This window comes from Cedecea sp. VD22 (genome assembly GCF_037150195.1).
Classification (GTDB): domain Bacteria; phylum Pseudomonadota; class Gammaproteobacteria; order Enterobacterales; family Enterobacteriaceae; genus Cedecea.
Window position 1 is genome coordinate 55966 of sequence record NZ_JBBCPX010000002.1, and the last position, 419351, is coordinate 475316.

A 419351-nucleotide genomic window follows, 5' to 3' on the forward strand; every position below is an offset into this window, starting at 1 on the left:
GATGTGGATGCTTTTGGTGAGTCGAAGCTGGCCCAGGCGGATAAGGGCAGCAACATCGGCATGCTGCGCGCGCGTTTTGATTACTACTGTGAAAAGGTGGTGAAAGGGTTCTATAAGAATCACTTCCTGCGCTTCGACAGACAGATTGTGCTGGTGGATTGCCTGCAGCCGCTCAACAGTGGGCCCCAGGCGTTCAACGATATGCGCCTGGCGTTAACCCAGCTGATGCAAAGCTTCCACTACGGGCAGCGCACGCTGTTCCGTCGCCTGTTTTCCCCGGTGATCGATAAGCTGCTGTTTGCCGCCACCAAAGCCGACCATGTCACGGTAGACCAGCACGCTAACATGGTTTCTCTCCTGCAACAGCTGGTGCAGGACGCCTGGCAAAACGCGGTCTTCGAAGGCATCAGCATGGACTGCATGGGGCTGGCCTCCGTGCAGGCAACGCAAAGCGGCATCGTAGACGTGCAGGGGGAGCAAATCCCGGCGCTGCGCGGCAATCGCCTGAACGACGGTGCGCCGCTGACGGTGTATCCGGGGGAGGTGCCTTCGCGCCTGCCCGGCAATGCTTTCTGGCAAAATCAGGGCTTTCAGTTCGAACAGTTCCGGCCGCAGGTGATGGACGTTGACCGTCCGCTGCCGCACATCAGGCTGGACGCGGCGCTGGAATTCTTAATTGGAGATAAATTGCGATGAGCGATCCTATTAAACCGCGCATCGATTTTGCGCAGCCGCTGGAGGCGGAAAAAGAGCAGGACTGGAAAGCGGCACACGCGTTCAGTGAACCGGAAGCGCAAAAGTTTACCCCGGTCACCACCAGCGTTGAAACGCTTGCCGACGAAGAAGGGCAGGCCGAGGCTGTTATTGAAGCTGCTTTAAGACCGAAACGCAGCCTGTGGCGCAAAATGGTGACAGCCGGACTGGCGCTGTTTGGCGTCAGCGTTGTGGCCCAGGGCGTACAGTGGACCCACAACGCTTTTGTGGCTCAGGACTGGATCGCGCTTGGCGGCGGCGTTGCCGGGGGGCTTATCGTCGCGGCTGGCGTCGGCTCCATTGCCAGCGAATGGCGGAGGTTGTGGCGTTTGCGCCAGCGTGCCGAAGAGCGTGACGAGGCACGAGAACTGCTCGCCAGTCACAGCACGGGCAGAGGGCGGGCGTTCTGCGAAAAACTGGCCAGCCAGGCCGGGCTGGATAAAGGCCATCCGGCGCTGCAGCGCTGGTATGCCTCGATCCATGAAACCCACAACGACCGGGAAGTCGTGGCGCTTTATGCCCAGCTTGTTCAGCCGGTGCTGGACGCTCAGGCCCGGCGTGAAATTAGCCGTTCTGCTGCCGAATCCACGCTGATGATCGCCGTCAGCCCGCTGGCGCTGGTGGATATGGCTTTTATTGCCTGGCGTAACCTGCGCCTGATCAACCGCATCGCCACGCTGTACGGTATCGAACTGGGCTATTTCAGCCGTATTCGCCTGTTCCGCCTGGTGCTGCTGAATATTGCTTTCGCCGGGGCGAGCGAGCTGGTGCGTGAAGTCGGCATGGACTGGATGTCGCAGGACATTGCCGCCAGACTTTCGGCTCGCGCCGCGCAGGGGATTGGGGCCGGGCTGTTAACTGCCCGCCTGGGCATTAAGGCGATGGAGCTCTGCCGCCCGCTGCCGTGGCTGGAGGATGACAAGCCCCGGCTGGGGGATTTCCGCAAACAGCTTCTGGTTCAGCTGAAAGAGACGCTGGCCTCCGGGAAAAACAAACCTACCAACTGAATTTGTATCATTGACCTGGAGGGCAGCTTCGGCTGCCCTTTGTTGTTTACAGCACACGTATAAATTTCGTGCTTGTTGACCAGTGGTTTGTCTTTTAGTGTCAACATTTCATGACAGGCATCTTCTTGCCAACGGCTAACTGCGTTATTATCCCTGCAACTCTATGAGGTCCTTCAGCCCGGCTGAAGGTCGTATAGGCCGTTTTCCGTAACATAAGGTCACCTGCATGCGTCTGGAAGTCTTTTGTCAGGACCGCCTTGGTCTCACTCGTGAACTGCTCGATCTGTTAGTGCTGCGCGGTATTGATTTGCGCGGTATCGAAATTGACCCGATCGGGCGTATTTACCTTAATTTCTCCTCCCTTGATTTTGAATCTTTCAGCAGCCTGATGGCGGAAATTCGCCGCATCCCAGACGTTACCGACGTGCGTAAAGTACCGTGGATGCCTTCCGAGCGTGAACATCGCGCCCTGAGTGCGCTACTTGAGGCGCTGCCGGAGCCGGTGCTGTCGCTGGATATGCGCAGCAAAGTTGAACTGGCCAACCCGGCAAGCTGCGCGCTGTTCGGGCAGAGCGAAGATCGTCTGCGTAACCATAATGCGGGCACGTTGATCAGCGGGTTTAACTTTACCCGCTGGCTGGAGAGCGAACCACACGACTCCCACACCGAACATGTTGTGATCCACGGGCAAAACTTCCTGCTGGAGATCACCCCGGTTCATCTCGATGGCGAAGATAATCAGCCGCTGCTGGTGGGCGCGGTGGTGATGCTGCGCTCTACCGTGCGCATGGGGCGCCAGCTGCAAAACCTCTCCAGCAGCGATTTCAGCGCCTTTGACCAGATTGTCGCCGTCAGCCAGAAAATGCGTCATGTGGTTGAGCAGGCGCGCAAACTGTCGCTGTTGAATGCCCCGTTGCTGATTGTGGGCGATACCGGTACGGGCAAAGATCTTCTGGCCAATGCCTGCCACCTGAGCAGCCCGCGAGCGCAAAAACCTTATCTGGCGCTGAACTGCGGCTCTATTCCTGATGACGTGATCGAAAGCGAACTGTTTGGTCACGCGGCCGGGGCTTATGCCAACGCCGTCGAAGGAAAAAAAGGCTTCTTTGAGCAGGCCAACGGTGGCTCTGTGCTGCTGGACGAAATCGGTGAAATGTCGCCGCGTATGCAGACCAAACTGCTGCGCTTCCTGAACGACGGCACGTTCCGTCGCGTCGGCGAAGAGCATGAGGTGCATGTTGATGTCCGCGTGATTTGCGCGACACAAAAAAATCTGGTGGAGCTGGTGCAGAAAGGCGAGTTCCGCGAGGATCTCTATTATCGCCTCAACGTCCTGACCCTGAACCTGCCGCCGCTGCGCGATCGCCCGCAGGACATCATGCCGCTGACGGAGCTGTTTGTGGCGCGCTTTGCCGACGAGCAGGGCGTACCGCGGCCTAAGCTGTCTCACGATTTAAGCAGCGTGCTGACCCGCTACGGCTGGCCGGGTAACGTGCGTCAGCTGAAAAACGCCATTTACCGCGCGCTAACTCAGTTGGAAGGCTACGAGCTGCGCCCTCAGGACATCCTGTTGCCGGACTTCGACTCGGCCAGCCTGGCCGTGGGGGAAGAGGCGATGGAAGGCTCGCTGGACGATATTACCAGCCGTTTTGAGCGTTCCGTGTTAACACAGCTGTACCGCAGTTATCCAAGTACGCGTAAGCTGGCAAAACGGCTGGGTGTTTCCCATACCGCGATCGCCAACAAGCTACGTGAGTATGGACTGAGCCAGAAGAAGGGCGAAGAGTAAAAACAAAAAACCCCGGAAATCCGGGGTTTTCTTTTCATACAGGTCTGAGGCTTAAGCCTTCAGCACGTCCAGTGCCGCAGCGTAATCCGGCTCGGTGGTGATTTCATTCACCAGCTCGCTGAAGATCACTTCATCGTTTTCATTGATAACCACTACCGCACGTGCGGTCAGGCCTTTCAGCGCGCCTTCGGCAATGCTGACGCCGTAAGTCTGCTGGAACTCAGGGTTACGCAGGGTGGAAAGGGTGACAACGTTGTTCAGGCCTTCAGCGCCGCAGAAACGGGACTGAGCGAACGGCAGGTCGGCAGAAATACACAGCACAACGGTGTTATCCAGCTCGGTAGCCAGCTGGTTGAATTTGCGCACGGACGCGGCACACACGCCGGTGTCGATGCTTGGGAAAATATTCAGCACTTTACGTTTGCCGGCAAACTGGCTCAGCGCAACGTCAGAAAGATCTTTCGCGACCAGAGAGAAGGCGGCGGCTTTGCTGCCTTTCTGTGGGATCTGACCTGCAACCTTGACCGGGTTGCCCTGGAAATGAACGGTTTGTGACATGTTTAATCTTCCTTTTACATAAAATTAACGCCGGGAACAGTGTATTCCAGGAAATCCGTGATGAACATAAAAAACTGAAAGTACATGCAAAAGCGCGGGCTCGCTATACTCAGGCGATAACCCCAAGGGAGACTGATGATGAGAACAGTGAAAGTTTACCAGGAAGCCTGGCCGCTCCATACGCCATTTGTAATCTCGCGTGGAACCCGCAGCGAGGCGGTTGTTGTGGTGGTGGAAATCGAACAAGGCGGCATAAAAGGCGTCGGCGAATGCACGCCGTATCCACGCTATGGCGAAAGCGATGCTTCGGTGCTGGCCCAGGTCACCACGGTACTTTCACAGCTTGAGCGCGGCATGACGCGCGCTGAATTACAGCAGGCTCTTCCGCCAGGGGCGGCGCGGAACGCCATTGACAGCGCGCTTTGGGACCTGGAAGCCCGCCAGAAACACACCACGATATCGGCCCTGAACGCCGTCGAATTGCCGGAAATGGTGACCACGGCGCAAACCGTTACGATTGCCGCCCCGGAACAAATGGCTGCCTCAGCGGCTTTGCTTTGGCAGAAGGGCGCCCGACTGCTCAAGGTGAAACTGGACGATCGCCTCATCACCGAACGGATGGTGGCTATCAGGGCGGCGGTGCCGGAAGCCATTTTGATTGTGGATGCCAACGAGTCCTGGCGGAGTGATGGCCTGGCCGCCCGCTGCCAGCTGCTGGCCGATCTCAACGTGGCGATGCTGGAACAGCCGCTGCCGGCGGGGGATGATGATGCGCTGGCGAATTTTATTCACCCATTGCCGATTTGCGCCGACGAAAGCTGCCACACCCGTAGTAGCCTGCCAGCGCTTGCCGGGCGCTACGACATGGTGAACGTTAAGCTCGATAAAACCGGGGGCTTAACTGAGGCATTATTGCTGGCTCAGGCCGCGCGAGAACAGGGTTTTGATGTCATGCTCGGCTGTATGCTCTGCACATCTCGCGCCATTGCCGCCGCTTTACCGCTGGCGGCTAAGGTGCGCTTTGCCGATCTCGATGGCCCCACCTGGCTTGCCGTCGACGTGGAGCCCTCGCTGCATTTTGAAACGGGAAAACTTTATCCCTAATGCTTACCTGTGCCAGTGCAAAAGGTCAGTCATCGCCCGCAGGTAGCGCTCGCTGGCCTCATCGGCTGAAATCGGTGGGAATTCAGCCGTAATGCACGGCAGGCCTAAATCGGCACACCAGCTGCCGAACGACCCCGGCGTTTCGTAGCCAACGCTGGTCACCAGCGGGAGCGTAAAGGCTTCTGCCAGCCAGTGCCCCAGCGCGGAGCTGTGCGGATCTTCAATACAGCCCAGCGGATCGTGAAAAGAGACTACCCAGGCGGGCTGCAGCTGATGAATAAGCTGGCACAACGCGGTGGTTTCTGGTTCGGATCCCGGCGTTTGCCCGGTAGAAAGCACCACGTCACGCTTGTCCGCGCTACTGTTCCAACGGTAAACGGTATCGCCAGCTTTCCAGTTGGCCGCCGGGAAGTTGCGGTTCAAATCGACGCCGTGCGCGTTGGCGCGCAGGCCAAGCTGGCAGCCGTCCGGGTTAACCGCCAGCACCACGTGGTGCCGCCTGAACTGCGGCTCAAGCGTTCTTAAGGCGCAGGAAAGCGCCACCATCGCGGCGTTTTCATCCCCGTGAGTACCGGCAATGATAAGCCCGCTGCGTTCTTCCGTTTGAGTGGCGGGGAAATAGAGCAACGGCGCACCTAGTACCGATTTGCCGTAGCGTTCACAGCCCGGCGGCAGGTGGCCGCGCTGGGGGCGAGGGCGGGTCGTGGGCATGATATTCCTCTCACTGAATAAAGCGGCTATTAACGTCATTAATAGCAATGTTTTAGGGAAAACTCACCTTAATCCGCAGATGTGAGCTTTTTCCTGGAATCAAAAGAATAAATTACGCTACAGTAACTTACACCAATCTCCTGAATGCAAAAACACGGAAGGAAAGCGATGAAAAAAAGCCTCAGTTTTAGCTGTTGTGCGTTGGCCGTGGCCGCCATGCTGCAAAGCGCCTGGGCGGCGGATGTTCCTGCGGGAACGAAGCTGGCGAGCAGTCAGGAGTTAGTCAGACATATTAAAGATGAACCTGCGAGCCTGGACCCAATCAAAGCGGTTGGTCTGCCGGAAATTCAGGTTATTCGCGATTTATTTGAAGGCCTGGTTAACCAAAACGAAAAGGGTGAACTGGTGCCAGGTGTTGCCACCAAATGGCAAAGCAACGACAACCGCATCTGGACGTTTACGCTTCGCGACAACGCCCGCTGGTCCGATGGAACGCCTGTCACCGCGCAGGATTTTGTTTACAGTTGGCAGCGGCTGGTTGACCCTAAAAATACCTCTTCGTTTGCCTGGTTTGCCGCGCTGGCGGGTATCACCAACGCCCAGGCCATTATCGACGGGAAAATGCCGGCTGATAAGCTCGGCGTTACCGCCGTAGATGCTAAAACGCTTCGCGTACAGCTTGATAAACCCGTACCGTTCTTCCCAAGCCTGGCGGCAAACTTTGCCTTCTATCCCACGCCTAAAGCGGTTGTTGAAAAATTGGGTAATGAATGGACGAAACCCGGCAATCTCGTGGGCAACGGCGCATTTACGCTGCAGGACCGCGTAGTGAACGAGAAGCTGGTTGTTGTGCCGAATAAAAATTACTGGGACAACGGGAAAACGGTGCTGACCAAAGTGACCTTTATTCCTATTAACCAGGAGTCGGCGGCCACCAAGCGTTACCTGGCCGGCGATATCGACATCACCGAATCTTTCCCGAAAAATCTCTATCAGAAACTGCTGAAGGACATTCCGGGGCAGGTTTACACGCCGCCGCAGCTTGGCACTTATTATTATGCGTTTAACACGCAAAAAGGACCGACGGCGGATGCTCGCGTTCGTCTCGCCCTGAGTATGACCATCGACCGCCGCCTGATGGCTGAAAAAGTGTTGGGCACGGGAGAGAAACCGGCCTGGCGCTTTACGCCTGACGTTACCGCGGGCTTTAAGCCAGACCGCTCTCCGTTCGAAGACATGAGCCAGCAGGAGCTGAACGCCCAGGCGAAAATGCTGCTGCGTGCCGCCGGCTATGGCGATGCCAAACCGCTTAAACTGACGCTGCTGTACAACACTTCTGAAAACCACCAGAAGATAGCGATTGCCGTTGCGTCGATGTGGAAGAAAAATCTGGGCGTTGACGTGAAGCTGCAAAATCAGGAGTGGAAAACCTACATCGATAGCCGCAACACCGGCAATTTCGACGTTATTCGTGCGTCATGGGTCGGGGATTACAATGAACCTTCTACTTTCCTGTCGCTGCTAACGTCCACCCACAGCGGGAATATTTCACGCTTCAATTCCCCGGAATACGACAAGCTGCTGTCCCAGGCCGCGCAGGAAACTACCGACAAAGCGCGGAATGCGGATTACAACGCCGCCGAAAAAATCATTCAGGAAAAAGCGCCTATCGCGCCAATCTACCAGTACACCAACGGTCGCCTGATCAAACCGTGGCTGAAGGGCTACCCGATCAACAACCCGGAAGACGTGGCCTACAGCCGCACGATGTATATTATCAAACACTAAGTATGGCTAAAGTTTAGCCAGAAAAAGTGCTATGATCGTCACCTCAGGCATAGCGATTGCGGAGGTGACGAGATGGCATCAGGTTGGGCCAATGACGGCGCCGTTCAGGAGCAAATCGACAGTACCGTGGACGACGCCGTGGCCAGAGCGCGTAGCGAGCTACCGAAGGGCGAAAGCCTCGAATACTGCGAAGAATGCGGCGAACGCATTCCGGAAGCACGGCGCAAAGCGATTCAGGGCGTGCGGCTGTGTATTCGCTGCCAGCAGGCGGAAGATGCGCGCCGGGCCACATTCTCAGGCTATAACCGCCGTGGCTCGAAAGACAGCCAGTTACGCTAGTAAGAACCGGGCCATCGCCCGGTTTTTTTATGTCTCCGGTTAAGCTTTATTTACTCTTTTCTCTGCAAATTCAGCGCGTTTGATAACCTCAGGTGGTTGCCTTCGTTTCAGAGATGGCTAGACTGACAGAAAGAACTGATTCAGCTTGAGGATTGCGCAGTGGATGTAATTAAAGGCAGCGAGCTGCACGTGCCGGACGCGGTGTTTGCCTGGCAACTGGATGGCAGGGGCGGCGTCAGGCCTCTCGACAACAATGAAATTATCGACAGCGAGCATCCCTGCTGGCTACACCTGAATTACACCAACGCCGACAGCGCCGACTGGCTGGCCAACACGCCGCTGTTGCCGAACTATGTCAGGGAGGCGTTAGCCGGTGAAAGCATGCGTCCCCGCGTTTCTCGCGTGGGTGACGGCACGCTAATCACTCTGCGTTGCATCAACGGCAATACCGATGAACGCCCGGACCAGCTGGTAGCCGTGCGGCTCTACATTGACGAACGGCTGATTGTCTCAACCCGCAGGCGGCAGGTTCTTGCGCTGGATGATGTGGTGAACGACCTGAATGAAGGCACTGGCCCAACCGACTGCGGCAGCTGGCTGGTGGATGCCTGCGATGCGCTGACCGACCACGCCAGCGAATTTATCGAGCAAATGCACGATAAAATCATCGACCTTGAAGACAATTTGCTCGACCAGCAGGTGCCGCCTCGTGGGGCGCTGGCGTTGTTGCGTAAACAGCTGATTGTCATGCGGCGCTATATGTCTCCGCAGCGTGACGTCTATGCGCGCCTCGCCAGCGAGCGGCTAAGCTGGATGAACGACGACCAGCGCCGCCGCATGCAGGATATTGCCGACAGGCTGGGCAGGGGGCTGGATGAAATCGACGCCTGCATCGCCCGCACCGGCGTGATGACCGATGAAATCTCCCAGGTTATGCAGGAATCCTTAAACCGCAGAACCTACACCATGTCTCTGATGGCGATGGTATTTTTACCCAGCACGTTTTTAACCGGGCTGTTTGGCGTGAACCTCGGCGGTATTCCCGGCGGAGGCTGGGCCTTCGGCTTTGCGCTGTTCTGCATCATGTTGGTGGTTATGATTGGTGGTGTTGCCTGGTGGTTACATCGCAGTAAATGGCTGTAAAGTTGCGGGATTTGGAACGAGTTTGTGGGCGAAAACGGCGCTGTTATTGAGCAAAATCAAGAAACCGAAAGCCTTGCCGCGGCAAACTCTCTCTTGCAGGTGAATGCAACGTCAAGCGATGGGCGTTGCGCTCCATATTGTCTTACTTCCTTTTTTAGAATTACTGCATAGCACAATTGATTCATACCATGCCGACTTTCAAAGTCGGCTTTTTTTTGCCTGCAATTTGTGGACTATGCTTTAAAGGGCGATTCACCCACGCAGGAGATGACGATGCTGTATCGCAACAGCCTGATGATGAGCGACCCGGCTTTCCCCACCGAACCCGTGCCGGTACCCGACCCGCTTCCGCGGCCACAGCCCATACCCGATCCGCCGACCGACCCGGATCCAAGGCCGATAATCGACCCTCCGACACACCATTGAAGTTTTCCCTCTCCGGGCGGAGAGGGAATGGGGATTATTTAATTTCCAGAATATCCAGGCGCTGCAGCGGGGCGTCAGCGCTGTCTTCTTCCGGCTGCCAGCCGACGGGCTGCATAGGGATCTCTTCGCGATCGAACGCCAGGTCGCCCCCGTTCACCACTTCTGCACCGTGGGTAATGCCTGCAAAATCAAACAGCTCGGTATCGCAGAGATGTGATGGCACCACGTTCTGCATCGCGCTGAACATCGTCTCAATGCGGCCCGGATAGCGTTTATCCCAGTCGCGCAGCATGTCGGCAATCACCTGGCGCTGCAGGTTTGGCTGCGAGCCGCACAGGTTGCACGGAATAATTGGGTATTCGCGGGCGATGGCAAAACGCTCAATGTCTTTCTCGCGGCAGTAGGCCAGCGGGCGGATAACAATATGTTTTCCGTCGTCGCTCATCAGCTTCGGTGGCATACCCTTCATCTTGCCGCCATAGAACATGTTCAGGAACAGCGTTTGCAGAATATCGTCGCGATGGTGGCCCAGGGCGATTTTGGTACAGCCCAGCTCGGTGGCGGTGCGGTAAAGAATGCCGCGACGCAGGCGCGAACACAGAGAACAGGTGGTTTTGCCTTCCGGGATCTTTTCTTTCACGATGCCGTAGGTGTTCTCTTCCACAATCTTGTATTCAACGCCGATGCTTTCCAGGTAGGCAGGCAGCACGTGCTCAGGGAACCCCGGCTGTTTCTGGTCGAGATTTACCGCCACGAGACTAAAGCTGATTGGCGCGCTTTGCTGCAGGTTACGCAGGATTTCCAGCATGGTGTAGCTGTCTTTGCCGCCGGAAAGGCAAACCATAATGCGGTCGCCGTCTTCAATCATGTTGTAATCGGCAATCGCTTCACCCACGTTACGGCGCAGGCGTTTTTGTAACTTGTTCAGGTTGTACTGTTCTTTTTTTGTAGCTTCTTGATTCAATTGCATTATTTACTGTCTCTGAAACCAAAAGGGGCATATAAGGGGCAAACTTTTTCAAAGCGCCAGCTTACTGTGAAGCCTATTCACCTGGTTGCCGCTCAGTTCTTCAATCCATGCAGCATAGACTTCATAAACCATCTGCGCGTTTTCATGCCCCATCTGATTTGCAATAAATGAGGGGTTCGCACCTGCAGATAACAGCCAGCATGCGTAAGTGTGGCGTGTATGGTACGGATTCCGGCGGCGAATTCCAGCACGTTTTACAGCTGCGCCCCGACGGTCACCAATGCTCGACACGTTGTCATACGGTTTTTGTTCGTCTTTATGTAAGTACACCCGTTTTAGTTCCACGCACTTTTTGAGATTTCCGGGTTTTTGACCCTGGCCCAAAATCAATGCAGTGCTAAATCAGGTTGTATTGTTCTTTTTGAGTGGCCATGAAAGTCTCTGGCTCTGAATCCAACACGCACGGCGTGTCATGCCGGCGCGTAGGGTACGGATTGCGGCGGCGAATGCCAGCAGGATTTACGGTCACGCCACGTCCATCGACTATGCTTTACCAGGTTACCGAACATTCATAGCAACAAGGAGTGAGGTTTATGACATTCGTAAAGACGAAAGATGGCGTCAATATCTTTTATAAAGACTGGGGGCCGAAAACGGCGCAACCGATTGTTTTTCATCACGGCTGGCCGCTCAGCGCCGATGACTGGGATAACCAGATGCTGTTTTTCTTAGGCGAAGGTTTCCGGGTTATCGCGTTCGACAGACGCGGGCATGGCCGTTCTGACCAGGTCAGCGATGGGCACGATATGGATCATTATGCGGCAGATGCCTCGGCGGTGGTGGAACATCTGGATCTTAAAAATGCCGTGCACGTCGGCCACTCAACCGGCGGTGGGCAAGTGGCTCGCTATGTCGCCCAATACGGGCAGCCTCAGGGGCGCGTTGCGAAAGCCGTTTTAGTCAGTGCCGTGCCGCCGCTGATGGTGAAAACGGCGAGTAATCCGGGCGGAACGCCGCTCGAGGTGTTTGACGGCTTCCGTAAGGCGCTGGCGGCAAATCGTGCGCAGTTTTACCTTGATGTTGCCTCAGGCCCGTTCTACGGCTTTAACCGCCAGGGCGCCGATGTTTCTGAGGGGAGTGTTCGGAACTGGTGGCGGCAGGGCATGGCCGGCAGCGCGAAGGCCCACTATGAAGGGATCAAAGCGTTTTCAGAAACCGACCAGACCGACGATCTGAAAGCCATCACCGTGCCGGTTCTGGTTCTGCAGGGCGATGACGACCAGGTTGTGCCGTACAAAAATGCGGCTATTCTGCAGGATAAACTGCTCAGCAATAGCACGCTGCACATCTACCCCGGCTATCCTCACGGGATGCATACCACGCATGCCGATACCATCAATGCGGATATCCTGAAATTTATCCGCAGCTGATAGCGCTGTTATCAGGGGGAGGCCGAAAGCTTCCCCTTCTTATTTCCCCGCTTATGCCTCGGATGCCAAAGATGACAAGGCCGCCATCGCCGACTCGGTATCTTTATGGGCCACGAAAATATGGTCGTGATAATACCCAGCCACCACGTTACAGCTGATACCTTTTTTCGCCAGCGCGCGTGAAAATGCGGCGGTAAGGCCAACGGCGGCGAGGGATGAGTGAATCTTCAGGGTGATCCAACTGGCGACGTAGTCATAGCTTACGGCATGTTTATCCGCCAGATCCTGAGGCAGGACCAGCGTGACGCCTTCAGCCTCGCGGACGGTCACAATGGCGGCATCTTTTAATTCCGCAGGAGGTGAGGCTAAAGTGCAAAAAACATATTTACCCGGGTTAAGCTCCGGGGCAGCATTACTCAGTAGTATTTCCAGGTTATTCTCGCCAGCCATTTATCCGTCTCCTTTTCATTGAGTGAGGACGAATTAAATAGCGTTTGAGTGATAAATAAAAATTAAAAAATATGCTGTTGCATTAGGTGCGCTAATGATGAGGCGGCGCGTCTTTGACGCACCGCCCGCGCTTATTTCCCGGTCAGCATCTGCCAGAGAAACTCTTCGATCATGGCCTGGTGGGCCGCCGTCTGGCTATTTTCCGGCGCGCTGCCGTGGCCGGCATCCGTTTCTTCATACAGCCAGACGTTCTCGTGCCCTTGTTGCTGCATCCGCGCCACCATCCGACGCGCGTGGGCCGGGCTAACCCTGTCATCCTGGGTGCCGGTGGTGAACAGCGTGGGGGGATAATCCACATCGGCGGACACTTTGTCGAACGGAGAATAACGCTGCAGCCACTCTCGTTCTTCGGCAATGTCCGGGTCGCCATACTCGGCAATCCAGGAGGCTCCCGCGAGCCAGCGGGGATAATTCAGCATATCCAGCAGCGGGACTTCGCACACCAGCGCGCCAAATAATTCTGGGTAGTCGGTGAGCATATTACCGATCAACAGGCCGCCGTTGCTCCCACCCTGAGCGGCAAGCTTCGCGGCACAGGTCACTTTCCGCGCCGCCAGATCGCTTGCGACAGCGGTAAAATCTTCCCAGGCACGATGACGATGCTGTTTGAGCGCAGCCTGGTGCCAGCCGGGGCCGTATTCACCGCCCCCCCGAATATTCGCGACGACGTAAACCCCGCCTTTTTGCAGCCACGTCGCGCCTTTTGAGTCCAGGTAATGAGGTGTTAAAGAAACCTCAAATCCACCGTAACCGTACAGCAGCGTCGGATTATCACCGGACAGCGCCAGTGCTTTGGCGGCCACCTGGAAGTAGGGGACGCGGGTGCCATCCAGTGAAAGGGCAAAGTGCTGGGTCACGCTAAATTCTCCCGCGTCAAAGCAGGTTGGATCCTGTTTCACGAGGCTTAGCGTGTCGTCGTCCAGATCGCCATAGCTGAGACTGTGGGGCTGCAGGAAACCGTGGCTGACCAGCCGGTAGCGGTTACTTTCATCGTCGATGCCGCCGGCGGAAACGTTGGTGAAATCGGGCAGCTCAAGCGTTTTTATGCAGTGCCGCTGGCCGCCGTCGATTTTCACAACTTCGACCTTCTCAACGGCGTCCTGGCTCAGGTTCAGCAGAAGGTAATCGCGGGTTGAGCTGTAGCCTTGCAGCGTCGTGCGCGAATTTGGCGTGAAGAGCGAAATGAAATTGCGCTCACCTCGCTGAAAATCAGCTAAATCAATAGCCAGCAGAGCGCCTGCAGGCCAGGTTGTTTCAGCGATTGTCCAGTCGGAATTAAGCGTCACCAGCAGCCAGTCTTTGAAAAATCCGCAGGAGGCATCTTCCGGAATGGCGATAAGCGTCAGGGTGTTGTGGCCGGTCAAAAGCCAGGTTTGCCCGTGGTAAAAGTCTTTGCTGCAGTGCACCACATCCCGCTCAAAACCGGGGGTATCATCATGCCAGGCGGAAACGGCCATATCCGTTGCTTCACCTGCGTAGATCAGCGGTGCATCCTGCGGTGATGTCCCTCGAGTCCAGCGATAGACACGGCGTGGATAGCCGGAGGTGGTGAGCGTATCATCCCCTGCATCGAGCGCCAGCAGCAGCGTGTTTTCATCCAGCCAACTGACCGAACTTTTGCTTTCCGGCAGGAAAAAGCCCTCGGGGATAAACGTTTTATTTACCAGATCAAATTCACGAATTTCACAGGCATCGCCGCCGCTGGATAAAAAGATCAGCGCCCGGGAATAGTCCGGGTGGAGGAGATCGGCGCCGTGATAGCTCCAGTTCGCGCCTTCCTCTTCGTTCAGGCGATCGACATCCAGCACCGTTTCCCATTCTGGTGCAGCGGTAAAGTAAGATCTTTCGGTGGTGCGGCGCCAGATGCCGCGAGGGTGTTCGTCATCCTGCCAGAAGTTATACACCTCGTTGCGGTAGTGGTTCCCCCAGGGAATGTTGGTTTTATCGTCCAGCGACTGCAGGATCGCGCCCCGCATCTGCTGGAAGCGCTCTCCCGTGGCAAACCTGTCCGTGGTGCGCTTATTTTGTTTTTCCACCCAGCTTAGCGCCGCGGCATCTTCCGGGGTTTCGAGCTGGCTAAGCAAATCCTGACTCACTGGCTGTGTCATCACGCGTCCTTTTGTTGGGTAACGGGCCTGCAATCGACCATATCATTATGCTTATGCCCATTACACCTGAAGGCTTTTGTGGTTTCTGCCAGCATGCTCGAATTTTTTCGTTTGCAAAACGAAGGGCTTAGCAAAAGTACGTGTTTTCTTACTTGAAGTGTCTTTTTTACCTGATACTGTATATTTAAACAGTATTTGTATTGGCGGTATCATGAATCTTCTCAAACCTGCGGCCTGTTGCCCGGACGCTTCCTTTCCTCTCTTTGCTGACCTGGTGCAATGCGGCTTTCCGTCACCGGCTCAGGACTATGTTGAGCAACGTATCGATCTTAATAAGCTGCTGGTGCGCAATCCCGGCGCGACCTATTTCGTAAAGGCGGCGGGGGATTCCATGGTAGAAGGGGGAATTGGCGAAGGGGACTTGCTGATTGTGGACAGCTCAAGAACCGCGTCACAGGGCGATATTGTGATTGCGGCGATTGACGGGGCGTTCACCGTGAAGCGCCTGCAGCTTCGCCCCACGGTGATGCTACTGCCGATGAACAGCGCCTGGGCACCGATTCCCGTCCCCGATGAGGCCGAACTCGATATTTTTGGCATCGTCACTTTTATCATCAAAGCGGCGGGCTAAACATGTTTGCGCTGGTGGACGTCAACAGCTTCTACGCCTCCTGCGAAACGGCATTCCGCCCGGATTTAGCCGGAAAGCCGGTGGTGGTTTTATCCAATAATGACGGCTGCGTCATCGCCCGCTCTGCGGAAGCCCGGCCCTTTGTCAAAATGGGTGCGCCTTTTTTTAAACAGAAAGAGGCGCTCAGGCGGCATGGCGTGCTGACGTTTAGCAGCAACTACGAGCTGTATGCCGACATGAGCGAGCGGGTGATGGGCGTGCTTGAAGAGCTGCTGCCCAGGGTCGAGATTTACTCCATTGACGAGGCATTTTGTGACTTAACGGGCGTGAGCAATTGCTACAACCTGAAGGCCTTTGGCCAGACGATCCGCTCGACTATTCGCCAGCGCACCCGCCTGACGGTGGGCGTGGGCATCGCGCCGACAAAAACGCTGGCTAAACTGGCAAACCTGGCGGCAAAAACGTGGCAAGAACGAACCGGTGGCGTGGTTGATTTATCCCGCCCGAAGCACCAGCGCTGGCTTATGGCACAGCTGCCCGTGGGCGAAGTCTGGGGCGTGGGGCGGCGGCTGTCGAAAAAACTCGACGACATGGGCATCAGAACGGTTTTACAGCTTGCCGACGCGGATATTCGTTTTATTCGACGGCATTTCAGCGTGGTGCTGGAAAGAACCGTGCGCGAATTGCGCGGGGAATCATGCCTTGAAATGGATGAGTTCTCCGCCGCCAAACAGGAGATCATCTGCAGCCGCTCGTTCGGAGAACGCATTACCGAGTATGAGGCTATGCGCCAGGCGATCGGCAGCTACGCCAGCCGGGCGGCGGAAAAGCTGCGGGCTGAGCACCAATATTGCCGGGTGATCTCTGCCTTTGTGAAAAGCAGTCCGTTTGCCGTGAACGAACCCTATTACGGCAACTGCTCGTCCGTCTCGCTGCTCATCCCCACACAGGACAGCCGGGATATTATCCAGGCCGCGTTGCAGAGCCTGGACGCTATCTGGCAGGCGGGGCATCGCTACCAGAAAGCCGGCGTGATGCTGGGGGATTTTTTTAGTCAGGGCGTGGCGCAATTCGATTTATTCGACAACCATGTTCCACGCCCTAACGGCGAAAAACTGATGACCGTGCTGGACTTCCTGAATAAAAAGCAGGGCAAAGGCACGCTCTATTTTGCCGGGCAGGGCATACAGCAGCCGTGGGCGATGAAGCGCGACATGCTGTCGCCGCGCTATACCACTCGCTATGCCGATCTACCGCAGGCGTGGGTGTGCTGAATGTGCTGCCGTTACACATTCACATTTTCGGGAAGCGGAACAGCGATCGGTTCCCCGCACACCGTGACGCGTGGGCCGCCAAGTTCGTTCCAGCGGAATAAATTCAGGTGCCAGCCATCGGGAATACTTCGGGAACGGTCGATAATGCCATCGGCATTGGAGAAGCGAGCCCGGTCAGCATTTTGCCAGGAAGGCGGGTCGATATTTTGCTGCAGGGCGCTGAGCCAGCAGTGATTAGACAGATCGCGGTTGATGCCTAAAGCCAGGCATGAATATTCATCTCGCTGGTCCAGCACCCGCGCGTCTTCGACATACAGTGGGACGAGAAGCCGCGGCTTGCCGTCTTTTTGCATATGGGCGGCAACCGCCAGCCTTGCCCACTCAGGTACCGGGCTCATATAAAGAATTGTTTGCCCTGGCCGATGGTAACGCCCTGGGGAATCGGGCCGGGTGCGCGACAGCACGCTACTGAGGAACTCCGCCGGAACGGCGCGAAAAAAGAAACCGCTGACGTTTTTGAAATGAAGGTGGTTATCGGACACAATGGCACCTGGTTTGCTCAGAAAATTAGCAACCCTAGTTTAACCAGAACGTTGTGACAGAATTGCCATCGCAAAGACCGAAGCGTCTGTGATGATCGTGCTATGGCCAGAATAGTTTCGCCGCTGAACTTTTTTTCAACCGGCCTGTCAATATCACAGCAAGCATCATGGGAGAGCGTTTCGAAGTGAAAGGATTGTTGACAGCATTAATACTCATTGCCAGTTTTCTGATTGGCTGTGCGATGTATTACAAAGTGGGCTGCTGGTTTGAAGATGACATCATCAATTTTTACGCCGGAGACGAAGGGTAAGGGGTGGGTAACTGCGCGAGGCATCATTACCCGGAATGTTTAACCTTTAAAGACGGAAAACTTTTTGGTCAGCGGTTTGAGTTTTTCCGTTTCGCCGTACAGCGCGATGCCAACAAAATCGAGCTCAGCGAAAGGCGTGTCGCGCGTATCTTTGATCTGCTGCTCAGAAGAGTGCGACAGCATGGTGGTGGTAAAGAAGTTATACAGCACGCCTTCTTCCCTGCATTTCTCCAGCGTCGTCCCCAACTGGCTGCTGTTTTTAGACTGAAGTACAACCACCGGATAATGGTTCATCCAGGCGCTTAAGCCGCTATCCTGGTTGGGATAGTCATGAAATACAGGCTCCTCGACTTTAAGCATAATACCGCCGCAGAGGTGGCCCACGGCATTCATTTGCACGCTGACGTCGGCAGTGCGGTTCACGATGACATACAGCTTATAGTCATTATCTTCGAACATTCTGGCTCCTTGTCTGTTTAAGCTTCTGCTTTGGCTGCTGATTTAGCTTAGGGCGAAAAGCTCAAGCATAGTAATCGTTTTTTTATCCGTCTTCCTGCTTGCGATCAATCTTCCCACCACATGAAAGTCATTCAAATATCAATCGTTATATATTATTTTATATAGCGATTAATAAGGAGAACAAATGGAACTTTACGTCTTTTATGTGGGCGGCAATGCCGGAAAATCCAATATCGAAGTGCATGACGTCCAGTTTGTGGCTGCAGAGAAGCCAGAGGACGCGTGGCCCGCGCTGCGGGCGGCCTGGTTTGGTGACAAAGATAAAATCCATATCGACGGGTACGGCAAGCTGCGTTGGGCCGACGGCTACCGCATTAGTCTTTCCGATAAACCCGTTGAACAAACGCCAAAGCTCTTTTTTGTGAACGTCGGCGGCTACAGCCCGAAAACGCTGGCGGAGCTGCATGACTTTGATTTCTTCGTGGCTGAAAATCCGGCCCAGGCAAAGGAGAAGGCGATTGCGAACCTGCTGGTCGAAAGCTACCAGCAGCACAAAGACAACCTGAAAGATGTCGATGACTGCCTGCTGTTAGAAAGCGTGGGGGATTATTTTATCCATCTGGAAAAAGCGGAGCAGGGCGAACGCTTCAGGCCAGAATGGCAGGGCTATTTGCCGATTAGCGAATAGCGCTATTATTCCCAATGGAAAACGGTGCCTTAGCGAAAGGCACCGTTTTTACTGTTTCACTCGCTAACGCAGCAAAATTGATAAACTCACGCCTGAACTACGCGAATCTGCTAGCATACGCGCCTGCCCGTTATTATTAAGAGATGACCATTGTGACCGCTTTTTCCGTACTGAACGCTTTACCTGAAGCACAACTCGCCAACCTTAGCGAACTGGGGTATCACGAAATGACGCCCGTTCAGGAAGCGGCCTTGCCCGCCATTCTGGCCGGAAAAGACGTCCGTGCTCAGGCCAAAACCGGCAGCGGCAAAACCGCAGCTTTTGGCCTTGGCCTGCTGCAGCACATTGATGCCAGCCAGTTTTTAACCCAGTCGCTGGTGCTGTGCCCAACCCGCGAACTGGCCGACCAGGTCGCTAAAGAGCTGCGTCGCCTGGCGCGCTACATGCCAAATATTAAAATTTTAACCCTGTGTGGTGGCCAGCCGTTTGGCGTACAGCGAGACTCGTTACAGCATGCGCCGCACATTATCGTGGCCACGCCGGGCCGCCTGTTAGATCACCTGAAAAAAGAAACGGTGAAGCTGGAGGCTCTGCAAACGCTGGTGCTGGACGAAGCCGACCGTATGCTGGACATGGGCTTCGCCGACGCCATCGATGAAGTTATTGCCCATGCGCCGGCCAAACGCCAGACGCTGCTTTTCTCCGCCACCTGGCCTGCCGCCATTGCCGCTATCAGCGGGCGAATTCAGCGCGACCCGCAGACTATCGAAATTGATACCGTTGATGAGCTGCCGTCCGTTGAACAGCAGTTCTATGAAATCTCCCGCGGGGGCAAAATCGGCCTGCTGCTGGCGCTGCTCAGCAAGCATCAGCCGGCGTCCTGCGTGGTGTTCTGCAACACCAAAAAAGATTGCCAGGCCGTGTGCGATGCGCTGAACGAGCGACATCAAAGTGCGTTAGCGCTGCACGGCGACATGGAACAGCGCGACCGCGACCAGACGCTGGTGCGTTTTGCCAACGGCAGCAGCCGCGTGCTGGTGGCAACAGACGTTGCGGCGCGTGGGCTGGATATCAAAGCGCTGGAAATGGTCATTAACTACGAGCTGTCGTGGGATCCGGAAGTGCACGTTCACCGCATTGGCCGTACCGCGCGAGCCGGGCAAAGCGGGCTGGCTATCAGCTTCTGCGCCCCGGAAGAAGCGCAGCGCGCGAGCGTGCTGGCTGAAATGCTGAATCTTTCGCTGAAATGGCAGCAGGTGCCGTCCGGCGTTTCCGTGAAGCCGCTGGAAGCGGAAATGGCGACGCTGTGCATTGACGGCGGCAAGAAAGCCAAAATGCGTCCGGGCGATATTTTGGGGGCGTTAACCGGCGATATGGGGCTGGAAGGTGCGGACATCGGCAAAATCGACGTCCACCCAATCCATGTTTACGTTGCGGTGCGCCAGTCCGTGGCGCGTCACGCGTGGAAACAGCTGCAGCAGGGCAAAATCAAAGGTAAATCAGTGAAAGTTCGCCTGCTGAAGTAAACGCGTTTTCTCCTCCGCCTGACCTTCTCCCCACAGGGGCGAAGGTATCTGAAGGGGGGGCGTGTTTTCCCCTTACCCTAACCCTCTCCCCATGGGGGAGAGGGGATAAAAGAACGGCAATCTATGTTTTCCCGTTCTCTCTTCCAGAGTGACGGGATTAAAAAGAACGCCAATCTACGATTCCCCCTCTCCCTTCCAGGGAGAGGGCCGGGGTGAGGGGCATTCCCCCGATTACTCGCTAACCTTCTCCGCTTTACCCGCCAGCTGCGCCAGGAAGTCGTATCGCTTCTGCAAATCGGCGGCGGCATCTTTCCACAGCTGCTCGGCGACTTCCGGCTGCTGGGCGTTCAGGCGGCGGAAACGCTGCTCCTTCATTAACGTGTCGGCCAGCGCATCGGACGGTGGACGGGAATCCAGCGCCAGCGGCACCTTGCCTTCATCAGCCCTACGCGGGTCGAAGCGATAAAGCGGCCAGAAGCCGGTGGCGGTCAGCTGGCGCATCTGATCGTGGCTCAGCGCCAGATCGTAGCCGTGCTCTTCGCAAGGGCTGTAGGCGATGATCAGCGATGGACCAGGATAAGCCTCCGCCTCCTGAATGGCCTTCATCGTCTGGTTCAGCTGTGCCCCCAGCGAAATCTGCGCGACGTACACATGGCCGTACATCATCATGCTGACGCCCAGATCTTTACGTGCTTTACGCTTGCCGTGCTCGCCAAACTTGGTGACGGCGCCCAGCGGCGTGGCTTTAGACGCCTGGCCGCCGGTGTTGGAGTAACACTGCGTATCCAGCACCAGAATGTTGACGTTTTCGGTCAGGCTCAGCACGTGGTCGAGGCCACCGAAACCGATGTCATAGGCCCAGCCGTCACCGCCAATCAGCCAGATAGATTTCTCCACCAGCGCGTCGGCATCGGTGACCAGCTGACGGGCATCAGCATCGTCAATGTTCGCCAGATGTTTACGCAGCTCGGCGACCTGTTCACGGCGGACTTCCGGTGTCGCTTCCGCGTGAAGCTGCTCATTAAGCTCGGCCGGAAGTTTATCGGCAAACTGGCCCAGTAAACGCATGACGCGGGCGCGGTGCTGGTCCACCGTCAGGCGGAAGCCCAGCCCAAATTCGGCGTTATCCTCAAACAGCGAGTTAGCCCAGGCTGGCCCGCGGCCGTTTGCGTCGGTGGTGTACGGCGTGGATGGCAGGTTGCCGCCGTAAATAGACGAACAGCCGGTGGCGTTAGCGATCAGCATACGGTCGCCGAACAGCTGGGTCAGAATTTTAATGTACGGCGTTTCGCCGCAGCCTGAGCAGGCCCCGGAGTATTCAAACAGCGGCGTTAGCAGCTGCGAGGTACGGATATCGATACGCTCCAGGCTGGTGCGATCGATTTCCGGCAGCGCGAGGAAGAAGTCATAGTTCTCTTTCTCTTCTTCAACGTGTTCAAGGCGAGACAGCATATTAATCGCCTTGATTTCCGGGTTCTGGCGATCTTTGGCCGGGCAAACTTCTACGCAAAGGTTACAGCCGGTGCAATCTTCCGGCGCTACCTGCAGCACGTATTTCTGGCCGCGCATATCCCGGGACTTCACGTCCAGCGACTGCAGGGCTTCCGGGGCGCCTTCCATTGCCTCAGGCTGAACCACTTTGGCACGAATAGCCGAATGCGGGCAGGCGGCGACGCAGTGGTTGCACTGGGTACAAATATCCGGCTTCCAGATAGGAATCTCTTCGGCGATGTTGCGTTTTTCCCAGCGGGTCGTGCCCATCGGCCAGGTCCCGTCCGGCGGCAGGGCGGAAACCGGCAGGGCATCGCCGAGACCGGCGAGCATCGCGGCGGTAACGGTTTTCACAAAATCAGGTGCGGCGTCGGAGACGACCGGCGGACGCATCGCGCTTGCCGGGTTAACGTCCTGCAGAGGCACTTCGGCGAGGGAGTCACGAGCCAGCGCCAGCGCCTGCCAGTTACGCTCGACGATTTCCGTCCCTTTACTGCTGTAGCTTTTGGCAATCGCGCCCTGCAGCTCTGCCAGCGCGGTGTCGCCAGGCAGGATCTGCGTCAGGTGGAAGAATGCCATCTGCATTACGGTGTTGATACGGGCACCAAGATGACACTCGCGGGCGATCTTCGCCGCGTTAATGACGTACAGGCGAGCCTGCTTCTGATTGAGCACCGCCTGAACTTCCTGCGGCAGGCGACTCCACACCTCGTCGGCGGCGTAAGGCGTGTTCAGCAGGAAAATACCGCCGGGCTTCAGGCGCTCGGCCATCTGGTACTTGTCGATAAACTGCAGCTGGTGGCAGCCAACGAAATCGGCTTTCTCAATCAGGTAGGTGGAGTTGATCGGCTGCTCGCTCACGCGCAGGTGAGAAACCGTCAGCCCTCCGGCCTTTTTGGAGTCATAAACGAAATAACCCTGGGTAAACCATGGCGTGGAGTTACCGATAATTTTGATATTGTTTTTGGTGGCAGACACGCTGCCGTCGCTGCCCAGGCCATAAAACAGCGCTTCGAGTTTAGCGCGGTTCGGCAGGGTATTTTCCGGCAACGGCAGCGACAGGTTGGTCACATCGTCGTAAATGCCCACGGTAAAGCGCGGGCGCGGTTTGGCTTCGCGAAGTTCATTGAAAATAGCCAGGACGCATTCCGGACCGAACTCTTTGGATGACAGCCCGTAGCGGCCCCCAATCACGCGAGGCAGCGTTTCGCGCTCGCCACGGCTTACCGCCTCGGCAAGCGCGGTCATCACGTCGAGATACAGCGGCTCAGCAAGGGCCCCCGGCTCTTTAGTACGGTCAAGCACCGCCACCTGACGCGCGGTTTGCGGCAGAACTTCCAGCAAATGTTCGGCGGAGAAGGGGCGGTACAGGCGCACTTTCAGCACGCCGACTTTTTCGCCCCTGGTCAGCAATTCATCGACAACTTCTTCACAGGTGCCGACGGCGGAGCCCATCACGATAATCACGCGCTCCGCTTCCGGGTGGCCGTAATACTCAAACGGACGATAGCTACGGCCGGTGGTGGCGGCAAAGTCGTTCATCGCCTGTTCAACGTGCGCGTAAACCGCGTTGTACCACGGGTTGGTCGCTTCGCGGGACTGGAAGTACGTATCCGGGTTGGCCGACGTCCCGCGAATCACCGGATGCTCCGGGTTCAGGGCGCGGGCGCGATGTTCATCGATCTCTTTTTGCGGCAGCAGGCCGCGAAGGGTATCGTCCGCCAGCGGCACAATTTTGTTGATTTCGTGCGAGGTGCGGAAGCCGTCGAAGAAGTGAATAAACGGCACGCGGCTTTTCAGGGCCGCAATATGGGAAATCAGTGCGAAGTCCTGTGCTTCCTGGACGCTGCTGGCGCACAGCATGGCGCAGCCGGTCTGGCGCACGGCCATCACGTCAGAATGATCGCCAAAAATGGAAAGCGCGTGGGTGGCCACGGTGCGCGCGGCAACGTGGAGAACAAATGGCGTCAGCTGGCCCGCAAGCTTGTACAGCGTCGGGATCATCAGCAGTAAGCCTTGCGATGACGTAAACGAAGTGGAAAGCGCCCCGGTTTGCAGCGCCCCGTGCACCGCGCCAATTGCGCCGGCTTCAGACTGCATCTCGACTACGCGAGGGACATCGCCCCATACGTTCTTCCTGCCGTCACCCGACCAGGCATCCGCCTGTTCCGCCATTGTCGAGCTGGGAGTAATCGGGTAGATGGCAATTACTTCGCTGGCACGAAACGCCACGGAGGCGACTGCGCCGTTGCCGTCGATAGTGATCATAAGACACCCTTACATTGCGCAAAATAAAGGGACTCGCCTGAAAGCCTGGAGCCCCGTTGTAATTCCTCAATTATAGTGTGTCCACCCTGGCCATTAGAAGTTATGGGCCTGCCGAGTGCACAAATTGATCCACGATTAACAGTGAAATAACCTGGGGACGTACTGCGCTGAATCATAAAAGGAATGAAGGATGCTCAGAAAACTCTGATGTTTTGGCTTGAAAGGTGATCTGTGCCACAAAAATCAACACATTTTATTGCCTTATGCTCTCGACGCAGCGGGAACCATGCGCCATTATGCAAAGGTTTTGCATATTCAGACGGGAGAGAGAAGCCATGCGCGCTGCGTTTTTAGCCGGTTGTGCCGCACTGTTATTATCGGCATGCAGTAATGAACCCCCTCAACAGGCCACTGCGGCCCACGTTCCTCCTGGCCTCAGGGCGGCAATGTCCAGCCAGGGCGAAGCGAACTGTGCGATGATTGGCGGTACGATGAGCGTTGCGCGTCAGCTGGACGGCAGCGCGATTGGCATGTGTGCCATGCCGAACGGCAAGCGCTGTAACGAAAACTCGCTTGCCGCTGGCACCTGTGGAAGCTACTGATTAATTAACGAGATCGGCCAGTTTGTACGTCAGCGTATGCTGGCCGCTCTTCAGCACCAACTGCTGGTTAGCCAGAGAAACTTTGGCCCCGCTGGTCAGCATGTCATTGATACGGTGATCCAGGTCGTTCAACAGCGGGTCGCTGCAAAGCATCATCGTCATGCCCACGCCTTTCGCCTTCAGCGTGTTGTGTTCCAGGGTTGCCTGGCCCATAAAGCGGTTACACATCTGACCATAAATCTGCATGTTTTCACCAAAGCTAAGCTCAGGCGCGCGTTTGCTGTTTTTCACGTCCAGAGGCTTACCGTCTACGCTCTCCAGCACAAAGCGATGGTGCTGCAAATCTTGTGCGGTCACGGCACCTTTATCGGAATCTGACGGCTGGGCGCAACCTGCCAGCACTACGCTTGCCAGCATCAGTGAAGCGAACTTTTTCATTTCTTCTCCCTAAGTTTTATCAGTCATCAATGAAAGCGCGCCACTTTCGCAGGATGTGGCGCATGAATCAGTAAGGATACTCTTAAAATTAACCGCCTCCTGCGAGAGGCGGGCGGAAAATCAATTCAACTGGTTCGGGCAAGGCTCGCCTTTTTCCAGCTGACGCAGGTTTTCAAGCGTCGTTTCGGAAATGCTGGTCAGCGCCTCCGCCGTCAAAAATGCCTGGTGGCCGGTAAACAACACGTTGTGGCAGGCGGAAAGGCGGCGGAACACGTCGTCCTGAATCACGTCGTTAGACTTATCTTCAAAGAACAGATCGCGTTCGTTCTCGTACACATCCATGCCCAGCGCGCCGATTTTCTGGTGCTTGAGCGCGTCGATGGCGGCCTGGGAATCAATCAGCCCGCCGCGGCTGGTGTTTATCACCATCACGCCGTCTTTCATTTGATCAAAGGCGGAGTGGTTGAGCAGGTGATAGTTTTCCGGCGTCAACGGGCAGTGCAGGGAAATAATGTCGGACTGCGCAAACAGCGTTTCGAGATCGACATATTCTACGCCTAAATCCAGCGCCGCTGCGCTCGGATACGGGTCAAACGCCAGCAGGCGCAGGCCAAACCCTTTCAGGATCCGCAGCGCGGCAACGCCGATTTTCCCGGTGCCGATCACGCCTGCCGTTTTGCCGTGCATGGTAAAACCGGTTAAGCCTTCGAGCGAAAAGTTGGCGTCACGTGTGCGCTGGTAGGCGCGATGAATGCGACGATTAAGGCACATCATCATCCCGATAGCGTGTTCAGCCACGGCTTCCGGCGAGTAGGCAGGGACGCGAACCACGGGCATACCAAGCTCTTTCGCCGCGTCTAAATCGACGTTGTTAAAGCCGGCACAGCGCAGCGCGATAAACTTAACGCCGTGTTTTTTTAGCTCTTCCAGCACCGGGCGACTACCATCATCATTAACGAAAATACACACGCCGTCGCAGCCGTTGGCCGTTTTGGCGGTTTTTTCGCTCAACAGGAAGTCAAAAAATTCAAGATCAAAGCCATATTCCTGGTTAACCTGCTCCAGATACTTTTTGTCGTACTGTTTTGTGCTATAAACCGCAAGTTTCATAAGACTTATCTCCAGAAAGGGTTGGTTCCAAAACTATCATGCTTAAAATAATCATACAATTTATAAACTGAAATTTTAACGGCAGGTGACTATTTCACTTCCCGGGCAGACTATGCTTACTATTGCCGCCGCCTTCACGCCCGGCCTGAATCGTGCCAGAATAATGACATATTTCGGCTTAAATTGTCGCTGAATCAGGATATTAACCACCCATGAAGGGTAAATATAAAGCCGCGCTTGCGCTGATACTTGCATTGATTCTGCTGCCGCTGTCGCTGCTGCTCACGGTGGCGTACTGGCTGCCGACGCTCGCCGGGATCTGGCTACCACAGGGCACCCGCATTGCGCTGGAGGCCAGCCCGCGCCTGCACAACGGGGCGATTATAATCCCCGATCTTCGTTATCTGGCCGGGGAGTGCGAGCTTGCCAGCCTCAAAGATGCAAGCCTCAGCCATCCGAGCCGCTGGCGGCTTCACCTCGCGGAACTGAATCTCAATCCAGACTGCATCAGCAAGATCCCCGCCGATGATGCGGCTCCCGCCGCACCGCGCACCCTTGAAGAATGGCAGAAAATGCTGCCGAACACCTGGCTGACTATCGACCAGCTTAACGTCACGCCGTGGCTGCAGTATGCGGGGGCGCTGCATCTCTCTTTGACCCCGCAGCAGCAACAGCTGGATTATCAGGGGAAATTGCTCACGCTTTCCGCCACGCTTAAAGGGCAAAACCTGAAAATTAGCGATCTAAAAGTCGGGGCATTCGAAGGGCTTCCGCCGCTTGAGCTGGTGGGTGACCTAACGCTCCCGCTGGTGCCGGATGGCCTGCCGACGGATGGGCAAGTGGCCACGCAGGTGCAAATTCCGCAGGAGCCGGACAGGCTGCACGTGGCCCTGAACTGGCACACTAACGCCGGCAACCTGACGGTGAAAAAATTATCAGGCGACGAGGCCCCGCTGCTGAGCATTCCCTGGCGCCTGAGCGAAAACGCCCTTGAGATTAACGCCGGGCAGTGGCGCTGGCCTTATGAAGGTTTCCCGCTGGGCGGCGGAGTGTCGCTGAAGGTGGATAACTGGCAGGCCGGGCTGGATAACGCCATTTTCACCGGGCGGTTGAATGTGCTGACTCAGGGCGACGCCGGGAAGGGCAACGCCGTGCTTAACTTCGGCCCAGGAAAACTCAGCCTGACCGACAGCGCTTTGCCGCTGCAGCTCACCGGAGAGGCGAAGCAGGACCAGCTGATTTTCTATGCCGCGTTGCCCGGTGAACTGACGGGCGCATTGACCGACCCGTCGCTGCTGTTCCATCCGGGCGCCTTGCTGCGTTCCCGTGGCCGCCTGATTGAAACGCTGAATATTGACGATGTGCGCTGGCCGCTGGCGGGCGTGCGAGTCTCCAGTAAAGGCATCGACGGCAGGCTACAGGCTATCTTACGCGCCCACGACAATGAAATGGGCGCCGTGGAACTGCATCTGGACGGGAAAGCCAATGACTTCCTGCCGGACGCCGGGCTGTGGCAATGGCGCTATTGGGGCAAAGGCAGCTTTACGCCGATGCAGGCAAAATGGGACGTTCGCGGCGTGGGCGAATGGCGTGACAGCGCCATTGAACTGAGTTCGCTGTCCACCGGTTTCGACAAGCTGCAGTACGGCTCAATGCTGATGTCGAAGCCTCGTCTTAGCCTGGACAACCCGCTGCGCTGGGAACGGAACGAAGAAAAAGAGATCTTCACCGGCGATTTCTCTCTGGACGCGGGGGCGACCACCTTTAGCGGCGGCAGCACCTTGCCGCCATCGACGCTTAAATTCAGCGTGGACGGGCAAAACCCGACTGCTTTCCTGTTCAAAGGCAATTTACACGCCGGGAAAATTGGCCCGGTGCGTGTGGTCGGACGCTGGGACGGGGAGCGTCTGAGAGGCAACGCGTGGTGGCCAAAACAGACGCTCACCGTGTTCCAGCCGCTGCTGCCCGCCGACTGGAAAATGGATTTGAAAGGGGGCGATCTCTACGCCCAGGTGGCCTTCTCCGCGGCGGCCGGGCAGGGCTTTGAAGCCGGGGGCCACGGCGTGGTCAAAAGCGGCAGCGTGTGGATGCCGGATAACCAGATTAACGGCGTCGATTTTGTACTGCCGTTCCGCTTTAGCGATTCAACCTGGCACTTTGGCAGGCATAGGCCGGTCACGCTGCGCATTGCTGAAATTCGCAACCAGATAGCGACACAAAACATCACCGCCGATCTGGAAGGCTGGTATCCATGGAGCGAACAGCAGCCGCTGCTGCTGACCAACGTCAATGCGGATGTGCTGGGCGGCAAGATCTCAATGCAGCAATTGCGCATGCCCCAGCGGGACGCGGCGCTTTTACGGCTGCAAGGGCTCTCCTCCAGCCAGCTCGTCACCGCCATCAACCCTAAACAGTTCAGTATGTCCGGGCGCTTCAACGGCGCGCTGCCGCTGTGGCTCAATCACCCGCAGTGGATTATCAAAGACGGCTGGCTGACCAACCCTGGCCCAATGACCTTCCGCATGGACAAAGACATGGCGGATGCCATCGTGGACAACAACATGGCGGCTGGCGCGGCAATCAACTGGCTGCGCTACATGGAGATCTCGCGATCATGGACACAAATCGACCTCGACAACCTCGGCGTGGTCAGGATGCGTTCCAGCGTGACCGGCATCAGCCACGTGGAGGGAAAAACTAACACCGTCAATCTCAACTATACCCATCAGGAAAACCTGTTTACCCTGTGGCGCAGTTTGCGCTTTGGCGATAATTTACAAACCTGGCTGGAAGAGAACGCCGCGCTGCCAACGGCTCGCTGCACCCAGTCCGGTGAAGCCTGTGAGGAACCCAAATGAACTATTTTACCCCTGTGCTGCTGGCATCGGCGGCGCTGATGCTGACAGGCTGCACGCCGCGCATTGAAGTGGCCGCCCCTAAAGAGCCGATCACCATCAATATGAACGTCAAAATCGAACACGAAATCCACATCAAAGTGGATAAAGACGTTGAAAGCCTGCTTAAAAACCGTAGCGATCTGTTCTGAGAAGGGGAACGGCGATGAACTCTATGATTAAAAGCGTGCTGCTGGCTGGCCTGTTGTTCAGCACATCCGTGATGGCGCTGACCCTAAACGAAGCGCGTGAGCAGGGGCGGGTGGGCGAAACGCTAAGCGGCTATATTGCGCCCATCAAGCAGGATCCGGAGACGCTGGCACTGGTACAAAGCATCAATGAAGGTCGCGCCCAGCACTATCAGCAGCTGGCGGACACCAACAATGTCTCGCTCAATGAGGTTGCTCGCCTGGCTGGTCAGAAGCTGGTGGACAGGGCTCCTGCCGGAGAATACGTCCGCGGGCTGAACGGGCAGTGGATGAAGAAGTAGCTTTATGTCTATTCCCCCTCATTTGTCTTCCCTCTCTCCCTTTGGGAGAGAGCCGGGGTGAGGGTTGCCTTTCAGGCTGATTGAAAACGCTTGCGATACTCCCCCGGCGACACGCCAAACCTGCCCTTAAACGCCGTTGAAAAATGGCTGTGATCGGCAAATCCCCAGCTGTAGCCAATCCCCGCCAGTTTTTCACTGTGGCTGGCCGTGCGCAGCGCCTGGGCGCAGAGATCCAGTCGGCGATTCTTAATGTATTGCGCCACAACCAGGCCTTTATCGGCAAACAGTCGGTAAAGGCTGCGTACCGACATCCCCGACTCGGCGGCGATCCACTCCGGGCGCAGCGTTTCGGACTGAATATGGTCATCAATCAGCGACATGACTTTCTGCAGGTGGCGGTCGCGCTTTGAGCCCGGCAGGCTGTGCTGAATCAGCGCCGGCGCGAGCAGGCAGGCAATCGCTTCGAGCGTGGCTTCACTTTCTCCGCCACTGAGCCCCTCGCTGCCCATACTTTCACGCAGCAAGCTGTGACTCAGGCGCACAACAGGCATCTCTGCGGAGAGTCTTTGTGCGCAGGGGACTTCGCCCTGGCGAAGGTGCTGTTCCAGCAGATGGCGCGGCAGTAAAAGCGAAACCTGCTTCGCCCCGTCGGTATAGGTAAAACAGCTGGGGCGGCCAGCATCAATCAGCGTAATATCACCCTGAGTAAGCACGGCCTGGCGATCGCCTTGCTCCATGACGGCTTCGCCCTCCAGCTGAAAAACGGTATAAAACCAGGCGTCGTTGCTTTGGGTCACTTCCTGCTTTGTACGCAGCAGGCGTGCCTGGTTAATTTCCACCACGCTAAGTTTAATGGCATGGGTAAGGTGTTCGCTCAGGCTGCCGTGAAACCCGCTCTCCAGCGCCGCACCTGAAAAACGACCACATGCGCGATTCACCTGGTCAAGCCATTTTTCGAATCGCTCGTTGCACTGTTTTTCTGCCATATATCCTCACTGATTGCCGCCAGAAGCCAATAACTATAGGTAAACGTGATTCAAAAAAAGAATCATCATCAACATTTGTGTAGCGTGTCACAGCCAGCAAAGCGAATGTCAGCCGGAGAAAACCCTAACCTCAACATAGCGCCTAGAATGAAGGTGGGCTACACGATAATGACCTTGATAAGGAGATGCTATGACCGAGCCAGAAACGGTAAGCGTGCTGGGCTGTGTGCGCCAGTTTCTTCAGCGTTCACATGGGCTGTACATTGACGGCCGCTGGCAGGCGTCAGACAGCGAAGGGCGCCTGCCGGTCTTTAACCCGGCGGACGGGCTGCAAATTTCCAGCAGTGCCGACGCCAGCGCCTCGGATGTCGACCGCGCGGTAACGTCTGCCTGGCGTGCCTTCAGCAGCGGCGTATGGGCCAACATGCTGCCTGCCGGGCGGGAGCGGATCCTGCTGCGGTTTGCCGACCTGCTTGAGCAAAACACGGAAGAACTGGCGCAGCTTGAAACGCTGGAGCAGGGCAAGTCCATTAACATCTCTCGCGCATTTGAAGTGGGCTGCACGCTGAACTGGATGCGCTATACCGCAGGCCTGACAACGAAAATCAGCGGCCAGACGCTGGATGTTTCTATCCCGATGCCGGAAGGGGCGCGCTATCAGGCCTGGACGCGCAAAGAACCCGTGGGGGTCGTGGCCGGGATCGTGCCGTGGAACTTCCCGCTGCTTATTGGCATGTGGAAAGTGATGCCGGCGCTGGCGGCAGGCTGCTCGATTGTCGTTAAACCATCAGAAACTACGCCGCTAACGCTGCTGCGTATGGCCGAACTGGCTACAGAAGCAGGCGTGCCGGACGGCGTATTTAACGTCGTCACCGGCAGCGGCTCCGGCTGCGGTAAAGCCCTGACCGAACATCCACTGATTGCCAAAGTCAGCTTCACCGGCTCGACGGCGACGGGCAAAGGCATTGCCAAATCAGCAGCGAACAGGCTAACGCGCGTCACGCTGGAGCTGGGGGGGAAAAACCCGGCAATCGTATTGAAAGATGCCGACCCGGCGATGGTGATTGCAGGCTTAATGGCGGGCAGCTTCCTTAACCAGGGGCAGGTGTGCGCCGCCAGTTCGCGGATCTATATCGAAGCCCCGCTGTTCGACACGCTGGTGAGCGGCTTTGAGCAAGCGGTGAAATCGCTGCAGGTGGGGGCGGGCATGAACCCAGCGGCCCACATCAACCCGCTGGTATCGAAAGTGCAACAGGAAAAAGTGGCCGGATATCTGGCGCAGGCGCAAGAGCAGCGCGCGGAGCTAATCTCCGGGAATTCAGGCCCGCAGGGCAGCGGCTACTATATTGCCCCAACGCTGGTAGTGAACCCTGCCGCCTCTCTGCGCCTTGCCAGAGAAGAGGTCTTTGGCCCGGTGGTTAACCTCGTGCGCGTGGCGGATGCGGAAGAAGCCTTGCGACAGGCCAACGACAGCGACTACGGCCTGACGGCAAGTCTGTGGACCAACAACCTGCAGGCGGCAATGCAGTACACTGGCCGTATACAGGCGGGCACTGTCTGGGTGAACAGCCATACGCTAATCGACGCGAATATGCCGTTTGGCGGCATGAAGCAGTCGGGCTACGGGCGTGATTTTGGCCCGGACTGGCTTGACGCCTATACCGAAACCAAAACCGTATGCGTGCGTTACTGAACGTTGGCACATTTCGGTACTTATCACGTCCCGGAATAAGTTGCCGCTGGTAATCTGCAGGTCCCCTCCCGCGAGGGAAGATCGTTGTCCGATCTTGACCATTAATCTTGATAAGAAATGTTGCTACCTTCAGACCGGGTTTCCCCCCGGTCTTTTTTTTGCATTTTTTTGTCAAGAAGACGTTATTTTAGTCATGAAATGATTTTTTTCCGTGACGATCGCCCAGGGTTAACATCTGCCCAACGCCCTTATTTTGCGTAGAACTTGCGACAATGTAACATTTATGGAAAAACAACCAAAAATGAGCAGCACGGATTTATTGAAGAACTTCGCTGGAATGTAAAATTGATGTAAATCAATGCTTATGCCATAAGCTTATGAATTATAACTATTAGCTATTTATCACGATGTCTCTATTCACGAGATCAATCGATCTGTTTTTTCAGAGCACCTCCTTTTGAGTAACATACTATTAACAATAAATCATTGGTGAGGTTAATTTTTATTTGGTAGGATTTTTCTTAAGGATGATTCGGAAAAAGGATCTAAGTGATTTGCTCCGCAGGACTAAATAAGTCATATTGCGTAACGCCTTTATATAAAGAGGCAGCGTGAAATCATGACCTTCATTTATTAAGAAGACATGAAAGCGGTCGACAGCTTTCTACCTCTTTATAGTCACAACGTCTCGCTCCAGAAATAAACGGGGCGCCATAATGTGGGCGTTTTAATTCAACCATTACAGTCGTTTAAATACATCAGCTACTCATCCGTGCCTGTTTATTCCCAATGCAGGAAGGAGCAACATCATCCTGATTATTTAATGGATAAGGATATTGCCGTTTATGCTTCAGTCTTATTCCCTGCCGGTCGCGATGCTTGCCGTTATTTTTTTCGGCAGCGGCATGCGGGTGAATGCCGCACCAGCGCCGGCCTGGGCCACAGCACCCGGCATCGCGCAAACGGCAACCCTCACGCTGAACGAAAGTATTCTGTTCGCTCTTGACCGCGATCCTGCCGTTTCTCAGCAGGCAGCTCAGTTCGGGATTGGTCAGGCGCAGATTGATCAAGCCCGAAGCGCCTGGATGCCGCAGATCTCCCTCAGCGGCAGCACCGGGCATTCGCGTACCACGGACTCCAGCGGTTCCCTCAAGAACTCGGCTGCCTACGGGCTTAGCCTGACGCAGCTGGTGTATGACTTTGGGAAAACCAGCAGCAATATTAGTCAGCAGGAGAGCCAGCGTGAGAGCTATCGCTACCAGCTTATGGCGACGTTGACCGGTGTGGCAGAAAAAACGGCGCAGGCCTATGTCGATGTGAAGCGTAACCAGGCGCTGATCGCGGCAACGACAGAGAGTATTGCCGCGCTGCAAAACGTCAACACCATGGCAAAACTGCGGGCGGATGCCGGGCTGAGCTCGAGTTCGGACGTGCTGCAAACCCAGACTCGCATTGCCGGTATGCGCTCAACGCTTGAACAATATCAGGCGGCGCTCCAAAGCGCGAAAGCGAGACTGGCGGTATTAACCGGAATCAACGCCGCGCAATATCAGGCCATGCCGGTACGCCTGGCGCTTGAACAGGAACCGCTCGACAACATTGATTACTCGCTGATCCCGAGCGTGCTGGCGGCGGAGGCCATGCGTGAGTCTTCAGGGTATGCCGTAGAGAAAGCGAAATCGGGCCACTGGCCCACGTTGAGCCTGAAAGGCGGACGCACTCGTTACCAGTCCAACAACAGCGCGTACTGGGACGATCAGATTCAGCTGAGCGTGGACGCGCCTATCTATCAGGGTGGGGCGGTCTCCGCCCAGGTCGAGCAGGCTCAGGGAGCCAGACGTATTGCGGCTTCTCAGGTTGAGCAGGCGAAATTCGACGTGCTGCAAAAAGCGTCCGTGGCAATGGCTGACTGGAACGGGGCCAGAGGCCGTGAAACGGCGGGAAAACTCCAGCTGGAAAATGCCCGACGCGCGCGGGAAGTTTATAAAAATGAATATAAATTAAGCAAACGCAGTCTCAACGACTTATTAAGCGTGGAGCAGGATGTGTTCCAGGCGGCCTATGCACAAATTAATGCGGACTTCGACGGCTGGCAGGCGGCAGTAAATTACGCTGCCGCCGTTGATAATCTATTGCCCCTGACAGGCGTCGAGAAAAATGCCGCCTCGAAATTACCGGATTTGAAATAAATGGTGTGAAAGTAGTGGCTTAGCCCCGCCACATAAAAATAATTTGATGTGAAATGAGATCCGGAATTCTCAGGGGTTTCCACATCCAAAAATTAATACCGTATGCCTCGTTCCGGCATATATAAGGAGAAGTGCTATGAGTAAGATTCTTGAAGTTATTTCCCGCAAGGACGCAGAGAAAACCCTGGTAACAGGCGATGGGAATCTCTCTGTGTCGCTTTCATCCCCCTCTGTCATTCAGATTCACGGCAGCGCTAAAGATGTGGCGCACTATCTGCGTCAGGGCAACGATCTGCTGGTATACATGAAAGACGGCAGCGTTATTCGCTGCAATGGCTATTTTGTGGAGGAAGAAGGGCGGTCTGGGCACCATTCAGAACTGGTGTTTGATGACGGCAAGGCACTGACGCATATCACTTTCGACGAAGCGGGCGCCGCGGTTGGCACCCAGGGCACGGCTTTAACGGCAACCTCCGTCCCCATTGAATCCATTGCACCATTCATGGACGGCTCTGCGCTCGGCGATGTGCCGTGGGGCTGGGTTGCAGGTGCCGTGGCCGGGGGCGCGGGTATCGGGGCGCTGCTGGCACACGGCGGCGGGAAGTCACACACCACCGTTATCGACAATACCAAAGAGGTCGAAAGCGCCCGGCCAACGTTCACGGTTACCGACAACAAAGGCGACAGCAAAGGGCTGCTGAGCAGCAACGCGGTGACCGATGACGCAACGCCAACCTTCAGCGGCTCCGGACAGCCGGGAGCCACTATTCAGGTCAAAGACAGCAACGGCAACACCATTGCCAGCACCATGGTCGACAGCAACGGCAACTGGAAAGTGCTGCTGAGCGAGCAGCCGGACGGGACGCACACCTGGAGCGTGGTGCAAATCGACGGCAATAAAGTCACCTCTGCCGGGGATATTACCCTCAATGTTGTTACCGCTCAGGCTTCACTGACCGTCGCGACGACGGCAGGCGACAATATGATCAACGCGGCGGAGCAGGCAAATGACGTTATCATCAGCGGCAGTTCGCAGGCGCTGGCCAGCGGCACGGCGTTAACCCTCACCCTGAACGGGAAAACTTACAGCACAACCGTAGGTAGCGACGGCAGCTGGAGCATAACCGTGCCTGCAGCCGACGCCAAAAACCTGGCGGACGGGAGCTGGACGGTAGCCGTGAGCGGGAAAGACGCCGCAGGCAACAATGTCACTGCCAGTGAAACGCTGGTGGTGGACACGAAAGCGCCTGGGCTGACGGTAAATGCCATCGCCGACGACAACATCATTAATGCGGTTGAACACGGCGCGGCGGTGATCATCGGCGGTAAAACTGACGCTGAAGCCGGGCAGGTGGTCACGCTTAAGCTGAACGGCAAAACCTATACCGCAACGGTAAGCGCAGACGGCAGCTGGAGCATGACCGTGCCGGCGGGTGATGTGCAGACTATGGCGGACAATAGCTACACGCTGAACTTCAGCGTCAGCGATAAAGCGGGCAACACCACCACCACTAACGCGTCCCTGCTGGTAGACACCACGCCGCCGGAAGCCAGCGTCAATACCGTGGCCGGGGATGATATTCTCAGCGTCAGCGAACAGGGTCAGGCACAGATCATTTCTGGCACCAGCCGTGGCGCAGCCCCTGGAGACAAGGTCACCGTTTCTATTGGAGGAGAAACCTTCCAAACCAGCGTGCAGCAGGACGGCAGCTGGAGCGTGGGCGTACCCAAAGAAATTATTTCATCGCTGCCGGAAGGCACAAATACCGTTACCGTAACCATCACCGATGCGGCGGGAAACAGTGGCCGAGTAGACCATGACATCACCGTCAGCTCTACGCCGCCAGCGGTTGCCTTCCATCCGATAAGCCAGGACAACGTGCTGAACGCCATTGAGGCGACTCAGCCGTTAACGCTGAGCGGCACCAGCAATTTACCGGACGGCAGCACCGTCACCGTCAGGCTGAATAACGTCAATTATACTGCGGACGTTCAGGGCGGTGTCTGGCAGGTTCAGGTACCCGTTGAGGATGTCGTCAAGCTGGGCGATACCACTTACACGCTGAGCGTCAGCGGCACGGACAGTACGGGAAATACGGGGACGGCGAATGCGACGCTGCTGGTTGATACGGCACTGCCTACGGTAGTGGTGTCGACCTTCGCGGGCGACAACCGCATCAACAACAGCGAAATCGCTAACGACCAGACGCTGAGCGGGCGAGTCACCGGCGCGCGTGAAGGCGACACGGTTACCCTTAACGTAGGTGGAAAAAACTACACCACCAAAGTACAAAGCGATTTGACCTGGAGCATCACTGTTTCTGCGGGCGACCTGCAGGCGCTGGGCGATGGCGATGTCTCCGTGGTTGCGTCCGTGACCAACGGTCACGGCAATACCGGCCGGGGCGACAGCAGCTTTAATATCAACGCTCAGCTCCCGGGGCTGCGCATCAATACCGTGTCCGGGGATGACGTGATTAACGCCATCGAGCAGCATCAGGATTTGACGGTGAGCGGCACCAGCTCACACCTCAACGCCGGGACAATTATTACCGTACGCGTGAAAGGCGTGGATTACCCGGCGGCTGTAAGCGCCACCGGCACCTGGCAAATAGGGATCCCGGCAAGCGATCTGGCCAGCTGGCCGAACGGTAAGCTGGACATTAGCGCCAGTTCTGCCGATGAATGGGGCAACCCGGTTGCGGCCTCCCGCCCGGTGGACGTTGACCTGAACTCCGTCGCTATCTCCATCAACAGCGTGACCAGCGATGACATGCTGAATGCGGTTGAGAAGGCCGCAGATCTTACCCTGGGCGGGAAAACTCAGGGCGTAGAAACCGGGCAAACTGTAGTCATTAAATTTGCCGGGCACACCTACACCACAACCGTTAACGAAAACGGTGACTGGACGTATACCGTGCCAGCGGCGGATATGCGCGACATGATTGATGGCCGAGCAGAAGTATCCGTGAGCGTTACCAATGCCAGCGGTAATAGCGCCAGCGGCGCAAGGGAAGTGCTGGTCGATACCCAGCCACCGTCAATCACGCTCCACAGCGTCACGGCTGACAATATTCTTAATCATGCCGAAGCGGCACAAGACCTGGTCATCACCGGTACCAGCACCGCACAGCCGGGGCAAACGGTCACCGTGAACCTCAATAACCAAAGCTACACCGGCCAGGTGCTGGCCGATGGCACATGGAGCATCACCGTGCCGGTTTCAGACCTGGCTAATCTAACCGACGGTAACTGGTCTATCAGCGCCAGCGTCAGCGACATAGCAGGCAACCCGGCCAGTATCAACCACGGCATGCTGGTCGATACCACCGTGCCGGTGGTCACCATCAATGTTTTCGCTGGCGATAACATCGTTAACCGCACCGAACATTCCCAGGCGCAGATCTTGTCCGGTAAAGCCACCGGCGCGGCCGCGGGCGACAGCGTTAAAGTCACCGTTAACGGCGTCGAGTATTCTACGGTGCTGGACGCCGGTGGAAACTGGAGCATTGGCCTGCCTGCAGAGGTGATAGGCGGTCTGGCAGACGGCAAATATACCGCAACGGTCGCGGTGACGGATAAAGCAGGCAACGTCGGCGGCAGCTCGCTGGCGTTTGATGTTGCTACCGGACTGCCGCAAATCACCATCAATGTCATCGCGCAGGATGACGTGATTAACGCGGCAGAAAAGAGCGCAGAAGTTACCATTAGCGGGACCAGCAACCAGCCGGACGGGACACAAATCACCGTGAATCTGAACGGTGTTGACTATGCTGCCGTCGTTAACGGCAGTGCCTGGAGCGTTAAGATCCCGGCGCCGGACGTCGCAAAATTGGGTGAAGCTAACTATACCGTTAACGCATCGGTCACGGATGCCAGCGGTAACAGCAATTCTGCCAGTCACAGCGTGCTGGTCGACAGCTCGCTGCCTGTCATCACTATTAATACCGTCGCGGGCGACAACATCATTAACCTGGCGGAGGTTAACGCCGGACAGGTGCTCAGCGGCAGCGCGTTCAACGCGGCGGCAGGAGATGAAGTTACCGTCATTCTTGGCGGTAAAAGCTATACGGTTACCGTCCAGAGCGACCTGAGCTGGAGTTTGCCGCTGAGCAAAGAGATGCTCACCGCGCTGGGCGATGGTGAGCTTACCGTTCACGCCTCCGTCACCAACGGGCGCGGTAACACCGGCAGCACGGATCATGACATCACGATCGCAGCCCAGCTGCCGGGCCTGCGTATTAATACTATCGCGGGCGATGACGTGATCAACCTCGCGGAGCATAGCCAGGATCTCATTGTCAGCGGCACCAGCATTGGCCTCAACGCGGGTAGCGTGGTGACCGTGACGCTAAACGGCAAAGACTATCTGGCAACGGTAAACGCCGACGGCACCTGGCGCGCCGCCGTACCGGGAAGCGACGTTAGCCGCTGGCCTGACGGCGTGCTGACGGTAACCGCAAAAGCAGAGGATGGCGCCCAAAATCCGGTCAGCATCGACGGTATCGTGGATGTCGATTTAGCGCCGGTGTCCATCAGCGTGAATAGCGTCACGGCCGATAACGTGCTGAACGCGGCAGAAAAAGGCAGCGATCTGGTGCTCTCCGGCTTGACCACTAACGTTGAGCCGGGCCAGACCGTCAGCATTACCTTCGCCGGGCATCGCTATACCACCGTCGTGAATGACGACGGGAGCTGGCGCTATACCGTACCAGCCGCCGACATGGTAAAACTGAAAGACGGTGATGCCCAGGTGACCGTCAGCGTCAGCAACGTGAACGGTAACCCGGCAAACGCCGCCCAGGAATACAGCGTGGACGCCAGCGCGCCAACGCTACTTATCGATCCGCTGAGCGGGGATAACCTGCTTAACGCCGCAGAAGCGAAGCAGCCGCTGATTGTCAGCGGCAGCAGCAGCGCAGAGCCGGGACAGGACGTTACGGTGACGCTGAATAACGTCAACTATACCGCGACCGTTGGCGCCGATGGCCGCTGGAGCGTCAGCGTTCCGGCCAATGATTTAGCCGCGCTCAAGGACGGCATCATCACCGTCAGCGCCTCCGTGGCTGACAAAGCAGGTAACCCTGCAAACGCCGATCGCGGCATGCTGGTTGATATTACCGAGCCGAAGCTGACTATCGATACCGTGGCAGGCGATGACATCATTAATGCCAGCGAGCATAACCAGGCCCACACCGTGAGCGGCACCAGCACCGGAGCTGCTGCGGGGGATGTGGTTACCGTCGTGGTGACCAACGGGCAGGGAACGTCGTTCACCTTCACCACAACGCTTGATGCCGGGGGTAACTGGAATGTCGGCATCCCGGCGTCGGTCATTAATGGCCTGTCGGACGGCAGCTACACCATCACCGCCAGCGTCACCGATGCGGCTGGCAACAGCGGCAGCGCCGATCGCGGCCTGAGCGTGAATACCGCGCTGCCGGCGATCTCGATTGCCGCCATTGCGGTGGATGACGTTATTAACGCGACGGAAAAGGGGCAGGACCTTGTGCTTTCCGGGACCAGCAACCAGCCCGCTGGCACCCTCATCACCGTCACCCTGAACGGGATTACTTACCAGGCCGTGGCCGGAACCGACGGCAGCTGGAGCACAACGATTCCGGCTTCTGCCGTCAGCAAGCTGGGTGAGGCTAATTACACGGTGACCGCGGCGGTAACCGACGCCCACGGCAATAGCAATAGCGACAGCCACAGCGTGCAGGTCGATAGCGCCTTGCCAACCGTTACTATCAACAACGTCACCAGCGACAATATTCTCAATATCACGGAAATCGCCAGCGGCCAGACGCTCAGCGGCCTCGTCACCGGGGCGGTAAAAGGTGACATTGTCACTATTAATCTCGGCGGCAAGCTGTATCAGGCGACCGTCCAGGACGATTTGAGCTGGAGCCTGTTGGTTTCCAAAGAGATCCTCACCGCGCTGGGCAACGGCGAGCTGACCATTACTGCTTCTGTGACCAACGGACACGGCAACACCGGCAGCGGCAGTCGCGATATTGTTATCGACGCGAACCTGCCGGGGCTGCGCGTGGGCACCGTCGCGGGCGATGACGTGATTAACGCCATCGAGCATAACCAGAACCTGATCATCAACGGCACCAGCACCGGCCTCAGCGCGGGCAGCGCGGTAACCGTAACGATTAATGGTAAAGACTACGCGGCAACCGTTCGCGCGGACGGCAGCTGGCAGGCCGCCGTACCGGGAGAAGATGTCGCTCGCTGGGCAGAAGGTGCCGTCACCATTGAGGTGAAGGGCAGCAGCGGCGCGGGAAATGATGTGGCTATCCAGCATCAGGTTACCGTCGATCTCAGCGAAGTGGTGATCGGCATTAACGCCATAACCGGCGATAATGTACTGAACGCTGCTGAAAAGAGCGCCAACCTCGAACTCTCCGGCACGACGCAAAACGTAGAGCCAGGGCAAACCGTCAGCATTACCTTTGCCGGGCACACCTACACCGCCACGGTTCAGGCGGACGGCAGCTGGAAGTACACCGTCCCGGCGGCGGATATGGTGAACCTGAAAGAGGGTGACACCATCGTTCAGGTGAGCGTGACCAACAAAAATGGCAACAGCACAGAAGCGGCGCAAAACGTCAGCGTCGACAGCCTTGCTCCGACCCTGACCGTGGATCCTGTCAGCCAGGATAACCTGCTGAATGCCGCAGAGGCTAAGCAGGATCTGATTATCAGCGGAACCAGTACCGCAGAGGCGGGCCAGACCGTGACCGTGCAGCTGAACGGCGAAAGCTATCAGGCAACGGTAAAGGCAGACGGAAACTGGAGCCTGACCGTACCTGCATCGGACGTCGGTAAACTGGTTGATGGTAACGTCACCGTCACCGCAAGCGTGGAAGACCGCGCGGGTAACCCGGGCAGCGCCAGCCGCGACGTGCTGGTTGATAAAACCGTGCCTGAAGTGACCATCGGCACCGTCGCTACTGACGACGTGATTAACCAGACCGAACACGGCCAGGCGCAGGTGATCTCCGGTACCAGCACCGGCGCGCAGGCTGGCGATATTGTTACCGTTACGCTAGGCGGTAAAAGCTACACCGGCGTAGTGGACGCGAGCGGGAACTGGAGCGTCGGCATCCCGCGGGCGGATATCAGCGCGCTGGGCGATAACACCTACACCGTGACGGCCTCCATCACCGACAAAGCGGGCAATACCGGCGATGCGATTCATAGCGTCAAGGTCGATACCGCGGCACCAACCCTGACCATCGACATTATTGCGGGGGACAACATCCTCAATGCCGATGAGAAAACCGGGGATGTCATCATCAGCGGTTCCTCTACCGGGCTGGCGAGCGGGAGCGCCGTCACCGTACATCTGAACGGTAAAAACTATGCCGCTACCGTGGGCGACGACGGCAAATGGTCCACCACCGTACCAGCAGGCGACGTGGGCAAACTTGGCGAGGCCTTCTATGAGGTTTCCGTCAGCGCCAGCAACGGCGTGGGTAACGCTGGCAGCCAGAGCAGCACGCTGGAAGTCGCCTCTACGCTGCCGGGCGTTATTATCAATGCCGTGGCGATCGACGACATTATCAATGCCTCCGAGCTGGCCGCTGGCCAGACGATCACCGGGCGCGTGACCGGCGTGCAGGCCGGCGCAGACGTGACTATTAACATCGGCGGCGTCAACTATACCGCGAAGGTGCAAAGCGATCTCACCTGGAGCCTGGCCCTTAGCCAGGATGTGCTGACCGCACTGGGCGACGGCTCGCTTAAAATTAATGCTTCCGTGACGGACGGCGCGGGTAACACCGGTACCGGCTCTCGCGAAGTCACTATCGACGCGGCCCTGCCGGGCATCCGGATTAATACCATTGCGGGCGATGACGTTATCAACGCCATTGAACATGGCCTGAACCTGGTCATCAACGGCACCAGCCGTGGCCTGAGCGAAGGCAGTGCGGTAACTGTGACCATCAACGGTAAAGACTATGCCGCGACGGTACGTGCCGACGGCAGTTGGCAGACTGTGGTGCCAGGAAACGAAGTCAGCCAGTGGCAGGCCGGGGATATTATCGTTTCGGCAGGCGGAACCAGCAGCTCAGGCAACCCGGTGTCCATCGATCACACCGTCAATGTTGATCTCAGCGCGGTGGCGATAACCATCGGCCAGATTGCCGGGGACGACGTGCTGAACGCTGCCGAGAAGGGCGCTGATTTATTGCTGTCCGGGGCAACACAGAATGTGGAGGCCGGGCAGACCATCACCATTACCTTTGCCGGGCACACCTACACTACTCAGGTAGCAAGCGACGGTAGCTGGACATTCACCGTCCCGGCTAATGATATGAAAGGGTTGAAAGACGGCGAGACTTCTGTGGAAGTTAGCGTCGCTAACGTGAGCGGTAACGGAGCATCGGCCGGGCGTGAAATCAGCGTGGATACCGCAGCCCCGACCCTGCAAATCAACACTATCGCCGGGGATGACGTGCTCAATGCAGCCGAGGCCGGGCAGCCGCTGGTCATCAACGGTACCAGCAATGCGGAGCCGGGCCAGACCGTGACCGTGAAGCTGAACAATGAAACTTATACCGGCACCGTGCAGGCTGACGGAACGTGGAGCATAACCGTTCCGGCGGAGAAAGCTTCTGCGCTTGGTGACGGCGTCTATTCCGTTGCAGCCAGCGTCAGCGATGCCGCAGGCAACCACACCTCCGCAAACCATAACTTCAGCGTGGACGTCACCGTGCCGACCATCTCCTTTGGTGTGGTTGCGGGCGACGATGTGATTAACCTCGCCGAGCACGGGCAGGCACAAATTATCTCCGGTTCCAGCAGCGGCGCTGCGGCAGGGGACAAAATTACCGTGACCATTGGCTCCAACAGCTGGACCACCACCGTGGACGCTGCGGGCAACTGGAGCATTGGCGTCCCGGCCAGCGTCGTCAGCCAGCTGGCGGACGGCACCGTCACTATTCACGCCAGCCTGACGGATGCAGCAGGTAATACGGGGATCGGTAGCCATGACGTTGTGGTCAATACCGGTTTACCGTCGCTCAGCTTCAATCCGTTAAGCGGTGACAACGTGCTTAACGCCAGTGAAAAAGGGGAAACATTAACCCTGAGCGGGACCAGCGCTAATCTGGCCCCGGGCACTGCGGTTATCGTCACGCTGAACGGTAAAAATTATACCGCCACCACCGACGCCAGCGGTAACTGGAGCGTTGACGTTCAGCCGGGCGATCTGGCCGGGCTGGGCGAAGCCAACTATACGCTGACCGCTACCGCAACAAGCGCTATCGGCAACAGTGCCAGCACTCACGCCAGTTTGTTGGTAGACACCGCCGCGCCGGGCGTCACGATTAATCCAGTGACCGCAGACAACGTCCTTAACGCGTCTGAAATCGCAGCAGGCCAGACTCTGAGCGGAAAAGTCAGCAATGCGGCAGCCGGCGACACAGTCACGATCAATCTGGGGGGGAAAACCTACACCGCGACGGTGCAGAGCGATCTGAGCTGGAGCCTCGACCTGCCTGCTAGCGTGCTTACCGCCCTGGGGAACGGAAAACTCACCGCCACGGCCTCGGTCACTAACGGGCACGGCAACAGCGGCACGGCAGAACGTGAATTTACCATTGATGCCAGCCTGCCGGGTCTTCGGATCCACACCGTGGCGGGGGACGATGTGATCAACGCCATTGAACACAATCAGAACCTGATTGTTAGCGGAAGCGCTAGCGGTATGAGCGCAGGCAGTACCGTGACCGTCACCATCAACGGCAAAGGCTACCTGGCAACGGTGAGCGCCAGCGGAACCTGGTCGGCCGCCGTACCTGCGGAAGATGTCAGCCAGTGGGCGGCAGGCAATGTCACTGTTACTGCCGCTGGCAGCAGTAGCGCGGGGAACCCGATCTCTATCGATCGCATGGTGAATGTCGACCTCAGTCCGGTTGCGGTCAGCGTTGACGCTATCACAGCAGATAACGTGCTTAACGCGGCTGAGAAAGGGGCCGATCTGGTTCTTTCAGGTAAGACCCAGAACGTTGAGGCCGGGCAAAACGTCACCATTCTTTTCGGCGGGCACACCTATACGGCGCAGGTTGCGGCCGACGGGAGCTGGAGTTACACCGTGCCAGCAGGCGATATGGCTGGGCTGAAGGATGGCGATGCGTCAGTAAAAGCTACCGTGACTAACGTGAACGGCAACGGAGCCAGCGCAGAGCGTGAGTTCAGCGTGGATGCCACGCCGCCGGGGCTTGCCATTGACCCCATTGCCACGGACAACGTTATTAATGCCGCAGAGGCAGGCGCGGGCGTCGTCGTCACCGGAACGTCAAACGCGGAAGCCGGACAGACGGTCACGCTGACCCTGGACGGAAAAACCTATACTGGCGTAGTGAAAGCGGACGGCACCTGGAGCGTAACGCTTGATGCTACAGCCCTGGGGAGCCTGGCAGATAACAACTATCAGCTTAGTGCGAGCGTCAGCGATGCGGCGGGTAACGGATCAACCAGCAGCAAAACGATAACGCTAGACACCACCGCGCCGACGATCGGCTTTAACGTCGTGGCGGGTGACGACATCATCAACTTTGAAGAGCACGCTCAGGCGCAGATTATCTCTGGCTCCAGCAGCGGCGCAGCGGCAGGGAATAAAATTGTTATTACCCTCAACGGCACTCAGTATGTCACCCAGATAGATGCCAACGGCAACTGGAGCATAGGCGTCCCGGCTTCGGCGATTTCATCGCTGAAAAACGGCACGGCAACGATTACCGCCACGCTCACCGACAGCGCCGGCAACGAGGGCACTAACACCCATACGGTTGAGGTTAACGCCGTCCGTGTCGGGCTAACCATCGGGACTATCAGCGATGACGACGTGATTAACGCCGCAGAATCTCAGCAGGATTTGGTTATCGGCGGAGGTAGCGCTGAACTGACCGTGGGCACTCAGGTGACCGTTACGCTGAACGGCGTACAGTACCACACCACTGTTCAACAAGGCGGCGGCTGGAGCGTTACCGTGCCGGCGAATCAGGTACAAAACCTGGTGCACGGTAACGGCTACACGGTCGTGGCATCGGCGACGGACGGCGCAAATAACGCCACTTCGGCAAGCCATAACATCACCATAGACACCGCAGCGCCGGTCATCACCCTCGCCGATATCTCCGGTGACAACGTGATCAACGCGGCGGAACAGCAGCTGCCGTTAACCATTCGCGGTACCAGCAGCGCGGAAGCCGGGCAAAAAGTGACCGTTAAGCTGGGAAGCGGGAGCTACGACGCTACGGTGCAGGCGGACGGCTCCTGGAGCGTGACCGTTGCCGCGGACGACCTGGCGAAGCTTACCGACGGTGACTTCAACGTTAGCGCCTCCGTTCAGGATAAGGCAGGAAACCCGGGCAGCGCGGATCGTACTTTGACGGTGGACACCACCCCGCCAACCATCACCTTTAACAAGGTGGCGGGGGACGACATCATCAACAGCGCCGAGCAGCAGGCAGGCCAGGTCATTAGCGGCACCACTGACGCTCAGCCTGGGCAGACGGTAACCATCACCTTCAATAATCACTCTTATAAGGCGGTGGTGAGCGACACCGGAACATGGTCTGTGACCGTCCCGGCACAGGACTTCCTGGGCGCGACAGACGGCAGTTACCAGATTTCCGCCAGCGTTAGCGATAAAGCCGGGAACAGCAGCAGTGCGAATAAGCAGGTGACCCTGAACGGCGAGGTGCCGACCATCAGCGTCAATGACTTCGCGCAGGACAACATTGTCAGCGCCGCAGAACACGGCACTCGGCTGGTGATAAGCGGCGTGACCAACGCGCCTGCGGGCCAGACGGTGACTATCACCCTGAATAATCAGAGCTATACCACCACGGTCAACGGCGACGGCACATGGAGCTACACCCTCGGCAGCGGTGCGGTTTCCGCGCTGGTCGATGGCGGCTCGTATGTGATTCATGCCAGCGTCAGCAACAGCATCGGTAACAGTGCGGGAGCAGACCGCACCGTCACGGTGGACACCACACCGCCGCAGATGACCATTACCATTGACGCTCTGCAAAACGACACCGGGCTGAGCAAGACTGACTTTATTACCTCCGATAACAAGGTGGTGGTGAAAGGTTCCCTGAGCGCGGCACTCGGCAATAACGAAAAGGCGCAGATAAGCCTCGACGGGGGATCCAGCTGGATTGACCTTGTGGTTAACGGCAAATCCTGGAGCTATGCCGACGGGCGCACGCTGCCGGACGGTATCGTGACCTATAACGTACGCGTCATCGACAATGCCGGCAACGTGGGCTCGACGGCAACGCAAAACGTAACTATTGATACTGTTGCGCCGGATGCCAGTAAAACCATTACCGTTGAGGCCATTACCCAGGATACGGGTCTCGATGCGCACGACTTTATTACCAGTGACAATACGCTGACCATTAGCGGCAAGTTAGGGGGAACGCTGGCGGCCGGTGAACATGCCCAGATCAGTATTGATGGCGGAAAAACCTGGGTTGACGTGAGTATCAGCGGCACCACATGGAGCTACATCGATAGCCGCACGCTGGCCGACGGGGATTATCTCTATCAACTGCGCGTGATTGATGATGCGGGCAATATCGGGGCAACCACCAGCCAGTTGGTCACCGTTGATACCGTGGCACCGGATGCGAGCAAATCCGTCACCATTGACCGCATTGCCGACGATACAGGGCTGAGTAATAGCGACTTTGTCACCAGCGACACCTCGCTGACTATCCACGGTTCTCTGGGCGCTTCACTGCTGGACGGCGAATATGTGCAGATAAGCATGGACGGCGGCCTCACCTGGAAAACGGTCACCACGGTAGGCACAACCTGGTACTTTACCGACGGGCGAACGTTAACCGACGGCACGTATCAATACTATGTTCGCGTGGTCGACGCTGCGGGTAATGTCGGGCAGAGCGCTTCTCAGACGGTAACGGTAGACACCACGCCGCCGGATGCGGCTATCACCGTTACCGTGGACAGCATCACCACCGACAGCGGCTTCAGCAACAGCGACTTTATCACCAACGATAACACGCTGACGCTGAACGGCTCACTTGGCGCGGTGCTTGGCAAAAATGAATATGTTCAGGTGAGCTTCGACGGCGGAGCCAGCTGGGTTAACGCCACGTCCGTCAACGGGACAAGCTGGAGCTATACCGATGGCCGCCAGCTTGCGGACGGTAACCACACCTGGCAGGTTCGCGTTGTCGACCTTGCCGGAAACGTGGGAGCAACCACCAGCCAGACGGTAACGGTAGATACCGTCGCGCCAACCTACGGCATCACCATCGACAGTATTTCGGATGATACCGGGCAGAGCGCCAGCGACTTTATCACTATGGATACCACGTTGACCCTGAACGGCACCCTGGGCCACGCCCTTGCCAGCGACGAGCGCGTGCAAATCAGCCTGGACGGCGGTCAGAGCTGGGTGGATGCCGTGGTGAACGGCACGGCGTGGCATTACGTGGATGGACGTACTTTGCCGGACGGCGACCATCTTTATCAGGTGCGGATTATCGATCAGGCCGGAAACGTGGGTTCAACCGCAGCCCAGGTTGTCACCGTTGATACCGTGGCGCCGGATACCGTCGGCACTATCGTCAGCTATACGGATAATGACGGCGAGCGTACCGGTAATTTCGACAGCAGCTACTCCACCGACGATACCTCGCCGGTGCTGAACGGTACGCTGAACCATGCGCTGGCCGACGGTGAAATTGCCCAGATCTTCCGCGATGGCGTGCTGGTAGGCAAGGTGACCATTACCGGCGGTACAAGCTGGACCTTTGCGGATTCTGGCCTGCTGGACGGAAATTACCACTATGTTCTGCGCGTGACGGACAAAGCGGGGAACTACACCGAGTCGAACGACTTCACGCTGACGGTCGATACCTCGGTGCCGACGACAATTGCCCACGTAGATGCGGTATCGACTTCAGATACCACGCCGATTCTCACCGGGGATGTCAGTGCCCAACTGATGAATGGTGAATTCGTGGTCGTGACCGTGAATGGCAAAACGTACAGCTCCGAGCGCGGAGGCCCGGTGGTGGTCGATCCTTCGTCTAACCGCTGGTATCTGCAAATTCCTGACAGCGACCTGCTGGGGCTGAACAGCTACAACGTCACCGCCCAAGTGAAGAGCAGCGCGGGTAACGGCAACAACACCGGGATCCAGACAGGATCGCTGGTCGTGCATGCCGAAACGGCCAATGACACCAGCTGGGCGAACACGGCGGGCAATGCGAACAACAGCGCCAGCACGTTAATGCTCAACAATAACGGCCTGTGGACGCTGGTGACCAATACCTCGGTATACAACGGCACGGATCTGAACAGTTACACCCAGACGTCGCTGCCTAATACGCGTGCGAATACCGTCAGCTACACCGCGCTGGACTTTGACCGTAACGGCACCGTTGATATCTACGGCACGGAAACCACTTACGGCAACGCGGTACAGACCATGTGGATCGCCAACGCCAATGGCACTTATACCACCAGTACCCAGGCCAACGGCACCACGATCTGGTACGGCGGCGTTATCGCCTATGACAAAAACGGCGATGGTTATGTCGACCTGGCCTACGGTGACGCCGGGGGCGACTCCAGAACCTACCTGATTAACAACAAGGGTAGCATGGTGGCCGACGGGACCAATGGCAACGGCGGCTTGACCGGCGTCAGCTACCGCGAACTGTCCGGCGTGGACATCAACAATGACGGTAACATCGATATTGTTCAGCATACCAACAGCAACGGGACCAGTGCGCTGAGCGTGATTTCTAACAACGGCAGCAAGCTGACGACCCTGCAGTCTATTGCCAACGTGTTTGTCGATAACGCGGCGAACACGACGACCGCTGCCTCCATGACGTGGGCCGACTTCAACGGCGATGGCTACCTGGATCTCTATATCGCCACCGGTCGGAGCGTGACCTCTGCGACGGTGAATTACAGCGGGAAGATTTTCTACAACGATGGCAATGGTCAGTTGAACAGCAACTACACCAGCGTGGAGTCTACGTCGACGGCGGCTAACGCGGGCTATATGTCCGTGGCCGTGGACTGGGACGGTGATGGCGACATGGATATTGTTAAGTTTTCCACCTACGGCACCAGTCAGACAGCGCGTCTGTTTAGCAACGACGGCACCGGCAAAAACTGGACCGAAAGCCAGCTCGCAAAAGGACTGGTTAACGTCACGGGCGTTGCGGTGGCGGACTACGACTGGAACGGTACTCAGGATCTGCTGGTGTCTCAGCAAAACGGGAAAGTGGTGTTGGTGGCCAACACCAACACCATCGCCCCGGGTACCGCGATGCACCTGCGCATTGTCGACAGTGAAGGGATCAACGTCTTCTACGGCAATACCGTCCGGCTGTATGACTCTGCCGGGAAGCTGGTTTCGACGCAGATTATCAACGCCCAGTCGGGCATTGGGGCGAACGACGCGTCGGCGCTGGTGAGCTTCTACGGCCTCAACCCGAATGAAACCTACCATGCCGAGCTGGTCAGAGCGATTAACGGCGTCACCAGCAATGTGACGTGGAATGGGCTAACCGCCGGAGACGGGAAAGAAAGCTATGCCCTGACGGCGGAGGCCGCCACCGGCGTTCACGGCGGCACGCTGAACGGCACTGGCTATAACGATACCTTTATCGCCGAGCAGGGAACCTACGTCTATAACGGCGGCGGCGGCTGGGAAACTTCATCCGATCACCAGACCTGGAGCGCGACGGGCGGGATGGATGTGGTTGACTTCCGTAACTCCGGGGTAGGTATCACCGTTGATCTGGGTAAAACCGGGGCGCAAAACACCGGCTTTAACACGGCAACCTTCACCAACATCGAAGGGATCGTCGGCTCCAGCCATGACGACGTGATCACCGGCAATAGCGGGAACAACACCTTCGAAGGCGGCGGCGGCAACGACACCTTCAACATCGGCAGCGGCGGCCACGATACGTTGCTCTACAAGCTGTTGAACAGTTCGGATGCCACCGGCGGCAACGGCCATGATGTGGTGAACGGCTTCAGCGTGGGAACCTGGGAAGGTACGGCGGACAGCGACCGTATTGACCTTCGTGAGCTGCTGCAGGGCAGCGGCTACGCCGGGGACGCATCGGCGCATTACATCAATGGCGTTGCGCAGTTGGGGGCCGGGGCGGGCAATATCGGGGACTACATCAAAGTGGTGCAGAACGGCAGCAGCACTGAGATTCAAATTGACCGCGACGGTAAGGGCGGCGTCTTTGACCCGACCACGGTAGTCACGCTCAACGGGGTACAAACCGATCTCGCCACGCTGCTGGCTAACCACCAACTATTAGTTATCTAGCCCTTATTCCGCCGGGCCTTAAGTCCGGCGGAATATCAGCAGCTTAACTTTTATTACCCGGTATAAAACATGTTTATGAAACAAGCCGCGGAAAGGACGACACAGGCGTTTTTTGGCATTTTCGCAGGATGTGAAACATCATGACTTCAACGAATACAAGCTATGAACCCTGGCTGCAGGCCATGCTGGCCGTCGCGCGCCACTATCGGCTGGATTTCTCGGAAGAGCACGTCCGCGTGGTGGTTAACCAGGAAAACCAAAGCCCGCAGCAGCTGGTGCTGGAAGATATGGCCCGCCAGCTTGGTTTAGCGATGCGTCGCGCCCCGGCGGACGTCTCGCTTATCGACCCGTGGCGCTTGCCGCTGGTGGCCGAGCTTGAGGGGGGCCAAATAGCGGTGGTTACCCATATGGATAATCACGGGCAACTAAGCCTGCAGCTTAGCGGCGATGGCGGTCTGGAGACGGTGATCGTTCGGGATGTGCTGGCCAAAAGGCTAAAGAGCCTGGTTGTGCTGCGCCCGCTGAATTCAATTCCCGATGCACGCGTCGATGATTACGTGAAGCCCTATCAGAAAAACTGGTTCTGGACGCTGGCGCTGAAAGACTGGAAACGCTACGGCGATATCATGCTGGTGGCGATGGCGGCCAACGTGCTGGCGCTGGCCGGGATGATCTTTTCCATGCAGGTGTATGACCGCGTGGTGCCCTCGCAGTCGGTGCCCACTTTGTGGGTGCTGTTTGGCGGCGTCATGCTGGCTATCCTCTTTGAATTCACCATGCGTATGCTGCGCGTGCATATTGCCGATGTGGTCGGCAAACGGGCCGACCTGCGTATCTCCGACAGGGTTTTTGCCAGGGCGTTACGCATCAAAAACAGCGCCCGGCCAAAATCTACCGGCTCCTTTATCTCGCAAATTCGCGAGCTGGAGTCGGTGCGCGAGCTGATTACCTCCACCACCATCAGCACCGTATCGGATATCCCGTTCTTCCTGCTGTTTGTTTTTATTCTCTGGCTGATAGGCGGCCCGCTGGTGTTCGTTGTGCTGCTGGCGATCCCGCTGCTGCTGATCCCCGGTTTACTGGTGCAGCGCCCGCTGGCGCACCTTTCGAATGAGGGGATGCGCGAGTCGGCCATTCGCAATGCCACGCTGGTAGAAGCCGTGCAGTCCATCGAAGACATTAAACTGCTGCGCGCCGAACAGCGGTTCCAGAACCAGTGGAACAACACCAACGACGTTGCCGCGGCGGTCGGGATGAAACAGCGCTGGCTGACCAGCCTGCTCATGACCTGGACGCAGGAAGTGCAGTCCATTGTTTATGCCGTGGTGCTGCTCGTCGGCTGTTACCTGGTGATTAACGGCGACATGACCACCGGCGCCCTGGTGGGGACGTCCATTCTGGCCTCACGCACCATCGCGCCGCTGGCGCAGATTTCCGGCGTGCTTTCGCGCTGGCAGCAGGCGAAGGTGGCGCGCAAAGGGCTGGACGACCTGATGCAGCGCCCGCTGGACGATCCTGAACAGGGCAAGAAAGTGCATAAAGCCCACCTGCAGGGGAACTACCAGCTCAACTACGCGGCGTTTTATTACGACGAAGAAGAGAAGGTCAACGATTTGGACATTGCCAGCCTGACGATCCGCGCCGGGGAAAAAATTGCGGTGCTCGGGCGAAACGGTTCGGGTAAAAGCACGCTACTTCAGCTTTTGGCGGGGATGCAAACGCCTCAGCACGGCCAGATTTTGCTGGACGACACCAGTCTCGGGCAAATCGACACTGCCGATTTGAGACGCGACATGAATCTGCTCAGCCAGCAGGCGCGGCTCTTCTTCGGCTCAATACGTGACAACCTCACCATGGGGCGCCCGTTAGCCACGGACGAAGAAATACACCGGGCGCTGGCGCTAAGCGGGGCGCTGGAATTTGTGCAAAAACAGAAAAATGGCCTCAACTACACGATCAGCGAAGGCGGTAGTGGGCTATCGGGCGGCCAGCGGCAGGCACTTTTGCTGGCCAGAACGCTGATCCTGCAGCCGCAAATCTTATTACTGGATGAACCTACAGCGTGGCTGGATGAAGTCAGCGAGCAGCAGCTTATCCAGCAGCTTGGCCCGTGGCTCGGCAACCGCACGCTGGTGGTGGCCACGCATCGTATCCCAATTTTGCAGTTGGTTAACCGCATCATCGTGCTGGATAACGGCCGCATCGTAATGGACGGCCCAAGGGACCAAATCTTGCAGCAGCACGGTCTTATGGAAAAAAAAGCTGCCCCTCGCAGAACCGCGACCTTAAAACCGGCAGGTGACACGGAGGTTCGGGCATGAACGACATCACGCGTTATAACAGCCGACTGAAAGAGCCGGCGCTTCCACGAGCAAGCCTGGTGGCGTGGGCACTTGGACTGATGCTGCTCGCATTTGTGTTGTGGGCAAACTTTTTCTCTCTGGACGAAGTGACCACCGGGTCTGGCAAAGTCGTGCCGTCCTCTCGCGAGCAGGTTATTCAGTCCCTGGAAGGCGGCATCCTCTACAAACTGGACGTTCGGGAGGGGGATATTGTAGAGAAGGGCCAGGTTCTCGCGCAGCTCGATCGCACCAAAACCGAGTCCGGTGTGCAGGAAAGTGAATCCAGGCTACATGCCGCGATGGCTACCGCCGCACGACTGAAGGCTGAAGTGAGCGGCACGCCGCTGGTTTTTCCCGACATGTTACCTGGAGATAGCGAACTTGTTCGCCAGGAAACCGCGCTTTATAACTCGCGCCGGAGCAGTCTTGAAAAAGGGGTTGCCGGATTGCGGGAAGCCATCTCGCTGGTTCAGCGCGAGCTGGCGATGACGCAGCCGCTGGTTAAACAGGGCGCGGCAAGCAGCGTGGAGGTCCTGCGCCTGCAGAGACAAAAAAACGAGCTGGAAAACAAAATTACCGAAATGCAGAACCAGTATTACGTGCGCGCGCGCGAAGAGCTGGCGAAAACTAACGAAGAAATTGAAACCCAGCGCTCGGTGATGCGCGGGCGAGAGGACTCGTTAACCCGGCTCAAATTTACCGCGCCGGTCAGGGCGATAGTGAAGGGCATTGAGGTCACAACGGTGGGCGGCGTCATCCCGCCAAACGGAAAACTCATGACTTTGGTTCCGCTCGACGATCAAATGCTGATTGAGGCAAAAATTTCACCACGCGACGTGGCGTTTATTCATCCCGGCCAAAAGGCGCTGGTGAAAATCACCGCCTATGACTACTCGATTTATGGCGGGTTAAAGGGCGTGGTGACCACTATTTCACCGGATACGATTCAGGATGAGGTCAAACGTGATGTTTACTACTATCGGGTTTATATCCGCACCGATGTCAGCCAACTGACAAACAGGGACGGCAAAACGTTTCCGATATTTCCGGGGATGATTGCCACCGTGGATATCAAAACCGGTAGCAAATCGGTACTCGATTACCTGCTGAAACCGCTGAATAAAGCAAAGGAAGCCCTCAGAGAACGATAATCAAAAAAGCCGGCGAAAGCCGGCTTAATGTTGTTCAAAATATCGTCGGGTCGATATCCAGACCGTACATGATAAAGGAAAAATAATATCCAAAATAAGACTCAGCCGTTTCCATGAAGGCACGGTGTATTTCGAGCTTGCCCTCACTGTCTTCACTGAATAATCCGGCCATAATGCCGCAATTAACAATGCGTCTCAGATGCATTCTCGAGACAAAAAGATCTTTGGACGTTTTATTATAATTAGGCTTCAGCCACCAGCGGCCATCATCATCCTGTTTTGCCCTCAGGTATATTCTCAACATAATGATATGCCCGGCATCTTTGTCAACAAACATGGCGCTGTTGGGGACCAGTCGACTTAAAATGACTTCGTCAAAAAGAAGGTTGGCGCTGCGCCGGAAAAAATTCGCAAATGTATTTTCATCCTCCAGAGCGTGAAACGACAGAGCATTTTCCGGTAGCAAAAATTTCAATGAAGGGATGGATATTTGCATATAGCTGCGGGTTTCATTGAGACCCTTTACGCTCGGGGAATACAACAGAACCCGACGGTCATCCTCACTTTTTTCAAGCGTCATTCTGCCGGTGATGCGTAGGAGCGTGACCAGAGAATTCACGGTGTTCAGGCTGGTCAACCCCATTTTTACGCAAAACTCTTTGATGTCTGCGAGCACCGCCTGGCGGTCACCGTAGTGAAAACAGAGCAGGGCCAGAACCACATGAAAGCGCGAGCTTTGCAGAATGGTTTTATAAAAAAGAGGTTGTTTTTTATAGGTGATTAACAGGTGATCATAATGATGCTGTATGGCTTCTCGAAAACGAGGATGTTTTTTAACTTGTTGGCTGTATTTATCGATGGTGTCTTGAAGTTTGTGTCGTGTCATATTGTTTTTTCTCGGTATTCAGCTATGGCGCAAATGCTCCATAAAACGACTGCTAAAGGCAGAGATAAAATGCACGTTATACGTGATTTTTATTTAGTGATTGCAAGTTGATATCGTTTTTGAGTATATCACTGTTTATTTTAAAGTTAAAAATATGATTCTATTTTTTCTTGTTTTTAATTTTTTTTAACCAAAAATGCTTATCGTTCTCATTTTTTTGATTTTGAAATTATGTGGAAATAATATCTCCGGGCAGAGGAAAACAGTGTGAGGTCATGTACAAAAAACATGCAGCGAGCGTTACGCCTGGATTACTGTCTTTTCCGTCAGGTTTGCAGCCGATGTAGCAGTTAAAGTTGCGGCGACTTCGGTAAAATGATTAAGGATTATGCCAACGAAGTACTCACTTTTGTTTCTGCTTCATCTTTAATTTTCTATTTTTTTTTCGGGCTTAAAATGCTCTCCGTTCAGAGCGAGGGATAATACCTTAATTAAGATTTTGTTCATGGTGCTTATCGCCATTTTATTATAATGTCCTATGCCTTATTTATGATATGGATATTGCTATGGCTATTTGTAAAAGCATTAATCAATTTTTATTTGAACGAAAAAAGAGAAGTTTAAGCATTGATTTTAATCCTGCTGATGCAAAGCCAGTTGCTTATTATAAAGCGATTGAAATAGGTGAGAAAAAGAATGGGAAAGCTACCCGACTCCGTCTGGGATACGTCAGTGATTATTTGGGTACAGGAGAGCCGGGTCTTATGGTGCATGGTTCTCAAAGCGGTAAGTTATACATCATGGGGGATGGACCTGATCCTGTTTATCAGACATTTACACCGGAAGATCTTCACCGTTATCTTATTTTTCGCCATTCACTTGATCTCTCGAGAGATAAAAGACCGCTACATCTTTTAAGCTGTTATTCTGGCGAGGCAAAAGAAAATTCTGAAGAGCTTAGCGTGGCGCAGAGGTTAGCTAATGTATTGCAGAGAAGAATATATGTATATGGTGGATATGAACGTTTATCTTATAAATCGGAATATCAAGGGATTTTAGGTCTTTTAAATAATCAGGGGGCTATTTTTAAGGAGCGAAATCCTTTTGATAATAATCCGAGATTACCCCTTGTCGGGAAATTGATTACTCCAGCTTCACCCTTTAACTCGTTAAGAAATCGGTGATTTTTAGCCAGCGGCGAACAACATCGAAATAACTAAAGGGCAGGGCTTGCCCTTTACATAGCGTTGTGAAAAGAAAACGGCGATTATTATATTTGCTACAAAAACAGGCTTCGGCAGGCGTCAGAAAAGCAAGATACAAAGTCTTTCTATACCCATCTTTCATGTGATATCGTAAGTTACATGATATTTAAGAGGTCATTTGACCTTTTATCCATGATGGTGATGTTTAGCCGCAGTGCACCGCCGGAGGTGAAGTGATGAACGACACAAATGATATCTTTAACGCGGAATTTTCCCGCCAGTACGATGCCAGCAGCGAACGTCTGAAAGACATCTCTAACAACCTACACGCCTTGCTGTCATTGCTTCTCAGGGATCTTCCAACTGAGGCGAAAGTGCTTTGCGTGGGCGTAGGGACCGGCACCGAAATCGTCCGGCTGGCAAAACAGCATCCTGACTGGCATTTTACCGGGGTCGATCCTTCCCCCGATATGCTGGCCGTCTGTGCAGAAAAGCTTGAACGGGAGGAGCTGAGTGGCCGCTGTGAGCTGATTGTAGGCCACGTCAAAGACGTCCCGGAACAGGATAAATTTGATGCTGCGCTGTGCTTACTGGTGGCGCATTTTATTCAACATCCGCAGCGGGGCGGGATCTATCAGCACATCGGCGACAGGCTAAAACCCGTGGGACAGCTGATTGCCGCAGAAATAGCGGGAGATATGGCGGATCCCGATTTTGACGGGCAATTAAGATACTGGGTTGCGCTGCAGCAGGCTTATACCCAACGCCAGCGCGATATTGCTGAGGTAAAGGCTGAGCTCAACCAGCGGTTGCTCTTGTTGCCGCCTCGCCAGACCGAAGCTCTGCTGCGCGAAGCCGGGTTCGCCAGCGTAACACCGTTCTTCCAGTCGCTGCTGATTCACGGCTGGCAGGCGGTAAAATCTTCAGGCGGGCGGGAATAGCACGCCGCAAAACTGAGAGTTCATCGTTTTTTTCTTCTTAATGACCAACTATAACGCATTAATTAAGGTGTTATAGTTGGTTTGTTATTTCATCTATTATCTGGTTGGCTGCTATTCCGGCGCGGCAAAAGAGAACTCAGAGGAGCTAAGCATTGCGCAGCAATTGGCGAATGTTTTACATAGAAAAACAGGGTCACATGGTGGTCATGAGTAAGCCTATTATTATGGTAAATACCAAGAATTAATCGGTGTGATAAATAATGTGGGGGGGTATTTACACCCATGATGAAATAAATTTAAAAAGACTAAATCAATGCTGGCTACGCCACATTTTTATTATTCATGATAAACCAAAATGATTACCTAAGCCAGGTCGAATATTTCGTCCAGGCGTTAAATAAACGGCGCGCTGTAATAGTGCGCCGCAAACCCTTTATTTACTGGTCGTTTCCTCTGATTTCACAAGCGTCGGCGTTTCGTTAAAGAAATTCCACGGCTTCAGCAGGGCATGTACCCACTCGGTCGGCATGATGGGCCACTCTTCGGCGCGGGCGATATGCGTGGTGCCGGTGGTTAGCCAGACCACATTATCCGTGTTCTCAAGCGACTGATTGTCTTTGCTGTAAGCCCCTAAACCGGTGTCGTGCGCAGAGCGGTTCGGGTATTTCCCTTCAGAATAGCGCTCATCCGGGTTGTAGCGGGTTACCCACAGCTGCTTATCCATAAAGCTCAGGCGATGATAAATCCACTCGTCCGGGGCAAACTTCGCGCCGGTGGCGACCGGGTGAGTCCCGCCCGCGTAGGGGATCAGTTGGTAGGAGACCGGGTTGCCCATGCGGTTTTCTTTGTTCGGATTGCTCAGCAGGCGGACAGTGCCAGGGTCAAATTTCTGCGCGGCGTCCTGCTCGTTTTTAATCGCATACTCATTGGTTTGCATGGTACTGGTGCGCGGGCCGCCGCTGGTATTTGGCTTCACCACCGGGTCAATCGCGGTCAGGCTGTTGTTTTCGCCGTCCACGTCCAGGTCCAGACGGAAGTTGTAGATGTGCTGATGCGTTGTGCCGACAATATTATGGTCGATCAGCGTCCCGTACCGGGTATCTTCTTTGGCGGTGGCATCATGCATGGTTTTGGCCTTCACGCCTTTGACCGCCTCAATGCCGGTCGCGCCTGCATCAATGCCAATGGTGCCGTTCTGATGGAAGACCCAGTCAAAGATGTAGTCGTAGTTGCCGACGGTGCTTATCCAGCGGATCACCAGCTCACGGCGTTCGCTGCTAACGTTCGGCTGGCCCATTTCCTGATGTTTGTATTCCGGCCCGGCGTAGCGCTCGAAAATGGCAATTGCTCGAGGAATGGTGATGGGTTTACCGGTGTAATCGGCCAGGGTTTCGTCCAGCAGAACCGCGTTCGCCGGCGCATCTTTGCCGCGCACGATAGGGGACGTGAGCGTGCCCATGCCGTAATCCCCGGCGTCCAGATACGCTTTAAAATACCAGCCGATGTCCGGGTCGCCATAAGGCACAATCATCCCGCCGAGCGACCCTTCATACATGATCTTCCGTTTAGTGCCGTTGTCGTTGTAGGTCACGGTGGAAATCATCGGGCCAACGCGGGAATTCAGACGCAGGTGCAAATCCCAGTTTTGCCAGTGAATCGTGTCGCCGGTAATGGTGTAGTTTTTTCCCTCCGACTCAATGATATCCAGCGGCTTGAGGTTGGCAGCCTGCCGGTCGCGGCCATCATAAGGGCGGGGCGTCATCGGCACAGGAATGACCGGGCCTTCCTCAATTTTGATGATTTTTTTCTGCTCGAGATCCACCACCGCGACCAGGTTCTCAATCGGATGTGCCCAGTAGTTGCCGTCGCCCACGTCAAGATAGCTCACCACTTTCAGCAGGCGCTGATCCTGCTTCAGGCCGTCTTTACCGTCGAAATAGCCGACCGTCAGCGGCGTTGTGACGACCTTCGACGGATCGCTGATACCGCGTTTTTTCACCGCTTCCGCGAATTCTTTGCTGTTGTTGATGATTGACTGCACGCTGGCAAAATCGTCCAGCAGCACCATGCCCTGTGCGCCTTCGATAGGCTTCCAGCTCTTAACTATCCCGGCGGCCAGATCCACCGTGGCTTCAATAATATGGCGGCCATCCAGCATGATGACGTCCGCCTCGCGTGGTTGGCTGACGCTGGTGCCGTCCATCACAAACTTCCAGACTTGTTCTTTAGGCGGCTCGCGTAGTGAGATTTCGGTAAAGCGAATAGTCGGCTTGTAGTTAGCCGCGTCTTTGATTATCTCCACCGTTTTATTAATTTCGTCGGCGCTCAGAGAGTTCAGCGGGTGCGGCTTTTTCTCGACGGCAAAGGTTTGATCCAGCCCGGACTGGAAGACTTCATTGATAAACCCTTCGGAGATAAACGCCGTTTTACCTTTAAAGATCACCGGCACTTCAAGCTTCAGCGTTTTGCCGTTAACGATGGCGGAGGTGGCATTAGGCTTCACCTTCACATAGGCACCGTCTTTCACGAGGGTGAACATCTGCGCGTAATCGTCCCACTGGACGTCGGCGCCAAAATCCGTCAGCGTTTTTTGCATCGGCACCATATGTGCCTCGCCGCCGTGGGCAAAAGCGGGGGCGTTAATCCCCGCCGAAGTCAGGAGCGCAATAGCCAGCGCCAGCGCTTTTTTTCCAGTTTTCATTGTCATCGCTTTCTCACCTTAAAAGTGCGTTGTGTTGTTATGTGCGTGCTGGATAAAGACTGTCGGATTCAACATAACAACTTCCGCCTGGGCTTCCCTTGTGCTCCCTGCCAAGTGTTTTGCTGTGGTTGCCAGAATGTAGGATTGGTGAGGATTGTGGCTCCGGGTTGATAAGCGTCGGGTTAAATTCAGCCCTCACCTCAGAGGGAGAAGGAGAAAATAAACGACGGGAAGATTTTTATTCCCTCTCCCATTTAGGGAGAGGGTTAGGGTGAGGGTAAAAACCAAACTCGGTGACGAACTCTTATGAGGCAAAATCACCGTGCAGACGGGCCACCAGCGTCAGGATCGAGTAGCGCGCAACAATCTGCTGATGCTGGTTGGTGACATCCACCGCCCATTCCACCACGCCAACCGGCTTATCTTCCGCCGTCTTCTGCGGCTTGGCGGTTTTGCGTTTGCAGGTCAGGCGCACCTGAATGGTATCGTCGATTTTTACCGGCTCGATAAAGCGCAGATTTTCCATGCCGTAGTTGGCAATCACCGGCCCGACACCTGGGTCAACAAACAGCCCGGCGGCGGCAGACACCACAAAGTAACCGTGCGCCACGCGCTCGCCGAAGAACGACTCCGCCGCGCCAATTTTGTCGGTATGGGCGTAGAACCGGTCGCCGCTCAGGTTGGCGAAGTTGGTGATATCAGCTTCGGTGACGGTGCGGCGGGCAGTCAGAATACTTTCCCCGATGCGCAGCTCCTCAAAATGTTTGCGGAACGGATGCAAGGCGTCCTCGTGAACTTTTGCGCCGTAGTTCCATTGCCCGCTAACGGCGGCCAGCATCGTCGGGCTGCCCTGAATGGCGGTGCGCTGCATATAGTGCTTCACCGCCCGCAGGCCGCCGAGTTCTTCCCCGCCGCCCGCGCGACCTGGGCCGCCGTGCACCAGCATCGGCAGCGGAGAACCGTGCCCGGTGGATTCCACTGCAGACTCCTGGTTCAGCACCTGAATGCGCCCGTGAGCGCGGGCCGCGCCGAGAATAAAGTGACGTGCCGTTTGCTCATCGGCGGTCACCAGCGTCCCCGCCAGGCTGCCCTGACCGGCGCGAGCCAGCGCCATGGCATGTTCGGCATCCCGGTATGGCATCACGGTCGCTACCGGGCCGAAGGCCTCAAGCTCATGCACCGCAGGCGTTTCGTCAGGCTGTTGGCAAAGCAGCAGGGTTGGCGGGAAGAACGCGCCCGGCTGTGCAGTATCGGCCTTGCCGCCCAGCAGGACATCATAGCCGGCGCCAACCAGTTGGTCGACTTTCCGCTGCACGTCATCCCGCTGCTCAAGGCTGACCAGCGCCCCCATGCGCACGCCTTCGAGTGCCGGGTCGCCGGGCTGTATTTTTTCCAGTTTCGCTTGCAGCGCTTCAATCACCGAACCCAGCCGGTTTTGCGGCACGATAATCCGGCGAATGGCGGTGCATTTTTGCCCTGCTTTGGCGGTCATCTCGCGCACGACTTCCCGCACGAACAGCGCAAACTCAGGTTGTTCAGGCGTGACATCTTCCGCCAGTACGCAGCAGTTCAGCGAGTCGGCTTCCATGGTGAAGGGAATTGAACGGGCAACGATATTTGAGTGACAACGTAACTTCTGGCCTGTGCTGGCCGAGCCGGTGAACGTCACCACGTCCTGCTCATCCAGGTGCTCAAACAGATCGCCCACGCCGCCGCAGATCAGGCTTATCGCCCCGTCAGGCACCAGCCCTGATTCCACAATCGCTTTTACCATCACCTGAGTTAACTGCGCGCTCGCCGTGCCGGGCTTGATAATCGCGGGCATCCCGGCCAGCCAGGTTGGGGCCAGTTTCTCGAGCATTCCCCAGCAGGGGAAGTTAAAGGCGTTGATGTGCAGCGCTACGCCAGACTTCGAAGTGAGTACGTGGCGGGCCGCGAATCCCCCCTGTTTGGACAGCGGCATCAATTCGTCTTCCGGCCACAGCGTGTCGTCCGGCAGCTCGCGGTTGCCCATTCCGGCGTAGGCAAACAGCGTACTGATGCCGCCTTCAATGTCTACCCAACTGTCGGCGCGGGTGGCACCGGTCTGGTAAGAGACCTGGTAAAACGCTTCTTTCTGCGCCAGCAGGTGCTTAGCCACCGCTTTTAACATCGCGGCACGCTGAATAAACGTCATCGCCTGCAGCGCTTTGCCACCTTGCGCAATGGCGAAGCGCTTTGCCGCCGCCATATCCGCCCCTTCGCTGGTCACCTGCCACAGCGGTTCGCCGCTAACGGCATGAAAAATAGTTCTTTCTTTTCCCTGGCCGCTAAACCACGTCCCGGACAGATAGCTGGTTAACTGTTGCATCTCACTCTCCATTACATGCTGCATTTAATCATTGCAGTGTTTGTTTTATGAATCATAAAAATCAAGCTGTAATTTAATGAATTGTTAACATTGTGATGGCTTGTGTTTTTTGTTATTGATTTATCTCAATGATAAGTCTGGTTTTTACGATATTTAGCGTGATAGACCTCACAAACGTGCGGTGTAATCTTTGCGATCTTCGTTAACTTATCTGTAACTTTTAATCATGAAGTGATTCGCAATATCGCAAATTGTTGAGTTAAGTTGAATCATAAGGTGATGCCGTGACAGAACAAGAACGCTTTGATGAGCGCATCCAGCAGGAAACCGCCATCGAACCACAGGACTGGATGCCGGAGGCTTACCGCAAAACGCTGATCCGCCAGATAGGCCAGCATGCGCACTCGGAAATCGTTGGCATGCTGCCGGAAGGTAACTGGATAACTCGCGCCCCCAGCCTGCGCCGCAAGGCCATTCTGCTGGCCAAAGTGCAGGATGAAGCCGGGCACGGGTTGTACCTCTACAGCGCGGCGGAAACCCTGGGCTGCGCCCGGGAAGATATCTACCAGAAGATGCTCGACGGCAAGATGAAATACTCCTCCATCTTTAACTACCCGACGCTCAACTGGGCCGACATCGGCGTGATTGGCTGGCTGGTGGACGGGGCAGCCATAGTCAACCAGGTCGCGCTGTGCCGGACCTCGTATGGCCCGTACGCCCGGGCGATGGTGAAAATCTGCAAAGAAGAAAGCTTCCACCAGCGGCAGGGATTTGAAGCCTGCACCGTGCTGGCGAACGGCAGCCCCGAACAGCGCCAGATGCTGCAGGACGCCATTAACCGCTTCTGGTGGCCGGCGCTGATGATGTTCGGACCCAACGACGACAACTCGCCGAACAGCGCCCAAAGCCTCGCCTGGAAAATCAAACGCTTCGGCAATGACGAGCTGCGTCAGCGCTTTGTCGACAATACCGTGCCGCAGGTTGAGCTGCTGGGCATGACCGTGCCAGATCCCGATCTGTATCGCGATGAGGTCACGGGCCATTACCGCTTTGGCGACATCGACTGGCAGGAATTCAACGACGTGGTGGCCGGGCGCGGCTTATGCAACGAAGAGCGCCTCGCCGCCAAGCGCAAAGCCTGGGAAGAGGGGGCATGGGTGCGCGAAGCCGCCCTTGCGTATGCCGAAAAACAACAGGCCCGCACCGCCGCCTGAAGGAGTAAGAGATGAGCAAAATTTACTGGCCGCTGTATGAAGTCTTTATTCGCAATAAAAAAGGGCTGTCCCATCGCCACGTTGGCAGCCTGCACGCCGCCGACGACCAGATGGCGCTGGAAAACGCGCGCGACGCCTACACCCGCCGCAGCGAAGGCTGCTCCATCTGGGTCGTGAAAGCGAGCGAAATCGTCGCCTCCCAGCCGGAAGAGCGCCCGGAGTTTTTCGACCCGGCAGACAGCAAAGTCTACCGCCACCCAACGTTTTACACGCTGCCTGACGGCATCGAGCACATGTGAGGCCGCCAATGACACTCGATCCTGTAGCGACCTACAGCCTGCGCCTCGGCGACACCTGCCTCGTGCTGGCCCAGCGCCTGAGCGCCTGGTGCGGCCATGCGCCGGAGCTGGAGATTGATCTGGCGCTGGCCAACATTGGCCTCGACCTGCTCGGCCAGGCGCGCAACTTCCTGACCTACGCCGCCGAGCGCGAAGGCGAGCACCTCGACGAAGACAGGCTGGCCTTTGGCCGCGACGAGCGCGAGTACCGCAATCTGCTGCTGGCGGAACAGCCCAACGGTGATTTCGCCGAAACGCTGGTGCGTCAGTACCTGCTGGACGCGTGGCACGTCTCGCTGTTCAGCCGCCTGGTAGAAAGCAAAGATCCGCAGCTGGCGGCCATCGCAGCCAAAGCCATTAAAGAAGTGCGCTATCACCTGCGCTTCAGCCGTGGCTGGCTGGTTCGCCTGGGCAACGGCACTGAGCTTTCGCAGGCGAAAACGCAAAGTGCTTTAAACAAACTATGGCGCTTCAGCGGCGAAATGTTCGTTGTCGATGAGCTGGAAACCATGCTGGCGGAGCAGGGCATCGCCGTCGACCCGCGTAGCCTCAAGGCCGAATGGCTGCAAGAAGTGACCGCCGGACTGAGCGATGCCTCGCTGCAGGCCCCGGCAGAGCAGCCATACCGCACCGGCGGTAAGCAAGGCTTGCACACCGAACACCTCGGCCCGCTGCTGGCTGAAATGCAGTACCTGCAGCGCGCTTACCCGAACCAGCAGTGGTAAGGAGGAGAGGATGCAAACCGCCACGCTTCAGCCCGCTGCCGTCCGCGATGTCTGGCGTCTGCTGAGTGAAATCAGTGACCCGGAAATCCCGGTGCTGACCATCACCGACCTCGGGATGGTGCGCAGCGTCGAGCACCGCCCGGACGGCTGGCATATCGGTTTTACGCCAACCTATTCCGGCTGCCCGGCCACTGAATTTTTGCTGGCCGCAATCCGGGAAGCCCTGGAAGGCGCAAAGCTGAGTCCGGTGCACATCAGGCAGGTTTTGCATCCCGCCTGGACGACGGACTGGATGTCGCCGGAGGCTAAAACCCGGCTGCGCGAATACGGCATCAGCCCGCCGCAGGGACATGCCTGCCACGCGACGGTCGCCGCCCAGGTGACTTGCCCACGCTGCGGGAGCGAACACACGTCGCTCATCAGTGAATTCGGCTCCACGGCCTGTAAAGCGCTTTACCGCTGCGACAGCTGCCGGGAACCCTTTGATTACTTTAAATGTATTTGAGGATGCCATGACAACGTTTCATTCCCTGAAAGTGGCACGCATCGAACCCGAAACCGCAGAGGCGGTAGCGATTACCTTTGCGGTGCCGGACGCGCTGCGCGGGCAGTACCGCTTTCGTCCAGGGCAGCATTTGACGCTGAAAGCCCGACTGGGCGGGGAAGAGCTGCGCCGCTGCTACTCTATTTGCCGCTCTGAGGATCCCGGCGAAATCTGCGTGGCGGTAAAAGCCATTGAAGGCGGCCGCTTTTCACAATATGCGGTCAGCGATTTAACCGCCGGGATGTCGCTCGAGGTGATGGTGCCGCAGGGAACGTTTGGCTACCAGCCGGAAGCGGAAACTCGCGGCAACTATCTGGCACTCGCCGTCGGCTCCGGCATCACGCCGATGCTGGCCATTATCGGCGCCACGCTCGCCACCGAGCCAGAAAGCAGCGTGACTCTGGTTTACGGCAACCGCAGCAGCGCCAGCATGATGTTCCGCCAGGCGCTGGCCGACCTGAAAGATCGCTACCCGCAGCGCCTGCAGCTGATTTACCTGTTCAGTCAGGAAAGGTCGGACAGCGACCTGCTCAGCGGCCGGCTGGACGGCGAAAAACTGAAGCAGCTTGGCGACCACCTATTGGACGTCAAAGGCTTTGACCGCACGTTTATCTGCGGCCCGCAAAGCATGATGCAGGCCACCGAAACCGCGCTGAAAGAGATGGGCGTCGCGCCTCAGGATATCTACCTCGAACATTTCAACACGCCGGGCATTGCGCCGGGTGCCCGTTCCCGCGCTCAGGCTGCGGGTAAAACCGTCATCCTGCGCCAGGACGGCGTAGATCGCCAGATTACCCTGACCGCCGGGGACGAAAGCATTCTCGACGCGGCCCTGCGCCAGGGCGCGGATCTGCCGTATGCCTGCAAAGGCGGCGTCTGCGCCACCTGCCGCTGCAAGGTGCTGCAGGGCGAAGTGGAAATGGGCGTCAACTACAGCCTGGAGCCGGATCAGCTGGCCGCAGGCTACGTCCTGAGCTGCCAGGCGCTGCCGAAGGGCGACGACGTGGTGCTCGACTTTGACGCGCAGGGGGTGTGATGGGCGAACTTCTTAGCCAGCAAAACGGCCGGGTGTTAACCCTGACGCTGAACCGCCCGCAGGCGCGGAACGCGCTCAACAACGCGCTGCTGACGTTGATTGCCGAAGCGCTCGAAGCTGCGCAGCAGGACGCCGCCATTGGTGCCGTCGTCATTACCGGCAGCGAACGTTTTTTTGCTGCCGGAGCCGATCTCAAAGAGATGGCCAGCCGGGATATGCCCGCCACGCTCAACGACCCCCGGCCACAGCTTTGGGCTCGTCTCGAGCGTTTCCCTAAACCCCTGATCGCTGCCGTGAACGGCTATGCGCTCGGGGCTGGCTGCGAGCTGGCGCTGCTGAGCGACATCATCGTGGCCGGGGATAATGCGCGCTTCGGCCTGCCGGAAATCACGCTGGGGATTATGCCCGGCGCGGGCGGCACGCAGCGGCTTATTCGTAGCGTAGGCAAAGCGCTGGCTTACCGCATGGTGCTGAGCGGCGAAGCTATCGACGCGGATCGGGCTTTACGTGCCGGGCTGGTCGCCGAAGTGCATCCCGCAGCCCTAACGCTGGAATACGCCCAGAAGCTTGCCGCCGGTATTGCCAGTCATGCGCCGCTGGCGCTGCAGGCCGCCAAAAATGCGCTTCAACAGGCACAGAACACGGGCCTGAGCCAGGGGCTGCTGCAGGAACGCCAGCTGTTTACACTGCTCGCCGCCACCGAAGATCGTCGGGAAGGCCTCGCCGCTTTCCTGGAAAAACGACCTGCTGAATTCAAAGGACGTTAATCATGAGTTTTATTGTCAGCGATGTGCAAAACGGGGTGATGACCCTGACCCTCAACCGCCCGGAGCGGCTGAACAGCTTCAACGACGAAATGCATCGCCAACTGGCGGAAGTTCTCACCCAGGCCGAGCGGGACGAAACCATCCGCTGCCTGCTAATCACTGGCGCAGGGCGCGGCTTCTGTGCCGGGCAGGATCTCAACGACCGCAACGTTGACCCAAGCGGTGACGCCCCGGACCTCGGCTACTCGGTTGAAACGTTTTATAACCCTCTGCTGCGCCGCCTGGCGAAATTGCCAAAGCCGGTGATTGCGGCGGTTAACGGCGTGGCGGCGGGAGCCGGGGCTACGCTGGCGCTGGGCTGCGACATGGTTATCGCCGCGCGTTCAGCAAAATTTATTATGTCTTTCAGCAAGCTGGGGCTGGTGCCCGACTGCGGCGGCACCTGGTTCTTGCCTCGCCTGACCGGGCGGGCGCGTGCCATGGGGCTGGCGTTACTTGGCGACATGCTTACCGCCGAGCAGGCGCACGACTGGGGCATGATTTGGCAGGTCGTGGACGACGAACAGCTCAGCGATACCGCCCGCCAGCTGGCCCAGCACTTTGCCACCCAGCCGACCTTTGGCCTGGGGCTTATCAAGCAGGCGCTTTACGCCTCGGAAACCAACACCCTGGACGCCCAGCTCGACCTGGAGCGCGACTATCAGCGCCTGGCTGGCCGCAGCGAAGATTACCGCGAAGGGGTGTCTGCTTTTCTGGCGAAGCGCCCGGCCACCTTTAAGGGGAAATAAGTATGTTAACTCCTGAGGCCGTGATTGCGGTGATTGGCAGCGGCACCATGGGCGCAGGTATTGCCCAGGTGGCGGCCAGCGCGGGTCATCCGGTGTGGCTGTACGACATTCAGCCCGGCGCAGCAAAGCGTGCGATAGACGGCATTGATACCGTACTCAGCGCCCGCGTAGCCAAAGGCAAACTTGACGAGGCGCTCCGTCAGTCAACGCTTGCCCGGCTGCATCCGGCGGAAACGCTGGCTGATTTGGCTCAGGCCGCGCTGGTGATTGAGGCCGCCGCCGAACAAATTGACGTCAAGCAGGCCATCTTCCGCGATTTAGCGGCGGTCTGCGGGGCTGATACCGTCTTTGCCAGCAATACCTCATCCATTTCTATCACCGCCATCGCCAGCGGCATCAGCCACCCGGCGCGCGTGGTCGGACTGCATTTCTTTAACCCTGCGCCGGTGATGAAACTGGTCGAAGTGGTCAGCGGCCTGGAAACCTCGTCGGAGATTGCCGAGCGGCTTTGCGAGCTGGCTCTGCGCTGGGGTAAACAGCCGGTGCGCTGCCATTCCACGCCGGGCTTTATCGTTAACCGCGTGGCTCGGCCTTTTTATGCTGAAGCCTGGCGCGCGCTGGAGGAGCAGGTTGCCCCGGCGGCGGCTATTGATGCCGCGTTACGCGACGGGGCGGGCTTCCCGATGGGGCCGCTGGCGTTAACGGATCTGATAGGTCAGGACGTCAACTTCGCCGTCACCTGCTCGGTGTTTAACGCCTTTTGGCAGGAGCGTCGTTTCCTGCCTTCTCTCGCCCAGCAGGAACTGGTGCTTGGCAAGCGGCTGGGCAAGAAAACCGGGCAGGGCGTCTACCGCTGGCCGCTTGAGGCGAAACCGGCATATCAGCCTCAAGTGCCTGCCGAACTGGCGGCTAAACAGGTCACGCAGGTCGGCAAAACTCTTGAAATCGACGGCATCGCCGTTGCCATAACCAGCGGTATTACGGCCACCGCCATGTCGGCCGAGCTGAAACGCCCGGTAGTGCTGCGGGACAGACTCGCCGAGTCTTCGCTGGAAGTGTTAGCGCCGTCGGCTTCGGTCACGCCTCAGCAGTTGGCGCAGGTCACCCATTACTTCCAGCAGCAGGGTAAACAGGTGCTGGTGATCGGTGACTACCCTGGCATGCTGGCCTGGCGCACCGTGGCGATGCTCGCCAACGAAGCGCTGGATGCGCTGCAGAAAGGCGTGGCTGCGGAAGCCGACATCGATACCGCCATGCAGCTCGGCGTGAACTATCCGCACGGGCCGCTGGCCTGGGGAGCCCGCCTGGGCTGGCAAAACATTCTGACGCTGCTGGAAAATCTGCAGCGCCATTACGGAGAAGAGCGCTACCGCCCGACCTCTTTACTGCGCCAGCGAGCGCTGCTGGAGAACCAACATGAGCACTAACGCCTGGGATAACGCCCGCGTGATGTACGCGCGGGACAACTGCGCCAGACAGATGGGCATTGAAGTGGTTGAGATGGGCGACGGTTTTGCTCTGCTCACCATGACCATCACTGAGGCCATGCTTAACGGGCACCAGACCTGCCACGGCGGGCAGTTGTTTACGCTCGCCGACACCGCTTTTGCCTACGCCTGCAACAGCCAGGGGCTGGCGGCGGTGGCCTCCGGCTGCAGCATTGAATTTCTGCGTCCCGGCAAGGCGGGGGACCGGCTTAAAGCGGTGGCTAGGGTGCGCCAGCAGGGGCGGCAGACGGGCGTCTACGATATCGAGATCAGTAATCAGGACGAGAAGACGCTGGCGCTGTTTCGCGGCCGCGCCCATCGCATCGGGACGACGGTTTCAGGAGAAAAATTATGAGTCAGGCTTTTATTTGCGATGGGGTACGCACCCCGATTGGCCGCTACGGCGGCGCGCTTGCGAGCGTGCGCGCGGATGACCTGGCCGCGCTGCCGCTAAAAGCGCTATTGGCACGCTATCCCACTCTCGACTGGAGCGCCGTAGACGACGTGATTTTTGGCTGCGCGAACCAGGCCGGGGAGGATAACCGCGACGTGGCACGCATGGCGACGCTGCTGGCCGGTTTACCACAGACTGTGCCGGGCACCACGATCAACCGCCTGTGCGGCTCCGGGCTGGATGCCGTGGGCTTTGCGGCTCGCGCCATCAAAGCCGGTGACGCTCAGCTCATGCTGGCAGGTGGGGTGGAATCCATGTCTCGGGCACCGTTTGTGATGGCCAAAGCCAGCTCGCCGTTCCAGCGTCAGGCCGAGATGTTTGACACCACCCTTGGCTGGCGTTTTGTGAACCCGCTCATGGCAGCGCAATTTGGTACTGACAGCATGCCGGAAACGGCAGAGAATGTAGCGGAATTGTTAAAAATAAGCCGTGAAGACCAGGACCGGTTTGCGTTTCGCAGCCAGCAGCGTACCGCTCTCGCGCAGCAGAAAGGCATTCTGGCTGAAGAGATTGTGCCGGTCACGCTAAGCGGTCGCAAAGGCGCGGTGACGGAAGTAAGGGAAGACGAGCACCCGCGGGCGGAAACCACGCTTGAACAGCTGGCGGCGCTAAAAACGCCGTTCCGCGCGAACGGCGTCGTGACGGCGGGCAATGCTTCCGGCGTGAACGACGGGGCGGCAGCGCTGCTTATCGCCAGCGAAGCTGCCGCGCTGCAGCACGGCCTGGCGCCTAAGGCGCGCATAGTCGCGATGGCGACGGCGGGCGTGGAGCCTCGCCTGATGGGGCTGGGGCCGGTGCCTGCGGTACGTAAAGTGCTGGAGATGACCGGATTAAGCATCCACGACATGGATCTGATTGAACTCAATGAAGCCTTCGCCGCGCAGGCGCTCGGCGTGCTTCGCCAACTGGGGCTTCCGGATGATGCCCCGCATGTGAATCCTAACGGCGGCGCGATTGCCCTGGGACACCCGCTGGGGATGAGCGGTGCCAGACTGGCGTTAACGGCCAGCCTGGAGCTGCACCGGCGCGGCGGGCGGTATGCCCTTTGCACTATGTGTATCGGTGTGGGTCAGGGCATTGCCCTGGTCCTTGAGCGTGTGAGCTAGTCAAACCTGCGAGTACCCTAATAATGATAACCTCTGAAACCAAGCTGGAACCGATTGAAACCGCATCGCTGGATGAGCTTCAGGCCCTGCAGACGCAGCGCCTGAAATGGACGCTGAATCACGCCTACAGCAACGTCCCGATGTATAAGCGCAAATTTGACGCCGTGGGCGTGCACCCTGACGATTTTAAAGAGCTGAAAGACATTCGCCTGTTCCCGTGCACCACCAAGCAGGATCTGCGCGATAACTATCCTTTTGACACGTTCGCCGTGCCGATGGAGCAGGTCGTTCGCATTCATGCCTCCTCCGGCACCACGGGCAAACCTACCGTTGTGGGCTACACCCAAAACGACATTGATACCTGGGCTAACCTTGTGGCGCGTTCGCTGCGTGCCGCAGGCGGAACGCCAAAAGATAAAATTCACGTCTCCTACGGCTACGGGTTGTTTACCGGCGGGCTGGGGGCGCACTACGGCGCAGAGCGCCTCGGGGCGACAGTGATCCCGATGTCCGGCGGCCAGACGGAAAAACAGGCGCAGCTGATCCGTGATTTTAAACCGGACATGATCATGGTCACGCCGTCCTGGTGCCTGAACCTGATTGAAGAGCTGGAACGGCAGATGGGCGGCGACGCCAGCGGCTGCTCGCTCCGCGTCGGGGTCTTTGGTGCGGAGCCGTGGACCAAAGCGATGCGGGCGGAAATTGAACGTCGCTTGGGCATTACCGCGCTGGATATCTACGGCCTGTCGGAAGTGATGGGGCCGGGCGTGGCAATGGAATGCCTGGAATCCCGGGATGGCCCGACGATTTGGGAAGACCATTTCTACCCGGAAATCGTTGACCCGCAGAGCGGTGTCCCGCTGGACGACGGCGAGCACGGCGAACTGCTGTTCACCACGCTGACCAAAGAGGCGCTGCCGGTGATCCGCTACCGTACCCGCGATTTAACGCGCCTGCTGCCGGGCAGCGCTCGTACCATGCGCCGAATGGATCAGATAACCGGCCGTTCAGACGATATGCTGATTATCCGGGGCGTGAATGTGTTCCCGTCCCAGTTGGAAGAGGAGATCCTGAAATTCCAGCACCTGGCACCGCATTATCAGCTGGAGGTGCATCGTCGCGGGCACCTGGATACCCTGGCGGTCAAGGTGGAACTGAAGGAAAGCAGCCTGTATCTCAGCCACGAACAGCGCTGCGCGGTTTGCCATGAGCTGCGCCACCGCATTAAGTCGATGGTGGGGATTTCAACGGATATCACCATTGTGAACTGCGGCAGCCTGCCGCGTTCAGAAGGAAAAGCTATCCGGGTGTGCGATCTTCGTCAGGCGGCGAATCATTAATCATCCGTGACGGTTTCACTTAAGCGTGCCGGTGGATCATAATTCCCCGGCACGTTTGCCTGCCTGCAATCAGTTAAACGGCTCGCCCAGGGTCAGCATCAGACGGTTGGCCCATGCGAAAAAGGCCGTGGACTGCACCAAATCCAACAACTCAAGCTCGCTTAATCCCAGTTCCCTCAGGGCATGTATCTGTTGCGCATTGGCGCTTGCCGGAGTGGCGGATAATGCCGCCGAAAAGTTAATTTCCGCCTGCCAGCGAGGGGATTGCCCGTCGCTCAGCGTCCCGCCAGGTTCGATGGCCAGTAGACGTTCAATCGCTTCATTATGTTTTGACAGCTGGCTGGCCTTGCGGGCGTGCACGGAGGCGCAGTAAATGCAGCCGTTGATCTTGCTGGCAACCGTGGCGGCAAGTTCGCGCTCGGCGCGGGGCAAACCGCCCGGCGTATAGAAAATGCCTTTATCGGTGAGCGTGCGCTGTTCCAGTACCGGCAGATTGCGGCCCAGCAGGCGGAAATAATCCGAGTCCTGGTGCCCAAAACGTTTCAGGGTTTCCTGCTCTTCCGGGGCGAATTCCGCGTAAGGCAGGGCGGCTATCCAGGGTTCCCAGTTAAGCTCGGCCTGGGTAAACGTCACCGGGGCGGATTTGCCGCTGGCGGTTAACGGCTGGCGGTGCCACTCGCCGGCGGCAGGAATGCGAACCTGTTCGCCGTTTGTCTGTTGGCCTCCAATCAGGCGCAGGCCGCGCAGCAGTCGGCTCTGGAAGGCCACAAAGCCAATAATTTGTGACAGTGTCACCACTTCTTCTTCGCTAAAGCCTGCCTGAATCAGCGTCTGGACGTCCTGCGGGCCTGCCTGCACCGGCTGGAAACTCAGTCTTTCGGCATGATCGAGCCAGGCGCTAAAGCGTTCGCTGGCGGGTTGGCCAGCCAGACGCTGGGCGTAATGGTCCGTGAGCCGGGCATCGTCGTGCCAGTCCGCCACTCGCCTCGCGAGATGCAGCCTTTCTGGCAGGCTCAGGCCACTTGAACTGGCCTCACCGAAAAGTGCCTCATAGCTGCCCTGCGCGTGGGCTGTGGCGGCCTCGCGGATTTCCCGCGCTTCCGCAAGCGCGGTGCCGGGAATAACGCCCGCCAGATGATTGAGCAAATCCGAATGACTCATAATGACTCCTTAGACAATGACGAGGTAGAGGTTGGGCGGGCGCTGCTGCGAACCCAGCCGAGCGCCGGGGCAACCTGCTGCGCCAGCAGTTCAATAGACCGCAAAATGTAGGCATGCGGCGGATCGATGGAGTGCACCTGGAACGAAAGGTCGGTCACGCGCTGGAGCGTGCTGTCGCGTGTCAGCGAGGCAATGACCTGCTGCGGCGTCCCCAGGTGAACGTCAAACGAGGCAATATGGCTATCCAGCGTCTCGCCCAATACCGGATGCCCCTGCGCCCGATGCTGCTCTGCCTGCTGGCGCAGCCCTTTGGCCGCGAGCTGCCTTGCCAGCTCGCCGTCGTCGGTGACAAACCCGGTTCTGGAGCCAAGGATGCGAGGCTCAACGCCCTCGGGTAAGGCGTCCAGATAGGCATCGATGATCGGGTTTTGTATCTCATCCAGCGGGGTATCCAGCGCGTCAGCCGGGCGAGGCTGAGTGCGGGAAAGCATCAGCCCGTCGCCCGCTTTTCCTGCCCGCGCGCCGCCGTCAACGGAAAAAGTCGCCTGCCAGATGCGGTTTTTTAGCTGCGGGGAGGCCGGGTAAAGATGGTTATCCGTGCCCGCCAGCGGCTCGTCGTTCAGGGCTGAGCGCAGCAATGAGAGGTTGTCGGCGTAAATTTTGCCCCTTTCCGCGCTTTGTAACCCAAATGCCGGAAAGGAGCCCGGTGTGCCGCCGGAGCCGACGCCAAGTTCAAAGCGCCCGCCGCTCAGCAGATCCAGGACAACCGCGTCTTCGGCCACGCGCAGCGCGGATTCCATCGGCAGGGTAATAATCCCTGTGCCAAGGCGTATGCGTCGGGTATGGGCCGCCACGTGGCTGAGAAACACCAGCGGGGCGGGAAGGCCGCCTTCGGCTTCATGGAAGTGATGCTGCGCCACCCAGGCGGCATCAAAACCGTGCCATTCGGCGTGAATAATTTGTTCCGTTGCCAGCCGGTAGCGTTCGGCTGCCGGGGCATGGTCAAGCAGGCGGGTAAAAAAGCCCAGTCGTTTAATGGTCATGCAACGTCCTTATGGCCAAAGCCAATATCGGGAATAGCGTTCAGCAACTGCCATGTGTAATCGCTGGCCGGGGCGTTAAATACGTCGGCAATCGGGCCGTTATCCACCAGTTCTCCGGCGCGTAGCACCGAAACGCTGTAGGCCAGCTGGCGCACGGTGGCGAGGTCGTGGGAGATAAACAGGTAAGTCAGGCCGAGCTGCTGCTGCAGGTCGTCAAGCAGGCGCAGAATTTGTGCCTGTACCGTGACATCCAGCGCAGAGGTGGCCTCATCCAGCACCAGAATTTGTGGCTCAAGAATCAGCGCGCGGGCTATAGCCACGCGCTGCCGCTGCCCGCCGGAAAGCTCACGAGGTTTGCGGGTCAACGCCTCCAGCGGGAGCGCCACGCGTTCGGTAATCGCCTCTACTTTGGCGCGCCGCTCGGCCTTCGACAGCTTGCCGAAGTTAAGCAGCGGCTCCTCGATGATACGAAAGAGCGTCTGGCTCGGGTCGAGTGAGGCAAAGGGGTTCTGGTACACCAGCTGAATTTTCTGCCGGAGCTGACGGCGCGCTTCCGGGCTGAGATCGGTGGTGTCGATGCCGTCGATCAGCACTTGCCCGCTGTCCAGCTTCTGGAAGCCAAGCAGAATGCGCGCCAGCGTGGATTTACCTGAGCCTGACTCGCCAACCAGCGCGTGGGTGGTGCCTTTGGCTACGGTAAATGACACGTTGTCCAGAGCCCGGAGCGTCTGGTCACTGCCTTTCCCCAGGGAGAAGTGCTGGCTTAGGTTACGGATTTCGATGGCCGCCGTTTGCGGGGCGCGTGAAGGCCAGGCTCGCAGCGTGCGCGACAGCCCTGGCGCATCGGCAAACAGCTGGCGCGTATAGGAGTTTTTAGGCTGTCGAACGACGTCATTCGTGGGGCCAGCCTCCTGGATTCGCCCGTCGCGGAACACCAGAATGTGGGCGGAACGCTGGGCGGCCAGCGCCAGGTCGTGTGTCACAAACAGTACAGCCGTACCGGACTCGCGCCGCAGAGTATCCAACAAATCAAGAATGCGTTTCTGCACCGTAACGTCCAGCGCGCTGGTCGGCTCATCAGCGATAATCAGCGCGGGTTTCAGGGCGATAGCCATGGCGATCAGCACCCGCTGCTTCATCCCGCCGGAAAGCTGGTGCGGATATTGCCCCGCGCGCTGCGCCGGGTGACTCAAGCCCACTTTTTCTAGCAGGGCCACAACCTGGCTTTCCCGCTCGGCTTTAGGCAACCGCGTGTGAAGTTTCAGTACCTCGGCCACCTGTTCGCCGATGGTTTTTACCGGATTCAGGGAACTGCCAGGATCCTGCGGGATCAGGCTGATGCTGGCTCCGCGCAGGGCATCAAGCTGGCGTTCAGACCAGCGGCTGATGGCTTCCCCGTTGAGCTGAATTTCACCGGATTCAATTACGCCATTGTCGCCCAGCAGCCCAATAATCGACTGGGCGAGGGTGGTTTTCCCTGAGCCGGATTCGCCCACAATCGCCAGCACCTCGCCAGCGTTCAGGCTAAAGGAGGCGTTATGCACCACGCGTTTTTTACCGCCGCGCTGGCGCCAGGCGATGCTGAGGTCGGTGATTTTTAGCAGCGGTGTATTCATGACGATCTCCGGGCAAAAGGGTGGCTAAGACGATTGACGGCAAGCACGACGGCCACGACAACCATGCCGGGGAAGGTGGAAAGCCACCAGGCCGTTGCCAGATAGTTCCTACCTTCGGCAATCAACAGGCCCCATTCCGGCGTCGGCGGCGGCGTGCCATAACCCAGAAAACTCAGCGTAGACAGCGCCAGAATGGCGGAGCCGAACTGCAGCGCGGCAAAGGCCAACACGGAGGTCAAAGCATTCGGCAAAATATGGCGCCACAGCACCTGTAGGAATGTGCCACCGCTGCCGACCGCAGCCTCGACGTAATCGCTGTGGCGAATGCGAACCACTTCTGCACGGGCCAGGCGGGTAAAGTTCGCAATAGACGTCACGCCCACGGCAATAGCGGCGTTCACGGTGCCAAAACCAAGCAGAATAATCACGCTGAGCGACAGCAGCAGACCGGGGATCGCCAGCAGCACATCCACGCCTCGCATGAGCGCGTGTTCCGTTTTGCCGCCGGTTGCCCCGGCCAGGACGCCAAGTGCAGTACCGACCACCAGCCCGAGCGCTACCGCGACCAGCGCGCCGGAGAGCGAATGCGATGCGCCCCAGACGATTCGCGCGTAGAGATCGCGGCCAAGCTGATCGGTGCCCAGCCAGTGTCCGGCCTGAGGTGCAAGACGCTGCGCGCCCGGGACGCCTTCGGTTGGGCTCCACTGAGTGAATAGCGCCGGGAACAGCGCCCAAAGTGCGACAATAATCAGCGTTAACCAGGCTAGCCAAAGACCGGGCTGAACGTTAGCGCGCAGGCCCGAAAAGCGGCTTACCGCACGGCGCGGCAGCGGAGTATTAATATCAACGGTCGTCATGCGGTGACTCCCCGAATAGATTTAAGGCGCGGATCGAGCAGGGGATAAAGCACATCCACCAGCAGATTAATGACCACGAAGCTCAGGGCGGAGATCATCACCACCGCCTGCAGCACGGCGACATCCTGATTGTTCACCGCCCGCTGCGTCAGCTGGCCCAGGCCGTTAAGGCCAAAGACGGTTTCGGTGATAAGCGCCCCGGCAATCAGCTCGCCCAGCAGCAAACCGGCCACGGTCAGCACCGGCAACAGGGCGTTGCGGGCCACGTGCCGCCACAGTACCCCGGCGCGGCTGCCGCCTTTTGCCCTGGCAACGGCGACGTACGGCTGGGTCAGCACCTGGTCGATATTTCGCATCAGCAGCTGTGCCAGCGGGGCGCTAATGGGCACCGCAAGCGTGGCGACCGGCAAAATCAGCCCCTGCCAGAAACCGGGATTGATCACCGGAATCAGCCGCCACTGGAAGGAAAACAGCTGAATGAGCGCAATGCCGAGCCAAAACGTCGGGACGGCAATGAACAGCGCCGGAAGGTTGGCAAAGAGCGTTCTCAGCCAGCGAAGCGGGGCCAGCGTAGAGGCCGCTGAAATGCCCACGGCAAGAATAATCGCGGCGGCAAAACCCAGCCCGGCTAGCCGCAGCGTCGAAGGAAGGTTGGCGGCAATCAGCTGGCTGACGGACACTCCAGCCTCGATGGAGTAGCCAAACTCACCGCGCAGCATATGGACGAGCGTCGTCAAATATTGCTGCCAGAGCGGGGTGCTTTCGCCATAGATCACCCGCATCTCCTGAATTTGCTCGGCGCTCAGGCCGAGATCCGGGTTCTGGAATTTGATCAGGACGGCATCGCCCGGCAAGAGCTGCAGAAGAATGAACGACACGCTATAGGCCGCCCACAGTACCAGCAACGCCTGGGCTATGCGCCCGGCCAGATAACGTGTCATGGTTGCCCCTTAGTGTTTTTCAAGCCAGGCGGCGTAAAACGACGGGCGTCCGACCGCTTCAAACGCCACGCCTTTCAGCCACGGTGCACCGGCAAAGACCTGCGGCTCTTCAAAGATCGGGATGACGTAGGCCTGGTCGATAAGGTAGCGCTGGGCATCGCCCGCCAGCGCCAGGCGCTTCTGCGGATCCACTTCGGAAGAGATCCCCACCAGCAGGGCGTTCAGCTTGTCGTCGGTAAACTGGGAGGCGGCGCTGAGGCCGCCTTTTTGCAGCAGGGCATCGCGGTTGGCCGGATGGAACTGGCTTTTGATCACGTCCGGGTCAGCGCGACCTACTTCGATGACGTTAACCCCGGTTTTATGCGGATCGTTGGTATCCAGCACCCGGCTACCAGCATCCCCGGCGCGCACGCTCAGGCCCACGCCGATTTGCTTCCACTGCTGGGCAACCAGCTGTAGCACTTCTTTGTTCTGCGGCTGCGGCAGGGATTCGTAAATGGTCAGCGCCAGCGGCTTGCCGTCTTTCTGGCGAACGCCGTTGCTGCCTTTTTTCCATCCGGCTTCATCAAGCAGTTTATTTGCCAGCGCCGGGTCATATTTCAGCTTGTCGCGCAGGTCAACATAGCCCGCTGCGGTGCTGGCGATCACCGACGTAGCAACCGGATAGTTGGCGGAAAACAGGGTGTCGACAACCTGCTGAGCGTTGGTGCCGTGCAGCAGCGCCTGGCGAACTTTTACGTCAGCGACCAGCGGGTTATCCGGGCGCAGCGCTATGCCGTCGTTCACGCCTCGGGTCGGGGCGGCGTAAAGGGGGAACTTCTGATCTGTGGCCTGTTTTTCGTCATAGGCCTGCACCTGGCGAATAAAGTCCGCCTGGCCCGCCAGCAGCGCGCCGATGCGCACGCTGTCCTCCGGCGTCACCAGAATCTTAATGCCGTCGAGATTAGCTGGCCCTTGCTGCGGGCTGTTTTTCGGCCCCCACTGGTAGTCTTTCCGCGCGACCAGATCGACTTCCCGGCCCAGGGTTTCGTTTTGCACCACGAACGGGCCGGAACCGATGATATTGCGGGCATCGCCCAGTTCGTCAAAGGTGCGCGACAGCGTTTTCAGGGAAACCAGGCCGGAGCCGATGGTTGCCGTGCCCTGTAAAAAGCCCGGCGACGGTTTTTTGAAGAAAAATTTGACGGTCAGCGGGTCAACAACCTCGCTATGGTCGTAGTTGTTGATCACCTCAGATACCGGCAGGCGCAGGGCTTTGTTGCCGAGGCCGTAGGTATCAAAGTTTTTGGACACGGCATTGGCATCCAGAGGGGTGCCGTCGGAGAAAGTCACGCCAGGGCGCAGCTTGAAGGTGTATTCGGTTTTGTCGGCATTGCTGGTCCAGGATTCGGCGATCCACGGTTCCACTTCCAGCGTTTTGGGGTTTTGCCAGGTCAGTTTGTCGGTAATTTGGTTCAGGATGCCGCCGTTCGGGTAAAAGCCCCCGGCCGGAGGATAAAGGTTAGTGTGAGCCTGTTGTTCCAGGTAGACCAATTCCCCGCCTTTTACCGGGGCGGCGCTGGGGCTGAAAGCAGCAAAGGCTGCTGCTAATGCCAGACCGCGAGCGATCGTATTCTGGCGAGGCGATGATGGCATGGTGTTATCCTTTATTGTCTGATTGTTAGCGGCGCACGCAGCGCCTTGAAACCCATAACAACTCAGGCAATAAAGGATGAGAACGAAGAAAAATTACTAACGATTGTTGAAAATCGACTTAACGTAAATAGGTGGCTGGCCGTCTGTGGGTGACCGCATGATGGTGTTCGCGAAAATCATCAGCGGAATCTTCTGCCGCCTGGCGCAGTTCGTCGCTGTCTGCCTGGTGGCTAAGCTGAATGTCCATATCTTTCACCACGAAGTATTCATGTCCGTGACGTTCAGCCATGGTCTGGCCGGAGAAGAGTGCGGTAACAATTAATAACAGGATAATGTTGAGCGGTTGTTTTATTGCCATCTTGCCACGCCTCGTGGGTGTTTTTTCTTGAGCCATTGTTGTTTGTGCCCCTCACCCTAACCCCAGAGGGGAGAGGGTTAGGGTGAGGGGCAGCGTCAGCACGCAACCTGGCTACTCTAGCGATAATCCCCGTGCGAAACTATTCGGCGAATCAAAAGTGATTTAAAGGTTTGTCAGCAAGGTAAAAACGGGCAAGGAAGGCGTTTTGTTGCGCTGCGGTTAAGGCGGAATATGCGAAGGGCCGCGCAAAAGCGGCAGCCCATCAGTGAAGACCGGCGAGGCGCAGGAGCGCGGTAACCAGCGCCGCGGCGATAATGACAAAAATCAATGGCACTTTGCGCCAGGCAAGGAATACGGCCACGGCAACGCCTGCAAACCTGGCGTATCCGGCGAAGTGCGCACCTTCGAAAAAGGTGGTTGCCAGCGCCACCGAAAACAGCAGGGTCGTTGCCCCGTCGTTAAGCAGCTTTTGCGAGCGTTCGGAAAGCGCCAGCTTGCTGCCGAGCTTTGCGCCACTGAAGCGCATCAGCCATGTTCCTGCGGAAAGCACGGCCAGGCCGGCAAGCACGGTGAATGTATTGGTCATTATTTTTTCCTCGCCAGCAGGCCCAGCATTGAAAGCAGTACCGGCAGGCCAACGGGGGCGAAAGGCGTGGCGGCAAGTGAAATGGCGGCCCCGGTTGAGGCGCGAACCAGGGTTGTACGGCTTTTAAACGCCGGGATCACCAGCGCCAGCAGGATAGCCGGGAATACAGCATCCAGCCCGATAACCTCCGGCGAGGGAAGCAGGCTGCCTACGCCTGCGCCAAGCAGCGTTCCTGCGGGCCAGAAGATCGCGACGCCAGCCCCACAGAGCCAGTAGGCGGCTTTGCGTTTTTCAGGCGTGGCCTGGGACAGCCCGAACACCACGCTTTCGTCGTTCATGATATGGCAGCCCAACAGGCTTAGCAGGCGTGTGCCCACCAGTTCCCGCACGGCGACGCCAAACGGAATATGTCTGGCGTTGACCAGCAGACCGGCCATCGCGGCGGCAAAAGGATTCCCGCCGCTGGCAATAATACCGATAAACATAAATTCGGATGCCCCCGCCAGCACAACAAAAGAGGCCAGAACCGGCAGCCAGAGTGGGAACCCGTAGGCCATCGCCAGCGAGCCGTAGGAGACGCCCACGACGCCGACGGCCAGGCAGACCAGAAATATCGCTTTTTTGGTGTCTCCGGGCAGGGTACGGAGATGTTCTCGCATCATCTTATGTTTTCCATATCGAACGAAATCGCCATTATAATGACCGCAATCTGTTACCATATCAAGCGAACGAATCGTTCATTTTAACGAACAGTGGGGGAGTTTTATGACCCAGCCAATAGACACCATCGCAAAAAGTTTGGTGCGTGAACGTGGGCGGACGGGGCTGTCGCTGGCGGAAGTCGCCCGCAGGGCCGGGATTGCGAAATCCACGCTTTCACAGCTGGAAGCCGGGAACGGTAATCCTAGCCTGGAGACGCTCTGGGCGCTGTGCGTGGCGTTAAATATTCCGTTCGCCACGCTGCTGGAGCCGCAAAGCGCCCGGACGCAGATTATTCGCCGGGGTGAGGGCAGCCGCATTGCCGCCGAACAGGCTAATTATGTCGCTATTTTGCTGGCAACCTGTCCGCCAGGCGTGCGTCGGGATATCTATCTGGTCGAAGCGCAGCCCGGCACGCCAAGGCTTTCAGAGCCGCATCCACCGGGTTCGGTGGAGCATATGATTGTGACGCAGGGGCGGGCTCTGGTCGGCCTGACGGAGTCTGCCGCAGAGCTGGGCGTCGGGGACTATATTTGCTACCCGGCAGATCAGCCGCATATTTTCCGGGCGCTGGAGCCGGACACGATGGCCATTATGGTGGCCGAGCAAAATTAACAGACCCGGGCTGCCGTGATAAGACAGCCCGGACGGCGCTCGTTAATGTGCAACGGATTTAGAAAAGAGGTTAATAACCAGCACACCGAGTATAATCAGCGCCATCCCTGCCAGGGCAGGCCAGTCGAGTTTTTGCCCGAGGAAAAGCCAGCCAATCATACCAATGAGCACGATGCCGGCGCCGGACCAGATGGCATAAATGATCCCGGTTGGGATAGTGCGCATGGTAATAGATAGCGCGTAAAATGCGACAGCATAAAAAAGAATCGTGACGACGCTTGGCCACAGACGGCTGAAACCATCGGAAAGTTTTAACGCGGTGGTAGCAATCACTTCGGCAACGATTGCGAGAATAAGCCAGCTGTAGGTCATGTCGGTGTATCCAGTGAGAGACGGCGGTTGCGGAGCGCTATTCTGACCTGGTGCCGTATTTTTCGAAAGACGGCCAGGTAAAAAGTCGAACGCATCCTGATGAATGTTTATGAACTGTTTAATTTGTTAATTAAAGAATCTTGCGCTGGTTATATGGTTAATGAGCAGTGTCTTTAATGTTGAGGAAAGAAAATAGCAAAACATTATCCTTTGTAAGATTTTTCTTATCAACTATGATACCGGTAACATTTGAGGCTGACCGTATGCCTGCGATGTCGTGTAGTGTCGTTAACGATAAATAACCTCGGGGTGAGGCATGGACTGGTTAGTAGACTATTTTTCTACTTATCTGTATGGGTTGAAGGTCATAGCGATTGGGTTGGCGATTCTGATGCTTATCAGCGGAATCGACGATCTGTTTATTGATATTGTGTTCTGGTTCCGCCGCCTTTGGCGCGCCTGTACCGTTTATCGTCGGCATAATCATTTAGGCTATAAGCAGCTGTATGAACCACAGGAAAAGCCGCTTGCTATCATGGTGCCGGCCTGGAATGAAACCGGCGTTATTGGCAATATGGCGAGCCTTGCGGCAAGCACGCTCGACTACGAGAATTACCATATTTTTGTCGGTACCTACCCCAACGATCCTGACACGCAGCTCGACGTCGATGAGGTGTGTGCCCGTTTCCCTAACGTGCACAAAGTGGTTTGCGCCCGCCCAGGCCCAACCAGTAAAGCCGACTGCCTGAATAATATCCTTGATGCGATTTTGCAGTTTGAGCGTAACGCCCGGTTCTCCTTTTCAGGGTTTATTCTGCACGATGCAGAGGATGTTATTTCCCCGATGGAGCTGCGGCTGTTCAACTACCTCGTTGACCGTAAAGATCTGATTCAGATCCCGGTTTACCCCTTCGAGCGCCGCTGGACCCATTTCACCAGCCTGAGCTATCTCGACGAGTTCTCCGAGCTCCACGGCAAGGATGTCCCGGTGCGTGAGGCGCTGGCAGGCCAGGTGCCAAGCGCTGGCGTCGGCACCTGCTTCAGCCGCCGCGCGGTGCTGGCGCTGCTTGCTGATGGTGACGGTATCGCCTTTGATGTGCAAAGTCTGACCGAAGACTATGACATCGGTTTCCGCCTGCGGCAAAAAGGGATGGAGGAGATATTCTGTCGCTTCCCGGTGGTGGATGACACCGATCGTTCCGCAAGGCCGTTCGGCCAGCGTAAACGCACCGCAAAAGTGATCTGCGTGCGCGAATATTTCCCGGATACGTATACGACTGCGGTGCGCCAAAAGTCCCGCTGGATTATTGGTATCGTTTTTCAGGGATTTAAGACGCATCGCTGGAGCAATAACTGGGTACTTAACTACTTCCTGTGGCGCGACCGGAAAGGCGCTGTGGCTAACTTCCTGAGTTTTGCCGCCATGCTGGTGATGCTGCAGCTGGTGGCGCTGTTAATTTATCAGCGCAGCGTAGAAGGCGCCTGGCAGTTCCTGTCGATCTTTGTCGGTGGCGCATGGCTCAGCACTCTGCTGTGGATAAACTTTTTCCTGATGGCCAACCGAATTTCACAGCGAATTATCTTCGTCACCGGTTACTACGGCTTAGGGCAGGGACTGATGTCCATTCCACGCCTTTTCTGGGGCAACTTAATCAACTTTATGGCCAACTGGCGTGCAATTCGTCAGGTGATCCAGCATGGTGATCCGAGGCGCGTTGCCTGGGATAAAACAACCCATGACTTCCCGACAGTCAATACCCGCAACCGTGCTCTTCGTCCGCTCGGTGAAATTCTGGTCAGCCAGGGCGTTATCAGCGAAGAGCAACTGATGGAAGCGCTGCAAAACAGAGTACCTGGCCTCAAACTTGGGGGGAGCCTCGTTAATCGCGGGGTGATTACGGCCCAACAGCTAGCGAATGCTCTGGCGGAACAGGCAAGCGTGCCGATGGAAATCATCGACAGCCGTCGTTTAGATGAGGCGCTGGTTAAATCGGTGCCGGCAAATGTGGCGCTGCACTACGCGGTGCTTCCGCTACGCGAGGAGCAGGGAACGCTGATTTTTGCCAGCGAAAGTGCCATTGATCCCGTCTCTCTTGCTGCGCTGGGGCGCAAAGTTCAGCGTCCAGTAAGTTACGTTATCGTGCCGCGAGGTGAAGTTGTGGTGGGGCTACGTCGCTGGTATCTCCAGTCTGAAAACGACCCGTCGGAACTGCTCTCCAGAGCGGTCAATGCGGAAATGTTAACTTCGGATCAGGCCGAGGCTATCTGGCAGGAATATGTCTCCGGGCAAATATTGTTTGCCGAAGTGCTGATTACGGAAAGTCACCTGGATGAGGCTGTACTGAAAGCGGTACTGCTGCGCTATGAGCGCAGTGAAATGCAGTTTGGTGATTTCCTGGTGCAGGAACAAGTTGTCGACCAACACGCGGTCGATCGTGCGCTGGAACAGCAAAAAATACTCCAGCCTTCTTTAAATGGGCTGATGCATAAAGCCGGGTTGAGCAGCCTGCAAATCTCCAGCCTTGCAGGAGAAATAGCATGAAGTTCAGCCTTAAACCGTTAGCTATTTTGACATGCGGCCTGATGATCGCCGGGTATTCCCTGGCGGCCACCGAAGGTTCGAAAGAGGATCTGGGGTTAAGCGATTACCGCTACTTCAAGGTGTATCCACACATTGAGCGCGCGCAAAAGGCGCTGAAAGCCAACGATGAGCAGCGTGCCATCAGCAGTTTTCAGCACGCCCGCGAGCTGGCCCCGGATAGCGTCCGACTGACGCTCTGGCTTGCGGAAGCGTATCGCCATTTTCACCATGACGATAAAGCGGCTGCGCTGCTGAATGAGCAACTACGCAAAACGCCCGACAACGCGAAGGTCCGTCGGGCGCGGGACGCTATTCCCCTTCCAGCTAAAAATGTGACAATGCGTGAGCAACTGCTGGCGTTTAACGACGAATGTAACGCTTCTCCTTCCGTGGTATGCCGCGCCGAAGTGGGTAACTTTGCCGTTAAGCTTGGGGCGTTGGATATCGCGCTGCAGCAGTTTAACGACGATGCGTTTCGCACCTCGCCTGCGGGGCACACGTTGATTAACAACCTGACTCAGCGCGCTATTTACCTGCAGGAGTGGCAAACAGCCGATCGCGGCTTTGCCCTGCAGGACAGGCTGGCGACGCTGAGTGAAGAGCAGTATCAGCAGTGGTTTGCCATCCTGCTTCATCTTGGGCGCGATCGCCGTATTCTGGATCTCCAGCAGCAGGGCGTCATGAACACGCCGGGTATGCAGCTGGCCTACGCGCAGTCCCTGGCGGAGCGCAAGAAACATCCCGAACTGGAAAATTACCTGTCCAGCCACAAGCCTGCCTTTGATACGGACAGTGAGAAACATAACTGGCGCTATCTGATGGTGACGTGGGGCGGGCTGAAGCTACCAGAGACAACGCTGCCGGTTGTGAAGCCAAAACCGCTTTCCGCCGCTGAAATTCGTATGGCGCAGGCGCGCGTGCTTAAAGACCAGTGCGATAAAGTTATCACCATCCTGGGCGACATGTCGCTGCAGTACGATGCGCAGAGCTGGTCGCACCTCGCGGAATGCTACCAGCAAACCTCGCCGGGAATGGCGCTGTATGCCGCCCAGCAGGCTCAATCCCGCGATGCTAATCCTTACTACGCGCGGCAGGTGGCTTATCTGGCGTTTGCCGTAGAAGACTACGCGCTGGCGCAAAGTAGCCTGCGGAGCGTGCCGGTTAAAACGCTTAGCGATGAAGACATCCGTGCCGCAGCTCGCAGCGCCTGGCTAGCGAAAGACAACGCCGCGCTTGACTACTGGCGACAGGTGGCCTGGCAGCGAGCCATGCCGGAGCTGAACTTTGAGACCCCGCCGGAGCAGGATCACGCCACGCGCGGTTTTGCGCTGTTTAAAGCGGGAGATATGCCCGGCGCGCGCAGCGAGCTGGAGCAAGCGTTGCAAACCATGCCTGACTCGCCGGAAATCCTGCGACAGATGGTTTATATCAACCAGCGGCTGGATGACAAGCCGCAAACCAAACGCTACAGCGAACGCGTTGTGGATGATATCGACAACACGCTGACCCCGTCCAAAGGCTTAACCAACGCGCAGCAAAAAGAGCGGTTCGCCTTCCGCCGCGTGCACGAAGATAGCCAGCGGCGCTGGACGTTCTCCTTTGACAGTTCGCTGGGCCTGACTTCCGCCTCTAAAAATGAAGCGGGCGCAGGCGGCGGCGTCTCACGAGATAAAAGCAACCGTAGTTATGGCCAGGCTGAAGCTGAATACCGCATTGGTCAGAATCAAATTCTGGATGGCGATCAGCTTTCGGTTTATACCCGACTGTTTGGCGGCAGCGCAGGGCACAGCAATATCGCGCCTGTCTATCAGCCGATGGTGGGAATGGGCGTTCGCTGGAAGCCATTGCGTGAGCAGGTTATTTATCTGGCGGTGGAGCAGCAGCTTCCTCTCGATAAGGCGGACGATGCCCGGACGGATATGATGCTGCGAGCCAGCGCTTCGTTCCTGAACGGCGGGGAGTACAGCGATGACTGGCACCCGCTGGGTAAAGGCTGGTTTGCGCAGAACCTCTATCTGGACGCGGCGCATTTCGTGAAATACGACTATCAGCTGTACACGGCCGATTACCGACAAAGCTGGCACCACAAGGTTTCGGCGCGGCACACGATCGAACCTTACTGGCATGTGCAGTACAACAACCAGACGCGGCATTCACGCAGTACGGATAACAGGCTCGGCGGCGTAGGCGTTCGCTATAACACCTGGTTTGGCGAAACACATTATGATGCTTATCCCCACAAGGCGAGCGTGGGGCTGGAATACCAGCGGGTATTCGACGGCCGCAACCGCGATATAGACTCCAAAAACAGTCTGTTCCTTACCATAGGAGTGCGTTGGTAATGAAATTTACTCCGGCATTAACGCTGGCGGCCGCGCTGTTTTGCCCGGCGTCTGCCTTTGCCATTAACGCGGTAATGTATCAGCCCCAGCTGCGTGATATGTCGATGACCGACCAGCAATGGACCACGATGCTGGCGCAGCTGAAGCAACAGGGCATTGATACTCTGGTCTTTCAGTGGAGCCGCTATGGGGACGCCTTCGCCGGCGGGGAACCGCAAAACTGGCTGGAGGGCAAGGCTCGCCTGGTAAAAAACAGCGGGTTGAAGCTGGTGCTGGGCCTGGCCGCGGACGATAAATTCTTCGAACGGCAAAATCAGCCGCTCACTGCGCTGGAAAGTTACTTTAACCTGCTGCGCGCCCGGGACGTGGCGGTTGCCACGCGCTGGACGCAGGTGCTCGGGGCTGAAAACATTGCGGGCTGGTACATCAGCAGCGAGCTGGACGACCACCGCTGGCGAAGCCCGGATATGCAGCAGGCCGCGCTGGCATGGCTGACAAAAACCCATGAGTCTCTCGCCTCGGTGGCCGATAAACCGGTTGCCGTCAGCAGCTTCTTTGCCGGCAATATGTCGCCGGATGGCTACCAAAAATGGGTGACGACCCTGAGCCACAGCGGGGTGAAAATCTGGGTGCAGGACGGGGCCGGGACGGGCGTGTTAACGCCAGCTGCGCGAGCGCTGTACCGGCAAACGCAAAGCAGCGGTGAGGTGATCGAACTCTTCCGTCAGGATAAAAATACCGCTCACTTTAGCGCCGAGCCTGTTTCTACTGCCGAGCAGAAGCGCTTAATGTCTGTCAAACCCGCAGCGGGGCAGGACAGAGTGTATTTTTCGCTGCGTTATTTAGAGGTTGCCGCTGGAATATTACAATATCGTAATGTGCCGCAGGCCAGCGTGAAAACAGAAGTGAAATAAAAATGAATGACGGCCCTGTTTTAGGGCCGTCTGGTTATTTATTTCTTAAAGACTTCGATATTAATATTTTTATGATTAGACTCGTCGCCGGTGGCAGCGATTATCACATAAAAGCAGTCGGCAGGCTTCACGTTGGACGCTTCACACTTTTGATTTACCTCTTTGGATAAATCCTTGTGTCCGACGGTCGGGGTCCCGTCTTGTTCCAGGGAAAGATCGCCAACTTTTGTATAACCAGATGATTCTTCATGAGTAATTTGTTTTGCCGCAAAAACAGGTGATGAAACCAACAGCGTTAAAGCCAGTGCGGGTAGCATATATTTCATCTTTGTCATCCTCTGAATGTTTCATTGAAATGGTTAACTGTTTTTCCTCATTAACGCATTAAAGAATTAGCACAGTTTTAAAGAAAATCAATTTCTTCACCATAGATTCAGAATGAGTTAGCGGGAAGGACTGAACATATTCCTTCCCACGACGCACGGCTCAGCGAATTAAGATTTAAAGCCTGCGGCGGTCATCAGCAGGCGAAATCCCATCCCCACTGCGGCCAGTGCAAATACGCTGACGCTCCATAGAATAACCATCCACATGACACGTTTAGCGGTCTCTTTCATCAATGGTAGCCCTCGCCAGGCTGCACCTTCCCTCGGAATACGTAATAGCTCCAGAAGGTGTAAACCAGGATTATCGGAATAATAAAAAGCGCGCCAACCAGCATAAAGCCCTGGCTTTGCGGTGGCGCAGCGGCCTGCCACAGCGTGATGTCCGGCGGAATGATGTTTGGCCAGATGCTGATGCCCAGCCCGCTAAAGCCCAGAAAAACCAGCCCCAGCGTCAGCACAAACGGTGTGGCGTGCAGGCTGTCGGTTGCCCGCACGCTGCGCCAGAGCCACAGGCTGAAGAGCACGACAAGCAGCGGGACCGGCAGCAGGAACAGCAGATTTGGCAGGGAGAACCAACGCTCGGCAATATTCGCGTGGCGAAGCGGCGTCCAGAGGCTGATCGCCGCTATCACGGCCAAAAGCGCCAGCAGCAATGCTGGGGTCAGGCTCCGCATTCTTCTTTGCAGCGGATCTTCGCTTTTCATCACCAGCCAGGTGGCACCCAGTAAAGCGTAGGCTATGACCAGACCCAGGCCGCAGAACAGGTTGAACGGCGTCAACCAGTCAAGCTGGCTACCGGCAAAATGCCGCCCGCTGACTGAAAAGCCTGAGATAACGGCGCCGACGGCGATACCCTGGCAAAAAGTCGCCAGAATCGATCCTCCCAGGAACGCTTTGTCCCAGAAGGGGCGATGCGCCGGCGTGGCCTTAAAGCGGAACTCGAAGGCGACGCCGCGAAAAATCAGCCCCACCAGCATCAGCGTGAGCGGAATAGTCAGGGCATCGACGATAACCGCATACGCCAGGGGGAAGGCACCAAACAGGGCAGCCCCGCCCAGCACCAGCCAGGTTTCGTTCCCGTCCCAGACCGGTGCCACGCTGTTGACCATCACATCGCGGTCATCAGCGTCGCGAATAAACGGAAACAGAATGCCAATCCCCAGATCGAAACCGTCCATCACGATATACATCAGGGTGGAGAAGACGATGATCACAAACCAAATAACAGATAAATCGATGCCCATTAGCGCGTCTCCTCGAGTGATTCAGCGACCGCAGACAGCGGGCGGGATGGGGTGCCTTGTGCCGGATGGTCGTCGAACGGCTGCGGGCCTTTTTTGATGAGCCGAATCATGTAGCCGTAGCCGACGCCAAACACCGACATGTACACCACAAAGAAAGCGGCCAGGCTGAGGCTCATTTGCAGCGTACCGTGGGCAGACACGGCATCTTTGGTGCGCAGCAGGCCATAAACGACCCAGGGCTGGCGGCCAACCTCCGTCGTAATCCACCCGGCGAGAATGGCAATCAGCCCCGAGGGCCCCATCCACAGCGCAAAGTGCAGGAACGGGCGGCTCTCAAACAGCCGGTCGCGGTAGCGAAGCCACAGGCTGGCGACGCCGAGCAGGATCATCAGCATGCCTAAGCCCGCCATCACGCGGAACGACCAAAAGACAATCGGCGAGTTAGGGCGGTCCTCTTTCGGGAACTCTTTCAGGGCAGGCACCTGTTTTTCCAGACTGTGGGTGAGGATCAGGCTGCCGAGCGCCGGGATTTCCAGGCCAAAGCGGGTGCGCTCCTGGTCCATATCCGGCAGTCCGAACAGCAGCAGCGGCGTCGGCTCGCCGGGACGGTTTTCCCAGTGTCCCTCAATGGCGGCGATTTTAGCCGGTTGATGCTGGAGCGTATTCAGGCCGTGCATGTCGCCGATCATTGCCTGAAGGGGGGCGACAATCACCGCCATCCACAGGGCCATTGAAAACATGGTGCGAATGGCTGGCGCGTTATTGCCGCGCAGCAGGTGCCAGGCGGCGGAGGCCCCAACAAAGAAGGCGCTGCTGAGGAACGCCGCCACGGACATATGCAGCAGGCGATAAGGGAATGACGGGTTAAAGACCACCGCCAGCCAGTCCACCGGGACGACCTGTCCGTTGTGGATCTCAAAGCCCTGAGGGGTTTGCATCCAGCTGTTTGAGGCGAGGATCCAGAAAGTGGAAATGATTGTCCCGAGCGCCACCATGCAGGTGGCGAAGAAGTGCAGACCCGGGCCAACGCGGTTCCAGCCGAACAGCATCACGCCCAGAAAACCGGCTTCAAGGAAGAAAGCGGTCAGCACTTCGTAGGTCAGCAGCGGGCCGGTGATGCTGCCGGCAAACTGCGAGAACCCGCTCCAGTTGGTGCCGAACTGGTAGGCCATGACCAGCCCGGAGACCACGCCCATGCCAAAGTTGACGGCAAAAATCTTCGACCAGAAGTGGTACAGCGAGCGGTAAACCGGGTTTTTAGACTTAAGCCAGAGCCCCTCAAGTACCGCGAGGTAGCTGGCAAGCCCGATGGTGATGGCCGGGAAAATAATGTGGAAGGAGACAGTGAAAGCAAACTGGATCCTCGCCAGGTGAAAAGCGTCTAAACCGAACATGCAGAACTCCGCATAGCAAATTATTCGGTTCGATTGTAGGCCGCGCCACGTCTGGGTTGTATGAACAGAGCGACTGCAAAAATGGATAACAGTTTCTAGCCCTCAATAACGCTTCCCCAAAACTCCTCCAAAACCATTCCCCAAAACTGGATAAAAATCAGACTGCAATATACGTCCAGCCAAAGAGCGCTGCTCATGAAACGAAACTTAATGAAAGAGGTATCGCTAGTTTATTCCCTTTCTTGCCCTGCGTTATATGCAAATAACTATCCCAAATATCATTGAGCTGGGTTGATAACCGCGATGCTGATGGAAAACACCGCGCTGCGGGGGAAGAACTGCTGAGGAGGATACGATCTAAAAATCAAAGCAATTAACTTATATAAAATCATTCAGTACAGAGTACTGTTGAAACTAAATATTTGTCACAGGCTAGTTATGAATTGCGAGTAGGTTATGGTGGAAGAGAAATTTGCGTTAGGGAGAATGGTTCGGTAGTATTATGGTGAATGTGCTAAGCATTTCTCAGGTATACGGGAAACAGAAAGATAGAGGGATCTATGAGTACTTACATCGATGTTGCACGACGAATAGCTAAAATAATCATCTCACCAGATTCAGTCAGTGGCTTTTTTCACGGTGTCATGTCAATACCCCAAGACTTGGGGTATCTTGCATATGGTTTTCTTGATACCGATTCCCGTTATATCAGGGGAAATGAACGTATCCGTATGGCTAAAGCACTTCAACATGGCATCTTGCAAAACTCAAACTTCATAAAAACGGTTGAAAATGTTCTGGGTGTATTTAATAAATATATACCGCAAGAAAAACAAAACAGTTTATACAGTAAGACACTTTTTTCAGTCACGGGTAGAGCTGTAGGAAATACTGTTGTTTCGGGCAGAATAGCCCAAGTTATTGCTCAGCGGGCCAGCTTCACTGTGGGGGTTAGAGGAAGTGCTTTGGGCAATGTTCTGCTTTCAGGTGGTATGATAGAAAGAAGCATCTACACATCTTTCAGGCTGCAAACATATGCACCTGAGGTATATAATAGCCTGAGGAGGTATGATTATGATTTGCTCTATTTTTTTCTGGAGCCTGCATTGCAACCTTTTCTGGAAGCCATCCATATAAGACACACTTTCGGACAATCGGCATTTAATAAAATCATTGATGAACTAGATAATGAACTTCAAAAAAAACGAATCTGAAAATAGTGCTAAAAATAAGTTGATAAGAATCTTAATACATTACTCTGGTGCGCTTTGGGGTGGTGTTATATTCTGGCTTTCTATATATTTTTTCTTTCATTTCGAAACATGGCTGGAGAGAGGAGTGTCAATTGGGATGGTTTTAGTAGTGACTTATTTGATTTCAAAGATAATTCCTGAGAAATGGCGATAATTATCCTGAGATTGAAAGTCCTGAGTTAGATGTTCAAGGGGACTCGGAACTATGTCCCTAAAGCTTATCAGTCCTGCCTTTTGCAGTCAGGGCAACCTGCTTCCTCCTTATGTTCAGCGGCATAAGGAGTCTTCTTATGGCTGTTGCGGAGATCAATATCTACTGCGATTTTAAAAATATCTTGCGGCTCTTAATGCTGTTGGTGTAAGTACACCCGTTTTAGTTCCACGCCCGGGATGTAGAAACAGAGGGGCAAGAAAAAGGGATAACAGTTTGACTGAGAACTAATTCGAAACTGTCCAGTCTATATCGCGAATGCTCTTTTAGGGGAACAAGATGCTGTCATCGAAGTTTGGCGTATTTATACTGACTGGACTCTGCCTGGCATCCCAGGCTTTTGCCCTGGATCTTTTGTCCCCCGCCAAAAGAGAGATCGCCATGCAGCTGGTGTCCAGCGCGGAAAACTCCTCGCTGGACTGGCGAAAACAGTATGCCTATATAGAAGATATCGACGACGATCGCGGCTATACCGCTGGTCTGATCGGTTTTACTTCCGCCAATGGTGATATGCTCGACGTTGTGGAGCGCTACACGTCAAAGCGGGCGGCCAACCCGCTTGCGAAGTATCTGCCAGCCTTAAAAAGGCTCGCGGAAGAAGAAAGCAGCACCCATTCCGGACTTGATCCTGATTTTGTTGATGCCTGGAAACGGGCGGCAAAAGATCCCGCATTTCGAGCGGCGCAGGATGAAATTCTGACGGAGCAGTATCTGGAGCCCGCCGTCGAGCAAGCGAAAGAAGACGGGCTGAGCACGCTCGGGCAGTTTATCTACTATGATGCGCTGGTCATGCATGGGCCGGGTAACCAGCGAGAGGCGTTTGGGGGCATACGCGCGGCGGCAAGTAATGTTGCCCAAACACCCGCACAGGGTGGCAGCGAGCAGGCCTGGTTGAACGCGTTTTTAGATGCCCGGGTGACGATTATGCTGGAGGAACAAGCCCATGAGGATACCTCGCGAGTTGAGCTTGAACAGCGCCGTTTTCTAAGGGAAGGGAATTATAGCCTGTCGCTCCCGCTGCGCTGGGGGACCAATGACGAAGACTTTGTGATTGGCCGCTAAGGGGAAGAACATTGACTCACATTAAGAGGCTGAGTATCGAAATATTCAACCTGTAATTTTTTAAAAATGGTTAGCACAAGCAATGCCAGTATCTTTAGAAATGCCAGATACTCAACTTCTCGCCTATTGATAAAGTATGTGGCATTTCTGTGATTTTTATCTCAATGCACGACGGGTGGGAAGTATCATATGCTCACAAGTAAAATATAACACTTTGTGAATCCCATCGATCATAACGTTTTTTCTTTTAGGTTGGAAACATTTCATCTTATTTTCATACCCCCCAAAAGTTCCTGCCGGTGAGTACTGTGTAGTATACGCTCTCACTGGTTTTTCGAGATGTGAAGCTAATACATTCGCAACTGAAAATATCCCGCCAAAGCCACCTGCGCAACAATATAATCGGATTTCATTAATCATCATCCAGTTAATATCATGTTGAATCGCACTTTTCTCTATTGATTTTTTAATCTTATTGGCGAGAGTTAAACCTGACATATGATTAGCATTGAATATCATGCCATGCATAGTAATCTCCAATGCTCTATCAACCCTATTATAAGTGAGGTTTCCATCAGTTCCTAAGAAAGATGCTTCAATAATAACATCAGCAGTTAAATGCTTTTTCATTTATATCATCCTTTGTTGTTTCACTAAACTATAAAATCGCTTCTCATATATCAGTGCTATTACGCGAGCACCCCAGTTGAGATAAACTCCATTACCCGAAAATACAAGAAATGTACCCACGTCGGCAAAACTAAGAGGGGCGTAATCGGCATCGCTGATAACAAATTTTCCATATAAAGCCACAAATGATCCATGTCCATATTTTGGGAATGGATAGGGTATATGCTGTTTATCACGCTTTCTATTTTTTTTGTTTTTTTTAAGTCAATAAAAAATGATTTGACGCAATTTTGGTTTTCATCGGATGGTTAATTATTGATGGGGTTTATAGATTGAGTGTAATAAATATTATTAAATAATAACTGTCGGTATCATTTGAAATAAAACAATCAGGTCGCCACCGGAATTAAAGTGGCGACTATTAAATCCTTAATTAATCGACGGCCCCTTCCAGCAGCGCCATTAACCTTTCCTGCACGCTGGTGCAGCCGGCCAGTACCAAATTACCGTTCAACAGGCCTCCGTTGGCGAGAAACGCAGTACTACTGCCGCCAGCCTCGGTGATCAGCAGCAGCCCGGCCAGCGCGTCCCAGCTGTTCATATGCTCCTCGTAGTAGGCGTGAACCTGGCCCGCGGCAACGTGCGCCAGCATCAGCGCGCCTGCGCCAAAACGCCGGTACTCCATGCCGTCGTTCAGAACATCTTCTATAGTGCGCGCATAAAGTGGAACCGGCGCGCGGCTGGAACGACCCAGGCCGATGACCACGCCTTCCGGGGATGGATCGTGAAGCTTGAGCGATTTACCGTTCAGGAATGCGCCCGCGCCGTGGCGGGCAAAAAAGAACTCATCTCGGTCGGGAGCATAGATAATTCCCAGCTCAATCACGTTCTGCCTGACGTAAGCGAGGGAGACGCACCAATAGTCCATGCCAAGAATAAAGTTAGTGGTGCCATCAACCGGATCGAGCACCCAGACGCCGCGTTCGCCTTCCTCCAGGCCACTTTCTTCCCCCAGAAAGCCGTCCTGCGGGCAATGCGTCCGCAGCCAGCTTTTAATCTCTTGCTCAACCAGAATGTCCGCCTGTGAGACGAAATCCTGGCGACCTTTTTTTTCCACGCTTAAGCCTGCATCGCGCAGCGCCTGGGCGCGGGCGCCGGTTTCGCGGATTAACGTGCATAACGCCTGTAGCTGTTGTTCAGTCATGTTTTGCTCTTAAGTAAGGGAGATTGACGTGTGTCGATGAATCAGGTTGACCTTCACCCAACTGGTGCGTGAAGGCTGTGCAGGCGTTCGGGCGCGCTCCAGCAGGTGAGCCAGCGCCAGCCGGGAGATTTCCGCCACATCCTGGTTGAGGGTGGTGAGTCGGTAGCTGTACTGCGCCGTTTGTGGCGTGTTGTCGAAGCCGATCAGCTGAAAATCCTGTGGCGCATATTTGCCGCGCTGGCGCATCCCGTCGAGAAAGCCACATGCCAGCTGAGCGTTGGCGCAGAAAATACCGTCGGGGATCTGCGTTACAGCCGCTGCAGCTTGCCAGCCGCCTTCATAGCCTTCCTCTTCACAAAGCAGCGAAGCAAGGTTTTGCTCAACGTTTACACCACGTTCGATCAGCGCCTGGCGGAACGCTTCGCCGCGCATTCTGCCGGCCCAGGTAGAAGAGTGATTATTGAGCCAGCCAAAATGTTTGCACCCGCTGTTGACCAGCTGTTCGGCGGCCAGCACTGCCCCGGCGGCGTTATCCGAACAGACGTAATCCACGCCGGGAATGTCGGGCTGGCGGTTGATGCCAACCACCGGAATATGCTGCTGCACGCACTCGTTCACCAGCGCTTCGGGAGGCTTGCCGGAGGTGACGATGACGCCGGAGACGCGAAACTGAGTGAAGTGGCGCAGCGTTTCCGCCAGCTCCTGCTCAGAGCGGATCTCTGTCACCAGAGCCTGAAAGCCGTTGCGCTGAATTTCGCCTAGAAGGCCGTCAAGCAGGCTGCTGCGAAACGGATCGTTGATGCGCGACACGATGACGCCAATCAGATGGCTGCGGCGGCGGTTAAGGCCCTGAGCAAGAAAATTGACCTGATAACCAAGCTCTTCGGCTACCTGCAGCACGCGTTCCCGTGTGGCAGGGGAAATACTGCCGTTGTTGCTCAGCGCCCGGGAAACCACGGCGCGCGAAACGCCCGCCCGGCGGGCCACATCTTCGGCGGTCACGCTTTGTTTATGCATCGACGAACTCAAGGCAAATAATCCTCAGTGTAAAACCGCTGCTGATGGAAGTCGTACTGCAGCCCGTCCTGGCTGACGAACAGCCCGGCGTGGGGGCGGCAGGCCAGCTTTAGCGCGGGCAAAATGGCATCGTTACAGTGGTACAACCCCAGCGACGGCAGCCCCAGAGAAGTAAAAAGCTTCAGGCAACCGGGGAAGTCGCCGTGGGAAGCGTCCTCCGCCAGTTCAGACAGCGAGGCGCACTCCTGAAACGCCAGGTCCACGCCGGCCATCAGCCCGATAGAAGCTTCGGTGGGCCGCCCGTCGCCGCTATAGAACAAAGCATATTCCCGGATATCCACGCGCAGCGCCAGGTTGGCCATTTCATGGCGGGTTGGGGCGGTGCGAATCCGCCAGTGATGCCAGTGAAAATCAGCTTCGCTGTCGCGCCATTCGATGGGGAAGCAGAGCGAAGGTTCTGGCCAGTTGGCGAGCGAGGCCAGCTGCATCAACACCTCGCGCTGTGCCGGCTGGCTGTAGATCACCAGCGGCTTTTGGCGGGCAAAACTCTTCCAGTGATTGAGCAGCGCCGTTAACCCGGTGCAGTGGTCGGGATGCACGTGGGTGAAAAACAGCACGTCGATGTCGTTGATGCCGCCGCCGCGCTGCCACAGCGCACGAGGAATGGTGGGGCCGCAGTCGATAAGCCATTGCCGGTTTTCGTCATCAACAATCCGCAGCGCGGAAGTATTTTGCCAGCGGGAGAAAGCGCTGCCGCAGCCAAGCACGTCGATTTTCATTGCCCCTCGCTAAAAATTTATCGCGGTTAATTAAAGTGTCACAAAGACACGCCACAGTAGGCTCACATCATCTCTGAGCGGCGTTTCATTTTTTTTACAGCGAAATGAACACGTGTTCATTCAGAGCAAAAAAGACGTAAACAAACATGTCGGATACCGTTATGAGCTACCTGGAAATGGCGCACCTGCAAATTAGTTACGGCGAAAAGGTGGTGCTAAAAGAAATTAATCTTGCCGTGAAGAAAGGCGAGATGATTGCATTGCTGGGCCCGTCCGGCTGCGGGAAAACAACGTTATTGAACGCGTTGTGTGGGTTTATTCCTGTTAAGCAGGGCCACATTGTTGTGGCCGGAAATAATATTACCCAAAGCCCGCCGGAGCAGCGAAATATCACCATGGTATTTCAAAGCTATGCGCTGTGGCCGCATTTAACGGTGGAACAAAATATTGGTTATGGCCTGAAGCTACGCAAGTGGCGGCGGGACGCGATTCAGGCCAGAGTGCTTGAGCTATTACAGATGGTGAATCTGACCGGCCTTGCCGGGGCTAAAATCACCGAACTTTCCGGCGGGCAGCGGCAGCGCGTGGCCCTGGCGCGCGCGCTGGCCATTGAGCCAGACGTACTGGTGCTGGATGAGCCGCTGTCGAATCTGGATGCCAAAGTCCGGCTGAACGTGCGCCACGAAATCAAGCAACTGCAGAAAAAGCTGGGTTTCACTTCGGTGATCGTCACCCACGACCAGCAGGAAGCGCTGGTGATGGCCGACCGCATTGTGGTGCTGAATAATGGCCAAATCGAGCAAATCGGCACCCCGGAAGAGATTTATCAAAAGCCCGCCACGCCCTTTGTGGCTGATTTTATGGGAGCCGATAACCGTATTACGGCGGAAGAAATAAATACCCTGGGCCTGGCCTCGCTAAATAATAGCGGTGACCAGGAAATCTATTTCAGAAGCTCGGATGCCGCGCTTTCATCATTAAATAAATCTTTCCCGGAGGGGGGATTAACGCTTGAAGGGGTGGTTGAGCAAAATGCTTTTATTGGCCACAACTATCGTTACGCCATTCGCTATCGGCAGCGTCTTTTCCATGCCGACGCCGTTGATAATTTGCCGTTGAATACAAAAGTCAGGCTGCATGTGCCTGAGTCAGCCCTGCATATTTTTAGTTCGTCCCACACAGTTTGAACCAGTCTATTTTTCTGAGGGGTAATTATGTTTACTAAAACCAGACTTGCCGCCGTCACGGCGCTGTTTTTAAGTTATGGCGTACAGGCGGAAACCGTTTTAAACGTGGCCACCGCCGGTGACCAAAATATGGTGGATTACGTCAAAACCTGGCTGGGGCCAAAGTTTGAGGCCGCGCATCCGGGGGTCAAAGTGCGCGTGGTCGGCACCGGACCGGGGGATGCAGGCTCGAATAAAATCATCGAAAAACTGAGCGCTCAGCAGCAGAGCGGGGCCAAAACCTGGGATATCGACGTGGCGGTGGTTCACCAGAAAGCGGGCGGCGAACTGGTGGAAAAAGGGCTGCTGGAAAAATACCGCCAGCACATCAAAACGGGCGACATGGTCTCCGCGGATAACGCGAAAAATGCGCTGGGCGTGAACGTGGACGGCTATGTGATGCCGATGTTCCTGAGCCAGACGGCTATCGCCTGGAACAGTGAAACCATGACAGCGCCACCGACCTCTTATGACGAGCTGGTTGAGTGGGCGGCGAAACACCCGCAGGCGTTCGGCTACAACGGCATTAAAAACGGCATGTCCGGCGTCAGTTTTGTCGTTGGCTGGATCTACGCCTACGGCACCGACGCCCAGCGTTTATCCGCCTTGCCTTACGATAAGAGCGTAGAGAAAAACTGGTCGCAGGCTTTTGAGAAGCTGAAAGCGTTTAATAAGAACGTGACCTTTACGCCGGGCAACGCCGGTACGCTGGATATGCTGACCCGAGGGGAAATCGCCATGGGACCGGTCTGGGTGGATATGTTCTACACCTGGAAAGATCAGGGCAAGCTGCCGCCGTCCATCAAGCTCGCTTTGCTTTCACCGGGCATGCCGGGGCAGCCGATGTATTACGTCACGCCGGCCAAAGCGGCACAGCCTGAACTGGCGCGCGAGTTCATTGCGCTGGCAACCAGCCCGGAAGTGCAGGCCGACGGGATCGTGAAGCAGTTCAACTGGTATCCGGGCATTGACGCTAAGTACGTCAAACCGAAGCTGGATGACGCAACCTGGAGCAAACTGTTTGCCGAGATTTCCCCGAAAGCGCTCGCCGATTACGGCAAAAGCTTCCCGATAGCGCCTTACTTTGACGACATCAAAGAAGGGTACGAAAGCCAGGTGTCTAACTAATCCTTTCCCGGCGCCCGGTTCAGGTCGGGCGCCACGCTCAAGTCCAAAGGTTTGCTATGCGCGTTTCGTTAAACTATCTGCTGCTGGTGAGCCCCGCCGCGCTGATGATTGTGGTGCTGTTTCTGTACCCGCTGGGATTTTCTCTGGTGGCTGCCTTTACTTCGAACGCCGGGGCGCTGACGTTACAGCACTTTGCCAAAGTCCTGGCGCTGTACTCCAACGATATCCTGTTCACGGTGTTTATCGTGCTGGTGTCGGTTGCGCTGCTGGCCGCGTTATCGATAACGATCTCGGCGGTGATCACGCTTTCTTCCTGCCGCCCCGTTGTACGGCTACTGGGCATGCTTTACCGCCTGCCGCTGTTTATTCCGTTCATCGTTGCCGCGCAGATGATGCGCACGTTTCTCGCCAAAAACGGCCTGATGAATAACCTGCTGGTTGCCAGCGATTTGGTGCAGCCACTGGACACGATCTCCTGGCTCGGCTGGAAAGGGATCATCATTACCTTTGTCTGGAAGCAGCTGGCGTTTGCCACCTTGCTGATTTGTGGGGCGATGGCGGCACTGGAGCCTGCGCAGGTGCTGGCTGCCAGAAACCTGGGGGCTTCGCGAGTTCGCATTCTGTTCGACATTATTTTACCGCAGGTGTTACCGGCTATTGGTGTCGCGCTGGTGCTTTCCACGGTGACCATGATGTCCGTGCTGTCCGTGCCGCTGATGATTGGCACCGGAACGCCAACGATGCTGACCGTCGACATGGCATTCCGCGTTAACTCCTACAGCGATTATGCGGTGGCTAACGCGCTGGGCGTGATCTCCCTGCTGATTTGCGGGGCGCTGTCCTGGTTTTATCTGCGCCACAGCCTGCGCCAGAAAGGAGGGGAAGCATGAGCCTGATAAAAGGCCGATTCGGCCTGCCGCTGCAGGTACTGCTGCTGGCCTTTATGCTGTTTGCGATGTTCGGCCCGTTGCTGAACCTGCTGATCTGGACGGTGGCGGAAAGCTGGTTTTATCCGCATACCTTGCCGAGCCAGTGGGGATTAAAGTACTGGTATCAGGTGTTTAGCCCGTACAGCGATGTGTCCGGCTCGCTGCTGACCAGCGTGTTTATTGCCGTGCTGTCGGTGCTGGTTTGCCTGCTGATTTCCGTTCCCGCCGGCTACGCGCTTTCCCGGCGCGCGATGCCGTTCCGGGTGGTGTTTATGCTACTGTTTTTGATCCCTCAGGCGTTTCCAAACCTGACGGTGTATATGAACATCGCGCGGCTTTTCTATCAGTGGGGGCTGAACGGCACGGTAGCTGGCGTGGTGCTGGTGCACAGCGTACATGGCCTGATGTATTCAGTCTGGATTTGCGTAGCCGCGTTTTCGGCTGTTGACCCGCTGCAGGCGCGGGCGTCCCGTAATTTAGGGGCAGGGCCACTGTTTACCTTCTGGCACATTGTGCTGCCTCAAGCTTTACCGGGGATCATGGCCGCCGGGATTTTCGTGTTCCTGGAGTCGCTGGATGAGTTTACCGGCACCTTTTTCGTCGGCGCGCCGGATATCACCACGCTGCCGCTGCTGCTTTACAACGCCAGCATGTCCGGGAATTACCAGGTATCGTCGATTACCGCGCTGATTTTGCTGGTACCGTCGCTGCTGTTTATGCTGGTCATCCATAAGTTTATGCGGCCTGAGATGTTGTCGAAGCTGGGCAAGTGATACAGGGCATTGGCTACAATACAGATAATTCCGGGCGGATAATGTTTTAGATTATCCGCCTGAAGGGAGTGAAAGCCCGTTATCCGTTTGTTTTCGAGGTGTCCATGAAGAAGCGATATGCTCTCGCCGCAATTCCGGTTTTACTGACGACCTTTAGCAGCCTGGCTTCCTCGGAAGCGGCCTGGCAGCAGTTGGACAAAGACGTGCAAAAAAGCTGTCTCGCCATCAGCGCCCTGCAGGAGAAAAAGATAGAAGGGAAGCGCACTGACTTCAGCGACGAGGTCGGTTACTCGGCGGTGGTGATTTCAGGCAACTACAAATTTAAGAACAGCCAGCCGGTGCCTGGCAAAGAACTGTGTCTTTATAACCGCAAAACGAAAAAGGCCAGTCTGGAACAGATGCAGTAGCATTTTTGCACGGTTAAAGAATATATCCCTGCAAAGACAATCTCTTTGAACGACAGGCAGTTATCCCTCAGCCGGGACGCTGCCTGTTTTATCTGGCGCAAAACTGCCATTTCCCCGTCACGTTTCTGCCATAAACCCCTCCCATACTGACTGACTTCTGACCCCTGACAGGTTTGCAGACAATGGCAAAACGTCCCTGGCTTCCGTGGCTGATCCTCACGCCATCTTTGATCTTTTTACTGCTCTTTACCTGGTTCCCGCTGATCCGCTCGGTGTACGACAGCCTGTTTGATACGCGTCTGGCGGGCGAGGCCGGCGCGTATGTGGGCGCAGGTAACTATGTTCGCCTTTTTGCCGACGCGGTTTTCTGGAAATCGCTGATGAATAATCTGTTCTATATCGTGCTGACCGTGATCCCCGGCGTGGCGCTCGCGCTGCTGCTGGCGGTTGCGCTGTGGGAAAATCATCGCGTTAACCGCTGGCTGCGGACGGCATTTTTCTTCCCGATGATCATTCCCATGGTCAGCGCTGCGGCGCTGTGGCTGTTCATTTTTATGCCGGGCATGGGGATGCTGGATTACTACCTGGCGAAGCTGTTCGGGCCGATGAATAACAACTGGCTCGGCCGCAGCAACAGCGCGCTGTACGCCCTGGCGCTGATTGGTGTCTGGAAGTTCGCGGGCTATTACATGCTGTTCTTCCTCGCCGGCTTACAAAGCCTGCCAGCCTCGGCGCGTGAAGCGGCGATCATGGAAGGGGCAACCTCCACGCAGGTATTCTTCAAAGTCACTTTACCGCTGCTTCGCCCGACGCTGAGCTTTGTGGTAACCACGGCGCTTATCTACTCGATTACGCAGATTGACCACGTGGCGGTGATGACGCGCGGCGGGCCGGATAACGCCACCACCGTGCTGCTGTACTACATCCAGAGTCTCGCCTGGGACACCCATGATTTAGGCAAAGCTTCTGCCGCCACCTTCCTGACGCTGGCCGGACTGTTTGTCTTCTCGTTCGTTAACCTCAAACTGCTGGAAAGGGGCGCCCACCATGAGCGTTGAGTTTTCTGGGTCCGTTGTCAACGCGCGTAGCGTACCGCAGCCGCTGTGGTTGCGCCTGCGAAAATCAAAGGGCGTGACGCTCACCGTGCTGATGTGCTGCCTGGCGCTGCTGTGGGTTAGTCCGTTTATCTGGATGCTTTCATCGGCTTTTAGCGCCAGCACCTTCGGGGAAGGCATGGCCTCAATATTGCCGCGTTTTCCGCTCACGCTGGATAACTTCCGTGATGCGTGGCAGAGCGCCGACTGGCTCAGTTTGTACGCCAATACCCTGATTTTCAGCTTCGGTACTTTCTTCGTGCAGCTCATCACCATCACCACCGCCGGGTACGTTTTTGCCTGCCATGAGTTTCGCGGCAAGCAAATGCTGTTCCTGCTGTTTCTGGTGCAGCTGATGATCATGCCCGTCGTGATGATGGTGCCGAACATGATGACGCTCAAAGCGCTGGGCCTGCTCAATACGCTGACCGGCGTGATGATGCCGTATTTCACCTCCGCGTTCGGCGTGTTCCTGATGCGTCAGGCGTTTCTCGCCATCCCGAAAGAGCTGGAGGAGGCCGCGCTGATGGAGGGCTGCCGCTGGTGGCAGGTGCTTTACCGCGTGCTGCTGCCGATGTGCTGGCCGTCGGTGCTGGCTTTCGCCACCGTGAGTATTACCTACCACTGGAACGAGTACCTGTGGCCGCTAATGATGCTCAACGACCCGGACAAGCAGGTGCTAACGGTCGGGCTCGTTTCGTTTGCTATGGGCGCCGAATCCGGCGGCCAGTGGGGCACCATCAGCGCCGGGACCATTATGGTTTGCCTGCCGCTGATGCTCGCCTTTATCGCCTTCCAGAAGCAGTTTCTGCGAAGTTTTGGTTTTTCAGGTATCAAGTAAGGAGTTGAGTGATGTTATTGGCCCATATTTCCGACACCCATTTCCGCAGTCAGAACCAGAAACTGTACGGCTTTATCGACATCAACGCGGGCAATGCCGACGTGGCCTCGCAGCTGAACGCGCTGCGTGACCGCCCGGATGCGGTCATCGTCAGCGGGGATATCGTCAACTGCGGGCGCCCTTCAGAGTACGAGGTTGCGCGCCAGGTGCTCGGCACCATCAAGTCGCCGCTTTATTTGATCCCCGGCAACCACGACGATAAATCTCATTTTCTGGAATACCTGCGCCCGCTTTGCCCGCCGTTGGGGGACGACCCGGAAAACATCCGCTATGCGGTGGACGACTTCGCTACCCGTCTGCTGTTTATCGACTCCAGCCTCGCCGGGCACTCTAAAGGCTGGCTGACCGACAATACCGTGTCCTGGCTTGAAGCGCAGTTAACCGCGAGCGGCGACAAGCCCACGGCGGTCTTTATGCACCATCCGCCGCTGCCGCTGGGCAACGCGCAAATGGACAAAATCGCCTGCGAAAACGGGCACCTGCTGCTTGATTTGGTCGCCCGTTTCCCGGCGCTGGTGCGTATTTTCTGCGGCCACAACCACAGCCTGACGATGACCCAATACCGCCAGGCAACGATAGCGACGATTCCCGGCACGGTTCACCAGGTTCCGTATCACTTTGAGGACAGCCGCCCGTATTACGATCTGTCGCCGCCGTCTTGCCTGATGCACCGCCAGGTGGGCGACCAGTGGGTCAGCTATCAGCATTCTCTGGCGCATTATGCTGGCCCGTGGCTGTATGACGCGGCGATCAGTTGCCCGACGGATGAGTATTAATCGCTATGTTAAGACTGAATCAGGTAAGCAAGCAGTTTGAAGGCAAAGCGGCGCTCAACGCGCTGTCGCTCAGCATCGACGAAGGCGAGTTTGTGGTTCTGGTCGGGCCGTCCGGCTGCGGTAAAAGTACGCTGTTGCGGATGCTGGCGGGGCTGGAAGAGGTTAGCGGCGGCGAGATTTGGCTCGGCGGCGAGAACATTACTGCGATGTCGCCGCGTGAGCGCAACTTCGCGATGATCTTCCAGAACTATGCGCTGTTTCCGCACCTGACGGTACGGGACAACATCACCTTTGGCATGAAGATCCGTAAAGAAGATAAAGCCAGCTGGCAGCCGCGCCTCGAGCAGGTGGCCACGATGCTGCAGCTGGGTGAAATGCTCGACCGTAAACCGGCCAAACTGTCCGGCGGGCAGCGCCAGCGTGTGGCAATGGCGAGAGCCATTGTGCGCAATCCGCGTCTGTTCCTGATGGATGAACCGCTCTCTAACCTGGATGCCCGCCTGCGCACCGAGGTGCGCGACAGCATCATGGCGCTGCATCATCAGCTTAAAACCACCACCATCTACGTCACCCACGATCAGACGGAAGCCATGTCGATGGCGGATCGCATAGTGGTGATGAACGGCGGCGTGGTGCAGCAGGTGGGCGAGCCGGAGCACCTTTATGCCCATCCAGCCAACCTGTTTGTTGCTGGTTTTATTGGTTCCCCGGCCATGAATTTGGTTTCTCTGCCTTGTGAAAAGGGCCGCGTTTTGCCTGCCACGCTGAATTTGCCTCTGCCGCCTGCTGCGGAAAAAGCGCAAAGCGTCTGGTTCGGGATCCGCCCCGAGCACCTCACCGACAGGCCAGAAAACGGGCACCTGACGCTAACGGCGACGGTGCTGCAACGAGAACTGATGGGCGCAGATTATCTGCTCCATGTCAGTACCCCCCTGGGAACGTTACGCTACACCCGTCGCCACCGCGGCGAGGTACCAGAAAAAGGCGATACGCTTACCCTCGGTTTTTCTTCATCGGATATACACCTTTTCCACACAGACCTTCACCACAACTTACACCAGGAGATTGACCATGTTTAACCCCCTGATGCATAAATGGCGGGCGCTTGCCGTTTGCTGTTCGCTGGCCGTGAGCGGCGCAGCGCTGGCAAAAGAGAAAATTGATTTTATGTTCCCGGCGCCGGTCGACGGCAAGCTGACAATGGAGATGACCCGCGTCATCAAGGCGTTTAACGATTCGCAGCAGGACGTCGAAGTCCGCGGTATTTTTACCGGCAGCTACGACACCACCAAAATTAAAGCGGAATCCGCCCAGAAAGCCGGGCAGCCGCCGGCGCTGGTCATCATGTCAGCCAACTTCACCACCGACCTTGCGCTAAAAGACGAAATCCTGCCGATGGACGAGCTGTTTAAATACGGCAACCGCAAGGCGGGCGATTTCCTGATGAACGATTTCTGGCCAGCAATGCACAAGAATGCCCAGGTAATGGGCGTGACGTACGCGATTCCGTTCCATAACTCCACGCCAATCCTGTACTACAACAAAACCATGTTCGATCAGGCAGGCATCAAGCAGCCGCCGCAGACCTGGGCCGAAATGCTGGCCGATGCGAAGAAGCTGACCGACGCCAGCAAAGGGCAGTGGGGCATCATGCTGCCGTCCACCAACGACGATTACGGCGGCTGGATCTTCTCCTCGCTGGTTCGAGCCAATGGCGGTAACTACTTCAACGAAAACTATCCGGGCGAAGTGTATTACGACTCGCCGACCACCATTGGCGCGCTGCGCTTCTGGCAGAACATGGTTTACCGCGACAAAGTGATGCCGTCCGGCGTGCTTAACTCCAAGCAGATCAGCGCTGCGTTCTTCAGCGGTAAACTGGGCATGGCGATGCTGAGCACCGGCGCGCTGGGCTTTATGCGCGAAAACAGCAAAGATTTTGATATGGAAGTGGCGATGATGCCCGCCAAAGAACAGCGGGCGGTGCCTATCGGCGGCGCGAGCCTGGTCAGCTTCAAGGGCATTTCCGACGCGCAGAAAAAGGCGGCTTATCAGTTCCTGACGTATCTGGTTAGCCCGCAGGTTAACGGCGCGTGGAGCCGTTTCACCGGGTATTTCTCCCCGCTGAAGGCCTCGTACGACACGCCGGAAATGAAAGAATACCTGCAGAAAGATCCGCGCGCGCAAATCGCGCTGGATCAGCTGAAATATGCCCATCCCTGGTATTCGACTTATGAAACGGTTGCCGTTCGTCAGGCGATGGAAAACCAGCTGGCGGCGGTGGTGAACGATCAAAAGGTGACCCCGGAAGCGGCAGCGAAATCTGCCCAGCAAACGGCGGACAGCCTGATGAAGCCGTATGTTGAGAAAACCGCGCTGGCCGATGTGAAGTAAAATCCCCACGTTTACCTTTTCACGGGCGGTTTTACCGCCCGCTATCTTCGTGTTAAAAACTCACTTTCTGACTATAACAGTTGTACAAAACAGCGTATTTTTAGCGCTGTGATATAGACAGGGAGCAGCGCATGAAAAAGTACCAGCAGCTGGCACAGCAGATCCTCGACCAGATTGCCCTCGGCGTCTGGCAGCCGGGGGATCGTTTGCCGTCGCTGCGCGAGCAGGTCGGCCACAGCGGCATGAGCTTTATGACCGTCGGCCACGCCTATCAGATGCTGGAAAGCCAGGGGGCGATTGTGGCCAGGCCGCAGTCCGGCTACTACGTTGCGCCCCGACCGGTGGCACGCACCGCGCCGCCTGCGGTGCAGGTCACTCGCGCGGAAACCGTCGATATCAATACCTATATTTTTGATGTGCTGCAGGCAAGCACGGATGCTTCCGTGGTGCCGTTTGGCTCTGCGTTCCCGGATCCTCGCCTGTTTCCGCTCCAGTCGCTCCACCGTTCAATGGCGGCGGTCAGCAAAACGGCGACCGCCATCAGCGTGATTGAAAGCCTGCCGCCGGGCAACGAAGCGCTGCGCCACGCCATCGCCCAGCGCTACGCCCAGCAGGGGATGCATGTTTCACCGGACGAAATTGTTATCACCGCCGGCGCGCTTGAGGCGCTCAACCTCAGTCTGCAGGCGGTGACCGAGCCGGGTGACTGGGTAATTGTCGAAAACCCTTGCTTCTACGGCGCGCTGCAGGCGCTGGAGCGTCTGAGGCTGAAAGCGCTCTCGGTCGCCACTGACCCGGTAAGCGGGATCGATCTCGATGCCCTGGCGCAGGCTCTGGCCGAATACCCGGTCAAAGCCTGTTGGCTAATGACCAACAGCCAGAACCCGCTGGGCGTGACGCTGCCGCCGGAGAAAAAAGCGCGGCTGGTACAACTGTTGCGGGCACATAACGTCACGCTGATTGAGGATGACGTGTACAGCGAGCTTTATTACGGGCGGGAAAGGCCGCTGCCTGCCCGGGCGTATGATGCCCACAATATTACTCTGCATTGCTCCTCGTTTTCAAAATGCCTGGTGGCCGGATTTCGCATCGGCTGGGTCGCCGCCGGGAAGCACGCCCGCCGCATTCAGCAGTTGCAACTGATGAGCACCTTGTCCACTAGTTCGCCGATGCAGCTGGCGCTGGTCGATTTTCTGGCTACCCGCCGCTATGACACACACCTGCGCCGCCTCCGGCGGCAGCTGGCAGAACGCAAGCAGCAGGCCTGGCAAACGCTAAGTGAGCTTTTCCCTCCTGAAGTCAAAATCCACCGCAGCGAAAGCGGCTATTTCCTGTGGATTGAACTGCCGGAGGGGCTGGATACCAGCCTGCTTAACGAGCGGGCGCTGGCGCATAAGATAAGCATCGCCCCGGGGAAAATGTTCACCACCGGCAGGGCCTGGGATAACTATTTCCGCTTCAACGCCTCGTGGAACTGGGGCGAAAGAGAGCGCCAGGCCGTGGTGACGTTGTCACGTTTAATCAAGGAATTGATTGAGGAACACCATGTACAGGACTGAAAGATTGCTGCTGAGAGCGTGGCGAGACGAGGACTTGGTTCCGTTTGCCGAAATGAACGCTGACCCGGAGGTGATGCGCTATTTCTTGCAGCCCCTGACGTCGGAAGAGAGCCAGCGTTACCTCGAGACATTCCGTCAGCGTATGGCTGAATACGGCTTTGGCTTCTGGGCGGTGGAAGAGCAACGCAGCAGTGAGCTGGTCGGGTTTGTGGGCCTGAATCGCCCCGGCTACTCGCTGCCGTTTGGCCCCTGTGTCGAGGTCGGCTGGCGGCTTCGAAAAGCGTTTTGGGGCAAAGGGTACGCGCCTGAGGCCGCGAGGGAAGCGCTGCGCATTGGTTTCGACGAATACGATCTGGACAGCATTGTGGCTTTTACCGCACTGCCAAATTTGCCGTCTCAGCGGGTGATGGAGAAGCTGGGCATGCGCCGAAGCGGAGAGTTTGACCATCCCATGGTGCCGGAGCAGCATCCGCTGCTCCGGCATGTCTGGTATCAGATACACCGGCAGGAGGGTTAAAAGCCGGCGAACCGGCTTGTGTCACCGCTATTCTGTCGGTTGAAAAACGTAATGGTCGCCTTTAGCCACAATATGCCCGACGCCCGGGAACGGGAAGTGCGGGGCAAAAATCAGTTCACGATCGGCGGCCAGTCTGGCCAGCAGCGCTTTGCGGTTGGCTATGCCTTCCTGGCGATTGTTGTCATAGGCAATCGCCCATTCGGGCTTCGTCAGCGACACAATCGAGCTGTGCGCCGAGTCGCCAATGTCTAAAAGTCGCTGCTTGCCGGAGACAATCTGGTAGCCAACGTGCCCCGGCGTGTGGCCCGGCAGCGGCACAGAGGTGATCCCCGGCAGCACCTGGTCGCCTGGCTTAAAGGTTTTCACCTGCGGCTGGATGGCCTCAGCCAGCGCCTTCATCTTCGGCAGCGTTTGCAGCCATGCCCAGTCCGGGGCGGAGATTTGCACCGTGGCGTGGGGGAATGCCTGCTTGCCGTCCGCCGTCAGCAGCCCGCCAACATGGTCGCCGTGAACGTGGGTGATCAGCACATCGGTTACCTGCTCTGGCTTATAACCCGCCTTTGCGAGGCTCTCAACCAGCTGGCCCTGAGCGTTGGGGCCAAGCCCGGTATCCAGCAGAATGACTTTACTGCCGTCTTTCACCAGCAGGGCATCGACGCTGAGCTTAATCTTGTCCGTCGGCGCGCCCGCCGCAGACAGCACTTCGGCCACCGATTTTTCTCCCACGTCGACGCCAATCACTTTGCCATCGTTGGGCAGGGTGTTGTTTTTATCGTGCAGCGCGGTTAGCTCAAGCTTGCCGAGCGGAAAAGTTTTAAACGCCGCGCCTGCGTTATCCGCCAGCGCGAAGGCGGAGTAGCTGGCCGCAAACAGAACTGAAACGAGCAGTTTTTTGATCATGACTGTTCCCTTTATGCATCAGGTTAATTACCGGAAACCCATTGTTACTACTGACATGTTACCGCAACAGATTTTAAGTAAAGCATCTACGCTGATTAGTGGTTAGCTGCTTGGGCGGGTTTACATTTTGCATTGGGGTTAAAGATGAAGCGTAAAACACTAAGTTACGGGCTGCCTGTCAGCCTTTTTTTGGCTGCGCTGAGCGGTAGCGCATGGGCCGAGAGCGGCCAGACCGCGCCGGGTGAAAACTACCCGGTGCTGACAAAGGACTATCTGCTGCAATCCTTTGATGGCAGTGAAAAACCGAATGAAGTGAAGATCACGTCGGGGCTGCATAACCGCTATTTCTACAGCAACTGCGGTGGGGACAAAAGCTGTGATTCTGCCATTCCGGCGGGGGCGATGGTGTTTAAAGCACCGTCCGGGTTTGGATCTACGCCGCACAGTGAATTTCCTCGCGTCGAGCTGAGAGCCACGCACAATTTTGTTAACGGCAGCGAGTTTGACAATGAGCAGCGCGGGTCGGTGTATATCGTCAAAAATCCGTCCACGCGCTCAATTATTTTTGCTCAAATTCACGGCGACAAACCCGGCGGCTCAGAGATGTTGAAACTGCGCTGGGAAGACGGCGCGATAGTGGCGGGCGTGAAAGAAAACTACGGCGACCCGGAAAAACGCACCACGCTGCTTTCGGGCGTCGGGCTGAAAGACAAAATTGATTACAGCATCAAAGCCAAAGGCACGGCGAGCGGCATGAAGGTGACGGTGGAGGCCAGCGCCGGAGGCAAAAAGGCCAGCCAAACGTTTGACTATCCGAAGCAGGGCTGGGAAGGGATCCAGCTGTACTTCAAGGCGGGCAACTACAACCAGGACAAAAACAAGGATGGTTCTGAATCGGTGGTGGCCTACAGCAAGCTTGACGTACGCTACAAGTAAGCGAGTTAAAACCGGCAGCCGGAGTGGCTGCCGGACGTTATGGCGTTATTTTTTTACCGCAATCAGCACGGATGAGGCTTTCACCAGTGCCAGCAGGCGAGACCCCACCTTCAGCGCCATTTCATCAGCGGCTTCGTTAGTCACCACGGCGGTTAATGCAAAACCCGCGTCCGTCTGAATATGCACGGTGGTGTTCACCGCGCCTTCCGCGATGGCTTTCACCGCGCCTGGGAACTGGTTCCGGGCGGAGAAGTGATAGCCGCAGTCTTCGCTGGCCAGCACCACCCACGGGGCTTTGATCAGGGCCAACGCTTCTTTGCCGTTAACCAGGCCTAAGGCTTCCTTGCTGCTGCGGGTCACCACAGCGACCAGCTTGCCGCCGCCGTTCAGGGTTAATTCTATTTCGTCGTTAACGGCGCCGGCCGTGACGTTGCTGATGGTGCCGATTAACTGATTGCGGGCGGAAATACTCATGGTGCCTCCTGGCGGTGAACTAAGAAAAAGACTGCCTAAAGCATAGGGGGATCCCGCCTTCTTTTCATATTAATTTTCAATAGATACCTCATTTGCGCCGCGGCCTGTTATACCAAAGGGGAGCGCCGGGACAGGCTTACTGCGCAGTGCATCACAACCTGGTGAAAATCACCGCCCGGCACCGCTGCCGCCGTCAAGCCGACGCTATGCTTTTTACTTCAGTCCTTTTAAGCCAGAACGCCGCTGGGGCCATGATTATCAGAACGGGAAAGGAGATAGGGATGCAAAGTCAGTTATTGATTAACGGCCTGCTTGTGGCTGGCCTTGGAGAGAAGCAGCCTGTCTACAACCCGGCCACGGGGCAGGTGCTGCTGGCGGTGGCGGAAGCCACGGCTCAGCAAGTTAACGATGCGGTCCTGGCGGCGGATAAAGCTTTTGCCGCATGGGGGCAGACGCCGCCGAAAGAACGTGCCGAACATCTTCTGGCGCTAGCGGACGCCATCGAGCAACACGCGGAAGCCTTCGCCAGGCTGGAGTCGCAGAACTGCGGCAAACCTTTCCACTGCGTGCTCAACGATGAGATCCCGGCAGTGGTGGATGTCTTTCGCTTCTTTGCCGGGGCGAGCCGCTGCCTGATCGGCCTGGCCGCCGGAGAATATCTGAGCGGGCACACCTCGATGATCCGCCGCGATCCGGTCGGCGTGGTGGCGTCTATTGCTCCCTGGAACTATCCGCTGATGATGGCGGCCTGGAAACTGGCTCCGGCGCTGGCCGCCGGGAACTGCGTGGTGATCAAACCGTCCGAAATTACGCCGCTGACCGCGTTTAAGCTAGCCGAACTGGCGAAGGATATCTTCAAATGGACTCGAGGATAATAATGCCAGGACGCAAATTTGTGAGTCCGCACGCCTTGTTTTTGCCCGCAGCGACTCACTCCCTGCCATGCAGCAGAAAGAGGAAGCCCAAAAGCGGGGGATCTCTCACTCGAAATCAGTGAAGCACCAGACAACGCTTGCAGAGAATAAACCCCGCGTGGCTGAGATGAGCGTTCAGTTGGCGACAAAAGGCAAAAAGGTTATCTGGCTAACGCCGTCTTTCCCGTCAGACTACGTGGACAATCTTGATGCTGAGATGAAACAGACGCATCGTCAATATTTTGCAGACCTTGAAGGGGCGCATTCGCGTTTTATCGATCTCTCAGAACATCCCGCTTTTGCACGCGAAGATTTCCGCGACGGCGATCACCTGAACTATTTGGGGGCTGGGAAAATGATTGGCATACTGCGGGCGCTGGGTGTGGCGCTGTAACCTCTGGAGACAACAAGGGAAGGGCAAACCCTTCCCCGGTTTCAATGCTATCAGGCCGGCTGGCTGGCCTGTTTCAACATCTGATAAAGCTCTTGTTTTACCCTCAGTTTTTCTTTCTTCATCTGCACAACTTCATCGTTGTATCCCGTCCCTTGCGGCCCCTCCTTGCGCAAAATCTCGCTATCAAGACGGTTGTGTTTGTTAAACAGGCTGAGAAAGCGGGGGTTTTCGGACTTCAGGTGGGTAATCAAATCACGGTACTCAGGAAACATGTCAGGCCTCCCTGGTCAGTAGGTTGGTGAGTGGATTAACAACTGGCTGATGCCAACTTCAGTTTAGAACCGAATTTGCGATAAGGGAAAGTACAAAAAAGCATCGTTTTGTCAATTTGCGATCCCGGCAGCACCTTGCCGGAATGGATGTCATTCTCATTGTTTAAACCTGGTGATAACGCCGCAAAATGATAAAGACAGCCGCTGTGTCGTGCTCTAAGATATGTCTATGATATATCTTACACACCTAAAAGGTACGCTATGACAACGCAAAATAACGCTAAAAAAGTGCCGGTTCGGGTTCGTAACGAACTGAAGTTTCGTGAATTAACGGTTAAAACGAAAACGCTGATTGCCAATACGTTTTACCGTCTGGTCTTCACCAGCCCGCAGCTGGCGGATTTCTCTTCCCAGGGATTTGACGACCACATCAAAGTCTTCTTCCCGGCTGAAAATGGCGAATTCACTCCGCCGCAGGTCACCAGCGAGGGCATTGTCTGGGGAGAGGGGGCTCGCCCACAGTCGCGTGACTATACGCCGCTGGATTTCAATGCCGAACGCGGTGAATTGACCTTGGATTTCTATTTGCACGACGGCGGCGTAGCCAGCAGCTGGGCGAAAGATGCGCAGCCGGGTGACAAGCTGTTCATCGGTGGCCCACGGGGCTCTCTGGTCACCCCAACGGATTATCACTGGCAGCTGTACGTGACCGATGAAAGCGGGCTGCCTGCAGTGCGCCGCCGTCTGCAGTCGCTGAGTCAGGATGTTCAGGTCGAAGTCCTGGTTAACTGCCACCATTCCGACAGCCTGGGCTATCTGAACGAATTCCCTGCGGTAAATGTGCGGGCGTTAACTCACGCGGAGATCGCCGGGTACCTGAAGCAGATTGAGATCCCTGCCGACGACTATTACATCTGGATTGTTGGCGAAGGCAAAGAGGCTAAAGCGCTGGGAGATTACCTGCTGGAAGTCCGCGCCCTGGACGCCGACCTGGTACGCGCCGTCGCCTACTGGCATGACAAATAAGGTCCCAAACTATGCGTATTCATCATCTGAGACAGCACAAATGCGAGCGCCACGAACAGCATCGCGGCAGGGGCGGTCATGGCCGCCATGAGCAAAGCCACCCGGAGGGACGCGCTCGCCATCGCCGCGAACGTCTGTTTGACGCCAACGATATCCGCCTGCTGATCCTGCATCTGCTGGCAAATGGCCCGGCCCACGGCTACGAACTGATCAAATCCATCGAAGGGATGGCGAAAGGGGAATATGTGCCGAGCCCCGGTATTATTTACCCGAACCTGACGCTGATGGAGGAGATGGGCTTTATTACGGTGGGCGAAGGGCAAAGTGGGAAAAAATCCTTCACGCTGACGGCGGAAGGACAAACCTCGCTTGAAGAGCAGCTGCTCGAACTGGAAGCGGTGACCACTCGACTCGCTACCCTTGGCGTTCTCGGCGACAACCGCCGTTTGCCCGAAGTGCAGCGGGCTATTCATAATTTTAAAACGGCGCTGCACGCCAAACTGGGCAGCGCCGAGCTGTCGAAAGAGACGCTGTATAAGATTATCGACACGCTGGATCAGGCGGCAAAAGACATCGAACGCAGCTAGAGCCTGCCCTGGCGCGGGGGAAGAAACATTCACTCGCGCCGGGATTCTATCGGCCTTGCTTAGCTGGAAAACGTTTAGACATTGGCTGTTTTACCGGCGATAACGAGATCGGCATAAAGTGCCTTAATCGCCTGCCTGAGCCAGATAATTTTCGGGTTATGGCGGTTACGTTTGTGCCAGATCATCATATAGGGTGCCCGGAATTTTTGCAGAAGCCCGGCATCAAACGGCAGCGGGCGGGAGACCAGCGGCAGGTGGTGAAGCTGGCCGTAATGCCGGCAGTAGCCCGGAGCGGTCGTCAGCAGAGAGTGCCCGGGCTGAGCGGCCATAAACAGAGACTGCTCGAATCCCGGCAGGCTCAACGCAATATCCCGCTTGCGCCCCATTTCTCTCAGGATATCATCCAGCGCCCAGGTATCGCTTTGTTCCCAGTAAATGCTGATATGGGGATAGCGCAAAAAAGTGTCCAGGTTCCACTCTTCCTGGAGAGCCGGATGATCTTCCCTCAGCCAGACACAGGGAGAGTCATAAAAGAGCACTTCACAGTCGATAGACAACGGCAGACTCAGCTGCCCTTGAGAACGCGGATAGCTCTCACGACCGGTGAAACCAACATCCACACTTCCACTCGTAATGGCGTCCAGCGCGTCGTAATCCCAGTGATGCAGCCTGATAGTCGCCTGAGGATAGCGCTGATAAATCTGCTGCGACAGGGCATTGAACATGATCATCATCAGCGGTAATTCAACCACAAGCTCAAACTTCAGTCCGCTCGGCGTCTCATGGTGAGCGTTATCCAGCAGCTGATGGCTCATCTGCATCCAGTCCGCCAGTTCCTGAGCCATGCTTACCATCAGTGGCGTAGGGACGAGTCCCTGAGGAGTATTGACAAATAATGAATCATCAAACCACGCCCGCAGTTTTGCCAGCGATTTGCTGATCGCCGAAGGCGTGACGCTCAGCCGTTTTGCCGTGCGGGTGACGCTGCGCTCCTGCATCAGCAACTGCAGGCAGAGCAGCAAATTAAGATCGAGGCTGTTGATTGTTTTCTTCATACTCAACTACGGCTCTGGGAGAGGCGACAAGGAAAATCAGTAAAAGGCTGACAATGCTACAGCCAATCAGAATTCCGATCAGCATATTCAGCGCATCGATACGCAAAATGGCGGCCAGCCATATCCACAACGATGAACCACACACCTGTGCCACTCCGAGCGTTGAGCTGGCTACTCCTGCCCGAAGTGAAAATGGCCCCAGCGCCTGGCTCATGGCCACGCCAAATCCGACGGAGAAACCTGCGCACACAAGCGTGAGTCCGACCAGCGTGAGCAAGTTTGAATCGGCCATGCTCAGGAGCAGACCCGCCGCCAGAAACAGCGTCTGAGACGTTATCATCATTGTGCGGGGCTGAAATATGCTCAGGGCAAACGGAGTAGAGAATGAAACGCTCATGCTGACGACGGCCGTTAACGCCATTGTGGTGGCGTATTCCCCGCGAGCTAAACCCAACCCCTCCATCAATAACACGGGGGAGGTATTAACGAAGGTGAGGATGACCGTTACGCTAAGGGTTGTTATGGCCAGCCGACTGAGGAAGAAACGGTTAATCAACGACTCGGCTTTCGGCAAAGAAACCAATGAGCTGGCACCGTTGGCTGCTGGCCTCGTCTCTTTCAGTACCAGCAGGGAAAGCAGCAATACCGCGAGCCCCATTCCGGTCAGGGTATAGAACAAACTTTGCCACGGGAAAATAAGCATAATCAGATGCCCCAGCACCGGCGCCATCACCGGCACGATGCAGGTGATTCCGTTCATTAACGAGAGCACTTTGGTTCTGCGTCGCTCATCCAGGGCATCCCGCAGAATTGCAAAAGCGACCACGTAGCAGGCTCCCGCCCCGATCCCCTGACCCAGCCGGCCCGCCAGAAACAGCGTGCTGTGCTGCGCCGAGGCGCATATCAGGGAGGCGGCAATAAAAATTACCGAACCGAATATTGCCACCGGCTTACGCCCCGAGCGGTCCGCCACGCGGCCGGCAAAAAGCATGGAACAGGCCATTCCGGCAAGATAAACGGAGAAGGCAATATGCAGCTGCGCCTCGCTGGCGTTAAGATCGGCCGCAATGCGCGGTAAACCGACCAGATACATATCAATGCCCGCAGGGTAGAGCAAAATCAGGGCAAAACTGCAGATTAGAAAGCGTGTCATGGCGTCCTCAGTGTAATAGCGACGCTCAGCATAAGGGGAGAATCCTGCAGATACGAATTGCCATCTGGACAACACTCTTTTCCTGTGAGGAAATTAGCACGCGATACGGTCGGGGAGAGCGCTGGCCGATGAGGAACAGCGCTACATGGTGGGTATTTTATAACGCTGGCAGACGGCACTGACGGCGGGGCAAAAACCTTAACGCTATTTCTTCTGGCTCAGCGCATAATTTGCCAGGCCGCAAATCCACTCCTGATGTGCGTTTAGCATAGGGTTAGGCAACGTCCTCGCCAGGTCACGCGCGGGCTGCCCGTTTTGCGTTTCCTGAGTCAAGATACGTACCCGGCCAGACGAGAGATTCTCAATCAGCCAGGCGTGATGCACGACCAGCTCTGGGGACGCTTCGCTGCCAACCCAGCCGTGCCAGGCGAGACGGCCTGGGATTTCCCCCTGCGGGGCGACAAACTCCACCACTTCGGCTTCAACCGGGAAACTAAAGGTCGTAAAGCGGAAGCGCGACCCTGCCGTTAACGTCGGCCCGCTGGCATCATGAAACACAATATCGGACACGTTGCTGTAATAGCGTTCCCAGGCCGAGGTTTGCGTCAGCCAGCGCCAGACTTCGCTGGCGTCCAGCCCGATCATAATGATTTCGTTAGAAGCGAAGTTGTCGCTAAAACCGGGGATAAAGCCCTGCGGCCAATGAATTGAATGCATCTTGGATTCCTCACGTTTCGTTGCTGTGAGGCGAGAATATCGACACGCTGGATATAAAACCAATCGTCAAATTTAATCTCAGATATAATGTAATTTTATATCTGGAGGCAAGCGATGCGCGATTTACGCAGTCTGGATCTTAACTTACTGAAAACCTTCGATGCTTTGCTGCAGGAGCGCAGCGTAACTCGCGCCGCCTCGCGCCTGTCTCTGACGCAGCCTGCCGTCAGCGGGATGTTGACGCGGCTGCGCGAAAGCTTCGACGATCCGCTGTTTATCCGCAGCCAGCGGGGCATCGTGCCAACGGAGCGAGCGTTACAGCTCGAGCAGCAAGTGAAACGCATCCTGCACGAAGTTGAACTGCTGCTGCGCCCGGCTGAGTTCGATCCTAAAACGTCTACGCTGACGTTTACCCTCGCGGCCACGGACTATGCGCTGCAGGCCATCGTGCTACCTTTTATTAATGCACTCCGGCGTGAAGCGCCGAATATGCGCGTCTCGGTGCGCCCGCCGGTTGACGGCCAGCTTCAGCCGATGCTGGAAAGCGGCGAGCTGGACCTTTCCATCATGACGACTTTTTCGCTGTCGGCTGACCTCCACGTTCACACGCTGTATGAGGAGCATTACGTTTGTGCGATGGGGCAGCAGCATAGCCTGGCCCGGCAGAGGGCGATCACCCTGGATCAGTTTTGCGCCTGCGATCATGCGCTGGTGTCGTGGAGCGGTGGGGAGTTTAGCGGCGTGACCGACAGCGCTTTGCAAAAAATAAAGCGTTCGAGGCGGGTTAGCCTGTCGGTGCAGAGCTTCTTATTTTTAACCGAGATTTTAAAAACCAGCGATCTGATAGCCGTGGTACCCGCGAGGCTTATTGCCGGACAAGCGAGTATCGTCAGCCATCAGCCGCCGCTGGCGATCCCTGGTTTTACCAAAGTCGCCGCCTGGCATGAGCGCACGCATCACGACAGCGCGCACCGATGGGTAAGGGAGTTGTTATTTCGCAGCTGCAGGGCGTGATTTTTCGAAGCGAATATCTTCCCCACCTTGCTCACCCACAGCCAGCCAGCCGTGGCGCTGATAAAACGCAGCGGCGCGGCTGGCTGCCGCCGTTTCAAGCCAGATAGTGGGCTGCTGAGCAAAGAGAAACGCCTCGGCCTTTTCCAGCAGCAGTCTGCCGACGCCCAGGCCTTCAAACTGAGGCAGAACGAACATGGCAAACAGGCAGGCTTCTTCGGCAATCGCCATCGAGAAACCGGCCGGCTCACCCTCCACGTCTGCCAGCCAGATACACGGCGATTCGGCAATAATATCGGCAATAGTCTGCGGTGTGATGCCCATTTCGGCCATTTCTTCGCGCGACAGATGATTCTCTTTGACGCTGGTACGGATGGTGAAAATAGTCTCGATGTCCGCCAGGGTGGCATCCCGAAGGGTGAGATTAGGTGACATAAAATTCCTTTTTAATCTCCCCCGACAAAAGCCGGAGGGGAAAAAGCTTACTGGAAGCTGTAGCTGAGGTTGACGCCCACGCCATAGTTACGCCCTGGCGCTGGCTCGAAATAGCGGCCATTGCCTTCATTGACAATCACCGACCCAACGTAATCGCGGTCGAACAGATTATCAACTCGTCCCCAGATGTCCAGCAGCCAGTTTTGCCGCACGTGAAGTTTGTAGCCGGTGTTCAATCCCACGGTGGTCCAGGTCGGGGCTTTGGCGTCGTTCTGATCGTCGGCCTGGATATCACTCATGTAGCGAACATCTGCGCCCGCATACCAGCCGTCTTCAGGCGCGTAGCCAAACGACGCGTAACCCATGTTGCGGGCGATGCCCGGCATTCGGTTGTCGCGGCAGTCATTTACCCCGCATACGTTGGTGCGGTAGGTCGCCTCCAGGTACGTCCAGGCCATTTTCAGTCGCCAGTCGGCGGCAAACTGCTGATCGAGGGAAAGTTCCAGCCCACGGCGGCGAGTTTCGCCGGCATTTTTATAGGTGGTACGCCCGCCGCCGCTTTGATCAACCACGATCTCATTATCGGTGTCGGTCTGGAACAGGGCGGCGGTAAACAGGCCATTGCCAACGCGGTTTTTGCTGCCTACTTCTACCGTTGTGCTGGTGGACGGCTGCAGGGCAAAGTTAAGCCCGGCCGCGCCGTTGTCGCGGTAAGACAGCTCGTTGATGGTCGGTGTTTCAAATCCACGCCCTGCGGAGGTGTAGACATTCCAGCCGTCGTTGACGGCATATTTCAGCGAGGCCGCAGGCAGCCACTTGTGATAGCTGGCGCTGCCGCTGTCGTCGCCGTTTTTCCCGACGATGTAATAATCGTTGGAATCAAAATAGACCGAGCTGAAGCGCATGCCCGCATCCAGACTGAGTTTATCGGTAAGCTGCCACGTGGTTTGCAGGTACGGGTCGAGGTTCCACATCAGGTTGCGTTCGTTGCGGCGCAGATTGCCCTGTTCGCCGAGCACCGTCGCGCCATTGACCGTCACAAAGTTCTCGTAGCCTTTGCGCTTCTCGGTCATCGTCTCGTAGTCCAGCCCGGTGGTGAAGCTGACCGGCACGCTGCCGAGTTCGCCGTTGTGCGTCCAGCGGGTATCGATGCCCTGGTAATGCCTTGCCAGTTGGATCACGCCCCCCGGATGCGTTGGGTTTTTCTGCGCTGATTCAGGAATGGACTGAAACTGCGTAGTTTCGCGCACGCCCGCGTACATCATCACGCTTAGGTCATCGTGCTCGCTGAGCTGACGGTCGTAGCGCAGGCCACCCTGGGTTTGCTTCGTTGTTTTTCGCGTATTGTACTGATCGGCGCGGGGTGCCTGTGTTGGGTTATCGCGCCACTCCTGCTCGGTCAGGCCGCCGGGATCGTTGGCGTCAATATCCACGCTGTTGAACAGCAATGTCAGCTTGCTGACGTCATTCAGACGCACGCCGAGCTTTGCATTCCCAAGATTCTTCTGCGCGCTGCTGTGGTCACGGTAGCCGTGCGTGGTAAAGCGCGAGGCAGAAATTGCATAGTCCACATCCCCGGCCTGCGTGCCGTCGCCGGTGGAGCCGGTGGCCTTCACGCTGTTGCGCCAGCTGCCAAAGCTACCGTAGTAACTACTGGCCTCAACGGTTGGCGGCTGTCGGCCTGTTTCCGTTTTGACGTTAACCACACCGCCGGACGAGTTGCCGTAGAGCGCTGAGAACGGGCCGCGAAGCACTTCCACGCTGTCCACGCTGTTCAAATCGATATTGGACGTTTGCCCCTGGCCATCCGGCATGGTGGCCGGGATGCCGTCCACATACATGCGCACGCCACGCACGCCATACGTCGAGCGTGAACCAAAACCGCGCACGGAAAGCTGTAAATCCTGAGCATAGTTTTGGCGGTTTTGAATTTGCAGGCCCGGCACGCTGCCGAGGTTTTCCGACAGGTTTATCCGTGGGGCGGCCTGGCGCAAATCATAGCCATATACCACGCTGACCGCAGCTGGCGTATCGAGCTCAGAAACGGTTGTCGGTTTAGCGGTGACCAGCAGCGTAGATTCGTCTTTGGGCTGTGTGTCAGCGGCTTGTGTAAAGCCGGGAGTGAAAGCCGGGATCAGGAGAAGGGAAAGGGCGGTTTTATGCGTGTGGAGCGTTTTTTTCTGGGGTTTCTTCATCGGGGAGTGTTTTACGGTATGCGCAATTGTCAGGATTGTGAACTGTATATGTTAGTTCCTGTGTGTAAGTTTTGAAAATTATTAGCGCACGTAACGTTAACAATAAGTTATGACTGATGAAATTAACGGCGAAATATTTTTAATTTTTTCTGCATCCAGCGGCGCCCCCTCAATCGTATATCAGACTGTGAGCAACTCTCTTGCTCCCTACAATTGAGGAATTGAACATGAACAAGTACTTTACCTCCGCCGTGTGCGCCTCCGTTTTTTTCAGTTCTCTATGCATTGCCGCGATGAATCACGACGCTGTTATGGTCGGCGGCGCGGCGATGTACCCGTCGAAAAATATCATTGAAAATGCGGTGAATTCTAAAGATCACACCACGCTGGTTGCGGCGGTGAAGGCCGCAGGTTTAGTGGATACGCTGGAGAGCAAAGGGCCGTTTACCGTCTTTGCCCCAACCGATGCCGCGTTTGCCAAACTGCCGGCGGGCACGGTCAGCAACCTGGTGAAACCAGAAAATAAAGCCACGTTGAAGAGCATCCTGACGTACCACGTGGTGGCAGGGAAATACGACATGAAAGCGCTGGAGAAAAAAATCCAGCAGGGTGGCGGCAGCGCAGAATTAAAAACGGTGAACGGCCAGCCGCTGTGGATCATGAACAATGGCCCGCACAATATTCAGATTAAAGACGGGAAAGGCAACATCGCCAATATCAGCACCTATGACGTGAACCAGAAAAATGGCGTGATAGACGTGATTGATACCGTACTGATGCCGAAGTGAGTGTCTATACTCGATCCAGGCCCGTCGCCTGGTCGAGAAAATTATGGATAAAACTCTGGTAGAACAGCAGGTAAAACTGATGCGGGCGGTTGCTGAGGGCGACCGCCGCGCATTTGAACAACTCTATCGCCTGACGTCCCCCCATTTGTTTGCCGTGGCGCTGCGTACCGTGCAGCGCCGGGCGTGGGCCGAAGAGATTCTGCACGATGCTTTTCTCACGGTATGGAATAAAGCCTCAGGCTACGATCCGGCCATCAGCGCCCCCGTGACCTGGCTGACCCACATCGTTCGCAACCGCTGTATCGACTGGTTGCGCAGCGGCCAGTCCCGCGCGGCAAATCAGGAAGACGAACTCGGCGACAACGCGGCCGACATTGAAAATGAAGGGGACAACGGCTGGGGCGATGAACAACAGGCAGGCCGCCTGCGCGGTTGCCTGGACAATTTGACCAGCGAGCAGCGGCAGAGCGTGGTGCTGGCCTACTACCAGGGGATGTCCCACGGCGATATCGCCGACTGGCTACAGCAGCCCCTCGGCACGGTAAAAAGTTGGATTCGGCGGGCGCTGGATCACCTTAAGGATTGCGTCGGACTATGAACAGCAGCCAAGAAATAGATAACGCCCTGGCCTCTGAATACGCGCTGGGCACGCTGCGCGGGAGTGCCCGGTTGCGCTTCGAAAAACGTCTCCATGCCGAGCCGGATCTCGCCGCGCTCGTGGGCCGCTGGCAAACCCTGCTTGGTGGCCTGGACAGCCAGACCCAGCCGCAGCTTCCGCCGGAAACAGTGTGGAAGAAAATTCAGCTTAGCCTGCCGCCCGAGCGGAATGCCGTCGTGCGCTCGCGTTGGAACTGGAACTATCTTGGCTGGGCGCTCGCCGCCGGGCTGGCTGCAGTTGCGCTGGTGCCATACTTCAGTAGCAAAGCACCGGAGCTGGCACCGCTCATGGTGCTTAACGGTGCCAGCCAGCAGGGGCAGTGGCTGGTGAGCGCCGACAGCGACCGTAAAACGCTGCGCCTGACGCCGCTGCAGCTGGCCTCCGTCTCCGCCAGCAATAGCCTGCAGCTGTGGGCTATCCCGGTTGGCGCGAAGCCCGTCTCACTTGGGCTTTTGGACAGTAAATCGGTGACCCAGGTGAGTAACGGAAACGTGACATTGTCACGAGGTGTGACGATCGCCATCAGCCTGGAGCCGCAGGGCGGTTCGCCAACCGGGCAGCCGACGGGGCCGGTAGTGTATAGCGGGGTGTTGTGAATAAGTTTACTGCGAATGTGATGGCGATGAAGTTCTGTTCACCGAAAGTGGGGGCCGCTGGGAAAACGGAAAATATAGCCGGCTCTCCACTCTGGGTCAGACCGCGGAAAACCCGCGGTGTGCAATTTAAGCAGCGTTTTTTTGATTTTTTTGTCTGGGTGCAAAATATTGCAGGGCAAGCAATTAATCGTGTTATTAGAATCTTAATTAATGCTCTTTAATGTCTCAATCAACATAGTTCGAAATTATTAAGCTAGTTCTTGTTGAACTTATGCTTGCTGGCATTTAATTTATATTTGATATTTACTCCTGATTGCTGTGAGGTTTTTTTAAAAATAGAAGCGTAAAAATAATCTAATACTAAATAAATGACAATTTTAACGGAGTAAAGGATGTATCCTAAAAATGCACATTACATTTGGATTGGCAATCAACCATTACCACAATACGCAGTAAGTAATATCATACACTTCAAATCAAATAATCCACATTACACAGTCTATATTTGGACCACCAATCCACACAGAATAATTAATGATGTCATTAACTTTGGTTACAGTTCTCGATTTATAAGCCTGATAAATTGCCGTGGTTTACCTGATATGAAAGGATATGTTCAATCCGCTATTGAGCGGGAAATGTCTGATAGTACTTACCATAATTATGCAGCAGCCTCTGATATTTTACGATTGGTCATTTTAGAAAAATTCGGCGGTATTTATATGGATGTTGATGTTATGGTGTCCGGTAGCCTTGGGCTAATATCTCCAGAAAGAATAAGCAGTACTGGTGCGTCTGATATATTAATACATCAGGAGGTGCTGGATAATAAAACACGATTATCCAATGCAGTTATTGTCAGTCAACCAAATACTAATACCCTGAAAAAAATGATTAACTATGCAATTGCGCCCTATACGAAAAATCACCTTTATGAAATGGGATTTGGTCGAACTGCGGGTAAGGATTTATTAAGAAAGGCATTAAGCGATTTGAAAGAAATCCCATTAAGGGAAATAATGTGGGTAGGAAAGAGAGCAGTACCTTCTCTTCGCCATCAAATAACTATATATCTGACGGGGCCAGGGTTAATGGATGCATACCTTCAAGCCAGTGGTTTAAGTCAACGTTTTAAGACAACAAAAATACTCAAAGAACCTGCTCGATTTGGACAACGGGAAAATAACTTTACCGGAACCTGGATGCGGGGCATGAACGGTAAAGGTGCATGGGTAGTTCCTGCCAGAAAATTTAACAGTACCATTTAACTGATAATCCTACATCGTAGGGGTGGACTGACCCCATAGAGGTAAAGAGATACTGGTTTATCCCCTCTCCCCGGTGGGGAGAGGGTTAGGGTGAGGGGCACTACTCGTGGTGATCGTGGACCTGCTGAGCCACTTCATGCACGCGCTTACGAGCGCCAAACCAGCCCAGCGTCAGCAGAATCGCCAACACCGGAATAGAAGCAATCGTGAACGTCCCGTTCGGGTAATCCATCGCCATCAAGACCAGCACGCCAAGCAGGAACAGCAGCGTCAGCCAGGAAGTAAACGGCGCGCCCGGCAGCTTGAAGCTCACGTCGTCCGCTTTCCCTTCTTTAATCGCCTTGCGCAGGCGAATCTGGCACAGCACGATAAACGCCCAGGAGGTGATGATGCCCAGAGACGCCATATTCAGCACGATCTCAAACACCTGCGAAGGCACCAGATAGTTGAGGAACACGCCAAGCACGTACACGCCGCTGGTGACCAGAATCCCGGCATACGGCACCTGATTCTTGCTCATTTTCGACATGAACTGTGGCGCGGAACCGCCCATCGACATCGAACGCAGAATACGCCCGGTGCAGTACAGGCCGGAGTTCAGGCTGGAGAGCGCGGCGGTTAACACCACGATATTCATCACGTCGCCGATGTAAGGCACGCCGAGCTTCGAGAAGAAGGTCACGAACGGGCTTTGTCCCGCCTGATAGGCGTTCCACGGCAGCAGCAGAACCAGCAGCACCACGGAGCCAACATAGAACAGGCCGATACGCCAGATAACGCTGTTAATGGCCTTCGGCACCATGGTTTTCGGGTCTTTACATTCCCCGGCGGCGGTACCTACCAATTCGATAGAGGCGAAGGCGAACACTACGCCCTGAATCAGTACCAGCGCAGGCAGCAGACCGTGGGGGAAGAGACCGCCGTTATCGGTTATCAGATGGAACCCGGTGCTGTTACCGTCAATCGGTTTCCCGGTGCCGAGGAAAATGGTGCCGACGATCAGGAAGGCGACGATAGCCAACACTTTGACCAGCGCAAACCAGAACTCCATCTCGGCGAACCATTTCACGCCAATCATGTTCATCGCCGCAACCACGGCGAGCGCGCCGAGGGCGAAGACCCACTGCGGCACATCACCGAACGCACCCCAGTAATGCATGTAGAGCGCCACGGCGGTGATATCCACGATACCGGTCATCGCCCAGTTGACGAAATACATCCAGCCGCAAACGTAGGCGGCTTTTTCACCGAGGAATTCACGGGTGTAGGAGACGAAACTGCCGCTGGACGGGCGATGGATAACCAGCTCGCCCAAAGCGCGGAGGATGAAGAAAGAGAAAATGCCGCAAACCAGATAAATTAACGCCAGCGCGGGCCCTGCTGCCTGCAGGCGCGCACCTGCGCCGAGGAACAGGCCGGTACCGATGGCACCGCCGATAGCAATCATCTGCACGTGGCGATTGCCCATCGCCTGGTGATACCCCGAGTCCTGAGAATTCAACCAGCGCCGTTTGGCGGCGCGGTGTTCCGCTTCAGTCTTTGTTTTCATTGAGATTCCTGTCTGCCTTTGAGTTAAAAAGCGCCGTCCTTTTCCGCCCGTTAATTCTGGCTGCGGAGGCCGTGAAAAAGAGGGCGAGGAATCCTGGCAGAAAATTGAATGAGAAGCAAAATTACAAACTTGTCATTTTAGTGGCGGCGTTCTGTTGGTGTGACGGGCGTAACATTCCTGCTATACCGGGACTCAGAGAAGCGCTGCATCATGAACATAAAATGGTCAAAAAAAGGGCTGACGATGGCCTGCGTGCTGGCAGGGGTGGCAGGGGTGGCAGGACTTTGGCTGTACTCCCAGGCCTCATCGCCGGCAACGCAAAAGAAAACGGCGCTGCCGAAAGTTAGCCTGATAGCCGCGGCCAGCCAAACGCTGCCGCTAACGTTCTCCACCCAGGGGCATCTCGTGTCGCTCAATGAGGTGGATATTCGCGCGCAAATCACCAGCCCGGTAAGCCAGGTTGCCTTCCACGAAGGGGATTTTGTTAAGCAAGGGCAGCTGTTGTTTGTGCTGGATGATGCCGAAGAGCAGGCCGCGCTGGGTCACGCCCAGGCCCAGTTGGGGGTCATTAAAGCCGAGCTGGATAAAGCCGCTCGCGACCTCAGCCGTGGCCAGCCGCTGCTGAAAACTCACTACATTTCGTCTTCAGACTGGGATGCGCTGGTCAGCGCGCAACAGCAGGCGGCGGCGCAGTACAAGTCCGCCCAGGATGATATACACACCGCCCAGGCGCAGCTCGCCTATACCCGCATTTACGCGCCTGTTAGCGGCAAAACAGGCGCATTGAACGTGCATATCGGCAGCCTTGCGCAGCCGGGCAGCACGTTACCGATGGTCAGTATTAATCAGTTTGACCCGATTGGCGCAGAATTTACCCTGCCGGAGCAGGATCTCAACGCGGTGGTCGCCGCGCAGCATCAGGGGCCGGTGGAGGTGCAAGTGACCGACGCCAGCGGAAAACCGGTGACCGGCACGCTCAGTTTCATTGATAACACCGTCAGCCAGGACAGCGGCACGGTGAACTTTAAAGCCCGCTTTGCGAACGGTGAAAACCAGCTCTGGCCGGGGGCCTATCAGAACATTACGGTCAGCGCGGGCAGCACGCCGAATGTCGTTGTTTTACCGCCTCAGGTCGTGCAGGACGGCCCCGACGGGCATTTTGTCTACGTTATCGACGCCCAAATGCACGCCACAACGCAACCGGTCACATTGTTGCGCATCCAGCAGCAAATGGCGGTGGTGAGCGGCATTCAGCCCGGCATGAAAGTGGTGCTGGAAGGGGCCAACGCCCTGCGTCCGGGAATGGCCGTGAAGGTGGTTAACGCGCCAGCGGGGTCTGCATCATGACATTTGCCGAACAATGCCTGAAACGGCCGATTGCCGTGATGCTGCTGTGGCTGGCGGTGATGGTCGCCGGCGCGGTGTGCTGGTTTAAACTGCCCATTGCCGCGCTGCCCAACTACGACACGCCGACGATTCAGGTCAGCGCTTCGCTTTCCGGCGCCAGCCCCGAAACCATGGCTTCGTCGGTGGCGACGCCGCTGGAGAAAAAGCTGTCGACCATTCCCGGCGTGGTGAACATGACCTCCAACAGCCTCGAGGGCGCCACGACTATCGTCATTGAGTTCGATCCGTCCCGGGATATTGATTCGGCGGCGGTGGACGTGCAGTCCGCGCTGTACCAGGCGTTAAAACAGCTGCCGTCGCAGATGACCACGCCGCCGTCATTCCGCAAAATTAACCCGGCGGATGCGCCGATCATTCAAATTGGCATCGATTCCCCGTCGATGGCGCTGTCTGACCTGAACCGCTTCTCGGATGACCTGATCTCACCGGCGATTTCCACCCTGAACGGCGTGGCGCAGGTGACGGTGCTGGGGCAGAAACGCTATGCCGTGCGCGTGGAGGTCAACCCGGACAAGCTGGCGGCGACAAATCTTACGCTGGAAGATGTACATACCGCGCTCGCGGCCGCCAACGACAACTCACCGATAGGCGAACTGGACGGTAAACGCCAGATGGTGATGCTGCAAACCAGCGGCGATTTGCGCAACGCTGCAGACTTCGCCAAAGTCATTGTCGCCACGCGAAACGGCCAGCCGGTCAGGCTATCAGATGTGGCCACCGTGCAGGACAGCATTGAAAATACGCTGAGCTACAGCGCTGTGAACGGTAACCGCGCGATTGTACTCAGCGTGCAGCGTCAGCCCGGCGCGAACATTGTTTCCACCATCGATGCCATTCGCCAACTGATGCCTAAACTGCAGGCGCAGATGCCGTCTTCGGTGAGCGTGAAGTTTCTGAACGACCGTTCGCTGTCGATCCGCGCGGCGATTCATGACGTGACGTTAACTCTGCTGTTGACCATCGCCCTGGTGGTGATGGTGATCCTGATGTTCCTGCGCCATATTCGGGCGACGATCATTCCTGCGCTCAGCCTGCCCATTTCTCTGCTCGGCGCCTTCGGCCTGATGTACGCCTTTGGCCTGAGCCTGGACAATATCTCGCTGATGGGGTTGACCATTGCCGTAGGCCTGGTGGTGGACGACGCGATTGTGGTGCTGGAGAACATCATGCGCTACATGGAAGAAGGGGAAACGCCGTATCGCGCCGCGCTGAAAGGGGTGAAAGAGGTAGCATTCACTGTTATCTCCATTTCGCTTTCCCTGGTGGCGGTGTTTATTCCGATCTTCTTTATGCCGGGGACGATTGGCCTGCTGTTCCACGAGTTTGCCTATGTGGTGTCGCTGACGATTCTGGTTTCGGCTGCGGCATCGTTGACCATTATTCCTTTGTTGGTGCCTAAACTTATTCGCGAGCACACGCCGGAAGACAAACCTGAACCGCGCTGGAGCCTGGTCTTTGAGCGTGGGTTCGAAGCGCTGCGCCGCCAGTACGGGAACGGGCTGGAATGGGCCGTGTCTCATCGCGTGATTATGATCGGCGTCGCGCTCAGCACGATTGCGCTGACCATCGGCCTGTACTGGTTTTCACCGAAAGGCTTCTTCCCGCAGGAAGATATCGGGCAGATCACCGCCAGCATTGATGCGCCGCAGGATATGTCCTATCTCGGTCGGCTGGGCGTGGCGCAGCAGCTGGGCAAAACGTTGATGAAAGATCCGAGCGTCAGCGACGTCCTGACCCGCGTTGACCACGACACCACGCAGTTAAGCCTGACGCTAAAAGATCAAGGCCAGCGCGCGCCGCTGGATGCCGTGCTCAAACAGCTGCGTTCGGAAACCGGCTATTTGCCGGGCATTAAAGTTTACTTTAGCCCGGTGCAAAACCTGCGCGTGGGCGGCCGCAGTGCGAAAAGCAGCTACCAGTACACGCTGCAGGCGGTCAGCAGCGGCGATACCAGCCTCAACGACTGGGCCAACCGGCTGATGGCAGAGATGCAAAAAAGCGGGGTGTTTGTCGGCCTGAATACCGACGCCCAGCTCAACGGGCTACAGGCGCAGTTGGTCATCGACAGAAACAAAGCTTCGCTGATGGGCGTGGATATTCAGCAGATTCGCGACACGCTGTATGACGCCTTCGGGACTTACCAGGTGTCGACAATTTATGCCCCGGAAGACAGCTACGAAGTGATCATGGAAGTGCAGGAGCCGTTCCGACAGGACGAAAGTGATTTGTCGAAAATCTATGTCCGGTCATCAAGTGGGGCGCTACTGCCCATCACCACCTTTACAACGATTTCGCGCACTCAGGGCGTGACGGCGGTCAACCACCAGGGGCAGTTGCCGGCGATTACGCTTTCGTTCGACCTTGCGCCGGGGAAATCGCTGTCGGATGCGACGGCGGCCATTGCCCAGGCCCAGCAGGCGATTCATCTGCCGTCTTCGGTGTTTGGCACCTACGCCGGGCAGGCGGCGCTGTTTCAGCAGTCCCAGAGCAGCCAGATCTGGCTGATTGTGCTGGCGCTGGCGGTGATTTACGTGATTCTCGGCGTGCTGTATGAAAGCTGGATCCACCCGCTGACCATTCTGCTTGGTCTGCCGTCGGCGGCAGTGGGCGCGCTGCTGGCGCTCAGGCTGTTTAATCTCGATCTTACGTTTATCGCGATGATTGGTATTCTGCTGCTGATAGGTATTGTCAAAAAGAACGCTATCATGATGATAGATTTCGCGTTAGTGGCGCAGCGTGAACACGGCATGACGCCGCATGATGCCATTATGCAGGCCTGCTTGCAGCGGTTCCGCCCGATTATGATGACCACGCTTTGCGCTATCATGGGGGCGATCCCCATTGCGCTTGGCCTGGGGGCCGGGGCCGAGCTGCGCCAGCCGATGGGCGTGGCGATTGTCGGGGGGCTGCTGTTCTCGCAGCTGATCACCTTGTTTATTACGCCGGTTCTGTTCCTGCTGTTTGACGGCAACCCACAAGGAACGAAGGAGTGACGATGAAAATTCTGCTGGTGGAAGATCAGAAAATGGCCTCGGAGTACATTGCCAAAGGGCTGCGCGAGAACGATTTCGTGGTCGACGTCGCCGGGAACGGTATCGACGGCCTGCATTATCTCCTGACCACTGACTATGACCTGGCGATCCTCGACGTGATGCTGCCCGGTATTGACGGCTGGAAGATCATTGAAATGGCGCGGCAGGCCGGAAAACAGACGCCCATCATGTTTCTGACCGCGCGGGATGATGTGGAGGACAGAGTCCATGGCCTCGAACTGGGCGCGGAAGATTATCTGATCAAGCCCTTTTCCTTTAGCGAGCTGTTGGCGCGTGCACGGGTGATTCTGCGCCGCTCCGCGCCACCCACCGCCATTCTTGAAGAAAATCTGCTGCAGGTGGGCGATCTGAAGCTCGATTTTCTGCGGCACAAAGTGTCCCGCGCTGGGGTGCGAATAGAGCTGACGCAAAAAGAATTTTTGCTGCTAAGCCTGCTGATGCGCCGCTCGGGTGAAGTGCTCTCCCGCACGGTGATTGCCGAGCAGGTGTGGGACATGAATTTTGATCCGGAAACGAACGTCATAGACGTCGCCATCCGCCGTTTGCGCAACAAAATTGACGACGGTTTTGAGGATAAATTACTCCACACCCTGCGCGGCGCGGGGTACGTGCTGGAATTACGCGGATGATAAAACTGTCGCATTTGTCGATCACGGCGCGCCTGACGCTCTACTTCTCCGTCACGATGGCCATCGTGCTTTACAGCGTGTCCGGCGTGCTTTATTCGACCATGCGCCAGCAGCTCAACCATAAAGATGAGCTGGAGCTGCAAAGTTCTATCCAGTTCCAGCAGGAAATTGCCACGGCGATTGGCGAGCGCCAGGACAACGGGGAAGAGTGGCAAACCGAGCTGCTGGAGTCCGTGGTGCGGCAGGAGCGCCTGTCGCTGCGCATCTTCAGCCCGGAAGGTAAGGTGTACGCGCAATCCAACAATATGGTTATCCCGGAGCAGGACTTTCCGCTGCCGGGCCCCGGGTTTAGCTACCGGGAATGGCATTATCGCGCAGAGAATATCCGGCAAAAATACTTAATTACCTCCACGCTGTTCACCCTCAAAAATAACCAGAAATGGCTGGTGCAGGCGGCGCTCAACGTCTCCGGCAACAACGAAATTATCAACACCTATTACAAGCGAATGCAGTTTTTCGCCGCGTTGGCGATTCTGCTGTTTGCCGCCTTTGGCTGGTGGCTTGCCCGAAGGGGATTAGCGCCGCTGCGCACGATCACCACTGAAATTGAGAAAATTCACGCCAACGATCTGCATACCCGGATCCTGGATCAGCGCTGGCCGCCGGAGCTGAACGCGCTGGCGGCGTCGTTTGACCGCATGATGATGCGCCTTGAAGCCTCGTTCCATCAGCTAAATCGCTTTTCCTCGGACATTGCCCACGAGCTGCGCGGGCCGATAAATAACCTGATCTCGGCCGCCAGCGTCATTCAGACAAAGGATCGCAGCGCCGAAGAGTATCAGGACACGCTGGCGGCAATCATTGAAGAGGGCGAACGTCTGTCGCGCATGATCTCCTCTATGCTGTTCCTTGCCAGGGCGGACAACAGCCGCGAAGTGCTGAATGCCGAATGGCTCAGCAGCGCCCATGAATTCGAAAAACTGATTGGTTTCTACGACATTCTGGCAGAAGAAAAAGAGATCACCCTCGAAAGCCGGGGAGACGTTTCATTCTATGCTGACCCGCAGCTTATCCAGCGCGCGCTTTCCAATCTGTTCTCTAATACGCTGCGCCACACGCCAGAAAAGGGACATATCACGCTCAGTGCAAAAATTGCCGATGAACGGGTGGTATTGAGCGTGAGTGATAATGGCGAAGGCATCAAACCCGAACATCTGCCGCTGATTTTTGATCGCTTTTTCCGGGGAGAAGCCTCCCGCAGCGCCACGGAAAACACCGGACTGGGGCTGGCGATTGTGAAAACCATTGCGGAACTGCACGGCGGCAAAATCAGCGTGGTCAGTGAGCCTGGGCGAGGTAGCACGTTTACGCTGTCATTGCCGCTGCACGACAAAGCCTGAGTACCGCAGAATAATCTCTTCTGGCAGGAACAATATTACGCGGCATGAGTCTCAGTGACTTAACAGGTAGCCTTTTGTGCCGACCTGACTAAAATCCAAACAGATGAAACGTGTTTAGCTCCAGTAGAGACTGGGGCGTTCACTATGAGTTTCTGGGATCATCGCTTTTATTGTTATGGAAAACCTGCCCAATGCTATTGAAACACTTTTCTCGCCGTGCCATTGCCGTGGCCGTGGCGCTGATAATTGCCCTCACCATCGCTCTGTTCTTCTTCCTTAGAAGCCCCGATACGCCTGATTATGTCACGGCTCCTGTACGCAAGGGCGATATCGAAAACTCTGTCCTGGCAACCGGTCGAATCGATGCTATCGAACGCGTTAACGTCGGGGCACAGGTTTCAGGCCAGGTCAAGTCGCTCAAAGTGAAGCTGGGCGACCATGTCACCAAAGGGCAGTCCATTGCCGACATTGATGATGTGCCCCAGCGTAACGACCTGCGTAACGCCGAAGCCGCACTCAATGTGGTCAAAGCCGAACTGCAGGCTAAGCAAGCGCTCCTGAAACAGTCTGAATTGCGGTTCAAACGCCAGCGGCAAATGCTGAGCGAGGACGCCAGTTCGCGCGAGGATTTTGAGTCTGCGGAGGCTACGCTCGCCACTACACGGGCGGAATTACTCTCACTGAATGCCAGGCTTGTCCAGGCGCAAATCGAAGTAGATAAGAAAACCGTCGATCTGGGTTATACCCGAGTCGTTGCGCCAATGGACGGCGTAGTTATTGCCGTGGTCACGCAGCAGGGGCAGACGGTGAACTCCAGCCAGAGTGCGCCGACGATTATCAAGCTGGCTCGTCTCGATGTGATGACCATCAAAGCACAGATCTCTGAGGCCGATATCACCCGTATTTCTCCAGGACAAAAGGCCCGTTTCACGATTTTCTCTGAGCCGGACAAGCACTATGACGCGACGCTGCGCACCGTTGAGCTGGCGCCAGAGTCGGTAATGAAAGATGACTCTCTTGCCGGGAGCAGTTCGGCATCAGGGTCTGGCACCTCAAATGCTTCCGTTTACTACAACGCGCTGCTCGACGTGCCCAACCCAGACAATCGCCTGCGTATCGCGATGACGGCACAGGTCACGCTGCTGGCCGGTGAAGCCAAAGATGCGCTGCTGGTCCCGATTCAGGCCGTGCATAAAGCTGAAGGGAATAAGCAGGAGGTGCAGGTGCTGCTGGCTGACGGCAGGCTGGAAGCCCGAGAAGTGAAAACCGGGATCACCAACAGCGTCGATATTCAGATCCTCGAAGGGCTAAAAGTCGGGGAAAATGTCGTGCTGTCACAGCCGGGTGAGAAAGCGCCTGGGGAAGGGTTTGTGCTGTGAGTAACATCATCGAGCTGAAGGGCATTAGCCGGACCTACGGTAACGGCGGTCAGGCGCTGACCGTGCTGAAAAATATCAATTTGACCATCGCCGCCGGGGAAATGGTGGCGATCATCGGTGCATCAGGATCGGGTAAGTCGACCCTGATGAATATCATGGGCTGTCTCGACGTGCCCGACAGCGGCGATTATTACATTGGCGGGCAAAATGCCGCCCAGCTTTCGCCGGATGAACTGGCCCGGGTTCGGCGGGAGCATATCGGCTTTATCTTCCAGCGCTACCATCTGATGCCCGACCTTAGCGCACTGGGCAACGTTGAGATCCCCGCTATTTATGCCAACACCGAGCGTGACAAGCGCCGGCTGCGCGCCGCCGCACTGCTTGGCAGACTGGGCCTGGAAGGCCGTGAGCATCATAAACCCGGCGAGCTTTCTGGCGGCCAGCAGCAGCGCGTCAGTATTGCCCGTTCGTTGATCAATGGCGGGGAAATTATTCTGGCCGATGAGCCAACCGGCGCGCTGGATTCTCAGTCAGGCCAGGAGGTCTTAGCCATCCTGAGCGAACTTAACCAGCGCGGTCATACGGTCGTGATGGTGACCCACGACATGAAGGTGGCCCAGCACGCTCAGCGCATTATCGAACTGCGAGACGGTGAAATTATCGCCGATAGCGGCAGTAAGATCACCGCCACGCAAACTTTGCCGCCGCCTAACCGTACCCGCCAAAGCCGCTGGCAAAGTATGCTCGACCGCACGCGTGAATCGCTGCAAATGGCGCTCAAAGCGATGAATGCGCATCGTTTACGCACCACGCTCACCATGACCGGGATCATTTTCGGTATTGCCGCCGTTGTGACCGTCGTGGCACTGGGCGAGGGCGCGAAGCAAAAAACGCTGGAGAATATTAAAGATCTGGGCACCAACGTAGTGAGTATCTATCCCGGGCGAGACTTCTTTGATGACAGTATTGAGGGCATTCGTACTCTGGTTCCGGCTGACGCGGAGGCGCTGGCAAAGCAGGGATTTGTCGATAGCGTCAGCCCGGAGGTAAGTGCCTCAGACAACATTCGTTTTCTGGGTAAGTCTGCAACCGCGTCTATCAACGGCGTAGGGCGAGATCACTTCCGCGTTAATGGCATTCAGCTTCTGGAAGGAACCACCTTCAGGGACGACCGTACCGCCCTGCAGGAGGTCATTATTGATGAAAATGCCCGCAAAGCGCTGTTCGACGCCGCCGGATTGCAGGCGCTGGGGCAAATTGTTTTTCTTGGTTCCGTGCCGGCACGGGTGGTGGGCATTGCCCAAAGCAATAACCGGAGCTACGCGCCAAACCGCATTACCGTGTGGATGCCCTACAGCACGGTGATGTACCGCATGGTAGGCAAGCCGGTGCTGACCAGCATCAGCGTCCGGCTGAAAGACAATGTGGCAAACGAAGCGGCGGTGAGCGCTATCTCCCAGCTACTTACTCAGCGCCACGGCGTAAAAGATTTCCAGCTCTATAACTTCGAACAGATCAGAAAATCTATCGAGCGTACCTCGATGACCTTCAGCATTTTAATTCTGATGGTTGCCTGCATCTCGCTGATGATCGGCAGTATCGGCGTGATGAACATCATGCTGGTGTCGGTCACCGAACGAACCCATGAAATCGGCGTACGAATGGCGGTAGGCGCCCGGCGGAGCGACATCATGCAGCAGTTTATGATTGAGGCCGTATTGGTCTGCCTGATTGGCGGCGCGTTAGGTATTGCGCTGTCGTATGCCGCCGGAGCGCTATTTACCGCCCTGGCCGGCGGGATGTTCACGGCTATTTATTCGTGGCAGGCCGCCGCCGCCGCGTTTTTCTGTTCAACATTAATCGGCATGATCTTCGGTTATCTCCCCGCCCGCAAGGCGGCAAGGATGGACCCGGTCGTTTCACTGGCCAGCGAGTAACCTATGAAATTTTTATCACCTTTGGCTTTGTGCCTGGCTGCCGCGCTGAGCGCAGGCTGCGCAAATACGCTTAAAAGCGACTATCACGCTCCGGAAGTACGCTATCCCGCCAGCTGGGACAAGAGCGATGCTACCCGCGACCTGGCCCCGTTTGACTGGCAGGCGTTTAACGATCCCCACCTGGATAACTGGCTGCGCCAGGTTATGGCCAGCAATAACGATGTCGCGATTGCCGTACTGCGGGTGTATCGGGCGAGACTCGACGCGGAAAGAGTCGGTATCACCAACGATCCCGGGCTCAGAGGTTCACTGGGCGTAGACGGGAAAAATCAGCTCAATAACTCGTCAGGCTGGACAAAAAGCAGCGCCGCGAGTCTCAGTACCAGCTATGAGCTTGATCTCTGGGGCAAAATAGCCCGCCAGCGCGATGCGGCGGAGTGGGCAACTCATGCCAGCGAAGAAGATTTACGCGCCGCACGCCTGACGCTGCTTTCAGAGGCCAGCAATAATTACTGGCGCATTGGCTTTGTGAACCAACAAATCAATGTCCTCCTGCAGAGCATCGGCTATGCAAAAGAAACGCTTCGCCTCGCCGGGGCTCGTTATCGTGCAGGAGGTGCTTCCGCGCTGGATGTTGTGGACGCGCAGCAAAGTTTACTCGCGCAGGAAAATCGGCTCACTGGATTGCAGCGAGAGCGCCTGCAGGTTCTGAATCAGCAGGCCGTTTTGCTGGGTACCGCTCCGGGCAGCTCAGTGGTTGAGCCTACAAAACTGCCCGACGGCCCTCTGCCGCAGGTTAACGCGAACATTCCTGCCAGCGTACTGATGCATCGGCCCGATATCAGCGCGCAAGAGTGGCGGGTGAGTGAAGCCCTGGCCAATGTTGATATACGGCGCACCGAATACTATCCCGCATTCACCCTGACGGGATCGCTTGGTTCCGGCAGTAGCTCGCTGCTAAACGTGCTGCATAATCCCCTCGCTTCCGTTGGCGCAAGTCTGACGCTACCGTTCCTGGAATGGCGGCAGCGGGGCGTGGAGGTGAAAATTGCCCGTAACGATTACGAACAGCGGGTGCTGGCGTTTAAACAGTCGCTTTATAAGGCGATGAGCAGCCTTGAAGACGAACTCTCCCTGCGCGATCAGCTTCTGGCTCAGGAGATAAGACTCCGGGAGGGGCTGGATCTTGCGCGTAAGTCTGAGCGCTTGAATGAGGTACGTTACCGCCAGGGCGCCGCGCGTATCTCATTCTGGCTAGATGCCCAAGAGAAACGCCGCCAGGCAGAGCTATTGCTGGATGAAAATCGCTTCAACCAGCTCCAGAATCTGGCAAAAATTTATCTCGAGTTTGGCGGGTCGTCTGCTTTCCCCTAAATCTTGCTAACTAATTCTCCCCAAACAGAAAACGGTTTTTCTTTCGCGGATGCTCGTTTAAAGTTTTGCTGGCTGAATGGGTTTCAGCCAGCAAAATAATAAACAACCGTTTATTTTATGGGGAAGGGTGAAGGCATGCGTGTGTCAGATTATATCCGGCTGTTATTTCTTGCCGCGGTGTGGGGAGCCAGCTTCCTTTTTATGAAAATAGCGGCACCAGAGTTCGGGGCGGTAAATACGGCCTTTTTAAGGGTGTTTTTTGGCTGTACAGGGCTGGCGGTGATTCTTTTCACCCTGAGATCATCCTTCCGCTTTGAGGGGAAATTCCGTTCGGCGCTTATTCTGGGCGCAATTAACTCCGGGCTGCCCTTTTTTATGTATTGTCTCGCCGCAAAATGGTTACCTGCCGGATACTCCGCCATTTTAAACGCCACCACGCCGCTTATGGGCGCCATTATTGGCTTCTCCTTCTTTAGTGAGAAATTAACGGCGCGAAAATGGCTGGGCGTAGTGCTGGGCCTGGCAGGGATAATGGTGATTACTTCGGTCGGGGATGCGCACTCCAGCGGGGAGAAGATCGCCGGAATTATCGCCTGCCTGGTGGCCACGAGTTGCTACGGTGTGGCAGGCTTTTTAACCCGCCGCTGGATCTCCAATAAAGGCGGGCTTGACCCTAAAATCGTCGCTTTCGGCAGCCAAATCGGGGCCACGCTTTTCCTGTTACCGTTCTTTGCCTGGAGCGTGGCGACCGGTCCGGTAATAAACTGGCTGCAGGGCGATGTCTGGCTCAGCGTGCTGGGTCTGGGGATCCTCTGTACCGCCGTGGCCTATATTTTTTACTTCCGCTTAATTGCCGATATCGGGCCGTTACGCAGCCTCACGGTGACTTTTCTCATTCCCCCGTTCGGCGTGTTGTGGGGCTACCTCATTTTGCATGAAACCATTAGCGAAGCGTTTATCATCGGGGCTGTCATTGTTTGTTTCTCCGTCTGGCTGGTGATAAGCCCGGACAAGAGAACGCTCACCGCAAAAAGTTAACCCTGGCACCGGCTGCGAATAATTGTGGTTATACTAGCCGCGAGCCGGATAAGGTTTTCGGGCTACGCCGTGAAGGAAAAACAATGCAACGAGAAGCGCTGTTCACTGTGGTATTTGACCGGTATCAGGTTGAGCCCGACTACCCGTGGGACAAGTTTAAGGACTACGCCGTGCTGCGCCATCGCTACAAGCGGAAATGGTTTGGCGTGGTGCTGAGTATTTCCGCCGCAAAGCTGGGGCTGGAAAGCGATGAAGTCGTCGATATTCTCAACGTCAAAGTGATGCCTGGCGCCGTGGGCTCGCTGAGAATGCAGCCGGGAATTTTACCGGCATATCACATGAACAAAGAGCATTGGGTCACGGTATTAATTGACAAGGTACCAGATGAATTAATCCTGGCCCTTATTGACGAAAGTTTTAGCCTGACGCGTTAATTTCATTCCCCCGGACATTGCATGGGACAGAATGCCCGGGGCATATTACAAATAATTTTTCGCTATTTTAATGACCGCTTTTTTGACTGCAGCGGCATTGCCATTAAGCATGCAGAGTGGCTTGTGTACTTCGCCGGGATAGAAAATAATAAAGTCCCCGGCATTCATAGTAATCATAGTTTCATCATCCGGCGTTCTAATAAAAGCAATATCACTCCCCGCCAGTTTATCTTCCATGACTTCCGTATGCGGCGGTTTGAGGCTAAACGCCATACCTTCCTGTCCGGCCAAAACAATTTGCACGTCAAGGTATTTCTCATGATATTCCGGGAGGGCTTCAGCGGCTAACCGGGTATTCCCTTCCATGACCATCACCCACACATTCTCTCCCGCAACATTGTATTTCCCTGCATGAGACTCAGCGTTGATGTTCTGCAAAACATAATCCAATGCCTCGGTTATTTTCGGCGGCAGCCACGGATTCAAACCTAATTCATTAATATTTCCAACAATCATATAACATCCTTTATTCAATGCGGGAGGGAACGTCTTTTTTATTAAATAGCCACCCTCGGGAGACAAAGATATCAGTAAAATAACGAACTGTGATCCGCTTCACGCATTTAAGTTATAAATAACAGGCAAGAATAATAAGTTGCATCACATAACGTTTTTTAGGCTAATTTTTGTATATCGTTTCACATATGAATCTCTAGGTTCTATATATGAAACAAAAGCAGCGTAAAACACGTTATGAAATAGGTTCGATATATAAAACAAAAAGCGTTCTATATATAAAACGAATCGCTGAATGGAAATAAATATGCATATTCCCGAGAATTTAAAAGAGAGTAAAGCGCCGGCAGCCGTCAGACTGGTGGCTATTCTTGATTTTATTGCGGAAAAAGGCAGCGCCAGTTTTAGCGAAATCAGTACCCAACTGGCTATCCCGAAAAGCAGCACCCACCATTTGCTGGAGGTGCTGTCCGCCACGCACCTGCTCCGTCTGCGCGTTGACGGGCGTTACGCTCTCGGGCTGCATCTGTTTGAGCTGGGGGGCCTGGCGGCAAGCGGGCTGGACATTCGCCTCGAGGCCATTCCTTACCTGCACGAGCTGGTCGAACTCACCGGGCTGACCTGCCATCAGGGCATCATGGAAGGTGATGAAGCCTTTTTCCTCAGCAAAATTCAGTCGCCGCAGGCGATTATATTGACGTCCTGGGAAGGGAAGCGCATTCGGCTGCACAGTACCTCATTGGGAAAAATTCTGTTGGCCTGGCGACCCGGCGAACAGGTTGAACAGATTCTGTCCAAGGCCACTTTCGTGAAGAAAACAGAGTCTACCATCACCGATAAGTCGCGTTTTATCGAGCATCTCGCCCTGGTGAAGCAGCAGGGCTGGGCCTATGACGATGGTGAGAATATCAATGAAATCCGCTGTATTTCTGCCCCGGTATTTGACGTCAAAGGCAATGTGCTTTGCGCCATCGGGCTGACGGGAATGGTTTCACAATTTACTCATGGCAAAAAAGAAGAGTATTTAAGTCATTTATTGGCAACCACTGAGAGAATATCAAATGCATTAAACTTTGGCCTGAAGTCCAGCCCCATAACTAAATAGTAAACCTGTATTAACCAGGTCGTAAATTATCCGAGGATTATTCTCGGAGGTTTACGTCTGGGGTTTTGCAATAAAAAATCCATTGATTAACTCTTTTATCGAGGAAACAAAGATGCAAATTAAGAGGGCAATAGACAAAATCCCCGGGGGATTAATGCTGGTGCCGCTATTTTTAGGTGCCCTGTGTAACACCTTTGCTCCGGGCACCGGCAAATACCTTGGCTCATTTACCAACGGGTTGATTACCGGCACGGTGCCGATCCTTGCCGTTTGGTTCTTTTGTATGGGGGCGTCGATTGAGCTCAAAGCCACGGGGACGATGCTGAAAAAATCCGGCGTACTGGTGGTGACCAAGATTGCTACCGCCTGGGTTGTCGCCATGGCCGTCGGGTCGTTTCTGCCGCTGAGCGGCGTTGAAGCCGGCCTCTTTGCAGGTATCTCCACCCTGGCGCTGGTGGCGGCGATGGACATGACCAACGGCGGGCTATATGCCGCGCTGATGAATCAGTACGGCTCCAAAGAAGAGGCCGGAGCCTTTGTCCTGATGTCGCTGGAGTCCGGGCCGCTGATGACAATGGTGATACTGGGCACCGCCGGGATTGCCTCCTTAGAGCCGCAGCTGTTTGTCGGGGCCGTGCTGCCTTTCCTGGTAGGATTTGTGCTGGGTAACCTTGATCCCGATCTGCGTAAAATGTTCGGTGGCGCGGTACAAACGCTGATTCCGTTCTTCGCCTTTGCGCTCGGCAATACCATTAAGCTGCAGGTCATTTTCGAAACCGGCCTTGCCGGGATCCTGCTGGGTCTCGTGGTTATTGTGGTCACCGGGATCCCACTGATTCTTGCGGATAAATTCATCGGCGGCGACGATGGCACGGCAGGCATAGCGGCCTCAAGTACGGCGGGTGCCGCCGTGGCTACGCCGGTATTAATTGCTCAGATGGTGCCAGAATTTGCGCCAGCGGCACCGGCAGCTACCGCCCTGGTGGCCACCAGCGTGATTGTCACTTCTCTTCTTGTCCCGATTCTGACCGCGCTTTGGGCAAAGCAGGCTAAAAAAGGCAAGACCAGCCAGGAGGTTGTTGTCACCAGACAACCCGCACCTTAATTGTTTAGCTAAATATATACCTGAGATTCAGATTAAATAACTTATTCCCTTTATGGCATATACCCGCCAGGGGCTTACTCGCGTTAAATTCAATATAGACTAAGGAGTCATGTATGGATATCAGACAAAGTATTCACAGCGATCACGCTAAAACGCTGGACACCGCCGGGATTAGAAAAGAGTTTTTAGTTGAAAATATTTTCGAAGCCGATAAATACACGATGGTCTACAGCCATATTGATCGCATCGTGATTGGCGGCATTATGCCGGTAAATAAAAGCGTTTCAATTGGCGAAGAAGTCGGTAAGCAGTTTGGCGTGAACTATTTCCTCGAACGCCGTGAGCTGGGGCTGATTAATATAGGCGGGGCCGCCGTGATTACCGTCGATGGCACCGAATACCGCGTAGAAAAAGAAGAAGCGATGTATATCGGGAAAGGCGCCAGGCATGTGGCGTTCGCAAGCGTCGACAGCGCTACACCCGCCAAACTCTACTACAACAGCGCGCCAGCCCACCACGCGTATCCAACAAGAACCATTACCGCCGCAGATACGGTGGCCGCGCCGTTAGGCAGCCTGGAAAGCTGCAATAAGCGCACCATTCGCAAGTATCTGGTGCCGGAGATACTCGACACCTGCCAGCTCAGCATGGGCATGACCCGGCTTGAAGAGGGCAGTAACTGGAATTCAATGCCCAGCCACACCCATGAACGCCGCATGGAAGTCTACTTCTACTTCGACATGGACGAAGACACCATCATCTTCCACATGATGGGCAAACCCCAGGAAACTCGACACGTCGTCCTGCACAACGAGCAGGCGGTGATCTCGCCGAGCTGGTCCATTCACTCGGGCGTCGGAACCAAACGCTACACCTTTATTTGGGGCATGATCGGCGAAAATTTAACCTTCGACGACATGGACCACATTGCCATGAAAGATATCCGCTGAATCGCTAGCGCTCACAAGGAGAACACAATGGTTTTAGAACAGTTTGCATTAACAGGAAAAGTGGCGCTGGTGACCGGCTGTAATACCGGGCTGGGGCAGGGCATGGCGGTTGGCCTGGCGCAGGCGGGCTGCGATATTATTGGTGTTAACATTGCAGAACCGGCGGAAACCCGCCAGCAAATTGAAGCGCTGGGGCGGCGTTTTGTGAATATCTCTGCCGACCTGAGCCGCTATGAGAATCTGCAAAACGTGGCCGATGACGCCGCCGCCGTTTTTGGACGGATAGATATTCTGGTGAACAATGCCGGGATTATTCGCCGCCAGGATGCCCTTGCGTTTTCGGAGCAGGACTGGGACGACGTGATGAACGTGAACCTCAAAACGGTTTTCTTCCTTTCTCAGGCGGTGGCGAAGCAGTTTATCAAGCAGAAAAGCGGGGGGAAAATCATCAATATTGCGTCGATGCTCTCTTTCCAGGGCGGGATCCGCGTGCCTTCTTATACCGCGTCCAAAAGCGGCGTCATGGGCGTCACCCGCCTGATGGCGAACGAATGGGCGAAACACAATATCAACGTCAATGCGATTGCGCCGGGCTATATGTCCACCAACAACACCGCGCAGTTAAGAGCGGATGCGGATCGCAGTAGTGAGATTCTGGATCGCATCCCGGCCGGGCGCTGGGGGCTCCCATCGGATCTGATGGGGCCGGTTGTGTTCCTGGCGTCACCGGCGTCAGACTACGTGAACGGCTACACCATTGCCGTCGACGGCGGCTGGCTGGCACGTTAACGTTGCTGACGAAGAGGGGAAAAGCGTGGTTTTTCCCTCTTCGTGGTTATGTGAACGCGTAAAGACCGCCTGCACAACAGGCGGCCTTTTCGACTACTTTTTCTGCCAGCTAACCGCGTAGTGATAATGTGACCCGGAGAGCAGAAACTCCGGCGAGACGCTCGGGCTCCAGGAATCGTCCCCGCCCACGCCCATATGATAGCCGTCTATATTCAGCCAACTGCCTTCTTCTTCTTTCAATAAATGCCGGTGCGTGGCTTCCTGCAGCTGTTTCTGGCCGTAGCGGCTGAGATTGAAGTGAAACGCCCCACGCCAGCGGTGGCTGCCGTATTCAAGCGACGAGGTATCGCAGCGCAGGCCATTTTCACTCGGGAAAACGTAGGGCGTGTACATGTCCGCCAGCGGCAGCGTCCAACGGTCCATCAGCGCTGAGCTTTTGCGGTCGGGATAGTTCTCGTGCGGGCCGCGGCCAAACCAGTTCACCTCAGATTCAATATCCGCGAGCTGACAGCAAAGGCCAATGCGCGCCGGGGCTGGCGTGCCGAAGGCAATGTCCACATCCACCGTAATATGCAGCACGCCCTCGCTGTCGATGAGATAGCTTTTGCGGCTGATAAACAGCGTTTTACCGTTACCCTGCCAGCTGTGGACGGTGCGAACCAGCACCGCGTTGCCCAGCCTGTCAACGTCGAAACTCAGCAGTTCCGGCGTCAGGTCGTACATGCCTGCGGCCTTCCAGCGCTCCACCCAGGCATTAGGATCGATATGTGCGGCCTCGCTGATGCCGATGTCATTATCCAGCGGTGCCCGTGTGAAATTATCCTGTAGCGGCCGGAGAAGCGTAGGCTGCTGATGGCTAAACCACTGGCAAAGCAGGCCGCTTCTACGCTCAAAGCGCCAGTGCTGATCGCCGTGGAACACATCGGCGTGCCTGTCGTCCATTTGCAGCAACGGCGCTGAACCGCCGGGGAGAGTTGTGGGCCTGACTAACGTGGACGGCAACTGCCACTGCACCCGAGCGCAACAATGCCCGGCCTCACTCCATGAGGTGGCTTGTACCTGCCGTACGTCGACATTGAGCCAGACAGCACCGGGGCGCGTAATCTCCGGCAGCGGAAGCTGAAGCACGCGGGTTTGTTCTGGGGCCAGGTCCAGCGCCAGTTCACCGCTGGCGAGCACTTCACCCTCGAGTTTCAGCGTCCAGACCAGCCGTTCGTTATCACTATGGCGGAACAGGTACTCGCTGGTAACTTCCAGTCCGTTGTCCGCCAACAGGCGGAACTGGAAGAACTGCTGCGCATGTTTCGCTTCATGCAGCGCCGGATGCGGCGTGCGGTCGGCGAAGACCAGGCCGTTCATGCAGAACTGCCGATCGTTTGGCCTGTCGCCAAAATCACCGCCGTAGGCGGCCCAGGGCTGGCCGCTTTCATCATGTTTTATCAGCGACTGATCGACCCAGTCCCAGACAAAACCTCCCTGCAGCCGTGGATGCTGGCGAAATGCCTCCCAGTATTTACTGAACCCGCCCAGGCTGTTGCCCATCGCGTGGGCGTATTCGCACAGAATCAGCGGGCGGCTTTCTTCAGGCAGCCCCAGCCATTTCTTTATCGACCACTTTGGCACCTGCGGGAAGGGCTGATCCTGATCCACCCGGGCATACATCGGGCAGATAATGTCGGTGGCCGCCGTGTCCGCGCCGCCGCCTTCATACTGCACTGGCCGCGTGGGATCGTTGGATTTTATCCAGCGGTAGAGGGCATCGTGATTGCTGCCGTGCCCGGACTCGTTGCCGAGCGACCAAATGATAATGGACGGATGATTGCGATCGCGCTGCACCATGCGCGTCACGCGCTCGACCATTGCTGGCAGCCACGTCGGATCGTCGCTCAGGCGGTTCATCGGCACCATGCCGTGGGTTTCAATATTGGCTTCATCCACAACATAAAGGCCGTAAAAGTCGCACAGCCTGTACCACAGCGGGTGATTGGGATAATGCGAGCAGCGCACGGCGTTGAAGTTATTCTGCTTCATCAGCAGGATATCGCGCCGCATTGTTTCTTCCTCCATCACCTGGCCGTTGACCGGGTGATGCTCGTGCCGGTTAGTGCCGCGCAAAAGCAGCGGTTTGCCGTTGAGCTTCAGCAGCCCGCCGGTAATCTCCACTTTACGGAAGCCAACGTCATAGCTTTCGGCTTCGATAAGCGCATTGCCTTGCTGCAGGACAACCACGGCGCGATAGAGATTCGGCACTTCCGCACTCCACAACAGCGGCTGTTCAACCGGCAGATGCAGGGTAGTGCGGTCGTGATAAGCCCCGCGTTCGTCAATAATCTCACTGCCGATAGACTGCAGTTTCGCCGCCAGCAATGTCTCGCCGCGCCAGAGCTGTACCAGCACTTCGCAGGCGCTGATGTTCTGACCTTCAAGTTTGACTAACGCCCGCAGCTCACCGCGTGAAAAATCTTCGTTAATATCGGTCTGCAACTGCACGTCGGCAAGGCGAGTTTCCGGCTTATGCAGCAGCGAAACATCGCGGAAAATACCGCTCATGCGCCACATATCCTGATCTTCCAGATACGTGCCGTCGCTCCAGCGAAGCACCATCACCGCAATACGGTTGCAGCCGGGTTTTAGCCCGGCGCTGAGATCAAATTCGGAGGGCAGACGACTGTCCTGGGCGTAGCCGATCCAGATGCCGTTGCACCACAGATGAAAGGCGGAGTTTACGCCATCAAAAATAATCCTCGTTTGCCCGCTCGTCAGCCAGGTTTCATCGACTTCAAATGTGAGCGAGTAACAACCGGTGGGATTGTCTTGCGGTACAAAAGGCGGGTTGACCGGAATCGGGTAGGTGATGTTGGTATAAACAGGCGCATCGTAGCCCAGCATTTGCCAGTTCGACGGGACGAGAATAGCGTCGGCTTCAGGAAGGTCTTCGCTGATCCAGCTCTCCGGCACCGCTTCGGGGCGAGGGAAATAGCTAAACGCCCATTCACCGTAAAGGGATCGCCGCGACGGTGAGCACTTATCATCCCTGGCATCTTCCAGCGAACGCCAGCTGGAAAACGGGGGATGAGCCGCCAGCGAGTTAAGCTGGGTCACGCCGGGGGATTCCCAGTCGCGGCGGGCCAGCGTGGCATGGAGCGAAGGTGAAATATTGGTCATAGTGATGCACCTGCGAGGTGATTGTTATTCGCTCACAATTTAGCGTGAGTTGTTCAGGAGTAAAGCCATCACGCCGTATTCGGTGATGGGCCTCACAAAGAACCCCGGTTTTATTTCAGGCGCGAAATCTGCTGCGCGAGGCGGGAAAGCTCGTCGGCCAGCTGTGCCGCCGTGGGCTGCATCAGGCTACCCGGTGCGGCTGTCGTTTTGCGTTCTACGAGGCTGACAGGCTGCAGCGCCGCTAATTCACCGCCCTGATGAATAAGCGCCACCATGCCGTTCACGCTGGCTTCGCCTAGCAGCCGGAAGTCCTGCCGGATGGTCGTCAACGGGGGAAGAAAACAGGCGCTATCTTCGGTGTCATCAAAACCAATAACGGAAATGTCATGCGGCACCACGAACCCGGCTTCGTGAATGGCACGCAGGGTGCCCAGCGCCATTTGATCGTTAGCCACAAGAATTGCCGTCGGCTTCTGATCGTCGCGTAAAAGCTGGCTAACCTGCTGGTAGCCTGACAGAGAACTCCAGTCCCCACGCAGAAAGGCCGCAGGCGCAAGCTGATGCTCCGCTAGCGTTCGCTGCCAGCCTTCAAGCCGCAGCCGGGCTGAGACCGAGTTTTCAGGGCCAGCAAGCAAGGCAATATGGCGATGCCCCAGTGTGACCAGATGCTCCACAGCAAGATCGGCGCCTGAAGCGGCGTCGGTAACAATATGATTAGCCGAAACCTCCGGCGAAACATCAAGGAACAACACGGGAACATCGCCGCAGGCCGCCTGCACGGCTGCCACCTCCGCCGCTTCCAGCGGAATGTTCACAATCAGCCCGTCAACGCGCTGGGCAAGCAGGCTATTCACGGCGGCGCAGGCCGCGTCAACACCGGGCTGTTCAACCATCGAAATCATTACGTTGAACTGCAGCTCACCGGCTTTGGATTTTATCGCCGCCGCAATCTGCGAAGGGGCATGCAGGGAAAGGGTGGTGGTCGCCAGGCCAAGCGTCTGGCTGAGTTTCCCCGCCAGCTGCTGCGCTACGCGATTAGGGACATAGTTCAGCGCTTTCATCGCGGCTTCAACTTTTTGCCGCGTTTTCGCCGAAACGTGCGAAGCCTGGTTGATCACTCGCGAAACGGTTTGATACGACACGCCTGCCAGCTCGGCAACATCGTACAGTGTCACAGATTTCGCTTTCATTGCAGGCTTCCTTCTCGCAGACGCTGGTAGGGCGGCTATTCTACACATAACGCGAAAGCCGGGAGAAACTTATGTACAAACTGTATGGCGTGTCGAGTTTTGGGTCGGCCATTACTGAATTGATGCTAACGCTGGTTGAGGAACCTTACAAATTCATCGACGTTGATGGGTTTGATACAGCGGGGCCAATGCGGGATCGGCTGCTGGAGATTAATCCGCTGGCGCAGGTGCCAACCCTTGTGCTGGAAAACGGAGAAGTGCTGACCGAAAGCGCGGCCATCGCGCTCTGGATCCTCGATCGTCACCCGCAGTATGCCCCGCCCATTGGCACGCCTGAGCGGCAGCAGTTTTACCGCCTGCTTATCTGGATTGTGGCCAACGTTTATCCCACCTTCACCTACGGCGATTACGGTGAACGCTGGGTAGAAGAAGAGGCCACGGTCCTCACCGAAAACCTTTACCGCTACCGCGAGTCGCTGTGGCTGTGGTTTGAAACGCAGCTCGGTGCTGGCCCCTATATTTTTGGCGAACGGCTGACGCTGCTGGATTTGTATCTGCCGGCGATGACCCGCTGGCGGCCCCGGCAGGCCTGGTTTGACCAACACACGCCTAAGCTTGCCGCCGTGGCGAATCAGGTTCGTGCGCTGCCGCAGCTCAATAAAGTGTTGGGCAGAAACGGCATGCTTTAAAGCACGAACGATCATCTGCCTGCCGGCCTCCGCATTTATAGTGAGGCCATTCATTCGCAGCAGGGAATCAGCAAAATGGCAGTAGATTTGGGGCTCTATTTCGACCGTATTAACTATCACGGGCCGCGCAGCGCCACCGTAGAAACGTTACGTGCGCTGCATCTGGCGCACGCCTGCACTATTCCGTTTGAGAATCTGGACGTTTTGCTCGGCAGAACGCTCCATATCGACGACGAAAGCGTCTTTGATAAGCTGGTCGTGGCCGGGCGCGGCGGCTGGTGTTTTGAGCAAAATGGCCTGTTCCGCAATGTTCTCGCCGAGCTTGGCTTTGAGGTGGAGAACTTAGCGGCCCGCGTGCTGCTGGCCAACCCGCCGCAGATGCCCGCGAGGACGCATCGCCTCACGAAAGTGACCGTCGACGGCCAGGACTGGATCGCTGACGTCGGCTTCGGCGGTAAAACGCTGCCTGAACCGGTTCGTCTGGTGGCCGGTGAAATGCAGCAGACGACGCATGGCGTGTACAGTTTCGAACGTGTTGACCACGACTGGCTGCTGAAATTCCATGACGCCGACAAGGTGATTAACCTGTATCGTTTTAGCCTCGAACCGCAGTACGACTCTGATTACGAAGCCGGGAACCACTACGTGGCAACGTGGCCGCAGTCGCACTTCCGTCACTGCCTGACGCTGAGTTTGTACAAGGCCAATGGCGAAAAAAATACGCTCTACAGCGCCGGGGAAAACGCACCGGTCTTTACCCGTGCACAAGACGTTTATGATCTGCTCCAGAAAAACTTCAATTTGCGCTTCGACCATCCGCGCCATGGCATCAGTCTCGAAGAGTTTTCGGCGATGCTGGTACGGATTGGCGTGATAAAACCAGCCTGACCTGTCCACTTTGACGCCGCAGTTCGTGCCAGCGCGCTGCGGCGATCCGTCTGGATCGCAAAGCTACACCCCAAAACTCGAAATAAAATAGCAACGGTACGCGCGTAGATAGCGGATATATCTTGTTTCAAAACCAATGCAAGGGTAAAAGGCCGAATAATATGAGGAATATTCAAAAATTGACGTTACTTTGAAAATTTCCTTTATCAATTTGAGCCTTTTTCTTTTAGCATATCGGCGGTTCTCATCAGGCGGCTCAGCGGTTAATACAGGTTATGAAAAACATCTTTCTGGCAATTATCCTTTCTCTTATGGTTATTGGCGCTTTTGCTCACGATCCGCAGCCTGGCACCGGGCTTGATTCGCTTGCCGCCGTGCAGGGCAGGTGACCCCTAAGCCACCCGCCTGACGTTGCTTAACCCGCCCAGCGGGAAGCGCGAATAATACTGCAGAAGTTCAGCGGCTCGAACGCAGGCTCTTTATCCCGAATGACATCGGCCTTCACGTTGCCAAACGTGGTGGCTGGTTTGTTTTTAATCCCGTCGTAAAATGCCTGAATAATTTCTTCCTTGAATGCCGCAGGGCGAGGATGTAGTTTCACCACCTGCTCGCGATGTTCCGCGCTGAATTTGTCGTAATCAATCCCAAGCACATCCATTTCCACACCAGCCGTGACCAGCGCAATTTCCGGCGCCATAAACTCAGGAATACCCGGTGTCGTGTGCAGGGCAATCGCCGTCCACACTTTGTCGATATCCGCCTGGCTAACGCCGTACTGACGCATAAAATCCTGTGCGGCAAACGCGCCGTCCACTTCAAAGCGCCTGTCGCAGCTGCAGTGTTCGTGGGTCAGCCCCATATCGTGGAACATACAGCCGATGTACAGCAGCTCATGATCAACCTTAAGTTCACGTCGCTGCCCGGCCAGCGCCGCCCAGTAGTAAACCCGGCTGGAGTGGTGGAAAAGTAAATCTGATTCGGTGTCGCGGACCAGTTGGGTAGCTTCCCGCGCCATTTTGGTGTCAGGCATGGCGATGCCGTTAATTTTTAAGCTCATCTCTTTCTCCTCATGTTGGTGTTGGAGTAGCATAGGCCTCCGTTGAAATGTCTTGAATAGTCGCATAACGACGATTTAAGACTTATGCCGCAGTTCGCGACGTGGAGAAGAGAATGGCGCATCAAATCCTGATCCTGGCGGTGCCGGGCGTTCAACTGTTGGATGTTTCCGGGCCGCTGGACGTGTTTGCCGAAGCAAACCGCGTGCTGTGCCGCGAGGTTTATCACTCACGAATTGTTGCGCTGGAAGACCCGACAATTGTCGCTTCATCCGGGGTTAAACTGCTGGCTGACGATGTGCTGGAAAGCACGGCGGGCGGGCGGGAAACCACATTTCTGGTCGCCGGTGCGCCGGATGCGGCAGGCAGAACGCTTAGCGCCGAACAGGGCAAAAAAATGATCGCGCTTTGTACCCAGAGCCGCCGCTTTGGCTCCGTCTGTACCGGCGCACTTTTATTGGCACAAACGGGCTTATTAAAAGGCAGGAAAGTCACTACCCACTGGTCAGCTGCATCGCTTTTAGCCGCCCATTACCCCGAAACGGAAGTTAGCGCCGACGCGCTGTACATCATGGATGGGGCGTTACGCACGGCGGCAGGCGTGACATCCGGGCTGGATCTCGCGTTAAGGCTGGTGGAAGAGGATCTGGGCCGGGAAGTCGCGCAGGACGTAGCGGCTAATCTGGTGATGTTCTTCAAGCGGCCAGTAAACCAGAACCACTTCATCCGCGAGCAAAAGACCTCGCTCAGCGGCCGCAGCGCGCTGCAGGATCTCCAGCGCTGGACCCTCGCCAACATAGCGGAGGTGACCACGGTCCAGCAGATGGCGGCACATATTCACCTCAGCGTGCGGCATTTAACGCGCCTGTTTCATCAGGAAATACAGATCACGCCGGGCGAGTGGCTGGAGGCCGAAAAAGTGGCAAAGGCGAGGCAGCTGCTGGAGTCCGGCGAGCTGCCGGTAAAAGCGATACCCGCCGCCAGCGGGTTTTCCGGAGTGGATACGCTGCGGCGGGCGTTTGTGCGCCGAATGGGCATCACGCCCGCCGCGTATAAGAAGATGTGCTAACCCCTACACGTTCGGGAACGTGATACTGTTCCCCGGCGCCTCGCGGTGCAGGTGGATAAAGTTCAGGTGGCGTTCGTACTGATCGAGAATGTCGATGATCACCTGTTCTTTGCTGTAGTCCATCAGGTCATTGCCCTGGCTGCCTTCCAGCAGGAAAGTTTCCAGCCGGTAATAGGTCGACTTCCCGCTGCGGGCGCGGTAGGTAAAGCCCGGCACCGAATACTTCTGCGGCCAAATCTGGTAGACAAAGTTTTGTTCGTCGCCCATATGCACCCGCAGTTCAAGGTGCCCCAGCTTCTCATCCGGCAGCGGTGGCTCAACGGAAAGTTCGACCTTCGCGCCGCGCAGTTCCAGTTCCTGAGAAACCTCTTCCATCGCCGGGTAGCAAACGGTATCCATCATCTTCTGCGTATAACGCGTGCCGGGGTAGTTCATCAGCCGGGAGAGGCGTTTTTTCCAGCCAAGACGATCCTGCGCGGTCATCATATACGGCGCGGTGTCGCGACTGGCGCTAACGCGGCGGTAATCTTCAATTTTTAGCGATTTATACAGCCCAGCCATCACGAAGAAGATCACGAAGCTGAAGGGCAGGCCCATAATCACCGTCATGTTCTGCAGCGCGGAAATGCCGTTGGTCATCAGCATCCCCATTGTCAGCAGGCCAATCGCAATGGACCAGAAGATACGCAGCCAGTTGGGCGCATCGCTGTTAATGTCCTTCAGCTTAGAGGTGAAGTTCCCCAGCACCAGCGCGCCGGAATCCGCCGAGGTGACGTAGAACAACAGGCCGGTGATCGTCGCCACCGAAGCGCTAAAGGTGAAGCCGGGATACTGCGCCAGCAGGCTGTAGAAGCCGCGCTCCGGGTGCGCCATCGCTTCCTGGGCAAAGGTGCCGTCGCCGTGAATGATTTCGTACAGCGCGCTGTTGCCGAACACCGAAAGCCACAGCAGCGTAAAGGTAAACGGAATAATCAGCGTGCCTAACACGAACTCACGAATGGTACGGCCACGTGAAATACGCGCCAGGAACAGGCCGACAAACGGCGACCACGCCACCCACCAGGCCCAGAAGAACAGGGTCCAGTTGTTCATCCATTCCACCGGGCGGTCGAACGCAAAGCTGTTTAGCGTCATGCCCATAAAGCGATTGATGTAATCGCCCACGTTCAGCACCAGCGCGTTGAGCAGAAATTCGGTATTGCCCATAAACAGCACGAACAGGATCAGGCCCAGCGCCAGCGCCACGTTCAGTTCGGAAAGCACGCGAATACCTTTATCCACGCCGGAGGTGACCGAAATAGTGGCGATAATCACCGACAGAACGATCAATGCCGCTTTAGCACCCAGGCTGTCCGGGATATCAAACAGCACGCTCAGCCCGTAGTTCAGCTGCACAACGCCGATCCCCAGCGTGGTGGCAATACCGAAAATCGTGCCGATCACCGCCGCGATATCCACCGTGTGCCCAATCGGGCCATTAATTTTCTTGCCGAAGATCGGGTACAGCGCCGAGCGAATCGTCAGCGGCAGATTATAGCGGTAGCTGAAATAGCCCAGCGCGATGCCCATCAGCGCATACATCGACCAGCCGGTCAGGCCGTAGTGGAACAGCGTCCAGACCATCGCCTGGCGCGCCGCCTCAATGGTTTGTCCGGCACCTTCCGGCGGCTGCATATATTGCGTCACCGGCTCGGCAACGGAGAAGAACATCAGGTCGATGCCTATCCCGGCGGCAAACAGCATCGCCGCCCAGCTCAGCACGCTGAATTCGGGCTTGGACTGTTCCGGCCCGAGCTTTATAGAACCGAAGCGTGAGCAGGCGATAAACACCACAAACACGATGTAGAGCGTGGCGGCAAGCAGGTAGTACCAGCCGAAGCGGGAGGAGACCCAGCTTAGCGTGTGGCTAATCAGATTCGCGGAGAAATCGCTATAAAAAATGGTCATCAGGGAAAAGCACAAAATCAGCCCGGCGGACGTGTAGAACACCACCGGGTTGATTTTGTCTTTTTCACTGGTAGCAGGAGCAGTAACGGGACTCGTCATCGATTACCTCAGGTTAAGTAACGGTGACTACTCAGATGAGCAGTTAAGTTTTTCTTGTGAATGCAGGTGAGATTGCTTTTTAACAATTCCATAATCAATTTATGGTCTTACATTGATGATTAAATTTAATTCATTGAATTTATTCAAATAAAATCCTCGTTTTTATTGTCTGGAACGCGAGTGTTTCTCTGTTTTCACGTCATTGCGTAACAATTAATACACATTTTATATTGAACGTTCAATCAATAAACGCTTAAATAGATAACAATTATTGATGAATGGAGCAGGGCGATGCCAAAAAAAGGTATGCAGCCGATAAGGCGAAGACAGCTCATCGACGCCACATTAAACGCCATAAATGAGGTCGGCATGCATGATGCCACGGTGGCGCAAATTGCCCGCCGGGCCGGGGTCTCGACCGGCATCATCAGCCACTACTTCCAGGATAAAAACGGCCTGCTGGAGGCCACCATGCGGGACGTCACCGCCCAGCTCCGCGATGCGGTGGTGGGGCGACTGAAAGCTTTACCTGGCGCTTCTGCCGAACGGCGGCTGTGCGCCATCGTGGACGGAAATTTTGACGAGACACAAACGCACAGCGCGGCGATGAAAGCCTGGCTGGCATTTTGGGCCAGCAGCATGCACCAGCCGATGCTCTACCGGTTACAGCAGGTGAGCAGCCGCCGCCTGTTATCCACGCTCACCGCCGAATTCAGGCGCGAGCTGCCGCAGGAGGAAGCCCGGCTGGCGGGCTATGGCCTCGCGGCGCTGATAGACGGCCTTTGGCTGCGGGCGGCCCTAAGCGGCAAACCGTTTGACCGCAAAGCGGCGAGCGTACTGACCACGCAATTCATCAACCAGCATCTTACTGCGGTGAAAAGCTAATTTAGCGAGGAAAAATCATGTCCCGATTGGGTGAACAAAAGCTCTATATCGACGGCGCTTACGTGAATGCGCTCAGCGGTAAAACTTTCGAAACCATCAACCCGGCTAACGGCGAAGTGCTGGCGGTCGTTCAGGCTGCTGGCCGGGAAGACGTTGACCGCGCCGTGGCTGCGGCGAAGAAAGGGCAGAAAATATGGGCAGCAAAAACGCCCGTTGAGCGTGCACGCATTTTGCGCCGCGCGGTCGACATTCTGCGCGAGCGTAACGATGAGCTGGCCGAGCTGGAAACGCTAGACACTGGCAAAGCCTTCAGCGAAACCTCCGCCGTCGATATCGTCACTGGTGCAGACGTGCTGGAATATTATGCCGGGCTGACAACCACCCTGGAAGGCCAGCAGATCCCGCTGCGGGATACCTCATTCGTCTACACCCGCCGGGAGCCGTTGGGCGTTGTGGCCGGGATCGGCGCATGGAATTACCCGATTCAGATTGCGCTTTGGAAGTCTGCCCCTGCGCTGGCGGCTGGCAACGCGATGATCTTCAAACCGAGCGAAGTGACGCCGCTTACCGCACTTAAGCTGGCAGAAATTTATACCGAAGCCGGGCTGCCGGACGGCGTCTTTAGCGTGCTACCAGGCGTTGGCGCAGAAACGGGCCAACTGCTGACGGAACACCCTGGCATTGCCAAAGTTTCCTTCACCGGCGGCGTAGCCAGCGGCAAAAAGGTGATGGCGAATGCCGCCGGTACCACGCTGAAACAGGTCACGATGGAGCTGGGCGGTAAATCTCCGCTGGTTATCTTTGATGACGCCGATCTCAACCTGGCGGCGGACATCGCGATGATGGCCAACTTCTACAGCTCCGGCCAGGTCTGTACCAACGGTACTCGCGTTTTCATCCCTGCGGCGCTGAAAGCCGAGTTTGAGCAGAAAATTGTGGCGCGCGTGGGCCGCATTCGTGCCGGTGACGTAATGGACCCGCACACCAACTTTGGGCCGCTGGTCAGCTTCCCGCACCGCGAAAACGTCCTGCGCTACATCGAATCCGGCCGTGAAGAAGGCGCGACGCTGCTGTGCGGTGGCGACAAGCTGCGCGGAGATGGGTTTGATAACGGTGCCTGGGTTGCGCCCACGGTATTCACCGACTGCCGGGATGAGATGACTATCGTCCGCGAAGAAATCTTCGGGCCGGTAATGTCGATCCTTAGCTACGAATCAGAAGAGGAAGTGATTCGCCGCGCTAACGACACGGATTATGGCCTGGCGGCGGGCGTAGTCACGAACGACCTCACTCGTGCGCACCGCGTAATTCACCAGCTTGAGGCCGGGATTTGCTGGATTAATACCTGGGGAGAGTCGGCGGCGGAAATGCCGGTGGGCGGCTACAAGCATTCCGGCATTGGTCGCGAAAATGGCCTGATGACGCTGCAAAGCTATACGCAAGTTAAGTCAATCCAACTGGAGATGGGCACCTATCACTCAATCTTTTAACCCCACCTGAGGAGGATGAATGGAATTTGATTACATCATTATTGGAGCGGGTTCCGCAGGTAATGTTCTAGCTGCACGTTTAACGGAAGATCCCGATACCACCGTCCTGCTGCTTGAGGCAGGCGGCCCGGACTACCGCTTTGATTTCCGCACCCAAATGCCCGCGGCACTGGCGTTCCCGCTGCAGGGCAAGCGCTACAACTGGGCCTATGAAACCGACCCCGAGCCGTATATGAACAACCGCCGTATGGAGTGCGGGCGAGGCAAAGGGCTCGGCGGCTCATCCTTGATCAACGGCATGTGTTACATCCGTGGAAACGCGATGGATCTCGACAACTGGGCATCGATGCCGGGCCTGGAGAACTGGAGCTATCTGGACTGCCTGCCGTACTACCGCAAAGCGGAAACCCGCGATATCGGCCCCAACGATTATCACGGCGGCGAAGGCCCGGTGTCCGTTACGACGCCGAAGCAGGGCAACAACCCGCTGTTTCACGCGATGATCGAAGCGGGCGTTGAGGCGGGCTATCCGCGAACGGACGATCTGAACGGCTATCAGCAGGAAGGCTTTGGCCCGATGGACCGTACCGTGACGCCGAAAGGCCGCCGCGCCAGTACCGCCCGTGGTTATCTAGATGAAGCAAAGCGCCGGGAAAACCTGACCATCGTGACCCATGCAACCACTGACCGCATTATCTTTGATAATTTGCGTGCGGTAGGCGTGGAATACCTGGTGAACGATAGCCCGGTGCATTCCGTGGCCAAAGCGCGCAAAGAAGTTTTGCTGAGCGCCGGCGCGATTGCTTCGCCACAAATTCTGCAGCGCTCTGGGGTGGGCGATGCAGAATTCCTGGCAAGCCTTGAGATCCCTGTTGTTCATGACCTGCCGGGCGTGGGCGAAAACCTGCAGGATCATCTGGAAATGTACCTGCAATACGAATGCAAAGAACCGGTGTCGCTTTACCCGGCGCTGCAATGGTACAACCAGCCAAAAATCGGTGCAGAGTGGCTGTTTAACGGCACCGGCGTAGGCGCGAGCAACCAGTTTGAAGCGGGGGGCTTTATCCGCAGCCGCGAAGAATTTAGCTGGCCTAATATTCAGTATCACTTCCTGCCGGTGGCGATTAACTACAACGGCTCAAACGCGGTGAAAGAGCACGGTTTCCAGTGCCACGTCGGCTCTATGCGTTCCCCAAGCCGGGGCCGCGTGAAGCTGAAATCGCGCGACCCTCACGAGCACCCGAGTATTCTGTTCAACTATATGTCTCACGAACAGGACTGGCAGGAGTTCCGCGACGCGATTCGTATTACTCGTGAGATCATGCAGCAGCCAGCCCTGGATAAATACCGTGGCCGCGAAATCAGCCCCGGCGTTGACTGCCAGACGGACGAACAGCTGGATGAGTTTGTGCGTAACCATGCGGAAACCGCTTTTCACCCGTGCGGCAGCTGTAAAATGGGGCACGACGACATGGCCGTGGTGGACGAGCAGGGCCGGGTTCACGGCCTGCAGGGGCTGCGCGTGGTGGATGCTTCAATTATGCCGCAGATCATTACCGGCAACCTGAACGCCACCACCATTATGATCGGTGAAAAAATTGCCGATGCGATTCGCGGCAAAGCGCCGCTGCCGCGCAGCACCGCCAGCTATTACAAAGCGGAACAGTCGCCGGTCAGAAAAGCGCCGGCGCGAAAAATCCAGTAACCCTTCAAGGCCAGTGAAACTGGCCTTTCTTTTACCCGCCGCTTGCCCGATCCCCCTGTGAAGCAGTAAAACTACTGTTCAACAACAAAAAGGAGAATCACCGTGCCGCATATCGAAATCAAATGTTTCCCTCGTGAGCTGACCGAAGAGCAAAAACAGGCCGTGGCCAGCGAAATGTGTGATGTGCTGAAAAAGCACTTCGGCTCGAAGGACGAGTCGCTGTCCGTGGCGCTGAAAATGATCGATCAGGCGAACTGGAAAGCCGAAGTGTGGGATACGCAGATTGCGCCGGAGATGGATTCGCTGCTGAAAAAACCGGGTTACAGCCTTTAGTCAAGTTTAAAAGGTGACAATGTCACCTTATGGGTAGCGGATTATCGTCAACCCTTCGCGCTCATCGGGCGCAACGAAGTAGCGGGTAATCAAATCAAACTGCGCGTCCGTAGCGGCAAAATCATGAGTTCCGCTGCTGTTGCGGGCGCGTAATCTCTCCCGGCAAACGTCATCGGGCACGTCCAGATAGTGCAGGCGATTATCTGCCCCGGCTTCATCCGCAATCGACTTCATCCACTGGCGGTTTGCCAGCGTATTCGCCGGGAAATCGAGCACCACCGAAAGCCCGTTCCTCAGCAGGGAAACAAGATGCGGCGTTAGCGCTTTTTTCAGTTTGCCTGAGCAGGCGACATAATCCGCCACGCTTTGCATTTGCTCGCCGTAAAGCGCCGCGAGCCAGCTGTCTTCGCTGACCAGAATAGTATCGGGCGTTTCCATCAGCTTTGCGCTCAGGGTGGATTTACCGGCAGCAATTTTGCCGCAGAGAAGATGAAGCGTGGGCTGAGCGGGGGACGAGTCTGGCATTGACACCTCATGGAAAGAAACAGGTTTTCACTACTGTCTACCTGAGGAATGAAAGATACAACTAGTAAAATTGGCGGGTCAGAGCGGCTGACCCGCACACAGATTACTTCAGTTTCGTCCAGTAAGTGCCCGTTTCTTTCACCACCAGGAACTGCTGGTTCATCTCATCCAGCGTTTGCTGCGGATCCATATCCGCAAACAGCTGCGGGTGGAACGTTTTGGCAAAGAACTCAACATCCAGTAAATGCCACGGCGAGAGGTAGAAGTTATGCCAGACTGCCCAGGCTTTGTCGTTCTGGATAGCGTTCAGATTAGAAATCACTTTCTGCTGGCTAAGCACCTGCGTAAAGCTTTGCTGCGCCTGAACGGCTGTGACTTCCGACCCCAATTTCAACCGGTCTGTTTGATCCGGCCCGGCGCTGCCGGTGGCGATGTAAATATCCGGGTTCACCGTCAGCAGCGCTTCCGGGGAAATCTTGCCATACACGCCGGGGAAGCGGCTCACGGCAATGTTATCCCCACCGGCAAAGGCCAGCAGATCCGCCAGGTTGCCGCGCCCGACGGTGGTGCAACAGTCGCTTTTATCCCCTAAATGCAGCTGCAACATTACCGTCGGCTTCACGGGTTTAGCCTCAGCCAGGCGTTGGGCAATCTTCGCCATGTGCTGCTGATAGAAGGCGATAAACTTTTCCGTTTTCGGCTGGTCGTTTAGCGCTTCGCCCAGAATACGCAGGCTGGGAACGGTGTTATTCAGCTGATCGACGCGGAAATCAACGTAAATCACCGGAATATGCGCCTGCGTCAGCTGGGTAAGAAAGCTGTCGTGATTGCTCTCTTTTTTGGCGTAGATCGGCAGAATCACAAGGTCTGGATGCAGGGCGATAACCTTCTCCACGCTTATCTGCGAGAAGTTATTGTTGCCGATAGTCGGGATATCTTTGATAGCCGGGAACGCTTCGGTGTAGCGGTTCCAGGTCTGCGGATCCAGACGCTGCAGATCCGCAGGCCAGCCGACGACGCGCTTCGCCGGGTTACCGTCCTCCACCAAAGCGAGGGTGTAAATCATCCGGCTTTCGCCGACGACCAGGCGCTGCGGGTTATCCGGCACCTCAACTTTACGCTGCAGAATATCGGTTATCGTTTTGGCCTGACTGCCGGCGCTAAGCGCCAGCAGGGCCGCGAGCAACAGCGACTTTTTCATCTCAGAAGTCCACGCTGGCGGAGAGATAAGCGGTGCGCGGTTCACCTTCGATAACGCGCAGGTTACCGGCACTGGATTCATAGTACTCGCGGTTGAACAGGTTTTTGACGTTCAGCTTCAGCTCGGTATTTTTACCCAGCAGCTTGCTGTCCCAGGCCACAAACGCATCAGCCACGGTGTAAGCCGGCATGGTGAAGCTGTTTTCCGGGTCACCCGCGCGGCTGCCGACGTAACGCCCGCCGCCGCCCAGGCGTAATTCACCCGGCAGCCAGGAGAAACGCAGGGTGTGGCTGAGGTAAAGTCCGCCCATGGTCGTCGGGGCATTTACCAGGCGGTTGCCGACGTTCACCGGATTGACGTTATCTTCCACGATCTCAGTTTTGTCATAGCTGTAGTTCGCCGTCAGGTTCCAGTCCTGCGCAATTTCGCCGTTAAGCTCTAATTCCGCACCGGTGGAGCGCGCTTTCGGGATATTGCGGGTCACGCCGTTGATAAAGATCGACATGTCTTTTTCATCAATGCGGTAGAGCGCCAGGCTGCTGGTCAGGCGAGGTGCCATCTGCCATTTCGCGCCCACTTCCCATGTCGTCCCTTTTTCGGTGGACGCTACGTTGCCGTTGTCGTCCGTTTGCGTGGAAGGGGTGAACGACTTGCTGTAGCTGCCGTACAGCGACACGTCAGGCACGATTTTGTACACCAGGCCAAGCTGCGGCAGGAAGGCATTGCCCCGGTCCTCCAGCGTGGTTTGCGGGTTTACCCAACCGGCGCTGGAGGTCTGGGTATAGCGCTGCAGGCGGCCACCCAATACGGCAATCCACTGGTCAGTCAGATGAATGCTGTCTTTCGCAAACACGGAGCGGCTGTAGAGATTAGTGCGCAGGTTGCTGTTGGAATCGCTATAGGTGCTGCCGTTGGTGACCGGCGAGACGCCGTACACCGGGTTATACATATTGAAGGTTTTCGTCACCTTCCCACGATACGAATACTTCTTGTAGGTTTCGTTTTGCTCGTAATCCGCGCCCAGCGTGATGTCATGGGTCATGCCCAGCAGTTCAGGGCTGCCGCTGATGTCCCAGGACGCGTAATCCGTCTGGTGGTTAAAGCCGCGGTTAGCATCCGCGCGGCGGGAAACCAGGCCGCTGTTAGGATCGACCGCCGTGGCACGCACTTCGTTACTGTCGTAGCGGCGCTGCATCCAGGCGTAGTTCAGGTTGGTTTCCCAGGTGTCATCCAGCTTGTACGAGTAGTTGGTCGTCAGGCGTTTGTTTTTGCCCCAGGCATGGTTGGCGTAATCGTCAATGCGGCGGTCGTAAGGAATGTTGAGCGGTTTGCCGTTGATAAACGCCGTGCCGCGGTCATACGGAATATCAAACTTATATTCTACGTAGCTGATATTGAAAGAGGCTTTGTCACCGTACCAGCTGAGCGACGGGGCAATCAGCGTGTGTTCGTCGGTGCCGAAATTCCGCCAGTAATCCTCATGCTGGCGTTCGGCGACCAGTCGGAAGGCGAAGCCGTTGCCGAGCGGGCCGGTGACGTCAACCATGCCGGACCCGCCGCCGTTGCTGCTGCTGGTGCCGCTGACGTGGGTGTTCCAGGTGTACTGCGGTTTCTTGCTGACGAGGTTAATCACGCCGCCGGGATTCAGGATGCCGTAGAGCAGGGAGGCTGAGCCTTTCAGCACCTCAACATGGTCGATGCTGGAATCCATCGCCAGGCCCTGGTTGCTGCGCACCCCGTCAATAAACACGGAGCCATCGCTGTTCGAGCCGAACCCGCGTTTGACAAAACCGTCCTCGATGCCGCCGAGAGTATTACTCTGCGTGACGCCGCTGACGAACTTCATCGCGTCATTGACCGAGGTCACCGCGTAGTCGTCAATCACCTGCGGCGTGACCACGCTAACGGACTGCGGAATCTCGCTGCGCGGCGTCTTGCTGCGGGAGGCGATGGTAGAGTCATCCTGGGTATAGCTGGTTGGTGAGCCGTCCGGGTTCGCGGTAGCGACCACGGTTAAGGTGTCTTCCTTCGGTTTGTCGGCGGCGAAAGCCGGAGCACCAACGATGAAGGTTGAAATGATTAATAATTTTGAATTAACAAGTGCCTGGCGAACGAAAGTAGAACCAAAAGGAATGCGATTCATGATGTTGTTTATCTGAACTGAAGCGATTTTATAATGGGAATTAAGATGATAATAACAATAATTAGCATTTACAATATTAACTCTGCTTACATAATTACTGGTTTTATGTCCAAAATCCTGATGATTTAGCGGGGAATTAGCAGAAAAAATGAAGAACGCGGGACGAATGCCCCGCGTGAATATCGAGAGCGTTAACCGACTTCCGGCAGCAGGCCGACGGTAATCAGGAACTGAATAACAATCACCGCGATCCCGCAGGCAAAGACCAGCCCCAGCAGCGGCTTACCGCCCGCCACGCGCCACGTCGCCTCCGCATGCTGTTTGCGGCTTTGCCACACCAGCATCGACGGCACCAACAGGGCAAGCACCGCCAGCGCAACGCCCGCATAGCCCAGCGCCATCACAAATCCCTGCGGGTAGAACAGGGCAAACACCAGCGGCGGCAGGAACGTCATCAGGCCGGTTTGCAGGCGGCCAGAGGCTTTCCGGCTGCGGGCAAAAAGATCGCCGAGGTAGTCGAACAGGCCCAGGGAAACGCCGAGGAACGAGGTGGCCAGCGCGAAGTCGGCGAACAGATGAATCGCCAGCTCAACGTGAGGGGTGGCCACCACCTGACGAACAACCTGCAGGAAGCCGTTCAGCCCGGAATGCTCCGCCATCAGCCCGGTAAAGGTTGGCGAGTCAATGGCGCCGAGGGTGGCGAGCTGCCAGAAAATGTAGGCCACCAGAGGAATAGCGCTGCCGACGATAAACACCCAGCGCAGCTTGCGAATATTGCCGTTCATGTAGCTGACAATACTCGGCACGCTGCCGTGGAAGCCAAACGAGGTAAAGATGACCGGGATGGCGGAAAGCGCGAGGCCTTTCTCAATCGGCATTGTGAGCAGGTTGGTGTGGTGGATATGCGGCATCATCAGGGCCAGCATGACCACCAGTAGAATGATTTTGGCGCTGAACAGCACGCGGTTAAACATATCAACCATGTGGGTGCCGATACAGACAATTCCGCCCGCCACAACGGTAAAGAGCAGCACGCCAGAAGTGGCGGAGATAGAAGTGGACAGCCACTGGCTAAGGCTTGCCGCCAGCAGTTCACCGGCGCCGCTAATGTAAGCCGCCGTCAGGGCATACATCAGGAACAGCATACTGAAGCCCGTTAACCACTGGCCGGGGCGGCCAAGGTAGCGCCGGGCGAGGGTACCCAGACCGGTGTCCGCCGGAACGTGCTGATAAACCTCTACCAGCAGGAGTGCGGTGTAACACATCAGTGCCCAAAGGCCGACGAGCATCAGCAGCGTGACGCTAAACCCTACGCCAGCAGATGCCAGCGGCATCGCCAGCATGCCTGCGCCAATGGTGGTTCCCGCCACGATAAAAACACTGCCAAGAGTCCTGTTCTTCACGCTTTCCTCTGCATTTACGAAGAGCTGTATACATTTATGCCGCGCAGGGTAAGGGAAAAGCGTAGATGCGTCAAATGAGGGTTACGGGGGGTGTATCGATATATTTACGATTTTGCTTAAGTTTTTGTGACATTGTCACGTAATAAAATTAAACCAATCAGTGCTTGCCATACCGCGGGAAATTAAGGCTTTATTAATATAAATAGTAATAATAACTAATCTCTTTCTCATGGAGAGCATCAATCAATGAAAGCAAATTTGGTCCTGACAGGGTTACTGCTCGCTTCGGCGGGCTGCGGCGCCACCACTTACCCCATCACGGTTACCGACATGGATAACCAGCGTATTACTATCGAAAAAGAACCTCAGCATGTGATCCTGCAGGATGGGCGAGACATTTTGTCGCTTGCGCTGCTCGACCGTGAAGATCCGTTCAAACGCGTTGTAGCCTGGAATAACCTGCCGAAAAAACAGGACACCCAAACCTGGGATGTGCTGAAGGGCAAATGGCCTGAAGCCACCAAAATTATTGATATGGGCTTTAGCGATCAGGGCGAAGTCAACCTTGAGAGCGTGCTGGCGCAGCAGCCGGACATCATGATTGCGCAACTGCGGGCCAAGCCTGCGCTGGAGCAAACCGGCGTTATTAAGTCCCTTAAAAAACTCAATATTCCGGTGGTGTTCGTTGACTATGAGCTGCACCCGGTTGAGAACACCGCCAACAGCGTGAAGCTGCTGGGCACCGTGCTTAATCAGGAGAAACGCGCCAAAGAGTACACTGACTATTACCAGCAGCACCTGGCCCGCATTCAGCAGGTGGCGGCCGATGTTAAAAACAAACCTACGGTGTTTATTGAGCCGATCGCCGGTAACACCGAGAACTGCTGCTTCACCCACGGGCACAACGGCTGGGGCGCGCTGGTGGAAGCGGTAGGCGGGAAGAACATTGGTTCTAAGCTGCTGCCTGGCAGCGCCGGGTTTGTCTCCATGGAGCAGATCATCGCCATGAAGCCTGACGTCTATATTATGTCCGGCTCTAAACGCCCGAATCCGAGCGTATTGCCGTTTGGCTACGGCGGTACGCCGCAGGAAGTGAACGCCACCTTCAGTAAACTGCTGGCCCGTAACACGTTCCAGAACATCGAGCCGGTGAAAGAAGGCAAGGTCTACGGCGTGTATCACCACTTCTATAATCACCCGTACAACATTATCGGGATGGAAATCTTAGCCAAAGACCTGTACCCGCAAAAACTGCAGGATCTTGACCCAACGGCGGACTACCACCAGATAATCACGCAGTTCACGCAGATCCCTGACGATCCTATTCTGCTGAGTTACGTCTACAAAAAGCCATAATCGCTTTTTAAGAAACGAAACGCGCACGATTAAAGTGGCCCTGTTGGTATTCAGACAAGCCAATAAAGGCGGTGACAAACGTCACCGCCTTTATTAATTAAACTTCAGGCATCGCGGAAGAGTGGTGTGAAGAGATTTTCCAGTCGCTGCCATCCCAGGCGTAGGTGAAAGTGTATCGTGCAGAAACCGTCGTTTTATCCTCAAAGGTAAAGGTATAGGTCCCTACATCAATCGCTTTATTGCAGCCAATTCTAACCGTTCTGCTGTCAATTTTACCCACGGGCTTTTTCGCCAGAAAATGTTCAAAATAATCCACACGTTCGGCGTCCGTCAGACGTACCTGGTTTGACACAGTAGGCAATAACACCGCATCGGTAAGATACGTATCAGCGACTTTTTTAGCATCTCCAGTCTTTAGCGAGTCATTCCAGCGGTCGAACAAGCCTTCAATCGCGGCTTTGTCCACTTTCACACAATCCTTAGCGGGCGCGGCCCATGTGGAACCAGAAACCAGCAGTAATGAACCGATAAAAGCTGACACTTTCCTCATAATATTTCCCTTTTTTGAGTGCGGTTAAACTGCCTGGAAAGTATCAATAATCCCAGTTCGCAACAATGATCATTGTATATAGTTACATATATTTACTTATATTGATGCCTACGGCCTGAATCGTTTATAGGTGAGTCTTTCTTCATTAACGTGATGAATATAATGCAGGACCCTGCATTGATATTTTTCTTATTCGCGGGAAATGGCGATCCCGGCGTCTTTCATTTGCTGCAGCGCCGCAGCCATATCCAGCAGCATTTCAGCGGCAACCAGGCCTCCTTTTTCACTGTCTAGCATCGCCTTAATCACCGTCAGTACGCCAAAAGCGGTCATATGCGCCTGACCGTGTGGGTCAGAGGCAATCACGCGCTTTCTGACATGCTCGCCAGCATAATCCGTGCCGGCAATATCAACGTACAGGTCAATAGACGGCTTGCCATGCTGATGCATACCCATTGACGTACCCGCCGCGATATCCAGCCTGACCGAATTCGCGCTGGTTATAGCGGCCACCGCGGTGGTATCGAGTATGCTGAACGGCACGCCCTGAACCACTTCACCATTCTGGAGAGTGATATCCCGGGGAGTGGATGAATGCGTCCAGCTTCCTGACTCCCGAATCAGAGCCGAAGCAGGTTCATTGCCTAATTCGCTGCTGGAAAGTTCTCCCAACGGATCCGCCGGGTCATGAAGCGCGGAAAGCTGCACGCTATCAATAACGCTAAAATCAGCGGCAAGCAGGCTAACCAACGGTAAAAAAAGGCCCGCTTCGTAATAGCCCAGCGGCACGACGGGCTGAGTCAGCCGATAGCGCTGAGTTAAATTCAGCAGCGGCAAAATGGCGTCACCCGTTGCCTGGGTAATATTTATGAAGGCGATGTTATTTTTGATAGCAAACTCCGCCAGCAGGTTCTTAGGGTCCGGCACGGCGGCAATAATAAGCTGCGCGTTAGCGGCATGCTCAGGCACTTCCGCTCCGGTGAGGTCGATAAACGCCGGGTGCGCGAACCCCAGTTGCTCGATTAACTTCGCGCCTTTTGCCGGACAGCGACCTGCAATCACCAGTTCAACCGCAGGAAAATGCTCACGAATCTGGCGGGCGATAGCTGACCCAATCATGCCGTAGCCACCGGCGATGAAGACTTTTTCTAATTTAATGTTTTTCATCTTAAAACCTCGTTATCAGGGATATCTATTGCGATAGCGAGACTTTATCCCCCGTCTGGTGTGTAATTAAGATCATGAATTTTCTTGGGGAAGTGAGGAATATTCACTAATGAGCATCAAGCTGGTGGATTTCAGCTATTTCGTGATTGTGGCGAAGTACCGCAGTTTTCGTCAGGCGGCGGAAGAGGTTGGGCTAACGCCCTCGGCCGTAAGCCATTCCATTCGCCAACTGGAGGAGCGGCTTAAAGTCAGGCTGTTCAACCGGACGACGCGCAGCGTGTCGCTCACCGAGGCGGGAAGAAAACTGTATGAGAAGGTTGCCCCGGCTTTTGATGACATCAGCCTCACGCTCGACGAACTCAACCTTTATCGCGATACGCCGATGGGCATTATTCGGCTCAATGTTGTGCGCCAGGGCGGCAGGCTTCAGCTTGCGCCGCTGATTGCCGACTTTACCCGGCAGTACCCTGATATTCAGGTTGAAGTGCAGATGGATGACCGGCTGGTCGATATCGTGAAGGCGCAGCTTGATGCAGGCGTGAGGCTGAACCGGGTTATAGAGAAGGATATGAAAGCTATTCCTGTCGGTCCGCCGGTACGCTACGCGGTTGTCGCCACGCCGGCATATTTTGCTCAGCATGGGATCCCGGCAGAGCCACAGTGGTTAACTGAACACAAATGCATTCAATTCCGTTACCCCAGCGGGAAAGCTTTTGGCTGGTATTTTGAACAAGCTGAAAGCCGTGAGGAGGTCGTTGTGAGTGGCCCCGTGGTTGTGGACGACCTGGATATTGCTCTCGACATGGCGCTTAACGGCGTGGGCCTGGCCTATGTGCTGCGGGAGATGGCCGAACCACACCTTCAGAGCGGGAAACTGATTTCCGTCCTGGATGACTGGCTGCCGGAGCTGCCGGGTTTTCACCTCTATTTCCCGAATCGCAAGCATCCGTCCGCCGCTTTCCGCGCTTTTCTGGATTTTCTTAAGGCGCGAAACTGAAAATAAAAAACCCGCCAAAAGGCGGGTTTGAACATGTACCACAATGGCTTCGTTAGATGGAAGTCCGGCGATAGTCGCGGTATTCCGGCAGCCAGAAGTTATCGTCGATGGCCTGCTTCAGGGCTTCAGCGGAGGTCACTACCGCTACGCCTTGCTGCTGGGCAATCTTCGCCACGGCAAAGGCGATAGCGCGGGACACTTTCTGAATGTCCTTCAGCTCTGGCAGCACCATGCCTTCTCCATTGTTCAGCAGCGGAGAATGCTGAGCCAGCGACTCGCTCGCCGCCATCAGCATTTCGTCGGTAATGCGCGACGCGCCGGAGGCAATCACCCCGAGGCCAATGCCAGGGAAAATATAGGCGTTGTTGCACTGGGCGATAGGGTACGTTTTATCTTTCCAGGTCACCGGATCAAACGGACTGCCGGTGGCCACCAGCGCGGCGCCATCGGTCCAGGTGATGATGTCCTGCGGCGTGGCTTCCACGCGGGAAGTCGGGTTAGACAGCGGCATCACAATTGGGCGAGCACAGTGCTTGTGCATTTCGCGAATGATCTCTTCGGTGAACAGGCCGGTCTGGCCGGAAACGCCGATAAGAATGTTTGGCTTCGCGTTACGCACCACGTCCAGCAGGGAAATCGCTTCGTTTTCCAGATCCCACTCCGCCAGGCTTTCGCGGCTCTGCACCAGTTTGGTCTGGAAGGAGAGCAGGTTAGGCATGTTGTCGGTGAGCAGGCCAAAACGGTCAACCATGAACACGTTGCCACGGGCGGCTTCTTCGCTCAGCCCTTCGCGCTGCATCTGGGCAATGATCTGCTCGGCGATGCCGCAGCCCGCGGAGCCTGCGCCCAGGAAGACGATTTTCTGCTGGTTAAGCTGACTGCCTGCAGCACGGCTGGCGGCGATCAGCGTCCCGACGGTCACAGCGGCGGTGCCCTGAATATCATCATTAAACGAGCAGATCTCGTCGCGGTAACGGGTCAGCAGCGGCATGGCGTTTTTCTGCGCGAAGTCTTCGAACTGCAGCAGCACGTCCGGCCAGCGGTGGCGCACGGCCTGGATAAACTCGTCCACAAACTCGTAGTAGTCGTCGCCGGTAATGCGCGGATGGCGAGAGCCCATATACAGCGGGTCGTTCAGCAGCTGCTGGTTGTTGGTGCCGACGTCCAGCACCACCGGCAGGGTGTAGGCCGGGCTGATGCCGCCACAGGCGGTGTACAGCGATAGCTTCCCGATAGGAATGCCCATCCCGCCGATGCCCTGGTCGCCCAGGCCGAGAATACGTTCGCCGTCGGTCACCACGATCACTTTGATGTTGTGGTTCGGCACGTTCTGCAGAATATCGTCCATGTGGTGACGATTTTCGTAGTTGATGAACACCCCGCGAGAGCGGCGGTAGATTTCTGAGAAGCGCTCACAGGCGGCCCCCACGGTGGGGGTGTAAATCACCGGCATCATCTCTTCCAGATGATTTTCAACCAGGCGGTAGAACAGCGTTTCGTTGGTGTCCTGGATGTTGCGCAGGTAGATGTGCTTGTCGATTTCGGTTTTGAAGCCCTGGTACTGAATCCAGGCACGTTCTGCCTGCTCTTCGATGGTTTCAACCACTTCCGGCAGCAGGCCGAGCAGGTTGAAATTGCGGCGCTCTTCGATGCTGAAAGCGCTGCCTTTATTTAACAGGGGGAATTCAAGTAAAACGGGTCCGGCGTAAGGGATGTAAAGCGAGCGATGTTTTTTTGGTTTGATGTCCATGTGCATACTCTTTTTTCGACGTAACGTCTTGCCAGTAAGGCTCATTCGGTAAGTTTTCGCGCAATATTATGGCACAGCGATTTTGCATCCGACACCGCCAGGCCAAGAACTTTGGTTACACAAGTCCTCAAATCGGCAGGAATTTTGTTTCAGCGCGTTCCGTGAGTGTGTTTAAATAGCTAAACCAGTTTAGCAATATTTAGCTTACGAATGGAGACACCATGAGCGTACAAGTTTGGGTTCTGGGCGATGCCGTCGTCGATCTGCTTCCGGACGGCAATGGCCGGTTACTGCAATGCCCTGGCGGGGCACCGGCCAATGTTGCCGTCGGGATTGCGCGCCTCGGAGGCAGCAGCGGATTTATTGGCCGCGTGGGGGACGATCCCTTTGGTCGCTTTATGCGACGCACGCTGCAGGAAGAAAGAGTAAACACCGAATTTATGCGGCTGGATGCCAACCAGAGAACCTCCACGGTGGTGGTAGATCTGGATGAACACGGCGAACGCACGTTCACCTTTATGGTTCGCCCCAGTGCGGATTTATTCCTTGAATACGATGATATTCCGTCCTTCAGCCACGGTCAGTGGCTGCATGTCTGCTCGATAGCCTTAAGCGCGGAACCCAGCCGGAACACGACGTTCTCCGCCATGGAGCAGATAAAAAAAGCCGGGGGCCTGGTCAGCTTTGACCCTAATATCCGTCCCGATCTTTGGCATGACGTCGCAGAGCTGCAGGCTTGCCTGACGAGGGCGCTGCTGCTGGCCGATGTGGTGAAACTCTCCGTCGAAGAGCTGATTTTTATCAGCGGGAAAACCCATCTCCATGAGGGCATTAAAAAGCTGGTCAGCCGCTTTGCTCTGCGACTTCTGCTGGTCACTCAGGGCAAGGAAGGCGTGCTGGTGTATTACCACGGTCAGATCTACCACTTTGATGCCCGGCCCGTGGTCTGTGTGGATACCACCGGGGCAGGCGATGCTTTTGTTGCCGGGTTGCTCAGCGGCCTGGCGACCCAGGGCTTACCCGACAGCGAAGAAGCCCTGGCCGGGATTATCGCTCAGGCGCAGCTTTGCGGGGCGCTGGCGACAACGGCGAAAGGCGCGATGACCGCGCTGCCTCACCGGGAAGAGGTCGAGCAATCGCTGTAATACGGTAAAAATATATTCTGATTGTCGTGCCTGTCACATTTACTAAATCGGTTTAGCAAAATTCGTTGCCTTCGGTATTTCGCCCTGGTTACCCTTTTTCAACTAAACCGGTTTAGCTAAACAAATGACATTAGCCTCTCAGGGATACGACGAACATGTATAAGAAAAATAAACTGGCAGTGATGATAGCCTTGCTGATTGGCACGGCGTCCGCGCAGGCCGCCACGGATTTAAACAGCATAGAATCACGCCTTGCCGCGATGGAGCAGCGCTTACAGGATGCAGAAAGCAGGGCGAAGGCCGCAGAACAACGCGCCAGCGCCGCCGAAAGCAAAGCGCAACTGCTCGCCACTCAACAACAGCAAACTCAGGCAACCACTCAGGCGGTGGCCGACCGTACTGCCCGACTGGAATCAAAAGCAGATAAGCAAACTGGTTTTGAATTCCATGGCTACGCGCGTTCCGGCCTGTTAATGAATGATTCTGCATCCAGCAGTAAAAGCGGCCCTTACTTAACGCCCGCCGGGGAAACCGGGGGGGCAGTAGGGCGACTGGGTAACGAGGCCGATACCTACGTTGAGCTGAATCTGGAGCACCGCCAGACGCTGGACAATGGCACCACCACCCGCTTTAAAGCTATGCTCGCGGACGGGCAAAAGACCTACAACGACTGGTCGGCGGACAGCAGCGACCTGAATATTCGCCAGGCCTTCGCGGAACTGGGGAATCTCCCCGGCTTTGAGGGCCCGCTGAAAGGCAGTACCTGGTGGGCAGGCAAGCGCTTCGATCGTGACAATTTCGACATTCACTGGCTGGACTCCGACGTGGTGTTTCTCGCCGGCACCGGCGGCGGCGTGTATGACGTGAAATGGAACGACGGGCTGCGCAGCAACTTTGCGGTCTATGGCCGCAATTTTGGCAACCTCGAAGACACCGGCAACACCGTCCAGAACTATATGCTGACCATGAATCACTTTGCCGGGCCGTTCCAGCTGATGGTCACCGGGCTTCGGGCAAAGGATAACGACGACCGAAAAGATGCCAATGGCGATTTGATTCAAAAAGAAGCCGCCAATACCGGCGTGCATACTCTGGTAGGGCTGCATAATGACAGCTTCTACGGCCTGCGCGAAGGCAGCGCTAAAACCGCGCTGCTCTACGGCCACGGTCTTGGCGCCGAAGTAAAAGGGATCGGGTCGGACGGTGCGCTGCTGTCGGAGGCGAATACCTGGCGCTTTGCCAGCTTTGGCGTGACGCCGATTGGCGGCGGCTGGCATATTGCTCCGGCGCTGCTGGCGCAAAGCAGTAAAGATCGCTACGTGAAGGGAGACAGCTATGAATGGGCCACGGTCAACGCGCGGCTTATCAAAGAAGTCACCCAGAACTTTGCTCTGGCGTTCGAGGGCAGCTATCAGTACATGGATCTGCGGCCAGAAGGCTACAAAGACCGTAATGCGGTCAACGGCAGCTTCTACAAGCTGACCTTTGCCCCAACGCTGAAGGCCGGCAGCATCGGCGACTTCTTCAGCCGCCCGGAACTGCGCCTGTTTGCTACCTGGATGGACTGGAGCAGCAAACTGGACAAATACGCGAGCAATGACGCCTTCGGCAGCAGCGGCTTTAACGCCGGTGGGGAATGGAACTTTGGCGTTCAGATGGAAACCTGGTTTTAACGAACTGGCCTCCCGCTGCGGCGGGAGTGCCACGACATAACAAGAAAGCGTTTAGAGGTGACTATGGATTTCAATCACATTGCCAGAGAGCTGATTCCTCTGCTGGGCGGCAAAGACAATATCGCCAGCGCGGCACACTGCGCAACGAGGCTGCGGTTGGTTCTGGTGGATGATGCGCTGGCAGACCAACAGGCGATTGGCAAAGTCGACGGCGTGAAAGGGTGTTTTCGCAACGCAGGGCAGATGCAAATCATCTTTGGCACCGGCGTAGTGAATAAAGTGTATGCTGCCTTTATTCAGGCCGCAGGCATTGCAGAGTCAAGCAAGTCCGAAGCCGCAGATCTTGCGGCGAAAAAGCTGAATCCGTTCCAGCGCATTGCCCGTCTGCTGTCGAACATCTTTGTGCCAATCATTCCTGCCATTGTGGCCTCAGGTTTGCTGATGGGGCTGCTCGGGATGGTGAAAACCTACGGCTGGGTCAGCCCGGATAACGCGCTCTATATCATGCTGGATATGTGCAGCTCGGCGGCGTTTATTATTCTGCCTATCCTGATTGGTTTCACCGCCGCCCGTGAGTTCGGCGGCAACCCTTACCTGGGCGCGACGCTGGGCGGAATTTTAACCCATCCGGCGTTAACCAACGCCTGGGGCGTGGCGGCCGGGTTCCACACCATGAACTTCTTTGGGCTGGAAGTGGCGATGATTGGCTACCAGGGTACGGTTTTCCCTGTGCTGCTGGCGGTGTGGTTTATGAGTCTGGTGGAGAAACAGCTGCGCCGGGTGATCCCGGATGCGCTGGATCTTATCCTGACGCCGTTCCTGACGGTCATCATTTCCGGCTTTATCGCGCTGCTGATTATCGGCCCGGCCGGGCGCGCGCTGGGGGACGGCATCTCATTCGTGCTCAGCACGCTTATTGCCCACGCGGGCTGGCTCGCCGGGCTGCTTTTTGGCGGGCTGTATTCCGTTATTGTGATCACGGGTATTCACCACAGCTTCCACGCTATTGAGGCCGGGCTGCTTGGCAATCCGGCCATCGGCGTTAATTTCCTGCTGCCTATCTGGGCAATGGCAAACGTCGCGCAGGGCGGAGCCTGCCTGGCGGTATGGTTTAAAACCCGGGATGCAAAAATCAAAGCAATTACGCTGCCTTCGGCGTTTTCTGCCATGCTGGGCATTACCGAAGCGGCGATTTTCGGGATCAACCTCAGGTTTGTTAAACCCTTTATTGCGGCGCTAGTGGGCGGCGCAGCGGGCGGGGCCTGGGTGGTTTCCGTGCATGTGTACATGACGGCGGTCGGCTTAACCGCGCTGCCGGGCATGGCTATTGTGCAGGCCAGTTCGCTGGTGAACTACATCATCGGGATGGTTATCGCTTTTGGCGTGGCGTTCATCCTCTCCCTGTTACTGAAATACAAAGCGGAGTCTGAAGCATGACGCTTGCTTCCCGTTTACCGGCCATTTTGCAGGCCGTGATGACAGGCCAGCCCAAAGCCCTGCAGGATAAACACTATCCGCAGTGGCATCACGCCCCGGTGACCGGGTTGATGAACGATCCGAACGGATTTACCTGGTTTGCCGGGCGCTGGCACCTGTTTTATCAGTGGAACCCGCTGGCGGCGGACCATAAATACAAGTGCTGGGGCCACTGGAGTTCGGCTGATTTAGTGCAGTGGCGACACGAGCCGCTGGCGCTGATGCCGGATGAAGAATACGACCGCAGCGGCTGCTACTCCGGCAGCGCCGTTGACCTCGAAGGCAGGCTGACGCTGTGCTACACCGGCAACGTTAAGTTTGACGACGGCAGCCGCACGGCCTGGCAATGCGTTGCGGTGGAAAACAGCGCCGGTGGCTTTGACAAAATGGGGCCAGTTTTACCGCTGCCTGCGGGCTACACCGGGCATGTGCGGGACCCGAAGGTCTGGCAGCACGAGGGCGTCTGGTACATGGTGCTGGGCGCGCAGGATCTTCTCAAGCGGGGCAAGGTATTGCTGTTTTCTTCGCCAAATATGCGCGACTGGGAAAACAGAGGCGAAATTGCCGGGAACGGCGTCCACGGGCTGGCTGACGCAGGCTATATGTGGGAATGCCCCGATCTTTTCCCTCTTGAAGGTAAACATGTGCTGCTCTGCTGCCCACAGGGGCTGGCCCGTCAAAATGAACGCTTTCTGAACGTTTACCCTGCGGCGTATCTGGTTGGCGACTTTGATTACGCCACGGCGACATTCAGCCACGGCAACTTGAACGAACTGGATGCAGGCTTTGAATTCTATGCCCCGCAAACGGCGCTGGCGCCGGACGGGCGGCGTTTGCTCGTCGGCTGGATGGGCGTGCCGGACGGCGAGGAGATGCTGCAGCCAACCCGTGAACAGGGCTGGATCCACCAGATGACCTGCCTGCGGGAGCTTACGCTTAACAACGGCAAGCTTTATCAAAACCCGATAGCGGAACTGGCTCTGCTGCGCGAAGAAGAACAGCGCTGGCAAGGGCCAGCCAGCCTGGCTCCGGCGCTGGATGCAACGCGCCTGGAACTCCAGATAGAGGCCACGGGTCGCTTCAGTCTCCGCTTTGGCGGCGGCCTGACGCTGGACGTTACCGGGCAGGGCATTACGCTTCAGCGTCCGAGCCTGGCGACGGGCGATCCGCTTCACCGTTACTGGCATGGCGCGGTTGCCTCGCTGCAGATCCTCTGCGACAGCTCAAGCGTTGAGATCTTCATCAATCAGGGGGAAGGCGTGATGAGCAGCCGCTATTTCCCGCATCCTTCGGAGCGGCTCTCTTTCAACGGCGAGTCGGCGGTCACGTTGCGCTACTGGCCGCTGCGTTCCTGCATGATACAATGAGGGTTTTCGACTCATTGCCACGGTTGCGCTGTGAAAAAAACCAAACGCGTCACGATTAAAGATATTGCCGAACTGGCGGGCGTCTCAAAGGCGACCGCCAGCCTGGTCCTCAATGGCCGGGGCAAAGAGCTGAGGGTAGCCCAGTCCACCCGCGAACGCATCATGACGATTGCGCAACAGCAGCACTACCAGCCGAGCATTCACGCTCGCTCGCTGCGGGATGACCGCAGCCATACCATTGGGCTTGTGGTCCCGGAAATCACCAACTACGGGTTCGCCGTTTTCTCCCACGAACTGGAAATGCTCTGCCGTGAAGCGGGCGTTCAGCTACTTATCTCCTGCACCGACGAAAATCCGGGCCAGGAAAACATGGTGGTCAGCAACATGATTGCGCGCCAGGTTGACGGCCTGATTGTCGCCTCCAGCATGCTGACAGCTGTGGATTACCACAAACTGAGTGAGCAACTGCCGGTGGTGCTGTTTGACCGGCACATGAACGACACCGCGCTGCCGCTGGTTGCCACCGACTCCGTGCAGCCTACCGCCGAACTGATCGCCCCGATTGCCCGCCAGCATGCGGATGAATTCTACTTTTTAGGCGGCCAGCCGAGGCTTTCCCCCACGCGGGATCGGCTGGAAGGGTTTACCCAGGGCCTGGCTCAGGCGGGCGTCACGCTGCGCCCGGAGTGGATCATTCACGGCAACTATCATCCGAGCTCGGGCTATGAGTCCTTTGCTGCACTGTGCGCGCAGCTTGGACGTCCGCCCAAAGCGCTGTTTACCGCCGCCTGCGGCCTGCTTGAGGGCGTGCTGCGCTACATGAGCCAGCACAACCTGCTGGAGAGCGACATTCACCTGGCCAGCTTTGACGACCACTACCTGTATGACTCGCTGTCGGTGCGCATCGACACCATTCAGCAGGATAACCGCCAGCTAGCTTTTCATTGCTATGACCTGATCAGCAAGCTGATTGACGGGCAGTCGCCCACGCTGATGCAGCGCTATCTTCCGGCCAAAATATTACGTCGGCATTCATAACAAACAGCCTGCCACCATCGCTATAGGGAAATAACGTTATGCAAACTTTTTGCTACCCGGCCGGAACGCTTCTTGCTGATAAAGAGCAGGCTGAACACGCCTCGCCGTTCAAGGTAATGATTGAAACTCCGCGCCTGATACTTTCGCCACCCTCACCGGAAGATGCCCCGGCACTGCTCAGCATTTTTTCCGATCCACAGGTGATGAAATACTGGAACACCGCGCCCTGGTGCTCCCTTGACGATGCTCTGCGTTTTATCGACCGCAGAACGGCAGAGATGCAGGACCGTTCTGCGCTGACGCTGTGCATCCGGGATAAACAGTCGGGCCAGCTGGCGGGAAAATGTATGCTTTTCAGCTTTGACTTTCATTCCCGCCGCGCCGAGATTGGGTTTGGTCTGGGGCGCGAGCACTGGGGGAAGGGACTGGTTAACGAAGCCGCCGAGGCGCTGATTAGCTATGCCTTTAAGGTGCTTCATCTGCGTCGCATCGAAGCTGAAATTGATCCTGGCAACCAGGCTTCTGCAGCCGCCCTGCAAAAGCTGGGCTTTGCTCAGGAAGGGCTGCTGCGGCAGCGTTGGGAAATCAACGGCGTGATTTCTGACTCAGCGCTTTTTGGACTGTTGGCCGCAGATAAAAAAGCCTGAGGCGTTTGGCTAGTTTCGGTCAGGGAACCATAAACCAAAGCGGGTCACCCCGGCCTGGCTTTCCACCCAGCAGCGCCCCTTGTGCAACTGCATGATGGAATGCACGATGGATAAGCCAAGTCCGCTGGAGTGCGCCGAGTCGTTGCGGGAAGGGTCGGCCCGGTAGAACCGGTCGAAAAGCCTTTCCTGGTGCGCCGGAGAAATGGTCTCCCCACGGTTCATCACCACGATGGACATACCTTCCGCTTCAGGCCTGGCAGCAATCTCAATCTCGCTGCCGGGCTCGGCATAGCGCACCGCGTTAGACAGCAGGTTCGCCAGCGCCCGGCGCAGCAACAGGGCATCCGCATTGACCGTGCCGCTGGCGTGCGTTTGAATCGTCACCTCACGCTCGGCGGCCAGATCCTCAAAATACTCACCGAGGCGGTGAGTCTCTTCAACAATGTCAATATCACGCCGCTGGATCTCCTGGTCAGGCTGTTCCGCCTGGGCCAGAAACAGCATGTTGTCTATCATCCGCGACATACGCTGCAGCTCTTCAAAGTTTGAGCCCAACAGTCGCTGGTAATAGGCGTTGTCCCTCGCCGCGCCGAGGCCAACTTCTGTCTGGCCGAGCAGGGTGGTTATCGGCGTGCGCAGGTCATGGGCCATATCGGCACTGACCTGTTTTAACTGCTGGAACCCGCGTTCCAGCCGCTCGAGCATCGCGTTGATTTGGTCAATCAGCGCATCAAGCTCCATCGGCACATCCTGCTTATCCAGCCTCGACGAGAGCGTTTGGGTGCCAATAGTCGCCGTGCGATCGGCCAGACGACGCAAAGGCGAAATGCCACGTCGGGCAAAGATCACCGCCAGTACGACCGAGATGGCCGCCATCATCGAGGCAAAGAGAATAATCTTGTTGCGATACTCTTCGAGAATATGGGTTCTGTCGCTCAGCACCCGCGCCGACACAATCTCCAGCGGCGGTAAATTATTGGCCGAGGGGCTAATTGCCGCCATGTAAACCATCGGCGTGCCGTCCGCATTATTGGCGTGATGTACGGCCTCAAGCGTCAGCCGCTGATTGGCGGCAACCGGCGTCACGGTGGGAAGCGCGCGCTGCATGGGGTTAACTTCCAGCAATGTGGCACCGCCCACATAGCGGATCACCAGCAGGGATTCCGTATTGCCCAGCATATTGGCAAACAAATGGGGCTTTTCGCGGATCAACTGCCGCGCATCCAGATCCCGCAGCAGCGTACTTATCTGGTCCACGCGGGAAACCAGCGCCGCGTCATCACGGATAGAAAGCTGCTGGCGCAGGGCGTAATAGAGCGCGCTGCCCATGACGGTAAACGCCACAAAGGAAAAGGCGGCCAGCAACACGGCAAGGCGGAAGGTTAGCGAAGTACGCTTCATGACTCTGGCTCGCAGCGGTAGCCCACGCCATGCACGGTATGGATTAGCCGCACCGGGAAGGGGTCGTCCACTTTTTGCCGCAGCCTGCGCACCGCGACGTCCACCACGTTAGTGTCGCTGTCGAAATTCATGTCCCACACGCGGGAAGCCAGAAACGTTCGCGACAGAACTTGCCCCGGATGCTGGAGAAAGCACACCAGCAGCTTGAACTCTTTATTGGTCAGCGTGATGCGCTTGCCTTCGCGCTCGCAGCGAAACCTGGCGACATCCACCAGCAGATCGGCCATCGTCAGCACTTCTTCGGCTTCGGCCTGCGGCTGGCCGCGGCGTAAAATAATGCGGATCCTTGCCAACAGTTCGGCAAAGGAGAAAGGCTTGACGAGGTATTCATCGGCCCCCAGACCAAGCCCGCGTAAACGGTCCTCCAGCGTGCCGCGCGCGCTCAGAAACAGCACCGGCGTCTGGCTGTGGGCGCGTAAACGCTCCATTACCGTCCAGCCGTTCATTTCCGGCAGCATGACGTCCAGCAGAATCAGGTCATAATTTTCTTCCCGGGCCAGATGCAGGCCGTCAATGCCGTTAGCCGCCCAGTCTGCGGTATAGCCCGCTTCGTTCAGTCCGCTCACCAGGTAGGCGGCGGTTTTCGCTTCGTCTTCAATAATGAGGATTTTCAAGCAGCGGATCCCGTCGAAAAGAGAGAAAAGGGCGTGGAGACCGCCCCAGTCTCGTCATTATAAGAGGCGTGAACCTCAGTAGCCAGGCACGTGCGCCGCTTTCATGATCAGATTAGCCACCGCTTCAGGCTGGGAAATCAGCGAAACGTGGCTGGATTTTAGCTCGATGGTTTGCGCGTGCATGCGCTTCGCCATAAACCGCTCCAGATCCGGGTTGATCGTGCGATCTTCGGTCGATACCGCGTACCAGGTCGGCTTGTCATGCCAGGCGGCAACCGTGGTTTTCGCCATGGTGATGGCTTTGCCCATTGGCTGCTGCACCGCGTAATAGGCTTTGGCCTCGCTTTCCGGCAGGTCGCCGGCGAAATCGTGGATAAATGCCGATTCGCTCAGCGCGCCGTAGCCGTCGTCGTTCCATTTAAGGCCAGCGGAAGCCGGTGCCGCCGGGTATTTTTTGGTGAGCGCCGGGTAATCTTCACCCGCTTCCGGGGCGCGGGCGGCGATATACACCAGGCCTTTGACTTCTGGCTCATCGCCCGCCTGGCTAATCACCATCCCGCCGTAGGAGTGTGCCACCAGAATCACCGGGCCGTTTTGCTGCGCCAGCGCGCGTTTTACCGCGGCAACATCGTTATCTAAAGAGGTCGTCGGGTTCTGTACCGCCGTGACGTGCAGACCTTTGGCCTGCAGCAGCGGAATAACTTTGCCCCAGCTCGATCCATCGGCAAATAGGCCGTGCACCAGCACGATATTTTTCACTTCCTGTGTAGCAGGTGCGGTGTCGGCATGAGCCGCCGTGGTACCAAGAGACGCCAGCACAAGGGTGGCGAGAGCAGAGAGATGGCGTAATTTCATGATCTATCCTCAGGATTCAACAAGGGGGTCAGGACCAATGTAGTTCCCGGGCGCCAACAAAGTGCTGACGTACAAATGACAAAAAAATGACAAACAGGGCGTTCTTGCGATGCATGATGAACGGCTCTACACTGAATTTTTCAGCCTGAAGAGATTGTAAATGACTAATAATATTACGCCTTTTGCCTTTGTGCTGGCGGTTAACAACCTTGATGACACTGCAGGTTATTTCCGCGATACGTTAGGCTTTACCCTTGAATGGCCTGGCACGAACGGCTGGCAATTAGCGGTGCGAGGGACAGTGAAGGTGATGCTGGGCCATTGCCCGCAGGCGCTGGCCCCAGCTTCCCTTGGGGATCACAGTTATTTCGGCTATCTGCATGTTGATGACGTGGATGCACTCTACGCCGAGTTTACCCGGCGTGGTGCCATCATTTTACAACCACCGGCCAGCCGTCCACACGGGATGCGCGAATTTCTCGTCGCGACGCCAGAAGGCCATAAAATCATGATTGGCCAGGTGTTGTAAAAAGGCCATCAGCCACCACGGAATTTGCTTTCACGGGTCACTATCACCGCCAACAGCCCGGCCAGCGCAAAAGCGGCGGCCACGTAGGGAATAGGGCGAGGCCCAGTCAGGTTTATCAGCACGCCGCCAATCAGGGAGCCTAAGCCAATTGCCGCGTTAAACACCGACACGTTGACCGAGGTTGCCGCATCCGGGCCGCCTTCAAGCGTGGATGCCTCTTTGAACACCAGGGTTTGCAGCAACACCGGCAGAGCCCCATAAGCTGCGCCCCACAGGGCGATAGCGATAAAAATTGTGGTATGGCTGACGGTCGCCGCATTAAGAAAAGCGAGGCTGGCGGTAAACAGCGCGGCCACCACGCCCAGACTGGTTCGCGGCGCCCGGGCGGCAAAAGGCCCCACCGCAAAGTTGGTGACAACGCCTGCCGCACCGTAAACCAGTAACAACATACTGATTTGCGAGCTGCTCTGGCGGGCCATTTGCTCAAGGAATGGCGTAATGTAGGTATAGGCCAGGAAGTTGCCGGTCACCACCAGCGCGGTGATGCCAAGAATGGCCAGCAATGCTCTGTTTTTAAACACTGCGGAAATAGCGCCGCGTCTGGCGGATTTAGCGATTCGTACCGCGGGAACGGACCAGGCGATAAGCGTGAAAACCACCAGGCACAAGAGGCACAGAGCGGCAAATACCGCCCGCCAGCCGTAAAAATCGCCCAGCATCGTGCCCGCCGGAACCCCGAGCACCGTTGCCAGTGAAACGCCCCCAAAAACAATGGACGTTGCCCGCACGGCGTTGCGTGCTGCGACCAGATGCACGGCGGTCACCACCGCCGTGGACCAAAATACGCCGATAGCCGCGGCCACCAGAATACGCCCCACAAAGACAACAAAATAATCAGACGCCAGCCAGGTAATCAGGTTGCCGGCAAAGCAGGCCGCCAGCAGCCCAGCCATCAGCGTTTTGCGGTTAATATGCCCCAGTAACCCGGTTAGCGGCGCGGCGGTGAGGGCCACCATGAAGGCAAAAATCGTGACCAGATAACCGGCCACGCCGAGGGAAATGTTTAGCCCGGCAGCCATGCCCGGCAGCACTCCCACCGGCATCAGTTCGGTACTGACAAAAGTGAAACAGCCCAGGCTCAGCGCCAGCACCGCCGCGATGCTGCGGGCCCGGGAAACGTGTGCGCCCTGCGGCGCAGCGATATTTGTACTGCTTGAATGCATAAAACCATCCTGAAAATGTGAACAGGTCGAGATGACGAGCAAATTGTGGCGTCGTACAGGTCAGAATGCGATAGCATGAAAGGCATATCACCTATGACTGAGAATCAATAATGAGAGCATTTAGTTCGCAACTGCTGGAAGGTGTGGACGTGATGGCGGCGGTAGTGGATACGCTAAGCTTTGGCGCTGCCGCCGAAATGCTCGATATGTCGCAGTCGGGTGTCAGCCGGGCGATTGCACGCCTGGAAAAGCGGCTCGGTATTTGCGTGTTTGACCGCACCACGCGTTCAGTGCGGCTGACCGATGAGGGGCGGGAGTTCTACGAGCAGGTTATGCCGCTGATTGGCGCCCTGGCCGAAGTCACCGGCGGCGCGGCAGGGGACGGGCAGAGCATTCGCGGCAGACTGAGGGTGAATGTTGATCCGCTGTTTGCCAGCCAGGTTTTAGGGCCACGCCTCGGCGCGTTTATGGATAAGCACCCTGAGCTTGAAATCGAGCTGCGCAGCCGGGACGAACTGGGGGACCTTATTTCTGACGGCTTCGATCTGGCGCTGCGCTTTGGTCACCCTCAGTCCTCATCGCTGATAGCCAGAAAGCTGTTCGACACGCGGGTATTTGCCATGGCCTCGCCTGAATACGTGCAGCGTTTTGGGCGGCCTGAAACACCGCAGGAACTGGAGCAGGAGCCGCACCGCTGCGTATTGTTCCGCGAGCCGCTGACGGGGAAGCCTTTCAGTTGGGAATTTCATCAGGGGAAAAAGAAACTGATGATCCAGCCGCGCGGCCTGTTAACGGTGAATGATGCGGAAACCGCATTCAGTACCTGTCTTGCGGGGCTGGGCGTTGTGCAAATATTCGAGCTGGGCAGTGAGGAATACATCGCTTCTGGGCGGCTGCTGCCGCTGTTTCCCGAATGGTCAGATCATCGATTCCCGCTCTATGCGTATTACCCCTCCCGGCATCATGTGCCGGCGAAAACACGGGCATTTCTGGACTTTGTTAGCGGGCTGGTGGGTTGACGTTCTCAGGCAAAACCGAGCAAGGCTGTCCGCTCCGTGCCAAATGCGGACGTCAGGAGTATTATCGATGTCCTCATTCCTGCAGCAGTAGACCCGGTAATGAGGACTCCTGAACGTTATCGAAGACTCATTTGGAACAGCCGCTATGAAACAATTGGCCTTTTTACTGCTCATTATTACTGGTTCAGCTTCTGCAGCCCCTTCAATAGAGGTGGGATTTTCTCCGGAAGGTAGCGCACAACAGCTCGTGCTAAATACCATCAATTCAGCGCACTCCTCTATCGAAATGGTTGCATATGCATTTCAGGCCCACGATATTGCTGCTGCACTAGATGCAGCCCAACAGCGAGGCGTTAGAGTACAAGTCGTTATCGATAAACGTCGAAATAGAGGCAGTACATCACTGGCGGCAATGCGCGACATTACTCGCCATGGAGTGGAGCTGCGCATTGATGGGCATTACCATATTCAGCACGATAAGATGATGATTGTTGATGGTTCAACTGTAGAAACAGGTTCATTTAATTATGCAAAATCAGCAGAGTACGATAACAGCGAGAATGTCATCGTTATTAAAAATATGCCTCACATCGTGTCTCAGTATCAGGAACATTTTGCTTCCCGGTGGGCAATATCTGAACCCTTCGAACTTAAAACACAGGGTTAGTCACTCTTCACTTTAGCGGCCTTTAACGTCAGCATCTCGCTCAAAGCAGCCGGGCAATTTTTGCCTAAGCAATAGGCTTAACGAGGAATGGGCCGCCCCCCTATTAGTGCTCAACAATCCACAAAAGCGGCACCACCGGCAGGGCGAAAATAACGACAAAAATGGTCAGTTCTTCGCCCCAGCCATAGCCTACTTTAATTACGCCGATCAGCATATTTACCGCCGCAATCAGGCACCACAGTACCGCAAAGCCTCGGGCGATAATTGCCTGAGCCGGCGGGTAGTCCGGGCTGAACAGGCGGATAAGCAGGTAACAGCCGCTGGCGAGCAAAAAACCGCTCAGCAGAAATAACAATGTTCGCATAAAACACTCCTGGAAATGGCCTGCGGCTTAACTTTGCGAGATAAGCCGCAGGCTGGGGATTTACTGCCGGGGAGTCAGCAGGTCGCCTAAACCAATACGCTGCAAAAACTCCTTGCGGATACGGTCGGCCACGGCGTTGACCACTTCGGCCCCGTCATCAGAGGGATCAACGTGCACGCGGAACGGGCGTTTGCCATACGGCGCATTCACAATATCCACCATCGCCGCCGCGACATCGGCAACATCGGTATCCTCTGGCTCACAGGCCGCCAGGCCTTTCAGCGCTTCATCTTCCAGTCCAGCGGTTGGGCCAGTTTGGGTCCAGGCCAGCTCACGTTCGCTGTCCGCAGGCTTGCCGGAATGCAGGAAGTGATTGGTGCCTTTGGTAAAAGCCCCCGGCACCAGAATCGAGCTTTCAATACCCCAGCGGCTCAGTTCGGCGGCATAGCTGACGGCCACGGCGTCCATCGAGGCTTTGGCGGCAAAATAGGGTGCCAGATAAGGCGGAGTGCCGCCCCGAGTGCTGCTACTTCCGACCCACAGCAACAAACCTTTTCTCTGCTGACGCAGATAAGGCAGTGCCGCCCGATTAACCCGCTGGGTGCCCAGCACGTTAATGTCGAATAGCTGGCTGAACTGCTCCGGCAGAAACGCCTCGGCAGGGCCGAAGGACATATGCCCGGCATTGTGCACCACGACGTCCAGCCGGCCTTGCTCCGCGATGATATGCGCGACTGCCGCCTCCGCAGAAGCCTCGGACTGCACGTCCAGCTCAATGGCGCGAAGATCCACGCCGTGTTGCCGCGAATACTCTTGCAGGCTTTCAACCTGGGGAGCATTGCGACCTGAAATATCGCGCATACTGGCATAAACGGTGTGCCCGGCATGGGCGAGGGCGCGCGCGGATAAGGCACCAAAGCCGCTGGATGCGCCGGTTATCAGTATAATTTGCTGCATGTTTGTCTCCTGTTGGTCGCCAGTCTTATGCAAAGCCGCCGTTAACGCGGATCACCTGAGAATTCACCCAGCTGCCGTCCGGGCCAGCCAATGTCGCCACAATACTGGCGATTTCCTCTGGCGTGCCGATGCGCCCCAGCGGGGCGAGGCTGGCGATGGCCTGAATTTGCTCTTCGGTTTTTCCGTTCAGGAACAGATCGGTGCCGGTTGGCCCCGGTGCAACGGCGTTGACGGTGATATTACGGCCACGCAGTTCGTTGGCGAGGACGTGCACCAGGCCTTCAACCCCGGCTTTGGAGGCGATGTAGGGGCCATAGGCCGGGAATGATTTGGCAATAACGCTGGTTGAAAGGGCGATAATGCGGCCGCCATCCTGCAGAGACTCTGCGGCGTTGGCCAGCACCATAAACGCCCCCCGCAGATTTGTATTGATGATTTTGTCGAACTCGGCCAGGCCTGCTGGAGTAATTTTCACCATCGGCATAATCCCCGCGCTGTGCACCACCACATCCAGCTGGTTGTGGAGAGCTTTCGCTTCAGCAAACAGACGGGTGACATCGCTTTCCGAAGAGACATCGGCCTGAATCGCCACGGCGTTCCCGCCGTTGTTTTTAATCGCCTGGACCGTTTCATCGGCGCTGGCTTTATTTCCGGCGTAGTTCACGACGACGGTGAAGCCGTCGCGGGCCAGTCTTTCGGCAATTGCCCGGCCAATTCCACGGGAAGCGCCGGTCACCAGGGCAGTTTTCTTTGCAGTCGTCATGTTGTTCTCCAGATGCGGTGAGTGAATCGCCCCGAGTGGGCGTGGGTGCATTGTTAATGTTTTTGATTTCGGGATAAATGGTGCTAATTTGATTAGATAATTCCGTTTTGATTAACAATAGCAGATGGATAAATTTGACACTTTGCAGCTGTTCACCCGCATTGTTGAGCTGGGCAGTTTCAGCCAGGCCGCCGACCAGCTTGGTATCCCGAGGGCCACGGCAAGCAATGCGATTAAAGAGCTGGAGAGCCAACTGGGCTGCCGCTTGCTGGAGCGCACCACCCGGCATGTGCGAGCCTCTCAGGATGGGAAAGCGTACTACCAGCGCTGTGTGTACATTCTTGCGGAGCTGAATGATGCCGAAGCTGCGCTGCGCCCGGTTGTGGCCCGGCCTCGCGGTATCCTGCGTATTGACCTGCAGGGAACGCATGCCTCGCACATCGTCCTGCCGCGCCTGGACGAGTTTCATCGCCGTTATCCGGATATCGAACTGATTATAAGCAGCGGCGACAGGCTGGTGGATTTAATCCGCGAGGGGATAGATTGCGTGGTGCGTGCCGGTAAATTACAGGACTCTTCGCTGGTCGCCCGTCATCTGGCGGATCTCCCGCAGGTGGTATGCGCCAGCCCGGATTATCTGGCGGCGTTTGGCGTGCCTGCGCACCCGGACGATCTTGACCAGCACCAGTGCGTGAACTTTTTCTCGACGACAGGCGGCCTGAATTACCCTTTTGAATTCATTATCGATAACGAGCGCCGGGCTTATTCGCCGAAAGGCTGGGTGACGGTCAACGAAGCTGAGAATTACGTGATCTGTGCGCTACGAGGCTGCGGGCTGGTTCAGCTCCCGCGCTACCACGTTGAACAGCCACTGAGCGAAGGTCGGCTGATAGAAGTGATGCCTGACTGGCAAAGCCCGGCCATCGCGGTATCCGCGGTGTACACGCAAAACCGGCAGCTTTCGCCGCGGGTGAGGGTGTTTATCGACTGGCTGAAGGAGATTTACAGCTCGCGGTTTCCTCCCGAAGGGAAGGCTTAAACACCTGCTAAACCTCGCCGCGATTTGACTGGTTTTTAAAAGGCTTCGGGATCCATACTGACTTCCTCTAAAGTGCTTTTGAGACAGGATCCCCGGATGAACTTCCCCCAAGGTCTGAACGTATTTCGCTTAGCGTTTTGCGCTTTTTTATTATCCCCATTCGCTACGCATGCAGCCAACGGCGGCCCCTTAAATATTGCCATATACCGGGGAGCTGCCGGCTGCGATGAATGTTCCGAAATGGTGGCGAAATCCCTGCAAAATACCAGGAAAAACATTGTTATTTCCTACATCGGTGAAAAAGAAAAGCTAAAGCTGACCGGCCAGAACTTGAGTAAATTTGATCTCTATGTGCAACCTGGCGGCGGGCAGGATATTCCGGCTGCGTATGATGCCATTGGTGATGATGGCGCGCGGGCTATCAGAGAGTTTGTGAGACGCGGGAAAGGTTATCTTGGCTTGTGCATGGGGGCTTATCTGGCGGACAAAGACTGGATAGGGCTTATCGACAACCCCCTTGAGTCTGAGGTCGGTCGGCCTGGGTCCGGCGTGGCGGATGAAGGTGACTACACGCTGAATATCCGCTGGGGGAATAAAAAGAGCCTTTTTATTATCAGGACGGCCCTTATTTTAATCCCGGCACGAAAAGCAGCGGCTTTACGCCCGTGGCCTGGTACAGCAACGGCGACGTGGCTATCGCCGCTTACCGCTATGGCAGAGGAAAAGTGGTATTGACCGGCCCACATCCGGAGGCGGATGGCAGCTGGTTTGACAACAGCGTCACCGGGCACACCTCACCTCAGAGTAAAATGGCCCGGCTGCTTAGCTATTTCGACAGGGGTTCGAACGGCATTCCCAGCGACTGAACAAAGGCTTTAACCTGCGGATACCAGAGCTTGACGCCCGCTTTGCTGTCGGCAAAGTCGTGGGAGTTTTTGCCGAAGGTGCCGATATCGATCATTCGGGCATGCCCGGCGTCGCCCTCCGCGTTGCGGGTGTAGGCATTAAACATTTGCTCCGGCATCGGCTGCGGCCAGAGCTGGTCGTTATCGCCATAGAACCAAACCGACGGGTAGCGAGCCTGTTTACCTATCGCGCCATAGGTGCGTACCAGATTTTGCTGCCAGCCTTCACATTTTGGCTGGCGCAGACCGCCCGAGAAATTAATCACGCCCAGCACGCCGGGGAGTGGATGCGTACTCAGCGCCATAGTCACCAGCCCGCCGTCAGACTGGCCGGCAATCACAATGCGTGAACGGTCAACGTAGGGCAGTTTGACCAGTTCCTTGAGGGCGGCAGCCACGCCATCTGCTTCATCAAACGCGTGACGACGCACATCGCATCCGTCTTTCGGGTAGTCGCCGCCGGAGGCCGCAAAACCTTCCCGCATCGGAATCGCGACCGCAAATCCCCGATGAACAAATACTGAGGCAATCTCCAGGTGACGGGAACGCGGCTGCGTGCGCGCATTGCCCGGATTTTTACCGTGGTTCATCAACAGCAGGGGAAAAGGCCCATTACCCGGAGGCTTATACAGCGTGGTTTCCAGCTCAACGGTTTTACCCTCTATTTGCACGGGCAACATCACAATCTGCTCATTGAGCTGGCGATCCAGCTTCAGGGAAGATGAAGCGTTATTACTGGCGGAACTGCAGCCGCTGACGCTGAGAAGAAGTGCCGCAACCGGCAGCCCGGTGAAGAGATGAAACAAAGAACCGGAGCGCTGTGGCTCCTGAAATAGAGGTGCTATCAGCCACTTCAAAGAACCCATCTGTTTACCCTGACAAAAAATACTGCGGTTGAATTATGCCGTGTCGTCAACGGACGGCTGTTGTTTTGCATACAAATAAACCGATGCGCGGGAAACGCCCAGATGCTGCGCCACGGTCTCCATCGACTTACGGATATCCAGTAATCCTTCTTTTTTCAGCGTCTGCAACAGCTCAATTCTTTCTGAAGTTTTCAGCGCACGCGGCGTGGTGGCTATGCCAGCCGCATAACGATCGATTCTCAGCCGGATGGCTTCGGAACCTGCGGGTTCAATATGTTCTTCCACCGGGCCAGGGCTGGTGTCGGTGAAGCGGGCGAGTGCGCTTTGCATCCCTCTGAACAAAGTCATATCCAGGTTGAGGCACAGGGCGGCGACATAGTGCCCGGCATCATCTTTCAGCCCAATCGAGGTGCTTTTCACCGGGCGTCCGTCGGCAAACTGGTTGGCATAATTGGCGATCACCGCCGGGAAATCAGGGGAGGCGATGCGCGCCAGCCCCATTTCCGTGGCGCCCTGGCCAACCTCGCGGCCAGACAGGTTGTTGTGGATGGAGAGAATAGAGTGCTCGGGCTGCGTCAGGTCGTGCACCACTACCTCGCAAAAAGGCGCGAAGGTTTCGCTCAACCCCTGGGCGATGTTTTCGAGCTGGTCGAGCAGGGCACTGTTTTCTGATTTTGACACTCTATTTCTCCTGTTAATTAACGCGGGCCGGCAAGGTACTCAGCGTAGCGGCTGACATCGACGTTGCCGCCGCTGATGATAATCCCGATTCGCTTCCCGCGCAGGCTCTCTTTCATTCCGCGCGCGGCGGCAAAGCCAAGGCAGCCCGTCGGCTCGACCACCATTTTCATCCGCTCGGCGAAAAACTTCATCGAATCGATCAGCTCTTCATCAGTGGCGGTGAAAATGTCGTCCACGTTCTGGCAAATCATCTGGAAGGTGTAGTCCCCGAGGAAGGTGGTTTGTGCGCCGTCGGCGATGGTTTTGGGCGTATCAATCCGCACAATTTGTCGATGCCGGAGTGACTGCTGGGCATCGTTCCCGGCTTCCGGCTCCACGCCGTAGACTTTGCAGTTGGGGGAAAGGTGACGCGCCGCCAGCGAACAGCCGGAAATCAACCCGCCGCCGCCCAGGCAGACAAACAGCGCGTCCAGCTCGCCAACTTCGTCGAACAGCTCTTTCGCCGCGGTGCCCTGGCCGGCAATGACGTGCGGATGATCGTAAGGCGGGATCAGCGTCAGGCCATATTTGTCAGCCAGATCTTTGCCGATTTGCTGGCGGTCTTCGGTGTAGCGGTTATAGAGAATGACTTTGCCGCCGTATTCGCGCGTGGCGGCAATTTTAGCCGCCGGGGCATCTTCCGGCATCACGATGGTGGCCGGGATCCCCAGCAGCCTTGCGGAGAGCGCAATCGCCTGAGCGTGGTTCCCGGAGGAGAAGGCCACCACGCCAGCTTTTTTTTGCTCCGGCGTAAACTGAGCGAGAGCGTTCATGGCCCCACGGAACTTAAACGCCCCCATTCGCTGGTAGTTTTCGCACTTGAAAAAGACTTCGGCACCAAACTCTTCATTCACGGTACGGGACGTCATGACCGGGGTGCGGTTGGCATGGCCTGCAATGCGCTGAGCCGCCGCGACCACATCTTCATAAACAGGGAGAACTAATTCACTCATTTTGCCACCTTTAAACGGTTGTCTTATTCAGAGAGCGCCACGGCTTCAATTTCGAGCGCCGCGCCGTAATGGAGCTGTGCCACGCCGGCCACCGCGCGAGAAGGGCGATGCTGACCGATCCACGCCGCATAAATGCTGTTAAACAGCGGCCAGAGGTTGATATCAGTGATGTACACCCTTACGGAGACAAGATGTTGTTTTGTCACGCCCGCGCAGGCCAGGCAAGATTCAATATTCTGCAGCACCAGTTGAGCCTGTTCTTCGAAGGGCGCTTCGCAGCGAGGCGTGCCGTCCGCCGCCACGGGAAGCTGACCGGAAATAAACACCAAACCACCTGCAGTGGCGGTATGGGAATAGTGCCCCACGGGGGCAGGAACCTGTTCGATATTGCGCAGCGTAATGTTCGGGGCCATGTATCCTCTCAAGCGCGGTCAGATTTAGACAAATAATCTATATCTGGACTAAATGTCGATCAAGAGGTTTTCAACATGGAAAGCAGCAAGGGGGATAGGGGTGAACTGGCAGGGAGGAGAAAGCCCGGATCGCGGCCGTTAGGGCGGGAAATGCCAATGTGTTACTATAATAAAAAACGGGGTCTTAAGGGTTAGGGATTATAACTATATGAGATTTTATGGCATTGAATATCTACAAACGCAGTCTAATATTAATGATTATTTAAAATACATCATTATATTTAGTACTTTATTTATCCTGATCGTTTTTTTTAGCCTGTACATGCGTCATCGCTTACAAACTAAATATCGAGATCTAACAATTATAGTATTTTTATTTTTACTCTTCATTTCGGGTGTTCAGTATGCAGATTATACTGACAGTCAAAATATACACTCTCAATCATCACAAATGGTGAGTTTTGTTAAATTGCTATCAAAAGAAAAAGAAGTGGGTATGGATTCTATATTTTCAAACTCAGTACAGCTCTCGGATGGCATCATCATTAAAATTAATGATCTTTACTATCGAGTCAATTTAAGTCCGGATCAAAAAACATATAGTTTAGTTGAGGTGTCGTTAGTAAACCCAGGCATAGAAATCATAAAAAACTGAGGAACAGAAATGATAATTTATACGCCGATCATGATAAAATTGGGCTTGGGGATACTGTGTCTGATTATTCAAATAAATCTCATGGGGAAGGGCAATCTGGCGCCTTCATCCGCAATGGATCAGGTTCAAAACTATGTGCTCGGGGGGATTATCGGTGGCGTAATTTATAATGAATCGATAACAGTACTGCAGTTTGTTTTGGTGTTAATTATATGGACCTTCCTCGTCTTTGTCCTTAAGTTTTTAAAAGAAAATAATCGGTTAGTTAAAAGGATTATTGATGGCAAGCCAATCACCCTGGTACATAATGGCAGTGTCAATGTTAAGGAGTGTTTACGCAATGGTGTTTCTGCGAATGATTTGATGTTCAAGTTAAGGGCGAATAGCATTTATGAAATAGAACAATTGAAGCGAGTAGTTCTCGAGCAGAATGGGCAATTAACCATTATACAAAGTGGTGATGAGAATATACGCTACCCAATTATAGTTGATGGTTTAGCTAACCATGATTTGCTCGAAATCCTTAACAAGGACAACGCCTGGTTAGAAAATGAAGTTATCAAGCAAGGCTTTAATAAAATTAGCGAAGTCTATTTGGGCGAGTATCTCTCGGGCAGGATTAATTTATACGGATATGAAAAGTAGTCGCCAAAATCAAGCTCTTTACCTACTGGATTATAGATAAAGTAAATGTGTTTCATCCTTTAACTATCACTCTAAAAACCCCACCGCATGGGTGGGGTTGCCAGAAAACTTATTTCCCGGACCAGGTACGCAGTGCGTTTTCGCGCGCTTCGGCCTGCTGGGCAGTATTCAGCTTGTAGTAATTTGGCGCTAAAGCACCTTCCCAGTCGCCGTACATTGGGTTCGGCAGCACAATGAACTGGGTGCCAAACTTGCCGCGGTTATCGCTGGCAAACTGCTGACGTTGGGACTGATCCTTGTGGTAAGTCGCTTTGCCAAAGTCATTCAGGTTGTCGCCGATGTACATCACTACGTCATAGCCTTCGGCTTTGATCGCATCGAAACGGGCCTGCTTGTTGGAGCTGTCGGTTTTCAGGCGCACGGTTTTGTCGCTCACGCCGGTAAAGCCCAGAGCTTTCATGTTGGCGACGGTGGCGTCAAAGTCTTTGCTGTCGCGGTTGGACACATAGAACATCGTGCCGCCGTGGCTGTTCACGTAGTTAGCAAAATCCACCGCGCCCGGGACGGCCAGCGCCTGGCGAGCCTGAGTCCACTGGGACCAGGTTTTGTCGTCAAACGCTTTGTTATTTTTGGCCTGCCACGCGCTGTAGGCGCTATTGTCGAGCATGGTTTCATCCAGATCGACGATAACGGCCCGCTTAGCGTTACCCTGTTTAGCGGATTGATCCCACGCGGCGCGAGCGCTGTTAAACGACTGGTACGCCAGCGCGCGGTATTCGCCGGATTGCTGGAACCAGTCCACCGCCATCACCGCCTGGCTCGCCAGTTTTTGATCCGCCGCCTGCTGCTGATTTGCACAACCAGTCAGGCTAACCAGCACCAGCGCTACCGCGCCACCCAATAAACTTTTCTTCATTTTTATGTCCTTACCCTTGCTTTTATCATTAACGCCATTGATACCTGCCGGCCTCTGCACTGAACAATGCAGTGACTTTTTCTAACAAAATCAGCAGGTATTGTTAAAAAGTGTTTTACCGAATATTAAAGCTACGTTATCAATAGCTTTTTAATGGATCGACACTGGATACTCAATATGACAAAAATATTTCGACGCAATTTTTTTTCCCTGATGGTGGTAGCGGCATTACCCGGCGTGAGCGTTGCGGCCCACGCAGCTGGCTGTGAAGAGACCAGGGCGGGCATCGACATGGGCTCCGGCACCACCAAGCTGGTGGTCGCCAAAGTGGATACCTGCCAGCAGCGCATCAACAAAGTGTTGTTCGAGGATCAGCGTCCAATCGGTTTTAACGAAGATTTATCCAAATCTGCAGATAACACTCTCAGCCCAGCGATTCAACAGCAGGGGCAGACGGCGCTGCGCGAGCTAGCTGCAGAGGCCGCCCGCTATCATCCTGTCCGTTTTAACGGCGTGGCTACCGCTGTTTTTCGCAGCGCGTCTAACGCCCAGCAGACGATCGATGCCTTCAACCGTGCTGCTCCGGTGAATCTAAAAATTATTACTCAGGAACAAGAGGCCGAGCTGGGCTTCCTGTCCGCCAAAGCCTCGATGCCCGTGCCGCTGCCAGACGACCAGATGGTGGTCTGGGACATTGGCGGCGGGTCGATGCAAATGACGACCTGGCTGCAAAAACACGACAAATGGCAGCCGGAGATTTACCAGGGCAAGCTGGCCTCCGTCACGCTGAAGAACTACATCATCGACGTGGTGAAAAACAAAGATTTGCATGATGTCAGTTCGCCAAATCCGATTGGTTCCCTGCGTGACGGAGTGCTGCGTTTTGTTCGCTTCTATGCCACCACTCACGTCAGCCCGGAGATGAAACAGGCGCTGGCTAAGCGTACCGTCGTGGGTATCGGTGGGGTGCATGACTTCTCCGTCAGCAAGCAGCTCAATGAAAAGGTTTACACCCTCGCCGATCTACAAAAATCTTCCGCCAGCCAGGTCTGGAAAGGGGATTCAGAGCTGCGCGGGGATTACCGGGCCACGGACGTCAGCAACCTGCTACTGGTTCAGGGCTATATGGAAGCCCTGAAAATCCCTCAGGTGACCGTGGTGAAGGCCAACCTCGTTCAGGGCGTGCTGATTCAGTAACGTCTCATGCTTCAGGCGACGGCGATTTTCGTGCCGCCGCCTGGGGCACTAACCGCGTTTTTGCTGCCCGATCAGATGAATGATTAGCCCGATAAGGCTAAGCCCACCGCCCAGCATCGAAGCCAGTTCCCAGCCGCCGAGTCGCCACATCAGGCTCGCGCCCCAGGATCCCAGCGCGCCGCCGATAAACATGCCGCTCATAAAGACCGTATTGATACGGCTGCGGGCTTCCGGCCTCAGGGCATAGATCACGTGCTGGTTAGAGATCAGCGCCGACTGCTCGCCCAGATCCATCAGGATGATGCCAATCACCAGCCCGGTGAGCGAAGTCCACAGCCCCAGCACCGCAAACGAGATAACCATCACCAGCGCCCCAAGCCCGATGACGGTATACGGTCCCCGGCGGTCGGCAATTCGCCCGGCAAGCGGCGCAACCAGGATGCCTACGGCACCCACAATGCCCATCAGACCGGCGACGTCTGCGCCAAGATGAAACGCGGCATGGAGCTGCAAGGCCAGAATGGTCCACAGGCCAATGAACGAGCCAAACAGCGCGGCCTGAATCCAGGTCGCCCGACGCAGCAGCGGTTCTTCCCGCCACAGAGAAACCAGCGAGCGCATCAGGGTCATGTAGCTCTGTTTATTACCGGACGTGTGGTGCGGCAGGGTAAAGAACAGCATCAGCCAGCCGAAAGCAGTTGCCACAGCACCGAGCCAGAAGGTCGCTCGCCAGCCCCAGTGATCGCCGCTAAAACCGCCCACGGCCCGGCCAAGCAGTATGCCGCACAACACGCCGCTCATTACCGTGCCGACCACCTGTCCACGGCGTTCCGGTTTAGCCAGCTCGGCGGCGAACGGCACTATTTGCTGGGCCACGGAGCCGGTTACGCCCACCGCAGCGGAGGCAATAATAATTGTGACAACATTCGGCGCTAAGGCCAGGCACGCCAGCGCTACCGCCAGCCCCGCAGACTGGCAAAGGATCAGCGTGCGGCGGTTAATCTTGTCGCCCAGCGGTACAAGCAAGAACAAACCAAAGGCAAACCCAAGCTGCGTTGCCGTCGGCGCAAGGCTGACCAGCGCTAGCTGCCCCGGAAACGCCTGCTGAAGCAGTTCCAGCAGCGGCTGGTTGTAGTAGACATTGGCAACGAAAACCCCGCAGGCCAGCGCCATGATCAGCAGCAGACTGGAGGTTAAAGGCGAATTCTTTTCCGCCTCGGGCGGACGATTCAGGGTGATGCTCAGGGGATTCTCCGACATGATTTTTCTCTCTGGGAATGACGAGTCCTGATGCTGAATGATTGTCCGCCCGCAATCTTTGCCCTAGAATTTCAGACTTCTGAAATCACCTGAAAAGCGACCGTTCTTATGCCTGCCGACGAGCCCCAACTCCGCTCAGAAAGAGATGACGACATGGTGGTCTTTGGCCGCTATCAGCTGTTTCCCGATTTGGGATTGCTGCTCAGGGACGGCGTTCGGCTGGAGCCGGGCGAGCGGGCAATGGCCGTGCTCCGGCGGCTGGTCAGCGAAGCGGGGCAGGTGGTGACCAAAGAGACGCTGCTGGCCACCGTCTGGCCAAAAGAGATCGTCGAAGAGAATAATCTGCAGGCGCAAATCTCCGCTTTGCGCAAAATTTTTGGTCCCGACCGCAATTTGATTACCACGGTGTTTGGCCGGGGCTACTGCTTTACCGCCACGGTGAATAAACTGCAGGCGGCCACGTCGGCCCTGCCTGTCATCACCTCTTCAACGGCATTACCTCGTCCCCGTTCGCCGCTGATAGGGCGTGAAAGGGAGCTGGGTGAAATCAGAAAACGGCTGATCGAGCATACTATTTGCACGCTGGCGGGCCCGGCGGGCATCGGCAAAACCCGGCTATTGCTGGAAGTGGCTCGCGAATCCGCCAGTCTTTATCCCGATGGCGTCTTTTTTGCCGACCTGTCCAGCCTGAACGCAGGATCAGATCCAGCCCCAGTTTTGCGGGCGGCACTGGCCGGTATTCGTGGCGCGGGGCCGTCGCAGCCACGCCCCGCGCTGCTGGTGATTGATAACTGTGAGCATCTGTCGGCCGCCTGCGCTAGGGAAATTGAGCATCTACTACAGCGAAACGAATTACTGAGCATTTTGCTCACCAGCCAGTCTCCGCTGGGGATTGAAGGGGAGCAGGTTTACCGCGTTGGGCCGCTGACTTTGCCGCCAGCGCAACTGGCCGCCAGCGAGGCGCAAAGTTTTAGCGCGGTTGAGTTTCTGGTACAGCGCATTCAAGCGGTGGATTACGCGTTCCGCCTGAGCGAAGAGAATATCGGGCCGATCCTGGCGCTCTGCCGGTTGCTGGATGCCGTACCGCTGGCGCTGGAAATTGTGGCTGCTCGCGTTGCCAACCTGGGACCGGATGCCGTGCTGGCCGACCTGAGCGGGCGGGAGACGTTACCCGAAACGCCCGGAATGACGGCTTCCCGGCACAGAACGCTGGCCGAGGCGCTGGACTGGAGTTATCGATTACTTACGGCTGAAGAACAGCGAGTGTTTCATGCCCTGGCGGTGTTTCCCGGTGAATTTGACCTTGCCGCCGCGAAAGGATTGTTAGATCAGCAAGAGGTCAGCGACGTGGTGGCCAGCATGGTGGCGAAATCCCTGCTGGTTTTGCAGGCGGGCACGCGCCCGGCCAGGTATCGCTATCTCAACATTGTGCGCACGTACGCTCGCCGGACGCTGGCCCCAAATAACACCCCGTATTTTCTTCGCCATGCACAACTTGTGGCCGACAGCATGGTGCGGGCAAAAGTTGCCTGGGCCGAAGAGTCCAGTCCGCAGTGGCGCCGTCAGTATGGCTATTTAATTGACGATCTCCGTGCGGCGGCAGACTGGTGTTTTGGTGTGGGTCAAAACGCTCCGCTGGGACGCAGTATTCTCGCTAACGCCACGCCGTTCTGGATCCAGCTTTCGCTCCACGGCGAGTGCCGCCAGCGGATTACCGCCGCAATTAACGATTCGCACAATGGTCAGGCCACGCCGCGCGAAGAGATGCTAATGCAGGCCGCGCTGGGCTCGGCGCTGGGCTGGGCGCAGGGGCCCATTGAAGAAAACGGCCAGGCCTGGCGGCGAACCGGGGAGATTGCCAGCACGCTTGGCGATGTGGAAATGCAATTACAGTCCGAGTACGGGCTGTGGCTGTATCACCTGCGCAGTGGCCGTTACGCCGATGCCGCAGAGAACGGCAAAAAAATGGCTGAACTGGCGACACAAACCGGTGATTACGGCGCGCTATTAACGGCCCGTCGCCTGGCAGGCACCGCGCTGCATTTTTCCGGCGAGCAACAGGCCGCGCTCAGCGAAATTCAGGCTTTGCTGGATCGCACCGTGGATGATGACAGCCAGAGAGCGCCTTTCCGCTTTGGGCTGGATCAGCGCGTGGCGGGCTGGGCTTTCCTGGTGCGGGCGCTGTGGGTGACTGGCGATGTGGCGAAAGCCAGAAGAGCGGCGCAGCTGGCGGTGGAAGAAGCCCGGGCGCTGGATCATGCCTGTTCGCTGTGTGCGGCCCTCGCGGAAGGCACCTGCACGCTGGCGGCCTTCACCGGAGATACCGCTGGCGTGCTACAGGTAGCCTCGCAGATTGAGGCCATCGCCCTGGAACACGGCCTGGGCTTCTGGCGGCTTTATGCGGCCGCTTTTACCTTTTGGGGCAGGCTTCGCCAGCAGCCTGAAACGGTACTTCCCCAGCAGATCCTCGCCATGCTTACCCGGCTGCGGGATAACGGTTTTGATCCCGCTTATTCACTTTTTCTGTCTGATTTCGCCGCCGCGCTGGCGCAAAAAGGCCAGCCAGAGGTAGCCGAAGCGATGATCGACGAGCGGCTGTCCGCGCTTGACGTCAACCAGTCACTCTGGAACCTGCCCGAGCTGATGCGGGTTCAGGCGCACATTCGTTACGGCGGCCAACCAGAATATGGCCTGGAACTCAGCATGGCGCTGCAGTCTGCGCTGCTGCTGGCACAAACCCAGACGGCCAAAGGCTGGATCCAGCGCATAGAAACCGATCTGCGTCAGCTGTGATCTTTCGATGAAATGCAAAGCGGCAGAAAAGCCGCTTGCTTGTTGCTCTTGCCGGAATTAATCTCAAAATAAGATTTAAATAAAAATAACATTCACATTTAGAGATTGAAAAGGTGAGGGTTATGACAATGCATTTCAGGCCGGAAATTCGTGCGCTACAGCTGGCGCTTGCGGGTGCAGTGGTGCTGGCGATAGGTATGGGCTACGGGCGTTTTTCCTATACCGGCATTCTGCCGGTGATGCTGAAAGAAGGGCTGCTGTCGCTGCATCAGGGCAACCTTGCCGCATCGGCTAACTACGCAGGTTATCTTATTGGTGCCTTACTGCTGGCGAAAGCTAAGCCTGCCGACGCGCGGCGGTTAAACATGGCCTCCGTCGGGTTAACCATCGGCTGCCTGCTTCTGCTGGCATGGACGAAATCGCCGTGGGCGGTGGTAGCGGTTCGGGGGGTTGCCGGCCTACTGAGCGCCGTGTCGCTGATTGCGGCTTCACTGTGGCTTCTGCAGCACATGAAACACCATACCGGCGCGCCGGTGCTGTATGCCGGGGTTGGGCTGGGGATCTTTTTATCTGCGGAATTTATCGCGCTTGGTAAAGCTTATGGCTACACCAGTCAGCAAATCTGGCTGCTGTGCGGGATCGCTGCGCTGCTATTGTTTATGCTGGTTTATAAACTGCTGCTTAGCCCACCGGATTATCTGATCGACTACCAAAGGCAGGCTTCCAGTCAGCTTCAGCCGGCGGCAGAGAATGCTAAAGCGGCGTGGAAACTGCTGGCTATCTACGGCCTGGCGGGCTTCGGGTATATCATTACGGCCACCTATTTACCGCTTTTTCTTTCCGGGTCACTTAGTACGCTGGATCCGGTGCAGCTTTGGGCTATCTTTGGCCTGGCTGCGATACCGTCCTGTTTTGTCTGGCATCAAATCGTCTTGAAGTATGGTTATCGCCACGCTTTTGCCGCCAATCTTCTGGTTCAGGCCGCGGGCGTAGTGCTTCCGGCCTTTAGCCACTCGCTGCTTTTTTGCCTGTTAAGCGCCGTGCTGGTGGGCTTTACGTTCACCGGCACGGTGACGATAGCCTTACCGGAAGCCAGGAGGCTGGCGCATCTGGTACGCTTCAATATGATCGCGGCGATGACCGCTATTTACGGCATCGGGCAGATTGTTGGGCCGTTGGTTGCCGGGGAGCTGTACGGCTTAACGGGCAGTTTTAACGGATCGTTAGCTGCCGCCACCGGCGCATTGCTGCTGGCCGGCGGGCTGGTGCTAGCGGGGCGTTCAAAGGTTGCTGGCTGAGGCAAGAATCTGCTTCATCGCCTCAAGCGCGGTGGAGCAGTAGCCCTTACGCCAGACTAGCTGAGTGAGGGCTTCGGCCACAAACTGTTGCCGCGTTCCTTCCGGCAAAGCCAGCGTCGCGGCGACGCTTTCCGGGAGCACGCCGCTGCAGCGTCCTGCGGCAACGGAAGCGATCATCGAGTGATAAGAGCTGACGTCCTGCACTTCCACCAGAGTTTGTGCGTTGAGCAAAGCCTCACCGCGCGCCCGATAGGAACATCCGCGCGGAAAAGCGGCAAGGCGAGGATGATTGCCGCTGGCGGTTTCAGGCACGAGCAACACCAGGCGTTCGGTGAACACGTCCATGGACTCAAGATCTACGGGGCAGTGAACCTGTCCCCCGGCTTCCGGTAGCAGGCTCACCAGCGCGCAGTCCAGTGAAGCGTGGCGAACCTGCTCCAACAGCTGCTGCGTCGGCTGGGTGGTTAAGGTGAGGGCGACATCAGGATACCGGTGGTGAAACTGCTGGAACACCGGCATCAGGCGGCTGGCTGCGGTGGCTTCCATCGAGCCCATATTCAGTGCCCCTGCAGGCTTACCCGGATGCAGCGCCTGTCGGGCTTCTTCCGCCAGGCTAAGTATTTTTTTGGTGTAGGAGAGAAAACTTTCGCCTTCCGGCGACAGGATCATTTTCTTGCTGTCGCGCACGAACAACGCGACGCCAAGATCTTCTTCCAGTTGCTGAATGCGGGTGGTGATGTTCGACTGCACGCGGCCGAGCCTTTGGGCTGCTTTCGTCACGCTTTGTTCTTCGGCAACGATTTTGAACATCTGCAGTGTGGTGTGGTTCATATTTTTCATTCTCAATATGATAATGATCTTGATCTTAACATCTTCAAATAAGATGTTAAGCCTTCAATCTCTCATTTCCTGAGGTAGCGCCATGTTTCGTAGCCTTTCCCAACTGCTCGCGATAGACCATCCCATCATACAGGCCCCTATGGCGGGCGTCTCCACCCCGGAACTGGCGGCGGCGGTCAGCAATGCCGGTGGCCTTGGTTCGCTGGGCATTGGCGCGAGCGACGTCGTGCAGGCCAGGATAGCCATCCTGAAAACGCAGGCCTTAACCTCGCGCCCGTTCAGCGTGAATCTGTTTTGCCATCAGCCTGCCAAACGGGATGAGGCGCTGGAACGCGCATGGATTGAAAGCCTGCGCCCGCTGTTCGCTGAGTTTGGCGGCACGCCGCCGGAAGTGCTCAGCGAAATTTATCAAAGCTTTATTGGCCACGAAGCGATGCTGGAGATGCTGCTGGAGACGGCTCCGGCCGCGGTCAGCTTCCATTTTGGCGTGCCCGATCGCGACGTTGTTCAGGCCTTCCGTGACAAAGGAATTGTGACGCTTGCCACCGCCACCCGGCCCGAAGAGGCTTTGCTGATCCAGGCGAACGGCGTGGATGTTATTGTGGCGCAGGGCTTTGAAGCGGGCGGGCATCGCGGGATGTTCGACGAGAAGGCTCACGATACACAGCTCAGCACCTTTGCGCTTGTGCAACTGCTGAAAAAACAGGTGGATTTGCCGGTTGTTGCCGCCGGCGGAATTATGGACGGAGCCGGTATTCACGCCATGCTAAGCGCGGGGGCGGACGCGGTACAGCTGGGGACCGCGTTTCTGCTTTGCCCAGAGTCCGCCGCCGATGATGGCTACCGGCAGCGGCTGAAATTCAGCCGATTACACCAGACGGAAATGACCCACGCTATCTCAGGCAGGGCAGCCAGAAGCCTGGAAAACGATTATTGCCGCCACGGGCGAATCGTCGGCCAGCATGCCGTCCCGGCTTATCCGGTGGCCTACGATATTGGTAAAGCGCTTGCCGGCCTTGCAAAAAGCCACGGTCACCAGGGCTACAGCGCGCACTGGGCCGGACAGGGCGTGAACCTGATCCGCGAAATGCCCGCCGCTGAATTACTGCAAACGCTGGTGCGCGAAGCCGGGTTGTGAAATGGGGTTACTTCAACAACGCCATTAAAATCGCGGCCACGTGCTGCAGGGCCACATCCTGGCTTCGGCGTTTGTGCCAGGCCAGGTGCAGTGAAAATCCCGGCAGTTCTACGGGGGCAGAGAAGGCGACGAGCCCTTCAGTAAAAGGTATGACCCGGGAAGGCAGCAGGGCCAGCATATCCGAGGCCGCCAGCAACTGCGGCACCATCTGGAAATTCGGCAATACCAGCCCGACGCGGCGGCGTAATCCCAACCTTGAGAGTTCCACATCCACCGGTGTGACGCTTTCCCCTTTCCCGGACGTGATAATGTGCGGCCAGTCGAGCCAGCGCTCAAGGCTAAACCCGGATGCGGCAGGATGTCCCTCACGCATCGCCACGACATAGTGCTCGCCCATCAACAGTTCGCTGTGAATGTCCGCGGCAGGCTGAGGAAAGACCGAAATAGCGATATCCGTGGTGCCGTTAAGCAACGCTGTTTCAGCCTGTTCCGCGCCAGCCCAGCCCTGAACGATGGGGTCAATCCCCGGGGCCGACTGCTGAAGTTTTTGCATCAACGGCACCAGCACGAACAGCGCCGGGAAATCCGCCATGGTTATCCGCAGTTGCTGCTTAATTTGATGCAGGGGAATCACCGGCGGGTCGATAAGTTCAGTAATGCCGCCCAGCACGGATTTCAGCGGGGCACGAAGAGACTGAGCAAGGGGCGTCAGCCGCATGGTGCCTCTGCCACGCTCCAGCAGTTCGTCGTGAAAAAGATCGCGACAGCGGGCGAGGGCTGCAGAGGTGGCAGATTGCGACAGGCAAAGTCTGTCGGCGGCACGGGTGACGTGCGCCTCGTCGAGCAGGGCGTCCAGCACCACCAGAAGGTTGAGATCCAGCGTTCTTAAATTCATACAACAGATAATAGATTATCTTGATTATCTGTTGGAGTAATTTTCTGGGCCTCGCCATTATCGTCTTATCAACCCAAGGAGACGCCCCGTGAACAAAACCCTGATTTTACTTTTCCATCCGGATTTGTCCCGTTCCAGCGCCAACGCCGCGCTGGCGCAAGAAGTTGCAAAACTTGAACACGTTGAAGTGGTCGATGTCCAGGCGCTTTACCCTGACGGGCTCGACATTTACCGCGACGGCGAGCGCGAAGCGGCCCGGCTACTTGCCGCCGACCGCATTGTGCTGCAGTTCCCGATCCACTGGTACTCCATGCCAGCCATTATGCGCCAGTGGCAGGACGCGGTGCTGACCCGGATGTTCTACCTGCATTACGAGGAGGAGGGGCGAAAGCTGGAAGGAACGCCGCTGTATGTGGCGGTCACCGCCGGTAACGTGGAGGAAGCTTATCGTCCCGGAGGTCGTAATCTTTTTACCCTCGAATCTCTGTTAGCCCCCCTTCGGGCCACGGCAAATCGCTGCGGCCTGACCTGGCATACCCCGTTTGTGGTCTACACTGCCGATAAGCTCGACGCTGCGGGGCTGAAAACGAAGGCAGAAGCGTATGCGCAGGCGCTTACCCGGTGGCGTGAAAATAAATTTTGAATTTTTTAGCAATATTTCTCGCGCTGATTCGTCTACCTCATCACAAGTGATTAGCCGTGACTTTACTGAGGTAAACATAATGAGAGATTTTGATATGCACCGACATGAACACCGCCGCCGTGGATTCTGTGGCCACCGCATGGGTAAGCCGATTTTGCTCTGCGTGGCATTGTTTGTCGCACTCGGCCTGATCGTGATGACGCTGTGGAATGCGGTGCTGCCTGGCCTGCTGGGCGTGAAAGAGATTGGCTTCTGGCAGTCTTTAGGCCTGCTGGCGCTGTGCCGCATTCTGTTCGGCGGCCTGGGCTTCCGCCCGGGCATGTTTGGCAAAGCCCGTCGCCGCATGCACGAACGCTGGATGCAAATGACGCCGGAGCAGCGCGAAGAGTTTATGCAGCATCGCCGCGAGAAATTTGGCTTTGGTCACCGCGACCGTTGCGGCTGGCATTCCCGCTGGGATGAGAAAATGGATCCACGTCCTCAGCCTCAGCCGCCGGTGCAGCCAGTCCAGCCAGATGAAAACAGCGCTAAAAAACCGGACGCTGAGTGACGACGATGAAAGCCGGAATAGTGGGGGAATCTCTGCTGATGGCAGCGCTGGCCGGCTGCCGCACCCGACTGAAAGCGTTTATTCGCGGGAGAACCGCCGGGCGTGAAGACGCCGACGATATTCTGCAGGAAGTCAGCTACCAGCTTATGAAGGTTGAACAGCCGGTGGAGAACGTCGCCGCCTGGCTGTTCCGCGCCGCCCGAAATGAAATGACCGACCGGGCAAGGAAAAAACGCGAGCTGCCTTTGGCGAGCTGGTTTAGCGGAGATGAAGAGGACGATTACCCGGAGGATGAGCTGGCCGAAACGCTGTTCGGGATCCCGCAAACGCCGGAGGACGAGTACCTGAAGCAACTGCTGTGGGAGGAGCTGGAGACGGCCCTGTCGGAGCTGCCTGCGCCGCAGCGTGAGGTGTTTATCAAAACCGAGCTGCAAGACTATAGCGTGAAGGAACTGGCGGCAGAGAGCGGCGACACCGTGCAGGCGCTACTCTCCCGCAAACACAAAGCCGTTCTGTATCTGCGCACCCGGCTGCGCAATGTGTATGACGACCTGGCTGGTCAGTAAGACAGCCCCCGGATCTGCCCAGGGAAGGGCGATCCGGTTTTTTTAGCCTATCATTCCCCCCAACGCTCCTTGATGTAATTCACCGCCTGCTGGGTTTGGGGCTGGTTAAGATAATTTTCCCGGAACAAAATGGTGCCGTTAATTTGCGGCACGGCGTCGTTCAAATCGAGCTGCTTTTTCAGCTCCGGCACGCCGCCGCTCACCGTCCAGTCTGGCTCATTCTTCGAAGGTTCCCCGACTTTATACAGCGCAATCCCAATATAAAGACGCGTGTGAGTGGGCTTCACTACGTTAGCCCACCAGTTTGCCAGCACGTCGTAGCGGGCGGCACTGCGGGAGAAAGGCCAATAAATCTGCGGGGCAATATAGTCCAGCAGGCCTTTTTGTACCCAGAGACGCGTGTCGGCATAGGACTCGTCATAGGCTGCTGCGCCGCGCGTTTCAGACCCGGCCGGATCGTGGGAGATATTGCGCCAGACGCCAGCCGGACTCACGCCAAACTCAACGCCGGGCTTAAGCTGTTTGATGGTGCGTGAGACTTGCTCGATAAGTTGCTCAGTATTGTGCCGCCGCCAGTCGGCTTTGGACGCGTAGCCCTGGCCGTAGGTTCTGTAAGTCTGGCTGTCGTTGAGCGTAGAGCCCGGTGATTCGGTATAGAAGTAATCATCAAACTGCACGCCATCGATGGCGTAGTTTGAAACAACTTCGGCGACGATGCTGGTTATCCAGTCGCGCACATCCGGGATGCCGGGATCAAGCACGAAGCGGTCGCCGGACGTTTTTATCCAGTCGCGATGTAACACATAAACGCTGGCGGGCTGCAGAGAAAGCGTGCGGTTCAGGGCGGCAACTGTGCCTGGCGTGATGTTGGTAGAAACCCGGTAGGGGTTAAACCAGGCGTGTACCTTCATGCCGCGTTTATGCGCCTCATCGAGCATAAACTGCAGCGGATCGTAGCCAGGATCTTCGCCAATTGTTCCCGTCAGCATATCTGACCACGGCAAAATCTTCGAAGGCCACAGGGCGGTGGCGTCGGGTTTCACCTGGAAAAATACCGTGTTGATGCCCAATGACTTCAGCTTATCCAGCTTGTCTTTTAACGCCTGCTGCTGCTGGCCGATGCGCACGGCGGCGCTGCTGCCGTTAACGGATGAAACCGGCGGCCAGTCCAGACGGGAAACCGTTGCCAGCCAGACGCCACGCATCGGCTCATGATCTTGTGAAGGGGTCGTCACATTCGGCTTAGTGCCCGGCAAGGGCGTGACGAGAGAAACCGGCGGTTTAGAGGCGCAGCTCGCCAGAAGCAGCGCAGCGGCAAGTATCGCGCCAGGTTTTTTGACCCTGGCGGCAGAGAAGAAGCGGCTTGAAGTGGCGATGATGTGCTCCAGATTTTGCCAGTCGGTGAACAACAAGCATTTTCATACTATTCGACATCAAGTCAATCTCTAACGCCGTGAAGTAAAGCAGATGCGGATTAACCTTGCTTACGATCAAAATCCTTATTTATCATCACAATAAATAAAACACATTTCGTGTTTTATCCTATTACGCTTGTGCATCATGCCTTTACTGACAGCCTAATCACCCGGTTGCTACTATCCCTGTAGAAATTGTTCATTTTTTATCTGCGTGCCAGCACGCCGTTATTTTATGCTGTGAGAGCAACAAGGTGACCCGTCATGAAGCCTAAAACGCTGTACGATAAAATCATCGATAGCCACGTCATCCGCCCTCTGGACGACCAGGGCAATGTCCTGCTGTATATCGACCGTTCCATCCTCAACGAATACACCAGCCCGCAGGCATTTAGCGGCCTGCGTGACGCCAACCGCAAGGTCTGGCAGCCAAACAGTATCCTGCTCAACGTGGACCACGTTAACCCGACCCGGCCAGAGCGTACGCCAGAAATGACCGATCCGGGCGGCGAGCTGCAGGTTCGCTACTTTGAGTCCAACAGCCGTGATTTTGGCCTTGAGCTGTTCGACGTAATGGATCCACGCCAGGGCATTGAACACGTCGTCGCCCATGAACAGGGGATCGTGCTGCCGGGCATGGTGATTGCCGCAGGGGATAGCCATACCACCACTTACGGCGCGTTTGGCGCGTTTGGATTCGGCATCGGTACCTCTGAAATTGAGCATATGCTGGCGACGCAGACGTTAGCTTATAAAAAGCTAAAAACGCTGCGCGTGACGGTCAACGGTGAGCTGCCGTTTGCCGCGACGGCAAAAGATATTGTCATGCTGCTGATCGCTGAAATTGGTGCCGACGGCGCGACCGGCTTTGCTATCGAGTTCTGCGGCAGCGCCATTGATGCGCTTAGCGTGGAAGGGCGGATGACCATCTGTAATATGGCGGTCGAAGCCGGAGCAAGGGGGGCTTTTATGGCACCTGATGAAAAAGTTTATGCCTACATCAAACCGGCACCGCGTGTACCCAAAGGCGAGATGTGGGAACAGGCGCTGAAATACTGGCGAACGCTCTACAGCGATGCTGACGCGGTGTTTGATAAAGAAGTTGTGCTCGACTGCGCCAACTTAACGCCTCGTGTCACGTGGGGTACCAGCCCGGACCAGGGCGGCGGCATCACTGAATATGTACCCGATCCTGCCAGTGAGTCTAATGCGGCCAAACGTCGTGACATTGAAAATGCGCTGAGATACATGGGACTCACGCCAGGCACGCCGCTGAGCCAGATTCCGATTACCCATGCGTTTATTGGCTCCTGCACCAACGGACGAATTGAAGATCTCAGGGCGGTTGCCGAGGTGCTGCGAGACAGAAAAATTGCGCCGGGCGTGAGGGGAATTATTGTGCCGGGCTCAACGCAGGTTCGCGCCCGTGCCGAGCAAGAAGGTTTAGCTCAAATCTTTATCGACGCCGGGTTTGAATGGCGGCAGTCAGGCTGCTCCATGTGCCTGGCGATGAACGAAGATGTGCTGCAGCCGGGTGACCGCTGCGCCTCCAGCACCAACCGTAATTTCGCTGGCCGCCAGGGGGCCGGGGCCAGAACGCATTTAATGAGTCCAGCCATGGTCGCGGCGGCGGCAGTAGCTGGCCACCTCACCGATGTCCGTCCTTATTTACAGCAGGGGGAGGCGTAAATGGAACCCTTTAACCGCGTCACCGGCGTGGCTGCGCCGATGATGGCAGCCAACATTGATACCGATGTGATCATGCCGAAGCAGTTTTTAAAAGGTATCGATCGTAACAATCTGGACCGAGGCGTGTTCTTCGACCAGCGTTTTCTGACCGACGGCTCACCGAATCCTGAGTTTATCCTCAACAAGCCCGCATGGCGGGACACGCAGTTTCTTATCGTTGGCCCTAACTTTGGCTGCGGCTCCAGCCGTGAACACGCGGTCTGGGGGTTACGTCAACTTGGCATACGGGCGCTGATCGGTACCAGCTTCGCCGGGATATTCAACGACAACTGCCAGCGTAACGGCGTGCTGACCCTGACGCTGCCAGCAGAGGATATCGAGCGGCTGGCGCAGGCGGCAAACAATCCTGAAGCTAACCGCATTACTGTCGATCTCGCCCGGCAGCAGATTGGCGTGGAGGGCAAAGATATTGCCTTTACGGTCGATGAGCTGAAAAAGCATATGCTGCTGGAGGGCCACGATGCCATCAGCTACACGCTGCAGTTTCAGCAGGAGATTCGCGAGTTTGAACAGCGCCATTTTGCTGCGCATCCGTGGCTACTGACTCAGGATTAATTTTCAATGATGAAAGAGAACGCTGACTTTATTTGCGACAGGGGCGAATCGCCCTTTATCCCGGGTTTCCAGCTCATGGACGTGGCGCTGGAAAACGGGATTACCCTGCACGCCGCCGTGGGAGGACAGGGTGAACCGTTAGTTTTACTGCATGGCCACCCGCAAAACCACGTGACCTGGCGTAAAATCGCGCCGGTTCTGGCACAGCATTTCACCGTCATCATGCCGGACATCCGCGGCTATGGCGATAGCGCTAAGCCCGCCAGCGACGAAGTTCACCGCCGCTATTCCAAACGAGAGATGGCGAAAGATATTGTCCTGCTGGTGGCGCGGCTCGGTTTCCAGGACGGTTTTGCTTTTATGGGGCACGATCGCGGGGCGCGTGTCGGGCATCGCCTGGCACTGGATTACCCGACGCAGGTTAAGCGCAGCATTTTTATTGATATCGCCCCGACGGCAACCATGTATGCGCTGACGGACAAAACTTTTGCTACCCGCTATTTCTGGTGGTTTTTCCTGATCCAGCCTTCGCCTGTGCCGGAAAAAATGATCGCCGCAGATCCGGCGTTTTTCCTGCGTAAACATATTGATGGCCAGCTTAAAACTCCTGGCGCAACGGAACCTGCAGCGTTTGCCGAGTACCTGCGCTGTTACCAGAATCCCGATACGCTGCGGGCCATCTGCGAAGATTATCGCGCCTCGGCCACTATCGACCTTGAGGATGACGAAGCCGACAAGCATCTGCGCATTACCAGTCCTTTGCTGGTGTTATGGGGGGAGAAAGGCACCGTGGGCCAGCTGTATGATGTCCCCGCGACCTGGCAGGACAAAGCGCTGGACGTTCGTGGGCGGGCCATGCCCTGCGGACACAGTCCGCAAGAGGAGTGTCCTGATGTGCTGCTGAGCGCTATTATGCCTTTCTTAACCTGACGCAGAAGATGGCATACCGATGAGCCCCAACGAAACCCCACGCGCCGCCTGGCCGCTTGTTGAAGATTTGAATGTCTTTGTCACCGTGGTGCGCAAAGAAAGCTTTGCCAACGCGGCGGCGGAGCTGGGGCTGTCTCCGTCTTATGTCAGCAAACGCATCGCGCTGCTGGAGAAAAGCCTGGGGATGCGGCTGTTCCACCGCAGTGCCCGCGCGATTCATTTAACGGCCGATGGCCATAAGGCGCTGAGCGGTGCGCTTTCGGTGCTGGAGAGCATGGGCGATTTTGTCTCAGGGCTTGCCGCCTGGCGGGACACGCTGGAAGGCAATATTCAGATGAGCTGCTCGTTTGGTTTTGGCTCAACGTATATGCCGGATGCGCTTTCGGCGCTGGCGGAGCGCTATCCGGCGCTAAATATCAAGCTAACGCTGACGGACAGAGTCGTTGATTTGATAGAAGAGGGCGTCGATATAGAAATTCGCGTGGGTGACGATATCAAAGACCTGTATATCACCCGGCAGCTCTCCACCAACAACCGCATACTCTGCGCCGCCCCGGATTACCTGGTAAAACACGGGATGCCAGAAAACATAGCCGATCTTAAAGCCCATAAATGCCTTGTCATTCAGGAGCGTAGCGCGCAGTTCGGTGTGTGGCCGTTAACCAACGGCGAGGAAAGCGTGCAGGCTCACGTCAGCAGCCAGCTTTCCTCCAACAACGGCAGCGTGGTATTAAGCTGGGCGCTGAAGGGTCACGGCATTATTTTGCGTTCCCAATGGGAAGTGCAGCGCTATATTGCTCGCGGTGAGCTGGTGCAGATTTTGCCCGACTGGCACCAGCCCGCCAATATTTGGGCGGTTTATTCCAACCGCACCAGCGGCTCTGCTAAGTTAAAGGTCTGCATTGATTTTCTGGTGGATTATTTCCAGCGCTTACCACCGGTGAAACTAGCGTGAAATTATTCAACATCAACCTGCCAGTAAACAGGTTGATGTTGTCAGGCTGAGTGTAGAAAAAGCGAGAAACTAAATTCTGATAATTTGAGTAATATGCGGGGCGCCCTGTCCCGGTAATGGCGCATAAATTTCCACTATCGCTTCCCAGACGGCCGTAGACGGCGGGACCGAAGCCTCACAAAGGAAGCGGTAGTTTGTTCCGGCCACGACCTGGGTTTTTACCTTTTGTGGCTCGTAATCCACGCCCAGATGCCCGTTGAGCGCCTCTTCGAACACTTTTCGGTCCTGAGCAGTCAGCGGATGATAAGCCGTCCAGCCGCCAGGCAGCAGCGTTTGTTGTTCCGACATAGTGATACCTCAACAGTGAAATATTTCCTACTCGTTTGGCTTTTCGGATATCGCCCCATATATTTTATATTGGTTTCTGGAATCCATTTGATCCTGTTAATCTATGGCTGCCTGATGCCTTTCCTGCAAGTTATATTGCCATTATGCAATTTAATATCTTCCTCCCTTAAATTGACGAAGTAGTTAACTAAAAATAAAAAACACTCAGCATTAAAATTTTTTAATATTGTCACTGGCGATCTGGCTAATAAATATATGCAGGCATTATTTAATACATAATATAAAAAATATAATAGCTGTTTATTTTCATATTGAGCTGTTTTCATTGCAATAAAACGTTATGATTCCCCGCCGGCGGCGAGTCGTGGCCGTGGATAGCGGGGCAGAGATGATGCAAATGAATGGAATAGCCGCGAAGGTTAATGTCGGTTTCCTCCGGGGGGCAATCCTGACAGGGATCTTTATGCTGGTGAGCTGCGCGCGTTCGGACGCGCTGTGGGGCGTGGTCGATAAGGTTTGCATGACTAACTATCAGCATACTAGCAACCCGGCGCCGTGCCAGCAGATCTATATGCCAGAAGGGAAGGCCCAGGGTTTTAGCGTTATCCAGAACCCGCGCTACCTCTACCATTTTATTCTTGTCCCCACAGCAAAGATGACCGGCATTGAAAGCCCGGCGCTGGCAGCAGCGGGGCGCACGGACTATTTCGGCTATGCCTGGCTTATGCGTCGTCTTTTAGACTGGCAGTATGGCGGCCCAATCCCCGACGATAAACTTGGCCTGGCGCTTAACTCGGCTTATGGCCGCAGCCAAAACCAGCTTCATATTCATCTGACCTGTCTGCGGGAAGACGTCAGGCGTCAGATGCTGGCAGAACGTCCCTTTATCACGGAAGAATGGCGCCCCTTGCCCGATAAACTCCTGCGCTACACCTGGTATGCGAGACGGGTGATGCAGCCGACGGTGATGGGAATTGACCCTGTTCACAGCGTCGCCAGCTATTTTCATTTATCGCCGGAACAGCTGGCAGAGTGGGGCGTGGCCGTCATTCCAACCGCTTACGGCGATCAAAGAGGGTTTATTTTGCTCACCACGAAGCGAGGCTGGGATCGCAATAACCGGGCCTCGGTGGAAGCGCTACTGGATAAAGAGTGTGCCATTTTACCGCCCATATCTTCCCGCTGATGTGCCATATGAGTAATGTCGGGATCGGGCAACCTGAATGTTGTAGGGCATAAGCATTAATGGGATCATGATAATTAGATCCCATTAGAAAGAGCACGTCTGCGCCGCGATGGCTATCGAGTAAACAAGTGGGTGCCAACGGACAAGCATCCGGTAAGTGCAAAAATAGATGAATATACCATCAGGGTAATTAACGATTTCATAGTCTCTCTGGCACTTAAAAAAGGGACATGCAGCCGCTTAGCGCAGCTATAGAACATAATACAAATACCCAACACATTAATTTTCGATACATCAGCACGTCTCCCACCACATATGAATTTCTCTTAGCATGTCAGAGATACATCAAGAAGATGTCAATGAAGAATGGAGCAATAGTCAAGGCCCCATGCACGAGGGGAGAGCATCGCATGTCATCCTGGGCAGGCAATATAACGCCGTTATAAGTTGAAAAGCCTGACAAGAAGCTTATGGCCAGTAAATAAAGGCAAGCATACACAATGCAATAATCAGTACAACACTTAAATATACCCATAAATATAAATTGTTATTAGATTGCATATTGCTATTTATGTTACGTTCACAGGATGCTCCCGTTATTATGCAGTCGGGATGGCTGCACCTGAGATAATACCGCGATTAGCAAAAAATAGGGTAGGGAAGATCCCTCCCGTTGAGCCCATAAGGATTAACGCGCACTGATTTTTTCAGCGGCTGAATGTGGACTCAAAGTCGCAGCATCTCCGAATTCTGACCAGGACGTAGGCTGTGATCGATGACAAGAAGGATTTCCAGGTGGGTATGATTTCCCTTAGTGAATTTCTGTCACTTACTGTGGTTTCCCACGGTTTGTTCTAATCTTACTCACTGGATTTGGTTGTGTGAATTAGATGATTAACAATATCAGTCCAGGTGATCGCACGGCCAGCGCTATGGCTGGCATCAATCGCCAGCCGTTCGAGTTTGAGCGCATTGCATAACCGCAGAGCTTATCCGTCCTATAACATTGCAGACGATTTGTCGTGTGTAACTGGTGAGGAAACAGTACGACGATCCGTTTTGCATAATTGCTCACGACTGAATAAGGATAACAGGACAGAAGTTATTGTGGCTGCGAACACTTTGGCATTCATGTTTTTAACGGTAACGTCGGGCAGTGACAAAACTTGTTATGGTGCTGACCGGAGTTGGCCAGGCCGCGCAGTCATGATGACAGGTTTGGGGCTAATCCGGCGAGGCAGCTTCACCAGAGTCGTTCTGATGGACCATGACCTGATGGCTGGGTTTTTCCTGTGCCAGAATGCTGGATTCTCTCTAACGCCTTTATGGTGCGCATAATGTATATTATGTTAAATTAAATTCATTGCTCATTGAGTTCATAACCGGCCACAGACCACGAATAATCATACACTTACCTATCCCCCATCTTCTACTTACCGGACGTTATGCTTCCCGCTTCTGATCTGTCGTCAGTACTTTCGGCCCAAAGCCACCTGTAGCGCCTCTTTACCAGCATGGCTTCGGCGAGTAGCTTCTTGAGGCGGACGTTCTCTTTAATGAACACATCTAATAAACCCTAGCTGATTATCCCATCTAATCGAATAAATCAGTTTGCGTTATGCTTTCCAACACAACAGCTGAAGGATTACGTCATGCAAACGGTAAAACTGAACAACGGGATTGAAATGCCCCTGGTTGGCTTTGGTGTGTTTCAGATGTCTGATGCCGCTGAATGCGAAAGAGCCGTTATTGATGCTATTGATACGGGAATCAGGCCCAAATGGAAATGTTGATGCAAAGCCTGAACCTACGCAATTTGATATAAATACTTCAAGTTTTAATCAACTTGCCGATCTATTAACCTGATAGTATCAATATATATTGTGGAATAATTCAACGTTAGATTGCCGGATGTTCGAGAATCTGATGAATGCCTATCAAGTCGCCATGCCGGCAGCCTTTATCTGTATCCTGGCGGTACGCCGGGTTGTTGTTCGCCTGGTGAGTTGGACGGTTCGCGCCCACTAAACTCCCAATCTTTTGTTATCTGTCTGTAGCGCAGACCTGGCATATTTTTATACCAATGAAATAGCTTTCAGCGCCGTTAATTAGAAATAGTTAACGGCGCGATATAATGTTTTATTCAAAAAATAAATTACATTTTACGCCTACTGCAGCCTCTCACGAATTAAAAAAAAACACACCCCTGCGCCTTATTATAAATCACGAGCAATCATTCCGATAGCAGGACTCAGCGATTTTACCGTAGTCAAAGGATATAATTCATGTAGGGGGATCCTGACTAAATTAAACATTGCCAACAAGCACTTATCACTCTATTAGCACCGGGCGGTGCGCCTGCGAAAAGAGGCTCAGGTGAGCCTTCAGCAACAGGCCACGTTTCTTGAAACCTTATTTAACGGTACGCCGGTGCCCGTCTGCGTGATTAATACGGCCGGTAAGCTGATCAACCACAACCCCGCCTGGGAACAGTTCTTCCGTCATAGCACGGACGCTATCCACGCGCTGCAGCCCTCCTCCGCTGGCCATCCTCTGCACGCCATTTATCAGACACAGGCGGCGCAATCAGGCGACGGCGGATACTGTCTGGTTCCTCAGCGCGGGAAGATCAATAACGGTGTAGAAGATCGCGACGTGATCTATCAGTTTGAGGCTTTTTGCGACACGCGCGGCAGCATAACCGGGCTAATTTGCAGCTGGCAGGATATTACCGACCACCAGCGGCTGCTGGCCGACCTCTCCCTGGCCCGCGAGCATGCCGAACAGGCAAATCGAACGAAAAGTACCTTCCTCGCCACCATGAGCCACGAAATTCGAACCCCAATCAGCGCTATTATTGGCCTGCTGGAGCTGGCGGTGACACAGCATCACCGGCAAGAAGATCACGAGTCGGTGCGGGTGGCTTATGAATCCTCGCTGTCGCTGATGGGGTTGATTGGCGACATTCTGGATATGGCTAAAATTGAGTCCGGTAAGCTGGAACTGTCCCCGGAGTGGGTGCGGTTTGATACGCTCACCGCGCCGGTTGTTCGGGTTTTTGAGGGACTGTCGCGGCAAAAAGGACTCCGCCTGCATCATCAGGTTGATATCCTGCACCCGGACGAACTGCTGCTGGATCCGATGCGTCTGCGGCAAATTCTCTCCAATCTGATCGGCAATGCCATTAAATTCACCAGCCACGGCTCCGTTGAGGTACAGGTGCATTGTTTACCCGACCGGCACGAGCAGGCGATACTCGAAATGGTGGTGACCGATACCGGGATTGGTATTAGCGAGGCGGAACAGCGGCTGATCTTCAACCCCTACGAACAGTCAGAGGCGGGAAAAAAACAGAGCGGTACCGGCCTCGGGCTGGCTATTTGCGAGCAGCTGGTAGCGATGATGAACGGCACGATACAGCTGCGCAGCAGGCCTAATTGCGGCACCCGTATCTGCGTGCGTATTCCGGTTCTGACCCGAGAGACGAAAATCCTGCCAGGGCAAAACGCGCCGCTGCCGGGAAACAGTTCTCTGCCGTTGACCATTCTGACGGTAGACGATCACCCGGCGAACCGCCTGCTGCTGAAACGCCAGTTAGATACAGTCGCGGCGCAAGAAGCGCTCGGCAATCGGCGAGCGGCAAATATTTCCGCTGCAAATCACCAGCACGGATCTCACCATTTATCCACTCCGGGCTTCAGCAGGCGTCCCGTCTCGGTCAGATCGCGCAGGCCGACGACCGACGGCAGCATTTGCGAAATCACCCGATTCCAGCGGGCAACCGGTGCGGCGGTGACCCAGACCAGATCGTAGGGCTCGAGCCAGAATTCGGTGCCGAGGGTCATCGCCAGCGCGTCCCGGGCGTTGAGCTGATAAACGTCGGCGATTTTGCCACCCGCGCCCTGCTTCAGCGGGCGAATAACGAATATGCCGCTGGCGTCGGCCACCTCCTGGCGCAGCCCTTCGGCGTTGCCCAGCGCTTCCGTGAGGATCATCCCGCTGCGGTCCATCTTCAGCGTGCTTTGCTTCCCGACCTCCCCCATAACAAACACCTTCAGGGCGTCATTGCGGGGAATAAACAGGATATCGCCGGCGGACAGCATCCGGTTTTGCGACAGATCGCCCCGCTGCAGCAGGGCGTGGAGAGAAAGGCGGCTCTCCTGGCCGTTGCGGGTGAGTACCACGTTGTGCCAGTCGGCATCCGCCGTCAGGCCGCCGGCGGCATTAACCGCGTCCATCACCGTCAGCGGAATATTGGTGAGCGGCTGCTGGCCGGACTGCGCCACCTCGCCGGTGACATAGACTTTTTGTGAGCGAAACGCGGCGATGCTGACGTCCACCTGCGGGCTTTCAATCACCTTCTCCAGCTGGCCGGTAATCAGCGCCCGGACCTGGGCCAGCGTTTTCCCCGCCACTTTGAGGCGGCCAATGTAGGGGTAAAAAATGGTTCCGTCCGCGCCAACCCAGTTCCCGGAGTCACTGGCGCTGCGGTACTGGCCCGCCGGCGTCGTTAATTCCGGGTGCGACCATACGGTCACCGTCAGAACATCACCTTTTCCGATGCGGTATTCATACTCATTGAGCTGCCTGTCCAGTCCGGGATTAACCCGGGCGGCGACCTTTGCCGGGCGCAGCCGGTCGATTAGCGTCGGGGTCAGGGTATAAACGTTGACCCGCTGATGAAGCTGCTTAATTTCTGCGTCTGACGCCGGGTCGCCGGGCAGCGATAGCGTCTGGCCTGGCACCAGGGTGCAGCCGGTTAAAGCCATCCATAAAGTGGCCGTCGGGATAATACGTACTTGTTTTTTCATTTCAGGCAATATCGAATAATAATGTGAGCGGTTCAATCGAGTATTACCGGGCTGCCCTACGATTAATATCATCGCCCGCTTTAACTTTTGTAAGCCCTGGATGACATTGGTGTCAGCCTTAGCTGAAGGGCTGACAGGCATCCGTTTGCCAATATCTATTATTACCCGCCGCTGGAGAAGGCATAAACATTTAGCCTTTGCCATGTAGTCGTCCCCCTACATTATCACCATGGAGAGACTACAGGTAACACATCGCCCGCTGACTATTTCTGTTATTCACCGCCCCCTATTATATTTCAACGCAAGACAGCATCACCTTGCGAATAAAGAAGATGTCCGCCATCAGTAATAGCTTTTGTTTGTCCCAGGCTACGCAAGCGATTATTAACGCCGAACATCACTGACCTTTTCACTCGGTTTGAGTGACGGTAAAACATTTAATTAAAGATAAAGGAATTTTGATATGCGTAAATCTTTCTACACTCTGGCCCCTGCCGCACTGCTGATGATGGCCGCGATTTCTCCGGCTCACGCCGCGGGCAAGAACGCCACCCTGACAGTTACTGCGAACGTTACGGCTGCGACCTGTGACGTGGTGCTCGGTTCACCGGCGCTGGAGTTGGGTAGCTTTACCGCGACTGAACTAGCCACGGCGATGGCTCCGGTAAATACTCAAAAAGTCGATGTTTCTCTGAAAAACTGCAGCACGCCGACTACCAAAAATGTGGCTAACTTCATTGTTACCGGCGCCACCACAGCCAGTAATTCAGCGGTATTTAATAGCGTGGCAACCTCTGATGTCGGTGCATTGGTCAAAGACGGGGCAACCATCGTTAAAACTGGAGATAAAGTGCTGCTGAAAGATTTCTCCGCTCACCCAACTATGCCAACCGCAGCTGAATTAGGTGCACTGAATAAAAGTTTTGATATTAGCCTGACCAGCGCCATTGATAACCCAAAAACCAAGGGAAGCATTCTCGCGCCAATTACTTTCCAGTTTGACTACAACTGATTTTACTCTTATTTGGCGGGTGCCGTTGGCCCGCCGCTCAATAAAGGTTAATTTAATGACTCGTTATTTCCTGCATATATCACTTGTCACCGCACTATTTTCGGTGACGTCGGTCTCTCAGGCTGAGGGCTTTGGGATTAACACCACCCGGCTGGTATATCCCCAGGGAGCAGGAAGTATCAACGTCACGCTGAGGAACGGCAGCGCCGCACCAATGCTGGTGCAGTCGGCGGTTAGCCGCGTGTCATCCCATGCCGAACCGGCACCTTTTACCGTGATTCCCCCGCTGGTTCGCCTGGAACCCAACAGCAAGCATAACCTGCGTATTCTGGAAAATAGCGCCAGTCTGCCCACTGACCGTGAATCCGTGTTCTATTTCCGCGCCACCGCCATTCCGGGCAGCAAACAGGGCGCCGGTGAAAACGACAATCATCTGGTCCGCTTTGGCATCGGCAACAGCATCAAGCTGTTCTACCGCCCAAAAGGCTTGCCGGGCACCGCGCTGGATGCACAAAAAAACCTGCAGTTCTCCCGAGTGAACCAGGGCTTAAAAGTGACCAACACCTCGCCTTACCACGTGAGCTTTGCCCATCTCAGCCTGGAGGGGAAAAACCTGCCGCTGGATAAAGCGGATGCCAAAATGATCGCCCCCTTCGCCAGCTATACCTGGCCGCTGCCCGCCACGAAGGGCACGGTGAAGTGGATAACTATCGACGATCACGGAGGCGACAATGCGTTTAGCCAGAAGCTGCCTTGAGGCATCGGCGGGCCTGCTGTTGCTGCTGGCTTTCTCCGGGCTAAATCCTGGTCACGGGGCGTTAACCGTGATCAATTTTTCCGCCAACCTGGTGCCCGGCAGCTGCGAATTTGAACTTGATATCCCTAAGCTGCTGCTGGACCCGGTGCTGCCTGCGGAACTTAAAGCCACCACGCTAATTGGCGCCAAAAAAGTGGAACTGCAGATTTCAAACTGCAATGTCTCCACCTCGCTGAAGCCCTTTATCAGCGTCAATGGCAAGGGGCAAAACCTCGGGAAATGGGCCTTTCGCGATGACGCGACGTCCACCGCCAAAAATGTCGGCGTGATGCTGGTGAAAAGCGATACCCCGCCGGATTACGGCCATACGCCGCTGACCGACGGCGGGAAAGTAACCTTACAGACCGCGGGCGATATTGTCCCGAATCAGACCCTTAACTTTTATGCCGGGCTGATCTGCGGCACATCAACCAACTGCGGGACGGCAACGCTGGGCGCTGTGAACGCCACCATCGAGTTCACCCTCAACCACCCCTGAGGTCATGATGAAATTGCTGAGTCTTTTATGCCGCGCTTCGGGCCTGGCGGGCCTCCTGTTGCCGCTGATCGCCCAGGCCGAAGGCGGGATTGCGCTAACAAAAACGCGGCTGGTGTTCAACGCAGCCGAAAAAACGCAGACCCTGGTCGTTAAAAATAACAGCGACAGAGCCTGGCTTATCCACAGCCGAAGCCTGGCCACGCTGGATGGGGCTGACGCCGGCACGCCGTTTATTGTCACCCCGCCGCTGTTTCACCTGGCCGCAGGGAAAGAACAAACCCTGCGAATCATGCGCAAAGAGCAGCCGCCTGAGCAAGATCGGGAGTCGCTGTTTTACCTCTCGATCAAAGCCATTCCGGCCAGTCAGCAAAGCGACGCGGCGGCCCAGGTCTCGGCGGGCCTGCGTTTTAACCTCAAGCTGCTTTATCGCCCGGCAAAGCTGAAGCTCGACAATGAATTACCTGCCTGCGATTTGCGATTTTCCCGTAGCGGGAACGGGCTGAGCGTGCGTAATCCCTCACCCTACTTTATCACCCTTGGGACGCTAACCCTTGACGGTCAACCCCGCCAGGCCGACGCCTCCCCGCTGATGCTGCCGCCTTTCGGCAGGCAGGTTTTAGACGCGGCGGGACCCACACGCCATGTGACATGGCAGGCGGTGGACGATCGCGGCGGGCTGGCCCCGCTCTGCAAGGCCGACGCGGCCCCTAAGGAGTTACCATGAAGATAAGACATACCTTCTCCTGCTTGCTGGCGCTGTTCGCTCTGCTGCAGCCTGCATTGGCCAGCGCTGAGCCGGGCCACGCCGGCAAGGGCCTGACTTATTACGTCACCCGCGTGGTTTACCCGGCGGCAGAGAAAAAAGGCGTCACGCTCACGGCGCACAACAAAACCAGCCGGTCGTGGCTGGTGCAATCCTTTATTCGTCCGGTCGATCCGGCGACCGGCAGCATTGATATCCATAACGCCCGCCACATTAATGCGCCCTTTATCGTCACCCCGCCGCTGGAGCGCCTGGAGGCCAACGGCGAGCTGACCGTGCGCATTCGCCGAAATGCGGAGCCACTGCCTCAGGATCGCGAATCGGTCTTTTTCATCGCCATGAAAGCCATTCCTGCCGAAAAAACGGACGCTAAACCACAGAGTGAAAACAAGGTCGTGCTGGCGGTCGTGAACAGCATGAAGGTCTTTTATCGCCCCGAAGGGCTGGAAAAGTATGCCATCGAGGATGTTGCCGCGAAGCTGAGTTTTACCCGCCAGGGATACACCCTGATTGCCAAAAACCCCACGCCCTACTGGCTGACCTTTGCCCGCCTGAGCGTGGGCAAAAATACCCTGGATAAAGCGCAGCTCCGGCTGATGGTGCCGCCGAAAGGCGAGCAGACCTACCGCTTCCCGCAGGGCGCCGCTGGCCAGATTGAGTGGCAGCTGATTGATGAAGACGGCTGGCATACCGAGCCGCTGAAGCAGGACTAGCCGGGGCCGATGACGCAATGGAAACCAAAATAATGAAACCAAAAAATCCGATCCTCAAACTGCTCTCAAGGCTGGTCAGCCTTGCGCTGCTGGCCCCGCTGTCGCCCGCGTTCGCCGAGGACTATTTTGACCCGGCGTTCTTAACCTTAAACGGCGTGCCCGCGCAGTCCGTCGACTTAAGCGTTTTCTCAACCTCGGGCAAGGTACCGCCGGGCAATTACGTTGTGACGGTGAAAGTTAACCGCACCGACATGGGTCAGCACGCCATTGATTTTGCCGAGGATGCTCAGGGCAGCGTGGTGCCCCAGCTGACGCCCGCATTTTTACGCGAGGTCGGGGTGAATACCCAGGGGCTGGAAGCGTTTCGCACCCTTGAGGATGACAAGGCAACCCCGCCGCTTGGCGACCTGATAGAGCACGCCAGCGCCCGGTTTAACTTTGCCAAACTGGAGCTTGAGCTGAGCATTCCGCAGATCGCCATGCAGCCCAGCGCGCGCGGCGTAGTGGACCCGGAACTGTGGGACCACGGCGTGCCGGCGCTGCTGTTTAATTACAGCCTCAACGGCAGCCGCAGCAGCCAGCCGGGCGGCAGTGAAAACACCAATTTGTATGCCAGCACGAGTCTGGGCGCCAACCTGCACGCCTGGCGGCTGCGCAGCAACGCCTACTGGACGCGTAGCGTGCAAACCTCGCCGGGCCAGGCGGGGCAAACTTATCAACACACGAATTTTTCCAATACTTATCTGATGCGAGATATTGCGGCATGGCGATCGGAGCTGCTGGCGGGGGAAAGCAGCACCTCCGGGGACGTGCTCGACAGCGTTCCTTTCCGGGGGATCAGGCTGAGCTCGTCCGATGAGATGCTGCCCTATGTGCAGCGCGGCTTTGCGCCGGTTATTGAAGGCATCGCGCAAAGTAACGCTCGCGTCACGGTGACGCAAAACGGTTCGATTATCTATCAGACCTACGTCGCCCCCGGGCCTTTCCGTATTGACGATCTGAACCAGACCGGCCAGGCCGGAGAGCTGACGCTGTATGTTACCGAAGCCGACGGCACCGTGCACAGCCAGACAATCGCCATCTCTTCAGTGCCGGTGATGCGCCGTCCGGGCAGCGTAAAATATGAAGTAACCGCCGGCCGCTATAACGGCGGCATTACCGTGGGATCGCGCGAGGCTGAGTTTGTGCAGGGCACCGCCATCCTCGGCCTGCCCTATGATTTCACCCTCTACGGCGGGGCGCTCACGGCGCGGGATTATTTCTCGCTGGTCACCGGCGCGGGCGTCTCGCTGGGGAAACTGGGGGCCGTCTCGGTTGACGTCACGGCCTCGCGCGCCAAAATACCCGGCATAGAAGCGCAGCAAAAAGGCGAGTCTTACCGGCTGCGCTACGCCAAAAGCATGCTCAGCACCGGCACCACCATCGATCTGGCCGCCTACCGCTACTCGACCAGCGACTATTACAGCTTTTCAGACTACAACAGCCTCGGCTATCAGCTGAAAAAAGAGACCCAGCCGTGGGCGCTGGCCCGGGCGCGGTCCACCTTCCAGCTTTATATGAGCCAGCAGCTGGGCGGTCTGGGATCGGTGTTCGTATCGGCCGCCCGCAACGACTACTGGGGCAAAAGCAAGGTCATGAATACGCTCTCCACCGGCTACAACGGCAGCTACCGCGGCGTCAGCTACGGCCTGGCCTACACCATCGACAGAACCCAGGGCGACGGTAACTGGCCGGAAAATCGCCAGCTGGCCTTCAACATGATGGTGCCCTTCAGCCTGTTCAGCGCCTCTTCCGCCCTGAACCGGGTCTATGCCACCTACCAGACCACCCGCAGCAACACCGGCCAGGTGCAGCAGATGGCCGGCCTGAGCGGCAGCGCGCTGGACTCCAGCCTCTCCTGGGGCGTGCGCCAGGGCTGGAGTAACCAGCAGGCCCAGAGCGACAGTACCTCGCTGAACGGGGCCTGGTCCGGCAGCAAAGGTTCGGTATCGGCGGGCTACAGCCAGGCAAGCGGCAGTCGCTCGCTGAACCTTTCCGGCAGCGGCGGCATGGTCATCCATCCGGGCGGCGTGACGCTCAGCCGGTCGCTCGGCAGTTCGATAGCCATTGTCCATGCCCCGGGCGCGGAAGGCACACGCGCGGGCGTAGGCGGCACCACCATTGACGGCTTCGGCTATGCCGTAGTGCCTTATTTATCTGACTATCAGGCGAACAACATCAGCCTCGATCCGTCGACGCTGCCCGATGACGTCGACCTCACCCACTCCAGCAATACCGTCTACCCCACCAAAGGGGCGGTAGTGATGTCAAAGTTCAATACCCGCCTGGGCTACCAGGCGTTAATCACCCTGCAGCACGCGGGCGCAGCGGTGCCCTTTGGCACCACGGCCACGCTGGTTAACACCGCCGAAGGTGAACCTATTACCGGCATCGTCGGCGACGCCGGGCAGGTCTATATGAGCGGCCTGCCGGAGCAAGGCAGCCTGTTACTGAAGTGGGGCCAGCAGGCGACCCAGCAGTGCCGGGCCAGCTTTAACCTTAAAAACCAGCAGCCTTCCGCGGCAAACCCGGTCCGCAGCCTGACGGCTGTCTGCCAGTAACGAGATAATGACAGATGATGAAACGATTACGGATTAACCCCCTGGCTCTTATTGCGGCAGCGCTGTTGCTCTCTGACGCGCCCACCGCACAGGCCAAAGATACAATCACCATTGGCAAAGGCTCCGGAATTTTATGGGCTGGGTTTAATGGAGATGTGGCGATATATGGAAAATTAGAGGACGGAAAAAGCATGTCTCCTGAGGGCTACGCTGCTCTGTCTGATAAACCCTACGAATGTATTGAGGCGAGCAAGCTAAAAGAGATCGCTGGCGTACTGGCTTACGAAATTGCGCCCGGCGTTGGGATTGCGCCACGTATCAGATTTTATAGCGATGTCTGGCAGGCGGGTTTCTCAAACAGGGGAAGCATCAGCGGGAATTTTACCACTGAAGGTGGTTCTGCCGAAATTAGAGGCAATACAATTAGCCACACCCAGACGCTCCCTCTGAAGCGACCAAGAACAACTGACCGGCAATGGTGCTTTACCATGGCTCAAACTGACAGGTGGGACGAATTTCTCGAACGGAGCCAAGACAGATACCTAAGCTTCCGGGGGCACTGGGTCATTGTGGCGGACGGGACGCAGAAGATGCAGCGCGGCATTCGTTTCCCGGATATTCACGCGGCATCCTTCACCCCGGACCGAACGGGAAATTTAAGGGAACCCTGGTTCCCGGCGGGTACCACGCTGCGCATTTCCACCCTGGAGTGTAATATTGATACGCCCCGGGATATTAATTTTGGCGATGTACCGCGGAACCTGAATCGAAACGCCGAACTGGCGGTGCAAACGGTGAACTTTAATGTGGACTGCACTCAGGATGTGGACATCGAAGATACCAATATAGAGGTGCGCTTTAACGCGCTCAGCGGCTTGCACAAAAACTCAGAAATTAACAAGCTGGCTTTCGGCGATCCTAACGGTGCCTATCTGACCGGGACTTTATCCGGCGAGCCGGAAGGCTTCTGCGGTACAGCGAATGGCGTAAAATTTGATACCACGCCACTAGATATAGGCATAATGGGTGCGACCGACACCATCAAACGCTTCCCCTATAAGATGACGTGGCGGCTTTGCTCCGGCGGCGATAAATTGCAGACAGGCGAGATCAAAGCCTCCGCCGAGGTGCTGGTCACCTTCAATTAAGTGCTGGCGTAACGGGCCAACAAGGAACCGTTAAGCCGCTTCTATACCGATAAACCGCGCGATTGCCCGGTTCAGAGCGCTAAGTTTTTGAGTCACGTCCACAAACTCTGCGTTTATCGCTTCGCGCTCTGCTTCTTTCGCACACCGCTGTTCCAGGGCGTGGCACGCCTCGGCCACATCGTTCGCCCCCACGATCCGCGCGCTGCCCGCCAGGCGGTGCAGGCTCTGCGCCAGCCCCTCCAGGTCCCCCCGATCCAGCTGCTGCCGGACGCGACCGGCGTCACGCTGGTTTTCATCATAAGTTGCTTTGAGTAATCCACGGAGCAGCTCTGCGTCATGACTGGCCAACGCCCTTAGCGCCGGTAAATCTACCAGTATCTCCAGCTCGAGAGCCTCGACCTGGGCACTGGTTTCCTGCCGGGGAATGCGGTTTAACACCGCTTCAAGCTGCGGGAGCCGAAGCGGTTTGAACAGGCAGTCATCCATTCCGGCTGCAATGCAGCGTTTGCGTTCTTCCGGCTGAGCGTTGGCGGTCAGCCCGAGGATCACCAGCGGGCTGCGCTGCCCGGCCCGGAGCCGGCGGGTGAGCTCCAGGCCGTCCATGACCGGCATACTGCAGTCGGTAATCACGAGCTCAAATTCTCCGGTCGGGTACAGTTCCAGCGCCTGCGCCCCGTTTTCAGCCTCGGTGACCCGGTGCCCCAGGCGCAGAAGCTGCTGTTTTAACAGCAGGCGGTTGGCCGGATGATCGTCCACCGTCAGAATATTAAGCGGCGGCAGAGCGCTGGCCTGCGCCTCATTCTCACCGGCCTGCACCTCTTCGCCGTCCCGGTAGTTAACCGGCACGCAAACTTCGATCCGCGTGCCCTTCCCGGCCTGGCTGTGCAGGGTAATGGTCCCGCCCATCATGGTGATCAGCTGCTGGCAGATAGCCAGCCCGAGGCCGGTGCCGCTCTGTTTTTTCCCCTCTTCTGACTGGACGTAAGGGTCAAAAATGGTGGCCTGTTCCGGCTGGGGAATGCCGATGCCGGTGTCCGACACGGAGAAGACCAGCTGCCCCTCGCCGCCATCTGCCGGGCAGCTGACCTGCACGGCCACCGAACCCTGGGGCGTAAATTTAATCGCGTTGCTGACGAGATTGGACAGGATCTGCCGCAGGCGCATCGGATCTATCCAAATTTCATCGGGATGGAGTGGATCGACATGGCAGCTTAGCTGGAGCCCTTTCTGCCGCGCCAGGCCCTCAAAAACTCTGACAATCGGCGCGGCCAGAGAATCAAACCGGACCCATTCCGGGGTAAGCTCAAGTTTGCCGGACTCGATTTTCGCCATGTCGAGAATGTCGCCAATCAGGCCCAGCAGCGACTGGGCTGATTCGTAAGCCACGCGCACGGCCTCGGCCTCGTTCTCCCGCGCCCCTTTGCTGGTAACCGCCAGCTCCAGTAAACCAATAATGGCGGCAATTGGGGTGCGGATTTCATGGCTCATGGTGGCGAGGAAGGTGCTTTTACTGCGGTTGGCCTGCTCCGCCTGTTCGCGGGAGCGGGAGGTTTCCATCAGCAGCCGATCGTGTTCCGTCATATCCTGCCAGCTGCATATCAGCCCGGCGATACGCTGGTTTTTATCCCGGAAGGCCACGGTCTGGTGCAGGATAGCCCGCGCTTCAGCGCCGTTATTGACCAGAAAACGCTGGGGCGAGGCCGCCAGCCCTTCGGGAGAATCGAGCCCCGGTTCAAGCTGCTGCCAGACCGCAGCCAGCGGATGTTTATCCTCGCTCAGCGGCTGCTGCAGAAGCTTACCCGGCATGAGGTCAAAAAAGCGTGCAAACGCGGCATTGCTGTTGATAATGCGGCCATCTCGCCCGATGACGTACACCGGCACCGCCGTGCCGTTAAACAGCGTTGCCAGAAACGTGGCCTGCTCCTGCAGCCGGGCCTGAGCCTCTTTGCGCGAGCGGTTGGCGCGCTGCAGGTAATACACCCATACCAGCGAGGTGAGCACCAGCGCCGAGAAGATGGCGGCCAGCCAGTAGAATTCGTGCCGGTACTCAGACCAGGTATCCAGCTTAACGTTGGGCGTCGTCTGCCATTTATTGACAATAAGCGAGATGTCGCGCGGCGGAATATCCGCCAGCGCCTTGTTCAAAATCGAGTAAAGCTCAGGGCTGTCGCGCCCGACGGCAAAGCCAATCAACGCGGGTTTATCGGCGACCCTTGCCGCAATTTTGAGCTGACCCGGGAAGACATTTTCAATCATGTAGCGGGCGCCGATCAGGTTATGCACCGCCCCATCAGCCTTGCCGTCGGCCACCATTTTCATCGCCACGCTGCCGCTCTTCGCGTCGATGAAGTGTATTTGCGGGTACTGTTTTTCAAGCTGCCCACGCAGCACGTTGTCCGGCGTGATGGCCACCGTTTTAGCTCCGCTAATGTTAGCCGCCGGAGCGGCACGACTCTCTTTGACGACAAGGACGAATTCCGGCTGCACATAGGGGCGCGTCAATAGCAGCTGTTTATCGCGATCCTGGCTGAAGCTGACGGCGGCAAACAGGCTGGCCCTGTGCTTTGCCACTGTGGCCAGCATATCCGGCATGTTGTCTGCCGTCACGGCGGTGAAGTTCAGCCCGGTACGCAGATGAATCAGCCGCAGCACGTCCGCAGCAATGCCCTGAAACTCTTGCCGGGCATTTAGCTGAGTAAACGGCGCGTCCAGCGGATTGATCACCACGCGCAGATCTTTGTTCTGCGCCAGCCACTGCGTCTCGCGCTCGCTCAGCGGCAGCGTGGATTCAAACAGCCACAGGTTTGGCCCCTGACTCCAGTGGCGGAATATAACCTTGTGCTCCACCGGCGTGAGCGCCCCCAGCACGGTATTGACCGCCCGCATCAGCACGCTGTTGTCCTGTTTGAAAATAAAGCGTGCGCCGTTGCTTCTGTCGGGCAAAATATCGACGATAGACAGCGTGTTAATGAAGTTGCGTTCTATCAGGAAGCTCGACAGGGTAAAGCCGCCGATGTAGTAATCATTTTCGCCGAAGGCCACCGAGGACATGCCGTTTGGCGCCGTCGGGAATACCGTCACCCTGGTGCCGGGATAGCGCTGTTTGGCCCAGGCTTCGCACTGGCAGTTTTCCGCCACCGCAATGCGAGCCCCTTTTGACAGCTTGACCGGCGCGGCAATGTCCGTCTGGCGCGAAACCAGCACCGGGCGATCGGGAATAAACGGCTGACTGTACGCCAGCCCTTGCGGGGCAGTTATCTGGCCGGTGCCGTCATCCACCAGCATATCCACCTTGCCCTGGCGCACGGCATCCAGCGCCGCATCACGGCTGGCGTAATTCAGGATTTGAAACCGCACGCCCAGGTAGCGCATCACCAGCAGCACGTAGTCGGCGGAGATGCCTTCGTAGGTCTGCTCGTCCGGAGACATGTTAAACGGTGGGGTGGCGGGCTGATAAATGGCGATATTGACGAGGCGCTTTTCCCCTAACCAGCGCCAGTCGCTGTCGCTCAGCGTGAATTTCAGCGGGGCGACGGTTTCCCGGCTGTGAAGCGTCATTGACTTCGGCTCTTCCGCCCGCAGGACGCCCAGAGATAAGCTCAATAAAAAACAGCAAAGCAGCAAGGCGCGCATCACGGCGTCAGTCCAGGTTATGTTTTTGGGTAAAATCGTACAGCTCGATCATCGTTTTCAAGCCGAGCTTAGCCATCAGGCGACTTTTATAGGTACTCACGGTTTTGTCGCTGATGTTCATCTGGCGGGCAATGTCGACCACCTTCACGCCTTTAGCCAAATGCCGCAGGACATCCAGCTCCTTCGCCGACAGCTCGCCCAGTTTGTCTTTATCTGCCGCCGCATCACCGGCGGCAACATCACTCCTGGCCAGATGCCGGGGGAAATAGCCATAGCCGCTGCGGATCGCGCGCACGGCGTCGCTGAGTTCGGAAAGATTATTCTTTTTGCTGACAAACCCGTCCGCGCCGGCGCTGGCACAGCGGCGAATGTAGTGATCGCCCTCTTTGCCGGTGAGTACGAGGATCCCGCCGCTAAACCCGTCGCGGCGCATTCTCTGCACCACGTCAATGCCGTTGACAGAGGGAATATCAATATCGACGATCACCAAATCCGGGGTATTTTTCCTGACCAGCTGAATGGCCTGCAGGCCATCATCAGTTTCGGCAATAACGGTCAGGTTTTCCTTCTCCAGTACCATTCTTACCGCCAGCCTGGCGACAGGATGGTCATCAACAATCAGTACGTTTTTCATTTATTATCCTGTTGGGCTGGGGAAGAAAAGCTAAAGTCACGTTGTCAGTTCGCTTTAATTATCAGTGTAATAGGAGTTTCACGCCTAAGCAATTGCCGACGCTGTCATACTTTCCCTACACCCTTTCTATCTTATTCCTACGCGCAATCCAGCGCCGACTGATACAGCCCTAATCTTTTCCTCATTACCCTGTAAGCACTTATATTCCCGCTCGCCTTAGAGCGGCTAATTTGGCTGGAAATAGCTTATGGAAAAAAATATAGCCGAAGGTAAGGCTGTCGCGAAAAGTAACCCGCGCGTTTTAATCTTCGACCCCTGCGGGTATGCCGCTTTCGGTCTGGCCAGACTGTGCGAAAGCGAATTAGAGAGCCAGGTGATTGGCACTCCCCAGACTCTGCCACACTTCCTGGAGCTGATGATTGAATCGAAGCCAGATATGGTGATTTGCGGCATTGACCCTCGGGCCAATGTTCTGCCGCAGCTGCTGAACATGCCTTATTATCCGTCGTGCAGGTATGTTTTGCTCACGGACGCCGAATCAGTGGCCCTGAGCCGGGCGCTACAAACGGCCGGGTTTTATGCCGTGATCGATAAAAGCATGCCGCTGCGCAAGCTGACCGGCGTCCTTCGGCAAGCCCTGGTTAATCCTTCCCGGGGAAACATCCGCAGAGATGCCAGATTTTACCTCCCGGAAGAACGCTATATTCTCGGCGCGCTGCTCAACGGCGACCGGTTAGCGCTTATCGCGCGTAAGATGGGGATCCCCTATCGGGCGGTTAGCCGCTATAAACATACCGCGCTACGCAGAGCCGGGCTGAAAAGCATTAACCAGATTTTGTCTGCATAAACGGGTCGGAGAAAGTTGGATGACGTCAGTATTCATCTGATCGGATAATACGCCGCACATACTTGTACGGCTTGACCGTCCTTCACTACAGACTGCCGGTCAGGAAATTACTACAGGTATTATTTTTAATAGGCCAGCCTTTAGCCTGAGGTAGACTGATTTCTTCCCCCGGCCTCTTGGTATAAAGTTTGTTCAAATACTCTGCATCCGCATTATTGGGGATCTCAAGTACACGGTCATAGCGAAGGTAATGACAGTCGCAAAATAGTTAAATTCAATCCATGGGTCTATTACTTGGTGGTTCTGTGGTGCCGCCACGGCAATCAGCATATTGTGATTTTTGAGATACCTCCCTTTTCTTACGTTAGGTACTGCTTTACCGTTAAGCGCTGAGCCTAGCTCAGATGCCGGAACCATTCAAAGTTACACGTCGCACTCCTTGTGCGTGCTCACCTCTCGCCACAGCGCAGATAACCAGGTCAGCGAATCATCGATCAGCATCCGCTTTTCGCTCCCAGGCCGCCAAATCGTCACCATAGTCTGGCTAATACCTTCATTGCCCACCACCGTGGGAATAGCCATAACATTTTTCCAACGCACCGCCTCAAAATGAGTCGGTAAAAATCCCCATCCGCACCCGGCTTCCATCAGGCTACGCAGCATTTCAAGCTCATTGGCCACAATGATATTCCCGGAGATTTGCAGCCGCCGCGCCATTGGTACGTCGCTTGTGGAGTGCATCACCACCTGTGGCGTCAAAGAAAGGTCAAGCAGTGAACACGGACGTTTGGCCTCTTCAAACAGCGGCTCTGCGGCGTAAAAATCCATGTCGATGGCCCCGAGCGCACGCCACTCCATGTCGCTGCCGACGCTGTGATTGTTGGCCTGAAAGAAGCCCAGATCGACCTCCCCGCTCGCCAGCGCTTTTTCGCCTTCCGCGCGCGAGGTGCATCTCAGACTCAGACGGATCCCCCGCGTCGCCATCCGCGTAATTAATGCCTTCAAAAAACGGCGGGGTGTAAAGGGGTCGTAGGCGACGCCCAGCTCCTGAACCTCCGTTGACGGCACCCGACGGGCAAACTGATCGAATGCTCTTGCCTGACGCAACAGCAGGTGCGCCTGGCGATGAAGCTGTTCGCCTTCTGCTGTCAGCTGCAGCGATCGCCCCTGGCGGGCAAACAGCGGGTAGCCAAAGCTATCTTCCAGCAGATCGATAAGATCGCGCAGCGTGGTGCGATCTTTCTCCAGCTTCATCGCAGCTTTCATCAGACTGCCGTGTTCCGCAACGGCAGTGAAGGCTTCAAGTTGAGAAAAAGAGTAAGACAATGACGGCACGCTGGGCTCCTTTTGCCGTGTTTATGGGGGATTATCCCCCATTACGCGTTTTTTATTATAGTGCCGTCATTTTTATACTGCATCCATCCCGTCATCCCGCCGGGACAACATGTCTATGGGTTTAACTTAAATAGAGAACGCTATGATTAATAAACATAAATCCTTGCCTGCAAAGTACTGCCTTCTGGCAGGTCTGGTGGCTGGTGCATTCCTCTCTTCTCCCGTAATGGCGGCTTGTGAAGGCACCGAACTCACCGCCTGCCCGGCCCCTTTTGATGCAAAACTTCCCGATACCAAAACGATGCTGAGCTGGGATCAAGCCGAGCGTGTTATCGGTTTTCGTAACGATTACCGTAATTATCAGGGCGATGTTTTCCACCACGGCAAATCCGTGCCGTTAGCGATGGCTGAAAAACCACTGACGCAGGCTCGCTATCAGGTCAACGGCAAACTGTGGACGCTACAGAATTATATTAAACGCCAGAACGTCAGCGGTATGCTGGTACTGAAGGACGGTAAAGTTGCCTGGAAATATCTTGGTGAAGGCAATACCGACACCACACTCTGGACCTCTCGTTCTGTAGGGAAATCGGTGGTGTCTACACTCGTGGGTGTGGCCTTAAAAGAGGGAAAAATCCACTCAATGGACGATCTGGTCACGCAGTATGAACCTGATTTGAAAGGCACCGCCTGGAACGGCGTGACGCTGAAACAGTTGATTCAACACACCTCTGGCGTGGCGTGGAATGAAGATTACGCTAATCCGCAGTCTGACTTCGCCAAACTCACGCAGTGTGAAGCGCACGCGGGTACCTATGACTGCGTCCGCTCGCTGGTTTCTGGTCTGAAACGCGCCCACCCAGCGGGTGAAGTGTGGTCTTACTCCTCCGGCGGTGCATGGCTGCTGGGCGATGTGCTGGAGCGCGCAACGGGTATGACGCTTGCTACCTACCTTGAGAACAATATCTGGCGGCCGTACGGTATGGCGAACGATGGTGTATGGCATGCCTATACCAAAAACCAGCATGATGTTGGCGCACACGGCTTTAACGCCACGCTGGAAGATTGGGGACGTTTCGGCGAATTCGTACTGAACAATGGCCGCCTGCCGAACGGTAAGCAGGTTCTGCCGGAGAACTGGGTTGCCCAGTCGGCCGACTGGAACAGAGCGAAGAACTCCGTCTCTGCGGCGCATCCACAGGGGCTGTATGGCTATCAGTGGTGGAATAACGAAGTGCCTGCCAACGCTAAAAACGTGGAACCAACGCCGCAGGATTCGCTGAAAGGCTCCATGTGGGCGCTGGGGATTTATGGGCAGATGATCATGGTCAACCGTGCGGAAAATCTGGTGATCGTCCAGTGGTCTACCTGGCCGCAGGCGGAACCGTCGTTCAGCGCCCAGCCGCTGGAAGCTTCGCTGATGTTCAGCGCTATTGCGAAGGCATTGCATTAATCATCGGAGATAACCACGCCAGAAATGCACCTTAAGCTCTGGCGTTTTCAGTGAGGGATAAGGGTATCCTCTGGAGGGAAAGGATACCGCCCAACATCTTTTCAGTTGGCGAAGTGAAGATTGTCTAAGCCGTATTCCATTTTTTGACAGCATCCCAGTGCGTCTGAATTCACGCAGGTAATGCAAATGGATGGTCAAGAAATCGCTACTTATCAGCCCTTTCAGACCATCATGGCTTTAGCCTCGTCTACAGTTAACTTATCTAATTCTCATCGAATAAATCATCCCATGAGCTTTTCGTTAAGGACTCACCTGTTCGCCCGACTTCGGTTATTGATTTCAGTGGCTGCCGGCGTCGCTTGTTATTTCGCCCTTCCCGCTCAGCTTGGCACGCTGCAGCGGCTGTTGATCGGCTGGAATGTTTTGGCCTGGCTTTACCTGATTTTTATCTGGTTTCGCATGCTGCGAACGGAAGTCTGCGACATCCCGAGAATAGCCAGGGTACAGGATCAAAGCGCCGCGCTTGTGTTAAGCCTGCTTATCTTTGCCTGCATGGCCAGCCTCGTGGCGATTATGAGCGAACTTCCGTCGCTGCGTTCTTTGTCCGGAACCCCGCTTGCGCTGCATATTTTACTGACGGCAATGACGCTGGTCGTCTCCTGGACGTTGCTGCCCAGCGTTTTCGCGATGCACTATGCCCATCAACATTATTTGCATCGCAGCAAAGAGATAACCCCGATGATCTTTCCTGATAAACCGAAAGATCCGGATTACTGGGATTTCCTTTATTACTCTTTCACCATCGCCGTGGCCGCACAAACAGCTGATGTGGCAACCGGCACAACCGGCATGCGTAAAATAACCCTGCTGCAGTCAGTTATCTCGTTTATCTTCAACCTGGCGATTCTGGGACTTTCCGTCAACGTGGGCGCCGGGTTGCTGAGTTAATACCTGGGACTGGCTGTCATCTCGTGAATAGCACACAAAACAGGCTATAATTTAACCAGTGACGCTCTGTGTAAAGGTGAAACACGATGCCTAATCCCTTTGATGCCTGCATGTCTATCGCGCTGATTCTGGGTGCATTACATGAAATGGGACTGATTCCCTGGTAATGCGCTTTATATGCCGGTGGTTTGCTGAAAAAACGATGGCAGGAAATTGACAGCAGGTTGAATCTCATTAAGGTGAGAGGGATATTTTACGCCGTGCTGGCCAGATCCCAGGAACCCCATGAACCCTTCGCTTCAAACTTTTGTCGGAAGTTTGCTCCAGGATGAGAAAACGCTAGTTGCCTCTTACGATCTTGAGTCTTTGCCTTTTGAGCTGAAGCGCAGTCTTCATCTTCAGGCTTTACGGCAGCCCGGCATTCATAACTATGCTTTACGTCCCTTTTCTCTCGACTATAGCCAGATCCAGCGGCTCTGTATTATCAACGGCATGGGCGTCACGCTCGGAGATTCGCTGATCGGGATTGCGGCGCTGCACGCTATTAAAGCCATAAATCCCAAACTTCATCTGACGGTGCTGCGCCCTCACACCTGCCAGTCTTATGTGGAAGAGATTTATCGGCTTGCGGGGAACGTGATCGATGAGCTGCATTTCATGCCTCAGGAACTGGCTTCACTGGAGGGATATGATGCGCTGATTGACGCGGGGAACCAGCTTTTCCGGGAGGATTTCGCCACTCAGGAAATGCACGATTTCTTCTTACGCCACCTGGGGATTGCCCCTGAGACTGTACCCGAAGAGATAAAAGCTAACCGCTGGCTACGCGACGGAATGCCAGAGCAAACGTCCCCCCTGCAAGGTCGTTACATCCTGTTCAATCACCGCGCCAGCACGCCGCTTCGCGATATCCCGGCTGCCGTGCTGGTTGATTTAGTCGAGCATATCTATCGGCAGCACGGTCTGCCCGTGGCAGGCTTTGGAAAAATAGATCACCCGCAGTGCATCGATCTTTCTTCTCATTCCCGGACAACGTCTGACTACATCGCCATTATTCGTCACGCCAGTAAAGTCTATACCTGTGATTCGTCGGCCCTGCATATTGCCGCCGCCTTTGAGGTGCCCACGACGGCTTATTTTAACGCCATCAAACCGTCACTGCGGGCCGCGTATTACCCGCAGTGTGAAAGCGTTGATCTGGGTACTGAGCGTTCGGCGTTCCTCCACCAGAGCGAAGATAGCGAGTTGCTAAAAGCGATAGAGGATAACTACCGGCGTTATCTGGCCGCCTTGTAATGTCTGATAAGCTGGCCGTGAATGACGGCCAGCCCCACGCTATTTATTGATGCCAATAACCAGCACGGTTGATTTTTTACATTGATTATCCTGGCAAATACCGGAGAACCAAATCTGCCCTTTGCCGATCGCCAGCCCCTGATAATTCGCAAAAAGATCCTGATATTTCTGCGCGTTAACCACCGCCACCAGATCCGGCGTAAAAATGGCGTCATAGTTTTTAATGAACTGCTGCGGCGTTTTGATCTGCACTTTTTTACCCGCCAGCGCGATCTTTATCGGATAGGAAATTAGCTTTGCCACTTCCGCTTTATTCTGCGCGGCAATCTGCGTTTTAAAATTATCAAAAAACGCATGATAGTTTTCATGCGAGCTGAATAACTTATCTAAATTCGCGTCCATTGCCTGCTCGGTAGCGGCCCACAGGGTGCCCGACCAGATCAGGGAGGAAGCCAGACACAGCCTGGCGAGTAGCGACGTAAACCTCATATAAACCACCTCTTGCCTTAAATATCATTGAATTATCGTATTTATAGAATTTTAACTTTTCAGTCTGAAACACGCTTTAAGTGTTAATAAAGCGGCAGGCGTTCCCTCGACGGCATCATATATGATATAATTTTGACCAATCCATTGATTTTAATTAAAAGTAAACAAATTGTATTAATATGAAACAACTTCTCCTGGCGCTGTGCCTTTTCACTCCCTTCAAAATGTCTCTGGCGTCCGTCAGCGGAAATTTCGACGTGAGAATGACTATACTTCCTAATCCGATGCCACCTAAAGTAACTAAAGTAAAACTTTCAGCAGATACGGTGATGATCGTTAATGAATGGTAGGATTTCATTCATCAAGTCGTGTCCGGGATGCACATCCGCTCCCATAATAAAGCCGCTCACGGTCTCCCGCAGCGGCTTTTTTTATGACTGATTCAGGCTATTCCCCCGGACCTGGCTTATCGACTCTCTGCCCGACGTCTATCCGGTTCCCGTCCGGGTCGGCAAACACAAACGTCCGCAGGCCGTACTCTTTATCCTGAAGCCCCTTCACGATCCTGGCGCCTGCCTGCTGACAGAGAGCAAACAGCGCCCCGATGTCATCAACCAGAAGATGGGCCACCGGAAAATGTGCGGCCTTATGCTGAGGCTGGAGCGTCAGATGCAGCTCACTTGCCTCCTGCTGGAGGATAACAAACCCAACGGGTTCGCCGTTCTCGAAACGCTTCGTGAAGCCTAAAACGCCCACGTAAAACGCCAGTGCGGCAGGCATATTTTTGACTGGCAACGTCGCTGCAATGCGGCCAAATCCAACTGCTGAAGGCATAATCATCCTTATATTTAAGAAACGAGCCCATCGCGCAGACGGTGCCGCAGCCATGCGTTTCTGTGTTGATGCCGGACGGTGCCAGAGTGGCCCTTATCATAAACGCCAGCCTCACCCTGCGCCAGCGTTCGCTAATGAGAATAATGTCGCAGACAAACGCGGCGTTCCCCCTATGAAGACAGATCGCCTGCCCTTTGTCGGCAGATGTTTAGTACCAGCTGCCGCAGCCAGCGGTGCGCGAGGTCTGCCTCTGAACGCGGGTGCCACATTTGGGACACAGTAATGGCTCTCGTCTTCACCGGCAGCTCAAACATTGCCAGCCTCGCGTTCTCTCCCTCGACCGCCAAAACCGGCTGATTCAGCAGGAAAGAAGCTGGCACCAGCGCAATAAGATCGGACGCCTGTGCGACCTTTAGCGACGCAGGAAATGACGGCACTATGGCGGCAATTTTGCGCGTCAGCCCTCTTTCATCGAGGGCATCGTCTACAGGCCCGCGGGTTGAACGGAGACGCCGGGAGGCCACCACGTGCCCGTACGAAAGATACTGCTCGACGGTAACCTCAGGCAGAGCGGCCAGAGGATGACCGGCGCGCACCACGCCAACAAACCGATCGCGGAATAGCGCCTGGAGCCGTATCTCTGGCCCCATTTCGCCCACGACGCCGATTTCGAGATCGACCAGGCCCTCACGCAGATGCCGGGGACCTTTTTCAGGTTTGGAGGTGAAGCACAGCTGCACCCGAGGCGCTACAGCCGCCGCTGCAGTGATAAGCGCAGGCGCAAAGGCTTCGATAAAACCATCGTTGGCCCGGAGGATAAACGTACATTCCAGGGTTGAAAGCGTTAGCTCTGCCGTGGACGGGCTCAGCAAAGCCCGAGCCTCCAGCGCCGCGTTTCTCGCCCGCTCGCGAATCGCTTCGGCATAGGGCGTCAGCACCATATTTCTGCCCGCTCTGACCAATAGCGGATCGCCGGTTGCAGCCCGCAGGCGGCTCAGCGTGCGGCTCATCGCCGACGCGCTGAGTCCGAGGCGTCGCGCGGCGCCGGCCACGCTGCCTTCCGCCAGAAACGTATCCAGCGCCAGCAGCAAATTCAGATCGGGGTCATTCATTCAGGCATCCTGTAAAGAGATATGGCGTCTGGTGCAACTATTATCTGCATATGGTGCGTCTTCCGCCTCTCTTTAAGTATCACTATATTTGCAGCACTGACAACCTGAGACTGATGACCGCGCAGCGGGAAGGAACAACGATGGAATTATTTTCAAACCAACCAGGAGATGAGGGCCTGCCGGGCCGCCCGCGTATGATGGCGATGTTTGCCGTGATGACGACGGTCACAATGGCGGTGTTCGATGGCTCAATGGTGAACATCGCGCTGCCAAATATCGCCCGCGCGCTCGACGTTTCCGCCAGCGACGCGGTTTGGGTCGCCAATGGCTATCTGTTGGCCGCCGCCATGACGCTGGCGATTTTTGCCGCGCTGGCGACCCGGCTGGGATTCAGGCAAATTTTCGTCTTTGGGCTGAGCCTGTTTACGCTGGCATCCGCGGGCTGTGCGCTTTCCACCTCGCTCGAGATGTTGGTTTTGATGCGGATATTGCAGGGCATCGGCGGCGCGGCGGTACTGAGCATTTCCCCGGCAATCCTGCGTTCGGTTTTCCCCACCCGCCTGCTGGGCAGGATCCTCGGTCTTAACGCCTTCTTAATCGCTACCAGTACGGCCATAGCGCCGCTCCTTGGGGGAACGCTTCTTTCGACCTTAGGCTGGGAATGGCTTTTTGCGGTTAATTTACCGTTAGGCATTGTGGCGCTTTGGCTCAGCCTCCGCGTCCTGCCGGGGGAAAAGGCCACCCATCCCAAGCCCTTTGACTACGCCGGTGCGTTTCTGTCTGCTCTGCTGCTGGGCGCGCTGATCGTGGCCGCCGACAGCTTTACTAAAAGCGGAGGGATTGCCCAGGCGGTGGCTTATAGCCTGACGGCATTGTTGGCGGGCGCGGCATTTATCTGGCGAGAACGCCGCGCCGCTCAGCCACTGCTGCCGCTGACGCTGTTCGCCTCCGCGCGATTTTCGCTGGCGGCCCTGACGTCTCTGATTTCGTTTATCGGGCAAGGGATCACATTTGTCGCCCTGCCGTTTTTATTCCAGAACGTTTATGGCTACAGCGCCTTTGCATCGGCCCTGCTCTTTACGCCCTGGCCTGTGGGAATAATGCTCGCAGCCCCCCGGGCCGGAAAACTGGCCGACAAATATTCGCCGGCGCTTATCGCCACCACAGGTTTAGGCGTGTTTGCGGCTGGCCTGATACTTTTAGCCCTGTTGCCCGCCCACGCTCAGGCGTGGGACATAGGTTTACGGAGCCTGGTATGCGGCATTGGCTTCGGTATTTTCCAGAGCCCCAACAACCGGGAAATGATGGCTAACGCCTCACGAGAAAATAGCGGCTACGCCTCAGGCATACTGGCCATTATGCGAACTTTCGGCCAGTGTCTCGGGGCGGCCATCGTCGGTATTGTGCTGGCGATTTACGGAAATGCCGCCTCGTTTGAGTCGCAGGCCATTACCCTCAATCTTTGGCTGGCCGCCGGAACGACATTGCTGGCTGTAGGCTTAAGCGGCCTACGTACCCGGCAGCTACAACAGCAAAATAGTTAGCCGTAGAAAGGATCCTCAGCCAGGCTATACGGGTACCCACTCGCCGAGAAAATACTATGAATCTGGATGCTGAAACCGATTTAAAACTAGAGCGCATTATTGACGTTCCCAGGCAGCTTGTCTGGGAGTGCTGGACCCAGCCGCAGCATATCAGGCAGTTCTTTGTGCCCCGGCCTCATAGCGTAACGGCCTGTGACATAGATCTTCGGGTTGGCGGACGTTTCAATACGGTGTTTAACATCGACGGGAATGAAATGCGTAATAACGGTGTCTGGCTGGATATTGTGGACGGTAAAAAGCTGGTGTTTACCGATGCCTACGGCGAAGACTGGAAGCCTGCTGAAAATCCGTTCATGACGGCGATCCTGCTTCTGGAAGATGCGGACAACGACAAAACGCGCTACACGGCTATCGCCCGCCACCGTACACCAGAAGCCCGACAGGCACATGAGGAAATGGGTTTCTTCATCGGCTGGAATATCGTTGTCGATCAGCTTGTCGAGTACGCCAAAGGCCTGAGGCGTTGATACCTCTGACTAAAGTGACCAGTCGCTCTTCTGCAAAACCACCCGATAACCATCGGGATCGATAAAAGTAGCCCCCTTCACGTCCCAATAAGGGTTGAATGCATCCAGCCGGGTAAAACCGGCTGCGACCATTCTGGCGCAGAAGGCCTCCCATTCGACACGATCGGGCACATAAAGCACCAGTAAGTCATCTTCGGTAGGTCGTGGGGTAATGAGATGATGCTGGCAGACCGTAAATTCCAGATGCCAGCCCAGCGACGGACCTCCCAGCATCACGCCGCTGAAACCGTCGTGATCGCTAAATTGCGCTATTTGCTGAAGACCAAGTCCCTCGCAGTACAGCTCCCGGCTTCTTTCAAGACTGCTCACCGGACGGGCAATACGCATATGGCTGAAGTTCATCATTTTTTCCTGTTCTGATGTTCGCTCAACCTTAAAGGTATTCCTTTGCCATCATTTTCCTCACCGTGCGATCTCAGGCGACAAACTGTAGGCAGGAATTGGGCGGGTTGTTCCCGTCAGGCTGTCGAAGACCGTGCGTTCTGTCGTGATAATCGGCATCCCGGACTGCCTCAGCACTGAGATATCGGCGGCAATGCGCTGCAGCCCAAACCAAAACAAACCATCGAGGGCGTTGACCTGAAGCCCGTCTTCCAGGGCGATTTTCAGCCGCTCTCTCGGGTTTCTAACCTGCAGCGCAATCTGCTGATAGCCCGTCGCGGGCGTACCGCCCGGTTCGATTCTACGTATGCGATTCGAAAAACGATAGCGGAAGGCATCCGGCACGGCGCTGAGATCGTCTTTGATGCTGTAGACTTCCCCGCGCTTATTGTCATTGATCGTCACGCTCTTCTGGTTAAGCTGCAGCTCAGCACGCAGTTTATCGATCAGCTGCGGCGCCCGCAGAAGCAGCAGCCGAAAAGGCAGCTCGAAGCTGGTCACGTAGTCCACGTTCAGCAACGCCAGGCGCAGGCGCTGCTCCGCATCCTGAGGCTCTCTCTGGAACTCCTCCTGGACTTCCTCCCACTGGCTGCTGAGGCGCGGCGACGCTTCTGTTTCGGTGAAACTGTACTTTTCAATCTGGTAATCGATGCGATCGTTCATTCAGGCACCTTTCACATGTCAGGATCCAGCTCGCAAACCATCTCGTAGCAGCGCAGCAGTGTGCCGCTGCGCGACATAGGATAAAGCCCCTCTTTCACCACGCGAAATCCCTGCGTCAGGTAAAAGTCGCGGGCGTTGGGCGTGGAAGAAAGCGTCAGTCGGCTCATTCCCCTCGATCTGGCTTCTTGCTTGATGGCCTGAAGAATCTGTTTGGCCAGCCCGCGGCCAGTCCATGCCGGTAGGGTAAAAATGGCTTCAACCGAGCCGTTTTTCAGATCCAAAAATCCCGTGGCTACCGGCTCGCCGTTTTCATTATCCGCCACAAAAAAAGGATTATTCACGATTTCATTTCGGTAACCCTCGGGCATCTCATCTGGCGTCCATGCTGCCAGCACATCTTCTGGATAAGTTTCCCGACAGCCAAAGCGAATGGCCTCGTTTCTTATTGTCCACAGCGCCTGAGCTTCATTAAGCGTGGCTCGTCTGACCGTCATTCTCTGACCTCCGAAATGCTCCGTTACGTAAAGGAAAATGAGTCTGATGACTTAACGCAAAAAGGAATGTTACCCTTTGAAGAAAATAGCATTTAATTAAGGACCGCTCGATGAAAAAAATATCTGCCCTGTCCGTTTCGCTGGCCCTGCTTTTTAACGCTTCGGCCTTTGCCGCTGGCGCTAAACTGCCTGCGCCAATAGCCGCCCTGGAAAAACAAGGCTTCGAACTGAAAGGGGAATTTAAAGCACCGGGCGACCTGCAGGGGTACGCGATGCAGTATCAGGGGCAAGGCACAATCGTATACCTGACGCCGGATAAACAGCACGCCATTATGGGCAACATGGTCGATGCCGAAGGGAAAAACCTGAGCGACGCGGAAGTGGAGAAATTTGTCTATGCGCCAATGGCCAAAGCCATGTGGCAAAACCTGGAAAAACACCGCTGGATCGCCGCCGGGAGTGAAAAAGCCCCGCGTATTGTCTACGTATTTGCCGATCCGTACTGCCCGTACTGCACCCAGTTCTGGGAGCAGGCTCAGCCCTGGATAAAGTCGGGTAAAGTTCAGCTCCGCGTGCTGCTCGTCGGGATGCTGCGCCCGGACAGCGGTCAAAAAGCGGCGGCAATTCTGATGTCGAAAGATCCGGCCAAAACGCTCGCCGACTATGAGAACAGCAAAGGTAAGCTGGCGCTGCAAAAACCGGAGAAAATAGATCCGGTTATCGGGGAAGCCCTAAAAGATAACCTGACGCTGATGGAAGATCTCGGCGGCAATGCCACGCCCTCAATATACTACCTGAATGCCGAAGGCCGCCTGCAGCAGCATCAGGGCATGCCGGATGCCGAAACGCTGAATACCATCCTCGGCGATAAATAACGCTTATAGCTTCAGCAGCGGTTTGCGCTGGCGGCCAGGTTCACGGAACAGCGCCAGCGCCTGCCGCCACTCCTTCAGCGCATACACCGCCGCATCGGGCTGCTGCGTTTGTAGCAACAGTTCCCACAGTGAGATAAACCAGCCCTGCCATTCTGCAACCGGCGTGACCGCCAGCGTATCGCGCAGATGAAATCGCTGCGCGGTAATGTTCTTCCCGCGCGGAGAGAACGCCTTCCCGCTCAGCAAACCGTAAGAAACCAACTCGGCATTCTGATTAAGGTGATCGAGCATCAATGTGGCTAACTCACCGCCCACGGCGTCAAACACAACGTCAACTTTTCCAGCAGCTTCGGCAATGCGATGCTCGTCATCCCCGCTCAGCGGGATAATGCCGGATTCAAGCAACGCCGGAAGACGCTGTGCCGAGCGGTAAACACCATAGACTTCCGTTGCACCCTGCCTTTTGGCCCACTGCGCCAGTAAACCAGCACACGTTGACCCTGCCGCCGTGACCAGCACATTTTTTCCCGCCACGGGCCACTTTTTCAGCATTAACCAGGCCGCCAGAGGATTGATATACCCGCGCGCCGCAAGCTCATCCGGCACGCTGTCCGGCACGGGCACGGCCCACTGAATCGGGCAGTCAACCCACCGCTGCCAGGTGCCTTCCCCGCGCAGAGGCAGCACACGCCTGCCAATCCACTCCGGAGAATCAGCCTGCGCAACAATGCCGACGCCTTCGTACCCGGCAATACGCGGCGGAAATACCCGGTGGCGATAAGCCCCGGTAACGGGAATAAGATCTGAGGGATTAACCGGCGCATAGTGCATGCGCACCCGGAGCGTGCCGGAGATAAACGGCGCCAGCGGCGTTTGTTCGAGGGTTAAGACCTGTTCAGGTTCGCCAAACTGCCGGAACCAGAGGGCTGCGTTTTCCATACTGAATGCCTGCAACTGCCATATTGCAGGCACTATATCACGGCTGAGTCAGCATAAACGCATCGAATAAGTGACATTGTCACCTATTGCCTCATAAATTACGGTAGTAAAACGTCGTGGAGCACGGGCTGCCGTCCGGCATTAACGCATAATGCGGGAGATCCCCCACGCGCTGCCAGCCCATGCCCTGGTAGAATATCTCCGCATCGCTGCCGGTGGCGGTGTCCAGTACCAGCACTGATTTTCCCTGCGTGGTGGCAACGGCTTCCAGATAAGCCATCAGGCGCTGGGCAATGCCTTTCCGCCGCGCCACGCGATGAACCAGAAGTTTGGCCACATCGGCCCGGTGCGGCTGATTTTCCGGCTGGCTGGTGATCAGCTGCACGGTGCCCACAATGCGCCCCTGCCCATCTTCCGCCACAATCAGCGTGCGTTCTCCCCGCGCCACGCTCTGGCCAACCTCCCCCCAAAACGCCGCGGCCTTTTCCGGCGCCAAAGGATGTAAAAAGCTGACCGAAGCCCCACCAGCCACACAATCAATCAGTACATCCGTTAATGATGCGGTTGCGGCAGCAAATTCACAGGCCTTCAGGGAACGAATACGATACTCGGGCACAGCGACTCCTGAACAGTGGTTAAGAGTTATGTCGGAATATTACCGGACATAAGAATAGTCCAGCTTACCCGGTAACTCAGGAACCCACTATTCAGAAAAGATATGGATGGGCGGTTTGGGGGGATGCGGTTTTCGTTTCAGAATAGAATCTCCCCCTTGCTGCAGCCAATAAAAGCGCATCAGGAGAGATATCCACTCAGGGTGTTAATTCCCTTCCACCATAAGGAATTATGATTGCACCGATCGTCTGTAGCTTTTCATAATTTTATCCCAGCCTAGCTGGCTTCAGCTATCACATCCTCAAGGCTGAGATGTCGCCGGGGGTCGTACTCCGCGCTTCCCCAGCGAAAGAAGAGCATCCAGCGATTATCTGCTCGCTGATTAAAATCGGTCACTTTACCCTGCAGGTGCTGCATGGCGATAAATGCCCCTTCTTCATTCGTCCCGTTAAAAAGCAGAACAAACTCATCGCCGCCCGGCCTGGCGATCAGATCCGTTTCACGGAAAGAAGAACGCATAAGTTCTGAGAAAGCGACCAGCGCACGATCGCCCTGCTCATGGCCCAAACTGTCGTTAATCTGCGCCATCCCGTCAAGGTGGATAAATACCAGAGAAAGCGGCTCAGCCCGGCGGTTAGCGCTCCCCGTGGCGTATTGCCCCAAAAACATAAGGCCTTGACGGTTCAGCAGGCCCGTCAGCTCGTCGGTCAGGGTGGTATCGAGCATCTCATCCTCCGGTGCAGACTCATCATGGGGTCTGCTTACAGTTTAGATGATCATTACTCAGGCGGCGTAAATGCGGTTTTTCCCGGCACGTTTAGCGTTGTAGAGTGCATCATCTGCCGCTTTTAACCATTCGGCGGCATCCGGCATCTGTTTTGTCGCACAGGCAATCCCGATACTCAGGGTACAGAACGCATTTTTTTCAGGCAGGACTCGAACATTAATGGACTCCAGCAGGATCCGCTGGGCAATACCTTCGGCTTCCTCCAGGGAGGTATTCGGCATCAGGACCACAAACTCGTCCCCGCCAAGGCGCGCCGGCGTGTCGCTGGAGCGGGTGACAATCCGCAGCACGTCGGACACCGCCATCAGAATGGCGTCCCCCACTTTATGCCCGAAACGGTCATTCACTTCTTTGAAATTATCTATGTCGATAAACATCAGCGCCGAACTGCCGCAGGCAATGCGCAACCGCGCCAGCTCATTACTGATTTTTCGTTCCAGCAGGCGGCGATTGGCAATCCCCAGCAGGGGATCCATCATGGCAATGTTTTCCAGCTCGCGGCTCTTTTCCCGTAGCTGCAGCGCTATCGAAGCCGTCAGCATACTGAGCGCGATAGTGTAAACGGCAATCAGCGGCAGCGTGGCGTACATTGTCCGGGCAGAAACCGCCGGACTAAACGGCATCCCGTGGCTTATCCAGGTCAGCACAAACGCAAGCAAGATTGCCAGCATCGCCCGCTTCATCAGCGGTTTTCCCCCGGCGGCCAGCCGGTCGGAAACCAGAATGGTGATAATCACTACCGACGGCAGCGCGCTGAGCGATATCATCGCAATCCAGAAGCCCCCGGCTGCCGCGTCGATCACCAGGTTTTGTTTTTCACTCTTGACCGGAGAAGCAGAAAAGCGCGCTTTTAACAGCGCCACGTGCGGCCAGACAAAAGCGTTAACGACCAACAGCGCCATAACTGGCACAGAGGACTGCTGCTCATTCAGTACCGAAAAGAAGGGCAAGAAGCACAGAAACGTCCCCAGCATACGCATGATATACATGCGATTAACGAAGCGAGAGCCGTGAGTTCTGGCATTTTTGTGAGGATCGGGTGTACGCATAACTATCTCAGGCAAACGAACCAGCCACGACAAACTGCACGGGCATACTACGCGATAATAAAGGATCCGAAGTGAACATGGCTATTAAGAATCACGCATGTGCGAGGCCGGAAACACTTCAGCGTGCACGTTACTCGCGCTGGTTTTATTGCGCCCCTGCCGCTTCGATAAATACAAATACTTATCCGCTTCGGGAATAAGCTGATTAAGGGTTGCTTCCAGCGTGTTATTACCCAGCGCCGCCTCAGCCAGGCCAATACTGACGGTGATAAACAGCGATTGTTCTTCGTAGTGAAAAGTACTGACTTCAATCGTTTTGCGGATCTGCTCGGCAATCTCAAAACCCTGCTGGTTATCCCGAACCCGGCACACCACCACAAACTCTTCCCCGCCGATGCGCGCCACCATTCCTCGCTCACCTACGGTGTCCAGCACTCTGCTGGCGAAAGAGGCCAGCACGGTATCCCCGCATTCGTGGCCCCAGCTGTCATTGATTCGTTTGAAAAAATCAATATCCAGCAGCATCACGCACAGCAGCGGCTCTTGCGGGATTGGTTGATGCCGCCCGCTGCGCTTGAGTGCTTCAAACAGCCCGGAGCGGGAATAAACGCCCGTCAGGTAATCATAGTCGGCACGCCGCGAAGTCTGCTTAATCAGCTGATTAATGGCATCCACGCTGATGGAAACAATCAGGGGGCAAATCGCGATAGTGGCAATGCCCAGGCGCGCCGAGAACATCTGATCGACCAGCAACAACGGCTGTTCGGAATGGAGATTAATTGCCGCGTGGGCCACCAGCACAATTTCCACCCCGCCGGTAATCAGCGTCAGCAGCGCAGTAACCGGGAGGGGGTAGCGAATAGCGCACCAGATAAGCGCAGGGAGCGGAAACGCCAGGCTGCCCGCCCCGCCGATAATCATCGCCGTGCAGACTGCAATCACCACGGAAAAAAACGGATACATGTCTGACGGCACGATACCGGTCAGTTTCCGCCAGGAAGGCCAGCTGGCGGTCAGCAAACAGGGCAGCATCAGCACGCCGGTTGAAAACTGCTCACTCACCCAGTCAGCATAGAGCGGCATAAACTTTTCATGGTAATCGCCGCTTATCCCCAGCGATCCTACCGCGCCAAATAATGAAGATAATATGGCGGCAATCAGCGAAAAGTTAAAAATATTAAACGCATTTAGCGCCCAGTTACTCTCATCCATATTGCGCGAATAGCGCAGCAATAAACGGGCGGCGGTGACAATAAACACCATATTTGAAAAGTTGATGATCGTCGACTGCCAGCCCCACTGGGTGGTAAAGGCGTCATAAACCAGCATTGCCGCATAGCAAATAAAATAATAAATGGCTTTGTTCAGCCACGGATTACGCACAAAGATGGCGGCCAGCACCGCATTCAGCGGCCAGAATAGCGAAAGATCGTTAACCAGCCGAAGCGAAGCGCCAAAGAAGTAAAATAGCGTGGTAAGCGCAAAAACACTGATCGCATTTAACAGCATTTTATCGGGGGAAAAGAATGAAAACTTAGGTCGATTAACCATGCTATCCTGGTTCATATCTATTCATCACCGCTGAAAATAAATAGCGCCATCAGGTGATTGCGAAAATAAGCATTAGCTTAGCATGTTTATCCCGCTAACAATCCAGGGCATTGAGAGAAAGAAGAAAATTCACTCAACTCGCCAGCGTTCCGCATGAACTATTAGCCATAAGTTAAATTTTTGCCACCTTCTCCCCCGCCTTTTGTCAACGGCAGGCTTTGTGGCTAAAAATTCAGACTTATTGCCGGGGAATAATTAGCAGCCTCAGGTTTAACCGATGTTTAACGTCGCTGCCTTATAGTCCATAAACGTAGGATTTCCCGGAGCTGAAATGCGTAAAACACCCTGGGCGGAACGACTCATCATTACCGCCATAATGCTGGCCGTGCTGGCCACCGTTAGCCTGGTTGGCGTGCTATGGTTGCGCATACCGGGATTATTATTACTGCAATAACTGCGTCGGTTAAAAAATAGAGCGCCCGATGCGCTGAGAGAGAATTTCCAGAGCGGCCGTCCCGGCCAGTGAGTTACCGGAAGCATCCAGCTCCGGGCACCACACGGCAATAGACATTTCATTCGGTACGTTGGCGATAATCCCGCCACCCACGCCCGATTTTCCCGGTAACCCCACGCGATAGGCAAATTCCCCCGCACCGTCATACATGCCGCTGGTGATCATCAGCGCATTAATCTGCCGAGCGTGTTGAGCAGAGATCACCGGTTCAGCAATGTGCAGAGCCCGCCCCTGATTGGCCAGAAATAAAAACGTTTTGGCTAACTCCAGACAACTCATTTCCAGCGCACAGTAATGGAAATAGGTTTGCAGCACGGTAATGACATCATTCTCAAAATTACCAAATGACTTCATCAGCCAGGCAATCGCGGCATTGCGTGCCGAATGCTCAAATTCAGACCGCGCGACGCGTGTGTTATAGACTAAATCGTCAGCACCGGAGAGCGCCCGCACGACTTCCAGCATCCTCTGTTTGGGCGCGCTGAGGCGGGTTTGCAGCATGTCACATACCACCAGCGCACCGGCATTAATAAACGGATTGCGGGGTTTGCCCTGCTCAAGCTCAAGCTGTAACAGAGAGTTAAACGGCTGGCCGGACGGCTCTTTGCCTACGCGCTGCCAGATTTCAGCTTCATCATAGCGACCCATCGCCAGCGTCAGGCTCAGCACTTTAGAGATCGACTGAATAGAAAAACGCTCTGACGCATCCCCGGCGCTGAAGAACTCTCCGTCCACGGTACAAATAGCAATCCCGAGCTTATTGCCGGAAACCTCTTCCAGCGCCGGAATATAATTCGCGACCTTTCCTTGACCCAGCAAAGGGCGAACCTGGTTGAGGATCTCTTCCAGTAACTGATTGTTTAATTGAACCGGCACCGTGCGCTCCTGAGGCATATGTTAAGCGGCGAAAGTATACCAGAGCCACGGGCCGATAATAAGACGAACTCAGGCGGTCATTTGAAAGCGAGCGACAGCTTTTTCAAGGCGTTGGGACTCATCCAGCAAACGTTTTGAGGTATTAGCCGAGGCCTTAATCAGCAGCCCGGTCTGGCTCACCGCCTGATTAAGCGTGGTGATCCGCGCCGTGACGTGATGCACGCTGGCGCCCTGATCAACGGAGGCGCTGGAAATTTCATTCAGCAGCCCGCTCAGGCGGGTCACCAGGGCAATCACATTTTTCAACTGCGCCTCCAGCTCTGAGACGGCTTCGCTGCCTTGCTCAATACCCTGCAGCGAGTTATTGATCAACGACTGAATATTTCTGGTCGACTGACTGCTCTGTTTCGCCAGCAGGCCAACTTCACGTGCCACCACCGCAAAACCTCGCCCCTGGTTGCCCGCATGAGCCGCCTCAATGGCGGCGTTTAGCGCCAGGATATTGGTCTGGAAAGCAACGTTATCAATCATCGCTACAATGCCGCGCATCTCAGAGGAACGGGTCACAATATCCTGCATTGACGTATTTACCGTGTGCATCATCTGGTCGCCACCGGCCACCATCTCACGCGCTTCGTCCGCGCGCTGGTTCGCCTGAATAGCGTACTGGCTGTTTTCCTGTACGCGGGATTCCAGCTCGGTGATATGCAGCGTGACTTTCTCCAGCTCCTGCTCCTGCTGTGAAGAGTGGGTAGACAGCTCGTTATTCCCTTCCGCAAGCTGGCCAATATTGCTTAACAGAATGGCCGAGGATTCCCGCACCTCTTGCACCAGTTGCTGAATGCCCTGCTGCATTTCCAGTACGCTGCCGTGCAGCTGCTTCACCTCGCGGTTAACCAGTCTTCGCTCAGCGGGGAGCCGCGACAGATCGCCGGCGGCCAGAATATGTAAATGTTCGATAAGGCTGCGCAGCGGGCGAATCACCCAGCGAGCCACGCCCAGCCAGACGGCAATCGCCACGACCAGTAATATACCCAGCGCGATAATAAACAGCGTTTGCGCCTGACTCAGGCTGTCCAGCAATGTGTGGCTGGCCGCAGCTGTTTGCTTCTCGCCTTCGGTCTGATAGCGCGCGTACTGCTCGTTGAAATCGGACTGGAAAGCCTGAATCGGCACTTCAAAGAACGCATCGATGGAGGCCTTCTTTTGCATCCCTTCCAGCTGTTCTTTCAATCCGCCGAAGAACAGCTGATAGCTGTTGGCCAGGCTCTCGCTGCCCGCCGGGTGAAGTTGCTGCCAGGCGGCAAAATTCTGCTGCGAAACTTTCAGGGCGGCGTCGGCCTCATCCACCAGGCTGTTCCAGCTGCCGACCGACCCGGTCTCTTTGTCCTGCATAAAGTAAACGCCCGCCCGGTTCAGCAGGTCACTGGTCATCAGCAGCGAGGTTCTCGCCTTCTCCATGACCACCTGCTGCTGATGAAGCTGGTTATTTTCGAGGACGCTCTGGCGGGTTTCGTGCAGGATGTTGGACAGGGACACGGTGGAGAGAATTTGTAGCACGGAAAAGAGTGCGATAACGCCAACCACCCCGCTCAGCAGCCCGAACTCACGAGGGCGACGGGCAAGCAGCATCAAGGGATTTAAACGGCGAAAAATTTGACTTATGTTCATGATTTTCTTCAGTAACACAACGATGCCGCGAGTGTACTGAGCGAAAATGACAGAATTATTTCATTCTCATGACAAACAAGGCCACCTTCAAGGCGGCCTTACTTTTTACTGATTGCGCGGGCACAAACCAGCATAACGTCTGCCCTTACCGGAGAAAACAAGCATTATTCCTCCCCGGCAAACCGACGTCAGGCGGGCTAAGCTAGCGCCTGTCTTTCCACACGGTCTGAATATTACAGAACTCATGCAGCCCGAAATGGGAAAGCTCGCGGCCAAACCCGCTTTTTTTCACCCCGCCAAACGCCACGCGCGGATCGCTGGCGCTATAGCCGTTGATAAACACCCCGCCGCATTCGAGGCGTGCCGCCATCTCCAGCGCCAGCTGTTCATTCTCGGTATAAACCGTCGCGGACAGGCCATAATCGCTGTCGTTTGCCAGCTCAAGGGCATGTTCGCTGTCGCGGGCGACGGTAATCGCGGCCACCGGGCCAAACAGCTCCTGGCGGAACGCGGTCATCTCTGGCGTGACATTAGTGAGCACGGTCGGCGCATAGTAGTTGCCCTCGCCAGGCAGTTTATCCCCGCCGATCAGCAGTTTTGCGCCCTGCTTAAGTGACATTGTCACTTGCTCATGCAGTTCATCACGCAGATCGTAGCGTGCCATCGGCCCAATGCGATTAGCTTCTTCCTGCGGCGTACCAACCTCATAGTTTTTCAGCTCGGCAATAAAGCGGTCGGTAAAGGCAGCGGCAATTCCCTCTTCAACGATAAAGCGTTTCGCGGCGGCACAAACCTGCCCGGTATTCTGGAAGCGCCCTGCCACGGCGGCCTTCACGGCTTCGTCGAGATCGGCATCATTCAGCACGACAAACGGATCGGACCCGCCCAGCTCCAGCACGCATTTTTTCAGTGCGGCACCTGCCTGGGCACCAATCGCGGCACCTGCTCTACCGCTACCGGTCACGGTGACGGCAGCCACACGCGGGTCGTTAATCGCCTGGCTGACCCCTTCCGGCGTCACATTAAGCAGTTCGAACAGCGAAGGCACAAAGCCCGCGTCAACAAACATCTGGCGAATGAGTTCTGCGCAGCCCATCACGTTTGGCGCATGTTTCAGAATATAGCTGTTACCGGCCAGCAGAATCGGCACCGCCCCACGCAGCACCTGCCACAGCGGGAAGTTCCACGGCATTACCGCCAGGATCGGCCCCAGCGGACGGTATTCAATCACCGCCTTATTGTGTTCAACCTGAGTCGCTTCCGCCCCCAGCATGGCCGGGCCGTGATCGGCATACCAGTCGCAAAGGTTAGCGGACTTCGCCACTTCAGCGCGCGCCTGCAAAATAGGCTTGCCCATCTCGGCGGTAATCATTTGTGCCATTGCTTCGCCGTGTTTACGCACCGCCGCGCCCAAATCACGCAGCTTTTGCGCACGTTCGTTAAGCGGGGTAACGCGCCAGGTGTTAAAAGCCTGCTGGTTACGGGCCAGCGCGGCATCAATCTCGGCGGCGTTCTCAAAAGGATAAACCGCAATGCGCTCACCGGTAGCGGGATTGCGTGAAATGGCGTGGGTTTGCCCGGTTACTGATTGCATGGTGGTGCCTCGACAGGTGAATGAGATGTTAACAGTAGCCTTGAGGCACAAAGTTTAAAAATGAATAATACTAAGCAAACCCTTCACGATTTGAGAAAGCCATGGACCTCACTCAGCTGGAAATGTTTAACGCCGTCGCTGAAACCGGCAGCATCAGCGCCGCCGCGCAGCAGGTACACCGCGTCCCGTCGAACCTCACGACCCGCATCAAGCAGCTCGAGGCCGATTTAGGCGTGGCGCTGTTTATTCGCGAGAACCAGCGCCTGAAGCTCTCCCCGTCCGGCCACAGCTTCCTGGCCTACAGCAAGCGTATTCTGGCGCTGGTGGATGAAGCACGCATGGTGGTGTCCGGCGATGAACCTCAGGGCCCGCTGGCGCTGGGTTCGTTAGAAAGTACGGCGGCGGTGCGCATACCTGGCGTACTGGCAAACTTTAACCAGCGTTACCCGAAAATCCACCTTTCTCTCACCACCGGGCCTTCAGGCGACCAGATTGACGGCGTGCTCGAAGGCCGCCTCGCCGCCGCCTTTGTTGACGGCCCGGTGCTGCATCCGTCCCTTGAGGGCCTGGCGGTGTATCGCGAAGAGATGACCGTCGTCGCGCCCGCCGATCATGCCCCTATTCTCAGCGGGGCCGACGTGAACGGCGAGAGTATTTACGCTTTCCGGGCCAACTGCTCCTATCGCCGTCACTTTGAGAGCTGGTTTCACGACAGCCAGGCTATGCCGGGCAAGATCCACGAAATGGAGTCTTATCACGGGATGCTGGCCTGCGTGATTGCCGGCGCGGGGCTGGCGCTGATGCCACGGAGTATGCTGGAGAGTATGCCGGGCAGCCATCAGGTGAGCACCTGGCCGCTGCCGGAGGATAAGCGCTATCTTGATACCTGGCTGCTGTGGCGCAGAGACGCCAAAACCCGCCAGCTGGATGCTTTTATCTCGCTGCTGGAATTGCCTTCGCAGGTGCCTTAACTAAGCCTTGAGATCCCCATACTTATAAGCGGCGGTCACCCCGCCGTCGATCAGGATATCGCTCCCGCTGATATAGGTGCCGTTCGGGCCAAAGAGAAACTCAGCCAGGGCGCCAATTTCGTCCGGCGTGCCGCCTCTTCCCGCCGGGGATTTCGCCAGCATGTTTCGGTAGAACTCCCCGCGTTCGACACTGTTCAGTTCGTCATAGGCCAATGGGGTATACACGATCCCGGCACTGATGCAGTTGATTCTCGCGCCTCGCCGCCCCCATTTTACCGCCTCGGCCATCACCCGCAGCGCATTGCCCCGTTTTGACACCTGGTAGGCATACAGGCTGTCGTCAATGGCTTTGACTCGCGGTAATTCCAGCAGCTGTTCCGGCGGCAGCGTTGCCAGCTCGTCGGCCTCGGCCTGCGTCAGCGCGTCCACATCCAGCCGGTGGCTGGACTGCGAGCCAATCACCACCCCGGAACCTCCCGCGCCAATAACCTTTCCAAACGCCTCAAACACCACTGCCGTACCGTAAAGATCGACCCGGAGAATATCCTGAGCGACAGCCTGGGAAGGTGAAAGCCCGGCGGTGTGGATCACGCCCTTCACTTCTCCGTGGCCACAAGCCAGACTCACGAGATTTTGAATCGATTCCCGCGAGCGAACATCAACCACGGTGGTGCTGACCCGGAAACCCGCCTGCTGCAACGTTTGCTGCGCGGTCTGGCTATTTTCCGGCGTGATATCGGCCAGCAAAATATGTTTACCGGTGCCGACGCGGCGGGCAATCGCCTGAGCAATCGATCCGCTGCCGATAACAACAATAACGTCCTGGGAAGAAGGCATGTTTTTCTCCTGAATAATGGAATGCAATAAGGCTAGCACGGCCGGATTCATCAATAATCGCCTCCGACGTGCTAGCCTTTATGAACTGCATTCATTAATTCCGGGGAATTTTGCCCGGCAAGTTAACGCAGCAGCACTTTCCCCACCAGATAGGTCACAGCCTTGCCGCCAATCAACACCCGGTCGCCCTTGTACTGGCAGCGCAGATCCCCGCCGCGGTAAGAGACCTGCCGCGCCAGCAGATGGGTTTTATTCAGCTTATCCGCCCAGTAAGGGATCAGCATGCTGTGAGCGGAGCCGGTGACGGGATCTTCCGGCACCGATTCTCCCGGGCAAAAGAAGCGGCTGACAAAGTCATACTCGCTTTCGCCTGCGGCGGTAATACAGACCATTTTCTCCAGCGGGATCATGGCGCTGATATCGGGCTGAATCGCCTCAACCTGCGCCTGACTTTCCAGCACCACCATATAATCACGCCCGACGCGCATCTCTTTACACTCGCTAATACCCAGCGTGGCCAGTAGCTCGGGCAGCGGCGCAATCGGCTGCGTTTCCCAGGCCGGGAAATCCAGCGTCAGCCACTCACCGCTACGCGTCACGGTCAGCGGGCCAACAAAACGCGTGCTGAAACGGATCGTCGCCTCCGGGTAATCCAGATGCTCGAAAATAACGTGGGAGGCCGCCAGCGTAGCGTGCCCGCAAAGGTTGATCTCCCCCTGGGTGGTGAACCAACGCAGCTCAAAGCCCTCATCCGTGGTCACAAAAAAAGCCGTTTCCGACTGATTATGCTGCTGCGACATTTTCAGCAGCGTTTCATCCGGCAGCCATTCGCTGAGCGGGCAAACCGCCGCCGCGTTGCCGCCAAACGTTGCGTCTGCGAAGGCGTCTACCATATAAAAGTCAATTGCTTGCATTGGCGTTACTCCTGCTTTTCATTGTTATTTTCTTCACCTCTACCATGACATACTCGCCCGAACTGTGCTGTTTTTTTTCTACCGTACCCAGGCGCCAGCCCCAAATGAGACATAAATCACAAAATGGGTTGTGTCGTCGATCTGATGGTTTTATGATCGCCCCATTCCTACCCCTTATTTACCTGCATATTCCCTTATGACAATTGCTACCGTTTCACGCAAAACGGCGTGGCTGCGGGTCGTCATTCTCGCCGTCGCCGCCTTTATTTTTAACACCACCGAGTTTGTGCCCGTCGGCCTGCTGTCCGACATTGCGCAAAGCTTTGGCATGGAAACCGCGCAGGTCGGGATCATGCTGACTATCTACGCCTGGGTGGTGGCCCTGATGTCGCTGCCCTTTATGCTGATGACCAGCCAGGTTGAACGTCGCCGCCTGCTGATTAGCATTTTCCTGCTGTTTATTGCCAGCCACGTGCTGTCGTTCCTCGCCTGGAACTTTACCGTGCTGGTCATCAGCCGCATTGGGATTGCTTTCGCCCACGCCATTTTCTGGTCGATTACCGCTTCCCTGGCCATTCGTATGGCTCCGGCGGGCAAAAAAGCGCAGGCGTTAAGCCTGCTCGCCACCGGCACGGCGCTGGCAATGGTGCTGGGCTTGCCGATCGGGCGTATCGTCGGGCAGTATTTCGGCTGGCGTACCACCTTCTTCGTCATTGGCGTCGTGGCGGCCATCACGCTGTTTTGCCTGATGAAACTGCTGCCCAAACTGCCGAGCGAGCATTCTGGCTCGCTGTCGAGCGTGCCCAAACTGTTCCGCCGCCCGGCGCTGGTCAATATCTATGCCTTAATCGCGGTGGTGGTCACCGCGCATTACACCGCCTACAGCTATATCGAACCTTTCGTCCAGCAAATTGCCGGGCTTAGCGCTAACTTCGCCACCCTGCTTTTACTGCTGTTTGGCGGCGCGGGCATCATCGGCAGCGTGCTGTTTGGCAAATGGGGGAATAAATACGCTTCGGGGCTGGTGTCCGGCGCGATTGCGCTGATGGCCGCTTGTCTGGTCCTTCTGTTGCCCGCCGCGCAAAGCGAACTCACCCTTGCCGGGCTCAGCCTGTTCTGGGGCATTTCAATTATGATCGTGGCCCTGGGGATGCAGGTTAAAGTCCTGGCCCTGGCGCCGGATGCCACCGACGTGGCGATGTCGCTGTTCTCCGGGATCTTTAATATCGGCATTGGCGCGGGCGCGCTGGTGGGGAACCAGGTCAGCCTGCATATTTCCATGTCAGATATCGGCTTTATCGGCGCGATTCCGGCGCTTATCGCGCTGGTCTGGTCCATTCTGGTGTTCCGCCGCTGGCCGGTGGCGCTGGAAGAGCGGCCCCAGCCTACGCAGTAACAAAAATGCCCTCATCACGAGGGCATTTTTTTCCATCACGCTCAAATCAGGCGGGATAAGTTTTAATAATTTCCAGCACGCCGTTAATAATAAACTGCACGCCCATACATACCAGCAGGAAGCCCATCAGGCGGGAAATCGCTTCAATGCCGCTTTTACCCACCAGACGCATAATCGCACCGGAGCTTCGCAGGCTGGCCCAAAGAATCACGCCCACGGCCAGGAAAATCAGCGGTGGCGCAACGGTAATGACCCAGCTCGGGAAGTCAGAGCCCGCCCGCACCGTAGACGCGGAGCTGATAATCATCGCGATGGTGCCCGGCCCTGCCGTGCTCGGCATCGCCAGCGGCACAAAAGCGATATTGGCTTCCGGCTCTTCGCTTAACTCTTCCGACTTGCTTCTCGCCTCCGGGGATTCATGTGCTTTCTGCTGCGGGAACAGCATACGGAAGCCGATAAAGGCGACGATCAAGCCCCCGGCAATACGCAGCCCGGGAATCGAAATCCCGAAGGTGTTCATCACCACCTGCCCGGCGTAATACGCCACCATCATGATGGCGAACACATTCACCGAAGCTATGAGTGCCGTGCGATTGCGCTGCCGGCTGTTCATGTCCCCGGAAAGCCCAAGGAACAGTGCCACGGTGGTGAGCGGGTTCGCCAGCGGCAGCAGTACCACAAGGCCAAGGCCGATAGCCCTGAGTAAATCCATCATATTTTTATCCTTTTTTTGTCCTTTATTGAACAGCTATAGCGCAGGTTAGACTATAGCAGCCCGCAGTTTACTGACCGCTGTTGAAGCGTTTTAGCTTTTCGTGGCATCGGCTGAATCATCACGTTGACTTATACTTGCCTCGGCAATAGTATCTGCCGTGACTAATCTACTTGCCTGGGCAAACATAGTGAAAAGCACCTGTGATCTGTTTAACGAAATGATCCCCCTCGGGCGATTGATCCACATGGTGAATCAGCATAAAGATCGCCTGTTAAACGATTCTCTCTCCCCGCTGGATATCACCGCGACCCAGTTTAAGGTGCTGTGCTCCATTCACTATGAAGTGTGTATTACCCCAGTCGAGCTGAAAAAAGTGCTTTCCGTTGACCTCGGTGCGTTAACCCGAATGCTGGACCGCCTGCTGTGCAAAGGCTGGGTCGAGCGTTTGCCGAACCCCAACGATAAGCGCGGCGTTCTGATCAGGCTGACGCCGGAAGGCGTGGCGCTGTGTGAAGAATGCCGAAACCTGGTGGGGCTTAGCCTCCATAAAGAACTCACTAAAAACCTTACGGACGACGAAGTCGATACGCTTTATCGCCTGTTGAAAAAGGTATTGCCGTAAACCTGCAAAGAGGTGAAACGATGTCCAGACGCAACAATGATGCGGTCACAATTCAAAGCATTTTGGGGTGGATTGAAGAGAACCTGGAAACCCCGCTCTCGCTGGAGAAGGTTTCTCAGCGCTCAGGCTACTCCAAGTGGCATCTGCAGCGGATGTTTAAAAAAGAAACCGGCCACTCAATGGGCCAGTACATCCGCAACCGTAAGCTGACCGAAATCGCCCTGAAGCTAAAAGAGAGCAACGAACCGATCCTTTATCTGGCCGAGCGCTACGGTTTTGAATCGCAGCAGACGTTAACCCGCACCTTCAAGAACTACTTCTCGGTGCCGCCGCACAAGTACCGCGTAACCCGTCTCGCTGGCGAAGGCAAATATCTGCACCCGTACAACCAGTATTGCAGTTTGTGTAACTAACGCATCACCGTCCGTTTTACAGACGTAACCGAGGAAATATGAAAGTCATCTCCGCAGCCGCGCTCCTTCTGGCGCTGGCATCAACCAACGCTCTTGCGGAGCAGTCCGGCAGCTTCAACGCCACCCAGGCCAACTACGGCAACATGATCACCTGCTCCGGCAGTCAACTGTCTAAAGGCCCGCAGCAAACGGCAGCTGAACGTTCAGAAGAGCTGGGCTCCCCGTACTACCACGGTCATTCGCGTTCGTAAGATAAAGGCTGACCCGCCCGATGCTGGGCGGGTGCCGCGAATATCAGGATGAGACCCGCTTCACCGACCGGCCAAAACGCAGACCAAAGACGTTGATATACAGCCCGCCCATAATCAGCATCGCGCCCAGCAACTGCATTACCGTCAGCTTTTCACCGAGCAGCAACGCCGCGCTGGCCATACCCACCACAGGCACCAGCAGCGACAGCGGCGCTACGCGCCAGGTTTCGTAGCGCCCCAGCAGCGTGCCCCAGATCCCGTAGCCCACAATGGTAGAGATAAACGCCAGGTAGATCAGCGACAGAATGGTCGTTGTATCGATGTTCACCAGGCTTTGCAGCATCGTTGCCGGGCCATCCAGCAGCCAGCTTGCCGCAAAAAACGGCAGCACCGGGATCAGCGCACTCCAGACAATCAGCGACATGATTGCCGGGCGCTGTTCATGCTGCATGATCATCTTGTTAAAGATATTGCCGAACGCCCAGCTCATGCCCGCCGCCAGCGTCAGCATAAAGCCGAGCAGCCCGACGTGCTGGCCTTCGAAACTGCCCTTAATCAGCACCAGCACGCCGAAGACCGCCAGGGTGATCCCGGCCAGCTGCTTAGCCTGCAGCCGCTCGCCAAAGAAAAACGTTCCCAGAATAATGGTGAAAAACGCCTGAGACTGCAGCACCAGTGAAGCCAGCCCGGCGGGCATGCCAAACTTGATCGCGGTAAACAGGAAGGCAAACTGCCCGAAGCTGATGGTCAGCGCATAGCCCGCCAGCAGCCGAAACGGCAGCTTTGGCCGGGCCACAAACAGCAGCGCCGGAAACGCCACCAGCAAAAAACGCAGCCCCGCCAGCATCAGCGGCGGCATATTGTGCAGCCCCAGCTTAATCACCACAAAATTCACGCCCCAAATCACCACCACCAGCAATGCCAGCAATCCATCTTTACGCGTCATTGTCCCGCCCTGTATTTATTATCGATTTGTAAAAAAATAAACCTTATCCCCCTGAGTAAATAGATACAGATCCCACTTTTGTCAGGAGTACAGATGTGATGTATCGTGCTTATGTCAGACTTGGTTGCTATACCAGGCTGATTTTTCGTGATAAATCTTTCTTGTTCTCTTACCCCACGATGACTAAACAGGCCGCCATGACCGCCCTCAGAAATCTGTTTGCAGGCAAACAACTTGCAACAACTGTGTTACTTATTTCTTCGCTGCTGCTGACTATCGGGCGGGGTCTGACGCTGCCATTTATGACCATTTATCTTTCGCGCGAATACCAGATGGCGCTGACGGATATCGGCCTGGCGATTACCGTCGCGCTGGTGGCCGGGGTGATCTTCAGCCTGTGGTTTGGCATCCTTGCGGATAAATTTGATAAGAAAAAAGCGATGCTGCTGGCTATCGTCATCTTCCTCGGCGGTTTTGCGGTTATCCCGCTGGTACACAACGCCGGGCTGGTGGTGCTGTTTTACTCGATTATCAACTGCTCTTACACCGTGTTCTCCGTGGTGGTGAAAGCCTGGTTTTCCGAAACGCTGGACATCAGCCTGAAGCCCAAAATCTTCTCCCTCAACTACACCTTCGTCAACGTTGGCTGGACGGTTGGCCCGCCGATAGGCACCTTCGTAGTGATGTACAGCACCAATCTGCCGTTCTGGCTCTCCGCCATGACCGCCTTGCTGCCGATTCTGATGATTGCCCGTTACGTACAAAGCCAGCCGGTGAGCAGCCGCGCTACTGAAGTGGAAGACAAGGTGCTGCCATCGCCGCGCATGATGCTGCGCGACAAACAGCTGATGTGGTTCACGACCTCGGCATTTTTAGGCTCGATGGTTTACGGCGCGTTCGCCGGCTGCCTGTCGCAATATGCGATTGTTATCGGCGATACCGGGCTGGCGGAAAAGGTGGTCAGCGTCGTGCTGTCGGTCAACGCCATTGTGGTTGTCGCTTTCCAGTACTTCCTGGGTAAAAACATTCGCCCCGATAACATCAAAAAGATGATGTTCTACGGCACGCTGTTTTTCGTATGCGGCCTCGGCGGCTTTATGATTTCTGACACTAATCTGTGGCTGTGGGGCTTGTCTTCGCTGGTGTTTACCATTGGGGAGCTGATCTACGCGCCCGGGGAATACATGCTTGTCGACAACATCGCGCCGTCGGGGCTGAAATCAAGCTACTTTGCCGCCCAGCAACTCGGCTGGCTTGGTGGAGCCTGCAACCCGCTGGTCACCGGGCTGTTATTGAGCTGGCTGCCGCCTTACATGCTGTTCGTGGTGCTGATGGCGACAATTGTACTGGCTTACTACGTCATCGTGATCGGCATGAATACGCCGCCCCGCCAGCCCATAACGGCCTGACGAGGCGCTCGTGATTACACGTCTTTTTCGTATTTGATAAAGCCAGATTTCTTCGCCACTTTGTCATACAGCGTCTGCGCGGTGGCGTTGGTTTCATGGGTATGCCAGTACAGGCGCGAACTGTTGTTGGCTGCAGCATGCTGACGTACCGCTTCAATCAGCGCCCGACCAACGCCTTTGCCCCTCGCCTGCGGCGTCGCAAACAGATCTTCCAGGTAGCAGTAGTTAGTTGCTGACCAGGTACTGCGGTGATAAAGGAAATGGGTGAAACCAAGCATAGTGCCCTGGTCGTCAAAAGCCCCGAATCCCCACAGCGGCTCCTGCGCATCCAGCATACGTTCCCAGGTCAAATCGGTGACACCGTCACTGATTTGAGCATCATAAAAGGTCAGATAGCCCTGCCAGAGCGCCTGCCACTGCGCCCGGTCGCCCGCCGTTAACAGGCGGACATTCACCTGCCGAGCGGGTTCGCTTTTCTGCCGGCTAAGTGCGTCGCGAATAGCCGCCAACCCAACACGCTGTTCGCCGTGAGGCATATTGTCCGGGGCAAGCCAGCGTTCAAACGCGCTTTTCACCAGCGGCCACTCGCCATCGGTGATAGAGAACCACGCCGTATCGCGGGTACGCCCTTTGTAGATGCCCATCTGGCGGAACACGCCTTCAAAACGGAAGCCCAGACGCAGCGCCGCGCGGCGAGATGGCCCGTTCAGGCTGTCGCACTTCCACTCATAGCGGCGGTAGCCCAGCGTTTCAAACGCATACTTCATCAGCAAAAAGTGGGCTTCCGTGGCCAGAGCGGTACGCTGCAGCAACGGCGAAAACACCACAAAGCCGACTTCAATACTGCCGTTCGCCGGGTCAAGGCGCATCAGCGACAGCGTGCCCAGCGCCTGGCCGCTGGCGGTATCCACCACGGCAAAATGAAAAGGATCGGCGCTTGTTTCTGCCCCGGCAATGTACTGCATAAAGTCGGCTTCGGTATCGAACGGCCCAACGCTGAGATAAGTCCAGCCTCGCGCATCTTCAGCCTGCCCCCAGGCCTGCCAAAGCTGCGCCCCGTGCCGAGCCGCACTTAATGGCTCGAGGCGGCAAAACTGTCCGTTTAACGTGACGCGCTCCGGCAGCGGGCGGCGCTGCCAGTCAGGAAGAGATAAGCCAATCGGCTGTTGGAAACTGTTGACGGTAAAAGACATGCTAACCTCTCGAATTCGATGGTGAATGTCGAAAACTATAGGCGCACAGAGGTTCACCAAAAAGTACCACAATCGGTATTTTTTGGCAGACCACTTATATCGCCACCAGCCCCCGGACGCCTTCCTGTTCCATGGCGCTGCCGTGCCCGCGCTGGACTATCTCCCCGCGCGACATCACCAGATACTGGTCCGCAAGCTCTGCGGCAAAATCGTAAAACTGTTCCACCAGCAGAATTGCCATATCCCCGCGCCCGGCGAGGTGGCGAATCACCTGGCCGATCTCTTTGATGATCGACGGCTGGATCCCTTCCGTTGGCTCATCCAGAATCAGCAGCTGTGGCTTACAGGCCAGGGCGCGGCCAATCGCCAGCTGTTGCTGCTGCCCGCCGGAGAGATCGCCGCCCCGCCTGAACTTCATCTCTTTTAGCACCGGAAAGAGCTGGTAAATCTCGTCCGGGACGGCCTTTGCCTCGCGCCCGGAAAAGCGCGACAGCCCCATCAGCAGGTTTTCTTCCACCGTCAGCCGCGGAAAGATTTCCCGTCCCTGCGGCACGTAGGCAATACCGGCCTGAACACGCTGGTGTGGTTTGCGCTGGGTGAGGGTTTTCCCCTGCCAGCTAACGCTGCCGCCTTTCACCGGCACCAGCCCCATCAGGCTTTTCAGCAGCGTGGTTTTCCCCACGCCGTTACGCCCGAGCAGGCAGGTCACTTCCCCCACGCGTACCTCAAAACTGACCCCGCGCAGAATATGGCTGCCGCCGTAATACTGGTTAAGCTCATTCACCTGCAGCATATTTGCTCCTTAACGGCCAAGGTAGACCTCAATAACCTGCTCATTCGCCTGCACTTCTCGCAGGGAACCTTCCGCCAGCACCTGCCCCTGATGCAGCACGGTAACGTGGTCGGCAATGGTTTCCACAAAACCCATATCGTGCTCAACCACCATCAGCGAATGTTTCCCCGCCAGGCTGCGAAACAGCTCCGCCGTGTATTCGGTTTCGGCATCGGTCATGCCCGCCGCAGGCTCGTCCAGCAGCAGCAAATGCGGCTCCTGGACCAGTAACATGCCGATCTCGAGGAACTGCTTTTGCCCGTGGGACAACAGCCCGGCCCGGCGATGGCGCTCCCCGGTCAGCCGCAGCGTCACCAGCATGTCATCAATGCGGTCGCGCTGTTCGCCGCTGAGTTTTGCCCGCAGGCTTGCCCATACCGACTTCGCGTTTTTCTGGGCGATCTCCAGGTTCTCGAAGACCGTCAGCGCCTCGAATACCGTGGGCTTTTGAAATTTACGGCCAATGCCCCGCCGGGCGATTTCAATGGGTTCCAGCCGCATCAGGTCGATGGACTGATCGTAAAAGGCCTTGCCGCTTTGGGGTTTGGTCTTGCCGGTGATCACGTCCATCAGCGTGGTTTTTCCCGCACCGTTCGGCCCAATCACGCAGCGTAGCTCCCCCACGCCGATATTCAGCGACAGGTTGGTTAACGCCTGAAACCCATCGAAGTTAACGTTGATATTTTCCAGCGCCAGCACCGGGTCGGTCTGTTCGCGAAAGCGATCCGTGGCGTACTGGCGGGTAAACAGAGATTCGGCAGGCTGCATCATTTCTCTCCTTTGCGCAGCAGGCCAATCACCCCGCGCGGTAAAAACAGCGTCACCAGAATAAAAATCAGGCCAAGGAACAGCTGCCAGTACTCCGGCACCGCCATGGTGAAGTAGCTTTTCGCCCCGTTCACCAGCCCCGCGCCCAGCACCGGACCAATCAGCGTGCCGCGCCCGCCCAGCGCCACCCAGATAGCGGCCTCAATAGAGTTGGTCGGCGACATTTCGCCCGGGTTAATGATGCCCACCTGCGGCACGTACAGCGCCCCGGCCAGGCCGCACAGCACCGCAGAAAGCGTCCACACCAGCAGCTTGAAGCCCCGGGGATCGTACCCGCAGTACGTCAGGCGGTTTTCCGCATCGCGCACCGCCGTCAGAATGCGACCAAACTTGCTGCGCGCCAGCCAGAAGCCGAGGCCAATGCTCGCCACTAAAAGCAGCACGGTAGCGATAAACAGCCCGATACGCGTCCCGACCGCTGTAACGGGCATCCCCAGTAGAGTGGTGAAGCCGGTAAACCCGTTATTGCCGCCAAAGCCGGTTTCATTGCGGAAAAACAGCAGCATCCCCGCATAGGTCAACGCCTGCGTCATGATCGAGAAGTACACGCCCTTAATCTTTGAGCGAAAGGCGAAATAGCCGAACACAAACGCCAGCAGCCCCGGGGCCGCCATCGCCAGCAGCAGCGCCCAGGCGAAGTACTGTGTGCCGGACCAGTACCACGGCAGCTCGTTCCAGGAGAGAAACGACATAAAGCCGGGCAGCCCGTCACCGGCGGCCTGGCGCATCAGGTACATGCCCATGGCGTAGCCGCCGAGAGCGAAAAACAGACCGTGCCCGAGGGAAAGCAACCCGGCATAGCCCCAGACCAGATCCAGTGCCACCGCGACGATGGCATAACAAAGGATTTTGCCCATCAGCGTCAGGGTGTAGGTCGACAAGCTGAACGGATTACTGGCAGGCAACAGCGTCAGAAACGGCAGCGTCAGCAGCAAAACCACCAGCAGCATCCCCAACACCAAAGTCAGGCGCGGGGCTTTACGTCCGAGCGTTAAAGTCAGCGGCATACTCATCAGTCAATGACCCTCCCTTTGAGCGCAAACAGCCCCTGTGGCCGCTTCTGAATGAACAGTACAATCAGCACCAGAATCAAAATTTTGCCCAGCACCGCGCCGATTTGCGGTTCGAGGATCTTGTTGAAGATGCCCAACCCGAACGCCGCCGCCACGCTCCCGGCAAGCTGCCCGACGCCGCCCAGCACCACCACCAGGAAGGAGTCGATGATATAGCCCTGGCCGAGCTCGGGGCCGACGTTACCCAGCTGAGAAAGCGCCACGCCCCCCAACCCGGCAATGCCGGAGCCAAGCCCGAACGCGAGCATATCCACGCGCCCGGTCGAAACGCCGCAGCAGGCCGCCATCGCGCGGTTTTGCGTCACGGCTCGCACGTTCATGCCCAGCCGCGTTTTATTCAGCAGCAGCCAGGTAAACAGCAGCACCAGTAGCACAAAGCCCAGCACCACCAGGCGGTTCCACGGCAGGATCAGGTTCGGCAGCACCTGCAGCCCACCGGACAGCCAGGCCGGGTTAGCCACTTCCACGTTCTGCGCCCCAAACAGCATGCGCACGATCTGAATCAGCATCAGGCTGATACCCCATGTCGCCAGCAGCGTTTCCAGCGGGCGGCCATACAAATGGCGGATAATGGTGCGTTCAAGCGCCATGCCAATCCCGGCGGTGATCGCAAAAGCCACCGGCAGCGCAACCAGGGGATAAAGCGCCAGCCATGCCGGGGCAAACTGCTGGAAAGCAGCCTGAACGCCCCACGCCGAGTACGCGCCCAGCATCAGCATTTCGCCGTGCGCCATATTGATCACGCCCAGCAGGCCATAGGTGATCGCCAGCCCCAGAGCGGCAAGCAGCAAAATCGACCCCAGAGAAAGCCCCATAAACGCCTGGCCGAGAATATCCCCCAGCATCTGCCGGCGTTCGATTTGACGCAGCCCGTCAGCGGCGGCCTGGCGCACGCTGGCATCCGTCTCTGCGCCAGCATCGGTTAAAGGTTTGAGTAACGCTTCCGTGTCCGGGTCGGTGGACTTGCCGAGCAGCTTAACCGCCTCCAGGCGCACGGCGGCCTGCGGGCTGGCTAGCTCAAGGCGGGCGGCGGCCAGCGTCAGCGCATCACGCACGCTTTGCTCTTTTTCTGCGCTCATCCGCTTCTGTAAAACGGGCAGCAGCTCCGGCGGCGCCTCTTTCTGCAAAGCTTTCGCGGCGTTTAAACGAGTTGTGACGTTGTCACTTATTAATTGATGGCTAGCCAGCGCTCCGGCGACCAAAACGCGTAGCCGGTTGGTCAAACGGAGTTTTTTGGTTTCGCCCTGCGGCTGGGCTTCGTCGCCCAACGGCGTCAGCACGGCTCCGGTCTGGTTGAAAGCCGAATGCCCGTCGGTGACCAGCGTTTCCTGCTGCAGCGCATTGAGCAGCGGTAAACGGGCGGGATCGGGCGCCAGCGTCCAGCTTTGCAGCAGGTCGGCCTGCGCCGTGCGGTTTGCCGCCGCAAACGTTTCTGCATCCCCGGCGGCGGCTAGTCCCGGCAATATTGCGGCCACAACCAGCAGCAGCCGGGCCAGTGTTGCTAATGTCATGGCGTTCTCCTGAATGGTTTTACCCTGATGCCCCTCGGCCAGCCCCTCACCCTAACCCTCTCCCCAAAGGGGAGAGGGAATAAAAGATTTCCCCAGCTCCTTTTCAGAGAGGGCTTTCCCTCTTTCTCCCTCTCCCTTCCAGGGAGAGGGCCGGGGTGAGGGTTAATGCGCCGAAGGTCGAACATCAGTTGCTGGCAGTCTTCACAGGCAGATCCGATTTCTTATCATTCCCGGGAATAAACGGGCTCCACGGCTGGGCGCGCACCGGCTTATCCGTCTGCCACACCACGTTGAACTGGCCGTTGCTTTCGATTTCGCCGATCATCACCGGCTTGTGCAGATGGTGGTTGGTGGCGTCCATCGTCAGGGTAAAACCGGACGGCGCTTTAAAGGTCTGTCCGGCCATCGCCGCGCGGACTTTATCCACGTCAGTCGTCCCCGCTTTCTCTACGGCCTGCGCCCACATATGAATGCCGACGTAAGTCGCTTCCATCGGATCGTTAGTGACCACGGTATTGGCGTTCGGCAGGTTGTGGGCTTTGGCGTAGGCCTTCCACTCGCTGACAAACTGTTTGTTGGTCGGGTTATCGACGGACTCGAAGTAGTTCCAGGCCGCGAGGTTACCCACCAGCGGTTTAGTGTCGATGCCGCGCAGCTCTTCCTCACCCACGGAGAAGGCCACCACCGGCACGTCGGTCGCCTTCAGGCCCTGGTTCGCCAGCTCTTTGTAGAACGGTACGTTGGAGTCGCCGTTGATGGTGGAGATCACCGCCGTTTTACCGCCAGCGGAGAATTTTTTGATATTGGCCACGATGGTCTGGTAGTCGCTATGGCCAAACGGCGTGTAGACCTCTTCGATATCTTTGTCCTGGACGCCCTTAGAGTGCAGGAAGGCGCGCAGGATCTTGTTGGTAGTGCGCGGATAAACGTAGTCCGTGCCCAGCAGGAAGAAGCGTTTAGCCGCCCCGCCGTCTTCGCTCATCAGGTATTCCACCGCCGGGATCGCCTGCTGGTTAGGTGCCGCCCCGGTATAAAACACGTTCGGCGACATCTCTTCCCCTTCGTACTGCACAGGGTAGAACAGCAGGCCGTTCAACTCCTCAAAGACCGGCAGCACGGATTTACGCGACACGGACGTCCAGCAGCCAAAAACCACGGCCACTTTGTCCTGGCTCAGCAACTGGCGGGCTTTTTCAGCGAACAGCGGCCAGTTAGACGCCGGATCAACCACCACCGGCTCAAGCTTTTTCCCCAGCACGCCGCCCTTCGCATTAATGTCGTCGATGGTCATTAACGCCACGTCTTTCAGCGGCGTTTCTGAGATAGCCATGGTGCCCGACAGCGAGTGCATGATCCCGACTTTGATGGTGTCCGCCGCCTGGGCGGCGAAGGCCAACCCGAAGCTGACAAACGAAGCGGAAAGCGCGAAAGCTTTAACAAAGGTACGACGTTGCATAAGTCTGACTCCCCTAAAGAAACAATAAGTGATTAGCTCAGCTTGAATTGCCGGGCCTGGTGCAGCATATGAAGCGTTATCTGACGAACCTCTTTCTGACTGGCGGCGATATGGTCGTGTAGTCGGGTTTGGGCCTCCTCAAGGTTACGGTCCCGGACGGCGAGCAGGATCTGCCCATGCTCGGCATACGTCGCGCTGACGCGCGGCTGACGAGTAAAGTCCAACCTGCGCACAATGCGAATTTTTTCGGTGATCTCCCGGTGAACCCTCGCCATTTCAGGGTTGCCCGCCGCAGAGACCAGCGTCATATGAAAAGCCTCGTCGTGCGGCGCGACGTTCATTCCCTCAGCCAGCGGTGGTTCATCCAGCCAGAACTGTTTCAGCGCCTGCAGCGACAGCGGGAAAACGGAGTCTGCCCGCAGGCAAAGGCGCTTCACCGCCTCCAGCTCCAGAACGATACGCAGATCGTAAAGCGCTTCGAGATGATCGAAATCCACGGCGCGGATCTGCCAGCCGCTGCGGGGCTGTACATCGACATAGCCTTCCTGCTGCAGGGCATAAAGCGCCTGGCGAACCGGCGTGCGGCTGGCGCTCATGCGCTCCGCAATTTCGTTTTCGCTAAAGCGGTCCCCCGGCAGCAGCAGGAAGTCGAAAATTTCCTTTTTGAGCTGCTGGTAGATGCGCTCGGCTACGGCTTCTGGTCGCTTTGGCATAGTGCTACACCGCCTCCAGCCACAGCAGCGCATCCCCTGGCCCCACTGGTCGGCCCTGCTGGCACTGGATCCGCACCACCTTGCCGTCGCACGGGGCGCTAACCAGCAGCTCCATCTTCATCGCCTCAACGACGAGCAGCGGCTCGCCCTGCTTCACGCTTTGCCCCGGCTCAACCAGAATCTTCCAGATATTGCCGTTCAGGTCGGCGCTGACGAGCTGCCCGGCCTGCTCTTCCTCCGGCAGATCCGCCGCCATCAGCGCGCTCTCCACCGCCGCGCTTTCCTGCTCTTTCCAGTGCGCCACTTCGCTCAGGAAAGCCGCCTGCTGACGGCTGCGGAAATTGGCAATATCGTCGGCGTTGTCCGCAAGAAAACGGCTATATTCGGCAAAATCGAACTCAACTTCTTCGATCTCAATCTGCGCACGCCCTTCCCGGAACGCCGTGCGGAACGCAGTTAACGCTTCCTCGCTTACCGGGTAGAAACGCACCTGATCGAAGAACTTGAGCAGCCACGGCTCGTCGCCAAACTGGTCGCTTTTGAGAAATTTGTTCCAGATGGGCAGCGTGCGGCCCACCAGCTGATAGCCCCCCGGCGAATCCATGCCGTAGATGCACATATACATCCCGCCGATCCCTACCGTGCCTTCTGCCGTCCACGTCCGCGCCGGGTTGTACTTCGAACTCAACAGCCGGTGACGCGGGTCGAGCGGCACGGCGCAAGGTGCGCCGAGATACACGTCTCCCAGGCCGAGCACCAGATAGCTGGCGTCAAACAGGATCTGCTTCACCTCGTCGCGGCTTTGCAGCCCGTTGGTGCGCTGAATAAAGTCCACGTTGTTCGGCAGCCACGGCGCGTCTTCCCGCACCGTTTGCTGATAACGCTCCACCGCCGCCAGCGTGGCGCTGTCTTCGAAGGCCAGCGGTAAATGCACGATGCGTGAAGGAATTTTCAGCTGGGTCACATCGCCCAGCTGTTGCTCAATGCCCAGCAGCAGCGTGAGCAGCTGGCTCTGGGAAATACGCTGGCTGTCATAGCGGATCTGCAGCGAACGCACGCCGGGGGAAAGCTCCTCAATGCCAGCCTGCGCCGCCTGGGTAATCGCCTTCATCAGCAGATAAATGCGCAGCCGCAGCGCCAGGTCGAGCACATTATCGCCGTATTCAATCAGCACATAGTTGTCGCCTGCCTGACGGTAAACCACAGCCGGAAGCTCAGCCTGAGCGGGGATTTCCGCCAGAATCGCCGCACTGGTCGTCGCGCCTGGCGCAATAGAAGGATGCAGATCCGGCAGGCTTGTGCCGGCACACAGATTGGTCACCGCCACCTGCTGGGCAATCTCCAGCGACTGCGCGTGCTCAAAGCTGATGGCGTGAAAGCGAATCCGGTCGCCCGGCTTCACCTGCCCGACTTTCCACAGTTCGGCTTTGGCAATCGTCACCGGGCAGACAAATCCCCCGAGGCTTGGGCCATCGCGCGTCAGGATCACCGGGAAGTCACCGGTAAAGTTCACCGCACCGATAGCATATTCGCAGTCGTGCACGTTGGAAGGATGCAGCCCCGCTTCGCCGCCGTCGGCCCTGGTCCACTCCGGCTTCGGCCCGACAAGGCGCACACCGAGGCGGTTAGAGTTGTAGTGAACCTGCCACTCGGCGTTGAAAAAGGTGTCCATCGACTCCGGCGTGAAGAAGTCTGGTGCGCCGTGCGGCCCGTACAGCACGCCTATCTCCCACAGCTCGCCATAGTGCGGGATCAGCGCCGGTTCCGGGGCCTGCGGCAGGCTAATCGGCGCCGGCGTCGTGCAGGCCGGCAGGCAAGGCTGAGAAATAGCCAGCACATCGGCCACCCGCAGCGTGCGCCCGGCGTGGCCGCCAAACTGACCAAGGGCAAAAGTGGAACGACTGCCGAGATACACCGGCACATCAAAGCCGTTACGCACCGCCAGATAGGTACGACACCCGCTGGTCGCCTTGCCCAGCGTCAGGATCTGCCCGGCTTTAACTACTGTGGGCTGCCAGAAAGTCACCGGCTGATCATCCAGCGTGGCCGGACAAGGAGCCCCGGTCAGCGCGATGATGGCCTCGCTGTGGAAGCGCAGCGTCGGCCCCTGCAGGGTAAATTCCAGCCCGGCGGCCGACGGATGGTTGCCGACAATACGGTTCGCCAGACGGAAGGCAAAATCATCCATCGGCCCGGACGGCGGCACGCCGATATCCCAATATCCGAGGCGGCCAGGGCTGTCCTGAATGCTGCTCCAGGTGCCCGGTTCAAGCACTTCCACGGCCTGCGCCTGATAGCTCACGCTATCCAGCAGCCGCGTCCACATTACGCCAGCTTTGAACTCCGGCAGGCGGACGATCTGGCGCAGATAATCCAGATTGGTGGCGATCCCGTGCAGGCGGGTAGCGGCCAGCGCCTCGTTCAGTTTACTTAACGCCTGCAGGCGGTCATCGCCGTGAACGATGATCTTGGCGATCATCGGATCGTAGAACGCACTGACTTCGCTGCCGGTGCTGACCCAGCCGTCAACCCGCACGCCCTCGGGGAAATAAACATCGGTTAATACGCCCGGCGAAGGCTGGAAGTTTTTCAGCGCGTCCTCGGCATAAATGCGGACTTCAATCGCCGCCCCCTGAGGCGCTTCGGCCATTTTTTGCCAGTCCGGCGACGCGCCTGCCGCCACCCGCACCATGCATTCGATCAGATCCAGCCCCGTGACGCATTCGGTTACCGGGTGTTCAACCTGCAGGCGCGTGTTCACCTCCAGGAAGTAAAATGCATCCCGCGCGGCGTCGTAGATAAACTCCACGGTTCCCGCACTGCGGTAATCAACGGATTCACCCAGCGCCACGGCGGCACGGTGCAGCGCTTCACGCGTGCTCTGCGGCAGATTTGGAGCGGGCGTTTCCTCGACCACTTTTTGGTTGCGGCGCTGCAGCGAGCAATCACGCTCCCCCAAGGCAACCACCTTGCCTCTGCCATCGCCAAAGATCTGCACTTCCAGGTGCCGCGCTTTATCAATAAAACGTTCGATAAACACGCCGTCGTCGCTGAAAAACTGCGCGCCCATACGCTTCACGCTTTCCCAGGCCTCAAGCAGCGCCGGTTCGCTGTCGCAGCGGGTCAGGCCGATCCCGCCCCCGCCCGCCGTGGTTTTGAGCATCACCGGATAGCCGATTTCCGCTGCCGCCAGCTGCGCCTCAGCAAGGGATGTCAGCAGCGCGGTGCCCGGTGTCATCGGCACATCTACGCCGGAGGCCAGCTCGCGGGCGCGGTGTTTCAGGCCAAAATCGCTGATTTGCTGCGCCGTTGGCCCGATAAAAACAACGCCTGCCGCTTCACAAGCCTCGGCAAATTCCGCGCGTTCGGAAAGGAATCCGTAACCGGGGAAAATCGCCTCCGCGCCGCTCTCTTTTGCCGCCGCCAGTATTTTTTCGATATTCAGATAAGTGTCGCTGGCTTTATCTCCGCCGAGCGCTATCGCCTCATCGGCATCAATCACGTGCTGCGCGCTGGCATCCGCATCGGAATAAACGGCCACGCTGGTGATGTGCATTTTCTTCAGCGTGCGAATGGCGCGGCAGGCAATTTCACCGCGGTTGGCAATCAAAACCTTGCTAAACATAATCCTTCTCCTCAAGCGCCAGGTTGACGAGCAAGCCAGGCTTTCCAGCCGCCCCATGGGGTAATGTCCGTAGCGCCTTCTGTCGCGCACGGTTCACAAATGAAGCCCTTCACCCTGCGCCCGTCCTGCAGGGTCAACGTGCCGATCCCCAACGGGGCGGGAATTTCGGCAACAAATTCGCCAAAGCGCGCGAGCGGGATATCCCACAGCTCAACGGCGATTGGCTGCCCTTCGGCGGCGCGCACCAGGCCCGGCTTCGGCGGCTTAGTATTCGCCAGGGCGTAAAGGCGATAGGTTTCTGCAGTGTGGGTTGCTTCTACGAAGACAGCGTTACGGTCGGTTAGCTGGTGGTTAAGCGGCATCCCACGCAGATGAGCCCCCACAACAGCGACGCGCACGAAGCTGCTGGCAGGTGCCATAGTCTGTTGATCGGGCACTTTCTGGGACGTTGCTCCGGCGGGCAGATCAAGTCGCGCCTGCCACTGCGCACCAAAATGGCTGAGCGCGGCATCATGCCAGGCGGGTGCGATCAGCGTTATTCCTGCTGGCAGACCATCGGCCCGGAAATCCGCCGGAAGCGCCAGCGCGCTCAGGTCAGCCAGGTTGGTGAAGTTGGTGTAGGTGCCAAACTGCGAGTTATAGGCCACCGGCTCGTCGCGCATTTCAGCCAGCGTGTGAATCGTCGGCGACGTCGGCACCACAAGGGCATCAAATGCGGCAAGCTGCCGTTGAATACGGCGGGCAAGCTCGGCGCGGGTATATTCCGCCTGCCAGGCATCGCAGGCCGTGAAGCTCAGCCCGCTGGCGACGATCCCGCGTACGGTAGGATCCATGGCGTCAGGATGCTTTTCGAGGGTCTCTCTCACCGCAACGGTTCGCTCGGCCACCCACGCGCCGTTATACAGCTGCTCGGCCAGCCGGGTGAAATCGCTGAAATCTATCGCCACCAGCTCCGCACCCATTGCCATTAACCTGTCCAGCGCCAGCTGAAAGGCCTCTTCGCTGAGTTTGTCGCCGAAGAAGGTCAGGCGGTCTGGAATGGCAAAGCGCAAGCGCGGGCTAAAGCGAGCCGGGGCGGTGTGAGGGTTGCTTCGGGAGTAGGGATCGAGCGGATCGTACCCACCTGCAACGTTGGCGACGAGGGCCGCATCCGCCGCCGAGTGGGCGAAGACAGAAACGCAGTCGTTGAGGCGGCAGGCCGGAACTACGCCCGTCGTCGATAGCCAGCCTTTGGTCGGTTTTAAGCCAACGATGTTATTGAACCCGGCGGGTACGCGCCCGGAGCCTGCGGTGTCCGTTCCCAGTGAGAAGCCAACCAAACCGCGCGCCACCACCGATGCGGAGCCTGAACTCGAGCCCCCGCTGACGTAGTCCGGGTTGAAGCTGTTCACCACCGCGCCATACGGCGAGCGGGTGCCGACCAGGCCGGTCGCAAACTGATCGAGGTTAGTTTTGCCCACCACAATGGCTCCGGCGGCGCGAAGGCGTGCAATCACCGTGGCATCTTCAGAGGGATGATAAGTAAACACCGGGCAGGCGGCGCTGGTTGGCATCCCGGCCACGTCTATATTGTCTTTGACCGCAAACGGCACGCCAAATAAGGGGAAATCCGCCGGTGTTTTGTCTCCGGCCTTAATGACCTGCAATAAAGCCTTTATTTGCTCATTAATTTGCTGTTCGCTGGCGATATAAATCCACGCATTATCCTGGCGTGAAACATTGGCCATTAATTGCTGATAAGCGTCTGACAACCTTTCCGGCTGAGGCTGGTAATCGGCTACCCACTGCGACAATAAAGCGACTGACATAAGCTGGCATCCCACCTGGTATACAAGATGGAATAGATAAAGCAATTACGATGCCAGATTATATTACTTGTTTATTATCAATGACTTCATATTAATAAATAAGATTTTATTATATTTAAAGCACCGCGACGGGGCGTTATTTTAGTGCGGGTGAATATTTAGAGGGATATATCTGGCGACGAAAGTAATATCCTCGCCGCCAGATAAGGTTATTTCCCGCTGCGGCGCGCGGAAACGGTGGCTAATGCCGCCCAGTCAAGATGTTCATCGCCGTGGGCCAGCGCATCGAGGTAGTTGTCCCGCAACACGCCCGCAAAACCCATTGGCACATTTTTATTTTCCGCCGCCTGCTGCGCCAGGCGCACGTCTTTCAGCCCCAGCTTCATGGTAAACCCGGCCGGGCTGTAGCGTGATTCGGCGATCATCGCGCCATAGTTTTTATACGCTGGCGCGGCAAACAGCGTGCTGGTCAGCATACCGAGGAAATCCCCGGCGGCCACATCATAGGCCCCCACCAACGCAGAAGATTCCCCCATCGCTTCGATGGCGCTGGCGAGCATAAAGTTAGCCGCCAGCTTCACCGCCGCAGCCTGCTCTGGCCTGTCGCCAAAGCGCCAGGTTTTTTGCCCCAGCACATCGAAGATCGGCTGCACGCTGTCCAGCAGCGCCGCTGGCCCGGCGGTAAGAATATTGAGATTGCCTGCGGCGGCAACGTCCACACGCCCCAGTACCGGCGCGGCAATATACCGATGCCCGGTTGCGCTGGCTTTTTCCGCCATCTCATTGGTAAACGCGACGGAAACCGTGGCCATGTTGATCCAGATTGTGCCCTGCGGCAGTGCTTCCAGCGCGCCCTGCTCAATTACCACGCGGCGGCTGGTGTCGTCGTCGGCCAGCATAGTGATCAACACTTCGCTGTCGGTGAAAGCGGCTGGCGTGGCGTGTATGGTCGCCCCTTTCGCTTTTAAGGCTTCAGTCGGTGCCTGAGAGCGGTTCCAGACGGCAACCTGATGCCCGGCTTTCAGTAGGTTTTCGGCCATTGGCTGGCCCATACCGCCCAGCCCGATAAATCCAATACGCATAATAACTCCCGGCTAGAGAATGGTGCCGCTGCGGGTCAACTGCTCGCGGCGTTCTTCGGCTTCTTCTGTGTGGTGATTGCCTTTGTGGGCAATGGCGATACGCAGCCGCTGCTGCTGGGCGTAGCGGTCTTCCCGCGTGAGCGCTGCGTCGTCGCTGAGTTCAATCAGTAGTTCGTTCATCGGAATGATGATGTCTTCGGCAATGGCGTCGTCTACGCGGCTGATAACGTCTGCGAGATGGGTCATGGCATGTTCCTTATCATGTGTTGCCCCTCACCCTAACCCTCTCCCTAGCGGGGAGAGGGGATAAAAACACCGACGTCCGCATTCCCCCTCTCCCTTCCTGGGAGAGGGCCGGGGTGAGGGTTAATAAAATTTAATCCAGCTTCGCTTTGGAGAAATCACTCCCGGCGAGGCTAACGGTATAACCGCTCACGTTGCTGCGGGTCGCATAGAAGGTTTTACCGTTCGCCAGCGCGATCCACGGCGCCTGCTGATAGTAAATTTCCTGCGCCTGGACGTAGAGCTTCGCGCGGGCGGCCGGGTCGCTGGTCAGCTTCGCTTTCTGTACCAGTGAATCGTAGCTTTTGTCACACCAGCGGGCGACGTTCGAGCCGCTGGCAACGCTGCCGCAGCCCAGCAGGGTATCGGCAAAGTTATCCGGGTCGCCGTTGTCGGACATCCAGCCAAACAGCGCCGAGGAGTGTTCCCCTTTCCGCATCCCGGACAGGTATTCGCCCCATTCGAAGGTGACTATTTTGGCTTTCACGCCCACTTTCGCCCAGTCACTCTGGATCATCTCCGCAATGCGCCGCGAGTTCGGGTTGTACGGCCGCTGCACCGGCATAGACCACAGATCGGTATCAAAGCCCTTCTCCATCCCGGCCTGCTTCAGCAAGGCTTTGGCTTTTTCTGGGTCGTACCCGTAGTCTTTCAGATCCTTGTCGTAGCCCAGCATGGTTGGCGGGATCGGCGATTTAGCTACCGAGCCGGATCCCATAAAGATGGCGTTGACGATGGCTTTTTTGTCCACCGCATAGTTCAGCGCCTGGCGCACCAGCGCGTTATCGAACGGCTTCTTGCTGGTGTTGAACGCCAGGTAACCGACGTTCAGGCCATCAATGCTGTGCAGCGCCAGGTTTTTGTCCGCTTTAATGGCGTCGAACTGTACCGGGCTTGGTGCAGGGATAATCTGGCATTCATTTTTCTGCAGCTTCGCCAGCCGGGTTTGTACGTTCGGGGTGATGGAGAAGATCAGGTGTTTGGTCGGGACTTCGCCTTTCCAGTAATTCGGGTTGGCGACGTAGCGAATCACGGAATCCACTTTGTAGTCCTGCAGCGCGTAAGGCCCGGTGCCGATCGGGTTGTTGTCCACCCGCTCCGGCATACCGGCTTTCAGCATCGCATCCGCGTACTCCGCAGACAAAATAGAGGCAAAGTCCATGCCCCAGTCGGCGAGAAACGCCGCATTCGGCTCGCTCAGGGTAAACTGGACGTGATAGTCATCCAGCTTTTTAACGTCCACGATGAGCTTGTCGAGGCCGACGTCGTTGAAGTATTCGTAGTTCGCCTGCGACACCTTGTGATACGGGTTATTGGCGTCTTTCTGGCGCATGACCGAGAACACCACGTCGTCGGCGTTGAAGTCACGCGTTGGCTTAAAGAATTTGTTGCTGTTGAACTTCACGCCCTTGCGCAGGGTGAAGGTATAGGTTTTACCGTCGGGACTGATTTTCCATTCCGTCGCCAGCGACGGCACCGGCGTGTTGTCGGTCAGGCTGAAATCAATCAGGCGGTTGTAGAGGGTTTGCGAGCTGGCAACAAAGCTTGGGCCAGAGCTGGCAATTTGTGGGTTAAAGGATTCAGGAGAGGCTTCGGAGCAGTAAACCAGCGTGCTGTTGGCTGCCGCCATCGCGCTTCCTGCCGGGAGGAGCGCACTCAGCAGCAGGCCGAGCAGTGTTTTCCCTTTAGACATAGTGTTTGCCTTTTATTTGCTTGCCAAATGGTTGAGCTATTTATTATTTCTCACAGTAATAACAGCACAGCCCTTAGCGACAAGCAAATGACAAACCCTTCCTTTCTATACAATTGTGGCGGTTAAGGCGGGCGTTCAGACCGAAGGCAAAACAAAACGCTGCAAAATTGCTCTTGCCCCGGGCGTAGCGCTGACATCGTTCGACAATGTCTGTTTATTTTCTTGCCGTAACGATGCCTGCTCGCTGCGGCTGGCGAGAATTTTGTTCATCACCGTGGCGGTGAATTCCGGGTGAAACTGCACCGACAGCGCATTGGGCGTGTAGCGGATGATTTGGTGAGGATCGTGGGCCGATGACGCAAGACAAACGGCCCCGGGCGGCAGCGCCAGGACGCTCTGCGCATGGCTTAAAAAGACCGGGAACGACTCAGGCAGATGACTCAGCGCCGGATCGTCTCGCCCTGCCTCTGTCAGTGCCACCGGCAGTTGCCCGACCTCACTGCCCTGCGGGTGATAATCCACGTTCCCGCCGAGCGCGTAAGCCATCAATTGATGCCCGTAGCAGACGCCAAATAGCGGCGTACCGGCGGCAACAACGGTTTTAACCCATTCCGCCGTGCGCTCGCTCCACGCTTCATGCTCCGTCACCATCGACCATGAACCCGAAATCACCGCCGCCTGAAAGCTTTTTGGCGCGGGCAAAGGCTCGCCCAGAAACGGCCTGACGATGTTAAGTTCGACATCCGGGTGCTTTAGCGCCTGCGCAAACCAGGCCGGCTGATCCCCTACGGCTTGCTGAATTTCCTCGGGGGGCCGCCCCATTTGCACCAACAAAACCGGCAATCTTTGACTCATATTTCGGACCTCTGCAGCCATATAATGGCTTCAGAATTAGCACAGGCAACCCGGCTTGTCTCAGATAAAAAAGCGATAACGTAGAAGCTTTAGCCCACAACCTTCACGCCCTGCCCGGCAAAATCACGCCACAGGCAGGTCAGCACCGCAATGACCATCAGCGCCAGGGAAAGCAGCGAAATCGTAGTAAAGCCGTGCTCGGTATAAAGCGGCCCGTAGCTACTGCTGCCGGCAAACACAGCCAGGTAAGTCACGGCGCTGTTCAATCCCATCAATGTGCCGCGCCTGGCCGGGTCGATGGCCGTCAGGCGCTGAATCAGTAAGTTCACCCCCAGGTGGTTCACCAGGCCAAGCACAAACAGCAGGCAGATAACCCCCACCAGCGAACCACCGAGCATCGCCAGGCCCAGGTAAACAAAGGCTGCCACCAAAAGCACCAGCGGCATCAGGTGTTTAGGGCCAAACCGATCCACCATCCCGCTGAGCAAAGCGGCACAGCCGAATCCCGCCCCATAGGCAATCGCCACCCCGCCGTTGGCCGTCACCGGCAGGCCGAGATCCTGATGAAGATGGTCGCCCAAATAAGCATAAATCCCGTAAAACGCCGTCATAAACGCCCCGCACACCACCAGCAACGACTTGATGCCTGGCAGCCCCAGGGCAGACAGCGGTGAAGGCGCAATCCCCGCCGCCGGGCGATCCTGCATGTTCAACCTGACGAGCGCGATCAGCGCCAGGGCCGCCAGACAGCTCACGGACACATACACCGCGCGCCAGCTGAACAACTCGGTCAGCACCACGGAAAACGACACGCCGGCGATCATGCTCAGCGTCCAGCCGGTCAGCACCTTGCCGATGGTCCGGCTTTCACGCCCCGGCTCCGCAATGGCGGCCGCGCTGGCGTAAATCGCGGGCAGCGCGATACCGGAAGCCATCCCGGCAATCAGCTGAGCAGCAATAAATACCGCCACGGAAGGCGAAGCCGCGCAAAGCAGCAGCGCCGCGCCCAGCAGCAGCATGGTGAATTTGAGCATCCGCGCCGAGCCGACTAAGTCGATCAAACGAGCCAGAAAAAGTGCGCTCGCCGCCGTGCCCAGGCCAAAAGCCGCCGCGGCCATCATCACCGTCGGCACTCCCGCGCCTATAGACGATGCCACTGCCGGCGCAATAGGCCCCAGCACCATTGAGTTAGCACCGATAACGCCGACGCAGCCGGTCAGCACATACACGGCTTTGGCGGGAGACAGAGACGGCTCTGGATGAAGTTCCAGACACTGGCTGTTTTTCATTTTTCTTCCTGACAAGGATTAAACTTGACTTACATTCGATAAAAACCAATTTTATCCGAATGAAATTCAGCGTCATTAGTCAGGGGCAATATGAAAAAAGAAACAGACAGTATTAAGCAGAACGGTGCGGCAGAGCGAACTCTCGATGCCGCCGACCGAAGAATATTAGGCGCGCTGGTGGAGGATGCGACCATCAGCTACGCCGAACTCGGCGAAAAGGTCGCGCTTTCCGCCCCAGCGGTACACGAAAGAGTCAAACGCCTGAAGCGCTCCGGGGTGATCCAGCAGACGGCGGCCTTGCTCGACCCAAAGGCCATCAGCAAATCCCTGCTGGCCTTCGTGCACATTGATACCAAAGGCTGGGGAAAAACGCCGGATCTGCTGCGAATTTCCGCCTACCCGGAAGTGGAAGAGATCCATTCCGTCGCCGGGGACACGTCCATGCTGTTGAAGGTCCGCACCGAGGATTCAAGGGCGCTTGAGGCCCTGCTGGCGCATCTGTATGAGATCAACGGCGTGGTGGCGACCAGGACGTATATCGTGTTGTCCACCTATCTTGAGCGCCCTGTCCAGCCGGGCATTACCCGCGACTGGCCGGAACAGGACTAACGTCATTTCACGATATAGCGCGTTGAGGCAAAGTTATTCAGTATCTTATGGATAATAAAGGTCACGGCCAGGGTGCCGACAATCGCCACCGACACCGATGAAATACGGTACAGCGCGCTAAAAACGATATCCTGATTAGGGTGCATGTATTGCCCGAACATCAGCGCCAGCGTGGTCAGAATAGAAAAGCCCACGCCCGGCCCGACCTTCTCAAACACGTGAATTCGCGCGGCCAGCAGCAGGCCGAGGCTAATCAGCGGCATCAGCAGGATCAGGTGACGGCTGAAATCATAGATCACCAGCTGCACCAGAATCGCGTAAAGACACCCGGCAATCACCCCAACAATGCGCCACCAGGACGAAAGGATCGCCCCGCGAAAATGCATGGGGAACAGGGCAAAAATGCCCGCCATCAGCGCGGCCAGGGAGTCATTCAGCGTGTAGACCTGGAACACGGTGAATAAGAGAGTCGCCGTTAACGAGGCGAGCAGTGTTTCATGCATCACCCGTGGCCCGTCCTTTTGAATCGCAGGCGGCGGCTTGCGCGGCTCTACGTCCGGCAGCAAATAACAGCTAAGCGCCGACAGCCCCACCGCCAAAAGGCTGCCAATGATGTTAGAAAACATCAGGTCGCTCATGTCGGTGGTCGGGTAGCTCAGGAAATTAGCCATCACGCTTAAACAGACCACGCCCATCGAGCCAAACAGAAAGAGCGGCCCCCGGCTCATCAGGTAGAAGCGCGTCATGTACATCAGGAACACAATCAGCGTCATTGGCAGCGGGTAATTCGCCAGCACCGCAAACAGCAGCGTCATTTCCACACAGTTCAGCAGCGCGTTAGCGATCATCTGCCGGGCAATATGGCCGTTAAAAATGGGCACCAGCCCGGTGAGCATGATGGGGTAAACCACGTAGAACACCCCGTACTGCGTGTTAACCCAGCTGTAGACAAACATCCCCACGCAACCCGCCATGACGATGCGCAGCATATGGCGGAAATCATTGCCGCTGAACGGCGTCGGTGCATTGCGTTTCAGCGGGCCAAGAATAAATTTAATAAACATAATGCAGGTAGCTCACCAGCCTGATTTGCATCCCGCCGATAAACGACGCGAAAGCGGAAGGCGAATTGTAAAGCTGCACCGTGGCCCGTGCGCCAGCCGGCAGATCTGGCGTTTTCCCGTCTTCAAGCAGCAAATGAATACGCATGCGCTGCGCGTCCCTCACCCAGCGGTTTGACGTTTCCGGCGCGGAAAGCTGCCCGTTGATAGCCTGTTGCCCCGGCAAAACGCCCGCATCTTTGCTGGTGACCCTGGCTTTGAAAACCTGCCCCGGCAGCCCGTCGAATACTATATCCGCCGTTGTTTCTGGGCGGGTTTTACTCAGGCTTTTCTCACGGAAGTCGGCCACGATATCGAGCTTGTCGTTAACCAGCGCCAGCGCGGGGGATCCCGCCCCGGCATACCAGCCCTCTTTCAGCTGTAAATTGCTGATAATGCCGTCGCTGCTGGCAACCACGCGGGTGTAATCCAGATTGAGCCGGGCGTCGTTCAGCAGGTTACGGTATTTTTGCAGCGTGACGTTTTGATCCCCGCGTTCCCCGCGCGAAATCACCAGCTGTGCCAGCGCGGCCTGGAGGTTGTTGACGTTTTGCACCGCGCTTTGCCAGCGCGTAAAAGCCCCGTCCAGATCCTGTTTAGAAATCAGGTTACCGCTGCTAAGTCCGTTAAACCGGTGATAGCTGCGCCCGGCGTTGTCGGCATCCAGCTGGGCGGCTCTAATTTTTGCCCGCGCGGCACTGATTTGGGCGTCAATTTGCTGGTTGTCGAGAATCGCCTGCTGATAAGCAATTTCCGCGCGTTCGAGCTGATTCTGGTAAGGCTTATTGTCGATGTCGAACAGCACATCCCCTTTCTTCACCACGCTGTTGTTGCTGACGTAGATATGCGTCACGTAGCCCGATACGCGTGATGAAACCGGGGTCACCACGCGCATCACGGTGGAGTCCGGGGTTTGCGGCACCCAGATGTCGGCGGCCAGAAAATAGCAAAACATCGCGGCAAACAGCGCCAGCGTGACTTTTACCCAGCGGGTAAATCGTTGTTCAGGGGTCATAACTACTCGCTAAATGAGAAACACGCCGGGAAACCAGGCGTGAAAGAACTATCGAATTTTGATCATGTTGGCGGCCAGCAGGTTTACCGTCTGGCTGAACTGTTCTATTTGCTGAGCCGGAATGCCCTGCGCGACCTGCGCCTGGCAGCGCTCCACCGTTTCACTTACCGCCTTAATCGCTTTCTGGCCCGCGGGCGTCAGCGAGATAAATTTCACCCGTCTGTCTTTTTCGTCCGGCGTGCGGGTGACATAGCCCTCTTTTTCCAGCTGTGCCAGCGTGCGCGTCAGGGGCGGCAGATCGATGCCCTGCGCCCGGGCCAGATCCGTGACGGTGATTTTTTCCCCCGCCACGCTGAGCTGCATCAGCGTCGTCCAGCTGCTTTGGGTCAGGCCGGTAAACGCCACGGCGTCATCCACGATGCCACGCCACAGGCGCACCAGCATCGCCAGGCGCATCCCCAGCGGGCGATCGGGAAAATCGACAATGTCGTATTTATCGTCATGCATCGGGTAATCCCCATGTAAATAGTCACCATGATAATTATCATGATAAGTATTTATTTGGTGAATACAACTGACAATAACCAGGGGTAATTATTGAGGAGGTGGCAAAGACAAAAGCGCCCGCAGGCGCTTTAGAAAAGAAAGGATTTTTTAGCTCAGGCGGGCAGCAATATCCGCCACGCGTGCGCCGTATTTGACGGCGGTGTCCAGGTCGCCCTGGGCAATTTGTTCGGCGCCTGCGTCAGACGGAGACTGCACCAGCAGCCCGACCGAGCCGCCCAGGTTGTTCGCGTCTTCGCGGGTTGCCGCCAGGGTATTCGAAGGCAACTGGCCCAGGCTCACCCAAATGCCGCCGTGCTGAGAGGCCAGCGTTTGCATCCACTGCAGGCTCACCTGCTTGTCGCCGTTCAGGCTGGCGCTATTGGTGAAACCGCCGAACACTTTGTCCTGCCAGCCACGGGTGAACCACACTTTGGAGGAAGCATCGGCAAACTTTTTGAACTGCCACGGCACGTTGCCCATGTAGGTCGGCGCCCCAAAGATGATCCCTTTGGCATCGTTCAGTTTTTGCCAGTCTGCTTCCTGAATATCGCCATTGCTGTCCACGGCGACGAGGTCGGCGTTTGCCCCTTGTGCAACATGCTCTGCCACACGTTTGGTGTGACCGTATCCGGAAAAGTAAATAACAACGATTTTAGCCATAATTTTTCTCGACATGGTTAGAGGGAAAGCCCCGGCCAGAAGGCCGCAAAATTGGGGTTCATCGTGTCTGTCTTTTTCTTTCTGGTCAAGAAGTTACCTGCCAGTAAGTGACTTACTTCCGGGTAAGTATCGCCGGCTTCACACCGCCCCATTTTGTCTAATAGCCAGATAATTTACCCATTTTGCCGTCTCTTCTGCCGTTTGACTTAGGGCCGCTTCGTTAAACTGTAAAGCGTGAAGATGGCTCTCGGGTGAGCCGTTAACAGCAGGATTGATGACGTGGCAAAAACATTATTGCGCAGCGGATGCCTGGATGACTTTCTCGCGCTGGGCGAAAACGGTCAGGCAGTGTTTGATTCCGCGTTTCAAATACGCGAAACATTACGCCTTCGTAAACAGCAGGCCGTCGCCGACGCGCTGGCCATTCCCCAGCCCAACGACGAAGGCGACCGCGTCGACTGGTATGCGCCTCAGGAAGGCAGCGTCACCAGCTGGGCCGCCGCCAGCGACGAAGAACGCCGCACCGCCCTTCGCTATCTGGATAATTGCTTATCCAACGTCGCCTCGCTCAGCGCGCGCTGCCAGCAGGCGGAGAAAACCTCGATTCGCCTCTTTGGCGCACTGCTGGAAAAAGCTCTGCAGTTCCCCGGCAGCCAGCACGTCTACCTGGTGAACGGCAAGCCGGTGATCACCTTCTGGGGGTTCGTGAATCTTAACCAGGGCGCCCGGGACGATGTGCTGGAATGCCTGCGGGTGGTGGAATCGCGCGAGCCTGAAATTGCGTTTATCCCTGAAGAAACGATGCCGGAGCCAGAGCCACTGCCGGTAGAAATTAGCGAGCCAGAAAAGCCGCTGCTTGAAGCCCCGATGGCGGTTCAGGTGGATGATGATTCTCCGGTTTATAGCCTCACCGCAGTGAAAAAAGCCGCAGTCGAAGAAGAAAAACCGGCCCCGAGCCCGGAACCTGTCGCCGTAGCCGCGAAACCGCGCCGCCGCTGGCTGCTGCCGGTCGCCGCCGTGATCGCCGTCGCCATTGCGGCCCCGGTGGGTTATCTGCTGCTTAGCGGGAGCCAGACCGCGCCGGTGGCAACCGCCCAGGCCGAAGTCCCGCCTAAACCTATTGCGCCAGCGCCAATACAGGCCGTCGATGTGGCCAAAACTACCCTGCCGCTGACGCCAGCCGAAGTTGTGGTGCCGCCTAAGCCTGAGCCAGCGCCGGTTGCCGCGCCGGAAGAAAATCCTGAACCAATTACCGTTGCCGCAGACGTGCCGAAAAATGCGTTAATTCTACCGACAGAGGCCGTGAAAATTGGCTCCACTAAATTCCTCAACGGCACCTGGCGAGCACAGATCGATTTCAGTGACCCGATCACCGGTAAAGCGCCAAGCCTGCGCTACCAGATAGCCAACAACAAAGGCACGGTGCGCCTGGTGTTCGGCGATAACATTGTCTGTAAAGCCGAGGTGTTTTCCGGCCTGCATCAAAATGGCGCGCTGATGATTAAAACCCGCGGTAGCGCGCGCTGCGGTGACGGCAGCCGCTACCCGATGCCGGAAGTGACCTGTAAAACCGGCAGCAACGGCGCCGCCGTTTGCACCGGCCGCTATCAAGGCGACAAAGTCATACCGATCACCTTCCGAAAAGTGAGTAACTGATCATGCTGGCGACCCTTTTTCACTACAAGCCGAGCGTCACGCTCATCAAAGACACCGGCATTCAGTTCCTGGACTTTGGCCTTGCGCCGCAGACTAACGCCGCCCACGCCGGGCGCTTTGTGCGTCAGACGGCCAACGGCCCGCTGCTACGCCTTGATTACGATGTTGTGCCCGGGAAATTTACCCTACCGGGCGAAAACGGCACCGCGCCAGAAGTGGTGAAACCCGAAAGCACCATTACGCTTGGCCACTCCCTGCGGGTGATGGACAAAACCTGGCTGCCGCTGCCGTTCCTGCGCTTTAACCCGCCGCGTACCTTTGTGGGTGGACCGGATAACTGGGCCCGCGTGCAGGTGCGTGTTCTGGAGACGCCCGATTCCGCCGGGAATACGGTGCGTATCAGCCTCGCGCTGGACAGCAAAATTTACGCGGACGATCACCCCGCCGCGCATCTGGCACCGACGGAAAACGACGTCCGCAACGGTGCCCGTTTTGCGCTGGCCTGGCACAACCACGAGATCAAAGATTTTCTCGACCAGACCTGGGTGGACGGCTGGCTGCGCGAAACCTTCACCCAGTTTGCCACCCGCGTGGAAAATCGCACCGAGCGTGAGCTCGCCGCCGCTATGAAAGCCTTTGAATATCAGGCTCACTATCTGAATATTCTGGAGCTTATCGGCAACCAGCTCGCCGTGCCGGAAGTGAAGATCGTCACCGCCACGCTGCAATCCCCGCCGATTGACGTAGATTTGGTGCTGGATGTGGGGAACACCCACACCTGCGGCGTCCTGATCGAAGATCACGGCGAAGAAAACGACGGTCTGCGCCAGACAGCCGAGCTGCAGATCCGCTCCCTGAGCGAACCACAGCTGATCAACGACGCAATGTTTACCAGCCGCCTGGAGTTCAGCGAGGCAAAATTTGGCAAGCAGCATTTCTCCGTTGAAAGCGGGCGCGACGACGCCTTTGTCTGGCCTTCTATTGCCCGCGTGGGCGACGAAGCTCGCCGTATGGCCTGCGCTCGCCTGGGTACCGAAGGCGCCAGCGGGATCTCCAGCCCGCGCCGCTATCTGTGGGACGTCACGCCAGCCAGCCAGGACTGGCGCTTCAGCCAGATGGGCGTGAAAACCCAGCGTGAGCCGCTGGCGACCGCTTTCCCGCTGATGAACCTGATGAACGACGACGGCCAGCCGCTGTACGCCCTGCCGATGGACGAACGCCTGCCGGTGTTTTCACCGCAGTACAGCCGCAGCTCGCTGATGACCCTGATGCTGTGCGAGCTGCTCTCCCAGGCGCTGATGCAAATCAACAGTATTGGCTCCCGCCAGAGCATGGGGCACCCGACCTCGCCTCGCCAGCTGCGCAACCTGATTCTGACTTTACCTTCCGCTATGCCAAAACCGGAACGCGAGCTGTTCCGCCAGCGTATGCAGGAGGCGGTCGGCCTGGTGTGGAAAGCGATGGACTGGCACCCGACCGACGAAGGTTTCACCCTCGAGCGAGACAAAAAGAAAAGTATCGTACCGGTGCCGGAAGTGCAGATGGAGTGGGACGAAGCCACCTGCGGCCAGCTGGTCTGGCTGTATAACGAGGCGCTGGTGAACTACGCCGGGCAAACCGGGCGCTTCTTTGAAAGCCTCGCCCGCCCTGACCGCGCCCTGACGCCGGACGAACCCGTCGGCAAAACCCTGCGCGTGGCGTCGATTGACATCGGCGGCGGCACAACCGATATGGCGATCACCCAGTATCAGCTGGACGACGGCGTGGGCAGCAACGTGAAAATCGCGCCGCGCCTGCTGTTCCGTGAAGGCTTTAAAGTCGCCGGGGACGATATTTTGCTGGACGTGATTCAGCGCTGCGTCCTGCCTGCGTTGCAGGCCCACACCCACAAAGCGGGCGTAGCTGACGCACCAGGCCTGATGACCACGCTGTTTGGGGAATCCGGCCGCATGGACACCCGCGCCACGCTACGCCAGCAAACTGCGCTCCAGCTGTTTATTCCACTCGGCCATGCAGTGCTTTCTTTCTGGGAAGAGAGCGACCCGGAAGAGCCGGATTCGGTGCTGGAAGCAACCTTCGGCGAGCTACTGACCCAGCAGCCAACCCGCAACGTGATCAACTACGTTCAGCAGGCCGTGCAGCACGAGCTGCCAGCCGACGCGCCGCAGTTTGACATCATGAGCGTGCCGCTGCAGGCGGAAATTGCCGCGCTGCAGGATGCGCTGCTGGCGGGCCAGTTTACCCTCACCGCGCCGCTGCAGGCGCTGTGCGAAGTGATCAACCATTATTGCTGCGACGTGCTGTTAGTCACCGGTCGCCCTGGCTGTCTGCCTGGCGTGCAGGCGCTTCTGCGTCACCTGCAGCCGGTACCGGTTAACCGCATTGTCTGGCTCGATAACTACCAGACCCACGAGTGGTATCCGTTCAGCCAGCAAGGGCGCATCGGTAACCCGAAATCTACCGCCGCGGTGGGCGCAATGCTGTGCAGCCTGGCGATGGATCTGCGTCTGCCGAGCTTTAACTTTAAAGCCGCCGATATTCAGGCCTATTCCACCGTGCGCTACCTGGGCATGCTGGACGGCAACGACCGGCTGCTGGAAGACAACGTCTGGTACCGGGATATCGATCTCGACAGCCCGCAGGCGAACCTGGACACCCGAGTCCACTTCCCGCTGCGCGGCAACGCCTGCCTGGGCTTCCGTCAGTTGGATAACGCCCGCTGGCCAGCCACGCCGCTCTACACGCTGGCAATCAACTCGCCGCAGCTGGCGAAATCAATTGCCGGAGACGGCGTGCTGAACGTGCGCCTGAAGCAGACCCGCGAGGCCGAGTCATTCAGCCTTGCCGAAGCCTGGCTGTCGGACGGCAGCAAAGTCCCCCTCGAACAACTGAGTTTTAAACTGAATACCCTCGCCGGCAGCTACAGCGGGGCGACGCATTACTGGATAGACAGCGGGAGCGTATACCAAAAATGAAGCAGCTAACTACCACGCTCAGCCATCTGGTGAACTGGGTTCAGATGACCCGCACTTTCTCCCCGCTGCTCGACAATGAAGCGGACAGTCTTTTGGCGCGCCTCCAACAGCTGAGCGAACGCCACCGTCGCATCAGCGCGCTGGAGGACGCTCCGCTGACGCTAGGCATTTATGGCCACGCCCTGGACGGCAAAAATCATCTGCTGAATACCCTGCAGGGCAGCCCGAATAGCCGCATTGATATTCAGCTCGGTGATAAACGACTGGACTACCTGACGCACATCAACCCAGGCCATACGCCAGCGGCGATGGCGGTGCGCTTCAGCGCCCAACGGCCCCCTGAAGTAGAGAATTACCCGCTGCTGCTGACGCTGTTTAGCGAGGCCGAACTGGCGCAGCAGTTTATCAACAGGTATCACGCCTCTGACGCGCCCCGTCTGGCAACGTCAAGCGCGGTTGCCCTGCGGCTGACCGAACTGGAGTCCCGCCGTCTGTCTGCCGCTGCACCAGGATTAACCCGTGAGCAAACGGCCGATCTGCTGTACGGCTACCACCGCCTCCAGCGCCGTCAGCATCACCTGGATGAGCGCCTGGTTTACCGCATGGCCGAGCTTGCACCTTACCTTTCGACAGAAGATCGCGCCTTGCTGTTCGCCCTGCTGTGGGGCGAAGATAGCGCCCTGACGGAAACCTGGCTGCGGCTGGCGCAGGCCTTGCAGCATTTGAGCTGCGTGGAACAGGTTCTGGCTCCGGCAAGCCTCGTGGTGGACAGTTTCCTGCTGCCTGCCGAAGGTTTTCTCATTCCTTCCGGCCCGGAAGACGCACCGGAACAGGCGGATGTGATGGTTTGCCCACTGCTGGGAAATCAGCCTGGTTCTCACCTCAGCCTGCCGCAGAACGACCTGGCGCTGCTGTGCGCCGAGGTTATTTTCACCCTCAGCCAGCCGACTGCGCTGAGCAACGTGGATTTACTGGATATCCCGGCGAATCAGCTTAGCTGGTACACCACCCGGCTTCAGCCGGACACGCTGCTGGTGTGTAACGCCGTCAGCGAACGCAGTGAAGTTCAGGCGACGGGGAAAGCGCTGGCATGGTGGGTAGACAGCACCCAAAGCCCGGGGCACAGCTCGCTGCCGGGCCTGGTCTGGGCCATCACGCCGTTTGACGCCCGGTTTACGCTCGGTGCCAGCCTGGACGACGGCGTTCAGCGTCTGATTGGCAACCCGGGCAAGCGCTGGGGCACGCTGCAGGCGCTGGACAGCAGAAACATGCATCGCCTGCTGGAATGGCTGACCGATGCGCTAAATCCCACCCGCCGTGAACAGCGCCTCGCTGCCCTGCGCGGTGAGCTGGAAACGCAAACCGTCGAACTGTTCCAGCGCTTTATTGACGCACAGCAGGCCACCCCACAGCAGGCTCGCCAGCAGGCAGAAGATCTGGTGCGTGCTCTGCAGGCCCGGGCGACCCAGCACGGTGATTTGCTGGCAAGCCTGGTGCCATCCCGGGATGCTCTGCAGCAGGTCTGGCTGCAGCACCAACAGCAGCATCAGCCTAAACCGGAAGGCTTTGCGCTGGAGATAGACTTGTTTGCCGACGCGGCCGAGCATGTTGCCCCTCAGACCGAAGGCATCAGCTACGCCCGCGCCGTGCATCAGCTTTGGGTTAACCACCTGCGCCTGCTGGGCCAGCGTCGGGAAGCCGCACACCAGTTTGGCCTGGACAGCGTTCAGCTTCAGGCGCTGTGCAACACGCTGATCGTCGCCAGCTACCGGCTGGATGTGCCGATGAGGCTGGAACGCAGCATGCAAAACGGCGACTCCGGGCTTGAGCTGGATATTTCCCGTGCCAGCACGGTGCTGGGTGATTTTATTGCCTGGCTGGGCTACGCCAGCATGCCAGTTACCGATCGCCCGGCAAGCCGCGTCAATAAAGGTCAGGCCGTGTTTGCCCCCCCTGCCCAGGCGGATATCAGCCGTCGACTGACAAAACTGGGCGAGCAGCCAACGCGCGGCAACGCCAGCTACGTGTACGACTGGCTGGTCGCGCTATATACCCGGGCCACGGAGAATATCGGCTATCAAAACCCGCTGGATATTAATGAGAAGCAGCGGCAGACGCTGGTGAAGCTGCTGGGATGAATTTGGGGGCGTCAGCCCCTCACCCCGGCCCTCTCCCCAAAGGGGATAGGGGGAAAATAAAAGGTCAGAACAGAACGCAATCTATTCCCTCTCCCCAAGGGGCGTGGGAGAAACGACAGGTCAAAACAGTAGGTCATCTATTCCCTCTCCCTTCCAGGGAGAGGGTTAGGGTGAGGGTAAGCAGCGACGCCGCCGTCGAATGCATTCGTAACAAATTCTGGCAGGTGGCAACCCATTCACTTTCCCGCTACAATCCGCCCACCCATTCACTCAATATATATAAGGAGGATCCCCATGATGTCTTGTGAGCGCTTTAACCGTTCGCATACTTTTGGCGATCGTCTCTGCTCAAGCGTTATCGGTTCCGTGCTGCGATAACTTCGGCTTGAGCGAAGAAACTTACTGAATCCCTTCTCTCGGGCTTACCGGGTTATCGTCAGCGTTATACGACGAGGCGTTTGCACGCCATAACTCTTGAGTAAGCACATATGAGCACTTTATTAACCGCCCAATCTCTGCACCTCGACACCGCTTTCGGTTCGCTGCTGGAGTCCATCACTTTTACCCTGAAAAAAGGCGACCGTATTGGCCTGATCGGTCATAACGGCTGTGGCAAAAGCACCCTGCTGAAACTGCTGGACGGCACTCTTTCGCCCACCAGCGGCTCGGTGACTCAGGCGGCTAGCTGCCTGATGGCAAGGGTTGAACAGCATCTGCCGGAAAGCCTCAATACGATGACCATGCTCGATGCTGTGCTGGCACAAATTGAGGAAAACCAGCGAGATAGCGAATGCTGGCGGGCAGAAGCTTTGCTGGCAAGTATGGGCTTTAGCGAAACGGACTGGCGACTGACTTCCGGCACGCTGAGCGGCGGGCAGCATACTCGCCTGCTGCTGGCGCGAGCGCTAATTAGTGAGCCAGATTTACTGCTGCTGGATGAACCCAGTAACCACCTGGACTTGCCCACGCTGCTGTGGCTGGAACAGTTCCTGCGCGGCTGGAGCGGCAGCTTCGTGCTGGTTTCGCACGACCGCAGCCTGCTGGATAACGTCACCAACGGCAGTTGGATTTTGCGCGATCGTTCACTGCATTTCTTTGCGCTACCGTGTTCTCAGGCGCGCAGTGCGCTGGAGGAACGGGACAGAACCGATGCCCACCGCCATCAGGCGGAGCAAAAGGAAATCGACCGCATTACCGCCAGCGCCAAACGGCTGGCAATTTGGGGCCGGGTCTACGACAACGAAGATCTTTCCCGAAAAGCCAAGCAGATGGAAAAGCGCATTGATCGGCTGAAGGACGAGCAAACTGAGCTCACGGCGGGCAGCCAGTGGCAGCTTAAGCTGAAAGGTGAAGCGCTGATTGCCGACAGGCTGCTGGAGCTGGAAGCGCTTAACGTTCGGCCTGCGCCGGAGTGTGAACCTCTATTCACTCTGCCGTTGCAGCGAGTGAAAAGCGGCGACCGCGTGGCGGTGATAGGCCGGAACGGCTGCGGCAAGTCGTCTCTGCTGCGCCTGCTTTGGCAGCAGTACCAGCAGTCAGAGCGTGAGGACGCTATTCGCCTGCATCCTCGGGTGCATCTGGGGTATTACGACCAAACGCTGCACCAGCTTAACGACGGTGATTCGCTGCTGGAGGCGCTGGAGCCGTTTGCCCCGCTCAGCGAGCAGGACAGGAAAATGGCGTTAATCAGCGCCGGATTTCCGTGGCTGCGACACCAGCAAGCCGTCAGTACGCTGAGCGGCGGAGAGCGTTCGCGCCTGCTGTTCGTTGGCCTGACGCTGGCCCGCTACTCCCTGCTGATGCTGGATGAACCGACCAACCACCTGGACATGGAAGGCAAAGAGGCGCTGGCGGAAACGCTGCAAACCTTTGAAGGTGGCGTGCTGTTAGTGACCCACGACCGCGAGCTGATAGCCAAAGGCTGCAACCGCTTCTGGCTGGTGAACAACGGCGTGCTGAGCGAATGGCACGACCTGGACGCGCTGTACGCCCTGCTGACAGCAGAGGAAAGCGGGCTGCCGCTGACCGAAGTGAAATCCCAGCCAGAGCAAGTCATCCAGCAAGCACCGCACTATAGAGAAAGCGATGCGCTGCTGGAACGACTTATCGAGCTGGAGGAAAAGCTGGCGGAGGACGTGACGCGCAAGGAAAAGCACCAGAAACCGGCGCTGCAAAAACAGTGGCGGGAAGAAATTGAGGCGTTAAATAAAAAGTTAGCGATTTAAAGCCAAAGCCATCCTTCGGGATGGCTTTCAGGCCGCTGACAAACCTCTATCAATAGAAGAAATACCAGACAATCCGTCAAAAGAAACAGGAAAATCAATTCATTGATTTTCGGCTGATAACCACGAAGAGGGAAAAACCACGCTTTTTTCCTCTTCGTCTGTCACCAAAAGCCATCCTTCGGGATGGCTTTTTTATTATGCCCTGCACTGCTCGGCGAGCACCCTGGCTAGCCCGGCGGGGTTTTCCCAGGACATAGCGTGCCCGGCGCTCGGTACGATGGCTGTCAACCCGGTCTGTTGTATTTACGTATACACGCACAATCAGTCAACATCATAAAAAAGCATATTCATAACCCACAGTCATGCTAAATTTTCGTCATACTCCGTAACCTTCGAAATTTTACGAAACACCCCTGTAAACCCCCACGCCGGAACTAAAAAAATGCTCGGATAATAAATCACTTACTGTTTTACCGTATTCCCCGCGATCATTATAAAGGCGATTGGTGAAACAAATTAAATTATTTTCCCGCATTAATTTTTTGATGGATTCAATATCAACCACAACTTGTTCTGAGACTTTTTTCAATGCATGATCACGGCCTCCATGTAAAAATGCATTATAGTAACAACGTTTAAGATGTGCCGGCACATAACTTATTCCTTTGACTTTTATCATTCTGGTGCAAGGCATGTCGCGGTATAAATTAATACCTGGCCTTCCTATTAACAATATCTCATTATGTCCCATGCCCCTCGAACTAAAACATTTAACAATAAAATCCTGAAAATTAATTATATTGGCATATCCATTATGAGAGTCGATTTTTAATGAAAATCTGTTGATACCTTTAAATATATGTCGAGTTAATGCAGAGCTATCCAGCACCTTCCCTGTCGGGCTATTAAATTTCCTGCCTGCATGATTAGGGAATGCTACATCACTGCTATGGGTTCCAAGAATATTTTGCACTGGAACGTCCAACTCTAAATGAATAGGGTGTGCACCATTAGCGTCAGATGAAAAGTTAGCATCTCCTCTATTGGCATAATTGACTAAGCTGCATGAAATAACATCCCATTTAGATAAGATGGCATTTGCAGAACCTTTGAATAACGGAGTTGAATAATTATTACTGCTTACACTATGAATTAGACAAAAATTCTTTCTATTTAACCCTCTACTCCAGGATTTTAATAAATCTATTTTATGCATATCACTATCAAATGAGACTAAAGAGTCCATCTCACTAATAGGGTTGTTTTTAACCAAATTGATAGATTTGATGAATGTTTCTCTTTCTGGGAAGTCAGCTATTACACGCTGACTTACGGCATAAGGAAAAAGGGAAGTGGGCTCTGGTAGCATAATTTTCTATCTCTTAATTTTTAATAGGCTGAAGTTCAATGACACTTAATGCTATCGATTCCATTATCTACTGACATAATTAATCAGCCTCATATCGTTTTCAAGAAAAACATGGCGCTGCTTTAGCTCATTATCCAGACTATCGCCTTGTAGCCCCATGCATACTTTCCAGAAAAACACCATGCAATGTTAAAAATGCATTAACTATCAAATAGTTAAATCTATAAAACAGTAATATATCACAAGATTTTTTCGTCTTGCTGGGTTTTATAAATCGTGGCGCAGGCAATACTGCGTTGGCGAGCAATTTTCATTACACCAGTACTTTTCAGTGATGTGTCAATACCGTACTGATGGCCGTAAAACCTTACCAGATCAGTTATTCCTGGACTGGCACATCATCGATTATGCTCGACACAAGCAAGCACTCTTCGGAGGGAAAACTATAATCAGCGTGAATATATGATTGGTTGACTTTATGTCAGATGCTGGAAAATCAATTTTCTGGAGTATAAACGGCATTATTTATTATAGCGTACTGAATGATATTTTCAGAGGGCAATCCGCTCCTCAGGAAATAGTCCTTCCATGGGCAGAAATGTTCCGGATAAAAGGCTCTCGGGGGCCAGGTAAACGGCAAGACTTCAGTAGCTTGCTCCTCTGCCGCAGGCGACAAAGGAGCAAGGGCAAAAATTACTTCAGGGGTTCGGGCAGCTTAATCACCCAGAAATCGTTTTGTGATTCTGGTTTTTCCAGCGGCTTCAGCTCAATTTTGGTCGCCACTTCCGCGCCGTCTTTCAGCAGGTGACCTTTGCCGTCCACCTGGTAGTCATCGGCGTTCGCCAGCACGGCCTGCAGGCCAAAATCGTTGTCGTTGATCACGGCAATCGTCTGATTATCAATCAGCGCCATGCCTTCGGCTTTTTCCTGCTGCCAGCCCAGCTTGCGCAGGTCGACAACCTCTTTTTTGCTCGCCAGCTTGATGCCGCGCGCCTTCAGTTGCTCAGCATCATCAAACTCCGGGGCTTTTTCTTTATCGAACCCGGCCAGATCGGACGCGCCGTTCAGGTCAACCACGTAGACCAGGTTGCGCATCTGTTTGTTTTTGTCACCGCCTTGCTCAATCAGCAGCAGGCGGTGGTTGTCCAGCGCCACGATATCGCCAATTTTGGCATCTTTGGCTTTTTTATAGACGTCCACGTCGATCGGGTAGCCGTACATTTCGGTTTTACCGGTCGCCGGGTCGAGGCTGACCAGACGCGTGAACTGCGCGCTGTTTTTGGTTTTGCCGTCAATATCCAACGTGCTCTGCACCGCCGCAATAATCCGGCCATCCGGCATGCGGGTGATGCCTTCGAACCCACGGTTAGGCTGGCGCCATTTGACAATATTCGGCAATCCGCTCGCCACGCCCTGTTCACCGTGCTCAGCCTGCGGGCCATATTTTTTCAGGATTTTGCCGTCAGCATCCACATGGATAACGAACGGGCCGTACTCGTCGCACAGCCAGTAACCGCCCTTGCCGTCCGGCGTGATGCCTTCGGTGTCCAGCCCGCGCTGGTCACTCTTCAACTTCTGGAGCGTATCGCTCAGGGCAATTTCATTGGTTGCGCCAATCAGCCCTTCCGGCAGCGGCAGCCCGCTAATCGGCCCCTGCGCATCATGCAGCGGCTTCGCGTCGATAGCTTCGGCTTTACCGTTGCTCACGCGGATGGTCATCAGCAGCGGCGTGAAGTCAGGATTTGCAAAAATCTTGGACTCTTTTTTCCCGGCTTTCGGCGAGTCAGCATTGGGCCCGCGATCCGTCACGGTAGTAAAGATCAGGTCGTCGCCCTGCTTGCCCATAAAGGTCAGGCCCGAGCCAACGCCTACCGGCAGTCCGTGCGGGAAGTTAGCGGCGTATTCACCTTTGTAGGCCACGCTGTCCCCTTGCGGGAACGTGACAACGTAACGGTCAACCTGCGCATCCGCAGCGTGACCAGCCAGAGGGAATACGGTACTGCAAAGTAAGGCAAGTATTTTTAATTTCATGGTTTTTATATATATCGGTGGTTGAGGTACCGGAGTTATAAAATAGCCAGATGACAGTAAGATTACACTTTGTGCTCTAAATTTCCCGCCCGGTAAATATCCCCTTTCAGCTGCCGATAACCCTACAGCCAGCAGTGTTGAATGCTCTTCAGCGCGGCTGGGAAAAGAATATTTCACCGACTTAAGGATTTAGTATGTCAGTCAGGCGTTTTTCGATTTTGGTTTTCAGCACGCTGTTGCTTATTTTTCTCGCCAGCACGGCGTCCAATATTTGGTCCCTTACCCGCAGCAACCATGCCCTCAATGACGTCAACAGCGAAATACGCGTAGTGTTATCCGTCATTGACCCCATTAACCACAGCCGCACGATGCGCGTTCGCGCCATGCAGGCCATTCAGGAGATGGAATCCGGCAACGCCGAGCAGGCTAGTCAGAGCCTGGCTGGGGCAAAAGAAGCGCTGGGTAAAGCAGACACCAGCTTTAAGGCTTACCTTGAAGCGACGAAGCAGTCCGGGGAACAAGCGCTCGCCGATGACTATAAAGCCGCCTGGCTCGCCTATCGTGACGGAGGGCTGCTGCCTCTGTTAGAGGCCGCCCAGGCCAATGACAAAGCCCGCAGCGCGGAACTGGTCACGGGCACCATCCCGGCGCTCGATCGGGGGTTCGAAATCACGCTGGATAAGCTGCTGGCATTCCGGGAGCAACACGCACACCAGCTCAATGCCGAGGCACAGGCAGGTTTTCAGTCGAGTTTTGTCGCCATCGGCCTGTTTGCCGCGCTGTTTATCGCGATTCTTGCCGCCGCGTTTGTTTTGCTGAAAGTTCGCGTCCTCAAAGAGCTGGACACCGCGAAGGCCCACTGCGCTGAAATTGCCAACGGCCTGCTGCACCGTTCCATTGATATCAAATCCAATGATGAAATCGGCCAGATGATGCACAGCCTCGAGCAAATGCGCCTGTCGCTGACCGAAATCATCAGCCAGGTACGCGAGTCCAGCACCACCGTCGGCTATGCATCAGAAGAGATTGCGGCGGGCAATACCGACCTGTCCGCTCGCACCGAAGAGCAGGCGGCGTCGCTGGGTGAAACGGCGGCCAGCATGGAACAATTGACCGTCACGGTTAAACGGACGTCAGAAAGCTCGCATCAGGCCAATACGCTGGCTAACGGTATGCGCGCGGCGGCCAGCGAAGGTCAGCAAATCGTCGACCAGGTCATCGGCTCTATGCGCAATATTGAAACCAGTTCCGGCAAAATCGACAGCATTATTTCCATCATCGAAGACATCGCCTTCCAGACCAATATTCTTGCCCTTAACGCGGCGGTTGAAGCCGCACGAGCCGGGGAACAAGGTCGCGGTTTCGCGGTGGTCGCAGCGGAGGTACGCAATCTCGCCCAACGTTCTTCCGTGGCGGCAAAAGAAATTAAAGAGCTGATAGAGCTGTCCGGCCAGCAGGTCACCAACGGCAGCGAGCTGGTCAACCGGGCCGGGGAAAGCATGAAACGCATCGCTACCTCGATTACCCAGGTCACCACGCTGATGGCTGAGATTGCCGTCTCTACCGATGAGCAGAGCCGCGGCATTGAGCAGATTAATCAGGCCGTGCTGCAAATGGACGTGGTCACCCAGCAAAATGCCGCGCTGGTTGAGCAGGCCTCTGCCGCCGCGCATTCCCTAAAAGATCAGTCGCAACGGCTCAATGAGTCGGTTTCAGTGTTTAAACTCGCCTGATAACCCTGAGGCTACCTCAACGCGCTTTGGGGTAGCCTTTGTTAAGTTTCTGTAGCGATAAAGATTGATCTGCGTCACAGTCTGCCGTTAAATACAGTCTCTTGTTACTAGTCTGTTACTCATCATGATCGTTCGCCCGCATCAACACTGGTTGGCTCGCCTCTTCGTCTGGCACGGCTCAGTGCTGGAAAAGATTTATTCCCGCCTGCTGCTGAATCTGCTGCTTTCTATTAGCGTTATTTTTTTCCTGCCGTGGTACGAAACCCTCGGAATCAAGCTCACCATCGCGCCATTCAGCATTCTCGGCGTGGCTATCGCCATTTTTCTCGGGTTCCGCAACAGCGCCTGCTACGCACGCTTCAACGAAGCGCGTCTGCTGTGGGGCCAGTTGGCCATCACGTCGCGCTCTTTGTTACGCGAGGTGAAAACGCTGGCGGGGGATCAGCCCGAAACGGTGCAGCGGTTTGTGAATTTACAGGTCGCCTTTTGCAACAGCCTGCGCATGACGTTGCGCAAAAAGCCGCAGCAGGAAACGCTTAGTCGTTACCTGAGCCCGCAGGATCTGGCCTGGGTCAGCGCAAGCCATGCGCCGTGTAATCGTATTTTGATGCTGATGGGCAGTTGGCTGAACCAGCAGCGCGAGCAAGGCGTGATTTCCGACGTGCTATGGCGCAGCCTGGACAATCATCTGAACGAACTGTCGGCGGTATCCGGCGGCTGCGAACGCATTATTTCTACGCCGATGCCCTTCGCCTATAGCCTGATTCAGCACCGCACGGTGTATATCTTCTGCATCATGCTGCCGTTTGCTCTGGTGACCGACCTCCACTACATGACGCCGTTTGTTTCCGTGTTTGTGTCGTATACCTTTATTTCCCTCGACTCGCTGGCCGAAGAGCTGGAAGATCCGTTTGGTACCGAGGACAACGACCTGCCGCTGGATGCTATTTGCGTGGCGATTGAGCGTGATTTACGGGATATGAACGATGAGGCGGAGAAGCCAGAGGCGCTGCAGCCGAACAGGCATTATCGGCTGAGCTGATTTTACCCTCAGCCTAACCCTCTCCCTCAAAGGGAGAGGGGATCACTCATGCTCCCCGTCGGCTATTTTCTCCCTTTTCCTTTGGGGAGAGGTGAAAACTCTGTCAAAACGCCACCCCAAACAATCCTGCCAGCTTACGCTTCCCGCTCTCGGACACGTGCAGCTCACGACTGACCAGATCCCGCCGCATCCACCCTTTTTGTTCGCAGGTGTGCAGCAACGCTTTGCCTAGCTGTCCTCCCAGATGTTCGCGTCTTTCACTCCAGTCCAGACAGCCGCAGGCGTAGCGCCGGCGCGAGGCCCCGCTTTCCACGTTTACGCCCAGAAGCAGCAGTTGTTCTTCCCCCCTGGCGGTGACCACATACTCTTCCCCCTCCAGCCAGCGAAGGCGAAATAATGCGTCATGGAGTGCCACGGCGATCTCTCCCGCCATATGGTCATAGCAGGTTCTGGCGTAGCGAAGATTGCCGGGAGTTTTGGTGCGCATAGTCGCGTCATCGCGGCCAACCAGCCCCATTAATCCTTCCAGCGCCCCGGCAATTTGGCTGCTGTGAAGCCGGTAGTAACGATGTCGCCCCTGCTGCACGCAGGCAATCAGCGATTGCTCCATTAACTTTGCCAGATGGCTGCTGGCCGTGGACGGTGCCACATTAGCCATGATGCTCAGTTCGGTTGCCGTCCAGGCCCGGCCATCCATTAACGCGCACAGCATGCTGGCTCGGGTTTTGTCCGCAATGGCGGCGGCAACGGCGGCAAGCCGGGTTTCGAGAAAATCTGTTTCCATATTTCGATGCTCAGCGAAGCGTCCTGTCTGACGATGGATTAGGGTTAGCAGGAGATAACAATAAGGAGCAACCTGATGATCGCCGTAATCTTTGAAGTCCTGCCTGCAGAAGGACACTATAGCCGCTATCTTGAACTGGCGGCAGAGCTAAAACCCCTGCTTGCCGATATTGATGGGTTTATTTCCATTGAACGTTTTCAAAGCCTTAGCGAACCTGGAAAAATCCTGTCGCTTTCGTTCTGGCGCGATGAGGCCGCCGTGCTGCAATGGCGCAATCAGGAATTACACCGCAGCGTTCAGCGCCAGGGCCGCCACTCGGTCTTTAGCGATTACCGGCTTAGGGTGGCGGACGTGATCCGCGATTACGGCATGTTTGAACGTGAACAGGCTCCGCAGGATAGCCGCAACGCACATAAGGAAAACACGAATGAATGATCTCAGCCTGAGCCTTGCCATTGCCGCTACTTTTGTTCTCGCTGGCACCGTCAAGGGCGTCACGGGGATGGGGTTACCTACCGTCGCCATGGGGATTCTGGGGTCATTGATTTCCCCGGTGGCAGCGGCGGGCATGCTGCTTTTACCCTCTTTCCTGACCAATATTTTCCAGCTTTATGAAGGGGGCAACCTGGCGGCATTGCTCCAACGCCTGTGGCCGATGATGCTAACCATTGTGCTGGGTACCCTTGGCAGCAGCAGTTTATTGGCCTCGGGGAGTAGTCATGCAACCACCGTGGCGCTGGGCATTGCCCTGATCGTCTATGCCTTATGGACGTTGTTTGCCAGGCCGCTGCACGTTCCCGCCCGCCACGAGCGCTGGCTCTCGCCGCTGATCGGCCTCCTCACCGGTTTATTGACCGGTGGCACGGGCGTGTTTGTGATCCCCGCCGTGCCCTATATTCAGTCGCTTGGGCTTGAGCGCGATGAACTGGTGCAGGCGCTCGGGCTGTCCTTTACCTTTTCAACCCTTGCACTGGCCGCCGGGCTTTGGTGGCACGGCGCGCTGCAGGAAATAGCCATTAGCACGTCCGTCATGGCGGTTGTCGCCGCGCTTATCGGCCTGTTTGCAGGCCAGCGTATCCGCAGGCGCATCAGCCCATTAGCCTTCAAGCGCGGCTTCCTGATCTGCCTCGTTCTGCTTGGCGGTGATATGGTGCTCCGCGCGCTGATTTAGGCGAAAGGCAAACCTTCATCTTCCCAGCCGGTGATGCCGCCGGGCATCACCTTCACTAGCCTGCCGAGCTGCGCCAGTTTCAGGGCCGCCCGGTCGGCACCGTTGCAGTGCGGCCCGGCGCAGTACACCACAAACAGCGTGTCCTCGGGCCATTCGGCCATGCGGGATTCGGTGATCAGCCGATGGGGTAAATGAATAGCCCCCGGCAGGTGCCGTCGGGCAAATGTTTCACCAGAACCCACCACGTGCAGCAGCACAAAATCTGGATCGCCGCTCTGGATCGCCGCGTTGACGTCGGCACAGTCGGTTTCAAGCGACAGTTTGTGCAGGTAATGCGCGGCGACGGTTTCTGAGGCTGCCGCAGGGCGGTCAGTCACGTAGCTCATGTTTATCTCCTTTTGGTTTGAGCTTTGATTCTGACGCCGCGACGGAGGCTTGACAGCTGACACGAATGACGATTAGCGTAAATATCATGACAAAATTAGCCCCCCTGCCTAAAAACCCTCTTGTCGTCACGCTGGCTTACGACGGCCTTTGCACGTTCGAATTCGGCGTTGCCGTGGAAATTTTCGGCCTGCCTCGCCCCGAGTTGGGTGAGAATTGGTATCGCTTTACTGTCGCCGGCATTGAGCCCGGCGAGCTGCGGGCGATGGGCGGTATTCGCCTGGTGGTGGATGGCGGGCTGGATTTGCTGGCTGAAGCCAGTTTGATCGTGGTTCCTGGCTGGCGCGGGATCGATAAATCCGTGCCAGAGTCACTTATTGCGGCATTGCGGGCGGCACATGCGCGCGGTGCACGCCTGATGTCCATTTGCTCCGGCGTGTTTGTGCTGGCGGCAACTGGTCTGCTTGATGGCCAGCGGGCAACCACCCACTGGCGCTACACGGAAGCGCTGCAGGCGCGTTACCCGGCGATCGAAGTGATCCCGGACGTGCTTTATCTGGATAACGGGGATGTTTTGACCTCGGCGGGCAGCGCGGCGGGCATCGACCTCGCCCTGCATCTGGTGCGCCGGGATTTTGGTGCCGCAGCGGCCAACAGCGTTGCCCGGCGCTTAGTCGTGCAGCCTCATCGCGAGGGCGGCCAGGCGCAGTTTATCGAACAAGCAGTCCCCGTAGAGTACGAAGGAGAGCGGTTTGCGCCGCTGTTTGATCACCTGCAGCGCCATTTAAGCGAGCGGCACTCCGTGGCAAGCCTGGCCGCCTATGTCGGCATGAGCCCGAGAACTTTTTTACGCCGCTTCGAAGCCGCGACGGGCCTCACGCCCGCCGCCTGGCTGCTGCAAACCCGCCTTAAACGCTGCCGGGAGCTGCTGGAAAACAGCACGCTGCCGATAGAGCATATTGCCGAACAGACGGGATTTGGCTCAGCGGCGACGCTGCGTCATCATTTCCGGAAACATCTTCGAACGTCTCCCGCCACATACAGAAACGCATTTACTTCACAAAACGAATAATTTACCTGCGGTTAGGGATTGTTTAAGTTGTGTACGGTATGATAGCTCCACTCATCTGAGTAAACCCTTTTTTATCACGCGAGGTATTTCTATAGAAATGCAGTAATCTGGAGGATTAACTATGTTAGGGAACATGAACGTATTTATGGCAGTACTGGGATTCATCTTATTTTCCGGTTTTCTTGCTGCCTGGTTTAGCCACAAATGGGATGACTAATGAACGGTGACCTTCCCCCACCTACGACGCCTCTCGCGAAATAAACTTTCCGGGAGGCGTTTTCATTTCTGCTCCATTGCGGTGGAGGATTTGCTAACAAAAAAATACAGCGCGTAATGAGTAAATCGGCACAATTTGTTGTCTTCCTATACGGAATCAACAAAAGCAGACTGGATTCACTCTGGAGAATTTATGCGCAAGTCAACAAAAGTAGCGGTATTAACAGCGGTATGGCTCGCGGGCGCGCTGCCCTCTCTGGCCTTTGCCTATTCAGGTGATAAGCAGCTAAAGGCGACGGCACCGGGCACGTCGGCACAGTCCTATGAACTGAAAGAATTCTCCTCAGATTTCAAAATGTACAAGATCGGCGACATTGCGCCCGACATCTACCGGACCGAACCCTATAACATCAAAAGCTGGCAGCTTCGCCATCTCCCTGCGCCACAGGCCGGTAGCCACTGGACCTACATGGGCGGCAATTATGTCTTAATTACCGACGCCGAAGGAAAGATCCTTCAGGCAATGGCTGGCGATATATTTTATCAGCACTAAGGATAATCCAACCCTGAGGCTGGATATCCTTAACACCGAAAGGGTTTAATTTAATAAATTTCTCAGGGGATCGATTTCAGTATATTGATTGTCGATCTCCAGTAACCCCGCAATATCCAGTACCTGCCTGTACTCATCAGGGCTAATACGCACCTGATAATTTGCGATATGTCCACACAGCGTTTCAAAAGCCAGTACATTTTCTGAGAAGTCGATATATTCCAGCGCGAAGTCAATGAGTGACGAATCGAGCCGATTTTTAAGAGCCTCACCAAAGGTTTTGATTTTTTCGTTGATATCCATATTGACCACGTAAAGTTAATTGTTATTTGCGTGCCATCATTGGGAATGGGAAACGGCATCCTGCCGAAATACATCCCTATGGATATCGGATTGCGGGGAAATTTCTTGAGGGGCGTGCGTAATACTTATTTCAGATAACGATCCGACACTAACTTTTCGCCAACCATTTCGCGTAATGATCGGGCCATTTCACTGTCGGTGTGCCAGGTTTGCCCATGCCGAAACCGTGGCCGCCGCTGCTGTAGCGGTGCATTTCTACCGGCACATGCTGCTGCTCACAGGCCGCGGCCATAATTAACGTATTCTGCGGGTCGGAAATTGGGTCGTCTTCGGCCTGGACCAGGAAAAACGGCGGCGAATGCGGGGTAACATAATTCTGCACGGACCAGGCGGCGTTCTCGGCTGATGAAGCATCTTTGCCGACCAGAATTTTATGCGTAGAGGTGTGCTCATAAGGTTTTTCCAGCGTAATGACCGGATAAATTAACGCCGCCCGATCGGCAAAGGCGGGTTTATCGTCTAAACGATCCTGCTTTGGATACGAGCGGTAATCGGGTCGCGTGGCGGCCAGGCCAAGCAGATGCCCACCGGCGGAAAAGCCCAGCACGCTGACGTTATGTTCACGATCGCGCACGATTCTTAACGCGCGCTGCGCGTCCTGCAAGGCAACCAGATTGCCATCAGTCCATCCTTCCGACGGCAAACGGTAGCTCAGCACATACGCGGTATATCCCCGCGCCACCAGCCATTCCGCCGCGGGCCAGGCTTCTGACCCCATTTCAATGCGCTTATAGCCCCCGCCCGCCGCCACCAGCACGGCCTGGCCATTAGGTGATTCGGGTTCAATCACGGTCAGAATCGGGAGCACAATATTGCTCTGCGCCCCGCGCGCCGACGTCTGAATACTCCCTGTCGGCCCACCACCGCCCGGTGGCGTGCCTTTCCACAGCGGAATAGCCGAACGCTTCACGCCTGATGCAGCAAACGAGATGCCCGCTTTAGCCGCGAGCAATCCGGCGGTAACACAGGTAATAAAATGGCGACGATCCATAGTAAACTCCTGACAATACAGGTTAATCACTATGCCAAAAGAGTGTGTCTAAAGTCATATTCTAAACCAGCAATACGTAACCAGCCGTTTCGCTTGAGTTAATTATGGAGAAAAACCGCCTGGTGGAAATCATTCTGTCCACTTTACTCATCGCAAAATAAAAACCAATTCATCATACAATTTGATTTTGATTAATGAATCCTGCCGCGTATCGGCCTTAAATAGGCTCCGGTTAAACTGTTTCATTCGTTAAGAGGAGTGCTCAACATGATGATGACCTGGGACCGCAACAGGAATGCCATTACCACCGGCAGCCGCGTTTTGATTAACGGCACAGGCAGAACCGGGCTGATTAAAGCCATTCACGGTGAAGGTAAAAATGCCGAGCAAATTCGCCGCAGCAAATGCGTGGAAGTGGAAGGTTGTGAAGGGCAATTTGAACCGACGGAATTATTCCGCCTGGGCTTACACTGATAGCTAAAAGTTACCCGGCCTGCCGCCGGGTAACGGATGCTATTTACGCAGTGCCCTGACCTGCGAAAAACCGTGCTCAAACACGCTGTCAGCGGCACAGATGATCACGATAACGTCGCCACCGGATGCTTCCTCCAGCAAACGCGCCAGCTCGGCGTCCAGCTCCCGGTTCATTTTCGGCATCGCCATGTGCATTTCCCCCGGATAATCCTCATCCTCGTCAGGCGGCATGTCTTCGATGCGGCTGCCCTTCACCACATAAATCAGCAGATCATTGTCGTTATGGGTGAGCTCTAGTCTCAAATATTTGCCAACCGGATGTTTAGCCATGCGTTACCTTCAATAGCGTATAAAATAATTTGTCGGCAATGTTAGCAAAGCAACGAGGATAAAACGATGCAGGACTGGAACCCCACGCTCTATTTGCAGTTTGAAGCTGAACGTACCCGCCCGGCCGCTGAGTTGGTTGCCCGAATTAACCACCCTGGCGCAAACACCTTTACCGATTTGGGCTGCGGCCCCGGCAACTCCACGGCGCTGCTGCGTAATCTGGCGCCAGAAGCTTCGATTACCGGGCTGGATAACTCTCCCGCGATGCTCGCCAAAGCCGGTGCCGCACTGCCAGACTGCCGCTTTGAAGAGGCGGATATCGCCACCTGGCAGCCCGCCGTGAAACAGGATGTGATTTTCGCCAACGCTTCGCTGCAGTGGATAGCCAACCATAAGCAGGTCTTCCCACACCTGGCGGCACAGCTGGCAGACGGCGGCGTGCTGGCGGTGCAAATGCCCGATAACTGGCAGGAGCCCACGCATACATTAATGCGCCAGGTTGCCGACGAACTGGGGATCTCGCGCTCGAGCCGCGAAGCCTTGCTAACGGCTCAGGAATATTACGATCTGCTGGCCGAAAGCGGCTGCACGGTGGATATCTGGCGCACGACGTATTTCCACGTTATGCCGTCCGCCCGCGCCATCATTGAATGGTTAAGCTCGACCGGCCTGCGCCCTTACCTGCACGGGCTGGACGCCATTCAGCAGGAGGCGTTTCTTGAGCGCTATCACCAGTTGCTGCAGCGCGCCTACCGCAAGCAGCATGACGGCAACGTGCTGATGCCGTTCCCCCGCCTGTTTATTGTGGCGCGGAAAACGGCCTAGAATGAAGTGCCCTGTTGACGCAGGGCATCAATGTCCTGCAGCGGCGACGCGCCAAATGCCCGGCGATACTCCCGGTTAAACTGGGAGGGGGAATCATAGCCCACCTTCCAGGCGACGCTGGCCACATCGCCTTCGCAGCTCAATAAACGCCGGCGGGCCTCCAGCAGGCGAAGCTGTTTTTGGTACTGCAGTGGGCTCATGATCGTCAGAGCTTTGAAGCGGTGATGCAGGCTGGAAGCGCTCATGCCGACGCGCTTCGCCAGCTCATCAATGACCAGCGGCTCGGCATAATTCTGTTTGATCCAGTTAATGGCTTCCCCCACGCCTTTGCCCTGCGCCCAGCCCAGCGCCTGTTTCCAGAATGAAGCCCCGGCGGGAGCGATGACCAGCCGGTAGAGAATTTCTTGCTTGATGAGCGGCGCGAGGGCATGCAGATGCTGCGGGCTGTCCAGCAGCGTGACCAGGCGCAGAAAAGCGCCCTGGAGCTCTTCTTCCGCGGCGGCGACCCAGGCCCCGGTTTTCTCCCCGTTGCCGTCCGGCAGCACCACGTTCATGTTCATGATCAGGTCGGCAATTTCTTTCCCGTCAAGGTCGATGCGCACGCCGTAGTAAGGCTCGGCTTCGCTGGCGCGGGTCACCTGCCCGAACACCGGCATATCCACGGCTGCCAGCGAATAGCTGCCGGGACCGTACTCCGTGACGTTGTCACCGATAAGCATTTTTTTGCTGCCCTGCAGCACCATGCACATGGACGGAGAAAGCATCCCGCGATTGAGCAGCGTCGGCTGTTCGATGCGAATAAAGCTGAGCCACGGCAGCGCGCAGCTCAGCTCCTTCACCCCGCCGCCGCTCGCCGGGTAACGACGGGCGACACGCTGGTGCAGTTCGTCAATAATGCGGCCCGAAGGCCGCTCGGTTGGTTGCATATTACTGCCCCATGATGGCTTTGGGTTCAAGATACGCTTCCAGCCCGTAAGTGCCAAATTCGCGGCCAAGACCGGACTGTTTAAAACCGCCGAACGGCGCGAGCGGTTCGTCATAAACGCCGTTGACGAACACACGCCCCGCGATAAGCTGCCGGGCAACGGCCGCCGTGCGCACTGTATCTTTCCCGCTAACGTAGGCCTGCAGGCCATAAACCGTATCATTGGCGATCTGCACTGCTTCGGCGTCATCGCGGTAGGTAATCACCGACAGCACCGGGCCAAAAATTTCCTGTTGGGCAATGGTCATGTCGTTGCGCACGTTCACAAACACCGTCGGTTTCACAAAGTAACCGCTGGCCAGCCCCTCGGGACGCCCTTCTCCGCCGCAAAGCAGCTCCGCCCCTTCGGCAATCCCGCTACGAATATACTCCTGCACGCGCTGGTACTGCCGGGCGGTCACGGCGGCCCCGATGTTGGTTTTCGGATCCCGCGGGTTGCCTGGTACCAGAATAGCCAGATGTTTGAGAATTTGCGCTTTGACCTCGGCCAGCCTGCTTTCTGGCACCAGCAGGCGAGTCCCTGCGATACAGGCCTGGCCGCTGTTCCAGCTCATGACCTGCAGCGCCAGCGGAATAGCGGTATCGAGATCGGCATCGTCCAGCAGCACGTTGGCAGACTTGCCGCCCAGTTCAAGGGTGACGCGCTTCATGGTTGCCGCCCCGTCACGGGCAATCGTTTTGCCCACCGCCGTTGAGCCAGTGAACGAGATTTTAGCCACGTCCGGGTGGCGCGTGATTTCCGCACCAACCACATTGCCCAGGCCGGTGACGATATTAATCACGCCGTCGGGCAGCCCGGCGGCATGCAGGCATTCCGTGATGATCTCCGTTTGACGGGCGCTGAGCTCGCTGGGCTTGATAACCGCTGTGCTGCCGGAGGCAATCACCATCGACAGTTTGCCAGCGATAAAGCCGTAGTTAGCGTTCCAGGGGGTAATGAGCCCCACCACGCCCAGCGGCTCCATGACCACTTTCGCCATCCCCGCCTGAGATTCAAAAGAGTAGTCTTTCAGCAGATCGATTGCCTGGAGGAAGCTGTTGTACGAGCGAGCCACGGTGCTTTGGGCAAAAGCTATCGGGCAGCCGTATTCATCCACCATAGTTTCCACCAGCTCGTCTTCACGCGCTTTCACGGCGTCGTGCAGCAGCTGCAGCCAAATCATTCTTTGTTCGCGGCTGGAAAGGCGCATTTGCGGAAATGCGGCTTTTGCCGCAGCAATGGCGAGGCGGGTGTCTTCTTCGTCTGCCAGGCGAACCTGAGCGACAGGTTGTTCGCTGACGGGATGAATTAAGGTCAGCACCTCAGTGCCGTGGGGCGTGACGTGCTGACCGTTAATATAGAGGGTGTCGATGGTTTTCATTTATTGCGCTCCAGGGGGTTGTGTCTGACGACTTAAAGTGTCGTCGAACACGGCCGTTTTCCTGTAGCGCAATCCTGTTTGATGCTTGCACAATCCTGCAAATCAGGACTGCTTTTTCATCTCTCTGCTGGCCACGTTCTGAAAGCGTTTGGCGCGCAGCCAGTCGTAGCACCAGTTATAAGCCACGGTGTACGGCAGGAAGAACAGGAAGAAACCAATCTCTACCATCAGCGCCTGCAGCAGCGTGACATTCAGCATCCAGGCGGCAAGCGGCAGGCCAATCAGAATAAAGCCCCCTTCGAAGCCCAGCGCGTGCGCAACGCGCAAGCCCATACCACGCTTGAGTGACGGCGGGTAAAATTTATCAAACCCGGCGTTGTAAATAATGTTCCAGACCATCGCGACGGTGGACAGCATGATAGCCAGCGCACCCATCTGGAAAAGCGGTTTGTTCATTAGCCAGGCGGCGGTTGGCGCACAGATACCGATGGCGATAGCCTCGAAGCCGACGGCATGCACAATGCGCTCAGACAGGCTTCTGTTGTTTTGCGATTTCATTTTGATGACTCCTTTTTCACAAGGTCGCCATTATCATCGCAATTATTGATATAATATAGCTAACAGCCATCGATAAAAGCGATAGTTTATGCGTTACTCCCCGGAATCACTGGAAGCCTTTTTACAGGCCGTTGAAACGGGTTCTTTTTCCGCCGCCGCACGCAAGCTGAAAAAGAGCCAGTCCACCATCAGCAGCGCTATTGCCAACCTGGAAGCTGACCTTGGCGTGACGCTGTTCGATCGCCACGCCAGGCAGCCCACGCTTACCCCGCACGGGCAGCGCGTTTTGCCCTATGTACAGGCTATTTTTGCCGCCAGCGAGCGGCTGGATGAAGTTTCCGTCAGGCTGGCGGACAACGTCGAGCCGCGCCTGACGTTTGTGCTTTCCGACATGTGGCAAACCGCCCACCACGAATCCATCCTGCAGCAGTTTTCCGAGCGTTACCCGGACATCGAATTTGAATGCATTATTGCTGAGGATGAAGACGTGATTGATAGTCTGCAGATTGGCCGCGCCCACGTCGGCGTCCTGCGGGTTCAGGAGAGTTACCCGCCGGATATCACCGTCGCCCGCCTTCAGGTCGGCGCAGAAATGACCATTTTTATTCATCGCGATCACCCGCTGGCGAAGCAGACAGAGGTGCGGATGGATGAGCTACATACCGTGCGGCAACTGGTGCTTAAAACCTTTGTGCGCCCCGGTAAGGTCGCCGCACGCGGCCCTATCTGGTCGTCCCCATCTTTACTGCTGCTGCTTGAGATGGCGGAACAGGGTTTTGGCTGGGGAATATTGCCGAGCTGGCTGGTTAACCAGTTTGGGCACGGCGTGCTTAAGCCGCTGAAGGTGGAAGGCTGGCCGCAAAATCTTGAGGTGGATGTCGCCTGGTCGAACAAAACGCCGCCCGGCCCGGCTGGCCGCTGGTTGATCGACCGACTACGCGAGCGGCGGTAATAACTCGGCACACACTTGCGGTTGTCACCCGCACGGCTTTCAGGTTAAAAAACGTTATTCCACCAACAGGATCCCGTAAATGAGCGTTATCACTCCCCTTTTTGCTATTACCGCCACCATCGCGCTGGGCGCCATGAGCCCCGGCCCAAGCTTTGTTTATGTCGCTCAAAATGCCGTAGCGCGTTCACGCGCGCATGGGCTGGTGACCGCGCTGGGAACCGGCGTCGGGGCGGCGGCATTTTCGCTGATGGCGCTGCTGGGTTTACAGGCTTTTCTGCTGGCGGTGCCGGTGGCCTATACCGGGATCAAGATAGCCGGCGGGCTTTATCTGCTGTGGCTGGCTTATAAGATAATCAAACACTCTCGCGAGCCGCTGCACGTGGGCGCCGTGGGAAAAAGCGATAAAAGCATGATAGCCACCTTCCGTGACGGGCTGTTCACCCAGTTGAGCAACCCAAAAACCGCCGTCGTGTTTGCCAGTATTTTTACCGCGCTGCTGCCGCGCGAGATCCCGGCATTCTACTACGTCGTGCTGCCGGTGCTGTGCTTTGTGATTGATGCGGGATGGTATTCGATTGTCACGCTGGTGCTCTCTTCCGAGAAACCGCGCAATGCCTACCTGCGTTTTAAAACTGTGATTGACCGCTTAGCGGGCGGCGTGATGGGGATTTTGGGGCTGAAGCTGATTTTCTTCTCACGCTAAAAAACAGAAAGCCACCGCAAGCGGTGGCTCAGACAGAGTGGGATCAGTGAATCCCCAACCGGTGCGCATGGAAAATCTCTTCACGCAGTTCGAGGTGGGTTAAACCCAGCAGATCGGCAAACTCCAGCTTGAGCTGCTGCAGGCGGATCAGGAATTGCGCGGGGGTTAACTGCTCTTGTTCACGACGAAGAAATTCAAACGCTAAGGTGGTTGGGGTTATCTCGGTGTCCATGGTAATCCTCTGTTGGGTTGTGAAATCGACAGTATTGTACCACCAACGCGCTGTTCAAAAAACAGCCAGAGCAGGATTTCTGGCGCTTAACTTTTATAACAACATCAGGACTGAAACATGTTTTCTAAGCATTATGAAGTGGATGAAAGCCATATTGATTTTCAGGGCGTAGTCGACGGCCTGTACTATCCGTTTTACATGGAGTGGACGCGCCACGCCTACATGCGCGAGGCGCTCGGTATTGATATCGAGGAAGAGTTCCGCCAGGGCAAACTCTATATGGTACTGGAATACTCCCTGCGCTTTCGTAAGAGCCTGCAGAAAGGCGACAACGTTGAGGTCACCTGCCAGCTTGAGCGCAACGAAAAACGCAACCGCGTGAACTTCGCGCAGCAGATCAAAGTTGATGGCGTGGTTTATGCCGAAGCGACGTTTGTCGCCACCTGCCTGGCCAATGGCCGCCCTTCCATGCCGGAAGCCGTACTGAACGCACTGGAACAGCTTTAAGATCGATTAGCGAAGGGCAACCGTGCTCTTCGCTAGCCTTCCTCCAGCGCCTGGAGGATGTAATCTGTTCTCCACTCCACGCTCCCCTCCGGCAACACGATTATCCGATACCCCAGCTTGCCGTAAGTGTCAGCCATGATTGCAGCCGTCTGCACCGCCTCTTCCCAGCTCTGCTTTCTTTCTGCATCCCCGGCATAAATAGCCTTCCAGGGCGGTGCCAGGAAAATATCAGAATGGTAGGGAAACCGTCTAACGGCTTCCAACAGATGATCGGGAATGGGCAACTGCATCAGGGTGAGATAACCCAGGATGTCCGGCACGCCGCGATCGTAAAAACAATAAGTCTGTTTTTCGTCTGCGCCATACCAGGAGCGCATTTCCCACCCAAGCATCTGCTCAGCAAATGCCGCAGGATCCTGCCAGGGTAAGGCGTGCCCGCCAATTTGCTGCTGGTGCTGAATAATGCTCCTCCCGGCCTCCGGCTGACAATCAAAACCCCGGCGCCTGAGCTCATTAATGAGGGTACTTTTCCCGGAACCTGGCCCGCCGGTAAGCACCACACGTTTCACCTGAATATTGTTCATAAACCTCCCAAACATTATTTTCTTTACTGATTTATGGTGATTCCACGCCCTCGTTCCTGCTACCCTCTGGCAAAAAAGTGAATAAGACTTAGGAGCACCCGCATGCAAGAATTTATCCGGCCGGTTTTGAACCTGCCTAACAACGAGAAGAAACTGCTGCTGCACTCCTGCTGCGCCCCCTGCTCGGGTGAAGTCATGGAGGCCATACACGCGTCCGGTATCGAATACACCGTGTTCTTCTACAACCCAAACATTCACCCGCAGAAAGAGTATTTACTGCGCAAGGATGAAAACATTCGCTTTGCGGAACAGCACGGCGTGCCGTTTGTGGATGCGGATTACGATACCGATAATTGGTTTGAGCGTGCGAAAGGGATGGAGTGGGAGCCGGAGCGTGGAGTGAGATGCACCATGTGCTTTGATATGCGTTTCGAGCGTACCGCACTTTACGCCCATGAGCACGGATTTAATGTCATCAGCAGTTCGCTAGGGATTTCCCGCTGGAAAAACATGCAGCAGATTAACGACTGCGGGCACCGCGCCGCCGCGCCTTATGAAGGCATGAGCTATTGGGATTACAACTGGCGCAAACAGGGTGGCTCCGCTCGCATGATTGAAATCAGCAAGCGCGAACAGTTCTACCAGCAGGAATACTGCGGCTGCGTCTATTCCCTGCGCGACACCAACCTGCACCGGAAAGCCAATAACCGGCCGATGATTAAAATCGGCAAGCTGTTCTACGGCAAGGACGACGAGTCATCTCAGGCTTAACCCACTGAATGGTTGACACATTTTTGCATTAATTAACGGTTGCCCGTAGTAAGGGCAGCTGTTTTAATTTCCTCTTTAAATTATTACCAGAGGGAACTATGCAAAATAATACTCACGCTGGCGTCAGGGCTTACAACCCTATCACTCTAAAACTTTACGACTGGTGGGTGTTAAAGATCTCAAATCAGTACGCCTGGCGTTGCCCGACAGACACCGTTTTGCTCCCGCATTTCAAGGCCCACACCGGCGAAAATCATTTGGATATCGGCGTGGGAACGGGCTATTACCTGCCTCACCTGCCTGCCACCGTTGAACTTTCCCTGATGGATTTGAACACCAGCAGCCTGCAGGCGGCCTCGGCGAAAGCGGGCCACGGAATCAAAGACCATCTGCAGCATGACGTTTTTAAGCCCCTGCCGCAGAGCTGGCACGATCGTTTTGACTCCATCTCACTTTTCTATTTACTGCATTGCCTGCCCGGCTCGCTAAACGACAAAGCGCTGGCGATAGATAACATTGCCCGTGCGCTTAAAACAGAAGGCAAGCTCTTTGGCGCGACGATTCTGGGTGAAGGCGTGGCGCACAATGCTTTTGGCCGCAAGCTAATGAACGTTTATAACAAGAAAGGGATCTTTTCTAATCGGCAGGATTCAGCAGGGCTGCTCAGGGATGTTTTGACCGCGAGATTCGAACGGGTCGACGTAAAAATTGAAGGAACAGTCGCGTTATTTACCGCCAGCGGACGCCGCGATTAAGAGGGAAAATCCGGGAGCCTGCCGACATCGATCAGGCCCCGTAATCGTTCAAAGTAACCCAGAAGTACCCTGCATTTTCCCGAGCAGGTTTGAAATTTATAGCCAGCAACCCTGGACATTGCACGGATATATTCTGTTTGATTTTTAAGGCACTTAACGCAAATCAGGGCTTTGCAGTTTGCGTTAAGTGCGATTTCACTGCGGCTACACTAGTGAGAGCGCTTTCTTTGCCATTATTGCTCCGCCAGCCCGCGGTTTTTCAGCATCGGTTCGCTGTGCGGATCGTGCCCTCGCCAGTCGCGGTACAACGCTTCCAGATCGCTGCTGTTGCCTCTTGAGAGAATCGCTTCCCGGAAGCGCTGACCGTTTGCGGCGCTGAGCCCGCCCTGCTCCACAAACCACTGATAGCCGTCGTCCGCTAACATTTGCGTCCAGATATAGGCGTAGTAACCCGCCGCGTAGCCGCCGCCAAAAATATGGGCAAAATAGCTACTGCGGTAGCGAGGCGGCACCTCGGCCAGCTTGATGTGCTCTTTTTCCAGCGCTTCAGCTTCGAAGCGCGCCACATCGTCAATAGCCGTGTCTGGCGCCAGGCTGTGCCAGTTCATGTCCAGCAGCGCCGCCGCCAGCAGCTCGGTCATGTCGTAGCCTTTGTTGAACTGCGCGGCGCGGAACAGTTTGCTGCGGAGCGACTCCGGCATTGGCTCGCCGGTCTGGTGATGCCGGGCATAATTGGCAAAGACCTCGGGATGGCTCGCCCAGTGCTCGTTAATTTGCGAAGGAAACTCCACAAAATCTCGCGGCGTGTTGGTGCCCGAAAGGCTCGCATAGCGCTGGGTAGCAAACAGGCCGTGCAGCGTATGGCCGAACTCGTGAAACAGCGTTATGACATCGTCCCATGAAATCAGGGCAGCCTCGCCGCTGGCCGGTTTGGTGTAGTTGCATACGTTGTAGATCACCGGCATGGCGTCAAACAGCGTGGATTGCTCGACAAAGTTCCCCATCCACGCCCCGCCGCCTTTGCTGTCTCGGGCAAAGAAATCACCGTAGAACAGCGCCATGCCGCGCCCATCGTTATCAAAAATCTCCCAGGTGCGCACATCCGGGTGGTAAGTCGGGATATCAAAACGTTCCACGAAACGCAGCCCGAAGAGCTGGCTGGCGGCCCAGAATACGCCGTTAGTCAGCACGCCGTTGAGTTCAAAATACGGTTTAATCTGCCCTTCATCGAGATCGTACTTCGCACTACGCACCTGCTCGGCGTAAAACTGCCAGTCCCATGCCGTCGCCTGGAATCCCCCGTTCTGGGCATCAATAACGTCCTGAATGTCTTTCAGTTCGCGGCGCGCCCGCCCGGTGGCCGCAGGGACGATGTTCCGCATAAAGCGCAGCGCCGCATCGGGGGTTTTCGCCATCTGGTCGGCCATTTTCCAGGCCGCGTAGTTTTCAAAGCCCAAAAGCTGAGCTTGTGCAGCCCGCAGCGTAGCCAGGCGAGCGACGATGGCGCGAGTATCGTTCGCATCGTTGCGCTGGGCACGCGTCCAGCCAGCCTCAAAGAGCACTTCTCGCGTGGCGCGGTCGCTCAGGCTTTGTAAAGCCGGCTGCTGGGTAAAATTCAGCAGCGGAAGCAGCCATTTCCCCGGCAGGCCTTTGTCAGCCGCAGCCTGCGCAGCAGCCGCAATTTCCGCGCTGGTCAGGCCGTTAAGCGCCTCAGCGTGGTCAACCACCAGGCCACCGGCTTTATCCGCCGCATGAAGACGATTGTTGAACTGACTGGTGAGCTGGGCGCTCTCTTTGTTCAGCGCTTTCAGCTGCGCTTTATCCTGCTGGCTTAACGTGGCGCCCGCCAGCTTGAACGACTGCCAGGTCACCTCCACCAGCCGCAGGGATTCCGCATCCAGATTGAGGTCGTGGCGCTGCTGATAAACGCGATTCAGCCGGGCGAATAAGGTGTCGTTCAGGCGAATTTCATCGGCAAGCTCAGCCAGTTCGGTGGAGAACTCTTCATCAAGCTGCTGCAGGAAATCGCTGGTGTGCGCCGACGTCATGGCGTAGAACACGGTAGTCACCCGGCCCAGCATCGCACCGGTTTTCTCCAGCGCCAGGTAAGTATTTTCAAACGTAGGCTCAGCCGGATCACCGGCAATCGCGGCGACTTCTGCACGCTTGATGCGCTTACCTTCATCGAAAGCCGGTCGGTAATGGTCGTTAGTTATCTCGTCGAAATGCGGGGCCTGATAAGGCAATAAACTCGGCTGGAAAAACGGGTTGCTCTGCAACATCCTCTACTCCCGGTGACCTGAAATGTGGGTTAGTTATAGCGCATTTAGCTTCGTTTCTTAAAAGAAAAACTAAGATTACCGTGGCCCGTTAGCGTGCTAAGGTAGTGCCGGACAAAAGCGTTGAGGAACAGAGAGATGATTGTACTGGTTACGGGTGCTACCGCGGGCTTTGGTGAAAGCATTACCCGCCGTTTCGTTAAGAATGGCCATAAGGTTATTGCCACCGGCCGCCGTCAGGAACGCCTGCTCGAGCTTAAAGAAGAGCTGGGTGACAACCTGTTTACGCTGCAGCTGGATGTGCGCAATCGCGCGGCAATAGAAGAAGCGCTGGCTTCCCTGCCGGCCGACTGGCAACAGATTGATATCCTGGTCAACAACGCCGGGCTGGCGCTGGGCATGGAGCCTGCGCATAAAGCCAACGTCGATGACTGGGAAAACATGATCGACACCAACAACAAAGGCCTGGTTTATATGACCCGCGCCGTGCTGCCAGGCATGGTCGAGCGCAATCGCGGCCACATTATTAACATCGGTTCCACCGCGGGCAGCTGGCCTTACGCCGGGGGCAACGTCTACGGAGCGACCAAAGCCTTCGTGCGCCAGTTCAGCCTGAACCTGCGCACCGACCTGCATAAAACGGCCGTTCGCGTGACGGATATCGAACCAGGCATGGTGGGCGGCACCGAGTTTTCCAACGTGCGCTTTAAGGGCGACGATGACAAAGCCGGCAAAACCTACGAAAACGCCAACGCGCTGACGCCGGAAGACGTTACCGAGGCCGTCTGGTGGGTGGCGACGTTACCGAAACACGTCAACATCAACACCCTGGAAATGATGCCAGTCAGCCAGACGTTTGCCGGTCTGAGTGTTCACCGCGAAGGGTAATTTTGGCGGAAGTCATGCTGAAACGGGGCCTTTGCAGCCCCGTTTTTTCATCTTACGGCACGCTAAAACGCGGAGCGATCAGGCCCGGCCCCAGCCAGCAACGATGATCAGCATCCCACAGAAAGCAATGGCCGCTCCGGTCCAGTCGTAAACGCTGAGCTTCACGCCGTCGACCACGCGCAGCCAGAGCAACGCCGTCACCACATAAACCCCGCCGTAGGCCGCATAGACGCGCCCGCTGGCCGCGGGATGCAGCGTCAAAAGCCAGACAAAAATCGCCAGCGACAGCGCCGCTGGCAGCAATAACAACGGAGAGCCGTTGCGTTTAAGCCATAGCCAGGGCAGAAAACAACCAATAATCTCCGCCAAAGCGGTGGCAAAAAATAGCAACGTTGTTTTGATCATATTGTCTTTTCTTCAGTAATAATGATGCCCACTAACTCTGACATTAGGCGCGAATCAGCCTCAATGATATGATTAGTTTTATTAAACTAAAAAGGAAATCGCAATGAACTCAATCCTTCGTAAGTCTTTGTCATGGATGCCGTTAGCCTTGCTGGGAGCTGCATTCATGGTTTCTATGCCAACCCAGGCCGATACTAACGTGATCGTTGTTCCGGGCGGAACGAACGGCGTCGGTGGTCAGGAGAACTCCCTGACCCGCCAGCGCGCAGCGGAAGAAAAAGAGCAGTGGAATGACACCCGTACCCTGCGCCAGAAGATCAACCGCCATAACGAAAAAGTGTTCGACCGTGAGTCGGCGCGCGGAGACAAAGACTGGGCCAAACAAGATGCCGCCCAGGATACCTTCGACAAATGCCAGCAGAGCGCCAACGTGAACGCCTACTGGGAGCCGAACACCCTGCGCTGCCTGGATCGCCGCACCGGCCGCGCGATCAATCCATAATAGTCCCCCTCTCAAACGAGGCTTCTGCTTAAGAAGCCTCACCATCATCAGCGCAAGGATCTGCTATGAGTAACGAACTGCCTATTCGTCTTCGCCCGCTTGAGCGCGAAGATCTCCGCTTCGTCCACCAACTGGACAATAACGCCAGCGTCATGCGCTACTGGTTTGAAGAGCCTTACGAAGCCTTCGTGGAGCTGTCTGACCTGTATGACAAACATATTCACGATCAGAGCGAGCGCCGCTTTGTCATCGACTGCAACGGCGTGAATGCCGGGCTGGTTGAGCTGGTCGAAATCGACCACATCCACCGCCGGGCGGAGTTTCAGATAATTATCACGCCGGAGTTCCAGGGCAAAGGGCTCGCCTCGCGCGCGGCCAAACTGGCCATGGAGTACGGTTTTACCGTGCTCAATCTCTATAAGCTCTACCTGATTGTCGATAAAGAGAATGAAAAAGCGGTACATATTTATAAAAAACTGGGCTTTATCGTGGAAGGCGAGCTGATCCACGAGTTCTTCATTAACGGTCAGTACCGCGATGCCATTCGGATGTGCATCTTCCAGCAGCAGTTCCTGGCGCAGAAAACCCCGGAAAAAACCCTGCTGAAGCCGACGGCTCAGTAACCGCTTTTCACAGATGAATGCCGCCCTGCGTGAGCGTTCATCTGTCCTTCCCTGTTTCTCCCGCCAGCCTTCTTGCCGCTTCGTCTATTTTCCAGACAATCAGACGGGTTTTTCCTGCAAACCACTCAATCAGAACTAAAATAATAGGGCTGTAAAATTTTGCGTTTAAAAGGCAACGGCTATCAAATTCGTAGGCCCATCCAGATATTAATTATTGATCGTACAGATTATCGTTATCGGGCATACATATAACGGAGAGCAAAATGAGCAATTCTACTGACTTACACAATGCTTCCTCAGCGAGCGCAGGAAAGTGCCCATTTAACCACGGCCAGAGCACGGACATTGCCGGCGAGGGAACCAGCAACCAGGACTGGTGGCCGCACCAGTTGCGCGTCGACCTGTTGAATCAACACTCCAATCGCTCCAACCCGCTGGATGAAAACTTCAGCTACCGCAAAGAATTTAGCAAACTCGATTATTACGCCCTGAAAGGCGACATCAAAGCGCTGTTAACGGATTCTCAATCCTGGTGGCCTGCCGACTGGGGCAGCTATATCGGTCTCTTTATCCGTATGGCGTGGCACAGTGCAGGAACCTATCGCTCCCGCGACGGTCGCGGTGGCTCCGGACGCGGTCAACAGCGTTTTGCGCCTCTTAACTCCTGGCCGGATAACGTCAGCCTCGATAAATCCCGTCGCCTGCTTTGGCCCATTAAACAAAAATATGGTCAGCAAATTTCCTGGGCAGACCTGATTATTCTCGCCGGTAACGTGGCGCTGGAAAATGCGGGCTTCCGCACCTTCGGCTTTGGTGCCGGGCGCGAAGATGTCTGGGAACCCGATCTCGACGTTAACTGGGGGGCTGAGAAAGAGTGGCTTGAACACCGCCACCCGGAATCTCTGGCACAGGCTCCGCTCGGTGCGACCGAAATGGGTCTGATTTACGTCAACCCGGAAGGCCCTGAGCACAGCGGCGACCCGCTTTCCGCAGCGCCTGCTATTCGCGCCACCTTCGGTAACATGGGGATGGACGACGAAGAGATTGTCGCCCTGATTGCCGGGGGCCATACGCTCGGTAAAACCCACGGATCTGCAGCCGCCACCCACGTTGGCGCAGACCCGGAAGATGCTCCGCTTGAGGCGCAGGGGCTTGGCTGGGCAAACAGCTACAATAGCGGCGTCGGCGCGGATGCCATAACCTCCGGCCTCGAAGTGGTCTGGACGCAAACGCCAACCCAGTGGAGCAACTACTTCTTCGAAAACCTGTTCGGCTACGACTGGGTACAAACCCGCAGCCCGGCAGGCGCCATTCAGTTTGAGGCGACCAACGGCCCGGATATCATTCCCGATCCGTTTGATCCGTCCAAAAAACGCAAACCAACGATGCTGGTAACTGACCTGACGCTGCGCTTCGATCCAGAGTTCGAGAAAATTTCTCGCCGCTTCCTGAACGATCCGCAGGCCTTCAACGAAGCCTTCGCCCGCGCCTGGTATAAACTGACGCACCGCGATATGGGGCCAAAAGCGCGCTACATCGGCCCGGAAGTGCCAAAAGAAGATCTGATTTGGCAGGATCCGTTGCCGAAAGCTACCCACGCGCCGTCCAGCGCCGATATCGACGCGCTGAAAAAAGCGATTGCGGATTCCGGCCTGTCCGTCAGCGAGCTGGTTTCGGTGGCATGGGCATCTGCCTCAACCTTCCGCGGAGGGGACAAACGCGGCGGTGCCAACGGGGCGCGGCTGGCACTTGCTCCGCAGCGCGGCTGGGAAGTGAACGCCGTGGCGGCCCGTGCTCTGCCTGTGCTTGAAGCAATTCAGAAGGCATCCGGCAAAGCGTCGCTGGCGGACATCATCGTGCTGGCCGGCGTGGTAGGCATTGAGAAGGCCAGCCACAGCAAAGTACCGTTCACGCCGGGGCGCGTGGACGCCACTCAGGAGCAGACCGACATCGAGTCCTTCGAGCTGCTGAAACCGGCCGCTGACGGCTTCCGAAACTATCGCCGCATTGCGAATGCCACCTCAACCGAAGCGCTGCTGATCGACAAGGCGCAGCAGCTGACGCTGACGGCTCCTGAGCTGACGGTCTTAATCGGCGGTTTGCGCGCGCTGGGCGTTAACTACGATGAAAGCCAGCACGGCGTGCTGACTTCTCGTCCGGGTGAGCTGACGAATGATTTCTTCGTCAATCTGCTGGATATGCGTACCGAGTGGAAAGCCGCTGACGCAGGCTCCGAAGTGTTTGAGGGCCGCGATCGCCTTAGCAGAGAAGTAAAATACACCGGCACCCGCGCCGATCTGGTCTTTGGCTCTAACGCCGTGCTGCGCTCCCTGGCGGAAGTGTATGCCAGCCAGGATGCCAAAGAGAAGTTCGTCAAAGACTTTATCGCCGCATGGACAAAGGTAATGAATCTCGACCGTTTCGACCTACAGCAGTAAAACGAAAGGGAGGCTTTTGGCCTCCCCCTGGTTTAACGCTATATGGGAAGGCATTTCGCCTTCCCTTTTTACTGCTTACTCTTCGCCGAAGTGGATCACGGTGCGAATCGATTTTCCTTCATGCATCAGGTCAAACGCTTCGTTGATCTTGTTCAGCGGCATGCGGTGAGTAATGAACGGATCCAAATTGATTTTGCCCGCCATTGCATCTTCTACCATGCCCGGCAGTTGAGTGCGGCCTTTAACGCCCCCGAACGCTGAGCCACGCCAGACGCGACCAGTCACCAGCTGGAATGGGCGGGTTTTAATTTCCTGCCCCGCCCCGGCCACGCCGATAATCACGCTCTCGCCCCAGCCTTTGTGGCAGCATTCCAGCGCGGAACGCATCACGTTCACGTTGCCGATACATTCGAAGCTGTAATCCACGCCGCCGTCGGTCAGCTCAACGATCACATCCTGAATCGGCTTCTCGTCATCTTTCGGGTTAATGCAGTCGGTGGCGCCCATTTCACGCGCGAGGGTGAATTTCTCCGGATTGGTATCAACGGCAATGATTCGCCCGGCCTTAGCCTGCACCGCGCCCTGAATCACCGCCAGGCCGATCCCGCCGAGGCCAAATACCGCCACGGTATCGCCCTCTTTCACTTTTGCCGTGTTGTGCACCGCGCCGATGCCGGTGGTCACGCCGCAGCCAAGCAGACACACTTTATCCAGTGGCGCCTGAGGGTTGACCTTAGCCAGAGAGATCTCCGCCACTACGGTGTATTCGCTGAAAGTGCTGGTACCCATGTAGTGATAAATTGGCTCACCGTTGTAGGAGAAGCGGGTGGTGCCATCCGGCATCAGGCCTTTGCCCTGCGTGGCGCGAACGGCCTGGCAGAGGTTAGTTTTGCCGGATTTACAGAACTTACACTCGCGGCATTCTGCGGTGTAGAGCGGAATAACGTGGTCGCCCGGCTTCAGGCTGGTCACGCCCTCGCCCACTTCCACCACGATGCCGCCGCCTTCGTGGCCCAGCACCGCCGGGAATACGCCTTCCGGATCGTCGCCGGACAGCGTGAAAGCATCGGTATGGCAAACGCCGGTGTGGGTGATTTTCACCAGCACCTCACCTTTTTGCGGGGGTGCAACGTCGATTTCCACAATTTCCAAAGGTTTACCCGGCCCAAAGGCCACCGCAGCACGTGATTTCATTGTTTTGTTCCTTTTGGTGGGGGTGTTTTTATTTTAGATAAGAGCGCAGCAAATTCCCGACTTCCGCCATCCGCAGCGTGCGCTGCTCTTCGGAGGTGTCGCCGGTGACCAGCTCGTCTTTAAGATGAATTTCCATCATTTCGCCCATCAGGCCGTTGGCTGCCCCGCGAACGGCCGCGATCTGCTGCAAAATGGCGAGGCACGGATCGCCGTTTTCCAGCGCGCGCTCAAGCGCCTCGGCCTGGCCGCGAATGCGCCTGACGCGGGTCAAAATACGTTTTTTGTCTTCCGGAGAGTGTGGCATAACCGCCCCTTTGATACTGTAGGGGGGTATAGTAACGTAATTTTTAGGTTATTGATAATTTTTATATTTTATATAATTATCAGTTGGTTGAGAAAATTTAACAAACTCAGCGAATCTATCGGGGTTCATGTGCCCGCCATACACCCTGGGCGGTTCTTCTTTTTGATCTGAAGAAACGGCAGGCCAGCGCCAGCACCAACAACATTTGTTAACTTCACCGCTTCAAATCATTTACACTCCTCCGGCATTCTGGGGGGAGCATGGCAGAGAATCAATTTTATCGTGGTCGTAGCAGAGTTATCGCCACAGGGCTGGCGCTGTTTGCGCTTGCCCTGATCGTTTTGGCGCCGCTCGTCTCGATTTCTCTGCAGAAATCGCCAATGGCGATGATGCCAGGCATGATGCATCACCCTATGATGGAAATGCATGAGCACCACGCCGGGCATAAACCGGTTTTGATGCCCGTCGATCACGCTGAGGCCTGCGGTTACTGTGTGCTAATGTCGCACATGCCAGGCTTACAGCCAGAGTTAATTACTCCACTTCATACTCTTTTCTTGCTCCAGGGCTTTCAACCCTCATCGCCTTTACTCGAAATACGGCATTTCTTTGCCTGGCTTTTTCCTCATCCTCGCGCGCCTCCGGCATAAACGACTTTACCTGCTGAAAAATAAAATATGGGCGTTTTAACGCCATAACTTCGTTTTGCTTGTATTAAGGAAAAGTATGACCACCTGCACCCCGCGCGCGGCCTGGATAAATTTTCTGCGTCGATTGCATTTTGCTATTGGTTTATTTGTAGGGCCTTTTATTTTTGTAGCAGCGCTAACCGGCACGCTTTACGTTGCCACGCCTCAACTGGAGCAGTTTATTTATCATGATGCGCTAACGGCAAACACAAGCGGTGAAGCTCACTCGCTTGCTGAACAGATTGCCGTGGCCAGGCAAGTCACGGGCGAGCATTTGCCGCTCTACGCCGTTCGTCCGGGAATACTCCCCGGCGTGACAACCCGAGTAATGTTTAACGCGTCGGGCCTGGGAACGTCAGAAAGCAGGGCTATATTCATCGATCCCATCACTTTGGCCGTAAAGGGAGACATGACGGTCTATGGCACCTCGGGCATTTTGCCTCTGCGGCAATGGATTGATTATGCGCATCGCTCTCTGTTATTAGGCTCCGCAGGCAGGCTTTACAGTGAATTAGCCGCCTCGTGGATGTGGATTGTCGCCTGCGGCGGGATCGCACTTTGGTTTTATACCCGCCCCAAACGCCGAATGAATAATCTTGTCCAGCGTACCCGCCGCTGGCATGTGACCCTCGGTTGGTTACTGCTGGCAGGTATGCTGGTGTTCTCTGTCACCGGTTTAACCTGGTCGCAGTGGGCAGGCGGCAATGTGGATCTGCTGCGAGCGGCATTAAACTGGGAAACTCCCCAGCTTAAAACGCAACTCAGCGGCACAAACGGTGCTCAGGACCCGCATGCAGAGCATCATGCCGGTATGGCTATGCCCATGAACATGGATATGTCGCCGGACCTTTCCCAGTTTGATAAAACGCGTCAGTTAGCACAAAGCGTCGGGATTGATGCAAACGCTATCGAGATAAGGCCAGCCAGAAGTCACGACAAAGCCTGGACTGTGACAGAAATTGATCGCGGCTGGCCGACTCAGGTCGACGCTGTGGCTATCGATGTTGCCACGATGCGAGTCGTGGACCACACCAGATTTGAAACGTTTCCCCTGATGGCAAAGCTGACCCGATGGGGCGTAGACATCCATATGGGCGTGCTGTTTGGCCTGGCTAATCAATTGCTGTTGATTGCTTTCGGTACAGGCTTATGTGTAATGATTGTCATTGGCTACCGCCTGTGGTGGATACGTCGTCCCACGCCGGCCAGGTACAATCCGCTCCTGACGCTGACACAGAGCTGGTACGATTTATCCCTCCGAGGAAGAGTATCGGTTCTGATTATTGCGATTCTGCTCGGTGTTGCCATGCCGGTACTCGGCATTAGCCTGCTTATGTTTATCGGAGTCGATGTGTTTCGCTGGCGTCGGGCCAACGATTTTTCTGCCGCGCGCCAAACGGAGTAATGGCAAAATACGTATTCAGCCCAGCTAGCTCAATGGCTGGGCTGTATCGAAAACAGTGACGAAACCAATCAGCGAGGCAACATGAAGCCTGACGTAACTTACACCTTCCATCATTTTGGCATTCCTTTGCAGGATAGTCTGACTGAAGGCACCTACAGTGAAAAAGCCGGGATGTACACCGCCGATAATCCGGGTAAATTTCGCGTCCAGTGGCACAGATTTACCGATGAATCACCGCTGCATCCTCTGCTAAAAACCGTGCCACACGTGGCGTTCAAAGTTGATAATCTGTCAAAGGCTATCGAAGGAGAGGATGTTATCCTGGGGCCTTATGAACCCATTGATGACTTTTTCGTGGCCGTCATTAACGACAATGGTGCCCCCATCGAGCTAATTGAAACCACGCTGACGGATGAAGAAATCTGGGGGCGAGCGAGGTCGGGCCAGGGCAATTTATATCGGAAGTAAAAACCCATCCTGGGTTGCTACCGTTATTGGCTGCCTTACGCCATCGTTCGCAAAGATGGCGAAAGCAGCAAAAAATAAATTTATCACCTGAATAGTTTTCTACAGCTTACTTACATCAGCAATAAACTCGATGGCCCCGCTCTTTAGCACGCGCTGATTCACTGTAGAAAAACTCAACGCCTGGCTCACCGGCAGCAGCGGGATCCCGGCCCCGATAACGACCGGGATCTGGGTGACAAACAGGCGCTGCAGCTCTCCGGCTTCGGCGAACCAGGCGGCAGTTTTACCTCCGCCTACCAGCCAGACATCTTTGCCTTTGGCGGCTTCGCGGGCTTGCGCGATAATGTCGACGGCTTCGCCCTGTACCCGCGTGATGTTTTGCCCTTCAGGCACCGATAGCGAACGATGCGTGACGATAAATGCCGGGACATCGGCATAGGGCCAGGCCTCTGGCGAGTTTTCCAGAATCCAGCTGTAGGTTTCCGCCCCCATGATCACCGCCCCAACGGTCTGATAGAACTCATCGTATGGCGTGGCGTCATCCCCCAGCGGGAAGTTCATTAGCCAGTCCAGCTGATGCTGCCGATCGGCAATGTAACCATCCAGCGTCGCGGCGACGTAATAGACTAAATTGGCCATACTTTTCTCTCTCTGTCAGACAATTATCCGCCTGATAATACAGAGATAAACACACATCGCCACTGCCAATTTTAGGCTTGCGGTTCTTCATCTCCTCGCGCCTGGCGGCGTATTACCTGCGGCGGCTGGCCGTAGGCGCGAAGAAACGCCCGGCGCATTCTGTCCCGCTCGCCAAACCCGGTTTGCCGAGCCACTTCGTCGATGGAGCGGGCGCTGGTTTCAAGCAGCATACGGGCGGACTCCAGGCGCAAATGTTCGATCGCGCGAGCGGGCGACTGGCCGGTTTCAGCCTGAAAGCTGCGGCTAAACTGGCGGGGAGATAAATTCGCCACCGCCGCCAGCTCTTCCACGCTCAAGGCGTTTTCCAGGTGTGCGCGGGCGTAAGTCATCACTTTTTGAATACGATCAGATTTAGGCTCCAGTTCAAGAAGGGAGGAAAACTGAGACTGCCCACCGGCGCGCCGATGATAGAGCACCAGCTTCCTGGCGATGGTGCGGGCGATATCAGCCCCAAGATCGTCTTCAATCAGCGCCAGCGCAAGATCGATGGCCGCCGTCATCCCCGCAGAGGTCCAGTAAGGCCCGTCGCAAATAAAAATCTTATCTTCTTCCACGCTGATGCCCGGAAAACGCTGCTGCAGATCTCGCGCATACATCCAGTGCGTGGTGGCTCGCCGCCCCTCAAGCAACCCGGCTTCGGCCAATAAAAAGGTTCCGAGGCAGGCGGCGGCCACGCGGCGCGCATAGACCGCCGCCTGGCGAACAAAATCAATCGTCGCGGGGGAAGCCTGTTCCATCGTGGCGCCGAACAGCAGGAGATCGTACTGCGTATCCGCCATTGGCTCAGTCATCACCTCAAACCCTGCCGACGTAGGCACCCCGCCGCCCTGCTCAGACAGCAAATGCAGCTCATACACCGGCTCGCTCGCCATCAGGTTAGCCACTTCAAATGCCGTAATGACGGCGAATCCCATGGTGGAATACCCGGGGGTAACAACAAAACCGACCTTTTGCATGTGGCAGACCGCCGTGATTGATGATGTCATAAAAAGACGTTTATATGACATTTGAGACACAAAAAGCCAGTGTTAATGTTGCTTTCGTCAATTAACCCCCTTTTCAGGAGCTACACAATGAGCAACACATCTACAGGCACAGCCCTCGTCACCGGGGCATCCGGCGGGATCGGCGCCGTCTACGCGGCCCGCCTGGCTAAACGCGGTTATAACCTGATTCTGGTGGCTCGCAACACGGACCGTCTTAACCAGGTCGCCCGGCGCATTCGTGAAGAAAGCGGGCAATCGGTGGAGGTTGTTCCCGCCGATCTGGGTAACGCGACAGAGCTGCTGCAGATCGAAACGCGGCTAAAAAACGACGAGTCTATTACGCTGCTAGTGAATAACGCGGGCTTTGGCTCAAAAGAAAGCGTGCTGGAAGCCAGCGTGGATGAAATGACCGCGATGATAGACCTCAACGTGACGGCGTTAACTCGCCTGACCTATGCGGCGGCCCCGGCAATGGCTGCCCGCCGGCACGGCACCATTATTAACATTGCTTCGGTCGTCGCTATTGCCCCTGAATTGCTGAACGGTGTTTACGGGGCCAGTAAAGCGTTCGTGCTGGCATTGAGTCACTCTTTGCAGCAGGAGCTGGCGGAGTCCGGCGTGCGCATTCAGGCCGTGCTGCCTGGCGCCACGGCCACGGATTTCTGGAATATTGCCGGCGTGGGCGGGCACGAAAATCTGCCGCAAAGCTGGGTGATGAGTACCGAAGATATGGTGGATGCCGCGCTGGTCGGCCTTGATGCCGGTGAAAAGGTGACCATTCCTTCGTTGCAGGATGGCCACGAATGGGATAACTGGGAGGCTGAACGCCGGGTGATTAGCTCGCATCTGAGCGCTTCTCAGCCAGCGCCGCGTTACACTCGCTAAGCAATCACGCTATTTTGCTCTACAGATGCCGCCCTCAGGCGGCATTTTTGCTGTTATCAACGCTAACTGTCGCTCAAATCACCTGCCTGTAAGAATATTTAAATGATAATGAGTATCATTTAAATATTTTATTTGTTAACATCCTGCCCGCGGTAAATTGATCGACATCAAGACTAACAGCCAGTGAAGGCTACCTCCGGGCAAAAGATATGCATAAAAAATTGATCCTTACGTCTTTGATAGCGTTAGCCAGCCTGGGCCTCAGCGCCTGCAGCCAAACCCCTCCCTCGCCTCAAGCGGCAAGCCATGTCGCCGTCACGCATGGGCAAATCATTGATTTACAAAGTGGCGAAACGCTGACAGAACGACAGCTGCTGGCCAAACTCGCCAGCGCTCAGCGGCTTATCGTCGGCGAAAAGCACGATAACGCCGAACATCACCAGATTGAGCTTTGGCTACTGCAGAATCTGCAAAAAGAGCGCCCTCAGGGCAGCGTCCTGCTGGAGATGCTAACCGCCAGCCAACAGCCGCGCGTCACCCAGGTGAAGGCCTGGCTCAAAGAGGAGCCGCAGGTGCGGGACAGCCGCAATCAGGAACTGCTTCACTGGCAGAAAGGCTGGCCGTGGGAGATGTATGGCGGCGTCGTGACCGAAGCCCTGCGCGCGCCCTCACCTTTACTCAACGCCAATATCAACCGCGATGAGATAATGCGTCTTTATAAAGACCCGCGCTTCCCGGAAGGGAAAAAATCAACCGCGCCCGCCGTACAGGCCGCGCTGAAAGAAACGATTATTGCCATGCACGGGGGCAACATCGAAGGCCAACAGCTGACGTCAATGCTGGCGATTCAGCAGCAGCGCGATCGCTATATGGCCCAACAGTTGCTGAGCGCCCCAACGCCCGCTTTACTGATTGCGGGCGGATATCATGCGTCCAGGAGCATCGGCGTGCCGCTGCATATGGAGGACTTGTCTCCCGCCTCGAAGCCGGTAGTGCTGATGCTGGCGGAAAAAGGCATGACTATCACGGCAGAGCAGGCTGATTATGTGTGGTTTGTTGCGCCTGCTCCGGCAAAACGGTAACCGTCGATGACAGACACGTTGACGCCTTCTCTGGCGGGCAGAAGCGGCACGGGTTTTACGCTGTCTCTGCTTCTCCACGGAGGCCTTTTTTTAGCGCTAATCTGGCAGGTGTCTGACACGCCCTCTGCCCTGGAGCCTGCGCCCGCCGTGATGCTGCAATGGGCCGACGATATCGAAGCCCCGCCGACACCAGTCCCGCTTCCGGTGGGCATTGCCCAGCAGGAGTCAGCGGCAGCAGAAGAAAAGCAGCAGGCTGAAGACAAGCAACAGCAGCCTTTGCCGATAGCCAAAGATGCGGTGATTGAAGTCACTCGTCGGAAAAAAGCTGCCGAAGGTGAAAAGAAAAAACCTCGCCCACCGCGCAACGTCAGGGAGCAAACCAGCGACAGCAGCCAGGCGGCCATCTCGACCAATGCCGCTCCTCAGCCCAGCGTGGTGTCCTCGCGTATTGCCGCGCCTTACCACAGTGATGCCGAGAAACAACACAGCCAGCAGGATAGCTGGGAGAGCCGGGTCAAAGGCCATCTCAACCGCTTCAAACGCTACCCCGGCGACGCCCGTCAGCGTGCCAGAACGGGCATCGCAGTGGTGACGTTTACCGTGGATGCTGCGGGCAAAGTTGTTGCCAGTTCTCTAACCGGTTCATCGGGAACGCGCTCGCTTGATCGGGAAGCCGTGGCCGTTTTAGAACGTGCCCAGCCGCTGCCGAAACCGCCCGTCGAGCGCTTAAAGGGAGGCGTGTATAACGTCACAATGCCAATCAATTTCGACCTGACGGAACTTAGCCGAAGCTAGCGCTAAGCCCCACAACCTGAACGTTAACTTTATGCTGAATATTCGGCAGGGCGCTCCATCGCCCGACATTAAGGACGCCTCATGGAAAAACTATGGAAAGCCACCCCGCTGCTCCTCGTCTGTTCGCTATCTGCCCGTTGGGCAATCGCCGACGCGCCGCAGCCCCCGGCTACGCCCAAAATTCCCCACCAGCTTATTGAGCATGGCGATGTTCGCGTGGATAACTATTTTTGGCTCAGGGATGACAGCCGCAGCGACGCGAAAGTGCTGCGTCATCTTGAGGAGGAGAATAATTACGCCCGCGAGGTACTGAAGCCGTCCGCAGCGTTAACGGACACGCTGTATCGGGAAATGGTGGCGCGAATGAGCCAGGAAAACCGCTCTGTACCCTTCCAGCGAAACGGTTATCGCTATCAGGATGTTTATCTGGCCGGGCAAGAATACGCCGTCAGCCAGCGGCAGCTCGTCGGGGGCGAAGGTGACTGGCAAACGCTGGTGGACGGCAACCTGCGTGCCAAAGGCCAGGCCTATTACCAGCTAAATGGCCTGGTCGTCAGTCAGGACAATCAGATGATGGCGATTGCCGAGGACACAACGGGCCGCCGCCAGTATCGCCTTTCGCTGCGCGATTTGAACAGCGGAAAATGGCTCCCGGATGCGATCGAAAACACCTCCGGGAATATGGTGTGGTCTAATGACGGGCGCTACCTGTTTTATATCCGCAATAATCCACAAACCCTGGTGCCCTCGCAGGTCTGGCGGCATCGTCCCGGCACGCCTGTTGCCGAGGACGTGCTGGTCTATCAAGAGGCTGACGGCGGCTATTATCTTGGGCTTTCCCGTTCGGCTTCGGACCGCTATTTAATCATCACGCTCAGTGCCAGCACCTCATCAGAAGCCCGCCTGATCGATGCGGATAAACCCGAAACACCCCCGGTACTTTTCGTCACCCGCAGGCCGGGGATTGAATATTATCTCGACCATTTTGCGGGAGAGTTCTACCTGCGTGCAAACCAGGAAAGCGCCAATTTTGGGCTGTATAAAAGCCACGCACCCGGCGACAAATGGCTGGCAGTGGTTGCGCCCCAACCCAATAAAATGGTGGAAGGATTCACCCTATTTAAAGACTGGCTGGTGGTGGCTGAACGCCGGGACGGGCTGAGCCAGATACGCAAGATTAACTGGCTGAACCACAGTGAGCAGACGCTACAGTTTGATGACGCCAGCTATATGGCCTGGCTCGGCTATAACCCGGAGCCACAGGCCGGCAAGCTGCGCTATGGCTACTCTTCGATGACCACGCCCACCAGCGCTTATGAATGGGATCTGGCCAGCGGCGAACGTACCCTGCTAAAACGCCAGGAGGTCAATAACACCTCGCCGGAGAATTACCACAGCGAGCGGATCTGGATCGCCGCCCGCGACGGCGTGAAGGTGCCCGTCTCGCTGGTGTATAACAAAAAAATGTTCAAACCGGCCCACAGCCCGCTGCTGGTTTACGGCTATGGTGCCTACGGAATGAGCATGGATCCGGCCTTCAGCGCCAACAGACTCAGCCTTCTGGACCGCGGTTTTGTGTTCGCTATTGTGCACGTTCGCGGCGGGGGTGAGCTTGGCCAGCGTTGGTATCAGCAAGGGAAGCTGGAAAACAAGCCCAACAGCTTTAATGATTTTCTCGATGCAACCCACGGCCTGGTTAAGTTGGGCTTCGGGCAGGCTGGCAGACTTTACGCCATGGGCGGAAGCGCTGGCGGCTTGCTGATGGGCAACGTGATTAACCAGCAGCCCACACTCTTTAATGCCGTGGTGGCGCAGGTGCCGTTTGTGGATGTGGTGACAACCATGCTGGACGAATCCCTGCCGCTCACGGTGGGAGAATATGACGAATGGGGCAACCCACACCGTAAGACGGACTATCTGCGGCTCAAATCCTGGAGTCCTTACGACAACGTTAAGCCTTCGCACTACCCAAATCTGCTGGTGACCAGCGGCCTCAACGACTCGCAGGTGCAATACTGGGAGCCAGCAAAGTGGGTCGCGAAGCTGCGTGAAAACCAGCGGGGCTCCGGCAAAATCCTTCTGATGACCGAGATGCAGGCCGGGCACGGCGGTAAATCAGGCCGAATAAAACGCCTGGAGAATACCGCCCTCGAATACAGTTTTATTCTGGAGGCAGATAAACAGCACTAACCTGGAAGCCTTCCCTTAATGGGAAGGCCTACTCAGGCAACATAATAATTAAAATAACTTTTATTTTATTACAATACTTCAAGGACACGTATGAACGTTAATAAACTGGCCGTAACTCTCGGCTCGGGCATGTTATTGCTCAGCGCCAGCGGATTGGCAAAAAATAGTGATGAAATAACTAACGGGGACAAAAAAGGCTCGGCGGTATTTAGCCCACTTAATGTTTCCGCCGGAAATATTACCCGCGAACAAGAGGCGCTGGAAAAACCTGGCGCAACCAGCTCCCGCGCCACGGATAAAAACCTGCAATCTCTGGATGCCACGCTCCGCAGTATGCCTGGCACCTATACCCAAATCGATCCTGGCCAGGGGACGGTGAGCGTGAACATTCGCGGGATGAGCGGTTTTGGCCGGGTTAACACAATGGTGGACGGCATTACCCAAAGCTTTTACGGCACCACAACGTCCGGCACTACCGTTCACGGCTCCACTAACAACCAGGCCGGGGTGCTTATCGACCCGAATTTCCTGGTCGGCGTGGACGTTACGCGTGGGGACAGCAGTGGTTCCGCGGGAATCAACGCCCTTGCCGGCAGCGCAAACATGCGCACCCTCGGCGTCGATGACGTGATTTTTAAGGGGAATGATTACGGGTTGCGGTCGCGCTTCTCGGTGGGCAGCAACGGGATCGGGCGCAGCGGGATGATTGCGACGGCCGGAAGAACAGACGCCTTTAGCGACACAGGGAGCTTGGGCGCAATGGCCGCCATCAGCGGCAGTTCTATTTATTCTAATTTCTCGAACGGCTCAGGCATTAATAGTGAAGAGTTTGGTTACGATAAATTCATGAAGCAGAACCCGAAATCCCAGCTTTATAAAATGGATATTAAGCCCAACGAATTTAATAGTGTCGAACTGTCGGCGAGAACCTATGAAAATAGATTCTCCCGCCGGGACATCACCAGCGACGATTATTATATTAAATATCACTATGCCCCGTTCTCTGAGCTAATTGATTTTAACGTCGCGGCCAGCACCAGCCGCGGCGATCAGAAATACCGGGATGATTCGTTGTTTACTTTTTACAGCACCTCCGCGCAAAACCGTTCCGATGCGCTGGATATAAACAATACCAGCCGTTTTAGCCTGGGCGATAACGATCTGGCGTTTACGCTGGGCAGTAAGCTAATGCGCACCCGTTACACCAGGCTTATTAATGCCGCCGCAGGGGATGAGAAAACCAACCAGGAGGCTATAGAAAACAATCCATTCGCACCTTCCGGGCGGCAGGATATTTCGGCGTTATACACCGGGCTGCAGGTGACGCGCGGTATCTGGCAGGCGGATCTTAACCTCAACTACACGCGCAACCGAATTACCGGGCATAAGCCGCCCTGTGACGAACGCGTTGTCTGCGTCCCCCAGGGAAGTTACGACGTTGACCAACGAGAAAGTGGTTTTAACCCATCGGTCCAGCTGTCGGCCCAGGCTACGCCGTGGCTTCAGCCATTTGTCGGCTACAGTAAATCGATGCGTGCGCCAAATATTCAGGAGATGTTTTTCTCCAACTCCGGCGGCGCATCCATGAACCCGTTCTTAAAACCTGAACTTGCGGAAACCTGGCAGGCCGGATTTAATATCGACACCAAAGATCTGCTCGTTCAGCAGGACTCGCTGCGCTTTAAGGCGCTGGCCTACCGCAGCAGGATCCAGAACTATATCTTCAGCGAGTCTTATCAGGTTTGCACCGGCGGTAGAAAATGCAATATGACCGAGGTCCTGGGCAATGACTGGGCGGACATCAGCGACGAGTACAGCGACAATATGTACATTTACGTGAACTCGGCCACCGGCGTCACCGCTCACGGCGTGGAGCTGGAGATGGACTACGACGCAGGCTTCGCCTTTAGTCGCCTCTCCTTCAGCCAGCAGCAGACCGACCAGCCCACGTCTATCGCCAGCACCTACTTTGGCGCGGGGGATATTACCGAGCTGCCACGGAAATACATGACGCTGGATGCCGGCGTGCGCTTCTTCGATAAGGCTCTGACCCTCGGGACGATAGTGAAGTACACCGGTAAAGCACGGCGGCTGTCGCCTGATTTCGAAACCGATGAGCGTACCGGAGCCATCGTTAAAGAGGATTTACCGCAGATCCCGACGATTATCGACCTCTACGGCACTTATGAGGTGAACCGCAATCTGATGCTGAAACTCACGGTACAAAACCTGATGAACCGGGATTACTCCGAGGCGCTGAACAAGCTCAATATGATGCCCGGACCTGGAGATGACGCCAGCCGGGCGAATACCGCCCGCGGCAGAACCTGGATTTTTGGTGGCGAAGTTCGCTTCTGATTGTCAGCCCATCGCCCGGTTTTAGGCCGGGCGATGGGTAATTAGCGGTATTTCATCTTCTGCAAGTCTTCAATCAGACCAGGTCCCGATGGCCGCCAGCCTGTTTTCTGCTGCGTGATGGCGCTGGAGGCCGACATGTCGTGGGCGGCAAAATTTCCCAGCCAGCCAAAATGATCGTTGGCTTTGTCGGCGGCAATGCTGCGTACCGGCACACCAAGGCCCTGCCCGATCGTTTCGGCGATCGTTTTAGTCGCGATCCCTTCTTCCGCCACGGCGTTGTAGCGCTCCCCGGCCACGCCTCTCTCCACCGCCTGAACATACAGACGGGCAGCATCGCTCAGATGCACCGCCGACCAGCGGTTTTTGCCTTCGTCAACATATGCCGCCACGCCTTTGTCGCGAGCCAGCTCAATAAGCGGCGTAATTAGCCCCTGCCTGAAGGTGTCATGCACCTGCGGCAAGCGTACAAAAGAGGCGTTAACGCCTCGCTCAAGCAGGCTGGCACCGGCAATTTCCGTGGCCTTGCGTGGGTTTGGCGTCTGAAGGTTATACCCCGCTTCCGTCGCCGGTTGGCCCGGTTCAGTGGCGCCCATTGCCACAAAGGAGGTGATCACCATCGGGCGAACCGAGCCCACCAGCGCGTCCCCCATGGCAGTAATCACTTTCCCGTCCGCCTCGCAGTTGGCGACAAAGTTAGAGAAATCATGATTAAACGCTGTGTGAATCACGGCATCAGCAAGATCTGCCCCGTGCTGCAGGCTGGCGAGGTCATCCAGATCGCCATAATGTGCTTTTGCGCCCCAGGCTGATAAAGCCTCGGCTCCGCGCTGAGAACGCGTTAACCCCAGTACCTGATGCCCGGCGGCGAGCAGCCGTTGCACGATGGCCGAGCCAAGAAAACCGGTCGCACCGGTGACAAAAATACGCATAGTCATTACCCCAAAACGTCACTGAGGACTGAGTTGCCGTCCGACGGGATTTACTGTAAACAGGGGAAGAAAGACGAACAATGTTCAAAAGTCGCCATTTTTGGTCTCATCGTCTGGAGTTGCTATGGATCCGCTGTCTGAACTGCTTTCTCTGCTGAAACCCCAGAGCTATGCCTCCGGCGGCGTGGCGCTGTATGAAAATATGGCCATTCAGTGGCCTGAGCATGCCGGCATCAAGTGTTATGCCGTGGTGTCAGGCCGCTGCTGGCTTTCGGTTGAGGGTATGAACGAGCCGCTGCTGCTGCAGGCGGGGGACTGTTATCTCCTGCCGCCGGGGCCGCCTTTTTGCCTCGCGACCGGGCTTGATGCCGCACCTGTAGATTTCTACACGCTGCGCCAGGCGGGCAAGCTGGGGCCTGACGTTGTCCCCGGCCAGCAGGAAAGCTGTTTCCTGGTCGGCGGCCATTTTGTGCTGAGCGGGGAAGCGGCCGATCTGCTGCTGAGTTCTTTGCCGCCGGTGGTCTGCATTCAGAAACCTGAAAGTAAGGCCGCCATGCGCTGGGCGCTGGATCAAATGTCCGATGAAGTCCGCCAGCCTCGCCCCGGTAGCGCGCTTATTATTCAGCAGCTCGCGTGGATGCTGCTGATTCAGGCTTTGAGGCTGCACTTAGCTCAGCAACCCGCCGTGGGCTGGCTGTATGCGCTGGCGGATAAACAGCTTAGTCTGGCCCTGACCTGCATGCATAAAGAGCCCGCTTTCAACTGGACGCTGGAAAAACTGGCTGAGCGCGTGGGAATGTCGCGGTCGGCGTTTGCCGCCCGGTTCAAAGCGGTGACGGGCGCATCCGCTATCGATTACCTGACGCGCTGGCGCATGATGCTGGCCTGCGACAGGCTGCGCCAGTCGGGTGATTCCCTGGCGCGTATTGCGGTGGCATTGGGGTATGAATCTGAAAGCGCGTTCGGTAAAGCTTTTAAGCGGGTGATGGGCTGCTCACCCCGGCAGTATTCAAAAGGCTAGCGGCTGGCGCTCAGGGCCGCTGGCGCTTGCCGGGCATCATCCGCAGCAGCGTATTGTCTTTCCAGACGTAATGGTGAAACAGCGCGCCGAAGGCGTGGATGCCAATCACGAAATAGCCGGTGTTGGCGAGGAGTTCATGCCAGGACTTGAGACTAAACTCCATGTCTTCGTCCGGCACCGCCGCCACCGGCATGTTTAACCCAAAGGCCACCCAGTCACTGCCGCGATAGTACATTGCCAGGAAGCCCAGCACCGGCAGCGCAATAAACATCAGATAGACAATCGTGTGGACCAGATGAGAGATGCCGATCGCCGCCGGATGCGGCTTTGGCACAATGGCCGGGGCGCGGTATTTGATGCGAACCAGCAGACGGGCAACCATCAACCCCAGCACGGAAATGCCGCAGGTGAAATGAATGGCGTTGATCAGTGGCCGGTAGCTGCGCGGGGCAAAGCCACGCAGCTCCATGGCGCAATAAGCCCCCACGACCAGCAGAAAAACCAGCCAGTGGATCGAAATCTGTACCGAGGTATATTTAGTCCGCATGAGAGACCCTGCCCTGAAATTACGTTGAATGTCAGGATAACGAAGAAACATTAAAAGAGTATTAACATCAACATATTATGGGCGTTAATTTGTTTCAGCGTGTGATTTTTTAGCCATAACGTTTATCAGGGCAAGATCGAGGGATTACAGCCCCCGCTGGCGAATCAATGCGCTTAGCGCCATGTCCTGCTGGAGCGCATGCCAGGCGGCCATCACCTGCGGGGGAATATCGACGTGAACGATAAAGTCCCGCCCCTGCGGGCCATAGCCGGTTGCGTCGTCACGTAAGCGAGGGATCTCACCCAGCGCCAGCGAAACGTAGCGCTCAATCGGCCATAAACCTTCAGCTTCTCCGGCAAAAACAGTGCCCTGTTCTCCCTCGACTAATTCAGGAGCCACACCGGGCCAGCTTAGCCATTCCGGCGCCTGCGCGTCGCCCTGCCAAACCCGAGCAAAAGTCGCCACGGTGCGGCGCTGCATGGTCGGATCCTGAATAATCAGCACACGCTCGGGGCTCAGGCCATGTTCGGCCATTTTCTCCACGCTAAACCGCGCGTTTTCCCCACAGTTGGTCGATTTCTCTTCGGTAATAATTTTCTCGTTCGGGACTTTCCAGAACTGGTGGGCAATGTCCTGGATGATCGCCGCTTCGGCACGGCCGGTGGTTGGAATCGTGTTGTAGCGCGGGTGGCGAGCAATTTCCGCGTAGAGGTATGTTGTGGAATGGCCTATGCCGCCGGCGATGAGCAGCGGTTTTTCACTGTTGGCGGCAAACTCACACGCGGCCTCGAGGGTTGGGATCACGGCGTTACCGGCCAGGATAATCAGATCGGCATCCTGTGCCTGCGGCGCGCCTGTAAAATCGCTTTGCGCCAGCCACTGGCCGAGCGTATTAACGGCCTGAATTGTCGGCTGACTCAAGGTTGGAGATGTCATCATGAGCGGGATCCTCCCGGTTAAAAACCAGCGTGTAGCCTAGCCCGGTCAAGGCTATACGCCAATCAGATGCGACTGAAAGGGCTGTTTCAGGCTGCCAGCGACTTGCGCAGCAGCAGGCGGTAATCGTCCGGGTCGCCCTTCGGCTCAATCTCAATAAGCTGATAGCCGTTTTTAAGCAGCATCATTAGCATGCCGCGAAATTTGTTGCGAGTTTTCACGGTCAGCGTGCAGAAGCCCTGTTCCATCGCCCATTTTTCCTGCTCGACCAGTAAAGCCTGAGCGACGCCGTCCCGCCTGAACTCAGGTAAAACGCCGCCGAGCCAGCTGTAAAACGCCGTCTCACCGAGCGCGTAGCCGAGCTTAAACCCGGCGGGAACGCCGTTGACACAGGCGATAAGCTGGCTGGTTTGGTTCGTTGCGAGACGAGTCTGAAGATCCGCCACGCTTTTACAATCATCAAATTCGGGCAGGCGGTGGTAAAGCGCGAGGATCTCCTCCAGCGAGGCATGCCGCACCGTCAGGCCAACGCCCTGAAAAGTCATACCCTGATAAGGTTTTGCCCGACAGGCCGTAAGCCGACTGGCTAAATCCCCGACGTGCAGCTCAAGCTGGTGGTTGTCCGGGTCAAGAAAGTAGAAGGAATGCCCTTCGCTGCGGTTGTCTTTCCAGACCCGCGCGCCTTGCTGTTCCAGCGCCTTAACCGTTCGGGGAAAGGCCTCTGCGCTCACGCTGAACGCGTAGTGGGTATAATGCGCGGGCCGCTCACCGGCCTTTGCGTCCAGAGCAAGACACAGCCATAAGTCACCGCAGGAAAGATAAGCCCCGGCGTCCCAGCGCGCATGCAGCCTGATGCCCGGCAGGCTTTGATAAAACGCCAGACTCCGCGCCAGGTCTCGCACCGCAAGCGTCAAGTGATTCAGGCCAGTTAGCATGGTTATTCCTTATTTTTGGCCTGCCAGTTGGCCCAGGGGCTGTCCGCCGGTGCGTCGTTTCTGGTCTCTGGCTCATCCAGAGAAGCGATGTACATCTCTTCCACTTCTTTGCGCGCCCAGGGCGTACGGCGCAGGAACTTCAGGCTGGACTTAATGGTGGGATCGCTTTTAAAGCAGTTGATATTTACCTGCCGCGCCATTTCGGCCCAGCCGTAACGTTCGACCAGAGCGTTAAGCAACGCTTCAAGCGTCACGCCGTGCAGCGGATCTTTTGAACTCATGTTTTTTCCGGCTATTTCGTCAATTTGCGCACACCTTACTGATTCTAAAGGCATGGCGCAACAGCGTGCGGAGCGAAACTAAAAGAAGTGAGAGGCGGCCCATTGCTGAGCCGCGAGAGGTAAATCAGAAGGTTTCCCAGTTATCGGCAGACGCCGTCGCCGGGCGCCGCGGGGCAGATGTTGGGGAAGAAATAACGGGATGTTTTTGCGGCGCAGCGGCGAAGCTTGTCGTCAGCCGGAAGGTACCGACCGCCTCCGTCAGGCGAGCGGCCTGCTCTTCCAGAGAAACGGCAGCGGCTGACGCCTCCTCCACCAGTGAGGCATTTTGCTGCGTGACGTTATCCATTTCGTGTATCGCCTGCCCAACCTGCTGAATGCCTCGGCTTTGCTCATCCGAAGCGGCGGCAATTTCCAGCATAATATCGGTCACGCGGCGGACGGCCTCCACAATTCCGGTCACCGTGGTGCCAGCCTGCGCCACCTGGCGGGAGCCGCTGTCAATCAGCGACACGGATTCGCTGATAAGCCCCTCGATCTCTTTTGCCGCCTGGGCGCTACGCTGTGCGAGCGTTCTCACCTCGCTTGCCACCACGGCGAAACCTCGCCCCTGTTCCCCCGCCCTTGCCGCTTCCACAGCGGCGTTCAGCGCCAGAATGTTGGTCTGGAAAGCGATGCTGTTAATCACCGCGGTGATCTCAGAGATTTTCTTCGAACTGGCTGAAATGTTGTCCATGGTGCTGACCACGCCCGATACAATACGCCCGCCGTCGCTGGCTTTCTGGGAGGCATCTTCCGCAAGCTTTGTCGCGTGGTGGGCGTTGTCGGCGTTTTGTTTCACCGTGGCAGTCAACTGCTCCATGCTGGCGGCGGTCTGTTCAATGGCCGCCGCCTGCTGCTCGGTGCGGGAAGAGAGATCGGTATTGCCGGCGGAAATTTCACTCGAGCCCTGATAGATAGCCTCGGCACCTTCGCGCACCGTGCTGACTGTGCTGACCAGTTGCTGCTGCATATGCTGCAGGTGCTGGCTGAGTTTGCCAATTTCGCTGTTGCCGGTCGCCTCTGCTGGCAGGGTCAAATCACCCCCGGAGATGTGCTCGATGCGCTTCGCGGCGCGCTGCAGCGGCCCAATCACCACGCGACGTAGCATGATGAAGGTGAACACCGTCATAAACAGCGCCAGCGCAAAGGCCCCGGCCATCAACGCCACGCTGGTGCGGGTGCGGCTGTCGGCCTGTTCTCTCAGGGCGTTTGCGCGGTCGGTGCGAATATTGACGGCCTGCTGCAGTTTGGCATCGTAATCGCCGTCCAGCTTGCGCACCACTTCGCTTTCATGGGTGATGATCGCCTCAAACATGCCGTTTTTGGCGAACTTCAGCATTGGCTTCATCCCTTTTTCGAGATAGGCCGCAAAATCATCCTGCAGCACTTTGTCCAGTGCCTGGTCTGCCGGCGTTTTTACCTTGCGGGCCATATAGGCGCTGAAGCCAGCCTGCGCCTGTTTGATAAGCCCTTCGGCATTGGCCACGTTCTGCTTAACCTGATCCATATCCGCCACGCGGCTTGCGGCTCCGGCGTTGATCAGATTGATACGTGCCGTACGCAGGTGGTTGGCGCTGTCCGCCAGCCCCATTCGCACCTGGATTTCTTCGGTGACGTCCTGAAGCGCACGGTCACTCTGAATGAGAAAATAGCTGGCGAAACCGATGCATAGCGCAAACAGCAGCAGAATGCCGCCGAGGATAGAGGAAAACAGCGGCACCAGCCGGATGTGATGCCAGAAGCGCACGCCGTTTTGTGGGGTCAGAGTTTTTATCGACATGTCCGTGACTCTCTTTGTATGGGGAATTCCCTTCAAAGGTCATCGGCCCCGGCGCGGAAAAACATTACGCGCCACGTCACAGATTTGCGTTAATGAAGCTCACAGAAGTCCCGGAGAGTTAAGTGGATCACAGGTTTGCGCCAGCCGCTATTCTGCCCGCCCTTTCAGCGATGAATATTTTTGATATCAACCGGCTGTCCAAACAGGAAGCCCTGAATTTCGGTACACCCTTCTTCCTCCAGAATACGTAGCTGCTCGTTGGTTTCCACTCCTTCGGCGATTAGCGGCGTATTGATGGAGTTGCCGAGCGAAATGATCGCCCGAACGAAGGAACGTGCCTGGAAGTTACTTTCAACGTTTGTCAGGAAGCTGCGATCCAGTTTAATAACGTCAAAATGGAACTCCCGCAGCGTGCTCAAAGAAGAATATCCGGTACCAAAATCATCCAGCGCAATGCTGATCCCCATTTTCTGGAACTGATGCAGGATATTAAACGTCAGCTTTTTATTAATGATGAACGCCGTCTCCGTCACCTCAAACTCAAGCAGCGTTATTGGCCACGCCGTTCGCATGAGAATGTCACGGACATTGTCGATAAAGCTGAGATTACGCAGCTGCACTGGAGAAATATTGATCGAGATTTTTTTGTCCAGCTTGTTGGCAAGCGACTCTTTACATACCGTTTCAATCACCCAATAGCCCAGCGGAACAATGGCCCCGCTTTCCTCGGCAATAGGGATAAATTCATCAGGGGGAATCAGTCCTTGCTCCGGGTGATTCCAGCGAAGCAGCGCTTCATAGCCGGTAATCGCCTTATCTTTCAGCGAGCGTTTCTCCTGGTAATGAATGAAGAACTGCCCTTCTTTGATCCCACGGCGAATATCCGCGGCCATCAGGTTACGCAGCCGCGTTTTTTCGTCCATGTCTTTTTCATACCAGCAGATCTTGTTATCCAGATTAGCTTTGGCACGGTACATCGCCAGATCTGAATTGCTGATAAGCGTATTGATGTCCGTGGCGTCATCCGGGTAAACCGCCACGCCGATACTGGCGCTAACGGTAATTTCGCTGTGGGCAAAAATCTGTTTGCCGACAAAACAGCTGTGCAAGCGCTCGGTGAAATTACGCAGTTCGTCGTCGTGGTTGTAAGGCTTCGCGGCGACAAATTCGTCGCCACCAAAGCGGGCAACTATCTCATCTTTTTCCATCGCTTTAAGCACTGAGGACGAAACCCGCTGCAAAAGCTGGTCACCCACAAGATGCCCTTCGGTATCGTTGATCTCTTTGAATTTATCGAGATCAACCGTGCAAATAGCAATGTGGTTATAGTCAGACTCAGCGAACAGTTTCTCCACAAAACTGAAGAATTCGACTCGGTTAGGGAGCCCGGTCAGCGCATCGTAGCGAGCAAGCCACGAGATTTTGTCGATCACGACCTTCTGCTCGCTAATATCCCGCGTAATTTTGGCATAGCCCAACAACGTGTGATGCTCATCATAGATGGCATCAATCACCACATGAGCCCAAAACCGGCTGCCATCCTTGCGATAGCGCCAGCCTTCCCCTTCAAATTTTCCATTTTTAAGTGCGATATTCAGATTACGCTCGGGCAGCCCGTTTTTTTGCTCCGCATCGCTGTAGAAAACGCCAAAAAACTGCCCCACAATCTCCTCGCGCAGATATCCCTTCGCTCGCAGCGCCCCCTCGTTCCAGGTGGCTACGGTGCCATCAACGTTCAGCATGTAGATAGCGTAATCTTTTACGCTCTCCACAAAGTGACGATAGGCGATATCAGTTAAGCTTTCAGTACGCATCTTACCCTTGAGTTAATTGTGGTTATTTTATTAATAAAAAGAATAATTTATCGCATTATCGGCGGCGGAGCCACGAAGCTTTAAGCCCGTTATCGCCTGTAGCCGATCATTTTTCCCGCTTCACTCGTTGCAGATAGTTTTCCAGTTGCTGGGTGACTTCCAGGCTGAGGGCATACTGATCGTCCCCCACATGATAAACATAGTTGCTTAGCCGCCGGAGATCCCGGTATATCGTCCGTTCGCTTACGCCAAATTTACTGGCCAGTTGATGGCGGGACACGCGCTCACAGCTCAGCATTTCACAAAAAATACCGGCAATTCTGTTGGCAAGCTGCGTGCTTTTTTCGGGGGGGGTCATGGGTGTTTCTCCTGCAAGTCGGTGTCAGGAATGTTAGCGCGAACAAATGACAGGTCGTGTCAGCCATTGACAGAATATATCGCGCGTCTGCTGGGTAATTATTACGCAACATTATGACAAGACTAGATTTTTTTGAACGAAAATTAACACACGTGGAGATCGGACAACATATTGACGGCTTTGCAGGGTATAATCGCGCCTCACAATAAGTAGGCAGACTATGACCGTGAGTAAACATCGGGTAACAAGGCCAGATGAAATTGAGATGAAACAACGGGCCTGGCGTCAGGCACGACGGGCCATCCTGAGCGGCAGACCCGATGTCGCGCCGCTGACGCCTCCCTCGACGCTGTACGAAGAATTGGCCATCGGCTACCACATCCGCCAGCTCACGCGGCTACAAAAATGGTTTACCGACCGGGGGCTTCCCCTCCCCGAGTAAATACCGCATTGCGCAACGGGGTAAAATCATCAGGCCTTCTTCGCGCTGGTGCGCAAGGCAGCAAGCAAGCGCCGGCGTTAACTCCGCATCATTTATAACGACAAAACCGTGGCGTACATACCAGGGGCCATTCCAGCTCACATCTCTGTAAGTTGTCAGCGTGATTTGGCTTACGCCAAGCGCCTGCCCCATGCGTTTGACCTCAGCCAGCAGCATAGCCCCTACGCCCTGACGCTGAAAATCCGGGTGGGTAGATATCTCCGCCAGATAAAGCGAATCCTCGTGCCGCTCGCAGTAGCAAAAACCCTGGATCCTGCCGTCGCTCCCGACGACCTTCCAGGCGAGCTTATTTTCGATGGCAGAGGCGTGTGTCTGCTTGCTCGTTACCCCAGCGGAGGCTAAAAAAGCCAGTTCAGGCACGGCAAGAAAGCGGTGCGCAGCGGCTGTCTCAACGCGCTGCAGCTCTTCAATATCCCTAATATCACTGGCATACAACATCAGTATTCCCTTCATTGATTGGCATTAATGCCAGGCATTTTAACAGCCTGCTGCCGTGAATCCTGGCCGTTTCGTTGATGGCCGATTGACGTTAGCGCTTCCACAAATGTTAATCAGGAGTAAACTAAAGGTAAGCAACTCATCTGTGTTATTGCGCAATCAACCATAACAAGTGACACCTGCCATATGAAATTCAAATCGGCGATTAAGCCTTACCAGGCCGCAGCGGGCGGCTGGGGTTCTCTCGAAGCGACCACCCGCTTCGTCATCGACAGCAAACATGCCCTGAAAAACCTGCGCAACCTGATGCGCATGAACAAAGCCAAAGGCTTTGATTGCCCGGGCTGCGCCTGGGGGGATGATAACAAAAGCACCTTTAGCTTCTGCGAAAATGGCGCCAAAGCCGTCACCTGGGAAGCGACTCGCCGCTTTATCGACAGCGATTTTTTTGCCCAGCACAGCGTCAGCAAACTCTATCAGCAAAGCGACTACTTCCTTGAATATCAGGGCCGCCTGACTGAACCGCTCAGCTACAATCCACAAACCGATCGCTACGAGCCTATCAGTTGGGCCAGCGCGCTTAGCCTGATTGCGCAACATATTCAGGCGATGGATAACCCCAACCAGATTGAACTTTACACCTCCGGCCGCGCCAGCAATGAGGCCTCTTATCTTTATCAACTTTTTGGCCGCATGCTGGGTACAAACAATTTCCCGGATTGCTCAAACATGTGCCATGAAGCCAGCGGCAGCGGGCTAAAACGCAGTATCGGCGTCGGGAAAGGCACTATTCGGCTGGATGATTTCGACAAAGCCGATGCCATTTTTGTGTTTGGTCAGAATCCCGGCACCAACCACCCGCGAATGCTGCACAGCCTGCGCCATGCGGCAGAAAACGGGGCGCAAATAGTCACCTTCAATACGCTGCGCGAGCGCGGCCTGGAACGCTTCGCCGATCCGCAAAAACCGCTGGAAGTGATCACCCCGCTGGCGGGCACCATCAGCACCAACTACTACCAGCCAAATCTGGGCGGCGACATGGCGGCGGTACGCGGCATGGCAAAAGCCCTGCTGGAAACCCATCGTCGCCTCATCACCGATGGTGAAGACGGCGTGTTCGACCTGGCGTTTATCGATGCCCATACCTACGGCGTTGAAGCCTGGTTTACCGCCATCGATGAAACCAGCTGGGAGAAAATTACCCGGCAGTCCGGCCTGAGCGAACTCCAGCTTCGCGACGCCGCGGCTATCTGGCAGCATTCAAAGCGGGTGATTTTCACCTGGGCTATGGGCATCACCCAGCACAAACACTCGCTGAATACCGTGCGGGAAATCGTTAACCTGCAGCTGCTGGGCGGCCATTTAGGCCGTCCGGGTGCGGGACTTTGCCCCGTGCGCGGCCACAGTAACGTGCAGGGTAACCGCACGATGGGGATCGATGAAAAGCCGCCGGTAAGCCTGCTCGATAACCTGGCCAAACACTTTGATTTTACGCCTCCGCGCGAACATGGCCACAATACCGTTGAAGCCCTGGCTGCGATGCTGCGCGACGAAATCAAAGTGCTGATTGCGCTTGGCGGCAACCTCGCCGCTGCGGCGCCGGACAGCCCGCGCACGGAAGAAGCCATCAGCCGCTGCGGCCTGACCGTGTTCATCAGCACCAAGCTGAACCGCAGCCATCTGGTGCCGGGTAAAGCCTCGCTGATCCTGCCGACGCTTGGCCGTACCGAAGAAGACATGCAGGTTTCTGGCCGCCAGTTTGTCACCGTCGAAGACTCCTTTAGCATGGTTCACGCCTCCGAAGGCATCGGCAAGCCGATTGCGGACACCCAGCGCTCTGAAACCGCGATTGTGGCCAGCATCGCTGATGCCGTTCTGGGCAGAAGCAAACTGGACTGGCTGGCGCTGGCCGACGACTACAACCTGATTCGCGATCACATCGCCGCCACATTACCTGGCTTTAAAGATTTCAATCAGCGCTGCGAAGAGCCAGGGGGATTCTACCTTGGCAACGCGGCGGCAGAACTGCGCTTTAATACGCCAAGCGGCAAGGCTGAGTTCAGCAATGCCCCGCTGCCGGATTCGCTGTGGCAAGGTGTGGAAGCCCCGTTCACGCTGCAAACGCTGCGCTCTCACGACCAGTACAACACCACGATTTACGGCCTCGACGATCGTTATCGCGGCGTGTACGGCCAGCGTGAAATCCTGTTTATTCATCCTGATGATATGGGTGAGCTCGGTCTGAACGATGGCGATAAGGTTGATATAGAAACCATCTGGCATGACGGTATCACCCGTAAAGTTAGCGGCTTTAAGCTGGTGGCCTATGATATCCCGCGTGGTAATCTCGCGGCCTATTACCCGGAAACCAACCCGCTGGTGCCGCTCGGCAGCGTCGGGGACGGGACGGGCACGCCGACGTCAAAATCCGTGCCGGTGAAAATCACCCGCAGCGAAGCGGAGCATACGCAGCGTATTGCCTGATCGGATATCCCATTCCCTCTCCCGCAAGGGAGGAGATATTGCTGACAGATATTCTCCATGATGGCTCAGCTTAAGTTCCGTTCACTTTCAGCCCTGTTTTATCTGTAACCACCGCACCAGTGAACGTCTCGGGGGAATCACCGTCATTCCCCCGAGACCCCGGACTCCCGGCCAAATAAATCGACCGCTGAAGCGGCAGACCTCCGTTTTATCTCCCAGTCCTGGGTCGGCTGAGATGCGTTCCCGACGCTCTCAGCCTCCGGCCGTTCCCGACGCCCGGACCCTGGCCAGTCGGAGAGAAAACGAAGGCGATTTAAGCCGGAACCGTGCCTCGCTTTATACCCGCAGCCACACGGAACGTTAACGTTGCGGCAAGTCTCACAGCCACGCCCTTGTCCCCGGCTCTCATCGCCCCCGGCTATGACCCAACTCAGGCGGGGTTGAGCTGTCGGGAACAGCGAAAGAGAGCGATCGTCGGGAACGAATCGCGAACGACCCCGAATGTTTGGGTGATAGCCGGTGGGTTTACCGCTTCAGCGGCGATGAGCTCGCCGGGCGCCGGGGGTTGTCAGGGGGCATGGCGTAATGCCCCCTGACACGTTCACTGTTTGCTTAGCTTGCAAGGAAAACGGCTCTAAAGGTGAACGGAAAAGTCGCGTTGCTTACATACATACGGGATACTACGAAATTCAAAGTGCGACCTGCTCCATGGCCTGCAAAATACGCTTATCGGAAATCGGGTACGGGGTCCCAAGTTGCTGAGCAAAATAACTGACGCGCAGCTCCTCGATCATCCAGCGGACCTCCTGCACCTCTTCGTTTTCGCGACTGGCCGGCGGCAGCTTGTTCAGCCACTGCTGCCAGGCCTGCTGCACGCTTTCCACCTTGAGCATCTGCGCGCGATCGCGGTGCGGATCGATAGCCATTTTTTCCAGCCGTTTTTCGATTGCCTGCAGGTAACGCAGCGTGTCGCCCAGGCGTTTATAGCCGTTGCCGGTGACAAAACCTCGGTAGACCAGGCCGCTCATCTGCGCCTTAACATCCGACAGGCCAAGCGCCATGGTCATGTCCACGCGCCCTTTCAGCCGTTTGTTGATGTTAAACACCGCCGTGAGGATCTGCTCCACCTGCTTAGCAATCTCAACCACCGTGTCGTTCAGCTCGGCGCGCACTTTCTCGTGCAGCGCGGCAAAGCCTTCTTCACTCCAGACCGGCCCGCCGTTTTGCGCAATCAGCTTATCAATACCGCAGGAAATGCAGTCGTCGATAAGCTCAAGCACCTTGCCGTACGGGTTAAAATAAAGACCCAGCTTGGCTTTGTTCGGCAGCTTTTCGTGCAGATATTTCACCGGTGACGGGATGTTCAGCAACAGCAGACGGCGCAGCCCGCGCCACATCGCCCGCTGCTGCTCGAGCGGGTTATCAAACAGCTTAATCGCCACGCTCTCTTTTTCATCCACCAGCGCCGGGAAGGCTTTCATCCGGTAATTGCCGCGTTTCTGCTCATAGCTTTCCGGCAGCGAGCCGAAGCTCCAGATGTGCAGCCCGCTCTGCTCGATGCCGTCATCCGCCACGGCGGACAGCGTCTGCTGCACTTTATCCTTCAGGCCGCCTTTCAGCTCGCTGAGGTTTTTGCCCTCTTTGAGCTTCTTGTTGTGCTCGTCCACCACGCGGAAGGTCATTTTTAGGTGATCGGGTACCTGATCCCAGTGCCAGTCTTCCCGGTCTATGGTGACGCCCGCCATGCGGCGGAATTCGCGCTCCAGGCTGTCCAGCAGCGGCAGTTCCAGCGGCGTAGCCCGGCCTAAAAACGCCTCCGCATAGTTCGGGGCCGGCACAAAATTGCGGCGCACCGGCTTCGGCAGCGATTTGATCAGGGCAATAATCAGCTCGCGGCGCACGCCAGGGATTTGCCACTCAAAACCAGACTCTTCAACCTGGTTCAGCAGCGGCAGCGGGATATGCACCGTCACGCCGTCGGCGTCAGCGCCTGGTTCAAACTGATAGGTCAGCCGCAGCTTGAGGTTGCCCTGATGCCAGAAGTTCGGATAGTCCAACTTGCTGACCTGCTCCGCGCCTTCCCTGATCAGCATATTTTTTTCAAAGTTCAGCAGATCCGGCGTTTCGCGGCTGGTCTTTTTCCACCAGCTGTCGAAGTGGCGTGCGGAAATTACATCATGGGCGATGCGCTGGTCATAAAACTCAAACAGCGTTTCGTCATCCACCAGGATGTCGCGGCGGCGGGATTTATGCTCCAGATCTTCGATTTCCGCCCGCAGCTTGAGGTTATCGCGGAAGAACGCGTGACGGGTTTGCCAGTCGCCTTCAACCAGCGCATGACGAATAAACAGCTCACGGCACAGCGCCGGATCGATATCGCTGTAATTCACTTTCCGCGCCGCCACAATCGGCAGGCCATACAGAGTCACTTTTTCCTGCGCCATTACCGCGCCCTGGGCTTTCTCCCAGTGCGGTTCGCTGTAGGAGCGCTTAATCAGATGCTGTGCCAGCGGCTCAATCCACTCCGGGTCTATCCGGGCGGCAATGCGCCCCCACAGGCGGCTGGTTTCCACCAGCTCGGCTACCATCGTCCACTTCGGCGGCTTTTTAAATAAGCCCGAGCCAGGGAAGATGGAAAATCTGGCGTTGCGCGCCCCGGTGTATTCCTGCTTTTCCGTGTCCTTTTGCCCGATGTGGGACAACAGCCCCGTCAGCAGCGCCGAGTGCACCGAGCGGAAGTCCCCCGGCTCGCTGTTCACCGGCAGGCCAAGCTCTTTCACCACCTGGCGCAGCTGGGTGTAAATATCCTGCCATTCGCGGACGCGCAGGTAGTTGAGGAAGTCCAGCTTGCACTGGCGGCGGAACTGGTTCGAAGAGAGTGCTTTTTGCTGCTCGCCGAGGTAATTCCACAGATTCACGTAGGCCAGGAAATCAGACTCTTTGTCGTGGAAGCGGCGATGTTTCTCGTCAGATGCCTGCTGTTTATCCATCGGCCGTTCGCGCGGATCCTGAATCGACAGCGCGGAGGTAATGATCATCACCTCACGCACGCAGCCAAATTTCTGCGCTTCCAGCACCATTTTGGCAAGGCGCGGATCGACGGGCAGCTGCGAAAGCTGGCGGCCAGAGGCCGTCAGTTTGTAAACGCTATGGTCTTCATCGCTGGTAATGGCGCCCAGCTCTTCAAGCAGGCGCACGCCGTCCTGAATGTTGCGCTTGTCCGGCGCCTCTACGAACGGAAACGCCTGAATATCCCCCAGGCCCAGCGCCGTCATTTGCAGAATGACCGACGCCAGGTTGGTGCGCAGAATTTCCGGGTCGGTAAATTCCGGGCGCGACAGGAAATCATCTTCGGAATAAAGACGAATACAGATCCCTTCCGATACGCGGCCACAGCGGCCTTTACGCTGGTTGGCCGAAGCCTGAGACACGGGCTCAATCGGCAGGCGCTGAACCTTAGTGCGGTAGCTGTAGCGGCTAATACGTGCCGTACCTGGGTCGATAACGTATTTAATCCCCGGCACCGTCAGCGAGGTTTCCGCGACGTTGGTCGCCAGCACAATGCGCCGCCCGACGTGCGCCTGGAAAACGCGGTTCTGCTCGCTGTTGGACAGACGTGCATAGAGCGGCAGAATTTCCGTATGCGGCAGGTTGAGCTTAGTTAGCGCATCAGCGGTGTCGCGAATTTCACGCTCGCCGCTCATAAAGATCAGGATATCGCCCGAACTTTCGTGGCCCAGCTCATCCACCGCGTCGAAAATCGCCTGCAGCTGATCGCGATCGACATCCTCATTGTCTTCCACCATCGGGCGATAGCGCACTTCCACCGGGTAAGTGCGGCCTGACACTTCGATAATTGGCGCGTTATTGAAGTGGCGCGAGAAACGCTCCGGATCGATAGTCGCCGAGGTAATAATGATTTTAAGATCGGGCCGCTTCGGCAGCAGTTCACGCAGGTAACCCAGCAGGAAGTCGATATTCAGGCTGCGTTCGTGCGCTTCATCGATGATGATGGTGTCGTACTGCATCAACAGCCTGTCCTGCTGAATTTCCGCCAGCAGGATCCCGTCCGTCATCAGTTTGACCATCGTGTTGTCGCCGACGTGGTCGGAGAAACGCACTTTATAACCTACGCAGCCGCCGGGTTCGGTTTGCAGCTCTTCCGCAATACGGTTAGCCACGGTACGCGCCGCCAGACGGCGAGGCTGTGTGTGGCCGATCAGCCCTTTAACACCGCGCCCCAGCTCCATACAAATTTTTGGCAGCTGAGTGGTTTTGCCGGAGCCAGTTTCACCCGCCACGATCACCACCTGGTGGTCGCGCACGGCGTTCAGAATGTCCTGTTTCTTCTGGCTGACCGGAAGATTTTCAGGGTAGGTAATCGCCGGGCGCGCGGCTTCACGCAGCTGTACTTTGCCCGCTGCGGCGTCAATTTCTGCGGCCAGCGTGTCGAATAAGGCCTGCTGAACGTCAGCATTTTTAATTTTCTTCGCGCCGTGCAGGCGGCGAGAAAAGCGTTGTCTGTCGCGGAGCATCAGCCCGTCAAGACGGGCGAACAAAGAGGACAGCGAGGGTTTTGTCATTTCCATTTTATCTATCGTTATTTCGCTACCGGGCACAACCGGATAAGTCACGGCGTCAATTTCCGCTATTTTACCACACCCCGATTTCGAGCGCCTTGTTCAATAAATTCGAATATAGGGTTCGATATATTGCGCTATCTCTGTCATCGGATTGTGAATACAGTAAGTCCTAACGAACGGGCACACTGTCCGACTGACCAAACACTAAGGAATCACCCCATGAGCAAAGTATTAGTTCTGAAATCCAGCATCCTGGCAGGTTACTCTCAGTCCAACCAACTGTCCGACTATTTTGTTGAACAATGGCGTGAAAAACACAGCGCTGACGAAATCACCGTTCGTGACCTGGCAGCAAACCCAATTCCAGTGCTGGATGGTGAACTGGTCGGTGCTCTGCGCCCTTCCGATGCCGCGCTGACCCCACGTCAGCAGGAAGCTCTGGCGCTGTCTGATGAACTGATTGCCGAACTGAAAGCGCACGACGTGATTGTCTTCAACGCGCCAATGTATAACTTCAACATCCCTACCCAGCTGAAAAACTATTTCGACCTGGTGGCTCGCGCTGGCGTGACCTTCCGCTACACCGAGAAAGGCCCTGAAGGCCTGGTAACCGGTAAACGTGCTCTGGTTGTGACCAGCCGCGGCGGGATCCACAAAGACACCCCAACCGATCTGCTGGTGCCTTACCTGAACGTGTTCCTGGGTTTCATCGGGATCACCGACGTGAATTACGTGTTTGCTGAAGGCTTTGGCTATGGCCCGGAAGTAGCGGCTAAAGCACAGACTGACGCGAAAGCGGCTATCGACAGCATCGTTGCTGCGTAAGATTTGCTCTGGGGTGACTGACCCTCACCCTTGCCCTCTCCCTAAAAGGGAGAGGGGATAAACAGTATTCTCCAGGTCCGCTTTCTCTCTCGCCCCTTTGGGGAGAGGGCCGGGGTGAGGGGAATTAACAGCTATTCTTAGGCTGATGTAAATCCTCAAACACCAGACGCTTCCTCCCCGCCTCAACCTCCCGCAGCGGCTCCACCTGATGCATCGTTTGCTGGCAGCGAATCACTAAATCCTGGTACTCCTTCGTGCCCTGTTTCTTCCAGGCCAGCTCTTCAGGCCGTAATTCACGTATCGCTTTCGCCGGGCTGCCGATAATCATCGTATTCGCCGGAAATTCCGCCTTGCCTTTAACAAAAGCCGCGGCGCCGACAATCGAATTCTCACCAATTTGTGCCCCATCCAGAATCACCGCGTTCATGCCCACCAGCGCATTTTTGCCAATCCGGCAGCCGTGCAGAATGGCGCCGTGCCCGATGTGGCCGTCCTGTTCAACAACGGTGTCCTGTTCAGGAAAACCGTGCATCACGCAGTTGTCCTGCACATTCGCTCCGTCTTCGACGATAATCCGCCCAAAATCACCGCGCAGGCTAGCATTGGGGCCAATGTAAACGCGGTGCCCGAGAATAACGTCGCCGATCAGCACCGCCGTCGGGTGAACATAGCTGTCTTCCGGGACGACAGGCGTCAGGCCATCAATCTGATAAATTGACATACGGGCTCCTTATTTTAGGGGTTGAGTCCACCGAATCGCTTCTGGTAACCGCCCACCGGGGCGGGCAAGTCGCCCACCGAGGTTTCGCCCAGCTCGCTGACGTAGGTAAGCGCGCCGGCGGCGACCCGCTGATAGATATTGATGCACAGCTGGCGGGCATTCTGCCCCAGCCAGTGCGGCGGCAGCAGTTCATCCGGCAACAGCGGATCTTTCAGCACGACACGGCGGTAGAAGTGGATCAGCAGCAGCTGAATGTGAAAACAGCGCTGCGGCGTTAGCTCATCGTTTCCCGCCTCACGCAGCAGCGGTAAAAGCGGGCGAAAAGAGTTGATAAATTCAGCGTAACGTTCGTTTTTGTCGGTCAGCAACCAGCACTCTTCCACGCGGGATCTCAGCGCTGCGCGGGACGTTTGCAGCGGGGATTCAGCCTCAAAACAGATGACCTGCTCAGCCACGCCTGCCTCATGGAGCAGGCTTTGGATATCCGCGAGGTTTTGCGAGGGCGAAGCCATCAGGTTCGGCGCGAGCGCCCCAAAACCCTGCCAGATGAGCTGTTTTTTCACCTGTTGCAGCGTGGTTTTTTCCAACCCTTCGGAAAGCAGCAGCAGCCACTTTCCATCCCAGGCCGGCTGTCCGGCGCGATAAATTTTCGACTCAGCGCGGCGGGTCATTCTTTGGCCCATATCGGTCAGGCGATAAAAACTGCGGCGCCCCACTCGCTCCACGTCCAGCCAGCCCTCTTTATTGAGGCGAAAAAGCGACGTGCGCACAAAACGCTCACCGAATCCCAAAGGCTCCAGCATCGCCGCGAGGCTACCCAGCCAGATTTCGCCGCCTCGATGAGCCAGCGCATCGCCGTACAAAGAGACAATCAGCGACGTGCCGCTGATGGGCACGGCGCTGACGGCCTGCTGAATAAAAGTGTCGAGTTTGCTGCTCATCCTGCCTCATTGCCGCTATGGGAATTTCAGAGAAAAAACATAGCATAATAAAGCGGACGGCCCACATTGAATTAGGTGTTATGATTCAAAAAATCTCAAATCACTCATCTTAACGTAACGCATAACTTAACGCGTCGACGGCCCCAGTCGGCGGCTAATCGGCTCAAACTCAGGCGTGGCATGGCGCGGTAAAGTGTCCGGCTTATGTTCATCCATCGCCTGCCAGTACGACCAGGGCACTTTCCTTTTTCCCAGCTCATAATCCATGCCGTCCCAGGCATCTTCGCGAAAGCTGTAGAATGCCCAGTGCGCCTGTGTTTTATCCAGCGCGCTGAGGACATCCTCGAGATACTGGCGACACCCGGCCAACTGGCGCATACAGCCAAACTCCCCCGCCACCATACGATTCTGCGCCACCCCTCGCTGCTTAGCCCACCAGAATGGCTGCTGCAGATACCCGGCCACGCGCTCTCCGTTCCATTTTTCCTGCTTACCGCCAAAAGGGACAACGCCGGGATAGACATACGGCTTCAGGCGTTTGAGGTTTGGCGCGCTGGTCGCGTCGTAGGGTTCGTACATATGAAAACTGTAAAGCACGCGATCGTCACTCAGGGCGGAAGGCCAGTAGCTAAAGCTGTCGGCGGCGGCGTACCAGCCGCTATCCACCATGATGGGCGTCGTCTTATCCACTTCGCGAATCGCGTTGATCACGGTTTGATAGAACTCTGGCAAGTCTCTGGCCGTGCCTTGGTGCGCTTTGTACCAGGCCTTCATTTCCTCCAGCGAGGCGTGTTCGGGGAGACCAGCCCGCTTCTCCGGCGCAGGCTCATTGATCAGGTTGTAGGCGGCAATCGCCGGGTTATCTTTTAGCTGCCCGGCAAGGTCACGCCAGAACTGCGCGCTTTGCTGCCAGTAAAGTTTATCCTGCCACAGCCGGTCGTCAAAGCGGCCATCATTGTTTTGCGCCCAGCGCATACCGGGCAGCGACAGCGGCGTAATCACCACTTTAAGTCCGGCGGCGTGAGCACGCGCCAGCGTCTCTTTGAGGATGCGGAGATCCTGCGTCATCAGCCTCCGATAGTTGTCGGCATTACCCAGCAAAAAATCACGTTGTTCCGGTCGCCATTTGTCCCACGAAAGCCTTACCCAACTGGCACCGTAGCCTTTGAGAGCGGTGAAATAGGCTTGATCGGGCGGCAGACGGTTAAAGCTGTTGCCTCCGTGCTGCGGCGAATTCCAGAAGGCGATGCTGTCCATGGCAAAGGCGGAACCAGAGAGCAGCGCCAGTCCTGCCCAAAGTGCTTTGAGTTTCATGACAAACACCTCAGTAACGAAAGAGGCTGCAGTATTGCCGGTTAGCGGGCATCGATTGTCAGAGGAATGTCAGGATAGCGGTATAGGCCTTAGTTTTTCATCGTTGCCAGCGGACCGGCGAGGCGGTGTTCGGTTCTTACCGCCACGCTGCCCCGATTTTCCGCACTGACCACGGCCACCGTGGCCCATACGCTTTCGGCAGGCTTCGCAGGCCAGGGCATCAGCGTCAGCTGGTCGCTTTTTGCCCACCAAATCTGGCTATAGTCGCTGCGATTAAGCAGCGTTTGCTCAAGCCAGGGTTTGGGGCAAGCAGGAGACACCTGCGGCGAAGTGAGCGTAATGGCGCGATCGTGAAGCTGGATCTGCGTTAACCCGTCAAGGCCTTGTAACGCCAGAGGCTGCTGCCATTGCTGCCCGCCGCTCGATACGGTCAGCAGATAAACCCCTTCGCTCAGCGGCTGAGTAAACTCTTCGCTTTCGACCCGAAACTCACCTGCCGCTTCATACTGCACCGGCATTGCGGCGAGCGCTTTTTTGCCATCGGGCAGCATCAGGGCAACGTTAATATCCTGGCGGGGGCTCTTTCCACTTAAAGTTATGCGATAAATTCGGTTAAGCGGCATATCACGCTGCATCAACGTGAGCGTTAAGTCGTCCAGCCACTCAGGAACCGCCGGAGTAAGATCTTTGCCGCATTGCCGACTGACCACGGCATTAAGCGCCTCTTTCCAGGCCAGCCGCTGTGCCGCGCTATTCAGCCGCGGCCAGACATCAATCAGCTGACTGTTAGCAAGGTCACCTCGCTGGTTAAACAGCTGATGATATACGGGCTCCAGCGGCGTTTGGGGCAACGTTGCACCGACGCTGAACGAGAAGACGATCAGCAGAGCTGACAGGAGAAGTTTCATTCCGCTAGCTCCAGCCGATAGCCAATCCCGCGCACGCTCGCAATCGGCAGGCCCGGCAGTTTTTGCCGTAACTGTAAAACATGCGTATCCACCGTTCTGGTTGACGGAAAGCTTTGATAGCCCCAAACCTGATTGAGCAATTCATCCCGGGTAAACACGCGTCCCGCCATCTGCATCAGCATCGCCAGCAGCGCAAACTCGGTTGCCGTCAGCGCGGCCTCTTTACCCTGCCAGGTAGCAATTTGCCGCGCCGGAAGTAAGCTGAGTTCACCGCAGACCAGCAACCCGTCGCCTAAAGGGCGAAGCTGAGCCCGGATGCGGGCCAGCAGTTCAACGTGGGCAAACGGCTTGCTCAGATAGTCACGCGCGCCCGCCTCCAGCCCCGCCACCCGCTCTTCAATGCTCACTTTTGCCGTCAGCACGATCACCGGCAGGGCTTTTTTTGCCAGCCACTGAGGCAAAAACCGAAGACTGTCGCCTTCGGGAAGCTGGCGGTCGAGAATCGCCAAATCCGCCTGATACCAATGGTCGAGAACATGTTCACTGCTGCGCAGCCAGCGGCAGCTGAACCCCTCCTGCTGCAAAAATGTCGCCAGCCCTTCGCCCAGCGCGATATCATCCTCAATTAACAATAAAGTATGCGCTTTAGTCGGGTTCATACGGCAACTCCAGGGTAAACGTGGTTGGCGCGGGGCTGAACGTCAACTTTCCGTTGAGGCGACGAGCAACCCGCTGAACAATGGTCAATCCAAGACCCAGACTGCTGCTTGACCAGCGTAAACGGCGGCTGTTCAGCAGCGGGTTTTGAGTGATGTTTCCGCTATCGCTAACCTGAAAAATAAGGTGAGTTCTACTTTTATGCACCGTCAGGTGCACGGGAGGCTTTCCGTGACGGAACGCATTATCCAGTAAATTCGTCAGACACAGGCTGCCCCAGTAGAGCGACACGCCCACGATCATGTTTTCTTCCAGGCAGTACGTCAGCCCGTCCCGATCCGCACAAAGGTGATCGAGCCAGTCGCTGAGCCGGACCTGAGTGGGTGTTTCCAGCGCCTCCCGCTGATGCTCCGCTATCAGGTAGTGTTTACTGGTATCGGCCATCTGCCGCATCCGTTGCAGCGTGTCGGCCAGAGCCACAAAATTAAGCTGGGCACCTTCCGGCAACTGGTCGAAGTCACGGCGAAAATGTTCGACCACGTTGCTCAGTTGGGCGATGGGCGTACGCAGCTCATGGGTCAGCATTTGCGTAATAAAGCGCTGACGCTCACGCAGTTGCCTCCGCTGCCAGGCCATCCATATCAACCCCGACGCGGTAAACAGCGCCAGCAGGCCAAAAAGCCAGCGCCAGACATCGCGATAACCTTCCCGAGCATTGACGCACAGCGCCCCTGCCCGCATATCGCAGCGCTCCCCGGCATTAACCAGTTCGATATCGGACTGTCGGGCTAGAGGCTGCCAGACCTTTGCCTCATAACGCTGCCATTGCTGCTGGCTGAATCGCCAGAGTTGGCCGTTTTGCAGCAGCCAGCGCTGGCCCCCAAGCAATGCCTCAAGATTGTCATCGGACAGCCTGCCAATGCCCGCCAGGTCGTCAGGTCTTTCCCGCACATGCAGCGAGTTTCTTAGCACCGCTGCCGCGCCCGGATGACGCAAGATGTACTGCCAGGCACTGCTTCCCCCAAGCGGATAGAGCGGATTCGCGGCGAACCAGGATGCAGGCGGAATGTCCGGCTGGCATAAGGCGGCAAGAAATGATTTCACCGAGGGTGATAGCTCGTCCCCGCTGGCACAGCGCTTGTCCAGGTGGTAAAACGCCGTGAGGTCCGGCAGCGACCAGGCCTGAAACTGAGGATACATGGATTCGGGCTTGAGCAACGTAGCATCAAGCTGCTGAAGGGTTTGCAGCGAGACTTGCGCCGCCGGGGTTGACCGGCTTAACGCCGCGCTAAAGCGGGCCAGATCCTCGTCAAGTTCCGCCGCACGAGTCGAACCTGCATGCAGCCAAAGGGCAGCACACAGCCAGAGTATCGCGTAACGAAACAACGGGACAAATCTCCGGGTCACGAGAAAGGCCTTAATTTATGAGGAGGTGGAAAGCTGCCTGGCTGGCAGCATGTTTATCTCGCCGATTGTGCCGCAAGAAAGGCTTCAATTTGCGAGCGGGTGGAGGTGCCCTCCATCGGACCACGCTGCGAAATTGCCAGCGAGCCGCTGGCATTGGCCCAGGTCAACGCTTCCTGTGGCTGAACGCCGGACAAAAACAGGCTGACAAACGTGGCACCAAAGCAGTCACCTGCCCCGGTAGGGTCAACCACCGACACGTTAAAGCCGGGTATATGCCAGGTCTGCCGATCGCTGAAGTAGCTCGCCCCTCGCGGCCCTCGTTTGATCACCACGTGTTTCACTCCGCGCTTGAGCAGATTGTCCACCAGCCGTTGCTCATCCTCCCCCTGATGCCGCCCGAAGTAATCTAACTCCCCGTCGCTCGGCAGGAAAATATCGGTGTAATCAAGGATATATTCAAACGCCTGTGACATTTCCGGGATGTTAAGCATCTCTTTCCGGATGTTAGGATCGAAGGAGACGGTGCCGCCGCGTGACTTCACGTTTTCAATCGCCTTTCGCATGGCATCGATAATGCGAAACGAAAACAGCGACGAGCCCATAATATGAAAATGATTGCACTGGTTAAGCAAGGTGTCGTCGATATGGTCGGCAGTAAGCGAGCCGCAGGCGCTGTTCGGCAGATTAAAAATAAAATCACGCTGCGACTGGGTGCGGTAACTGACAAAGGCGCTGCCCGTGGTGGCTTTTGGCAGGACGGTAATGCCGTTCACGTCGACCCCATCTTTTTCCAGCCGGGCAATATTCATCTCCCCGAAGGCATCGCTGCCGACGCAGCTGAACAGCACCGAACCGAATCCTAATTTAGCCACCTGATCGGCAAAAATGGCTGGCGCACCGCTGGGATAAGGCCCCCAGAATTCGCCCGGCTGCGAAAAGCCCTGACTTTCTTTCTTGGCCAAAAACTCCACCAACAGCTCGCCGATGGTACATATCGTCACGTTCATCACCGCTCCTTCATTTTGCTTTTTGCAGCGCTGGGTTGAGCCACGTCAGGCACTCATTGTTGGTGTAGCTATTGCTCAACCCCACAGCGAGAAAGCGGGAATGGTATTCCGCTGCCACAACCTGGGGCGTAATGAGGCCGCTTGCCTGCGCGAGCTGGCCAACGGCATAGCGTTTTTCGCCGTAAACGGGCCGGTTGGCGACGATGGCAATCAGGTGTTTGCTCTGCCCAACGGCCTCACCCAACAGACGTGCGCCTGGTGCATCTCTGACGCTCAGCGTGCCATCTTCTGCAATATGGTCGACGGCAATCAACGTGCGGCTCGGGCGGTAATGGCGAAGCGCATTTAATGCCACCTCACCCTCGACCCTGTGTCCATCTCCGCTCAATACGCCGCCAAGCAGGATCTTTTCACCGGGAAGAAACTCTTGCGCAAAACAGACGTGCGCCAGGTCATTCATCAGCAGTCGCAGATCGTCATAGCCCGTAAGGAAAGGAATCACTTTACGTAAAATAGAGCCAGGGCCTAAAAATACGGTTTCATCCTCGCTGATTAAGGCCGCAGCCTGGCGCGCCATTTCGGCTTCCAGCTCTTTATCCATAACGGCGGCAGGTTCCCGGGGCTGAGCCACCGGTGCCCCCTGCCGGGCGGTATAAATTGCGCCACCAAACGAGCGCTTCAGGTAGCCTTGTTGCTCCAGATAATTGAGATCGTTTCGAATGGTGACGCCAGACACAGCAAGCATCTCCGCCAAATCATCTACTTTAATTTCGCCGTTTTTACGGACGATCTCTGCAATATCCAGGCGTCTTTTCAGCAGGCTGGTTGACGGTTTTGCCACAGTAGAGTGCCTTTTAAGTCATTCGAGTAATAACTTTCATTTTTAAATTTATCTTTTCTCTTGTCAAACTCCTGTCTATCACCCAACAAATAAAAATAAACAAATAGCCTTTATTTCAATGCATTAACAGAAAGCACCTCTCAACAATATTTTTAAAAATGAATATTATCAATGCCGAATAACTTTCATTTAGTAAATAAAATCGCCGTTGTGTGGCTTCGATCACAGCGACACAGGCATAGGATCGCTAAATTACTTTCAAAACGTAAGTTATCATTCAAATAACGATTTCATTTTTAAACATAAAGGAGCAAATATGTATATTATTTCCAGCAAAAACATGTTGTTAAAAGCTCAGCGTCTGGGGTACGCCGTACCGGCATTTAACATTCACAATCTGGAAACGATGCAGGTGGTGGTGGAAACGGCTGCTGAAATGCGTTCCCCGCTGATCCTTGCCGGGACGCCGGGCACTTATAGCTACGCCGGGACCGGCAACGTTGTCGCCATCGCCAGCGATCTGGCCAGACTTTGGGATCAGCCACTCGCGCTGCACCTTGATCACCACGAAGACCTCGTGGACATCACCCGTAAAGTGCAGGCCGGGATCCGCTCAGTAATGATTGACGGGTCGCATCATGCTTTTGAAGAGAATGTTGCGCTGGTGAAAAACGTTGTAGAGCTGAGTCACCGCTACGATGCCAGCGTAGAAGCGGAGCTTGGGCGGCTGGGCGGCGTAGAGGACGATCTGGTCGTTGACGCCAAAGATGCGCTGTATACCAACCCGGAGCAGGCTCGTGAGTTTGTCTCCCGTACCGGGATTGATTCCCTGGCAGTAGCTATCGGGACGGCTCACGGACTGTATGCCGCCGAACCAAAGCTCGATTTCGATCGTCTGGCGGCGATCCGTGAATGCGTGGATGTTCCCCTGGTATTACACGGTGCTTCTGGTCTGCCAGAGAGCGATATTCGTCAGGCTATTTCGCTCGGTGTCTGTAAGGTCAACGTCGCTACCGAACTGAAAATCGCGTTTTCAGACGCGCTAAAGCAGTACTTCATCGAGCAGCCTGGGGCTAACGATCCCCGGCATTACATGCAGCCTGCCAAACAGGCGATGAAAGAAGTCGTCCGTAAAGTCATTCATGTCTGTGGTTGTGAAGGACAGCGCTAACCCACGGACGCAAGGAGCAATGTCGTGATCCATACCCTGACTTTAAACACCGCGATTGATATGAATATTTTTTGCGGCTCTCTGCAGCCTTCTAGCGTGAACCGCACCCAGCGCACGGAATATTGCCCTAACGGCAAAGGCGTTAACGTTTCTTTGGTCCTGAAGCACTTTCAGCGGCCGACCCACGTCATGGGCATATTCGGCGGATTTACCGGGCGCTATATTGTGGAGGAACTTAAAAAACAAAAAATTAACGTTACCCCATCCTGGGTGCAGGCCCCTACGCGAATTAATGTGTTTATAAATGACGGCAACAATGAATATAAGTTGGTCAATGCCGGGGCGCATATTGATGATGAATGTAAACAACAGATTATTCAGCATCTGGACTGCATCCGCCCCGGCGATTATTTAGTGATCAGCGGCAGTTTGCCGCCGGGTATTGAAAGCCAGTTTTATGTGGAGGTTATGTCACTCTGCGAACAGCGCGGGGGAAAAGTCATTCTGGACATCAGCCACCCTGCGCTGCGGCAGTTACTTGAGCTTAATCCCCTGCTGATCAAACCCAATGACGATGAATTAAAAGAAATATTCAATCTTCAGGTAGAAAGCATCCACCAGGTGCGCGAGGCGATGCAGACCTTACATCAGTTGGGCGCACGTAATGTGTTATTAACCCTCGGCGCAAAAGGGCTCTATTTTTCCGACGGTTGTCAGCTGTGGTTCGCCTCCGCGCCCGAAATAGAGCTGGTCAGTTCAGCCTGTGCTGGGGACGCCGCGCTAGCGGCATTTCTCAGCCATTGGCTGAATGGTGAAGACATTCCCGAGGCACTAGCCCTCGCCAGCGCCACGGGTGCGGACGTCGCCGCGTCTGCCGGCCTCGGGAAACTCAATCGTCTGGAAGCATTATTACAACAGGTTCAAATCGTCCAATTATAAAGGTCTGATTATGAAAAAAATCATTGCCGTTACCGGCTGCCCTACGGGTATTGCCCACACGTTTATGGCTGAAGAAGCCTTGAAGACCGCAGCAAAAAAATTAAATGTCGAAATAAAAATAGAAACTAATGGCGCATCCGGTGTTGAAAATGAAATAACGCCTGAAGACTTAAAAAATATTTACGGCATCATCATTGCCGCAGATAAAGATGTCAACGCCGAACGCTTTAATGGATTACCCGTGATTGAAGTGCCGGTTAAAGAAGCGATTCACCACCCGGTAGACCTTATTGATAAAGTCATCAGCGGGCAACTTTCCCGCCGCCAGGGGATATCTTCTGCTTCTGTAACAGCAGAAAAATATGAACAAGAATCCTTCGGCAGGCAAATTTATAAACACCTGATGAGCGGTGTCTCTAACATGCTGCCTTTCGTGGTAGCAGGCGGTATTTTAATTGCCATTTCTTTTCTGTGGGGCATTTATTCCGCCGACCCCAATTCACCTCAGTACAACGCGATTGCCGCAACTTTAATGCAGGTGGGCCAGCAGGCATTTTCCATTATGGTGCCCGTTTTTACGGCCTATATTGCCTGGTCGATTTCCGGCCGCGCCGGGATGGTTGCCGGGTTCGTTGGCGGCCTGCTGGCTAACGCCACGGGGGCGGGCTTTCTCGGCGGGATCATTGCCGGTTTCGCCGCCGGTTACTTCATGCTGCTTGTTCGCCGCCTGCTCGACGGGCTGCCGCGTCAGTATGAAGGCTTAAAATCGATCTTCATTATGCCGCTGATTGGCGTGCTGGTGATTGGCGTACTGATGGTGCTGCTCGGCAAGCCCGTCGCGGCCATCAACAACGGCATGATGGACTGGCTGAGTTCGCTGCAACAAGCCAATCCGATCTTGCTGGGTATTGTTGTCGGGGCGATGTGTTCCTTCGATTTTGGCGGCCCGGTCAACAAAGCAGCGTACGTCACGGGAACATTGCTGCTCGGCCAGGGGAACTTCTTCTTTATGGCCGGCGTGTCCGCCGCCTGTATTACGCCTCCGCTGGTCATCGCTCTGGCAACCACTTTCTTCCCCAAAGGTTTTAGCGAAGAGGAGCGTGCGGCCGGGATGGTGAACTATATTCTCGGCTGCACGCATATCACCGAAGGTGCCATCCCCTTTGCAGCGAAAGATCCGCTGCGCGTGATCCCGATGATGATGATCGCCTCTTCCATCTCGGCCGTACTCAGCTACAGCATGCATATAGAAGTCCCGGCACCGCACGGCGGGTTCCTGATCCTGCCGCTGGTCAGCAAACCATTAATCTGGGTGCTCTGCATCCTGGCCGGCTCCGCCTGCGGTGCGGTGATGCTAGGTACGTGGCGACTCTGGAATAACCGCAAACAGCCTACAGCCGGGCTGCAGACAGGAGGTCAGAATGCAACTTTGTGAACAGGATATTTTCATCAGCCATGAGCAGGTCGATAAAGTCACTGCGCTCGAGCAAGTCAGCGACAGGCTGGTATCAGCGGGCAATACCACGCCGGAATATCTTCAAGGCATGTTGGCCAGAGAAGCGCAGATTTCCACTTACCTGGGCCACGGCATTGCCATTCCCCACGGCACACCGGATACCCGTCATGCGGTGCTGAGCACTGGCGTAAAAGTGATTATATTCCCGCAGGGCGTGGACTGGGGAGAAGATAATGTGGCGTATATGGTGGCCGGGATTGCCGCAAGGTCGAACGAACATCTCGATATTTTGCGTCAGCTCACCCGGGCGTTGAGCGATGAAGGCGTGCCGCACGCGCTGGCGAAGGCCACAACGCCGGCTGAGGTTTTAGCGATTCTGACCGGTAATAACGCCGAAAGTGAGCCACAAACATCCCACACGGAAGGAGAACAGGCCACGTTTGTGATCCGTAATCCTCACGGGCTACATGCCAGACCGAGCGCCGTGCTGGTGAAACTGATTAAGCAGTTTCAAAGCCGTGTCACCGTTGAGAATATGGACAGCCAGGCCGGGCCCGTTGACGGCAAAAATCTGATGAAGATGGTTTCGTTGGGGGTAAAAACGGGCCACCGTATACGGTTCACGGCGAATGGCACCGATGCCCGCACGGCGCTTGCAGCCATTGGGCAAAGTATTGATCAGGGGCTGGGAGAGATGCCTGTCGCCCCGCCAGAACAACCGAAGCGCGGCTGGTTATCCCGCTTGTTTGGTTAACTTCATTTGCCGGATGTCATTGTGGCATCCGGTATTTGTAACACCGATACGATCAATAATACTCCACCGTATTTTTAATGGTGTAACGGTCCACCTTTGGCGGCGTGACGGAATCATCCGTCATTTCCAGATCGCAGGACAGCGAGTTGAAATGGCGGTCATAGTCACAGCTTTGCTTTGCGACCCCGATGATTTTGCCGTTCAGGCTGGTTGTCGCGCTGTAATCCAGCTTTTTCTTTTTATCGACACCCGCTTTCGCCACGATGGCAAGCTCGCTGTCTTTCGATTTGGTGATTTTCCCCAGCGGGTAGCCTTCGCTGTCGTACTTATAGGTCACCAGCACATCTTTGCCTTTGGCGGCGGTCACAAAGTCGTTGTCGTCGGTGTCGTAGCTGATGCCCGCGGCAGGCAGTTCAGCAAGCTGGCATTTCCCCTGCAGCCGAACGCGTTTTTCAAGGCTGACCGCATCAACATAGTAGTTTGCATCGAGCGTCAGCGATGCCCCGCTGTTGTTCTCCAGATCGTGAAATTCCAGCGTGTCGAAGCAGCCTTCTTCCGAAAGCGTACCGCTGACCCTTTTCAAAACCTGACCTTTGTCGTTCATCAGCGTCTGGCTAAAATCCTTTACCGGGCCGCGCATTGGATCGAAATCAAATTCGTTAGAAAAACTGGCCATTTCCGGCGTGTACGCCTGCGGCGACGTCGAGTTATCGCAGCCTACAAGGCTAAAAACCAGCGCACCGAGGGTAATGATTTTCTTCACGTTTTGCCGCTCTCCTGTTTTTATGTCATAACATGATATAAGCAAATACAACACTTTACACTAAAAGCGCTATTCTTAACGTTCAACTCAACATAAGGAAGGGATGATGAAACGTACCGTTTGGTTAAGCACGATACTGCTGATCGCTGCCGCACCGGCGTTGGCCGCACAGGGCAGTTGCGAAAAAGTGAAAGCGGATATTCAGCAGAAAATTGTCAATAACGGCGTGCCTGAGTCAGGTTTCTCGCTCACTATCGTACCTAACGATCAGGCAGACAAAGCCGGCGGCCAGGTCGTCGGCCACTGTGCGAACGACACGCAAAAAATCGTTTATACCCGTATCGCGGGCGGTGCTGCGCCGGAAAATGAACCGCAATAATCCCCTGCAGGGTGCCGGGCACCCTGCTTTCCTTCATCTATTTCCCCTCATCCACCGCAACTTTGACTGGCGTTAATAACGTCTACTCCTAATTAAGTAACACTCTTCCCCCGAGCGCCCCCTGACGGGCAGGCTCAGCAATCACCGAACCACAAAAAATACAAATAATAACGTCTTCCACACGACAAAAAGTCATGGAGAGAGCGATGTCGAACCTCAATCATCCAGGCGGGATTAGCCGCCGCAGCCTGGTAAAATCATCAGCCATTGGCGGCCTGGCCCTCGCCGCAGGCGGCATTTCGCTGCCTTTTGGTATGCGCAGCGCCGCGGCCGCGGTTGCCGACGCCCTGTCGCCGGAAAATAAAGACAAAGTTGTCTGGGGAGCCTGCTCGGTTAACTGCGGCAGCCGCTGCGCCCTGCGGCTGCACGTTCGCGACGAAGAGGTTTACTGGGTTGAAACGGACAATACCGGGCTGGACACCTATGGCGACCACCAGGTTCGCGCCTGCCTGCGCGGGCGCTCCATCCGCCGCAGGATCAACCACCCGGAACGCCTGAATTATCCGATGAAGCGCGTGGGCAAACGGGGTGAAGGTAAATTTGAACGCATCAGCTGGGGCGAAGCGCTGGAGATTGTCAGCCACAGCCTGAAGCAGACCGTTGAAAAATATGGCAACGAAGCGGTCTACATTAATTACTCATCCGGCGTGGTTGGCGGGAATATCACCCGCTCTTCCCCTTACGCCTCGCTGGTCGCCAGGCTGATGAACTGCTACGGCGGTTTTCTGAGCCACTACGGCACCTACAGCACCGCCCAAATTGCCTGCGCCATGCCGTACACCTACGGCAGCAATGACGGCAACAGCACTTCGGATATCGAAAACAGTAAACTGGTCGTCCTGTTCGGCAATAATCCAGCAGAAACGAGGATGAGCGGCGGCGGTATCACTTATTACCTTGAACAGGCTCGCGAACGTTCCAACGCCCGCATGATCGTTATCGACCCGCGCTACACCGATACTGCGGCAGGCCGGGAAGATGAATGGATCCCTATTCGCCCCGGAACGGATGCCGCGCTGGTGGCCGGGCTTGCCCACGTCATGATTAGCGAAAATCTGGTCGACCAGACCTTCCTGGATAAATACTGCGTCGGCTATGACGAGACAACCCTGCCCGCCGATGCCCCACGCAACGGTCACTACAAAGCCTATATTTTAGGTGAAGGCGATGACGGGACAGAGAAAACGCCGCACTGGGCCTCCCGGATAACCGGTATTCCGGTGGACAGAATCATCAAGCTGGCGCGAGAGATTGCGGGTGCAAAACCCGCTTACATTGCCCAAGGCTGGGGGCCGCAGCGCCAGGCCAATGGCGAGTTGACCTCACGCGCCATCGCCATGCTGCCGATCCTGACCGGCAACGTGGGGATTAACGGCGGCAACAGCGGCGCGCGTGAATCCACCTATACCATCACCATTGAACGTATGCCGGTGCTGGAAAACCCGGTCAAAACGCAGATCTCCTGCTTCAGCTGGACGGACGCCATCACTCGCGGCCCCGAAATGACGGCCAAACGAGACGGCGTGCGCGGGAAAGAGAAGTTGGACGTGCCGATCAAGTTCATCTGGAACTATGCCGGCAACACGATTATTAACCAGCATTCCGACATCAATAAAACCCACGCCATTTTGCAGGACGATAAGCAGTGCGAAATGATTGTGGTGATCGAGAACTTTATGACTTCGTCGGCGAAATACGCCGATATCCTGCTGCCGGACCTGATGACCGTCGAGCAGGAGGACATTATTCCTAACGATTACGCCGGTAATATGGGCTACCTGATTTTCATCCAGCCCGCCACCGCGCCTAAGTTTGAGCGCAAGTCTATCTACTGGATGATGAGCGAAGTGGCTAAACGCTTGGGCGACGAGGTGCATCAGGCCTTCACGGAAGGACGAACCCAGCGCGAGTGGCTGCAATATCTGTACGCGAAAATGCTGGCGAAAGACCCGGCGCTGCCTGCTTATGAAGATCTGCGGGCGATGGGTATTTACAAGCGTAAAGATCCGGCTGGCCATTTTGTGGCTTACAAAAAATTCCGCGAAGATCCTCAGGCCAGCCCACTCAAAACGCCGTCCGGGAAAATTGAAATCTACTCCAGCAAGCTCGCCGGAATTGCCGCCAGCTGGGAGCTGGAAAAAGATGAAACCATCAGTCCGCTGCCGGTGTATGCCTCGACGTTTGAAGGCTGGGACTCTCCGCAGCGCAGCGAGTTTCCCCTCCAGCTGTTTGGTTTCCACTACAAATCCAGGACCCACTCAACCTATGGCAACATTGACGTCCTGCAGGCCGCCGCGCGTCAGGAAGTCTGGATTAATCCGCTCGACGCAAAACGTCGCGGCATTGCCAACGGTGACAAAGTCAGCGTGTTTAACGGGCGCGGTGAAGTGCATATTGAGGCGAAGGTCACCCCGCGCATCATGCCTGGCGTTGCCGCTATGGGCCAGGGCGCCTGGCATGACGCCGACATGAACGGCGACCGCATTGACCACGGCGCCTGCATTAATACGCTAACCACGCACCGCCCTTCACCGCTGGCAAAAGGCAACCCGCAGCATACCAATCTGGTTGAAATTAAGAAGATTTAAGCGTGATGGCAAAGGCTTATCGCTTTGCCTGTATTCACCCGGCTCCAGCGACGTATAGCGGAGCCGGGTGCCCGACGAAAAGGAATGAAAATGCTCTCTGAACAACAACGCCTGTCGGCGATAGCCCTTAGCGGCCGGGTGCTCGGAGCCCTGTTTTATCATGCCCCCAACCACCCGGACAGCGCCGCGCTGATGGCGATGCTTGCCGCACCGGACTGGGTGAGCGAATGGCCGTTCCAGACCCCAACGCTGGCGGCAGTTGCGCCTCTCATGACTGCAGGCCTTGCGGATCAGGCCACGCCGATAAACGAAGAGTTCCAGCGCCTGTTCATCGGCCCTTATGCGCTGCCGGCCCCGCCGTGGGGCTCGGTCTATCTCGACAAAGAAAATGTGCTGTTTGGCGACTCGCTGCTTGAGCTTCGCCAGTGGATGCGGACCCAAGGCTTTGCCCCACAGACGGAACAAAACGAGCCTGAAGATCATTTTGGCTTAATGCTGATGCTGGCGGCCTGGCTGGCCGACCAGGGGCTGCGGCAGCCGTTGGATGAGCTGCTGGCCTGGCATCTGCTGCCCTGGGCCGAACGTTATCTGAGCCTGTTAACCGAAAACACAGCGAATGATTTCTATCGTGGCCTGGGCGAGCTGGCAAAACTGACCCTCTCAGGCTGGCAAAACGGCATGTTGATGCCCGTCGCCAGCAAAGAACTGCATTTCTAAGAATCCTGGGCTTTCAGGAAGCCGGACGCATCCGGTTTCCTGAAAAAACGAGGATTTCTGCACTCCGTGAATGTGACAACGTCACCTTGCGTTAACATTTTTAAGACAAATCTTTACTTTTCATCCACAGGCCAGATGCCATAAGGCCTGAGCATCAGTTTATCGACTGAATCATTAGCCTCTTAATTGTCCCTTAAACTGGAATCCTTCCCGCTGCGTTGCTATAGCTCCAGACACCCTGCCGACACATGGCATAACAACAGGCCGCCTCCCCGGCGGCGATAACGCGTGCACACAGGGAGACACACTGCAATGCAAAACGCATCCTTCGCAACACGGTTCTTACTTGGGCTAGTGGCGCTGATTTTAGTGCTTGCTCTGGTGGTTTGGGGCATCGGCCTCGACACACTGAAAGCCCGGCAGGTCGATTTACTCTATCTCGGGCAGCAGCACCTGATTCTGGTGTTCAGCTCAATGGCGCTCGCCCTGCTGGTCGGTATCCCCAGCGGAATATTGCTCAGCCGCCCTGCGGCTCGCCGCTGGGCCGAGTACGTCATGCAGATTTTTAATATCGGCAACACGCTGCCGCCGCTGGCGGTGTTAGCTCTGGCGATGGTGATTATCGGCATTGGCGACAAACCGGCGATCGTCGCCCTGTTTCTTGCCTCACTGCTTCCGATTGTCCGTAATACCTATGCCGGGCTTTGCAGCGTTCCTCCGTCACTGATAGAAGCCGCCAATGGGATTGGCATGACCAAATTCCAGCGGCTGCGTCAGGTGGAGATCCCCAACGCCTGGCCGGTGATCCTGTCCGGCGTGCGGATTGCCACCGCCATCAACGTCGGCACCGCCCCGCTGGCCTTTCTTATCGGCGCGAGCAGCTACGGAGAGCTTATTTTCCCGGGGATTTACCTGAACGATTTCCCAACGCTGATACTCGGCGCCGTGGCGACGGCACTGTTTGCGCTCATCCTCGACTTAGCGCTTGCCAGCCTAGGGCGGGTGCTCAGCCCCCACACCGCCCAATAACAACAATAAGGAGCGTGTATGAAACTGCTTTCACGGATGCTAACTACGGCGTTTGCCGCAGCCTCCCTTATCGCCACCCAGGCCCAGGCCGCACCGCTGATTCTGGCGACCAAAAGCTTTACCGAGCAGCATATTCTGTCGGCCATGACCACGCAGTATCTGGCTAAAAAGGGCTTTCAGGTGACGCCGCAGACCAACATTGCCACCGTAATTTCCCGCAATGCGATGATCAACAAGCAGATTGATATGACCTGGGAGTACACCGGCACCTCGCTGATTATCTTTAACCACATTAATCAGCGAATGACGCCGGAAGAGTCGTACAACACGGTCAAAAAACTGGACGCAAAGCTGGGCCTCGTCTGGCTTAAACCCGCGGAGATGAACAACACTTACGCCTTTGCCATGAAGCGCGAACGGGCAGAAAAAGAAGGCATTACCACGATGTCGCAGTTGGTGGAGCGCATCGAACATGTGCGCCAGACCGACCCAAAACATAACTGGATGCTGGGCCTGGATCTGGAGTTTGCCGGGCGCAGCGACGGCCTGAAGCCGCTGCAGCAGGTGTACAACATGCCGCTGGACCGCCCGCAAATCCGCCAGATGGACCCCGGCCTTGTCTATAACGCCATCCGTGACGGGTTTGTTGATGCCGGTCTGATCTACACCACCGACGGGCGTATGAAGGGGTTTGACCTGAAAGCGCTGGTGGACGACAAGGGCTTCTTCCCAAGTTACGCTGTCACGCCTGTGGTGCGTGAAGACGTACTGGACTCGCATCCAGGCCTTGAGGAGGCGCTGAACACCCTTTCGTCCGAGCTGAACAATGAGGTGATAACAACCCTGAACGCTAAAGTTGATATCGACCATGAAACCCCGCAGCAGGTGGCCCGTGAATTCCTGCAGCAGAAAGGCTTGCTCTGAGGAGGTATCGTGGAAACGTTACATTATATGATTGATAACGCAGGGTATATTGGCTCTCTCACCCTGCATCACCTGTGGCTGGTGCTGATCGCCGTCGGCCTGGCAATCCTGATTGGCGTGCCGTTGGGCATTCTTATCGTGCGCCATAAATGGCTTGCCACGCCAATACTCGGTTTTGCCACTATTTTGCTCACCATTCCGTCCGTGGCGCTGTTTGGCCTGATGATTCCCCTGTTTTCGCTGATCGGTCAGGGTATTGGCGTAGTCCCTGCGGTGACAGCGGTGTTCCTGTATTCGCTGCTGCCGATTGTCCGCAATACCCACACCGCGTTGGACAGCCTGCCGCCGGGGTTACGTGAGGCCGGGCGAGGCATCGGGATGACGTTTTGGCAGCGCCTGCGCTGGGTGGAAATTCCTATGGCGCTGCCGGTGATTTTTGGCGGAATTCGAACCGCGGTGGTGATGAACATTGGCGTCATGGCCATTGCCGCCGTCATTGGCGCGGGCGGTCTGGGCTTGCTGCTGCTTAATGGCATCGGCGGGAGTGATATCCGCATGCTCATTGCCGGGGCGGTGATGATCTGCCTGTTAGCCATCGTGCTCGACTGGCTGCTGCATCGTCTGCAGCTGCATTTCACTAAATGGTAAAAGAGGCCGCTATGCGTTTTATCCCACTCTGCATACTTTCAACGCTGGCGCTGCTGACAGCCTGCTCTTCCCGGCCAGCGCCAGAACCGCCTCAGGACACCCCAGAGTGCATGAACTATCGCCATATGATGACCGCACCTATGCTGCCGGACGCGGTACAGCGTCTGAAACAAAAGTGTGAAGACTCCCGCCGCAAGCTTATGAATTAAGGCGCTGAGACCAGCGCCAAAGAGGATCCGATAATGATAAAACTTGAAAACCTCACGCGACAATTTGTACAGAAAAACGGGCAGACTTTTAACGCTGTCGACAACGTCAGCCTGAACGTGCCAGAAGGTGAAATGTGCGTGCTGCTCGGCCCTTCCGGCTGCGGTAAAACCACCACCCTGAAAATGATCAACCGCCTGATAAAACCCACCGGCGGCAAGATTTTAATCAACGGCCAGGACACCAACGATCTGGATTCCGTCACACTGCGCCGCAATATCGGCTACGTTATCCAGCAAATCGGCCTGTTCCCGAACATGACGATTGAAGAGAATATCACTGTTGTGCCACGTATGCTGGGCTGGGACAAAGCGCGCTGTAAAGCACGCGCCCAGGAGTTGATGAGCATGGTCGCCCTCGATCCTAACCGCTTCCTCAACCGCTATCCGCGCGAAATGTCCGGCGGCCAGCAGCAGCGTATCGGGGTGATCCGAGCCCTGGCGGCGGATCCTCCGGTGCTGCTGATGGATGAACCTTTTGGCGCGGTTGACCCGATCAACCGCGAAACCATTCAGAACGAGTTTCTGGAGATGCAGCGCCAGTTGAAGAAAACGGTAATGCTGGTCAGCCACGATATCGACGAGGCGCTGAAGCTTGGCGACCGGATTGCCGTCTTCCGCCAGGGTAAAATTGTGCAGTGCGCCAGCCCTGACGAGCTGCTGGCGAAACCGGCCAATGACTTCGTCGGCTCGTTTGTTGGCCAGGACCGCACGCTGAAGCGCCTCCTGTTGGTGCAGGCCGGAGACGTAACCGACCAGCAGCCGACCATTACGGCTCGTGAATCCACGCCGCTGGCGGAAGCTTTCGCCACCATGGATGACAACGACATGCGTTCCATCACCGTCGTTGACGCCGGAGGTAAACCGCTTGGCTTCGTTAAGCGGCGTGAAGCGCGAGGCGCGACGGGCACTTGCACCGACCTCCTTCACCCGTTCCGCGTCACCGGCCGCGCGGAGGAAAACTTGCGCATCGTGCTTTCTAAGCTCTATGAGCACAACATGGTCTGGATGCCGATCACCGATGAAGATGGCCGCTACAGTGGCGAAATTTCGCAGGATTATATTGCCGATTATCTCAGCTCGGGCCGCACCCGTCGGGCGCTGAATATCCAACAAAGTTAATCAATCCTATGCGCTGCTTTGTGGCGGCGCATTTTCCTTTGAGCTTAGCGACGTTCTCCCCCACAATAGCGCCATTCTTTCGCCATCTTATGCGCTATGCACCGAATACAAGCCTTGCCTGACATCAGAGTGATGCTTCGCCGACTGGTGATTGCGGTCTTCATTGGCCTGGCTTCCGCGCTGGTGGTCTGGCTATTTCGGCAGGCCATGTACCTGCTTGAAAACGTCTTCCTCGGCGATCACGGCGGCAGCCTGGTTGCAGCCGCTGCGGCACTCGAACCCTGGCGACGCGTCCTGACGCCTGCCGCAGGTGGCCTGCTGGCCGGGCTTTTGCTGTGGAGCTGGCAACGAGCCACTCGCCAACGCCCTTCTGCCCCCACCGACTATATGGAAGCCATCGAAACCGGCGATGGTCGTCTGGACGTGCCGTCCAGCCTGGTGAAGTCCGCCGCTTCGCTGATAGTCGTCGCCAGCGGGAGCGCAATAGGACGCGAAGGGGCGATGATTCTGCTGGCAACGGTTTTTGCTTCGCTGTTTGCCCAGCGCTTTACTCCGGACAAAGAGTGGAAGCTGTGGGTCGCCTGCGGCGCGGCTGCGGGGATGGCGAGCGCCTATCATGCACCGCTGGCGGGCAGCCTGTTTATTGCGGAAATTCTGTTTGGCTCACTGATGCTTGCCTCGCTGGGGCCGGTGGTGATTGCCGCCGTCAGCGCCCTGTTGATGACGCATTTGCTGAACGGCGGGCAGGCTCCGCTGTATATCGTCACGCTTCTTGATCCCCCTCAGCCTTCGCATTATGGGCTAATGGCGCTGCTCGGCTTAACCGCGGGCGTGCTCGGGCCGCTAATTCTCTGGCTGCTGGCGCGAAGCAGCACGCTGTTTCGTTCACTTAAGCTGTCGCCGCCGCTGCAGCTGGCGCTCGGCGGGCTGATTGTCGGCCTGCTTTCGCTGGTCACCCCGACGGCATGGGGCAACGGCTACAGCGTGGTGCAGTCGTTTCTTTCCAGCCCGCCTGCGCTGCTGTTTGTCGGTGGCGTGCTGCTGTGCAAACTGCTGGCGGTGATGGCAAGCAGCGGCTCCGGCGCACCGGGCGGCGTATTTACGCCCACGCTGTTTATGGGGGCGGCACTGGGCATGCTGTTTGGCCAGGTTTGTGGCCTGTGGGGCGGCGGTGAACCGCTGATGATCCTGCTGGGGCTGACGGGAATGGCGTCTTTGCTGGCGGCCACGACGCACGCGCCTATCATGGCGACGCTGATGATTTGTGAAATGACCGGGGAGTTTACGCTGCTCCCCGGTCTGCTGCTGACCTGCGTGATAGCCTCCACGCTTTCGCGCTGGCTACGCCCGCAGTCGGTCTACCGTCAGAGCGCTACGCAGCCGGGTTAGGTCGATATAGGCTCCCAGCTCACGCTGTTCGGCCCGGGGCAGGTACGGCAGTTCACCGACCAGCGGCCCCGGCAGTTTTTTGCTCAACACCTCGATAATTTCCGCGTAGTGCGCAAGGCCTGGGTTGATACGGTTCGCGACCCAACCAATAAACGGCAGCCCGTCGTTGGCAATCGCCTGCGCCGTCAGCAGCGCATGGTTGATGCACCCTTCCTGAATCCCCACCACCAGCAGCACCGGCAGCTGCTCTTGTACCACCCAGTCCGACAGCGGACGAAGATCGTTCATCAGGCTGCGCCAGCCGCCCGTGCCTTCGACGACGACGTGATCCATTTGGTCGGCCAGCCTTTGCAGGCCGCTCGACAGCAGCGAGTAGTTAATCGGCCCGTGATGGCTGATGCTGCTCTCTTCCTCGCTGAGCGCGATAGGATTGATCGCTTCATAGGGCAGTTTGATCGTGGAGACGCTTTGCAGTACCAGCGCATCTTTATTGCGCAGCCCGTCTGGCGTCTCTTTACTGCCCTTCGCGACCGGCTTGTAGCCAACGACGCTTTTCCCGCTGGCCGACAACGCCTGCAGTAAGGCTCGTGACACCACCGTCTTCCCGACGGCAGTATCCGTACCTGTTATAAAGAAACGCTTAAGCATGGCTGTCTCCCGAGGTAATGCTAGCCAGATAATTAAAGAGAAAAACTAACGCGGGAAAGTCTAAAAGAATGGCGCTGTAGCCAGATTGAGATAGCGCAATTTTTGGTGAATCAGGGCCGAAGATTAGCCCTGCAGCAGGCGAATTAATAAAGAGCCGTTATACATTGCATCTTTTACCAGCGCCGCGCCGGCCATGGTACCTCGGTTATCAAACTGCGTCCCTTCGACCACCGTATGACTGCTATAGGCGGGTAATGCCTGCTGGCGAATACAGTCCGTAATCGCGGGGTGAAGGATGGCGGCGGCGCGGTTAAGCGGTGAACCGATAAGAATTTTTTGCGGATTAAACAGGTTAACCATGATGGCCAGAATACGCCCCACGTTTTGCCCGACGCCGATAATAATATCTTTTGCCAGCAGATCTCCGCTTAACGCGGCGTCGCACAGGGATTCCACGCTCAGCGGCTGGCCGTGTAACATTGAGCCCATTGACTGGCTCATACGCTGCTGCGCCAGCTCCAGCACGCTTTCGACGCTGGCAATGGTTTCAAGACAGCCGTGGTTGCCGCAGTAGCAGCGTTTTCCGTAAGGATCGACCTGCGTGTGGCCAATTTCCACCAGGCTGCTGCTGCCCGCGTGAAGCAAACGCCCATCGGTGATAACGCCTGCGCCAACGTTGTGATCAATCACCACCTGAATCACATCTCTTGCGCCCTGAGAAGCACCAAACAGCCCTTCAGCCATGGTCCAGGCGCTGATATCGTGCTGGATAAAGACCGGGACGCCGGTGTGATTGCCCAGCGCCTCGCCCAGCGGCATATCGCAGACATCGTAGAACGGCATGCGATGAATAACACCATGAACGGTATCAATGATGCCCGGTAGCGTAATGGCGATGGCGGTCAGGCGTTCAAGCTTTTGCTGATGGCGAATAAAGAACTGATCGACCTGAAAGATGATGCGTTCCAGTAAAGGCTGCGGGTCGTCCGTCGGCAAGTCTACCGTGTCTTCAACCACCAGCTTGCTGCTAAGGTCGCGCAGTCCCAGTGAAATTTCACGGCGGCTCAGGCGAATTGAGAGGTAATGCCAGGCTTCTGTTTCAAGCATTAAGCCCACCGCGGGGCGACCACGGCTGCCGGGGTCCTGAATCTCCGTTTCCTGTACCAGATGCGCCTCAAGCATTTCCCGCACAATCTTAGTGATACTGGCCGGAGCCAGCTGCGCCAGGCGGGAAAGATCGATTCGCGACACCGGACCGTGGGTATCAATCAAACGATAAACAACGCCGGCATTGGTTTGTTTAATCTGATCGATATGGCCCGGTTGACTATCAGCAACCACGTGGTACTCCCTTTATTTTCGCGCTTCGAAATAAACTTTTAGGCTATGGTGAAACACTTCAAGTGGGGTCGTCAAATATTTACGTAGGGTTGTGATTTACCGCACATATTCCCGCCACATTTGGCCTATTTTAACGCCCATGAGGCCTCGGTCAGCAGCGCCGAGATTCGCTTCGCTGCTTCCGATAATTCCCGATGCTTTGGCCAGACCAGCCACAGCTCAGACTGTGCCTCTGGCTCGTCAATGGGGAGCCAAACCACATCACTCAGGCGAATGCGCTGGAACGAAGCTGGCAGGATGGAAACCCCCAGCCCGGCAGACACCAACCCAATGATCGTCATCGCCTCGCCAACTTCCTGGGTGATGTACGGCACGATGTTATAGCGGCGGAGCAGCCCAATAATGTCGTCGTAAAGCCCGGTACCTACGTGCGGGTCAAAGAAAACAAACGGCTCCTGAGCAAGCTGTGTCAGCGATATCGAACGGCTGCCTGCCAGCGGATGATCGCGATGCACCATCGCCAGCAGCGGTTCACGCAGGATGAGCGTCCAGTTCAGGGTATCCGGCAGACGCGTATTGCGCATCAATCCCAGCTCAAGCTCGCCCTCATTCAGGGGAGCAATTTGTTCCCGGGTGTTCACTTCCCGCATCTGAAGATGCACGTCAGGGTAGCGCTTGCGAAAGCGAGACAGGCTGTCAGAAACGGCCTTAATAAACGGTGCTGATGAGGTAAAGCCAATGCGCAGCTCGCCGGTTTCGCCCTGATGCAGCCGGGCAGCACGCGCGGCTGCGGCATCCACCTGGCTGAGAATTTGCCTGGCATCAGAGAGAAACTGCTGGCCGGCTGCGGTGAGGTTAACGCTGCGGTTGGTGCGCGCCAGCAGGCGAGCGCCGATTTGCTCTTCAAGGATCTGAATTTGCTGGCTAAGAGGCGGCTGGGAGATCCGCAGCCGTGCCGCCGCCCGGCCAAAATGCAGCTCTTCGGCAACGGCGATGAAATAGCGCAGGTGGCGCAGCTCTATGTTCATATGTTTAAAGTATCATTTGAGATTATTAATATATTAGACATAACATTTACACTTTTCTACTCTGTAAAGAATAAGTTAACACCTGCGTAAGGATCTCCCTTGAGTCGTACAACTACCGTCAGCACAGCCCCGACAGAGGATGTTGACGAAAGCCGGTCTGCCCCTTCTGTCAGCTATATCAAACGCGGTACCCCTCAGTTTATGCGCGTCACGCTGGCGCTGTTTTCCGCCGGGCTGGCTACCTTTGCCCTGCTCTATTGCGTCCAGCCTATTTTACCGGTGCTCTCTCATGAATTTGGCGTCAGCCCGGCAAGCAGCAGTATTTCGCTATCGGTTTCTACCGCCATGCTGGCTATCGGGCTGCTGTTTACCGGCCCGCTGTCGGACGCCATTGGCCGTAAACAGGTCATGGTTACGGCTCTGCTGCTGGCTTCCTGCTGTACTTTGTTGTCAACGCTGATGACCAGCTGGCACGGCATTTTGATCATGCGCGCGCTCATCGGCCTTTCCCTTAGCGGCGTTGCTGCCGTGGGCATGACCTACCTCAGCGAGGAGATGCACCCGAGCGTGGTGGCGTTTTCGATGGGCCTGTACATCAGCGGGAACTCAATCGGCGGAATGAGCGGCCGCCTGATCACCGGGGTACTCACCGACTTCTTTACCTGGCGCGTGGCCGTCGCGGCTATCGGCTGTTTTGCCCTTGCCTCAGCGCTGATGTTCTGGAAGATTCTGCCGCAGTCGCAGCATTTTCGCGCCTCCAGCCTTCGCCCTAAAACGCTGTTTATTAACTTCCGCCTGCACTGGCGGGACCAGGGGTTACCGCTGCTGTTTGCGGAAGGCTTCCTGCTGATGGGGGCGTTTGTCACCCTCTTTAACTACATTGGCTACCGCATGATGGAAGCCCCATGGTTTCTGAGCCAGGCGGTGGTGGGCCTGCTGTCCGTCGCCTATCTGACCGGGACATGGAGCTCACCTAAAGCAGGCGCCATGACCGCGAAATATGGCCGCGGTCCCGTGCTGATTGGCTTCACGGCCATTATGTTCCTTGGTTTAACGCTGACCGTTTTCTCCTCGCTTATCGTTATTTTTGCCGGGATGCTGCTGTTCTCCGCCGGTTTCTTTGCCGCCCATTCGGTTGCCAGCAGCTGGATTGGGCCACGCGCACGTCGGGCCAAAGGCCAGGCTTCTTCGCTGTATTTGTTCAGCTATTACCTGGGCTCCAGCCTGGCGGGTACCCTTGGCGGCGTGTTCTGGCACCAGTTTGGCTGGAACGGCGTGGCGGCGTTTATCGGCTCGCTGCTGCTGGTCGCCCTGCTGGTTGCCACCCGTTTGCACCATAAGGCGCACTAACCTGCTGCCGCTCTCGTGTTCAGGCAAGCTTAATGCTATTTTCTTTGGCGTTAACAACCTGTTCACGAGGCCATATGGAAAAGCAAAACTATAATCACCTGACCCGTACCTTCCAGCGTCTGTCCCGGTTTGATCATCTGTCAGCCATTGCCGGCTGGGACATGTCCACCATGATGCCCGCTAACGGTAGCCAGGCGCGCGGCGAGGCTCTCGCTGAACTCAGCGTGCTTAAGCACCAGATCCTGACCGACAAGAAAATTGCCACCCTGCTCCAGGCCGCAGCTCAGGAAGATCTGAACGATGTGGAGCGTGCCAACCTGCGTGAAATGACTCGCCACTACCAGGAAGCGGTGCTGCTCCCGGATGCGTTAGTAGAAGAGAAATCACTGGTAGGTACGCGCTGCGAGCACGGCTGGCGTACCCAGCGCCCGGCGAACGACTGGCAGGGTTTTTCCGCGAACCTGAAGGAAGTCGTTCGCGTCAGCCGCGAAGAGGCACGTCTGCGCGCAGAGGCAAAAGGCATTTCCCGCTATGATGCGCTGCTGGACATCTATGAACCCGGCATGACCAGCGCCAAGCTCGACGTATTGTTTGGCGATCTGCGCGGCTGGCTGCCGGATCTGCTCCAGAAGGTGGTTGATAAGCAATCCAAAGAAAAAATGCTGACACCACAGGGCCCTTTCGCCACCGAAACCCAGCGCCAGCTCGGGCTGGATACCATGGCGCTGCTCGGCTTTGACTTTAACGGCGGCCGCCTTGACGTCAGCGCGCATCCCTTTTGCGGCGGCGTGCCTGAAGATGTGCGAATCACGACTCGCTATAACGAAGAAGAGATGTTCAGCTCGCTGTTTGGCGTGATTCATGAAACCGGCCACGCCCGCTATGAGCAAAACCTGCCCCGGGAATGGCTCGGCCAGCCCGTTGCGCTGGCGCGTTCTACCGCCATTCATGAATCCCAAAGCCTGTTCTTTGAAATGCAGCTTGGGCGCAGCGCGCCGTTTCTGAAACTGCTGTTACCCAAAGTGATTGAGCGTTTTGGTCCGCAGCCTGCATTCGAGCTGAACAATTTTATCAACATCAACCAGCAGGTGGAACGCGGCTATATTCGCGTCGATGCCGATGAAGTGAGCTACCCGGCGCACGTCGTGCTGCGGTATGAAATTGAACGGGCGCTGATCGACGGTGATATCGAGGTGGATGACATTCCGGCGCTGTGGAATGAGAAGATGCAGTCCTGGCTGGGCCTGTCCACCGAAGGCAATTACCGCCACGGCTGTATGCAGGATATTCACTGGACTGACGGCGCTTTCGGCTACTTCCCGTCCTACACTCTGGGCGCGATGTACGCGGCGCAACTCTTTAGCGCGGCATCACGCGCGCTGCCGGACCTGGAGCAGGCGATCGCCAGCGGGAATTTCTCCCCCTTATTTGACTGGTTGAAGCAAAATATCTGGCAGCACGGCAGCCGTTTCACCACCTCACAGCTGATAACCAACGCCACCGGAGAAGATCTTAACCCGTTGTATTTCCGCAAACACTTAGAATCACGTTACCTGTAATCCCCTCACGCCGGGTCGTCTGTACCCGGCGTTGTACATTACGTTACATGCCGATACCAATCACTCACTGAACACTTTGATTCCCCAGCCTATAGTTCATTTCAACGGCCCCGCAGTGGGGTTGACACACAAACAAATTCGAGGATGTCGAAATGAAAAAAGTATTAGCTCTGGTTGTTGCCGCTGCTATGGGTCTGTCTTCTGCCGCTTTCGCTGCTGACACCACCGCTACCGCTCCAGCTGCTGCTCCAGCAACCACCGCTGCTGCTCCTGCTGCTAAAGCGCCAGCTGCAAAAGTAACGCATCACAAGAAACACAAAAAAGCTGCCGCTCAGAAAGCTCAGGCTGCTAAAAAGAAACACAAAAAAGCCGCTAAACCAGCCACCGAGCAGAAAGCTCAGGCTGCTAAAAAGCACCACAAAAAAGCAACCAAACCAGCTGCTCAGAAAGCCCAGGCTGCTAAAAAACACCACAAAAAAGCAGTAAAACCAGCTGCACAGAAAGCTCAGGCTGCTAAAAAACACGTGAAAAAACATCACAAAGCCGCTGCTAAACCAGCTGCACAGCCAGCAGCATAAGTTAAACGGGGCGACCCGTTAGCTTGAAGCGTTTACATAAACACCCGGCTTGCCGGGTGTTTTATTAGGAATAAGGCACAGCCTTTAGCACGTACTTATTTCTGGAGTGCGGATAATGTTGCGACGCTACAGTTTCGAGTTAATCCTCGCCCTGCTGATCATCTGCGGTATTATTACGCTGAGCTTCTGGCTCTGATAGCGTAGTCTGCTGTTTTCACTCCCACTTTCGGTCCGTTCCGACTATAGTTACTGCATCTATAAAAACCATAATTATTAGCCCCTTCAGAGAGAGCTATGCGCAAAAGTGTTGTGTTGTTTTTAGGAGCATTGATCCTTTTACCTCAACTCGTTCACGCGGACGAAGACGACAGCCCGGCGAACGTTAAAACACTGTTCTTCGGCAAAGATGACCGTATTCGCGTGACCAACCCTGAGGACGCCCCCTGGGATGCCATTGGCCAGTTGGAAACCGCCAGCGGCAACTTATGTACCGCCACCCTGATTTCACCGCATCTGGCCTTAACTGCCGGGCACTGCCTGCTGCAGCCGCCGCGTGGTAAGGCAGACAAAGCCATCGCCCTGCGCTTTATTTCCCACAAAGGGCAATGGCGCTATGAGATACATGATATCGAAGGCCGCGTGGACAAGTCCCTCGGTCGCCGCCTTAAGCCGGACGGTGACGGGTGGCTGGTTCCGTCTAACGCAGCGCCTTACGATTTTGGCCTGATTATTATCCGTAATCCGCCTTCAGGTATCACGCCACTGCCGCTGTTTACCGGCGACAAAGACGCGCTAACCGAAGCATTAAAGGCGCAGGATCGTAAAGTGACGCAGTCCGGCTATCCGCTGGATCATCTCGACGACCTGTATACCCACAGCAACTGTCTGGTGACGGGCTGGGCGCAAGCGTCCGTGCTGTCGCACCAGTGCGATACGCTCCCCGGCGATAGCGGTTCACCGCTGTTGCTGAAAACCGATCAGGGCTGGCAGCTGATTGCGGTGCAAAGTTCCGCCCCGGCAGCTAAAGACAGATACAGAGCTGACAACCGCGCCATTTCAGTCACCGGCTTCCGCGACAGACTGGAAGCGCTGGCACAATAAGCGCTCAACCCGATACCGTCGGGCACCGTAGCAATAACGGTTGCCCGGCAGCTAAACATTTTTTGACATCATCTTGCGGTGCGTATGTATTGACATAATGATGCCAAACCCGGCCATTAGCACGATCAACGCCGAGCCTCCGTAGCTTATTAACGGCAGCGGAACACCTACTACCGGCAAGATTCCGCTGACCATACCGATGTTCACAAACACATAAACGAACAAAATCAGTATCAGGCTGCCGACAACCATGCGGCCAAAAAGCGTCTGAGCCTGAGCGGCGATGATCAACCCGCGCATAATCACCAGCAGATACAGCGCCAGCAGCACTAAAATGCCGATAAAGCCCAGTTCTTCCGCCAGAACGGCAAACACAAAGTCGGTGTGCCGCTCCGGTAAAAACTCCAGCTGCGACTGTGTGCCGTGCAGCCAGCCTTTCCCTACCATACCGCCAGAACCAATAGCAATTTTTGACTGAATAATGTGATAGCCCGCCCCACGCGGATCGCGGGTCGGATCCAACAGCATCATGATGCGTTCACGCTGATAGTCATGCATAAGAAAGAACCACAGCACCGGAATGAACACCGCAATTAGCGCGGCAGCGGCGGCGATAATCCGCCAGCTAATGCCGGACAGGAACAACACGAAAAGACCGGATGTGGCCACCAGAACGGCGGTCCCGAGGTCGGGCTGCATCGCAATAAGCAAGGTGGGAACAAAAATCAGCGCCAGGGCGATGGCGGTATGTTTTAGCGATGGAGGACAGGGATTGTGATTGATAAACCGCGCCACCATCAGCGGGACGGCAATCTTTGCGATTTCAGAAGGCTGGAAGCGGATAACGCCGAGATCCAGCCAGCGCTGAGCCCCTTTACTGATTTGCCCGATGCTATCCACCATTAGCAGTAAAATCACGCACAGGGCAAAGAGCCAGGGGGCGGATCTTTCATAAAAGCGAGGAGGGATTTGCGCCATGGCGATCATCACGATGAGTCCCATCGCTATCTGCCCGGCTTTGCGCTCCATCATCCCAGGCTCCTGGCCGCTGGCGCTCCACATCACAAACGCGCTGTAGGCAAGCAGCAGCATAATCAACAGCAGCAGCGAAGCATCAAGATGCATCTTTAGCCAAAACATTCTTTTCTGATGAATATTTTCCATGTAATACCTCTGCCACCACAAGGTAATTCAGGCATGGTTCCTGATATATTCACGGGACAAACTAGCGGATTGCCCTCAGCGTTATTTCTATATCCACATCATGACCCGATAGTTTACCCGGTAATATTTGACTATTAATTTGAGCTGCTGGTGATAGCGTAGCTGTAGGTGGCCGGAATTATTTTTTTATCCACGGAGGATATTAACCCTATGGCCATTGCTTCACTGGGAGAATAGTTTGTAAGGTTATACTCGCTATGCAGTATCTCGGCTATTTTGGCATCATCAAGTTTTGTACATGCCCGATACGTTTTTTTAAACATCTCATTGAAACGACGTGTTTCTTTTTCAAGATAAGCCACATCTGCTGGCCTGACATCTCCCTGATGTGAGATAGAGGCCGGGTGCAGGAACAGGCTGCCTTCAGGCAATGAGCGCCTGTCGTCTGCGGCGCAAAACATGATCGTTGCTGAAGAGCCGACGGTGGACATAGCCACGGTTGTTACGGGGATAGCAGAGCTTCTGACGGCAGCGGCGGCCATCAAGCCCGCATCCATATCACCGCCATAGCTATTGATGTAGAGATAAATTCTTTCTACATCATTATTTTTATTAACTTCATCAAAAGCGCTGACCAGCCTCGATACGGCGGAAGGTTGCATTTCTCCGGTATAATAAATTTTGGCTATTTTATTTTTATCTTCCACTGGCTGCGCTGCAGCAAATGAAGAATACGAAATTAACACTGTAATGATCAGGTGTATTGCGGCTTTCACATGTCTCTCCTTGATAAACTCAACTTAACATTCCATTTCTTCATAGCTTATAACATGGGATTGCAAAAGCAAGGTGATTTATAACCAGTAATTAAACAAAGAGTTAATATTGAAAAGAAAAAACCCAATAACTTAAAAAATAAAATAACCCTCTGTAATAGCAGGAATATTAACCCATAATTTAATAGCCCACTACGCCGGGCGTAGCGCCAAAATGACCTCCAGCGGCTTAGGCGGGCTGAAATAATAGCCCTGCAGCCGGTCGCAGCCTGCCCGGCCAAGCAGCTTGAGCTGCTCTTCGTTTTCCACGCCCTCCGCCGTCACTGCCATCCCCAGCGCGGTGGCAATACGTACCGTTCCATTCACCAGCGCCAGCGCTTGTTCATCGCGGTCCACCAGTCCGGCCAGGGACTTGTCTATTTTGATGGTGTCAAAGTTAAAACGGCGCAAATAGCCGATGCTCGAATAACCGTTGCCGAAATCGTCCAGCGCCACCGCCGTGCCCTGAGACTTAAGATTGCGAATTGCCGTCAGGGCGCGCTCCGGGTTTTCCAGCACATAGCTTTCCGTCACTTCCAGTTCAAGCCTTTGCGCCGGGAACGCCGTTTCCTGTAGCACCCGGGCAACCTTGTCTTCAAATTCCGGGTCGCGGAACTGCGCCGGAGAAATGTTTACCGACAGCCGCAGATCCTCATGGGGAGCTAAATCACAGCACGCCTGGCGGAGCACAAACAATCCGAGCGAATAGATAAGACCGCTCGTTTCAGCCACGGGAATAAACTCATCTGGCAACAGTTCTCCTCCTGGGCGACGCGGCCAGCGTACCAGCGCTTCCACACCGGCCATCGCCTGGCTACGTGCATCCATAATCGGCTGGTACCAAACCTCAAACTCATTCCGTAGAAGGCCCGCGCGAATGTCATTTTCGATGGTTAAACGGCGCTCGCGAACGTTATTCAACGCGGCATCATAATAAGTCGTGCGACCTTTTCCGGTAATTTTAGAGTGATACATAGCGATATCGGCCCGGCGGAACAGCTCCGAGCTGCTGCAATCCACCAGCGAGCCCGAAGCTATTCCGATACTGGCGCTAATATGAAGGGTACTTTCTCCCACGGGGACAGGCTGGCTAAGAAAATCCAGGACTGAACCCGCGAAGGCGGCTGAGTGTTCCCCGGCCCTCTCCCCGCCGATCATCATGGCAAATTCATCCCCTCCCATGCGCACCAGCATGCCGTTTGGTGGCACGCGATCGCGAAGAGCATGAGCAATGGTCACGATTAACTGGTCGCCTTTATCGTGCCCGTAAATATCATTCACGTCCTTAAAACCATCGAGATCGATAAATACCACGCTTTTTTCGTCGCTATCTCCCCGTTTGCTGATGGTTTCCAGCCGCTCGATGAGCGCTCGTCGGTTAGGTAAATGGCTGAGCCAGTCGGTTAACGCGATATTTCTCGCCTGCTTTTCACCTCGAGCCAGCTTGTACAGCCCCAGACTGCTGATGACGATAAAGACCAGGATTAGCACCGCCGCAAGCATCGTAATGCGCATAATATCTGCCGAAGCGGCGCGGGCCGCCTCTGCTCCAGGCAGCCGCGGCTGCCAGCTAAGGTATCCCAGCGTTTCACCGGAGGCGCTGTTCAGCGGGACACTTGAAGAATCAGATGGCGTAGGCGTCAGGCGTAGGTTTTCAATCTGAAACGTGTTTCCCAGCTCTTTTAGCATTGAGTTATTAATCTGACGGCCAATCACCAGGTAACGGCGCGTGGCGTCGTGAACCTGAAGCCGCCCCAACATGGGCCGAATCAGCCCAATGCCAATAAACGAAACGCCGCTCTCGGTTTGCGTGATCCCGGCAAAAATTTTTTTGTCGTCTTTAAGCGTTTGCGCGTTCTGGTGGACGAGGGACGCAAACCCCTTCCCAAGTTGAGAAATGTTTTGCCCCGTTACGCGTTGCCCACGAAACGAGCCCCAAAGCACATTGAACCCTTCATCCAGCACGTACACGCCATCATAGAGGTTATTGATTTTGTAACCCGCGCCCCAGGTGTTATACAGCCAGTTAACGTCCAGCTCAGGGCGATAAACTTGATTCACGGCATCGTCCCAGACCGCATTATCAATAACCAACGCCCACACGCGGTTGACCGAAGTCTGTATTGCCCCCTGTACCGACAGGGCGCTTCGGTGTTCGTCTATCTCATTGGTTTTACTGCTAATAAGGTGAAGTGAAAGGTAGAGGAGCGCGATAATAGACACGATCAGCCCGATACCTGCCATAAACACCATGGCAAACAGGGCTCCAGCAACGGGCGTGCTTTTCCAGCTAAGAGGATTACGCAATTTCAGCTCTCTTCTAAGTGAAATAACGTGAAGGTTTTTAGGCTTTTGATTTAGAGAAGTGCTTTTACCGTAAATAAGCGTAATACACCCTGAGGAAAGCGCTGCCCGAATCATTAACGGGCAGCGTGATGGATCAGGCAATTTTGATAATAACCATCCCTACCAGCAACAAACTTAGTCCAACCCAACCTTTGCGGTTAAGGCGCTGGCCGAAGAGGATCCAACCCGCGGCCACGGTGGCGGCGATACCAAACCCGCCCCAGAGCGCATAGGCGACGGATAACTCAATGCCTTTAACGGCCTGAGCCAGGGCGCTGAACGCGGCCAGCACGGCCAGCAGAGACAGCACACCGTAAATCGGGCGTTTGAAACCATCAGATTGTTTTAAAAAGATATTGGCGACGATTTCCAGAATAATGGCTAACGTTAGCCACAGGGCGTGTACCCACTCAAACGACTGCATGATGCTCCCCTTTCTCTGATATCACCGGGCGTGATTTTTTCTCTCGCGTACCCGATTTAATCAGCGCAATACCAATAACCAGCGTAGTTAAGCCAAGTATTTTTAGCGGTGAAATGGACTCATCAAACAGCATGACGCTGAAGACGGTAATAAACAGAATACCGATGCCTTCCCACATGGCATATGCCACGCCAAGGGCGATTTTTTTCACCGAAAACGCCAGAAAAATATAGGAGATCGCGATCATGACCAGCATGAAAATATACCCCATATTACTTTCGTTTACGCTTGACCATTTCATTGACAAGGTGCCGGTAATTTCGGCAACGATGGCTAATCCCAATAAAACCCAATAAATCATGATTTCTCTCCTGACAGAGAAAATAAAGATACAAAAAACCGACAAGCCACGTCACACGACGAGCAAGCGAAAATGTGAAAACCAGAAAAAAATGTCAGAAGAAAGGGACTATAGCGCGTTGCGCCAGTGCTGCTCACCAGAAAGTGAAGATGTAGATGTGATAAAAACAGAATGCTGATTGAATGAAGTGCTGAACGTATTGTCCATAATATTTCCAACTTACCCGCGGTGTTGCTTCTCATCAGTTGCGGATAGAAAATTGTCCTCAGTAGTTAAACACGGTGATTTTATACCATAATTCGGTATGTTAGCGGCTGACCTTTACACTCCTTTACGCAAAACGACAGCAAAAACACAATGTATCAAACTGTTTTTAACGTTTAAAATAACGTAATAAAGGGACACCTGTTTTAACGGTGGTGTATTATTCCCCCGCCCGCACATTGGAGAACCCGCCACGATGGCAAAACCAATTATTACACTCAAAGCACTGAAGGCCGTGATCATGCTGGGCATGCTGGTCATTATTTTGGTGGGTATTAAAGCGGCTGCCGACATCATCGTGCCATTTATTCTGGCGCTATTTATTGCCGTTATTCTAAACCCGCTAATTCGTCGTCTTGAACGGCTTCGGGTGCCGCGCGTGCTGGCCATCAGCCTGGTAATTGTCGTCATTATCCTGAGCATGGTGCTGCTGCTGGCCTATCTCGGCACTTCGCTAAACGAACTTGCGCGGACCCTGCCGCAGTACCGCTCTTCATTGGTGGTGCCGTTAAAAACCCTTGAACCCTGGCTGCAGCGCGCGGGAATTTCTGTTTCTGTCGATGAGTTAATGAAGTATGTCGATCCTAATGCCCTGATGACGCTGGTTACCGGTCTGCTGACGCAACTTTCCAACGCGATGACGTCTATCTTTTTACTGCTGCTGACCGTGGTGTTTATGCTGATTGAGGTCCCACAACTGCCACGCAAGCTGCAGCAGCTGATGGCTCGCCCGGAAGAAGGTATGGGCGCCATTCAGCGTGCGCTGGACAGCGTCAGCCATTATTTGGTGCTAAAAACGGCCATCAGCATCGTCACCGGCCTTGTCGTATGGGGCATGCTTGCCGCCCTTGACGTCCGCTTTGCCTTTATCTGGGGGCTGCTGGCCTTCGCACTCAACTATATTCCAAACATCGGCTCCGTGCTGGCGGCCATCCCGCCGGTGGTGCAGGTTCTGGTATTTAACGGGTTGTACGAGGCCCTGATTGTCGTCGCGGGTTATCTTCTGATTAACCTGGTGTTTGGCAATATCCTGGAGCCGCGCATGATGGGCCGAGGGCTTGGGCTCTCTACGCTGGTGGTATTCCTGTCACTCATCTTCTGGGGCTGGCTGCTCGGTCCGGTCGGTATGCTGCTGTCCGTGCCGCTGACGATTGCGGTGAAGATTGCGCTGGAACAAACGGAAGGCGGGAAAAGTATTGCGGTGCTGCTGAGTGATATGAGCAAGTCCTGAAGATTTTGCCCTCTCCCCAAAAGGAGGGAGAGGTAAGATCACATGCAATATATTTTATCCCCTCTCCCTTTGGGAGAGGGTTAGGGTGAGGGAAAAATCACTCCGGATCTAACTCAAAACGCTCCGCAATATACCCCAGCGCCTGCGACACGCCATCCGCGCTAATGGTATGTACCACGCCGGGTTCAAACAGCGTTTCAACTTCCGCGCCGGCTTCAATTAACGCCGCGGCAGCCGCTTCACTTTCAGCCCACGGAATCACCTGATCCGCCATACCATGAATCAACAGCGCCGACGCATCTGCCGCCACGTGATACGGTTTGGGTGAAGCAAGACGCCCGGAAAATGCCACTACGCCCGCCAGTGGAAAACGGGAGGTGGCCAGAACATCCAGGGCCATGATAGATCCCTGAGAGAAGCCCAGCAGAATGACCTGATCTTTACCCGGCGTCACGTCATGCTGCTTAAAAATAGCTTCCAGCTTCGCATCAAACGCGGCCCGGGCCTCTACCACGCGCTGCGGGCGGTTTTGTGCTGTCACGCCATCCAGGCTGAACCACTGCCAGGCATCGCCGCCGCCGTCAAAAGGCTCGCTGCCGTTCGGGGAGGCAAATAGCACTTCAGGCATGACCTGCTGGACGAAAAGCCCCAGCCCTTCGAGATCCGCCCCGGAACTCCCTACCCCATGTAACATCACGATCAGTTTTTTCATTTCCCTGCCCTGTGCTCAAACCTGAATGAATATCCTCGCAGGCGGCTACCTTATCGCGATCCCCCCCTTCACAACAAGTCAACCACCGCTAAATACGCGGCAATACCGAGCTTGTTTTTGAGCAACCGCTCAAGTATATTTCGCGCTTGAGCAACCGCTCAAACCTGGATTATTTTAGAGGCATTCAACATGCGCTTCACTAACCGCTGGCTGATTCTGGCGATCCTGACCAGCACCCTTTTCCTGATCATTATAGATATGACGGTGCTTTACACGGCACTGCCCAGGCTCACCCAGGCCTTAAACGCTACGGCGTCTGAAAAACTGTGGATCATTAACGCCTACCCGCTGGTGGCGGCGGGCCTGCTACCCGGCGCGGGCATGCTGAGTGACCGCCTGGGCCACAAGCTGCTCTTTATGTCCGGGTTACCTGTTTTCGGCCTCGCTTCGCTCTGCGCGGCCTACTCGCCCACGGCTGAACTGCTGATCGCTTCACGCGTGTTTCTGGCTATAGGTGCCACGATGATGATGCCAGCCACGCTTGCCATCGTGCGTCAGGTCTTTACCAACGAGCGCGAACGGGCGCTGGCCATCGGCATTTGGTCTGCCGTGGCTTCTGCCGCCGCGGCGCTTGGCCCGGTTATTGGCGGCGTGCTGCTGGAGTACTTCTGGTGGGGATCGGTCTTCCTGATTAACGTGCCGGTCGTCTTGCTGGTTATCGTTTTTGCCTGGTTCTTGATCCCACGGGATGCGGGGAACGCCAACCGTCCCTGTGATTTCACCGCTTCACTGCTGATTATGCTTGGCCTTGTAGGCGTGATTTACGCGCTCAAGGAACTCAGCAAGATGGATGCCTCGTGGCTAACCGTAGCCGGCTCTTTGCTGGCTGGCGTCGTCTTTTTAACGCTGTTTGTTCGTCGCCAACAGCGTTCGGCCCAGCCGATGATCGATTTCTCGCTGTTCCGTAACCGCATGTTTGCCAGCGGCATTAGCGTGGCGATTATCACCATGATCGCGCTAACCGGCATTGAGCTGGTGTTGACCCAGCGCCTGCAGCTTGTCCTGGGCCTGACGCCGCTGTTAGCCGGGCTGTCGATTCTGCCTATTCCGATTGGCTCGGCCCTGGCTTCACCGCTGGCCGGCGTCGTGCTGCCACGCTGGGGAGGCGCAAAACTTATGGTCTTCGGCCTGCTGGTGACAGCGATGGGTATGACGGGTATGGCTTTGCTAGCCGATTACAGTCTGACGCCACAGCTCGCCGCGCTGTTTGTCATCGGGCTTGGGCTCGGCGTGGCGTTTACCGCCGCATCAACATCCATCATGCTCAATGCCCCGGAAGAAAAAGCCGGCATGGTCGCGGCGATTGAGGATGTCTCATGGGAAATGGGCGGCGTACTTGGCGTGACGCTGCTGGGCGGCCTGATGACCGCGGTCTACAGCGCAAGCCTGGTGTTGCCTGAAGGCCTGGTGGCAGGAAACAGCGCGTACGACAGTCTGGATGAGGCTCTGCACCTTGCAGGCTCGATGAGCACGGCAAGCGCCGCCCTGCTGAAAGAGCTGGCGCGAAACGCCTTCAGCCATGCCTATCTGACGGTGATTATCTGCGCCGCCGTGCTGGTCGCCGTCAGCACCGCGATCTTGAAATATGTGCTGCGCCAGCCGGAAAAGCTGTCCAGCCAGCGTGTTAAAAACTGATAAGATGCTCCATCAGCGATTCAGATAACCGTGGAAACGTCATGAAAGAAGCACCGGACACGCTAAGAAGCAAAATCCTGAGCGGGGCCATTGAGCTGTTCATTGAGAAAGGCATTGAAAAGGTGACCACCCGCGAACTCACCGAGCGGGTGGGTATTTCACGGAGCCACATTTACCACTACTTCAGCGACTGGCAAACGCTTTGCATTGAAGCAATGACCGCGTTTTTGATGGCCGATCTGCACAAGTTTACCGCTGAAACCAACACGTTTTCCCCGGAAGATAAGCTGCAACGCTTGATCCACACGTATCTCCCTCACGCGCCGGACGCTGTCTGGCAGCTTTACGGCGCGCTGTGGCACCAGGCAGCGCACAGCAGCGTATGGGCCGAGCTCGCGCTGGTGATGACGCAAAAATGGGAAAAAGTGCTGGCCGATATCGTCGATAACGGCATTGCGGCCGGCGTGTTTAAGGCGGTGGATGCCGCCAGAGCTACGCGCCAGTTTAGCGCCCTGCTCAACGGTTATGCCGACAAACTGCTGGTCGCCTCAGCCCCTGCCGACAGGCAGCTGGCGCTGGACGACATCGACAGTTTTATTCGCCTGGTCCTGCGGGCGGGTTAAATTGCTATCCGCCGGCTGATCTCTACCACGCTGTCGCTCGGCAGGCGGTAATAGTGCGTCACGTGCGTGGCGTTTCTCACCATGAACGCGAAGCACTTACGCTGCCAGGCTGGCATCCCCTGCCCGTCCTCACGGGCCACGATGGTTTCATGGCCCAGATAGTAGGTCACGTCCTCCACGCGGAAGGCACACGCCATCTCTCCCAGTCTTGCCATAAGCTCAGGAATATGCGGTCTTTCCATAAAGCCGTACTGGGCGATACCGCGCCAGTAATTCGGTGCCTGCTCCACAATTACCAGCCGTTCTCCAGCCGGTACGCGCGGGACGTTCATGATAGAAATGGTCAGCGAAAGTACCTGCTCCTGCAGCGCGTGGTTGCGCGCCACATGCCACCGCATCACCGGCGGAATACCGTTGCGCGTTTTGGTCAGAAACACAGCTGAACCCTGCACGCGCGGCACGCCACGCTCTTTCAGCGCGGCGAAGAAGGTGTTCACATCGATCACCTTTTCGTTCACCGCCCTGGACGCCGCCGCCGCGCCACGGTGCCAGACCAGCATCGTCGTGCAGACAATCGCCGCCAGCAGCAGTGGAATATAACCGCCCTCCAGTACCTTGATCAGATTAGCGATCAGGAAGCAGGTATCGACGATCAAAAAGCCCCCCGCCACCAGCGCGCTGGTCAGCCGCCGCCACTGCCAGATGTGACGCATCGCCACGTACAGCAGCCCGGAGGTCATCAGCATGGTGAGAGATACCGCAATCCCGTAAGCCGCCGCCAGGTTCTCAGACGACCTGAAGAACACCGTCAGGAACAGCGTGACGCCCATCAGCAGCCAGTTGATCACGCCGATATAAATTTGCCCGTAGCTCTCCGCCGCCGTCTGGCGAATGCGCAGGCGCGGTAGCCAGCCCAATTGAATCGCCTGCCGGGTCATCGAAAATGCCCCGGTGATAATCGCCTGACTGGCAATAATGGTGGCCAGCGTGGCAAGGATCACCAGCGGGATCAGCAGTGCCGGCGGGCAAAGGCGGAAGAAGATATTCTGGGTGATATCGGCCCCGGAAAGGATCAGCGCCGACTGCCCCGCATAGTTCAGCAGCAGGCTCGGGAAGACCACGCCGTACCACGCCATCCAGATAGGCTTTTTACCGAAATGCCCCATGTCGGCATACAGCGCTTCCGCCCCGGTGACGCACAGAAACACGCCGCCCAGCACCATAAAACTGACAAAACCGTTAGAGACGAGAAACTGCAGGCCGTACAAGGGATTGATAGCCAGCAGCACGGCCGGATGCTGCGCGATACCCCAAATCCCAAGCCCGGCGATAGCAATAAACCACAGCGCCATAATCGGCCCGAAAACTTTACCTATCTTAGCCGTGCCGAAAGGCTGCACGGCAAACAGCAGTACCAGAATCGTCACCGCAATTGGCAGCACCCAGGTTTCGGCCTCCGGCAGGATAATATTCAGCCCTTCAATGGCGGAGAGCACTGAAATTGCGGGCGTAATCGCTCCGTCACCGTAGATCAGCGCCGCGCCCAATAAAGCCGCCAGCACCACCCAACGCGAGCCTTTGTCTCTCGCCACCAGCAGCGACATCAGCGCCATAATTCCGCCTTCCCCGTGGTTGTCGATGCGCATCGCAAACATCGCATACTTCACCGAGGTGATGAGGATCAGCGTCCAGATAATCAGCGACAGCAGACCCAGGATAACCGACGGGGTCGGATCGTTGCCGGATAACAGCAGCACCGTTTTCAAGGTATAAAGCGGGCTGGTGCCGATATCGCCAAACACCACGCCGAGGGCGCTTCCCGCGAGGATAAATTTATGCGGCGTTGTCCCGGAGGCTTCCGCGCCGTCCGTCTGCGACAGGTTTGTCATGTCCAGTCCTTTCTGTGATTTTTCTGGCTGTTGCCATCACAAAGTATAGAGGTGGATAAAAAACTTAAGATAAACAGTGGCAAATAAAAAAGGCCCAACGGTTCCCCGCCAGGCCAAAAGGTACTCCACATTAAAACCTTTTTTTAATTAAAGACCATCCCGCCGTCGATGAGCAGCGACTGCCCGGTCATATAGTCAGAGTCCGCGCTGGCCAGGTAAGACACACAGGCAGCCACATCTTCCGGCTCGGACAAACGTCCCAGAGTGATGCGTTTGGCGAATTCTGCGGTGCCATAACCCAGCGGTTTACCCGCTGCTTCAGACACCTGACGGTCGATTTCGGCCCACATTGGGGTTTTGACGATCCCTGGGCAGTAACCATTCACTGTGATGCCCAGCGGGGCCAGGTCGCGCGCCGCGGTCTGGGTCAGGCCGCGCACGGCAAATTTGCTGGAGCTGTAAACCGCCAGCTCGGGGTTACCCACGTGCCCAGCCTGGGAACAGGCGTTAATGATTTTCCCGCCGTGCCCTTCGGCTTTAAAGGCTTTAACCGCGGCCTGAATACCCCAAATCACGCCCTTCACGTTGATGTTATAGACCTTATCGACGATTTCCGGGGTGATGTCCTCGATAGGCGTGGAAGGGGCTACGCCAGCGTTGTTGACGATGACATCAAACCCTCCCAGTCCTTTGCGGGCAGCCTCAACGGCGGCGAAGACCTGATCGCGGTCGGACACGTCCGCAGTCACTTCCAGCGCGCGGCCGCCGTTGCGGTTAATTTCGTCCGCCACTTCTTTTGCGGTTTTGGCGTTGTAGTCCGCCACGGCGACGGCAAAGCCATCTTTAGCCAGACGCAGCGCGATAGCTTTCCCGATCCCCTGACCGGCCCCGGTAACCAATGCTACTTTTTTCATCACAATATCCTTCTGTAGTTTAAAGAATTTGGCTGAGGTGCAGCTGACTCATCAGCAAATGGTTGTCGCTGTAATCAACCGGAATGGCGACCACCGCCGGACCCTTCACATCCATGGCGGCGCGTAAAGTCGGCTCCAGCGCCTCCGCGCTTTCCACCGCGAAGCCCCGTGCACCGAAGGCATCCGCGTAAGCTTTGAAGTCCACCGGCCCGAAGTTCACGCCGGACAGACGCTGGTATTTTTTCTCTTCCTGAATCGCCACCATGTTGTAGGCGTTATCCACCCAAATGATGTGCAGCACGTTAGCGCCCAGACGTACCGCCGTTTCCAGCTCCATGCTGGACTGCAGGAACCCGCCGTCGCCGGACACCGAAACCACCTTGCGGCCCGGATTCACCAGCCACGCGCCAATGGCCCACGGCAGCGCTACGCCCATGGTTTGCTGGCCGTTGGAGATCATCAGCTGACGGGCGCGGAAGCTATAAAGATAGCGGGCGATCCAGATGTGGAAACTGCCCATATCGACGGTCAGGGTCACGTCGTCGTTCACGATGTCCTGCATCGCCCGGACGATGCGCAACGGGTGGAGTGCAAACTGATTCAGCTGTGCGCCCCTGCGGCTCAGCAGTTCACGCTGATGCTGCCTGTCAACAAGGATTTCTGACGCACGTGGGCTAAGGACCAGCGGTTTTTCTATACGGGCGGTGAGCTTGTCCAGCGTGCTGGCGATATCGCCCACCAGCTCGACGTCCGGCACGTAGTTACGTTCTTCATAGGCGGGCAGAACGTCGATATGCACCAGCGTGGCATCACCGGTATTCCACATCGCCGGCTCATACTCCACCGGGCTGTAGCCGATACAAACCACCAGGTCCGCAAGCTGTAACAGGCGGTCACCGGCCTGGTTATTAAAAAGCCCCACGCGCCCGGCAAAACGAGCAAAGTGCTGCTGATTCACCGCGCCTGCGGCCTGATAGGTGCTGGTGACCGGGATATGGCTTTTTTCCAGCAGATGGAACAGCGCCGCGCTGTTTTCCTGCTGGCTTGCCATCAGCCCAAGCAGGAATACAGGATTTTTAGCCTGCGAGATAAGTTTCGCCACATCGTTAATAGCGGCGTCAGGCGCTGCACCGGCTTTCACCGCCCCGTTGGCTGGCAAAATATTCCCGGTTGCCGGGCCGTCGCTGATGTCCTGCGGCAGGCTGACAAAGGCACTACCGGGGCGACCATGCTCGGCGGCGCGGAAGGCGTTTGAAACCACCTCAGCAATGGCGTCCGAAGAAGGGACTTCCACCGAGTATTTCGTCACCGGGCTGAACATCGCCACGGTGTCCATGCTTTGATGTACCAGTTTGGCTTTATCTGAACGTTTTACCGCGCCACCCAGCGCCACAACCGGGTCACCTTCGCTGTTGGCTGTTGCCATGCCGGTGATCAGGTTTGAGCAACCTGGGCCGGAGGTCACCAGTGCCACGCCCGCTTTCCCGGTGATGCGCCCCACCGCCGCCGCCATAAAGGCTGCATTGGCTTCGTGGCGGACCGGAATCAGTTCAATCGGCGAGTCGTTCAGCGAATCAAAGACCTTATCGATCTTCGCCCCGGGGATCCCAAAGACGTGCTTCACGCCCTGAGCTTCAAGCTGGCTGACCACCATGTCAGCGCCGTGCGCCCACTGGCGCAAAGGTTTTTTATTATTCATGGCTCACATCTCCTCAGGGAACGCTAGTTTTCAACCGCGCGGATAGCCGCGTCGAGATTTTCGGGGTGCAGGTTGGCGTTAAGAAATGCACTGTCTGCCGGAAGATCGATCATCAGCTTGTGGATCTCACCGAAGGTCAGCTCGCCTTGCTCCAGCTGATAATCGAGCAGATGCCCGCCGCCCTGGCGGTCATCGGTAATAAAGTGTTCGTGATAGCCCGCCACGTTGATGCCCTGCATATGCTGTGGGGTGCGGAACCCCACCAGCACGCCTTTACGGCCGTTAAAGCGGAACACCGGCTGGTCGTCCAGCACGTCTGTCATCGCGCGATATGGCGGCTTCTGGCGCGGTACCGTGCGGGTATGTGCGTGGTGGAAATGACCGTCGATGCGCAGCGCACAAAACAGGTTATCGGAGGGAATTTTTGCGTCGATAATCTCGTGCAGTTTCTGACGGCTGGTCAGGCTATTGATGCGCAAGCGGTACTGAGGTTTAAACCAGGTCATCACCGCAAACGGGGTTTTCTGCTGCGGGCTGGCCGCCCTGGCGCTGCCGTCTGACCGTAATTGATACACGTTGCTGTTGAAGGCAATCATCTCGCCGTCCAGCTCGTTAAAGGTCCCCAGGCCAAAGTCACCGTGCTTAAGCAGGTCGGCCATGGTGGTTTCCCCTTCATAGACGCCGCTCAATAATGCGCTCATCAATGAAGTCTGATATATCATGTTTTCTTTATTGGATGCGGCGAAGGTCTCGACCATCTCTAAAAGACTTTCTTCGCAGGAACATAGAGTTAGATCGCTCATGGCGTCTGTCACCTCGGGCTGAAGGTTAAGAAACATTAATTAAATGTTGACGTGATCCAGCTCACAGTTCCAATATAAAAGCCCTTCTGGTTTGAGACGTTTTCGATATGGAACTTCGCTATCTCCGCTATTTTGTCGCCGTTGCCCAGACGCATAATTTCACCCGGGCAGCCGAGCTGTTGGGTATTTCGCAGCCTCCTCTTAGCCAGCAGATTCAGCGCCTGGAGCGTGAAGTGGGCACGCCCCTGCTGCACCGCTTGACCAGAGGTGTAGAGCTGACGGATGCGGGAGAAGCGTTTTATCAGGATGCCTGCCAGATTCTGGCCCACAGCGATGCCGCGCTGGAGAAAGCCCGCGGCATTGCCCGCGGTATTAACGGCAAGCTGTCGCTCGGGATAACCAGTTCAAACGCGTTCAATCCAAAGATTTTTTCCCTGCTGCGCCAGTTTCAGGCGCACTATCCGGCCATCGAACTGCGCCAGCGAGAAACCAATATGGCGGGCCTGATGCAGGAGCTGGATGATGGCTTGCTGGACGTGGCGTTTGTGCGCCTGCCCTGTGAAAGCAGTAAGCGGTTTACGCTCAAGCTAATTGACGAAGAGCCGATGATGATTGCCCTGCACAAGGACCATCCTCTTTCCGGCGAGAAAGAACTGGCCCTGCAGGCGCTGGCCGATGTTCCGCCAGTGCTGTTCCCGGAAGAAGTGGCCCCCGGATTATATGAACTGATGTATAACGCTTGCCTGCGGGCGGGCATCGATCTGAAAAGTGCCTGCCAGGCTTCGCAAATTTCTTCCTCGTTAAGCATGGTCTCGGCAGGCTTCGGGTTCGCCTTAGTTCCCCAATCGATGACCTGCATCGCCTGCCCGAACGTCACCTTCCACGCGATTCGCGGTGACCAGGTGAAAACGGACATTGCGCTGGCCTGGCGGCAGTTTGAACGCTCTCCGACGGTGAAACGCTTTATCCAGCTGTTCGCCCACTGAGCCTGGCCGCAACGACATCGCTCCCTGAGTGACCCAATGCTACAATAGTCACCATTCACAAATCCGAACACAGGGAGAAAATATGTCTGAAACTCACGTTCAGGGCGGGGAAACCAGAGGGCCTGCGGAACACAGCGTCAGGGAACAGATCATCGAGGCAGCGACCGAATTCTTTGGCCACTACGGGTTTGAAAAAACGACGGTATCCGATCTCGCCAAAGCCATCGGCTATTCCAAGGCTTATATCTACAAGTTCTTCAAATCCAAGCAGGAAATCGGCGAAGTTATCTGCGACAACCGCCTGACAAAGATGATGGCAATCGTCAGTCAGTCGGTGGATGACGCCCCCGGTGCGTCGGCTAAGCTGCGGGCGATGTTCAGCGCGCTCATTGCCGCAGGCAGCGATCTGTTTTTCTACGACCGTAAGCTCCACGACATCGCCATTGTTTCCTGCCTGGAAAACTGGCCCTCGGCCGAACGCTACAAGCTGCAGCTGCGGGAAGTGCTTACCGCCATTATTCATGCCGGCCGCCAGTCCGGTGAATTTGAGCGCCGCAGCCCGATGGATGAAACCGTTAACGCCGTTTTTCTCGTCATGCTGCCGTATATCAGCCCGATACAGCTGCAATACAACCTCGAACTGGCTAAGCAAGCCGAACAGCTTTTGCCCGCGCTGATCCTGAAAAGTTTAATGCCCTGATCGCATCTTGTGACCATTGACTAAATTGGTCACTTAAATAATTATCTGCGTTCCTGCTCCGCGTTTATAAGGGAACGTATGTTTCGTCTTCAGCCTTTTCCAGCCGCCGTGGCGCTGCTGTGCTCGGCGCTCACCGCCTGCGGTGACTCATCTCAGCCAGAGGATCCGCGTACCGAGCCTCCGCTGGTTCGCGTTGTCGCGGTTCAGTCCGCCAATGATGACGCCCGGGCTTTTACCGGCATTGTCGCCTCGCGAATCCAAAGCGACCTCGGTTTTCGCGTTCCGGGAAAAATTCTTGAGCGCCTGGTGGACAAAGGCCAGACGGTAAAAAACGGCCAGCCCCTGCTCCGACTCGATCCTCAGGATTTAAGCCTGCAGGCTAAAGCGCAGGATCAGGCCGTCGCCGCTGCCAAAGCCCGCGCTAAACAGGCCGCCGCCGATGAGGCCCGCTACAGAAGCATTGTCGGCAGCGGCGCGATTTCAGCCTCGCAGTACGATCAAATCAAAGCCCAGGCCGACAGCGCCAGAGCGGATCTGCAGGCGGCCATTGCCCAGGCCAATGTGGCTAAAAACGCCATGAATTATGCGGTGCTGACGGCTGATTCTGACGGCGTGATCGTGGATACGCTGGCCGAGCCAGGCCAGGTTGTCGCCGCCGGGCAAGGGGTGATTCGTCTCGCCCGGGCGGGCCAGCGTGAAGCGGTCGTCGATTTGCCGGAAACGCTGCGCCCGGCGCTGGGCACCGTAGCTCAGGCTCATCTTTACGGTTCAGATAGCGCTCCCGTGGCCGCTACCTTACGTCAGCTTTCCGACGCCGCCGACCCACAAACCCGCACATTTGAAGCGAAGTTCGTGCTCGCTGGCGCACTTGCCCAAGCGCCGCTCGGCAGCACGGTGACCGTCACCATTCCTGACGCAGGCACTCCCTCACAAAACGTGATTGTGCCCTTGGCCTCGCTCTATGACGCCGGGAAAGAGAAAGGCACCGGCATTTGGGTGGTAAGCGGTAAACCGGCCAAAGTTAGCTGGCACCCGGTGAGCATCCGCCGCATCACCGATGAATCCGCCATTGTTGCCACCCAAATCGACAGCCACGCCAGCATCGTTGCCCTCGGCGCACATCTGCTGCATGACGGCGAAGAAGTCAGACTGCTTGCACAGGGTGCCACCGATCTGGCGGGAGCACCGTAATGAGCGACTCTCGCTTTAACCTTTCCGCCCTCGCGGTACGTGAAAAATCAGTCACTCTGTTCCTGATCCTGCTCATTACGCTGGCCGGGATCATCGCGTTCTTTAAACTGGGCCGAGCCGAGGATCCGCCTTTTACGGTGAAACAGCTGACCGTGATCACCGCCTGGCCGGGGGCCACCGCGCAGCAAATGCAGGATCTGGTGGCCGAGCCGCTGGAAAAGAGAATGCAGGAGCTGGACGATTATGACCGCACCGAAACCTATACCCGTCCGGGTCTTGCCTACAGCGTTGTCTCCCTAAAAGACAGCACGCTGCCCGCCAACGTGCCGGAGGCGTTTTACCAGGCGCGGAAAAAAATCAGCGATGAAGCCAAAAATCTGCCGGATGGCGTTATCGGCCCGCTGGTGAATGACGAATTTTCAGATGTGACATTCGCGCTGTTTGCCCTGAAAGCAAAAGGCGAGCCGCAGCGCCTGCTGGTGCGCGATGCCGAGAACCTGCGCCAGCAATTGCTGCACGTCCCCGGCGTGAAAAAGGTGAATATTATCGGTGAACAGGCGGAACGCATTTTTGTTTCGTTCTCTCATGACAGGCTTGCCACGCTTGGTGTTTCGCCGCTGGACATCTTTCAGGCGCTGAGTAACCAGAACCTGCTCACCCCCGCAGGCTCAATAGAAACTGCCGGCCCGCAGGTGTTTATCCGCGTGGATGGCGCGCTGGATCAGCTCTCAAAAATCCGCGATACCCCCATTGTGGCCCAGGGGAAAACGCTGAAACTGTCCGACGTCGCTGACGTCGAGCGCGGGTATGAAGACCCGGCCACGTTCCTCGTCAGAAACAACGGCGAGCCAGCCCTGCTGCTCGGCGTGGTCATGCGCGACGGCTGGAACGGGCTTGATTTGGGCAAAGCCCTCGATCAGGAAACCCGTAAAATCAACGACACGATGCCGCTCGGCATGAGCTTCAGTAAAGTCAGCGATCAGTCAGTGAACATCAGCTCCGCCGTGGATGAGTTTATGGTGAAGTTTTTTGTCGCTCTGCTGGTGGTAATGGTGGTCTGCTTTGTCAGCATGGGCTGGCGAGTGGGCATCGTGGTTGCCGCCGCCGTGCCGCTGACGCTGGCAGTGGTGTTTATCGTCATGGCCGCCACTGATAAAAACTTCGACAGGATAACCTTAGGCTCACTCATTCTGGCGCTGGGCCTGCTGGTGGACGACGCTATCATCGCCATTGAAATGATGGTGGTGAAAATGGAGGAAGGCTACAGCCGTGTTAAGGCCTCCGCCTACGCCTGGAGCCACACCGCCGCGCCCATGCTGGCGGGCACGCTGGTAACCGCCATCGGCTTTATGCCGAACGGCTTTGCCCACTCCACCGCCGGGGAGTACACCAGCAACATGTTCTGGATCGTGGGTATCGCGCTCATCGCCTCCTGGCTGGTGGCCGTGGTATTCACGCCCTATCTCGGCGTGAAATTGCTACCCGATATGCACAAAGCCGCGCTGGCGGAACACGCGCTGTACACCAGCAAGAATTACAATCGCTTCCGGGCATTGCTGAAAAAAGTCATCGCCCGCAAGTGGCTGACCGCCGGTTCAGTCGTCGGCCTGTTTGTGCTGGCGATAGCCGGAATGGCCGTGGTGAAAAAGCAGTTCTTCCCCATCTCAGACCGCCCGGAAGTGCTGGTAGAAGTTCAGCTGCCTTACGGGACGTCTATCGAGCAAACGACGAAGACTACCGAGCGCATTGAGCAATGGCTCAGCGCGCAGAAAGAGTCAAAAATCGTCACCTCCTACATTGGCCAGGGCGCGCCGCGTTTCTACCTGGCCATGGCCCCGGAGCTGCCCGACCCTTCGTTCGCAAAAATCGTGATTCTCACGCCCGATCCTGATGCGCGAGAAGCGTTGAAAATGCGGCTGCGGCAGGCCATCAGCAACGGCCTGGCACCGGAGGCTCAGGTGCGCGTCACCCAACTTGTCTTCGGGCCTTATACGCCCTACCCGGTAGCGTTTCGCGTGATGGGGCCAGACCCGGACGTGCTCAGAACGATTTCTTTACGGGTTGAAAAAGTGATGAATCAAAGCGGGCTGATGCGCACCGTGAATATCGACTGGGGCTCCCGGGTTCCTACCCTGCATTTCACCCTGAACCAGGACCGGCTTTACGCCGTGGGCTTAACCACCGCTTCCGTCTCGCAGCAATTACAGTTTCTGCTATCCGGCGCGCCGTTGACCGAAGTGCGGGAAGATATTCGCTCCGTGCAGGTCACGGGCCGGGCGCGCGGCAGCGTGCGTGACGACCCGGCACAGCTCGCCGCGCTAACGCTCATTGGCGCGAACGGGCAAAAAGTGCCGCTCTCGCAAATCGGTAAGGTTGAAGTTGTGATGGAAGATCCGGTGCTCCGACGTCGCGACAGGACGCCAACCATAACCGTGCGGGGCGATGTCGCCGATGGCCTTCAGCCGCCGGATGTGTCGACGGCGATCGTGAAACAAATTCAACCTATTGTGGCAGAGCTTCCGGCGGGGTACCGCATCGAAGAAGCGGGCGCCATTGAAGAATCCGGCAAGGCCACGGCGGCAATGGCTCCGCTGTTCCCGATCATGATCGCGCTAACGCTGCTGGTGATTATTCTTCAGGTTAGGTCGATCTCAGCCATGCTGATGGTGTTCGCCACCAGCCCGCTGGGGCTTATCGGCGTGGTACCGACGCTGCTGATTTTCAACCAGCCGTTCGGCATCAACGCCCTGGTGGGGCTGATTGCGCTTTCAGGGATTTTGATGCGCAACACGCTGATCCTCATCGGCCAGATTAAGCATAACGAGCAGGCCGGGCTGACGCCTTTTGATGCCGTGGTTGAAGCGACGATCCAACGTTCGCGCCCGGTGCTGTTGACCGCCCTGGCGGCGATTCTGGCGTTTATTCCTCTGACCCATTCCGTGTTCTGGGGAGCGCTGGCCTACACGCTTATCGGCGGGACGTTTGGCGGCACCTTTATGACGCTGCTGTTCCTGCCCGCCATGTATGCGATCTGGTTCAAAATTCGCCCGCCAAAGGTTGATAACTGACCGATTCATCAGGCCCGGAGGACTCCTCTCCGGGCCATATTCCAAATCATGAACACCGCTCATGTTCTAATGAAATTAAATCACTTTTACTAAAACTGTGACTCAGGCATAAAAGATGCAATATTGTTAACGACATGCAATGTGAAGATTACTGACAGGTAAAACCACAGCTAACCAAAGGTTATATGTGAGAAATCAAGCAGTAGATACAGGCAAAAAACAGAACTAAGGTGCCGGATTACCATGACTAAAGCGTTTACTTTTACTCTTAAGAGCATTGTTTTTGATGAGAATTACAACCCGTCAGGGAATACGCGCATCACAACCAATTTTGCTAACCTGGCCCGCGGCGAGAAGCGTCAGGAGAACCTGCGTAACGCGTTGATCATGATTGATAACCGCTTCAACTCCCTGGCGAACTGGGACAACCCCACCTCCGACCGCTACGGCGTTGAACTTGAAATTATTTCCGTTGAGCTGGATGTCGAAGGCAACGGCAAGACCTTCCCGGCGATTGAGATTTTAAAAACTCACGTGCTGGATAAGAAAACAGGCCAGCGCATCGAAGGCATTGTCGGGAACAATTTCTCTTCCTACGTTCGCGACTATGATTTCAGCGTTCTGCTGCCAGCGTACAACCAGGATCGCGCAGACTTCACCATCCCGGAAGATTACGGCGTGCTGCACGGGAACTTGTTCAGACACTTCGTTGGGTCAGACACCTACAAAGAAAATTTCAATAAAGCGCCGGTGATTTGCCTGAGCGTTTCCAGCAAAAACGTTTACCGCCAGACCGGAAACCGCCACCCGGTGCTCGGCATTGAATATGAACAAGATTCATCTTCCCTGACCGATCTCTACTTCAACAAAATGGGGCTGAAGGCTCGCTATTTCATGCCGCCCAACAGCGTGGCGCCGTTTGCCTTCTACCACACGGGCGACCTGGTGAATGACTACTCGAATCTCGAGCTTATCAGCACCATCAGCACCATGGAGACGTTCCAGAAGATCTACCGCCCTGAGATTTACAACGCGAATTCTCCGGCCGGGCTGTGCTTCCAGCCAAGCCTGAACCACCAGGATCATTCATTTACTCAAATTGTTTACGATCGTGAAGAACGCAGCCGTTTGGCCATCGAACAAGGGAAGTTTACTGAAGAGCACTTCATCAAACCGTACCAAACAATTTTAGAGCAGTGGTCTGCTAACTACCCTCTTTGAGACACCAAACACAAGGTTATTCGACATGAAAAGATTATTGCCTACGTCCACTGCCGGCAGCCTGCCAAAACCGTCCTGGCTGGCCCAGCCTGAAACGCTGTGGTCGCCGTGGAAGCTGCAGGATCAGGAACTTATTGAGGGTAAACAGGACGCCCTGCGCCTGGCGCTGCACGAACAACAGCTGGCGGATATCGACATCGTCAGCGACGGCGAGCAGACTCGCCAACACTTCGTGACCACCTTTATCGAACACCTGGACGGCGTGGATTTCGAGAAACGCGAAACCGTGCGCATTCGTAACCGCTACGATGCCAGCGTCCCGACCGTGGTCGGTGCCGTGGCTCGTCAAAAACCGGTGTTTGTGGAAGATGCGAAGTTCCTTCGCAAACAGACCGATCGGCCAATCAAATGGGCGCTGCCTGGCCCGATGACCATGATCGACACGCTGTATGACAACCACTACAAAAGCCGTGAAAAACTGGCCTGGGAATTCGCCAAAATCCTGAACCAGGAAGCGAAAGAGCTGGAAGCCGCCGGCGTGGACATCATTCAGTTCGATGAGCCAGCCTTCAACGTGTTCTTCGACGAAGTTAACGAATGGGGCATCGCCACGCTGGAACGCGCCATCGAAGGCCTGAAGTGCGAAACCGCCGTGCATATTTGCTACGGCTACGGCATCAAAGCCAACACCGACTGGAAGAAAACGCTGGGCTCGGAGTGGCGCCAGTACGAAGAGGCGTTTCCAAAGCTGCAGACCTCAAACATCGACATCATCTCGCTGGAGTGCCACAACTCCCACGTGCCGATGGACTTGCTCGAGCTGATTCGTGGCAAGAAAGTGATGGTGGGCGCCATCGACGTGGCCAACCACGCCATTGAAACCCCGGAAGAAGTTGCTAACACGCTGCGCAAAGCGCTGCAGTTCGTTGATGCCGAGAATCTCTACCCATCCACCAACTGCGGTATGGCTCCGCTGCCGCGCCATGTGGCCAGAGGCAAACTGCACGCGTTGAGCGCTGGGGCAGAGATCGTCCGCAGAGAGATTCTGGGTAAATAACCTAAAGTCTTTGCAACCCGCCTGGCGATTGAGAGATCGCCAGGTTTTTTATTCCGTACGATAGCGTCTACTCTCATAGCTTAAAACGAGCAACCTGCCGGGCTTTGCATTCGTACGTCTGTCCATTTATAAATGACTCACAAACCCGCGGTTTCTTACATCAGGATCTTATGATGAGCATCATTTACGTTGTTGTTCTCACTTATATAAAACCGTTAGAAGAAGTTGACGCTCAAATTCCTGCTCATGTTGAGTGGCTGAAGAAAGGTTACGCAGAGGGAGTATTTCTTGCGTCAGGAAGACGAATTCCCCGTAATGGCGGCGTTATTCTTGCAAAATGTGACAGCATTGAGTCTCTGGAAGCCCGCCTTAGCCAGGATCCATTCCAGAAACTCAACATTGCTACAGCTGAAATTCTGCCCTTTGAAGCCACAATGAAAACGCAGTTACTGGACGTTGTTTTTTAACTTAAGTCCGAATCAGCATTCCAGCGATGCCAAACATAATTGCGCATAACGTTTGATAACTACCAATATTGTCAGGTTGTGGTCATTGATTTTTTACCCGCGTCAGCAGTAGCATCCTGGTATTCGACATTCGAGAAGTTATAAGATGCTCAAGAAAAGAGACTTTATCCGAGCCTGGTACTCAGGTGCTACGATATTTACGTGTTTTACTCTGGGAAACGAGATTGGCAATCGTTTCTTTTATGGTTCGAAGATTCCCTGGTTGATCAGCATCATTATCGCTTTCGTTATCTGCGGTTCGGCACGCTCCTATTTTTCGTCGAAAAACTAAGTTCAAATCAGGGCAAGTTAAATATGTCTCGTGATTTCGGTGTTTATTTACACACGCACAACCTACCGACGCCAGAAGAGTGGAAAGAAGAGATATTACAGCAAGGGTTTCCCTGTGAGCTTGACAGCGATATCGCCTTACTAACGTTCAGTGGATTCCTGCCCTGTTCAGTTAACGGCGTAATTTCTGGCTTCGAATATTACGCCAGCGACCTGGATAACGAGGTGCTCAATGAACTTAACTTATCCAGATCCCTGAACTTCGATATCTCATTTTGCGCCGGGGCGCCTGCTGCTGAAGCCATTGCTGCACTCGCAGCTGCAAGCTGCCTGACAAAATTATCCGAGGGTTATCTCGTCGATTTCTGTTCTGGAAAAACAGTGTCCTCAGACGAGGTTATCGAATGGGCTAAATCTCAACCAGAAATGCAGGTAACATTTTCATAGGCATTACTTTTCTCTTCCAGATGGAGTCCTTTGCAGTGCGATACAGCGCTCATTTCTTAGACACATCTAACGATGATGGTTATCTTCACCATTCCATTTCGAATATAGATGCGGACCCAAATCCACAATCCCATCACTTAAGAACGAAGGTGTTAGTCTGTGAGCATGGCGCCCCTGTTTTATTGATCAACGTTTATGTTGAGGTGGATAATGACGGCTATATTACGGATAGCTGTTTTTGTGAAATGCTAAGTAATAATGAATACGTGGTTATCCTGTCAGGCCAGCACGTACATATCGTTGAAATATCTTCAAAACAGGTCAAAAGCATACGACCTGGCGACTCTGTCGGGCATATTTACTCAATCTATAACCCTGCCAGCACTGAGCTTAGCGAGAATTTCCTGGTCGCAACTTACTGCTACGTTTTTTTGCTCAACCTCACTAAAGGTATTCTCTGGCAGTCCCAAATGTGCGCTATTGATGGCGTAGTGATAGATGATATTGATGGCGATATCATTTCTGCTCGGGGAGAATGGGATCCTCCTGGTGGATGAGTAGACTTCAAACTTTCATTGAACACTGGTGTATTAATAAAAAACTTAAACACCCAGCCTGGAGTGAGGGAGAACCGACATGTTGAACATCGCACAATGAAAACTATCGAAACGCTGAGAGCTGAGCTTCTGGCTATTGGCGAGCAACTCGGGGGCGGCGTCAGGCCAAACCATTACTTTATTATTCCTGATAAGCCTGACTATTTCGCGACACCCTACCTGGAGATTCATGACCAGGAATATCATTTTGTGGTGAACGAGCGAGGTATGGAGATCACACGAAAGGTAACGCCAAGTGATGAGGAAATTCTTTATTGGTTTACTAGTTGCGGCGTCAATGCGTTAGCTTCAAGTTACGCTGCTACACACGCCTCGCCTGATGAAGAGTTCAGGACGGCGTATTTTAGAAAGCGGTTTTACTTGATGCTTTCAATAAAAACAGCGTGGGCAACCAGAGAGAAAAATGAAATCAAATCTCATCTTCACGTATAACCTCTGGAATAGTCATTATTCACCTTAATGGTATTACTCTATAGGCTGCTTCCGGCAAGGGGCCGACAAGCCTTCCGAGGCCAAGCTCTTGTGCAACGTATATCCGCAGCACCTGATTGAGAGATCGCCAGTTTTTTGCATCACCCTGTTCTTCACTTAGCCCTTTCACGTCGCACAGATAGCATTACTTTTCCAATGACGGGCACCTCAGATTTTAAGTGCCGCCACGATTGTAGCTTCCATTTTCTCCGGGGTAGTGAACGGAGCAAAACGCTTCAGCGGTTTTCCGTCCCGGCCAATCAGGAACTTTGTGAAGTTCCACTTGATCCGCCCGCCCAGCACGCCAGGCAATTCTTTCTTCAGATAACGAAACACGGGATGCGCTGCGGTGCCGTTGACCTCGACCTTTGCGAACATCGGGAAGCTGACACCGTAGTTAATATGGCACGTCCGGGCAATTTCGTCGGCGTCACCGGGTTCCTGCTTACCAAACTGGTTGCAGGGGAAACCAAGCACCACCAACCCCTGCGCGGCGTACTTCTTATAGAGCGCCTCGAGGCCTGCGTACTGCGGCGTGAAGCCACACTGGCTGGCGGTATTGACCACCAGCACCAGCTTATCGGCGTAATCGGACAGAGCGATCTGCTGGCCAGTCAGGCTCGTGGCCGTCAGTTGATGAAAAGGCTGCATGTCGGGTTCCTCAGTGCACGTCAAAATGGCCACGCAGCGCGGGCCGTAATTCTTCTATCGCTAGCTTAGCAACGCCTAATGCAGTGGGGTTAGTGCTTTCACTTTCCAATGACCACGCTGCGGACAGTCCGCCCCAGGCAATGATCCATTTGAGAAGCCGCTCTCTGTCCAGATTTGCTATCTCACTCACGGCACGCAGCCTGCGCTTAAAAATCTCCGGCACGGTAGCGACCGGCGGAGCTGGGTTATCCAAATCCGGGTTGGTGAAAATATTAGCAAAATCGAATCCTCGCTCCCCTATGACGCCTTTAGGATCGATCGCCCGCCAGCCCGATGATGCAAAATCAAGCACATTGCCGTGGTGTAAATCACCATGTAAGGCCACAACATCCTGCGGAGTGGTAAGTAGTTCTTGGGAGATATCTGAACAAAATGCCAGCAAGCCGCCCCGCTGCTGCGCCACTATTTTTAGCGAAGCAAACCAATCATCCAGCGAAGGCAACTGGGGCAAAGGCTTTTGCCAAACGCGATGCAGCCTGTTTGCCGTAGCACATAATATACGGCAGGCTTCGAGTTCCTGACCTTCTCTGGACATTGTGGCTAATGACGCGGAGCCGGTGGCCCGGGCGAGAAGAATGGCTTCATCTTCATGGGCAATAACCTGCGCCGCGCCCCTGCCTGCCCACCAGACCAGCAGCGAGTTCCCCGTTTGTTCATCCCTGTCGGCAGTCACTTTCAGCATAGCCTCAGCGCCATCAGCTGCGGTTTTCACCGGCAGCAGCTGCGACGTATGGGTCTGAAAGGGAGTGCCGTCCGGAATCAGATCCCAGCGTTTCAGCCAGCAGCTTAGTTTGTCTTTATCCATAGGGCGGTTTTTATCTCCCATCATGCCAGATTGCCAGACTGGTGTTTGTCGCTAGCACAGCCAAGAAATTGCCAAACGAATATTAGGCTGCTTTGAGCGAGAGATGAAATCCTTATGCTGTCGGATTGAACTGGCGACACTGTTCATGACGCTTAATGGTTTGCAGGTTAAGCGAGGTACTGGCACATGGTGGACACCTTACCTGAACTGACGGTCCGCTACGAGCGAGTTGCGGACAGTGCGTTTTCAGATATACAGCGTTCTCACCTCAAGAAATTTCTCCAAACTTAACAAAATTGTTTTAATTAAGAGACCTGAAAGGTTGGCAGTATGCTCCCTTTATGTTTTAACTTGAATATTGAAACCTGTTAACATGCGTTCGTGTATATGCCTCCGGAGGAATGTCCGTCAGCAGTGCTGATTAATAATTTAACTGATTGCCCACGACGGATGCCAGCCGTTGACTGACTGGCTTTAAAACTACTCCTTCTTCATATATGCGACGTAAAATCATATGGTTATTAAAGCAGCTATTTCTGCTAATGCTACAGAACTTGAACAAATCTATTCATTATCATTTGAATCAAACGCCTCTTTTTTTCCTGATGATATGGAGGAAGAAGATAACGAGAGTGAAGAGGAATTTTCATTTGAGTCAGCATTAATGATGCCTGACAAAACAGTGCTGGGATTATGGGTAAATGATCGCCTCATCGGAGGTGCTGTTATTTTTGACAATTCTACAGGAATACTCACTCTTGACAGATTGTTCATTCTGCCTGAAGAACAGGGCAAAGGTTACGGTTTGCAGGCATGGATAGAAATTGAAAATATGTATCCTGATGCTAAAGAATGGACACTGAGAACACCGACATGCCTGATTAATAATGTGTGTTTTTACGTAAACAAGTGCGGTTTTACCATTGTGCGCGTCGAGGACATGGGAAATGATGGGGTTGGCATGTACGTTTTCTCGAAGAAAGCGAGCTAATCTTCAGTCTTTTCGAGTATAACCCCGCATTAGCTGCTCAATAATCACTCTATTGAGCAGCCATCTCCCTCTCTAAAGCTTGGCAACTCCCTGATGACAAATGCAAAAAGATGTATGAAATGTCTGCTCCTGGCACAAACCGGACGCATAGAAACCAGTCCCATAAAAAATCAAAAACTCAGGGCTGCCCTTCCATATTCCAACGTGCCGATCCCATAACGTCGTAAACGTGTTGATCGGTAAAGGCCGGGAATTTTGCGTGCCTGGAGGCTGCCAGCAACGCATTACAGTAGCTCTGGTCTCCACCTTTCACGATGAAATTTTGCAATGTTCCATCTATTTTAAAATCAAGGTGCACATTGCACCTTTTTCCATTCCAGGCATGAGGCTCAGCAAGCGCGGCATCAAGTGCTTTCTTTATCCCCGAAGCCTGTGGACCATAAATATCCGTATCGGAAACTTTTCCCGCGCGATCGTAGGTGCAACTATCAAGCGCACTCTTTTTTATACACTCTTTCGGGGTTAATGGAGCACATCCTGAAAGCATTATTGCGAGCATGACCAGCATCGATACTTTAATCATCCATAAATCCTTTTATGAAGCATTGCATTACGTGGCTTTTGCCACCGCTGAATTATGCCACTTCACCGAACTTAACGATTCACTTTTTGACCTACCAATATTAATACTTAGCCCAAGGCCTCCCCGCCAGCCGCGCCTTAAGCAGCTCGATAAACTTTTGCGCCCTCGGGCTTCGTTCTGCCTGCGGAGTGCCGCTCAGCGCCACGATATCGGCATCCGGCAGCGTGTATTCCGGCAGAAGTCTCACCAGCTCGCCGCTGTGAATCTGCGGTAGCACATCCCATTCGGACCGCATAATGATCCCCCTGCCCGCCTGCGCCCACTCTTTTACCACTCGCCCTTCGTTGCTCGACAGTTTGGGCGAGATCCGCTGCGGGCAGTCCCCTTTGGGGCCGGAGAAGCGCCACAGCGTGACGTCTTCGCTGTTTTCCCGCAGCGCAATGCAGTCGTGATCCACCAACTGTTCCGGCGTCAGCGGGGTGCCTTTTCGACTCAGGTAGTCCGGGGAAGCGCAGATAAAGCGTTGGTTAGGCGCAAGCTTGATGCAGTGCATGCTGGAATCGCGTAGCTCGCCGATGAAAATCACCAGATCCCATTTGTGTAGCCTGGCCCAATGTGGATCGTCGGAAAGTGTCAACTCCACCTCAAGGTTTTCATGCTGCGCGGCGTATTCCCCCAGCAGCGGCGCAATATAGTCGTTACCAAACCCCAGCGGGGCCAGCACGCGCAGCTTGCCTCTGACCTGTTGCCGCCTGTCGTCCAGGGCAGACTGCAGGCCAGCCAGCTCGGTGAGGATCTTCTCCGCCCGGCTCAGCAGCAGCGAGCCTTCATCGGTGAGTGAAACCTGCCGCGAGGGCCGCAGAATAAGGTCGACGCCAAGCTTTTGTTCCAGCCCGCGCAGCCGCTGCGTAACGGAGGGCGGCGTGACATTCATCGCCCTTGCGCCGGCGGCCAGCGTATCGTGAGTAGCGATAGTACGGAAGAAAGCCAGATCGTCGCTGTTTATCATTAAGCCTGAACCTAATCATTAATTGATTTTATATTAATTTATACCTAATTAGCCGGATGACAAGATACAGCCTCACCCCACAGGAGACCCGCTATGTCCGCCGAATGGCTCACCACCCGCGATACCCCCTTTTTGCTGATCGAGAAAAGCAAATATTTGCGCAACATTGAGCGCCTGTACTCGCGCGTTCACGCCCTGGGCAGCGAGGTCCGGCCACACCTGAAAACCCTGCGCTCCATTGAGGCCGCCCGCTACCTGCTTGAACAAAGTGATTCCCCGGCCACGGTTTCCACACTCGCCGAAGCGGAAGCCTTTGCCGCTGCGGGTTACACCAACCTGCTTTACGCCGTCGGCATCGCGCCCCATAAACTTCCCCGCGTGGCAGCGCTGATGGCTAAAGGCGTGAACCTGCACATTCTGCTCGACAGCGAACCACAGGCTAGCGCCGTGGCCGAATATAGCCGGGCGCACGGCCTCAAGTTTTCGGTATTTATTGAGGTAGATTGCGACGGCCACCGGGGCGGATTGCCGCCGCACAGTGACGCTCTTTTGACCCTGGCCCGCATCATTGAGGCAAGCGGCTCGACGCTGACCGGGCTGCTGGCTCACGCCGGAGAATCCTATAGCTGCCGCACGGACGAAGCTATTCTCGCGGCCGCCAGAGCCGAATGTGCCGCTATTAAAACCGCCGGAAGCCGCCTGCGCGCGCAGGGCTATGCCTGTCCCGTATTAAGCGTAGGGGCCACGCCGACAGCCCATTTTGCGGACGATCTCACGGGCATCAGTGAAGTCAGAGCCGGGGTGTTTACCACCTTCGACCTGGTGATGAAAAACGTCGGCGTCTGCCGCCTGGAGGATATTGCGCTTAGCGTTGTCGCCACGGTGATTGGCCACAACAGGGAGAAAGGCTGGATATTTATTGATGCCGGGTGGATGGCGCTTTCCCGCGACAGGGGCACGGCGGCGCAAAGCCAGGACTACGGTTACGGTCAGGTGTGCAGCCTGAGCGGAGAGCCCTACGAAAACCTGCTGGTCACCACGACCAACCAGGAGCACGGCATCGTTGCCCCGCCGGACAGTTCAACTTTGACCGTCGATGATTTCCCCGTCGGCAGCCGGGTGCGCATTCTGCCCAACCACGCCTGCGCCACCGCCGCCATGCATCAGCACTATCAGGTTCTGAGCGAAGATGGCGAGGGGCACGAGGTCTGGTCGCGGATCGTGGGCTGGTAAGCGTCAGTCAGGCTAATCAACGGCGGGGGATACCGGAAGGTTCTCTTTTTTGCCATGCCTTGTGCTCCCACGCCCGAAGGTTTGAACATATATTTCACAACTAAATCTTATATGTTGTTGAAAACGACCTCTGATTTATGGTGTCAATTGTAACGATCTATAAATTAGTTTGTTTTATGTTTTGCCAGTGATATTAATTTGAATACGACAGACATTATTTTTATTTATTTCCCTCACCTCAATCGCCCCCTAATATATCGGGAGGACTGCCTATGGCATAACAACAACACAAATATATTATGCATTACTTAATTCAGGTTGTAATTATTACATTCACTCAGCAAAAGGTATATATCATGAGCACAATGATTAAATTTAATCTGACTAATCAGAGCAGCACTCAGCAGGACTTTTTCTTCTTTCAAAAACCCGCTATATACAGTGGTGGAAGTAATGTCTACTCAAATAGTATCCAGAGTATTGTACTGGCACCTTATTCGACCAGCAGCAGCACTTATACTTTTCTGATTAATATGCAATTTTATGCCGGAGTTCAACAGGCAAATACGCCTCCTGTGGTAGGAAAACAATCAGGATTTTTATCCGCTATCCGCCCTATCGACCTGACGCCGGCCACCGGCACCCCGTCGAAAGGAAACTCCACCAGCCTGTCGCTGAATCCCTTTGGGTTAAGCTCGCCAGTGACAGACGCGGAGGCGGAACCGGGATCGTTTCGCATAGTCTCGCCGGTCTTTAGCCCTAATCTAAACCACGTCAACGGCGGCTCTGCCGTTATGCTGGGCGATGGCAGCGTCGTACTGTCAAACTTCACCACGGTGTTACCAAACCAAAACCTGGACTGCCAGCCAATTCTGAAATACTACATCCAGACAGGGTCATACCAGTCCGGCACGGTAATGAACTTCACCAGCTCATCCAACAGCGCTGCGCTTTGTGACGCCACCGAAGGAGAGTCAATTTTTGACGTTACTTATAATGCCGACGGTACATGGACCGTGGTATCGAGCTGTTAAACATAAATATTGAGCTTCTGCACGGATTTATTACCCCTGCAGAAGCTCTTTATTTTTATGGCCTGTTGCTTATCATCAAACAATAGCATTTAAATGAGGTGTTCAATGTTAAAAGAAAATGATCTGGTCAATGTCGACGACCTTACATCCTGGGCTAAGAAACATGATTGTAAAGTAATAGAAAATAATGGCGATACTTATATAGGCAACCCACCAACCGCCACCAAATACCCTCACTTTCATATTTTTTCTAATGGAAAAACTAATCTGAGTGTCGGATCATCTAAAAATGAAACAGTGGGTACCAACCAGACAATCGACCCGGAAAAGCTGCGGCAGGCCTGCGAGCGATTTAGCCAGTGGCCTATTGTCGCCCCACTCAAACTGGCCATTGAGTGGGTATTAAACCCTGAAAGGAATAATTAATCTTGTTTGAAAATAACCTTATAAGGATGGCGGTTTATTCCGCCATTTTTTAACGACTCAGCGCATCGGCTTCGACGCGGCGCCCTTTGTTTTTTCCGTCGTCAGGTACAGCTCCAGCAGTGTCTGCGCTTCGTTGAGCACCGCTTTACGCTCTGCGTCATTCTGCAGATTGGCCGCCGCCGCACCTTTGAGCATTTGCAGGATAACAATGGTCATCAGGCCGGCACGTTCGGCGGATAAACTGGGGATCACAACCTGCAGCGCGGTGGAGAACCCGCCGCGCATGGCATCCCTGAACTGAAGGCGGGCCGCTTCATGCTCGCCACGCTCTTCCACCAGCCTCAGGGCAAAGGTTCGCTGTGACTGCAGCGAAAGCACAAAGCGAGTGAACAGATCCGCTGCGGTGGGAATGTCCACCCCGGTAACGCTGGCCTCCAGCACTTCCAGCCGGTCGATCACTTCGCGGGTGTACTCCAGCAGCAGCGCGTCGGCCAGCGACTCTTTGTTGGGGAAAAACCGGTACAGCGAGCCAATGGCCGTGCCGGAGCTGGCGGCGATCTCGGTCATGGTCACGGCGTCAAATCCCTTCTCGCCGAAGAGTCGTGTGGCCGCTTCGGTTATCGCCGCCACACGAAGATGGCCACGCAGGCGTTTAGGCTGGTTTGCCGCTAAGGGCGCTGGTTTCGTCATAAAATATTTCGTATCAATCCGCTAACATTTATTCGCATAACGCCCATTGAGATATGCGAGGGCATCCTCTAGAATCTGAGTTATGCGAGAACATCCTCGCATAACTTAACTCTCCGAGAGTTTAAGCCACGACTCCGGCGTGAGCCAGCTTAAACCGAATATTCTTCCGCGCTGCGGGCGGCTATACAACGATGAAGAAACAAGATCCTGCCACACCTAACGGTTATCGCCTGCTGTCACCGCAGCGTATGCAGTGGAGCACGCTGATTATTGCCACCGCGCTTTTCGGCGGGCTGCTTACCTGGCTGAATATTCCTGCCGCCCTGCTGCTCGGGCCGATGGCCGCCGGGATTGTGGTCTCCCTCAACGGCGCAAAAATTCAGCCCAACGGCACGCTGTTTCTCATCGCCCAGGGCATCATCGGCTGCATGATTGCCAGCAAAATGCCCCGCAGCCTCGCCGACACCTTCGGCTCTCACTGGCTGCTGTTTATTGTCTGCGTCTTTTCGGTGATTTTTATCTGTATGCTGCTCGGCTGGATAATGACCCGCATGCGTATCCTGCCCGGAACCACCGCGCTCTGGGGATTAAGCCCCGGCGCAGCCACGGCCATGACGCTGATGGCCGAAGCCAACGGCGCAGACACACAGCTTGTCGCCGCCATGCAATATCTGCGGGTGATTATGGTAGCAAGCGTCGCTTCCGTGCTGATGAAAGTCTCAGGTGAGCACGTCCCGGCCACATCTGCGACGATCGATCTTTTTGCACACGGCTCTTACGTTGCGATGGCTGAAACTTTCGGGCTTATTGCCTTCGGCTGTATTGCGGCCAAACTTCTGCGTTTACCTGCCGGAGCGCTGTTGATCACGCTGGTCGCTGGCGTGGTGCTGTCGCAAAATAACTGGATTGAGATCGCGCTTCCGCAGTGGGTGCTGGTGCTGGCATACACCATCGTCGGCTGGCGCATTGGGCTGAAATTTACGCGTCCGCTGTTAAAACATGCCGCCCAGGTACTGCCGCGCATCGCGGTCAGCATTGTGATTTTGATTGCCCTTTGCGGCCTGATGGCGGCGGGATTGGTGGTCGTGGCCGATATCGACCCGCTCACCGCTTATTTAGCCATGAGCCCCGGCGGGGCCGATTCCGTGGCAATTATCGCCGCCTCCAGCAAGCACATCGACATCGCCTTTGTAATGTCGATGCAGATGACCCGTTTTATTATTCTGGTCGCCTTCGGGCCGATCATCGGTAATATCATGCAGCGGCAGGCGAAGAGGTGAAACTCAGTTTCTGACTGAACGCCATTTCATCGTCTCTTCAATATAACTTTCGATATGAATGTTGTGCTCCCTGTTCACTCGCGCAATAAATACCGGGAGGAAGTCGGACGAAGTGTGAAGCGTATTCGCGACAAGGCAGTCAAAATCACGCTGAGTGAAACGAAGATTTCCCCTCAATGTCGAATGCTGCAGCAAAGTGTGTGCAATCACCTCAAGGGCGGCGCGCCTGTAATCATCCGTACGCAGAACATCCAAATCAGTTGGGAGAATCTCAAAGTCGAAAGAGTGGCTTATAAACCCTGATTCAACGGGTTGCGAGTAAATCAGTCGCTCCCCCTCCTGATTCACATGAGGTTCCCACCCGTCACCCAATAATCGAACTGATTGCACGACTCCCCCTCTTTTTTGATTCTTTTTCACCCGCACAAGTGATGCTAAAACCTCTCCAGCCACCCACAATTTTTATCTGACTCAGCGAACAATTAAGATTATCGGCCACCCGAACCCATTATTGAGTCCGGGTATTGCCGCTGTTCAGAATACTGACGGGAAACCGGGGTTAATCCGCTTCGCTCTCTGCACGATTATTTTTAAGATCGATTATCTGCCCAATCTGGTCGTGATAAACCGTTAACTGGTTATAGCGGCTCATCTCGGACACCAGCTGCGTCGGCAGGTTAAAGCTGCGGGCCAGGTCGCCAGGCTGAAACGGTTTGTGTTCATCGAGGTATCGGTCGCTGTACCTGCGCAGGCTGTACTGATACCAGAGGATCAGCAACCAACCGTTGATGGCCGCAATCAGCAGGTACAGCAGCACGGAATTGAGCGACTGCGCGACGATTTCCCCGCGCTGGTCGGGCAATAACATCAGCTGCAGCAGCAAGTTTTTCCATACAAAGTACAAAAAACCGGCCCAGGCAATAGCGGTTATCAGGCCATCGAACAGGCGCGGTCCCAGTCGATCTTCGGTCAAAATCAGCGTGTTGGTCTGCATCATATTCTTCCTTTTCCACGGTCAGGACTTACCCAGCGCGCGCGGGCGCGGCGGCGTTTAAGCATCACTTTCGGGAACGACACCAGAGTGGTAAACAGGCCTATCATCCAGTACATCAGCGGGAACCAGACGATCCAGAACAGCGACCCGGCGATCTGCTTTTCATAGCGCCGCTCAATGAACAGGCTGATCAGGAACTGCATCAGGCACATTACGCCCAGCAGCAGCCCGGTAAACGCCGGCGGAAAGAGCGTTTCAACCACCAGGTTTGCCGGCAGCGTGGTCAGGTGGCTGGCAATAAACAGCAGGATGGTGATCGCGTAGGCGAAGGCCCACACCGTCGACAACACGTACTCCATAAACAGCGGCCACATCCGGCGGTGTTCCCAGCGGAACAGGCGACGCAGGTTGACCAGAAACACTTCCGCCCCGCCCTGCGCCCAGCGCAGTCGCTGTTTCCAAAGCCCTTTGAGCGTTTCCGGCATCAGGATCCAACACAGCGCGCGCGGCTCAAAATAGAGCGTCCAGTGATGCAGCTGCAGTTTCCAGCTGATATCAATGTCCTCGGTGATCATATCCGGGCTCCAGTAGCCGACGTCCGCCAGCGCCTGGCGGCGAAAAGCGGCTATCACGCCGGAAACGGTAAAGACACGGCCATAAATGCGTTGAGTGCGTTTAATCAGCCCGATGATCGAAGAAAACTCACCGACCTGGATCCGGCCAATCAGGTTCGAGCGGGTGCGGATCCGTGGGTTTCCGGTCACGGCGCCCACATTGGGATGCCGAATCAGCGGCATCACAAGGTAAGCCGCCGTGTCCCGCTCGAGTAAGGCATCCCCGTCGATGCACACCAGCAGATCCCCGCGTGCGGCGGCGGCCCCGGCCTTTAGCGCTACGGCTTTACCCTGATTCGCCGCCAGATGAATCACTCGTAGTTTTGGGTATTCCACCGCGAGCTGGTTCAGGATCTCGGCGGTGTTATCCCGAGAGCCGTCGTTGATGGCGATAACCTCGATGTTGGTGTAGCGCTGGGCCAGCGCGGCCTCTATCGTTTCCCGGGCGTTTTTGCCTTCGTTAAAGCACGGGATCAGAATAGAAATCAGCGGATTACCTTCCAGCTGCGGCGGCGGCACTTCTTTGCCCCACGGCCAGTGGCGCTCCAGCCGATACCAGAAATAGAGCCCACCGGTCATCCACAGGACCGACATGAACAGTGGCCAGAAGAACACAAAATCCAGCAGGATTTTCCCGGTAAATACCGCCGCCATACCGAGCGGCAGCCCAAAGACCAGGCCCAGAATCAGCAAGGAAAGAAGACGATCAGTCATTGTTTGGGTACCAGTAAGAGGACATTTCAGGTCTGATATGTGAAATATCAGGCTGGTTATTGATGAAGTCGTCCGGGTAATAGCCGTAGTGTTTCACCCCATTCAGCTGCAGCAGCTGCATCCATTCCACCAGCTGTTTATCCGCGATGCCTTTCTGCGTCTTGTGGTTCCAGTCGCGCGCCTGAAGCTCAAAAATGGTTTTATTCATTCCCGAAGGCTTCGCCGCGACGGCTTTAATTAGCCGTTCCAGCCAGCTATTGCTCTCTTCCAGCGGCACGGACTCCATCAGCGGCATCGCCATCGGCACCGTCCAGTCGTAAGCGGCCAGGAAATCGTCAATGTTCTGGGCGAACCACGTCTCGCTCTCTGGCTCCAGAATCGGCAGTGCAAAGATATTTCGGGCGGTCTTTATCTGCGGGCCACGAATATTCCGCACCGCGTCGGTCAGCGTGCGCGTGAATGAGATCAGCGTCTGGCTTTTAAAGCGCGTCCAGCTTCGCAGTTCGGCAGGGTTTTGATGAATGTCGCCGATGCTGCCCTGGAACCCTGCCTGCCGGTAGGCGGCCATGGCGTCCGGCCCGGCATCTTCAAAGTCCGTGAGGAGCGCGTCGTCGTGAAAAAGAATGCCGTCAAATACCGCATGTCGGGCGAGATCTTCGTAGATGTCGATTATCTGATGGCGAACCTGTCGGTTCCATGGGGAAAGCCGTAGATAAGGGCTGGTGGCCCGCTGCGTCTTCCCGCTGGCGGCGTCCCAGCGTTGCACCCTGGGCAGCGCGGCGTTCAGATCAAAAGAGAGTACCGGCAGCCAGGCGAACACTTTGGCATCGCCCCTGGTGCGTAACTGCCAGGCGACAAAGTTAAACAGGTCAGCGCGTACGGGCAGCCAACGGTTGGGAAAATAGAGCGACTTGATATTGCCGTCGCCAAGCGGGTCTGAGAACGCCTGCAAAAAGACATGGCTGATTTTCATGTCATATACCCGCTGCACCAGCGCATCGATATTCTTCGCCTGCTGCACCGGGTTCGGGTCGTAGACGTAGTCGAGATCCACATGCATAACGCGCACCGGATCGGGCTCCCGGACGAGGCTCACCATGCTGGCGAACGCTTTGAGCGTCGGGTTACCCGAGATCAGCACTCGCGGGATATTGTCCAGGTCGCGGGCGTCAGCGAGACCATCATTGAGCGTGAACGCCAGCTGGTAGCCCTGCTTTTTGAGCACGCTAAGCGAGGTGCCGTTGGCCGCGCCATAGGGCCAGACCCAGGCGCGAGGGGCCTTCCCGCTGAGCTGTTGAACTTTGCGACTGATTTGGCGCACGTCGTCGTCAATACGGCGGGTGAATTGCTCGTCACTTTCATACTGACCGGTGACTTTATTCCACGCCCGGTTGGCCACCGCAGGCTCACGGCTTCCCTGGGGATTCGCCTGAATACCGTAATGTGAAGCCCAGGTGTGCGCCCCTATCTCAACCAGCGGGGACTGGCTAAGCTCGCGCACCATATCCCAGGTGGCAAACTTATCGCGGGCGGTCATAAGCCCGCCAAAATCCACCTTCTTCCCCGGCGGGGTGTCTACCCAACTGCCCACGGGCGCCCAGAGTGCGGGCACATTGTATGCTTTAAGCAACGGCCACACGCGGGTGTAGAAGCTGCTGTAACCGTCATCGAAGGTGAGCAAAAATGCCTTTGGCGGCAGCGGCGTGCCGCCCCGGTGAGCGTCCAGAATCGACTGCACGCTTACCGCGCGGTAGCCGTTTTGCAGCAGCCAGCTGATTTGCTCGTTAAGGGCGCTGGTGCGCACCGCCAGATAACGCTGATCGGGATCGCGGTCTTCAACGTCATGGTAAGCCAGCACCAGAAAATGGTTCTTCGGCCAGGGCTGGTTGGCTTCAGGCAGCGGCCGCGCTTTCGGCGGCAGAAAATGAATCTCCTGCGCGCCCAGGCCAGAAAAGGTCAATAACCAGCCAAAAACGATCAGGCCGAGGCGAAAACTGTTGGTCAGCATGTTTGTCCTTAAAATCGTAAATTTGCATCAAAAGCGACGGCGAGATGCGTTTCCCGCTTGCCGTCCCAGGGGCGCTTTTCCCAGTTGAGCATGGCCCCGGTGTCGAGGACGTTGTTCCACTGGATACGCTGGCCATATCCCAGGGTTGTCATCGCCCCCGCCCCATAATTTTTTTGCCGGTAAATACCCGTTCCGGCGCTAATCTGCTGGCTCCAGACGGTGTCATAGCGCTGGTACAGCACGTGATTAGCGGCGAGCGTCGGCGCGGCGGATAAGTCCCATTTCGGGCTGTAATAGGCGGTGTCGGTCTTGCTGTTGGTGCTGTATGCCACGCCGGGCTGCAGGTCGAGCGTGATCCGCGCCGTCTGCCATAGCCGTTCTTTGCCCTGGAAGGTGTATTCCTGCCGGTGGTTATGGTCCGAAAACCAGCTGGTCGCGGTCGCGAGCTGATATTCACGCCGTTCATTTTGATGCCAGCGCACCCACAGGTTGGCCTGATTCGCACTTACCCCGTTGCGTAAAGCCCGCAGCGGCGTTGCCCGGGCCAGGCGTTCCACTTCGCCTCCTACTCGCCAGCTGTCGTTGAAGCTGTGCCAGGCCGAAACCCGCCCGCCAGGCTTATTGCCACCGTTGAAGTTATTGTTCGCCAGTTCAAGCTCGACCCAACTATTGCGCGGCCGCCACTCTATTCCCCCAAACACGCTGCGGCTTAAGCCCTTCCCTTCTTCAAAACGACCGCGCTCAAAACGGTGACCGCCAAACAGCCTCCAGCTGTCGGCTACCGGTGGGCCGTAAACCGCCATATCCCAGCTAAAATCGTGCGCCCCGCTGACGGGCGTATCAGAGTGGATCCCCTGCTGACCGTTAAGACGCAGTTCGGACATTCGGTGAATTTCGCGCGTTCGGTTCAGCCGCTGAGAAGCGATATCCAGCGGAGCGCGCAGCATCACATCGTCGGTCAGCAAATCCATTTGCCGCCACTTGTGCAGATCCTGCGCGACATAAGCCTGCTGCCGCTCCAGCTCAAGGTTGGATGGCTCAAGCACCTCCGCCTTTTTTAACTCTCGTTCAGCGGCCAGCGGCAGCCCGCGCGCCTGCAACACCCTGGCATAATCAATACGTAACCCCTGGTTGCCCGGCGCGGTACTGGCCAGGCGCTGGGACAACGTTTCTGCTGCTGGCAGCGCATTGGTTGACAGGAGGTATTGCAGCGAGAGCGTTTTAGCTTCCAGCCAGCGATCGTTTGGTTCGGGATTCGGGGAACCCGGCACGTAGCGACGATAAGGCGTTGTCTGAGTCAGGTTTTGCAGATAACGAGCGGCAGCGTCGTACTGTCCGCTGTCCAGCAAGGCATAAAACATCGCCTGCTCATTCTCATTCGTCGCGCCGCTGAACAGCTGCGGCGTTAGCGCCTGCGCCCTTTCTACCTGCTTTACCGCGAGGTAAGACGCAATAACCCAGCGTAAAGCCCAGGGTGGAACGCGCACGCCTTTTGAGGCCAGGGCTTCATATTCCTGAATGACCTTTGGGTAATGATTGTGGGCATAAAGTGCACCAAGCCGGTCTATTCGCGCTCTGGTAACGTCCTGCTGAGCCTGCGGATTACCACGCCATTCGGCGAGCAAAACGTCGTAACGATCCAACGCCCGCTGCGCGACGGTAAAACGAGCTTTTTCCTCTCCTGGAGGGATCTCAGCCATGCGCACCCTTTCGGCCAACGCGTTAAGTTCCAGACTTCTGCGCTCATTTGCCGGAAGGTTCGCTTGCCTGGCAAACGCCAGCGCTGGCGTATTCACCCTGTTCACGGTCAGGCTGGATATCAGGTTTTGCAGCGCCGTTTTATCCCCTGGAGCAAGCGCGATGGCTTGTGTGTCGCTTAGCAACTGGTCCCAGGTTTTTCCCTGCCGAAGATAGACATAAGAGAGCGTCTGCCAATGCGCCAGCGTCGGCTTTTCCCCGATCAAACGCAGGGCTTCATCTCTGGCCTGCCAGGCTTTTTGCCCGTCGGCCAGCGTTTTAATTTGCCCTATACGATAGTCATCGTTTCCAGGCGAGAGCTGAAGCACCCGCTCCCAGAGGGAAAGTGATTCCGTCCAGCGATGAAGGTTACGCAGGGATTGCGCCGTGGCGGCGACCCCACGAGCCGGGATAGAAGTACGCTCCTGATAACGCTGCCACACGCTGACCACTTCATCATCACGCCCGGCCCAGGAGGCGACCTGCAACCAGTCGGCCACCTGTTCCGGGTGCAATGCTCTTTGCTGTGCCTTATGTTTTAAGGCGTCAAGCAGGGGTTGATAATCCCCATTTCGTGCCTGTAATACCTGACTGTCATAGCGTGATGTTGCCCCCACCCCTTGCGCTGAAAGCAGCCCTGGCATGATTAAAAATAACGACAGCTTCACGCCACGATAAAAGAATAACTTATTGATACTCAGCCGCTGTTCCATAAATATCTATTATTCCATTATGAATGAGCATAGTTTATCCGCCGCGTTAAATGCCGGATATCGGCACTAGCGGATGTAATTCACACGGTAAAACACTCTTTTGATATGCAGAGTATTTATTTAAACGGGCACACCTCACTTAACGTCTTTTTCTGCATCTGGCTTTAGGAACAAACTCAAAATAGCGGAGATTACACATTAGGTCAGACAGCAAGAATGATAAGTCACCATGAATAATTTTGTGAACACTTCCTGACGGCCAAAAACATGCTTTTAAGAATACTCTGTACCGACTTTTCAATGAATAACTTTCAATACAAAACAAAAACACAAGCAACTGATTTAAAATGAAAAAAAACCACATCAAAAATATAAAAATGATATGGGAGATGTTTTTATCAATATGTTTAAGTGAAAATCAACGTATTAATCAGGACATTTCCTGGCAAAGATTCCTAATTTCCACACCACAGACTTCTCTCTTATTTCATTTTATTTATAATTTCCTACATCAGGAATAAAGAAGGATATCTCTTTGACCCTAACGCTTTACCAATAATTAATATCAACCCCAACACTTACCTAAAGGTTAGTTAGCTCATTTTTAAAGAAATAATAGTGACACGCTGTGAAAACGCATACCCCTGGTTTCAATGGCCAGGCATTTGGATTGTATGATATTAAAGGAATACACTGCGGTGAATGCGACAATTTTGATCACACAAGATCGCTATCTTTACCAGGGAATAAAAAACTATTTTCCTGATGTTATTCGGCTGTACTCCGTCGACAGAAGAAGCTTCAGCTATGGCTACAAAGAGTACGCTGTCTTGGTCGATAGCCGGTTACCACTGGAGCAGTGGGAAAACATCATCACCAGCGCAGAGAAAGCGGAGGCACCGGTACGTTGCATCATGCTGGATATGCGCCACAGTGAACTCTCCCCACTGAGACTTAAGTGGAGTCTCGATATGTCGATGCCGTACCGGGACATTGAAGGACTGTTCTGGCTGCTGCAAAAAGTGAAGCTAGATCGCCAGGCCGGGGAATGGTTTTATGCCATGCGCCTGAGTCAGGAGGAGCGGAAGATGATGATGTGGCTAAGAAAGGGTTTACCTATGGAAGCCGTGGCGGAAAAGCTCTGCACGTCACTGAAAAGTCTTTATCGCCGACGGAATGAACTTTACGAGAGATTGGGATTGGCCAACTTTAATGAGGCCTGCTTGCTCATTTATACCGACGAAGAGCAACAGTACCCCTAGTTTGGGCAGTGTGCCATGAGGCCGCCGCCCGTCGGGCTTATGATTGCTGCAATGGCAAGGTGGTCATACAAGTTTGACTGTCGTCGAAGGTGGCAAACGCGGATTGCGCGGTGCGGCCCTGATAGCTGACGCTGACCGTCCCTTCGGTATTGCGCGGCAGCCACACGCCGATGAAGCCGTTTTGCTGGCTGGTCAGCGTTTTATTCAGGATAACGTTGCCCGATTTATCGGTAATTTTGACCTCAAATGGCGTATTGACCATCTCACCCAGGCAGCCGGAAAGGCTGTGATTGAAGCAGGGATGCGTTTGCTGCAGGTATGGCGCAAACGACAGATAGAACTTATCCCCCAGCGGGTAGCTAAACTTCTGCTGCCCGTCCGAAAGCACCAGCGCACGGCTGGTCACACCGGCGCTAAAACCCAGCGGGCGAGCCTGCGGGGACTGATCGATAGCCTCAACCATTTGCTCGGTAGTTTTTCCCGCCAGCCCGTGTTTCGCCAGAAAGGCATTTGCCTCAGGTGTGGCCGCCAGTGCAGACCCGCTAAGGGCCAGCGCCAGCCACGCCGTCATGATACGTATTTTCATCCTGTTTCCTTTTCCAGAGTAAGGTTTAACAACCACTGACGCGGACGTTACACCTTCCCCTTGGGGGAAGGTCAAAGGCATGGCAGTAAAGAACGGTAAGATTCTGTATTTATGAAGTTTTAATTGATCTCAATCAGCTATTTTTCGACATTTCTAGTCCGCCTGAGCGTCAAACAATAGCGTCACGACTCCCTTCCAGGTTGAACCTGGGGATTTCACCATCGTTTCAACGCCGGGTTTCCGGACTTTAAAATCAACCTGTGAGCGACGATGAACAACAAACTCGCCGGGAGGTA

At 56.0% G+C, this 419351-nt stretch carries 374 protein-coding genes and 7 pseudogenes (1 of these 381 running past the window's edge); 206 read left to right on the top strand and 175 right to left on the bottom strand.

The genetic code is table 11. The features are described from left to right. The 3 genes from WFK85_RS06415 to tyrR form a co-directional block, all read left to right on the top strand. A protein-coding gene (locus tag WFK85_RS06415; protein ID WP_336707273.1) for a YcjX family protein crosses the window boundary here: on the top strand, positions 1 to 696 show its 3' end. Its footprint begins 702 nt before the window's first position; only the last 696 of its 1398 coding nucleotides appear in the window; its start codon lies beyond the left edge, outside the window; the stop codon is at positions 694 to 696. After that, positions 693 to 1760 (top strand): YcjF family protein, encoded by a 1068-nt coding sequence (locus WFK85_RS06420; protein WP_336707271.1) that lies wholly within the window; start codon positions 693 to 695, stop codon positions 1758 to 1760. The genes WFK85_RS06415 and WFK85_RS06420 overlap by 4 nt, the downstream gene beginning before the upstream one ends. Positions 1761 to 1986: 226 nt before the next feature. Continuing rightward, complete coding sequence (gene tyrR / locus WFK85_RS06425) at positions 1987 to 3549, top strand: transcriptional regulator TyrR (protein ID WP_008461360.1); 1563 nt, start codon at positions 1987 to 1989, stop codon at positions 3547 to 3549. 51 nt (positions 3550 to 3600) lie between these two features. On the opposite strand, the gene tpx is transcribed toward tyrR, so the two are convergent. After that, positions 3601 to 4107: a thiol peroxidase gene (gene tpx, locus WFK85_RS06430; protein ID WP_008461361.1), complete on the bottom strand. Its 507-nt coding sequence runs from the start codon at positions 4105 to 4107 to the stop codon at positions 3601 to 3603. Positions 4108 to 4245: 138 nt separating this feature from the next. Here tpx and ycjG point away from each other — a divergent pair, with 138 nt between their 5' ends. Continuing rightward, positions 4246 to 5211, top strand: coding sequence for an L-Ala-D/L-Glu epimerase (ycjG, locus tag WFK85_RS06435; RefSeq protein ID WP_166992956.1), 966 nt, complete (start codon positions 4246 to 4248; stop codon positions 5209 to 5211). Between the two features lie 3 nt (positions 5212 to 5214). Here ycjG and mpaA read toward each other — a convergent pair whose 3' ends face one another. Continuing rightward, the gene (gene mpaA, locus WFK85_RS06440; protein ID WP_166992128.1) at positions 5215 to 5922 is read right to left on the bottom strand and encodes a murein tripeptide amidase MpaA; all 708 of its coding nucleotides are present in this window, start codon (positions 5920 to 5922) and stop codon (positions 5215 to 5217) included. 168 nt (positions 5923 to 6090) lie between these two features. Here mpaA and WFK85_RS06445 point away from each other — a divergent pair, with 168 nt between their 5' ends. The 4 genes and pseudogenes from WFK85_RS06445 to ynaL form a co-directional block, all read left to right on the top strand. Then, positions 6091 to 7710, top strand: coding sequence for an ABC transporter substrate-binding protein (locus tag WFK85_RS06445; protein ID WP_166992131.1), 1620 nt, complete (start codon positions 6091 to 6093; stop codon positions 7708 to 7710). 72 nt (positions 7711 to 7782) lie between these two features. Next, the gene (locus WFK85_RS06450; protein WP_166873458.1) at positions 7783 to 8049 is read left to right on the top strand and encodes a DksA/TraR family C4-type zinc finger protein; all 267 of its coding nucleotides are present in this window, start codon (positions 7783 to 7785) and stop codon (positions 8047 to 8049) included. Between the two features lie 159 nt (positions 8050 to 8208). After that, the gene (gene zntB / locus WFK85_RS06455; RefSeq protein ID WP_008461367.1) at positions 8209 to 9192 is read left to right on the top strand and encodes a zinc transporter ZntB; all 984 of its coding nucleotides are present in this window, start codon (positions 8209 to 8211) and stop codon (positions 9190 to 9192) included. A gap of 267 nt (positions 9193 to 9459) precedes the next feature. Beyond that, positions 9460 to 9585 (top strand): annotated as a pseudogene (ynaL, locus tag WFK85_RS23605) (proline-rich small protein YnaL); the annotation flags it as partial. A 67-nt stretch (positions 9586 to 9652) separates the two neighbouring features. Here the strand turns inward: ynaL and ttcA are convergent. Further along, the gene (gene ttcA / locus WFK85_RS06460; protein WP_008461368.1) at positions 9653 to 10588 is read right to left on the bottom strand and encodes a tRNA 2-thiocytidine(32) synthetase TtcA; all 936 of its coding nucleotides are present in this window, start codon (positions 10586 to 10588) and stop codon (positions 9653 to 9655) included. Between the two features lie 48 nt (positions 10589 to 10636). Next, positions 10637 to 10900 (bottom strand): annotated as a pseudogene (locus tag WFK85_RS06465) (tyrosine-type recombinase/integrase); the annotation flags it as partial. Positions 10901 to 11181: 281 nt separating this feature from the next. Here WFK85_RS06465 and WFK85_RS06470 point away from each other — a divergent pair. Continuing rightward, complete coding sequence (locus WFK85_RS06470) at positions 11182 to 12018, top strand: alpha/beta fold hydrolase (RefSeq protein WP_008461370.1); 837 nt, start codon at positions 11182 to 11184, stop codon at positions 12016 to 12018. A gap of 51 nt (positions 12019 to 12069) precedes the next feature. On the opposite strand, the gene WFK85_RS06475 is transcribed toward WFK85_RS06470, so the two are convergent. Next, positions 12070 to 12468: an ACT domain-containing protein gene (locus WFK85_RS06475; protein ID WP_336707268.1), complete on the bottom strand. Its 399-nt coding sequence runs from the start codon at positions 12466 to 12468 to the stop codon at positions 12070 to 12072. A 131-nt stretch (positions 12469 to 12599) separates the two neighbouring features. After that, positions 12600 to 14636 carry a prolyl oligopeptidase family serine peptidase gene (locus WFK85_RS06480; protein WP_336707267.1) on the bottom strand — a complete coding sequence of 679 codons (2037 nt, stop codon included), beginning with the start codon at positions 14634 to 14636 and terminating at the stop codon, positions 12600 to 12602. A gap of 211 nt (positions 14637 to 14847) precedes the next feature. On the opposite strand from WFK85_RS06480, the gene umuD reads away from it, so the two are divergent. Both umuD and umuC read left to right on the top strand, forming a co-directional pair. Further along, positions 14848 to 15267, top strand: coding sequence for a translesion error-prone DNA polymerase V autoproteolytic subunit (gene umuD / locus WFK85_RS06485; RefSeq protein WP_008461373.1), 420 nt, complete (start codon positions 14848 to 14850; stop codon positions 15265 to 15267). 2 nt (positions 15268 to 15269) lie between these two features. Next, positions 15270 to 16541: a translesion error-prone DNA polymerase V subunit UmuC gene (umuC, locus tag WFK85_RS06490; protein WP_166992143.1), complete on the top strand. Its 1272-nt coding sequence runs from the start codon at positions 15270 to 15272 to the stop codon at positions 16539 to 16541. Positions 16542 to 16552: 11 nt separating this feature from the next. Here the strand turns inward: umuC and WFK85_RS06495 are convergent, their stop codons facing one another. Further along, on the bottom strand, positions 16553 to 17083 hold the full coding sequence (locus WFK85_RS06495) for an RES family NAD+ phosphorylase (protein ID WP_336707266.1): 531 nt from the start codon (positions 17081 to 17083) through the stop codon (positions 16553 to 16555). Between the two features lie 167 nt (positions 17084 to 17250). Here WFK85_RS06495 and WFK85_RS06500 point away from each other — a divergent pair, with 167 nt between their 5' ends. Beyond that, positions 17251 to 17394, top strand: a complete 144-nt coding sequence (locus WFK85_RS06500) for a hypothetical protein (protein ID WP_156107034.1) — start codon at positions 17251 to 17253, stop codon at positions 17392 to 17394. 39 nt (positions 17395 to 17433) lie between these two features. Here the strand turns inward: WFK85_RS06500 and WFK85_RS06505 are convergent, their stop codons facing one another. Further along, a complete protein-coding gene (locus WFK85_RS06505) occupies positions 17434 to 17853 on the bottom strand; it encodes a DUF2000 family protein (RefSeq protein ID WP_008461378.1) in 420 nt (139 codons plus the stop codon). 184 nt (positions 17854 to 18037) lie between these two features. On the opposite strand from WFK85_RS06505, the gene WFK85_RS06510 reads away from it, so the two are divergent. Then, positions 18038 to 18541 carry a DUF1543 domain-containing protein gene (locus tag WFK85_RS06510; protein WP_008461379.1) on the top strand — a complete coding sequence of 168 codons (504 nt, stop codon included), beginning with the start codon at positions 18038 to 18040 and terminating at the stop codon, positions 18539 to 18541. A gap of 152 nt (positions 18542 to 18693) precedes the next feature. Further along, a complete protein-coding gene (gene dbpA / locus WFK85_RS06515) occupies positions 18694 to 20067 on the top strand; it encodes an ATP-dependent RNA helicase DbpA (protein ID WP_008461381.1) in 1374 nt (457 codons plus the stop codon). 231 nt (positions 20068 to 20298) lie between these two features. Here dbpA and nifJ read toward each other — a convergent pair whose 3' ends face one another. After that, positions 20299 to 23826 (bottom strand): pyruvate:ferredoxin (flavodoxin) oxidoreductase, encoded by a 3528-nt coding sequence (nifJ, locus tag WFK85_RS06520; protein ID WP_336707261.1) that lies wholly within the window; start codon positions 23824 to 23826, stop codon positions 20299 to 20301. Between the two features lie 335 nt (positions 23827 to 24161). Here nifJ and WFK85_RS06525 point away from each other — a divergent pair, with 335 nt between their 5' ends. Beyond that, positions 24162 to 24428, top strand: a complete 267-nt coding sequence (locus tag WFK85_RS06525) for a putative hemolysin (protein WP_008461385.1) — start codon at positions 24162 to 24164, stop codon at positions 24426 to 24428. On the opposite strand, the gene hslJ is transcribed toward WFK85_RS06525, so the two are convergent. Both hslJ and WFK85_RS06535 read right to left on the bottom strand, forming a co-directional pair. Next, complete coding sequence (gene hslJ / locus WFK85_RS06530) at positions 24429 to 24866, bottom strand: heat shock protein HslJ (RefSeq protein WP_008461387.1); 438 nt, start codon at positions 24864 to 24866, stop codon at positions 24429 to 24431. 120 nt (positions 24867 to 24986) lie between these two features. After that, positions 24987 to 25976 carry a 2-hydroxyacid dehydrogenase gene (locus tag WFK85_RS06535; protein WP_008461388.1) on the bottom strand — a complete coding sequence of 330 codons (990 nt, stop codon included), beginning with the start codon at positions 25974 to 25976 and terminating at the stop codon, positions 24987 to 24989. A 212-nt stretch (positions 25977 to 26188) separates the two neighbouring features. Here WFK85_RS06535 and WFK85_RS06540 point away from each other — a divergent pair, with 212 nt between their 5' ends. The 3 genes from WFK85_RS06540 to WFK85_RS06550 are packed head-to-tail and all read left to right on the top strand — an operon-like array spanning position 26189 to position 29360. Then, positions 26189 to 28834, top strand: coding sequence for a YdbH family protein (locus tag WFK85_RS06540; protein ID WP_336707258.1), 2646 nt, complete (start codon positions 26189 to 26191; stop codon positions 28832 to 28834). Beyond that, positions 28831 to 29022: a YnbE family lipoprotein gene (locus WFK85_RS06545; protein ID WP_008461390.1), complete on the top strand. Its 192-nt coding sequence runs from the start codon at positions 28831 to 28833 to the stop codon at positions 29020 to 29022. Before WFK85_RS06540 ends, WFK85_RS06545 begins: the two co-directional genes overlap by 4 nt. Before the next feature lie 14 nt (positions 29023 to 29036). Continuing rightward, positions 29037 to 29360 (top strand): YdbL family protein, encoded by a 324-nt coding sequence (locus WFK85_RS06550; RefSeq protein WP_008461392.1) that lies wholly within the window; start codon positions 29037 to 29039, stop codon positions 29358 to 29360. A 71-nt stretch (positions 29361 to 29431) separates the two neighbouring features. Here WFK85_RS06550 and feaR read toward each other — a convergent pair whose 3' ends face one another. Further along, positions 29432 to 30346, bottom strand: coding sequence for a transcriptional regulator FeaR (gene feaR / locus WFK85_RS06555; protein WP_336707256.1), 915 nt, complete (start codon positions 30344 to 30346; stop codon positions 29432 to 29434). Between the two features lie 190 nt (positions 30347 to 30536). Here feaR and WFK85_RS06560 point away from each other — a divergent pair, with 190 nt between their 5' ends. From WFK85_RS06560 to WFK85_RS06580, 5 genes are all read left to right on the top strand, one after another. Continuing rightward, on the top strand, positions 30537 to 32039 hold the full coding sequence (locus WFK85_RS06560; protein WP_166992159.1) for an aldehyde dehydrogenase family protein: 1503 nt from the start codon (positions 30537 to 30539) through the stop codon (positions 32037 to 32039). 845 nt (positions 32040 to 32884) lie between these two features. Beyond that, positions 32885 to 34228, top strand: a complete 1344-nt coding sequence (locus WFK85_RS06565) for a TolC family outer membrane protein (RefSeq protein ID WP_008461396.1) — start codon at positions 32885 to 32887, stop codon at positions 34226 to 34228. A 136-nt stretch (positions 34229 to 34364) separates the two neighbouring features. Beyond that, on the top strand, positions 34365 to 50597 hold the full coding sequence (locus tag WFK85_RS06570) for an Ig-like domain-containing protein (protein WP_336707254.1): 16233 nt from the start codon (positions 34365 to 34367) through the stop codon (positions 50595 to 50597). Positions 50598 to 50737: 140 nt separating this feature from the next. Further along, positions 50738 to 52918, top strand: coding sequence for a type I secretion system permease/ATPase (locus WFK85_RS06575; protein WP_166992165.1), 2181 nt, complete (start codon positions 50738 to 50740; stop codon positions 52916 to 52918). Then, positions 52915 to 54090, top strand: coding sequence for an HlyD family type I secretion periplasmic adaptor subunit (locus tag WFK85_RS06580; protein WP_166992168.1), 1176 nt, complete (start codon positions 52915 to 52917; stop codon positions 54088 to 54090). Before WFK85_RS06575 ends, WFK85_RS06580 begins: the two co-directional genes overlap by 4 nt. 34 nt (positions 54091 to 54124) lie before the next feature. Here the strand turns inward: WFK85_RS06580 and WFK85_RS06585 are convergent, their stop codons facing one another. Next, positions 54125 to 54976: a hypothetical protein gene (locus tag WFK85_RS06585; protein WP_008461399.1), complete on the bottom strand. Its 852-nt coding sequence runs from the start codon at positions 54974 to 54976 to the stop codon at positions 54125 to 54127. 566 nt (positions 54977 to 55542) lie between these two features. Between WFK85_RS06585 and WFK85_RS06590 the strand changes: the two genes are divergently transcribed. Together WFK85_RS06590 and WFK85_RS06595 are read left to right on the top strand one after the other, a co-directional pair. Then, complete coding sequence (locus tag WFK85_RS06590) at positions 55543 to 56160, top strand: hypothetical protein (RefSeq protein WP_336707252.1); 618 nt, start codon at positions 55543 to 55545, stop codon at positions 56158 to 56160. Between the two features lie 257 nt (positions 56161 to 56417). Next, on the top strand, positions 56418 to 57122 hold the full coding sequence (locus WFK85_RS06595) for a class I SAM-dependent methyltransferase (protein ID WP_336707250.1): 705 nt from the start codon (positions 56418 to 56420) through the stop codon (positions 57120 to 57122). Between the two features lie 433 nt (positions 57123 to 57555). Here the strand turns inward: WFK85_RS06595 and tynA are convergent, their stop codons facing one another. After that, positions 57556 to 59829 (bottom strand): primary-amine oxidase, encoded by a 2274-nt coding sequence (tynA, locus tag WFK85_RS06600; RefSeq protein WP_336707249.1) that lies wholly within the window; start codon positions 59827 to 59829, stop codon positions 57556 to 57558. Between the two features lie 298 nt (positions 59830 to 60127). After that, the gene (gene paaZ / locus WFK85_RS06605; RefSeq protein WP_336707247.1) at positions 60128 to 62173 is read right to left on the bottom strand and encodes a phenylacetic acid degradation bifunctional protein PaaZ; all 2046 of its coding nucleotides are present in this window, start codon (positions 62171 to 62173) and stop codon (positions 60128 to 60130) included. Between the two features lie 284 nt (positions 62174 to 62457). Here paaZ and paaA point away from each other — a divergent pair, with 284 nt between their 5' ends. From paaA to paaK, 11 genes are read left to right on the top strand one after another with little or no spacing between them, the layout of a single operon-like run. Next, entirely contained in the window at positions 62458 to 63387 is a 930-nt protein-coding gene (gene paaA / locus WFK85_RS06610) for a 1,2-phenylacetyl-CoA epoxidase subunit PaaA (protein ID WP_166992182.1), read from the top strand. 11 nt (positions 63388 to 63398) lie between these two features. Then, positions 63399 to 63686 (top strand): 1,2-phenylacetyl-CoA epoxidase subunit PaaB, encoded by a 288-nt coding sequence (gene paaB, locus WFK85_RS06615; protein ID WP_008461407.1) that lies wholly within the window; start codon positions 63399 to 63401, stop codon positions 63684 to 63686. Positions 63687 to 63694: 8 nt separating this feature from the next. After that, positions 63695 to 64450 (top strand): 1,2-phenylacetyl-CoA epoxidase subunit PaaC, encoded by a 756-nt coding sequence (gene paaC, locus WFK85_RS06620; RefSeq protein WP_336707244.1) that lies wholly within the window; start codon positions 63695 to 63697, stop codon positions 64448 to 64450. A 10-nt stretch (positions 64451 to 64460) separates the two neighbouring features. Then, positions 64461 to 64955 carry a 1,2-phenylacetyl-CoA epoxidase subunit PaaD gene (gene paaD, locus WFK85_RS06625; RefSeq protein WP_166992188.1) on the top strand — a complete coding sequence of 165 codons (495 nt, stop codon included), beginning with the start codon at positions 64461 to 64463 and terminating at the stop codon, positions 64953 to 64955. Between the two features lie 7 nt (positions 64956 to 64962). Beyond that, a complete protein-coding gene (gene paaE, locus WFK85_RS06630) occupies positions 64963 to 66030 on the top strand; it encodes a 1,2-phenylacetyl-CoA epoxidase subunit PaaE (RefSeq protein WP_166992191.1) in 1068 nt (355 codons plus the stop codon). Further along, positions 66030 to 66797, top strand: a complete 768-nt coding sequence (gene paaF / locus WFK85_RS06635; protein WP_336707242.1) for a 2,3-dehydroadipyl-CoA hydratase PaaF — start codon at positions 66030 to 66032, stop codon at positions 66795 to 66797. Before paaE ends, paaF begins: the two co-directional genes overlap by 1 nt. After that, on the top strand, positions 66797 to 67585 hold the full coding sequence (gene paaG / locus WFK85_RS06640; RefSeq protein WP_336707356.1) for a 2-(1,2-epoxy-1,2-dihydrophenyl)acetyl-CoA isomerase PaaG: 789 nt from the start codon (positions 66797 to 66799) through the stop codon (positions 67583 to 67585). The genes paaF and paaG overlap by 1 nt, the downstream gene beginning before the upstream one ends. A 2-nt stretch (positions 67586 to 67587) precedes the next feature. Continuing rightward, complete coding sequence (locus WFK85_RS06645) at positions 67588 to 69012, top strand: 3-hydroxyacyl-CoA dehydrogenase NAD-binding domain-containing protein (protein WP_166992197.1); 1425 nt, start codon at positions 67588 to 67590, stop codon at positions 69010 to 69012. Then, positions 69002 to 69427 (top strand): hydroxyphenylacetyl-CoA thioesterase PaaI, encoded by a 426-nt coding sequence (gene paaI / locus WFK85_RS06650; RefSeq protein ID WP_166992200.1) that lies wholly within the window; start codon positions 69002 to 69004, stop codon positions 69425 to 69427. Before WFK85_RS06645 ends, paaI begins: the two co-directional genes overlap by 11 nt. Then, a complete protein-coding gene (pcaF, locus tag WFK85_RS06655; protein WP_336707239.1) occupies positions 69424 to 70632 on the top strand; it encodes a 3-oxoadipyl-CoA thiolase in 1209 nt (402 codons plus the stop codon). The genes paaI and pcaF overlap by 4 nt, the downstream gene beginning before the upstream one ends. Positions 70633 to 70655: 23 nt before the next feature. Beyond that, positions 70656 to 71972 carry a phenylacetate--CoA ligase PaaK gene (gene paaK, locus WFK85_RS06660; RefSeq protein WP_336707238.1) on the top strand — a complete coding sequence of 439 codons (1317 nt, stop codon included), beginning with the start codon at positions 70656 to 70658 and terminating at the stop codon, positions 71970 to 71972. Positions 71973 to 72041: 69 nt separating this feature from the next. On the opposite strand, the gene WFK85_RS06665 is transcribed toward paaK, so the two are convergent. From WFK85_RS06665 to WFK85_RS06705, 9 genes are all read right to left on the bottom strand, one after another. Continuing rightward, entirely contained in the window at positions 72042 to 73133 is a 1092-nt protein-coding gene (locus WFK85_RS06665; RefSeq protein ID WP_166992206.1) for an alkylhydroperoxidase domain protein, read from the bottom strand. Beyond that, a complete protein-coding gene (locus WFK85_RS06670; RefSeq protein ID WP_213714456.1) occupies positions 73130 to 74176 on the bottom strand; it encodes a putative FMN-dependent luciferase-like monooxygenase in 1047 nt (348 codons plus the stop codon). Before WFK85_RS06670 ends, WFK85_RS06665 begins: the two co-directional genes overlap by 4 nt. Next, a complete protein-coding gene (locus WFK85_RS06675; RefSeq protein WP_336707236.1) occupies positions 74173 to 75792 on the bottom strand; it encodes an ABC transporter ATP-binding protein in 1620 nt (539 codons plus the stop codon). The genes WFK85_RS06670 and WFK85_RS06675 overlap by 4 nt, the downstream gene beginning before the upstream one ends. Further along, positions 75789 to 76649 (bottom strand): ABC transporter permease subunit, encoded by an 861-nt coding sequence (locus WFK85_RS06680; protein WP_166992215.1) that lies wholly within the window; start codon positions 76647 to 76649, stop codon positions 75789 to 75791. The genes WFK85_RS06675 and WFK85_RS06680 overlap by 4 nt, the downstream gene beginning before the upstream one ends. Continuing rightward, on the bottom strand, positions 76646 to 77590 hold the full coding sequence (locus tag WFK85_RS06685; protein ID WP_166992218.1) for an ABC transporter permease subunit: 945 nt from the start codon (positions 77588 to 77590) through the stop codon (positions 76646 to 76648). The genes WFK85_RS06680 and WFK85_RS06685 overlap by 4 nt, the downstream gene beginning before the upstream one ends. Before the next feature lie 9 nt (positions 77591 to 77599). Continuing rightward, positions 77600 to 79225 carry a TIGR04028 family ABC transporter substrate-binding protein gene (locus tag WFK85_RS06690; protein WP_336707233.1) on the bottom strand — a complete coding sequence of 542 codons (1626 nt, stop codon included), beginning with the start codon at positions 79223 to 79225 and terminating at the stop codon, positions 77600 to 77602. Positions 79226 to 79343: 118 nt separating this feature from the next. Continuing rightward, positions 79344 to 79583 (bottom strand): DUF2554 family protein, encoded by a 240-nt coding sequence (locus WFK85_RS06695; protein WP_039302993.1) that lies wholly within the window; start codon positions 79581 to 79583, stop codon positions 79344 to 79346. Between the two features lie 262 nt (positions 79584 to 79845). Beyond that, a complete protein-coding gene (locus tag WFK85_RS06700; protein ID WP_008461429.1) occupies positions 79846 to 80169 on the bottom strand; it encodes an AzlD domain-containing protein in 324 nt (107 codons plus the stop codon). Further along, positions 80169 to 80828, bottom strand: a complete 660-nt coding sequence (locus tag WFK85_RS06705) for an AzlC family ABC transporter permease (RefSeq protein ID WP_008461430.1) — start codon at positions 80826 to 80828, stop codon at positions 80169 to 80171. The genes WFK85_RS06700 and WFK85_RS06705 overlap by 1 nt, the downstream gene beginning before the upstream one ends. Before the next feature lie 106 nt (positions 80829 to 80934). Here WFK85_RS06705 and WFK85_RS06710 point away from each other — a divergent pair, with 106 nt between their 5' ends. Then, the gene (locus WFK85_RS06710; protein WP_008461431.1) at positions 80935 to 81483 is read left to right on the top strand and encodes a helix-turn-helix domain-containing protein; all 549 of its coding nucleotides are present in this window, start codon (positions 80935 to 80937) and stop codon (positions 81481 to 81483) included. Between the two features lie 42 nt (positions 81484 to 81525). Here the strand turns inward: WFK85_RS06710 and WFK85_RS06715 are convergent, their stop codons facing one another. Beyond that, the gene (locus tag WFK85_RS06715) at positions 81526 to 81855 is read right to left on the bottom strand and encodes an SMR family transporter (RefSeq protein WP_008461433.1); all 330 of its coding nucleotides are present in this window, start codon (positions 81853 to 81855) and stop codon (positions 81526 to 81528) included. 316 nt (positions 81856 to 82171) lie between these two features. On the opposite strand from WFK85_RS06715, the gene nfrB reads away from it, so the two are divergent. The 3 genes from nfrB to WFK85_RS06730 are packed head-to-tail and all read left to right on the top strand — an operon-like array spanning position 82172 to position 87692. Beyond that, on the top strand, positions 82172 to 84397 hold the full coding sequence (gene nfrB / locus WFK85_RS06720; protein WP_336707228.1) for a cyclic di-3',5'-guanylate-activated glycosyltransferase NfrB: 2226 nt from the start codon (positions 82172 to 82174) through the stop codon (positions 84395 to 84397). Next, complete coding sequence (locus tag WFK85_RS06725; protein WP_336707226.1) at positions 84394 to 86778, top strand: NfrA family protein; 2385 nt, start codon at positions 84394 to 84396, stop codon at positions 86776 to 86778. Before nfrB ends, WFK85_RS06725 begins: the two co-directional genes overlap by 4 nt. Continuing rightward, a complete protein-coding gene (locus WFK85_RS06730) occupies positions 86778 to 87692 on the top strand; it encodes a DUF4434 domain-containing protein (RefSeq protein ID WP_336707224.1) in 915 nt (304 codons plus the stop codon). Before WFK85_RS06725 ends, WFK85_RS06730 begins: the two co-directional genes overlap by 1 nt. Positions 87693 to 87730: 38 nt before the next feature. On the opposite strand, the gene WFK85_RS06735 is transcribed toward WFK85_RS06730, so the two are convergent. From WFK85_RS06735 to WFK85_RS06750, 4 genes are all read right to left on the bottom strand, one after another. After that, a complete protein-coding gene (locus WFK85_RS06735; protein WP_008461440.1) occupies positions 87731 to 88018 on the bottom strand; it encodes a hypothetical protein in 288 nt (95 codons plus the stop codon). Between the two features lie 168 nt (positions 88019 to 88186). Next, positions 88187 to 88309, bottom strand: a complete 123-nt coding sequence (locus tag WFK85_RS06740) for a DUF2474 domain-containing protein (protein ID WP_008461441.1) — start codon at positions 88307 to 88309, stop codon at positions 88187 to 88189. Continuing rightward, complete coding sequence (gene cydB, locus WFK85_RS06745; RefSeq protein ID WP_336707222.1) at positions 88309 to 89322, bottom strand: cytochrome d ubiquinol oxidase subunit II; 1014 nt, start codon at positions 89320 to 89322, stop codon at positions 88309 to 88311. The genes WFK85_RS06740 and cydB overlap by 1 nt, the downstream gene beginning before the upstream one ends. Then, positions 89322 to 90716, bottom strand: a complete 1395-nt coding sequence (locus tag WFK85_RS06750) for a cytochrome ubiquinol oxidase subunit I (protein WP_336707221.1) — start codon at positions 90714 to 90716, stop codon at positions 89322 to 89324. The genes cydB and WFK85_RS06750 overlap by 1 nt, the downstream gene beginning before the upstream one ends. 560 nt (positions 90717 to 91276) lie before the next feature. Between WFK85_RS06750 and WFK85_RS06755 the strand changes: the two genes are divergently transcribed. Continuing rightward, entirely contained in the window at positions 91277 to 91930 is a 654-nt protein-coding gene (locus tag WFK85_RS06755) for a hypothetical protein (protein ID WP_336707219.1), read from the top strand. Between the two features lie 529 nt (positions 91931 to 92459). Next, positions 92460 to 93242, top strand: coding sequence for a chitosanase (locus WFK85_RS06760; protein ID WP_336707218.1), 783 nt, complete (start codon positions 92460 to 92462; stop codon positions 93240 to 93242). A gap of 156 nt (positions 93243 to 93398) precedes the next feature. Here WFK85_RS06760 and WFK85_RS06765 read toward each other — a convergent pair whose 3' ends face one another. The 4 genes from WFK85_RS06765 to WFK85_RS06785 all read right to left on the bottom strand — a co-directional run bounded on the left by WFK85_RS06765 (position 93399) and on the right by WFK85_RS06785 (position 96872). After that, positions 93399 to 93872: a hypothetical protein gene (locus WFK85_RS06765; protein ID WP_336707216.1), complete on the bottom strand. Its 474-nt coding sequence runs from the start codon at positions 93870 to 93872 to the stop codon at positions 93399 to 93401. A gap of 433 nt (positions 93873 to 94305) precedes the next feature. Continuing rightward, positions 94306 to 95076 (bottom strand): inositol monophosphatase family protein, encoded by a 771-nt coding sequence (locus tag WFK85_RS06775; protein ID WP_336707215.1) that lies wholly within the window; start codon positions 95074 to 95076, stop codon positions 94306 to 94308. A gap of 9 nt (positions 95077 to 95085) precedes the next feature. Beyond that, positions 95086 to 96093 carry a LacI family DNA-binding transcriptional regulator gene (locus WFK85_RS06780; protein WP_336707213.1) on the bottom strand — a complete coding sequence of 336 codons (1008 nt, stop codon included), beginning with the start codon at positions 96091 to 96093 and terminating at the stop codon, positions 95086 to 95088. An 8-nt stretch (positions 96094 to 96101) separates the two neighbouring features. Further along, the gene (locus WFK85_RS06785) at positions 96102 to 96872 is read right to left on the bottom strand and encodes an MBL fold metallo-hydrolase (RefSeq protein WP_336707212.1); all 771 of its coding nucleotides are present in this window, start codon (positions 96870 to 96872) and stop codon (positions 96102 to 96104) included. Positions 96873 to 97033: 161 nt separating this feature from the next. Between WFK85_RS06785 and WFK85_RS06790 the strand changes: the two genes are divergently transcribed. From WFK85_RS06790 to WFK85_RS06845, 12 genes are all read left to right on the top strand, one after another. Next, positions 97034 to 98059 (top strand): ABC transporter ATP-binding protein, encoded by a 1026-nt coding sequence (locus WFK85_RS06790; RefSeq protein ID WP_336707354.1) that lies wholly within the window; start codon positions 97034 to 97036, stop codon positions 98057 to 98059. A gap of 27 nt (positions 98060 to 98086) precedes the next feature. Further along, positions 98087 to 99226 carry an ABC transporter substrate-binding protein gene (locus WFK85_RS06795; protein ID WP_166992256.1) on the top strand — a complete coding sequence of 380 codons (1140 nt, stop codon included), beginning with the start codon at positions 98087 to 98089 and terminating at the stop codon, positions 99224 to 99226. Positions 99227 to 99282: 56 nt separating this feature from the next. Beyond that, the gene (locus WFK85_RS06800; RefSeq protein WP_336707211.1) at positions 99283 to 100116 is read left to right on the top strand and encodes an ABC transporter permease; all 834 of its coding nucleotides are present in this window, start codon (positions 99283 to 99285) and stop codon (positions 100114 to 100116) included. Further along, entirely contained in the window at positions 100113 to 100928 is an 816-nt protein-coding gene (locus WFK85_RS06805; protein WP_008461462.1) for an ABC transporter permease, read from the top strand. The genes WFK85_RS06800 and WFK85_RS06805 overlap by 4 nt, the downstream gene beginning before the upstream one ends. A 104-nt stretch (positions 100929 to 101032) precedes the next feature. Continuing rightward, a complete protein-coding gene (locus WFK85_RS06810) occupies positions 101033 to 101335 on the top strand; it encodes a hypothetical protein (protein WP_052045593.1) in 303 nt (100 codons plus the stop codon). Positions 101336 to 101517: 182 nt separating this feature from the next. Continuing rightward, positions 101518 to 102393, top strand: coding sequence for a carbohydrate ABC transporter permease (locus tag WFK85_RS06815; RefSeq protein ID WP_442892178.1), 876 nt, complete (start codon positions 101518 to 101520; stop codon positions 102391 to 102393). Beyond that, the gene (locus tag WFK85_RS06820) at positions 102383 to 103270 is read left to right on the top strand and encodes a carbohydrate ABC transporter permease (RefSeq protein WP_336707208.1); all 888 of its coding nucleotides are present in this window, start codon (positions 102383 to 102385) and stop codon (positions 103268 to 103270) included. The genes WFK85_RS06815 and WFK85_RS06820 overlap by 11 nt, the downstream gene beginning before the upstream one ends. An 11-nt stretch (positions 103271 to 103281) precedes the next feature. Then, a complete protein-coding gene (locus tag WFK85_RS06825) occupies positions 103282 to 104106 on the top strand; it encodes a phosphodiesterase (protein ID WP_336707352.1) in 825 nt (274 codons plus the stop codon). A 5-nt stretch (positions 104107 to 104111) separates the two neighbouring features. Continuing rightward, a complete protein-coding gene (locus WFK85_RS06830) occupies positions 104112 to 105185 on the top strand; it encodes an ATP-binding cassette domain-containing protein (protein WP_166992273.1) in 1074 nt (357 codons plus the stop codon). A gap of 7 nt (positions 105186 to 105192) precedes the next feature. After that, positions 105193 to 106500 carry an ABC transporter substrate-binding protein gene (locus WFK85_RS06835; RefSeq protein ID WP_166874469.1) on the top strand — a complete coding sequence of 436 codons (1308 nt, stop codon included), beginning with the start codon at positions 105193 to 105195 and terminating at the stop codon, positions 106498 to 106500. Positions 106501 to 106631: 131 nt separating this feature from the next. Continuing rightward, positions 106632 to 108059 (top strand): aminotransferase-like domain-containing protein, encoded by a 1428-nt coding sequence (locus WFK85_RS06840; RefSeq protein ID WP_336707206.1) that lies wholly within the window; start codon positions 106632 to 106634, stop codon positions 108057 to 108059. Next, entirely contained in the window at positions 108046 to 108576 is a 531-nt protein-coding gene (locus tag WFK85_RS06845; protein ID WP_336707204.1) for a GNAT family N-acetyltransferase, read from the top strand. Before WFK85_RS06840 ends, WFK85_RS06845 begins: the two co-directional genes overlap by 14 nt. A gap of 27 nt (positions 108577 to 108603) precedes the next feature. Here the strand turns inward: WFK85_RS06845 and WFK85_RS06850 are convergent, their stop codons facing one another. Continuing rightward, a complete protein-coding gene (locus WFK85_RS06850) occupies positions 108604 to 109476 on the bottom strand; it encodes an MBL fold metallo-hydrolase (protein ID WP_166992282.1) in 873 nt (290 codons plus the stop codon). Between the two features lie 144 nt (positions 109477 to 109620). Here WFK85_RS06850 and WFK85_RS06855 point away from each other — a divergent pair, with 144 nt between their 5' ends. Beyond that, the gene (locus WFK85_RS06855; protein ID WP_166992285.1) at positions 109621 to 110412 is read left to right on the top strand and encodes a polysaccharide lyase family 7 protein; all 792 of its coding nucleotides are present in this window, start codon (positions 109621 to 109623) and stop codon (positions 110410 to 110412) included. A 45-nt stretch (positions 110413 to 110457) separates the two neighbouring features. On the opposite strand, the gene WFK85_RS06860 is transcribed toward WFK85_RS06855, so the two are convergent. Next, complete coding sequence (locus WFK85_RS06860; protein ID WP_166992288.1) at positions 110458 to 110886, bottom strand: TOBE domain-containing protein; 429 nt, start codon at positions 110884 to 110886, stop codon at positions 110458 to 110460. Positions 110887 to 111137: 251 nt separating this feature from the next. Here WFK85_RS06860 and WFK85_RS06865 point away from each other — a divergent pair. Next, positions 111138 to 111743 (top strand): annotated as a pseudogene (locus WFK85_RS06865) (aldehyde dehydrogenase family protein); the annotation flags it as partial. A gap of 184 nt (positions 111744 to 111927) precedes the next feature. Further along, positions 111928 to 112194 carry a hypothetical protein gene (locus WFK85_RS06870; protein WP_336707201.1) on the top strand — a complete coding sequence of 89 codons (267 nt, stop codon included), beginning with the start codon at positions 111928 to 111930 and terminating at the stop codon, positions 112192 to 112194. 50 nt (positions 112195 to 112244) lie between these two features. Here WFK85_RS06870 and WFK85_RS06875 read toward each other — a convergent pair whose 3' ends face one another. After that, the gene (locus WFK85_RS06875; protein WP_008458803.1) at positions 112245 to 112466 is read right to left on the bottom strand and encodes a YdcH family protein; all 222 of its coding nucleotides are present in this window, start codon (positions 112464 to 112466) and stop codon (positions 112245 to 112247) included. A 261-nt stretch (positions 112467 to 112727) separates the two neighbouring features. Between WFK85_RS06875 and WFK85_RS06880 the strand changes: the two genes are divergently transcribed. Further along, the gene (locus tag WFK85_RS06880) at positions 112728 to 113492 is read left to right on the top strand and encodes a siderophore-interacting protein (RefSeq protein ID WP_166992330.1); all 765 of its coding nucleotides are present in this window, start codon (positions 112728 to 112730) and stop codon (positions 113490 to 113492) included. Between the two features lie 11 nt (positions 113493 to 113503). Beyond that, a complete protein-coding gene (locus WFK85_RS06885) occupies positions 113504 to 114079 on the top strand; it encodes a PadR family transcriptional regulator (protein ID WP_336707197.1) in 576 nt (191 codons plus the stop codon). A 74-nt stretch (positions 114080 to 114153) separates the two neighbouring features. On the opposite strand, the gene yidZ is transcribed toward WFK85_RS06885, so the two are convergent. The 3 genes from yidZ to WFK85_RS06900 all read right to left on the bottom strand — a co-directional run bounded on the left by yidZ (position 114154) and on the right by WFK85_RS06900 (position 117004). After that, a complete protein-coding gene (gene yidZ, locus WFK85_RS06890; protein ID WP_166992333.1) occupies positions 114154 to 115134 on the bottom strand; it encodes an HTH-type transcriptional regulator YidZ in 981 nt (326 codons plus the stop codon). Further along, a complete protein-coding gene (locus WFK85_RS06895; protein ID WP_008458808.1) occupies positions 115103 to 116287 on the bottom strand; it encodes an MFS transporter in 1185 nt (394 codons plus the stop codon). The genes yidZ and WFK85_RS06895 overlap by 32 nt, the downstream gene beginning before the upstream one ends. Before the next feature lie 204 nt (positions 116288 to 116491). Further along, positions 116492 to 117004 carry an SRPBCC domain-containing protein gene (locus WFK85_RS06900; protein ID WP_166992339.1) on the bottom strand — a complete coding sequence of 171 codons (513 nt, stop codon included), beginning with the start codon at positions 117002 to 117004 and terminating at the stop codon, positions 116492 to 116494. Positions 117005 to 117118: 114 nt separating this feature from the next. Here WFK85_RS06900 and WFK85_RS06905 point away from each other — a divergent pair, with 114 nt between their 5' ends. Next, complete coding sequence (locus WFK85_RS06905; RefSeq protein ID WP_166992342.1) at positions 117119 to 118018, top strand: LysR substrate-binding domain-containing protein; 900 nt, start codon at positions 117119 to 117121, stop codon at positions 118016 to 118018. Here WFK85_RS06905 and WFK85_RS06910 read toward each other — a convergent pair. Both WFK85_RS06910 and pqqU read right to left on the bottom strand, forming a co-directional pair. Beyond that, positions 117995 to 118450 carry a GNAT family N-acetyltransferase gene (locus WFK85_RS06910; protein ID WP_336707194.1) on the bottom strand — a complete coding sequence of 152 codons (456 nt, stop codon included), beginning with the start codon at positions 118448 to 118450 and terminating at the stop codon, positions 117995 to 117997. The genes WFK85_RS06905 and WFK85_RS06910 overlap by 24 nt on opposite strands. Before the next feature lie 47 nt (positions 118451 to 118497). Continuing rightward, positions 118498 to 120645 carry a TonB-dependent receptor PqqU gene (gene pqqU, locus WFK85_RS06915; RefSeq protein ID WP_336707192.1) on the bottom strand — a complete coding sequence of 716 codons (2148 nt, stop codon included), beginning with the start codon at positions 120643 to 120645 and terminating at the stop codon, positions 118498 to 118500. Between the two features lie 227 nt (positions 120646 to 120872). Between pqqU and WFK85_RS06920 the strand changes: the two genes are divergently transcribed. The 5 genes from WFK85_RS06920 to WFK85_RS06940 all read left to right on the top strand — a co-directional run bounded on the left by WFK85_RS06920 (position 120873) and on the right by WFK85_RS06940 (position 123955). Then, positions 120873 to 121433: a fasciclin domain-containing protein gene (locus tag WFK85_RS06920; RefSeq protein ID WP_336707190.1), complete on the top strand. Its 561-nt coding sequence runs from the start codon at positions 120873 to 120875 to the stop codon at positions 121431 to 121433. Positions 121434 to 121476: 43 nt separating this feature from the next. After that, positions 121477 to 122031: a sigma-70 family RNA polymerase sigma factor gene (locus tag WFK85_RS06925; protein WP_166992354.1), complete on the top strand. Its 555-nt coding sequence runs from the start codon at positions 121477 to 121479 to the stop codon at positions 122029 to 122031. Then, a complete protein-coding gene (locus WFK85_RS06930; RefSeq protein ID WP_166992357.1) occupies positions 122028 to 122687 on the top strand; it encodes an anti-sigma factor domain-containing protein in 660 nt (219 codons plus the stop codon). The genes WFK85_RS06925 and WFK85_RS06930 overlap by 4 nt, the downstream gene beginning before the upstream one ends. Then, a complete protein-coding gene (locus tag WFK85_RS06935; RefSeq protein WP_336707187.1) occupies positions 122684 to 122908 on the top strand; it encodes a hypothetical protein in 225 nt (74 codons plus the stop codon). Before WFK85_RS06930 ends, WFK85_RS06935 begins: the two co-directional genes overlap by 4 nt. A gap of 171 nt (positions 122909 to 123079) precedes the next feature. Continuing rightward, entirely contained in the window at positions 123080 to 123955 is an 876-nt protein-coding gene (locus WFK85_RS06940) for a glycosyltransferase family 32 protein (protein ID WP_336707186.1), read from the top strand. A gap of 100 nt (positions 123956 to 124055) precedes the next feature. Here the strand turns inward: WFK85_RS06940 and ansP are convergent, their stop codons facing one another. Further along, positions 124056 to 125504 carry an L-asparagine permease gene (gene ansP, locus WFK85_RS06945; protein WP_008458826.1) on the bottom strand — a complete coding sequence of 483 codons (1449 nt, stop codon included), beginning with the start codon at positions 125502 to 125504 and terminating at the stop codon, positions 124056 to 124058. A gap of 210 nt (positions 125505 to 125714) precedes the next feature. Between ansP and WFK85_RS06950 the strand changes: the two genes are divergently transcribed. From WFK85_RS06950 to WFK85_RS06990, 9 genes are all read left to right on the top strand, one after another. After that, positions 125715 to 126851 (top strand): efflux RND transporter periplasmic adaptor subunit, encoded by a 1137-nt coding sequence (locus WFK85_RS06950; protein WP_336707184.1) that lies wholly within the window; start codon positions 125715 to 125717, stop codon positions 126849 to 126851. Continuing rightward, positions 126848 to 129904 carry an efflux RND transporter permease subunit gene (locus WFK85_RS06955; RefSeq protein WP_336707182.1) on the top strand — a complete coding sequence of 1019 codons (3057 nt, stop codon included), beginning with the start codon at positions 126848 to 126850 and terminating at the stop codon, positions 129902 to 129904. Before WFK85_RS06950 ends, WFK85_RS06955 begins: the two co-directional genes overlap by 4 nt. Positions 129905 to 129906: 2 nt before the next feature. After that, positions 129907 to 130593, top strand: coding sequence for a heavy metal response regulator transcription factor (locus tag WFK85_RS06960; RefSeq protein WP_008458831.1), 687 nt, complete (start codon positions 129907 to 129909; stop codon positions 130591 to 130593). Next, positions 130590 to 131993: a heavy metal sensor histidine kinase gene (locus tag WFK85_RS06965; RefSeq protein ID WP_336707180.1), complete on the top strand. Its 1404-nt coding sequence runs from the start codon at positions 130590 to 130592 to the stop codon at positions 131991 to 131993. Before WFK85_RS06960 ends, WFK85_RS06965 begins: the two co-directional genes overlap by 4 nt. A 191-nt stretch (positions 131994 to 132184) precedes the next feature. Further along, positions 132185 to 133372 (top strand): efflux RND transporter periplasmic adaptor subunit, encoded by a 1188-nt coding sequence (locus WFK85_RS06970; RefSeq protein ID WP_166992372.1) that lies wholly within the window; start codon positions 132185 to 132187, stop codon positions 133370 to 133372. Next, positions 133369 to 135309, top strand: a complete 1941-nt coding sequence (locus WFK85_RS06975) for a MacB family efflux pump subunit (protein ID WP_336707177.1) — start codon at positions 133369 to 133371, stop codon at positions 135307 to 135309. Before WFK85_RS06970 ends, WFK85_RS06975 begins: the two co-directional genes overlap by 4 nt. 3 nt (positions 135310 to 135312) lie before the next feature. After that, positions 135313 to 136683 carry an efflux transporter outer membrane subunit gene (locus tag WFK85_RS06980; RefSeq protein WP_336707175.1) on the top strand — a complete coding sequence of 457 codons (1371 nt, stop codon included), beginning with the start codon at positions 135313 to 135315 and terminating at the stop codon, positions 136681 to 136683. A gap of 135 nt (positions 136684 to 136818) precedes the next feature. Further along, complete coding sequence (locus WFK85_RS06985) at positions 136819 to 137721, top strand: DMT family transporter (protein WP_336707174.1); 903 nt, start codon at positions 136819 to 136821, stop codon at positions 137719 to 137721. An 83-nt stretch (positions 137722 to 137804) separates the two neighbouring features. Further along, positions 137805 to 138155, top strand: a complete 351-nt coding sequence (locus WFK85_RS06990; RefSeq protein WP_008458837.1) for an MmcQ/YjbR family DNA-binding protein — start codon at positions 137805 to 137807, stop codon at positions 138153 to 138155. Between the two features lie 45 nt (positions 138156 to 138200). Here the strand turns inward: WFK85_RS06990 and WFK85_RS06995 are convergent, their stop codons facing one another. Beyond that, complete coding sequence (locus tag WFK85_RS06995; protein WP_008458839.1) at positions 138201 to 138671, bottom strand: YhcH/YjgK/YiaL family protein; 471 nt, start codon at positions 138669 to 138671, stop codon at positions 138201 to 138203. A 307-nt stretch (positions 138672 to 138978) separates the two neighbouring features. Between WFK85_RS06995 and WFK85_RS07000 the strand changes: the two genes are divergently transcribed. From WFK85_RS07000 to kduD, 4 genes are all read left to right on the top strand, one after another. After that, entirely contained in the window at positions 138979 to 139776 is a 798-nt protein-coding gene (locus WFK85_RS07000) for an IclR family transcriptional regulator (RefSeq protein ID WP_336707171.1), read from the top strand. 112 nt (positions 139777 to 139888) lie between these two features. Continuing rightward, positions 139889 to 140881, top strand: coding sequence for a 2-keto-3-deoxygluconate transporter (gene kdgT / locus WFK85_RS07005; RefSeq protein ID WP_336707169.1), 993 nt, complete (start codon positions 139889 to 139891; stop codon positions 140879 to 140881). Between the two features lie 113 nt (positions 140882 to 140994). Then, complete coding sequence (kduI, locus tag WFK85_RS07010; protein ID WP_166992385.1) at positions 140995 to 141831, top strand: 5-dehydro-4-deoxy-D-glucuronate isomerase; 837 nt, start codon at positions 140995 to 140997, stop codon at positions 141829 to 141831. Positions 141832 to 141858: 27 nt separating this feature from the next. Next, positions 141859 to 142620, top strand: a complete 762-nt coding sequence (kduD, locus tag WFK85_RS07015; protein ID WP_336707167.1) for a 2-dehydro-3-deoxy-D-gluconate 5-dehydrogenase KduD — start codon at positions 141859 to 141861, stop codon at positions 142618 to 142620. 93 nt (positions 142621 to 142713) lie between these two features. On the opposite strand, the gene WFK85_RS07020 is transcribed toward kduD, so the two are convergent. Next, the gene (locus WFK85_RS07020) at positions 142714 to 145785 is read right to left on the bottom strand and encodes a beta-galactosidase (protein ID WP_336707165.1); all 3072 of its coding nucleotides are present in this window, start codon (positions 145783 to 145785) and stop codon (positions 142714 to 142716) included. Between the two features lie 110 nt (positions 145786 to 145895). Further along, complete coding sequence (locus tag WFK85_RS07025; protein ID WP_336707164.1) at positions 145896 to 146975, bottom strand: LacI family DNA-binding transcriptional regulator; 1080 nt, start codon at positions 146973 to 146975, stop codon at positions 145896 to 145898. Positions 146976 to 147046: 71 nt separating this feature from the next. On the opposite strand from WFK85_RS07025, the gene WFK85_RS07030 reads away from it, so the two are divergent. Beyond that, positions 147047 to 147664, top strand: a complete 618-nt coding sequence (locus tag WFK85_RS07030; protein WP_008458853.1) for a glutathione S-transferase family protein — start codon at positions 147047 to 147049, stop codon at positions 147662 to 147664. A gap of 75 nt (positions 147665 to 147739) precedes the next feature. Beyond that, positions 147740 to 148552 carry an arylamine N-acetyltransferase family protein gene (locus WFK85_RS07035; protein ID WP_336707162.1) on the top strand — a complete coding sequence of 271 codons (813 nt, stop codon included), beginning with the start codon at positions 147740 to 147742 and terminating at the stop codon, positions 148550 to 148552. Positions 148553 to 148967: 415 nt separating this feature from the next. Here WFK85_RS07035 and WFK85_RS07040 read toward each other — a convergent pair whose 3' ends face one another. Continuing rightward, complete coding sequence (locus WFK85_RS07040) at positions 148968 to 149609, bottom strand: HD domain-containing protein (protein ID WP_166992397.1); 642 nt, start codon at positions 149607 to 149609, stop codon at positions 148968 to 148970. 113 nt (positions 149610 to 149722) lie between these two features. On the opposite strand from WFK85_RS07040, the gene WFK85_RS07045 reads away from it, so the two are divergent. Further along, positions 149723 to 150676 (top strand): helix-turn-helix domain-containing protein, encoded by a 954-nt coding sequence (locus WFK85_RS07045; RefSeq protein ID WP_166992400.1) that lies wholly within the window; start codon positions 149723 to 149725, stop codon positions 150674 to 150676. Between the two features lie 3 nt (positions 150677 to 150679). On the opposite strand, the gene WFK85_RS07050 is transcribed toward WFK85_RS07045, so the two are convergent. Beyond that, entirely contained in the window at positions 150680 to 152722 is a 2043-nt protein-coding gene (locus tag WFK85_RS07050) for a choline transporter (protein WP_008458860.1), read from the bottom strand. Between the two features lie 291 nt (positions 152723 to 153013). Here WFK85_RS07050 and betI point away from each other — a divergent pair, with 291 nt between their 5' ends. The 4 genes from betI (at position 153014) to pptA (ending at position 157135) form a co-directional block, all read left to right on the top strand. Further along, complete coding sequence (gene betI / locus WFK85_RS07055; RefSeq protein ID WP_166863880.1) at positions 153014 to 153607, top strand: transcriptional regulator BetI; 594 nt, start codon at positions 153014 to 153016, stop codon at positions 153605 to 153607. A gap of 17 nt (positions 153608 to 153624) precedes the next feature. Then, positions 153625 to 155097: a betaine-aldehyde dehydrogenase gene (gene betB, locus WFK85_RS07060; protein ID WP_166992402.1), complete on the top strand. Its 1473-nt coding sequence runs from the start codon at positions 153625 to 153627 to the stop codon at positions 155095 to 155097. Between the two features lie 19 nt (positions 155098 to 155116). Next, on the top strand, positions 155117 to 156802 hold the full coding sequence (betA, locus tag WFK85_RS07065; RefSeq protein WP_166992404.1) for a choline dehydrogenase: 1686 nt from the start codon (positions 155117 to 155119) through the stop codon (positions 156800 to 156802). Between the two features lie 102 nt (positions 156803 to 156904). Further along, the gene (pptA, locus tag WFK85_RS07070; protein WP_039293536.1) at positions 156905 to 157135 is read left to right on the top strand and encodes a tautomerase PptA; all 231 of its coding nucleotides are present in this window, start codon (positions 156905 to 156907) and stop codon (positions 157133 to 157135) included. Positions 157136 to 157162: 27 nt separating this feature from the next. On the opposite strand, the gene WFK85_RS07075 is transcribed toward pptA, so the two are convergent. From WFK85_RS07075 to tyrP, 4 genes are all read right to left on the bottom strand, one after another. Beyond that, positions 157163 to 157660 (bottom strand): AAA family ATPase, encoded by a 498-nt coding sequence (locus WFK85_RS07075; RefSeq protein WP_166992407.1) that lies wholly within the window; start codon positions 157658 to 157660, stop codon positions 157163 to 157165. A 103-nt stretch (positions 157661 to 157763) separates the two neighbouring features. Then, positions 157764 to 158861, bottom strand: coding sequence for an ABC transporter substrate-binding protein (locus tag WFK85_RS07080; protein WP_166992410.1), 1098 nt, complete (start codon positions 158859 to 158861; stop codon positions 157764 to 157766). 1 nt (position 158862) lies between these two features. After that, positions 158863 to 161004 carry a TonB-dependent siderophore receptor gene (locus tag WFK85_RS07085; RefSeq protein ID WP_336707159.1) on the bottom strand — a complete coding sequence of 714 codons (2142 nt, stop codon included), beginning with the start codon at positions 161002 to 161004 and terminating at the stop codon, positions 158863 to 158865. Between the two features lie 191 nt (positions 161005 to 161195). Continuing rightward, on the bottom strand, positions 161196 to 162407 hold the full coding sequence (gene tyrP / locus WFK85_RS07090) for a tyrosine transporter TyrP (protein ID WP_336707157.1): 1212 nt from the start codon (positions 162405 to 162407) through the stop codon (positions 161196 to 161198). A gap of 246 nt (positions 162408 to 162653) precedes the next feature. On the opposite strand from tyrP, the gene WFK85_RS07095 reads away from it, so the two are divergent. Beyond that, the gene (locus tag WFK85_RS07095; protein ID WP_336707155.1) at positions 162654 to 163763 is read left to right on the top strand and encodes an ABC transporter substrate-binding protein; all 1110 of its coding nucleotides are present in this window, start codon (positions 162654 to 162656) and stop codon (positions 163761 to 163763) included. 97 nt (positions 163764 to 163860) lie between these two features. Here WFK85_RS07095 and WFK85_RS07100 read toward each other — a convergent pair whose 3' ends face one another. Together WFK85_RS07100 and WFK85_RS07105 are read right to left on the bottom strand one after the other, a co-directional pair. Continuing rightward, on the bottom strand, positions 163861 to 164313 hold the full coding sequence (locus WFK85_RS07100) for an SgcJ/EcaC family oxidoreductase (RefSeq protein ID WP_008458880.1): 453 nt from the start codon (positions 164311 to 164313) through the stop codon (positions 163861 to 163863). Between the two features lie 189 nt (positions 164314 to 164502). Further along, entirely contained in the window at positions 164503 to 165480 is a 978-nt protein-coding gene (locus tag WFK85_RS07105) for a hypothetical protein (protein ID WP_336707153.1), read from the bottom strand. Between the two features lie 109 nt (positions 165481 to 165589). Here WFK85_RS07105 and WFK85_RS07110 point away from each other — a divergent pair, with 109 nt between their 5' ends. Beyond that, on the top strand, positions 165590 to 166477 hold the full coding sequence (locus tag WFK85_RS07110) for a LysR family transcriptional regulator (RefSeq protein WP_336707152.1): 888 nt from the start codon (positions 165590 to 165592) through the stop codon (positions 166475 to 166477). 52 nt (positions 166478 to 166529) lie between these two features. On the opposite strand, the gene WFK85_RS07115 is transcribed toward WFK85_RS07110, so the two are convergent. Further along, positions 166530 to 168227: an NAD-dependent malic enzyme gene (locus WFK85_RS07115; RefSeq protein WP_166863902.1), complete on the bottom strand. Its 1698-nt coding sequence runs from the start codon at positions 168225 to 168227 to the stop codon at positions 166530 to 166532. Positions 168228 to 168448: 221 nt separating this feature from the next. On the opposite strand from WFK85_RS07115, the gene WFK85_RS07120 reads away from it, so the two are divergent. From WFK85_RS07120 to WFK85_RS07145, 6 genes are all read left to right on the top strand, one after another. Then, positions 168449 to 169372, top strand: a complete 924-nt coding sequence (locus WFK85_RS07120; protein ID WP_166992425.1) for an aminoimidazole riboside kinase — start codon at positions 168449 to 168451, stop codon at positions 169370 to 169372. Positions 169373 to 169527: 155 nt separating this feature from the next. Next, positions 169528 to 171045 (top strand): carbohydrate porin, encoded by a 1518-nt coding sequence (locus WFK85_RS07125; protein ID WP_336707148.1) that lies wholly within the window; start codon positions 169528 to 169530, stop codon positions 171043 to 171045. Between the two features lie 63 nt (positions 171046 to 171108). After that, positions 171109 to 172482: a sucrose-specific PTS transporter subunit IIBC gene (locus WFK85_RS07130; protein WP_166992430.1), complete on the top strand. Its 1374-nt coding sequence runs from the start codon at positions 171109 to 171111 to the stop codon at positions 172480 to 172482. Then, positions 172479 to 173888 carry a sucrose-6-phosphate hydrolase gene (locus tag WFK85_RS07135; RefSeq protein ID WP_336707145.1) on the top strand — a complete coding sequence of 470 codons (1410 nt, stop codon included), beginning with the start codon at positions 172479 to 172481 and terminating at the stop codon, positions 173886 to 173888. Before WFK85_RS07130 ends, WFK85_RS07135 begins: the two co-directional genes overlap by 4 nt. A gap of 30 nt (positions 173889 to 173918) precedes the next feature. Then, on the top strand, positions 173919 to 174926 hold the full coding sequence (locus tag WFK85_RS07140; RefSeq protein ID WP_336707143.1) for a LacI family DNA-binding transcriptional regulator: 1008 nt from the start codon (positions 173919 to 173921) through the stop codon (positions 174924 to 174926). A 38-nt stretch (positions 174927 to 174964) separates the two neighbouring features. Then, positions 174965 to 175573 (top strand): GNAT family N-acetyltransferase, encoded by a 609-nt coding sequence (locus WFK85_RS07145; protein ID WP_336707141.1) that lies wholly within the window; start codon positions 174965 to 174967, stop codon positions 175571 to 175573. A 9-nt stretch (positions 175574 to 175582) separates the two neighbouring features. Here the strand turns inward: WFK85_RS07145 and WFK85_RS07150 are convergent, their stop codons facing one another. The 3 genes from WFK85_RS07150 to WFK85_RS07160 form a co-directional block, all read right to left on the bottom strand. Further along, positions 175583 to 176974, bottom strand: a complete 1392-nt coding sequence (locus tag WFK85_RS07150; protein WP_336707139.1) for a heavy metal sensor histidine kinase — start codon at positions 176972 to 176974, stop codon at positions 175583 to 175585. Continuing rightward, a complete protein-coding gene (locus tag WFK85_RS07155) occupies positions 176971 to 177648 on the bottom strand; it encodes a heavy metal response regulator transcription factor (RefSeq protein ID WP_336707138.1) in 678 nt (225 codons plus the stop codon). Before WFK85_RS07155 ends, WFK85_RS07150 begins: the two co-directional genes overlap by 4 nt. A 75-nt stretch (positions 177649 to 177723) precedes the next feature. Continuing rightward, positions 177724 to 178503 carry an alpha/beta fold hydrolase gene (locus WFK85_RS07160; RefSeq protein ID WP_166873799.1) on the bottom strand — a complete coding sequence of 260 codons (780 nt, stop codon included), beginning with the start codon at positions 178501 to 178503 and terminating at the stop codon, positions 177724 to 177726. 160 nt (positions 178504 to 178663) lie between these two features. Here WFK85_RS07160 and WFK85_RS07165 point away from each other — a divergent pair, with 160 nt between their 5' ends. Further along, a complete protein-coding gene (locus WFK85_RS07165; RefSeq protein ID WP_166992445.1) occupies positions 178664 to 179032 on the top strand; it encodes a VOC family protein in 369 nt (122 codons plus the stop codon). A gap of 8 nt (positions 179033 to 179040) precedes the next feature. Here WFK85_RS07165 and WFK85_RS07170 read toward each other — a convergent pair whose 3' ends face one another. After that, the gene (locus WFK85_RS07170) at positions 179041 to 180255 is read right to left on the bottom strand and encodes an MFS transporter (RefSeq protein ID WP_336707133.1); all 1215 of its coding nucleotides are present in this window, start codon (positions 180253 to 180255) and stop codon (positions 179041 to 179043) included. A gap of 110 nt (positions 180256 to 180365) precedes the next feature. Between WFK85_RS07170 and WFK85_RS07175 the strand changes: the two genes are divergently transcribed. Together WFK85_RS07175 and WFK85_RS07180 are read left to right on the top strand one after the other, a co-directional pair. Next, positions 180366 to 181274, top strand: coding sequence for a LysR family transcriptional regulator (locus WFK85_RS07175; RefSeq protein ID WP_336707131.1), 909 nt, complete (start codon positions 180366 to 180368; stop codon positions 181272 to 181274). A gap of 145 nt (positions 181275 to 181419) precedes the next feature. After that, complete coding sequence (locus tag WFK85_RS07180; RefSeq protein ID WP_166992452.1) at positions 181420 to 181941, top strand: phospholipase D-like domain-containing protein; 522 nt, start codon at positions 181420 to 181422, stop codon at positions 181939 to 181941. A gap of 103 nt (positions 181942 to 182044) precedes the next feature. On the opposite strand, the gene WFK85_RS07185 is transcribed toward WFK85_RS07180, so the two are convergent. Genes WFK85_RS07185 through WFK85_RS07195 form a run of 3 tightly spaced genes read right to left on the bottom strand, consistent with a single transcriptional unit; the run spans position 182045 to position 184025 of the window. Then, the gene (locus WFK85_RS07185; protein WP_166992454.1) at positions 182045 to 182305 is read right to left on the bottom strand and encodes a hypothetical protein; all 261 of its coding nucleotides are present in this window, start codon (positions 182303 to 182305) and stop codon (positions 182045 to 182047) included. Between the two features lie 60 nt (positions 182306 to 182365). Then, positions 182366 to 183262 carry an SDR family oxidoreductase gene (locus tag WFK85_RS07190; protein WP_336707128.1) on the bottom strand — a complete coding sequence of 299 codons (897 nt, stop codon included), beginning with the start codon at positions 183260 to 183262 and terminating at the stop codon, positions 182366 to 182368. Between the two features lie 25 nt (positions 183263 to 183287). After that, positions 183288 to 184025 carry an SDR family oxidoreductase gene (locus WFK85_RS07195; protein ID WP_008458914.1) on the bottom strand — a complete coding sequence of 246 codons (738 nt, stop codon included), beginning with the start codon at positions 184023 to 184025 and terminating at the stop codon, positions 183288 to 183290. 124 nt (positions 184026 to 184149) lie between these two features. Here WFK85_RS07195 and WFK85_RS07200 point away from each other — a divergent pair, with 124 nt between their 5' ends. After that, entirely contained in the window at positions 184150 to 185064 is a 915-nt protein-coding gene (locus tag WFK85_RS07200; RefSeq protein ID WP_336707126.1) for a LysR family transcriptional regulator, read from the top strand. 96 nt (positions 185065 to 185160) lie between these two features. Next, positions 185161 to 185930 (top strand): annotated as a pseudogene (locus WFK85_RS07205) (BPL-N domain-containing protein). Here WFK85_RS07205 and WFK85_RS07210 read toward each other — a convergent pair. Genes WFK85_RS07210 through WFK85_RS07225 form a run of 4 tightly spaced genes read right to left on the bottom strand, consistent with a single transcriptional unit; the run spans position 185891 to position 188921 of the window. Beyond that, the gene (locus WFK85_RS07210; protein WP_336707124.1) at positions 185891 to 186835 is read right to left on the bottom strand and encodes a dienelactone hydrolase family protein; all 945 of its coding nucleotides are present in this window, start codon (positions 186833 to 186835) and stop codon (positions 185891 to 185893) included. The pseudogene WFK85_RS07205 and the gene WFK85_RS07210 sit on opposite strands and share 40 nt — an antisense overlap. 33 nt (positions 186836 to 186868) lie before the next feature. Further along, a complete protein-coding gene (locus WFK85_RS07215) occupies positions 186869 to 187516 on the bottom strand; it encodes a helix-turn-helix transcriptional regulator (RefSeq protein WP_336707123.1) in 648 nt (215 codons plus the stop codon). A 17-nt stretch (positions 187517 to 187533) separates the two neighbouring features. Beyond that, the gene (locus WFK85_RS07220; protein WP_336707121.1) at positions 187534 to 188508 is read right to left on the bottom strand and encodes a threo-3-hydroxy-L-aspartate ammonia-lyase; all 975 of its coding nucleotides are present in this window, start codon (positions 188506 to 188508) and stop codon (positions 187534 to 187536) included. Positions 188509 to 188531: 23 nt separating this feature from the next. Further along, positions 188532 to 188921, bottom strand: coding sequence for a RidA family protein (locus tag WFK85_RS07225; protein ID WP_008458929.1), 390 nt, complete (start codon positions 188919 to 188921; stop codon positions 188532 to 188534). A 208-nt stretch (positions 188922 to 189129) separates the two neighbouring features. Between WFK85_RS07225 and WFK85_RS07230 the strand changes: the two genes are divergently transcribed. Together WFK85_RS07230 and WFK85_RS07235 are read left to right on the top strand one after the other, a co-directional pair. Beyond that, positions 189130 to 189576, top strand: coding sequence for a DUF3290 domain-containing protein (locus WFK85_RS07230; RefSeq protein ID WP_008458932.1), 447 nt, complete (start codon positions 189130 to 189132; stop codon positions 189574 to 189576). A gap of 9 nt (positions 189577 to 189585) precedes the next feature. Further along, complete coding sequence (locus tag WFK85_RS07235; RefSeq protein WP_166992467.1) at positions 189586 to 190221, top strand: YetF domain-containing protein; 636 nt, start codon at positions 189586 to 189588, stop codon at positions 190219 to 190221. Positions 190222 to 190330: 109 nt separating this feature from the next. Here WFK85_RS07235 and WFK85_RS07240 read toward each other — a convergent pair whose 3' ends face one another. Further along, on the bottom strand, positions 190331 to 191137 hold the full coding sequence (locus tag WFK85_RS07240; RefSeq protein ID WP_336707118.1) for a 5'-nucleotidase, lipoprotein e(P4) family: 807 nt from the start codon (positions 191135 to 191137) through the stop codon (positions 190331 to 190333). A gap of 177 nt (positions 191138 to 191314) precedes the next feature. Here WFK85_RS07240 and WFK85_RS07245 point away from each other — a divergent pair, with 177 nt between their 5' ends. After that, complete coding sequence (locus tag WFK85_RS07245; RefSeq protein WP_442892175.1) at positions 191315 to 192334, top strand: Ppx/GppA phosphatase family protein; 1020 nt, start codon at positions 191315 to 191317, stop codon at positions 192332 to 192334. A gap of 48 nt (positions 192335 to 192382) precedes the next feature. Here WFK85_RS07245 and WFK85_RS07250 read toward each other — a convergent pair whose 3' ends face one another. Then, on the bottom strand, positions 192383 to 193594 hold the full coding sequence (locus WFK85_RS07250) for an MFS transporter (protein ID WP_008458940.1): 1212 nt from the start codon (positions 193592 to 193594) through the stop codon (positions 192383 to 192385). A gap of 108 nt (positions 193595 to 193702) precedes the next feature. On the opposite strand from WFK85_RS07250, the gene WFK85_RS07255 reads away from it, so the two are divergent. Continuing rightward, positions 193703 to 196387 (top strand): ATP-binding protein, encoded by a 2685-nt coding sequence (locus tag WFK85_RS07255; RefSeq protein WP_336707115.1) that lies wholly within the window; start codon positions 193703 to 193705, stop codon positions 196385 to 196387. 122 nt (positions 196388 to 196509) lie between these two features. Beyond that, the gene (locus tag WFK85_RS07260) at positions 196510 to 197685 is read left to right on the top strand and encodes a YbfB/YjiJ family MFS transporter (protein ID WP_336707113.1); all 1176 of its coding nucleotides are present in this window, start codon (positions 196510 to 196512) and stop codon (positions 197683 to 197685) included. On the opposite strand, the gene WFK85_RS07265 is transcribed toward WFK85_RS07260, so the two are convergent. Continuing rightward, the gene (locus WFK85_RS07265; RefSeq protein WP_336707111.1) at positions 197668 to 198516 is read right to left on the bottom strand and encodes a LysR family transcriptional regulator; all 849 of its coding nucleotides are present in this window, start codon (positions 198514 to 198516) and stop codon (positions 197668 to 197670) included. The genes WFK85_RS07260 and WFK85_RS07265 overlap by 18 nt on opposite strands. Before the next feature lie 91 nt (positions 198517 to 198607). Between WFK85_RS07265 and WFK85_RS07270 the strand changes: the two genes are divergently transcribed. After that, complete coding sequence (locus WFK85_RS07270; protein ID WP_336707110.1) at positions 198608 to 199663, top strand: NAD(P)H-dependent flavin oxidoreductase; 1056 nt, start codon at positions 198608 to 198610, stop codon at positions 199661 to 199663. Positions 199664 to 199670: 7 nt separating this feature from the next. Here WFK85_RS07270 and WFK85_RS07275 read toward each other — a convergent pair whose 3' ends face one another. Further along, positions 199671 to 200558 carry a LysR substrate-binding domain-containing protein gene (locus WFK85_RS07275; RefSeq protein WP_166992479.1) on the bottom strand — a complete coding sequence of 296 codons (888 nt, stop codon included), beginning with the start codon at positions 200556 to 200558 and terminating at the stop codon, positions 199671 to 199673. Positions 200559 to 200646: 88 nt separating this feature from the next. Here WFK85_RS07275 and WFK85_RS07280 point away from each other — a divergent pair, with 88 nt between their 5' ends. The 3 genes from WFK85_RS07280 (at position 200647) to WFK85_RS07290 (ending at position 202317) form a co-directional block, all read left to right on the top strand. Beyond that, on the top strand, positions 200647 to 201201 hold the full coding sequence (locus WFK85_RS07280; protein WP_166873865.1) for an NAD(P)H-dependent oxidoreductase: 555 nt from the start codon (positions 200647 to 200649) through the stop codon (positions 201199 to 201201). Between the two features lie 79 nt (positions 201202 to 201280). Then, positions 201281 to 201751 (top strand): hypothetical protein, encoded by a 471-nt coding sequence (locus WFK85_RS07285; RefSeq protein WP_166992484.1) that lies wholly within the window; start codon positions 201281 to 201283, stop codon positions 201749 to 201751. A gap of 5 nt (positions 201752 to 201756) precedes the next feature. After that, entirely contained in the window at positions 201757 to 202317 is a 561-nt protein-coding gene (locus WFK85_RS07290) for an RNA polymerase sigma factor (protein WP_336707348.1), read from the top strand. Positions 202318 to 202367: 50 nt separating this feature from the next. Here WFK85_RS07290 and WFK85_RS07295 read toward each other — a convergent pair whose 3' ends face one another. After that, positions 202368 to 203693, bottom strand: coding sequence for a glycoside hydrolase family 10 protein (locus WFK85_RS07295; RefSeq protein WP_336707346.1), 1326 nt, complete (start codon positions 203691 to 203693; stop codon positions 202368 to 202370). A gap of 303 nt (positions 203694 to 203996) precedes the next feature. On the opposite strand from WFK85_RS07295, the gene leuC reads away from it, so the two are divergent. The 4 genes from leuC to WFK85_RS07315 are packed head-to-tail and all read left to right on the top strand — an operon-like array spanning position 203997 to position 207921. Beyond that, positions 203997 to 205421 carry a 3-isopropylmalate dehydratase large subunit gene (gene leuC / locus WFK85_RS07300; protein WP_166873873.1) on the top strand — a complete coding sequence of 475 codons (1425 nt, stop codon included), beginning with the start codon at positions 203997 to 203999 and terminating at the stop codon, positions 205419 to 205421. Next, positions 205422 to 206036 carry a 3-isopropylmalate dehydratase small subunit gene (gene leuD, locus WFK85_RS07305; RefSeq protein WP_336707105.1) on the top strand — a complete coding sequence of 205 codons (615 nt, stop codon included), beginning with the start codon at positions 205422 to 205424 and terminating at the stop codon, positions 206034 to 206036. Between the two features lie 6 nt (positions 206037 to 206042). After that, on the top strand, positions 206043 to 206966 hold the full coding sequence (locus tag WFK85_RS07310) for an alpha/beta fold hydrolase (RefSeq protein ID WP_166992493.1): 924 nt from the start codon (positions 206043 to 206045) through the stop codon (positions 206964 to 206966). A gap of 19 nt (positions 206967 to 206985) precedes the next feature. Further along, the gene (locus WFK85_RS07315; protein WP_336707102.1) at positions 206986 to 207921 is read left to right on the top strand and encodes a LysR substrate-binding domain-containing protein; all 936 of its coding nucleotides are present in this window, start codon (positions 206986 to 206988) and stop codon (positions 207919 to 207921) included. A gap of 69 nt (positions 207922 to 207990) precedes the next feature. On the opposite strand, the gene WFK85_RS07320 is transcribed toward WFK85_RS07315, so the two are convergent. After that, the gene (locus WFK85_RS07320) at positions 207991 to 208269 is read right to left on the bottom strand and encodes a hypothetical protein (RefSeq protein ID WP_008458969.1); all 279 of its coding nucleotides are present in this window, start codon (positions 208267 to 208269) and stop codon (positions 207991 to 207993) included. 463 nt (positions 208270 to 208732) lie between these two features. Here WFK85_RS07320 and WFK85_RS07325 point away from each other — a divergent pair, with 463 nt between their 5' ends. The 4 genes and pseudogenes from WFK85_RS07325 to WFK85_RS07340 all read left to right on the top strand — a co-directional run. Continuing rightward, positions 208733 to 209455, top strand: coding sequence for a CDP-diacylglycerol diphosphatase (locus tag WFK85_RS07325; RefSeq protein ID WP_336707344.1), 723 nt, complete (start codon positions 208733 to 208735; stop codon positions 209453 to 209455). 1652 nt (positions 209456 to 211107) lie between these two features. Beyond that, positions 211108 to 211230: pseudogene (locus WFK85_RS07330) on the top strand (aldo/keto reductase); the annotation flags it as partial. A gap of 106 nt (positions 211231 to 211336) precedes the next feature. Next, on the top strand, positions 211337 to 211483 hold the full coding sequence (locus WFK85_RS07335) for a DUF2798 domain-containing protein (RefSeq protein WP_286180191.1): 147 nt from the start codon (positions 211337 to 211339) through the stop codon (positions 211481 to 211483). A gap of 348 nt (positions 211484 to 211831) precedes the next feature. Then, a pseudogene (locus WFK85_RS07340) lies at positions 211832 to 212914 on the top strand (ATP-binding protein); the annotation flags it as partial. 135 nt (positions 212915 to 213049) lie between these two features. On the opposite strand, the gene WFK85_RS23610 reads toward WFK85_RS07340, so the two are convergent. Together WFK85_RS23610 and WFK85_RS07345 are read right to left on the bottom strand one after the other, a co-directional pair. Continuing rightward, a complete protein-coding gene (locus WFK85_RS23610) occupies positions 213050 to 213136 on the bottom strand; it encodes an arsenate reductase/protein-tyrosine-phosphatase family protein (RefSeq protein ID WP_336707341.1) in 87 nt (28 codons plus the stop codon). Further along, positions 213130 to 214266, bottom strand: coding sequence for a polysaccharide export protein (locus tag WFK85_RS07345; RefSeq protein ID WP_336707099.1), 1137 nt, complete (start codon positions 214264 to 214266; stop codon positions 213130 to 213132). Before WFK85_RS07345 ends, WFK85_RS23610 begins: the two co-directional genes overlap by 7 nt. Positions 214267 to 214729: 463 nt before the next feature. Between WFK85_RS07345 and WFK85_RS07350 the strand changes: the two genes are divergently transcribed. The 7 genes from WFK85_RS07350 to WFK85_RS07380 are packed head-to-tail and all read left to right on the top strand — an operon-like array spanning position 214730 to position 221797. After that, on the top strand, positions 214730 to 215278 hold the full coding sequence (locus WFK85_RS07350) for a type 1 fimbrial protein (protein ID WP_166992518.1): 549 nt from the start codon (positions 214730 to 214732) through the stop codon (positions 215276 to 215278). A gap of 55 nt (positions 215279 to 215333) precedes the next feature. Continuing rightward, a complete protein-coding gene (locus tag WFK85_RS07355) occupies positions 215334 to 216035 on the top strand; it encodes a fimbrial biogenesis chaperone (RefSeq protein WP_336707096.1) in 702 nt (233 codons plus the stop codon). After that, positions 216010 to 216573 carry a fimbrial protein gene (locus WFK85_RS07360; protein WP_336707094.1) on the top strand — a complete coding sequence of 188 codons (564 nt, stop codon included), beginning with the start codon at positions 216010 to 216012 and terminating at the stop codon, positions 216571 to 216573. Before WFK85_RS07355 ends, WFK85_RS07360 begins: the two co-directional genes overlap by 26 nt. Positions 216574 to 216577: 4 nt before the next feature. Next, positions 216578 to 217297 carry a fimbrial biogenesis chaperone gene (locus tag WFK85_RS07365; RefSeq protein ID WP_336707092.1) on the top strand — a complete coding sequence of 240 codons (720 nt, stop codon included), beginning with the start codon at positions 216578 to 216580 and terminating at the stop codon, positions 217295 to 217297. Next, positions 217294 to 218049, top strand: coding sequence for a fimbrial biogenesis chaperone (locus tag WFK85_RS07370; RefSeq protein WP_336707090.1), 756 nt, complete (start codon positions 217294 to 217296; stop codon positions 218047 to 218049). The genes WFK85_RS07365 and WFK85_RS07370 overlap by 4 nt, the downstream gene beginning before the upstream one ends. 32 nt (positions 218050 to 218081) lie before the next feature. Next, complete coding sequence (locus WFK85_RS07375) at positions 218082 to 220649, top strand: fimbria/pilus outer membrane usher protein (RefSeq protein WP_336707088.1); 2568 nt, start codon at positions 218082 to 218084, stop codon at positions 220647 to 220649. 14 nt (positions 220650 to 220663) lie between these two features. Further along, positions 220664 to 221797 carry a hypothetical protein gene (locus WFK85_RS07380; protein ID WP_166992534.1) on the top strand — a complete coding sequence of 378 codons (1134 nt, stop codon included), beginning with the start codon at positions 220664 to 220666 and terminating at the stop codon, positions 221795 to 221797. Between the two features lie 30 nt (positions 221798 to 221827). Here WFK85_RS07380 and WFK85_RS07385 read toward each other — a convergent pair whose 3' ends face one another. Both WFK85_RS07385 and WFK85_RS07390 read right to left on the bottom strand, forming a co-directional pair. Next, positions 221828 to 225430: an ATP-binding protein gene (locus WFK85_RS07385; RefSeq protein ID WP_336707339.1), complete on the bottom strand. Its 3603-nt coding sequence runs from the start codon at positions 225428 to 225430 to the stop codon at positions 221828 to 221830. A 7-nt stretch (positions 225431 to 225437) separates the two neighbouring features. Beyond that, positions 225438 to 226064, bottom strand: coding sequence for a response regulator (locus tag WFK85_RS07390; protein ID WP_166992536.1), 627 nt, complete (start codon positions 226062 to 226064; stop codon positions 225438 to 225440). Positions 226065 to 226311: 247 nt separating this feature from the next. Between WFK85_RS07390 and WFK85_RS07395 the strand changes: the two genes are divergently transcribed. Beyond that, positions 226312 to 226911 (top strand): response regulator transcription factor, encoded by a 600-nt coding sequence (locus WFK85_RS07395; RefSeq protein WP_166992539.1) that lies wholly within the window; start codon positions 226312 to 226314, stop codon positions 226909 to 226911. 423 nt (positions 226912 to 227334) lie between these two features. Here WFK85_RS07395 and WFK85_RS07400 read toward each other — a convergent pair whose 3' ends face one another. After that, the gene (locus tag WFK85_RS07400; protein ID WP_166992543.1) at positions 227335 to 228246 is read right to left on the bottom strand and encodes a LysR family transcriptional regulator; all 912 of its coding nucleotides are present in this window, start codon (positions 228244 to 228246) and stop codon (positions 227335 to 227337) included. Positions 228247 to 228388: 142 nt separating this feature from the next. On the opposite strand from WFK85_RS07400, the gene WFK85_RS07405 reads away from it, so the two are divergent. The 3 genes from WFK85_RS07405 to WFK85_RS07415 all read left to right on the top strand — a co-directional run bounded on the left by WFK85_RS07405 (position 228389) and on the right by WFK85_RS07415 (position 231943). Then, positions 228389 to 229699, top strand: a complete 1311-nt coding sequence (locus tag WFK85_RS07405; RefSeq protein ID WP_336707086.1) for a serine hydrolase domain-containing protein — start codon at positions 228389 to 228391, stop codon at positions 229697 to 229699. A 288-nt stretch (positions 229700 to 229987) separates the two neighbouring features. Beyond that, positions 229988 to 230647, top strand: coding sequence for a DUF1345 domain-containing protein (locus WFK85_RS07410; RefSeq protein ID WP_336707085.1), 660 nt, complete (start codon positions 229988 to 229990; stop codon positions 230645 to 230647). A gap of 285 nt (positions 230648 to 230932) precedes the next feature. Then, the gene (locus WFK85_RS07415) at positions 230933 to 231943 is read left to right on the top strand and encodes a glycosyltransferase family 9 protein (protein WP_336707083.1); all 1011 of its coding nucleotides are present in this window, start codon (positions 230933 to 230935) and stop codon (positions 231941 to 231943) included. A gap of 39 nt (positions 231944 to 231982) precedes the next feature. On the opposite strand, the gene WFK85_RS07420 is transcribed toward WFK85_RS07415, so the two are convergent. The 3 genes from WFK85_RS07420 to WFK85_RS07430 form a co-directional block, all read right to left on the bottom strand. After that, entirely contained in the window at positions 231983 to 232432 is a 450-nt protein-coding gene (locus WFK85_RS07420) for a hypothetical protein (RefSeq protein WP_166873950.1), read from the bottom strand. A gap of 447 nt (positions 232433 to 232879) precedes the next feature. Continuing rightward, entirely contained in the window at positions 232880 to 233266 is a 387-nt protein-coding gene (locus tag WFK85_RS07425) for a VOC family protein (RefSeq protein WP_336707080.1), read from the bottom strand. A gap of 170 nt (positions 233267 to 233436) precedes the next feature. Continuing rightward, positions 233437 to 234378: a LysR family transcriptional regulator gene (locus tag WFK85_RS07430; RefSeq protein ID WP_336707078.1), complete on the bottom strand. Its 942-nt coding sequence runs from the start codon at positions 234376 to 234378 to the stop codon at positions 233437 to 233439. A 140-nt stretch (positions 234379 to 234518) separates the two neighbouring features. On the opposite strand from WFK85_RS07430, the gene WFK85_RS07435 reads away from it, so the two are divergent. Both WFK85_RS07435 and WFK85_RS07440 read left to right on the top strand, forming a co-directional pair. Further along, on the top strand, positions 234519 to 235922 hold the full coding sequence (locus tag WFK85_RS07435) for a DHA2 family efflux MFS transporter permease subunit (protein WP_336707076.1): 1404 nt from the start codon (positions 234519 to 234521) through the stop codon (positions 235920 to 235922). A 56-nt stretch (positions 235923 to 235978) separates the two neighbouring features. Further along, entirely contained in the window at positions 235979 to 236449 is a 471-nt protein-coding gene (locus tag WFK85_RS07440; protein ID WP_166992563.1) for an SRPBCC domain-containing protein, read from the top strand. 9 nt (positions 236450 to 236458) lie between these two features. On the opposite strand, the gene WFK85_RS07445 is transcribed toward WFK85_RS07440, so the two are convergent. The 3 genes from WFK85_RS07445 to WFK85_RS07455 are packed head-to-tail and all read right to left on the bottom strand — an operon-like array spanning position 236459 to position 238047. Beyond that, entirely contained in the window at positions 236459 to 236851 is a 393-nt protein-coding gene (locus WFK85_RS07445; protein ID WP_034809394.1) for a VOC family protein, read from the bottom strand. 60 nt (positions 236852 to 236911) lie between these two features. Then, positions 236912 to 237553, bottom strand: coding sequence for a DNA-binding protein (locus WFK85_RS07450; RefSeq protein WP_336707074.1), 642 nt, complete (start codon positions 237551 to 237553; stop codon positions 236912 to 236914). Between the two features lie 11 nt (positions 237554 to 237564). After that, positions 237565 to 238047, bottom strand: coding sequence for a GNAT family N-acetyltransferase (locus tag WFK85_RS07455; RefSeq protein WP_166864085.1), 483 nt, complete (start codon positions 238045 to 238047; stop codon positions 237565 to 237567). A gap of 128 nt (positions 238048 to 238175) precedes the next feature. Between WFK85_RS07455 and dsbG the strand changes: the two genes are divergently transcribed. Further along, the gene (gene dsbG / locus WFK85_RS07460) at positions 238176 to 238922 is read left to right on the top strand and encodes a thiol:disulfide interchange protein DsbG (RefSeq protein WP_442892189.1); all 747 of its coding nucleotides are present in this window, start codon (positions 238176 to 238178) and stop codon (positions 238920 to 238922) included. Between the two features lie 3 nt (positions 238923 to 238925). Here dsbG and WFK85_RS07465 read toward each other — a convergent pair whose 3' ends face one another. The 5 genes from WFK85_RS07465 to WFK85_RS07485 all read right to left on the bottom strand — a co-directional run bounded on the left by WFK85_RS07465 (position 238926) and on the right by WFK85_RS07485 (position 243878). Continuing rightward, positions 238926 to 239861, bottom strand: a complete 936-nt coding sequence (locus tag WFK85_RS07465; protein WP_336707069.1) for a zinc-dependent alcohol dehydrogenase family protein — start codon at positions 239859 to 239861, stop codon at positions 238926 to 238928. A 91-nt stretch (positions 239862 to 239952) separates the two neighbouring features. Further along, positions 239953 to 240477, bottom strand: coding sequence for a GNAT family N-acetyltransferase (locus WFK85_RS07470; protein WP_166873978.1), 525 nt, complete (start codon positions 240475 to 240477; stop codon positions 239953 to 239955). A 275-nt stretch (positions 240478 to 240752) separates the two neighbouring features. Next, entirely contained in the window at positions 240753 to 241202 is a 450-nt protein-coding gene (locus WFK85_RS07475) for a GGDEF domain-containing protein (protein WP_336707065.1), read from the bottom strand. 57 nt (positions 241203 to 241259) lie between these two features. Next, positions 241260 to 242312: a diguanylate cyclase gene (locus tag WFK85_RS07480; protein ID WP_336707063.1), complete on the bottom strand. Its 1053-nt coding sequence runs from the start codon at positions 242310 to 242312 to the stop codon at positions 241260 to 241262. Between the two features lie 84 nt (positions 242313 to 242396). Then, positions 242397 to 243878, bottom strand: a complete 1482-nt coding sequence (locus WFK85_RS07485; protein ID WP_442892174.1) for a diguanylate cyclase — start codon at positions 243876 to 243878, stop codon at positions 242397 to 242399. A gap of 316 nt (positions 243879 to 244194) precedes the next feature. On the opposite strand from WFK85_RS07485, the gene WFK85_RS07490 reads away from it, so the two are divergent. Next, positions 244195 to 244317: a hypothetical protein gene (locus WFK85_RS07490; protein ID WP_254902675.1), complete on the top strand. Its 123-nt coding sequence runs from the start codon at positions 244195 to 244197 to the stop codon at positions 244315 to 244317. A gap of 9 nt (positions 244318 to 244326) precedes the next feature. Here WFK85_RS07490 and glsB read toward each other — a convergent pair whose 3' ends face one another. The 3 genes from glsB to sad all read right to left on the bottom strand — a co-directional run bounded on the left by glsB (position 244327) and on the right by sad (position 248518). Next, entirely contained in the window at positions 244327 to 245253 is a 927-nt protein-coding gene (gene glsB / locus WFK85_RS07495; RefSeq protein WP_336707060.1) for a glutaminase B, read from the bottom strand. A 69-nt stretch (positions 245254 to 245322) separates the two neighbouring features. Next, entirely contained in the window at positions 245323 to 246924 is a 1602-nt protein-coding gene (locus WFK85_RS07500) for a methyl-accepting chemotaxis protein (RefSeq protein ID WP_166992577.1), read from the bottom strand. 202 nt (positions 246925 to 247126) lie between these two features. After that, a complete protein-coding gene (gene sad, locus WFK85_RS07505; RefSeq protein WP_336707057.1) occupies positions 247127 to 248518 on the bottom strand; it encodes a succinate-semialdehyde dehydrogenase in 1392 nt (463 codons plus the stop codon). A gap of 101 nt (positions 248519 to 248619) precedes the next feature. Between sad and ptrR the strand changes: the two genes are divergently transcribed. After that, positions 248620 to 249489, top strand: coding sequence for a putrescine utilization regulator PtrR (gene ptrR, locus WFK85_RS07510; RefSeq protein ID WP_008459022.1), 870 nt, complete (start codon positions 248620 to 248622; stop codon positions 249487 to 249489). Here the strand turns inward: ptrR and WFK85_RS07515 are convergent, their stop codons facing one another. Further along, entirely contained in the window at positions 249490 to 250326 is an 837-nt protein-coding gene (locus WFK85_RS07515) for an SDR family oxidoreductase (RefSeq protein ID WP_336707054.1), read from the bottom strand. It lies immediately after the preceding gene. Positions 250327 to 250448: 122 nt separating this feature from the next. Then, complete coding sequence (locus WFK85_RS07520; protein ID WP_166992585.1) at positions 250449 to 251240, bottom strand: PhzF family phenazine biosynthesis isomerase; 792 nt, start codon at positions 251238 to 251240, stop codon at positions 250449 to 250451. Positions 251241 to 251436: 196 nt separating this feature from the next. Between WFK85_RS07520 and WFK85_RS07525 the strand changes: the two genes are divergently transcribed. Continuing rightward, entirely contained in the window at positions 251437 to 252636 is a 1200-nt protein-coding gene (locus WFK85_RS07525) for a sugar transporter (RefSeq protein WP_336707052.1), read from the top strand. Between the two features lie 46 nt (positions 252637 to 252682). On the opposite strand, the gene WFK85_RS07530 is transcribed toward WFK85_RS07525, so the two are convergent. Continuing rightward, complete coding sequence (locus tag WFK85_RS07530; RefSeq protein ID WP_008459029.1) at positions 252683 to 253351, bottom strand: MarC family NAAT transporter; 669 nt, start codon at positions 253349 to 253351, stop codon at positions 252683 to 252685. A gap of 187 nt (positions 253352 to 253538) precedes the next feature. On the opposite strand from WFK85_RS07530, the gene marR reads away from it, so the two are divergent. From marR to marB, 3 genes are read left to right on the top strand one after another with little or no spacing between them, the layout of a single operon-like run. Beyond that, positions 253539 to 253973 carry a multiple antibiotic resistance transcriptional regulator MarR gene (gene marR / locus WFK85_RS07535; protein WP_008459031.1) on the top strand — a complete coding sequence of 145 codons (435 nt, stop codon included), beginning with the start codon at positions 253539 to 253541 and terminating at the stop codon, positions 253971 to 253973. Between the two features lie 20 nt (positions 253974 to 253993). Further along, positions 253994 to 254386 carry an MDR efflux pump AcrAB transcriptional activator MarA gene (gene marA, locus WFK85_RS07540; protein ID WP_008459033.1) on the top strand — a complete coding sequence of 131 codons (393 nt, stop codon included), beginning with the start codon at positions 253994 to 253996 and terminating at the stop codon, positions 254384 to 254386. A 38-nt stretch (positions 254387 to 254424) separates the two neighbouring features. Then, positions 254425 to 254637: a multiple antibiotic resistance regulatory protein MarB gene (gene marB, locus WFK85_RS07545; RefSeq protein WP_008459034.1), complete on the top strand. Its 213-nt coding sequence runs from the start codon at positions 254425 to 254427 to the stop codon at positions 254635 to 254637. 43 nt (positions 254638 to 254680) lie between these two features. Here marB and eamA read toward each other — a convergent pair whose 3' ends face one another. Then, the gene (gene eamA / locus WFK85_RS07550) at positions 254681 to 255583 is read right to left on the bottom strand and encodes an O-acetylserine/cysteine exporter (protein ID WP_336707048.1); all 903 of its coding nucleotides are present in this window, start codon (positions 255581 to 255583) and stop codon (positions 254681 to 254683) included. Between the two features lie 197 nt (positions 255584 to 255780). Here eamA and WFK85_RS07555 point away from each other — a divergent pair, with 197 nt between their 5' ends. Beyond that, positions 255781 to 256992 carry an MFS transporter gene (locus WFK85_RS07555; protein WP_336707336.1) on the top strand — a complete coding sequence of 404 codons (1212 nt, stop codon included), beginning with the start codon at positions 255781 to 255783 and terminating at the stop codon, positions 256990 to 256992. Between the two features lie 14 nt (positions 256993 to 257006). Here the strand turns inward: WFK85_RS07555 and WFK85_RS23615 are convergent, their stop codons facing one another. The 14 genes from WFK85_RS23615 to WFK85_RS07630 form a co-directional block, all read right to left on the bottom strand. Then, positions 257007 to 258185, bottom strand: a complete 1179-nt coding sequence (locus tag WFK85_RS23615; RefSeq protein ID WP_442892172.1) for a GNAT family N-acetyltransferase — start codon at positions 258183 to 258185, stop codon at positions 257007 to 257009. A gap of 94 nt (positions 258186 to 258279) precedes the next feature. Beyond that, positions 258280 to 258978: an urea ABC transporter ATP-binding subunit UrtE gene (urtE, locus tag WFK85_RS07570; protein WP_336707046.1), complete on the bottom strand. Its 699-nt coding sequence runs from the start codon at positions 258976 to 258978 to the stop codon at positions 258280 to 258282. A gap of 9 nt (positions 258979 to 258987) precedes the next feature. After that, complete coding sequence (gene urtD, locus WFK85_RS07575; protein WP_166992988.1) at positions 258988 to 259785, bottom strand: urea ABC transporter ATP-binding protein UrtD; 798 nt, start codon at positions 259783 to 259785, stop codon at positions 258988 to 258990. Next, positions 259785 to 260858: an urea ABC transporter permease subunit UrtC gene (gene urtC / locus WFK85_RS07580; protein WP_336707044.1), complete on the bottom strand. Its 1074-nt coding sequence runs from the start codon at positions 260856 to 260858 to the stop codon at positions 259785 to 259787. Before urtC ends, urtD begins: the two co-directional genes overlap by 1 nt. After that, entirely contained in the window at positions 260858 to 262429 is a 1572-nt protein-coding gene (gene urtB, locus WFK85_RS07585; RefSeq protein ID WP_336707042.1) for an urea ABC transporter permease subunit UrtB, read from the bottom strand. Before urtB ends, urtC begins: the two co-directional genes overlap by 1 nt. Positions 262430 to 262613: 184 nt before the next feature. Beyond that, positions 262614 to 263885 (bottom strand): urea ABC transporter substrate-binding protein, encoded by a 1272-nt coding sequence (gene urtA / locus WFK85_RS07590; protein WP_166992605.1) that lies wholly within the window; start codon positions 263883 to 263885, stop codon positions 262614 to 262616. Positions 263886 to 263917: 32 nt separating this feature from the next. Next, positions 263918 to 264598, bottom strand: a complete 681-nt coding sequence (locus WFK85_RS07595; protein WP_008459051.1) for a GntR family transcriptional regulator — start codon at positions 264596 to 264598, stop codon at positions 263918 to 263920. Positions 264599 to 264602: 4 nt separating this feature from the next. Further along, positions 264603 to 268223, bottom strand: coding sequence for an urea carboxylase (gene uca / locus WFK85_RS07600; RefSeq protein WP_336707038.1), 3621 nt, complete (start codon positions 268221 to 268223; stop codon positions 264603 to 264605). Positions 268224 to 268234: 11 nt separating this feature from the next. Then, positions 268235 to 270031 carry an allophanate hydrolase gene (gene atzF, locus WFK85_RS07605; protein ID WP_336707037.1) on the bottom strand — a complete coding sequence of 599 codons (1797 nt, stop codon included), beginning with the start codon at positions 270029 to 270031 and terminating at the stop codon, positions 268235 to 268237. Between the two features lie 209 nt (positions 270032 to 270240). Beyond that, positions 270241 to 271113 (bottom strand): NAD(P)-binding domain-containing protein, encoded by an 873-nt coding sequence (locus WFK85_RS07610; protein ID WP_166992611.1) that lies wholly within the window; start codon positions 271111 to 271113, stop codon positions 270241 to 270243. A 12-nt stretch (positions 271114 to 271125) separates the two neighbouring features. Then, on the bottom strand, positions 271126 to 271359 hold the full coding sequence (locus WFK85_RS07615) for a DUF2526 family protein (protein WP_336707035.1): 234 nt from the start codon (positions 271357 to 271359) through the stop codon (positions 271126 to 271128). Between the two features lie 130 nt (positions 271360 to 271489). After that, positions 271490 to 273088 (bottom strand): ABC transporter substrate-binding protein, encoded by a 1599-nt coding sequence (locus tag WFK85_RS07620; RefSeq protein WP_336707033.1) that lies wholly within the window; start codon positions 273086 to 273088, stop codon positions 271490 to 271492. Between the two features lie 135 nt (positions 273089 to 273223). Continuing rightward, entirely contained in the window at positions 273224 to 273943 is a 720-nt protein-coding gene (locus tag WFK85_RS07625) for a glutamine amidotransferase (RefSeq protein WP_336707031.1), read from the bottom strand. Between the two features lie 89 nt (positions 273944 to 274032). Further along, the gene (locus WFK85_RS07630; RefSeq protein WP_336707029.1) at positions 274033 to 275232 is read right to left on the bottom strand and encodes an MFS transporter; all 1200 of its coding nucleotides are present in this window, start codon (positions 275230 to 275232) and stop codon (positions 274033 to 274035) included. 90 nt (positions 275233 to 275322) lie between these two features. Here WFK85_RS07630 and WFK85_RS07635 point away from each other — a divergent pair, with 90 nt between their 5' ends. Then, complete coding sequence (locus WFK85_RS07635; RefSeq protein ID WP_039293892.1) at positions 275323 to 275841, top strand: Lrp/AsnC family transcriptional regulator; 519 nt, start codon at positions 275323 to 275325, stop codon at positions 275839 to 275841. 2 nt (positions 275842 to 275843) lie between these two features. Here the strand turns inward: WFK85_RS07635 and WFK85_RS07640 are convergent, their stop codons facing one another. The 4 genes from WFK85_RS07640 to WFK85_RS07655 all read right to left on the bottom strand — a co-directional run bounded on the left by WFK85_RS07640 (position 275844) and on the right by WFK85_RS07655 (position 279162). Then, a complete protein-coding gene (locus WFK85_RS07640) occupies positions 275844 to 276905 on the bottom strand; it encodes a DUF2955 domain-containing protein (RefSeq protein ID WP_166992624.1) in 1062 nt (353 codons plus the stop codon). Continuing rightward, complete coding sequence (locus WFK85_RS07645; protein WP_336707024.1) at positions 276895 to 277956, bottom strand: HlyD family secretion protein; 1062 nt, start codon at positions 277954 to 277956, stop codon at positions 276895 to 276897. The genes WFK85_RS07640 and WFK85_RS07645 overlap by 11 nt, the downstream gene beginning before the upstream one ends. 48 nt (positions 277957 to 278004) lie before the next feature. After that, positions 278005 to 278463 carry a MarR family winged helix-turn-helix transcriptional regulator gene (locus WFK85_RS07650; protein WP_166992629.1) on the bottom strand — a complete coding sequence of 153 codons (459 nt, stop codon included), beginning with the start codon at positions 278461 to 278463 and terminating at the stop codon, positions 278005 to 278007. Between the two features lie 147 nt (positions 278464 to 278610). Continuing rightward, positions 278611 to 279162, bottom strand: a complete 552-nt coding sequence (locus WFK85_RS07655) for a flavodoxin family protein (protein WP_008459077.1) — start codon at positions 279160 to 279162, stop codon at positions 278611 to 278613. A 279-nt stretch (positions 279163 to 279441) separates the two neighbouring features. On the opposite strand from WFK85_RS07655, the gene WFK85_RS07660 reads away from it, so the two are divergent. The 4 genes from WFK85_RS07660 (at position 279442) to WFK85_RS07675 (ending at position 288156) form a co-directional block, all read left to right on the top strand. Beyond that, positions 279442 to 280818, top strand: coding sequence for an SrfA family protein (locus WFK85_RS07660; protein WP_336707023.1), 1377 nt, complete (start codon positions 279442 to 279444; stop codon positions 280816 to 280818). 2 nt (positions 280819 to 280820) lie between these two features. After that, positions 280821 to 283793, top strand: coding sequence for a virulence factor SrfB (locus WFK85_RS07665; RefSeq protein ID WP_336707021.1), 2973 nt, complete (start codon positions 280821 to 280823; stop codon positions 283791 to 283793). Next, the gene (locus WFK85_RS07670; RefSeq protein ID WP_336707019.1) at positions 283790 to 285931 is read left to right on the top strand and encodes a virulence factor SrfC family protein; all 2142 of its coding nucleotides are present in this window, start codon (positions 283790 to 283792) and stop codon (positions 285929 to 285931) included. The genes WFK85_RS07665 and WFK85_RS07670 overlap by 4 nt, the downstream gene beginning before the upstream one ends. A gap of 488 nt (positions 285932 to 286419) precedes the next feature. Next, positions 286420 to 288156, top strand: coding sequence for an ABC-F family ATP-binding cassette domain-containing protein (locus tag WFK85_RS07675; protein WP_336707017.1), 1737 nt, complete (start codon positions 286420 to 286422; stop codon positions 288154 to 288156). A 400-nt stretch (positions 288157 to 288556) separates the two neighbouring features. Here WFK85_RS07675 and WFK85_RS07680 read toward each other — a convergent pair whose 3' ends face one another. Both WFK85_RS07680 and WFK85_RS07685 read right to left on the bottom strand, forming a co-directional pair. Then, positions 288557 to 289525 (bottom strand): hypothetical protein, encoded by a 969-nt coding sequence (locus tag WFK85_RS07680; protein ID WP_166992644.1) that lies wholly within the window; start codon positions 289523 to 289525, stop codon positions 288557 to 288559. 693 nt (positions 289526 to 290218) lie between these two features. Further along, positions 290219 to 291556 carry an esterase-like activity of phytase family protein gene (locus tag WFK85_RS07685; RefSeq protein WP_336707016.1) on the bottom strand — a complete coding sequence of 446 codons (1338 nt, stop codon included), beginning with the start codon at positions 291554 to 291556 and terminating at the stop codon, positions 290219 to 290221. Between the two features lie 194 nt (positions 291557 to 291750). Between WFK85_RS07685 and WFK85_RS07690 the strand changes: the two genes are divergently transcribed. Both WFK85_RS07690 and WFK85_RS07695 read left to right on the top strand, forming a co-directional pair. Then, positions 291751 to 293289 carry a methyl-accepting chemotaxis protein gene (locus WFK85_RS07690; protein ID WP_336707015.1) on the top strand — a complete coding sequence of 513 codons (1539 nt, stop codon included), beginning with the start codon at positions 291751 to 291753 and terminating at the stop codon, positions 293287 to 293289. A gap of 124 nt (positions 293290 to 293413) precedes the next feature. Next, on the top strand, positions 293414 to 294331 hold the full coding sequence (locus tag WFK85_RS07695; RefSeq protein WP_336707014.1) for a bestrophin family protein: 918 nt from the start codon (positions 293414 to 293416) through the stop codon (positions 294329 to 294331). Between the two features lie 103 nt (positions 294332 to 294434). Here the strand turns inward: WFK85_RS07695 and WFK85_RS07700 are convergent, their stop codons facing one another. Next, positions 294435 to 295115, bottom strand: a complete 681-nt coding sequence (locus WFK85_RS07700; protein ID WP_008459096.1) for an ArsR/SmtB family transcription factor — start codon at positions 295113 to 295115, stop codon at positions 294435 to 294437. A 75-nt stretch (positions 295116 to 295190) separates the two neighbouring features. Between WFK85_RS07700 and WFK85_RS07705 the strand changes: the two genes are divergently transcribed. Together WFK85_RS07705 and WFK85_RS07710 are read left to right on the top strand one after the other, a co-directional pair. Then, positions 295191 to 295550 carry an antibiotic biosynthesis monooxygenase gene (locus WFK85_RS07705; protein ID WP_166992655.1) on the top strand — a complete coding sequence of 120 codons (360 nt, stop codon included), beginning with the start codon at positions 295191 to 295193 and terminating at the stop codon, positions 295548 to 295550. Next, on the top strand, positions 295543 to 296286 hold the full coding sequence (locus WFK85_RS07710) for a sulfite exporter TauE/SafE family protein (protein ID WP_166992658.1): 744 nt from the start codon (positions 295543 to 295545) through the stop codon (positions 296284 to 296286). The genes WFK85_RS07705 and WFK85_RS07710 overlap by 8 nt, the downstream gene beginning before the upstream one ends. On the opposite strand, the gene WFK85_RS07715 is transcribed toward WFK85_RS07710, so the two are convergent. Then, complete coding sequence (locus WFK85_RS07715) at positions 296283 to 296672, bottom strand: rhodanese-like domain-containing protein (protein WP_336709574.1); 390 nt, start codon at positions 296670 to 296672, stop codon at positions 296283 to 296285. The genes WFK85_RS07710 and WFK85_RS07715 overlap by 4 nt on opposite strands. Positions 296673 to 296737: 65 nt before the next feature. Here WFK85_RS07715 and ftrA point away from each other — a divergent pair, with 65 nt between their 5' ends. The 3 genes from ftrA to WFK85_RS07730 all read left to right on the top strand — a co-directional run bounded on the left by ftrA (position 296738) and on the right by WFK85_RS07730 (position 298511). Next, a complete protein-coding gene (gene ftrA, locus WFK85_RS07720) occupies positions 296738 to 297742 on the top strand; it encodes a transcriptional regulator FtrA (protein ID WP_442892171.1) in 1005 nt (334 codons plus the stop codon). A gap of 121 nt (positions 297743 to 297863) precedes the next feature. Further along, positions 297864 to 297959 carry a protein MgtS gene (gene mgtS, locus WFK85_RS07725; RefSeq protein ID WP_008459108.1) on the top strand — a complete coding sequence of 32 codons (96 nt, stop codon included), beginning with the start codon at positions 297864 to 297866 and terminating at the stop codon, positions 297957 to 297959. 192 nt (positions 297960 to 298151) lie between these two features. Next, positions 298152 to 298511 carry an RcnB family protein gene (locus tag WFK85_RS07730; protein WP_008459111.1) on the top strand — a complete coding sequence of 120 codons (360 nt, stop codon included), beginning with the start codon at positions 298152 to 298154 and terminating at the stop codon, positions 298509 to 298511. Between the two features lie 45 nt (positions 298512 to 298556). Here the strand turns inward: WFK85_RS07730 and WFK85_RS07735 are convergent, their stop codons facing one another. Both WFK85_RS07735 and WFK85_RS07740 read right to left on the bottom strand, forming a co-directional pair. Beyond that, positions 298557 to 298814, bottom strand: coding sequence for a MafI family immunity protein (locus WFK85_RS07735; protein WP_008459113.1), 258 nt, complete (start codon positions 298812 to 298814; stop codon positions 298557 to 298559). Positions 298815 to 298962: 148 nt separating this feature from the next. Continuing rightward, positions 298963 to 299865 (bottom strand): alpha/beta hydrolase, encoded by a 903-nt coding sequence (locus WFK85_RS07740; RefSeq protein WP_336709578.1) that lies wholly within the window; start codon positions 299863 to 299865, stop codon positions 298963 to 298965. A 270-nt stretch (positions 299866 to 300135) separates the two neighbouring features. On the opposite strand from WFK85_RS07740, the gene ydfZ reads away from it, so the two are divergent. After that, complete coding sequence (gene ydfZ, locus WFK85_RS07745) at positions 300136 to 300339, top strand: putative selenium delivery protein YdfZ (RefSeq protein ID WP_336709609.1); 204 nt, start codon at positions 300136 to 300138, stop codon at positions 300337 to 300339. 39 nt (positions 300340 to 300378) lie between these two features. On the opposite strand, the gene WFK85_RS07750 is transcribed toward ydfZ, so the two are convergent. Further along, the gene (locus WFK85_RS07750; RefSeq protein ID WP_166992670.1) at positions 300379 to 300669 is read right to left on the bottom strand and encodes a hypothetical protein; all 291 of its coding nucleotides are present in this window, start codon (positions 300667 to 300669) and stop codon (positions 300379 to 300381) included. A 66-nt stretch (positions 300670 to 300735) separates the two neighbouring features. On the opposite strand from WFK85_RS07750, the gene tam reads away from it, so the two are divergent. Beyond that, positions 300736 to 301494, top strand: coding sequence for a trans-aconitate 2-methyltransferase (gene tam / locus WFK85_RS07755; protein ID WP_166992673.1), 759 nt, complete (start codon positions 300736 to 300738; stop codon positions 301492 to 301494). Here the strand turns inward: tam and WFK85_RS07760 are convergent. From WFK85_RS07760 to WFK85_RS07770, 3 genes are all read right to left on the bottom strand, one after another. Next, positions 301491 to 302420: an AraC family transcriptional regulator gene (locus tag WFK85_RS07760; RefSeq protein WP_336709580.1), complete on the bottom strand. Its 930-nt coding sequence runs from the start codon at positions 302418 to 302420 to the stop codon at positions 301491 to 301493. The two genes, tam and WFK85_RS07760, sit on opposite strands and share 4 nt — an antisense overlap. A gap of 1 nt (position 302421) precedes the next feature. After that, the gene (locus WFK85_RS07765) at positions 302422 to 303840 is read right to left on the bottom strand and encodes an aldehyde dehydrogenase family protein (RefSeq protein WP_336709582.1); all 1419 of its coding nucleotides are present in this window, start codon (positions 303838 to 303840) and stop codon (positions 302422 to 302424) included. Positions 303841 to 303942: 102 nt separating this feature from the next. Then, the gene (locus WFK85_RS07770; RefSeq protein WP_166864233.1) at positions 303943 to 304398 is read right to left on the bottom strand and encodes a multidrug/biocide efflux PACE transporter; all 456 of its coding nucleotides are present in this window, start codon (positions 304396 to 304398) and stop codon (positions 303943 to 303945) included. Between the two features lie 88 nt (positions 304399 to 304486). Here WFK85_RS07770 and WFK85_RS07775 point away from each other — a divergent pair, with 88 nt between their 5' ends. Both WFK85_RS07775 and WFK85_RS07780 read left to right on the top strand, forming a co-directional pair. Then, a complete protein-coding gene (locus tag WFK85_RS07775; RefSeq protein ID WP_166992682.1) occupies positions 304487 to 305350 on the top strand; it encodes a LysR substrate-binding domain-containing protein in 864 nt (287 codons plus the stop codon). Positions 305351 to 305429: 79 nt separating this feature from the next. Beyond that, positions 305430 to 306053, top strand: coding sequence for a LysE family translocator (locus tag WFK85_RS07780; RefSeq protein WP_008459129.1), 624 nt, complete (start codon positions 305430 to 305432; stop codon positions 306051 to 306053). A 43-nt stretch (positions 306054 to 306096) separates the two neighbouring features. Here WFK85_RS07780 and WFK85_RS07785 read toward each other — a convergent pair whose 3' ends face one another. Beyond that, on the bottom strand, positions 306097 to 306285 hold the full coding sequence (locus tag WFK85_RS07785; RefSeq protein ID WP_008459131.1) for a YdiH family protein: 189 nt from the start codon (positions 306283 to 306285) through the stop codon (positions 306097 to 306099). Positions 306286 to 306402: 117 nt separating this feature from the next. On the opposite strand from WFK85_RS07785, the gene WFK85_RS07790 reads away from it, so the two are divergent. Then, positions 306403 to 306792: an acyl-CoA thioesterase gene (locus tag WFK85_RS07790; protein WP_008459134.1), complete on the top strand. Its 390-nt coding sequence runs from the start codon at positions 306403 to 306405 to the stop codon at positions 306790 to 306792. Positions 306793 to 306824: 32 nt separating this feature from the next. On the opposite strand, the gene WFK85_RS07795 is transcribed toward WFK85_RS07790, so the two are convergent. Continuing rightward, positions 306825 to 307376, bottom strand: a complete 552-nt coding sequence (locus WFK85_RS07795; RefSeq protein ID WP_166992685.1) for an AAA family ATPase — start codon at positions 307374 to 307376, stop codon at positions 306825 to 306827. Between the two features lie 102 nt (positions 307377 to 307478). Between WFK85_RS07795 and WFK85_RS07800 the strand changes: the two genes are divergently transcribed. Both WFK85_RS07800 and WFK85_RS07805 read left to right on the top strand, forming a co-directional pair. Further along, positions 307479 to 308147 (top strand): epoxyqueuosine reductase QueH, encoded by a 669-nt coding sequence (locus WFK85_RS07800; RefSeq protein WP_008459139.1) that lies wholly within the window; start codon positions 307479 to 307481, stop codon positions 308145 to 308147. 98 nt (positions 308148 to 308245) lie between these two features. Then, positions 308246 to 308902: a methyltransferase gene (locus WFK85_RS07805; RefSeq protein ID WP_166992688.1), complete on the top strand. Its 657-nt coding sequence runs from the start codon at positions 308246 to 308248 to the stop codon at positions 308900 to 308902. Between the two features lie 233 nt (positions 308903 to 309135). Here WFK85_RS07805 and dcp read toward each other — a convergent pair whose 3' ends face one another. Continuing rightward, a complete protein-coding gene (dcp, locus tag WFK85_RS07810) occupies positions 309136 to 311184 on the bottom strand; it encodes a peptidyl-dipeptidase Dcp (protein ID WP_336709587.1) in 2049 nt (682 codons plus the stop codon). Between the two features lie 135 nt (positions 311185 to 311319). Here dcp and ydfG point away from each other — a divergent pair, with 135 nt between their 5' ends. Beyond that, positions 311320 to 312069 (top strand): bifunctional NADP-dependent 3-hydroxy acid dehydrogenase/3-hydroxypropionate dehydrogenase YdfG, encoded by a 750-nt coding sequence (ydfG, locus tag WFK85_RS07815; protein ID WP_008459146.1) that lies wholly within the window; start codon positions 311320 to 311322, stop codon positions 312067 to 312069. A gap of 78 nt (positions 312070 to 312147) precedes the next feature. Here ydfG and WFK85_RS07820 read toward each other — a convergent pair whose 3' ends face one another. After that, positions 312148 to 312474 carry a YnfA family protein gene (locus tag WFK85_RS07820; RefSeq protein WP_008459149.1) on the bottom strand — a complete coding sequence of 109 codons (327 nt, stop codon included), beginning with the start codon at positions 312472 to 312474 and terminating at the stop codon, positions 312148 to 312150. 103 nt (positions 312475 to 312577) lie between these two features. Between WFK85_RS07820 and WFK85_RS07825 the strand changes: the two genes are divergently transcribed. The 3 genes from WFK85_RS07825 (at position 312578) to katG (ending at position 316037) form a co-directional block, all read left to right on the top strand. Continuing rightward, positions 312578 to 312976, top strand: coding sequence for a DUF1283 domain-containing protein (locus WFK85_RS07825; RefSeq protein WP_008459153.1), 399 nt, complete (start codon positions 312578 to 312580; stop codon positions 312974 to 312976). Positions 312977 to 313041: 65 nt separating this feature from the next. Continuing rightward, positions 313042 to 313599 carry a spermidine N1-acetyltransferase gene (speG, locus tag WFK85_RS07830; RefSeq protein ID WP_008459155.1) on the top strand — a complete coding sequence of 186 codons (558 nt, stop codon included), beginning with the start codon at positions 313042 to 313044 and terminating at the stop codon, positions 313597 to 313599. A gap of 263 nt (positions 313600 to 313862) precedes the next feature. Beyond that, positions 313863 to 316037, top strand: a complete 2175-nt coding sequence (gene katG / locus WFK85_RS07835) for a catalase/peroxidase HPI (protein WP_166874122.1) — start codon at positions 313863 to 313865, stop codon at positions 316035 to 316037. A gap of 75 nt (positions 316038 to 316112) precedes the next feature. On the opposite strand, the gene WFK85_RS07840 is transcribed toward katG, so the two are convergent. Next, on the bottom strand, positions 316113 to 317231 hold the full coding sequence (locus WFK85_RS07840; protein ID WP_166992693.1) for an S-(hydroxymethyl)glutathione dehydrogenase/class III alcohol dehydrogenase: 1119 nt from the start codon (positions 317229 to 317231) through the stop codon (positions 316113 to 316115). 28 nt (positions 317232 to 317259) lie between these two features. Continuing rightward, entirely contained in the window at positions 317260 to 317535 is a 276-nt protein-coding gene (locus WFK85_RS07845; RefSeq protein WP_336709589.1) for a metal/formaldehyde-sensitive transcriptional repressor, read from the bottom strand. 260 nt (positions 317536 to 317795) lie between these two features. Between WFK85_RS07845 and WFK85_RS07850 the strand changes: the two genes are divergently transcribed. The 3 genes from WFK85_RS07850 (at position 317796) to WFK85_RS07860 (ending at position 320097) form a co-directional block, all read left to right on the top strand. Then, entirely contained in the window at positions 317796 to 318185 is a 390-nt protein-coding gene (locus tag WFK85_RS07850) for a DUF2946 family protein (RefSeq protein ID WP_166992696.1), read from the top strand. Positions 318186 to 318261: 76 nt separating this feature from the next. Then, on the top strand, positions 318262 to 319629 hold the full coding sequence (locus WFK85_RS07855) for a PepSY domain-containing protein (protein ID WP_166992699.1): 1368 nt from the start codon (positions 318262 to 318264) through the stop codon (positions 319627 to 319629). An 81-nt stretch (positions 319630 to 319710) separates the two neighbouring features. Next, positions 319711 to 320097, top strand: coding sequence for a hypothetical protein (locus WFK85_RS07860; protein ID WP_336709591.1), 387 nt, complete (start codon positions 319711 to 319713; stop codon positions 320095 to 320097). 99 nt (positions 320098 to 320196) lie between these two features. Here WFK85_RS07860 and WFK85_RS07865 read toward each other — a convergent pair whose 3' ends face one another. After that, positions 320197 to 320736 carry a dihydrofolate reductase family protein gene (locus WFK85_RS07865; RefSeq protein ID WP_166992702.1) on the bottom strand — a complete coding sequence of 180 codons (540 nt, stop codon included), beginning with the start codon at positions 320734 to 320736 and terminating at the stop codon, positions 320197 to 320199. Positions 320737 to 320807: 71 nt separating this feature from the next. Beyond that, on the bottom strand, positions 320808 to 321752 hold the full coding sequence (locus WFK85_RS07870; protein ID WP_166992991.1) for a helix-turn-helix domain-containing protein: 945 nt from the start codon (positions 321750 to 321752) through the stop codon (positions 320808 to 320810). A gap of 117 nt (positions 321753 to 321869) precedes the next feature. Between WFK85_RS07870 and WFK85_RS07875 the strand changes: the two genes are divergently transcribed. From WFK85_RS07875 to WFK85_RS07895, 5 genes are all read left to right on the top strand, one after another. After that, positions 321870 to 322667, top strand: coding sequence for an SDR family NAD(P)-dependent oxidoreductase (locus WFK85_RS07875; protein ID WP_336709593.1), 798 nt, complete (start codon positions 321870 to 321872; stop codon positions 322665 to 322667). Between the two features lie 209 nt (positions 322668 to 322876). After that, the gene (locus WFK85_RS07880) at positions 322877 to 323749 is read left to right on the top strand and encodes a ChaN family lipoprotein (RefSeq protein WP_336709595.1); all 873 of its coding nucleotides are present in this window, start codon (positions 322877 to 322879) and stop codon (positions 323747 to 323749) included. 6 nt (positions 323750 to 323755) lie between these two features. After that, entirely contained in the window at positions 323756 to 324544 is a 789-nt protein-coding gene (locus WFK85_RS07885) for a cell envelope integrity protein TolA (RefSeq protein ID WP_336709597.1), read from the top strand. An 81-nt stretch (positions 324545 to 324625) separates the two neighbouring features. Next, a complete protein-coding gene (locus WFK85_RS07890; protein WP_336709599.1) occupies positions 324626 to 326734 on the top strand; it encodes a S9 family peptidase in 2109 nt (702 codons plus the stop codon). Positions 326735 to 326824: 90 nt separating this feature from the next. After that, entirely contained in the window at positions 326825 to 329092 is a 2268-nt protein-coding gene (locus WFK85_RS07895) for a TonB-dependent receptor domain-containing protein (RefSeq protein WP_336709601.1), read from the top strand. Positions 329093 to 329133: 41 nt separating this feature from the next. On the opposite strand, the gene WFK85_RS07900 is transcribed toward WFK85_RS07895, so the two are convergent. Further along, on the bottom strand, positions 329134 to 330021 hold the full coding sequence (locus tag WFK85_RS07900) for an SDR family oxidoreductase (RefSeq protein ID WP_336709603.1): 888 nt from the start codon (positions 330019 to 330021) through the stop codon (positions 329134 to 329136). A gap of 124 nt (positions 330022 to 330145) precedes the next feature. On the opposite strand from WFK85_RS07900, the gene WFK85_RS07905 reads away from it, so the two are divergent. After that, positions 330146 to 331042: an AraC family transcriptional regulator gene (locus WFK85_RS07905; protein ID WP_336709605.1), complete on the top strand. Its 897-nt coding sequence runs from the start codon at positions 330146 to 330148 to the stop codon at positions 331040 to 331042. A gap of 10 nt (positions 331043 to 331052) precedes the next feature. Here the strand turns inward: WFK85_RS07905 and cybB are convergent, their stop codons facing one another. From cybB to WFK85_RS07950, 9 genes and pseudogenes are all read right to left on the bottom strand, one after another. Continuing rightward, on the bottom strand, positions 331053 to 331589 hold the full coding sequence (gene cybB / locus WFK85_RS07910) for a cytochrome b561 (RefSeq protein WP_336709606.1): 537 nt from the start codon (positions 331587 to 331589) through the stop codon (positions 331053 to 331055). 144 nt (positions 331590 to 331733) lie between these two features. Continuing rightward, complete coding sequence (locus WFK85_RS07915) at positions 331734 to 332528, bottom strand: ElyC/SanA/YdcF family protein (RefSeq protein WP_166992726.1); 795 nt, start codon at positions 332526 to 332528, stop codon at positions 331734 to 331736. 86 nt (positions 332529 to 332614) lie between these two features. Next, entirely contained in the window at positions 332615 to 333070 is a 456-nt protein-coding gene (locus WFK85_RS07920; protein WP_336709611.1) for a GNAT family N-acetyltransferase, read from the bottom strand. Beyond that, positions 333062 to 333460: pseudogene (gene fos / locus WFK85_RS07925) on the bottom strand (fosfomycin resistance glutathione transferase); the annotation flags it as partial. The gene WFK85_RS07920 and the pseudogene fos, both read right to left, overlap by 9 nt. Positions 333461 to 333462: 2 nt before the next feature. Further along, positions 333463 to 333741 carry a VF530 family DNA-binding protein gene (locus tag WFK85_RS07930; RefSeq protein WP_008459193.1) on the bottom strand — a complete coding sequence of 93 codons (279 nt, stop codon included), beginning with the start codon at positions 333739 to 333741 and terminating at the stop codon, positions 333463 to 333465. Positions 333742 to 333865: 124 nt separating this feature from the next. Next, the gene (locus WFK85_RS07935; RefSeq protein WP_336709607.1) at positions 333866 to 335560 is read right to left on the bottom strand and encodes a methyl-accepting chemotaxis protein; all 1695 of its coding nucleotides are present in this window, start codon (positions 335558 to 335560) and stop codon (positions 333866 to 333868) included. 164 nt (positions 335561 to 335724) lie between these two features. Continuing rightward, positions 335725 to 337374 (bottom strand): EAL domain-containing protein, encoded by a 1650-nt coding sequence (locus WFK85_RS07940; RefSeq protein ID WP_166992735.1) that lies wholly within the window; start codon positions 337372 to 337374, stop codon positions 335725 to 335727. Between the two features lie 106 nt (positions 337375 to 337480). Next, positions 337481 to 337732, bottom strand: coding sequence for an HTH domain-containing protein (locus tag WFK85_RS07945; protein WP_008459199.1), 252 nt, complete (start codon positions 337730 to 337732; stop codon positions 337481 to 337483). A gap of 397 nt (positions 337733 to 338129) precedes the next feature. Next, positions 338130 to 338672 carry a GNAT family N-acetyltransferase gene (locus WFK85_RS07950; RefSeq protein WP_008459201.1) on the bottom strand — a complete coding sequence of 181 codons (543 nt, stop codon included), beginning with the start codon at positions 338670 to 338672 and terminating at the stop codon, positions 338130 to 338132. Positions 338673 to 338858: 186 nt separating this feature from the next. Here WFK85_RS07950 and WFK85_RS07955 point away from each other — a divergent pair, with 186 nt between their 5' ends. After that, complete coding sequence (locus WFK85_RS07955; protein WP_166992738.1) at positions 338859 to 341156, top strand: FdhF/YdeP family oxidoreductase; 2298 nt, start codon at positions 338859 to 338861, stop codon at positions 341154 to 341156. 689 nt (positions 341157 to 341845) lie between these two features. Here the strand turns inward: WFK85_RS07955 and hrpA are convergent. Beyond that, on the bottom strand, positions 341846 to 345745 hold the full coding sequence (gene hrpA / locus WFK85_RS07960; protein WP_336707410.1) for an ATP-dependent RNA helicase HrpA: 3900 nt from the start codon (positions 345743 to 345745) through the stop codon (positions 341846 to 341848). Between the two features lie 213 nt (positions 345746 to 345958). Between hrpA and azoR the strand changes: the two genes are divergently transcribed. Next, positions 345959 to 346564 carry an FMN-dependent NADH-azoreductase gene (azoR, locus tag WFK85_RS07965; RefSeq protein WP_008459208.1) on the top strand — a complete coding sequence of 202 codons (606 nt, stop codon included), beginning with the start codon at positions 345959 to 345961 and terminating at the stop codon, positions 346562 to 346564. Between the two features lie 124 nt (positions 346565 to 346688). Here the strand turns inward: azoR and paaY are convergent, their stop codons facing one another. From paaY to WFK85_RS08005, 8 genes are all read right to left on the bottom strand, one after another. Continuing rightward, positions 346689 to 347285: a phenylacetic acid degradation protein PaaY gene (paaY, locus tag WFK85_RS07970; protein ID WP_166874186.1), complete on the bottom strand. Its 597-nt coding sequence runs from the start codon at positions 347283 to 347285 to the stop codon at positions 346689 to 346691. 14 nt (positions 347286 to 347299) lie between these two features. After that, positions 347300 to 348226: a phenylacetic acid degradation operon negative regulatory protein PaaX gene (gene paaX / locus WFK85_RS07975; protein ID WP_008459212.1), complete on the bottom strand. Its 927-nt coding sequence runs from the start codon at positions 348224 to 348226 to the stop codon at positions 347300 to 347302. 126 nt (positions 348227 to 348352) lie between these two features. Next, entirely contained in the window at positions 348353 to 349540 is a 1188-nt protein-coding gene (locus WFK85_RS07980) for a cellulase family glycosylhydrolase (RefSeq protein ID WP_166992744.1), read from the bottom strand. 89 nt (positions 349541 to 349629) lie between these two features. Beyond that, entirely contained in the window at positions 349630 to 350448 is an 819-nt protein-coding gene (locus tag WFK85_RS07985; protein ID WP_166992747.1) for a DUF2861 family protein, read from the bottom strand. Next, positions 350445 to 351107: a winged helix-turn-helix domain-containing protein gene (locus WFK85_RS07990; protein WP_166992750.1), complete on the bottom strand. Its 663-nt coding sequence runs from the start codon at positions 351105 to 351107 to the stop codon at positions 350445 to 350447. The genes WFK85_RS07985 and WFK85_RS07990 overlap by 4 nt, the downstream gene beginning before the upstream one ends. Continuing rightward, a complete protein-coding gene (locus WFK85_RS07995; protein ID WP_166992753.1) occupies positions 351094 to 352491 on the bottom strand; it encodes an ATP-binding protein in 1398 nt (465 codons plus the stop codon). The genes WFK85_RS07990 and WFK85_RS07995 overlap by 14 nt, the downstream gene beginning before the upstream one ends. Positions 352492 to 352565: 74 nt before the next feature. Next, the gene (locus WFK85_RS08000) at positions 352566 to 353519 is read right to left on the bottom strand and encodes a sugar kinase (RefSeq protein ID WP_008459223.1); all 954 of its coding nucleotides are present in this window, start codon (positions 353517 to 353519) and stop codon (positions 352566 to 352568) included. A 10-nt stretch (positions 353520 to 353529) separates the two neighbouring features. Continuing rightward, entirely contained in the window at positions 353530 to 354324 is a 795-nt protein-coding gene (locus tag WFK85_RS08005; protein ID WP_166992999.1) for a DeoR family transcriptional regulator, read from the bottom strand. Between the two features lie 352 nt (positions 354325 to 354676). Here WFK85_RS08005 and WFK85_RS08010 point away from each other — a divergent pair, with 352 nt between their 5' ends. From WFK85_RS08010 to WFK85_RS08025, 4 genes are read left to right on the top strand one after another with little or no spacing between them, the layout of a single operon-like run. Further along, the gene (locus WFK85_RS08010) at positions 354677 to 355531 is read left to right on the top strand and encodes a tagatose bisphosphate family class II aldolase (protein WP_336707402.1); all 855 of its coding nucleotides are present in this window, start codon (positions 354677 to 354679) and stop codon (positions 355529 to 355531) included. Positions 355532 to 355555: 24 nt separating this feature from the next. After that, positions 355556 to 356470 (top strand): 1-phosphofructokinase, encoded by a 915-nt coding sequence (gene pfkB, locus WFK85_RS08015; protein ID WP_166992759.1) that lies wholly within the window; start codon positions 355556 to 355558, stop codon positions 356468 to 356470. A 10-nt stretch (positions 356471 to 356480) separates the two neighbouring features. Then, complete coding sequence (locus WFK85_RS08020) at positions 356481 to 357905, top strand: fructose-specific PTS transporter subunit EIIC (protein ID WP_166992762.1); 1425 nt, start codon at positions 356481 to 356483, stop codon at positions 357903 to 357905. Further along, positions 357892 to 358680: an HPr family phosphocarrier protein gene (locus WFK85_RS08025; RefSeq protein ID WP_166992765.1), complete on the top strand. Its 789-nt coding sequence runs from the start codon at positions 357892 to 357894 to the stop codon at positions 358678 to 358680. Before WFK85_RS08020 ends, WFK85_RS08025 begins: the two co-directional genes overlap by 14 nt. 52 nt (positions 358681 to 358732) lie before the next feature. On the opposite strand, the gene WFK85_RS08030 is transcribed toward WFK85_RS08025, so the two are convergent. After that, positions 358733 to 359443 carry a YnfC family lipoprotein gene (locus WFK85_RS08030; protein WP_166992768.1) on the bottom strand — a complete coding sequence of 237 codons (711 nt, stop codon included), beginning with the start codon at positions 359441 to 359443 and terminating at the stop codon, positions 358733 to 358735. Between the two features lie 106 nt (positions 359444 to 359549). On the opposite strand from WFK85_RS08030, the gene WFK85_RS08035 reads away from it, so the two are divergent. From WFK85_RS08035 to clcB, 9 genes are all read left to right on the top strand, one after another. Next, complete coding sequence (locus WFK85_RS08035) at positions 359550 to 359822, top strand: DUF1161 domain-containing protein (protein WP_008459230.1); 273 nt, start codon at positions 359550 to 359552, stop codon at positions 359820 to 359822. 206 nt (positions 359823 to 360028) lie between these two features. Beyond that, positions 360029 to 362470, top strand: coding sequence for a selenate/tellurate reductase subunit YnfE (ynfE, locus tag WFK85_RS08040; protein WP_166992771.1), 2442 nt, complete (start codon positions 360029 to 360031; stop codon positions 362468 to 362470). A gap of 90 nt (positions 362471 to 362560) precedes the next feature. After that, entirely contained in the window at positions 362561 to 363187 is a 627-nt protein-coding gene (dmsD, locus tag WFK85_RS08045) for a Tat proofreading chaperone DmsD (RefSeq protein WP_166992774.1), read from the top strand. A gap of 312 nt (positions 363188 to 363499) precedes the next feature. Then, on the top strand, positions 363500 to 364216 hold the full coding sequence (gene osmY, locus WFK85_RS08050) for an osmoprotectant ABC transporter permease OsmY (RefSeq protein ID WP_008459233.1): 717 nt from the start codon (positions 363500 to 363502) through the stop codon (positions 364214 to 364216). 18 nt (positions 364217 to 364234) lie between these two features. After that, on the top strand, positions 364235 to 365140 hold the full coding sequence (locus WFK85_RS08055; RefSeq protein ID WP_166992777.1) for a glycine betaine ABC transporter substrate-binding protein: 906 nt from the start codon (positions 364235 to 364237) through the stop codon (positions 365138 to 365140). Between the two features lie 9 nt (positions 365141 to 365149). Then, complete coding sequence (gene osmW, locus WFK85_RS08060; RefSeq protein WP_008459235.1) at positions 365150 to 365788, top strand: osmoprotectant ABC transporter permease OsmW; 639 nt, start codon at positions 365150 to 365152, stop codon at positions 365786 to 365788. 11 nt (positions 365789 to 365799) lie between these two features. Further along, complete coding sequence (locus WFK85_RS08065; RefSeq protein ID WP_008459237.1) at positions 365800 to 365997, top strand: hypothetical protein; 198 nt, start codon at positions 365800 to 365802, stop codon at positions 365995 to 365997. A gap of 33 nt (positions 365998 to 366030) precedes the next feature. Then, positions 366031 to 367176 (top strand): osmoprotectant ABC transporter ATP-binding protein OsmV, encoded by a 1146-nt coding sequence (osmV, locus tag WFK85_RS08070; RefSeq protein ID WP_166992781.1) that lies wholly within the window; start codon positions 366031 to 366033, stop codon positions 367174 to 367176. A 96-nt stretch (positions 367177 to 367272) separates the two neighbouring features. Beyond that, complete coding sequence (gene clcB, locus WFK85_RS08075; RefSeq protein WP_166992784.1) at positions 367273 to 368565, top strand: voltage-gated ClC-type chloride channel ClcB; 1293 nt, start codon at positions 367273 to 367275, stop codon at positions 368563 to 368565. Here clcB and bioD read toward each other — a convergent pair. The 3 genes from bioD to WFK85_RS08090 all read right to left on the bottom strand — a co-directional run bounded on the left by bioD (position 368518) and on the right by WFK85_RS08090 (position 371582). Further along, a complete protein-coding gene (bioD, locus tag WFK85_RS08080) occupies positions 368518 to 369213 on the bottom strand; it encodes a dethiobiotin synthase (RefSeq protein ID WP_008459243.1) in 696 nt (231 codons plus the stop codon). The two genes, clcB and bioD, sit on opposite strands and share 48 nt — an antisense overlap. Before the next feature lie 123 nt (positions 369214 to 369336). Further along, entirely contained in the window at positions 369337 to 370554 is a 1218-nt protein-coding gene (gene mlc, locus WFK85_RS08085; RefSeq protein WP_166992787.1) for a sugar metabolism global transcriptional regulator Mlc, read from the bottom strand. Between the two features lie 125 nt (positions 370555 to 370679). Then, positions 370680 to 371582, bottom strand: a complete 903-nt coding sequence (locus WFK85_RS08090) for a LysR family transcriptional regulator (RefSeq protein ID WP_336707393.1) — start codon at positions 371580 to 371582, stop codon at positions 370680 to 370682. Positions 371583 to 371681: 99 nt separating this feature from the next. Here WFK85_RS08090 and WFK85_RS08095 point away from each other — a divergent pair, with 99 nt between their 5' ends. From WFK85_RS08095 to WFK85_RS08110, 4 genes are all read left to right on the top strand, one after another. Beyond that, entirely contained in the window at positions 371682 to 372932 is a 1251-nt protein-coding gene (locus WFK85_RS08095; RefSeq protein ID WP_008459250.1) for an MFS transporter, read from the top strand. A gap of 74 nt (positions 372933 to 373006) precedes the next feature. After that, on the top strand, positions 373007 to 374491 hold the full coding sequence (locus tag WFK85_RS08100) for a carboxypeptidase M32 (protein WP_336707392.1): 1485 nt from the start codon (positions 373007 to 373009) through the stop codon (positions 374489 to 374491). Positions 374492 to 374643: 152 nt separating this feature from the next. Next, the gene (gene asr, locus WFK85_RS08105) at positions 374644 to 375069 is read left to right on the top strand and encodes an acid resistance repetitive basic protein Asr (protein ID WP_008459254.1); all 426 of its coding nucleotides are present in this window, start codon (positions 374644 to 374646) and stop codon (positions 375067 to 375069) included. 294 nt (positions 375070 to 375363) lie between these two features. Then, positions 375364 to 376170, top strand: a complete 807-nt coding sequence (locus WFK85_RS08110) for a trypsin-like serine peptidase (protein ID WP_008459256.1) — start codon at positions 375364 to 375366, stop codon at positions 376168 to 376170. A 51-nt stretch (positions 376171 to 376221) separates the two neighbouring features. Here WFK85_RS08110 and mrdB read toward each other — a convergent pair whose 3' ends face one another. The 6 genes from mrdB to WFK85_RS23620 all read right to left on the bottom strand — a co-directional run bounded on the left by mrdB (position 376222) and on the right by WFK85_RS23620 (position 381487). Beyond that, a complete protein-coding gene (gene mrdB / locus WFK85_RS08115) occupies positions 376222 to 377334 on the bottom strand; it encodes a peptidoglycan glycosyltransferase MrdB (RefSeq protein ID WP_166992799.1) in 1113 nt (370 codons plus the stop codon). A 134-nt stretch (positions 377335 to 377468) separates the two neighbouring features. Beyond that, complete coding sequence (locus WFK85_RS08120; protein ID WP_008459260.1) at positions 377469 to 378110, bottom strand: ATP-dependent Clp protease proteolytic subunit; 642 nt, start codon at positions 378108 to 378110, stop codon at positions 377469 to 377471. Positions 378111 to 378302: 192 nt separating this feature from the next. After that, on the bottom strand, positions 378303 to 380456 hold the full coding sequence (locus WFK85_RS08125) for a bifunctional diguanylate cyclase/phosphodiesterase (RefSeq protein ID WP_336707389.1): 2154 nt from the start codon (positions 380454 to 380456) through the stop codon (positions 378303 to 378305). 133 nt (positions 380457 to 380589) lie between these two features. Beyond that, a complete protein-coding gene (gene mdtI, locus WFK85_RS08130; protein ID WP_008459264.1) occupies positions 380590 to 380919 on the bottom strand; it encodes a multidrug/spermidine efflux SMR transporter subunit MdtI in 330 nt (109 codons plus the stop codon). Continuing rightward, the gene (gene mdtJ, locus WFK85_RS08135; RefSeq protein WP_157141423.1) at positions 380906 to 381283 is read right to left on the bottom strand and encodes a multidrug/spermidine efflux SMR transporter subunit MdtJ; all 378 of its coding nucleotides are present in this window, start codon (positions 381281 to 381283) and stop codon (positions 380906 to 380908) included. Before mdtJ ends, mdtI begins: the two co-directional genes overlap by 14 nt. 105 nt (positions 381284 to 381388) lie before the next feature. Then, positions 381389 to 381487, bottom strand: a complete 99-nt coding sequence (locus tag WFK85_RS23620) for a protein YdgV (protein ID WP_442892170.1) — start codon at positions 381485 to 381487, stop codon at positions 381389 to 381391. Between the two features lie 253 nt (positions 381488 to 381740). On the opposite strand from WFK85_RS23620, the gene WFK85_RS08140 reads away from it, so the two are divergent. Next, positions 381741 to 382775 (top strand): AI-2E family transporter, encoded by a 1035-nt coding sequence (locus WFK85_RS08140; protein ID WP_008459267.1) that lies wholly within the window; start codon positions 381741 to 381743, stop codon positions 382773 to 382775. Between the two features lie 97 nt (positions 382776 to 382872). On the opposite strand, the gene WFK85_RS08145 is transcribed toward WFK85_RS08140, so the two are convergent. Then, positions 382873 to 383487: an alpha/beta hydrolase gene (locus WFK85_RS08145; protein WP_336707387.1), complete on the bottom strand. Its 615-nt coding sequence runs from the start codon at positions 383485 to 383487 to the stop codon at positions 382873 to 382875. Positions 383488 to 383676: 189 nt separating this feature from the next. On the opposite strand from WFK85_RS08145, the gene WFK85_RS08150 reads away from it, so the two are divergent. Together WFK85_RS08150 and WFK85_RS08155 are read left to right on the top strand one after the other, a co-directional pair. After that, a complete protein-coding gene (locus tag WFK85_RS08150; RefSeq protein ID WP_336707385.1) occupies positions 383677 to 385182 on the top strand; it encodes an MFS transporter in 1506 nt (501 codons plus the stop codon). A 41-nt stretch (positions 385183 to 385223) separates the two neighbouring features. Next, a complete protein-coding gene (locus WFK85_RS08155) occupies positions 385224 to 385805 on the top strand; it encodes a TetR/AcrR family transcriptional regulator (RefSeq protein WP_336707384.1) in 582 nt (193 codons plus the stop codon). Here WFK85_RS08155 and WFK85_RS08160 read toward each other — a convergent pair. The 4 genes from WFK85_RS08160 to budA form a co-directional block, all read right to left on the bottom strand. Continuing rightward, positions 385802 to 387694: a potassium transporter Kup gene (locus tag WFK85_RS08160; RefSeq protein ID WP_008459275.1), complete on the bottom strand. Its 1893-nt coding sequence runs from the start codon at positions 387692 to 387694 to the stop codon at positions 385802 to 385804. The genes WFK85_RS08155 and WFK85_RS08160 overlap by 4 nt on opposite strands. 143 nt (positions 387695 to 387837) lie before the next feature. Further along, positions 387838 to 388608: a (S)-acetoin forming diacetyl reductase gene (locus tag WFK85_RS08165; RefSeq protein WP_008459277.1), complete on the bottom strand. Its 771-nt coding sequence runs from the start codon at positions 388606 to 388608 to the stop codon at positions 387838 to 387840. 19 nt (positions 388609 to 388627) lie between these two features. Then, the gene (gene alsS / locus WFK85_RS08170; protein ID WP_166992815.1) at positions 388628 to 390307 is read right to left on the bottom strand and encodes an acetolactate synthase AlsS; all 1680 of its coding nucleotides are present in this window, start codon (positions 390305 to 390307) and stop codon (positions 388628 to 388630) included. Positions 390308 to 390330: 23 nt separating this feature from the next. Beyond that, positions 390331 to 391110 (bottom strand): acetolactate decarboxylase, encoded by a 780-nt coding sequence (gene budA / locus WFK85_RS08175; RefSeq protein WP_336707383.1) that lies wholly within the window; start codon positions 391108 to 391110, stop codon positions 390331 to 390333. A 107-nt stretch (positions 391111 to 391217) separates the two neighbouring features. Here budA and WFK85_RS08180 point away from each other — a divergent pair, with 107 nt between their 5' ends. The 10 genes from WFK85_RS08180 (at position 391218) to WFK85_RS08225 (ending at position 401626) form a co-directional block, all read left to right on the top strand. Further along, on the top strand, positions 391218 to 392096 hold the full coding sequence (locus tag WFK85_RS08180) for a LysR family transcriptional regulator (protein WP_008459283.1): 879 nt from the start codon (positions 391218 to 391220) through the stop codon (positions 392094 to 392096). An 82-nt stretch (positions 392097 to 392178) separates the two neighbouring features. Then, positions 392179 to 392796: a TetR/AcrR family transcriptional regulator gene (locus tag WFK85_RS08185; protein WP_008459285.1), complete on the top strand. Its 618-nt coding sequence runs from the start codon at positions 392179 to 392181 to the stop codon at positions 392794 to 392796. A gap of 78 nt (positions 392797 to 392874) precedes the next feature. Further along, on the top strand, positions 392875 to 393987 hold the full coding sequence (locus tag WFK85_RS08190; protein ID WP_166992821.1) for an efflux RND transporter periplasmic adaptor subunit: 1113 nt from the start codon (positions 392875 to 392877) through the stop codon (positions 393985 to 393987). Then, positions 393987 to 397055 (top strand): efflux RND transporter permease subunit, encoded by a 3069-nt coding sequence (locus WFK85_RS08195; RefSeq protein ID WP_336707381.1) that lies wholly within the window; start codon positions 393987 to 393989, stop codon positions 397053 to 397055. The genes WFK85_RS08190 and WFK85_RS08195 overlap by 1 nt, the downstream gene beginning before the upstream one ends. Positions 397056 to 397298: 243 nt before the next feature. Beyond that, the gene (locus WFK85_RS08200) at positions 397299 to 398276 is read left to right on the top strand and encodes a DUF1852 domain-containing protein (RefSeq protein ID WP_336707380.1); all 978 of its coding nucleotides are present in this window, start codon (positions 397299 to 397301) and stop codon (positions 398274 to 398276) included. A gap of 25 nt (positions 398277 to 398301) precedes the next feature. After that, complete coding sequence (locus tag WFK85_RS08205; RefSeq protein ID WP_008459294.1) at positions 398302 to 399333, top strand: methionine synthase; 1032 nt, start codon at positions 398302 to 398304, stop codon at positions 399331 to 399333. 173 nt (positions 399334 to 399506) lie between these two features. Continuing rightward, a complete protein-coding gene (locus tag WFK85_RS08210; RefSeq protein WP_166865036.1) occupies positions 399507 to 399800 on the top strand; it encodes a YciI family protein in 294 nt (97 codons plus the stop codon). Between the two features lie 354 nt (positions 399801 to 400154). Next, complete coding sequence (locus tag WFK85_RS08215; RefSeq protein ID WP_166992827.1) at positions 400155 to 400577, top strand: hypothetical protein; 423 nt, start codon at positions 400155 to 400157, stop codon at positions 400575 to 400577. A gap of 35 nt (positions 400578 to 400612) precedes the next feature. After that, positions 400613 to 401134 (top strand): hypothetical protein, encoded by a 522-nt coding sequence (locus WFK85_RS08220; RefSeq protein WP_336707379.1) that lies wholly within the window; start codon positions 400613 to 400615, stop codon positions 401132 to 401134. A 96-nt stretch (positions 401135 to 401230) separates the two neighbouring features. Further along, a complete protein-coding gene (locus WFK85_RS08225) occupies positions 401231 to 401626 on the top strand; it encodes an Imm63 family immunity protein (RefSeq protein ID WP_166865039.1) in 396 nt (131 codons plus the stop codon). Positions 401627 to 401833: 207 nt separating this feature from the next. On the opposite strand, the gene WFK85_RS08230 is transcribed toward WFK85_RS08225, so the two are convergent. Next, positions 401834 to 402316 carry a glutathione peroxidase gene (locus WFK85_RS08230; protein WP_336707377.1) on the bottom strand — a complete coding sequence of 161 codons (483 nt, stop codon included), beginning with the start codon at positions 402314 to 402316 and terminating at the stop codon, positions 401834 to 401836. Between the two features lie 10 nt (positions 402317 to 402326). Continuing rightward, positions 402327 to 403202, bottom strand: a complete 876-nt coding sequence (locus tag WFK85_RS08235) for an aminoglycoside phosphotransferase family protein (RefSeq protein ID WP_336707656.1) — start codon at positions 403200 to 403202, stop codon at positions 402327 to 402329. A gap of 493 nt (positions 403203 to 403695) precedes the next feature. Between WFK85_RS08235 and WFK85_RS08240 the strand changes: the two genes are divergently transcribed. Continuing rightward, positions 403696 to 404172, top strand: a complete 477-nt coding sequence (locus tag WFK85_RS08240) for a GNAT family N-acetyltransferase (RefSeq protein WP_336707375.1) — start codon at positions 403696 to 403698, stop codon at positions 404170 to 404172. Positions 404173 to 404350: 178 nt separating this feature from the next. Here the strand turns inward: WFK85_RS08240 and WFK85_RS08245 are convergent, their stop codons facing one another. Both WFK85_RS08245 and WFK85_RS08250 read right to left on the bottom strand, forming a co-directional pair. Further along, a complete protein-coding gene (locus tag WFK85_RS08245) occupies positions 404351 to 404755 on the bottom strand; it encodes a cell envelope integrity TolA C-terminal domain-containing protein (protein ID WP_166992833.1) in 405 nt (134 codons plus the stop codon). Positions 404756 to 404855: 100 nt separating this feature from the next. Continuing rightward, entirely contained in the window at positions 404856 to 405764 is a 909-nt protein-coding gene (locus WFK85_RS08250; protein ID WP_166992836.1) for a LysR substrate-binding domain-containing protein, read from the bottom strand. A gap of 93 nt (positions 405765 to 405857) precedes the next feature. Here WFK85_RS08250 and WFK85_RS08255 point away from each other — a divergent pair, with 93 nt between their 5' ends. The 3 genes from WFK85_RS08255 to WFK85_RS08265 all read left to right on the top strand — a co-directional run bounded on the left by WFK85_RS08255 (position 405858) and on the right by WFK85_RS08265 (position 408457). Further along, the gene (locus WFK85_RS08255) at positions 405858 to 406997 is read left to right on the top strand and encodes an alanine racemase (RefSeq protein WP_166992839.1); all 1140 of its coding nucleotides are present in this window, start codon (positions 405858 to 405860) and stop codon (positions 406995 to 406997) included. 356 nt (positions 406998 to 407353) lie between these two features. Beyond that, a complete protein-coding gene (locus WFK85_RS08260; RefSeq protein WP_008459313.1) occupies positions 407354 to 408031 on the top strand; it encodes a hypothetical protein in 678 nt (225 codons plus the stop codon). A 105-nt stretch (positions 408032 to 408136) separates the two neighbouring features. After that, on the top strand, positions 408137 to 408457 hold the full coding sequence (locus WFK85_RS08265) for a hypothetical protein (RefSeq protein WP_166992842.1): 321 nt from the start codon (positions 408137 to 408139) through the stop codon (positions 408455 to 408457). Between the two features lie 57 nt (positions 408458 to 408514). Here the strand turns inward: WFK85_RS08265 and WFK85_RS08270 are convergent, their stop codons facing one another. Continuing rightward, a complete protein-coding gene (locus WFK85_RS08270) occupies positions 408515 to 409147 on the bottom strand; it encodes a TetR/AcrR family transcriptional regulator (protein WP_336707371.1) in 633 nt (210 codons plus the stop codon). A 191-nt stretch (positions 409148 to 409338) separates the two neighbouring features. Here WFK85_RS08270 and WFK85_RS08275 point away from each other — a divergent pair, with 191 nt between their 5' ends. Next, a complete protein-coding gene (locus tag WFK85_RS08275; RefSeq protein ID WP_166992847.1) occupies positions 409339 to 410427 on the top strand; it encodes an AbrB family transcriptional regulator in 1089 nt (362 codons plus the stop codon). A gap of 3 nt (positions 410428 to 410430) precedes the next feature. On the opposite strand, the gene WFK85_RS08280 is transcribed toward WFK85_RS08275, so the two are convergent. From WFK85_RS08280 to pgaA, 5 genes are all read right to left on the bottom strand, one after another. Beyond that, positions 410431 to 410817 (bottom strand): hypothetical protein, encoded by a 387-nt coding sequence (locus tag WFK85_RS08280; RefSeq protein ID WP_336707369.1) that lies wholly within the window; start codon positions 410815 to 410817, stop codon positions 410431 to 410433. 169 nt (positions 410818 to 410986) lie between these two features. Next, positions 410987 to 411421: a poly-beta-1,6-N-acetyl-D-glucosamine biosynthesis protein PgaD gene (pgaD, locus tag WFK85_RS08285; protein ID WP_166993004.1), complete on the bottom strand. Its 435-nt coding sequence runs from the start codon at positions 411419 to 411421 to the stop codon at positions 410987 to 410989. Beyond that, positions 411421 to 412749, bottom strand: a complete 1329-nt coding sequence (gene pgaC, locus WFK85_RS08290; protein WP_166992850.1) for a poly-beta-1,6-N-acetyl-D-glucosamine synthase — start codon at positions 412747 to 412749, stop codon at positions 411421 to 411423. The genes pgaD and pgaC overlap by 1 nt, the downstream gene beginning before the upstream one ends. Then, complete coding sequence (pgaB, locus tag WFK85_RS08295; RefSeq protein ID WP_336707367.1) at positions 412742 to 414757, bottom strand: poly-beta-1,6-N-acetyl-D-glucosamine N-deacetylase PgaB; 2016 nt, start codon at positions 414755 to 414757, stop codon at positions 412742 to 412744. Before pgaB ends, pgaC begins: the two co-directional genes overlap by 8 nt. 8 nt (positions 414758 to 414765) lie before the next feature. Continuing rightward, entirely contained in the window at positions 414766 to 417207 is a 2442-nt protein-coding gene (gene pgaA, locus WFK85_RS08300; RefSeq protein ID WP_336707365.1) for a poly-beta-1,6 N-acetyl-D-glucosamine export porin PgaA, read from the bottom strand. A gap of 698 nt (positions 417208 to 417905) precedes the next feature. On the opposite strand from pgaA, the gene WFK85_RS08305 reads away from it, so the two are divergent. Then, entirely contained in the window at positions 417906 to 418469 is a 564-nt protein-coding gene (locus WFK85_RS08305; protein WP_336707363.1) for a helix-turn-helix transcriptional regulator, read from the top strand. A gap of 37 nt (positions 418470 to 418506) precedes the next feature. Here the strand turns inward: WFK85_RS08305 and cueP are convergent, their stop codons facing one another. After that, a complete protein-coding gene (cueP, locus tag WFK85_RS08310) occupies positions 418507 to 419055 on the bottom strand; it encodes a copper-binding periplasmic metallochaperone CueP (RefSeq protein WP_336707361.1) in 549 nt (182 codons plus the stop codon). Positions 419056 to 419351 lie beyond the last annotated feature (296 nt).

Coding starts and splice junctions, on each gene's coding strand:
- WFK85_RS06420 (WP_336707271.1), top strand. CDS start 693: ATGAGCGATCCTATTAAACCGCGCATCGATTTTGCGCAGCCGCTGGAG.
- tyrR (WP_008461360.1), top strand. CDS start 1,987: ATGCGTCTGGAAGTCTTTTGTCAGGACCGCCTTGGTCTCACTCGTGAA.
- tpx (WP_008461361.1), bottom strand. CDS start 4,107: ATGTCACAAACCGTTCATTTCCAGGGCAACCCGGTCAAGGTTGCAGGT.
- ycjG (WP_166992956.1), top strand. CDS start 4,246: ATGAGAACAGTGAAAGTTTACCAGGAAGCCTGGCCGCTCCATACGCCA.
- mpaA (WP_166992128.1), bottom strand. CDS start 5,922: ATGCCCACGACCCGCCCTCGCCCCCAGCGCGGCCACCTGCCGCCGGGC.
- WFK85_RS06445 (WP_166992131.1), top strand. CDS start 6,091: ATGAAAAAAAGCCTCAGTTTTAGCTGTTGTGCGTTGGCCGTGGCCGCC.
- WFK85_RS06450 (WP_166873458.1), top strand. CDS start 7,783: ATGGCATCAGGTTGGGCCAATGACGGCGCCGTTCAGGAGCAAATCGAC.
- ttcA (WP_008461368.1), bottom strand. CDS start 10,588: ATGCAATTGAATCAAGAAGCTACAAAAAAAGAACAGTACAACCTGAAC.
- WFK85_RS06470 (WP_008461370.1), top strand. CDS start 11,182: ATGACATTCGTAAAGACGAAAGATGGCGTCAATATCTTTTATAAAGAC.
- WFK85_RS06475 (WP_336707268.1), bottom strand. CDS start 12,468: ATGGCTGGCGAGAATAACCTGGAAATACTACTGAGTAATGCTGCCCCG.
- WFK85_RS06480 (WP_336707267.1), bottom strand. CDS start 14,636: ATGACACAGCCAGTGAGTCAGGATTTGCTTAGCCAGCTCGAAACCCCG.
- umuD (WP_008461373.1), top strand. CDS start 14,848: ATGAATCTTCTCAAACCTGCGGCCTGTTGCCCGGACGCTTCCTTTCCT.
- umuC (WP_166992143.1), top strand. CDS start 15,270: ATGTTTGCGCTGGTGGACGTCAACAGCTTCTACGCCTCCTGCGAAACG.
- WFK85_RS06500 (WP_156107034.1), top strand. CDS start 17,251: ATGGGAGAGCGTTTCGAAGTGAAAGGATTGTTGACAGCATTAATACTC.
- WFK85_RS06505 (WP_008461378.1), bottom strand. CDS start 17,853: ATGTTCGAAGATAATGACTATAAGCTGTATGTCATCGTGAACCGCACT.
- WFK85_RS06510 (WP_008461379.1), top strand. CDS start 18,038: ATGGAACTTTACGTCTTTTATGTGGGCGGCAATGCCGGAAAATCCAAT.
- nifJ (WP_336707261.1), bottom strand. CDS start 23,826: ATGATCACTATCGACGGCAACGGCGCAGTCGCCTCCGTGGCGTTTCGT.
- WFK85_RS06525 (WP_008461385.1), top strand. CDS start 24,162: ATGCGCGCTGCGTTTTTAGCCGGTTGTGCCGCACTGTTATTATCGGCA.
- hslJ (WP_008461387.1), bottom strand. CDS start 24,866: ATGAAAAAGTTCGCTTCACTGATGCTGGCAAGCGTAGTGCTGGCAGGT.
- WFK85_RS06535 (WP_008461388.1), bottom strand. CDS start 25,976: ATGAAACTTGCGGTTTATAGCACAAAACAGTACGACAAAAAGTATCTG.
- WFK85_RS06540 (WP_336707258.1), top strand. CDS start 26,189: ATGAAGGGTAAATATAAAGCCGCGCTTGCGCTGATACTTGCATTGATT.
- WFK85_RS06545 (WP_008461390.1), top strand. CDS start 28,831: ATGAACTATTTTACCCCTGTGCTGCTGGCATCGGCGGCGCTGATGCTG.
- WFK85_RS06550 (WP_008461392.1), top strand. CDS start 29,037: ATGAACTCTATGATTAAAAGCGTGCTGCTGGCTGGCCTGTTGTTCAGC.
- feaR (WP_336707256.1), bottom strand. CDS start 30,346: ATGGCAGAAAAACAGTGCAACGAGCGATTCGAAAAATGGCTTGACCAG.
- WFK85_RS06560 (WP_166992159.1), top strand. CDS start 30,537: ATGACCGAGCCAGAAACGGTAAGCGTGCTGGGCTGTGTGCGCCAGTTT.
- WFK85_RS06565 (WP_008461396.1), top strand. CDS start 32,885: ATGCTTCAGTCTTATTCCCTGCCGGTCGCGATGCTTGCCGTTATTTTT.
- WFK85_RS06570 (WP_336707254.1), top strand. CDS start 34,365: ATGAGTAAGATTCTTGAAGTTATTTCCCGCAAGGACGCAGAGAAAACC.
- WFK85_RS06575 (WP_166992165.1), top strand. CDS start 50,738: ATGACTTCAACGAATACAAGCTATGAACCCTGGCTGCAGGCCATGCTG.
- WFK85_RS06580 (WP_166992168.1), top strand. CDS start 52,915: ATGAACGACATCACGCGTTATAACAGCCGACTGAAAGAGCCGGCGCTT.
- WFK85_RS06585 (WP_008461399.1), bottom strand. CDS start 54,976: ATGACACGACACAAACTTCAAGACACCATCGATAAATACAGCCAACAA.
- WFK85_RS06590 (WP_336707252.1), top strand. CDS start 55,543: ATGGCTATTTGTAAAAGCATTAATCAATTTTTATTTGAACGAAAAAAG.
- WFK85_RS06595 (WP_336707250.1), top strand. CDS start 56,418: ATGAACGACACAAATGATATCTTTAACGCGGAATTTTCCCGCCAGTAC.
- tynA (WP_336707249.1), bottom strand. CDS start 59,829: ATGACAATGAAAACTGGAAAAAAAGCGCTGGCGCTGGCTATTGCGCTC.
- paaZ (WP_336707247.1), bottom strand. CDS start 62,173: ATGCAACAGTTAACCAGCTATCTGTCCGGGACGTGGTTTAGCGGCCAG.
- paaB (WP_008461407.1), top strand. CDS start 63,399: ATGAGCAAAATTTACTGGCCGCTGTATGAAGTCTTTATTCGCAATAAA.
- paaC (WP_336707244.1), top strand. CDS start 63,695: ATGACACTCGATCCTGTAGCGACCTACAGCCTGCGCCTCGGCGACACC.
- paaD (WP_166992188.1), top strand. CDS start 64,461: ATGCAAACCGCCACGCTTCAGCCCGCTGCCGTCCGCGATGTCTGGCGT.
- paaE (WP_166992191.1), top strand. CDS start 64,963: ATGACAACGTTTCATTCCCTGAAAGTGGCACGCATCGAACCCGAAACC.
- paaF (WP_336707242.1), top strand. CDS start 66,030: ATGGGCGAACTTCTTAGCCAGCAAAACGGCCGGGTGTTAACCCTGACG.
- WFK85_RS06645 (WP_166992197.1), top strand. CDS start 67,588: ATGTTAACTCCTGAGGCCGTGATTGCGGTGATTGGCAGCGGCACCATG.
- paaI (WP_166992200.1), top strand. CDS start 69,002: ATGAGCACTAACGCCTGGGATAACGCCCGCGTGATGTACGCGCGGGAC.
- pcaF (WP_336707239.1), top strand. CDS start 69,424: ATGAGTCAGGCTTTTATTTGCGATGGGGTACGCACCCCGATTGGCCGC.
- paaK (WP_336707238.1), top strand. CDS start 70,656: ATGATAACCTCTGAAACCAAGCTGGAACCGATTGAAACCGCATCGCTG.
- WFK85_RS06665 (WP_166992206.1), bottom strand. CDS start 73,133: ATGAGTCATTCGGATTTGCTCAATCATCTGGCGGGCGTTATTCCCGGC.
- WFK85_RS06670 (WP_213714456.1), bottom strand. CDS start 74,176: ATGACCATTAAACGACTGGGCTTTTTTACCCGCCTGCTTGACCATGCC.
- WFK85_RS06675 (WP_336707236.1), bottom strand. CDS start 75,792: ATGAATACACCGCTGCTAAAAATCACCGACCTCAGCATCGCCTGGCGC.
- WFK85_RS06680 (WP_166992215.1), bottom strand. CDS start 76,649: ATGACGACCGTTGATATTAATACTCCGCTGCCGCGCCGTGCGGTAAGC.
- WFK85_RS06685 (WP_166992218.1), bottom strand. CDS start 77,590: ATGACACGTTATCTGGCCGGGCGCATAGCCCAGGCGTTGCTGGTACTG.
- WFK85_RS06690 (WP_336707233.1), bottom strand. CDS start 79,225: ATGCCATCATCGCCTCGCCAGAATACGATCGCTCGCGGTCTGGCATTA.
- WFK85_RS06695 (WP_039302993.1), bottom strand. CDS start 79,583: ATGGCAATAAAACAACCGCTCAACATTATCCTGTTATTAATTGTTACC.
- WFK85_RS06700 (WP_008461429.1), bottom strand. CDS start 80,169: ATGACCAATACATTCACCGTGCTTGCCGGCCTGGCCGTGCTTTCCGCA.
- WFK85_RS06705 (WP_008461430.1), bottom strand. CDS start 80,828: ATGCGAGAACATCTCCGTACCCTGCCCGGAGACACCAAAAAAGCGATA.
- WFK85_RS06710 (WP_008461431.1), top strand. CDS start 80,935: ATGACCCAGCCAATAGACACCATCGCAAAAAGTTTGGTGCGTGAACGT.
- WFK85_RS06715 (WP_008461433.1), bottom strand. CDS start 81,855: ATGACCTACAGCTGGCTTATTCTCGCAATCGTTGCCGAAGTGATTGCT.
- nfrB (WP_336707228.1), top strand. CDS start 82,172: ATGGACTGGTTAGTAGACTATTTTTCTACTTATCTGTATGGGTTGAAG.
- WFK85_RS06725 (WP_336707226.1), top strand. CDS start 84,394: ATGAAGTTCAGCCTTAAACCGTTAGCTATTTTGACATGCGGCCTGATG.
- WFK85_RS06730 (WP_336707224.1), top strand. CDS start 86,778: ATGAAATTTACTCCGGCATTAACGCTGGCGGCCGCGCTGTTTTGCCCG.
- WFK85_RS06735 (WP_008461440.1), bottom strand. CDS start 88,018: ATGAAATATATGCTACCCGCACTGGCTTTAACGCTGTTGGTTTCATCA.
- WFK85_RS06740 (WP_008461441.1), bottom strand. CDS start 88,309: ATGAAAGAGACCGCTAAACGTGTCATGTGGATGGTTATTCTATGGAGC.
- cydB (WP_336707222.1), bottom strand. CDS start 89,322: ATGGGCATCGATTTATCTGTTATTTGGTTTGTGATCATCGTCTTCTCC.
- WFK85_RS06750 (WP_336707221.1), bottom strand. CDS start 90,716: ATGTTCGGTTTAGACGCTTTTCACCTGGCGAGGATCCAGTTTGCTTTC.
- WFK85_RS06755 (WP_336707219.1), top strand. CDS start 91,277: ATGAGTACTTACATCGATGTTGCACGACGAATAGCTAAAATAATCATC.
- WFK85_RS06760 (WP_336707218.1), top strand. CDS start 92,460: ATGCTGTCATCGAAGTTTGGCGTATTTATACTGACTGGACTCTGCCTG.
- WFK85_RS06765 (WP_336707216.1), bottom strand. CDS start 93,872: ATGAAAAAGCATTTAACTGCTGATGTTATTATTGAAGCATCTTTCTTA.
- WFK85_RS06775 (WP_336707215.1), bottom strand. CDS start 95,076: ATGACTGAACAACAGCTACAGGCGTTATGCACGTTAATCCGCGAAACC.
- WFK85_RS06780 (WP_336707213.1), bottom strand. CDS start 96,093: ATGCATAAACAAAGCGTGACCGCCGAAGATGTGGCCCGCCGGGCGGGC.
- WFK85_RS06785 (WP_336707212.1), bottom strand. CDS start 96,872: ATGAAAATCGACGTGCTTGGCTGCGGCAGCGCTTTCTCCCGCTGGCAA.
- WFK85_RS06790 (WP_336707354.1), top strand. CDS start 97,034: ATGAGCTACCTGGAAATGGCGCACCTGCAAATTAGTTACGGCGAAAAG.
- WFK85_RS06795 (WP_166992256.1), top strand. CDS start 98,087: ATGTTTACTAAAACCAGACTTGCCGCCGTCACGGCGCTGTTTTTAAGT.
- WFK85_RS06800 (WP_336707211.1), top strand. CDS start 99,283: ATGCGCGTTTCGTTAAACTATCTGCTGCTGGTGAGCCCCGCCGCGCTG.
- WFK85_RS06805 (WP_008461462.1), top strand. CDS start 100,113: ATGAGCCTGATAAAAGGCCGATTCGGCCTGCCGCTGCAGGTACTGCTG.
- WFK85_RS06810 (WP_052045593.1), top strand. CDS start 101,033: ATGAAGAAGCGATATGCTCTCGCCGCAATTCCGGTTTTACTGACGACC.
- WFK85_RS06815 (WP_442892178.1), top strand. CDS start 101,518: ATGGCAAAACGTCCCTGGCTTCCGTGGCTGATCCTCACGCCATCTTTG.
- WFK85_RS06820 (WP_336707208.1), top strand. CDS start 102,383: ATGAGCGTTGAGTTTTCTGGGTCCGTTGTCAACGCGCGTAGCGTACCG.
- WFK85_RS06825 (WP_336707352.1), top strand. CDS start 103,282: ATGTTATTGGCCCATATTTCCGACACCCATTTCCGCAGTCAGAACCAG.
- WFK85_RS06830 (WP_166992273.1), top strand. CDS start 104,112: ATGTTAAGACTGAATCAGGTAAGCAAGCAGTTTGAAGGCAAAGCGGCG.
- WFK85_RS06835 (WP_166874469.1), top strand. CDS start 105,193: ATGCATAAATGGCGGGCGCTTGCCGTTTGCTGTTCGCTGGCCGTGAGC.
- WFK85_RS06840 (WP_336707206.1), top strand. CDS start 106,632: ATGAAAAAGTACCAGCAGCTGGCACAGCAGATCCTCGACCAGATTGCC.
- WFK85_RS06845 (WP_336707204.1), top strand. CDS start 108,046: ATGTACAGGACTGAAAGATTGCTGCTGAGAGCGTGGCGAGACGAGGAC.
- WFK85_RS06850 (WP_166992282.1), bottom strand. CDS start 109,476: ATGATCAAAAAACTGCTCGTTTCAGTTCTGTTTGCGGCCAGCTACTCC.
- WFK85_RS06855 (WP_166992285.1), top strand. CDS start 109,621: ATGAAGCGTAAAACACTAAGTTACGGGCTGCCTGTCAGCCTTTTTTTG.
- WFK85_RS06860 (WP_166992288.1), bottom strand. CDS start 110,886: ATGAGTATTTCCGCCCGCAATCAGTTAATCGGCACCATCAGCAACGTC.
- WFK85_RS06870 (WP_336707201.1), top strand. CDS start 111,928: ATGAGCGTTCAGTTGGCGACAAAAGGCAAAAAGGTTATCTGGCTAACG.
- WFK85_RS06875 (WP_008458803.1), bottom strand. CDS start 112,466: ATGTTTCCTGAGTACCGTGATTTGATTACCCACCTGAAGTCCGAAAAC.
- WFK85_RS06880 (WP_166992330.1), top strand. CDS start 112,728: ATGACAACGCAAAATAACGCTAAAAAAGTGCCGGTTCGGGTTCGTAAC.
- WFK85_RS06885 (WP_336707197.1), top strand. CDS start 113,504: ATGCGTATTCATCATCTGAGACAGCACAAATGCGAGCGCCACGAACAG.
- yidZ (WP_166992333.1), bottom strand. CDS start 115,134: ATGAAGAAAACAATCAACAGCCTCGATCTTAATTTGCTGCTCTGCCTG.
- WFK85_RS06895 (WP_008458808.1), bottom strand. CDS start 116,287: ATGACACGCTTTCTAATCTGCAGTTTTGCCCTGATTTTGCTCTACCCT.
- WFK85_RS06900 (WP_166992339.1), bottom strand. CDS start 117,004: ATGCATTCAATTCATTGGCCGCAGGGCTTTATCCCCGGTTTTAGCGAC.
- WFK85_RS06905 (WP_166992342.1), top strand. CDS start 117,119: ATGCGCGATTTACGCAGTCTGGATCTTAACTTACTGAAAACCTTCGAT.
- WFK85_RS06910 (WP_336707194.1), bottom strand. CDS start 118,450: ATGTCACCTAATCTCACCCTTCGGGATGCCACCCTGGCGGACATCGAG.
- pqqU (WP_336707192.1), bottom strand. CDS start 120,645: ATGAAGAAACCCCAGAAAAAAACGCTCCACACGCATAAAACCGCCCTT.
- WFK85_RS06920 (WP_336707190.1), top strand. CDS start 120,873: ATGAACAAGTACTTTACCTCCGCCGTGTGCGCCTCCGTTTTTTTCAGT.
- WFK85_RS06925 (WP_166992354.1), top strand. CDS start 121,477: ATGGATAAAACTCTGGTAGAACAGCAGGTAAAACTGATGCGGGCGGTT.
- WFK85_RS06930 (WP_166992357.1), top strand. CDS start 122,028: ATGAACAGCAGCCAAGAAATAGATAACGCCCTGGCCTCTGAATACGCG.
- WFK85_RS06940 (WP_336707186.1), top strand. CDS start 123,080: ATGTATCCTAAAAATGCACATTACATTTGGATTGGCAATCAACCATTA.
- ansP (WP_008458826.1), bottom strand. CDS start 125,504: ATGAAAACAAAGACTGAAGCGGAACACCGCGCCGCCAAACGGCGCTGG.
- WFK85_RS06950 (WP_336707184.1), top strand. CDS start 125,715: ATGAACATAAAATGGTCAAAAAAAGGGCTGACGATGGCCTGCGTGCTG.
- WFK85_RS06955 (WP_336707182.1), top strand. CDS start 126,848: ATGACATTTGCCGAACAATGCCTGAAACGGCCGATTGCCGTGATGCTG.
- WFK85_RS06960 (WP_008458831.1), top strand. CDS start 129,907: ATGAAAATTCTGCTGGTGGAAGATCAGAAAATGGCCTCGGAGTACATT.
- WFK85_RS06965 (WP_336707180.1), top strand. CDS start 130,590: ATGATAAAACTGTCGCATTTGTCGATCACGGCGCGCCTGACGCTCTAC.
- WFK85_RS06970 (WP_166992372.1), top strand. CDS start 132,185: ATGCTATTGAAACACTTTTCTCGCCGTGCCATTGCCGTGGCCGTGGCG.
- WFK85_RS06980 (WP_336707175.1), top strand. CDS start 135,313: ATGAAATTTTTATCACCTTTGGCTTTGTGCCTGGCTGCCGCGCTGAGC.
- WFK85_RS06985 (WP_336707174.1), top strand. CDS start 136,819: ATGCGTGTGTCAGATTATATCCGGCTGTTATTTCTTGCCGCGGTGTGG.
- WFK85_RS06990 (WP_008458837.1), top strand. CDS start 137,805: ATGCAACGAGAAGCGCTGTTCACTGTGGTATTTGACCGGTATCAGGTT.
- WFK85_RS06995 (WP_008458839.1), bottom strand. CDS start 138,671: ATGATTGTTGGAAATATTAATGAATTAGGTTTGAATCCGTGGCTGCCG.
- WFK85_RS07000 (WP_336707171.1), top strand. CDS start 138,979: ATGCATATTCCCGAGAATTTAAAAGAGAGTAAAGCGCCGGCAGCCGTC.
- kdgT (WP_336707169.1), top strand. CDS start 139,889: ATGCAAATTAAGAGGGCAATAGACAAAATCCCCGGGGGATTAATGCTG.
- kduI (WP_166992385.1), top strand. CDS start 140,995: ATGGATATCAGACAAAGTATTCACAGCGATCACGCTAAAACGCTGGAC.
- kduD (WP_336707167.1), top strand. CDS start 141,859: ATGGTTTTAGAACAGTTTGCATTAACAGGAAAAGTGGCGCTGGTGACC.
- WFK85_RS07020 (WP_336707165.1), bottom strand. CDS start 145,785: ATGACCAATATTTCACCTTCGCTCCATGCCACGCTGGCCCGCCGCGAC.
- WFK85_RS07025 (WP_336707164.1), bottom strand. CDS start 146,975: ATGAAAGCGAAATCTGTGACACTGTACGATGTTGCCGAGCTGGCAGGC.
- WFK85_RS07030 (WP_008458853.1), top strand. CDS start 147,047: ATGTACAAACTGTATGGCGTGTCGAGTTTTGGGTCGGCCATTACTGAA.
- WFK85_RS07035 (WP_336707162.1), top strand. CDS start 147,740: ATGGCAGTAGATTTGGGGCTCTATTTCGACCGTATTAACTATCACGGG.
- WFK85_RS07040 (WP_166992397.1), bottom strand. CDS start 149,609: ATGAGCTTAAAAATTAACGGCATCGCCATGCCTGACACCAAAATGGCG.
- WFK85_RS07045 (WP_166992400.1), top strand. CDS start 149,723: ATGGCGCATCAAATCCTGATCCTGGCGGTGCCGGGCGTTCAACTGTTG.
- WFK85_RS07050 (WP_008458860.1), bottom strand. CDS start 152,722: ATGACGAGTCCCGTTACTGCTCCTGCTACCAGTGAAAAAGACAAAATC.
- betI (WP_166863880.1), top strand. CDS start 153,014: ATGCCAAAAAAAGGTATGCAGCCGATAAGGCGAAGACAGCTCATCGAC.
- betB (WP_166992402.1), top strand. CDS start 153,625: ATGTCCCGATTGGGTGAACAAAAGCTCTATATCGACGGCGCTTACGTG.
- betA (WP_166992404.1), top strand. CDS start 155,117: ATGGAATTTGATTACATCATTATTGGAGCGGGTTCCGCAGGTAATGTT.
- WFK85_RS07075 (WP_166992407.1), bottom strand. CDS start 157,660: ATGCCAGACTCGTCCCCCGCTCAGCCCACGCTTCATCTTCTCTGCGGC.
- WFK85_RS07080 (WP_166992410.1), bottom strand. CDS start 158,861: ATGAAAAAGTCGCTGTTGCTCGCGGCCCTGCTGGCGCTTAGCGCCGGC.
- WFK85_RS07085 (WP_336707159.1), bottom strand. CDS start 161,004: ATGAATCGCATTCCTTTTGGTTCTACTTTCGTTCGCCAGGCACTTGTT.
- WFK85_RS07095 (WP_336707155.1), top strand. CDS start 162,654: ATGAAAGCAAATTTGGTCCTGACAGGGTTACTGCTCGCTTCGGCGGGC.
- WFK85_RS07100 (WP_008458880.1), bottom strand. CDS start 164,313: ATGAGGAAAGTGTCAGCTTTTATCGGTTCATTACTGCTGGTTTCTGGT.
- WFK85_RS07105 (WP_336707153.1), bottom strand. CDS start 165,480: ATGAAAAACATTAAATTAGAAAAAGTCTTCATCGCCGGTGGCTACGGC.
- WFK85_RS07110 (WP_336707152.1), top strand. CDS start 165,590: ATGAGCATCAAGCTGGTGGATTTCAGCTATTTCGTGATTGTGGCGAAG.
- WFK85_RS07115 (WP_166863902.1), bottom strand. CDS start 168,227: ATGGACATCAAACCAAAAAAACATCGCTCGCTTTACATCCCTTACGCC.
- WFK85_RS07120 (WP_166992425.1), top strand. CDS start 168,449: ATGAGCGTACAAGTTTGGGTTCTGGGCGATGCCGTCGTCGATCTGCTT.
- WFK85_RS07125 (WP_336707148.1), top strand. CDS start 169,528: ATGTATAAGAAAAATAAACTGGCAGTGATGATAGCCTTGCTGATTGGC.
- WFK85_RS07130 (WP_166992430.1), top strand. CDS start 171,109: ATGGATTTCAATCACATTGCCAGAGAGCTGATTCCTCTGCTGGGCGGC.
- WFK85_RS07135 (WP_336707145.1), top strand. CDS start 172,479: ATGACGCTTGCTTCCCGTTTACCGGCCATTTTGCAGGCCGTGATGACA.
- WFK85_RS07145 (WP_336707141.1), top strand. CDS start 174,965: ATGCAAACTTTTTGCTACCCGGCCGGAACGCTTCTTGCTGATAAAGAG.
- WFK85_RS07150 (WP_336707139.1), bottom strand. CDS start 176,974: ATGAAGCGTACTTCGCTAACCTTCCGCCTTGCCGTGTTGCTGGCCGCC.
- WFK85_RS07160 (WP_166873799.1), bottom strand. CDS start 178,503: ATGAAATTACGCCATCTCTCTGCTCTCGCCACCCTTGTGCTGGCGTCT.
- WFK85_RS07165 (WP_166992445.1), top strand. CDS start 178,664: ATGACTAATAATATTACGCCTTTTGCCTTTGTGCTGGCGGTTAACAAC.
- WFK85_RS07170 (WP_336707133.1), bottom strand. CDS start 180,255: ATGCATTCAAGCAGTACAAATATCGCTGCGCCGCAGGGCGCACACGTT.
- WFK85_RS07175 (WP_336707131.1), top strand. CDS start 180,366: ATGAGAGCATTTAGTTCGCAACTGCTGGAAGGTGTGGACGTGATGGCG.
- WFK85_RS07180 (WP_166992452.1), top strand. CDS start 181,420: ATGAAACAATTGGCCTTTTTACTGCTCATTATTACTGGTTCAGCTTCT.
- WFK85_RS07185 (WP_166992454.1), bottom strand. CDS start 182,305: ATGCGAACATTGTTATTTCTGCTGAGCGGTTTTTTGCTCGCCAGCGGC.
- WFK85_RS07190 (WP_336707128.1), bottom strand. CDS start 183,262: ATGCAGCAAATTATACTGATAACCGGCGCATCCAGCGGCTTTGGTGCC.
- WFK85_RS07195 (WP_008458914.1), bottom strand. CDS start 184,025: ATGACGACTGCAAAGAAAACTGCCCTGGTGACCGGCGCTTCCCGTGGA.
- WFK85_RS07200 (WP_336707126.1), top strand. CDS start 184,150: ATGGATAAATTTGACACTTTGCAGCTGTTCACCCGCATTGTTGAGCTG.
- WFK85_RS07210 (WP_336707124.1), bottom strand. CDS start 186,835: ATGGGTTCTTTGAAGTGGCTGATAGCACCTCTATTTCAGGAGCCACAG.
- WFK85_RS07220 (WP_336707121.1), bottom strand. CDS start 188,508: ATGAGTGAATTAGTTCTCCCTGTTTATGAAGATGTGGTCGCGGCGGCT.
- WFK85_RS07225 (WP_008458929.1), bottom strand. CDS start 188,921: ATGGCCCCGAACATTACGCTGCGCAATATCGAACAGGTTCCTGCCCCC.
- WFK85_RS07230 (WP_008458932.1), top strand. CDS start 189,130: ATGAGATTTTATGGCATTGAATATCTACAAACGCAGTCTAATATTAAT.
- WFK85_RS07235 (WP_166992467.1), top strand. CDS start 189,586: ATGATAATTTATACGCCGATCATGATAAAATTGGGCTTGGGGATACTG.
- WFK85_RS07240 (WP_336707118.1), bottom strand. CDS start 191,137: ATGAAGAAAAGTTTATTGGGTGGCGCGGTAGCGCTGGTGCTGGTTAGC.
- WFK85_RS07245 (WP_442892175.1), top strand. CDS start 191,315: ATGACAAAAATATTTCGACGCAATTTTTTTTCCCTGATGGTGGTAGCG.
- WFK85_RS07250 (WP_008458940.1), bottom strand. CDS start 193,594: ATGTCGGAGAATCCCCTGAGCATCACCCTGAATCGTCCGCCCGAGGCG.
- WFK85_RS07255 (WP_336707115.1), top strand. CDS start 193,703: ATGCCTGCCGACGAGCCCCAACTCCGCTCAGAAAGAGATGACGACATG.
- WFK85_RS07260 (WP_336707113.1), top strand. CDS start 196,510: ATGACAATGCATTTCAGGCCGGAAATTCGTGCGCTACAGCTGGCGCTT.
- WFK85_RS07265 (WP_336707111.1), bottom strand. CDS start 198,516: ATGAACCACACCACACTGCAGATGTTCAAAATCGTTGCCGAAGAACAA.
- WFK85_RS07270 (WP_336707110.1), top strand. CDS start 198,608: ATGTTTCGTAGCCTTTCCCAACTGCTCGCGATAGACCATCCCATCATA.
- WFK85_RS07275 (WP_166992479.1), bottom strand. CDS start 200,558: ATGAATTTAAGAACGCTGGATCTCAACCTTCTGGTGGTGCTGGACGCC.
- WFK85_RS07285 (WP_166992484.1), top strand. CDS start 201,281: ATGAGAGATTTTGATATGCACCGACATGAACACCGCCGCCGTGGATTC.
- WFK85_RS07290 (WP_336707348.1), top strand. CDS start 201,757: ATGAAAGCCGGAATAGTGGGGGAATCTCTGCTGATGGCAGCGCTGGCC.
- leuC (WP_166873873.1), top strand. CDS start 203,997: ATGAAGCCTAAAACGCTGTACGATAAAATCATCGATAGCCACGTCATC.
- leuD (WP_336707105.1), top strand. CDS start 205,422: ATGGAACCCTTTAACCGCGTCACCGGCGTGGCTGCGCCGATGATGGCA.
- WFK85_RS07310 (WP_166992493.1), top strand. CDS start 206,043: ATGATGAAAGAGAACGCTGACTTTATTTGCGACAGGGGCGAATCGCCC.
- WFK85_RS07315 (WP_336707102.1), top strand. CDS start 206,986: ATGAGCCCCAACGAAACCCCACGCGCCGCCTGGCCGCTTGTTGAAGAT.
- WFK85_RS07320 (WP_008458969.1), bottom strand. CDS start 208,269: ATGTCGGAACAACAAACGCTGCTGCCTGGCGGCTGGACGGCTTATCAT.
- WFK85_RS07325 (WP_336707344.1), top strand. CDS start 208,733: ATGCTGGTGAGCTGCGCGCGTTCGGACGCGCTGTGGGGCGTGGTCGAT.
- WFK85_RS23610 (WP_336707341.1), bottom strand. CDS start 213,136: ATGGTGAGATCCGTGCTGGTGATTTGCAGCGGAAATATTTGCCGCTCG.
- WFK85_RS07345 (WP_336707099.1), bottom strand. CDS start 214,266: ATGAAAAAACAAGTACGTATTATCCCGACGGCCACTTTATGGATGGCT.
- WFK85_RS07350 (WP_166992518.1), top strand. CDS start 214,730: ATGCGTAAATCTTTCTACACTCTGGCCCCTGCCGCACTGCTGATGATG.
- WFK85_RS07355 (WP_336707096.1), top strand. CDS start 215,334: ATGACTCGTTATTTCCTGCATATATCACTTGTCACCGCACTATTTTCG.
- WFK85_RS07360 (WP_336707094.1), top strand. CDS start 216,010: ATGCGTTTAGCCAGAAGCTGCCTTGAGGCATCGGCGGGCCTGCTGTTG.
- WFK85_RS07365 (WP_336707092.1), top strand. CDS start 216,578: ATGATGAAATTGCTGAGTCTTTTATGCCGCGCTTCGGGCCTGGCGGGC.
- WFK85_RS07370 (WP_336707090.1), top strand. CDS start 217,294: ATGAAGATAAGACATACCTTCTCCTGCTTGCTGGCGCTGTTCGCTCTG.
- WFK85_RS07375 (WP_336707088.1), top strand. CDS start 218,082: ATGAAACCAAAAAATCCGATCCTCAAACTGCTCTCAAGGCTGGTCAGC.
- WFK85_RS07380 (WP_166992534.1), top strand. CDS start 220,664: ATGATGAAACGATTACGGATTAACCCCCTGGCTCTTATTGCGGCAGCG.
- WFK85_RS07385 (WP_336707339.1), bottom strand. CDS start 225,430: ATGCGCGCCTTGCTGCTTTGCTGTTTTTTATTGAGCTTATCTCTGGGC.
- WFK85_RS07390 (WP_166992536.1), bottom strand. CDS start 226,064: ATGAAAAACGTACTGATTGTTGATGACCATCCTGTCGCCAGGCTGGCG.
- WFK85_RS07395 (WP_166992539.1), top strand. CDS start 226,312: ATGGAAAAAAATATAGCCGAAGGTAAGGCTGTCGCGAAAAGTAACCCG.
- WFK85_RS07405 (WP_336707086.1), top strand. CDS start 228,389: ATGATTAATAAACATAAATCCTTGCCTGCAAAGTACTGCCTTCTGGCA.
- WFK85_RS07410 (WP_336707085.1), top strand. CDS start 229,988: ATGAGCTTTTCGTTAAGGACTCACCTGTTCGCCCGACTTCGGTTATTG.
- WFK85_RS07415 (WP_336707083.1), top strand. CDS start 230,933: ATGAACCCTTCGCTTCAAACTTTTGTCGGAAGTTTGCTCCAGGATGAG.
- WFK85_RS07420 (WP_166873950.1), bottom strand. CDS start 232,432: ATGAGGTTTACGTCGCTACTCGCCAGGCTGTGTCTGGCTTCCTCCCTG.
- WFK85_RS07425 (WP_336707080.1), bottom strand. CDS start 233,266: ATGCCTTCAGCAGTTGGATTTGGCCGCATTGCAGCGACGTTGCCAGTC.
- WFK85_RS07430 (WP_336707078.1), bottom strand. CDS start 234,378: ATGAATGACCCCGATCTGAATTTGCTGCTGGCGCTGGATACGTTTCTG.
- WFK85_RS07435 (WP_336707076.1), top strand. CDS start 234,519: ATGGAATTATTTTCAAACCAACCAGGAGATGAGGGCCTGCCGGGCCGC.
- WFK85_RS07440 (WP_166992563.1), top strand. CDS start 235,979: ATGAATCTGGATGCTGAAACCGATTTAAAACTAGAGCGCATTATTGAC.
- WFK85_RS07445 (WP_034809394.1), bottom strand. CDS start 236,851: ATGAACTTCAGCCATATGCGTATTGCCCGTCCGGTGAGCAGTCTTGAA.
- WFK85_RS07450 (WP_336707074.1), bottom strand. CDS start 237,553: ATGAACGATCGCATCGATTACCAGATTGAAAAGTACAGTTTCACCGAA.
- WFK85_RS07455 (WP_166864085.1), bottom strand. CDS start 238,047: ATGACGGTCAGACGAGCCACGCTTAATGAAGCTCAGGCGCTGTGGACA.
- WFK85_RS07465 (WP_336707069.1), bottom strand. CDS start 239,861: ATGGAAAACGCAGCCCTCTGGTTCCGGCAGTTTGGCGAACCTGAACAG.
- WFK85_RS07475 (WP_336707065.1), bottom strand. CDS start 241,202: ATGCTCGATACCACCCTGACCGACGAGCTGACGGGCCTGCTGAACCGT.
- WFK85_RS07480 (WP_336707063.1), bottom strand. CDS start 242,312: ATGCGTACACCCGATCCTCACAAAAATGCCAGAACTCACGGCTCTCGC.
- WFK85_RS07485 (WP_442892174.1), bottom strand. CDS start 243,878: ATGAACCAGGATAGCATGGTTAATCGACCTAAGTTTTCATTCTTTTCC.
- WFK85_RS07490 (WP_254902675.1), top strand. CDS start 244,195: ATGCGTAAAACACCCTGGGCGGAACGACTCATCATTACCGCCATAATG.
- WFK85_RS07500 (WP_166992577.1), bottom strand. CDS start 246,924: ATGAACATAAGTCAAATTTTTCGCCGTTTAAATCCCTTGATGCTGCTT.
- sad (WP_336707057.1), bottom strand. CDS start 248,518: ATGCAATCAGTAACCGGGCAAACCCACGCCATTTCACGCAATCCCGCT.
- ptrR (WP_008459022.1), top strand. CDS start 248,620: ATGGACCTCACTCAGCTGGAAATGTTTAACGCCGTCGCTGAAACCGGC.
- WFK85_RS07515 (WP_336707054.1), bottom strand. CDS start 250,326: ATGCCTTCTTCCCAGGACGTTATTGTTGTTATCGGCAGCGGATCGATT.
- WFK85_RS07520 (WP_166992585.1), bottom strand. CDS start 251,240: ATGCAAGCAATTGACTTTTATATGGTAGACGCCTTCGCAGACGCAACG.
- WFK85_RS07525 (WP_336707052.1), top strand. CDS start 251,437: ATGACAATTGCTACCGTTTCACGCAAAACGGCGTGGCTGCGGGTCGTC.
- WFK85_RS07530 (WP_008459029.1), bottom strand. CDS start 253,351: ATGATGGATTTACTCAGGGCTATCGGCCTTGGCCTTGTGGTACTGCTG.
- marA (WP_008459033.1), top strand. CDS start 253,994: ATGTCCAGACGCAACAATGATGCGGTCACAATTCAAAGCATTTTGGGG.
- marB (WP_008459034.1), top strand. CDS start 254,425: ATGAAAGTCATCTCCGCAGCCGCGCTCCTTCTGGCGCTGGCATCAACC.
- eamA (WP_336707048.1), bottom strand. CDS start 255,583: ATGACGCGTAAAGATGGATTGCTGGCATTGCTGGTGGTGGTGATTTGG.
- WFK85_RS07555 (WP_336707336.1), top strand. CDS start 255,781: ATGACCGCCCTCAGAAATCTGTTTGCAGGCAAACAACTTGCAACAACT.
- WFK85_RS23615 (WP_442892172.1), bottom strand. CDS start 258,185: ATGTCTTTTACCGTCAACAGTTTCCAACAGCCGATTGGCTTATCTCTT.
- urtE (WP_336707046.1), bottom strand. CDS start 258,978: ATGCTGCAGGTGAATGAGCTTAACCAGTATTACGGCGGCAGCCATATT.
- urtD (WP_166992988.1), bottom strand. CDS start 259,785: ATGCAGCCTGCCGAATCTCTGTTTACCCGCCAGTACGCCACGGATCGC.
- urtC (WP_336707044.1), bottom strand. CDS start 260,858: ATGAGTATGCCGCTGACTTTAACGCTCGGACGTAAAGCCCCGCGCCTG.
- urtB (WP_336707042.1), bottom strand. CDS start 262,429: ATGACATTAGCAACACTGGCCCGGCTGCTGCTGGTTGTGGCCGCAATA.
- urtA (WP_166992605.1), bottom strand. CDS start 263,885: ATGCAACGTCGTACCTTTGTTAAAGCTTTCGCGCTTTCCGCTTCGTTT.
- WFK85_RS07595 (WP_008459051.1), bottom strand. CDS start 264,598: ATGCCAAAGCGACCAGAAGCCGTAGCCGAGCGCATCTACCAGCAGCTC.
- uca (WP_336707038.1), bottom strand. CDS start 268,223: ATGTTTAGCAAGGTTTTGATTGCCAACCGCGGTGAAATTGCCTGCCGC.
- atzF (WP_336707037.1), bottom strand. CDS start 270,031: ATGTCAGTCGCTTTATTGTCGCAGTGGGTAGCCGATTACCAGCCTCAG.
- WFK85_RS07610 (WP_166992611.1), bottom strand. CDS start 271,113: ATGCGTATTGGATTTATCGGGCTGGGCGGTATGGGCCAGCCAATGGCC.
- WFK85_RS07615 (WP_336707035.1), bottom strand. CDS start 271,359: ATGACCCATCTCGCAGACGTTATCAGCCGCGTAGACGACGCCATTGCC.
- WFK85_RS07620 (WP_336707033.1), bottom strand. CDS start 273,088: ATGTCTAAAGGGAAAACACTGCTCGGCCTGCTGCTGAGTGCGCTCCTC.
- WFK85_RS07625 (WP_336707031.1), bottom strand. CDS start 273,943: ATGAGTCAAAGATTGCCGGTTTTGTTGGTGCAAATGGGGCGGCCCCCC.
- WFK85_RS07630 (WP_336707029.1), bottom strand. CDS start 275,232: ATGAAAAACAGCCAGTGTCTGGAACTTCATCCAGAGCCGTCTCTGTCT.
- WFK85_RS07635 (WP_039293892.1), top strand. CDS start 275,323: ATGAAAAAAGAAACAGACAGTATTAAGCAGAACGGTGCGGCAGAGCGA.
- WFK85_RS07640 (WP_166992624.1), bottom strand. CDS start 276,905: ATGTTTATTAAATTTATTCTTGGCCCGCTGAAACGCAATGCACCGACG.
- WFK85_RS07645 (WP_336707024.1), bottom strand. CDS start 277,956: ATGACCCCTGAACAACGATTTACCCGCTGGGTAAAAGTCACGCTGGCG.
- WFK85_RS07650 (WP_166992629.1), bottom strand. CDS start 278,463: ATGCATGACGATAAATACGACATTGTCGATTTTCCCGATCGCCCGCTG.
- WFK85_RS07655 (WP_008459077.1), bottom strand. CDS start 279,162: ATGGCTAAAATCGTTGTTATTTACTTTTCCGGATACGGTCACACCAAA.
- WFK85_RS07665 (WP_336707021.1), top strand. CDS start 280,821: ATGCTGGCGACCCTTTTTCACTACAAGCCGAGCGTCACGCTCATCAAA.
- WFK85_RS07670 (WP_336707019.1), top strand. CDS start 283,790: ATGAAGCAGCTAACTACCACGCTCAGCCATCTGGTGAACTGGGTTCAG.
- WFK85_RS07675 (WP_336707017.1), top strand. CDS start 286,420: ATGAGCACTTTATTAACCGCCCAATCTCTGCACCTCGACACCGCTTTC.
- WFK85_RS07680 (WP_166992644.1), bottom strand. CDS start 289,525: ATGCTACCAGAGCCCACTTCCCTTTTTCCTTATGCCGTAAGTCAGCGT.
- WFK85_RS07685 (WP_336707016.1), bottom strand. CDS start 291,556: ATGAAATTAAAAATACTTGCCTTACTTTGCAGTACCGTATTCCCTCTG.
- WFK85_RS07690 (WP_336707015.1), top strand. CDS start 291,751: ATGTCAGTCAGGCGTTTTTCGATTTTGGTTTTCAGCACGCTGTTGCTT.
- WFK85_RS07695 (WP_336707014.1), top strand. CDS start 293,414: ATGATCGTTCGCCCGCATCAACACTGGTTGGCTCGCCTCTTCGTCTGG.
- WFK85_RS07700 (WP_008459096.1), bottom strand. CDS start 295,115: ATGGAAACAGATTTTCTCGAAACCCGGCTTGCCGCCGTTGCCGCCGCC.
- WFK85_RS07705 (WP_166992655.1), top strand. CDS start 295,191: ATGATCGCCGTAATCTTTGAAGTCCTGCCTGCAGAAGGACACTATAGC.
- WFK85_RS07710 (WP_166992658.1), top strand. CDS start 295,543: ATGAATGATCTCAGCCTGAGCCTTGCCATTGCCGCTACTTTTGTTCTC.
- WFK85_RS07715 (WP_336709574.1), bottom strand. CDS start 296,672: ATGAGCTACGTGACTGACCGCCCTGCGGCAGCCTCAGAAACCGTCGCC.
- ftrA (WP_442892171.1), top strand. CDS start 296,738: ATGACGATTAGCGTAAATATCATGACAAAATTAGCCCCCCTGCCTAAA.
- mgtS (WP_008459108.1), top strand. CDS start 297,864: ATGTTAGGGAACATGAACGTATTTATGGCAGTACTGGGATTCATCTTA.
- WFK85_RS07730 (WP_008459111.1), top strand. CDS start 298,152: ATGCGCAAGTCAACAAAAGTAGCGGTATTAACAGCGGTATGGCTCGCG.
- WFK85_RS07735 (WP_008459113.1), bottom strand. CDS start 298,814: ATGGATATCAACGAAAAAATCAAAACCTTTGGTGAGGCTCTTAAAAAT.
- WFK85_RS07740 (WP_336709578.1), bottom strand. CDS start 299,865: ATGGATCGTCGCCATTTTATTACCTGTGTTACCGCCGGATTGCTCGCG.
- ydfZ (WP_336709609.1), top strand. CDS start 300,136: ATGATGACCTGGGACCGCAACAGGAATGCCATTACCACCGGCAGCCGC.
- WFK85_RS07750 (WP_166992670.1), bottom strand. CDS start 300,669: ATGGCTAAACATCCGGTTGGCAAATATTTGAGACTAGAGCTCACCCAT.
- tam (WP_166992673.1), top strand. CDS start 300,736: ATGCAGGACTGGAACCCCACGCTCTATTTGCAGTTTGAAGCTGAACGT.
- WFK85_RS07760 (WP_336709580.1), bottom strand. CDS start 302,420: ATGCAACCAACCGAGCGGCCTTCGGGCCGCATTATTGACGAACTGCAC.
- WFK85_RS07765 (WP_336709582.1), bottom strand. CDS start 303,840: ATGAAAACCATCGACACCCTCTATATTAACGGTCAGCACGTCACGCCC.
- WFK85_RS07770 (WP_166864233.1), bottom strand. CDS start 304,398: ATGAAATCGCAAAACAACAGAAGCCTGTCTGAGCGCATTGTGCATGCC.
- WFK85_RS07775 (WP_166992682.1), top strand. CDS start 304,487: ATGCGTTACTCCCCGGAATCACTGGAAGCCTTTTTACAGGCCGTTGAA.
- WFK85_RS07780 (WP_008459129.1), top strand. CDS start 305,430: ATGAGCGTTATCACTCCCCTTTTTGCTATTACCGCCACCATCGCGCTG.
- WFK85_RS07785 (WP_008459131.1), bottom strand. CDS start 306,285: ATGGACACCGAGATAACCCCAACCACCTTAGCGTTTGAATTTCTTCGT.
- WFK85_RS07790 (WP_008459134.1), top strand. CDS start 306,403: ATGTTTTCTAAGCATTATGAAGTGGATGAAAGCCATATTGATTTTCAG.
- WFK85_RS07795 (WP_166992685.1), bottom strand. CDS start 307,376: ATGAACAATATTCAGGTGAAACGTGTGGTGCTTACCGGCGGGCCAGGT.
- WFK85_RS07800 (WP_008459139.1), top strand. CDS start 307,479: ATGCAAGAATTTATCCGGCCGGTTTTGAACCTGCCTAACAACGAGAAG.
- WFK85_RS07805 (WP_166992688.1), top strand. CDS start 308,246: ATGCAAAATAATACTCACGCTGGCGTCAGGGCTTACAACCCTATCACT.
- dcp (WP_336709587.1), bottom strand. CDS start 311,184: ATGTTGCAGAGCAACCCGTTTTTCCAGCCGAGTTTATTGCCTTATCAG.
- ydfG (WP_008459146.1), top strand. CDS start 311,320: ATGATTGTACTGGTTACGGGTGCTACCGCGGGCTTTGGTGAAAGCATT.
- WFK85_RS07820 (WP_008459149.1), bottom strand. CDS start 312,474: ATGATCAAAACAACGTTGCTATTTTTTGCCACCGCTTTGGCGGAGATT.
- WFK85_RS07825 (WP_008459153.1), top strand. CDS start 312,578: ATGAACTCAATCCTTCGTAAGTCTTTGTCATGGATGCCGTTAGCCTTG.
- speG (WP_008459155.1), top strand. CDS start 313,042: ATGAGTAACGAACTGCCTATTCGTCTTCGCCCGCTTGAGCGCGAAGAT.
- katG (WP_166874122.1), top strand. CDS start 313,863: ATGAGCAATTCTACTGACTTACACAATGCTTCCTCAGCGAGCGCAGGA.
- WFK85_RS07840 (WP_166992693.1), bottom strand. CDS start 317,231: ATGAAATCACGTGCTGCGGTGGCCTTTGGGCCGGGTAAACCTTTGGAA.
- WFK85_RS07845 (WP_336709589.1), bottom strand. CDS start 317,535: ATGCCACACTCTCCGGAAGACAAAAAACGTATTTTGACCCGCGTCAGG.
- WFK85_RS07850 (WP_166992696.1), top strand. CDS start 317,796: ATGGCAGAGAATCAATTTTATCGTGGTCGTAGCAGAGTTATCGCCACA.
- WFK85_RS07855 (WP_166992699.1), top strand. CDS start 318,262: ATGACCACCTGCACCCCGCGCGCGGCCTGGATAAATTTTCTGCGTCGA.
- WFK85_RS07860 (WP_336709591.1), top strand. CDS start 319,711: ATGAAGCCTGACGTAACTTACACCTTCCATCATTTTGGCATTCCTTTG.
- WFK85_RS07865 (WP_166992702.1), bottom strand. CDS start 320,736: ATGGCCAATTTAGTCTATTACGTCGCCGCGACGCTGGATGGTTACATT.
- WFK85_RS07870 (WP_166992991.1), bottom strand. CDS start 321,752: ATGCAAAAGGTCGGTTTTGTTGTTACCCCCGGGTATTCCACCATGGGA.
- WFK85_RS07875 (WP_336709593.1), top strand. CDS start 321,870: ATGAGCAACACATCTACAGGCACAGCCCTCGTCACCGGGGCATCCGGC.
- WFK85_RS07880 (WP_336709595.1), top strand. CDS start 322,877: ATGCATAAAAAATTGATCCTTACGTCTTTGATAGCGTTAGCCAGCCTG.
- WFK85_RS07885 (WP_336709597.1), top strand. CDS start 323,756: ATGACAGACACGTTGACGCCTTCTCTGGCGGGCAGAAGCGGCACGGGT.
- WFK85_RS07890 (WP_336709599.1), top strand. CDS start 324,626: ATGGAAAAACTATGGAAAGCCACCCCGCTGCTCCTCGTCTGTTCGCTA.
- WFK85_RS07895 (WP_336709601.1), top strand. CDS start 326,825: ATGAACGTTAATAAACTGGCCGTAACTCTCGGCTCGGGCATGTTATTG.
- WFK85_RS07900 (WP_336709603.1), bottom strand. CDS start 330,021: ATGCGTATTTTTGTCACCGGTGCGACCGGTTTTCTTGGCTCGGCCATC.
- WFK85_RS07905 (WP_336709605.1), top strand. CDS start 330,146: ATGGATCCGCTGTCTGAACTGCTTTCTCTGCTGAAACCCCAGAGCTAT.
- cybB (WP_336709606.1), bottom strand. CDS start 331,589: ATGCGGACTAAATATACCTCGGTACAGATTTCGATCCACTGGCTGGTT.
- WFK85_RS07915 (WP_166992726.1), bottom strand. CDS start 332,528: ATGATGACATCTCCAACCTTGAGTCAGCCGACAATTCAGGCCGTTAAT.
- WFK85_RS07920 (WP_336709611.1), bottom strand. CDS start 333,070: ATGACTTTTCAGGGCGTTGGCCTGACGGTGCGGCATGCCTCGCTGGAG.
- WFK85_RS07930 (WP_008459193.1), bottom strand. CDS start 333,741: ATGAGTTCAAAAGATCCGCTGCACGGCGTGACGCTTGAAGCGTTGCTT.
- WFK85_RS07935 (WP_336709607.1), bottom strand. CDS start 335,560: ATGTCGATAAAAACTCTGACCCCACAAAACGGCGTGCGCTTCTGGCAT.
- WFK85_RS07940 (WP_166992735.1), bottom strand. CDS start 337,374: ATGCGTACTGAAAGCTTAACTGATATCGCCTATCGTCACTTTGTGGAG.
- WFK85_RS07945 (WP_008459199.1), bottom strand. CDS start 337,732: ATGACCCCCCCCGAAAAAAGCACGCAGCTTGCCAACAGAATTGCCGGT.
- WFK85_RS07950 (WP_008459201.1), bottom strand. CDS start 338,672: ATGTTGTATGCCAGTGATATTAGGGATATTGAAGAGCTGCAGCGCGTT.
- WFK85_RS07955 (WP_166992738.1), top strand. CDS start 338,859: ATGAAATTCAAATCGGCGATTAAGCCTTACCAGGCCGCAGCGGGCGGC.
- hrpA (WP_336707410.1), bottom strand. CDS start 345,745: ATGGAAATGACAAAACCCTCGCTGTCCTCTTTGTTCGCCCGTCTTGAC.
- azoR (WP_008459208.1), top strand. CDS start 345,959: ATGAGCAAAGTATTAGTTCTGAAATCCAGCATCCTGGCAGGTTACTCT.
- paaY (WP_166874186.1), bottom strand. CDS start 347,285: ATGTCAATTTATCAGATTGATGGCCTGACGCCTGTCGTCCCGGAAGAC.
- paaX (WP_008459212.1), bottom strand. CDS start 348,226: ATGAGCAGCAAACTCGACACTTTTATTCAGCAGGCCGTCAGCGCCGTG.
- WFK85_RS07980 (WP_166992744.1), bottom strand. CDS start 349,540: ATGAAACTCAAAGCACTTTGGGCAGGACTGGCGCTGCTCTCTGGTTCC.
- WFK85_RS07985 (WP_166992747.1), bottom strand. CDS start 350,448: ATGAAACTTCTCCTGTCAGCTCTGCTGATCGTCTTCTCGTTCAGCGTC.
- WFK85_RS07990 (WP_166992750.1), bottom strand. CDS start 351,107: ATGAACCCGACTAAAGCGCATACTTTATTGTTAATTGAGGATGATATC.
- WFK85_RS08000 (WP_008459223.1), bottom strand. CDS start 353,519: ATGAACGTGACGATATGTACCATCGGCGAGCTGTTGGTGGAGTTTTTG.
- WFK85_RS08010 (WP_336707402.1), top strand. CDS start 354,677: ATGTATATTATTTCCAGCAAAAACATGTTGTTAAAAGCTCAGCGTCTG.
- WFK85_RS08020 (WP_166992762.1), top strand. CDS start 356,481: ATGAAAAAAATCATTGCCGTTACCGGCTGCCCTACGGGTATTGCCCAC.
- WFK85_RS08025 (WP_166992765.1), top strand. CDS start 357,892: ATGCAACTTTGTGAACAGGATATTTTCATCAGCCATGAGCAGGTCGAT.
- WFK85_RS08035 (WP_008459230.1), top strand. CDS start 359,550: ATGAAACGTACCGTTTGGTTAAGCACGATACTGCTGATCGCTGCCGCA.
- ynfE (WP_166992771.1), top strand. CDS start 360,029: ATGTCGAACCTCAATCATCCAGGCGGGATTAGCCGCCGCAGCCTGGTA.
- dmsD (WP_166992774.1), top strand. CDS start 362,561: ATGCTCTCTGAACAACAACGCCTGTCGGCGATAGCCCTTAGCGGCCGG.
- osmY (WP_008459233.1), top strand. CDS start 363,500: ATGCAAAACGCATCCTTCGCAACACGGTTCTTACTTGGGCTAGTGGCG.
- WFK85_RS08055 (WP_166992777.1), top strand. CDS start 364,235: ATGAAACTGCTTTCACGGATGCTAACTACGGCGTTTGCCGCAGCCTCC.
- WFK85_RS08065 (WP_008459237.1), top strand. CDS start 365,800: ATGCGTTTTATCCCACTCTGCATACTTTCAACGCTGGCGCTGCTGACA.
- osmV (WP_166992781.1), top strand. CDS start 366,031: ATGATAAAACTTGAAAACCTCACGCGACAATTTGTACAGAAAAACGGG.
- clcB (WP_166992784.1), top strand. CDS start 367,273: ATGCACCGAATACAAGCCTTGCCTGACATCAGAGTGATGCTTCGCCGA.
- bioD (WP_008459243.1), bottom strand. CDS start 369,213: ATGCTTAAGCGTTTCTTTATAACAGGTACGGATACTGCCGTCGGGAAG.
- WFK85_RS08090 (WP_336707393.1), bottom strand. CDS start 371,582: ATGAACATAGAGCTGCGCCACCTGCGCTATTTCATCGCCGTTGCCGAA.
- WFK85_RS08100 (WP_336707392.1), top strand. CDS start 373,007: ATGGAAAAGCAAAACTATAATCACCTGACCCGTACCTTCCAGCGTCTG.
- asr (WP_008459254.1), top strand. CDS start 374,644: ATGAAAAAAGTATTAGCTCTGGTTGTTGCCGCTGCTATGGGTCTGTCT.
- WFK85_RS08110 (WP_008459256.1), top strand. CDS start 375,364: ATGCGCAAAAGTGTTGTGTTGTTTTTAGGAGCATTGATCCTTTTACCT.
- mrdB (WP_166992799.1), bottom strand. CDS start 377,334: ATGGAAAATATTCATCAGAAAAGAATGTTTTGGCTAAAGATGCATCTT.
- mdtI (WP_008459264.1), bottom strand. CDS start 380,919: ATGCAGTCGTTTGAGTGGGTACACGCCCTGTGGCTAACGTTAGCCATT.
- WFK85_RS23620 (WP_442892170.1), bottom strand. CDS start 381,487: ATGGACAATACGTTCAGCACTTCATTCAATCAGCATTCTGTTTTTATC.
- WFK85_RS08140 (WP_008459267.1), top strand. CDS start 381,741: ATGGCAAAACCAATTATTACACTCAAAGCACTGAAGGCCGTGATCATG.
- WFK85_RS08145 (WP_336707387.1), bottom strand. CDS start 383,487: ATGAAAAAACTGATCGTGATGTTACATGGGGTAGGGAGTTCCGGGGCG.
- WFK85_RS08150 (WP_336707385.1), top strand. CDS start 383,677: ATGCGCTTCACTAACCGCTGGCTGATTCTGGCGATCCTGACCAGCACC.
- WFK85_RS08155 (WP_336707384.1), top strand. CDS start 385,224: ATGAAAGAAGCACCGGACACGCTAAGAAGCAAAATCCTGAGCGGGGCC.
- WFK85_RS08160 (WP_008459275.1), bottom strand. CDS start 387,694: ATGACAAACCTGTCGCAGACGGACGGCGCGGAAGCCTCCGGGACAACG.
- WFK85_RS08165 (WP_008459277.1), bottom strand. CDS start 388,608: ATGAAAAAAGTAGCATTGGTTACCGGGGCCGGTCAGGGGATCGGGAAA.
- alsS (WP_166992815.1), bottom strand. CDS start 390,307: ATGAATAATAAAAAACCTTTGCGCCAGTGGGCGCACGGCGCTGACATG.
- budA (WP_336707383.1), bottom strand. CDS start 391,110: ATGAGCGATCTAACTCTATGTTCCTGCGAAGAAAGTCTTTTAGAGATG.
- WFK85_RS08180 (WP_008459283.1), top strand. CDS start 391,218: ATGGAACTTCGCTATCTCCGCTATTTTGTCGCCGTTGCCCAGACGCAT.
- WFK85_RS08185 (WP_008459285.1), top strand. CDS start 392,179: ATGTCTGAAACTCACGTTCAGGGCGGGGAAACCAGAGGGCCTGCGGAA.
- WFK85_RS08190 (WP_166992821.1), top strand. CDS start 392,875: ATGTTTCGTCTTCAGCCTTTTCCAGCCGCCGTGGCGCTGCTGTGCTCG.
- WFK85_RS08195 (WP_336707381.1), top strand. CDS start 393,987: ATGAGCGACTCTCGCTTTAACCTTTCCGCCCTCGCGGTACGTGAAAAA.
- WFK85_RS08200 (WP_336707380.1), top strand. CDS start 397,299: ATGACTAAAGCGTTTACTTTTACTCTTAAGAGCATTGTTTTTGATGAG.
- WFK85_RS08205 (WP_008459294.1), top strand. CDS start 398,302: ATGAAAAGATTATTGCCTACGTCCACTGCCGGCAGCCTGCCAAAACCG.
- WFK85_RS08210 (WP_166865036.1), top strand. CDS start 399,507: ATGAGCATCATTTACGTTGTTGTTCTCACTTATATAAAACCGTTAGAA.
- WFK85_RS08215 (WP_166992827.1), top strand. CDS start 400,155: ATGTCTCGTGATTTCGGTGTTTATTTACACACGCACAACCTACCGACG.
- WFK85_RS08225 (WP_166865039.1), top strand. CDS start 401,231: ATGAAAACTATCGAAACGCTGAGAGCTGAGCTTCTGGCTATTGGCGAG.
- WFK85_RS08230 (WP_336707377.1), bottom strand. CDS start 402,316: ATGCAGCCTTTTCATCAACTGACGGCCACGAGCCTGACTGGCCAGCAG.
- WFK85_RS08235 (WP_336707656.1), bottom strand. CDS start 403,202: ATGGGAGATAAAAACCGCCCTATGGATAAAGACAAACTAAGCTGCTGG.
- WFK85_RS08240 (WP_336707375.1), top strand. CDS start 403,696: ATGGTTATTAAAGCAGCTATTTCTGCTAATGCTACAGAACTTGAACAA.
- WFK85_RS08245 (WP_166992833.1), bottom strand. CDS start 404,755: ATGATTAAAGTATCGATGCTGGTCATGCTCGCAATAATGCTTTCAGGA.
- WFK85_RS08250 (WP_166992836.1), bottom strand. CDS start 405,764: ATGATAAACAGCGACGATCTGGCTTTCTTCCGTACTATCGCTACTCAC.
- WFK85_RS08255 (WP_166992839.1), top strand. CDS start 405,858: ATGTCCGCCGAATGGCTCACCACCCGCGATACCCCCTTTTTGCTGATC.
- WFK85_RS08260 (WP_008459313.1), top strand. CDS start 407,354: ATGAGCACAATGATTAAATTTAATCTGACTAATCAGAGCAGCACTCAG.
- WFK85_RS08265 (WP_166992842.1), top strand. CDS start 408,137: ATGTTAAAAGAAAATGATCTGGTCAATGTCGACGACCTTACATCCTGG.
- WFK85_RS08270 (WP_336707371.1), bottom strand. CDS start 409,147: ATGACGAAACCAGCGCCCTTAGCGGCAAACCAGCCTAAACGCCTGCGT.
- WFK85_RS08275 (WP_166992847.1), top strand. CDS start 409,339: ATGAAGAAACAAGATCCTGCCACACCTAACGGTTATCGCCTGCTGTCA.
- pgaD (WP_166993004.1), bottom strand. CDS start 411,421: ATGCAGACCAACACGCTGATTTTGACCGAAGATCGACTGGGACCGCGC.
- pgaC (WP_166992850.1), bottom strand. CDS start 412,749: ATGACTGATCGTCTTCTTTCCTTGCTGATTCTGGGCCTGGTCTTTGGG.
- pgaB (WP_336707367.1), bottom strand. CDS start 414,757: ATGCTGACCAACAGTTTTCGCCTCGGCCTGATCGTTTTTGGCTGGTTA.
- pgaA (WP_336707365.1), bottom strand. CDS start 417,207: ATGGAACAGCGGCTGAGTATCAATAAGTTATTCTTTTATCGTGGCGTG.
- cueP (WP_336707361.1), bottom strand. CDS start 419,055: ATGAAAATACGTATCATGACGGCGTGGCTGGCGCTGGCCCTTAGCGGG.